The organism is Klebsiella sp. C349492, assembly GCF_042055345.1.
Classification (GTDB): Bacteria; Pseudomonadota; Gammaproteobacteria; order Enterobacterales; family Enterobacteriaceae; genus Klebsiella; species Klebsiella scottii.
Genome location: NZ_JANQCE010000007.1, coordinates 1 through 391,140 on the forward strand (window position 1 = coordinate 1; position 391,140 = coordinate 391,140).

General features: G+C 56.5%; 344 protein-coding genes, 5 tRNA genes, 1 rRNA gene, 4 pseudogenes and 1 riboswitch. Of the genes and pseudogenes, 173 read left to right on the forward strand and 181 right to left on the reverse strand.

Going from position 1 to position 391,140, the window contains the following annotated elements:
* The first annotated feature begins 500 nt into the window (after positions 1-500).
* Complete coding sequence (locus NWP14_RS21870; protein WP_375215981.1) at positions 501-1,622, forward strand: JmjC domain-containing protein; 1,122 nt, start codon at positions 501-503, stop codon at positions 1,620-1,622.
* Between the two features lie 49 nt (positions 1,623-1,671).
* Here the strand turns inward: NWP14_RS21870 and NWP14_RS21875 are convergent, their stop codons facing one another.
* Entirely contained in the window at positions 1,672-3,120 is a 1,449-nt protein-coding gene (locus tag NWP14_RS21875) for a Cu(+)/Ag(+) sensor histidine kinase (RefSeq protein WP_331850151.1), read from the reverse strand.
* A complete protein-coding gene (locus tag NWP14_RS21880; protein WP_045853224.1) occupies positions 3,110-3,793 on the reverse strand; it encodes a copper/silver response regulator transcription factor in 684 nt (227 codons plus the stop codon). The genes NWP14_RS21875 and NWP14_RS21880 overlap by 11 nt, the downstream gene beginning before the upstream one ends.
* Positions 3,794-3,963: 170 nt before the next feature.
* Here NWP14_RS21880 and NWP14_RS21885 point away from each other — a divergent pair, with 170 nt between their 5' ends.
* Genes NWP14_RS21885 through NWP14_RS21900 form a run of 4 tightly spaced genes read left to right on the forward strand, consistent with a single transcriptional unit; the run spans position 3,964 to position 10,199 of the window.
* Entirely contained in the window at positions 3,964-5,349 is a 1,386-nt protein-coding gene (locus NWP14_RS21885; RefSeq protein WP_346430476.1) for a Cu(I)/Ag(I) efflux RND transporter outer membrane protein, read from the forward strand.
* Between the two features lie 29 nt (positions 5,350-5,378).
* A complete protein-coding gene (gene cusF / locus NWP14_RS21890; protein WP_095104134.1) occupies positions 5,379-5,726 on the forward strand; it encodes a cation efflux system protein CusF in 348 nt (115 codons plus the stop codon).
* Positions 5,727-5,751: 25 nt separating this feature from the next.
* Positions 5,752-7,035, forward strand: a complete 1,284-nt coding sequence (locus tag NWP14_RS21895; protein WP_375215982.1) for an efflux RND transporter periplasmic adaptor subunit — start codon at positions 5,752-5,754, stop codon at positions 7,033-7,035.
* A gap of 11 nt (positions 7,036-7,046) precedes the next feature.
* Positions 7,047-10,199 carry a CusA/CzcA family heavy metal efflux RND transporter gene (locus tag NWP14_RS21900; protein WP_375215983.1) on the forward strand — a complete coding sequence of 1,051 codons (3,153 nt, stop codon included), beginning with the start codon at positions 7,047-7,049 and terminating at the stop codon, positions 10,197-10,199.
* Between the two features lie 65 nt (positions 10,200-10,264).
* Here NWP14_RS21900 and yjeJ read toward each other — a convergent pair whose 3' ends face one another.
* The 4 genes from yjeJ to NWP14_RS21920 form a co-directional block, all read right to left on the reverse strand.
* A complete protein-coding gene (yjeJ, locus tag NWP14_RS21905) occupies positions 10,265-11,113 on the reverse strand; it encodes a YjeJ family protein (RefSeq protein ID WP_346430479.1) in 849 nt (282 codons plus the stop codon).
* On the reverse strand, positions 11,110-13,254 hold the full coding sequence (locus tag NWP14_RS21910; RefSeq protein ID WP_095104142.1) for a peptidase domain-containing ABC transporter: 2,145 nt from the start codon (positions 13,252-13,254) through the stop codon (positions 11,110-11,112). Before NWP14_RS21910 ends, yjeJ begins: the two co-directional genes overlap by 4 nt.
* Positions 13,247-14,530: an HlyD family secretion protein gene (locus tag NWP14_RS21915; RefSeq protein ID WP_375215984.1), complete on the reverse strand. Its 1,284-nt coding sequence runs from the start codon at positions 14,528-14,530 to the stop codon at positions 13,247-13,249. Before NWP14_RS21915 ends, NWP14_RS21910 begins: the two co-directional genes overlap by 8 nt.
* Before the next feature lie 61 nt (positions 14,531-14,591).
* A complete protein-coding gene (locus tag NWP14_RS21920) occupies positions 14,592-14,933 on the reverse strand; it encodes a hypothetical protein (protein ID WP_331850156.1) in 342 nt (113 codons plus the stop codon).
* A gap of 995 nt (positions 14,934-15,928) precedes the next feature.
* Here NWP14_RS21920 and NWP14_RS21925 point away from each other — a divergent pair.
* From NWP14_RS21925 to NWP14_RS21955, 7 genes are all read left to right on the forward strand, one after another.
* Complete coding sequence (locus NWP14_RS21925; RefSeq protein WP_095104550.1) at positions 15,929-16,495, forward strand: fimbrial protein; 567 nt, start codon at positions 15,929-15,931, stop codon at positions 16,493-16,495.
* Positions 16,496-16,556: 61 nt separating this feature from the next.
* Positions 16,557-17,246 (forward strand): molecular chaperone, encoded by a 690-nt coding sequence (locus tag NWP14_RS21930; RefSeq protein WP_095104148.1) that lies wholly within the window; start codon positions 16,557-16,559, stop codon positions 17,244-17,246.
* 29 nt (positions 17,247-17,275) lie between these two features.
* On the forward strand, positions 17,276-19,822 hold the full coding sequence (locus NWP14_RS21935; RefSeq protein WP_331850157.1) for a fimbria/pilus outer membrane usher protein: 2,547 nt from the start codon (positions 17,276-17,278) through the stop codon (positions 19,820-19,822).
* Positions 19,823-19,835: 13 nt separating this feature from the next.
* The gene (locus NWP14_RS21940; protein WP_375215985.1) at positions 19,836-20,897 is read left to right on the forward strand and encodes a fimbrial protein; all 1,062 of its coding nucleotides are present in this window, start codon (positions 19,836-19,838) and stop codon (positions 20,895-20,897) included.
* Positions 20,898-21,355: 458 nt separating this feature from the next.
* Positions 21,356-22,279, forward strand: coding sequence for a transcriptional regulator (locus NWP14_RS21945; protein WP_375215986.1), 924 nt, complete (start codon positions 21,356-21,358; stop codon positions 22,277-22,279).
* Between the two features lie 368 nt (positions 22,280-22,647).
* Positions 22,648-23,538 (forward strand): winged helix-turn-helix domain-containing protein, encoded by an 891-nt coding sequence (locus tag NWP14_RS21950; protein ID WP_095104156.1) that lies wholly within the window; start codon positions 22,648-22,650, stop codon positions 23,536-23,538.
* A 1-nt stretch (position 23,539) separates the two neighbouring features.
* The gene (locus tag NWP14_RS21955) at positions 23,540-24,016 is read left to right on the forward strand and encodes a hypothetical protein (RefSeq protein WP_095104158.1); all 477 of its coding nucleotides are present in this window, start codon (positions 23,540-23,542) and stop codon (positions 24,014-24,016) included.
* A gap of 73 nt (positions 24,017-24,089) precedes the next feature.
* Here NWP14_RS21955 and NWP14_RS21960 read toward each other — a convergent pair whose 3' ends face one another.
* The 3 genes from NWP14_RS21960 to NWP14_RS21970 all read right to left on the reverse strand — a co-directional run bounded on the left by NWP14_RS21960 (position 24,090) and on the right by NWP14_RS21970 (position 26,537).
* Complete coding sequence (locus NWP14_RS21960; protein ID WP_375215987.1) at positions 24,090-24,563, reverse strand: hypothetical protein; 474 nt, start codon at positions 24,561-24,563, stop codon at positions 24,090-24,092.
* Positions 24,563-25,477 carry a transcriptional regulator gene (locus NWP14_RS21965; protein ID WP_375215988.1) on the reverse strand — a complete coding sequence of 305 codons (915 nt, stop codon included), beginning with the start codon at positions 25,475-25,477 and terminating at the stop codon, positions 24,563-24,565. The genes NWP14_RS21960 and NWP14_RS21965 overlap by 1 nt, the downstream gene beginning before the upstream one ends.
* 844 nt (positions 25,478-26,321) lie before the next feature.
* Positions 26,322-26,537 carry a hypothetical protein gene (locus NWP14_RS21970; RefSeq protein WP_375215989.1) on the reverse strand — a complete coding sequence of 72 codons (216 nt, stop codon included), beginning with the start codon at positions 26,535-26,537 and terminating at the stop codon, positions 26,322-26,324.
* A 1,127-nt stretch (positions 26,538-27,664) separates the two neighbouring features.
* Between NWP14_RS21970 and NWP14_RS21975 the strand changes: the two genes are divergently transcribed.
* The gene (locus NWP14_RS21975; RefSeq protein ID WP_045853240.1) at positions 27,665-27,823 is read left to right on the forward strand and encodes a YqaE/Pmp3 family membrane protein; all 159 of its coding nucleotides are present in this window, start codon (positions 27,665-27,667) and stop codon (positions 27,821-27,823) included.
* Positions 27,824-27,885: 62 nt separating this feature from the next.
* Here the strand turns inward: NWP14_RS21975 and NWP14_RS21980 are convergent, their stop codons facing one another.
* Both NWP14_RS21980 and NWP14_RS21985 read right to left on the reverse strand, forming a co-directional pair.
* A complete protein-coding gene (locus NWP14_RS21980) occupies positions 27,886-28,323 on the reverse strand; it encodes a hypothetical protein (RefSeq protein WP_375215990.1) in 438 nt (145 codons plus the stop codon).
* A 117-nt stretch (positions 28,324-28,440) separates the two neighbouring features.
* Entirely contained in the window at positions 28,441-29,652 is a 1,212-nt protein-coding gene (locus NWP14_RS21985) for an FAD-dependent oxidoreductase (RefSeq protein WP_375215991.1), read from the reverse strand.
* A 294-nt stretch (positions 29,653-29,946) separates the two neighbouring features.
* On the opposite strand from NWP14_RS21985, the gene NWP14_RS21990 reads away from it, so the two are divergent.
* The 4 genes from NWP14_RS21990 to NWP14_RS22005 all read left to right on the forward strand — a co-directional run bounded on the left by NWP14_RS21990 (position 29,947) and on the right by NWP14_RS22005 (position 35,145).
* Entirely contained in the window at positions 29,947-32,508 is a 2,562-nt protein-coding gene (locus NWP14_RS21990; RefSeq protein ID WP_375215992.1) for a TonB-dependent hemoglobin/transferrin/lactoferrin family receptor, read from the forward strand.
* Between the two features lie 157 nt (positions 32,509-32,665).
* Positions 32,666-33,178, forward strand: coding sequence for a sigma-70 family RNA polymerase sigma factor (locus tag NWP14_RS21995; protein WP_095104183.1), 513 nt, complete (start codon positions 32,666-32,668; stop codon positions 33,176-33,178).
* A gap of 21 nt (positions 33,179-33,199) precedes the next feature.
* Positions 33,200-34,135: a FecR domain-containing protein gene (locus tag NWP14_RS22000; protein WP_375215993.1), complete on the forward strand. Its 936-nt coding sequence runs from the start codon at positions 33,200-33,202 to the stop codon at positions 34,133-34,135.
* A gap of 167 nt (positions 34,136-34,302) precedes the next feature.
* Positions 34,303-35,145: a TonB family protein gene (locus NWP14_RS22005; protein WP_375215994.1), complete on the forward strand. Its 843-nt coding sequence runs from the start codon at positions 34,303-34,305 to the stop codon at positions 35,143-35,145.
* Between the two features lie 73 nt (positions 35,146-35,218).
* Here NWP14_RS22005 and NWP14_RS22010 read toward each other — a convergent pair whose 3' ends face one another.
* Complete coding sequence (locus NWP14_RS22010) at positions 35,219-35,476, reverse strand: helix-turn-helix domain-containing protein (protein ID WP_375215995.1); 258 nt, start codon at positions 35,474-35,476, stop codon at positions 35,219-35,221.
* 125 nt (positions 35,477-35,601) lie between these two features.
* Between NWP14_RS22010 and NWP14_RS22015 the strand changes: the two genes are divergently transcribed.
* Both NWP14_RS22015 and symE read left to right on the forward strand, forming a co-directional pair.
* On the forward strand, positions 35,602-35,847 hold the full coding sequence (locus NWP14_RS22015) for a helix-turn-helix transcriptional regulator (RefSeq protein ID WP_375215996.1): 246 nt from the start codon (positions 35,602-35,604) through the stop codon (positions 35,845-35,847).
* Between the two features lie 323 nt (positions 35,848-36,170).
* Entirely contained in the window at positions 36,171-36,506 is a 336-nt protein-coding gene (symE, locus tag NWP14_RS22020; RefSeq protein WP_375215997.1) for an endoribonuclease SymE, read from the forward strand.
* Positions 36,507-36,611: 105 nt separating this feature from the next.
* Here symE and NWP14_RS22025 read toward each other — a convergent pair whose 3' ends face one another.
* The 5 genes and pseudogenes from NWP14_RS22025 to NWP14_RS22045 form a co-directional block, all read right to left on the reverse strand.
* Entirely contained in the window at positions 36,612-37,097 is a 486-nt protein-coding gene (locus NWP14_RS22025; protein WP_375215998.1) for an Hcp family type VI secretion system effector, read from the reverse strand.
* Position 37,098: 1 nt separating this feature from the next.
* Positions 37,099-37,620 (reverse strand): hypothetical protein, encoded by a 522-nt coding sequence (locus NWP14_RS22030; protein ID WP_375215999.1) that lies wholly within the window; start codon positions 37,618-37,620, stop codon positions 37,099-37,101.
* Positions 37,601-37,762, reverse strand: a pseudogene (locus tag NWP14_RS22035) (DUF2778 domain-containing protein); the annotation flags it as partial. The gene NWP14_RS22030 and the pseudogene NWP14_RS22035, both read right to left, overlap by 20 nt.
* 54 nt (positions 37,763-37,816) lie before the next feature.
* Complete coding sequence (locus tag NWP14_RS22040; RefSeq protein WP_375216000.1) at positions 37,817-38,095, reverse strand: hypothetical protein; 279 nt, start codon at positions 38,093-38,095, stop codon at positions 37,817-37,819.
* Positions 38,070-38,591: a DUF2778 domain-containing protein gene (locus NWP14_RS22045; RefSeq protein WP_375216001.1), complete on the reverse strand. Its 522-nt coding sequence runs from the start codon at positions 38,589-38,591 to the stop codon at positions 38,070-38,072. The genes NWP14_RS22040 and NWP14_RS22045 overlap by 26 nt, the downstream gene beginning before the upstream one ends.
* Before the next feature lie 862 nt (positions 38,592-39,453).
* Between NWP14_RS22045 and NWP14_RS22050 the strand changes: the two genes are divergently transcribed.
* The 5 genes from NWP14_RS22050 (at position 39,454) to NWP14_RS22070 (ending at position 48,291) form a co-directional block, all read left to right on the forward strand.
* Positions 39,454-40,926 carry an ATP-binding protein gene (locus tag NWP14_RS22050; RefSeq protein ID WP_375216002.1) on the forward strand — a complete coding sequence of 491 codons (1,473 nt, stop codon included), beginning with the start codon at positions 39,454-39,456 and terminating at the stop codon, positions 40,924-40,926.
* Complete coding sequence (locus NWP14_RS22055; RefSeq protein ID WP_375216003.1) at positions 40,913-43,672, forward strand: Z1 domain-containing protein; 2,760 nt, start codon at positions 40,913-40,915, stop codon at positions 43,670-43,672. The genes NWP14_RS22050 and NWP14_RS22055 overlap by 14 nt, the downstream gene beginning before the upstream one ends.
* Positions 43,669-44,610 carry a PD-(D/E)XK motif protein gene (locus NWP14_RS22060; RefSeq protein ID WP_375216004.1) on the forward strand — a complete coding sequence of 314 codons (942 nt, stop codon included), beginning with the start codon at positions 43,669-43,671 and terminating at the stop codon, positions 44,608-44,610. Before NWP14_RS22055 ends, NWP14_RS22060 begins: the two co-directional genes overlap by 4 nt.
* 3 nt (positions 44,611-44,613) lie before the next feature.
* The gene (locus NWP14_RS22065; protein WP_375216005.1) at positions 44,614-46,479 is read left to right on the forward strand and encodes an AIPR family protein; all 1,866 of its coding nucleotides are present in this window, start codon (positions 44,614-44,616) and stop codon (positions 46,477-46,479) included.
* A gap of 174 nt (positions 46,480-46,653) precedes the next feature.
* Positions 46,654-48,291 carry a DNA cytosine methyltransferase gene (locus NWP14_RS22070; RefSeq protein WP_375216006.1) on the forward strand — a complete coding sequence of 546 codons (1,638 nt, stop codon included), beginning with the start codon at positions 46,654-46,656 and terminating at the stop codon, positions 48,289-48,291.
* Between the two features lie 360 nt (positions 48,292-48,651).
* On the opposite strand, the pseudogene NWP14_RS22075 reads toward NWP14_RS22070, so the two are convergent.
* Together NWP14_RS22075 and NWP14_RS22080 are read right to left on the reverse strand one after the other, a co-directional pair.
* Positions 48,652-49,930 (reverse strand): annotated as a pseudogene (locus NWP14_RS22075) (tyrosine-type recombinase/integrase).
* 199 nt (positions 49,931-50,129) lie between these two features.
* Positions 50,130-50,214, reverse strand: a tRNA-Leu gene (locus NWP14_RS22080).
* A 281-nt stretch (positions 50,215-50,495) separates the two neighbouring features.
* Here NWP14_RS22080 and NWP14_RS22085 point away from each other — a divergent pair.
* The 9 genes from NWP14_RS22085 to NWP14_RS22125 all read left to right on the forward strand — a co-directional run bounded on the left by NWP14_RS22085 (position 50,496) and on the right by NWP14_RS22125 (position 59,455).
* Complete coding sequence (locus NWP14_RS22085; protein ID WP_375216007.1) at positions 50,496-51,509, forward strand: HNH endonuclease; 1,014 nt, start codon at positions 50,496-50,498, stop codon at positions 51,507-51,509.
* On the forward strand, positions 51,509-52,087 hold the full coding sequence (locus NWP14_RS22090; protein WP_375216008.1) for a class I SAM-dependent methyltransferase: 579 nt from the start codon (positions 51,509-51,511) through the stop codon (positions 52,085-52,087). Before NWP14_RS22085 ends, NWP14_RS22090 begins: the two co-directional genes overlap by 1 nt.
* A gap of 157 nt (positions 52,088-52,244) precedes the next feature.
* Complete coding sequence (locus NWP14_RS22095) at positions 52,245-53,264, forward strand: NAD(P)-dependent alcohol dehydrogenase (RefSeq protein WP_375216009.1); 1,020 nt, start codon at positions 52,245-52,247, stop codon at positions 53,262-53,264.
* Between the two features lie 188 nt (positions 53,265-53,452).
* On the forward strand, positions 53,453-54,325 hold the full coding sequence (locus NWP14_RS22100; RefSeq protein WP_095104229.1) for a carbohydrate ABC transporter permease: 873 nt from the start codon (positions 53,453-53,455) through the stop codon (positions 54,323-54,325).
* Entirely contained in the window at positions 54,315-55,202 is an 888-nt protein-coding gene (locus NWP14_RS22105; RefSeq protein WP_095104230.1) for a carbohydrate ABC transporter permease, read from the forward strand. The genes NWP14_RS22100 and NWP14_RS22105 overlap by 11 nt, the downstream gene beginning before the upstream one ends.
* Before the next feature lie 10 nt (positions 55,203-55,212).
* Positions 55,213-56,037: a phosphodiesterase gene (locus tag NWP14_RS22110; RefSeq protein ID WP_375216010.1), complete on the forward strand. Its 825-nt coding sequence runs from the start codon at positions 55,213-55,215 to the stop codon at positions 56,035-56,037.
* 5 nt (positions 56,038-56,042) lie between these two features.
* The gene (locus NWP14_RS22115; RefSeq protein ID WP_346430509.1) at positions 56,043-57,113 is read left to right on the forward strand and encodes an ABC transporter ATP-binding protein; all 1,071 of its coding nucleotides are present in this window, start codon (positions 56,043-56,045) and stop codon (positions 57,111-57,113) included.
* A 140-nt stretch (positions 57,114-57,253) separates the two neighbouring features.
* Complete coding sequence (locus tag NWP14_RS22120) at positions 57,254-58,564, forward strand: ABC transporter substrate-binding protein (protein WP_375216011.1); 1,311 nt, start codon at positions 57,254-57,256, stop codon at positions 58,562-58,564.
* Positions 58,565-58,696: 132 nt separating this feature from the next.
* The gene (locus tag NWP14_RS22125; protein ID WP_375216012.1) at positions 58,697-59,455 is read left to right on the forward strand and encodes an IclR family transcriptional regulator; all 759 of its coding nucleotides are present in this window, start codon (positions 58,697-58,699) and stop codon (positions 59,453-59,455) included.
* A 12-nt stretch (positions 59,456-59,467) separates the two neighbouring features.
* Here NWP14_RS22125 and NWP14_RS22130 read toward each other — a convergent pair whose 3' ends face one another.
* From NWP14_RS22130 to iolD, 9 genes are all read right to left on the reverse strand, one after another.
* The gene (locus NWP14_RS22130) at positions 59,468-61,084 is read right to left on the reverse strand and encodes a glycoside hydrolase family 43 protein (RefSeq protein WP_375216013.1); all 1,617 of its coding nucleotides are present in this window, start codon (positions 61,082-61,084) and stop codon (positions 59,468-59,470) included.
* Positions 61,085-61,096: 12 nt separating this feature from the next.
* The gene (locus NWP14_RS22135) at positions 61,097-62,476 is read right to left on the reverse strand and encodes a glycoside-pentoside-hexuronide (GPH):cation symporter (RefSeq protein WP_095104241.1); all 1,380 of its coding nucleotides are present in this window, start codon (positions 62,474-62,476) and stop codon (positions 61,097-61,099) included.
* A 358-nt stretch (positions 62,477-62,834) separates the two neighbouring features.
* Positions 62,835-64,802 carry a YjhG/YagF family D-xylonate dehydratase gene (locus tag NWP14_RS22140; RefSeq protein ID WP_375216014.1) on the reverse strand — a complete coding sequence of 656 codons (1,968 nt, stop codon included), beginning with the start codon at positions 64,800-64,802 and terminating at the stop codon, positions 62,835-62,837.
* 14 nt (positions 64,803-64,816) lie between these two features.
* Entirely contained in the window at positions 64,817-65,725 is a 909-nt protein-coding gene (locus tag NWP14_RS22145) for a dihydrodipicolinate synthase family protein (RefSeq protein WP_375216015.1), read from the reverse strand.
* A gap of 350 nt (positions 65,726-66,075) precedes the next feature.
* Entirely contained in the window at positions 66,076-67,569 is a 1,494-nt protein-coding gene (locus NWP14_RS22150; protein WP_375216016.1) for a sugar porter family MFS transporter, read from the reverse strand.
* A gap of 151 nt (positions 67,570-67,720) precedes the next feature.
* Positions 67,721-68,620 (reverse strand): myo-inosose-2 dehydratase, encoded by a 900-nt coding sequence (gene iolE, locus NWP14_RS22155; RefSeq protein ID WP_095104249.1) that lies wholly within the window; start codon positions 68,618-68,620, stop codon positions 67,721-67,723.
* 23 nt (positions 68,621-68,643) lie between these two features.
* Positions 68,644-69,528: a sugar phosphate isomerase/epimerase family protein gene (locus NWP14_RS22160; protein WP_375216017.1), complete on the reverse strand. Its 885-nt coding sequence runs from the start codon at positions 69,526-69,528 to the stop codon at positions 68,644-68,646.
* 42 nt (positions 69,529-69,570) lie between these two features.
* Complete coding sequence (locus NWP14_RS22165; protein WP_095104253.1) at positions 69,571-70,584, reverse strand: Gfo/Idh/MocA family protein; 1,014 nt, start codon at positions 70,582-70,584, stop codon at positions 69,571-69,573.
* Between the two features lie 48 nt (positions 70,585-70,632).
* On the reverse strand, positions 70,633-72,573 hold the full coding sequence (gene iolD, locus NWP14_RS22170) for a 3D-(3,5/4)-trihydroxycyclohexane-1,2-dione acylhydrolase (decyclizing) (protein WP_375216018.1): 1,941 nt from the start codon (positions 72,571-72,573) through the stop codon (positions 70,633-70,635).
* 526 nt (positions 72,574-73,099) lie between these two features.
* Between iolD and iolC the strand changes: the two genes are divergently transcribed.
* Positions 73,100-75,013 carry a 5-dehydro-2-deoxygluconokinase gene (gene iolC, locus NWP14_RS22175; protein ID WP_095104257.1) on the forward strand — a complete coding sequence of 638 codons (1,914 nt, stop codon included), beginning with the start codon at positions 73,100-73,102 and terminating at the stop codon, positions 75,011-75,013.
* Between the two features lie 149 nt (positions 75,014-75,162).
* Positions 75,163-76,017 (forward strand): MurR/RpiR family transcriptional regulator, encoded by an 855-nt coding sequence (locus NWP14_RS22180; RefSeq protein WP_095104259.1) that lies wholly within the window; start codon positions 75,163-75,165, stop codon positions 76,015-76,017.
* Between the two features lie 209 nt (positions 76,018-76,226).
* Here the strand turns inward: NWP14_RS22180 and iolB are convergent, their stop codons facing one another.
* Entirely contained in the window at positions 76,227-77,036 is an 810-nt protein-coding gene (gene iolB / locus NWP14_RS22185; protein WP_375216019.1) for a 5-deoxy-glucuronate isomerase, read from the reverse strand.
* Between the two features lie 18 nt (positions 77,037-77,054).
* Positions 77,055-78,560, reverse strand: a complete 1,506-nt coding sequence (locus NWP14_RS22190) for a CoA-acylating methylmalonate-semialdehyde dehydrogenase (RefSeq protein ID WP_095104263.1) — start codon at positions 78,558-78,560, stop codon at positions 77,055-77,057.
* Between the two features lie 351 nt (positions 78,561-78,911).
* Here NWP14_RS22190 and NWP14_RS22195 point away from each other — a divergent pair, with 351 nt between their 5' ends.
* Both NWP14_RS22195 and NWP14_RS22200 read left to right on the forward strand, forming a co-directional pair.
* Positions 78,912-79,733, forward strand: coding sequence for a TIM barrel protein (locus NWP14_RS22195; RefSeq protein ID WP_375216020.1), 822 nt, complete (start codon positions 78,912-78,914; stop codon positions 79,731-79,733).
* 99 nt (positions 79,734-79,832) lie between these two features.
* Positions 79,833-81,335, forward strand: a complete 1,503-nt coding sequence (locus NWP14_RS22200; RefSeq protein WP_375216021.1) for a helicase HerA-like C-terminal domain-containing protein — start codon at positions 79,833-79,835, stop codon at positions 81,333-81,335.
* Between the two features lie 40 nt (positions 81,336-81,375).
* Here NWP14_RS22200 and lptG read toward each other — a convergent pair whose 3' ends face one another.
* Both lptG and lptF read right to left on the reverse strand, forming a co-directional pair.
* Positions 81,376-82,458, reverse strand: coding sequence for an LPS export ABC transporter permease LptG (gene lptG, locus NWP14_RS22205; protein WP_095104269.1), 1,083 nt, complete (start codon positions 82,456-82,458; stop codon positions 81,376-81,378).
* Positions 82,458-83,555, reverse strand: coding sequence for an LPS export ABC transporter permease LptF (gene lptF / locus NWP14_RS22210; RefSeq protein ID WP_095104271.1), 1,098 nt, complete (start codon positions 83,553-83,555; stop codon positions 82,458-82,460). Before lptF ends, lptG begins: the two co-directional genes overlap by 1 nt.
* Before the next feature lie 267 nt (positions 83,556-83,822).
* Between lptF and pepA the strand changes: the two genes are divergently transcribed.
* The 4 genes from pepA to NWP14_RS22230 all read left to right on the forward strand — a co-directional run bounded on the left by pepA (position 83,823) and on the right by NWP14_RS22230 (position 89,499).
* The gene (pepA, locus tag NWP14_RS22215; protein WP_095104273.1) at positions 83,823-85,334 is read left to right on the forward strand and encodes a leucyl aminopeptidase; all 1,512 of its coding nucleotides are present in this window, start codon (positions 83,823-83,825) and stop codon (positions 85,332-85,334) included.
* Between the two features lie 191 nt (positions 85,335-85,525).
* Entirely contained in the window at positions 85,526-85,969 is a 444-nt protein-coding gene (gene holC / locus NWP14_RS22220; RefSeq protein WP_095104275.1) for a DNA polymerase III subunit chi, read from the forward strand.
* The gene (locus tag NWP14_RS22225; protein WP_375216022.1) at positions 85,969-88,824 is read left to right on the forward strand and encodes a valine--tRNA ligase; all 2,856 of its coding nucleotides are present in this window, start codon (positions 85,969-85,971) and stop codon (positions 88,822-88,824) included. Before holC ends, NWP14_RS22225 begins: the two co-directional genes overlap by 1 nt.
* 171 nt (positions 88,825-88,995) lie before the next feature.
* Complete coding sequence (locus NWP14_RS22230) at positions 88,996-89,499, forward strand: GNAT family N-acetyltransferase (RefSeq protein WP_133601045.1); 504 nt, start codon at positions 88,996-88,998, stop codon at positions 89,497-89,499.
* A 70-nt stretch (positions 89,500-89,569) separates the two neighbouring features.
* On the opposite strand, the gene miaE is transcribed toward NWP14_RS22230, so the two are convergent.
* Positions 89,570-90,334, reverse strand: a complete 765-nt coding sequence (gene miaE, locus NWP14_RS22235; protein ID WP_095104281.1) for a tRNA isopentenyl-2-thiomethyl-A-37 hydroxylase MiaE — start codon at positions 90,332-90,334, stop codon at positions 89,570-89,572.
* A gap of 49 nt (positions 90,335-90,383) precedes the next feature.
* Positions 90,384-90,809, reverse strand: coding sequence for a ribonuclease E inhibitor RraB (rraB, locus tag NWP14_RS22240; RefSeq protein WP_095104283.1), 426 nt, complete (start codon positions 90,807-90,809; stop codon positions 90,384-90,386).
* A gap of 98 nt (positions 90,810-90,907) precedes the next feature.
* On the opposite strand from rraB, the gene NWP14_RS22245 reads away from it, so the two are divergent.
* Positions 90,908-91,003, forward strand: coding sequence for a hypothetical protein (locus NWP14_RS22245; protein WP_223261819.1), 96 nt, complete (start codon positions 90,908-90,910; stop codon positions 91,001-91,003).
* A complete protein-coding gene (argF, locus tag NWP14_RS22250; protein WP_095104285.1) occupies positions 90,973-91,977 on the forward strand; it encodes an ornithine carbamoyltransferase in 1,005 nt (334 codons plus the stop codon). The genes NWP14_RS22245 and argF overlap by 31 nt, the downstream gene beginning before the upstream one ends.
* 101 nt (positions 91,978-92,078) lie before the next feature.
* Here argF and NWP14_RS22255 read toward each other — a convergent pair whose 3' ends face one another.
* The gene (locus NWP14_RS22255; RefSeq protein WP_095104287.1) at positions 92,079-92,531 is read right to left on the reverse strand and encodes a YhcH/YjgK/YiaL family protein; all 453 of its coding nucleotides are present in this window, start codon (positions 92,529-92,531) and stop codon (positions 92,079-92,081) included.
* Positions 92,532-92,725: 194 nt separating this feature from the next.
* Between NWP14_RS22255 and NWP14_RS22260 the strand changes: the two genes are divergently transcribed.
* From NWP14_RS22260 to ridA, 5 genes are all read left to right on the forward strand, one after another.
* Positions 92,726-92,830, forward strand: coding sequence for a pyrBI operon leader peptide (locus tag NWP14_RS22260; protein WP_080773194.1), 105 nt, complete (start codon positions 92,726-92,728; stop codon positions 92,828-92,830).
* Entirely contained in the window at positions 92,805-92,864 is a 60-nt protein-coding gene (locus NWP14_RS22265) for a pyrBI operon leader peptide (RefSeq protein WP_112150686.1), read from the forward strand. Before NWP14_RS22260 ends, NWP14_RS22265 begins: the two co-directional genes overlap by 26 nt.
* 2 nt (positions 92,865-92,866) lie before the next feature.
* Entirely contained in the window at positions 92,867-93,802 is a 936-nt protein-coding gene (gene pyrB / locus NWP14_RS22270) for an aspartate carbamoyltransferase (RefSeq protein WP_095104289.1), read from the forward strand.
* 12 nt (positions 93,803-93,814) lie between these two features.
* Positions 93,815-94,276: an aspartate carbamoyltransferase regulatory subunit gene (pyrI, locus tag NWP14_RS22275; RefSeq protein WP_095104291.1), complete on the forward strand. Its 462-nt coding sequence runs from the start codon at positions 93,815-93,817 to the stop codon at positions 94,274-94,276.
* A gap of 158 nt (positions 94,277-94,434) precedes the next feature.
* Entirely contained in the window at positions 94,435-94,821 is a 387-nt protein-coding gene (gene ridA, locus NWP14_RS22280; protein ID WP_076946998.1) for a 2-iminobutanoate/2-iminopropanoate deaminase, read from the forward strand.
* 48 nt (positions 94,822-94,869) lie between these two features.
* Here the strand turns inward: ridA and NWP14_RS22285 are convergent, their stop codons facing one another.
* Positions 94,870-95,778: a LysR substrate-binding domain-containing protein gene (locus NWP14_RS22285; protein ID WP_095104293.1), complete on the reverse strand. Its 909-nt coding sequence runs from the start codon at positions 95,776-95,778 to the stop codon at positions 94,870-94,872.
* Positions 95,779-95,873: 95 nt separating this feature from the next.
* Here NWP14_RS22285 and NWP14_RS22290 point away from each other — a divergent pair, with 95 nt between their 5' ends.
* On the forward strand, positions 95,874-96,734 hold the full coding sequence (locus NWP14_RS22290; protein ID WP_375216023.1) for an aldo/keto reductase family oxidoreductase: 861 nt from the start codon (positions 95,874-95,876) through the stop codon (positions 96,732-96,734).
* A 70-nt stretch (positions 96,735-96,804) separates the two neighbouring features.
* Here the strand turns inward: NWP14_RS22290 and NWP14_RS22295 are convergent, their stop codons facing one another.
* The 7 genes from NWP14_RS22295 to NWP14_RS22325 all read right to left on the reverse strand — a co-directional run bounded on the left by NWP14_RS22295 (position 96,805) and on the right by NWP14_RS22325 (position 107,005).
* Positions 96,805-99,198: a beta-N-acetylhexosaminidase gene (locus NWP14_RS22295; protein WP_375216024.1), complete on the reverse strand. Its 2,394-nt coding sequence runs from the start codon at positions 99,196-99,198 to the stop codon at positions 96,805-96,807.
* Positions 99,199-99,355: 157 nt separating this feature from the next.
* Positions 99,356-102,064 carry a magnesium-translocating P-type ATPase gene (gene mgtA, locus NWP14_RS22300; RefSeq protein WP_375216025.1) on the reverse strand — a complete coding sequence of 903 codons (2,709 nt, stop codon included), beginning with the start codon at positions 102,062-102,064 and terminating at the stop codon, positions 99,356-99,358.
* A 143-nt stretch (positions 102,065-102,207) separates the two neighbouring features.
* On the reverse strand, positions 102,208-102,261 hold the full coding sequence (mgtL, locus tag NWP14_RS22305; protein ID WP_220432789.1) for a mgtA regulatory leader peptide MgtL: 54 nt from the start codon (positions 102,259-102,261) through the stop codon (positions 102,208-102,210).
* Between the two features lie 139 nt (positions 102,262-102,400).
* Positions 102,401-103,153, reverse strand: coding sequence for an IclR family transcriptional regulator (locus NWP14_RS22310; protein ID WP_375216026.1), 753 nt, complete (start codon positions 103,151-103,153; stop codon positions 102,401-102,403).
* Entirely contained in the window at positions 103,150-104,487 is a 1,338-nt protein-coding gene (locus NWP14_RS22315) for an MFS transporter (RefSeq protein ID WP_375216027.1), read from the reverse strand. The genes NWP14_RS22310 and NWP14_RS22315 overlap by 4 nt, the downstream gene beginning before the upstream one ends.
* 89 nt (positions 104,488-104,576) lie before the next feature.
* On the reverse strand, positions 104,577-105,269 hold the full coding sequence (locus NWP14_RS22320) for an RraA family protein (protein ID WP_375216028.1): 693 nt from the start codon (positions 105,267-105,269) through the stop codon (positions 104,577-104,579).
* A gap of 17 nt (positions 105,270-105,286) precedes the next feature.
* A complete protein-coding gene (locus NWP14_RS22325; RefSeq protein WP_375216029.1) occupies positions 105,287-107,005 on the reverse strand; it encodes an IlvD/Edd family dehydratase in 1,719 nt (572 codons plus the stop codon).
* Between the two features lie 446 nt (positions 107,006-107,451).
* On the opposite strand from NWP14_RS22325, the gene treR reads away from it, so the two are divergent.
* The 3 genes from treR (at position 107,452) to treC (ending at position 111,658) form a co-directional block, all read left to right on the forward strand.
* The gene (gene treR, locus NWP14_RS22330) at positions 107,452-108,399 is read left to right on the forward strand and encodes a trehalose operon repressor TreR (RefSeq protein WP_375216030.1); all 948 of its coding nucleotides are present in this window, start codon (positions 107,452-107,454) and stop codon (positions 108,397-108,399) included.
* Positions 108,400-108,528: 129 nt separating this feature from the next.
* Entirely contained in the window at positions 108,529-109,947 is a 1,419-nt protein-coding gene (gene treB / locus NWP14_RS22335) for a PTS trehalose transporter subunit IIBC (protein ID WP_095104306.1), read from the forward strand.
* 55 nt (positions 109,948-110,002) lie between these two features.
* Positions 110,003-111,658: an alpha,alpha-phosphotrehalase gene (gene treC, locus NWP14_RS22340; RefSeq protein WP_375216031.1), complete on the forward strand. Its 1,656-nt coding sequence runs from the start codon at positions 110,003-110,005 to the stop codon at positions 111,656-111,658.
* 80 nt (positions 111,659-111,738) lie between these two features.
* On the opposite strand, the gene celB is transcribed toward treC, so the two are convergent.
* The 3 genes from celB to NWP14_RS22355 all read right to left on the reverse strand — a co-directional run bounded on the left by celB (position 111,739) and on the right by NWP14_RS22355 (position 114,815).
* Complete coding sequence (celB, locus tag NWP14_RS22345; protein ID WP_095104311.1) at positions 111,739-113,091, reverse strand: PTS cellobiose transporter subunit IIC; 1,353 nt, start codon at positions 113,089-113,091, stop codon at positions 111,739-111,741.
* 26 nt (positions 113,092-113,117) lie between these two features.
* Positions 113,118-114,425 (reverse strand): 6-phospho-beta-glucosidase, encoded by a 1,308-nt coding sequence (locus NWP14_RS22350; protein ID WP_375216032.1) that lies wholly within the window; start codon positions 114,423-114,425, stop codon positions 113,118-113,120.
* Between the two features lie 81 nt (positions 114,426-114,506).
* Entirely contained in the window at positions 114,507-114,815 is a 309-nt protein-coding gene (locus NWP14_RS22355) for a PTS sugar transporter subunit IIB (RefSeq protein WP_095104313.1), read from the reverse strand.
* Between the two features lie 262 nt (positions 114,816-115,077).
* On the opposite strand from NWP14_RS22355, the gene NWP14_RS22360 reads away from it, so the two are divergent.
* From NWP14_RS22360 to nrdG, 3 genes are all read left to right on the forward strand, one after another.
* The gene (locus NWP14_RS22360; protein WP_375216033.1) at positions 115,078-115,821 is read left to right on the forward strand and encodes a MurR/RpiR family transcriptional regulator; all 744 of its coding nucleotides are present in this window, start codon (positions 115,078-115,080) and stop codon (positions 115,819-115,821) included.
* Between the two features lie 367 nt (positions 115,822-116,188).
* Positions 116,189-118,327 carry an anaerobic ribonucleoside-triphosphate reductase gene (nrdD, locus tag NWP14_RS22365; RefSeq protein ID WP_095104316.1) on the forward strand — a complete coding sequence of 713 codons (2,139 nt, stop codon included), beginning with the start codon at positions 116,189-116,191 and terminating at the stop codon, positions 118,325-118,327.
* A 160-nt stretch (positions 118,328-118,487) separates the two neighbouring features.
* Entirely contained in the window at positions 118,488-118,952 is a 465-nt protein-coding gene (nrdG, locus tag NWP14_RS22370; protein WP_095104317.1) for an anaerobic ribonucleoside-triphosphate reductase-activating protein, read from the forward strand.
* Between the two features lie 6 nt (positions 118,953-118,958).
* Here the strand turns inward: nrdG and NWP14_RS22375 are convergent, their stop codons facing one another.
* The 12 genes from NWP14_RS22375 to pmbA all read right to left on the reverse strand — a co-directional run bounded on the left by NWP14_RS22375 (position 118,959) and on the right by pmbA (position 129,765).
* Positions 118,959-120,869, reverse strand: a complete 1,911-nt coding sequence (locus tag NWP14_RS22375) for a BglG family transcription antiterminator (RefSeq protein WP_375216034.1) — start codon at positions 120,867-120,869, stop codon at positions 118,959-118,961.
* Positions 120,870-120,892: 23 nt separating this feature from the next.
* The gene (locus NWP14_RS22380; RefSeq protein WP_375216035.1) at positions 120,893-122,044 is read right to left on the reverse strand and encodes a lactonase family protein; all 1,152 of its coding nucleotides are present in this window, start codon (positions 122,042-122,044) and stop codon (positions 120,893-120,895) included.
* Positions 122,045-122,125: 81 nt separating this feature from the next.
* On the reverse strand, positions 122,126-122,866 hold the full coding sequence (locus NWP14_RS22385) for a KDGP aldolase family protein (protein ID WP_346430530.1): 741 nt from the start codon (positions 122,864-122,866) through the stop codon (positions 122,126-122,128).
* A complete protein-coding gene (locus NWP14_RS22390) occupies positions 122,863-123,981 on the reverse strand; it encodes a DgaE family pyridoxal phosphate-dependent ammonia lyase (protein WP_346430531.1) in 1,119 nt (372 codons plus the stop codon). The genes NWP14_RS22385 and NWP14_RS22390 overlap by 4 nt, the downstream gene beginning before the upstream one ends.
* Positions 123,965-125,098, reverse strand: a complete 1,134-nt coding sequence (locus tag NWP14_RS22395) for an amidohydrolase/deacetylase family metallohydrolase (RefSeq protein ID WP_375216036.1) — start codon at positions 125,096-125,098, stop codon at positions 123,965-123,967. Before NWP14_RS22395 ends, NWP14_RS22390 begins: the two co-directional genes overlap by 17 nt.
* Before the next feature lie 42 nt (positions 125,099-125,140).
* Positions 125,141-125,785 carry a DUF4310 family protein gene (locus NWP14_RS22400; protein WP_032689791.1) on the reverse strand — a complete coding sequence of 215 codons (645 nt, stop codon included), beginning with the start codon at positions 125,783-125,785 and terminating at the stop codon, positions 125,141-125,143.
* 13 nt (positions 125,786-125,798) lie between these two features.
* Positions 125,799-126,575, reverse strand: a complete 777-nt coding sequence (locus tag NWP14_RS22405) for a DUF4311 domain-containing protein (RefSeq protein ID WP_041143762.1) — start codon at positions 126,573-126,575, stop codon at positions 125,799-125,801.
* Positions 126,576-126,596: 21 nt separating this feature from the next.
* On the reverse strand, positions 126,597-126,896 hold the full coding sequence (locus NWP14_RS22410) for a DUF4312 family protein (RefSeq protein WP_041143761.1): 300 nt from the start codon (positions 126,894-126,896) through the stop codon (positions 126,597-126,599).
* A gap of 2 nt (positions 126,897-126,898) precedes the next feature.
* Positions 126,899-127,261, reverse strand: coding sequence for an SFCGS family glycine-rich protein (locus NWP14_RS22415; RefSeq protein ID WP_045853321.1), 363 nt, complete (start codon positions 127,259-127,261; stop codon positions 126,899-126,901).
* Positions 127,262-127,271: 10 nt separating this feature from the next.
* Positions 127,272-127,610 (reverse strand): glycine dehydrogenase, encoded by a 339-nt coding sequence (locus tag NWP14_RS22420; protein ID WP_095104325.1) that lies wholly within the window; start codon positions 127,608-127,610, stop codon positions 127,272-127,274.
* Positions 127,611-127,911: 301 nt separating this feature from the next.
* Positions 127,912-128,301, reverse strand: coding sequence for a cytochrome b562 (cybC, locus tag NWP14_RS22425; protein ID WP_095104327.1), 390 nt, complete (start codon positions 128,299-128,301; stop codon positions 127,912-127,914).
* A gap of 111 nt (positions 128,302-128,412) precedes the next feature.
* The gene (gene pmbA, locus NWP14_RS22430; RefSeq protein WP_095104329.1) at positions 128,413-129,765 is read right to left on the reverse strand and encodes a metalloprotease PmbA; all 1,353 of its coding nucleotides are present in this window, start codon (positions 129,763-129,765) and stop codon (positions 128,413-128,415) included.
* A 95-nt stretch (positions 129,766-129,860) separates the two neighbouring features.
* Here pmbA and yjgA point away from each other — a divergent pair, with 95 nt between their 5' ends.
* Together yjgA and NWP14_RS22440 are read left to right on the forward strand one after the other, a co-directional pair.
* The gene (gene yjgA, locus NWP14_RS22435) at positions 129,861-130,412 is read left to right on the forward strand and encodes a ribosome biogenesis factor YjgA (protein ID WP_041143756.1); all 552 of its coding nucleotides are present in this window, start codon (positions 129,861-129,863) and stop codon (positions 130,410-130,412) included.
* A 491-nt stretch (positions 130,413-130,903) separates the two neighbouring features.
* A complete protein-coding gene (locus tag NWP14_RS22440) occupies positions 130,904-132,112 on the forward strand; it encodes an aldose 1-epimerase family protein (protein ID WP_375216037.1) in 1,209 nt (402 codons plus the stop codon).
* Positions 132,113-132,200: 88 nt separating this feature from the next.
* On the opposite strand, the gene NWP14_RS22445 is transcribed toward NWP14_RS22440, so the two are convergent.
* Positions 132,201-132,722: a GNAT family N-acetyltransferase gene (locus tag NWP14_RS22445; RefSeq protein ID WP_375216038.1), complete on the reverse strand. Its 522-nt coding sequence runs from the start codon at positions 132,720-132,722 to the stop codon at positions 132,201-132,203.
* A 62-nt stretch (positions 132,723-132,784) separates the two neighbouring features.
* Positions 132,785-134,158 carry a UDP-N-acetylmuramate:L-alanyl-gamma-D-glutamyl-meso-diaminopimelate ligase gene (gene mpl, locus NWP14_RS22450; protein WP_095104335.1) on the reverse strand — a complete coding sequence of 458 codons (1,374 nt, stop codon included), beginning with the start codon at positions 134,156-134,158 and terminating at the stop codon, positions 132,785-132,787.
* A 175-nt stretch (positions 134,159-134,333) separates the two neighbouring features.
* On the opposite strand from mpl, the gene fbp reads away from it, so the two are divergent.
* The gene (fbp, locus tag NWP14_RS22455) at positions 134,334-135,332 is read left to right on the forward strand and encodes a class 1 fructose-bisphosphatase (protein ID WP_095104337.1); all 999 of its coding nucleotides are present in this window, start codon (positions 134,334-134,336) and stop codon (positions 135,330-135,332) included.
* Between the two features lie 44 nt (positions 135,333-135,376).
* On the opposite strand, the gene yjfF is transcribed toward fbp, so the two are convergent.
* The 4 genes from yjfF to ytfQ all read right to left on the reverse strand — a co-directional run bounded on the left by yjfF (position 135,377) and on the right by ytfQ (position 139,930).
* Positions 135,377-136,375 (reverse strand): galactofuranose ABC transporter, permease protein YjfF, encoded by a 999-nt coding sequence (gene yjfF / locus NWP14_RS22460; protein WP_159237516.1) that lies wholly within the window; start codon positions 136,373-136,375, stop codon positions 135,377-135,379.
* The gene (gene ytfT / locus NWP14_RS22465) at positions 136,362-137,387 is read right to left on the reverse strand and encodes a galactofuranose ABC transporter, ATP-binding protein YtfT (protein WP_095104341.1); all 1,026 of its coding nucleotides are present in this window, start codon (positions 137,385-137,387) and stop codon (positions 136,362-136,364) included. The genes yjfF and ytfT overlap by 14 nt, the downstream gene beginning before the upstream one ends.
* Before the next feature lie 9 nt (positions 137,388-137,396).
* Positions 137,397-138,899, reverse strand: coding sequence for a galactofuranose ABC transporter, ATP-binding protein YtfR (gene ytfR / locus NWP14_RS22470; protein WP_095104343.1), 1,503 nt, complete (start codon positions 138,897-138,899; stop codon positions 137,397-137,399).
* Between the two features lie 74 nt (positions 138,900-138,973).
* Positions 138,974-139,930, reverse strand: a complete 957-nt coding sequence (ytfQ, locus tag NWP14_RS22475; RefSeq protein ID WP_076947019.1) for a galactofuranose ABC transporter, galactofuranose-binding protein YtfQ — start codon at positions 139,928-139,930, stop codon at positions 138,974-138,976.
* 401 nt (positions 139,931-140,331) lie between these two features.
* Here ytfQ and ppa point away from each other — a divergent pair, with 401 nt between their 5' ends.
* The 3 genes from ppa (at position 140,332) to NWP14_RS22490 (ending at position 144,268) form a co-directional block, all read left to right on the forward strand.
* Positions 140,332-140,862, forward strand: coding sequence for an inorganic diphosphatase (gene ppa, locus NWP14_RS22480; RefSeq protein ID WP_041143747.1), 531 nt, complete (start codon positions 140,332-140,334; stop codon positions 140,860-140,862).
* A gap of 239 nt (positions 140,863-141,101) precedes the next feature.
* Complete coding sequence (locus NWP14_RS22485) at positions 141,102-142,172, forward strand: YncE family protein (RefSeq protein ID WP_346430535.1); 1,071 nt, start codon at positions 141,102-141,104, stop codon at positions 142,170-142,172.
* An 86-nt stretch (positions 142,173-142,258) separates the two neighbouring features.
* On the forward strand, positions 142,259-144,268 hold the full coding sequence (locus tag NWP14_RS22490; RefSeq protein ID WP_375216039.1) for a TonB-dependent receptor domain-containing protein: 2,010 nt from the start codon (positions 142,259-142,261) through the stop codon (positions 144,266-144,268).
* A 47-nt stretch (positions 144,269-144,315) separates the two neighbouring features.
* Here NWP14_RS22490 and NWP14_RS22495 read toward each other — a convergent pair whose 3' ends face one another.
* Genes NWP14_RS22495 through tamA form a run of 3 tightly spaced genes read right to left on the reverse strand, consistent with a single transcriptional unit; the run spans position 144,316 to position 150,169 of the window.
* On the reverse strand, positions 144,316-144,660 hold the full coding sequence (locus NWP14_RS22495) for a gamma-glutamylcyclotransferase (RefSeq protein WP_095104349.1): 345 nt from the start codon (positions 144,658-144,660) through the stop codon (positions 144,316-144,318).
* Between the two features lie 2 nt (positions 144,661-144,662).
* The gene (tamB, locus tag NWP14_RS22500; protein WP_375216040.1) at positions 144,663-148,439 is read right to left on the reverse strand and encodes an autotransporter assembly complex protein TamB; all 3,777 of its coding nucleotides are present in this window, start codon (positions 148,437-148,439) and stop codon (positions 144,663-144,665) included.
* Entirely contained in the window at positions 148,436-150,169 is a 1,734-nt protein-coding gene (gene tamA, locus NWP14_RS22505; protein ID WP_375216041.1) for an autotransporter assembly complex protein TamA, read from the reverse strand. Before tamA ends, tamB begins: the two co-directional genes overlap by 4 nt.
* Before the next feature lie 210 nt (positions 150,170-150,379).
* On the opposite strand from tamA, the gene msrA reads away from it, so the two are divergent.
* Positions 150,380-151,018 carry a peptide-methionine (S)-S-oxide reductase MsrA gene (gene msrA, locus NWP14_RS22510; protein ID WP_346430538.1) on the forward strand — a complete coding sequence of 213 codons (639 nt, stop codon included), beginning with the start codon at positions 150,380-150,382 and terminating at the stop codon, positions 151,016-151,018.
* Between the two features lie 172 nt (positions 151,019-151,190).
* Positions 151,191-152,534 (forward strand): hemolysin family protein, encoded by a 1,344-nt coding sequence (locus NWP14_RS22515; RefSeq protein WP_095104358.1) that lies wholly within the window; start codon positions 151,191-151,193, stop codon positions 152,532-152,534.
* 75 nt (positions 152,535-152,609) lie between these two features.
* Here NWP14_RS22515 and NWP14_RS22520 read toward each other — a convergent pair whose 3' ends face one another.
* A complete protein-coding gene (locus tag NWP14_RS22520) occupies positions 152,610-152,816 on the reverse strand; it encodes a DUF1107 domain-containing protein (protein ID WP_041143739.1) in 207 nt (68 codons plus the stop codon).
* 318 nt (positions 152,817-153,134) lie between these two features.
* Here NWP14_RS22520 and NWP14_RS22525 point away from each other — a divergent pair, with 318 nt between their 5' ends.
* A complete protein-coding gene (locus tag NWP14_RS22525; protein WP_375216042.1) occupies positions 153,135-153,692 on the forward strand; it encodes a YtfJ family protein in 558 nt (185 codons plus the stop codon).
* Here the strand turns inward: NWP14_RS22525 and cysQ are convergent.
* A complete protein-coding gene (gene cysQ, locus NWP14_RS22530; protein WP_045853338.1) occupies positions 153,682-154,425 on the reverse strand; it encodes a 3'(2'),5'-bisphosphate nucleotidase CysQ in 744 nt (247 codons plus the stop codon). The genes NWP14_RS22525 and cysQ overlap by 11 nt on opposite strands.
* A gap of 191 nt (positions 154,426-154,616) precedes the next feature.
* Here cysQ and NWP14_RS22535 point away from each other — a divergent pair, with 191 nt between their 5' ends.
* Complete coding sequence (locus NWP14_RS22535; protein WP_375216043.1) at positions 154,617-156,560, forward strand: bifunctional 2',3'-cyclic-nucleotide 2'-phosphodiesterase/3'-nucleotidase; 1,944 nt, start codon at positions 154,617-154,619, stop codon at positions 156,558-156,560.
* A gap of 35 nt (positions 156,561-156,595) precedes the next feature.
* On the opposite strand, the gene NWP14_RS22540 is transcribed toward NWP14_RS22535, so the two are convergent.
* Positions 156,596-156,973 (reverse strand): helix-turn-helix domain-containing protein, encoded by a 378-nt coding sequence (locus NWP14_RS22540; RefSeq protein WP_095104364.1) that lies wholly within the window; start codon positions 156,971-156,973, stop codon positions 156,596-156,598.
* 89 nt (positions 156,974-157,062) lie between these two features.
* Between NWP14_RS22540 and NWP14_RS22545 the strand changes: the two genes are divergently transcribed.
* The 4 genes from NWP14_RS22545 to ytfE all read left to right on the forward strand — a co-directional run bounded on the left by NWP14_RS22545 (position 157,063) and on the right by ytfE (position 160,611).
* A complete protein-coding gene (locus tag NWP14_RS22545) occupies positions 157,063-157,911 on the forward strand; it encodes an SDR family oxidoreductase (RefSeq protein WP_375216044.1) in 849 nt (282 codons plus the stop codon).
* A gap of 80 nt (positions 157,912-157,991) precedes the next feature.
* Positions 157,992-158,816, forward strand: coding sequence for an AraC family ligand binding domain-containing protein (locus NWP14_RS22550; protein WP_375216045.1), 825 nt, complete (start codon positions 157,992-157,994; stop codon positions 158,814-158,816).
* A 75-nt stretch (positions 158,817-158,891) separates the two neighbouring features.
* The gene (locus NWP14_RS22555) at positions 158,892-159,866 is read left to right on the forward strand and encodes a DMT family transporter (RefSeq protein WP_346430595.1); all 975 of its coding nucleotides are present in this window, start codon (positions 158,892-158,894) and stop codon (positions 159,864-159,866) included.
* 82 nt (positions 159,867-159,948) lie between these two features.
* A complete protein-coding gene (gene ytfE / locus NWP14_RS22560; RefSeq protein WP_095104372.1) occupies positions 159,949-160,611 on the forward strand; it encodes an iron-sulfur cluster repair protein YtfE in 663 nt (220 codons plus the stop codon).
* A 141-nt stretch (positions 160,612-160,752) separates the two neighbouring features.
* Here the strand turns inward: ytfE and cycA are convergent, their stop codons facing one another.
* Complete coding sequence (gene cycA / locus NWP14_RS22565) at positions 160,753-162,156, reverse strand: D-serine/D-alanine/glycine transporter (protein WP_095104374.1); 1,404 nt, start codon at positions 162,154-162,156, stop codon at positions 160,753-160,755.
* A gap of 306 nt (positions 162,157-162,462) precedes the next feature.
* Positions 162,463-163,083 (reverse strand): FKBP-type peptidyl-prolyl cis-trans isomerase, encoded by a 621-nt coding sequence (gene fklB / locus NWP14_RS22570; protein WP_095104376.1) that lies wholly within the window; start codon positions 163,081-163,083, stop codon positions 162,463-162,465.
* A 352-nt stretch (positions 163,084-163,435) separates the two neighbouring features.
* Between fklB and NWP14_RS22575 the strand changes: the two genes are divergently transcribed.
* Entirely contained in the window at positions 163,436-164,101 is a 666-nt protein-coding gene (locus NWP14_RS22575; protein ID WP_375216046.1) for a LysM-like peptidoglycan-binding domain-containing protein, read from the forward strand.
* Between the two features lie 85 nt (positions 164,102-164,186).
* On the opposite strand, the gene rplI is transcribed toward NWP14_RS22575, so the two are convergent.
* Genes rplI through rpsF form a run of 4 tightly spaced genes read right to left on the reverse strand, consistent with a single transcriptional unit; the run spans position 164,187 to position 165,623 of the window.
* Positions 164,187-164,636 (reverse strand): 50S ribosomal protein L9, encoded by a 450-nt coding sequence (gene rplI, locus NWP14_RS22580; RefSeq protein ID WP_041143727.1) that lies wholly within the window; start codon positions 164,634-164,636, stop codon positions 164,187-164,189.
* Positions 164,637-164,675: 39 nt separating this feature from the next.
* Positions 164,676-164,903: a 30S ribosomal protein S18 gene (gene rpsR / locus NWP14_RS22585; protein WP_002210155.1), complete on the reverse strand. Its 228-nt coding sequence runs from the start codon at positions 164,901-164,903 to the stop codon at positions 164,676-164,678.
* A gap of 4 nt (positions 164,904-164,907) precedes the next feature.
* Positions 164,908-165,222, reverse strand: a complete 315-nt coding sequence (gene priB, locus NWP14_RS22590) for a primosomal replication protein N (RefSeq protein ID WP_095104380.1) — start codon at positions 165,220-165,222, stop codon at positions 164,908-164,910.
* Between the two features lie 5 nt (positions 165,223-165,227).
* Complete coding sequence (gene rpsF, locus NWP14_RS22595) at positions 165,228-165,623, reverse strand: 30S ribosomal protein S6 (protein ID WP_095104382.1); 396 nt, start codon at positions 165,621-165,623, stop codon at positions 165,228-165,230.
* Positions 165,624-165,963: 340 nt separating this feature from the next.
* Between rpsF and NWP14_RS22600 the strand changes: the two genes are divergently transcribed.
* Positions 165,964-166,239, forward strand: a complete 276-nt coding sequence (locus tag NWP14_RS22600) for a DUF1471 domain-containing protein (protein WP_095104384.1) — start codon at positions 165,964-165,966, stop codon at positions 166,237-166,239.
* 62 nt (positions 166,240-166,301) lie between these two features.
* Here NWP14_RS22600 and yjfP read toward each other — a convergent pair whose 3' ends face one another.
* Entirely contained in the window at positions 166,302-167,018 is a 717-nt protein-coding gene (gene yjfP, locus NWP14_RS22605; RefSeq protein WP_375216047.1) for an esterase, read from the reverse strand.
* A 209-nt stretch (positions 167,019-167,227) separates the two neighbouring features.
* Between yjfP and bsmA the strand changes: the two genes are divergently transcribed.
* Positions 167,228-167,536 carry a biofilm peroxide resistance protein BsmA gene (gene bsmA, locus NWP14_RS22610; protein WP_095104388.1) on the forward strand — a complete coding sequence of 103 codons (309 nt, stop codon included), beginning with the start codon at positions 167,228-167,230 and terminating at the stop codon, positions 167,534-167,536.
* A gap of 137 nt (positions 167,537-167,673) precedes the next feature.
* A complete protein-coding gene (gene yjfN / locus NWP14_RS22615; protein WP_375216048.1) occupies positions 167,674-167,949 on the forward strand; it encodes a DUF1471 family protease activator YjfN in 276 nt (91 codons plus the stop codon).
* On the opposite strand, the gene NWP14_RS22620 is transcribed toward yjfN, so the two are convergent.
* Positions 167,940-169,577, reverse strand: coding sequence for an isovaleryl-CoA dehydrogenase (locus NWP14_RS22620; protein ID WP_375216049.1), 1,638 nt, complete (start codon positions 169,575-169,577; stop codon positions 167,940-167,942). The two genes, yjfN and NWP14_RS22620, sit on opposite strands and share 10 nt — an antisense overlap.
* A 195-nt stretch (positions 169,578-169,772) precedes the next feature.
* Here NWP14_RS22620 and NWP14_RS22625 point away from each other — a divergent pair, with 195 nt between their 5' ends.
* Positions 169,773-171,068 carry an MFS transporter gene (locus tag NWP14_RS22625; RefSeq protein ID WP_375216050.1) on the forward strand — a complete coding sequence of 432 codons (1,296 nt, stop codon included), beginning with the start codon at positions 169,773-169,775 and terminating at the stop codon, positions 171,066-171,068.
* A gap of 28 nt (positions 171,069-171,096) precedes the next feature.
* On the opposite strand, the gene rlmB is transcribed toward NWP14_RS22625, so the two are convergent.
* The 14 genes from rlmB to nnr all read right to left on the reverse strand — a co-directional run bounded on the left by rlmB (position 171,097) and on the right by nnr (position 187,126).
* The gene (gene rlmB, locus NWP14_RS22630) at positions 171,097-171,828 is read right to left on the reverse strand and encodes a 23S rRNA (guanosine(2251)-2'-O)-methyltransferase RlmB (protein WP_095104396.1); all 732 of its coding nucleotides are present in this window, start codon (positions 171,826-171,828) and stop codon (positions 171,097-171,099) included.
* 78 nt (positions 171,829-171,906) lie between these two features.
* Complete coding sequence (gene rnr, locus NWP14_RS22635) at positions 171,907-174,354, reverse strand: ribonuclease R (RefSeq protein ID WP_346430545.1); 2,448 nt, start codon at positions 174,352-174,354, stop codon at positions 171,907-171,909.
* A gap of 38 nt (positions 174,355-174,392) precedes the next feature.
* Positions 174,393-174,818 (reverse strand): nitric oxide-sensing transcriptional repressor NsrR, encoded by a 426-nt coding sequence (nsrR, locus tag NWP14_RS22640; RefSeq protein ID WP_041143718.1) that lies wholly within the window; start codon positions 174,816-174,818, stop codon positions 174,393-174,395.
* A 150-nt stretch (positions 174,819-174,968) separates the two neighbouring features.
* Positions 174,969-176,267, reverse strand: coding sequence for an adenylosuccinate synthase (gene purA / locus NWP14_RS22645; protein WP_095104400.1), 1,299 nt, complete (start codon positions 176,265-176,267; stop codon positions 174,969-174,971).
* Positions 176,268-176,369: 102 nt separating this feature from the next.
* Entirely contained in the window at positions 176,370-176,567 is a 198-nt protein-coding gene (locus NWP14_RS22650; RefSeq protein ID WP_095104402.1) for a DUF2065 domain-containing protein, read from the reverse strand.
* Positions 176,568-176,787: 220 nt separating this feature from the next.
* Positions 176,788-177,792 carry a protease modulator HflC gene (gene hflC / locus NWP14_RS22655; protein WP_041143715.1) on the reverse strand — a complete coding sequence of 335 codons (1,005 nt, stop codon included), beginning with the start codon at positions 177,790-177,792 and terminating at the stop codon, positions 176,788-176,790.
* A 2-nt stretch (positions 177,793-177,794) separates the two neighbouring features.
* Positions 177,795-179,051: an FtsH protease activity modulator HflK gene (hflK, locus tag NWP14_RS22660; RefSeq protein ID WP_346430546.1), complete on the reverse strand. Its 1,257-nt coding sequence runs from the start codon at positions 179,049-179,051 to the stop codon at positions 177,795-177,797.
* Positions 179,052-179,116: 65 nt separating this feature from the next.
* Entirely contained in the window at positions 179,117-180,397 is a 1,281-nt protein-coding gene (hflX, locus tag NWP14_RS22665) for a ribosome rescue GTPase HflX (RefSeq protein WP_095104406.1), read from the reverse strand.
* Positions 180,398-180,594: 197 nt separating this feature from the next.
* Positions 180,595-180,903, reverse strand: coding sequence for an RNA chaperone Hfq (gene hfq / locus NWP14_RS22670; protein ID WP_041143712.1), 309 nt, complete (start codon positions 180,901-180,903; stop codon positions 180,595-180,597).
* A 92-nt stretch (positions 180,904-180,995) separates the two neighbouring features.
* Positions 180,996-181,946, reverse strand: a complete 951-nt coding sequence (gene miaA / locus NWP14_RS22675; RefSeq protein ID WP_095104408.1) for a tRNA (adenosine(37)-N6)-dimethylallyltransferase MiaA — start codon at positions 181,944-181,946, stop codon at positions 180,996-180,998.
* Entirely contained in the window at positions 181,939-183,804 is a 1,866-nt protein-coding gene (gene mutL / locus NWP14_RS22680; protein WP_375216051.1) for a DNA mismatch repair endonuclease MutL, read from the reverse strand. Before mutL ends, miaA begins: the two co-directional genes overlap by 8 nt.
* Positions 183,805-183,814: 10 nt before the next feature.
* Positions 183,815-185,152 (reverse strand): N-acetylmuramoyl-L-alanine amidase AmiB, encoded by a 1,338-nt coding sequence (amiB, locus tag NWP14_RS22685; protein WP_346430549.1) that lies wholly within the window; start codon positions 185,150-185,152, stop codon positions 183,815-183,817.
* Positions 185,153-185,163: 11 nt separating this feature from the next.
* The gene (tsaE, locus tag NWP14_RS22690) at positions 185,164-185,622 is read right to left on the reverse strand and encodes a tRNA (adenosine(37)-N6)-threonylcarbamoyltransferase complex ATPase subunit type 1 TsaE (RefSeq protein ID WP_095104414.1); all 459 of its coding nucleotides are present in this window, start codon (positions 185,620-185,622) and stop codon (positions 185,164-185,166) included.
* On the reverse strand, positions 185,615-187,126 hold the full coding sequence (gene nnr, locus NWP14_RS22695; protein WP_375216094.1) for a bifunctional ADP-dependent NAD(P)H-hydrate dehydratase/NAD(P)H-hydrate epimerase: 1,512 nt from the start codon (positions 187,124-187,126) through the stop codon (positions 185,615-185,617). The genes tsaE and nnr overlap by 8 nt, the downstream gene beginning before the upstream one ends.
* 13 nt (positions 187,127-187,139) lie before the next feature.
* Between nnr and queG the strand changes: the two genes are divergently transcribed.
* Positions 187,140-188,279: a tRNA epoxyqueuosine(34) reductase QueG gene (gene queG / locus NWP14_RS22700; RefSeq protein ID WP_375216052.1), complete on the forward strand. Its 1,140-nt coding sequence runs from the start codon at positions 187,140-187,142 to the stop codon at positions 188,277-188,279.
* A 271-nt stretch (positions 188,280-188,550) separates the two neighbouring features.
* Here queG and NWP14_RS22705 read toward each other — a convergent pair.
* From NWP14_RS22705 to NWP14_RS22715, 3 genes are all read right to left on the reverse strand, one after another.
* Positions 188,551-188,626, reverse strand: a tRNA-Gly gene (locus NWP14_RS22705).
* Positions 188,627-188,649: 23 nt separating this feature from the next.
* Positions 188,650-188,725 (reverse strand) — tRNA-Gly (locus NWP14_RS22710).
* 86 nt (positions 188,726-188,811) lie between these two features.
* Positions 188,812-188,887 (reverse strand) — tRNA-Gly (locus NWP14_RS22715).
* Between the two features lie 287 nt (positions 188,888-189,174).
* On the opposite strand from NWP14_RS22715, the gene NWP14_RS22720 reads away from it, so the two are divergent.
* The gene (locus NWP14_RS22720) at positions 189,175-189,906 is read left to right on the forward strand and encodes a transporter substrate-binding domain-containing protein (protein ID WP_095104420.1); all 732 of its coding nucleotides are present in this window, start codon (positions 189,175-189,177) and stop codon (positions 189,904-189,906) included.
* Positions 189,907-189,947: 41 nt separating this feature from the next.
* On the opposite strand, the gene orn is transcribed toward NWP14_RS22720, so the two are convergent.
* Positions 189,948-190,493 (reverse strand): oligoribonuclease, encoded by a 546-nt coding sequence (gene orn / locus NWP14_RS22725; RefSeq protein ID WP_346430552.1) that lies wholly within the window; start codon positions 190,491-190,493, stop codon positions 189,948-189,950.
* Between the two features lie 94 nt (positions 190,494-190,587).
* On the opposite strand from orn, the gene rsgA reads away from it, so the two are divergent.
* The 3 genes from rsgA to mscM all read left to right on the forward strand — a co-directional run bounded on the left by rsgA (position 190,588) and on the right by mscM (position 196,144).
* Positions 190,588-191,649 (forward strand): small ribosomal subunit biogenesis GTPase RsgA, encoded by a 1,062-nt coding sequence (gene rsgA / locus NWP14_RS22730; protein ID WP_095104424.1) that lies wholly within the window; start codon positions 190,588-190,590, stop codon positions 191,647-191,649.
* 218 nt (positions 191,650-191,867) lie between these two features.
* Positions 191,868-192,794 carry an archaetidylserine decarboxylase gene (asd, locus tag NWP14_RS22735; RefSeq protein ID WP_095104426.1) on the forward strand — a complete coding sequence of 309 codons (927 nt, stop codon included), beginning with the start codon at positions 191,868-191,870 and terminating at the stop codon, positions 192,792-192,794.
* A gap of 23 nt (positions 192,795-192,817) precedes the next feature.
* On the forward strand, positions 192,818-196,144 hold the full coding sequence (gene mscM, locus NWP14_RS22740; RefSeq protein ID WP_375216053.1) for a miniconductance mechanosensitive channel MscM: 3,327 nt from the start codon (positions 192,818-192,820) through the stop codon (positions 196,142-196,144).
* Positions 196,145-196,226: 82 nt separating this feature from the next.
* Here the strand turns inward: mscM and epmA are convergent, their stop codons facing one another.
* Positions 196,227-197,204 (reverse strand): elongation factor P--(R)-beta-lysine ligase, encoded by a 978-nt coding sequence (gene epmA, locus NWP14_RS22745; RefSeq protein ID WP_375216054.1) that lies wholly within the window; start codon positions 197,202-197,204, stop codon positions 196,227-196,229.
* Positions 197,205-197,478: 274 nt separating this feature from the next.
* On the opposite strand from epmA, the gene frdA reads away from it, so the two are divergent.
* From frdA to NWP14_RS22770, 5 genes are all read left to right on the forward strand, one after another.
* Positions 197,479-199,269 carry a fumarate reductase (quinol) flavoprotein subunit gene (gene frdA / locus NWP14_RS22750; RefSeq protein ID WP_375216055.1) on the forward strand — a complete coding sequence of 597 codons (1,791 nt, stop codon included), beginning with the start codon at positions 197,479-197,481 and terminating at the stop codon, positions 199,267-199,269.
* Positions 199,262-199,996, forward strand: a complete 735-nt coding sequence (gene frdB / locus NWP14_RS22755; protein ID WP_095104434.1) for a fumarate reductase iron-sulfur protein — start codon at positions 199,262-199,264, stop codon at positions 199,994-199,996. The genes frdA and frdB overlap by 8 nt, the downstream gene beginning before the upstream one ends.
* A gap of 10 nt (positions 199,997-200,006) precedes the next feature.
* Positions 200,007-200,402, forward strand: a complete 396-nt coding sequence (gene frdC, locus NWP14_RS22760) for a fumarate reductase subunit FrdC (protein WP_346430553.1) — start codon at positions 200,007-200,009, stop codon at positions 200,400-200,402.
* A 10-nt stretch (positions 200,403-200,412) separates the two neighbouring features.
* On the forward strand, positions 200,413-200,772 hold the full coding sequence (gene frdD, locus NWP14_RS22765; RefSeq protein ID WP_095104438.1) for a fumarate reductase subunit FrdD: 360 nt from the start codon (positions 200,413-200,415) through the stop codon (positions 200,770-200,772).
* Positions 200,773-200,883: 111 nt separating this feature from the next.
* Positions 200,884-201,414 carry a lipocalin family protein gene (locus NWP14_RS22770; RefSeq protein ID WP_346430554.1) on the forward strand — a complete coding sequence of 177 codons (531 nt, stop codon included), beginning with the start codon at positions 200,884-200,886 and terminating at the stop codon, positions 201,412-201,414.
* Here NWP14_RS22770 and sugE read toward each other — a convergent pair.
* The 4 genes from sugE to efp all read right to left on the reverse strand — a co-directional run bounded on the left by sugE (position 201,411) and on the right by efp (position 202,943).
* On the reverse strand, positions 201,411-201,728 hold the full coding sequence (sugE, locus tag NWP14_RS22775) for a quaternary ammonium compound efflux SMR transporter SugE (RefSeq protein WP_095104442.1): 318 nt from the start codon (positions 201,726-201,728) through the stop codon (positions 201,411-201,413). The two genes, NWP14_RS22770 and sugE, sit on opposite strands and share 4 nt — an antisense overlap.
* 139 nt (positions 201,729-201,867) lie before the next feature.
* Positions 201,868-202,014 carry a lipoprotein toxin entericidin B gene (gene ecnB, locus NWP14_RS22780; RefSeq protein WP_004097935.1) on the reverse strand — a complete coding sequence of 49 codons (147 nt, stop codon included), beginning with the start codon at positions 202,012-202,014 and terminating at the stop codon, positions 201,868-201,870.
* Positions 202,015-202,167: 153 nt separating this feature from the next.
* Positions 202,168-202,299, reverse strand: a complete 132-nt coding sequence (locus NWP14_RS22785; protein ID WP_095104444.1) for an entericidin A/B family lipoprotein — start codon at positions 202,297-202,299, stop codon at positions 202,168-202,170.
* Between the two features lie 77 nt (positions 202,300-202,376).
* A complete protein-coding gene (gene efp, locus NWP14_RS22790; RefSeq protein ID WP_095104446.1) occupies positions 202,377-202,943 on the reverse strand; it encodes an elongation factor P in 567 nt (188 codons plus the stop codon).
* 40 nt (positions 202,944-202,983) lie between these two features.
* On the opposite strand from efp, the gene epmB reads away from it, so the two are divergent.
* Positions 202,984-204,012 (forward strand): EF-P beta-lysylation protein EpmB, encoded by a 1,029-nt coding sequence (epmB, locus tag NWP14_RS22795; RefSeq protein ID WP_375216056.1) that lies wholly within the window; start codon positions 202,984-202,986, stop codon positions 204,010-204,012.
* 40 nt (positions 204,013-204,052) lie between these two features.
* Here epmB and NWP14_RS22800 read toward each other — a convergent pair whose 3' ends face one another.
* The 3 genes from NWP14_RS22800 to NWP14_RS22810 all read right to left on the reverse strand — a co-directional run bounded on the left by NWP14_RS22800 (position 204,053) and on the right by NWP14_RS22810 (position 206,524).
* Entirely contained in the window at positions 204,053-204,406 is a 354-nt protein-coding gene (locus NWP14_RS22800; protein ID WP_041143690.1) for a DUF4156 domain-containing protein, read from the reverse strand.
* A 133-nt stretch (positions 204,407-204,539) separates the two neighbouring features.
* Positions 204,540-206,186 (reverse strand): chaperonin GroEL, encoded by a 1,647-nt coding sequence (gene groL / locus NWP14_RS22805; RefSeq protein ID WP_095104450.1) that lies wholly within the window; start codon positions 206,184-206,186, stop codon positions 204,540-204,542.
* Positions 206,187-206,230: 44 nt separating this feature from the next.
* Positions 206,231-206,524 (reverse strand): co-chaperone GroES, encoded by a 294-nt coding sequence (locus NWP14_RS22810; protein ID WP_003855929.1) that lies wholly within the window; start codon positions 206,522-206,524, stop codon positions 206,231-206,233.
* A 230-nt stretch (positions 206,525-206,754) separates the two neighbouring features.
* Here NWP14_RS22810 and yjeH point away from each other — a divergent pair, with 230 nt between their 5' ends.
* Positions 206,755-208,017: an L-methionine/branched-chain amino acid transporter gene (gene yjeH, locus NWP14_RS22815; RefSeq protein WP_375216057.1), complete on the forward strand. Its 1,263-nt coding sequence runs from the start codon at positions 206,755-206,757 to the stop codon at positions 208,015-208,017.
* 70 nt (positions 208,018-208,087) lie between these two features.
* Here the strand turns inward: yjeH and NWP14_RS22820 are convergent, their stop codons facing one another.
* Positions 208,088-208,558 (reverse strand): FxsA family protein, encoded by a 471-nt coding sequence (locus tag NWP14_RS22820; RefSeq protein ID WP_076947089.1) that lies wholly within the window; start codon positions 208,556-208,558, stop codon positions 208,088-208,090.
* 338 nt (positions 208,559-208,896) lie between these two features.
* On the opposite strand from NWP14_RS22820, the gene aspA reads away from it, so the two are divergent.
* From aspA to NWP14_RS22855, 7 genes are all read left to right on the forward strand, one after another.
* Complete coding sequence (gene aspA / locus NWP14_RS22825; RefSeq protein WP_346430556.1) at positions 208,897-210,333, forward strand: aspartate ammonia-lyase; 1,437 nt, start codon at positions 208,897-208,899, stop codon at positions 210,331-210,333.
* Between the two features lie 116 nt (positions 210,334-210,449).
* The gene (locus tag NWP14_RS22830) at positions 210,450-211,751 is read left to right on the forward strand and encodes an anaerobic C4-dicarboxylate transporter (protein ID WP_095104455.1); all 1,302 of its coding nucleotides are present in this window, start codon (positions 210,450-210,452) and stop codon (positions 211,749-211,751) included.
* Between the two features lie 95 nt (positions 211,752-211,846).
* The gene (gene cutA / locus NWP14_RS22835) at positions 211,847-212,170 is read left to right on the forward strand and encodes a divalent cation tolerance protein CutA (RefSeq protein WP_041143683.1); all 324 of its coding nucleotides are present in this window, start codon (positions 211,847-211,849) and stop codon (positions 212,168-212,170) included.
* Positions 212,146-213,966 carry a protein-disulfide reductase DsbD gene (locus NWP14_RS22840; protein WP_375216058.1) on the forward strand — a complete coding sequence of 607 codons (1,821 nt, stop codon included), beginning with the start codon at positions 212,146-212,148 and terminating at the stop codon, positions 213,964-213,966. The genes cutA and NWP14_RS22840 overlap by 25 nt, the downstream gene beginning before the upstream one ends.
* 35 nt (positions 213,967-214,001) lie before the next feature.
* Entirely contained in the window at positions 214,002-214,577 is a 576-nt protein-coding gene (locus NWP14_RS22845) for a transcriptional regulator (protein ID WP_095104556.1), read from the forward strand.
* 68 nt (positions 214,578-214,645) lie between these two features.
* Positions 214,646-216,733, forward strand: a complete 2,088-nt coding sequence (locus tag NWP14_RS22850) for a DUF1176 domain-containing protein (RefSeq protein WP_375216059.1) — start codon at positions 214,646-214,648, stop codon at positions 216,731-216,733.
* Positions 216,734-216,848: 115 nt separating this feature from the next.
* A tRNA-Phe gene (locus tag NWP14_RS22855) sits at positions 216,849-216,924 on the forward strand.
* Between the two features lie 773 nt (positions 216,925-217,697).
* Here NWP14_RS22855 and sigJ read toward each other — a convergent pair.
* The 3 genes and pseudogenes from sigJ to NWP14_RS22870 all read right to left on the reverse strand — a co-directional run.
* Positions 217,698-218,597, reverse strand: a complete 900-nt coding sequence (gene sigJ / locus NWP14_RS22860) for an RNA polymerase sigma factor SigJ (RefSeq protein ID WP_095104458.1) — start codon at positions 218,595-218,597, stop codon at positions 217,698-217,700.
* Between the two features lies 1 nt (position 218,598).
* Positions 218,599-219,042: a carboxymuconolactone decarboxylase family protein gene (locus NWP14_RS22865; protein ID WP_095104460.1), complete on the reverse strand. Its 444-nt coding sequence runs from the start codon at positions 219,040-219,042 to the stop codon at positions 218,599-218,601.
* 708 nt (positions 219,043-219,750) lie between these two features.
* Positions 219,751-219,857 (reverse strand): annotated as a pseudogene (locus NWP14_RS22870) (transposase); the annotation flags it as partial.
* Positions 219,858-220,088: 231 nt separating this feature from the next.
* Between NWP14_RS22870 and NWP14_RS22875 the strand changes: the two are divergent.
* The gene (locus NWP14_RS22875) at positions 220,089-221,057 is read left to right on the forward strand and encodes a helix-turn-helix transcriptional regulator (protein ID WP_095104462.1); all 969 of its coding nucleotides are present in this window, start codon (positions 220,089-220,091) and stop codon (positions 221,055-221,057) included.
* A 195-nt stretch (positions 221,058-221,252) separates the two neighbouring features.
* Positions 221,253-223,283 carry a TonB-dependent siderophore receptor gene (locus NWP14_RS22880; RefSeq protein ID WP_370525602.1) on the forward strand — a complete coding sequence of 677 codons (2,031 nt, stop codon included), beginning with the start codon at positions 221,253-221,255 and terminating at the stop codon, positions 223,281-223,283.
* A 100-nt stretch (positions 223,284-223,383) separates the two neighbouring features.
* Here the strand turns inward: NWP14_RS22880 and NWP14_RS22885 are convergent, their stop codons facing one another.
* From NWP14_RS22885 to NWP14_RS22905, 5 genes and pseudogenes are all read right to left on the reverse strand, one after another.
* Positions 223,384-223,656, reverse strand: a complete 273-nt coding sequence (locus NWP14_RS22885) for a LysR substrate-binding domain-containing protein (protein ID WP_223261821.1) — start codon at positions 223,654-223,656, stop codon at positions 223,384-223,386.
* A gap of 13 nt (positions 223,657-223,669) precedes the next feature.
* A pseudogene (locus NWP14_RS22890) lies at positions 223,670-223,860 on the reverse strand (hypothetical protein); the annotation flags it as partial.
* Positions 223,861-223,989: 129 nt separating this feature from the next.
* Positions 223,990-224,802: a MetQ/NlpA family ABC transporter substrate-binding protein gene (locus tag NWP14_RS22895; protein WP_095104466.1), complete on the reverse strand. Its 813-nt coding sequence runs from the start codon at positions 224,800-224,802 to the stop codon at positions 223,990-223,992.
* Positions 224,803-224,819: 17 nt separating this feature from the next.
* A complete protein-coding gene (locus tag NWP14_RS22900; RefSeq protein WP_045856968.1) occupies positions 224,820-225,488 on the reverse strand; it encodes a methionine ABC transporter permease in 669 nt (222 codons plus the stop codon).
* Positions 225,481-226,506 (reverse strand): methionine ABC transporter ATP-binding protein, encoded by a 1,026-nt coding sequence (locus NWP14_RS22905; RefSeq protein WP_375216060.1) that lies wholly within the window; start codon positions 226,504-226,506, stop codon positions 225,481-225,483. Before NWP14_RS22905 ends, NWP14_RS22900 begins: the two co-directional genes overlap by 8 nt.
* Before the next feature lie 740 nt (positions 226,507-227,246).
* On the opposite strand from NWP14_RS22905, the gene NWP14_RS22910 reads away from it, so the two are divergent.
* Genes NWP14_RS22910 through NWP14_RS22940 form a run of 7 tightly spaced genes read left to right on the forward strand, consistent with a single transcriptional unit; the run spans position 227,247 to position 233,722 of the window.
* A complete protein-coding gene (locus tag NWP14_RS22910; RefSeq protein ID WP_095104471.1) occupies positions 227,247-228,128 on the forward strand; it encodes a glycine betaine ABC transporter substrate-binding protein in 882 nt (293 codons plus the stop codon).
* 9 nt (positions 228,129-228,137) lie between these two features.
* Entirely contained in the window at positions 228,138-229,682 is a 1,545-nt protein-coding gene (gene hutH, locus NWP14_RS22915; protein WP_095104473.1) for a histidine ammonia-lyase, read from the forward strand.
* Positions 229,682-230,305 carry an ABC transporter permease gene (locus NWP14_RS22920; protein WP_045856957.1) on the forward strand — a complete coding sequence of 208 codons (624 nt, stop codon included), beginning with the start codon at positions 229,682-229,684 and terminating at the stop codon, positions 230,303-230,305. The genes hutH and NWP14_RS22920 overlap by 1 nt, the downstream gene beginning before the upstream one ends.
* On the forward strand, positions 230,302-230,934 hold the full coding sequence (locus NWP14_RS22925) for an ABC transporter permease (protein ID WP_331833680.1): 633 nt from the start codon (positions 230,302-230,304) through the stop codon (positions 230,932-230,934). Before NWP14_RS22920 ends, NWP14_RS22925 begins: the two co-directional genes overlap by 4 nt.
* A gap of 12 nt (positions 230,935-230,946) precedes the next feature.
* On the forward strand, positions 230,947-231,918 hold the full coding sequence (locus tag NWP14_RS22930; protein WP_095104479.1) for an ABC transporter ATP-binding protein: 972 nt from the start codon (positions 230,947-230,949) through the stop codon (positions 231,916-231,918).
* A complete protein-coding gene (locus NWP14_RS22935; RefSeq protein WP_331833678.1) occupies positions 231,915-232,919 on the forward strand; it encodes an ornithine cyclodeaminase family protein in 1,005 nt (334 codons plus the stop codon). The genes NWP14_RS22930 and NWP14_RS22935 overlap by 4 nt, the downstream gene beginning before the upstream one ends.
* Positions 232,916-233,722 (forward strand): phosphate/phosphite/phosphonate ABC transporter substrate-binding protein, encoded by an 807-nt coding sequence (locus tag NWP14_RS22940; protein ID WP_375216061.1) that lies wholly within the window; start codon positions 232,916-232,918, stop codon positions 233,720-233,722. The genes NWP14_RS22935 and NWP14_RS22940 overlap by 4 nt, the downstream gene beginning before the upstream one ends.
* Positions 233,723-234,288: 566 nt before the next feature.
* Here the strand turns inward: NWP14_RS22940 and NWP14_RS22945 are convergent.
* The 10 genes from NWP14_RS22945 to NWP14_RS22990 form a co-directional block, all read right to left on the reverse strand.
* Positions 234,289-235,851, reverse strand: a complete 1,563-nt coding sequence (locus NWP14_RS22945) for a rhodanese-like domain-containing protein (protein WP_375216062.1) — start codon at positions 235,849-235,851, stop codon at positions 234,289-234,291.
* A gap of 10 nt (positions 235,852-235,861) precedes the next feature.
* Positions 235,862-237,064, reverse strand: a complete 1,203-nt coding sequence (locus NWP14_RS22950) for an acyl-CoA dehydrogenase family protein (protein WP_375216063.1) — start codon at positions 237,062-237,064, stop codon at positions 235,862-235,864.
* On the reverse strand, positions 237,061-238,719 hold the full coding sequence (locus NWP14_RS22955) for an ABC transporter substrate-binding protein (RefSeq protein WP_375216064.1): 1,659 nt from the start codon (positions 238,717-238,719) through the stop codon (positions 237,061-237,063). The genes NWP14_RS22950 and NWP14_RS22955 overlap by 4 nt, the downstream gene beginning before the upstream one ends.
* A gap of 32 nt (positions 238,720-238,751) precedes the next feature.
* Positions 238,752-239,960: an acyl-CoA dehydrogenase family protein gene (locus NWP14_RS22960; protein ID WP_375216065.1), complete on the reverse strand. Its 1,209-nt coding sequence runs from the start codon at positions 239,958-239,960 to the stop codon at positions 238,752-238,754.
* The gene (locus NWP14_RS22965) at positions 239,957-240,952 is read right to left on the reverse strand and encodes an ABC transporter ATP-binding protein (protein ID WP_375216066.1); all 996 of its coding nucleotides are present in this window, start codon (positions 240,950-240,952) and stop codon (positions 239,957-239,959) included. Before NWP14_RS22965 ends, NWP14_RS22960 begins: the two co-directional genes overlap by 4 nt.
* Positions 240,949-241,737, reverse strand: a complete 789-nt coding sequence (locus tag NWP14_RS22970; protein WP_375216067.1) for an ATP-binding cassette domain-containing protein — start codon at positions 241,735-241,737, stop codon at positions 240,949-240,951. The genes NWP14_RS22965 and NWP14_RS22970 overlap by 4 nt, the downstream gene beginning before the upstream one ends.
* Positions 241,737-242,582 carry an ABC transporter permease gene (locus NWP14_RS22975; protein ID WP_375216068.1) on the reverse strand — a complete coding sequence of 282 codons (846 nt, stop codon included), beginning with the start codon at positions 242,580-242,582 and terminating at the stop codon, positions 241,737-241,739. The genes NWP14_RS22970 and NWP14_RS22975 overlap by 1 nt, the downstream gene beginning before the upstream one ends.
* Positions 242,579-243,574 carry an ABC transporter permease gene (locus NWP14_RS22980; protein ID WP_375216069.1) on the reverse strand — a complete coding sequence of 332 codons (996 nt, stop codon included), beginning with the start codon at positions 243,572-243,574 and terminating at the stop codon, positions 242,579-242,581. The genes NWP14_RS22975 and NWP14_RS22980 overlap by 4 nt, the downstream gene beginning before the upstream one ends.
* A complete protein-coding gene (locus NWP14_RS22985) occupies positions 243,571-244,734 on the reverse strand; it encodes an LLM class flavin-dependent oxidoreductase (RefSeq protein ID WP_375216070.1) in 1,164 nt (387 codons plus the stop codon). Before NWP14_RS22985 ends, NWP14_RS22980 begins: the two co-directional genes overlap by 4 nt.
* 230 nt (positions 244,735-244,964) lie before the next feature.
* The gene (locus tag NWP14_RS22990) at positions 244,965-245,828 is read right to left on the reverse strand and encodes a LysR substrate-binding domain-containing protein (protein ID WP_375216071.1); all 864 of its coding nucleotides are present in this window, start codon (positions 245,826-245,828) and stop codon (positions 244,965-244,967) included.
* Between the two features lie 421 nt (positions 245,829-246,249).
* Here NWP14_RS22990 and NWP14_RS22995 point away from each other — a divergent pair, with 421 nt between their 5' ends.
* The 6 genes from NWP14_RS22995 (at position 246,250) to NWP14_RS23020 (ending at position 253,712) form a co-directional block, all read left to right on the forward strand.
* The gene (locus NWP14_RS22995; RefSeq protein ID WP_375216072.1) at positions 246,250-248,316 is read left to right on the forward strand and encodes a TonB-dependent receptor; all 2,067 of its coding nucleotides are present in this window, start codon (positions 246,250-246,252) and stop codon (positions 248,314-248,316) included.
* Entirely contained in the window at positions 248,316-249,263 is a 948-nt protein-coding gene (locus NWP14_RS23000; RefSeq protein ID WP_375216073.1) for an ABC transporter substrate-binding protein, read from the forward strand. The genes NWP14_RS22995 and NWP14_RS23000 overlap by 1 nt, the downstream gene beginning before the upstream one ends.
* Complete coding sequence (locus NWP14_RS23005) at positions 249,260-250,009, forward strand: class I SAM-dependent methyltransferase (protein ID WP_095104487.1); 750 nt, start codon at positions 249,260-249,262, stop codon at positions 250,007-250,009. Before NWP14_RS23000 ends, NWP14_RS23005 begins: the two co-directional genes overlap by 4 nt.
* Positions 250,010-250,011: 2 nt before the next feature.
* Entirely contained in the window at positions 250,012-251,019 is a 1,008-nt protein-coding gene (locus NWP14_RS23010; RefSeq protein WP_331850315.1) for an iron ABC transporter permease, read from the forward strand.
* Between the two features lie 105 nt (positions 251,020-251,124).
* Positions 251,125-251,571, forward strand: coding sequence for a DUF2946 family protein (locus tag NWP14_RS23015; RefSeq protein ID WP_346430563.1), 447 nt, complete (start codon positions 251,125-251,127; stop codon positions 251,569-251,571).
* A 77-nt stretch (positions 251,572-251,648) separates the two neighbouring features.
* Complete coding sequence (locus NWP14_RS23020) at positions 251,649-253,712, forward strand: TonB-dependent copper receptor (RefSeq protein ID WP_375216074.1); 2,064 nt, start codon at positions 251,649-251,651, stop codon at positions 253,710-253,712.
* A 136-nt stretch (positions 253,713-253,848) separates the two neighbouring features.
* Here the strand turns inward: NWP14_RS23020 and NWP14_RS23025 are convergent, their stop codons facing one another.
* Positions 253,849-254,640: a DsbA family protein gene (locus NWP14_RS23025; protein WP_375216075.1), complete on the reverse strand. Its 792-nt coding sequence runs from the start codon at positions 254,638-254,640 to the stop codon at positions 253,849-253,851.
* Positions 254,641-255,095: 455 nt separating this feature from the next.
* On the opposite strand from NWP14_RS23025, the gene cbpA reads away from it, so the two are divergent.
* On the forward strand, positions 255,096-256,013 hold the full coding sequence (gene cbpA / locus NWP14_RS23030) for a curved DNA-binding protein (RefSeq protein WP_095104495.1): 918 nt from the start codon (positions 255,096-255,098) through the stop codon (positions 256,011-256,013).
* Positions 256,013-256,318 carry a chaperone modulator CbpM gene (gene cbpM, locus NWP14_RS23035; protein WP_041143674.1) on the forward strand — a complete coding sequence of 102 codons (306 nt, stop codon included), beginning with the start codon at positions 256,013-256,015 and terminating at the stop codon, positions 256,316-256,318. Before cbpA ends, cbpM begins: the two co-directional genes overlap by 1 nt.
* Positions 256,319-256,363: 45 nt before the next feature.
* Here the strand turns inward: cbpM and NWP14_RS23040 are convergent, their stop codons facing one another.
* A complete protein-coding gene (locus NWP14_RS23040; protein WP_331833671.1) occupies positions 256,364-257,710 on the reverse strand; it encodes an alpha-glucosidase/alpha-galactosidase in 1,347 nt (448 codons plus the stop codon).
* A 241-nt stretch (positions 257,711-257,951) separates the two neighbouring features.
* On the opposite strand from NWP14_RS23040, the gene melR reads away from it, so the two are divergent.
* Positions 257,952-258,890: a transcriptional regulator MelR gene (gene melR / locus NWP14_RS23045; protein ID WP_331833670.1), complete on the forward strand. Its 939-nt coding sequence runs from the start codon at positions 257,952-257,954 to the stop codon at positions 258,888-258,890.
* 65 nt (positions 258,891-258,955) lie between these two features.
* On the opposite strand, the gene proP is transcribed toward melR, so the two are convergent.
* A complete protein-coding gene (proP, locus tag NWP14_RS23050) occupies positions 258,956-260,458 on the reverse strand; it encodes a glycine betaine/L-proline transporter ProP (RefSeq protein ID WP_095104501.1) in 1,503 nt (500 codons plus the stop codon).
* A gap of 542 nt (positions 260,459-261,000) precedes the next feature.
* Between proP and NWP14_RS23055 the strand changes: the two genes are divergently transcribed.
* The 12 genes from NWP14_RS23055 to phnP all read left to right on the forward strand — a co-directional run bounded on the left by NWP14_RS23055 (position 261,001) and on the right by phnP (position 269,873).
* Positions 261,001-261,336: a zinc ribbon domain-containing protein YjdM gene (locus tag NWP14_RS23055; RefSeq protein WP_095104503.1), complete on the forward strand. Its 336-nt coding sequence runs from the start codon at positions 261,001-261,003 to the stop codon at positions 261,334-261,336.
* A gap of 244 nt (positions 261,337-261,580) precedes the next feature.
* Positions 261,581-262,015 (forward strand): VOC family metalloprotein YjdN, encoded by a 435-nt coding sequence (gene yjdN / locus NWP14_RS23060; protein ID WP_095104561.1) that lies wholly within the window; start codon positions 261,581-261,583, stop codon positions 262,013-262,015.
* Between the two features lie 161 nt (positions 262,016-262,176).
* Entirely contained in the window at positions 262,177-262,902 is a 726-nt protein-coding gene (phnF, locus tag NWP14_RS23065) for a phosphonate metabolism transcriptional regulator PhnF (protein ID WP_331833668.1), read from the forward strand.
* A complete protein-coding gene (gene phnG / locus NWP14_RS23070) occupies positions 262,903-263,355 on the forward strand; it encodes a phosphonate C-P lyase system protein PhnG (RefSeq protein ID WP_095104507.1) in 453 nt (150 codons plus the stop codon).
* Positions 263,352-263,936, forward strand: coding sequence for a phosphonate C-P lyase system protein PhnH (gene phnH, locus NWP14_RS23075; protein ID WP_041143665.1), 585 nt, complete (start codon positions 263,352-263,354; stop codon positions 263,934-263,936). The genes phnG and phnH overlap by 4 nt, the downstream gene beginning before the upstream one ends.
* The gene (locus NWP14_RS23080) at positions 263,936-265,000 is read left to right on the forward strand and encodes a carbon-phosphorus lyase complex subunit PhnI (protein WP_095104509.1); all 1,065 of its coding nucleotides are present in this window, start codon (positions 263,936-263,938) and stop codon (positions 264,998-265,000) included. Before phnH ends, NWP14_RS23080 begins: the two co-directional genes overlap by 1 nt.
* Positions 264,993-265,841, forward strand: a complete 849-nt coding sequence (locus NWP14_RS23085; protein WP_095104511.1) for an alpha-D-ribose 1-methylphosphonate 5-phosphate C-P-lyase PhnJ — start codon at positions 264,993-264,995, stop codon at positions 265,839-265,841. Before NWP14_RS23080 ends, NWP14_RS23085 begins: the two co-directional genes overlap by 8 nt.
* On the forward strand, positions 265,838-266,596 hold the full coding sequence (gene phnK, locus NWP14_RS23090) for a phosphonate C-P lyase system protein PhnK (protein WP_331833666.1): 759 nt from the start codon (positions 265,838-265,840) through the stop codon (positions 266,594-266,596). Before NWP14_RS23085 ends, phnK begins: the two co-directional genes overlap by 4 nt.
* 84 nt (positions 266,597-266,680) lie before the next feature.
* Complete coding sequence (gene phnL / locus NWP14_RS23095; RefSeq protein ID WP_375216076.1) at positions 266,681-267,367, forward strand: phosphonate C-P lyase system protein PhnL; 687 nt, start codon at positions 266,681-266,683, stop codon at positions 267,365-267,367.
* A complete protein-coding gene (gene phnM, locus NWP14_RS23100) occupies positions 267,364-268,500 on the forward strand; it encodes an alpha-D-ribose 1-methylphosphonate 5-triphosphate diphosphatase (protein ID WP_095104517.1) in 1,137 nt (378 codons plus the stop codon). Before phnL ends, phnM begins: the two co-directional genes overlap by 4 nt.
* Positions 268,500-269,063 (forward strand): ribose 1,5-bisphosphokinase, encoded by a 564-nt coding sequence (gene phnN / locus NWP14_RS23105; protein WP_095104519.1) that lies wholly within the window; start codon positions 268,500-268,502, stop codon positions 269,061-269,063. Before phnM ends, phnN begins: the two co-directional genes overlap by 1 nt.
* A gap of 51 nt (positions 269,064-269,114) precedes the next feature.
* On the forward strand, positions 269,115-269,873 hold the full coding sequence (phnP, locus tag NWP14_RS23110; RefSeq protein ID WP_375216077.1) for a phosphonate metabolism protein PhnP: 759 nt from the start codon (positions 269,115-269,117) through the stop codon (positions 269,871-269,873).
* Here the strand turns inward: phnP and yjdP are convergent.
* Entirely contained in the window at positions 269,870-270,205 is a 336-nt protein-coding gene (gene yjdP / locus NWP14_RS23115) for a DDRRRQL repeat protein YjdP (RefSeq protein WP_095104523.1), read from the reverse strand. The two genes, phnP and yjdP, sit on opposite strands and share 4 nt — an antisense overlap.
* 69 nt (positions 270,206-270,274) lie before the next feature.
* Complete coding sequence (gene rpiB, locus NWP14_RS23120; protein WP_095104525.1) at positions 270,275-270,724, reverse strand: bifunctional allose-6-phosphate isomerase/ribose-5-phosphate isomerase RpiB; 450 nt, start codon at positions 270,722-270,724, stop codon at positions 270,275-270,277.
* Positions 270,725-271,083: 359 nt separating this feature from the next.
* On the opposite strand from rpiB, the gene alsR reads away from it, so the two are divergent.
* The 6 genes from alsR (at position 271,084) to alsK (ending at position 277,282) form a co-directional block, all read left to right on the forward strand.
* Positions 271,084-271,971 carry a D-allose utilization transcriptional regulator AlsR gene (alsR, locus tag NWP14_RS23125; RefSeq protein ID WP_095104527.1) on the forward strand — a complete coding sequence of 296 codons (888 nt, stop codon included), beginning with the start codon at positions 271,084-271,086 and terminating at the stop codon, positions 271,969-271,971.
* 175 nt (positions 271,972-272,146) lie between these two features.
* The gene (gene alsB, locus NWP14_RS23130; protein WP_095104529.1) at positions 272,147-273,082 is read left to right on the forward strand and encodes a D-allose transporter substrate-binding protein; all 936 of its coding nucleotides are present in this window, start codon (positions 272,147-272,149) and stop codon (positions 273,080-273,082) included.
* A 71-nt stretch (positions 273,083-273,153) separates the two neighbouring features.
* Entirely contained in the window at positions 273,154-274,686 is a 1,533-nt protein-coding gene (gene alsA / locus NWP14_RS23135; RefSeq protein ID WP_095104531.1) for a D-allose ABC transporter ATP-binding protein AlsA, read from the forward strand.
* On the forward strand, positions 274,665-275,645 hold the full coding sequence (gene alsC / locus NWP14_RS23140; RefSeq protein ID WP_095104535.1) for a D-allose ABC transporter permease: 981 nt from the start codon (positions 274,665-274,667) through the stop codon (positions 275,643-275,645). The genes alsA and alsC overlap by 22 nt, the downstream gene beginning before the upstream one ends.
* Before the next feature lie 10 nt (positions 275,646-275,655).
* The gene (alsE, locus tag NWP14_RS23145; RefSeq protein ID WP_095104537.1) at positions 275,656-276,351 is read left to right on the forward strand and encodes a D-allulose 6-phosphate 3-epimerase; all 696 of its coding nucleotides are present in this window, start codon (positions 275,656-275,658) and stop codon (positions 276,349-276,351) included.
* A complete protein-coding gene (gene alsK, locus NWP14_RS23150) occupies positions 276,335-277,282 on the forward strand; it encodes an allose kinase (RefSeq protein ID WP_375216078.1) in 948 nt (315 codons plus the stop codon). The genes alsE and alsK overlap by 17 nt, the downstream gene beginning before the upstream one ends.
* Here the strand turns inward: alsK and NWP14_RS23155 are convergent.
* On the reverse strand, positions 277,194-279,800 hold the full coding sequence (locus NWP14_RS23155; protein WP_375216079.1) for an ATP-binding protein: 2,607 nt from the start codon (positions 279,798-279,800) through the stop codon (positions 277,194-277,196). The genes alsK and NWP14_RS23155 overlap by 89 nt on opposite strands.
* Before the next feature lie 185 nt (positions 279,801-279,985).
* Between NWP14_RS23155 and NWP14_RS23160 the strand changes: the two genes are divergently transcribed.
* From NWP14_RS23160 to NWP14_RS23170, 3 genes are read left to right on the forward strand one after another with little or no spacing between them, the layout of a single operon-like run.
* Positions 279,986-281,506: a sugar ABC transporter ATP-binding protein gene (locus NWP14_RS23160; RefSeq protein WP_375216080.1), complete on the forward strand. Its 1,521-nt coding sequence runs from the start codon at positions 279,986-279,988 to the stop codon at positions 281,504-281,506.
* Entirely contained in the window at positions 281,503-282,504 is a 1,002-nt protein-coding gene (locus NWP14_RS23165; RefSeq protein WP_041143647.1) for a ribose ABC transporter permease, read from the forward strand. Before NWP14_RS23160 ends, NWP14_RS23165 begins: the two co-directional genes overlap by 4 nt.
* A gap of 36 nt (positions 282,505-282,540) precedes the next feature.
* Positions 282,541-283,482 (forward strand): ABC transporter substrate-binding protein, encoded by a 942-nt coding sequence (locus NWP14_RS23170; RefSeq protein ID WP_095104546.1) that lies wholly within the window; start codon positions 282,541-282,543, stop codon positions 283,480-283,482.
* A gap of 54 nt (positions 283,483-283,536) precedes the next feature.
* Here NWP14_RS23170 and NWP14_RS23175 read toward each other — a convergent pair whose 3' ends face one another.
* Positions 283,537-284,268 (reverse strand): response regulator transcription factor, encoded by a 732-nt coding sequence (locus NWP14_RS23175; protein WP_331833659.1) that lies wholly within the window; start codon positions 284,266-284,268, stop codon positions 283,537-283,539.
* Positions 284,269-284,540: 272 nt separating this feature from the next.
* Here NWP14_RS23175 and fdhF point away from each other — a divergent pair, with 272 nt between their 5' ends.
* Positions 284,541-286,688, forward strand: coding sequence for a formate dehydrogenase subunit alpha (fdhF, locus tag NWP14_RS23180; protein WP_375216081.1), 2,148 nt, complete (start codon positions 284,541-284,543; stop codon positions 286,686-286,688).
* Positions 286,689-286,877: 189 nt separating this feature from the next.
* Positions 286,878-287,561, forward strand: coding sequence for a tetratricopeptide repeat protein (locus NWP14_RS23185; protein WP_095104981.1), 684 nt, complete (start codon positions 286,878-286,880; stop codon positions 287,559-287,561).
* Between the two features lie 197 nt (positions 287,562-287,758).
* Here NWP14_RS23185 and gltP read toward each other — a convergent pair whose 3' ends face one another.
* On the reverse strand, positions 287,759-289,069 hold the full coding sequence (gene gltP / locus NWP14_RS23190; RefSeq protein WP_095104979.1) for a glutamate/aspartate:proton symporter GltP: 1,311 nt from the start codon (positions 289,067-289,069) through the stop codon (positions 287,759-287,761).
* A gap of 414 nt (positions 289,070-289,483) precedes the next feature.
* Here gltP and acs point away from each other — a divergent pair, with 414 nt between their 5' ends.
* From acs to actP, 3 genes are all read left to right on the forward strand, one after another.
* Entirely contained in the window at positions 289,484-291,439 is a 1,956-nt protein-coding gene (gene acs, locus NWP14_RS23195; RefSeq protein ID WP_331833774.1) for an acetate--CoA ligase, read from the forward strand.
* Between the two features lie 190 nt (positions 291,440-291,629).
* A complete protein-coding gene (locus tag NWP14_RS23200) occupies positions 291,630-291,944 on the forward strand; it encodes a DUF485 domain-containing protein (protein WP_045853423.1) in 315 nt (104 codons plus the stop codon).
* On the forward strand, positions 291,941-293,590 hold the full coding sequence (actP, locus tag NWP14_RS23205) for a cation/acetate symporter ActP (protein ID WP_095104973.1): 1,650 nt from the start codon (positions 291,941-291,943) through the stop codon (positions 293,588-293,590). The genes NWP14_RS23200 and actP overlap by 4 nt, the downstream gene beginning before the upstream one ends.
* A gap of 33 nt (positions 293,591-293,623) precedes the next feature.
* On the opposite strand, the gene NWP14_RS23210 is transcribed toward actP, so the two are convergent.
* Entirely contained in the window at positions 293,624-294,313 is a 690-nt protein-coding gene (locus tag NWP14_RS23210; protein ID WP_095104971.1) for an LrgB family protein, read from the reverse strand.
* Complete coding sequence (locus tag NWP14_RS23215) at positions 294,306-294,716, reverse strand: CidA/LrgA family protein (protein ID WP_095104969.1); 411 nt, start codon at positions 294,714-294,716, stop codon at positions 294,306-294,308. Before NWP14_RS23215 ends, NWP14_RS23210 begins: the two co-directional genes overlap by 8 nt.
* Positions 294,717-294,819: 103 nt before the next feature.
* On the opposite strand from NWP14_RS23215, the gene NWP14_RS23220 reads away from it, so the two are divergent.
* Positions 294,820-295,704 (forward strand): LysR family transcriptional regulator, encoded by an 885-nt coding sequence (locus NWP14_RS23220; RefSeq protein ID WP_331833777.1) that lies wholly within the window; start codon positions 294,820-294,822, stop codon positions 295,702-295,704.
* Positions 295,705-295,789: 85 nt separating this feature from the next.
* On the opposite strand, the gene NWP14_RS23225 is transcribed toward NWP14_RS23220, so the two are convergent.
* The 4 genes from NWP14_RS23225 to soxR form a co-directional block, all read right to left on the reverse strand.
* Positions 295,790-297,436 (reverse strand): Na+/H+ antiporter, encoded by a 1,647-nt coding sequence (locus tag NWP14_RS23225; RefSeq protein WP_095104965.1) that lies wholly within the window; start codon positions 297,434-297,436, stop codon positions 295,790-295,792.
* A gap of 148 nt (positions 297,437-297,584) precedes the next feature.
* Positions 297,585-298,934: an NCS2 family permease gene (locus NWP14_RS23230; protein ID WP_095104963.1), complete on the reverse strand. Its 1,350-nt coding sequence runs from the start codon at positions 298,932-298,934 to the stop codon at positions 297,585-297,587.
* Positions 298,935-299,327: 393 nt separating this feature from the next.
* Positions 299,328-299,996 (reverse strand): glutathione S-transferase family protein, encoded by a 669-nt coding sequence (locus NWP14_RS23235; protein WP_375216082.1) that lies wholly within the window; start codon positions 299,994-299,996, stop codon positions 299,328-299,330.
* A gap of 258 nt (positions 299,997-300,254) precedes the next feature.
* Positions 300,255-300,713, reverse strand: coding sequence for a redox-sensitive transcriptional activator SoxR (gene soxR, locus NWP14_RS23240; RefSeq protein WP_095104955.1), 459 nt, complete (start codon positions 300,711-300,713; stop codon positions 300,255-300,257).
* A gap of 84 nt (positions 300,714-300,797) precedes the next feature.
* Between soxR and soxS the strand changes: the two genes are divergently transcribed.
* A complete protein-coding gene (gene soxS, locus NWP14_RS23245) occupies positions 300,798-301,127 on the forward strand; it encodes a superoxide response transcriptional regulator SoxS (protein ID WP_095104953.1) in 330 nt (109 codons plus the stop codon).
* Here the strand turns inward: soxS and NWP14_RS23250 are convergent.
* The gene (locus NWP14_RS23250; RefSeq protein WP_346430575.1) at positions 301,112-302,716 is read right to left on the reverse strand and encodes an EAL domain-containing protein; all 1,605 of its coding nucleotides are present in this window, start codon (positions 302,714-302,716) and stop codon (positions 301,112-301,114) included. The genes soxS and NWP14_RS23250 overlap by 16 nt on opposite strands.
* 543 nt (positions 302,717-303,259) lie before the next feature.
* On the opposite strand from NWP14_RS23250, the gene NWP14_RS23255 reads away from it, so the two are divergent.
* Positions 303,260-303,541 carry a YjcB family protein gene (locus tag NWP14_RS23255; protein ID WP_095104949.1) on the forward strand — a complete coding sequence of 94 codons (282 nt, stop codon included), beginning with the start codon at positions 303,260-303,262 and terminating at the stop codon, positions 303,539-303,541.
* A gap of 53 nt (positions 303,542-303,594) precedes the next feature.
* Here NWP14_RS23255 and NWP14_RS23260 read toward each other — a convergent pair whose 3' ends face one another.
* The 4 genes from NWP14_RS23260 to NWP14_RS23275 form a co-directional block, all read right to left on the reverse strand.
* A complete protein-coding gene (locus tag NWP14_RS23260; protein ID WP_095104995.1) occupies positions 303,595-304,437 on the reverse strand; it encodes an ABC transporter permease in 843 nt (280 codons plus the stop codon).
* A gap of 14 nt (positions 304,438-304,451) precedes the next feature.
* Positions 304,452-305,282 (reverse strand): ABC transporter permease, encoded by an 831-nt coding sequence (locus NWP14_RS23265; protein WP_095104947.1) that lies wholly within the window; start codon positions 305,280-305,282, stop codon positions 304,452-304,454.
* A gap of 68 nt (positions 305,283-305,350) precedes the next feature.
* Positions 305,351-306,490, reverse strand: a complete 1,140-nt coding sequence (locus NWP14_RS23270) for an extracellular solute-binding protein (protein WP_095104945.1) — start codon at positions 306,488-306,490, stop codon at positions 305,351-305,353.
* A 29-nt stretch (positions 306,491-306,519) separates the two neighbouring features.
* Positions 306,520-307,569: an ABC transporter ATP-binding protein gene (locus tag NWP14_RS23275; protein WP_375216083.1), complete on the reverse strand. Its 1,050-nt coding sequence runs from the start codon at positions 307,567-307,569 to the stop codon at positions 306,520-306,522.
* Positions 307,570-307,740: 171 nt separating this feature from the next.
* Here NWP14_RS23275 and NWP14_RS23280 point away from each other — a divergent pair, with 171 nt between their 5' ends.
* From NWP14_RS23280 to NWP14_RS23290, 3 genes are read left to right on the forward strand one after another with little or no spacing between them, the layout of a single operon-like run.
* Positions 307,741-308,511 (forward strand): MBL fold metallo-hydrolase, encoded by a 771-nt coding sequence (locus tag NWP14_RS23280; RefSeq protein WP_375216084.1) that lies wholly within the window; start codon positions 307,741-307,743, stop codon positions 308,509-308,511.
* The gene (locus NWP14_RS23285; protein WP_095104939.1) at positions 308,508-309,527 is read left to right on the forward strand and encodes a LacI family DNA-binding transcriptional regulator; all 1,020 of its coding nucleotides are present in this window, start codon (positions 308,508-308,510) and stop codon (positions 309,525-309,527) included. The genes NWP14_RS23280 and NWP14_RS23285 overlap by 4 nt, the downstream gene beginning before the upstream one ends.
* 10 nt (positions 309,528-309,537) lie before the next feature.
* On the forward strand, positions 309,538-310,299 hold the full coding sequence (locus tag NWP14_RS23290; RefSeq protein WP_375216085.1) for an inositol monophosphatase family protein: 762 nt from the start codon (positions 309,538-309,540) through the stop codon (positions 310,297-310,299).
* A gap of 14 nt (positions 310,300-310,313) precedes the next feature.
* On the opposite strand, the gene NWP14_RS23295 is transcribed toward NWP14_RS23290, so the two are convergent.
* The 6 genes from NWP14_RS23295 to NWP14_RS23320 form a co-directional block, all read right to left on the reverse strand.
* The gene (locus tag NWP14_RS23295; protein WP_095104935.1) at positions 310,314-310,991 is read right to left on the reverse strand and encodes a fimbria/pilus periplasmic chaperone; all 678 of its coding nucleotides are present in this window, start codon (positions 310,989-310,991) and stop codon (positions 310,314-310,316) included.
* On the reverse strand, positions 310,981-312,573 hold the full coding sequence (locus tag NWP14_RS23300) for a hypothetical protein (protein ID WP_223261833.1): 1,593 nt from the start codon (positions 312,571-312,573) through the stop codon (positions 310,981-310,983). The genes NWP14_RS23295 and NWP14_RS23300 overlap by 11 nt, the downstream gene beginning before the upstream one ends.
* 40 nt (positions 312,574-312,613) lie before the next feature.
* Positions 312,614-315,142, reverse strand: a complete 2,529-nt coding sequence (locus NWP14_RS23305; protein WP_095104931.1) for a fimbrial biogenesis outer membrane usher protein — start codon at positions 315,140-315,142, stop codon at positions 312,614-312,616.
* A 24-nt stretch (positions 315,143-315,166) separates the two neighbouring features.
* On the reverse strand, positions 315,167-315,835 hold the full coding sequence (locus tag NWP14_RS23310; RefSeq protein WP_095104929.1) for a hypothetical protein: 669 nt from the start codon (positions 315,833-315,835) through the stop codon (positions 315,167-315,169).
* A 61-nt stretch (positions 315,836-315,896) separates the two neighbouring features.
* Complete coding sequence (locus tag NWP14_RS23315; protein WP_331833782.1) at positions 315,897-316,481, reverse strand: common pilus major fimbrillin subunit EcpA; 585 nt, start codon at positions 316,479-316,481, stop codon at positions 315,897-315,899.
* A gap of 140 nt (positions 316,482-316,621) precedes the next feature.
* The gene (locus NWP14_RS23320; RefSeq protein WP_223261832.1) at positions 316,622-317,218 is read right to left on the reverse strand and encodes a LuxR C-terminal-related transcriptional regulator; all 597 of its coding nucleotides are present in this window, start codon (positions 317,216-317,218) and stop codon (positions 316,622-316,624) included.
* 449 nt (positions 317,219-317,667) lie between these two features.
* Here NWP14_RS23320 and NWP14_RS23325 point away from each other — a divergent pair, with 449 nt between their 5' ends.
* Together NWP14_RS23325 and NWP14_RS23330 are read left to right on the forward strand one after the other, a co-directional pair.
* Complete coding sequence (locus tag NWP14_RS23325) at positions 317,668-318,546, forward strand: winged helix-turn-helix domain-containing protein (protein WP_331833783.1); 879 nt, start codon at positions 317,668-317,670, stop codon at positions 318,544-318,546.
* Between the two features lie 21 nt (positions 318,547-318,567).
* Entirely contained in the window at positions 318,568-319,035 is a 468-nt protein-coding gene (locus tag NWP14_RS23330) for a hypothetical protein (RefSeq protein ID WP_198389070.1), read from the forward strand.
* A gap of 11 nt (positions 319,036-319,046) precedes the next feature.
* Here the strand turns inward: NWP14_RS23330 and iraM are convergent, their stop codons facing one another.
* Positions 319,047-319,397 carry an anti-adapter protein IraM gene (gene iraM / locus NWP14_RS23335; RefSeq protein WP_095104922.1) on the reverse strand — a complete coding sequence of 117 codons (351 nt, stop codon included), beginning with the start codon at positions 319,395-319,397 and terminating at the stop codon, positions 319,047-319,049.
* A gap of 442 nt (positions 319,398-319,839) precedes the next feature.
* Positions 319,840-322,263 carry an outer membrane protein assembly factor BamA gene (gene bamA, locus NWP14_RS23340; RefSeq protein ID WP_375216086.1) on the reverse strand — a complete coding sequence of 808 codons (2,424 nt, stop codon included), beginning with the start codon at positions 322,261-322,263 and terminating at the stop codon, positions 319,840-319,842.
* A gap of 653 nt (positions 322,264-322,916) precedes the next feature.
* Here bamA and NWP14_RS23345 point away from each other — a divergent pair.
* Together NWP14_RS23345 and NWP14_RS23350 are read left to right on the forward strand one after the other, a co-directional pair.
* A complete protein-coding gene (locus tag NWP14_RS23345) occupies positions 322,917-323,267 on the forward strand; it encodes a helix-turn-helix transcriptional regulator (protein ID WP_095104918.1) in 351 nt (116 codons plus the stop codon).
* Between the two features lie 83 nt (positions 323,268-323,350).
* Positions 323,351-324,901 carry a lytic transglycosylase F gene (locus NWP14_RS23350; RefSeq protein WP_095104916.1) on the forward strand — a complete coding sequence of 517 codons (1,551 nt, stop codon included), beginning with the start codon at positions 323,351-323,353 and terminating at the stop codon, positions 324,899-324,901.
* An 84-nt stretch (positions 324,902-324,985) separates the two neighbouring features.
* On the opposite strand, the gene NWP14_RS23355 is transcribed toward NWP14_RS23350, so the two are convergent.
* From NWP14_RS23355 to ssb1, 4 genes are all read right to left on the reverse strand, one after another.
* On the reverse strand, positions 324,986-326,329 hold the full coding sequence (locus tag NWP14_RS23355) for a carbohydrate porin (RefSeq protein ID WP_346430581.1): 1,344 nt from the start codon (positions 326,327-326,329) through the stop codon (positions 324,986-324,988).
* A 277-nt stretch (positions 326,330-326,606) separates the two neighbouring features.
* Positions 326,607-328,001 (reverse strand): MFS transporter, encoded by a 1,395-nt coding sequence (locus NWP14_RS23360; protein ID WP_375216087.1) that lies wholly within the window; start codon positions 327,999-328,001, stop codon positions 326,607-326,609.
* Between the two features lie 45 nt (positions 328,002-328,046).
* On the reverse strand, positions 328,047-329,135 hold the full coding sequence (locus tag NWP14_RS23365) for a cellulase family glycosylhydrolase (RefSeq protein WP_375216088.1): 1,089 nt from the start codon (positions 329,133-329,135) through the stop codon (positions 328,047-328,049).
* Positions 329,136-329,516: 381 nt separating this feature from the next.
* The gene (gene ssb1 / locus NWP14_RS23370) at positions 329,517-330,059 is read right to left on the reverse strand and encodes a single-stranded DNA-binding protein SSB1 (RefSeq protein WP_095104908.1); all 543 of its coding nucleotides are present in this window, start codon (positions 330,057-330,059) and stop codon (positions 329,517-329,519) included.
* Between the two features lie 252 nt (positions 330,060-330,311).
* Here ssb1 and uvrA point away from each other — a divergent pair, with 252 nt between their 5' ends.
* Positions 330,312-333,137 (forward strand): excinuclease ABC subunit UvrA, encoded by a 2,826-nt coding sequence (gene uvrA / locus NWP14_RS23375; protein ID WP_095104906.1) that lies wholly within the window; start codon positions 330,312-330,314, stop codon positions 333,135-333,137.
* Here uvrA and NWP14_RS23380 read toward each other — a convergent pair whose 3' ends face one another.
* The 5 genes from NWP14_RS23380 to dnaB all read right to left on the reverse strand — a co-directional run bounded on the left by NWP14_RS23380 (position 333,138) and on the right by dnaB (position 338,786).
* Positions 333,138-333,494: an MmcQ/YjbR family DNA-binding protein gene (locus NWP14_RS23380; protein ID WP_095104904.1), complete on the reverse strand. Its 357-nt coding sequence runs from the start codon at positions 333,492-333,494 to the stop codon at positions 333,138-333,140.
* A gap of 238 nt (positions 333,495-333,732) precedes the next feature.
* The gene (gene aphA / locus NWP14_RS23385; protein WP_095104902.1) at positions 333,733-334,446 is read right to left on the reverse strand and encodes an acid phosphatase AphA; all 714 of its coding nucleotides are present in this window, start codon (positions 334,444-334,446) and stop codon (positions 333,733-333,735) included.
* 286 nt (positions 334,447-334,732) lie between these two features.
* Positions 334,733-335,926, reverse strand: a complete 1,194-nt coding sequence (gene tyrB / locus NWP14_RS23390; protein ID WP_346430583.1) for an aromatic amino acid transaminase — start codon at positions 335,924-335,926, stop codon at positions 334,733-334,735.
* A gap of 221 nt (positions 335,927-336,147) precedes the next feature.
* Complete coding sequence (gene alr, locus NWP14_RS23395; protein WP_375216089.1) at positions 336,148-337,227, reverse strand: alanine racemase; 1,080 nt, start codon at positions 337,225-337,227, stop codon at positions 336,148-336,150.
* A gap of 143 nt (positions 337,228-337,370) precedes the next feature.
* Positions 337,371-338,786 (reverse strand): replicative DNA helicase, encoded by a 1,416-nt coding sequence (dnaB, locus tag NWP14_RS23400; protein WP_045853454.1) that lies wholly within the window; start codon positions 338,784-338,786, stop codon positions 337,371-337,373.
* A gap of 63 nt (positions 338,787-338,849) precedes the next feature.
* On the opposite strand from dnaB, the gene NWP14_RS23405 reads away from it, so the two are divergent.
* Entirely contained in the window at positions 338,850-339,833 is a 984-nt protein-coding gene (locus tag NWP14_RS23405; protein WP_331833790.1) for a quinone oxidoreductase, read from the forward strand.
* 608 nt (positions 339,834-340,441) lie between these two features.
* On the opposite strand, the gene pspG is transcribed toward NWP14_RS23405, so the two are convergent.
* From pspG to NWP14_RS23420, 3 genes are all read right to left on the reverse strand, one after another.
* Positions 340,442-340,684 carry an envelope stress response protein PspG gene (gene pspG, locus NWP14_RS23410; protein ID WP_331833791.1) on the reverse strand — a complete coding sequence of 81 codons (243 nt, stop codon included), beginning with the start codon at positions 340,682-340,684 and terminating at the stop codon, positions 340,442-340,444.
* A gap of 146 nt (positions 340,685-340,830) precedes the next feature.
* Positions 340,831-341,829 (reverse strand): tRNA dihydrouridine(20/20a) synthase DusA, encoded by a 999-nt coding sequence (gene dusA / locus NWP14_RS23415; RefSeq protein ID WP_095104989.1) that lies wholly within the window; start codon positions 341,827-341,829, stop codon positions 340,831-340,833.
* Between the two features lie 103 nt (positions 341,830-341,932).
* Positions 341,933-342,421: a cupin domain-containing protein gene (locus NWP14_RS23420; protein WP_095104892.1), complete on the reverse strand. Its 489-nt coding sequence runs from the start codon at positions 342,419-342,421 to the stop codon at positions 341,933-341,935.
* 114 nt (positions 342,422-342,535) lie between these two features.
* Here NWP14_RS23420 and zur point away from each other — a divergent pair, with 114 nt between their 5' ends.
* A complete protein-coding gene (gene zur, locus NWP14_RS23425; RefSeq protein ID WP_095104890.1) occupies positions 342,536-343,051 on the forward strand; it encodes a zinc uptake transcriptional repressor Zur in 516 nt (171 codons plus the stop codon).
* Positions 343,052-343,144: 93 nt separating this feature from the next.
* Here the strand turns inward: zur and NWP14_RS23430 are convergent, their stop codons facing one another.
* The 4 genes from NWP14_RS23430 to NWP14_RS23445 form a co-directional block, all read right to left on the reverse strand.
* Positions 343,145-343,354: a CsbD family protein gene (locus NWP14_RS23430; RefSeq protein WP_095104884.1), complete on the reverse strand. Its 210-nt coding sequence runs from the start codon at positions 343,352-343,354 to the stop codon at positions 343,145-343,147.
* Between the two features lie 126 nt (positions 343,355-343,480).
* Positions 343,481-344,797, reverse strand: a complete 1,317-nt coding sequence (gene dinF, locus NWP14_RS23435) for an MATE family efflux transporter DinF (protein WP_346430586.1) — start codon at positions 344,795-344,797, stop codon at positions 343,481-343,483.
* A 71-nt stretch (positions 344,798-344,868) separates the two neighbouring features.
* Positions 344,869-345,477, reverse strand: coding sequence for a transcriptional repressor LexA (gene lexA, locus NWP14_RS23440; protein ID WP_095104880.1), 609 nt, complete (start codon positions 345,475-345,477; stop codon positions 344,869-344,871).
* Positions 345,478-345,720: 243 nt separating this feature from the next.
* Positions 345,721-346,089 (reverse strand): diacylglycerol kinase, encoded by a 369-nt coding sequence (locus NWP14_RS23445; protein WP_095104878.1) that lies wholly within the window; start codon positions 346,087-346,089, stop codon positions 345,721-345,723.
* Positions 346,090-346,218: 129 nt separating this feature from the next.
* On the opposite strand from NWP14_RS23445, the gene plsB reads away from it, so the two are divergent.
* Entirely contained in the window at positions 346,219-348,642 is a 2,424-nt protein-coding gene (plsB, locus tag NWP14_RS23450; protein WP_095104876.1) for a glycerol-3-phosphate 1-O-acyltransferase PlsB, read from the forward strand.
* Between the two features lie 63 nt (positions 348,643-348,705).
* On the opposite strand, the gene ubiA is transcribed toward plsB, so the two are convergent.
* The 5 genes from ubiA to malK form a co-directional block, all read right to left on the reverse strand.
* A complete protein-coding gene (ubiA, locus tag NWP14_RS23455) occupies positions 348,706-349,575 on the reverse strand; it encodes a 4-hydroxybenzoate octaprenyltransferase (protein WP_095104874.1) in 870 nt (289 codons plus the stop codon).
* 12 nt (positions 349,576-349,587) lie between these two features.
* Positions 349,588-350,085 (reverse strand): chorismate lyase, encoded by a 498-nt coding sequence (ubiC, locus tag NWP14_RS23460; protein ID WP_095104872.1) that lies wholly within the window; start codon positions 350,083-350,085, stop codon positions 349,588-349,590.
* A 187-nt stretch (positions 350,086-350,272) separates the two neighbouring features.
* Complete coding sequence (gene malM / locus NWP14_RS23465) at positions 350,273-351,217, reverse strand: maltose operon protein MalM (protein WP_095104870.1); 945 nt, start codon at positions 351,215-351,217, stop codon at positions 350,273-350,275.
* Positions 351,218-351,326: 109 nt separating this feature from the next.
* A complete protein-coding gene (locus tag NWP14_RS23470) occupies positions 351,327-352,637 on the reverse strand; it encodes a maltoporin (protein WP_095104868.1) in 1,311 nt (436 codons plus the stop codon).
* A 100-nt stretch (positions 352,638-352,737) separates the two neighbouring features.
* Positions 352,738-353,847: a maltose/maltodextrin ABC transporter ATP-binding protein MalK gene (malK, locus tag NWP14_RS23475; RefSeq protein ID WP_095104866.1), complete on the reverse strand. Its 1,110-nt coding sequence runs from the start codon at positions 353,845-353,847 to the stop codon at positions 352,738-352,740.
* A gap of 369 nt (positions 353,848-354,216) precedes the next feature.
* On the opposite strand from malK, the gene malE reads away from it, so the two are divergent.
* The 3 genes from malE (at position 354,217) to malG (ending at position 358,124) form a co-directional block, all read left to right on the forward strand.
* Entirely contained in the window at positions 354,217-355,407 is a 1,191-nt protein-coding gene (gene malE / locus NWP14_RS23480) for a maltose/maltodextrin ABC transporter substrate-binding protein MalE (RefSeq protein WP_095104864.1), read from the forward strand.
* 125 nt (positions 355,408-355,532) lie between these two features.
* Positions 355,533-357,077, forward strand: a complete 1,545-nt coding sequence (gene malF, locus NWP14_RS23485) for a maltose ABC transporter permease MalF (protein ID WP_095104862.1) — start codon at positions 355,533-355,535, stop codon at positions 357,075-357,077.
* A 156-nt stretch (positions 357,078-357,233) separates the two neighbouring features.
* Complete coding sequence (malG, locus tag NWP14_RS23490) at positions 357,234-358,124, forward strand: maltose ABC transporter permease MalG (RefSeq protein ID WP_041143584.1); 891 nt, start codon at positions 357,234-357,236, stop codon at positions 358,122-358,124.
* A 194-nt stretch (positions 358,125-358,318) separates the two neighbouring features.
* On the opposite strand, the gene psiE is transcribed toward malG, so the two are convergent.
* The gene (gene psiE / locus NWP14_RS23495; protein ID WP_095104860.1) at positions 358,319-358,729 is read right to left on the reverse strand and encodes a phosphate-starvation-inducible protein PsiE; all 411 of its coding nucleotides are present in this window, start codon (positions 358,727-358,729) and stop codon (positions 358,319-358,321) included.
* 146 nt (positions 358,730-358,875) lie between these two features.
* Between psiE and NWP14_RS23500 the strand changes: the two genes are divergently transcribed.
* Both NWP14_RS23500 and NWP14_RS23505 read left to right on the forward strand, forming a co-directional pair.
* Positions 358,876-359,394, forward strand: coding sequence for a GNAT family N-acetyltransferase (locus NWP14_RS23500; protein WP_346430589.1), 519 nt, complete (start codon positions 358,876-358,878; stop codon positions 359,392-359,394).
* Positions 359,395-359,396: 2 nt separating this feature from the next.
* Positions 359,397-359,855: an acyltransferase gene (locus NWP14_RS23505; RefSeq protein ID WP_331833796.1), complete on the forward strand. Its 459-nt coding sequence runs from the start codon at positions 359,397-359,399 to the stop codon at positions 359,853-359,855.
* Positions 359,856-359,899: 44 nt separating this feature from the next.
* On the opposite strand, the gene pgi is transcribed toward NWP14_RS23505, so the two are convergent.
* Positions 359,900-361,549 carry a glucose-6-phosphate isomerase gene (gene pgi / locus NWP14_RS23510; protein ID WP_095104854.1) on the reverse strand — a complete coding sequence of 550 codons (1,650 nt, stop codon included), beginning with the start codon at positions 361,547-361,549 and terminating at the stop codon, positions 359,900-359,902.
* A gap of 465 nt (positions 361,550-362,014) precedes the next feature.
* Positions 362,015-362,247, forward strand: a riboswitch (Lysine riboswitch).
* A gap of 173 nt (positions 362,248-362,420) precedes the next feature.
* Here pgi and lysC point away from each other — a divergent pair.
* The 3 genes from lysC (at position 362,421) to NWP14_RS23525 (ending at position 365,256) form a co-directional block, all read left to right on the forward strand.
* Positions 362,421-363,770 (forward strand): lysine-sensitive aspartokinase 3, encoded by a 1,350-nt coding sequence (gene lysC / locus NWP14_RS23515; RefSeq protein WP_095104852.1) that lies wholly within the window; start codon positions 362,421-362,423, stop codon positions 363,768-363,770.
* A gap of 144 nt (positions 363,771-363,914) precedes the next feature.
* Positions 363,915-364,838: a ketopantoate/pantoate/pantothenate transporter PanS gene (gene panS, locus NWP14_RS23520; RefSeq protein WP_375216090.1), complete on the forward strand. Its 924-nt coding sequence runs from the start codon at positions 363,915-363,917 to the stop codon at positions 364,836-364,838.
* A 145-nt stretch (positions 364,839-364,983) separates the two neighbouring features.
* Positions 364,984-365,256, forward strand: coding sequence for a DUF3811 domain-containing protein (locus NWP14_RS23525; protein WP_041143578.1), 273 nt, complete (start codon positions 364,984-364,986; stop codon positions 365,254-365,256).
* On the opposite strand, the gene rluF is transcribed toward NWP14_RS23525, so the two are convergent.
* A complete protein-coding gene (rluF, locus tag NWP14_RS23530) occupies positions 365,253-366,122 on the reverse strand; it encodes a 23S rRNA pseudouridine(2604) synthase RluF (RefSeq protein WP_346430590.1) in 870 nt (289 codons plus the stop codon). The genes NWP14_RS23525 and rluF overlap by 4 nt on opposite strands.
* A 468-nt stretch (positions 366,123-366,590) precedes the next feature.
* On the opposite strand from rluF, the gene NWP14_RS23535 reads away from it, so the two are divergent.
* The 9 genes from NWP14_RS23535 (at position 366,591) to pepE (ending at position 374,135) form a co-directional block, all read left to right on the forward strand.
* On the forward strand, positions 366,591-367,544 hold the full coding sequence (locus NWP14_RS23535; RefSeq protein WP_095104846.1) for a sugar-binding transcriptional regulator: 954 nt from the start codon (positions 366,591-366,593) through the stop codon (positions 367,542-367,544).
* Positions 367,545-367,613: 69 nt separating this feature from the next.
* Positions 367,614-368,417: an SDR family oxidoreductase gene (locus NWP14_RS23540; RefSeq protein ID WP_095104985.1), complete on the forward strand. Its 804-nt coding sequence runs from the start codon at positions 367,614-367,616 to the stop codon at positions 368,415-368,417.
* A 9-nt stretch (positions 368,418-368,426) separates the two neighbouring features.
* On the forward strand, positions 368,427-368,834 hold the full coding sequence (locus NWP14_RS23545) for a mannose/fructose/sorbose PTS transporter subunit IIA (protein ID WP_095104830.1): 408 nt from the start codon (positions 368,427-368,429) through the stop codon (positions 368,832-368,834).
* Positions 368,834-369,328, forward strand: a complete 495-nt coding sequence (locus NWP14_RS23550; RefSeq protein ID WP_041143573.1) for a mannose/fructose/sorbose PTS transporter subunit IIB — start codon at positions 368,834-368,836, stop codon at positions 369,326-369,328. The genes NWP14_RS23545 and NWP14_RS23550 overlap by 1 nt, the downstream gene beginning before the upstream one ends.
* Positions 369,329-369,465: 137 nt before the next feature.
* Positions 369,466-370,263 carry a PTS mannose/fructose/sorbose transporter subunit IIC gene (locus tag NWP14_RS23555; RefSeq protein ID WP_095104828.1) on the forward strand — a complete coding sequence of 266 codons (798 nt, stop codon included), beginning with the start codon at positions 369,466-369,468 and terminating at the stop codon, positions 370,261-370,263.
* Positions 370,264-370,274: 11 nt separating this feature from the next.
* Entirely contained in the window at positions 370,275-371,099 is an 825-nt protein-coding gene (locus NWP14_RS23560) for a PTS system mannose/fructose/sorbose family transporter subunit IID (protein WP_041143571.1), read from the forward strand.
* 76 nt (positions 371,100-371,175) lie between these two features.
* Complete coding sequence (gene sorE / locus NWP14_RS23565) at positions 371,176-372,405, forward strand: L-sorbose 1-phosphate reductase (protein ID WP_095104826.1); 1,230 nt, start codon at positions 371,176-371,178, stop codon at positions 372,403-372,405.
* Entirely contained in the window at positions 372,398-373,210 is an 813-nt protein-coding gene (locus NWP14_RS23570) for a shikimate 5-dehydrogenase (protein ID WP_331833801.1), read from the forward strand. Before sorE ends, NWP14_RS23570 begins: the two co-directional genes overlap by 8 nt.
* Before the next feature lie 235 nt (positions 373,211-373,445).
* The gene (pepE, locus tag NWP14_RS23575; RefSeq protein ID WP_095104822.1) at positions 373,446-374,135 is read left to right on the forward strand and encodes a dipeptidase PepE; all 690 of its coding nucleotides are present in this window, start codon (positions 373,446-373,448) and stop codon (positions 374,133-374,135) included.
* 100 nt (positions 374,136-374,235) lie between these two features.
* Here pepE and NWP14_RS23580 read toward each other — a convergent pair whose 3' ends face one another.
* On the reverse strand, positions 374,236-375,867 hold the full coding sequence (locus tag NWP14_RS23580; RefSeq protein WP_375216091.1) for a Na/Pi cotransporter family protein: 1,632 nt from the start codon (positions 375,865-375,867) through the stop codon (positions 374,236-374,238).
* A gap of 210 nt (positions 375,868-376,077) precedes the next feature.
* A complete protein-coding gene (metH, locus tag NWP14_RS23585) occupies positions 376,078-379,761 on the reverse strand; it encodes a methionine synthase (protein WP_375216092.1) in 3,684 nt (1,227 codons plus the stop codon).
* A 313-nt stretch (positions 379,762-380,074) separates the two neighbouring features.
* Here metH and iclR point away from each other — a divergent pair, with 313 nt between their 5' ends.
* Positions 380,075-380,902, forward strand: coding sequence for a glyoxylate bypass operon transcriptional repressor IclR (gene iclR, locus NWP14_RS23590; protein WP_095104816.1), 828 nt, complete (start codon positions 380,075-380,077; stop codon positions 380,900-380,902).
* Between the two features lie 10 nt (positions 380,903-380,912).
* Positions 380,913-381,332, forward strand: a complete 420-nt coding sequence (locus NWP14_RS23595) for an ASCH domain-containing protein (protein WP_375216095.1) — start codon at positions 380,913-380,915, stop codon at positions 381,330-381,332.
* Positions 381,333-381,336: 4 nt separating this feature from the next.
* Here the strand turns inward: NWP14_RS23595 and aceK are convergent, their stop codons facing one another.
* From aceK to metA, 4 genes are all read right to left on the reverse strand, one after another.
* The gene (gene aceK / locus NWP14_RS23600) at positions 381,337-383,079 is read right to left on the reverse strand and encodes a bifunctional isocitrate dehydrogenase kinase/phosphatase (RefSeq protein WP_331833804.1); all 1,743 of its coding nucleotides are present in this window, start codon (positions 383,077-383,079) and stop codon (positions 381,337-381,339) included.
* A gap of 49 nt (positions 383,080-383,128) precedes the next feature.
* On the reverse strand, positions 383,129-384,433 hold the full coding sequence (gene aceA, locus NWP14_RS23605; protein WP_095104812.1) for an isocitrate lyase: 1,305 nt from the start codon (positions 384,431-384,433) through the stop codon (positions 383,129-383,131).
* Positions 384,434-384,467: 34 nt separating this feature from the next.
* A complete protein-coding gene (gene aceB / locus NWP14_RS23610; RefSeq protein WP_375216093.1) occupies positions 384,468-386,069 on the reverse strand; it encodes a malate synthase A in 1,602 nt (533 codons plus the stop codon).
* 260 nt (positions 386,070-386,329) lie between these two features.
* Positions 386,330-387,259 (reverse strand): homoserine O-succinyltransferase, encoded by a 930-nt coding sequence (metA, locus tag NWP14_RS23615; protein WP_095104808.1) that lies wholly within the window; start codon positions 387,257-387,259, stop codon positions 386,330-386,332.
* 367 nt (positions 387,260-387,626) lie between these two features.
* On the opposite strand from metA, the gene NWP14_RS23620 reads away from it, so the two are divergent.
* Genes NWP14_RS23620 through NWP14_RS23630 form a run of 3 tightly spaced genes read left to right on the forward strand, consistent with a single transcriptional unit; the run spans position 387,627 to position 390,968 of the window.
* On the forward strand, positions 387,627-388,739 hold the full coding sequence (locus NWP14_RS23620; protein WP_095104806.1) for a mandelate racemase/muconate lactonizing enzyme family protein: 1,113 nt from the start codon (positions 387,627-387,629) through the stop codon (positions 388,737-388,739).
* 59 nt (positions 388,740-388,798) lie between these two features.
* Positions 388,799-390,169, forward strand: coding sequence for an MFS transporter (locus NWP14_RS23625; protein WP_346430594.1), 1,371 nt, complete (start codon positions 388,799-388,801; stop codon positions 390,167-390,169).
* A gap of 52 nt (positions 390,170-390,221) precedes the next feature.
* The gene (locus NWP14_RS23630) at positions 390,222-390,968 is read left to right on the forward strand and encodes a Crp/Fnr family transcriptional regulator (RefSeq protein ID WP_095104804.1); all 747 of its coding nucleotides are present in this window, start codon (positions 390,222-390,224) and stop codon (positions 390,966-390,968) included.
* Positions 390,969-391,019: 51 nt separating this feature from the next.
* Here the strand turns inward: NWP14_RS23630 and rrf are convergent.
* Positions 391,020-391,135, reverse strand: a 5S ribosomal RNA gene (gene rrf, locus NWP14_RS23635).
* Between the last annotated feature and the right edge of the window lie 5 nt (positions 391,136-391,140).

A 391,140-nucleotide genomic window follows, 5' to 3' on the forward strand; every position in this document is an offset into this window, starting at 1 on the left:
TGAGTGCCCACACAGATTGTCTGATAAATTGTTAAAGAGCAGTGCAACGCGGCTTTCGCTCAGCGTTGCGAGGTGGCGTATATTACGCTTTCCTCTTTCAGAGTCAACCCTTTAATTCAGGATTTTTTCTCTTCCGACCCGGCTTAATCTGTGAAGTTGTTCACATTTGCCGTGTCAGTGGGAGCGCATTATAGGGAGTTCTTTTGGTATGGCAAGCCTTAAAATACAAAAAACCTATCAAGCGCTCATTATTTGAACTTATCCATCCATATCACAAATAGCCGAAACCGCTAAAACCCAGACCTGGCGCGGCCTGCGCCTCATTTCAGACTAAATGCCAATTTTTCAAAAAATGCATGGCGGCCAGCATGCAGATAGCCGCCTCTGGCTTAGCGGAGCCACAAACGGCGGATTAAGCAGCCGCTTTGACTCACGACAAAGCGCCCTCGCTTCACACCTTTCTATAATCAGGGCCGTTTCTTCCTTACTGGTGTGAATCTATGGCTTATCAACTGAACATTAACTGGCCCGAGTTTTTAGAGAAGTACTGGCAAAAGCAGCCGGTAGTATTAAAGAATGCTTTCCCGAACTTCGTCGATCCGATCACCCCGGACGAGCTGGCCGGTCTGGCCATGGAACCGGAAGTCGACAGTCGGCTGGTTAGCCTGGTGAACGAGCAGTGGCAGGCCAGCAACGGGCCGTTCGAACATTTTGATGGCCTGGGCGAAACCGGCTGGTCGCTGCTGGCGCAGGCGGTAAACCACTGGCATATGCCCGCCGCCGAGCTGGTTCGCCCGTTCCGCGTGCTGCCTGACTGGCGCCTGGATGACCTGATGATCTCCTTCTCGGTCCCGGGCGGCGGCGTTGGCCCGCATATCGACCAGTATGATGTCTTCATTATTCAGGGCATGGGCAGCCGCCGCTGGCGCGTGGGCGACAAGCTGCCGATGCGTCAGTTCTGCCCGCACCCGGCGCTGCTGCACGTCGATCCTTTCCCACCGATTATTGATGAAGACCTCGAACCGGGCGATATCCTTTATATCCCGCCAGGATTCCCGCACGACGGTATCACCCACGAAACGGCGCTGAACTACTCCGTTGGCTTCCGTGGGCCAAACGGTCGCGACCTGATCAGCAGCTTTGCCGACTACGCGCTGGAAAACGATCTTGGCGGTGAGCACTACAGCGATCCGGACCTGACCTGTCGCGAACATCCCGGCCGGGTAGAAGAGTATGAGCTCGAACGCCTGCGCGGAATGATGATCGACATGATTAGCCAGCCGGAGGACTTCACCCAGTGGTTCGGCCGCTTTGCCACCACCCCGCGTCACGATCTGGACATCGCGCCGGCCGAGCCGCCTTATGCAGAAGAAGAGGTTGTTGATGCCCTCAACGGCGGCGAAACGCTGGCCCGCCTGAGCGGCCTGCGGGTGCTGCATATCGGCGACAGCTTCTTTGTGAACAGCGAAGCGCTGGAAATCACCGATGCCGAGGCGCTGGATGCGCTGTGCCGCTACACCTCACTGGGTAAAGATGAGCTGGGCAAAGCGCTGCACAACCCTGAATTTATCGCCGAGCTGACGCGCCTTATCAACCAGGGTTACTGGTACTTCGAAGAGTAAGCCTCCCAAAGCCTGGCACCGCCAGGCTTCTTTTTATGGCCTGCTTTTATTACGCCCGTTTTGGCAGCATCAGAATAAAGCGGGTTGCGCGTACGTCGGACTCCACCGCCACGCTGCCGCGGTGCGCCGTGACGATTGATTTAACGATCGCCAGGCCAATGCCGCTCCCCTCGCCTTTACGCTGGCGGGAGGGATCGACGCGGTAGAATCGGTCGAAAAGCCGCGACAGATGTTCCGCAGGGATCGGCGCTCCCGGATTCTCAACGATCAGCTGAACCTGGTCATTGGCCTCCGTCAGATGAACGGTGACCGCCTGGCCGCCAGGCGTATAGCGAATGGCGTTAGAGAGCAAATTACTCATCGCCCGGCGCAGCATCAACGGATCGCCAACCACCCAGCAGGCGCTGCCGCTAAAGTGCAGGGCCACTTCCCTCTCCTCGGCCCAGGCTTCAAAGAAGTCGAAAACCTTGCTGACCTCGTCGGCCAGATTCAGCGCTTTTAGCTCCGGAATCAGTTGATTATTGTCAGCCTGCGCCAAAAACAGCATATCGCTGACCATTCGCGACATCCGCGAGAACTCTTCCAGATTGGAGTACAGCACATCCTCCAGCTCTTTCTGGCTGCGGGTCTGACTGAGCGCGATCTCCGTCTGGGTCACCAGGTTGGTTATCGGCGTGCGGATCTCATGAGCAATATCCGCGGAAAAGTTGGACTGACGGGTAAATACATCCTCTATACGTTCAAGCATATGGTTAAACGACAGCACCAGCCGCTCCAGCTCAATCGGCACAGACTGCGGGTTTAAGCGCACGTCGAGGTCGCGGGAGGTAATGTTTTGAATCTGTCGGCTGACCCGGCGAATCGGCTTATGTCCGTGATAGACCACGAACAGCACAATAAAGATGATAAGGATGCTGATAATCGTCGCCGCCGAAATCAGCCTCGCCTTCAGATCGTTAATATAGTGGAGATGGAAATCGATCGACAGGGCCATAAGCAGGTGATAGGCCGGCCTGCCGTCCGCCGCACGGCTAAGCGGCAGCATAATCAGCCGCCAGGAGCGGGTCTGCATCTGGTGATTGTCATGGGTTAACGCCCGCGGATGCGGGTCTACCCACGAGATGACGTTGCCATCCTGCAGCCTGGCGGCGAGCCCCGGCGTACTCATGATATGGCTGAGGTCCGGGCCATTCGGCGACTGGAAAAGGATCTTGCCGCTGCCGTCATCGAGGCAAATAAAAACGTTGGCGTAGCCATCGATCACGTTCTTTAAGATCTCCAGCCGCCGCGCCTGTGGATAGTCGGCATGGTTGAGCACCGTCTCAAGGGTGGTGGCCAGCTGCCTGAGGTCGTGGGCGTCACGCTCTTCAAAATGCGCCTTTACCGAGTGGATCATTATCCAGGTGAAGGCGAAAAAGGCCACTATCGTCGCCAGGCTGATAAAAAAGGTCAGCCGCGTCGCCAGCGAAAAAGGCCGCTGCAGAAGCTTAATCGCCATCCGGCACCTCAAGCACATAGCCGACGCCGCGCACGGTCTGGATGAGCTTAGGCTCAAAATCATTATCTATTTTGCCCCGCAGCCGCTTCACCGCCACGTCAATGGCGTTGGTGTCGCTGTCAAAATTCATGTCCCAGACCTGAGAGGCGATCAGCGAACGGGGCAGAACTTCCCCCTGATGGCGGATAAAGAACTCCAGCAGCGTAAACTCTTTGCTGGTCAGCGTGATGCGTGCGCCCGCGCGGGTCACCCTGCGGCTGACCAGATCGAGCGTTAAATCCGCCACCTGGAACTGGCTCTCAACGATCGTCGCCGCCCCGCGGCGCAGAAGCGTCCTTACGCGCGCCAGCAGCTCGGCGAAGGCAAAGGGCTTCACCAGATAATCATCGGCCCCGAGCTCCAGCCCCTTCACCCGATGCTCAACGGTCCCCAGCGCGGTCAGCAGCAGGATCGGCATGCCCTTATCGGCGGATCGCAGCATTCTGACGATATCCCAGCCGTTCACGTCCGGCAGCATGATATCGAGGATCAGCAGGTCATAATCGCTGGTCATCGCCAGGTGATAGCCATTCAGACCGTTATCCGCCAGATCGACAACAAAACCGGCTTCCGTCAGCCCTTTCGTCAGGTACTCGCCGGTTTTCATCTCATCTTCGACGATCAAAATCTTCATCACCTGCTCCTTCACGCGACTGTGGTGCGGGTTTCCAATTTTAGAGGAGCCAAACCGGATAGCAATGAATTCTCAGGAAAATGACAGCTTTGTCATTTTCCCGTCACGCGTCAAACAGACGCCGTTGCGTAAAGTACAGGCATTCTCTGATAGCCGATAAACCTGCCACTATGCGCCAGTTAAAGCTCATTTCGCTCAGCGTTATTTTCATTCTGACGGGCTGTATCTCCTTAGCCCCGGACTACCGCCAGCCGCCCTCGCCGGTGCCGCAGCAGTTCTCTCTCAGCCAGAACCAACTGGTGACGCCGCCTGCAGGCTATCAGGACACCGGCTGGCGCGCCTTTTTCGCCGATCCGCAGGTTAAATCGCTGATTGCGACCGCGCTCGTCGATAACCGGGATTTGCGCATGGCAACCCTTAAAGTACAGGAAGCGCGGGCGCAGTACGGCGTGACCGATGCCGATCGCTATCCGCAGCTGAGCACCGCCGCGAGCAGCACCTACGGCGGGAAGCTCAAAGGCGATACCACCACCAGCAGCGACTATCAGGCCGGGCTTAACCTCAGCTTCGATCTCGACTTCTTCGGCCGCCTGAAAAACATGAGCGAGGCGCAGCGGCAGACCTTTTTCGCCAGCGTAGAAGCCCAGCGCGCGGTGCACATCTTATTAATTTCAAACGTTTCGCAGAGCTACTTCAACCAGCGGCTGGCCGCAGCGCAGCTCGCCGTGGCGCGTGAGACGTTACAAAACTACCGCCAGTCCTACGCTTTTGTAGAGAAACAGCTGCTGACCGGCAGCAGCAGCGTGCTGGCGCTGGAGCAGGCGCGCGGGGTGATTGAAAGCACCCGCGCCGACATCGCCAGGCGGGAAGGCGAGCTGGCGCAGGCCAATAACGCCCTGCAGCTGCTGCTGGGCAGCTATCAGCGGCTGCCGGACGACGCGGCCGACAGCGCGGCGGATATTCACAGCGTCAGGCTGCCGCCCGCCCTCTCCTCGCAGATCTTACTCCAGCGTCCCGATATTTTAGAGGCCGAGCACGGGCTGCGGGCTGCGAACGCCAATATCGGCGCCGCGCGGGCGGCCTTCTTCCCGTCGATTACGCTAACCAGCTCGCTTTCCGGCAGCAGCGCCGACCTCTCCAGCCTGTTTAATCCGGCCAGCGGGATGTGGAATTTCATCCCTAAAATCGAGCTGCCGATATTCAACGCCGGGCGTAATCAGGCCAATCTCGATGTCGCCGAAATCCGCCAGCAGCAGTCGGTGGTGAATTACGAACAGAAAATCCAGAACGCCTTTAAAGAGGTGGCCGACGCCCTGGCCCTGCGCCAGAGCCTGGCGGATCAAATCAGCGCCCAGCAGCGCTATTTTGCCTCCCTGCAAATCACCCTGCAGCGTGCCAGAACGCTCTATCAGCACGGCGCGGTCAGCTATATCGAAGTGCTGGACGCCGAACGTTCGCTGTTCGCCACGCAGCAGGCCCTGCTGGATCTCAACTACGCCCGCCAGGTTAACGAAATTCAGCTCTTTACCGCCCTCGGCGGCGGCTGGCTGGAATAAACCATTATTGAATATCAGGAGTGTTAATCATGAATCATGTCGCAAAAACGGTCATTTTGGGCCTTCTTATGTCTGCAGCGAGCTTCGGCGCCCAGGCTGCCGGGCACCAGCATGGCGAAATGATGTCCGCCGCGCCAGCCGCCGGGCAGACGCAGCTCATCAGCGCGACCGGTGAAGTTAAAACCATTGATATGGAAAGTAAAAAAGTCACTATCGACCATGACGCCATCCCGGCGGTGAACTGGCCGCCGATGACCATGCGCTTCACCATCACCCCGCAAACCCAGCTTAACGCGATTAAGCCCGGCGATAAGGTCACTTTCACCTTTATCCAGCAGGGCGGCCTCTCCTTATTACAGGATATCCACGTTAACTAATAAGGTGTTCACGGAGCGCATTACGATGGTCTCTCTAAAACTTAAAACCGCTGCGCTCATTATCAGCAGTATGTGTCTTGGCGGCGTTATTGCAGCGGGCCTGTATATCGGGCTTTCGCCCGTCCACCCTGCGGGCGACGCGGAGCCAGCCGCCGGGCAGGCGCGTAAAGTCCTGTTCTGGTATGACCCGATGTACCCCAATACGCGTTTTGATAAGCCGGGAAAATCGCCGTTTATGGATATGGACCTGGTGGCCAAATACGCCGATGAAGAGGCCCAGCCCTCGGCCGCCCCGGGCGTACGCATCGACCCGACGCAAACGCAGAATCTGGGCGTCAAAACCGCCGCCGTCGCGCGCGGGCCGCTAAGCTACGCCCGGACCTTCCCGGCCAACGTCAGCTATAACGAATACCAGTTTGTCATCGTCCAGGCGCGCTCGGCGGGCTTTATCGACAGGGTCTACCCGCTGACCGTCGGCGATAAGATTAAGCAAGGCACTCCGCTGATTGACCTGACCATTCCGGACTGGGTCGAGGCACAGAGCGAATATCTGCTGCTGCAGGAAACCGGCGGCACCGCCACCCAGGTGGAGGGGATCCTCGAGCGGCTGCGCCTCGCCGGGATGCCGGATGACGATATCCGCCGCCTGAAGGCGACGCGCAAAATTCAGACCCGCTTCACCCTGAAAGCGCCGATTGACGGCGTGATTACCGCCTTTGATCTACGCGCCGGCATGAACATCGCCAAAGATAACGTGGTGGCCAAAATTCAGGGCATGGACCCGGTGTGGATTAGCGCCTCGGTGCCGGAATCCATCGCATGGCTGATTAAAGACGCTTCGCAGTTTGTCCTTTCCGTTCCGGCATGGCCGGACAAAACCTTCACCATCAGCAAATGGAGCATTCTGCCCGGCGTGGATGCGGCTACCCGCACGCTGCAGCTGCGTCTGCAGGTCGATAACCCGGATGAAGCGCTGAAACCGGGAATGACCGCCTGGCTGAAGCTGAACGCGCAAAGTCAGCCGATGCTGCTGATCCCGTCGAAAGCGCTGATCGACAGCGGCGAGGAACAGCGGGTCATCACCGTGGACGGCGATGGCCGCTTCGTGCCGAAACGGGTCGAGGTCTTCCAGCAGTCCGGCGATATGACGGCGATCCGCTCCGGTATTCGCGAAGGAGAGAAGGTCGTCGCCAGCGGCCTGTTCCTGATTGATTCCGAGGCCAATATCTCCGGCGCGCTGGATCGGATGCGCGCCCGGCCGACCGCCGCGGCGCCGAGCATGCCGGATAACGCGGCGCATGCGCACTAAGGAGATGACAAATGATTGAATGGATTATCCGTCGCTCGGTGGCCAACCGCTTTCTGGTGATGATGGGGGCGCTGTTCCTCAGCATCTGGGGGGCGTGGACCATCGTCCACACGCCGGTGGACGCCCTGCCGGATCTCTCTGACGTCCAGGTGATCGTCAAAACCAGCTACCCCGGACAGGCGCCGCAAATCGTTGAAAACCAGGTCACCTGGCCGCTAACCACCACCATGCTGTCGGTGCCGGGAGCCAAAACGGTGCGCGGCTTCTCGCAGTTCGGCGCTTCCTACGTCTACGTGATTTTTGCCGACGGCACCGATCCCTACTGGGCGCGCTCGCGGGTGCTGGAATACCTCAACCAGGTGCAGGGCAAGCTCCCGGCCGGCGTCAGCGCCGAGATGGGGCCGGATGCCACCGGCGTCGGCTGGATCTATGAGTACGCGCTGGTCGATCGCAGCGGCAAGCACGACCTCGCGGAGCTGAGATCGCTGCAGGACTGGTTTTTAAAATACGAGCTGAAAACCATCCCGGACGTTTCGGAAGTGGCGTCGGTGGGCGGCGTGGTTAAAGAGTATCAGGTCGTGGTCGATCCGCTGAAGCTGACCCAGTACGGCATTACCCTGTCGGCGGTGAAATCGGCGCTGGATACCTCCAACCAGGAGGCCGGCGGCTCTTCCGTCGAGCTGGCGGAAGCCGAGTATATGGTGCGCGCCAGCGGCTATCTGCAAAGCCTCGACGATTTTAACAATATCGTGCTGACAACCGGCGACAGCGGCGTGCCGGTATATCTGCGCGACGTCGCCAGGGTACAAATTGGCCCGGAGATGCGCCGCGGCATTGCCGAACTGAACGGCGAAGGCGAAGTGGCCGGCGGCGTGGTGATCCTGCGTTCCGGTAAGAACGCCCGCGAAGTCATTTCGGCCGTAAGAAGCAAGCTCGCGTCCCTGCAGGGCAGCCTGCCGGAAGGGGTTGAGGTGGTCACCACCTATGACCGCAGCCAGCTGATCGATCGGGCCATCGACAACCTCAGCGCGAAGCTGCTGGAGGAGTTTATCGTCGTCGCGCTGGTCTGCGCCCTGTTCCTGTGGCACATACGCTCGGCGCTGGTCGCCATTATCTCTCTCCCGCTCGGCCTGTGCTTCGCCTTTATCATGATGCATTTCCAGGGGCTGAACGCCAATATCATGTCGCTCGGCGGGATTGCGATTGCGGTGGGGGCGATGGTCGATGCCGCCATCGTGATGATAGAAAACGCCCATAAGCGGCTGGAGGAGTGGGATCACCAGCATCCTCAGCAGCGCCCCGACAACGAGACGCGCTGGAAAATCATCACCGACGCTTCGGTGGAGGTCGGCCCGGCGCTGTTTATCAGCCTGCTGATTATCACCCTGTCGTTTATCCCGATTTTCACCCTCGAAGGGCAGGAAGGGAAGCTGTTCGGCCCGCTGGCGTTTACCAAAACCTGGTCGATGGCCGGGGCGGCGCTGCTGGCGATCGTGGCGATCCCGATCCTGATGGGATTCTGGATCCGCGGCAGGATCCCGGCGGAGAACAGCAACCCGCTCAACCGTTTTCTGATCCGCATTTATCACCCGCTGCTGCTGAAGGTGCTGCGCTGGCCGAAAACGACCCTGCTGGTCGCGGCGCTGACGATCCTGACGGTCATCTGGCCTCTCAGCCGGGTGGGCGGCGAGTTTCTGCCGCAGATCAACGAAGGCGATCTGCTGTATATGCCGTCGACGCTGCCGGGGATTTCCGCCTCGCAGGCGGCGGATATGCTGCAGAAGACCGATAAGATGATCATGACGGTGCCGGAAGTGGCCCGCGTGTTCGGCAAGACCGGTAAGGCCGAGACCGCCACCGATTCCGCGCCGCTGGAGATGGTCGAGACCACCATTCAGCTCAAGCCGCAGAATCAGTGGCGCCCGGGGATGACCATGGAGAAGATCGTCGAGGAGCTGGATAAAACCGTGCGCCTGCCGGGACTCGCCAACCTGTGGGTGCCGCCGATCCGTAACCGGATCGATATGCTCTCTACCGGGATCAAAAGCCCAATCGGTATAAAGGTCTCCGGCACCAATCTCGCCGACATCGACGAGAGCGCCGAGCAGATTGAAGCCGTGGCCCGCACCGTGCCGGGCGTCACCTCGGCGCTGGCGGAAAGGCTGGTCGGCGGACGCTATCTCAATATCGATATTAACCGTGAGAAGGCCGCCCGCTACGGCATGAGCGTCGGCGACGTGCAGCTGTTCGTCTCGTCGGCCATCGGCGGCGCGATGGTGGGCGAAACGGTGGAAGGCGTTGAGCGCTATCCGATCAACATCCGCTACCCGCAGAGCTATCGCGATAGCCCGCAGGCCCTGCGCCAGCTGCCGATCCTGACTCCGCTGAAGCAGCAGATAGTCCTCGGCGACGTGGCGGAGGTGAAGGTGGTGACCGGTCCGTCGATGCTGAAAACCGAAAACGCCCGCCCGACCAGCTGGATCTATATCGACGCCAGGGATCGCGACATGGTTTCGGTGGTTCACGATCTGCAGCAGGCCATCGCCCAGGGAGTGAAGCTGAAGCCGGGGACCAGCGTCTCCTACTCCGGCCAGTTTGAGCTGCTCGAACGCGCCAACCAGAAGCTGAAGCTGATGGTCCCTATGACGCTGATGATCATTTTCGTGCTGCTGTACCTGGCGTTCCGTCGCTTTGGCGAAGCGCTGCTGATCATCGCCAGCGTGCCGTTCGCGCTGGTCGGCGGCATCTGGTTCCTCTACTGGATGGGGTTCCATCTGTCGGTGGCGACCGGCACCGGCTTTATCGCCCTCGCCGGGGTAGCGGCGGAGTTTGGCGTGGTAATGCTGATGTACCTGCGCCACGCCATTGAAGCGGAGCCGTCGCTGGAAAACGCGGAAACCTTCAGCGCAGACCGGCTCGACGAAGCGCTATACCAGGGCGCGGTGCTGCGCGTGCGGCCAAAGGCGATGACCGTGGCGGTGATTATTGCCGGTCTGCTGCCAATTTTATGGGGCACCGGCGCCGGTTCCGAGGTGATGAGCCGCATCGCCGCGCCGATGATTGGCGGGATGATCACCGCCCCGCTGCTGTCGCTGTTTATTATTCCGGCGGCCTATAAGCTGATGTGGCTGTACCGGCACCGACGCCCGGCGCAGCGCGCATAACCGAGCGGCGAGCGGGCCGGCTCGCTATCCGTCCCGCTCGCCCTCGCCGACTTATCAGGAGGAAACTAGCACGTTGATGGAGACATCTTCGTCACTCGATGCTGGATATGCGCCCGGAGCAGTTTCTCCATTTCCTCTTCTCTCACTTCGGGAGCAATTTTTTCACACGCAAAGGCCAGCGTTCGCTGCCGGTAAGGAGCCAGCAATGGGTTATTATTTACTAATAATTCACCAATCGCCTTAATCCGGCTCGGTTCAAGCTCCGGCAGCGCTTTAATGATTGCCCCGCATGGAATATCGCCATCCTCCTGGATCATAACCAGCGAATAAAAATCGCTGAAGGCTGAGAATTTCCAGGCCGGCACGTTAAATTTATTATAGTTAACTCCGCTGCTGCCGATATTGGCAAAATCGACGGTATAGAACGGAATAAAATCATTTGCCTGCAGGGCCAGAGAAACAAATGCTGCATCCCCGGTCTTGTGTATCGTCGCCAACAGCAGGTTCAGCAGAAACTCCATCTGTGTAACCGTCAGATCCACAGATATCACCTCCTCATTTTGCAGAAAGAACAGAAAAGTGACCCTATCCTGACGATATTTCATCACGAAATCGGTCACCCGAAGCGCGACATTGGGATTCTGTATCTCATCAAGCGTGACGGAGAGCGTGCGATTGTTTAACCGTTCTGTATCAGCGATGGTGCGTGCTCTGATGCTTTCAGGGTCCTCGCGGAACACCATCTGCAGCCTGCGGTAACCGCAAAAAACAGCAAAAACCAGGTCCTGTACCCGATCCGGCGGAAGGTACATGAGCGTTTCCGCAATCAAGACGCTTTGCATCTTCAGGGCCAACGCCAGCACGGCGTCGGGTGATTTAATGATCCCGGTATTAATGCCCGTTAAGATGTTCATAAAATAGTCTCCGTAGTAAGCTGCTGTGGCAATAAGGTAAGTTTCGCTAAATCAATGATCCGATCGGCACAGGCGATGGTTGAAGGACGGTGAGCAATAATAATCCGGGTGATGTTTAAAGATTCAATTGCCGCGTTGACCATCTTTTCATTATTAATATCAAGATGACTGGTGGCTTCATCCATAAATAGAATTTTCGGTTTTTGGTAGAGCGCCCGGGCAATAAGCAGGCGCTGCTTTTGACCGCCAGAGATCCCGGCGCCAAGCTCGCCGATAATCGTTTCATAGCCCATCGGCATGCGCAGAATCTCTTCATGAATATTGCATTTCATCGCGCAATCAACGATCAGCGTCTGATCCACCTCATCATCAAAGCCCGAAATATTATCGGCAATAGACCCGGAAAACAGGCGGTCTTCCTGTAATACGCAGGCAATGCTGCTGCGGAAGTTATTAATGCCGATTTTGTTAATATCAAAACCGCCAATAAATATGTCCCCCCGCTCGGGCGTTAGCAGACCAGACATAACTTTTAGTAACGTAGTTTTACCGATGCCTGACGCACCGATCAGCGCCACGGATTCTCCTGCGGCAACGCTGATATTGACGTTAGAAAAAACCGGTTTTGACAGCCGGTCGTACTGATACGCCAAATTCTGCACTTCTAAAGAAACGCCGATATCATCTGCAAAAATCTTTCTTACCGGCGACTCAGCCTCCGGTTCGCTATAAACAATTTCTGAAATGCGCTCGTTATGTAGCGACAGCATTTTCAGCTGCATAGTGAGATCGATGAGCGCCGCGGCGCGCTGCGCAAACTGACCGCGATAGGCGTTAAACGCCATAAACATACCGATGGTCATCGTGTTCTCCATAACCATCTGCGCGCCCAGCCATAAAATGACAACCTGATCGGCCGAGTTAATGAACGTATTAATGCCGCCAAACAGCATATCGAAACGCGTTTGCTTCAGACCGGCGTTACTGACATCGATATTGGTATTCAGCCAGTGCTGTGAGCGCCTGTTTTTCAGGTTAAGAGATTTTATCGTCGCGATGCCGTACAGCGACTCCATAAAATGCGAGCCCGAGCGCGCACGCTTGACGATTAACTCTTCATTGATGGCACGATAAAATTTATAGGTGATCGCGCGCATCGCGGCGTAGCAAACCGTGAACCCCAGCACAACCCACACCAGCCAGCCGCCGTACAGACTCAGCATCACAAGCAGGCCGATGGTCATGATCGAGTCAATAATTCCGCTGACGATGCTGTTGGTGAAGGTTGAACGAATGGTATCCAGGGAAGCAAAGCGCGACTGTATATCCCCCAGCTGGCGCTTTTCAAAGAAAGCCAGCGGCAGACCGATCAGATGATCAAAAAAACTCGTTTTCCACTGCACGTCGGTCAGCGTATTCAGCTTTAGTGAGACCCACGCGCGGAGCATACTGACCCAGGTTTTAAATATCGTAAAAAACATTAGCCCGACGCAGATGACCAGCAGCAGGTTTTCATCATGTGCGGTAATAACATGATCGGTAACAACCTGCGTGCCCATAGGCAGCAGCAAATTCACCGTTTCAATCACTATCGACAGCATCAATATTTTCGTTAGCGCTGACTTCAGGCCAACAATGTTATGCATTAACTCCCGCAGCTTCAGCCGGGAGCGCTGCTTTTCCTGAATGAAGCCGCTATCAGGCCATGCCTCAAGCGCAATACCGCTGAAGTTTTCTGATATTTCCTTATGATGAACCACGCGTCGCCCAAGCGCCGGATCGTTAATAATAAAGCGCTTACCTTTTACCGCGACCAGCACGACAAAGTGATTTAATGACCAGTGCAGTACGCAGGGCAGACGGAGTTCCCCGATCTCTTCAATATCCAGGGATAGCGCGCGCGTTTTCAGGCCAGCCTTCTGCGCAATCGTCGCCAGGGCATTTAACGTCGTCCCCTGCGATGAGGAGCCGTAGATATTGCGAAAGTTGAACAGATCGATATCTTTACCGTAGAACCCACAAATCATTGACAGGCAGGCATTGCCGCACTCCGTTGACTCAGACTGTATAATAACCGGGACTTTATTCTTAATTGAAAAGTTGATCCGTCGAAAAATTGAATCAAGCACGTCTTTATTCATCGTTGGGTCCCTTAAGGCTCTGAACTACTTTATATACTGGTGAGAACAGCCACTGATAAAGCGGCCTTTCCTCGGTAAAAACGATACTCTTCGCCTTAAGGCCATTAGATAGCACAAGCGTTCTGTTCTTATAAACAAACTCTTTTTCTTTAATTTTGATAATTGCTTTGTAGAGCGTGGGCGACGTATTGCTATTAGCCTGGCTATTGCCATAGTCAGATAATTCCCGGCGGGTAACCGGCATTGATGAGATGGACATCACTTTGCCAGAAAATTGTCCAAACTTATCTGAAGGAAAAGCATCGTAGCGGATATTAACGGTATCGCCGATTTTGACATAAGGTAAACTGTTATCGGGGAGCCATAGCAGTAAATAATAGTCAATACCGCTAAGCTGCTTGACCTGGGCTAAGCTGCTCCCGGCCTCTATCATTTGGCCACGCGTAACGGCGATCGACTCCACCCGGCCATCAATCGTGGACTTAACTAAAATTCTTCCGCTCGCGCTGTTTTCAATCAGCTGCGTTTGCAGGTCTCTCAGCTGGCTGTATTGTGACGTAATCTGATTATCAATCTCAGCGGTTTTTACCGTTAAATCGCTACGGGTCTGGGTGAGCTGCAGTTCTATCTGCATTTTCTGCGATGATAATGACTGAAACGCATTTTGCTGCTGGACGAATAGAGAGTGCTGGTTATTGTACTGATCTTTATTGATCAACCCGCGCTGCAGATAACCGCTATAGCTCTGCAGCGAATTCTCAATATGTGAAAGACCTTTTTTTGCCGTCGTCAGCATTTTCTCGGTTTCATCAAGGGAGCGCTCATAGCGCTGAATCTGGCGACCCGTTGTGCCAATAAAATCATCTTTGTTCGTTTTTAGTTTTTTGATGATATCTTCAACATTGACAATTTTGGCTTTCACCATTGAAACATTGGTATCACTAACGTTGCCGCCGTCGGTGTTTTTGGATACATCAAGCTCAAATAACACGGCACCTTTCTTAACAACATCACCAACCCGGACATACTGTTTCGAGATCGAGCCAAGCTGCGGCGAGGAGATATTAAGAGGATGGGGCAGAGTGATAACCTCGCCGACGACATCAATTCTTTTGGTATATTTAAAAAAGCAAAGCATGGCGATAATGATAACTAAAAAAGCAAGACAGCATGCGGAGACTATCAGCGGCGAAACGCCCCCGAACAGAATCACTCGCCCTTTCCAGTAGCTTCGCTGATGTTCTATCGCTTCCTGTCTGAACAATCTTTTACCCATGAGTACCTGACCTGATATAAAAAGGCCCGACGCATCGGGCCAGAAGAAAATCAATTCAAAATCATGGTTTAAAGGTACCGTCAAGGAAACCATCGAGCAGCGTTTTGGTATATTTCCAGGTCTCCTCGTAACCGACAATCGCCCCGCCGATACCGCAGGTGATGCCGCCGATAATACCGCCGACGATCATGCCAACGCCCTGACCAATCGTACCAACACCAAGGACCCCGCCGCCGTCGCCGCCGTGTGTACCACCAATAGTGGCTCCCGCAGCGAAACCGGCAACCGCGCCCAGCGTTGCGCTGACTACCGCTTCACCGATATTGCCAAAAATACTCCAAGGGCTGCTCCAGGAGTAAGCCCCCGAAACGGCATTCATTTCTTCAAGAGAAAGTACCTTCATCACTATTCCTTATCTATTTAAGTTGTATATTCCAGATGGTATAAATTTATCAATCACATATGCTGTGCTGATGGGAGGCTATTTTCGGCACTTCCTGTAAAAAAACAACTTTAGTTTCATGAATAATCCACACTTAAGAATAAAATAAGAAATAAAAATATGAATAAGAAGCGCATTTATCATCAGGAAAAATAGTTGTCCGGATTTAATCTGTTCTTTGCAACCCTCGTCCATTCCTATAGCGTCCCCTTCATACCGCGACTCTGATAACAGAGCAGGCCAGGCGGGTTCTACCGCGAGGGGCGCGCGACAGGCATTGTTAATTTTTCTGAATCACAAAAAGAAAGATGATCTTTATTATTATTAACAATGAGATAGAAATTATTCGATAGAAGGAATGGCTGAAACGTCAACGCCGCTGCCGAGCTCGAACGAGTATCCTCAGTCCGCACCGGCGATCTTCTCATCTTTTAATCTGCTGAGTACAAGAACTTTCAGCGTGTTACCGTAGTCGATAACGGTGATATTACCGCCACCATTAATAATAAACAGGAAGGTAATCAATCACGTTACCACGATTATTATAAGCGTTTCACTAACGCCAATCCTAAAAATATCGACACTGATTCAGTCTGTCAGGCAAAATCGTACGAAATCTTTGTAGATATTAACTTTGTTTAACTTGATCGCTTATCCCTGCAAATAATATTTCGCGTTACTCGGCCCGTCAGCCCCTGCTATGAGTACACTTTCCACCGTTCAGAAAAGCCGCTATACCGGCCAGACAGTCAGCTTTTAATGTGTGTTAAGTTTTATTGAAAAAAATTCAGATGAGTATTTTAACAGACCATGATTAATATAGCGGCACTTACCCATGCAGGCCGTAAGGGTTGAAGAGTAAGTATATATGGATACATACAGGATAAGTTTCTGAGGTCATGTTTGGTCTCTTTCCTGTAATTAATAATTTAACTTTAAATGAATGGATTAAACGGATGAAAAAAACAATTCTGGCTATGGTTATTACTGCCTCTGCGGCTTTCAGTGCTCAGGCTTTGGCAACGAACCAGGCTGAAGTCACTATCCTGGGCGAAGTAGCAGACTCTAAGACTTCCTGCGTCGTGACCCCGACGGGTACCCTCAACAACGGTATCGTTAAGTTAATGACCGTGACCACTGCTGAAGCAACCGGTCAGTCTGTTAATACATTATTTAAAAACCAGCAATTTGGTTTCCGGGTTAGCGACTGTGCTATCGGCGGCGCAGATGAAAACAACGTTACCGGCCTGAGCGTTAAAGTCACCGGGACATCCTCTTCTACTCCTGACATTCTGGACAACACTGCCGTTAACGGCGCTGGAAACATCGGTATCGGTATTCAGAAACTGAGCAACAGTGCCCGTATCAAATTCGATGGCACTGCGGTTACCGAAGCCTACACCCCGCATCAGGCAACCAACCTGGAATATCTTGCTGGCTATGTGAAAGTCAACGCGGCAAACCCGGTTACTGAAGGCCCGGTTAAAGGCGTTGCAACCTTTACCATTGATTACACCATCTAATTAATTTTCAAGGGGCCTGCTAATCCAGCTGGCCCTTTTAATTAAATGTTGAAGGAATCTAATGTACCAGATGATGATCAAGGCAATCATTGCCTTCGCCATGATACTGAGTGGCTTTGCGCATGCAGGAATTGTTATCGAATCAACTCGCTATCTTTATAAAGAAGGCGCTCGTGAGATATCTGCGCAAATTGATAATAAAGACGAAATGCCTTATCTGATCAAATCGTGGGTTGAAGCACCAGAGGGGAAAGCGCCCGCATTTATGGTCACACCGCCTCTTTTTCGCCTGGAGATGAAACAGAAAAACACCGTCCGTATATTCTCTACTGGCAACATCAATGCCCCCACTGACCGTGAATCATCTTACTTTTTTAATATTATGGCCATCCCACCGTCTGATGATACCTATGCGAACAGCAATACGATACAGCTAGCCGTCCGCCATCGCATGCGGCTGATTTACAGGCCAAAAGCGTTAGCCGAGTTATCCAATAATACCGAAGCCGAAAAAATAGAGTGGCGCAAGACAGGTAATCGGCTAACCATAAAAAACCCGACGCCATTTTTCTTCTATTTTAGAAACGTACAGATCGGCGCTAATGAATATCAGGCAGTAATTAAGTTTATTGAACCATTTTCTTCAAAAGCTATAACGTTAAAAGATAACGGCAATGCTACCAAAGTAACGTGGAAAATAGTGAATGATTATGGAGGTGCAGGTTCCCTCTATTCATCGAGATTGCCATAAACAGTTCGCATTTATAAATGGATGTTTTTATGCCAATAGAACACAGAGATACCTTCAGGCTATCTACGCTCTGCATAGCTATTATTACTATAATGACGGCGAGCATTCACACTACGGTGAACGCGCGTGAATTCTTTGATCCCGCATTTATTACATCGGCTAATGGAGGTGATGCATCCAACGTTCCCGACCTGTCCATTTATCAGTCGGTCAACGCTCAGGCGCCGGGAGACTACCGGGTTGATATCGTTTTTAATGGTCGCTATCTGGAAACCAAAAACGTTAAGTTTGTTACGACCGAACGCGGCAGCAGGCTGGATAAAAAGCTAAACCTTATCCCCTGCTTCACGCTGGACACACTTTCTCAGTATGGCGTCAGAGTTAAATCATTCCCCGAACTGAAAGAGAACGAAAAAGGCTGTGCCAACTTCGATATTATTCCTGACAGCAAAACCGTTTTCGATTTCACCGCCCAGCGCTTAGATATCTCCACGCCCCAGGCCGCGATGAGCACGGTAGCCAACGACTACATCCCACCGGAAAAGTTTGATGACGGCATAAACGCCATGTTTGTGAACTATCAGTTTAACGGTTCGCAGGATTATAAAAGCGATAATGAATACTATGGCCTGAATCTGGAATCCGGGATAAATATCGGCCCCTGGCGCGTCAGAAATCTTGGCATATGGAACAAAAGTAAGGGAGAGTCAGCTCATTTTGATTCCGCTTATCTTTATCTCCAGCGCAGCTTGCGCTCCATCAGCAGCAACCTGCTTCTCGGCGAAAGCTCTTCCTTATCCGGCATATTCGATAGCGTCCCCTTTTCCGGCGTGCAGCTGGCGACGGATACCAGCATGCTCCCGGAGAGTATGCGCGGCTATGCCCCGGTGATCCGCGGTATCGCTAAAACCAACGCCCGGGTGGTGATCAAACAGAACGGCTATCAGGTTTACCAGACCTACGTCGCACCTGGCGCGTTTGAAATTACGGATATGTACCCCAGCGGCGGGAGTGGCGATCTGTATGTTACGGTTGAAGAGTCCGACGGCTCGAGACAGAACTTTATCGTTCCCTTCGCGGCTCTGCCGGTCATGCTGAGGGAAAATCAGTTCGAGTATGAAATCACCTCGGGGAAATACCGGCCTTACGTCGGCTCCATTAATGAAACCCCTTTTACGCAGGCCACCGCCAAATACGGCGTATCAACCAGCGCAACGATTTTCGGCGGTATGCAGGCATCGGCAAAATACCAGGCTCTGTCTACCGGCCTGGGGTATAACCTTGCCAGCCTCGGCGCCCTGTCGGCCGACGTGACCCAGGCCTGGTCCAAAAAACGCTATGACGATAAAACCTCCGGCCAGTCGTGGCGCGTACGCTACGGTAAAAATATTATCGAAACCGGAACCAATTTTACCATTGCGGGTTATCGCTACTCGACGAAAGGGTTTAACACGCTGTCTGAAGTGCTTAATACTTATTCCGATGACGGACGTTATTACTCGGCGCGTTCTTTACGCAATCGTACCAACCTGACGCTAAATCAGAGCCTGGGAAAATCACGAGGGAGCCTGTCTATTAGCGCGCTGATCGAAGATTACTGGGATAACAAGCGTACCAATAAATCATTAAGCCTGGGCTATAACGGCGGTTGGCAGGGTATTAACTATTATCTGGGCTATAGCTATAACCGCTATACCTGGGGTTCACACGGTTCCAGCTACGAGGCGCGAAACGATCAGCGTCTCGCGCTAACAATTTCCATACCTCTGAGCAACTGGCTGCCAAATACCTATGCAAGTTATCAGATCACCGAGAGTAGCCCAGGGTCTACGGATCAGTATGTTTCTTTAGGCGGCATCGGGCTGGAAAACAATAATCTTGACTGGGATATCCAGCAGGGTTACAGCAATCGTGAGCACTATAGCGGCGACGTCAGGGGAACCTATAACGGCTCGCGTGGAAGCGTGAACGTCGGCTACAGCTATGACAAAAACAGCCGGCGGATCGACTACGGCGCCAGCGGCAGCCTGATCGCGCATGCGGACGGAATAACGTTTGGGCAGAATATCAGCGATGCGGCCGTGTTAATCAAAGCCCCGGGTCTGGATAACGTCAGGCTCAGCTCGGATTCAACGATCTTCACGGACAGTCGCGGCTATGCCATCGTTCCCTATATTACCCCCTACCGCAGTACCGATATCACTCTGGACAGCACATCCTTTGGCGACGATATGGAGCTGATGCAGACCACGCAGCAGGTTGTCCCCACCCGCGGCGCCATTGTGCGCGCAAACTATGACGGGAATATTGGGCAACGGGCATTTATTCGCCTTAAAACCCCCGCAGGCCGCGAGGTGCCTTTTGGCGCGATGGCCACGCTTGCCGGCGCAGCCAAATCCCAGGCCAGCATCGTGAGCGACGCCGGCATGGTTTACATGACCGGCCTGCAGCCAACGGGTGCGCTGACGGTCAGCTGGGGGAAAAATGCGGGCCAGAAATGTACCGCCATCTATACCCTGTCTGCAGGCCAGAAGAAAAATTCCGGAGTCAGCCAGACTGAAGCCCTGTGTCGATAATGATCATAAAGAGATGAGTGAAATGAAAAAAATGATTGTACTGCTGGCCGGAATATTTTTCTGCAGCGGGGTTTCGGCTGCACGGCTATGCACTTATACGCCTTCTGATCCCCATCAGAATGGCTGGGGAACGGAAGAACGACAGGGTATGACGCTGTACCCTAAGATATCAGCCGATCCTGCTCTTCCGGTAGGCGCAATTCTTTATAGCCGAACGATAGGCGGTATGAATTTGCATAACCGCCTGTATACCTGCGATCCGGGTGCGCAATATATCGTCGCCGTGAACAGGCCAGAGGTTCCGGGGTTGACCGTTCGCGGCATGCCGGTTTATGAAACCGGCGTTGCCGGCATTGGTATTCAGTTTAGCGATATATTCGCCAGCCGAATCGGCAAACAGATCGTCGGACAGGCGGGGAGCTGGCCAACGCCTTTTGGAAGCTCGTCAGAGTTCACCGCAACGCCGCACTTCTCTGCGTGGTTAATTAAAACGGGTCCCATTGATACCAGCGGGGCGACCAATATCAACGTCGAAATTGAGTTTCGCGTAGCAGACCCGGCCGACCTGGCATATGCAAGAAAAGGCGCGATCTACTGGGTAAACCCCAAAACAACAAGAGTTGCCTTTCGTAATGAGAGCTGCAATATCTCGCTTAAAGGGCCCGGCACGGTCAATCTGCAAACAATCGCTAAAAGCGACCTGCTGGCGCTTGCCCGCGGTGCGACAACCGGCAAAGGTAAAGCAATTGATATGAATATTACCTGCCCAAATGAGTTGCAAGGTAAGAAACTCACCTACTGGTTTAACCCGAAGGGATCGGTTGCCACCGATGTAGGGGTACTGGAAAATACCATCCCTGTAGTACCGGGCGGCGGCGGCGGTGCCAAAAACGTCGGGATCATTTTGAAAAAAGATAACACTCCGGTGAAATTTTTCGATACCGATGCCTACTCTATTCCATCCCTTAGCCTTAACCAGGACATCAGCTTTACCGCAGATTATTTCCGGATGAATGATGATATTTCAGATGGACTGGTCAAAGCGGCGATAGAGGTCGTAATCCAGGAGGATTAATCTCAAAATCCAGGCTACATACGCTGAATAATTCGGGTTGCAGGCCAAAAACGCTTCAGGCGTTTTTAAACAAAGGGATGAGACCGTAGTCCGGGTAACGCGGCAACTGAGGAAATACCCGGGAGCTTAGTAAACTAAGTGACCGGGAAGAACGAAGGAAGCCAGCGTACATTCAACTTGCATGTATCGCGAGTATATAATGCCCTCAGCAAGAGGGCTTAAACGATCGGGGCTGGTACGAATATTTTAAATAGTTTTACCAACGCCCTCCCACGTGAACCTTCACCTCCGGACGTTAACCGGTCGCCCGGGCCATGTGGCAAAACAGCTATCGTGACGTTTATTTTTAGCCAGACGTTACGTTCAAGCATGATTAAATAACATAATAATAATAAAATTCATTTTACAGCTATTATACTCACGTGCTTATGTTTGTCTTTTATCTGGGAGTTAATGAAATGGCAAACGGCAGCAATGAACTCTATAAATTATTAACGGACCTACGCGCCAATTATATCATTAATGAATGTGTAGAATTTCAACCAGCGACAAGTACCTTGCGTAATGTTCACAACCCGGAGCTTAAGGTCACGCTTAATTTACCCGCCGGTCGCTGTTTATTATTATTAATTAGTCATATCGGCAATGTCGTCACCCAGCAGGACTTTATGGATATCGTCTGGAAGCAAAGCGGTATGAGAGTGACCGCAAACGCCTATTATCAGAATATCTCGATTCTCCGCAGAGGCCTTACCCATGCCGGGTTAGAGGAAAATGTCATTATCACTCTTCCCCGCATTGGGCTGACCTTGGCCGCCGGCACACAAATCCGTAAATCAACCACGGACGCTTCCCCGGACTCAGGAAGCACCAGGAAACCGATCAACAGCACCTCGATCGCGGTGGTTAAGAACAGTAGCCATCAGGATTTAGAACGCTCATCGATGAGCATCGCCGATTATGGCTTAAAAAAAGAGCTGACATGGTCGGAGGCTGGCAACAATGCCCCTCCAGCCATTCTTAGCAGAGTGAAGAAATACAGGCCCGCGTTCACAGTAAAAAATGGCGTTCTTCTGGCGGTAAGCATCACTGCTATCTCAGCGCTTTTCTCATACATGGCGGGTATGAAAGAAAGCTATTTTGCTGACTATGAAACGATAACGTCTACCCAGCGCTGCCATGTTTTATCAGCGGAACCGGCATCCGATAGCCTGAAAAAAGAAGTGCTCAACAAATATGGCAAACATATAACCAGCGATTGCCGGAACTACCCTTGGGTATACGTGACGACAACAGCTGACCTCCCCAGAACTTCGATCATCCGCTGTAATAAACCATTCGCGCAATCGACTTCGTGTATTTCCGAATACTTCATTGAGTAATGACAAAAGCACTACACCATCATTTCACTACAACGGCGGATTAAAAGATAAAGGAAAAATCATGCCGGCGCGGGTCTTAACTTAATCTGATTTCGGACAATACGCTATCAGACTCATGCAGACGCGTAATGACAACCCGGCGATTTCCGCCTCCGTTATTGATGGAAAGAATGTCCTGTCCGTGATGACCTGACAAGACAGGCTCGTTGATTCAATATAATTATATAAATAAGACTTTTCGCCAGGAGCCAGAGTATGCAGCACTTAATCTATCACTTATACTTTTGTCTAAATGTGAAAATATCTTAATTTCATCTGCATCCGCAGAGATAAACCTCACCAGTTGCTGAATGAGTTCTATATAATTAATGCATAGATATTACGTTATTAACAAGGTTGTTGAATTTCATCCTACGACCCGTCAGTTAAGAAATCTTAGCAACCCCACGAATATGGTTGTACTAAACTCTCCGGCAAGCCGTTGTTTATTACTATTAATCGAGAGATCCGGCACAATTGTGACGCAACAAGAGTTTATGTATAACGTATGGGAGAAGCTTGGGCTCGTTGTGTCGGCAAATACCTACTATCAAAACATTTGTCTGCTCAGAAAAGGAATGAAAGAAATTGGATTTGCCAGCGATCCCATCACGACGATACCGCGTATTGGTTTAACCCTGGCCCTTGATACACAGATTCAGTCTATTGAATCCACCGACCCGCCACCGCCAGCCAGTGTTGACGAACAGACAACCGACGAGACGGCATTGACCGTATCTTATGATGAGCTCGACAAAGCAGTATTTAGCCATGCCGGGATCCTCCACGAGGCGATCGAGTCTGTTGCCGATATCCCGGCATCAGCTCCCGATATCCCTGAACCGCAATGCCTGCCAAAAAGAGACGCCAGCAAATTAAGTAAGCTGTTTTTTCTCATCACGGTTCTTATCTTTTCTATTCTGCTGGCAGATATAAAGGTCATTCTGAGCCACTTCCAGGAGCAGAGTTACTTCGAAAACTATCAGCTCACCGTGAACACCGATGGTTGCCACCTCTTCCTCAATAAAGATATTCATAATGCAGATGAACGAACGAAAGCGCTAACCTACGGCGCGCAGTTCAAATCTGACTGCCAAAAGTTTCCATGGGTATATATCAGCAGATACGCCATGCTGCCCAGGGCCTCGGTGATTCGCTGCAATAAACCCATGTCCAGCCCTAACTACTGTATTTCGAACTATTTTATTGAGGATCATTAGAATGATACATTACCGTGCATCGGTGTATGTGCTTTGCCTGTGCTTATTTTTAACCTTAATACTGGCAGGTTATTCCTTATGGCAGCGTTCTCAACCGCTTGAGTTCACATGCAAAGCTAACTTTGTTCAGCACCATGCGGACGAGAACCTCAACGTTTCGCTAACTTACAGGATTAGCAAAGATAGCGGCATGCTTAGCATGAATGGCCGCTCCATTAATAATGAAGCCAATAAATTTAATCGTAAGATATTTTTCAACATCGAAAAGCGCAACAACGTTTATCACCTGCACTCGGTCACCAATGTGGTCTTCCCTGATGAGACTGTTAACAACAGCTGGCTAGAGAAATATGAGCCTTTATTTTTCGTGTATCCCAAAAAAGATATTTACGTAAAAATACTTGAGCAACAGAACAGTTATTTATTTATATTCTCGACCTTACCAGCCTATGTATGTCATAAGCAGAAGGTTCTCTGAGAGAGTCACAACACTTTCAGGCCCTGGCGTTCTTTCCCCCACCGGCCATAACGACCGATGCTGACCTGATGACTTAAACGTGATTATATTTCTTACAGTAGAACATCGGCATATTATGTAAATAAATGACAGGGTTGTTATACTTATCATACTCAATCTTCAGCGCGAGCTCTTTTCCTGCTTCATAAAAGAATGCAGGAAAATGAAAATCCACATTACTGCTTTTACTGTTATCGGTACTAAGATACTCGACATATTGATTTTTAAGTATGTACACATCATTATTTTTCACATATGTAAAGTTAATGACCCTGGCGACCTGCGACTGCACGCCATTCTCAGCGGCGATAGCATGTATCGTAAGCTCGCCTTTATCATTAGCAAAAATGAAGCCAAAATTAGAATCCAGACGAAAGCCATCATGCAGCAAGGTATGACGACTCTGGCATACAATTTTATTATTTGAATCATCCATTTTAAAAAAATAAACTACAGCAAATGCAGCGGCTATCAGTAAAGTTGTCAGGTAATATATTTTTGCTCGCATTACTTTACCTTTATGCTTTTCATTACCGTCAGAGAGCGGCAGATTTGATTTTCTTTATCATAGACAGGACAATACATTACATTTAATCGCGTATTCATTGGCGACGCAGTAAAATAAACGACTTCGTTATTCGTACATGACAGCCCCAGAGTGCCGAGGATTGCCTTAATCTCAGAGGGTGAGTATTTGCGGTCCGCTGAAAATATATTACAACCATCGGAAGAGATTTTGATATAGTCAGAAAAAGCGTCGCCGCCAGCGCTGTGGTAATGATTTAAAATACTCAATAAAGCCATCGTCAGAATGACGGCTATCCCTGTATTCCTCAACCACTTACCTCTGTTATTATCATCACCGTTTGCTGAAGTATTTGCTAATTTAATTTCATTAACCGCAGGTCCTTGTAATACTTCGGCCGAAGTATTAAGCATTTCGAGAGAATCATCAGCCTCAGCCTGCGCTGACGTTTCGCTGGCGATATTATTAGGAACGAAGGTTTCTTTACCGTCAACTTCGGTTTTTACACTGTTGTCAATTTGTTGCTCATTATCTTCATCAGGATACACGTACGCTACTTTTACGCTATTATTAAACCTCAATCCATGCCTTGGCACCGTATCAATAACGTCTGAAAACCCCATAATCACCAGGGCTTTTCGAAGATGTAAAATACATTGGTAGTAAGTATTGTGGCTGACGCCAGCATTGCGCTTACTTCCCCATCCGCAGAGGATTAGCTCTTCCTGAGAAACAATCTCTCCCTGCTTACGGAGTAAGTTTTCCAGACAGCAGCTCGCAGGAAGATGAAGCTTAATTTCTTTTGCAGTCAGTCTATCAACAATCACCCGCTGGGAAGGGACGAACGCAACCCTCTCCCCAATAATAAAGCTTTGGATGTTATTTGAGCGATCCATATTACTACACCCTTAGCCGCCAGTGTCTTTGAAATCAGTAAGTTAAATATTAGGCTAATGAAAGAAAATTTCCGCGCAAATATTAACCGATCGAATAAGGATTAACAAACGGAATTTAACTATGTTCCGCTGTAGAAAATCCATATCGCAATACGCAAAATGCGAGGGATATCTATTTATTTCATCAACATCCATAAATAGATCATCAATTTGTTTCTAAGTTGACATTGATGTAACCAGGTATAAATTCAAATGCATTCGGGAGGCCGTAAAATGTTATCAAACTGATTAATGTATTAATCGCCGCTTTCGGTAAGTCATACCATACTGAATTCTCCCTCTTGGCAGCCAGCGGTATATTCAGCCAGATACGCCCCTGATCGCTTCATTTTGGCAGGCAGCCGGGATCGCTGAGACGCATAAGATGGCGAACGCGAATGATAAAAGAAGCTGGAGTATGGTGCTGCAGGCCACCATGTGCGGTAGAAACATATTAAAACATCCGATAACTTTCTGAAAATAGTCGCCTGTTCCAGCAACCTGAAAATAGCGGCTGATAAGATTCCTATTTTAAAAACGAGATGTTAGGAAACAGCACCAGAATTTAACCACTCTAAAACACATAACTCACATATGACAAGCATTTAATTTACCTAAGGGTATTCGAGTTTAAAACGCGCCTCGCCTTTATACTGGTACTGATTATAAATCCGGGAAGATTCTTTTCCCAGACCGACGCTCTCATCGATGCCACGATAAAAATTAGCCAAACATGCTCGCCTGAAAAAGCAAAATCATATTTTTAAATATATATATCCCTCCCTCGAAAACCAACCAATACTCGCTATTCCTCAATAAACGAAACCACGCCTTCTCCACCGTGAGACCCGGAGCATTGATCGGCAATTGAAGGAACAAGTGACGTAAACTGAACGTTGTGAGGCTTGATAGAACTTTTCAGCGGACTTTCGTCGCTCTTCGCTTTTAAATTGTACAGTTCCGTTAAATCATTAGCGACCGTGATGTTTAATTCCTTCCCATAAATTTTCTTGTAATTCATTTCTTTCCCCCATCAATTAGCCGTCATCAATATAGATGATTCAATTAAAATTAATATTTGACTTTGCGCGTCTGTCATGTCAGCTTTGCAAATAAAAGGAAATGACAATCGCTATCTTCTGAACAGGATAAAGCAAGATGGAGTTTGCGAAAAAGAGGATAGAGGAGTGGATGATAATAAATGAAGGGTAAAAATTACATCAAGCCGTTACTATATTAAGTTTATCTGCAGCGGTTCCACTTATTTCATCTCATTCTTCTGTATATTAATGATGAAAACCATTAAAGGTTTTTTCTTACTTTACCACCCCCATTATTTTATTTAACCACCCAGGGCAATTTATGAAAATAAAAATACTCTTGAATTTCTGTGCAAAAATCATCTTGTATTTTATTTCTGGTCATACAGTGCATGAGCCCTGACTGGAGATCCTTAACTAACCATGACATAGGCATAAAAGCAGCATACGCGTTAATGACGACAATTATTTTTTTACTATTGTCGCCATTAATTGATAAATGGAGTAAGAGAAATGAGAGGCCTAAGCCTTAAAGAGCTGACCTCAGCGTTTGGTGCCGGCATCGATAAAGATGCAGCGGTGGCTGACGGGAGTGCTGTTGGAGGGATACACGGAGTTTTTCTCTGGCCTATATCCCTCGGGCTTACCTTGAAGCAGATACAGAGAAACGTCTCCTCAACGGTCCGGAGTTCAGATTGCATCCTTCAGAATGGAATAAAAGAGGAAGGGTCTGGATCATAGATTTCTGTTGTAAGTCTGGTTTCGGACAAAGGGTCATTGCGCATTTCATCCAGTATCCCTATGGGGATAAGGCGAAGCGCGCTGGCTGAACAGAAGGAAGAAAATCATGAAGTTCAGGTCGGCCTTGCAGAATACAGCGCGAGGATCCTCGAAGATGCAGGGAAAATAGTCAATATTAGGAGATGACATGCTGTAGGTATCATCCCGGACGGAATACATCAAATCTTCATTTTGACTCTGACCCGCGCTCCTTTACGTCCGCTAGCAAGCGTAAAGGAGAGTAAACCCCCAGGGCAAACTGGCACTCTCGGGCAGAATTACTAAGCTTAATCAGGGAAACGGTTAATTTTACTTAGAGGGAGCGTATATGGGATTCTGGAGAATTGTTTTAACGATTATTCTGCCGCCGCTTGGCGTACTGCTGGGTAAAGGATTCGGCTGGGCGTTTATTCTTAACATCGTGCTGACGCTGCTGGGCTATATTCCCGGCCTGATTCACGCGTTCTGGGTGCAAAGCCGCGATTAACCGACCGCACCAAACGGCGCCCGGACGCCGTTTGGTGTATTAAACCCGGAACAAAATAGTGACTATCTATTTTCGGGTTTAAAGTGATAGGTTTCTTGAGCCGTTTGCAGCCATTCCCGATCGGAAACGATATTGTTCCTTTCAATCACGCTGAGCCAGCCGCCGTCGCCGGGCATGGTAATCAATGCGCTCCCCGTCGACGCAACCACCGTATTGACCGAATCATTTTTCACCCTGAAAAGTGGGAATCCTTTACTATCCACGCACCAGTTATCCACCATCTTATTTTTGTTCGCCACGCAATAATCTACGATCATCGGGTATAAATAGGGCCGCATATTGACGTACATGGCCCCGCCGATAAAAGGCGTTCTGGTTGCCGTGCTGTAGTGTTTTTCAAGATATTCAATTGCACCTCCTTTTAGCAATTTTTCATCCCCGACTCTTAACGTGCAGGAGATCTGTGACAAAGAAGCGATTATCAAAAGCAGCCATCTCATTATGGAATCCCTATCATTAGCGCTGGCCGAAATACGGCTATGTGGTCAACCTCTTACAACAACAGTGCGGCGGTGCCCGCGTATCTATTCCGCCGCCGCGGGGCAATCCGCCTGCCGCTAAAACCCACGCGGCGTTTCGCGACGGAATCCCAGGCCGATGATCCTACCGACCAACCGAGGCAGCCAGCGGCTGTTGCTGAGCCAGGTCATCAGACCGGAGCCGCCAGCCGCGCGGCGTTTTTTCGTCCTGCGCTGGCTCATTTTAATTTGTAAAAACTGCGTGGCTTTGGTGGGGAAATCGCGCCGCCGCTGCACGCGCTGCAGATGCTTTAGCTGCAAACGGCGCTGGCGCAGCGGCAGGCTAATGGCGTTAGCCGCGGCCACCGCATCCTGAATCGCCAGATTGACGCCCACTCCGCCGATAGGCGACATGGCGTGCGCCGCGTCGCCAATGCACAGCACGCCCGGCTTCGCCCACTTCTCCAGCCTGTCGATGCGGATGCTCAGCAGCTTCACCTGCTCCCAGCCGGCAATCTCCTGAAAGCGATCGTCCTGAAACGGGGCCACCTCGGCCACCTGCAGCAGGAATTTCTCCAGTCCGCTCTCCCGGATCGTATCGAAGCTCCCCTTCTCGATCGAATAGCCGCACTGCCAGTAATCCCCGCGATCGATCATGATGAAGTTGCGCCTTGGTCCGGTATGGCCCATCGACCATTGCGGATCGCCCGCATGCTTACTGAGCTTCATCCACAGCAGATCCCGCGGCGCGCCGAACGAGCGGCTGCTGAGCCCCGCTTTTTCCCGCACCACGGAGCCTCGCCCGTCGGCGCCGACCACCAGCTGGCAGGCAACCTCGATCGGCCCTTCCGGGGTCTCCGCCAGCACGCCGCACGCCCGGCCCTGCTCATAGCGCAGCTCAGCCACCTGCGCCGACTTTATTAGCGTGAAATGGGGAAAAGCAGCGGCCCGCCCGGCGAGGAAAGTGAGGAATTCCCACTGCGGCATAAAGGCGATGAATTTGCAGCGCGTCGGCAGGCGGGAGAAGTCCGCCAGCATCACGTTGCGCCCGGCGATCTCCGCCCACAGGTTTTCCGCGCGCTGGTGCGGCAGCGTCAGGAGATCGTCGAGCAGACCAAGCTGATGCATCAGCTCCAGCGTGGAAGGGTGAATGGTATCGCCGCGGAAATCACGCAGAAAATCATCGTGCTTCTCCAGCACCATTACGTTGACGCCCGCCCGGGCTAACAGATAGCCGAGCATCAACCCGGCAGGGCCGCCGCCTACGATGCAGCAATCGGTGGTGTAAGACGCGATCGAGGATGATGCCATGCTCTTAAGCCCCGTGGAACGACCCGCTTTCAGTGAATCGACGCGTCGTGGAAGAAATAGCGTATTGATAATGATTATCAATATCAGATAAAACTGTCAACCCGTTGCGCCATGCGGATTGCCCTCTGTTCAAGCGTCTGGCGGGCCGCCGTGCGGGAAAATAGCCGACTGATACCGCCTGTCCGCAGGTTTAACCGCCAGATGAGAAATTTTTTCATTAAATCTCTGCCCGATTTTGTCGCCTGGGTGACCTCTCTACTGAGATTCCAGTTTCACACATTCAGGGAACAGTCGATGTCTATAAAAAACAAAAGCGCGGCAAACAACATGTCCGGCACAAACGTCCGGCGGCATATTCATCATTCCGGCGGAAAACGGGCCGCCGGCAGAGTGCTCAGGCCCGCGTGCGGGCTGCTGGTCTTTGCCTCCTGTGCGACCGCCGTTTTTTCCGCACAGGCGCAGCCGCAGCCGACGCAGCAGGCCGATGTTCAGTCTTTCGCCATTCCTGCCGGCGATCTGAACCCGGCGTTACAAAGCCTTGCCAGCAGCGCCCGGGTCATTCTGACCTTTACGCCAGAACAAACCCGGGGGAAAAGCACCGCCGGCCTGCAGGGGCGATACAGTGTGGCAGAAGCCTTTAGCCGCCTGCTGGCGGGAAGCGGTCTCAGCGCCCGGCAGACGGCAAACGGTTATCGCCTGGTGGCGGCTGAACCGCTTGAGGATCTGGTGATCCCGGAGCTGTCGGTAGTCAGCGGCTTAACCGATAGCGTCTCGGCCGGCCGCTCGACCCTGAATCAGGAAGACATCGCGCGCGTACAGGCCGATAACGTCGCCAGCCTGCTCGATCGCCTGCCCGGCGTCTCGATGGCCGGCTCCCCTCGCCCCGGCGGACAGAGTTTGAACATCTGGGGGATGGGCGATATGGAAGATGTCAACGTGGTGCTGGACGGCGCGCCCAAAGGATTCGAAAAATACCGCCAGGGCTCGGTGTTCATCGAGCCGGAGCTGCTCAAGCGCGTTGACGTCGATAAAGGCCCGCATAACCTGCTGAATGGCAACGGCGGATTTGGCGGCACCATTACGATGGAAACCAAAGATGCCGGCGATATGCTGCAGCCCGGAGAGAACTTTGGCGGTTTGCTGAAATACAGCTATCACACCAACGATCGCCAGGGGATCTACAGCGGCGCGCTATATGGCCGCACCGAGGAAGGGTTTGCCGACGGGCTGGTCTATTTCAGCAAACGCGACGGGGGCAACATTAAACGGCCTGACGGCACGCGCTTTGCCTACTCGTCCAACGATCAGGCTTCGTGGCTGGTGAAGTCTAACCTGTATCTGACCGATGCGCAGACGTTAACCCTGTCGGCAATGCGCTCCGAGTCCGACGGCTGGCAGCCTTTTGCCGCCAAGCGCGATGATATCAGCGCCCCCAGCCAGGCGGATATCGACCGCTACGGCCGGGATGAGGCGTGGCGGCGCATCCTGGTGTATCGCGATCAGGTAGACACCAACTATTCGGTAAAATGGAACCTGGCGCCGGAAGAGCAGCCGCTGCTGGACCTGACGGTATCTTACGCCCACTCGAAAACCGAACAGCATGATAAACGCCCGGACTCCGCGTCACAGTACAGCTATCTGGGTTCTCTGGGGAACGAGAGCTGGGTGAGCTATGTCGATCAACAGCTCGATATGAACAACGAGAGCCGCTTTAGCAGCGGCCCGCTCGATCATAAGCTGCTGTTTGGCGTGCGCTGGCATAAGCATAAACGCGATACGCTGATGTACTATCCGGCGCAGAAAAATAGCGCCAGCTACAACTACGGCTATTTCCAGCCCTACTATATGCCGGCGGGCGAGCAGGAAACCCGCAGCGCCTATCTGCAGGATGCGGTCAGCTTCGGTAGCCTGACCGTTACGCCCGGCGTGCGCTTCGATCACGTCACCAACACGGGCCAGCCAAACCGCGCGCCGCGCTATAACGATAGCGATCCTGCCGCCGGGCATGATTACAGCAGCGTCACCTACACCGGCTGGTCTCCGCACCTGGGGGCTATCTGGAAAGCCACGCCCAACTTGTCGCTGTTTGCCGACATCAGCCGCACCTGGCGCGCGCCGGTCATTGATGAACAGTACGAAGTTCAGTCAGCCAGCTCCAGCGTTCCCGGCACCAGCCGTAATCTGAAGGTGGAGCGTATTACCGGAATTCGGCTAGGCGCGGTGCTGGATTTCAACAACTTACTGACGGCAGAAGACAGCCTGCAAATTCGTACGACCCTGTTCCGTAACCGCGGCAAGGATGAAATCTTCTATCGTCGCGGGGTGCAGTGCGACGCCGTCAGAAGCGGAGGAGAGTGCGGCCAGCCGCTGTCGAACTACCGTAACCTGCCGGGCTATACCATTGAAGGCGTGGAAATTGAGTCATTCTACGATAGCGATCGGGTGTTCGGCAGCTTCGCGTACTCCGCGATCCGCGGTAAGCGCGATGCTTCCCCGCGCGATCCCTGGGGCAACCAGACCTGGATTGCGGAAATTCCGCCGGTCACCGCGCACGCGGTGCTGGGGATAAAAGTACCGCAATGGGATGCGGCATTTGGCTGGACCGGCGACTTTGTGCGTAAACAGGACCGTTCCCCGGCCGACGGCGATCCGCTCGCTTCCGTCTGGGCGCTGCCGAAAACCGCCGGCTACTCCCTGCACGGCCTGTTCGCCTCCTGGCAACCCACGGCGCTGAAAGGGTTTGAAGCCCGGGTGGCGGTGGACAATCTGTTCAACCACGAATATTACCCCTACCTGGGCGAATCCGTGTCCGGCGTCGGGCGGAATATTAAATTCAGCGTCAGCCAGCGTTTCTGACGTTTTACCCGCGGGGAGCCGTCGGCTCCCCTGCTTCCCCCCTCCTGAATCCCCGGCGTAATGTAAATAATCAGCAATCTCTTGACACATAACTTACATTATCTTAATTAGTAATGATTCTTATTTTCATTTAAAGCTATCATGTTTGGTGTGCCGAATGGCAAGGAAAGATATTGCAATCGCTAACGGGTTTGCCCAGCAGCTCTATAGTGAACATCACGGCTGGCTGTGCCACTGGCTGCGGCAAAAGGTCGGCTGCGCCTGGCATGCCGAAGATTTGGCGCAGGATACTTTTATCAGCATCCTGCTCAGCCCGCAGCTTACGACCATTCGCCATCCCCGCCCCTTCTTAGCCACGGTGGCGCGCCGGCTGGTAGCCAACTATTACCGGCGCAAGCACATTGAGGAGCGCTATTTGCAGGCCCTGAGCGAGCTGCCGGAGGCCGAATCCCCGTCGGCGGAAATCCGTCTGCAGACGATTGAGATGCTGGAAAAGCTGGACCAGGCGCTGGACGGCCTGCCCGCGCCGGTGCGCGAAGCGTTCCTGCTGGCCCATCTGCAGGGCATGCGCTACTGCGATATTGCCGAGCGGCTGCGGGTCTCCGCCAGCTCGGTCAAACAGTATTTGCAACGCGCGAATCTGCAATGTTTCTTTGCCTTATCATCGTAATAGCGGCGTGTTGATACCAGCATGAGTCCTTCATCCACTCTCAATGAACAAAGCGCCCGCGAAGCCGCCATCTGGCTGACGCAGCTGATGTCAGAAGACGCCAGCCAGGAGGATCGGGAAAACTGGCAGCGCTGGTATCAGTCGCGGCCGGAAAATGCCCAGGCCTGGCAGCAGATCGGCGCCTTTTCCTCCGGCTTTTCCCTGCTTAATGGCATGGCCGCACAGCAGAGCCTGTCCCATCTGGCCAATCCTCAACGCCGCCGGCTGTTGAAGAGTATTGCCGTCGTCGGGCTGACCGGCGCGGTGGGGATCGGCGCCGGGAACAGCCTCTGGCGGCCCTGGCTGGCGGACTATCGCACGGCGATCGGCGAACAGAAAAATGTGACCCTGGCGGATGGCACGCAGCTGATGCTGAACACGCAAACGGCGGTCAATGTCGCCTCCCACGACGACGGCCAGCGGGTGGCGCTGTTGAACGGGGAAATGATGGTGACGTCGCCGCAAAACGCCGGGTTACTGCGGCTGCAGCTGCCGCAGGGCGAGCTCATCGCGTACAATAACCGCTTCGCGATCCGGCTGGGCGATACGCAGAGCGATATTGCGGTGTATCGCGGCCAGCTGAGCGCCCGTCCGGCGGCAGGCAGCCAGAGCGTGACCGTCAATGCGGGCTATGGTCTGTGGCTCAATGAACGCGGGTATAGCCCGTTACACCGGGTGCCGGCTGAACCGGCCTGGCTAAAAGGGCTGATCGTGGCCGATGATATGCGGCTGGCAGATTTCCTCGACGAGCTGGCCCGCTACCGCCGCGGCTATATCCGCTACCGGCCGGAGGTCGCTAATCTGCGACTGTCGGGAGTTTTCCCGCTCAATAACACCGACCGCATTCTTGATTCGCTGCCTGACAGCCTGCCGGTACAGATAAACTATCTGTCAAAATACTTTGTCAGCGTCTCCTGAAGTTCTTTACTCTGATAATGATATTTTTATGGCGTTATATCCCGTTCTTTCCGCCAGCAGTGCCCTTTCCGGCCGGGCAGAGTGTCCTGTCTATTATCCGACTCTGATTAACGTTGCGGCATCACGCTCGCGACGGCCTGCTCTCCTGTACCGGTGGTGACTTTTCCATGTTAAATAAAAACGCACTGTCTGCTGACCCCTTTTTCCCGCAGGGATGGGAACGGGGCGCGGGAAGGCGGTGGACTTTCGCAGGTCTGTTGACGCTGCTCCTCCACGTTATGCTGCTGGGCTGGCTCTGCTATCAGTCCAGCCCGCCGCCGCCGCTGCCGGCGGCCACGCCGATGGTGGTGTTAATGATGGCCACTCAGGCGCAATCCGTCGCCAGCCCGGAGAAAATGCCGACCGGAGTGCAGCAAACGCACGCCCTACCCAGCAGCCAGCCTGTGCCGCAGAAGGAGGAGGTGAAAGAGGAGACCAGGCCAGCGCAGACGCAGGCTCCGCAAGGCACGGAGCCGAAAACATCCCCGGAGATAAAGAAAAGCAAGCCCGCTAAACGCAAAGACCCGACGCCGCCTAAAACAACAGCTGAACGGGAGGTGACGCCGTCAAAAACGTCTGCCGCAGCGGATACCAGCGCGCCCCCTTCGATGAACGATAAGCAGGTCGCGGCGCCGCAGAACATGGCGGCGCCGCAATCGAACCAGATGAGCTCAGACTGGAGCGGGCAGCTGCTGGCGCACCTGAGCCGCTTTAAGCGCTACCCCGCCGTGGCGCTCCGCCAGCAGCGACAGGGGGTGGTGTATATCAGCATCACCCTGGATCGCCAGGGCAACGTGCTGACGGCGAAGTTACTCCGCTCAAGCGGGGTGGATTCGCTGGACCGGGAAGCGGAGCAGCTGGCGAAGCGGGCCGCCCCGCTGCCTCCCCCGCCGGATGATATCCGGGCGGGACAGCCGTCGTTCAGCGTGACGATCCCGATTCGTTTCGATCTCAGAGAGATGCGGCGGTGAAGAACGTACCGACACGCATACGAGAAGCAGCAGCGCCCGGAGTACCCGGGCTACATCTTCGCAAGCGGATCGTTCAGAACTTTGTACGAATCAGCTTCTTTCTGTCGATCGGGTTGCCCTGCCGATCGAAGTAACAACTCGGCCATATTTCCGCAGGGTCGATCCCCAGCGCCTGGGCGATGAGAAACTCGCCCTTGGGCCAGGGGCGGGACAGCGTGTTGGCCAGCGTTGACGAGCTCAGTCCCGCCTGGCGCGATACCGCCGCCAGCGACAGGTTACGTTTTTTCAATTGCGCAATAATATCAGCCGGATGCATATCGGTTCTGTTCATCTCATTCATTCCTTTGTGTGCGCGAAGTCGTTCATATTCTCACCACCACACTAAGTAATACTTAGTACATTTTCAACCAACAGCTTCCAGAATCGCGATTCTGTTTCCAGCCTTTCAGGATCATCATGCTGCCGCACCGTTTAAAAGAAGCGCGTCTCAGGACGGGAATTTCCCAGCAGAAGCTGGGTATCCTCGCGGGTATCGATGAGGCGACGGCGAGCGCACGGATGAACCAGTATGAACGCGGCATCCATACGCTGGATTTCGCGCTGGCCTGCCGGTTGGCGGAGGTGCTGAATATCCCGGCCTGTTATTTTTATACGGTCGAGGACGATCTGGCGGAAGTGGTGGCGGGCTGGTATCAGCGCTGAGGCGGGCGGGTTTTATTCGTAAGTTGGGGTGGCGAGACTGGCGTTTTTCCGATGGTTGATAATAATATTTAGCGCTAAGCCATTTAATTATTAATAAGAAAATAAATCTATTCATTTATTCTATTTATGCGCTATATACATAACGATTAAATATTATCCCCAAATTCTTAAAATAAGCCAGAAGACGCTGATTAAGTTTTATAATCCGCTGGACTTTACTTTCCCTACTGGTTAAATTTACAGGTGTTATTTAGCGCGATGCGGATGTGCGCCAACACGTCCGCATCGCTCATCACAATCACTATTAATTGGGAATAGCAATTATGACTGAGACCGATTGTATTGCAGATTCATTCGATGCAGAAGCGCCGATGAAAAATAAGCGCCAGCTTACCGTGAGCTATGCGAGCCGCTTTCCGGATTATACCCGTATTCCGGCTATCGTTATGAAGGGCCAGTGGCTGGAGGCGGCCGGGTTCGCGACGGGAGAAAAGGTAGAGGTTCGGGTCATGGCGGGCTGCATCTTGCTGACGGCGGTTGAGCCGGAACCCGAGCTGGAAGAAGCGATGCGTCGGGTTGAGAAGCTGTCGGCGAGGAAGCAGAAGCAGGTCCGGGAGTTTATTGGGGTGATTGCGGGGAAACGGGACATAAAGAATTAATGCTCCTGCGCTGGTGAGTATTTGTGGAGACAGGAGCACTACTTTCTGTCTCCCAAAAGACCCTGTACATCATTCTGTCTAAACGCCTTTCCTCAGTAACGTTGACTAAGCCCTCACATTCCAGTCGTCGGTATACTGCACGTTACCATCGACATAGCGCCATGTGATTCTATCGTACATAAGAGCAATAGATTCCATATGATTGATTTGCGAGTTACCAGACATTTTAGCGTTTGGCATACCCGGATTCACACCTGTAATCTTCACGCCTTCAAGGGTCATAATGAAGTAGCACTCTTCCTGCCCTGCATCGTTAATACGATACCAGCGAATCTCCGCGCTTTTCAGCGTCTGACCCGTAGATACGGCTCTATATAGATACGGGCTGGAACTATCAAACTCCTTTTCAATCATCATCGGAGAGTGCGATCGCTTGCCAGTGATCTTGCCATTGGCACCGTCCACCGGAATGTTCAAACCGTGGCTAAAACCAATAATCTCGATACTCCCCTCACGATCCTTAACGTCTACAGATCCCTTAATATCTGCGCCACCATCATCTTTAAGCCACATATAAGCCGGAACAGGCATTTTACAAACTCCTTTTGGTTGTGATTTTATTCATAATGACTCCATAACAAGCCACCGTTAGCAACAAATTGAAAGTCATAATTGCCGCAATAATGAGAGCTGAATATGTTTCTCCATCAGGGAAAAAAGCCTGGTAAGGCAGAAAGCGGAGCAGTATCCAGAACAGCAACGTTAACGCAAACAACTTAGCTAAACGCCGCAGCGTGGATAAAATCCAATCCTCAGGGAGGCTGACTGGACTCACTTTTCGTGTAACACCGCTGTAGGCAGTAATAATCGCACTCATAACAGGAACACTGATCAGGGTATTAATCAGGATAGCGAAGTAAATATGTAACGATTCCCACACCTCTAAATCAGGTTCACCCAGTATGAAACTAGTAAAATTACTGGCGCTTTGGAAATCGAAAAGAGCAATGATTGAACTGACTAAACCGTCGTAAGGAATCACCTCAGAGACAATCAGCATAACCACAGAAAACAGCGCTATCTTAATGAACAAGCTAAGGGCATGTTTTGCCATTAGCAATCACCTCAATTGTGCCGTAGGCCTTTAGTTTTCTCATACAAGGAACATCTACCTGCTGTGTTCCCAGTAACGCGTTGCGTAACATGGCAAAATCTGAATCATGTGGAAGGGTGATACAACCTTCTGACAGCGTGCCACTACAGTCTGCGCCGCCATCATCTTTAACCACATATACGGAGGGATTGGCATTTCATTTGCTCCTTATTTTTCTGATCAACTTCATCGTTATGAAATAAATAACAGAAGTGACAATAACCATCGTTAGAACATCAAGGTAAAAATAAGTGTCATACATGGTTTCTGCGTTAATATCGCCGTAAACAAGGTCACTTATCTTTGATGCAATTGCATGATTAATATAAATTTCTGGATTTCCGAATATTCTCCCTACAGCCATACCGATCAGAAGAAATAGAGCCGTCTTTAGCAATCTTACGCCCCATCTACGGGCAAGTGTTGGTGTTGCCATTAGCCACTACCTCAACCCAACCACGAGCCATAAGAGAGCGCATACACGGAACCTGAATAAGCGATGTGTTCATCAATGCATTGCGAATTTGCGCGAAGTCGGAGTTATGACCAATAGTTATGCAGCCCTCGGATAATGTTCCAGGATGAAGCCGGAATAATCCACGGTGAACATCGTTAATCCAGGTTCCGTCATCAATGCCCCAATCATCTTTATACAGAGCAAACCATTCATCACGTCCAAACTCTGCGCCGTGCCTAACCTTGTTCCATGTATCCTGTCCTTTGGCTTTCAATCCTGAAAAGAACCCGCCAGCACCACGATCAACTATCCAATATTTGCCAGGAGGCAACGGGCCATCCCCTTTTACAGCGCCACACGCTCCCTTGTTTCGATAGACACCGTTGCCAGAAAAAGCCATGAACACGCCCACGCCGTACAGGTTGAAAGGTGCATAGTCTGCCCCGTTCAATATCAACTTTCCTTGCAGAGCCATAAACCACCCAATATCCTTTTATAACATGTGGATTAGGGTATAAGCTGTTTAGCCGACAGTCCATTTTAACTTTATGATTTTATTTTAAATAATCTTGTTTTGTTGATAGCAAGTTTCTGGCGATAGGATATGGGTTATAGCAAATAGTGAAATTTATCAGGATATGTATGTACTCTTCAGGAACCTGGCTGAGATACAGACAGAGTTTAAGCCAAGTAGGTACTCGCAAGCTATGAACTGACATGTAAGTATCCCTGCAAAAAGAACCATCAACTTTTAGAGAGTCTCTGATACTCCAACTTCCGCTGTTGGCACAAAGCAGACCCTCTGAAGTAACGAGGGGGCCCCTCTGAGCAGAGAGCGGACGTAAGACCCACTTTTCGACTAGCCGTAGTAACCCCGCAGGGAGCACGGGAGGGGTTGTATATGGAGCAAATATAAAAATCATGCCCAATAAGTCAGGGCATGATTTAAGCGACCTTTAGCCGAATTACCTGTTCTGTTGAGTAGGGAAAATGATCAGGTCATTAACGGTAACCTTTGCAGGCTGGTTTAGTGCATAAATGACTGCTTTGGCTACGTCTTACGAGCTGATGGTAATCTTGTTCAGTTCCTGGACTGCCTCTCGATCTTCAGGGCCGCTCACTGCCCAGCCTGTATTAATCGCACCAAGGCTGACGGTATGTAGTCTGGATACACCACCGAGCCTCTCTTCAGTTCAAGGGCAATGAGCGATAGCTGTGTGTTCACAACCACCACACTAACACTGATGTAGCCTTCATCAAAAAATCAGTATTTATATTTGCAAAATGCTTTCGTATCAGAAAAAATACTACTTTTCAATCCTATACAAGGGCTTTGCATGAAGTGTATATCATTGCCACCGTATGCACCGACTTTGATAGAGTCAACTCGTGCAATTGGTTATACATTAGAAGCAGCAATAGCCGATATTATTGATAATAGTATCACAGCTCAGGCTTCGTGCACTGATATTTTCTTCTTCCCTACTGGAAATTCATATATAGCCATATTGGACGATGGTTGTGGAATGAATGCGGAAGAAATTGATATCGCAATGCGTTATGGCAGTCAAAATCCAAATTCTAAACGAACTGCAAATGATTTAGGCCGCTTTGGACTTGGTTTAAAAACAGCATCACTTTCGCAGTGTCGAACACTAACTGTAGTCAGCAAGCAAAGAAAGTGTATTGAAGCAAGGCGCTGGGATATTGATCATGTAATCAAAACTCAAGACTGGTCCCTTATCGTCCTTGAGTCGGATGAAGAAATAAATAAAATTCCACGTATTGAGAAGCTGAAAGAAAAAGAATATGGAACTCTCATTGTATGGCAAAATCTTGACCGACTTAAAGTTGGAGAGCTTGATTTTGAACGTTCTATGGGAAAAAAAATTGATGACATGCGCAAACATCTATCATTGGTTTTTCACCGTTATATCAATGGAGAGGCAAATCTTAAAAAACTACAGATAAGAATGAACAACACACCTATCATTCCTGTAGATCCATTTCTATCCCAACGAAACACACAAGTTATTTCTGATGAGTCAATACTTTGTGAAGGCTCAAAAATCGTTATTCGTCCATATATACTACCACATATCTCTGATTTAACTAATAATGAATTAGAATTGCTTGGAGGTAAAGAAGGCCTCAGAAAAAGCCAAGGTTTTTATGTGTATAGAAATAAAAGATTGCTGATTTGGGGAACTTGGTTTCGAATGATGCGTCAGGGGGAATGCTCTAAACTAGCTAGAGTTCAAATTGATATTCCGAATGAGTTAGATACTCTTTGGACACTAGATATAAAGAAATCAACAGCTATTCCGCCAGAAATAGTTCGCAATAATCTTGCTCCTATCATACAAAACCTTGCAGAGAAAAGTAAAAGGACCTGGGAATTTCGTGGCAAACGCGAAATGGATGACTCGATTGAACATATGTGGCAACGATTTATAGGGAAAAGTGGTGGTTTTTATTATCAAATAAACCGCGATCACGTTCTGATAAAAGCGTTGATTAATTCATCACCGAAGTTCAAAAGAAATATGGAAAGTCTACTCAAATTGATTGAAGCAGGGATACCATTCAATCAACTATATCTCGATTTAACATCTGAAAAACAAATTAAGAATGATATCGAAATAACTGATGCAGAAATTGATTCGATATTAAGAGGGTTACTTGACCAATTTTCTACAAAAACTGCGAAAAATGAAATGCTAGAGCAGTTAGCAATTACAGATCCTTTTGTAAATTACCCACAGATAATTGCTCGCTATAAAGGAGTGTACTTAAATGGTAGCAACTAACATGGAGCAACTGGAAGGTATGATATCTTCCAGTACAAATAAAGAATACCCAGAGTATCCACCTACTGAAATTCAATTTGATGATATATCCGAAAAAATACGACAACTGCTTGAGCCTCTTTACCCTGTAACGGATGATGAATTCGACAAGCTTAAGCGAAGATTAAAAGAAAAAGTTGTAGTAAAAATGGATCTAGGTGTTTTTATTACAGATAACAAACATCAACATAAATCATGGCTGCCCGCTAGGCGTGCTGATTTAGATTTTTACTTCTGGAAGCGATACAAAATGTATCTGGAAGAAGTTAAAGGCTGGAACTCCCGCGTAACCGGTAGCTTAGACCGTGTATCTGATGAAATTGTGGATTTACTTGGTGATCCTAAAAGCAGCGATTCTTTTCAAAGAAGAGGTCTGGTCTTAGGAGATGTACAATCAGGAAAAACAGCAAACTATACAGCCATTTGTAATAAAGCGGCAGACACTGGATATAATGTAATAATTATCCTTGCAGGAACAATGGAGAATCTTCGTCAGCAAACACAGGAACGTCTTGATGCTGAATTCTCAGGAAGGAAGAGTGAATATTTTTTAAATCCAAAGGGAGATATTGAGAACATTCCGGTGGGGGTCGGTAAGTATGGACACGAAAAAAGAATAGAGTCATTTACTTCGGTTGTAAAAGATTTTGATAAAAATATATTACGTCAGTTAAGTCTTTCATTAAAAGGTGTAAATAACACCGTTATTTTTGTCATCAAAAAAAACAAAAGTATACTCAACAATCTTATCCGATGGTTAAAGAGTAATAATGCAGATGCAAAAGGTTTAATCTATAAGTCTTTATTATTAATTGATGATGAAGCAGATAATGCTTCTGTAAATACAAATGATCCGGAAAAAGATCCAACTGCTATAAATAAAGCAATACGTGGCCTGCTACAATTATTCCGACAAGCATCTTATCTCGGCATTACGGCAACTCCTTATGCAAATATATTTATCAATCCTGATAGTGTAGATGAGATGACTGGAGATGATTTATTCCCACGTGATTTTATTTATACACTTTCACCGCCTACTAATTATATTGGTGCTGAAGATATATTTGGTGGTGACGAACAATCACCCGCAAAATATAAGGATGCACTTAAATCAATCTATGCTAAAGAAATGGATGCTTTTTTCCCATTCAATCATAAGAAAGAGCATGCTGTTACAGAGTTGCCACCCAGCATGATAGAAGCAATGGCTTACTTTTTACTGGCTACAGGCATTCGGAATATCAGGGGTGATTCAAATTCTCATCACTCGATGATGATACATACTAGCCGTTTTACCAATGTTCAAGACCAAATTAGAGACTTAGCTGGTGAATGGATAATTAGGGTTCGTTCGGATTTACAAAATTATGCTGGTTTATCGGAAAGTGAAAGTGAAAAGATTTCAAGCATTGCTTATTTAAAAGCTGTTTGGGAAAAACACGAACTTTCTAGTAAAGTAGGCAAGTTAGATAATCCAATGCCATGGCATCAATTCTTGACACAGCACCTTTATAAATCTGTTGCTCCAATTAATGTAAGAGCGGTAAACCAGAAAAGTGGGGCAACCAGCCTTGATTATTTTAATCATAAAGAAGATGGGTTGCGAGTTATAGCTGTAGGCGGCAACAGTTTATCTAGGGGGCTCACACTTGAAGGGCTATGTGTTAGTTATTTTTACCGCCGTTCTAACATGTATGATACATTGCTACAAATGGGTCGATGGTTTGGTTATCGTCCTAATTATGACGATTTATTTAAGATTTGGATTAGCTCAGAAGCAATTGATTGGTATGGGTACATTACCGCAGCCGCTGAAGAGCTCAAACTTGAAGTTGCGCGCATGAAAAATGCAAACCTCACTCCGATGGATTTTGGTTTGAAGGTTCGCCAAGATCCTGCGTCTTTAATCGTTACAGCAAAAAATAAAATGAGAGCTGCAACATTTGTTAAGCGCCCCATAACAGTTTCAGGGCGACTACTTGAGACCCCACGTCTAAAATCCGATACTAAAACCTTAAATTATAATGAAGAAGTTTTTATAGATTTTATTAATCGACTATCCGATGTTGGAGTGAAAGCTGAACAAAGATTCGAGAAACTCTTCTGGGAAAATGTTCACAAAGACGAAATAGAACAATTACTGCGAGATTTTAAAACACACCCTTGGCAACTAAACTTTCAAGGAGCAGCACTTGCTGACTTTATAAGAGATGATGCAAGCTTAGATTCTTGGGATGTTTATATAGCACAAGGGAGTGGAAATAAATTATATCTACTCGATTGCGATAATGGGAAAATTGAAATTGCGCCTGAAATTCGTACTGTCAAGGCTTCTGGCTCTCAAATTTGCATTAGCGGAACCAAAGTGCGAGTAGGGGCAGGTGGTGCTACAAAAGTTGGTTTAAACGAAGAACAAAAGAAGGCCGCTGAGACCAAATTCAAAATGGACAATCCAAAAGCACATCATGTTCCTGATAAAGCGTATCTTTGTGTACCACGAAATCCTATTTTAATTCTTCATGTAATTGAGGTGGATAAAGGAAAGAGCCAGATTGAAGATAATATTAAAGTCCCTGACCATCTTTTTGCATTGGGGATAGGAATACCGGCTAATGGTAAAGAGAAAACAGCGAATTATATGGTCAATCCCATTGAGCTTCGTGGTTATAATGATTTTATTGAAGATGAAGGGGATGAAGAATGACATTAACTCCTGAAGTACTTCGTCAGCAATGGGAAGATATAGATTACAAGGATGGTGGTTTTTTACAGATAAACATCCAACATTCACTAGAATGGTATATTGGATATCAATCTATTAGTCAGAGGACTTTACTATTATTATGTAATATGGATATCGATTCTATCGAGTCCTCGAAGTCTATACTGGTTAGCCGCCGTCGTAGAGAAGTTGATAATCGTTGGATATTAACATTTGAGTTGTTGCGCAATGAACAACAAGATGTTTTTGCAATTCTTTGTTGTGACATTATAAATTATTCATGCTTTGCTGCAGATGAACAGGAGGCTCTAAGTTTAGTCAGAGCACGTTATAGGCAATGGGCTAAATTGCTTGAATCACAAAAACAAGGAGTAATGGATGAGCATATGCGCAAGGGATTATTAGGTGAACTACTCTTCCTAGAAAAATATATGGATAGTTGTCCCTCTATTCTATATGCAATTAATGGGTGGTCAGGCCCAGAAGGTTCAGATCAAGATTTCATGTATTCTGAAGGATGGTACGAAATTAAGAGCATTGGTATTTCATCATCAAATGTCACCATTTCATCACTTGAACAATTAGATTGCGATGAATTAGGGGAGCTTGTGATAATGAGAATTGATAAAGTGCCACCAAATAAACCTAATGCAATTTCTTTAAATGAATTAGTAAACCGAATAAAGGATAAACTATCCTTTAATCCAGAAGCGCTCGAGATATTTCAGCAAAAGCTAGTTTCTTATGGGTATATAGAACTGCAGGAATACTCAGAGACAAAATATCACTTTTCAAAAACTCAAAGGTATCTTGTTAGTGAATCATTCCCAAGGCTTATAAAAAACAATGTACCAAATGAAATAGTTTCTTCAAACTATGAACTAAATCTACCATCTTTGAATAAATGGTTAAAAGGATAGAAAATGGATGCAAAGGATTTTAAAAAAGATTTTATGGAAGAAGTGAAAGTTAATGCTTCAGTGACAGGAGATGGGTCATGTGCGTCTTTTGTATCTACTTTTGCTCATTACTTGCAAGAGGCTGAATTTTTGCAAGATTTTACACCATCTTATTTTGAAGGGACTGGGAAATATAATCGAAAAGTTCGTGTTGATGGTTATGCATATGATGAATTCGATAAAACAATGAATCTAATAATTGCTGATTATGATAGTTCTGAAGGCGAACAATCCTTATCAAAAACTCAAGCAAAGCAATTGCATAATCGTTTACTAAATTTTGTACAAGACGCAAGAAACGTTGGTCTTCAACGTAGTGTAGAAATGAGTAGGCCTTGCTGGGATTTAATCGACTTGATAAAGGAAAAAAAAATTGAGGTGCGAAAATATCGGTTTCTGATTTTTTCAAACTCTATTATTAACAAAAACATCATCACTCTAGAATCATCTAAAATAGATGACGTATTGACTGAATGTCAAATATGGAATATTGACCGATTATTCAAGATATGTGCATCTGATTCAGGAAGACATATTATCGAAATTAATTTCAAAGATTACACTCTCAACGGGATCCCTTGTTTAGATGCAAGTGAAACAATTACAAAAGATTTTAAAAGTTACCTCTGTATAATTCCGGGGTCAGTATTAGCAGATGTATACGATGAATATGGCAGTTTACTTTTAGAAGGTAATGTCCGATCCTTTTTATCTACTAAGGTTGCTGTTAACAAAAAGATTCGAACAACTATTATTGAATCCCCTGAAAGATTCTTTGCTTATAATAATGGAATTTCAGCAACTGCCATGAATGTGTCGATTGAGTCAACTGCTGATGGCCAGAGACTCATAGCTGCGAGTGATTTTCAGATAATAAATGGAGGACAAACTACAGCCTCCCTATCAAATACAAGACATAAAGATAAGTCTGACTTGAATGCGATTTTTGTACAGATGAAACTGACGGTAATTGAAAAAATCCCTGAAGAAGATGCGACTCTGCTCATTCAAGACATATCACGATCCTCTAATAGCCAAAATAAAGTAAGCGATGCTGATTTCTTTTCAACCCACCCATTCCATATATGGATAGAACGTTGTTCTCAACAATTATACGCAAGAGCCATTGATGGCTCTCAATATGACACAAAATGGTTCTATGAGAGAGCTCGAGGTCAATATTTTCAAAAACAAATGCACTTAAGTCGAGCGGACAAGAAAAAATTTCTTCTACAGAATCCCAAAAGTCAGTTAATTACTAAAACTGATCTTTCAAAGGTCCGAAATTCTTGGTCTGGTTTTCCACATATTGTCAGTCGTGGTGCACAGACTAATTTCACATACTTTGCTGACAAAATGACTAAAGTATGGAGTAATGAAAAAGATACATTACAGTCAGGAAATAAATATTTTCAAGAAACGGTCGCATTGATATTAATGTTTAAGTACATGGAAAGAATGATACCGCATCAATCATGGTATTCACAGGGATATCGTGCAAACATTATAACTTACACAATTGCTTTTCTACATAAACTAATAAAAAACAATTACAATACACGAGTTCTAGATTTAATTGCAATATGGACACGACAGGCTGTACCTAATATTGTCCAGGAAATATTAACTGAGTTAGCAGAAAAGGTTTATTTTAAACTTACAGATCCTTCACGTAGTGTAGAAAATGTAACTCAGTGGTGTAAACGTGAAGATTGCTGGAAAAACGTTCAGAGTATTTCCTATAAACTTCCAAATGAAATAGAAAATTGTCTCACTGAATCTAATGATCAATATTTAGAGATTGAAATGGCAAAATCAACCAACGAATGAAATTTATGATACTAAGTCCATTAGGATGATATTGAATACCTAGAAAAAAAATGCAAAAATGAGGTGGCAAGATTTTCTGCTCCAATCGCCAGTTTACTTTTTGAGCATTGAGAAGAATACAAACCTTAAGTTTCAAAGAGTTACAGACATTTTGAAAAAATATGGACTCATATAATGAGCGAACAAGTTAAATCAGCATCGAAATATAACATTGTGGATTTGTTCGCAGGTGCCGGCGGTCTTAGCTATGGTTTTCTGCAAACTGAACGTTTCTCGATAAAAGCAGCTTTCGAATTGAACTCAAGTGCCCGGCAGACCTACCAGCGTAACCACGGTGACAATGTTGCTATGTATAGTGACGTTGAGCAGGCGCTCGCAGATACTATGAAAGAAGAGCTTGGACAAGTCGATGTGGTGATCGGTGGGCCGCCTTGTCAAGGATTTTCAAGTGCTAATCGCCAAAAAAATCACGCTATCAGCCAAAATAACTCACTTGTTAAAAAGTTTGTTAAGGCTGTCCTTAATTTAAATCCTAAAGCTTTCGTAATGGAAAACGTGAGCCTACTTCAATCCAAAACTCACCGTTTTTATGTAGATGAGAATGATAAAGATATAATAGAGAAATATCACATAGAAACGGAGTCTGCTGAAATCTTACTTCTTGATAAGCCATTTTTATTTGATGGTGTTATTGATATTGTTAGCAACAAAAAATTATTAGAGCAGTATTTATGGAATGAAAAAGATTATTTCACTTTCAATGTTGTCTTTAAAGTTCGCAATAACGAAAGTAAGTTAAAAACGACTCTTGAGAAACACAAAAAAAAATTACTAATTCTCGCAGAAAAACTTATTAAACAGCAAGATGAGGTAGTGTCCGACCCTATCACGAGTTATAATCATTTTGCTGGTATGGTTATCACTCAGTACTTCAGTGAGTCTCAAATTAATAAAAGTGCCATCCATTTATGTAATACAATTGAACCAGTTGTTATGATTCAAAGAATGCTTTCTAAAGCCATGGAAATTCACAATAATAATATTGAAGTGACAGAATACTCCATAAACAATGGATTAACTGCGATTGTTACATCTATGGCCGTAGTTGATTATATTGAGTCAATCCTTGGCGCTGAAGATAGCGGTTATAACATTACAAAAGGTGTTTTGTCAGCGGCTCATTTTGGAGCCCCACAAAAGCGAATGCGTTTTGTCATTATGGGTGTTAAAAAAGAGATAGCCCAAAATATAAGCTTGCCAGAGGGTACTTTTACAGAAGACCATTTTAGAACAGTAGAGGATGCAATTAAGGATATTGAAAATATTCAAACTGCAGTTACTGTCAATGAAGGTAGTATTGGTATTAAACTTCCAATGCTACAAAACTCTATCAGTGAATTAGGTCAACAGCTCCGTGATTCGGATACACTTTATAACCATGTATCGACAGAAACTACCCCACATGCTTTAGAACGATTTAAAGTAATCCAACAAGGTTGTAATTTTCATGATTTACCACTAAATCTAAAGACAACCTATTCAGACAGCTCCAGAACTCAAAATACAATATATCTGCGGTTAAAATATAATGAACCTTCAGGGACAGTAGTTAATGTAAGAAAATCGATGTGGATTCACCCCATTCATAATCGAGCGTTGAGCATTCGTGAGGCTGCTCGCTTGCAAACTTTCCCTGATAGCTTTGTATTTTGTGGAGTTAAAGACTCTCAATATCAGCAAATTGGCAATGCTGTACCTCCAATATTAGCAAAAGCCCTAGCAAATCATTTATGCCATTTTTTAGACAATTGAATGCTCATCCATTATAATATTTAAATTTATAGCCGAGCGTTTTGTAAACTTTAACCAGAAATAAAAAGATATATCATCAAGTTATTTCTGGTTATTTATCCTGATGACTCATAATCATGACCAATTAATTATAAACACCCCCATTAATTTCAACGGCAAATAATTAATTACTGATGGTAGCTAAAAGTTAATTTACTTAAAATAAATGCAATCACTGATAATTCATCCTTATAAATTAAAAAAACATGTACAAAGATAATAGCTTCAACATTCATATCAGGGTAAATAATTGGAACCAAGTAACCATCCCTTAATGAAGGTATGGGCTAGCAATAATAAACACATTATTTTATTTATATTTCAAGATAATTTAGATGACATATCCCACGTATCCCTCCCAAATTCAAACGGGCTAATCCCTTTCTTCCGATTAATATCCAGATAATCTGCCCACCATTGTAGCATCAATATTCGCTCATCCAAATGCTCCGCTTTATGGATATAAGCTGCTCGCACAGAGTTACGTTCCATATGGCTCACCTGCCGCTCTACCGCATCCCTGGACCATAATCCTGACTCAATCAGCAAACTACACGCCATCGTTCTAAAACCATGCCTACAAACCTCTATCTTCGTGTCATAACCCATAACACGTAGCGCCTTGTTAACCGTGTTTTCACTCATCGGTTTACGAGGGTTATGATCGCCAACGAAAACAAAATCACGCTCGCCACTCAGCTTGTAAACCTGTTTAAGGATGTCCAGTGTCTGCCGAGATAAGGGCACCAAATGAGGTGTACGCATTTTGGAGCCACGCTGTGAATGCTTCACTCCTTCAATAGCTTCTCGTTCAGCCGGAATTGTCCACATTGCCCTTTCAAAATCGATCTCGGACCAACGGGCAAATCGCAATTCACTGGAACGAATGAAGATTAACAACGTTAGCTCAACAGCCAAGTGGGTCAAAGGGCGTCCCGTGTAACCGTCAATTCGGTGGAGTAGTTCAGGTAGGCGTTTAAGCTCAAGTGCTGGACGATGAACACGATAACTGGAAGCAACTGCTCCAGCCATCTCTTGGGCAGGGTTGTAATCAATCAGGCCACTTTGGACGGCATATCGCATGATGGCAGTTGTCCGTTGCTGAAGACGAGAGGCGACTTCGAAACGGCCTGTAGCTTCTACAACTTTGATAGGAACCAGCAGATCGCGAGCTCTCAGCTCCTCAATGCTACATTTGCCGATTGCATGGAACAGATTGTCTTCCAGACTATTCAGTATCCGTCGGCTGTGTTCTTCTGTCCATTTTTTATTTGCTGCGTGCCACTCTCTGGCAACTGACTCAAAGGTAATGGCCTCTTTCGCCTGTTCCTCTTTCACAGCCCGCTTATGCTCACGAGGATCGATGCCGGCAGCAACCAGCTTTCTGGCTTCTTCCCTTTTTTAGACGAGCATCAGCCAGTGATGTTTCAGGATAAACCCCAAACGCCATCAAGTGCTGCTTACCACCAAAGCGAAAGCGGAACCGCCAGTATTTTGAGCCGTTAGGGTGAATGAGCAAAAACATGCCATCCCCATCGACAAGGGTGTACTCCTTTTCCTACGGTTTTGCAGAACGCACTTTGATATCTGTCAGAGCCATAAAAGTTCTCCTTCCATGTGCCACCGTGAGTATACAACCATTATCGAACCAGCATATATACTCAGTTCTATACTCACAAGCGACTTGATGTGGGTTGACTCAGATTGACTTCTATTGAAAGGAAAATCGCGGAAAGCCTTGTGTGGCGCGGATTTCAGGCACAAAAAAAGACGTCCGTTGACGTCTATTGATGTTCCGATGGTGCCGAAGGCCGGACTCGAACCGGCACGTATTTCTACGGTTGATTTTGAATCAACTGCGTCTACCGATTTCGCCACTCCGGCACAGAAGGGATACGGAAACGTTGTGGATTATACCTGTCGTTGGCTGCCATGCAAGCAACAGCGTATGCCGGCTACGCTAAGTGTCGAAAAAAACAGCGTAACCCGCCTTTTACCGCGCTAACCCGCGCGCTCCCCTGCTCTCTCAGGCATTTATCTCCGAACCCACTCGCAAAAACCTGCAAACGCTTCAGGGCGGTTTACATTTCCAGCCATTTGTTATCAGATCCTGTTATTGGTTCGCGTAATAACGCCGATACTTTCCCAATAACAGGGTGCCCGCTATGCGTTTCTATCAGATCGAACCCACGCTGGAGAACTACTGGCGCGGCATTATTCTGTTTGGCAAGAACGTCGCCTCCTACAAGTTCGCGCTGGCCCACGCCCTGTACGACGTCCGCCGCGACGGCAGCGACCTGATCCTGCTCGAGGACCTGGCGCTGCCCTTCAGCCAGCATCTGTGCCGCCATCTGCAGCAGGCGCCGAAGCAGATCACCTCTGCCAGAAGCCAATTCCTTAATACCTGCGACAGCTTTAACCGCCGGGAGATAAGCCAGGATCGGCTCACCGCCGCCACGGTGAAGCTCGGCTTTAGCGTGGTGCTGGATAAGTTTCATAACGTCAATCAGGGTGAAATCGATAAGCGCTTTTTTATCGACGAGCGCAAAACGCACAAGGGCATCCGCCTGACCGACAGCTTTTACCAGTTGACGGAGCGCCAGCAGTACCCGAATCTGATCCATGAAACCGAGGCCCGCTGGCGACTGGTCGAGCAGGCGTGGGCGATGAACGTCTCCCGCAGCCTGATCGCCATCGAGTACGATGCGGCCGAACAGCAGCTGTTCAGCGCCAGCAGCGCCCGTCGGGTAGCCATCTCCAGCTGTCGCGACAGCCTCAACGGCTACCAAAAAGGACGATGCTTCTACTGCTACGCGCCGGTTAGCCTCGATAGCGGCGACGAGAACCTGGCCGACGTCGACCACTTTATCCCGTGGAGCGCCCGTCATGAGGTGGGCAATATCAACGGCGTCTGGAATCTGGTCCTCGCCTGCCGGAGCTGCAACCGCGGCGAACGGGGCAAGTTTATGCGGGTGCCGTCGCAAAAATTACTCTACCGGTTGCGCGACAGGAACGAATATTTTATTACCAGCCACCTGCCGCTGCGCGAAACGCTCATCCGTCAGACCGGGAGCACGCCGGCGCGCCGGCATGATTTTTTAAACAACGCCTGGAATACCGCGCGTATTACCCTGCTTCATGAATGGGAGCCCCAGGCCGCCGGGCCGGATATCTTCTGATGACCATCAACTACTACCAACACAACGCCGACAGCTTTTTTACCGCCACCGTCGCTGTCGATATGTCCTCCCTGTACGCCCCCTTCGTTGAGGCGCTAACGCCGCCGGAGCTGATCCTCGATGCCGGCTGCGGTTCCGGGCGCGATGCGAAAGCTTTCTCAGAGATGGGCTATCGGGTCGAGGCCTTTGACGCCTCCTCGGAAATGGTGGCGCGGGCAGCGCGCTACAGCGGGCTGACGGTCCGTCAGCGCAGCTTTACCGACATCAGCGAAACCGCACGCTACGATGGGATCTGGTGCTGCGCATCGCTGCTGCACGTGCCTGGCGATGAGCTGCCCGGCGTGATGCAGCGGCTGGCGACGGCGCTTAAACCCGGCGGCGTCTGGTACGTATCGTTTAAATACGGGACCGGCGAGCGCGAAAAAGAGGGGCGACGCTTTACCGACCTCGATGAAGCGGGCCTCACGGCGCTGGTCGCCGCTCTGGCGGATATCGACATCACGCGGATGTGGCAAACCCTGGATAAGCGCCCGGACCGCAGCGAAACCTGGCTGAATGCGCTGCTGCTGAAGGCCTGAGCCTACGCTCCGTTCCCCTCGCCGCCGAGGGGAACTCTGGCCGCTCTTCGTTTCTCGCCCCACCCACGCCCCTCCCCCACACCTCCTTCTGCCAGGCGTCGCCACCCCCAATGCTCTACACTTCCTTCTTATCTATGCCAAAACCAAGGAAACCGTCATGAGCATAATTAAAAGCTACGCCGCCAAAGAAGCGGGCGCCGATCTGTCGCTATGGGAATACGACGCCGGCGAACTCCGGCCGGAAGATGTTGAGGTCCAGGTGGAGTACTGCGGCATCTGCCACTCGGACCTGTCGATGATCGACAACGAATGGGGCATGTCGAGCTACCCGCTGGTTGCCGGCCATGAAATCATTGGTCGCGTCGCGGCGCTGGGCAGCGCGGCGCAGGAGAAAGGGCTGAAGGTTGGTCAGAAGGTCGGCATCGGCTGGACGGCGCGCAGCTGCGGGCACTGCGACGCCTGTATCAGCGGCAACCAGATCAACTGTCTCGAAGGCTCGGTGCCGACCATCATCAACCGCGGCGGCTTTGCCGATAAGCTGCGCGCCGACTGGCAGTGGGTGATCCCCCTGCCGGAAAGCATCGATATCGCATCCGCCGGCCCGATGCTCTGCGGCGGCATCACCGTCTTTAAACCGCTGCTGATGCATCGCGTCACCGCCACCAGCCGCGTCGGCGTCATCGGCATCGGCGGCCTCGGCCACATCGCCATCAAGCTGCTGCGCGCGATGGGCGCGGAAGTCACCGCCTTCAGCTCCAACCCGGCGAAAGAGCAGGAAGTGCTGGCGATGGGCGCCGATCGCGTGGTCAACAGCCGCGATCCTGAAGCCTTAAAAGCGCTGGCCGGCCAGTTCGACCTGATCATCAACACCGTGGCGGTGGATCTCGAATGGCAGCCGTACTTCGAAGCGCTCTCCTGGGGCGGCAACTTCCATACCGTCGGCGCGGTGATGAAGCCGTTCCCGGTTCCCGCCTTCACCCTGATTGGCGGCGACCGCAGCATCTCCGGTTCGGCGACCGGCAACCCGTCCGAGCTGCGCAAGCTGATGAAGTTCGCCGGGCGCAGCAAAGTGGCGCCGACCACCGAGCTGTTCCCGATGTCGCAAATCAACGAGGCGCTCAAGCACGTGCGCGAAGGCAAGGCCCGCTATCGGGTGGTGCTGAAAGCCGACTTCTGACGATCTCCGCCGCGCTCAGGCCGCATGCGCGCGGCCTGAGCGCCAATGATTCAATATATCCGCCGGGCGGCCCGTCCGCCCGGCATCTGCTCTCCCGTTCATTAAATAGTCATCTTCCCGCCATACTTTTGCAGTCAAAGCTTCTCACAATCCGTGCTTCGACAATGCCTGATTGAGACGTCGCCGTTATGAGAAAAAGCTGGCTCCCCTGGCTGATACTGTCACCTTCGCTGCTGTTTTTGCTGCTGTTTACCTGGTTCCCGCTGGGGCGCTCGGTCTACGACAGCCTGTTCGATACCCGGATGGTCAGCGACGGCGCGCAGTTCGTCGGCCTCGATAACTTCACCCGCCTGTTCGCCGACGGCGTCTTCTGGCAATCGCTGGTCAATAACCTGCTCTATATCCTGCTGACGGTGGTGCCGGGCGTGACCCTCGCCCTGCTGCTGGCCGTCGCGCTGAGCGAAAACCATCGCGTCAACCGCTGGCTGCGCACCGCCTTCTTCTTCCCGATGATTATCCCGATGGTCAGCGCCGCCGCGCTGTGGCTGTTTATCTTTATGCCCGGCCTCGGCCTGCTCGACCACTATCTGGCGAAGATCGTCGGCCCGATGAACAACAACTGGCTGGGGCGCAGCAACACCGCCCTGCTGGCGCTGGCGCTGATTGGGGTGTGGAAGTTTGCCGGCTACTACATGCTGTTTTTCCTCGCCGGCCTGCAGAGTATCCCGGCCTCGACCCGCGAAGCGGCGATTATGGAAGGCGCCACCCGCAGCCAGGTGTTCTTTAAGGTCACCCTGCCGCTGCTGCGCCCGACCCTGAGCTTCGTCATCACCACGGCGCTGATCTACTCCATCACTCAAATTGACCACGTGGCGGTGATGACCCGCGGCGGGCCGGACAACGCCACCACCGTGCTGCTCTACTACATCCAGAACCTGGCGTGGGATACCCACGACCTCGGCAAAGCCTCCGCCGCCACCTTCCTGACGCTGGCCGGGCTGTTCGCCTTCTCGCTGCTTAACCTCAAACTGCTGGAGAAAGGAGCTCACCATGAGCGCTGAAATTTCGCCGCTGGCCGTGCGCTCGTCGGGCGCCTCGCGTCCGCTGTGGCTGCGCCTGCGTCGTTCGCAGCCCTTTACCCTCAGCGTGCTGATGTGCTGCCTGGCGCTGCTGTGGGTGAGCCCGTTTATCTGGATGCTGGCGACCTCGTTCAGCGCCACCACCTTCGGCGAAGATATGGCCTCGCTGCTGCCCAGGCTGCCGCTGACCCTCGATAACTTCCGCGACGCCTGGGCCAGCGCCGACTGGCCGAGCCTCTACGCCAACACCATTATCTTCACCTTCGGCACCTTTTGCGTGCAGCTGCTGACCATCACCACCGCCGGCTACGTCTTCGCCTGCCACGAGTTCCGCGGCAAGCAGACCCTGTTCCTGCTGTTCCTGGTGCAGCTGATGATCATGCCGGTGGTGATGATGGTGCCGAACATGCTGACCCTCAAAACTTTCGGCCTGCTCAATACCCTGACCGGGGTGATGATGCCCTACTTCACCTCGGCCTTCGGCGTGTTCCTGATGCGCCAGGCGTTCCTCGCCATCCCCAAAGAGCTGGAGGAAGCCGCGCTGATGGAGGGCTGCCGCTGGTGGCAGGTGCTGTTCCGCGTGCTGCTGCCGATGTCCTGGCCGTCGGTGCTGGCCTTCGCCACCGTCAGCATTACCTACCACTGGAACGAATACCTGTGGCCGCTGATGATGCTCAACGATCCCGATAAGCAGGTGCTGACCGTGGGGCTGGTCTCCTTCGCCATGGGCGCCGAATCCGGCGGCCAGTGGGGCACCATCGGCGCCGGGACGCTGATGGTCTGCCTGCCGCTGATGCTGGCGTTCATTCTTTTCCAGAAACAGTTCCTGCGAAGCTTCGGCTTCTCCGGGATCAAATAAGGAGTTATTGATGCTGTTAGCGCAAATTTCCGATACGCACTTCCGCAGCCACGGCCAGAAGCTGTACGGCTTTATCGACGTTAATGCCGCCAACGCCGACGTGGTCTCCCAGCTCAACGCCCTGCAGGAGCGTCCGGACGCGGTGGTGGTCAGCGGCGATATCGTCAACTGCGGCCGCCCGGAGGAGTACGAGGCGGCCCGCCAGATCCTCAGCGGCCTGAACTACCCGCTGTATCTGATCCCCGGCAACCACGACGATAAAGAGCTGTTTCTGGAATACCTGCATCCGCTGTGCCCGCAGCTCGGCAGCGATCCGCAGAACATGCACTACGCGGTGGACGATTTTGCCACCCGCCTGCTGTTTATCGACTCCAGCCGCGCCGGCACCTCCAGCGGCTGGCTGACGGACGAGACCATTAAATGGCTGGAAGCGCAGCTGTTCGACGGCGGCGATAAGCCCGCGACGGTATTTATGCATCACCCGCCGCTGCCGCTGGGCAACGCCCAGATGGACCCCATCGCCTGTGAAAACGGCTATCGCCTGCTGGCGCTGGTGGAGCGCTTCCCGTCGCTGACGCGCATTTTCTGCGGCCACAACCACAGCCTGACCCTAACCCAGCACCGCCAGGCGATTATCTCCACCGTGCCGGGAACCGTGCATCAGGTGCCCTATTTCCACGAAGATACCCGCCCGTACTACGACATGTCGCCGGCCTCCTGCCTGATGCATCGCCAGGTAGGCGAGCAGTGGGTGAGCTACCAGCACTCGCTGGCACACTATGCCGGGCCGTGGCTGTATGACGAAAACATCAGCTGTCCGACGCAAGAGCGCTAATCGCCATGCTTAGTTTGCAAAATATCAGTAAACGCTTCGACGGCAAGCCGGCCCTCAGCGCCCTGTCGCTGGATATTCACGAAGGCGAGTTCGTGGTGCTGGTCGGCCCCTCCGGCTGCGGTAAAAGCACCCTGCTGCGCCTGCTGGCCGGGCTCGATCGGGTCAGCGACGGTGAAATCTGGCTGCATGAACAGAACATCACCGATATGTCGCCGCGCGAGCGTAATTTCGCGATGATCTTCCAGAACTACGCCCTGTTCCCCCATCTGTCGGTGCGCGACAACATCACCTTCGGCATGAAGGTGCGCAAAGAGGAGAAGGCCAGCTGGCAGCCGCGGGTGGATAAAGTCGCGCAGATGCTGCAGCTGGACGCCCTGCTGGATCGCAAACCGGCGAAGCTCTCCGGCGGCCAGCGCCAGCGGGTGGCGATGGCCCGCGCCATCGTACGTAATCCGCGGCTGTTCCTGATGGATGAGCCGCTCTCCAACCTCGACGCGCGCCTGCGCAGCGAGGTGCGCGACAGCATTATGGATCTCCACCAGCAGCTGAAAACCAGCACCATCTACGTCACCCACGACCAGACCGAGGCGATGTCGATGGCCGACCGCATCGTGGTGATGAACGCCGGCCACGTGCAGCAGGTCGGGCGCCCGGAGCACCTCTACGCCCACCCGGCTAACCTGTTCGTCGCCGGGTTTATCGGTTCCCCGGCGATGAACCTGCTGTCGCTGCCCTGCGCCGACGGCGAGGTACGTCTCGGCGAGCTGCGTCATCCGCTGCCGCCGCGCTATCGCGATGAGTCCCGCGTCTGGCTGGGCATCCGCCCGGAACATATCAGCGATCGCGTGGAAGAGGGCCATCTGCGCCTCTGTGCCACCGTGCTGCAACGAGAACTGATGGGGGCCGACTACCTGCTCCACGTCAGCACCCCCATCGGCACCCTGCGCTTTAGCCGCCGCCATCGCGGCGCGGTGCCGGAGAAAGGCGATTCGCTGATCCTCGGCTTTTCGCCCGGGGATATTCATCTTTTTCATGCTGAGAAACAGCATAATTTAGCGCCCGCTCATCAGGCGTAATTGTTGCAGTCAGTTTGGACACGGACAGCGCGCAAGAATCGGAGCGTACACGGAGTACGTGAGGATTCTGAGCACTGCCCAGGGTCAAACTGGCAAATAAAATAGCCTGAGGACCAGGCGCTTACTCCAGGAGATTGACCATGCTTAAGCCCTTAGCGGCCATCACCGTCAGCCTTAGCCTTGCCCTCTGCGGCGCGGCGCTGGCGAAAGAGAAGATCGATTTCATGTTCCCGGCGCCGGTAGACGGCAAGCTGACCATGGAGATGACCCGCGTCATCAAAGCCTTTAACGACTCGCAGCAGGACGTGGAAGTGCGCGGGATCTTTACCGGCAACTACGACACCACCAAGATCAAAGCCGAATCGGCGCAGAAGGCCGGGCAGCCGCCGGCGCTGGTGATTATGTCCGCCAACTTCACCACCGACCTGGCGCTCAAGGATGAGATCCTGCCGATGGACGAGCTGTTTAAATATGGCGACCAGAAGGCCGGAGATTTCCTGGTCAACGAGTTCTGGCCGGCGATGCACAAGAACGCCCAGGTCATGGGCACCACCTACGCCATTCCGTTCCATAACTCGACGCCGATCCTCTACTACAACAAAACCCTGTTCGAGCAGGCCGGGATCAAACAGCCGCCGCAGACCTGGGCCGAGCTGCTGGCGGATGCCAAAAAGCTGACCGATGAGAGCAAAGGCCAGTGGGGCATTATGCTGCCGTCCACCAACGACGACTACGGCGGCTGGATCTTCTCGGCGCTGGTGCGCGCCAACGGTGGGAAATACTTTAACGAAGACTATCCTGGCGAAGTCTATTACAACGCCCCGACCACCATCGGCGCCCTGCGCTTCTGGCAGAACCTGGTGTATCAGGACAAGGTGATGCCCTCCGGCGTGCTCAACTCGAAGCAGATCAGCGCGTCGTTCTTCTCCGGCAAGGTCGGGATGGCAATGCTGAGCACCGGCGCGCTGGGCTTTATGCGCGAAAACAGCAAAGATTTCGAGCTCGGCGTGGCGATGCTGCCGGCCAAAGAGCAGCGCGCGGTGCCGATCGGCGGCGCCAGCCTGGTGAGCTTTAAAGGCATTTCCGACGAGCAGAAAAAGGCGGCCTATCAGTTCCTGACCTGGCTCGTCAGCCCGCAGGTCAACGGCGAGTGGAGCCGCTTTACCGGCTACTTCTCCCCGCGCAAAGCCGCCTACGATACGCCGGAAATGAAGGCCTATCTGCAGCAGGACCCGCGCGCGGCCATCGCCCTGGAGCAGCTGAAATACGCCCATCCGTGGTACTCCACCTGGGAAACCGTCGCCGTACGTAAGGCGATGGAAAACCAGCTGGCGGCGGTAGTCAACGATGCGAAGGTCACCCCGGAAGCGGCGGCCCAGGCCGCACAGAAAGAGGCCGATGCCCTGATGAAGCCGTACGTAGATAAAACCGCTCTCGCGGAGATAAAGTAAGCCCCCACCTCGTCGCCCCGACGGCCGCACCGCGCTGAGCGGGGCGACGAGGAGTTTTCACCCCAGCCGTTTGATTTTTCAGCCTAAAAAGGGTACTTTTTCACCCTCTCCCCGCGTGAATGGTCGTACATTATGCCTATTATTCAGTCTGTTGAACGTGCTTTGACGATCCTAGATCTGTTTAACGACCAGGCGAAGGAGCTCAAAATCACCGACATCAGCAAGCAAATGGGCCTGAGCAAAAGCACGCTCCATTCGCTGCTCAAAACTCTGCAGCTGCACGGCTATATCGATCAGAACCCGGAAAACGGCAAATACCGCCTCGGCATGAAGCTGGTGGAGCGCGGCCACTTTGTGGTGGGCTCAATGGATATCCGCCAGAAGGCGAAGGGCTGGCTGACGGAGCTATCCCGAAATACCGGGCAAACCACTCATCTCGGTATTCTCGACGGCCATGAAGGCGTCTATATCGAGAAGATCGAAGGCCGGCTTGCCGCCATCGCCTACTCGCGTATTGGCCGCCGCCTGCCGGTGCACGCCACCGCCATCGGCAAGGTGCTGATTGCCTGGCTGGGCGACGCGGAGCTGAATGCCCTGCTCGAAGGCTATCAGTACACGCCCTTCACGCCCACGACTATCACCTCCCGCGAGGCGCTGCTGGAGATATTGGCGCAAACCCGCGCCCGGGGCTACGCCCTGGATAGCGAAGAGAACGAACAGGGCGTACGCTGCGTGGCGGTGCCGGTGTGGAATCATGAATCGCGGGTGATTGCCGCGCTAAGCCTCTCCACGCTCACCTCACGGGTGGACGATGACGAGCTCGCCCACTACCGGCTGCAGCTGGAAGAGGCCGGGCGCCAGCTGTCAAAAGCGCTGGGCTACCCGGCCTGATGGCCTGGTCCGCTACCGGCAGGGCAGGTAGCGGAAGTAGTCAAAATCAGCGTAGCAGCCGTCGCCGCTGATATCCTCGCAGTGCAGGCCGACGAACGCCCCGGTAAAGAACCCGCGGCCGCCGATATAGTCGTCCGACAGTTTCCACACCGCGTAGTCGATTGGCACCCGGTGCCAGTTCTCGCCGTCAAACGAATAGCTATAGCGGTACACCAGATGGTCAACGTCCACCCGCAGCCACACGCTCTGCGCCTCATCCGGCACCGGGATCGGCTGGTCGTGCAGCGGCCAGGACGGGACGTTGTGGTCGAGCTGCAGCACCTTCAGCGTCCTGCCCCGCCCCTCCTCGAAATCGACAAAACAGTAGCTCCAGTTTTTGGTGTTGTAATAGCAGGTTAACCCCGCGCTCTGCTGGAAGTTCTCCGGCGCAAACTCCATCCGCGTTTCGGCGCGGAAGGCAAAGTGCTGCCAGCGCCGCGCCACGGTGGACTGGGTAAAGGTGGAGTTAAGCGAATCGTTGCCGTACAGGCGCAGATAGCCCGGCCGGGCGCTGAGGGAGCCGAGCGTCTGGTCAAAGGGAATACGCAGGGTTTGCAGCTCCGGGTCGAGAGTCGCGCCGTCGAACTCATCGCACCACGCCGACTCTGCCGGCGCCTGGCTTTCCGTCATCTGCGGCCCCGGCACCGTCAGCGCCGCGTGTTTACCGCCTTCGATGACCGGCCAGCCGTCGCGCCAGGCGACGGGCGTAATGCCGGTTTCACGCCCCAGCGAGCAGTAGCCGCGCCCGCCGGATGCCAGCAGCGGTACGCCGGGCAGGCGCTGCGGGCGGCCGGTGAGATACGCCATATACCATTCGCCGGTATGCGTCTCCAGCAGCGAACCGTGGCCGCTTTTCTGCAGCGGGTTCTCCGGCAGATGCCAGCTGCTCATCAGCGTCACCTCAGGAGACAGCTCATAGGGCCCGTCGATATTTTTCGCCCGCAGCACCACCACCGCGTGCTCGTAGCTGGTGCCGCCCTCCGCTACCAGCAGGTAGTACCAGCCCTCTTTGCGGTACAGGTGCGCCCCTTCGGTATAGCGCAGGTCGGTGCCGGTAAACAGGGTTTTACGCTGCGGCGACAGGGTCCGGGTCTGCGGGAAATACTCCTGCAGGACGATGGTACAGTGCGGATCGCTGTGGTGGCGCGGCCCCCACGGGCGGTAGATGTAGTATTTTCGGCCGTCGCTATCGTGAAACAGCGACGGGTCAAACCCGCCGTTGCCCATCGCAATCGGCTCGCTCCACGGGCCTTCGACGGAGGGGGCGGTCACCAGATAGTTGCGGCCGTTTTTCCACGGCGAGTCGACGATTTTCACATCGGTATACAGCAGCCAGAACAGGCCGTCGGCGTAGCTCAGACACGGCGCCCAGATGCCGCCAGAGTCAGGATTGCCTTTCATATCCAGCATCGACACGCGATCCAGCGGCGTGCTGACCAGCGACCAGTTTTTCAAATCCCGCGAGTGGTAAATACGCACGCCCGGAAACCACTCAAAGGTGGAGGTCGCGATGTAGTAATCCTCGCCCTGCCGGCACAGCGACGGGTCGGGGTTGAAACCGGTCAAAATCGGGTTAGTAATCGTGTACATATTGCCTCCCTCTTAATTGGATGCTGCGGCCGCTGCGGCGGGAACGTCTTCATTCTGCGCCGCGCGATGCTTACGTAACTGCTGGCTGATGGCCTCAACGCGCTCATCGCTCAGCTTGTAGAGTGAAAGCATGATGAACATGCCGACGTAGAGCATCACCGGCACCACGCAGAACAGGATTTTAATGGTGGTGAGCACCTCAAGCGGCTGCACGCTGCTGCTGGCGGAGTAGTTCACAAAGGCGAGAACCCAGCCCACCACCGCGCCGCCGATCGCCAGGCCGATCTTCAGGCTGAACAGATAGGTGGAGAACACCAGCCCGTCGAGGCGGCGGCCGCTGCGGCTCTCTTCATAATCCACCACGTCGGAGGCCATCAGCCACTGCAGCGGCGTGGTGGTGTTAAAGATGAACAGGAAAACGATGTTGAGCGCGAAAATCAGCCCAATCTGTTCGGCAGGGATAAAGAACAGCAGCAGGCTTAACAGCGAATAGATAACGATAATTCCTTTGAAGGCCTTCACCCGATCGAAGCGCCCCAGCAGGCGCGACGAGGCCAGCGAGCCGAACATGGTGGCAATGCTGCCGTACAGCAGAAACTGCATCGCCATCTCCGGGTGATCCATCACGTATTTGACGAAGTAGAGCGTCGCCCCGCCGCGCACCACGTTGGAACAGGTCGCCATCATTTTGAAGGCGCACATGATCCGCCACTGGCTATTGCCGAACAGCAGCCGAAGATCTTTCATCACCGAGGCGCCCGGCTGCACCTCGAAGGTGTAGCGCTCTTTGGTAGTAAAGAAGCAGACGTACAGCAGCGCCACGCCGGTCAGCCCCAGCACGCACATCGCGCCAAAGTAGCCCACCTGCTCGTTGCCCTTGCCGATGATCCCCACCAGCGGCAGCGCGATACCGCTGATCGCCAGCGATCCGGCGGCGGCGAGGAAAAAGCGCCACGACTGCAGCGTGTGGCGCTCTTTCGGATCGGCGGTGATCACCCCCGGCATCGCGCAGTAGGGCACGTTGACGAAGGTATACACCAGCGTCAGCAGGATATAGGTGATGCTGGCATAGATGATTTTACCCTGCGCGGAGAAGTCCGGCGTGTAGAAGGTCAGCATGCAGACAAGGCCAAACGGGATCGCTCCCCACAGCAGGAACGGGCGGAACTGACCGTGGCGGGTGCGGGTGCGATCCACCAGCAGCCCCATCAGCGGATCGGTAACGGCATCCAGCACGCGTGAAACTAAAAACAGCGTTCCCATTACGCCGGCGGAGAGCCCAAAGACGTCAGTATAGAAATAGGCCAACAGGAACATCGTCGCCTGCCAGACAAAGCCGCAGGCGGTGTCACCCAGCCCGTAGCCAATTTTATCTTTCATGGTCAATTGCATATTTATCCCCAACCCCAGAGAGTGGAATGATGCAAACGTCAGGGGCCTGAAGAGGGCAAAAAAATACCCGCTGCGTCGTCAGGAAAACACCCGTGATGCGTGTGCCTAATTCACGTTTTCGTGTTAACAGAGTGTAATTAGGCGAGCGTTTTTACAACAATGACCATTTTTAATTTATGAATTATGTTTTTTTGTTTTTGTGATTACGGTCGGTATAAAGATGAAACTGAAAAAATATTTTTAGCTTTTATTTTTAATAGCTTATTGAATAATAAAATTCTCAAAAAATAGTCTTTTTAAGGAAACGAAAATTCGCCCGCGGAATATTTTCCGCAGGCTAAAATTAACGCTTATTTATTTATAAACCGAGGGCTTTTTTACCGGCGTTAATAACCTCAATAATTTTATCGGTATCATAAATACAGCCTTTCCAGGTGCCGCCGCTCACCGACTGCAGCGCGGCCCAGAGGCGTGTATCGTCCGGTAAAAAATCATGGGCGTGCAAATCCGGATGCGGCGCTCTCGCCGCCAGCTCCGCAGCGCCCTCCTCCACCGTCAGGCGCGCCTCCGCCGTGCCGATAAAGTTCACGCTGCCGGTCAGGGCAAGACGGTCGACCACGATCTCGATAATGTCGTTATCGCGCAGCCTGCCGATGGGCCCGCCCGCCAGCGCCTCGGGCGCCACGTGGCCAAAACAGGCGCCGGTAGAGACGCCGGAGAAGCGGGCATCGGTGATCAGCGAAACCGTTTTTCCCCACGAAACGTGCTTCAGCGCCGAGGTGAGCTGGTAGGTCTCCTCCATGCCGGTACCGGACGGCCCGCCGCCGATCACCACCATAATATCGCCCCGCTCAATCTCGCCGTTTTTAATGGCCCCGATCGCCCGCGCCTCCGAGACAAATACCCGCGCCCGGCCGGTGTGGCGGTACACGCCGTCGTCGTCCACCACCGACGGGTCAATGGCGGTGGCTTTCACCACCGATCCTTCCGGCGCGATGTTGCCCACCGGGAAGGCCACCGTCGAGGTGAGCCCTTTCGCTTTAGCGCGCTCCGGCGGCAGGATCACGTCATCCGGATCGACGCCGTCCTGCTCCAGCAGGCACTGGCGGAATTTCTGCCGACGCTCCGAGGCCTGCCACCAGTCGAGGTTTTCCCCGACCGTCTGGCCCGTGACCGTCATAGCATCCAGGTGCAGCAGGCCAAGATCGCGCAGATGCAGCATCACCTCCGGCACGCCGCCGGCGAGGAACGCGCGCACCGTCGGATGGTAGTCCGGGCCGTTGGGCAGCACGCTGACCAGCCGCGGGACCTTGCGGTTGATGCGCGTCCAGTGCTCGACGTCGGGAATGGTGCAGCCCGCCGCGTGGGCAACGGCCGGGATATGCAGCAGCAGATTGGTTGAGCCGCCAAACGCGGCGTGGAGCACCATCGCATTTTCGATGGCCTTATCGGTCAGGATCTCGCGGGTGGTAATGCCGCGATTATCCAGCTCGCTCACTGCCCGGGCCGACTGGCGGGAGATCTCCAGCCATACGTCCTGCCCGGACGGGGCCAGCGCCGAGTGCGGCAACGCCATTCCCAGCGCCTCCGCCACCACCTGCGAGGTGCCGGCGGTGCCTAAAAACTGGCAACCGCCGCCCGGCGACGCGCAGGCCCGGCAGCCTAATTCCGCCGCTTCCTGCAGCGACAGCTCGTGGTTGGCGTAGCGTGCGCCGATGGTCTGTACTTTTCCGGCATCTTCGCCAAAGGTTGGCGGCAGCGTCGCTCCGCCGGGCACGAGGATCGTCGGCAGATTATGCATCGCCGCCAGCGCGATCATGGTCGCGGGCAGCCCCTTGTCGCAGGTGGCGACGCCGATCACCGCGCGTCGGGTAGGCAGAGAGCGGATCAGGCGGCGAAACACGATCGCCGCGTCGTTGCGATACGGCAGGGAGTCGAACATCCCGTGGGTGCCCTGGGAGCGTCCGTCGCACGGATCGCTGACGAAGGCGGCGAAGGGAATGCCGCCGCTGCGGGTGATCTCTTTTGCCGCCGCCTGCATCTGCAGGCCAATCTCCCAGTGCCCGGTATGGTAGCCCAGCGCGATCGGTCGGCCGTCGCCCGCGCGAATCCCGCCCTGGGTGCCGACGATCAGTACCTCTTTTCCCGTCAGCTTATTGGCGTCCCAGCCCATACCGGCGTTTTGCGTCATGCCGAACAGGTTGCCGCTCGGCGACTCCATCAGCATTTGCGGCGTCAGCGGCAGCGCGCCCTGAGGGCCTGCGGCATGGGTGGTGACCGCATAGAATGCATCGTCCTGCGGGGTGAAAATCTTGTCGATGGTCATCGTTTTTTTCCGTTTCAGCAGAGCTTGAGCCGTTGCAGCAGCGCTTTGAGCTGCGCCTTACCCGCGTCATCCAGCGGCGAGGCCGGCGGCAGCACGTGCGTGGACAGCGGCCGGCCGCACAGGACCGTCGCCTCTTTAATCACGTTCACGAACGGCGTATCGAGCTGGTAGATCTGCGGAATTTGCAGCAGCGTCTGATGATAGTGCGCCGCCTGCGCCAGGTCGCCGTCGCGGAAGGCCTGCAGCAGCTTCACCGACAGCTGCGGCGCAAAGTTAACGCTGGCCGAGATCGCCCCGTCGCCGCCCAGCAGCAGCGTATTGAACAGGTGATCGTCGTAGCCGCAGAGCACCGAGAAGTTCGGGTGCGCCGATTTTACGGTCAGGATCATGCTACGCAGGTGGGCAACGGAATCGATGGTGTCCTTGATGCCGACGATATTGCTGCGTGAATCCGCCAGCGTTTTGACCAGCGCTGGCGTCAGGTCCTGGCCGCTGAGCGCCGGGAAGTTATACAGGATCACCGGCAGCGTGACGCAGTCCGCCACCTGCTGGTAGTAACGAATCAGGTTCTGTTCCGACACTTTCCAGTAGTAAGGGTTAATCACCACAATGCCGTCAGCTCCCGCCGCCTGGGCATGCTGGCTGAGCTCAATGGTCTCACGCGCATTGGTGCCGCCGGTGCCAATCAGAACCGGCACCCGCCGATCGACGTGGCCGATAGCGAATGCCGCGATCGCCTTACGCTCTTCGGCGTTGAGCTGCGAGAACTCCCCGCCGCTGCCGAGAAAGAACAGGCCGTCAACGCCCGCAGCGATCGTATCGTCGATAAGCGCCGCGAAGCCCTGCTTATCAAGCTGGCCGTCGGCGGTAAAGATGGTGGAAACAGGCGGAATAATCCCTGAGAACTGCACGGTCTGCTGCATGAGATCCCCTTGTTGATGCATTTGTTCTACATTATAGAACAGCGTTCGTTTATTTAACGATCATACTATGCTGCGGGGAAAGGCAAGGTAAATGGGGTTGCGGGCGCAGGTGCCCGTTTTTCAGGCTGGATCACAAAATGCTGCAACGGCGCTGATTCATAGCCCCGGTAAGCGCAGCGGAAGCGGGGAGAATACCAGGACGGTGCCGGCCCGGATTCCCGCCGGGCGCAGCGCCAGCAGGGGAAATCCCCGGAAGCGTTGCACAGCGCCAGTCCAGGCAGCAGGGAGCCGGGCCCACATCCCCGCCAGGCGGCGCGGCGCCTGCGGGGATTTTCCGGGGTAACGCTGACTTAGGCCTTATCCGCCTGGGATTCGGCCCACACCTTACGAGCGGCCTTGCGCTCTTCGCTGGTATCAAGCCGGTCCTGCAGATAGTGCTCAATCTGCTCGAGGCTGCGGTTGCGGGTTTCCGGCACGCATTTAATGACGAACAGCGCGCCAAATACGCCGATTCCGGCGAAGATAAAGAACGTCCCGGAGAGGCCAATCCACGACAGGAGGATCGGGAAGAAGAGCGAAATCAGGAAGTTGGCGATCCACATTGAGAACACCGCCCCGCCCATAAAGATCCCGCGCAGGCGGGTGGGGAAAATCTCCGACAGCAGCAGCCAGGTCACCGGCGACAGCGCGCCCTGCTGGAAGCTCAGGAACAGCAGCATTCCCGCCAGCACCATATAGGCACGCAGCGCGTCCGGCTGGCCGTTGACGGTTTCCGGCAGCAAATAGCTCACCGCGCCGATAAACACCAGGCAGGCGGTACAGCCAAACTGGCCGATCATGGTCATCGTCCGGCGGCCAATTTTACCCAGCATCCAGATGCCGACAAAGGTCATCAATACCGACACCACCCCGTTGGCGATGGTGGCAAACAGCGCGGCGTTATCGCTCATCCCCACCGACGTCAGCACCGTTGGCGCGTAGTACATAATGGTGTTTACGCCGGTAAGCTGCTGAATAACGGCAATACCGATGCCAATCATAAACAGTTTGAACAGCCACGGAGTCATAATTTCGCGGAACCGCGGCTTGCCGAGACTGCGCTGCTCGTCGAGGGTTTCGCTGATCTCCATCAGCTCCCATTCGACGTCCTCTTTGCGGCGGGTGCGCTCCAGAACCCGGCGCGCTTCCGCCAGGCGCCCTTTCATCGCGTACCAGCGCGGCGAATCGGGCATAAACATCATGCCAAACCACAGCAGCACGGCGGGCAGCGTGGCGACCGCCAGCATCCAACGCCAGGTACTCTCCCCTCCCCACACGGCGTGGAACCCGGCGTTCGAGATATAGGCCAGCAGCTGGCCCGAGACAATCATCAGCTCCTGCAGCGTGACCAGCTGTCCGCGCTTATTCGCCGGCGCCATTTCGGCGATATAGACCGGAACGGTTGCCGCCGCGCCGCCTACCGCCATGCCGAGCACCAGGCGAAAGAAAATCATCCAGTTAACGTCGGGCGCCAGCGCGGTACCGATGGCGCCGACGGCGAAGATAACCGCCAGCCAGAGGATGATTTTCTTTCTACCCGCCGCGCTGGCCATATAGCCGGAAAGCAGCGCGCCGAACGCGGCGCCAAACAGCAATGAGCTGGTCACCAGGCCGGTGGTGAACGGGGTGAGATGCAGCTCATTGCCCATAAACAGCAATGCGCCGGAAATAACGCCGGTATCGTAACCGAACAGCAAACCGCCGAGCGTTGCTATCAGCGCGACGATTTTCACAAACGGCGTGGTCGGGGCATCGCTATTCGGCCCCGAGGCCCTGTTGAGGGTGAGATATTGTTCCTTTGACATAAAAGACTCCAGTAACCTGCCTTGTAGGGGGAGATCCGCTCTGGTCTGAATGCAGAGGCGATGGCCTCACTGACGTGTGTGTATCTGATTAGCGCGTAGCGCCTGGAAAAAGCAGGCCACGCTGCCGCATGGCCTGAAAGGGAAACAACGATTAGATTCCTGCCGTTTCGCGAATATATTTCCGCGCTTTCAGCGCATATTCAAAGGGGTTAGCCAGCGCCGGATCCTGCTCGGCTTCCACCACCATCCAGCCCTTGTAGCCAAAATCATCCAGCAGCTTAAATACCGGACGGAAATCGATCGCGCCGTCACCAGGGACGGTAAAGGTGCCCTTTTTCACGCCGTCGAGGAATGAAAGCCCGTCGCGACGCACCTGCTCAATCACCGCCGGGCGCACGTCCTTCAGGTGCACATGGTTGATCCGCGGCAGATATTTTTTGAGGATCGCCAGCATCGGCTCTTCGCCGCCTTCGGAGTACCAGGCATGGCCGGTGTCGTACAGCAGGAAGACGCCGTCATCCACCAGCGACATAAATTTATCGATCTCTTCCGTCGTTTGAACGCCGGTGCCCATGTGGTGGTGCAGGCAAACCTGCATCCCTTTTTCAGCGGCCAGACGGCCCAGGGTGTTGTAGCCCTCGGCAACCCGCTGCCACTGCTCTTCGCTAAAGCACGGCTTAGCGTCGGCCAGAATCGGCTTGTCCAGCCCCTGAATGCTGCCGCTCTGCTCGGAGCAGCCGATCACCTTCGCCCCCATCGCATGGAGGAAATTCATATGGTTAACGAATTCATCAATGGTTTTTTCGCGCTGCCCGTCGGCAAAAAAGGTGCTAAACCAGGCGTTACAGATCTGGATGCCGCGGATCGCCAGCATCGGCTGCAGCACCGCCGGATCGCGGGGGTATTTACTGCCGACTTCGCTGCCGCTAAAGCCCGCCAGCGCCATTTCGCTGACGATCTGCTGGAAGGTATTTTCGCCGCCCAGCTCCGGCATATCGTCGTTAGTCCAGCCGATCGGAGCGATGGCCAGTTTGATATTATCTTTGTTCATTAGGTTGCTCCTGCCGCCGCGTCTTAACGACGCAGCAATTCACGTTCGATGAGTTCACGGGTTTCCACTGCCTGGTACTTCAACTTTTCCGGGTAGCCGAACAGGGAGGCGGCCACAATCGGCTCGCCGCCGACTTTGAACGTCCGTTCGGCAAATTTCATCTCGCGCAGCGTGCGGAACAGCGCGTTGAAATCAACGTCCCCTTCACCGACGCCCACGTGTTGATGAACGGCGGCATCAACGCCCGGCGGGTTGACGATGTAACGGCAGTGCCTGGTATGGTTGCGGGTATCGGCAATCAGTACGTGGGAGAGATCGCCGCCGGCGTAGCGCAGCATCTTCTCCACGTCGCCTTTCCCTTTGTCATAGAAGAAGGTGTGCGGCACGCTGTACACGTACTTCACGTTTTCGCTGCGGAACGACTTCACGATATCGACGGTTTCATTGTTCTCTTCGCAGAAGTCCCACGGATGCGCCTGGATCTCGACGCGAATGCCTTCGCGTTCAAAGATCGGCAGCAGCTCTTCCATCGAGCGATAGAACATCTCTTCGCAGATTTCCGGCTGGTTGGGATCGCCGGAGAACCCGGTGTTGATCACCTGGACGCCCATCTCCACCGCGACTTCGATCAGCCGCTTCCAGTTTTTTACCGCCGCCTGACGACGCGCTTCATCCGGCCCCGACCAGCGATAGACGCAGATGAATGAAGAGAGCTCAACGCCGGTGTCGCGCAGCGCCTGCTTGTACTCGGCAATCACTTCGCGACCGGCGCGCGGGTGCTTATAAAACGGGTTAATCTGCGGGTGCGGCGACTGCTCAATATAGCGGTAGCCCCACTCCGCCACCTGATGCACCATCGCGCTAATCCCGAGGTCTTTAATCACATCCACATCAAAGGCAATTTTCATCGTCGAGTCCTGTTTGCAGAGGTTCCGGAGACGAAGTCCCGCTTAGCGCTGGTAGAACGCCGGGCATTCCGGCAGCGCGACCGCTACCGGCTCAGCGCTTTCCTGCGCCTGCAGGCAGGCGTCGGCCGCGACGGACGCCGCATAGCCATCCCACGCCGACGGGCCCTGCAGCCTGCCGGCCTGCACGTCGTTGATAAAGGCCTGCAGCTCGACGTCGTAGGCTTTGATAAAGCGATCTTTCCAGTCGGTCAGGATCGGGGTCGACAGATTGGCCGCTTTGCGCATCTGCACCGCCGACGGCTCCGGCAGGCGCGCAATCCCGGTTTCACCCACGACTTCACACTGGATGTCGTAGCCGTACTGGCAGTTGACGAAAACCTCGACGTCGATCAGGGTGCCTTTTTTGGTTTCAAACGAGACGATCTGCGGGTCTTTTAGCCGGGCGTGGGTGTGGGAAGTCGCGCGCGGGAAGCGAACCTGCACCGAACGATAGTCGTCGTTAAGCAGCCAGCGCAGCACGTCCAGCTCGTGGATCAGGGTGTTGGTGATCGCCATATCGGTGGTGTAGTTCTCGCCGACGCTCTGGTTACGGTGCGCGCACTTCAGCATCAGCGGCGCGCCGATGTCGCCGTCATCAATCACTTTTTTCAGCGCCAGATAGCCTTCATCGTACGGGCGCATAAAGCCGACCTGCACCAGCCGACGGCCGGCTTTTATTTCGGCATCGACAATGCGGCGGCAGCCTTCCGCGCTCATCGCCAGCGGCTTTTCGCAGAATACCGGCTTGCCGGCGGCGATCGCCGCGAGGGTATATTCTTCGTGGGTCGGGTCCCAAGACGTCACCAGGATAGCGTCAACGTCGCTGGCGTTAATCACGTCGTGACCGTCGGCGTAGACTTCGGCGTGAACGCCAGGCAGCGCAACCGCCGCCCGCGCGTTGTCGGCATTGATGTCCGAAACGGCCACCACCGTGGCCCCCTGTAATACCTGCGTGCAGCGACGAATATGCTCTTTACCAATGGCGCCAGCGCCGATAACGCCTAATCTGAGTGACATAATTGTGTTCTCCCGCGGTTCTGTAGGGTTCAGGGTGGGTGTTCTGTTTTAGTAATCCCGCGCCTCGGCGCGTTTTTCATTTATCTGTTCTGCGACTTTGCGGATCCGTTCGGAGAGCGCCGTCTGGGCCACGCCGACGTTCCACCAGCTGCCGTACTTATGCACCATGGTTTTTGGCAGCACTTTAATATCAATCAGCGTACTGACCGTTTCGCGACGCGCGGCGTCCAGCGCCTGGCGCAGTTCATCAAGGGTGGTGACGCGCCAGGTTTTGCAGCCGTAGCCCGCGGCGATGGTCGCGAAATCGACCGGCACCAGGCCGCCCTGCAGCCGCCCGCTCTCCGCCGAGCGGTAGCGGAACTCGGTGCCGAAGCTGTCCATACCGTGCTCGATCTGCAGGTTGTTAATACAGCCGTTGGCCATGTTATCGAGCAGCACGATGTTGATCTTGGCGCGCTCCTGTAAAGAGGTGACCAGCTCGGAGTGCAGCATCATGAATGAGCCATCGCCCACCAGCGAATAGACCTCGCTTTGCGGCTGCGCCAGCTTCACCCCCAGCGCGGCATTCACCTCGTAGCCCATGCAGGAGTAGCCGTACTCAACGTGATAGGTGTTGGTCGCCCGGTTGCGCCAGACGCGCTGCAGATCGCCGGGCAGGCTGCCCGCCGCCGCCACGATCACCGCGTCGGAGGCCAGCGTTTCATTCAGCACGCCCAGCACGCTGCACTGCGTTAAGGTTGAATCCGTGATCTGGCGGAATTCGCGGTACACCGCATCGCGATCCAGACGATCGTCAATTTCCGGGACGAAAGACTCCTCCTGCCATACCGCCTGATAGACGCGCTGGGTCTCTTTCAGCTGACGGCTCTGAACGCTGTCGATCTGCGCTCCCCATGCCGCCTGCCAGGACTCGCCTGCCAGCGCGCCGTCCAGCGCGGTAAGCGCTTCGCGGGCATCGGCCAGCAGCGGGATCCCGTCGAGCTTCCAGGCGTCAAAGTTGCTAACGTTGACGTTGAGGAAGCGCACGCCGGGGTGCTGGAAAAGCCATTTTGAGGCGGTGGTGAAATCGCTGAAGCGGGTACCGACGCCAATCACTAAATCAGCTTCTTTCGCCAGCAGGTTGGCCGCGAGGCAGCCGGTTTCGCCCACCCCGCCAACGTTCAGCGGATGGGAAGAGACCACCGAGCCTTTCCCGGCCTGCGTTTCCGCAAAGGGGATGCCGTAGCGTTCGGCAAAGCGGGACAGCGCCTCGCCAGCGCCGGCGTATTTCACCCCGCCGCCGCAGATAATCAGCGGCTTGCGGCTGGCCTTAATCGCCGCCAGCGCATCCGCCAGCTGCGCGGCGCTGGCCGGGCGACGGTCGAGCCGATGCACGCGTCGGGCAAAGAAAGCGGGCGGATAATCCCAGGCTTCGCCCTGAACATCCTGCGGCAGACAGAGGGTGACGGCGCCGGTCTCTGCCGGGTCGGTCAGGACGCGCATCGCGTTAATGCAGGCGCTCATCAGCTGCTCCGGACGCGTAATACGGTCCCAGTATTTGCTCACCGCGCGAAACGCGTCGTTGGTGCTGATGCTCAGGTCATAGCTCTGTTCAACCTGCTGCAGAACGGGGTCAGGCTGGCGGGTAGCAAACACGTCGCCGGGCAGCAGCAGGAGAGGAATACGGTTGGCGGTCGCGGTAGCCGCGGCGGTAATCATGTTGGCGGCGCCGGGCCCTACGGAAGAGGTGCAGGCGATGATCTGCCGGCGCAGAGACTGCCTGGCAAAGCCGGTCGCCGCGTGCGCCATCCCTTGCTCGTTACGCCCCTGGAATACCCGCATTTCGCCGCTGTCCTGCTCCAGCGCCTGACCCAGCCCCAGCACGTTGCCGTGGCCGAAGATGGCAAAAATACCTTTAACGAATTTATGCTCTTCGCCATCGACTTCCAGATACTGGTTATCAAGGAACTTCACCAGCGCCTGCGCCATTGTCAGTCTCAGTTTGCCCATGTTGCACAATCCTTATTGTTCAGTATTTGTGTGTGGGTTAGCGCTTTAGCCCCTGCGGCAATACCGGAAAAGGTAGAGGGAAATCGTTAACGGCCACTGGAATACTGTTGGATTATAGGCAAACATTTTTTTCATTAAACATAAATACAGAAAAAATATTTCATTTTGCGAGAAGGATCAAACTCTCAGCGCATTTCATCCGTTTCATCGACATCGGCGCGCAATCCGCCTCCCATCTTACGCCATGCAAAATGCAAATATCCTTTTAAAAATCAGGTATAAAGATGTTTATCATTCGCCATTTTTCACGCGGGAGCAGCCAGCGCTGGCGATCCTTTGTATAATGGGGCCCGGCGCCGCAGAGTGGTAGATCCCTCACACTTTTGGTTTTTTAATTTCGATCCAATTTGCAAATGAAATATTTATTTCTCAAACTAAGGGGAATCGTTCACCCTCAGGCTGTTTGTGGAGACCTCGTCGATATCGACCCTTCCGTACAGCAGGCATGCAAAAGGAAACCCTAGCTATGAATGCAGCAGTAAAGCGGCTCGACGTCATCTGTATTGGCCGGGTGGCTGTCGACCTCTATGCCCAGCAGATTGGCGCAAGGCTGGAAGACGTCGCCAGTTTCTCTAAATATCTGGGCGGCTCCTCCGGCAACGTGGCCTTTGGCACCGCCATTCAGGGCTTAAAATCGGCGATGCTTGCCCGCGTGGGTGATGAGCACAATGGCCGCTTTTTACGTGAAACGTTAAGCCGTGCCGGAGTCGATACCGAATATCTGATCACCGACCAGCAGCGTCTCACCGCGCTGGTGATGCTGGGGATTAAAGATCAGGAAACCTTTCCGCTGATTTTTTACCGCGACAACTGCGCCGACATGGCGCTGACGCCGGAAGATATTAAGGAAGAATACATCGCCTCCTCCCGGGCGCTGGCGATCACAGGTACGCACCTTTCACATGCCAATACCCGCGCAGCGGTGCTGAAAGCGCTGGAGTACGCCCGTCGCCACGGCCTGCGGACGGCGTTGGATATCGACTATCGCCCGGTGCTGTGGGGATTAACCTCGCCCGGCGATGGTGAAACGCGTTTCATTGCTTCCGGTTCAGTCACCCGTCAGCTGCAGGAAGTGCTACATCTGTTCGATTTAGTGGTCGGTACAGAAGAAGAGTTTCATATTGCCGGGGGCAGCACCGATACGCTGACGGCGCTGAAAAACGTCCGCCACGCCACCAAAGCCACCCTGGTGTGCAAGCGCGGTCCGATGGGCTGCGTGGTGCTGGAAGGCGAGATCCCCGACGGCTGGGACAGCGTGCCGCTGCAGCAGGGCGTGCGGGTGGAGGTGCTCAACGTGCTGGGCGCCGGCGATGCCTTTATGTCCGGCCTGCTGCGCGGCTGGCTGAACGACGAGGGCTGGGAGCAGGCCTGCCGCTACGCTAACGCCTGCGGGGCGCTGGTTGTCTCACGCCACGGCTGCGCGCCGGCGATGCCGACCAAGGTTGAGCTGGATGACTATCTGCTGCGCGCGGAATCGGTCCCGCGTCCGGATCTCGACGCGCGGCTGAACCATCTGCATCGGGTGACCAGCCGCCGCCAGCAGTGGCCCGAGCTGTGCATTTTCGCCTTTGACCACCGCAAGCAGCTGGCGGAGCTGGTGCAGGAAACCGGCCGCGATGCGGCCTGCATCCCTCAGCTCAAGCTGCTGCTGCTGGCCGCCGCCGAAGCGGCGGCGCAGGAGGCGGGGCTCGATCGGCGCAGCGGTATCCTCGCCGATGGCACCTACGGCCAGCGCGCGCTGAACGCCATTACCGGCAAAGGCTGGTGGATCGGGCGGCCAATCGAGCTGCCGGGTTCGCGCCCGCTGCGTCTTGAGCACGGGAATATCGGCTCTCAGCTGATCGACTGGCCGCTGGAACAGGTGGTTAAGTGCCTGGTCTTCTATCATCCGGCCGACCCGGCGGCGCTGCGCGCCGAGCAGGATGCGCTGCTGCTGGAGGTCTGGCAGGCCTGCAATAAGTCCGGGCACGAGCTGCTGCTGGAAGTGATCCTGCCGGAGAGCGGGCCGGATAAGGACGAGCGCCACTATTACGCCATGCTGGAACATTTTTACCAGCTCGGTATCCAGCCCGACTGGTGGAAGCTGCCGCCGCTCTCCAGCGCGAACTGGGAGAAGATCGCCGCGCTGATCGCACGCGAAGATAGCCTGTGCCGCGGGATCCTGATCCTTGGCCTCGACGCATCCCCCGATCGCCTGCGCGCCGGATTCGCCGAAGCCGCGAATCACCCTATCATCAAAGGCTTTGCCGTCGGCCGCACCATCTTTGGTCAGCCTTCGCGCCGCTGGATGCAGGGTGAGCTTAGCGATGAGGCGCTGATCGATGAGGTGAAACGCAACTACCTGGCGCTTATCGGCTACTGGCGCGAAGCCCGCCGCTAATCCTCTTCAGCCCGCACCTTCCCCCTCCGGAGCGGGCTTTTTCGATTTCTTCGTGAAATGAATCGCGTATTTCATCGCAAAAAATGAAAAATTCGCTTCATTTGGTACACTGGACGTTATATTTCTTTCATTTCATCAGAGCGCAACTTATGGCCAATAATCCAACCCAACTTACCATCCTGCAGGATGAGATCAGGCGTCGCTACGATACGTTAAGCAAACGCTTAAAACAGGTGGCGCGCTATATTCTGGATAACAGCAATAGCGTGGCTTTCGATACCGTCGCGTCTATCGCCCAGCAGGCCGACGTTCCGCCATCAACCCTGATTCGTTTCGCTAATGCTTTTGGCTTCAGCGGCTTTAACGAAATGAAGCAGATGTTCAGACAGCATCTGATGGAAGAGACCGCCAACTATACCGAGCGCGCGCGCCTGTTCCGCCAGACCACCAACGATGAGAGCTCGCCGCCGGAAACGCCGACCGAAATTCTCAATATGTTTACCATGGTCAATACCCAGGCGCTGCAGCAGCTTGCCATGCAGACCTCGGGCGACGATCTTGAGCGCGCGGTGGCCCTGCTGGCGGAAGCGGAGAATATCTACGTTATCGGCCTGCGCCGCTCGTTTAGCGTCGCCTCCTATCTGACCTACGCCCTGCGCCATCTCGATCGTAAGGCCTTCCTGATTGACGGGCTCGGCGGCATGTTTACCGAGCAGCTGAGCCTGGTCGGCCCAAAAGATGTGGTGGTGGCGGTCAGCTTCTCGCCTTACGCCCGCGAAGTGGTTGAGCTGGTTGAGCTGGGCGCTCAGCGCAAGGCGCGGCAAATCGCCATCACCGACAGCCAGGTCAGCCCGCTCGCGGCATTTAGCGACGTCTGCTTCGTAGTGCGCGAGGCCCAGGTTGACGGGTTCCGCTCGCAGGTTGCTTCGCTGTGTCTCGCCCAAACGCTGGCGGTTTCGCTGGCCCTCAACAGCAGCAAAGAGCCGCAGGCCCAGCAGGCCTGATGCCCCGCCTCCCCGGAGGCGGCGCCCGCGCCCGTCCGGGCAACAACGACCGATCCTTCTTCCCTCTCCCGGATTGCGGCGTCAGCGCCTTCTCCGGGCTACCGCCGCACTCCTCGTCGCCCCGCTCAGGCAGCGCGACCGGGAAGGCTTCGGCAAGAAAAAAGGCCGGTTAGAGAATCTAACCGGCCCTGCATAGCGTTCATAGCGTATCAGTCGTGGCGAGGATAGTCGGGGCTATTGATCCACGCGTGATCCTCTTCCCAGCTAAACAGCCACCGGCGATCCGGCCCGGCCATCACGTTCAGATAATAGCTGTCATAGCCGGCGATCGCCGCCACCGGATGATAGCCGCGCGGCACCATCACCACGTCGTGGTTGTAAGGCGCCATGCAGGCATCCAGGCTGCGATCATCGGTATAGACGCGCTGGAAGGCAAACCCCTGCGGCGGGTCGAAGCGGTGATAGTAGGTCTCTTCCAGCTGGGTCTCCCGACCCGGCAGCGCGGTATCGTGCTTATGCGACGGCCACGAGCTGGTGGCCCCCTCATCGGTGTAGACCTCGACCACCAGCAGGCAGTCAGCCTGCGCGCTATCCGGCAGAATATTGTGCACCCGGCGCTGGTTGCGCCCTTTCCCGCGATGCTCAACGCCAACCTCCTGCGGGCGAATCACCCGAGCCGGGAAGCTCCCCTTACCCGGCGCGCTGCATACCGCCAGCTCCAGATCGGAATCGGCGGTGACCTCGACTTTATCCTGCGGCGGTACGTAGACCGACCACGGCGGCGTGCGCTCAAACGGCGACATCCGCTGGCCGAGGTCCGGGAAATCGGCCTTCGTCGTTTTGACCGATGCCAGCCCGGCAACCAGCACCAGGCACAGCTCGCGCTCGCCGCTTTCCAGCATCACGCTTTGTCCTTTCTTCAGCATCCAGACGTCAAAGCCGATATAGCGCCAGCCGGCGCTTTGCGGCGTAATATGCTGGATCTGCCCCTCTTTTTGCGATTTAGCCAGTAACGACATGGCGCTCTCCTTCGCCGATTAGCCTAAAGTCGGCATGCTGAATTCAGATACGGTTTGCTGCCCTTCCGGCCAGCGGACGGTGGCGGTTTTCATGCGCGTGTAGAAACGAACGCCGTCCGGCCCGTGTACGTTCAGGGCGCCAAAGACGGAGCGCTTCCAGCCGCCAAAGCTGTGGAACGCCATCGGTACCGGCACCGGCACGTTGACCCCGACCATCCCGGCCTGCACGTCGTGCACGAATTCACGCGCGGTGTGACCGCTGCTGGTAAAGACGGCGCTACCGTTGCCAAACTCGTGGCTGTTCACCAGCTCCAGCGCGCTGTGATAGTCGGCGACGCGCACAATCCCCAGCACCGGCCCGAAAATCTCTTCCCGCCAGATGGTCATCTCCGGCGTCACGTTATCAAACAGCGTCCCGCCGACGTAGTAGCCTTCATCATAACCCGCCACCCGCGGCTTACGGCCGTCGACGACCAGCTTCGCGCCTTCGCTGACGCCCTTATCAATATAGCCCAGCACTTTTTTCTGATGGCTGTCGGAAACCACCGGGCCCATTTCGTTCTCTTCTTTACCGCGCATGCAGCCAGGGCCGACCTTCAGCGCCTGCACCAGCGGCTGCAGGCGCGCAATCAGCTTATCCGCCGTTGCATCGCCAACGGCGACCACCACCGGCAGCGCCATGCAGCGTTCGCCCGCCGACCCAAACGCGCCGCCCATAATCGCGTTCACCGTGGCATCCAGGTCCGCATCCGGCATCACGATCGCATGGTTTTTCGCCGCGCCGAACGCCTGCACGCGCTTACCGTGAGCGCTGGCGGTTTTGTAGATATGCTCCGCCACGCCGGAGGAGCCCACAAAGCTGACCGCCGCAATGCGCGGGTCGGTGTAGAGCTGCCCGGCGTCTTCGTTGCTGCAGTGAATCACGTTAAAGACGCCATCCGGCAGGCCAGCTTCTTTTAGCAGTTCAGCAAGGCGCACCGCAGCGGTAGGCGCCAGCGCGGGAGGCTTGAGGATAAAGCTGTTGCCGCAGGCCAGCGCGAGCGGGAACATCCACATCGGCACCATTGCCGGGAAGTTAAACGGCGTAATCCCCGCCACCACGCCCAGCGGCTGCATCAGGGAATAGCTATCCACGCCGGTACCGACGTCGGAGGAATACTCGCCTTTAATCAGGTGCGGGATCCCGCAGGCAAACTCGACCACTTCCAGGCCGCGGGTCAGCTCGCCCAGCGCATCCGACCACACCTTACCGTGCTCGCTAACGATGATCCCCGCCAGCTCATCGGCATGTTGTTCCAGCAGCATTTTAAAGTTGAACAGCACCCGGGCGCGGCGCAGCGGCGTGGTACGCGACCAGCTTTCAAACGCGTCGCGCGCGACCTGAATGGCGTCAGAGACCTCCTGGGCGGTGGAGAGCGTGACTTCGCGCACCACTTTTCCCGTCGCCGGGTCAAACACCGGCATCGTTTCATTGCTGCTGCTGGTAACGGTCTGCCCGCCAATAAAGTTTCCTGTGATCGTCATGTTCTCGCCTCATGGTGTGGAAGGCCAACGCTGCGGCCCATCTCCGATTTTGCTGTGCTATAACCGTAGTAAAATGAAATGTATATTTCAACATAGATATAAAATGAAATTCTAATTTGGTGATGATGGTCGCAATTTTCAGCAATAACGCTTCTGTTCCGGCAACAAAGCGCGATCGTCCGGCAACAGACGCTGCGGCCTTTTGACCGGACGCGCATCGGCTCTTTAGCGCACGCTATTTTGCGAGGCAGCTCAAATAATCACCATTTCACTCATTGCCAATTTTGAAATAAACGTTTTGACTAGTAGGTAATCGAACGAACCTACTTCATCCTGTTCCCGGAGAGTAAAATGGCTATTGCCCAGCACCGCTTCTGTATTAATCGCAAGATCGCCCCTTCGCTGAATATCGAGTCCTTCTTTCGCCTGGTGCATAGCCTCGGGCTGAACAAAGTCGAGCTGCGCAATGATTTACCCGGCGGAAAGGTGACGGACGACCTCAGCGCCCGCCAGGTGCGCGAACTGGCAGAGCGCTACCACATTGAGATTCTGACCATCAATGCGGTTTATCCCTTCAACTGCCGTACGCCGGAGGTGCGCAGCCTGACCGAATCCCTGCTGAAGGAGGCGCAGGCCGTTGGCGCGAAATCGCTGGTACTCTGCCCGCTCAACGACGGCAGCGCGGTGTCCACCGACGAGACGCTGAGCGCGCTTCGCGAGCTGGCGCCGCTGTTCTCTTTTTACGGCATCCAGGGGCTGGTTGAGCCGCTGGGCTTTCCGCAAAGCTCGCTGCGTTCGGCGGCGCAGGCGCAAACGTTTATTCACGATGCCCGCGTGCCGTTTAAGCTGCTGATCGATACGTTCCACCACCATCTCTACCCGCAGGCGGATGAGGAGTTTAGCCAGCTGGAGATCGACGCCATCGGCCTGGTCCATCTCTCCGGCGTCGAGGATAGCCGCCCGCGCGACCTGCTGACCGACGATGAGCGCATCATGCTGACGCCTGGCGACAGGCTGGAAACCTGCGAGCAGGTCAAAAATCTGGAAGCGCGCGGCTATCGGGGGGTTTACGCCTTCGAGCCGTTTGCGCCGGAGCTGGCGAACTGGCGCGAAGACGACATCCGTCGTGAGGTGGAGCAGAGCATCGCGCTGCTTCAGCAGCGCTGCGCCTGAAGAAAACCGACGCCCGCGCCGGGGTAAAGTGTCGATTCCTCTCACCTCTTTGCGACGAGTCTGCCTATAATCGACGCAGGATAAATGGAGGAATCGACCATGAGCTCACCCCTGCTGATTGCGCGTACGCTGGAAAAACAGCTGCATCTACTTCCCGGAATGGCCAACCGTCACGGCCTGATCACCGGGGCCACCGGTACCGGTAAAACCGTCACCCTGCAAAAGCTGGCGGAGTCATTTTCCGAAATCGGCGTACCGGTATTTATGGCCGACGTGAAGGGCGACCTCACCGGTATTGCCGAGGAGGGCCAGAGCAGCGAAAAGCTGCAGGCGCGGCTGGACAAAATCGGCGTCAGCGACTGGCAGCCGCACGCTAACCCGGTGGTGGTGTGGGATATTTTCGGCGAGAAGGGCCACCCGCTTCGCGCCACGGTCTCCGACCTCGGGCCGCTGCTGCTGGCGCGCCTGCTGAACCTCAACGAGGTCCAGTCCGGGGTGCTGAATATCATTTTCCGCATTGCCGACGATCGCGGCCTGCTGCTGCTCGACTTTAAAGATCTGCGCGCCATTACCCAGTACATCGGCGATAACGCGAAAACCTTCCAGAACCAGTACGGCAACATCAGCAGCGCCTCGGTGGGAGCGATCCAGCGCGGCCTGCTGACGCTTGAGCAGCAGGGCGCGGAGCACTTCTTCGGCGAGCCGATGCTGGATATCGCGGACTGGATGCGCGTTGATGCCAACGGCAAAGGGGTGATTAATATCCTCAGCGCCGAAAAGCTGTATCAGATGCCGAAGCTGTACGCGGCCAGCCTGCTGTGGATGCTCTCGGAACTCTACGAGCGCCTGCCGGAAGCCGGCGATCTGGACAAACCGAAGCTGGTCTTTTTCTTCGACGAAGCGCACCTGCTGTTTAACGATGCGCCGCAGGTTTTACTCGATAAAATCGAACAGGTTATCCGCCTGATCCGCTCCAAGGCGGTGGGGGTTTACTTCGTTTCGCAAAACCCGGCGGATATCCCCGACGCGGTGCTCGGCCAGCTGGGTAACCGGGTGCAGCACGCCCTGCGCGCCTTCACGCCGAAGGATCAGAAGGCGGTAAAAACGGCGGCGCAAACCATGCGCGCCAATCCGGCGTTCAGTACCGAACAGGCCATTCAGGAGCTGGGCACCGGCGAGGCGCTGGTTTCGTTCCTCGACGAGAAGGGCAGCCCTTCAGTGGTAGAGCGCGCGATGGTTATCGCCCCCTGCTCGCGGATGGGGCCGGTCACGGACGATGAGCGTAACGGGCTGATTAACCACTCCGCGCTGTACGGAAAATATGAGGAGGAGGTCGATCGCGAGTCGGCGTTTGAAATGCTGCAAAAAGGGGTGCAGGCCACCACCGAGCAGCAGGACGCGCCGCCGGCCAAAGGCCAGCAGAGCAGCGACGACGACGGACTGCTCGGCGGCCTGAAGGATATTCTGTTTGGTACCACCGGCCCACGCGGCGGCAAGCGCGACGGTATTGTGCAAACGGCGGCCAAAAGCGCGGTGCGTCAGGTGACGAATCAGATAGTGAGAGGGATGCTGGGAAGCTTACTCGGCGGGCGAAAACGTTAGGTTAATGTCCCCCTCTCCGCGCCGGAGAGGGGGAGGCGCGCTAGCTTTTTCTCATCATCAGCCAGAGGCTTATCAGGAAGAAGCTGGCGCTCGGCAGCAGCGCGCCGATGATCGGCGGAATGCCGTAGACCAGGGTCAGCGGGCCAAAAATCTGGTCCAGCACGTAGAAGATAAAGCCGAAGCTGATCCCGGTGACCACCCTCACGCCCATCGCCACGCTACGCAGCGGACCAAAGATAAACGACAGCGCCATCAGCATCATTACCGCCACCGACAGCGGCTGGAAGATCTTGCTCCACATATTGAGCTGGTAGCGGCCAGGGTCCTGACCGCTGGACTTCAGATAGGTGACGTAGTTATGCAGGCCGCTAATCGACAGCGCGTCGGGATCCAGCGCCACCACGCCCAGCTTATCCGGCGTCAGTTTGGTATTCCAGGTGCCGCTGACCATCTGCGAACCGGTGATCTGTTTCGGGTCGGTCAGGTTGGACTCATCGACCTGCGACAGGCGCCAGACCTTATTCTCGCTATCGAATTTCGCCGACGCGGCGTAGCGGACCGACTGCAGGCGCCGCGCATCGTTGAAGGCGTAGATGCTCACGCCGCCCAGCTCATCGTTGCCCTTCACCCGTTCGATATAGACAAAATTGTGGCCGTCTTTCGCCCACAGGCCCTGCTGAGTTGAAAGCAGCGAGCCGCCGTACATCTGCTGAGCGCGGTAGTTACGCGCCATCTGCTCGCCCTGCGGCGCAACCCATTCCCCCATCGCCATCGTCAGCAAAACCAGCGGGATAGCGGTTTTCATCACCGCCAGCGCCACCTGCAAACGAGTGAAGCCGGAGGCCTGCATCACCACCAGCTCGCTGCGCTGCGCCAGCGCGCCGAGGCCAAGCAGCGCCCCGAGCAGCGCCGCCATCGGGAAGAATATCTGCACATCTTTCGGCACGCTGAGAAGGGTATATAGCCCGGCGCCCAGCGCATCGTAGCTGCCCTGCCCGGCTTTTTTCAGCTGATCGACAAACTTGATAATGCCCGACAGCGAAACCAGCATGAACAGCGTCATCATGATGGTGTTGAAAATCGTCTTACCGATGTAACGGTCAAGTACGCCAAACGCCTGCATCACGCCGCTCCTTTGTTAAAACGGGCACGGAAGCGACGCATTGGCACCGTATCCCACAGGTTCAACAGCACCGCCAGCGCGAAATAGAGCAGGTTGATGCCCCACATCCAGATCATCGGGTCCATTTTACCTTTGCCGCCGTTCGACTTAATCGAGGTTTGCAGCAGGAAGAAGACCAGGTAAAGCAGCATTGCCGGCAGCATCGACAGCACGCGGCCCTGGCGCGGGTTGACGACGCTCAGCGGAACCACCATCAGCGCCATGATAAAGACGGTCGCCACCAGCGTGAAGCGCCAGTGCAGCTCGGCGCGAGCGCGATCGGTCTGGGTATGCCACAGCGTGCGCATATCCATCTGTTCGGTGTCATCGGGATCCGACGTCACCGCCTGGTGGCCGACAATCGCCTGATAGTTTTTGAAATCGGTGATGCGGAAATCGCGCAGCATCGCGGTGCCCTCAAAGCGGGTACCCTGATTCATGGTCACCACCTGCGAGCCGTCTTTCTGCTGCGAGAGTTCGCCTGAATCGGCGACCACCACCGACGGACGGGCGTTGCCTTTCGGCCGCAGCTGCGCAAGGAATACGTCCTGGAAACGCTTGCCGTTAACGCTTTCAATAAACAGCACCGCGCTACCGTCGCTGGCCTGCTGGAACTGGCCCTGGGCCAGCGCGGCCATGCCGGGGTTAGCTTTAGCTTCCGACAGCACTTCATCCTGATGACGGGACGACCACGGCCCCGCCCACATCACGTTTACCGCCGCGACTGCGCCGGTGAACAGCGCGAGGATCATCGCCGCCTTCACCAGTACCGCTTTGCTCAGGCCGCAGGCGTGCATCACCGTGATTTCGCTTTCGGTATAGAGTTTGCCCAGCGTCATCAGCAGCCCGAGGAACAGGCTCAGGGGCAGGATCAGCTGCGCCATCTCCGGAATGCCCAGCCCTAACAGCGAGAGCACCAGATTTGTCGGGATCTCGCCATCTACCGCAGCGCCGAGGATCCTGACCAGTTTCTGACAAAAGAAAATGAGTAACAGGATGAATAGGATCGCCAACTGGCTTTTCAGCGTCTCACGAACCAGATATCTTATGATTATCACTATAAATACGCCCGTAAAAACCCGTCTTATTGCAGGAAAATTGCTTGTTTCATGGCTTAAACGTCATTTATTCTCTTTGGTCGTCGAAAACATCGCTAAGATTAAATGACTCATCGGTTCTGCGTATCAGGTTTTTTTCTGACGAACCAAGGCCGTAATAACGTTAAGATTAACACGAAGTCACCACAACAGCGGACATGAGTTACGAAAGCTTTCAATTCTATCCGTAGCCACCGTCGTTGTCTTTAAGATTCAGGAGCGTAGTGCATGGAGTTCAGTGTAAAAAGCGGTAGCCCGGAGAAGCAGCGGAGTGCCTGTATCGTGGTCGGCGTCTTCGAACCGCGTCGCCTCTCCCCCATTGCCGAACAACTCGATAAAATCAGTGACGGCTATATCAGCGCCCTGCTGCGTCGCGGTGAACTGGAAGGTAAGCCAGGCCAGACGCTGCTGCTCCACCATGTGCCAAATATTCTGTCAGAGCGCATTCTGCTGATTGGATGTGGCAAAGAGCGCGAGCTGGATGAGCGCCAGTACAAGCAGGTGATCCAAAAAACCATTAATACCCTGAATGATACCGGGTCGATGGAAGCGGTTTGTTTTCTGACCGAGCTGCATGTCAAAGGACGTAACAACTACTGGAAAGTTCGCCAGGCCGTTGAGACCGCCAAAGAGACGCTGTACAGCTTCGATCAGCTGAAGACCAACAAGAGCGAGCCGCGTCGTCCGCTGCGTAAAATGGTCTTCAACGTGCCAACCCGCCGCGAGCTGACCAGCGGCGAGCGCGCAATCCAGCACGGCCTGGCCATCGCCTCAGGGATCAAAGCGGCAAAAGATCTCGGTAACATGCCGCCGAACATCTGCAACGCGGCCTATCTGGCCTCGCAGGCGCGCCAGCTGGCGGATACTTACAGCAAAAACGTCATCACCCGCGTGATCGGCGAACAGCAGATGCGCGAGCTGGGGATGAACTCTTACCTTGCGGTCGGCAACGGTTCGCAGAACGAATCGCTGATGTCGGTGATTGAGTACAAAGGCAACCCGTCGGAAGACGCGCGACCGATCGTGCTGGTCGGTAAAGGCCTGACGTTCGACTCCGGCGGTATCTCCATCAAGCCTGCCGAAGGCATGGACGAGATGAAGTACGACATGTGCGGCGCGGCGGCGGTGTACGGCGTCATGCGCATGGTGGCCGAGCTGCAGCTGCCGCTGAACGTCATCGGCGTACTGGCGGGCTGTGAAAACATGCCCGGCGGCCGCGCCTATCGCCCAGGCGACGTTCTGACCACGATGTCCGGCCAGACGGTTGAGGTGCTGAATACCGATGCCGAAGGCCGCCTGGTGCTCTGCGACGTCCTGACCTACGTAGAGCGCTTCGAACCGGAAGCGGTCATTGACGTGGCGACGCTGACCGGCGCCTGCGTGATTGCCCTGGGGCACCATATCACCGGCCTGATGTCGAACCACAATCCGCTGGCCCATGAGCTGATTGGCGCATCTGAACTGGCGGGCGACCGCGCGTGGCGTCTGCCGCTGGGCGACGAGTTCCAGGATCAGCTGGAGTCTAACTTTGCGGATATGGCCAACATCGGCGGCCGTCCTGGCGGGGCTATTACCGCCGGCTGCTTCCTGTCGCGCTTCACCCGCAAGTACAACTGGGCGCACCTCGATATCGCCGGCACCGCATGGCGTTCGGGTAAAGCCAAAGGCGCGACCGGTCGTCCGGTGGCGCTGCTGTCGCAGTTCCTGCTCAACCGCGCCGGGTTCACTGGCGAAGAGTAATCTTGCGGGCCGGATAGCGCGACGCTTATCCGGCCCGTGAGTTCGAGCAATTAGAATTCTGTACCCTATGGATTTCGAGTTGCATCGCGGCGGCAGAGCGGAGCACACTCCCGCCAGCATAGTTTACTCTGCGGCTGGAGTGCCCAAAGGCAGCCAACCAAGAGGCAACGGGAAAGACAACGGGTAGAGATATGAAGAACGCAACCTTTTATCTTCTGGACAATGACGCGCAGCAGGACGGTTTAAGCGCCGTCGAACAGCTGGTGTGTGAGATTGCCGCAGAACGCTGGCGCAGCGGCAAACGCGTGCTGATCGCCTGTGAAGATGAGCAGCAGGCCATTCGCCTCGACGAAGCGCTGTGGACGCGGCCACCGGAGAGTTTTGTCCCGCACAATCTGGCGGGAGAAGGCCCCAGAGGCGGCGCGCCGGTGGAGGTCGCCTGGCCGCAGAAGCGCAACAGCAGCCCGCGGGACATCCTGATCAGTCTGCGGGTAAACTTTGCAGATTTTGCCACCGCTTTCACAGAAGTGATAGACTTTGTCCCTTACGAAGACTCTCTGAAACAACTGGCGCGCGAACGCTACAAAGCGTACCGCATGGCTGGTTTCAACCTGAACACGGCAACCTGGAAATAATGGAAAAGACATACAACCCACAAGATATCGAACAGCCGCTTTACGAGCACTGGGAAAAGCAGGGCTATTTCAAACCGAATGGTGATGAAAGCCAGGAGAGCTTCTGCATCATGATCCCACCGCCGAACGTCACCGGCAGTTTGCATATGGGTCATGCCTTCCAGCAAACCATCATGGATACCATGATTCGCTACCAGCGTATGCAGGGTAAAAATACTCTGTGGCAGGCCGGTACCGACCACGCGGGTATCGCAACCCAGATGGTGGTTGAACGTAAGATTGCCGCCGAAGAAGGTAAAACCCGCCACGATTACGGTCGCGACGCCTTTATCGATAAAATCTGGCAGTGGAAAGCGGAATCCGGCGGCACCATTACCCGTCAGATGCGCCGCCTGGGCAACTCCGTGGACTGGGAGCGCGAGCGCTTCACCATGGATGAAGGCCTCTCCAACGCCGTGAAGGAAGTCTTTGTCCGCCTGTACAAAGAAGATCTGATCTACCGCGGCAAGCGCCTGGTCAACTGGGACCCGAAGCTGCGCACCGCGATTTCCGACCTCGAAGTGGAAAACCGCGAGTCTAAAGGCTCCATGTGGCACATCCGCTACCCGCTGGCCGACGGCGCGAAAACCGCCGACGGCAAAGATTACCTGGTGGTCGCCACCACTCGTCCGGAAACCGTGCTCGGCGATACCGGCGTGGCGGTTAACCCGGAAGATCCGCGCTATAAAGACCTGATCGGCAAATTCGTTATTCTGCCGCTGGTTGACCGCCGCATTCCAGTCGTGGGCGATGAACACGCCGATATGGAAAAGGGCACCGGCTGCGTGAAGATCACCCCGGCGCACGACTTTAACGACTACGAAGTCGGTAAACGTCACGGCCTGCCGATGATCAATATCCTGACCTTTGACGGCGATATCCGTGAAAGCGCGGAAGTGTACGACAGCAAAGGCAACGAGTCTGACGCCTACCCCAACGAGATCCCGGCTCAGTTCCAGAATCTGGAACGTTTTGCCGCGCGTAAAGCGGTGGTTGCCGCCGTTGACGCGCTGGGCCTGTTAGAAGAGATTAAACCGCACGACCTGACCGTACCGTACGGCGATCGCGGCGGCGTGGTTATCGAGCCGATGCTGACCGATCAGTGGTACGTTCGTGCCGACGTTTTGGCAAAACCGGCGGTTGAAGCGGTTGAGAACGGCGACATTCAGTTCGTGCCTAAGCAGTACGAAAACATGTATTTCTCCTGGATGCGCGATATTCAGGACTGGTGTATCTCCCGTCAGCTGTGGTGGGGCCACCGCATCCCGGCATGGTACGACAACGAAGGCAACGTCTACGTTGGCCGTAACGAAGACGAAGTGCGCCAGGAAAACAACCTCTCCGCCGACGTGGCGCTGCGCCAGGACGACGACGTTCTCGATACCTGGTTCTCCTCCGCGCTGTGGACGTTCTCCACCCTCGGCTGGCCGGAAAACACCGACGTGCTGCGTCAGTTCCACCCAACCAGCGTGATGGTATCCGGCTTCGACATCATCTTCTTCTGGATTGCCCGCATGATCATGATGACCATGCACTTCATCAAAGATGAAAACGGCAAGCCGCAGGTACCGTTTAAGACCGTCTACATGACCGGCCTGATTCGCGATGACGAAGGCCAGAAGATGTCCAAATCCAAGGGTAACGTCATTGACCCGCTGGATATGGTCGACGGTATTTCCCTGGCTGACCTGCTGGAAAAACGCACCGGCAACATGATGCAGCCGCAGCTGGCGGAAAAAATCGCTAAGCGTACCGAAAAACAGTTCCCGGACGGCATCGAGCCGCACGGTACCGACGCCCTGCGCTTCACCCTGGCGGCGCTGGCCTCTACCGGCCGCGACATCAACTGGGATATGAAGCGCCTGGAAGGTTACCGTAACTTCTGTAACAAGCTGTGGAACGCCAGCCGTTTCGTGCTGATGAATACCGAAGATCAGGATTGCGGCTTCAACGGCGGCGCAATGGAGCTCTCTCTGGCCGACCGCTGGATCCTTGCGGAATTTAACCAGACCATCAAAGCGTACCGCGAAGCGCTGGATAACTTCCGCTTCGATATTGCCGCGGGCATTCTGTACGAGTTCACCTGGAACCAGTTCTGCGACTGGTATCTGGAGCTGACCAAGCCGGTGATGAACGGCGGCACCGAGGCCGAGCTGCGCGGTACCCGCAATACGCTGGTAACCGTGCTGGAAGGCCTGCTGCGCCTGGCGCACCCGATCATTCCGTTTATCACTGAAACCATCTGGCAGCGCGTGAAGGTCATCTGCGGCGTGACGGCCGATACCATCATGCTGCAGCCGTTCCCGCAGTACGATGCATCGCAGGTTGATGAAGCCGCGGCTTCCGATACCGAGTGGCTGAAGCAGGCAATCATCGCCGTGCGTAACATTCGCGCGGAAATGAACATTGCCCCAGGCAAACCGCTGGAGCTTCTGCTGCGCGGCTGTAGCAACGATGCGATTCGTCGCGTAAACGACAACCGCAGCTTCCTGCTGAACCTGGCGCGACTGGAAAGCATCACCGTGCTGGCTGCCGATGATAAAGGCCCGGTTTCGGTCGCCAAGATCATCGACGGCGCCGAGCTGCTGATCCCGATGGCCGGCCTTATCGACAAAGACGCCGAGCTGGCGCGTCTGGCGAAAGAAGTGGCGAAAGTCGAAGCGGAAATCGGCCGTATCGAAAGCAAGCTCTCCAACGAAGGCTTTGTCGCCCGCGCGCCGGAAGCGGTCATTGCTAAAGAGCGTGAAAAGCTGGAAGGTTATGCGGAAGCGAAAACCAAGCTGGTTGAACAGCAGGCCGTGATCGCCGCGCTGTAATCCTCTGCCCCTTGTCCGACCGGGCAAGGGGCACAATCACCGCGGATACCACGCGCTGAAGACCCCAGGTTGCAGCACAAACGCCCGTCGCGTTGAACAGCGCTTGCGCTGCCCCCTTTTCCGATGTTATTAACAACAACATCATCCGCCATTTTTGCTATGAGTAATCGTATGAATACGATCGCGACCATCACGGTGTCGCTGCGCCGGATCACCGCGCAAGACAATGCGGCTATCGCCGGCGTTATTCGCCAGGTTTCAGCCGAATACGGGCTGACCGCCGATAAAGGCTATACGGTAGCCGACCCTAATCTGGATGAGCTTTTCCAGCTCTACAGCCAGCCGGGTTCCGCATACTGGGTGGTGGAGCAGAATGGTCAGGTGGTCGGCGGCGGCGGCGTGGCGCCATTGGCCCACAGCGAGCCCGATATCTGCGAGCTGCAGAAAATGTACTTTATGACTTCGGCCCGCGGACAGGGGCTGGCGAAAAAGCTGGCGCTGCTCGCGCTGGATCATGCCCGCGAGCAGGGTTTCAGGCGCTGCTACCTGGAAACGACCGCCTTCCTGAAGGAAGCGGTGGGTTTATATGAGCACCTTGGCTTCGAGCATATCGACGGGCCGCTAGGCCATACCGGCCACGTTGATTGCGAAGTTCGGATGCTTAAAACGCTGTAATTTACGCCTCCCCGGCCGCGCTGCGCCTACCGGGGACCCGCCCTCATCCCGTTGCTCCGGGAACCCCGCTTCAGGCCGCCACCGGCACTCCGCTATGAAAGCGAATCTCGGCCTCCGGCGCGTTAATCAACGCGGCTTCCGCGGCGCCCAGCTGGCGCACGCGCTCGCTGATATCGTCTCCGGCAATCTGCTGCGCCAGGCGCAGATAATCCTCGAAGTGGCGCGCTTCCGAGCGCAGCAGCGACAGATAGAACTTCTGCAGGTCGTCGTCCAGCCACGGCGCCAGGGCGGCAAAGCGCTCGCAGGAGCGCGCTTCGATATAGGCCCCGCAAATCAGCTTATCGATCAGCATCGCCGGCTCATGGGATCGCACCTCCCGGCGTAATCCGCGGGCGTAGCTGCTGGCGGTGATTTTGACGTAAGGAATGTCGTGCGCCAGCATTATCTCGCGCACCTGCCAAAAGTGATGCAACTCTTCTTTAATCAGCAGCACCATACTGTCAATCAGCTGGCGCCCCCACGGGTCGTCCGTATGCGGCATCGTGCTTTTATTTATCTGCTTATGCAGCGCGACGAAATCCGGCTCCGGGCCCCAGCGGTAGGTAAAGTCCTCGTACGGCTTCAGGCAGGCCAGCAGCTCATCGGCGCCCTCTTTATCCGCCACATATTTACGCACCAGCAGCATGGCGTTTTGCGCCGCTTTCAGCTCGCAAACCATATGATCGGTGAGCAGCAGCGGCAGGTGTTCCGGCTTACGAGCTTCATCAATCCACGCTTGCGGAGTTGTACAGTGCAGGAAGTTGAGTATGGGGGAGAGTATTTGCGGGTAATCCATCGAGATTCCTTGCTATACGGCGGCAGATACCGCCGTATCCATCAGCGGCTTAGTGACGTACGCCGTCGTCATCTTCATCGACGAAATCTTCGTCATCGTCTTCGTCGCCATCTTCACCGTTAGGGTCTTCGAAGTAGGTGCCCCAACCGTCATACTCCACGCCAAACTTTTCTGCCAGCGTCAGCAGCTGTTCAACCTGGGCGTCAATCAGCTCAACCTTCAGCGCGCTCTCGCTCAGGATGTCGCAGCAAATAACGGTTTCGCCTTCTTCGACTTCCAGCTCTTCCGGCTCGGTCACTTCATAACCCAGCTTGAAGGCTTCTACCGCAACTTTTTCCAGCGTTTCGAAGTCGTCGGCGGAGAGATGATGCTCGATGGTGTACAGCGCGTCCGGATCGCTGCCGTCTTCGAGCAGCTCTTCAATAATCAGACGCGTTTCTTCACGCTGTTCTTCCAGTAGTTCCGGGTTTGCCATGGCTCGTTCCTCTTAATGTGCGGCAGTTACTTCTATTGTCACATACCGCCGTGATTGCCTCCACCTTTGTGCGAAAGATTTGTGTCGCGGGGTTGCAAATGAATATTCATACATATAAAGTGAATTTTAATTCAATAAGTGGTTTAAACCATGCGAGGGAAACATGTCCACGTTTTATCAGAAGCATTTTTTGAAGTTGCTTGATTTTACACCTGCAGAAATCACGGCCCTGCTCAAGCTGGCGACCAGACTCAAAACCGATAAAAAAAACAGTATTGAAATCCAGCATCTCGCCGGCAAAAACATCGCGCTCATCTTCGAAAAAGACTCTACCCGCACACGATGCTCTTTCGAAGTTGCCGCATTCGATCAGGGCGCGCGCGTAACCTACCTCGGGCCAAGCGGCAGCCAAATCGGCCATAAAGAGTCAATTAAAGATACCGCCCGCGTGCTGGGCCGGATGTATGACGGTATTCAGTATCGCGGCCACGGCCAGGAAGTGGTTGAAACCCTCGCCCAATACGCCGGCGTGCCGGTGTGGAACGGCCTGACCAACGAATTTCACCCTACCCAGCTGCTGGCGGATCTGCTGACCATGCAGGAACATCTGCCGGGGAAAGCGTTCAACGAAATGACCCTTGCGTATGCTGGCGACGCGCGTAATAACATGGGCAATTCGATGCTCGAAGCGGCGGCACTTACCGGACTGGATCTGCGTCTCGTCGCGCCGTCGGCCTGCTGGCCGGAAGAGAGCCTGGTGGCCGAGTGCAAAGCGCTGGCGCAAAAGAACGGCGGCAACATCACCCTGACCGAAGATATCGCCGCCGGCGTGAAGGGCGCGGACTTTATCTACACCGACGTTTGGGTATCGATGGGCGAAGCCAAAGAGAAGTGGGCCGAGCGTATCGCCCAGCTGCGTGACTATCAGGTGAACAGCAGCATGATGGCGCTGACCGGCAATCCGCAGGTGAAGTTCCTCCACTGCCTGCCGGCGTTCCACGACGATCAAACCGCGCTTGGCAAGCAGATGGCCGCCGAGTTCGGGCTGCACGGCGGCATGGAGGTCACCGACGAGGTGTTTGAATCTGCGGCGAGCATCGTCTTCGATCAGGCCGAAAACCGCATGCATACCATCAAGGCGGTGATGGTCGCGACCTTGAGTAAATAACCCGGCGGGAATTTCCCGGAGGCGGCGCGCAGCGCCTTATCCGGGCTACCGCACCGGCCCGTCGCCCCGGTAAGTGCAGCACGACCGGGGATTGACGGCGCTTAGCCCATCAGCATCTTCACCACCGCTTTGCGCACTTTGGCGGGCGAGCCCACCGCACACAGCGGCTTATGCACCTCCCCCGGATAAAACACCACAAAATCTCCCGCGCTGAGAATCATGGTTTTCTCCTGCTCGCCGGCGGCAAGGAACGCAATGTCTTTATCCGCCAGCCAGTCGATATCCGGCGTCCCGGCGGGCCGGGTACTGAAGGTCATCCCCTCCTCGCCCTGCAGCACAATCTGGATATCCAGGTAGCGCGCGTGATACTCGGCGCGGCGCTCGCTGAGCGCTTCGGTAGTGTCCTGCGAAATCAGATAAAACAGATTGTTGCCGTCAATATCATGCTTACCGAGCGGCGTCTCCTCGCTGACGTGAGCCTTAACATATTCGATAGCCTGGCGCAGCGGTTCCGGTAGCCAGGCCTGCAGATGATAAATGTTCCCGACGATCATAATAACCCTCAAATATAAAACAGCTTTTCATTTCTGATTTTTATACGCCCCTTGCGACTGCCATACCACCACTTTTTAACGCTTTTTTGCGCTGACGCGGCGTTATCGAAGCAAACGTTTACCTGTTTGTGGACTAATCGCTTGATCCGAAATTTGAGCTGCGTATAATGCCGGTCGATTTGCCGGGAGGAAGCATGGTCTATTGCGTACGACATTCTGTCTTACCGCGTCTGAAAACAGGCGCTGGCGTAGCGTTTTTCTTTCCGTTGCTCAATGAATTCTCGAAGCCCCTTATTTAAGGGGCTTTTTTTTTGCCCAGGCGTCAGGAGATAAACATGGCTAACCCGCTATATCAAAAACATATCATTTCCATAAACGATCTCAGCCGCGAAGACCTTGAACTGGTCCTAGCGACCGCTGCAAAGCTGAAAGCGCGCCCGCAGCCGGAACTGCTGAAGCACAAGGTTATCGCCAGCTGTTTCTTTGAAGCCTCCACCCGCACCCGACTGTCGTTCGAAACCTCAATGCATCGCCTCGGCGCCAGCGTGGTAGGCTTCTCCGACAGCAGCAACACCTCGTTGGGCAAAAAAGGCGAAACCCTCGCCGACACCATTTCGGTCATCAGCACCTACGTTGACGCCATCGTGATGCGTCATCCGCAGGAAGGCGCGTCGCGGCTGGCAACCGAATTCTCCGGCGGAATTCCGGTGCTCAACGCCGGCGACGGCGCCAATCAGCACCCGACGCAAACCCTGCTGGATCTGTTCACCATCCAGGAAACCCAGGGCCGCCTGGAAAACCTTAACGTGGCGATGGTCGGCGACCTTAAATACGGCCGCACAGTGCACTCCCTGACCCAGGCGCTGGCGAAATTTAACGGCAACCGCTTCTACTTTATCGCCCCTGACGCGCTGGCCATGCCGCAGTACATCCTCGATATGCTTGATGAGAAAGGGATTGCCTGGAGCGTACATAGCGCCATTGATGAGGTCATGGAGGAGGTCGATATTCTGTATATGACCCGCGTACAGAAAGAGCGCCTCGACCCGTCGGAATATGCCAACGTGAAGGCGCAGTTTGTGCTGCGCGCCGCCGATCTGGAAGGCGCCCGCGACAATATGAAAGTGCTGCACCCGCTGCCACGCATTGACGAAATCACCACCGATGTTGATAAAACGCCGCACGCCTGGTACTTCCAGCAGGCTGGCAACGGCATCTTCGCACGCCAGGCGTTACTGGCACTGGTACTAACTAGCGAGCTGGCTCTGTAAGGGGAAACGACCATGACACATGATAATAAACTGCAGGTAGAAGCCATTAAGCGTGGCACCGTCATCGACCACATCCCCGCGCAGGTGGGCTTTAAGCTGCTGACGCTGTTCAAGCTGACCGAAACCGACCAGCGCATCACCATCGGCCTGAATCTGCCATCGGGAGAAATGGGCCGCAAGGATCTGATTAAAATCGAGAATACCTTCCTCACCGACGAGCAGGTCAACCAGCTGTCGCTGTACGCCCCGCTTGCGACGGTCAACCGTATCGACGATTACGAAGTGGTCGGCAAGTCGCGGCCTAACCTGCCGGATCGGATTAACAACGTGCTGGTGTGCCCGAACAGCAACTGTATCAGCCACGCCGAGCCCGTTTCATCCAGTTTTGCGGTGAAAAAACGCGAAAACGACATCGCTCTGAAGTGCAAATATTGTGAAAAAGAGTTTTCACATTATGTGGTTCTGGCCGACTAATTGAGGTTGGTATTGGCAACCCGGCTCCCTATAATGGCCGGGTCCTTACGCGCTATCCTTCAAGCTGCTTCCTTGACGGCGACTCGCCCCCTGCCGCGTCGATGCAACTCGAAGGATGCTGCGTCACTTCTTAATTAAGCTGTTATTCAGGAGAACTCATGTCTAAAACTATCGCGACGGAAAATGCACCCGCAGCTATCGGCCCGTACGTTCAGGGTGTTGATCTGGGTAGCATGATCATCACTTCCGGCCAGATCCCGGTTGATCCTAAAACGGGTAGCGTACCGGAAGATGTTGCCGCTCAGGCGCGCCAGTCTCTGGACAACGTAAAGGCTATCGTTGAAGCGGCAGGCCTGAAAGTGGGCGATATCGTTAAAACCACCGTATTCGTCAAAGACCTGAACGACTTCGCCACCGTGAACGCCGCTTATGAAGCGTTTTTCACCGAACATGATGCGACCTTCCCGGCACGCTCCTGCGTCGAAGTTGCGCGTCTGCCGAAAGACGTGAAGATTGAGATTGAAGCGATCGCGATTCGTCGCTGATTGTTCGGCCCTCTCCGCTGCGGAGAGGGCTATCTTCGGCGATTCATCTCATGACGACGCATTCATCTCGCGCACAAAATCAATAAACGCCTGCAGGGGCACGGGGATCAGGCGACGATCGTTGTAGTAAAGATAGGGCCCGGAGAACGACAGCCACCACGGCTGTAGTATTGCCTCGAGCTGGCCGCTGGCGATAGCGGGCCGCAGCCACTCTTCGAACAGATAGATAACGCCAATACCGGCAATCGCGGACTCGACCGCCAGGTCGACTGCGCTACCGACGCTCACCACCAGCGGGCCATTCACCTGTACGCTGTAGCTCTCTCCCTCACGCTCAAACTCCCACGCCGGCATGACGCCCGTGGCGTAACGGCCGCGTATACATTGATGGCGCATCAAATCGCGCGGATGCGTTGGTCTGCCATGCTGGCTTAAATACGCCGGGGCAGCGGCAGTGGCAAAGCGCTGGCGACGCGGGCCGATAGGAAGGGCAATCACATCCTGTTCGAGCCGCTCGTCATAGCGAATGCCGGCATCGCAGCCGTCACGAAACACATCCTGGACGTTACTTTCGGCGACGATCTCCAGCTGAATATTGGGATAACGGCGGATAAACTCCGGCACCAGAGAGGGCAATACCAGCCGCGCGGCGCTGACCGGCACGTTCAGCCGCAGCGTGCCGCCGGGAGTATTACGATAGCGATTGAGCGAATCCAGCGCGGCGTCCACTTCATTCATGGCCGGAAGCAGGCGCTCAATCAGCGCCCTGCCGGCCTCGGTCAACACCACGGTGCGCGTGGTGCGATGAAACAGCCTGATACCAAGCTGCTCTTCCGCACGACGCACCGCATCGCTTAGCCGCGACGCGCTGCTGCCGGTGATCCTTGCGGCCTCGCGAAATCCCCCGGCCTTCGCCACTTCTACCACCGCATGCAGCAAACCAATATCCATCGACACTGTGCGCCACCTCGTACAGGTTGTTCTTATTTAGCTGGATAGTTGCACAGCGCATTCACCGATACAATCGAAACACACTCATACAGGAGAGCACCATGTCAAAACCCACAATGACTTACCGCCTCGGCGACCGCGAAGTTAACCGTTTAGGCTATGGCGCAATGCAGCTGGCAGGCCCGGGCGTTTTTGGCCCGGTGAAGGATGAAGCGCGGGCAATTCAGGTTCTTCGTGACGCCGTCGCCTCCGGCGTTAACCACATTGATACCAGCGATTTTTACGGCCCGCATGAGACCAACCGGCTGATTAAAAAAGCGCTACATCCCTATTCCGACGACCTGAGCATCGTCACTAAAGTTGGCGCACGGCGGGATGACAAAGGCGGGTGGCTCCCGGCCTTCAGTCCGCAAGAGCTGACCCGCGCGGTAGAAGATAACTTACAGAATCTGGGGCTGGACGCCATGCAGGTGGTGAATCTGCGCAGCATGCATGACGTCCACACGCCGAAGGAAGGCTCGCTGGAAAAAGAGCTGGAAACGCTGATTCAGCTGAAAGAGCGCGGATTAATCCGTCATATTGGCCTGAGTAATGTGACCGCCAAACAGATCGTCGATGCGCAAAAGATGACGCCGATTGTCTGCGTTCAGAATATGTATAACCTTGCCAACCGGCAGGACGACGAGCTGGTCGATAGCCTGGCCGCGCAGGGGATCGCCTACGTGCCGTTCTTCCCGCTCGGTGGTTTCTCGCCGCTACAGTCCGCGCTGCTCGATGACGTCGCCAGCGAATTACAGGCAACGCCCATGCAGGTCGCCCTCGCCTGGCTGCTCAAGCGCTCGCCCAATATTCTGCTGATCCCCGGCACGTCATCGCCGCAGCATTTGCAGGAGAACCTGGCAAGCGCGCAAATTGCACTGTCCGATGAGGTGATGAAAAAGCTGAACGGGATCGTTGGCTAAGCTGCCGGGCTCTACGGAAAGCGAACTCTGCTACCATGCCGGCCCCGGGGCCGGCATGGTCATATATCACCTACTCGACCTTCGTCGCCCGCAGCAGTTTCTCCAGCGGATAGACCGCCGCAATCACCAGCTCATCCTGGGTTTTCGCCGCCTCATCCAGCTGCGCCTGCACCGACGCATACTCCTTATCATCCAGCGTTCCCTGGCGAGCCACCAGGTCCGTCAGGCGCATCCCCAGCGTCGCCAGCTTATCAACCTGCTGCACCACCGGGCCGATCGCCGCCAGCTGATAGCTGCTTTCAGTTAGCGCCAGCGCATCGGCGGTATTATTTTGCCAGCGGGTAAAGACATGACGCAGCGCGTCCGCGCTTTCGCTATCTTCCGCATCGCTAATCAGCCTTTCGGCCCAGCGGTTAAGGCTGCGCACTGTGTCGCTCTCCGCCGGCAGCGCGTCGGCCAGCCGGTTCAGCGGCTCGAACTGATGATAGTTGTTGGCCTGGAATTTCAGATGCTGGCGGGTGTAATAGTGCGCCGGTTCGATGGCCTGGACGAGGATCTGCAGCGCCAGGGTGCTGCCGCCGTTTGCCAGCCGGGTGAACTGCACCAGCTGCTGGCCGTGCTGCTGCAGGCCGACCGAGACCGTTGACCAGCCGTCCATCGCCTGCAGACGCTGGTACATATTGTCGCTGTCTTTGACATCCTGCGCCGACCACAGGCGCTCGGCGACCGCGAAGGTTCGCGGCCACAGCTTAATATCCAGCACCGGCGCCACCACGTTTTCCGCCCACAGCGCCGCTTCGCCGCCGAGCAGGTTCTTCTGCTGTTCGCCATCGGGAACCACCGGCTGGCTCCCCTCCGGCACCTCGTCCAGCCGCTGCCCGCTCACCGGATAGCGGACGTTGCCCAGCAGGAAGTAGCCGCCAAGCTTATCGTCGTTGACGGTCAGCACCGGGCGGGTTTCCCCCATCCAGGTATCGACGCTAAAGGTTATCTGGTTATCATTCAGCCATGCGATATCCTGCACCGCCCGTCGAGATTTTCCTTTAAAATCAATAAACCCGCGCCAGCCGCTCTCCCCTTTTACCAGCGTGAAGCTGCCTTCCACCGCGCTCCCCTTGAGCCGCGGCATCACGAAGCTCCAGCTTTGGGCGCTGTCGTTATCGGTAATGGTATCGACGCCGTTCAGCCCCTGCGGCACGATTTCATTGCGGTAGTGATAGGCGGTGTACTGCGGCTGATCGAGATAAAATCCGGTAGAGAGGATCCCGCGATAGCCGTGCTTCGCCACCTCCCCCAGCGCATCCTGCCCCTGCCACGACTGGATCAAAATGCTTTTCGGCAGATCGGGGTGATAGATTTCGTCCCAGCCCACCATCTGGCGACGATGTTTTTCGAGGATCGCCTCCAGCCTGCGGTTGAAGTACGCCTGCAGCGCGTGGCTGTCCGCCAGCCCCTTATCGCGCATAAATTTCTGGATCGCCGGGTTCGCCTGCCACTGGCTGTCGTCCACCTCATCCCCGCCAATATGCAGATAAGGGTCGGGGAAGATCGCCGCCAGCTCGCCGATCATCGCCTCGGCAAAGGCGTAAGTGGCCTCTTTGGTCGGGTCGAGCACCGGCTTAAGCACGCCCCAGTGGCGCTCCATTTGATAGGGGCCCGGCGCGCTCATCAGCTCCGGATAGGCCACCGCAATGGCCGAGGCGTGTCCCGGCATATCGATTTCCGGCACCACGCGGATGCCGCGATCCGTCGCGTAGCGCACGATCTCTTTCATCTGCGCCTGAGTGTAGAACAGCCCGTCGCTGGCCTGCTGCTGCAGCTTCGGGTAGCGCGTGGAGGCAAAGCGCCAGCCCTGATCGTCGGTCAGGTGCCAGTGGAAGACGTTGAGCTTGGCGGCCGCCATGCCGTCGATCTGCCGCTTAATGGCCTCCAGCGGCATAAAGTGGCGCGCGGAGTCCAGCAGCAGCCCGCGCCACGGGAAGCGCGGCGCATCGTCGATCGTGACGTAAGGAATGGCGGTATTCTCCGCGCCGTTCTGTATCAGCTGGAGCAGGGTTTCCATCCCGCGCAGGGCGCCGAAACGGGTGTTCGCCTTGAGGGTCACGCCCTCGGCGGTCACCTTCAGCTGGTAGCTTTCATCGCTGTCGGGGCGCGGAATGGCCGGGACCTTTTTGGCAATCACCACCGCAATAGTCGGCGTTTTCGCGGCGGTCATTTGCGGCTGCAGCGTCCAGCCGGTCTGGCGGGCGATGCGCTCGCGCCAGCGGCTGGCGGCATCCCCCAAATCGTCGCCGCTGACGTTCAGCGTCAGCTGATTATTCAGCACCAGCGCGCCCTGCGCCTGCGGGCGCTCGACGTGAGCCGGCCAGGGCATAAGCGGCAGGTCGCCCGCCGGTGCGGCGCAGGCCAGGCCGCTGAGAATTAATCCGCTGGTAAGCAGGCCATAGCGCACGGTGTTAAGCATGAGTTTTCCTTTTGATGACGGGCCAAAAAAAGCAAAACATTTGGTTAACACGCGCGAAAAATAGCGTCAAGGAAATGTAATGACGCGCTTCACAACTTGATGAAGTTTAAGATAAATGCCCTCTCCCTGAGCGGGAGAGGGGCGGAGGAAGTCAGGGTTACTGCCAGCCGTAGCGACGGCTGTAGAAACCTTTGACCATCTGGGTCAGCGTCATGTAGCCCGCCAGAATCGCAATCAGCCACGGGAAGTAGCTCAGCGGCAGCGCCTGCAGCTGCAAATAGCCCGCCAGCGGCGAGAACGGCAGCGCGATGCCGACCACCATCACCACCAGGGTCATCGCAAACAGCGGCCACGCGGCGCGGCTCTGAACAAACGGAATACGGCGGGTACGGATCATATGCACAATCAGCGTTTGCGACAGCAGCCCTTCAATAAACCAGCCAGACTGGAACAGCGTCTGCGCTTCCGGCACGTTGGCGTGGAACACCCACCACATCAGGCAGAAGGTGAGGATATCGAAGATTGAGCTTATCGGGCCGAAGAAGACCATAAAGCGTCCCAGCTCGGCCGGATTCCAGCGCTGCGGTTTACGGATCTGCTCGTCGTCAACGTTATCAAACGGGATCGCCACCTGGGATACATCGTACAGCAGGTTCTGGATCAGCAGATGCAGCGGCAGCATCGGCAGGAACGGCAGAAATGCGCTCGCCACCAGCACGCTGAAGACGTTACCGAAGTTCGAGCTGGCGGTCATCTTGATGTACTTGAGCATGTTGGCAAAAGTACGACGCCCTTCGATCACCCCCTCTTCCAGCACCATCAGGCTCTTTTCAAGCAGGATGATATCCGCCGCCTCGCGGGCGATATCCACCGCTCCGTCAACGGAAATACCGATGTCCGCCGCGCGCAGCGCCGGGGCGTCGTTAATCCCGTCGCCCATAAAGCCCACCACGTGCCCCTCGCGTTTGAGCAGCGTCACGATGCGCTCTTTATGCAGCGGCGCCAGGCGCGCAAAAAGAGTGGTTCGTTTAGCCAGCGCCGCCAGCTCATCATCGCTGAGCGCTTCAATCTGGCTCCCAATAACCACCTCTCCCGCGTCGAGGCCCACCTCATGGCACACCTTCGCCGCCACCAGCTCGCTATCGCCGGTGAGGATTTTGACGGTAATGCCGCTGGCCTTCAGCGCTTTCAGCGCCGGGGCGGTAGTCTCTTTCGGCGGATCGAGAAACGCGATATAACCTTCGAGGATCAGATCCGACTCATCGGCCCGCTGATAGTCCCCTTCCCGCGCCGGCAGATAGCGGGTAGCCACCGCCACCACGCGCAGCCCCTGGCGATTGAGGGTGTCGGTGACGCGGCGGATACGGCGCAGCATGGTCTCGTCCAGCGGCACGATTTCACCGTTGTAGCGAACCTGGGTCGAGACGTTGAGGATCTCCTGTAGCGCGCCTTTACAGATAAGCTGATGGACGCCTTCCTGCTCGCTCACCACCACCGACATCCGGCGGCGCTCAAAGTCGAACGGGATCTCGTCCACTTTCTGCCAGCGCTCGGCAAGCTGGCGAGCGGCATCCAGCTCCACGCCTTCCAGCACCGCCGTATCCAGCAGATTTTTCAGCCCGGTCTGGTAGTGGCTGTTAAGCCAGGCGGAGTTCAGCACCAGCTCGCTCACCTTACCGGACACGTCGGTATGGTTTTCCAGCACGATTTTATCCTGGGTCAGGGTGCCGGTTTTATCGGTACACAGGATATCCATCGCGCCAAAGTTCTGGATTGCGTCGAGGTGTTTGACGATAACTTTCTGTTTCGACAGCTTCACCGCCCCGCGCGCCAGAGTCGAGGTGACGATCATCGGCAGCATTTCCGGCGTCAGGCCAACCGCCACCGACAGGGCGAACAGCGCCGCTTCCCACCAGTCTCCTTTGGTAAAGCCGTTAATCAGCAGCACCACCGGCGCCATCACCAGCATAAAGCGAATCAGCAGCATGCTGACGCGGCTGATGCCTTTCTGGAAGGCGTTGGGTTCGCTCTCCTGCTCGCTCACCCGCCCGGCCAGCTGGCCGAACCAGGTGCCGCCGCCGGTAGCGAACACGATCGCCTGCGCCGTTCCGCTCACCACGTTGGTCCCCATAAAGCACAGGGTGTCGCACTCCAGCGGGTTGGCCTGCAGCGCATCGCGGGTGCGGGCCACTTTTTCCACCGGCAGCGATTCGCCGGTCAGCGACGCCTGGGCGACAAAAAGATCGCGCGCCTGGAGGATGCGCAGGTCTGCCGGGATCATATCTCCCGCCGAGAGCTTAACGATATCCCCCGGCACCAGCCGATCGATAGGCAGCTCGCACCAGCGGCTTTCGCCCTGCTCGTTGACCACCCGCAGCACCGTGGCGGTGTTGCTGACCATCGCTTTCAGCGCATCCGCCGCTTTGGTGGAGCGGGCTTCCTGAATAAAGTTGAGCAGCGTGGAGATCCCGACCATCAGCGCAATCACGCCCGCGGCGAACAGATCCTCCGTGGAATAGGAGACGACGCCCAGCACGGTCAGCAGCAGGTTGAAGGGGTTGCGATAGCAGGTCCACAGATGTACCCACCACGGCGAAGGCTGCTGGGCGGGGATTTGGTTGTCGCCGTGCGCCGCAATTTTCTGCGCCACCTCGGCGGCGTTGAGCCCTTCCGGGTGGCTGTCGAAGGCGCGCCAGATTTCGTTTTCATCCATTGCCGCCACGTTCAGACAGCGTTTGCCCAACGAGTCCGGGATCGGCGCGCTGGCCAGATTGCGGGCATCGGGCAGCGGATCGCGCTGCACCAGGCGGTGTGGCAAATGGCGGCTAAGCTGCGTAAACAGCTGCCGGGTAAAATTTTTCAGCATAAACAGTCCCTCCGCGCTCGCACAGCGAACGCAGCAAATCGACGGGCACGGTAAAACCATACCTGTCAGGCATTATTTTTTTATGGCAGGGACATCAAGGACGTCACTGCTTTACGCTTCCGGTAAAGCAGTGCTAAGCAGGCTTACCGGAAAGGGGTATAACTCCATCGAGGATGAGGAGTGGGATCGGGGTCCATAAAATCTCCGGTAAGTGAGTAAAAACGGCGCGGATTATACCGCGGCCAGCGATCTATTTGTGGCAATTATGGCTATGGTAACCCCGCGTAACTAAACCAAACGTATACGCGCAGCCGTTCAGGCCTTTTTATCACGCGTTCAGCATCGCGAACGCATTAGCGCCGCAAGCGCATCGCCCAGCGCCTCCGCCATTTCGCCTAAGGCCTGTTTTGTCTCTTCATAATCTCCCGGCAGCCGATCGAACCACGGGCAGGTAATCACCGCATGGGCGTAGCTATCAGGCCCGAAAATGGGCCACGAGGCCGACGTCAGCCCAATAATGCGATCGTGCGGGATTTCAGCAAACCCCTGGGATTTTATGCGCGAGAGCTGCTCGACCATCTCCCCGCGTAACGCCGTATCCAGCGCGTAATGACGGATCAAACGCCAGCTATCCTGGTCGCTGGCGAAGGCCAGAAGCACCAGCGATGAGCTTGAGCGGATGGTATGCAGTAGCGCCCCTTCTCTGGCGCTAATCGCCGGGGTGAAGTCCGGATGACGATGGGCGATAACCACCACCCGATCGTCCCGCAGCCCGGCGAGGTGGCAGGGCTGATTGGTGCGCCAGGTGAAGTCTTTCATCAGCTGCTGGCAGCGTTCCGACTGCGCCAGCTGCTCGATATAGCGATACTGGCCGGTGAGGGTGAGTTTATCGGTCAGATGGTAATAGCGCCGGGCATCCTGTTTGAGGTACCCCTCCTCTTCCAGGCACTGAATAATCCGGAACAGATGGTTAAAGGAGAGGCTGAGCGCCAGGCTAATCTCCCCCATCGTCATAGGGACGCCCGACGCCGACAAATATTCCAGTACGCGTAAACCCCGGCTTAACGCCGGGGCACGATAATCGGTCATAACGCTCCTTTCTGTGGCGCATCGGTAGGGGACAGGGGATCGCGATCGTCGCTGCGTCGGTGCAGATAGCGAATCGTCAATAGCGTCACCACGCAGCCGATGGCCATACACCCGCCTAAATAGTACATCGGAGCGCTGACGCTCCCCGTCAGATCGCGTACCGCCGGAACGGTATTTTGCGCAAAGAAACCGCCGAGGTTAGCCAGCGAGTTTATCGCCGCTAATCCGGCCGCTGCCGCCGAGCCGCCTAAAAATCGCGTCAGGGTCCAGAAGCAGGGCTGAATTGAAAATATAGCCATAATCACCAAGGTTATGCATAAAAAACTCAGCCAGGGCGTGGCGATAAACAACGCGCTGCCGGCAAGGAAAATAGCGGCCACCAGCATCGGCAAGGCAATATTTTTCACCGGATCGGAGGTCCGCTCCGGATTGCGCGTCATCCACCAGAGCAGCAGCATCGCCATCAGCCAGGGGATCATGTTGATCAGCCCGTTGGTCATATCGGATACGCCAAACCCTTTGACAATGGTTGGCATCCAGTAGCTCAGACCATAGGCGCCGAAGGAAATAAAGCCCAGCACCAGCGCCAGCAGCAGCACCCGTGCATCTTTCAACGTTTTCAACACGCCGCTCACCTGGCGATCCCGATCCCGGCTCTGTTCCTGCTGCAGCATCGCCCCAAGCCAGGCTTTTTCCTCCGCGGTCATAAAGCGGGCCTTTTCCGGCGTATCGGGCAGCCAAAAAAGGACCGGAATAATAAACAGCAGCGCCGGCAGCCCGGTGCCAATGAAAATCCACTGCCAGCCTTCAAGATTCAATATGCCGTGAATGCTTAATAGCGCGCCATTAATCGGAGCCCCGATCAGATTCGCCGCCAGGCTGGCCATAATCAGATAGCCCACCACCCGGGGACGGTACGCCAAAGGAAACCAGCGGGTCATGTAATAAAGCAGGCCGGGATACAGCCCCGCCTCGGCGGCGCCGAGGCAAAAGCGTAAAACGTAAAACATGCTGGCGCTGGAGGTAAAAGCCATTAAAACCGTAATCGCGCCCCACGTCAGCATAATCCTGGCAAACCATAAGCGGGCGCCAACTTTATGCAGCATGATATTGCCTGGAACTTCAAATAATAAGTAGCCGATAAAGAATAACGATGCGCCAAGACCATAGGCGGTTTCGCTCAACGACAGGCTTTCCGCCATATGAAGTTTTGCGAAGCCTATATTCTGCCGATCGATATAGGCAATAACGTAGAGCATCACCATGATCGGTATTATTTTCAGTGAAATTTTATTTATCGTCGTTCTTTCAATACGACGGTCTGCAGAACACATAATTGCATCCTTAATTAGTTCATCAAATAATGATGTCGATACATAAGCGTGATGGCAGAATAAAAACCCGGAGAGCAATAGAATAACCCTTACATAATACCGAACTTATCAAAAGCCTCGACGGTACTCATGCCTGTTCTCAGCGCGTGCAGCACTTCATTTTCGCCTTTGGCCTTTTCAAAGGCCCCGTGGAAGGCTTCGTCCACGGCCTCCGCCGGGATCACCAGCACGCCGTCGCGATCGCCAAAAATCACATCGCCAGGCGCAACGCGCACGCCGTCCAGTTCAACAGGCACGCGCCAGTCGACCACCTTGCCGCGCGGTCCCTGATCCTGCGCGTAGCTGCCAAAGGAGGCCACCGGGAAACCGAGGTCCAAAATTTCATGGCTGTCCCGATGGTAGCCATGAATAACGGCTCCAGCCGCCCCGCACTGCATGGCGCGGGTCGACATTAGCCCGCCCCATTGCGCATAGCGTAGCGAGCCGCCCGCACAAATATAAACTTCATTCTTTTGCAGATCGTCCAGCGCGTGAAACATTAAGCCGAACGGCTTTTCGCTGAGCGTATTATGGCCTGGAGCGCTTTGCTGGAAATAATCAGCTTCGAGTACCGGCATCGCCCGGCCAATAATAACCATATTGGCATCAATCGGTTTTAACTGCGGCGATAAAAACTGATGAAGCAATCCCATTGAATCCAGAATATCCCCCACTAATGCAACAAAGAGCTTTTCTTTTGCTAATGCAAATAACGTTTCATCATCTGACCAGGCGTGGCTCATAATATTTCCTCTGTGTATTATTCAGGATGGGGTTCACGTTTAATGTCACTACCTGACTTACCCGGTAAAAAGTTCAGGTCGGCGCCGGTGTGCGCCTGCTGCACCGTCTGGATATAAAGGCTGGCGTAGCCGCGGGGATAATCAGGATATTCCTGCGGTCGGTTTTCTTTACGCCTGCTCAGTTCGCTATCGCTGACGTGCAGCGTCAGCCGGCGCTCGCGGCAGTTCAGCTCAATCATGTCGCCGTTTTCCACCACCGCCAGGGTTCCGCCGATGGTCGATTCCGGGCTGACGTGCAGGACAATCGTGCCAAATGCGGTGCCCGACATGCGCCCGTCCGAGATGCGCACCATATCGCGCACGCCCTGCTGCAGGATCTTCAGCGGCAGGCCAAAGTTGCCGACTTCCGGCATGCCCGGATAGCCCTTTGGCCCCACGCCCTTCAGCACCAGAATATCGTCGGGCCGTACGTCCAGATCCGGGTCATTAATGCGCTGGTTATAATCTTCAATGTTCTCAAAAACGACCGCCCGCGCGGTATGGTTGAGCAGCGCCGGCGTTGCGGCCGAAGGCTTTATCACCGCGCCGTCGGCGCAAAGGTTGCCCTTCAGCACAATCGTTCCGGCGTCATCCAGCAGCGCGTTTTGCCGCGATGCGATAACCCGCTGGTTCAAAATCGCCGCCTCGCGGTAGTTCTCCTCCAGCGTTTTGCCGTTGCACTGCAGCACCTGCGTATGCAGCTTGTCGGTAAGCTGGCCGATAACCGCCGGAACGCCGCCCGCGTAGTAGAAATCCTCCATCAGAAACTCTCCCGATGGTTTCAGATTCGCCAGCAGCGGAACGTTCTGGCTAAACCGATCAAAATCCTCCAGCGTCAGCGGAACTTCGATGCGCCCGGCAAGCGCCAGAAGGTGCAGGATAAAGTTGGTTGAGCCGCCGATTGCCGCATTGACGACGATGGCGTTCTGGAAAGCCTCGCGGGTCAGGATCTGCGACATGCGCAGATCCTCTTTCACCATCTCGACAATACGGCGACCGGACAGACGGGAGACCCGCCTACGCGCGGCATCAACGGCGGGAATGGCGGCAGAACCCGGCAGCGACATGCCCAGCGCCTCAACCATGCAGGAGAGGGTGGACGCGGTGCCCATCGTATTGCAGGCGCCGGGGCTACGCGACATCGCGTTTTCCACCTCGTCAAACTCGGCCTGGCTCATGAGGCCCGCACGTAAATCCTCGCTAAACTTCCACAAATCGGTGCCGGAACCGATATCCGCCCCGCGATATTTGCCATTGAGCATCGGTCCGCCGCTCACCACCAGCGTCGGTAAATCAACGCTGGCCGCTCCCATCAGGCAGGATGGCGTCGTTTTGTCGCAGTTAGTGAGCAGCACCACACCGTCAATGGGATTTCCACGAATCGACTCTTCAACATCCATGCTGGCAAGGTTGCGGAACAGCATGGTCGTCGGCTTCATTAGCGCTTCGCCGAGCGACATCACCGGGAATTCAAAAGCCACGCCGCCCGCCTCGAGAACGCCCATTTTGACCTGCTCGGCAAGATCGCGCAGATGCGCGTTGCAGGGGGTTAATTCAGACCAGGTATTACAAATCCCGATAACCGGGCGACCATCAAAAATATCATTGGGCAGCCCCTGATTTTTTAACCAGCTTCTGGCAATAAACCCTGATTTATCCTTGCGTCCAAACCACGTCTGGCTACGATATTTTTTCATTACGTTGCGCTCATTTTCCAGAAAAGGTGAGAGTTAGCGGCAGTGTAATTGATGTGGCGATCCCGTCAATTCGCGGCAGGATACGGGCGAAAGCCGCCGTTTGTGAGTGAGTAAATAAAATCTTCGCCCCCGCTCGCCCCACGCTTTTACGGGTAAAAGTCAAAAATCATCCACCGCTATTGATGGCTAAAATATTATTTAATATCAGTGCTATATAGTTAGGTTGCTTTTTCCGGGTTTCATATATAAAAGTTAAATTCCCGCGAATAAATCGCGAAAATGTGATCTGTATCGGAATAGCCGCTGCGGCCTGGCGCCACGCCTGCCGCGATAAGCCGCGCAAACGGTCAGCGGATCGGCCGCCGGACGTAAACCAGACTTTGCTCATTGCGGTTTGGTTGAGTAGCATTAGGCTCAATTTAATCGGACCACCGCGAGAATCCTGCATGCAAAACCGGCTGACCATCAAAGATATCGCGCGCTTAAGCGGCGTCGGGAAATCGACGGTATCGCGCGTGCTCAACAACGAAAGCGGCGTTAATGAGCGCACCCGCGAGCGGGTGGAAGCGGTAATGCAGCAGTACGGCTTCTCCCCCTCCCGCTCCGCGCGCGCGATGCGCGGCCAGAGCGACAAGGTGGTGGCGATTATCGTCACCCGTCTGGACTCGCTTTCAGAAAACCTCGCCGTGCAGACGATGCTGCCCGCTTTTTACGAGCAGGGTTACGATCCGATTATGATGGAGAGCCAGTTCTCCCCGGCGCTGGTTAGCGAGCACCTCAGGATCCTCGCCCGCCGCCACATCGACGGCGTGGTGCTGTTCGGCTTTACCGGCATTACCGAAGAGATGCTCACGCCGTGGCGCGAAACCCTGGTGCTGCTGGCCCGCGACGCGCCGGGCTTTGCCTCGGTCTGCTACGACGACGACGGCGCGGTCAGGATGCTGATGCAGCGTCTCTACGATCGCGGCCATCGTCATATCAGCTTCCTCGGGGTGCCGCACAGCGACGTCACCACCGGCCAGCGCCGTCATCAGGCCTATCTCGATTTCTGCCATCAGCACCGGCTCTCCCCCACCGCCGCGCTGCCGGGCCTGGCCATGAAGCAGGGTTATGAAAACGTCGCCAGCGTCCTCAACCCCGACAGCAGCGCCCTGCTTTGCGCCACCGATACCCTCGCCCTAGGCGCCAGCAAGTATTTGCAGGAACAGCGCATTGAAGGTCTGCAGATCGCCAGCGTCGGCAGCACGCCGCTGCTGAAGTTCCTGCACCCGGAAATTATCACCGTCGATCCGGGCTACGCCGAGGCCGGACGCCAGGCGGCGCGGCAGCTGATCGAGCAGATCGCCGGCAACGCCAACCCCCGTCAAATCGTCATTCCCGCGGCGCTGATTTAGTCCCGCCGGCAGGATTTATGTGATCGTGGCTGCGTTTCGGGAACGTTCCCATTTTGCAAACGAAGCGGAGCGGTTAGGATTCGTCTCAGGTCATTACGCAATCTCTTCCCTCTGTTTTGAGGCCTCACAATGAGTAAAGTAAATCAGCAGGACATCGATAAATTAATCGAACTGGTGGGCGGGCGCGACAACATCGCCACCGTCAGCCACTGTATTACCCGTCTGCGCTTTGTGCTGAATAATCCGGCCATCGCCAAACCGAAAGAAATTGAGCAGCTGCGCATGGTGAAGGGCTGCTTTACCAACGCCGGGCAGTTCCAGGTCGTAATTGGCACGGACGTGGACGATTACTACAAGGCGCTGCTGGCTACCACCGGCCAGGCATCTGCTGATAAAGAGCAGGCCAAACAGGCCGCGCGGCAGAACATGAAGTGGCACGAGCAGCTGATTTCGCACTTTGCCGAGATCTTCTTCCCGCTGCTGCCGGCGCTGATCAGCGGCGGCCTGATCCTCGGCTTCCGTAACGTGATCGGCGATCTGCCAATGAGCAACGGTCAGACGCTGGCGCAAATGCACCCGTCGCTGAAAACGATTTATGACTTTCTGTGGCTGATTGGCGAAGCCATCTTCTTCTATCTGCCGGTCGGCATCTGCTGGTCAGCGGTGAAGAAAATGGGCGGCACGCCGATCCTCGGCATCGTGCTGGGCGTCACGCTGGTTTCTCCCCAGCTGATGAACGCCTATATGCTCGGCCAGCAGGTACCGGAAGTGTGGAACTTCGGCCTGTTTACCATCGCTAAAGTGGGCTATCAGGCGCAGGTGATCCCGGCGCTGCTGGCGGGTCTGGCGCTGGGCTTTATCGAAACGCGCATGAAGCGCATCGTGCCTGACTACCTCTACCTGGTAATAGTGCCGGTGTGCTCCCTGATCCTGGCGGTGTTCCTTGCTCACGCCTTTATCGGCCCGTTCGGCCGCATGATCGGCGACGGCGTGGCCTTTGCGGTGCGCCACCTGATGACCGGTAGCTTCGCGCCGATTGGCGCCGCGCTGTTCGGCTTCCTGTATGCGCCGCTGGTGATCACCGGCGTCCATCAGACCACGCTGGCTATCGATATGCAGATGATTCAGAGCATGGGCGGTACGCCGGTGTGGCCGCTGATTGCGCTCTCCAACATTGCCCAGGCCTCGGCAGTGGTCGGCATTATTATCGCCAGCCGCAAGCAGAATGAGCGTGAAATCTCCGTCCCTGCGGCCATCTCCGCCTATCTTGGCGTCACCGAGCCAGCGATGTACGGGATCAACCTCAAGTACCGCTTCCCGATGCTCTGCGCCATGATCGGCTCCGGCCTCGCCGGGCTGCTGTGCGGCCTGAACGGCGTGATGGCGAACGGGATCGGCGTCGGCGGCCTGCCGGGCATCCTCTCCATCCAGCCGACCTACTGGCAGGTTTACGGCCTGGCAATGGCTATCGCCGTCGTCGTGCCGATTGTTCTCACGACCTTCGTGTACCAGCGCAAATTCCGCCAAGGCACCTTGCAGATTGTCTGACTTTATCTTCCTTCCGGGGCGCGAAAGCGCCCCCTCGTTGTAGCAGGAAAGCACTATGAATACCCTTCCCCTCTGGTGGCAAAACGGCGTTATTTATCAAATCTATCCGAAGAGTTTCCAGGATACGACCGGCAGCGGTACCGGCGATCTGCGTGGGGTCACCGCGCGGCTCGACTACCTGCGCAAGCTCGGCGTGGACGCCATCTGGCTGACCCCGTTCTACGTCTCGCCGCAGGTGGATAACGGTTACGATGTGGCGAACTATACCGCCATCGATCCGGCCTACGGCACGCTGGATGATTTTGACGAACTGGTGGCGCAGGCTAAAGCGCGCGGCATCCGTATCGTGCTGGATATGGTCTTCAACCACACCTCGACCGCCCACGCCTGGTTCCGCGAGTCGTTAAACAGAGAGAGCCCGTACCGCCAGTTTTATATCTGGCGCGACGGCGAGCCCACCACCCCGCCGAACAACTGGCGCTCGAAGTTCGGCGGCAACGCCTGGCAGTGGCACGCCGAAAGCGGCCAGTACTATCTGCACCTGTTCGCCGCCGAGCAGGCGGACCTCAACTGGGAAAACCCGGCCGTGCGCGCGGAGCTAAAAAAGGTCTGCGAATTCTGGGCCGATCGCGGCGTTGACGGCCTGCGCCTCGACGTGGTCAACCTGATCTCCAAAGACCAGTCCTTCCCGTCAGACGCCGAGGGCGACGGCCGCCGTTTTTATACCGACGGCCCGCGCGTGCACGAATTCCTGCAGGAGATGAGCCGCGACGTCTTCACCCCGCGCAATCTGATGACGGTCGGGGAAATGTCCTCCACCACCCTGGAACACTGCCAGCAGTACGCGGCGCAGGACGGCCGCGAGCTGTCAATGACCTTTAACTTCCATCACCTGAAGGTGGATTATCCCGGGGGCGAAAAATGGAGCCTCGCGCGTCCTGACTACGTGGCGCTGAAGGCGCTGTTCAGCCACTGGCAGCAGGGGATGCACAATCGGGCGTGGAACGCCCTGTTCTGGTGTAACCACGATCAGCCGCGCATCGTTTCGCGCTTCGGCGATGAGGGCGAATACCGGGTTCCGGCGGCCAAAATGCTGGCGATGGTGCTGCACGGTATGCAGGGCACCCCCTATATCTACCAGGGGGAAGAGATTGGCATGACCAATCCGCACTTCTCGCGTATCAGCGACTATCGCGATGTCGAAAGCCACAACATGTTTATTGAGCGTTCGGCGCAGGGGCAGGCGCCCGACGAGCTGCTGGCGATTCTGGCCAGTAAATCCCGCGACAACAGCCGGACGCCGATGCAGTGGAACGGCCACGAGAACGGCGGCTTCAGCGAGGGCGAACCGTGGATTGCGCTGTGCGATAACTACCGCGACATCAACGCCGAGGCGGCGCTGGCCGATCCTGATTCGGTGTTTTATGCCTATCAGCAGCTGATCGCGTTGCGCAAAACCACGCCGGTGCTGACCTGGGGCGACTATCTCGATCTTTGCGCGGAGCATCCGTCTCTGTGGTGCTATCGCCGGCAGTGGCAGGGGCAAACGCTGGTGGTAGTGGCCAACCTGAGTCGTGAATTCCAGAACTGGCAGCCGGATGAGATGGAGGGCGACTGGCAGGTATTGATGAGCAACTACGCGGAAGCGGCTAATCGCCCGACGGCCATGACCCTGCGTCCGTTTGAAGCCGTGTGGTGGCTGCAGGCGTAAGAGCGACGCCCGGTCTCGCGCTGCGCTTAGCCGGGCTACGTTACGGTAGCCCGGGCTGGCGCAGCGCGCCGCCTTTGTCGTCAGGCTCTGTCGGCCGTTGACAGCGCGCTGCCGGCCTCCTGGCGCGTCGAGGCGTGCTCCTCTTTCGCCTTCAGGCGATCCCACGCCCGGAAGAACGGATAGTAAACCACCAGCGAAATCGTCAGGTTCACCACCTGCAGAATGGTCCCGGAAATATGCCCGCCCGTTGCCAGATAGCCGCTAATAAAAATCGGCGTGGTAAACGGCAGCGCAATCCCCGCCGGCGGAGCGACCAGCCCGGTAGCCATCGCGGTATAGGAGACAATTACCAGCAGAACCGGCGTCAAAATAAACGGCAGGAAAAAATAGGGGTTCATCACCAGCGGAATACCGAACACCATCGGCTCGCTGATATTAAACAGCGCGCCGGGCGCGGCGATTTTCCCCAGCTGCTTCATCTGCTGGCTACGGCTTCTGAACAACATAAAGAGCACCAGCCCCAGCAGCGCCCCGGTACCGCCGGGAGCAATCCACAGATCGTAAAACTGCTGCGTAATGATATGCGGGATCGGCTGGCCGTTCTGGAACGCGGTGAGGTTTTCCGACATATTCGACAGCCACACCGGCTGAATAAACACCAGCACGATGGCATCGCCGTGCAGCCCCAGCGTCCACAGAATGCCGATCAGGATAACCGAGAAGATCATCCCCGGCAGCGTACCGCCGACGTGGTGCATCGGAATGCCGATAATGGTGGCGATCATGCTGTTAATGTCGCCGAATGGCGAAGCTTCGACGATCAGGCGCAGCGCCAGCACCACCGCCAGCACGCAGAATCCGGGGATCAGCGCGAGGAACGATTTCGCCACCGCCGGCGGTACCCCGTCCGGCATGCGGATCACCAGGTTGCGGCCGGCGACAAAGCGATAAATCTCGGTAGATAACAGCGAAATAACGATGGCGACAAACAGCCCCTGACTGCCCACCAGCCCGACCGGGATCACCCCTTTGACCACTTCCGCCGCGCCGTGCACCGGCGTAAACAGCGTACTTTGCGGGATCGTCATCACGAACGCGACCAGCGACATGGCCCCGGCGGTGAGCGGGTCAAGCGTGCGGTACTTCTCCGCCAGCCGGTAGGCGATGCCGAAGCTCGATATCAGCGCCATAATGTCGTAGGTCGCTTTAACCGGATAAAGCATTTTATCGCGCCAGACGTCGCCGAACAGACCGCTCATCATATCGGCATAGCCGGGAATGGGCAGATAGGCGAAAATCAGGAAAAATGAACCAATCAGCATAAACGGCATGTTCAAAATAATGCCGTCGCGCACCGACAGGACGTGCTTTTGCCCGGCGATTTTCAGCGCCGCGGGCATGACGTAACGTTCAATCCACGTAGTGTTCGACATGAGACGATCCCCAAAGGAAATAACGGTCAGTTAAATTGCGTCAGCCATTGACGGTTGATGGTTAAGACTTCGTCCAGCAGCGCCTGCGCGTCGGTGACGTTGCCCACCAGCGGGTTGGTCACCAGCGCCAGCAGCGCGCTATCGCGACAGCCGTGTACCGCGGCTTCAATGGTCAGCCGCTCAAAGGCCTTCACCTGCTGCGTCAGGCCGTTCATCGCCGGAGGCAGCGCGCCAAAGGTCAGCGGGCGGGCGCCCTGGGCATCAATAATGCTGTTGGTTTCCACCACCGCATCATCGTCCAGGCCGTGAATCGCCCCGTTGTTGCGGGTATTCACCACCATCTCTTTGCCGAGATTGTTATGAATCGCGTTGATTAACTCCACGGCCACTTCAGAGTAGTAAGCGCCGCCGCGGAAGCTGAGCTGCTCCGGCTTCTCATCGAGGGCCGGATTGGCGTACAGCTCGAACAGCTCCTGCTCGACCTTCATCACCTGCTCGGCGCGGGTGCCTTTGGTTTTTGCCGCGGCGATCTCCTCCGCCAGCATCGCCGACGTCAGCCAGAAGTAGCGGTGATAGGGGCAGGGAATGGCGTTCAGCGCGCGCAGGAACGGCGCCGGCCACGGCAGCTCTTTAATATTGTTCATCGATAGCGCTTTGCCATCGCACAGCATGTCGATCACCTTGCGGGTCACGTCTTCACGCCCCTGCATCACTTTATGCACCCATACCATATGGTTGAGCCCGGCAAAGCGCAGGTTAACCTCTTCTTCTTTCGCACCCAGCATGCCGGTAATCATGTGTTGCATATTAATCGGCACGTTGCACAGGCCGATAATCTTCGCCTTGCTGTAGCGGCTCACCGCCTCGGTGACAATCCCGGCCGGGTTGGTGAAGTTGAGGATAAACGCCTGCGGCGCCAGCTGCTCAACCTTGCGCGCCACCTCAAGGATCGCCGGGATCGTGCGCAGCGCTTTGGCGAATCCGCCCACGCCGGTGGTTTCCTGGCCCAGCAGGTTATACTTCAGCCCGAGACGCTCGTCGCCGGCCCGCGCCGCCAGCTGCCCGACGCGCAGCTGGGTCAGCACGAAGCTGGCCCCGCGGATCGCCTCGTCCAGCGCAAAATGGACGCTGACCATAACGTGCTCCAGCCCTTTACGGGTGAGCATCCGGCGCGTCAGCGCGGCGATAATTTCAACCTTCTCCCTGCCTGATTCAACGTCAACCAGCGCCAGCTCCGTTACCGGAAGCTGCTCATAACGAACGATAATTCCTTCAATAAGCTCCGGCGTATAGCTACTACCGCCGCCAATAACGGCAATTTTTAGTGCTTGCATAGAGACCTCTTTCGGCATGCAGAAAGCCGCGCGCGGTCGACGTGAGCGCGCGTGATGGTTCCGGGATATGAGAGAAAAAAATCAGGGATTAAGCAGCGCGAGCGCCTTATCAAGCACCGCCGCGCCGCGCATCATGCCGTAGTCGGCCATATCGATCACCGCGACCGCTTTTCCGTGCGGAGCGGCCAGCGCGCTCAGGCGTCCGGCCTCATATTTCACCTGCGGTCCCAGCAGGATCACGTCGGCGTTGGCCAGCTCGCGCTCAAATTCCGCCACCGCCACCGCGTAGATATCCAGCGACAGCGCGCGCTGCTGCGCCTCGGCTTTCATCTTCGTCACCAGCATGCTGGTCGACATACCTGCTGCACAGCACAGAACGATTCGTTGCATGACCTCTCCCCCAGATGGATTTATGACCTCGCCCGTTAGGGCCTCAGCGAATATATTGTTAAGATTGTGTGAAAGTGAAGGCTATATGAAAATAATTTTCACCGATGTGATCGAAACGTAATTTTTGATCATTATTGCCCACGCTGTTTGCCCGATTAACGGCGAAACCATAGGAAATACCTTGGGCTGATGCTATAAATAGGCACAGGCGGTAAGTGAAAAATATTTTCAACGTGATGTTCTGGAGAAAGGGACGGTCAGGATGGATATCGTAGGTCAGTTGCAGCAAGGGCTGGTGCGCTTTAGCACCCAGGAGTCGCGGGTTGCGGCGTTTATTCTGGAAAATTTGAGCTTTACCGCCAGCGCGTCCATCGATGAACTGGCCGCCAGCGCCGGCGTCAGTCCGGCCACCATCACCCGCTTCGCCCGCTCCGTTGGCTGCGAGGATATTCGCGATCTGCGCAAGCAGCTGGCGCAGGCCAGCGAGCGCCGGACCAGCTGGGTGAGCCCAAACAGCCACGCCCTGCCCGCCGCCTGGCGCGACAGGCTGAGCTATCTTGGCGATACGCTTACCCGACAGCTGGCGCAGACCTCGGAGGCGGCGGTCGAAAAGCTCAAATCTCGCCTGCTGACCGCGCGCGCCGTGCACTGCTTCGCGCTCGGCGCCCAGGATGTCGCGCTGGCCACGCTGCTGCAGCACCAGCTGCTGCCCTCCGGTATCGCCATCAACCTGTGCCAGGACAGCGCCCTGATGCGCATGACGGCCTCGACGCTGAGCGACGACCACCTGCTGCTGGTGCTGGTCACCGCCGGCGCGGACAATATTTTGCAAAGCGCGACCCTGCAGGCGCGAACCCAGGGGGTGACCATCATCGCCCTGACGCCGGAAAACCACGCGCTGGCCAACATGGCCGCCGGGATTATCCCGCTCCCCGATAGCCCGCAGCTGGCCCGCTACGCCCTGCTGCTGCTGGTCGATCTCCTTAACGATACGCTGATTGCCTGAGCCGCGATGCCCGCCGCCTGCGCGGGCGGCATCCGGGCATTTTTATGCTTGTTTTTTAAGCATATAAATTTACATTTAGCGCAAGCGCCCACCATCCGTACTCTCACCTTTTTACTTTGTCCTGCGTCAATAAAATCGCAAACATCTTTGATGCAAATCACTACATGTAGAACTTAAAATGCGTCCCGGCCCTACATATTGTATTAATCGTCTATTATGTCGGCACAGCCCATCGTATTTAGGCGGTGGTGGGATGTGGATAAAAAGGGCCGGAGCCGAAGGAAAACGGCGGCAGCTATAGCGCCTCGCGACCTCGGTATACCTTCCGCCTCTGTGGATAACCTGTTCTATAAAGTATGGAGTGATCATGACACCGCATGTGATGAAACGAGATGGCTGCAAAGTGCCGTTCAAGTCAGAGCGCATTAAAGAAGCAATTCTGCGTGCAGCTAAAGCAGCGGGAGTCGATGACGCAGACTATTGCGCCACCGTCGCAGAAGTCGTTAGCCAGCAAATGCAGAATCGGGCTCAGGTCGATATTAACGAAATCCAGACCGCCGTTGAGAATCAGCTGATGTCAGGCCCGTGGAAGCAGCTGGCTCGCGCCTATATTGAATATCGCCACGATCGCGATATCGAGCGTGAAAAACGCGGCCGCCTGAACCAGGAGATCCGCGGCCTGGTAGAGCAAACTAACTCGTCCCTGCTTAACGAAAACGCAAACAAAGACAGTAAGGTGATCCCCACCCAGCGCGACCTGCTGGCCGGGATTGTGGCCAAACACTACGCTCGCCAGCACCTGCTGCCGCGCGACGTGGTTCAGGCGCACGAACGCGGCGAGATCCACTATCACGATCTCGACTACTCGCCGTTCTTCCCGATGTTTAACTGCATGCTGATTGACCTCAAGGGCATGCTGACCCACGGCTTTAAAATGGGCAACGCCGAGATCGAGCCGCCGAAATCTATCTCTACCGCCACGGCGGTAACGGCGCAGATTATCGCCCAGGTCGCCAGCCATATTTACGGCGGGACCACCATCAACCGGATTGACGAAGTGCTGGCGCCGTTCGTGGCCGAGAGCTGCAAGAAGCATCGTAAAATCGCCGAAGAGTGGCAGATCCCCAACGCCGAAGAGTACGCCCGCTCGCGTACAGAGAAAGAGTGCTACGACGCCTTCCAGTCGCTGGAATACGAAGTGAATACCCTGCACACCGCCAACGGCCAGACGCCGTTCGTCACCTTTGGCTTTGGCCTCGGCACCAGCTGGGAATCGCGTCTGATTCAGCAATCGATTCTGCGCAACCGCATTGCCGGTCTGGGTAAAAACCGCAAAACCGCGGTGTTCCCGAAGCTGGTCTTCGCCATTCGCGACGGCCTGAACCACCGGTTCGGCGACGCCAACTACGACATCAAGCAGCTGGCGCTGGAGTGCGCGAGCAAGCGCATGTATCCGGATATCCTCAACTACGATCAGGTGGTGAAGGTCACCGGCTCGTTTAAAACGCCGATGGGCTGCCGCAGCTTCCTCGGGGTGTGGGAAAACGAGAACGGCGAGCAGGTTCACGATGGCCGCAACAACCTCGGCGTCATCAGCCTTAACCTGCCGCGGATCGCGCTGGAAGCCAAAGGCGACGAAGCCGCCTTCTGGACCCTGCTCGATAGCCGCCTGGAGCTGGCGCGTAAGGCCCTGATGACGCGTATTGCGCGCCTCGAAGGGGTGAAGGCCCGCGTCGCGCCGATTCTGTATATGGAAGGCGCCTGCGGCGTACGCCTGAAGGCGGACGACGACGTGGCGGATATCTTTAAAAACGGCCGCGCGTCGATTTCGCTGGGCTATATCGGCATTCACGAAACCATCAACGCGCTCTCCGGCAACCAGCATATGTACGATAGCGACGCGCTGCGTGAGAAAGGCATCGCCATCGTCAAACGCATGCGCGACGCCGTGGAGCAGTGGAAGGAAGAGACCGGCTACGGCTTCAGCCTCTACAGCACGCCGAGTGAAAACCTGTGCGATCGCTTCTGTCGTCTCGATACCGCCGAGTTTGGCGTCATCAACGGCGTGACCGATAAGGGCTACTACACCAACAGTTTCCACCTCGACGTCGAGAAGAAGGTCAACCCTTACGACAAGATCGATTTTGAAGCGCCTTACCCGCCGCTGGCGAACGGCGGCTTCATCTGCTACGGCGAATACCCGAACATTCAGCACAACCTGAAGGCGCTGGAAGACGTCTGGGATTACAGCTACCAGCACGTGCCCTACTACGGAACCAACACGCCAATCGACGAGTGCTACGAGTGCGGCTTTACCGGCGAGTTCGAGTGCACCAGCAAAGGGTTTACCTGCCCGAAATGCGGCAACCACGACGCGGCCCGCGTCTCGGTGACCCGCCGCGTGTGCGGCTATCTCGGCAGCCCGGACGCCCGCCCGTTCAACGCCGGCAAGCAGGAAGAAGTTAAACGCCGCGTTAAGCATTTGGGTAACGGGCAGATCGGTTAATTTCGACAGTATTATTGCCCGGCAATGCGACGCTTTTCGCAAAGCAATTGGCGCCAGGACAAGGCGGCAAGCAAGCGAATCCCGGGGGAGCTTACATAAGTAAGTGACCCGGGTAAGCGAGCGTAGCCAACGCAGTAATGGCGTCAATTGAGAAACGAAAATGAATTACCATCAGTACTACCCGGTCGATATCGTCAACGGTCCCGGCACCCGCTGCACCCTGTTCGTCTCAGGCTGCGTCCACGAATGCCCCGGCTGCTATAACAAGAGCACATGGCGGCTCAACTCCGGCCTGCCGTTCACCACCGAGATGGCCGACCGCATCATCGCCGACCTCAACGACGCGCGCATTAAGCGCCAGGGAATCACCCTTTCCGGCGGCGATCCGCTGCACCCGCAGAACGTGTCGGAGATCCTCGCGCTGGTGCAGCGCATTCGCGCCGAGTGTCCCGGGAAGGATATCTGGATGTGGACGGGCTACAGGCTTGAGGAGCTCAACGACGCGCAGATGGCGGTGGTCGACCTGATTAACGTGCTGGTCGACGGCAAGTTCGTGCAGGATTTAAAAGACCCAATGCTTATCTGGCGCGGCAGCAGCAACCAGGTGGTGCATCATCTGCGCTAGCCGCGGTTAAAAGCGGCTGACGCACTCCATTGCCACGGTTTTAAATTCGTCAAAGCTGCCGGTGGCGGCAAGGCGGGTCATCGCGCGTTCGCGCAGGAAAGTCACGAAAATATCGTAGATCGCCATCGCCTCTTCATACTCGCTTTTGCTGATGGCCAGCAGGAAGATGATGTGGGCGGTCTCATCGCCCCAGACTATGCCGTTCGGGGCAATCACGGTGTAGACCACCGTTTTTTTCGCCAGCAGACCAAGGGCGTGCGGCAGCGCAATGCCGTCGCCGAGCATGGTGCTGACGATAGCCTCACGCTCGACAACGGAGTCATAGAACCCGGCGTCGACAAAACCCTCCTCCTGCAGCTGCCGGCACAGTTCGGCAAACAGCGTCTGGCGATCGACGGGGGTATCAATCACCCGGAAATGGGCCTCATCGAAATACTTATCCAGCATCCACGGACGGGTTCTGTCCACCAGCACCAGCTTGCCGATTTGATCCAGCTGATAATCCGTCGGGAACGGCGCGATGGTCACCACCGGCTTATCCTTTTCACCGATGCGCACGGTGGAAATAACAAAATCCTCGGCAACGGCCTCAAGCTGCTCATACTCGCGCTGCGAAAGGGTGGCGGCAATTTCCAGCTGCGGATATTTACGCTGCAGGGTCGCTTCGATCATCCGCACCATCGCGTTGCTGGTATCGCACACCAGCAGCACGCGCGGCTGGCGCTGGTAGCCAATATTGTAATGACGCTCAAGGCCGACGCCGATGTGCAGCACCAGGAAACCGATCTCGTTTTCACTGATCGCATAGGGGGTGTATTTCCCCCAGCTGGAGACGGCCGCCAGGGTCATATCCCATGCCATCGGGTAGTGCTGCTTGATGTTATCCAGCAGCGGATTGGGGATCATGATCTGATAGCGCACCCGGGTGATCATGGTCTTAATATGGGTCAGCAGATCGGCGTGCAGCTGGGCGTCATCGAGCAGGTTGTAGTTATACTGGGTATTGATATAGCGCAGGATGTAGTTCACCAGCGCTTCGTCGTCATCGGCGCTGATGGTGCCCGGATCAACGTCCTGCACCTGGCGGGCGGCAAGGTGCACGCACAGCCACTCCTCTTCCGCCGCGGAGAGCGCCTTTCCTGCCAGCTGCTGCAGCATCCCGACCAGCTCCCGGGCGGCATCGCGCACGTTCTGGGCCACATCTTCAGCGCTAAATTCTGCCAGCGGGTAGCCCTCGCTGGCGCGGCGCACCACCACCGTGCTGTAGAGGCGGATAAAGCGCTCGCCTTCATCCGTCAGACGGACGTGGTGGCGGGTGAGGATCTCCTGCAGCTCGCGCGCCAGCCGTTCCGACACCTCCGCGCTCAGCCCGCCTTTATCGACCGGCAGAGGCAATCCCCCCTGCTGCGACTGCTCCCACAGGAGATCGGTCAGGCAGGCGCGAATCGACACTTCGCTGCCGAACAGCTTCATGCCGTGACGCGGGCGAGTCTCGAGGGTCAGCTGGTAACGCTGGAAACGTTCGCGCACGTCCACCATATCGCTCTGCAACGTGGCGCGGCTGACGAACCACTCGTCCGCAAGGTCTTCGAGCTTTAGCGAGAAGGCGGAGGTCAAAAAGCGCACCAGCAGAAAGTTAATGCGATCCTGCGCGGTACGCGGAATATGCTGCGCTTTCGGCGCCGTTTCCGCCAGCGTCCGGTAAAGCGCTGGGTCGTCAACGTTGAGCCGATATCCGCTGCCGCGGATAAGCAGAAACTGCGCCCCGTAGGGCAACAGCAGCGCGTTAAGCGCCGTAATATCGGCGCGTACGGTACGGGTAGAAACTGACAGCCGCTGCGCCAGTTCATCCTGCGGCAGCGTTTCGTTTTGCAGCAGGCTAAACAGCTGTGCTAAACGTTGGTTGGGAAATCGCATGTCAGTTCCTTCATCTTTACGGCTCAAGGTTGAGCGGATATCACCATCTGTGACGGGCTGCCTACCGGAGTATAGTCCGGGGCAAACGTCAGCCTGCCGCTCTGAGGCGCCACGCTGAAACGGGTAATATTATCGCTACGCTGGTTCATGACGTACAGCCACTGCCCCTGATTATCCAGCGTGAGCGTTCGTGGGTAGTCCCCGCGCGTCCAGACATCTTCCTGATGGCTCAGGCTACCGTCCGCCATCACGCTAAAGTGCGCGATGCTGTTATGCAGGCGGTTCGCCACGTACAGCTGCCTGCCGTCGGCGCTCAGCGCCAGGCCGGCGGCAAAGCTGGTGCCTTTATACCCCTTCGGCAGCGCGGAAATCGTTTTGCCCTCGCGCAGCAGGCCGCTGGCCTTATCAAGATGATAGAAGGTTAGCGTCGAGGACTCTTCGTTAATCAGCCACAGCCCGTCGCCCTTCGGCGTGAAGACAAAGTGACGCGGCCCGGCTCCCGGCGAAGATGCGGAGATAAACGGCGGATCGTTTGGCGTCAGCTTGCCGCTGGCGCTGTCCATCCGGTACTGATAGATCCGATCCAGCCCCAGATCGGTGGAGTAAACGTATTTCCCGCTGGGATCGGCCGAGATCATATGGGCGTGGGGGCCGTTATGGTCGCTAATGGCGAAGCTGCCCTCAACGGCCGCCGCCGGGCGCGCAGCGCCGGCCGGTCCCTGATCCTGATGAACGTCCACCGCCTCGCCCAGGCGACCGTCTTCCTGCACCGGCAGCACGGCCGTCGTGCCGCTAACGTAGTTTGCCACCAGCAGATGGCGACCGTCCGGCGTCAGGGAGAGATAAACCGGCCCGGCCCCGCCGGAAGAGACCTGGTTTAGCTCGGTCAGCTCGCCGTTCGCTGCAACGCGCCACGCCTGCACCACGCCCTTTTCCACTTCGCTGGCGCCGTACAGGGTTTTACCGTCGCGCGAAGCGGTAAGCTGCGCGACGTTGGGCAACGAGCTCACCAGCGTTCTGTTGCTCAACGCGCCGGTTTTCGCCTCGACGGTAAAGCGGTACAGGCCTTCGCCGTTGGGGTTGTAGGTGCCGACCCAGGCGTACTGCGCCTGGGCGCAGGCGCTGGCGGCGAGCAGGGAAAGTGAAGCAACAAGCAGGTGACGAGTGCCAGGCATGGTGACTCCTTGATGGTTCGGTGGGGGACGTTTGTCCCCTTCCTCCCTTGCGGCGAGGTTCAGGGGACGGCAGAGCAATGACTATTTAACCAGCGCCCTGGTCATCTCCAGCAGCTGGCGCACATCCGCCGGGCGGGTGTTGCCGCTCTCCTTATCAATAATAGAGCTGTAGATGTGAGGGATGATTTTGCTGACGCCGGCATCCAGCGCGATCTGCAGGATCTCGCTGTAGTTTTCCAGATCGATCCCGCCGGTCGGCTCCAGCCAGAAATCGTGACGGGCGCAGGCCTGGGCGACGGCGAGGAACTCATCGCGATGCTTCAGGCCGCCCATCGGGAAGTATTTGATTGAGCTGCCGCCCATATCTTTTAGTAAGGCAATGGCGGTTTCCAGCGGAACGATCCCGTCCGCCGCGCCGCTGCTCAGCGGGCCGGTGGAGATCTTCACCATCCCCGGCGTGCCGGTCGGGGAAACCAGGCCGTTGACGACGGTATCGTTCTGCCCCAGCAGCGCGCGGCTGGCGCCGACGCCGGTAAAGACCTGGTTGACGTGCTGCGGCTGCACCTGACGGGAGATCTCGCTGACCATCGCCGACTGGTTTGGATCGCCCGCGCCGAGGCCCACCGACAGCGCGTTATCGATAAGCCGGGCGTATTCACGCATATCGGCCACCGCGCTCGCCACGTCCGGGTAATTTTTAGAGAGCACGCCGACCAGAACATGACCTTCCGCCGCTTCGTAGATTTCGCGGGCGTTGTCTTTGCTGCCCGCCAGTACGTTCAGGCACACGCGATCGCGGTAAAAATTCGGGGTCAGTTTCATGCTTTCTTCTCCTGGTTCAGAACTTCGCCAATGCGGCGGGAGACGATCTCCAGCTGCTGTGCGTTTACGCTGCGCACATCGGCCTCAATAATGCCTTCGTTGGCCTTATAGCCGCGGAAGTAGATGGCGTATTCGCCCTGCTTCAGCGCCTCAACCAGCTCGCCGGTGGCGATGCCGGTCACGGCTTCAGTAAATTTAATTTCCGCGCGCGCGATATCGCGACCGGCGCTATCCCATACCACCCGGGCGCTCACCCCGGAGAGGGCGTTGAGCTGGTCAATGAACGGCGTCATCTTCGCCACCATCTCATCGCCGCTCTCCTTGCGGGCGGTCAGATAGTGTTCAATCGCGCAGGTCAGGCCAAGAATGCCCTCTTTACCGACTTTCATCGCCCGGCCAATGCCGGCGGACTGGCGTTTAACCCACTCCACGTACTGCGCTTTACCGACCACCAGGCCGCTGGTTGGGCCCTCAATCGCTTTGGCGCCGCTGTAAATCACCAGGTCGGCGCCGGCGCTGTAGTAACACTGCAGATCTTCTTCCGCCGCCGCATCGACGATCAGCGGCAGGTTGTGCTTACGCGCCACCACGACCGCCTGCTCAACGCTGAGCATGCTTTTCTGCACGCAGTGGTGAGATTTGATGTAGAGGATCGCCGCGGTGCGCGGAGTAATCGCCGCCGCCAGCTGATCGGCGGAACATTCGTTGGCGTAGCCGGCTTCCACCAGCCTGCCGCCGCCCAGCGCGACCATCGTTCCCACCGGCGCGCCGAAGTTAACGTTATGGCCTTTCGGCAGGACGATTTCGTTGTTTTCGATCGGGGTGACGTGGAGGTTTTCCAGCAGCCAGCTGCTGTCTTTCACCAGCACCGCCGCCACCGACTGGGCGATCCCCGCGGAGGCACAGGAGACAACCGTCGCCCCTTCCACCTCCAGCAGGTTCGCGATGTACTCACCGGTCTTATTGACCAGGTCTTTCATTTCGAAGTAGTGATTCATGCCGCTCATGACGGCTTCAACCACCTCAGGACGCGGCGTGGATACGCCCAGCGCCGTCATGCGGCCTGATGTATTAATAACTTGTTTTAAATTGTATTTTTCAAAAATCGAAGGCATTTTCCGCGCTCCCTTGTTCGGTCAGATAGCCCTTGCCCGCGCGAATCGCAGCAAGCGGCACCAGAATATTGTCAGCCTGCAGGCTCTCTTTTTCGGCGTCGACCAGTAGCGTCGGCGCATGCTGCAGGGTAAAGAGGGTTAAATCAGCGTCGTAGCCCACGGCCAGACGCCCTTTTTGCGTCAGGCGCAGCCCGTCAGCGGCGCTGGCGGTAACGCACTCCACCACCTGCGGTAGCGACATGCCGATGGCGAGAAACTTCGACATCACCAGCGCCAGCGAACGTACCGGGCCGTCAATACGGTTGCGGCAGTAGATGTCGGAGCTAATGGTCTGCGGCAGAATGCCCATCGCTATCGCCCGGCGCGCCACCTCAAAGCTGAAGCTGGCGGTACCGTGGCCGACGTCAAGGCGCACGCCGCGCTTCAGGGCGCGGGTCACGGAGGCGCGCAGCTCGCCGGAAGCGGTCAGAATGCGGTTCGGCTTGCCGTTATAGCAGTGGGTGATGATGTCTCCCGCGCCCAGCAGGTCGGCAATTTCGTCGAGGTTCGGCGGATTATTGCCGATGTGCACCATCAGCGGCAGGTCGCCATTTTCGCGCTGCATCGCCTTCGCCCGTTCCAGGGGGGTAATTCCGTTGTCGCCGACCACGCTGCTGCTCATTCGCGCCTTCAGGCCGACGATAAAATCAGGGTGGCGCTTCACCGCCTGGGTCACCGCTTCGGCATCGACGTTGGCCATATTGGCCAGCTCGTTCTGGGCAATCAGCCCGACGCGGGAGATGTTGAGCAGCGCCAGGACCTCGGTGGCCGCGCTGCGGGTCAGCTGATAAAAATCGTCGATATCGTCCGCCCCGGTGCTGCCCGCATCAATCACCGTGGTGACGCCGGTGGCGATGCCCACGCTGTCCGGCTGGTCGTGATAAATCGGCGAGTTCGGGTAGCAGTGAACGTGGGAATCAATCCAGCCGGCGCTGGCGTAATAGCTGCCGTCCAGCTCAATGGTTTTGCGCGCAGGCGCGCTAATCTCGCCCAGCGCCGCAATTTTCCCGTCCTGAATGGCGATATCGGTCAGGGTATCGTCGACGAGGCGCGCACGGCGCAGGAGTAAATCAAACATGGGTCTCTCCTGTTAAAGCGGGCGCTCACGCGCCCGCAGGACTTAACCAATAGCAATCGGGAAAAGGGAACCGAGGATCATCGCGCCAAGGATGGCGCCGCCGGTGATCGGCTTCTGCCAGATGTAAAACAGCAGGGCGCCAACCAGAGAACCGATACCGATAGGAATCGATGCGGTCATCGCGCTGAGGATAATCAGCGGCCCGAGGAAGCGGCCCGAGGCGTTACCTGCTCCCATCATGACGTCGGCACCGTAGGTGGAGTCGCTCTGATTGATGGTGAACTTACGCGCCAGAATAATGATGTAGCCAACGGCGAGGCCCAGCGCCAGGCCGGTAGCCAGCGAGGCGGCAAAGTTGGCCACCGGGAAGACGAAGCCCGCCCCCAGCAGCAGCGCCGGCACGCCGAGGCCGATACCGGTTTGAATCGCGCCGCCGATATCGAGGATCCCCACCAGCGAGCCTTCAATGATGCGCGCAAACAGGAAGCTGGCGCCAAACGCCGCGACCGCCCCGTAGGCTCCGGTATCAATGCCCGCTTTCAGCATGGCCACGAAGGCCACTTCGTTAAACGCGCCGATGCCGTAGAGGTAGTACATGTGTGTCCCGGCGAAGACGCCGGAGGAGAGCAGGCCAACAAAGATCGGGAACGACCAGTCGGCATACCAAAAACCTTTATTCTGTTCCATTTAGAGGCTCCTGTTATTTGCCGCTGAGCGAGTTGTGAATCAGATCCAGCCAGTTCGGTACGCCCAGGTGGAAGGATTCCAGGGTCTTAATGTCAAAGCCGCGGAAGAAGGCGCTCAGCACGAACAGTGCAACAATGGCGGACATCATCACTTTAGTGACGCGGTGCCAGCCGCTCTCTTCAACGCCTTTACCGATCAGGATGCCCAGCACCAGACCCGGAACGGCGTTGCCCATAATCAGCTGCGCCGCGCCGCCAAAAATGGTGGCCCAGAAGCCCGATTTTTTCCCGGCATCGATGGCCGCCAGCCAGAAGATAACCGGCATCACCGTGTTAACCAGCAGGTTAGCCGCCGGGACCAGCACCTTAACGGCAGTGACCTGCAGCGCTTCCGGTACGGAAGAGGCGGTCAGGTTAAGGAAGGAGACCACGAACATGCCGATAACGCCGCAGGCAATCGCCATCTTCTTCGGATCGTGCAGCGTCTCGCCGACGTTGCGGTTTTTCAGCATCAGCGCGGCGGCGCCCCAGTTAGGGATAATGCGGTGATCGACGTCCTGGGTGAAGGAGCCTGCTGCGACAGAAGAAGCCCAGGCGTTAAAGAAGAAGCCGAGACCAAAGGAGAAGTGGGACGCCGGATCGCCTTCGCAGGAGTTCAGCTCGCCCAACGTACGAAATGCGCCCATCCCTTGTGTGGTGGGCGCATGAAACATACGTGCCGCTCCGGCGCCCACGCCGACGCCGACCAGGCCGCCGATAATGAGCGATTTTATTAAAATTATCAGGAACATAGTTTAACCCTATGGTGAAGATCAGGTTTGCGTGACGAAATCCACTTTATCGAGATTAATGGCGGTCACGTTGACGGTGACGTTCAGCTCCACGCTGTAGGTCCGTCGTTCACGGCGCAAAAAGAAGAATAAAAACGCTTCTTTGCGCACCGCTTCACGCGCATGAACAACCTCCACATCCTGTGGCTCAATACGCAGTAAAATGTGCGGCGACGTTTTCATCACCGCTGCCTGTACGTGGTTCAGGGCATCGGCGAACGCCCGCGTCTTGCTCTCGCCTTTGCCCGTAACGCTCACCGTGGTGGTGAATTGCTCTTTCATACTCAGGCGCCGTATTTCTTTTTCCAGGCTTCTACCAGGCGCTCGCCCAGCTCTTCTTTATCCATAAAGCCGAAGCCCAGAACGTTGTAGCCTTCGTTGATAGCGGTGACGCCTTCATCAACGGAACGCATGCCGTATTTCGCTTTGTAGCCATGTTTGTTTTGCGCGGTGATGGCGCCTGCGCCGCCGCTGCCGCAGAAGGAGATACCAAAGGTGGCATTCTCTGCTTTCATCACGTCGCCCAGCTTCATATCAGCGGCAACGCCCGGAACCACGACTGCACGAGCTCCGGCTTTTTCCGCGCCAGCGGCAACTTTTTGCCCTTTACCCAGGCGATCGCCAATTACTACGGTGATTTGTTCCATTTTTAGCTCCTTACAGGTTTTCTTTAGCGACTTCGAAGTGGACCGACAGCAGCCAGGACTCTTCCTCTGGCAGGTTGCCGAATTGCGCGACCACTTCGCGAGCCAGCATCATTGAATCTTCTGAAATCTCTTCAAACAGGCTGGCATCCACTTCCGGCAGCGGCTCGCCGCTAATTGACCGGTGGGCCATAGCCCGCACGTGGGAGGTCAGCATCTGCTCCTGGACGGCGTTGGGGATGATGTTACGGCGACCTAGCAGGGTATAAACCTGCTGCAGCATCTTCTCAGCCAGCTGCTCGGTTTGCGTTGCCTGCTCCCCTACGTCGTGTGTTACCGCTCCGTTATTCACTTGTCTTACCCCGTTGATGTCTCTGGGGACAAAACTAACGCCGGGGGGGAGGAGTTTGTAGCGAGTTGTTTTCCACTTCGAAGTGGAAAGGCGGACGGACGATGCGATCCATTGCACAGAATTGGCGTAAATTTGCTATTTTCGGCAAAACGGCGTGATGAGAATCACAAGATTGCGATTTAACTGGCGACCGGAAGCGGCCGAACCGGCGGCGGAGAAGAGAAGTAAACTGTGACAGGGGTTGGGTTTTATGCGCAGACGAAATGCAGGAGGTACCGGCTGATACCTCCTGGAAAAGAACTTAACGGTACTTCTGGTGGTAGGTATTACGGGTGGCTTTGAACTCTTCCGCAGCGGCCTGCGCTTCTTTGACCTTGCCTTCATTGGCCAGCTTCAGGGCGCCGTCAATCTGGCCAATCAGAATATCGAGGCCGTGGCGGTAGTCCTTCATCTCCGCGCTGTCCGCTGCTTTGCCTTCCAGCTTCGGCGGGGTCTCTTTCTGCGCATTGACGGCGGCGTCGCGCATCTTCGTCAGCGCCGCTTTTTGCTCACCGGCATCAGAGGTCTTCTGTACCACCTGCAGATTTTGCGCAATGGTGTCCATATCCTCACCGAGATCGGCGGCAAACGCCGACGCTGAACCCATCGCCAGGGCTGAGACAGCCAGCACTGCTAACAGTTTTTTACGCATTGCTCACTTCCTTTTTTATTATTTAAGCATAAGGAAAAGGCGCCACCTGGGCGCCCTTCTATACCCGTTATTCTTCAAGCCGCAGCCTGAACAATCCGGTAAAACACGCCGTTATTGCCCGGCGATTTTCATCTCTGGCAGCAGCACGGAACCACACTGGATATTGCTGCGCATTTCGATATCGTCGGCAACGGTCACGATATTACGCCACATATCTTTCAGATTTCCGGCGATGGTGATTTCGCTTACCGGATACTGAATTTCGCCATTCTCAACCCAGAAGCCGGATGCGCCGCGCGAGTAATCGCCGGTAACGCCACTGACACCCTGCCCCATCAGTTCGGTGACGACAAGTCCGGTGCCCATCTCTTTAAGCAACTTTTCAAAACTCAGGCCGCGGCCGTTGATTCGCCAGTTGTGAATGCCGCCCGCGTGGCCGGTGCTCTTCATGCCCAGCTTGCGCGCCGAGTAGTTGGTCAGCAGCCACTGCGTCAGAATGCCGTCCTTAATGATATCGCGACGCTCCGTACGCACGCCTTCGCTGTCGAACGGCGTTGACGCCAGCCCTTTCAGCAGATGCGGATGCTCCTCGATGGTCAGCCAGTCCGGCAGGATCCGGGTGCCGAGCGCGTCAAGCAGGAAGGTCGATTTACGGTACACCGCGCCGCCGGCAATCGCCCCGACCAGGTGACCAAACAGCCCGGTCGCCACTTCATTGGCAAAAATCACCGGCGCCTTCATCGTCGAGAGCTTGCGCGGCGCCAGGCGCGAGAGGGTGCGGCGGGCGCACTCGTCGCCCACCCACTCCGGCGACTGCAAATCTTCAATCGCGCGGCCGATGGTATAAGCGTAATCACGCTCCATATCGCCGTTTTCTTCCGCGATAACGCAGCTGGACAGCGAATGGCGGGTTGAGCAGTAGCCCTGCAGCATGCCGTGGCTGTTGCCGAATACCTTGATGCCGTAGTGGCTGTTGAAGCTGCCGCCTTCGGTGTTGGTGATGCGCTTATCGGCCTGCAGCGCCACCTGTTCGGCGCGGGCGGCCAGCTCGATCGCCCGATCCGGGCTCACTTCCGCCGGGTGGAACAGGTCAAGATCCGGGGCGTCAAAGGCCAGCAGCTCTTTATCGGCAACGCCGGCGAACGGGTCCGGCGAGGTATAGCGGGCAATGTCCAGCGCCGCCTGCACCGTGCGGGCAATCGCCTGCGGGCTAAGATCGGTTGAGGAAGCGCTGCCCTTGCGATGCTGATGATAAACGGTGATGCCTAAGGCGCCATCGCTGTTGAATTCTACGTTCTCCACCTCGCCGTAGCGGGTGCTGACGCTGATGCCGGTGGTTTTGCTGACGGAGACTTCCGCACCGTCTGATTTACCTGCCGCCAGTTCCAGCGCCGTGGTCACGGCCTCTTCCAGCGCCTTACGCTGCTGTGCAACTTGAGAGATGACTTTCATCGCTAATGCCATAATGTAGGAAGGAGTTAATTGAAGTCTAACAGAGAACCGTTTTTCAGTGCGCGCCTTAACTGGTAACATTAGCCTCTTTTTTTAAGGAGCCTGAGATGACAAAGCAGCCCGATGACTGGCTCGACGACGTTCCCGGTGATGACGTCGAAGATGAAGACGATGAAATTATCTGGGTCAGTAAAAGTGAAATTAAGCGTGACGCCGAAGAACTGAAGCGTCTTGGCGCAGAACTGGTAGAGCTGGGGAAAAACGCGCTGGATAAGATCCCGCTCGATACCGACCTGCGCGACGCCATTGAACTCGCCCAACGGATCAAGAAAGAGGGCCGTCGCCGCCAGATGCAGCTGATTGGCAAAATGCTGCGCAGCCGCGACGTTGACCCTATTCGCCAGGCGCTGGACAAGCTGAAGAACCGCCACAACCAGCAGGTTGCGCTGTTCCATAAGCTGGAGATGATCCGCGACCGCCTGATTGCCGATGGCGATGACGCGGTGCCGGAAGTGCTGAACCTGTGGCCGGAAGCTGACCGTCAGCAGCTGCGTTCGCTGATCCGTAACGCGCAAAAAGAGAAAGAAGGCAACAAGCCGCCGAAGTCCGCGCGCCTGATCTTCCAGTACCTGCGTGAACTGGCCGAAGGCGAAAGCTAATTCCGCTGCCGCCCGCCTGATTTTCCCGCAGGCGGCGCGCCTGTCCGGGCTACCTGATAACGTTTAACCTGTAGCCCGGCATGCGTACGCTACGCATTGCCGGAAAGGTTATCTTTCCCAACGCCGCGCCCCTGGGCGCTCCCCCTGTTCAGCCTCTGTTCAGCCGCCCTTTGCTCTCGTTTTGCGCTCCTTTTGCTCCCCCTTGCGCTTTTATCCGGCTGACGCGCCGTTCTGCTGCTGGTCAGAGGACGCGGTTTTTCCGCCGCGCCTGCTGCCCATAAAAGCTGAATCGTTAAAGCTGACCATGTTTAAATTCACATTTTTTCGGCAACAATAATAAAAACTTGCATTAAAATAGGACTAAAGTCGCAGTTAAAAACAGCAAATCGCGCATATTCTCACCAGGTGAGGCACTTCACATTTTCATCAGCCGCTAGCCATTAGATTTCCCTCATTGATAACAATATCGATTCAGCAAAAAGGGACGAAAAATGAAAAAAATAGTAGCGTTGACCGCAGTAGCGATGATGATTTCTGGGCAAGTCGCGGCAAAAACCTGGGTGCTGACAAGCGCTGAAAGCAGCATAGAGAAAGGAAACTGGCAGGTAAGCAGCGATCAGCTGAAGATAAAAGATCGCCATTTCAGCATCGAGCAAAAAGTCCTTCATGGCGGCAAGCAGGAGGGCAGTAAAGTTATCGTTATTCGCAGCCAGGACGGCCTGACTATCGCTCTCAGCCCGACTCGCGGGATGAATTTACTTAAAATCGAAGGTTTCGGCACGCGAATGGGCTGGGACTCACCGGTCAAAGAGGTGGTTAATCCGGCCTTTATTAATCTGGAAAGCCGCAACGGGCTGGGCTGGCTGGAAGGTTTCAATGAGATGATGGTGCGCTGCGGCTACGAATGGACCGGCCACCCGGTCACCGCCGACGGGCAGATTTATACCCTGCACGGCAAAGCCGGGAACACGCCGGCATCGCAGGTCGAGGTTGAGGTTGCCGATAGCGCGCCTTATGAAATTCGCGTTCGCGGGCTGGTGAAGGAAAGCACCTTCAAGAAAGCCGATTTGCAGACCATGACCGAGCTGCGCTACGTGCCCGGCAGCAACAGCTTCAGCCTGCACGATGTCTTAACCAACCACGCCGATTATCCGCATGATTATCAGATCATTTACCACAGCAATTTCGGTACGCCGATTCTGGAAGAAGGCGCGCGTTTTCTCGCGCCGATGGCCAGCATCAGCCCGTTCAACGACTATGCCAAAGCCGGTTTGAAAACGTGGCAAACCTATGCCGGCCCGACCAAAGATTTTGACGAGATGGTATTTAATATTCAGCCGCTGTCCGATGACCATCACCAAACGCTGGCGGCGGTGGTTAACAAGGCTGGCGATAAAGGGGCGTCGATTCAGTTTGATACCCGCCAGCTGCCGGTCCTGACGCTGTGGAAAAACACCGACAGCCAAAAACAGGGCTATGTCACCGGCATTGAGCCAGGCACCAGCTATGCCTATCCGGTCACCGTTGAGCGCGAGCAGAAACGCGTGAAGCAGCTGCAGCCGGGAGCCAGCGCGCAGTTTGATCTGACCTATACCCTGCTGCACAACAATAAGCAGGTTGCCGACGTTGAGCAGAGAATTGCGGCAATCCAGGGCGAAGCGAAGGTCGCGGAAAACGAAGCGCCAATCGCCAAAGAGTAACCTTACGCCGGCGCTGCTCCCGGGCCTCCGGGAGAGACGGCGCCCGCACCGCACATCACCTTCCCGGCGCCAGCGCCGGGATATCGGCTTAGGCCATCACCACCTGGCGTAGCTGCTGCGCAAAGCGCTGGTACTGCGCTTCGTCAATCGCCTGCGGGTAGCTCAGCACCATCAGCGCATGATCGGCGATGCCGCAATGATAGGTCGGGTGACTATGCGGCCACGGGTTGTCGCTAAAGCCCATCGTGACATAAAACTGCAGGCGCCTGCGGGCGATTTCCGTGGTGAGTGGATCGATCTCGAGGATGGTCAGCGGCGCACGCTTAAGTATTTCCGCCAGCAGACGCTTGCCGTAGCCGCGCGAGCGCAGGCTGTCGTCGATCGCCAGATGCTCAATGTAGCCATAGTCCGCAAACTGCCAGCTGCCGCTCAGCCCGATAAACTCTCCCTCATCAAACCACGCCTCCAGCGCGTAGTGCGGATCGCGCAGCGCTCGCTGTTTAGCCAGCGGCTCACGCTGCTCGTGCCACGGAAAGGCCTTGACGTACAGCGCGTCGAGCACGGGGAAATGCGGCGAATCGGTCGAGGTCAGTTTTTCAGAAGTGAGCATGACAAAATCCAAATAGCAAAAAATCTGCCCTCACGCGGAGGGCAGAGAGACGATCGTCGGGATTATTCTGCCGCAGCCGCCTTACTGGCCAGCTTATCCAGCAGCTTCTGATGAATGCCGCCGAAGCCGCCGTTGCTCATCACCAGAATGTGGTCGCCCGGATGGGCGGTTTTGATAATCATATCCACCAGCACATCGACATCAGCGCTCCAGTGAGCAGGCTGCACGCAGGCTTCAGCCACCTCGGCGACCTGCCACGGAATATGCTGCGGCTGGAGCAGGAACACTTCATCCGCGCGGCCCAGCGACGGCGCCAGATCGTCTTTGCAGACGCCCATTTTCATGGTGTTCGAGCGCGGTTCGAGCACCGCCAGAATGCGGGCGGTGCCGCCAACCTTACCGCGCAGCGCCTGCAGCGTCGCCAGGATCGCCGTCGGGTGATGGGCAAAATCGTCGTACACGGTGACGCCGTTCGCTTCGCCGCGCAGCTCAAGGCGGCGACGGGCGTTGATAAAACCGCCCAGCGCGTTGGCGGCGTCCGCCGGCACCACGCCGACGTGGCGGGCGGCGGCAATCGCCATCAGGCCGTTGTGCATATTATGCTCGCCGACCAGCGCCCACTTCACTTCCCCGACCTTCTCGCCGTCAAGCCAGACTTCCCACTGCGAGGCGTCGGTGTTGAGCTTTTTCGCCTGCCAGTGGCCCTGCTCGCCGACCAGCTCCTGCTCGCTCCAGCAGCCCATCGCCATAGTCTGTTTCAGGTTGATGTCGTTTTCCGGCAGAATAATTTTGCCCTGACCCGGGACAATGCGCACCAGATGATGGAACTGCTTCTGGATAGCCTTCAGGTCATCAAAGATATCCGCGTGATCGAACTCAAGGTTATTGAGGATCAGGGTTCGCGGGCAGTAGTGAACAAATTTCGAACGCTTATCAAAGAAAGCGCAGTCATATTCATCCGCTTCGATAACAAAGAACGGGCTGTCGCCCAGACGCGCGGAGACCTCGAAATTACCCGGCACGCCGCCAATCACAAAGCCGGGCTTATAGCCGCAGGCTTCGAGGATCCAGGTCGCCATGCCGGCGGTCGTCGTTTTGCCGTGGGTGCCCGCCACCGCCACAACCCAGCGATCGCGCAGGACGAAATCATGCAGCCACTGCGGGCCGGACATGTACGGAATGTTGTTTTCCAGCACCGCTTCGACGCACGGATTGCCGCGCGTCATCGCGTTACCGATGATCACCAGATCCGGCCGAGGCTCCAGCTGGCTGGCGTCATATCCTTGAATTAGATCGATACCCTGGCTTTCCAGCAGAGTGCTCATCGGCGGATAGACGTTAGCATCCGACCCCGTTACCTCATGACCGAGGGAACGCGCCAGCATCGCCAGCCCCCCCATAAACGTGCCACAGATACCTAAAATATGAATGCGCATTCGTCACTTCCCTCTTTAATCTGGCGCACATTTTACCCTTATGTTCGGCATCAGAGAAATGCATTTCAGGCGAATCCGTTTTTTGCTGGCGCGATTCACCTGTGCGTATTTTTTTTATTCTTTGTTAAGATTGTTGCGTTCGTTTTACTTCACATAAACATGCAGGGAACGGGTTATGAAAACGTTAGGTGAATTTATTGTCGAAAAGCAGCACGAGTTCTCCCACGCAACCGGCGAGCTAACTGCTTTGTTGTCGGCGATAAAACTAGGCGCCAAGATCATCCACCGCGATATCAACAAGGCCGGTCTGGTCGATATCCTGGGTGCCAGCGGTGCTGAAAACGTCCAGGGCGAGGTGCAGCAAAAACTCGATCTGTTCGCCAATGAAAAATTGAAGGCCGCACTGCGAGCGCGCGATATTGTTGCCGGGATCGCCTCTGAAGAAGAAGACGAAATCGTCGTCTTTGAAGGCTGCGAACACGCAAAATACGTGGTGCTCATGGACCCGCTGGATGGTTCCTCTAACATCGACGTTAACGTCTCTGTCGGGACTATCTTCTCCATCTACCGTCGCATAACCCCGGTCGGAACGCCGGTCACCGTCGAAGATTTCCTGCAGCCGGGCAGTAAACAGGTAGCCGCAGGCTACGTGGTTTACGGCTCCTCCACGATGCTGGTTTATACCACCGGCTGTGGCGTTCATGCCTTCACCTACGATCCTTCTCTTGGCGTATTCTGCCTCTCTCAGGAGCGCATGCGCTTCCCGGAGAAAGGCAATACCTACTCCATCAACGAAGGCAACTACATCAAATTCCCGATGGGCGTGAAGAAGTACATTAAGTTTTGCCAGGAAGAGGATCTCGGGACCCAGCGCCCCTACACCTCGCGCTATATCGGCTCCCTGGTGGCGGATTTCCACCGTAATCTGCTGAAAGGCGGCATTTATCTCTACCCGAGCACCGCCAGCCACCCGGAAGGGAAGCTGCGCCTGCTGTACGAATGCAACCCGATGGCGTTCCTCGCCGAGCAGGCGGGCGGTAAGGCCAGCGACGGTAAAGAGCGTATTCTCGATATCATCCCGGTAAGCCTGCACCAGCGTCGCTCCTTCTTCGTCGGCAACAACCATATGGTTGAAGACGTCGAAAACTTCATTAAAGAGTTCCCGGACGCATAACGCCCCCTGACTTCCCCTCTCGCCCGGCGAGAGGGGATTTTACGCTAGCGATTCGCCGCTCCGCTCACCCGCGATACCGGCGAGTTCTGGCGGTTCTCCCACAGCACCGTCAGCCCGCGCTGCAGCGCAATAAAGATAAACAGCAGAATGCCGATCGCAATTTTCGTCCACCACGAGCTGAGCGTGCCGTCGAAGTTAATGTAGGTCTGGATCAGCCCCTGAATCGCTACGCCAAACAGCGTCCCTAATACCGTGCCGACGCCGCCGCTGAGCAGCGTGCCGCCAATCACCACCGACGCAATCGCGTCCAGCTCAACGCCAACCCCGGCCAGCGCGTAACCGGCCTGGGTGTAGATAGAAAAAACGATCCCCGCCAGCGTCGCCAGCCCGGTAGAGAGCATGTAAATGCGAATAGTGGTCCCACGGGTCGAAATGCCCATCAGATTTGCCGAGACGGCGCTGCCGCCAATGGCGTACACCTGGTTGCCAAAGCGGGTGCGGTGGGCCATAAAAATGCCCGCCACCACCACCAGCAGCATCAGCAACCCCATCGCGCTCAGGCGACCGCCGCCGGGAATAGTCCACGCCAGCCCGGAGAGCGTGTCATACACCGGGTGATCGATAGGAATGGACTCTTCAGAGACCAGATAGCTCACGCCGCGCAGGAAGAACATCCCGGCGAGGGTAATAATAAATGCCGGGATCTTCAGCGTATCGATAAGCCAGCCCATCAGCGCGCCAAACGCGCAGCCCATCGCCAGCACCAGCGGGAACGCCAGCAGCGGCGTGATCCCCCAGACGCCAATCGCTTTCGCGAGGAACACGCCGGTGAAGGCGATCACCGACCCGACCGACAGGTCGATGCCGCCGGAGAGGATCACGAAGGTCATCCCCACGGCAATAATGCCAAGAAAAGCGTTATCGGTGAGGATATTGCAGATCACCCGCGTCGAGGCGAAGCCGGGAAACTGGGTCAGGCAATAGAGGTAGCCCAGCACGAATACGGCAAGGGTAATCATCAACGGCAAGTTACGTTTTATCACGGCCGCGTACTCCTTTCAGTAAGCTGATAAAGCGCGGCGACTGAACGATCAGTACGCACAGCACCACCACCGCTTTCACTACCTGGTTAAGCTCCGGCGGGAAGCCCGACAGCAGGATCCCGGTGTTCATCCCCTGGATAATCAGCGCGCCGACTACCGAGAGCAGAAGGTTAAAGCGCCCGCCCATCAGCGATCCGCCGCCGATCACCACTGCCAGGATGGCGTCCAGCTCCAGCCAGAGTCCGGCGTTGTTGGCATCGGCGCCGCGGATGTCCGCCGCAACGATGATCCCGGCTATCGCCGCGCACACGCCGCTCAGCACGTAGGCCAGCATCACGACGATGCGGGTGTTGACCCCGGCATTTTTCGCCGCCCGAATGTTAATCCCTACCGCTTCAATGAACATTCCCAGCGCGGTTTTGCGGGTGAACAGCCAGAACAGCAGCAGCGTTGCGGCAGCAATAAGCACCGGCGTCGGCAGCAGCAGCAGCGAGCCGCTGCCGAGCCACGCCAGAGGCGGAGAGTCGAAGGTGACAATCTGCCCGGAGGTGATCAGCTGCGCGACGCCGCGCCCGGCCACCATCAGGATCAGCGTGGCCACGAACGGCTGGATCTTCAGCACCGCCACCAGGATACCGTTCCATAGCCCGGCCAGCGCGCCCGCCCCCAGCGATACCAGCAGCACCACCGGCAGGCTGTGCCCGGCAACGGTCATCGAGGCGGCGGTAGCCCCGGCAATCGCCATCACCGCGCCGACCGACAGGTCAATCCCGCCGGTGGCGATAACCAGCGTCATGCCAATCGCCAGCAGCGCGACCGGCGCCGCGCGGTTAAGAATATCAATCGGGCTACCGAACAGACGCCCCTCCTGGAGGACAATCTGGAAAAAGTGCGGCGCCACCAGGCTGTCTACGGCCAGCACCAGCAGCAGCGCAATGATTTGCGGCATACCCTTCGGCCAGCTGAAGCGACGCTTCGTTTGGCCGGTTTGCGGAAGAGATCCTGGCATCATGATTTACTCCTATGCCGCAATTGCGTTCATGATCGCCGGAACGGAGAGCTCCCCGAGCGGGATCTCCGCCACCTGTTTGCGATCGCGCATGATAATGACCCGATCGGCATAGCCCACCAGCTCTTCCAGCTCTGACGAAATGACCAGCAGCGCCAGGCCATCGGCGCACAGGGTTTCAATCAGGCGGATGATCTCGGCATGCGCGCCGACGTCTATCCCGCGGGTCGGCTCATCGAGGATCAGAAACTGAGGTTTGGTCAGCAGCCAGCGGGAAAGCAGTACCTTCTGCTGATTGCCGCCGGAAAGAAATTCGATCGGCTGCTCGGCGCTGGGGGTACGGATCCCCAGCTGGCGGATAAAGCGTTCGGCGATCTCGTTTTGCTCGCGCCGCGGAATTGGGCGCAGCCAGCCGCGCTGCGCCTGCAGGGCCAGCACGATGTTCTCCCGTACCGACGCCGCCGCGATAATGCCGTCGGTTTTTCGGTCTTCCGGGCAAAAGCCGATCCCGAGGCAGGAGGCCTGATGCGGCGAGCGCAGCGTCTGCGGCTTGCCTTTGATCAGCGCCTTGCCGCTATCGGCCGGTTTGATACCAAAAATCACTTCCGCCGTTTCGGTGCGCCCGGAGCCCAGCAGCCCCGCCAGGCCAACAATTTCGCCGGGGCGAACCTGGAGGTCGAACGGCGCGATCGTGCCCTTTTTACCAAAGCCTTCAAAGGCGGCGATCGGCTTATCGCTCAGCAGGGTGCGGCCCGCGCGCTGTAAAGCGTTATGCTCCAGCTCGCGCCCCAGCATCATTTTCACCAGCTCAATCTGCGGCAGTTCGCGTGTTTCCCGGCAGCCGACGAAGCCGCCGTTGCGCAGCACGGTAATCCGATCGCTCACGGCGTACACCTGATCGAGAAAGTGGGTAACAAAAATCAGGCTGACGCCGCTGTCGCGCAGCTGGCGCATCAGGGTGAAGAGCATCTCCACCTCCTGGGTATCCAGGCTGGCGGTAGGTTCATCGAGGATCAGCACCTTAGCCGACAGGTCGATGGCGCGGCAGATAGCGACAATCTGCTGCATCGCCACTGAAAAGCGGTTAAGCGGCTCACGGACGTCGAGGGAGAAACCGTAGGAAGCCATCAGCTCGGTGGCGCGCTTTTCCATCTCTTTACGCCGCAGCAGGCCAAAGCGACGGGGCTCGCGGCCGATAAATAAATTGTCCGCCACCGACATATTCGGCAGCAGGTTGACCTCCTGGTAGACGGTACCGATGCCCAGCTGCTGCGCGTGGGCGGTATTTTTCGGCGCTATTGCCTGGCCCTCGAGCCAGATAGTGCCGCGATCCGCGTGATAAACGCCGGTGAGCGCTTTGATCAGGGTCGATTTCCCCGCGCCATTCTCACCCAGCAGGGCCATGATCTCACCGCGCCGCAGGCTGAAATTAACGTTATCCAGCGCCTTTACGCCGGGGAAAAATTTGCTCAGTCCCTCGGTACGAAGGATCTCCTGATGTACTTCGCCGTTCATGGTTTCCCCTCCCCTAACCCTCTCCCCACCGGGGAGAGGGAACTAAACCGAGCGTCCTGATGGCCTACGCTCACTCAATAGCCCATATTTTTCTTCTTCTCTAACTCTTCTTTCGCCGTATCCGGCAGATAGAGCGTCGATTTGGTGATGGTCAGCTTCTCAGGCAGGGTGCCGTCTTTCTTGAATTTTTCCAGCGCATCGAATGCCGGCCCGGCCATATTTGGCGTCAGCTCGACGCTGGCGTTAGCTTCGCCGGCGATCATCGCTTTGTAGATATCCGGTACGCCGTCAATGGAGCCGGTAAGAATATCTTTACCCGGCTTCAGCCCGGCCTCTTTAATCGCCTGGATGGCGCCGATAACCATGTCATCGTTATGGGCATAAACCATGCAGATGTTCTTGCCGTTATTTTCCGCTTTGATAAAGCTCTCCATAACCTCTTTCCCCTTGCTGCGGGTAAAGTCGCCGGACTGAGAGCGGATAATCTTGATGTTCGATGCCTTAGCGATGGCTTCAGCGAAGCCTTTTTTGCGGTCAATGGCGACGCTGGCCCCGACGGTGCCCTGCAGCTCAACGACGTTGCACGGCTTACCGTCGACGGTTTTCACCAGCCAGTCGCCAATCAGCTGACCTTCCAGCACGTTATTGGCGGTGACGGTGGTCATGTAGAGATCTTTGTCCTTCACATCAATGGAACGGTCGAGCAGGAATACCGGAATTTTGGCCTCTTTGGCCTCTTTCAGCACCGGCTCCCAGCCCGTCGCCACGACCGGGGCGATAAAGATGGCGTCGACCCCCTGCGCAATGAAGGAGCGTACCGCTTTAATCTGGTTTTCCTGCTTTTGCTGACCGTCGGCAATTTTCAGAGTAATACCGCGCTTAGCGGCCTCCTCCTTCGCAACGCTGGTTTCGGCCGCACGCCAGCCGGATTCAGACCCGACCTGCGAAAATCCTACGGTCAGAGGGGCAGCTATTGCCATAGATGACATAGCTGCGGAAACTGCTGTGACAAGAAGTAAGCGCTTCCACATAAGGCGATCCTCGTAGGGTTATTGTTAGTGAAATCGTTATCTGCGGACAAACTATAGACAATCAGAGATGTAACTGAATGCGTTACATCACACTTCGAAAAAGTAAACTAAATGTTAATTCACGCCGTTTATGGCAGCTTAGAGCGGATAAGGCTTTCGCCGCGTTGTCGCCATCGCCGCTGATGGCGAAATTTTTAGCACTTTGATAAATCAATCACATGCAATGTAAACGGTTACATAAATTTATTCAGGATGTGGCTATGTTTATGGATTTTCAGGTTGTTTTGCGATGAAAAATGACGCCATCTTTCCGCCGTCAGAAACAAAAGAAGCGAAGACATTCGATGTGAGTTGGCTATAATACCGGGCACTTGTTTGCTATACATTTTAAAGGAACAGACATGAGCTTACTCAACGTACCTGCGGGTAAAGATCTGCCGGAAGATATCTACGTCGTTATTGAGATCCCGGCGAACGCAGACCCAATCAAATACGAAGTCGACAAAGAGAGCGGTGCACTGTTCGTTGACCGCTTTATGTCCACCGCGATGTTCTATCCGTGCAACTACGGCTACATCAACCACACCCTGTCTCTGGACGGTGACCCGGTAGACGTGCTGGTTCCGACTCCGTATCCGCTGGAGCCAGGCTCAGTGATCCGCTGCCGTCCGGTTGGCGTTCTGAAGATGACCGACGAATCCGGTGAAGATGCCAAGCTGGTTGCGGTACCGCACACCAAGCTGAGCAAAGAGTACGATCACATCAACGATGTGAACGACCTGCCGGAACTGCTGAAAGCACAGATCACTCACTTCTTCGAGCACTACAAAGATCTGGAAAAAGGCAAGTGGGTTAAAGTTGACGGTTGGGACAATGCTGCTGCGGCGAAAGCTGAAATCATTGCTTCCTTCGAGCGCGCGGCGAAGAACTAAGTTCGCCTCTGCGTAAAGCCAGACCCTGAACGCCGGCTGCCGGTTAGTAAGGGTTTTTTTATGTCCGCTGTTCACCTCCCTGCCCGTTTATTCCTCCCCTATCTCCCGACCCGTCGGGCAAACCTGCGGCCATATTTTCGCCTACCAGAATAGGGAGTTGGCCCGTCACATTTACAATTGCGAATGAAATTAAAAATCATTATCATTTTCAGTTCGTAAATAAATGTGAATAAACGTCAATGAACCTCCACAATGTGAAGACTTTAAAGCTCTGTTCCGGCATGGCGCTGACTGCGGCCCTGCTCCTGACCGGCCTGACCGCAGCGGCCGCCGTGCTTCCTGAGAAAGAGTTCCTGACTCGTGAAGTCGGTCATGGCGTCTATGAGCTGGCGGTAGACGCACAGCAGCATGCGCTGTTCGCCGCCTCCGCCCCCTCGTTTGATAAAGACAAAACCACGGGGCAGATTTACAAGCTGGATCTGGAAAGCCTCACCACCGTTGAAGTCATTAAAACCAGCCGGCGGGCGTTTGCCACCGCGCTGGACGACGCGAATCATGTCCTGTACGTCGGCAATACCCTCGAAGGTTCGGTCACGCTGATTGATACCCGCAGCGGTAAGGAGCTGGCGGTGCTGCAGCTCAGCGAGGCGAGCGACCCCAAAGAGATTATCCATACGCGCGAAATGGTCCTCGATAAGCAGAATCACCGCCTGTACGTCTCAGGCGTCGCGGAAAAGGGCGTTGTCTGGGTTGTCGATACCGAAAAGCGGGCCAGGGTTGCGACCATTAGCGATATGGGCGAATACCCAACCGGCATGGCGGTCGATCCGCAAAAAAACCGGCTCTACGTGGTGAACGGCAGAAATGGCCTGATCGCCATCGATACCACCAGCAATAAAATTATCGACCGCTTTACCGTCGCCCCGGATAAAAAACGTTTTTTCCTCAATATCGCCGTGGATGTCAAAAACAGTCGCGCATTTATTACCGACCCGGATTTACCCAATGTATTAGTGGTCGATATTCGTAACGGTAACGTCCTTTCTGAAATTGACGTGATTAACTCCCTGGCCGTTATTTATAACGAAAAGCGCAAGGAAGTTTATATTACCCATCGTAACGCCAAACTGATAACCATCGCCGACAGCGAAACCGGCAAGGTAAAACAGAGTATTCAAACTACCGCCCTTCCCAACAGCCTTGCGCTTTCCGCCGACGCGAACGCGCTGTATGTCAGCATTAAACAGCCCGAAGAGCTGATGGGTAAAAAGCCTGATTACGTGATGAAAATCGACCTGACGCAATACTAATAATCATCACTCGTTATTTTTCACCTTGTGGCGGCGCACCGTCACGAGGTGATGTCGTTATTTTTTCTTTGCAGGTGTCTGATATTATGAAAACGCGTCAACTCATTGCGCTTACGGGGATCGTAGCCTTATCCGGTGGGGTCATTTTGCCCTCTCAGGCGGAAGAACTTAGCGAAACTTCGCGTAGCGGCGAAGAGCAAATGGTGGTCACCGCCACCGGCTTTGCGCAGGAAAAGCGTGAAGCGCCGGCGACCATCTCGACAATCGATCGCCAAACGCTGGATATTCAGCCCGACCGCAACGTCGGCGAGGCGATAAAAAACCTTCCCGGCGTGTCGGTGTCGAGCGGCAGCGAAATATCCTCGGGCAGCATTATGATGCGCGGCATGGACCCGTCCTACACCGCCTTCATGGTTAACAGCGTCAAACAGAATACCGGCGAATCACGCCCCTATGGCCAGGACCTCGGCACCGAAGCCAGCTTCCTGCCGCCGATGGAGGCGATTGAGCGTATTGAGGTTATTCGCGGCCCGATGTCCTCCCTCTACGGCTCAGATGCCATCGGCGGGGTGGTGAACGTTATCACCAAAAAGCCTTACGGCGTGAAGGAGTGGACCGGCGCGATGGCCGCCAACACCTGGCTCCAGGAGCACCATGATTTTGGCAATACCAGCCAGATGAATCTGTTCACCATGGGCCCGCTGATCCCCGACGTCCTCGGCCTCAGCCTCGCGGCAGACTGGCTGGATCGTCGCGATGACGAACGCGAAAACTACTTCGGCAAGCACAACCGCAAGTCCCTCGATATGACGCTCGGCCTGGCCGCCAGCGAGAACAACCTCTTTGACCTGAACGTGGTAACCGGCGAGCAGGAGAAAAATCGGACCTGGCAGCGCAGCACGCCCTGGACATGGCGCTTCGACCGCGACGCGTTAACCCTGACGCACTCCGGCTGGTATGCCGACGATACCGTCGCCACCACCAACTACATTAATTATGAAAAAGGCCGCTCAAAGTACGTCTATGACGGGCAAACGCCGCAATACGTGCAGACGGAAAACTACGTTGCCAACAGCCAGACAACGCTGAGCCTTGATAACCACAAGCTGACCGTGGGCGCGAACTTTACCCGCGAAGAGCTGAATGACCGCTTTGATGTCGCCAACAAAACCCTGCCGGGCTCCACCCCGGTTACCAAAGTTAGCCGCAACGGCTGGGCGCTGTTTGCCGAAGACGGCTGGACCCTCGGCGATTTCATCCTGACCACCTCAGGGCGTCTCGATCGCGATGATAACTTTGGCACCCACGTCACGCCAAAGCTGTACGGCAACTGGGCGTTTAGCGACGCATGGGCGCTGAAGGGCGGGGTTTCAGCAGGCTATAAAAAACCGGAGCTGCGCGCGACCTCCAGCGATTTTATTACGCCGCACGGTTCAACCGTACCCTATCCCTTCCTGACGGTCGGCAACGACGACCTGAAGCCGGAGAAAAGCGTTAACTCCGAGCTCGGCCTGTACTGGACGGGCAGCGCCCTGGCGCTGGACGGCACGGTCTTCTATACCCAGTTCAAAGATAAAATTACCGAGCAAAACATCTGCGAAACCACGGCAACCAACCAGTGTTCCGTCAACGGCTACAAAGCAGATTCGATCGACAAATACTTTAACGTCAGTAAAGCCGACGTCTACGGCGTCGAGCTCAACGCTGACTGGCAGATTAGTGCCGATATCAAGGCTAACGCCAACTACACCTACAACCACAGCGAGCAGAAAAGCGGTGCCGAAAAAGGCTATGCGCTGAACGACTATCCGCGCCATATGGCAAATCTGTCGCTCAGCTGGGCGGCGACGCAGAGTATGGATGTCTGGAGTACGGTGAACTATCGCAGCAGCAACCGCGATAGCGGCAGCCACAATGAGTATGAGGCCTATACGATGGTGGATGTCGGCCTGCGCTATCAGCTGAACAAAAACGCGCAGCTGCTGGCGGGGATCTATAACCTGTTTGATGCGGACCCTAAACGCACCACCTCGTGGGGCGAGTACGGTCAGATAGAGGGCCGACGCTATAATCTCGGCGCCCGCGTCGAGTTCTGATTAACGCCCGCAAAAAACAACGCCACCCGAGGGTGGCGTTGTCGTTTTTAATACTGGTCTCTGTCTAACCAGTTACCGCTCTCTATCAGCGTAAACCCCTCAACCGGGCGCTGATAGACATACATCCATGCGCCGCCATACGGCGTCTGGATAAGATGGCGCGCGTATTCGCCGCCTTTGGTACGCAGAGCATCCAGTTCGGCCAGCGTCGATGCGTCAATACGATAGACTTCACCATGTACCGTGCCTTCACCGGGCACCGCGCCTGGATAGTGGCCCAGGCTGTACAGCTGATAATCGTTGACACTATGATCGCCCAGCCACTGAGCGTTGGTCATCCAGTGGCTGTTGCCTTGTTTGCGTCGTAAACTGCCGTAAACAAATATTCGCATTGCTAAAACTCAAACTGATAGAGCAAATCGAGAGCCTGGTCTACGCCAGACACCGCTTCCATATATAGCTTAGGCATCAGGCGATAGCGTAATGTCAGCGTCGCCAGGGAGTCGAAGATACCGACCCCGTATTTTACCTGCAGACCCGGCAGCACATAGCCGCTGACTACCACCTGGGAAGAGTCGCCTACCCCCTCGGTATCCAGCGCCAGATTGCTTACGCCAAACGTCTCGCCGATTTTACCCACAACCTGACCACTTTGTGCAACCCCCAGGCCAATAAGCATTGACGTCATTGCGGCACTATCGCTCTGCCCGCTGCTCAATCCCTGGCCGCGCAGCAGATAAGAAAGCGCTTCCTGCTGCGACATTACCGGGTCGGAGAAGATCTCCGCCTTCGGCTGGTCGGCGGAGCCGGTGACGCGAACGCCGGCAATCACGTCGTCTTCTGTGGCATCCGGGTTGCGAATGGCTTCGATATTCAGTGAAGGCTGATCCGGCGGACCGGAGAACAGCAGCTCGCCTTTACGTACGATCAGATCCTGGCCGTAGGCGTGGAAGCGCCCTTCCGGAATATTGATCTGCCCGTTCAGGCCCAGACCTTGTCTATCCTGAGCAACTTTTAAATCGCCGGTCAGGCGCGCCTTCAGACCAAACGCGCTGAGGCGAACGTTATTACCGACATGGATCGTCAGGTTACTGTTGATCGGGATACCGGCGCTCTGCGGCTTAATCGGCTGCAGGGAGTCGTTCAGCATGACCTCATCGGAAGAGACGCCGACCGCGCTCTCCGGCACGTCGTTAACCACAATACGCGCCCACGGAACATCGACGCTACCGTCAAGATTAAACAAGCTCGGCGTCGCGGTAAAGACCACATCCGGCGAAACGTCCAGGCGCACCATCGGCGGCACCGTAATACGCACCCGGCTGCCCTTCGCCGCGATCTGCGCGCGCCAGTTGTCTATCTGGGTCCAGTCGGCGTTGCCGTTAAGGCTAATCTGGCCCTGGCTCGTATTCACCGTACCCTGCAGCGTCGAGCGGGTGCCGTTGAAGTTCATCGCCAGCTGGCTGGGCTGCATATCGAACGGCATAAAGTTACCGTCAATGTCCACGCCGTTCAGCTGCATCTGACCAAACAGCTGCGGATTTTGCACATCGCCGCCGAGGCGCAGGTTGGCGTTCAGCCGGCCCTCCGCCTTTTCCCCTCGGGAGAAGATCGGATTAATCATCGCCAGCGAGAAGTTATTGATGTTGATATTACCGCCGAGATTGCGTCGGCCCTGCGGGTCGGTGACCTGAACCTGTCCGTCAAGCTGACCGTTATTGGTCAGGCGGATCAGCCAGCCGAGCTGCGCGCGGTTGTTGTGCAGATCGGCGGTGAGGTTCAGGGTATCGAAAGCCACCGGCAGCGGCGCATCGTTGACCGTCTGGGTTACCTTCACGTTACGTCCGTTCAGCGTCACCTTGCCCTGCGGCAGCCCCTCTTTGGTGGTGTCCCAGCTCACGTCGGCGTTGCCGCTAAAGACGCCGCTGGCCTGGGTGGCCTCCGGCATAAACGGCTTCAGCATCGCCAGATCGAAACGGTTGAGGTTGACGACCGCCCGGCCGCTCGCGCCCGCATCGATCGCCTGCGGCACGCAGAGCTCGGCGTTCGGGTTGGTCCAACAGTGCGGCCCGATGCTGATTTTCTGCTCGCGGTTACGGTAGTCCAGCGCGATATTGCGCGTCAGCGAAACCGGGCCCACCGGCGTCTGGAAGCGGGTATTGCTCAGCGTTCCCCTCCAGCGCTCCTCTTTGCGGTCAAAACTCCCCGCCAGAGACAGCTGGCCGGAGACCGGCTCCCCCTGCACTTTAAGCTGCAGGTCATGCTGCTTCTCATTACCTTTCGCATTGAGCTGCACCAGGCTGATATTGACGCCCGGCTGGCTGATACGGTCGATACGCACATCGAGATTGCCGGCAATCTGATCGCTGGATTTAACGTCGCCTTTGACGTTAACCTGGGCAATCGATAGCTCCTGCCAGCGCAGGGCGCGGGCGGTGATATCCGCCAGCAGCTGCGGCGCCTCCACGGTGCCGCGCACTTTCACCAGCCCTTTCGCCGTCCCGCCAAGGCCCGGCAGCGCGTTATCGAGATGCGGCGCATCAATGGTGGCGTCGAGATCCAGATCTTTAACCCCCAGCTCGCCTTTCACGTCGGCGCTGTTGGGGCCTAACGCCAGATGCAGGCCGGGGATTTTCCACTGCATATAACTATTGCCCTGCAGGGAACCGCTGACATCAACCTTATTCTGCTTCACGTTACCGGTGATTTTCAGCTCCGGGACCGACATCTGCCAGCTGCCGCCGTACAGGCTGCCCTGGGTTTTGATCAGGCCGTTCAGCTTCGAAGGCCAGTCCGGGACCTCTTTGGCCGTATTAATGCCGTCAAGAGTCAGCTCGCCGCGCCAGCTAATCGCCTGCTGCCAGTCGAGCAGCGCCTTCAGCTCGGTTTTCCCTTCCAGCGCGGCGACGGTCAGCTTATCAATATTCACCTGCTGCTCGTTGCCCTTAGCATTGAGGCTGATTTTCGCCGGCGGCAGAGATTGCCCCTTCACCGCGGTGCTCAGCGCCAGGGCGTAGTCGGTCATTTTGCCGCTGAATTTCAGCTGCAAATCGTCGGCCTGGAACTGCTTTTCGCCGCTAAACGGCCAGTACAGCTGCTTGCTTTTCAGCTCCATATTGAGCGGCAGCCCGGCTTCAGCCAGCTGCGCATCGGCGCGTAGCGTCATCGCCACCGGGCCGGCTAAATCAACGCCAACCGTCAGCTTTTTGCGCATCTCGCCGCCGACTTTCAGCTGCACCTTCTCGCCCTTGAGCGGGTCAATATTCAGCGTACCGTCGAGGGTAATATCCACCGGCCAGCTATCCTGCAGCTGCGCGCTGCCCGCGGCGGTGACCTTGCCCTGATCGGAATCGATATCCAGCGCATCGAGCTTCATCTGCCCGTCAATGCTGCTGACCTTCAGCAGCAGGCTGTAGATGGTCATATCGCTATCGCCGGTAACCCGCAGCTGCTCGCCGCGGAACTCCTCAATATTGAGGTTGAGCGGCAGATGGACGTCGGCCATTTCCGGGAGCACCGGCTGCGCAAATAGCGCCTTCATCGTCTCGCCGAGCGGTTTTTCCTCCGGCTGAGGATTCTCTATCTTCGGCTCAACGACCTGCTCCTGCGCCACCTTAGCGACTTTCGGCAGTGCGATAAGCAGCCCCTGCAGCGACGTCGGCGTCAGGGTCAGGTTTTTCTCCTGCCAGCGCAGGCCGGTGGAGAAATCCCGCACCGACACGGCGGTATCATCAATTTTGACGTTAACGTTTTGCAGCGCGACGCGGCTCAGGGTGATGGGATATGGGGTTGAGAGATTCAGCGGCCCTGAATCCTCCTCTTCTGGCGGCGCGGAAGGCGGCATTTTTGAGGTATCGATCGCGACGTAGATATCGCGTAGCGAAATGTCGTTGACGCACAGGCTGCTGTCCCACAGGCAGCGTAGCTTCACCGCAAGGTGGAACTGACCGGCGGTAACCGCCACGCCCGGTTGGGCGAACCGCACGTTCTCCAGCGTCAGGTCACGCCAGCCGCCGGTAACCTTGCCGATCTCCAGGCCAGGCACCCAGCGGTCTGCCGCTTTCAGCACCAGATGCAGGCCGCTGGTGGTGCCGACCAGGAAGCCAACCGTGCCCAGCAGCAGGACCAGAAAGAGCACGACCCCGAGGCTTATCTTCTTCCATAAACTCATAATTCAGGCCCCAGACCGATGTAAAACTGTAAACCGTGTTCGTCTTTGTCGCCGACCGGCGCGGCGATATCCAGCTTGATAGGACCGACCGGCGACTGCCAGCGAACGCCGACGCCGGCGCCGGTTTTGAAGTCGCTTTTGCGGATATCGCTTACTGCCTCACCGCCGTCGATAAACATCGCCCCCCACCACTTTCCGCTGACGTTGTACTGGTACTCCAGCGAGCCGGTGGCCAGCTTCGATGCACCGATCAGCTTGCCATCGTCGTCTTTTGGCGAGATAGATTTGTATTTGTAGCCGCGAATGCTGCGGTCGCCCCCGGCGAAGAAACGCAGATCCGGCGGGACCTTGTCAAAATTGTCGGCCTCAATCCAGCCGAGGTTACCGCGCACCACAAAACGGTGGCGATCGTAGAGCGTGCGGATCCACACGTCCTGCGCCTGGGCGACGACGAAGTTAATATCCGAGCCCCACATGGTGTTGGAGTAATCCACCGAATAGCGCTGGGAATCGCCCCAGGTCGGCATCAGGCCGCCCCGCGAGCGGGTGCGGTTAACCGATACCCCGGGATAAATCAGCATGGTGGTATTGGTGACGTTAGCCTGGGTAAAGTGATCGAGGCTCCAGCGCAGGTTGATAGCGCGCTGCCAGCCGCTCGACATCTCCCAGTAACGCGATGCCGCGAGGGTGGTGGAGTCGGCTTTGGTATCGTTGAGATCCGTGCGCTTAAAGCCGCCCTGCATCAGGTAATACTGTTCCAGCGGGCTCTTCAGCAGCGGGACCTTATAGCTGAAATCAAGCTGCTGCTCCGGTGCGGAGAGGCTGACGCTGGAGGTCAGGCTGTGGCCATAGGAGTTCATCCACGGCTTTTTCCAGGTCGCCTTCACCCGCGGCCCGACGTCGGTCGAATAGCCGATACCGGTTTCGACGGTATTCTCTTTGCGCGGCGCGACCACGCCCTTCAGAGGCAGCACTTTCGTTTTTCTGGACTTCTCAAACTCCGGCGCGACCACCACCGAGCTGAACCAGCCGGTGGCCGCCAGGCGGCGGTTTAGCTCCGCCAGATCCTCGGAGGTATACTCATCCCCCTGCTTAAACGGCACCAGATTTTGCAGGTACTCGTCGCGGATCTGCGACCCGCTGAAGGTCACGGCGCCGAAGCGATAGCGCTCGCCGCTGTTGTAATCTATATCCCAAAAGGCCTGATGACGATCGAGAGAGACCCCGAGCTGGCTTTTATTGAATTCACTATCAAAGTAGCCTTTGCGCAGCGCTACGCGGGTCAAGGAGCTTTTAAAACCGTCGTAATCGCCGTGATTCAGCACGGTGCCGATGGCCGGACGCGTTTTTAACAAATTCAGATAGTCACGGTCGGTTCGCGCTCCGCCGCGCAGAATGACGTCGGTGCCGCCAATACGCACCGGTTCGCCGGGCGTCACTTTGGCAATCAGCACCTGCCGCCCTTTTGCCGGCGGCGGACGTAAATCAAAATCGATCGTCGGTTCGTAGTAACCTAGCGCTTTCAGGCCTTCACGGATGGCATCATCAACGCGCGCGCGAAAGCGTCGATCCGGCGTGACTTCATCACTTTGGATCGTCGATAGCTGGGCACGGACATTTTTTTGCAGTTCCCCGGATAGCCCCTCAACCTGCAAACGCACGCTCGCGGCGCTAGCGACCCCGCTGACCAGCAAAAGGCTGGTGACACATAACTGGCGGATTTGTAGCACGTTTTCTCCTGAATATCCTTGTTTCCCCCCGAAGGAAACGAAAGCGCCGATCCCCGGCTTAACAAAACCCTAACAGCTAAGGGTTGAAAAAATGACGATAACCCAAATAATTCTTATGTTTAACTCTAGACGTACCGATCGTGTTTATTGTGTAAAAAGACACGCATCGTTACAACCTTAACTACGACTTATGTTTTAGAGAGGCCAACCGTGAGTCTATTTGATAAAACGCATCTTGTCGCCCAGGCGGATGCGCTACCCGGACGCAACACCCCTATGCCGGTGGCAACGCTCCACGCCGTCAATGGCCACTCCATGACTAACGTTCCTGCGGGAATGGAAGTTGCGCTGCTGGCGATGGGCTGCTTTTGGGGAGTTGAGCGCCTGTTCTGGCAGCTGCCCGGCGTTTACAGCACCGCCGCAGGCTATACCGGCGGCTACACCCCTAACCCAACCTACCGCGAAGTGTGTTCCGGTGATACCGGCCACGCCGAGGCCGTACGCATCGTGTACGACCCGCAGGTCATCAGCTATGAGCAGCTGCTGCAGGTATTCTGGGAAAACCATGACCCGGCTCAGGGAATGCAGCAGGGCAATGACCACGGCACCCAGTATCGTTCGGCTATCTATCCGCTGACGCCGGAGCAGGATGCGGCCGCTAAAGCCAGCCTGGCACGTTTTCAGGCGGCGATGCGCGACGCCAACGACCCGCGCCAAATCACCACTGAGATAGCAACGGCGAAGCCGTTCTACTATGCTGAAGACGACCACCAGCAGTATCTGCATAAAAATCCTTACGGATACTGCGGTATCGGCGGGATCGGCGTATGCCTGCCGCCGCAGGCGTAGTAGTGAATATTACCGGGGCGCACAATTAACGCTCTGGCGGCTTTACAGTACCTTACGCTATACTAGGCTGTGTTGTAGCCGGTCCAGTGCCTTCGGACCGGTTTTTTATGTATTCCACATTAGAGTTATCAACTTCCCTTCCGAGGATCTGGCCTCAACGGCTAGATAAACTATGTTAAACAGTATTTTAGTAATACTTTGTCTGATTGCCGTCAGCGCATTTTTTTCGATATCAGAAATCTCGCTGGCCGCCTCACGTAAAATCAAACTCAAACTGCTGGCCGATGATGGTCACGTGAACGCTCAGCGCGTTCTCAAAATGCAGGAAAACCCTGGGATGTTCTTCACCGTCGTGCAAATCGGCCTCAACGCGGTGGCGATTCTCGGCGGTATCGTCGGCGATGCCGCATTTTCACCGGCTTTCAACAGCCTGCTAAGCGGCTATATGTCGCCGGAACTCTCCGAGCAGCTCAGCTTTATTATCTCTTTTACTCTGGTCACCAGCCTGTTCATCCTGTTTGCTGACCTGACCCCGAAACGCATCGGTATGATTGCGCCAGAAGCAGTAGCTTTGCGTATCATCAACCCGATGCGCTTCTGCCTGACGGTGTTCCGCCCGCTGGTGTGGCTGTTCAACGGCATGGCCAACAATATTTTCCGGCTGTTCAAATTACCGATGGTGCGTAAAGACGACATCACCTCCGATGATATTTACGCGGTCGTCGAGGCCGGCGCGCTGGCCGGCGTGCTGCGTAAGCAGGAGCATGAGCTGATTGAGAACGTGTTCGAGCTGGAATCACGTACCGTTCCGTCGTCGATGACCTCGCGTGAAAATGTTATCTGGTTCGATCTCCACGAAGATGAGCAGAGCCTGAAGAACAAGGTTGCGGAGCATCCGCACTCCAAATTCCTGGTCTGTAATGAGGATATCGACCATATCATCGGCTACGTGGACTCCAAGGATCTGCTGAACCGCGTGCTGGCGAATCAAAGCCTGGTGCTGACCGGCGGCGTGCAGATCCGCAATACGCTGATTGTCCCTGATACCCTGACGCTGTCAGAAGCGCTGGAGAGCTTTAAAACCGCCGGCGAAGACTTTGCGGTCATCATGAACGAATATGCGCTGGTGGTCGGGATTATTACCCTGAACGACGTAATGACCACCCTGATGGGCGATCTGGTCGGCCAGGGGCTGGAGGAGCAGATCGTCGCCCGCGACGAGAACTCATGGCTGATTGACGGCGGTACGCCGATTGATGACGTGATGCGCGTGCTCGATATCGACGATTTCCCGCAGTCCGGCAACTATGAAACCATCGGCGGCTTCATGATGTTTATGCTGCGCAAGATCCCGAAGCGCACCGACGCGGTGAAATTCTCAGGCTACAAGTTTGAGGTGGTGGACATCGATAACTACCGCATCGATCAGCTGCTGGTCACCCGCATCGACAATAAACCGACGGTGATGGTACCGAAGCAGTCGGAAACGGTGGTAAGCGAAAAAGAGTCGGCATAATCGCCGCCTTCAGAAACACTAACGGCTCCTATCAGGAGCCGTTTTTTTTACCGTACAGCTATACCACTTTTCAGATTAAGCCATCTCTGTTTGCAGACGCAGAACCTGACGATTGACCTCAGACATCACAGAAAAATGCTGCTTATCTTTTACCTTCGGGATAAGGATTTTGCCCTTATCAAACTCAAAAGCGCCAACATCCTTGATGTATAACCGTCCACGGAACAGGATCTTCACGTACTTCGCCACTTGCAGCGGATTGTAGCGTTGGAAAATTTTCATTGTTGTCTCCTGCCAGGGTTACGCTCCTGTGGTGCCACACTTAGCCCACGAATCCAGAGCGCAAATTTTAATGCCCTGAAACTATAGTCCAGAACTTCTGTAATACCCAGCATGCATAAGTTTATTTACCTTTTGATGACACTAATTAAGAATTTTCTTTTCAAACATACGTAGAAGTGAGTATAAGTCACCGATTTTATTCGAATATGTGCGTTAACACGCAATCTGGCACTCTGATTGCGTGTCATGCCGATAAATCGCATTTATGCTTAAGCCAGACCAAGTGGTCGGATCACCTGCACATAATAAGGAAACATCATGACCCTACGTAAAATTCTGGCGGCTTCACTCCTTCTGCTACCGCTGATCGCCTCAGCGCATAATTTTGTCGATGGTCAGCGCGTCGCGCCGGTTGGCATCGCCGACCGGGGAGAATTAATTCTGGATAATGATAAGTTTAGCTATAAAAACTGGAATAGCTCGCAGCTGGCGGGAAAAGTTCGCGTGGTGCAGCACATCGCCGGACGCACGGCGGCAAAAGAGAAAAACGCCACGCTGATAGAGGCTATCAAGGCCGCGAAGCTGCCGCACGATCGCTATCAGACCACCACTATCGTCAATACCGATGACGCGATCCCGGGCTCAGGGATGTTCGTACGCAGCAGCATTGAGAGCAACAAGCAGCTCTATCCGTGGTCGCAGTTTATTGTCGACAGTAACGGTCTGGCACGTAAGGCGTGGCAGCTGCAGGAGGAGAGCTCAGCCATCGTGGTGCTGGATAAAGACGGCCGGATTCAGTGGGCCAAAGACGGCGCGCTGACCCAGGATGAAGTGCAGCAGGTTGTCGCCCTGCTGCACAAGCTGCTCAGTAAATAGAAACCCGGAAGCCGGGGTTGAGGAAGGATTCACGCGGCGTGTAGTCGAGGGTTCTCCCCTGCCAGTCGTGAACGTGCGCCCCGGCGGCAACCGCGACCGCATGGCCGGCAGCGGTGTCCCAGCTGTTGGTCGGCCCGAAGCGCGGATAGAGCTGGGCCTGCCCCTCCGCCACCAGGCAGAACTTCAGCGATGAGCCGATCGAGGTGGTTTGGTGTTCACCAATCTGCTCGAGGTACTCCTCCAGCTCCGGATCGTTGCCGTGGGAGCGGCTGATGACCACCAGCGGAGGTCGGGCGTCGCGGACCTGAATTTGCTTACGCCTGCCGCACTCCTCTTTCCAGGCCTTGCCGTTTTCCGCGCAGTACAGCACCTTCATCACCGGCGCATAGACCACGCCAAGCACCGGTTTGCCTTTCTCAATCAAGGCGATATTGACCGTGAACTCACCGTTGCGCTTGATAAACTCTTTGGTGCCGTCCAGCGGGTCCACCAGCCAGTAGCGCTGCCAGTGCTGGCGCACCTGCCACTCCTGAGGGTCTTCTTCAGACAGGATCGGGATATCGGGCGTCAGCGCCAGCAGGCCGCTCATAATGACTTTGTGCGCAGCAATATCCGCCGCGGTGACCGGAGAATCGTCCTTCTTGCTGGCAACGTCCATCGGCTGATTTCCATCATAGACTTCCATAATGGCATCGCCCGCGATCCGTGCAAGCTGACATACTTGTTCTAACATTCTCCACCTCATCTGGTTGCAGTGGCGTTAACTCGTTGTTTTATTTATATCGCATCGCTGCGAGTTCCGCTATCTGTGATAGCGATGGCGGTTTCAATTATCGTTTTTCTGGCATGATTCACAATTCTGTAAGCAACAAAATGTAAATACATTTTCTTCTGTGCCATTGCTCATAAAAAAGGACGCCTCTGATGATTAAGTTTAGCGCAACGCTCCTGGCCACGCTGGTCGCTGCCAGCGTAAACGCGGCGACGGTCGATTTGCGGATTATGGAAACCACCGATCTGCACAGTAATATGATGGATTTTGATTATTACAAAGACGCCGCTACGGAAAAATTTGGCCTCGTGCGTACCGCCACGCTGATTGAAAAAGCCCGCCAGGAAGTGAAAAACAGCGTGCTGGTCGATAACGGCGACGTTATTCAGGGTAGTCCACTGGGCGACTATATGGCGGCGAAAGGTCTCAAAAGCGGCGATATTCACCCGGTTTATAAGGCCATGAACACGCTGGATTATGTCGTGGGCAATCTCGGCAACCACGAGTTCAACTACGGCCTCGATTTCCTGCACAAAGCCCTCTCCGGAGCGACATTCCCCTACGTCAACGCCAACATTATCGACGTAAAAACCGGCCAGCCGATGTTTACCCCGTACCTGATTCAGGATACCAGGGTTGAGGATAGCGACGGCAAAACGCAGACCCTGCGTATCGGCTATATCGGCTTCGTCCCGCCGCAAATCATGACCTGGGATAAAGCCAATCTCGCCGGCAAAGTGACCGTTAACGACATAACCGAAACCGCGCGCAAATTTGTTCCGGAAATGCGCGAGAAAGGCGCGGACGTCGTGGTGGTTATCGCGCATTCGGGCCTCTCCGCCGATCCGTATCAGGCAATGGCGGAAAACTCGGTGTATTACCTCAGCCAGGTTCCCGGCGTTGATGCCATCATGTTCGGCCACGCGCACGCGGTATTCCCGGGGAAAGATTTCGCCGGCATCAAGGGCGCGGATATCAGTAAGGGCACGCTTAACGGTATTCCGGCCGTGATGCCCGGCATGTGGGGCGATCATCTGGGCATCGTCGATCTGGCTCTTAGCCACAATGACGGCAGGTGGCAGGTCACCCAGGCTAAAGCCGAAGCCCGCCCAATCTACGATCCGGTCGCCAGGAAGTCGCTGGCGGCGGAAGATGGCAAAATGGTGGCGGTGCTAAAAGCCGACCACGACGCGACGCGTGAATTTGTCAGCAAGCCGATCGGCCACGCCTCCGACAATATGTACAGCTTCCTTGCGCTGGTGCAGGACGACCCGACCGTGCAGGTGGTCAATATGGCGCAGAAAGCTTACGTCGAGCACTTTATTCAGGGCGATCCGGACCTGGCGAAGCTGCCGGTCCTCTCCGCCGCCGCGCCGTTTAAGGTCGGCGGACGCAAGAACGATCCCGCCAGCTTCGTTGAGGTGGAGAAAGGCCAGCTCACCTTCCGCAACGCCGCCGATCTGTATCTCTATCCGAACACCCTGGTGGTGATGAAGGTGAGCGGCAAGGAGGTCAAAGAGTGGCTGGAGTGCTCTGCCGGGCAGTTCAATCAGATAGACACGACCAGCAGCAGGCCGCAGTCATTAATCAACTGGGACGGTTTTCGCACCTATAACTTCGACGTGATTGACGGAGTTAATTACCAGATTGACGTCAGCCAGCCGGCACGCTACGACGGCGAGTGCCAGATGATTAACCCGCAGGCGCAGCGCATTAAGGATCTGACCTTTAACGGCAAGGCCATCGACCCTGCTGCCACCTTCCTTGTCGCGACGAATAACTACCGCGCCTACGGCGGCAAGTTCGCCGGTACCGGCGATAGCCACGTAGCTTTTGCTTCCCCGGATGAAAATCGCTCGGTGCTGGCGGCGTGGATTAGCGCTGAGTCGAAAAAAGCGGGGGCCATCCACCCGGCGGCGGATAACAACTGGCGCCTGGCGCCGCTCCACGGCAAGGTGCCGCTGGACATCCGCTTTGAAACCGCGCCAACCGAAAAAGCGGCGGCATTTATCAAAGAGCAGGCGCAGTACCCGATGCGTCAGGTTGCCGCCGACGATATCGGCTTTGCCATCTATCAGCTGGATTTAAGCAAGTAACCCGCCCCGGCTCTGGCAACAGGGCCGGGCAAATTTCACGCCACCGGCTCGTGGTTCGCCAGCACCGCGGGTAGATTCAGCTCAATCCAGTCGGCCAGCGCCGCCACCTTCTCGCTCACCTGCTCACCCAGCGGAGTCAGGCTATATTCAACATGCGGCGGGACCACCGGATACGACACCCGGTCGATAAAGCCATCCTGCTCCAGCGCCTGCAGCGACTGGGCCAGCATCTTTTCACTCACGCCCCCCATCTTGCGGCGCAGGTCGCTGAAGCGATGGGTTCCCGCGCGCAGCGCCACGAGGATGAGCACGCCCCAGCGGCTGGTGACATGCTTCAACACATCGCGCGAAGGGCACTGTTCGGCAAACAGGTTGCCGTCGCGCAGCTGTTCACTTAGCGTCAGATTCGCCATTTTACACTTACCTTTTTGTACGTACTTACCAAAAGTTAGCTATGGTGTTAGCTTACCACAACAGCCAATAAACACGAAGGAGAAGACCCATGATCGCAATTACCGGTGCAACCGGCCAGCTAGGCCACCACGTTCTGGAAAACCTGTTAAAAACCGTTCCCGCCAGCCAGATTGTGGCGATTGTCCGTAACCCGGCGAAGGCCGAATCCCTGAGCCAGCAGGGTCTGGTCGTCCGTCAGGCGGATTACACCGACCAGGCGGCGTTCACCGCCGCGCTGCAGGGCGTGGATAAGCTGCTGCTGATCTCATCCAGCGAGGTGGGCCAGCGTGCGTCCCAGCATCGCAACGTCATCCAGGCAGCGAAAGCCGCCGGGGTCAAATTTATCGCCTACACCAGCCTGCTGCATGCGGATAAATCTCCGCTTGGCCTGCACGTTGAGCATGTGGAAACCGAGAAGATGCTGGACGAGTCCGGTATCGCCTATACCCTTCTGCGCAACGGCTGGTACACCGAAAACTATCTCGCCAGCGCGCCGCCGGCTCTGGAACACGGGGTCTTTATCGGCGCCGCCGGCGACGGGAAAATTGCCTCAGCGACCCGTGCCGACTATGCCGCCGCCGCCGCCCGCGTCGTCGCCGAAGAGGGCCATGCCGGGAAGGTTTACGAGCTGGCGGGCGATGAGGCCTGGACCCTGAGCGCGCTGGCCGCCGAGCTGAGCAAACAGAGCGGTAAGAACGTGGTTTATCAGAATCTTAGCGAAGCCGACTTCGCTGCGGCGCTGAAGGGCGTGGGCCTGCCGGCAGGGCTCGCGGATATGCTCGCGGACTCCGATATTGGTGCCTCTAAGGGCGGCCTGTTTGACGATAGCCATACCCTGAGCAGCCTGATTGGTCGCCCGACCACTACGCTGGCCGAAAGCGTCAAAGGCATCCTGTAACTGTTGCAAACTGGTTAATTTTTGTAGCATCCCCGTAGGTCATCTCCGATAATCAAAGATGGCCTATGGGGAGAAACCAGATGCAGGGCGTACCGGAACAGTTCAGCGATGAGAGAGACAGCGCGCGCTTTCGCCATCTGGCGCAGGTGCCGGGCGTTGAGCTGTATCATGCCCATATCTCCCGCTATGCCTTCGAACCGCATACCCACGAAGCCTTCGGCATTGGAGCGATCGAGCTGGGCGCTGAGCGCTTTCGCTATCGCGGTAGCCAGTACGTCGCTGCGGTGAACTCCATCGTCACCATGAACCCTGACGAACTGCACACCGGCGAAGCGGAAACCGCCGACGGCTGGCGCTATCGGATGGTTTATCTCGATCCCGCGCTGCTGGAAGAGGTGACCGGCGTGCGCCACTGGTGGTTCAGCGAAGTGGTGCGCCAGGACCCGCAGCGTTCGCGACAGCTCTGTCATCTCATATACGGCCTGTGGCACGCCGACAATCCGCTGGCCCAGCAGGGTCTGCTGCTCGACGTTATCGACACCTTTCGCCCGTTCGCCCGTCACGTGCCCGTGCTGACGGAGGCCGCCCATCGTTTCGAACGCGTGCGCGAGTATCTGCACGACAACTACATGCGCGCGGTCACCCTCGATGAGCTGGCGCAGGTTGCCGCCCTCAGTCCCTGGCATTTTCAGCGCCAGTTTAAAGCCCATTTCCACGTCACGCCCCACCAAATGCTGATGGCTATTCGCCTGTGGCGCGCCAAAGCCTTCCTGACGCACGGGATGCCCGCCGCCGAGGTGGCCGCTGCCGCCGGTCTTACCGACCAGTCGCATCTGACCCGCGCCTTTACCCGCCGTTATGGGATTACCCCGGTGCGCTATCAAAAACAGGTCATCCGGCGCTAATGCGCAATCTCATACAATATTCCCGCGCCGACCTCACCTACACTTTTGCCAACGATAACGATAATGGATGGCGTGATGATTAGCGGCGTGTTGTATGCCCTGCTGGCAGGGTTGATGTGGGGTCTGATTTTTGTCGGCCCTCAGGTGGTGCCGGAATACCCGGCGGTACTACAGTCAATGGGGCGCTATCTGGCGCTGGGGCTCATCGCCCTGCCGCTGGCGTGGCTTGGCCGCGTAAGGCTACGCCAGCTTTCGGCACAGGACTGGTGGGTTGCCTGCGGGCTGACCATGATGGGCAACCTGATCTATTACGTTTGCCTCGCCAGCGCCATCCAGCGTACCGGTGCCCCGGTCGCTACCATGATTATCGGCACCCTGCCGGTGGTGCTGCCGGTGTTTGCTAACCTGCTGTACAGCCAGCGCGACGGTAAGCTGCCGTGGCGGCGCTTATTCCCGGCGCTGGCGTGCATTGCGCTTGGCCTGGCGTGCGTCAATATCGCCGAGCTGCGCCAGGGCGCGGGGGCGTTTAGCTTCTGGCGCTACGCCTCCGGGATCGCGCTGGCGCTGATCTCCGTTGCCTGCTGGGCGTGGTACGCGCTGCGCAACGCCCGCTGGCTGCGCGAGAATCCGGATAAGCATCCGATGATGTGGGCAACGGCCCAGGCGCTGGTGACGCTGCCGCTTTCGCTGGCGGGCTACATTGCCGCCTGCTGGTGGCTACACGGCCAGCAGGTCAGCTTCCCCCTTCCCTTTGGTCCCCGTCCGCTGGTCTTCGTGACGCTGATGCTGGCCATCGCCGTGTTCTGCTCGTGGGTCGGAGCGTTATGCTGGAACATCGCCAGCCAGAAGCTGCCGACGGTGATCCTCGGGCCGCTTATCGTCTTCGAGACGCTTGCGGGCCTGCTGTATACCTTCCTGCTGCGTCAAAGCCTGCCGCCGCTGCTGACGCTCAGCGGTATTCTGCTGCTGGTATCAGGCGTTATCTACGCCGTGCGCGCCAGACCGGAAAAGCCGCGGCTGGTGGCGCAGGTCAGCGTGAACAAAAAATAGCCTGGTATCCGAAAGGGGTATTCCCTTGCCAATAAGATGCATTTAAAATACATCTTATATTCTTGATGACGAGGTAATTGCTATGGCTTTCCGTGACCAACCTTTAGGCGAGCTGGCGCTGACGATCCCACGCGCCTCCGCGCTGTTCCGTAAATACGACATGGACTACTGCTGCGGCGGGAAACAAACGCTGGATCGCGCGGCATCGCGCAAAGAGCTGGACGTCGCGGTCATCGAAGCGGAGCTGATGAAGCTTGCGGAAGAGCCGGCAGAGCGCGACTGGCGCGTAGTGCCCTACGCAGAGATCATCGACCATATTATCGTGCGCTATCATGACCGCCATCGCGAGCAGCTGCCGGAGCTTATTCTGCAGGCCACCAAAGTTGAGCGCGTGCATGCCGATAAGCCCAACGTGCCGAACGGGTTAACCAAATACCTGACGATGCTGCACCAGGAGCTCTCCAGCCACATGATGAAAGAGGAGCAGATCCTGTTCCCGATGATTAAGCAGGGCATGGGGACCCAGGCCGCTGGCCCCATCAGCGTGATGGAAAGCGAGCACGACGAAGCGGGTGAGCTGCTGGAAGTGATCAAGCACATCACCCATAACGTGACGCCGCCGCCGGAAGCCTGCACCACCTGGAAAGCGATGTACAACGGCATTAATGAACTGATCGACGATCTGATGGAACACATCAGCCTGGAAAATAATGTCCTGTTCCCGCGCGCTCTTGCCGGAAAATAAATAAAAAAAGGCGCCCGCGGGCGCCCTCGATACTGTCAGTCTTATTGGCCACTCCGGGTGGCCTTTTTTTATGACGGGCGTCCTGCCCGTCCCCCCACGGGCCGTTGCAGGCAACGTTAAAAATCTCTCCCGAAGATTTTTTTATTTCGCCAGACGCTTCTTACCGGCAAAGAACCAGCCGGCCGCCAGCAGAATAAACCACAGCGGCGTGACGATCAGCGCTTCGCGCGTATCGGTTTCCAGGGTCAGCAGCACCAGAACGAAGACGAAGAACGCCATACAAACCCAGCACATCAGCTTGCCCAGCGGCATCTTATATTTGGACTGCTCGTGCAGCTGCGGACGCTTTTTGCGATAGACCAGATACGAACACAGAATAATAGTCCAGACGAACATAAACAGAATGGCCGAAACCGTGGTGATCATGGTGAACGCGGAAATCACGCTCGGATTGACCATCAGCATCACCACCCCGCCCAGCAGGCACATGCAGGAGAAGGTCAGGCCCTTCGCCGGTACCGCGCGTTTCGACAGCCTGGCGAACATCGACGGCGCCTGGCCATCCTGCGCCAGCCCAAACAGCATCCGGCTGGTTGAGAACACGCCGCTGTTCGCCGAGGAGGCCGCGGACGTCAGCACCACAAAGTTAATCAGGCTGGCGGCAGCCGGCAGGCCTACCAGCACAAAGAGTTCGACGAACGGGCTCTTTGTCGGTACCACTGAGCTCCACGGCGTCACCGACATAATCACGATCAGCGCGAAGACGTAGAACATAATAATACGCAACGGGATCGAGTTAATCGCACGCGGCAGGGATTTCTCCGGATCTTTGGTTTCCGCAGCGGTGGTACCCACCAGCTCAATCCCGACAAAGGCGAAGACCGCAATCTGGAAGCCGGCAAAGAATCCGCTGATGCCTTTCGGGAACCAGCCGCCGTCATTCCACAGATGAGCAAAAGAGGCTTCTACGCCGGTCGGTGATTTGAAGTGCATCATCACCATGACCAGGCCGACGACAATCAGCGCCACGATAGCGACGATCTTGATCATCGCAAACCAGAACTCCATTTCACCAAACATTTTCACGGTGGCAAGGTTCAGGCTCAGCAGCAGCAGGATAACCGCCAGCGAGGCAACCCAGTCGGAGAGGCCTGGGAACCAGAACTGGGCGTAGGCGGTAATCGCCACGACGTCCGCCATCCCGGTCACCACCCAGCAGAACCAGTAGGTCCAGCCGGTAAAGTATCCGGCCCACGGCCCCAGAAGATCGGCGGCGAAATCGCTGAACGATTTATATTCCAGATTCGACAGCAGCAGTTCGCCCATCGCACGCATGACGAAAAACAGCATGAAGCCAATGATCATATAAACAAAAATGATGGATGGCCCGGCGAGGCTAATTGTTTTACCGGACCCCATAAATAGCCCGGTACCGATAGCGCCGCCGATGGCAATAAGCTGAATATGCCGGTTTGTGAGATTTCGCCGCAGCGATTGTTCCGTCGGAGCCTGCTCTTCAGCAGCGACTTTAATCTGATCTACCATGTGATATTTTCCTGTTGTACCTGTCTGTGTTGTTCGAGCTCTACTGGCCCGTCATTGGTCATTACCCTTGGAAAAGGGCTTATCGATATTAGGTAAGAATCGGAAGGATGAATACTATGATTTAGATATAATGTTAATTTTATGTTTAAAGTGAGTGTTATATCACTCCGGTCACGCGAAACAGCTCACAAAGCTACGCCAAAAAATCATTTAAGCAACATTAAACTCTAACAAATTTCGAACTTAAGATTTTTACGCTATTTTTATTTGCTTCCCCGCCCATTAAGGAGAGGAAGCAACTACTGCTTAGATAATATCCAGCAGCTCTACTTCAAAAATCAGGGTGCTGAACGGAGGAATCGATGCGCCCGCGCCGCGCTCGCCGTAGGCCAAGCTGTGCGGAATGGTCAGCTCCCATTTTGAGCCAACCGGCATCAGGGTCAGCGCTTCGATCCAGCCGCCGATCACGCCGGTTACCGGGAATTCCGCCGGCTCGCCGCGCGCAACGGAGCTGTCAAAAACGGTACCGTCGATCAGTTTACCGGTGTAGTGCACGCGAACGTGGTCGGTACGCGCCGGGATAGCGCCTTCGCCCTGGGTCAGAACGCGGAACTGCAGACCGGATTCGGTGCTGTTCACGCCTTCGCGCTCGCGGTTTTCATCAAGGTATTTCTGACCATCTGCCGCCAGCTCCTGGAAACGTTCGCGACGTACCGCATCGGCACGTTCGTGAATTTCACGCAGCGCGCGGTGAACGGCTTCAACCGGCACCTGCGGCTGATTGCCTTCCAGCGCATCAGCAATACCGGCTACCAGCGCCTCAGGCAGCAGCCCCTGCAGGCCAGATTCGCTCAGCTGTTGTCCAACCTGCAAGCCGATACCGTAACTTGCCTGCGCTTCGATAGTGTCAAAAGTCGGGGTTGCCATCTTTGTTCCTTTTTTGGGGGGAAAATTCATACTCTATAAACTTCGGCCTGCGGGAAGGCGGCTGGTTCCTGAACTCCGGCTCCAGCGGCATAAATAGCGCCATAGCGGAGTGACCGGCACTGCCAGCGCACCGACAACCCGAAAGACGACGAGTATAAAGTGGTGGGCAGCATATCAGCCACAGCACGATGGGTAAAACTTTGTCGCTGGATGATGACAAATCTGAGGGAAACAGAAACAATAGGCAATATCAGGCTAACCTCACGAAACATATCTTTGTCTCGTCCATCAGGAAGTTAGCCATCTATACTCTACGGAGCAGCATAAAAATATGCGGAGCAGGAGGAAAGCCATGCCCGGGCGCTTTGAAATGACACCTACCCTGGCGAAGATCTGGCACGCCCCGGATCACATTCGCATTATGGATCCGCTGCCGCCAATGCACCGTCGGGGCATTATCGCCGGAGCCCTGCTGGTGGTTATCGGCATACTGCTCCCCTCCGAGGACAGCAGCACGTCCGCCCAGGTCAGCCGCGACGCCAGCCTCGACATGCAATCGCAGTCCCAGCCGCAATCGTCGTCACAGCAGGCTATCCCGCTGCCGCCAATTACCTCAACGCCTACGGTGAACGATGCCGATCAGATGGCGCCGGTGGCTCCGGAGCCCGTTCAGGATGAGCAGCCGACCGAGCAGCAGAATCAGACCTACGCGCAGCCTCAGCAGCAACAGCAGCAATCTGCGCCGGGAATCGAGCAGCAGTGGCGCACCTATCGCATCGAGTCAGGAAAAACCCTGGCCCAGCTGTTCCGTGACCATAACCTGCCGCCAACCGACGTCTACGCCATGGCTCAGGTCGAAGGTTCGGGAAAACCGCTCAGCACGCTGCAAACCGGGCAAACGGTACAGATCCGGCAGAATGCGAATGGCGTGGTAACCGGCCTGACTATCGATATCGGCGGCGGGCAGCAGGTGCTGTTTACCCGTCAGGCAAACGGCAGCTTTATCCGCGTGCGATAACCGGCGCGCATAAATCACCGTGGGGGAATGCAGAAAAGCAAAACGCCGGCACAAGGCCGGCGTCTCGACGCGAGCAGAGTAAAAATTACTCAGCTACAACGTTAACAACCAGTTTAGCGAATACTTCGCTATGAACCTGGAAGTCCACTTCGTGCTCACCGGTGGTGCGCAGAACGCCGTTCGGCAGACGAACTTCGCTCTTAGCGACGGCAACGCCAGCTGCAGTTACAGCGTCAGCGATGTCGCGGGTACCGATGGAACCGAACAGTTTACCTTCGTCGCCTGATTTAGACGCGATGGTAACGTTGCCCAGTGCATTGATTGCTTCAGCACGTGCGTTAGCAGCTGCCAGAACGTCAGCCAGTTTGGCTTCCAGTTCAGCGCGACGCGCTTCGAAGAATTCAACGTTTTTCTTGGTAGCTGGAACAGCTTTACCCTGTGGAACCAGGAAGTTACGAGCGTAGCCCGCTTTAACATTAACCTGATCACCCAGGCTGCCCAGGTTTGCTACTTTATCAAGCAGAATAACTTGCATTACCTTATCCTCTTAAAGTCGTTAATAGACAGCGGCCGATTACTGATGACGATCGGTATATGGCAGCAGGGACAGGTAGCGAGCGCGCTTGATGCAGCGAGCCAGCTGACGCTGGTATTTTGCACGAGTACCGGTGATACGGCTCGGGACAATTTTACCGCTTTCGGTAATGTAGTTTTTCAGCGTAGCGATGTCTTTGTAATCAATCTCTACAACGCCTTCCGCGGTGAAACGGCAGAACTTGCGACGACGGAAATAACGTGCCATTTGGCTAGTCTCCAGAATCTATCAATTCAATCTGCTCGGCATGCAGAACCATTTTGCTCAGGCCGTTCTTTGCCTTGTGGCAAGAAATGAACCCCCGAACGATTACTGCACTACCGACCGTTATACTGTGAGTAATGGCCTGGTTTTGGTGTCCGCTAATAATAACGGGCATTTGGCACCATGCCTGCCGGTGAAAACCGGCTTCCTCCTGCACTGAACGATGCTCAAGCACGAACTGGCAGTGTGGAATTCCTGACGGGCTGACCTTACGAATTGGCGTCCTGCAGATAGTGCCGGACAGCTCCAGACGGTTGGTCATCAGGATTACTCTTCAGAATCCCCAGCTTCGGAATCATCGGTGGTTTCATTTGCGAAATCTTCGCGACGCTCACGGCGCTCGTCTTTCGCTTTAACCATCGGAGATGCTTCGGTAACAGCGTGCTTAGTACGCATTACCATGCTGCGGATAACGGCGTCGTTGAAGCGGAAGTTTGTTTCCAGCTCATCGATCGCTTCCTGCGGGGCTTCAACGTTCAGCAGAACGTAGTGAGCTTTGTGCAGTTTGTTGATCGGGTAAGCCAGCTGACGGCGGCCCCAGTCTTCCAGACGGTGGATCGTACCTTCTGCTGCAGTGATTGCACCAGTGTAACGTTCGATCATACCCGGAACCTGTTCGCTCTGGTCAGGATGGACCATAAAAACGATTTCGTAATGACGCATCGAATTGCTCCTTACGGATTATTCAGCCTCCTGTCTGGGTCAGCCGCGGCCCATGGAGGCAAGGAACGTGGTTAAAGGGCGGCTGAAAAATTGACGCGTCATTCTACGTTCGGAGCCCCAGGAAGACAAGCGAATTGCACAAATAATTCGCACTAACGGCAAAGCCGCGCTAAGTCAGTGATTTAAAATTAATCAACGGCGGCTGCGACACTTTTTTGAACAACTTCATCAGAAATGGTCGCGATGCACCCGGCAGGGAGTGATTACACTTATATCAAGAGTAATCCATAGCCCAAGGGAGTCCGGGTTAACGTCAGGACAGTTATAAGGAGCGTTGATTATGAAATACATCCTCATTGCCGTAATGGCTGCGCTTTTGTTGAGCGCCAACGCGCTGGCAGCCATCAAAATCGATGGACGCCAGGCGCGTAACATGGACGATGTACAGAGCCTGGGCGTTATCTATATCAACCACAATATGGCCACTGAGCAGGAGGCCGACAAGGCCCTTAACCAGCTGAGCGACGCGCAGGGAGCGAAATACTTCCAGCCGATCCTGATCCATGAGCCGGAAAGCAACGGCGCGATCCACGCCAGCGCCGCAATCTATCGCTAACCTCCGGTTTTTTACCCCTTCGCCTCCGCTACGGAGACGAAGGGTTCAGCCCGTCACCGCGCTTAAAGCGTACGCTTAAAGAACCCGACCGTTTCATCCAGCGCCTCTGGCGTAATGCGATGGCGAACGCCCTGCTGCCAGACGCAGGTCAGGTTGCCGGCCAGGCCGCTTTGCTGCAGGGCCTGCTGCAGACGGAAGGTTTCGCCCGGCGGCACCACGTCGTCCTCATCGCCGTGCCAAAGCAGCAGCGGCCTGCTGGCGAGCGTCGCCAGCTGATGGCTGACGTCCCACTCGCTCAGCCGCTCCGCGTCCAGGGAGGGTGAAGGGAATAAGCCTGGCGCCAGGCTGCTGAAATAGCCGGAGCCCATCAGACAGGCGACGCTTTTCAGCTCCGGATGATGGGTCATAATGCCCAGCGCCGTCATTCCGCCCATCGATGCGCCGGCGACCGCCAGCCTGTCGTCCGCAATCCATCCCTGCGCGGCGATCTCATCGCTCAGCGCGGCGAATTCGGCGAAGTTCTGCAGCAGAATGGGCCAGAAGCGCTGCATTCGCCCTTTTTCATCACCGCGGTAGCGCGCGCCATGCTCCGCAGCATCGGGCATAATGACCCGAAATCCCGCTTCCGCCAGCGCCACAGCAAAGTAGCTATAGACCAGCTTCGAAGAGGTAAACCCGTGATAAAAAACGATACACGGCAGAGGCCGGTCTGACGCATTCCGGGGACAGGCATGAAGCACCTCGCCGCCCGCGAAATTACGCACTTCCAGTACAATCATTTATCGTCTCCAGTCTCTAGAGTAGCGGTGTGCCTTGGGCTAACATATAGCCCAAGGCGTGGGTTCAGCCGCGATTTATAATGTTGAGAACTGGGTTACGCTTTCACAACATTTTCATTCGAAAATCGCGTCAGAGATAACAATTCGGGAACATTCCCCGGAAATGTCATTCAGGCTACCACTACACTGTGACTAACAGGAAACGAGATATGGTTATGCGTAGGTTAACACCGTGGTTACTGGCGATCGTTCTGAGCGGCTGTAGCGCCCTGCAGGGAACGCCAGAAGCCCCGCCACCTGCGACCAGTCATCCGCAAGAGATACACCGTAACCAGACCAGCGGGCTACAAAAAATGGCGACGGTGAGCGTGCTGATGTACGGTTCGCCGATGGATGTTGAAGCTGCGCTGAAGGTCAAAGCAGAAGCGGCTAAAGCGGATTACTACGTCATCATAATGATTGATGACACCCTGGTTCCCGGCCAGTGGTATTCGCAGGCAATTCTGTACCGTAAATAACGGTGCAACGTCTTTAACCCCGCTTTACATTGCTTTGCATCCATTCACGTTCTCCTGTGCATAATAACGTTCAGCCAGTCAACCTGGCAGGACGTTAGCAACGGACTGCCCTCGGGCCACGCAAAATGGAGCTGACGATGAAACGATCATTTACCCTACCCAGCCTGCTGTTTAACGCTACAACGGCGCATACTGCAGCACAGTCCGCAGAATTTGCCAGCGCGGACTGCGTCACTGGCCTGAATGAAATCGGCCTGATTTCCGTCAACAATATTGCCGGCAGCCAGCAGGACGTCGAGCATGCTATCGCCGTTAAGGCCGATGAGCAGGGCGCCTCCTGGTATCGCATCGTCCAGATGTACGAGGAACAGCAGCCGGATAGCTGGTGGGTACAGGCCATTCTCTACGCCTGAGGCGCCTGGCGCCCGCGTCCGGTGCCGCGCAGCAGCAGGTCATCCAGCGTTTGTGCGTCCAGCCGCATGCCGCCGCGCGGGTCGAGCATCATTCGACACCAGGCCTGAGCCAGCGGCGGCGAGGCGTAACGCAGCATTTGCGCTCCCGCGCCGAGCCGGTACACCAGCCGGGTTATCTCCCGGCCCTGCTCTTCCGCTGGCCGCCTCAGCAGCTGCTGCAGCTGACGCCATGCGCGATCGAAATGGCGATTCTGCCCTTTGACTTCCGCACACTCCGCCGCCAGCAGCTCAGGCGCCGCCAGCTGCTTGCTCAGCACCCGCATGACGTCGAGACACATAATATTCCCGGAGCCTTCCCAGATACTGTTCACCGGCATCTCCCGGTACAGGCGCGGCAGCTCGCTCTCCTCGCAGTAGCCGATACCGCCCAGCACCTCCATCGCTTCGGCAACAAACGAGATCCCGGATTTGCAGATAGCAAACTTCGCCGCCGGGGTAAACAGGCGGGCCCACAGCGCCTCCTGCCCATCGTCGCGCCTGTCCCACGCGCGCGCCAGGCGGAATAAAAAGGCGGTTTGCCCCTCAAGCAGCAGCGCCATCTGACCCAGCACCTGGCGCATCATCGGCTGCTCGACCAGGCTTTTCCCGAACGCCTGGCGCTGAAAGGCGTGATAGAAGGCGACCGACCAGGCGCGACGCATTAGGGCATGGCTGCCCAGCGCGCAGTCGAAGCGGGTCAGGCCACCCATTTTGAGAATTTGCCGTACGCCGTCCCCCTCTTCTCCCACCAGCCAGCCGCAGGCGTCATAGAACTCCACCTCGCTGCTGGCGTTAGAACGGTTGCCGAGCTTATCCTTGAGCCTTTCGAGGTGCAGCGCATTACGCTGGCCGTCCGGCAGCAGGCGCGGCACAAAGAAACAGGAGAGCCCGCCGGGTGCCTGCGCCAGCACCAGGTGCGCGTCGCTTTGCGGTACCGAGAAAAACCATTTGTGTCCCACCAGACGATAAAACCCGTCTGCGCTCTTCTCTGCGCGGGTGGTATTGCTCAGCACATCCGATCCCCCCTGCTTTTCCGTCATCCCCATGCCGATCAGCAGCCCGCGCTTCTGATTGCCCGGCGCCAGATGCGGATCGTAGCGATCGCTCAGCAGCGGCGACAGCCAGTCGCTAAACAGCCTGGGGAGCGACTGCTGCAGCAGAGGCGTGGCGGCGAACGTCATGGTTATCGGGCATAGCGTCCCGGCCTCCACCTGCGCATGCAGCATAAAGCGGGCCGCCCGGGCCACAAAAGCGCCGGCGCGCGCGTCGTCCTGCCAGGCGAGATTATGCACCCGGTTAGCGCACAGCCCCTGCATCAGCAGATGCCAGGCGGGATGAAAGCGTACATCGTCAAGCCGCGTGCCGGTCGCGTCATAGCGCAGCAGCTCCGGCGGATTAACGTTCGCCAGCCTCCCCAGCTCCAGCGACTCTGCCGCTCCCAGCTGCTGGCCGATGCTGGCCAGCAGATCGCCGTCCCAGGCGGCGCCTTCGCGGGCTACCGCCTCGCGCAGCGCGCTGTCGGACAAGAATAAGTTGCTGTTCAGCAGCGGCGTCGGCTGATTAAACACGGTATGAGTTGGCCAGTGCATAGTGCTTCCCTCCGTCAATGGCGTTGTACTCAGTATGGTCAGCCTGGCCCGGGAGCGCCCGCGAGCCTGGTCACAAAAAAACCATCCGTCCCTTCGTGAGGCTCATCACAGGCATAAGAATTTAAAATTTCATAAAGTTAAAGTTGTGGAATAATTTATTCACTTGCTGTTTTTTTGTTGAAATCAGGATGGCCTATGCAGACCGCGACACGCCCTACGGGCGCGCACAAGCGCGCGCTGATCGCCGGATCTATCGGCAACTTTATTGAATGGTATGAGTTTGCGGTCTATGGCTTTCTGGCGACGGTTATCGCCCGGAATTTCTTTCAGCTGGCCGGCGAAGCGCCGCTGACGGGCCTGATCCTGACCTACGCCTCCTTCGCCATCGCCTTTTTCTTCCGCCCGCTAGGCGCCATTATTTTTGGCCGTATCGGCGATCGAATCGGCCGCAAGCCGACGCTGATCGTCGTCCTGGTGATGATGACGCTCGCCACCACGGCAATTGGCCTGGTGCCGGCGTATGCCAGCATCGGGGTGGCGGCCCCTCTGATCTTGACCGGGCTGCGCATTCTGCAGGGGCTGTTTGCCGGCGGGGAGTATGGCGGCGCCGTCTCGCTGATGACCGAGTTTGCGCCCCGCGGCAGGCGCGGTCTGTATGGCGCATGGCAATCCTTCACCGTCGCCCTCGGCCTGCTGGCCGGGGCCGGGATCGTGGCCCTGATCTCCGCAGTGCTGAGCCCGGAAGAGCTCCATGCCTGGGGCTGGCGAATTCCATTCTTCCTCGCCATCCCGCTGGGGATCGTCGCGCTCTGGCTGCGGGTAAAAATGGAGGAGACGCCGGGCTTTCTCCGCCAGCAGCAGCAACCGCAGCATCCGCAGGCCAGCGCCGACCTGATCCATACCCTGAAAGCGATTGTCACCGGCATCGGTCGCCTGATGGTCTGGTCCGCCGCAGGCTATACCTACCTGGTGATTATGCCCGCCTACCTGCAGTCGTCGCTGCATACCGGCTTTAACCAGGCGCTGCTGATCGCGGTGATCTCCAATATTGGCTTTGCGCTCACCATTCTTCCTGCCGGGATACTCAGCGATAAGTGGGGTCGTCGCAACGTGATGGTGCTGGCCGCGGCGCTGCTGCTGATACTGGCGCTGCCGTTGCTGAAAATTCTCCAGGCAGAATCCAGCACGCTGCTGATAAAAGGCGCGGTGGTATTCATTGCCGGAGGTCTGGTGGGGATACTGGCAGGGCCGGGACCGGCGATGCTGGCAGAAATGTTCCCGACAAGGGTGCGCTATACCGGCCTTGGTCTGGCCTATTCGCTCTCTAATGCGGTGTTTTCCGGCTGCGCCGGGCTGATTATTACCGGCCTGATTAAACAGACCGGTAATCTTGATATTCCGGCTTACTACGTCATGGCGACGGCGGTAGTCAGCATCGTTGCGCTAATGACCCTCAATAAGAACGATCACCTGCGCTCGCTGGACGAGTAGCCGCCGGGCAGCGTGCGCCCGGCGTTAATCAGCTGCGCTGGCGCACGGCCTCAAACAGGCAAATACCGGTCGCGACGGAGACGTTCAGCGAGGAGACGCTGCCGGCCATCGGAATGCTGATCAGCTCATCGCAGTGTTCGCGCGTCAGGCGACGCATCCCTTCACCTTCGGCCCCCATCACCAACGCCATCGGGCCGGTCATCTTGCTCTGGAAAAGAGTATGATCCGCTTCGCCGGCGGTGCCGACGATCCAGACGTTCTCTTCCTGCAGCAGACGCATGGTGCGCGCAAGGTTAGTCACGCGGATCAGCGGGACGTTTTCCGCCGCGCCGCAGGCCACTTTTTTCGCCGTCGCGTTCAGCTGCGCCGAACGGTCCCGCGGCACGATCACCGCATGCACGCCGGCGGCGTCAGCGCTGCGCAGACAGGCGCCAAGGTTATGCGGATCGGTGACGCCGTCGAGAATCAGCAGCAGCGGCTGATCGATAGAGGCGAGCAGTTCAGGCAGGTCGTTCTCCTGGTACTGACGCCCCGGCTTCACGCGGGCAATAATTCCCTGATGCACGGCGCCTTCGCTTTTCTCGTCGAGAAACTGGCGGTTAGCGACCTGAATCACCACGCCCTGAGCTTCCAGCGCATGGATCAGCGGCAGCAGGCGTTTATCCTCGCGGCCTTTCAGAATATAGACTTCCTGAAAACGCTCGGGAGCGCGCTCCAGCAGGGCCTGCACCGCGTGGATGCCGTAAATCATTTCACTCATTGATGTACTCGTTGCTTGTTAATATTGCCGTTTCGGCTTTACAGGCCGGATGTCCCGGCCTGTAAGATTGATGCCCGCTTACTCAGCGGTTTTCTTTTTCGCCGCGCGCTTCGCTTTGGTTGCGGCAGCTATTTTCTGCGTTTTAGCCGACGGCTTCTTCGCTTTTTTCTCGCCTTTAGGCTGAGCGGCGTTGGGCTGAGACTTGCCTTTCTCTTTACGGAAGGCGCTGTCCGGCTCGAAGTTTACCTGCTTCCCGGCCTGGCGACGGCGCCCGGAAGGTTTGCCGGCGTTCGACTTTTTCGCCTTCTCACGCTCGGTCTTGCCGACGTTGCGCGGGGCGCGTTCGCTGGAGATCAGCGAGAAGTCGATTTTGCGCTCGTCCATGTTGACCGCTTCCACGCGGACTTCCACGCGATCGCCCAGCCGGTAGGTCTGACCGCCGGATTCGCCGATCAGACGCTGCCCGACCTGGTCGAAGCGGTAGTAGTCGTTATCCAGCGATGAAACGTGCACCAGGCCGTCGATAAACAGCTCGTCCAGACGGACGAAGAAGCCAAAGCCGGTGACGCTGGCAATCACGCCCTTAAAGACGTTGCCCACCTGATCCAGCATAAAGTCACACTTCAGCCAGTCAGAGACTTCGCGGGTCGCTTCGTCGGCACGACGTTCGGTCATCGAACAGTGCGCGCCCAGCTGCAGCATCTCTTCCATGCTGTAGTGCCAGCCGCCGGTTTCAGTGCTGTTGCCTTTGTGCCCCTGCTCTTTCGCCAGCAGATACTTAATGGCGCGGTGCAGCGACAGGTCCGGGTAACGACGGATCGGCGAGGTGAAGTGCGCGTAGGACTGCAGCGCCAGGCCAAAGTGGCCGCGGTTTTCCGGATCGTAGACCGCCTGCTTCATCGAGCGCAGCAGCATGGTTTGCAGCATCTCATGGTCAGGACGATCGGCGATGGAGGTCAGCAGCTCGGCGTAGTCGCGCGGCTCCGGCTTGTTGCCGCCGGGCAGCTCCAGACCGAGCTCCGCCAGTACCGTGCGGAAAGCGGTGATCGCTTCAGTAGTCGGCTTATCGTGGATACGGAACAGGGCCGGCTCCAGCGCCTTCTCGACGAAGCGAGCGGCGGAGATATTCGCCAGAATCATGCACTCTTCAATCAGCTTATGCGCGTCGTTGCGCTGGGTCTGCTCAATGCGTTCGATGCGGCGTTCGGCGTTAAAGATGAACTTCGCTTCTTCACTTTCAAAGGAGATGCCGCCGCGCTCTTCGCGAGCGCTATCCAGAACTTTGTACAGGGTGTGCAGCTCTTCGATATGCTTCACCAGCGGCGCGTACTGCTCACGCAGCTCGCTATCGCCCTGCAGCATATGCCATACCTTGGTATAGGTCAGGCGCGCGTGCGAGCTCATTACCGCTTCATAGAATTTGTAGCCGGTCAGACGACCTTTTGACGAAATCGTCATTTCGCAAACCATGCACAGGCGATCGACCTGCGGGTTCAGCGAGCACAGGCCGTTAGAGAGCACTTCCGGCAGCATCGGCACCACCTGCGACGGGAAGTAGACCGAAGTACCGCGGCTGCGCGCTTCGCCGTCCAGCGGGGTACCGGGACGCACGTAGTAGCTTACGTCGGCAATGGCGACCCACAGGCGCCAGCCGCCGCCGCGTTTCTTCTCGCAGTAAACCGCATCGTCAAAGTCGCGGGCGTCCTCACCATCGATGGTGACCAGCGGCAGATCGCGCAAATCAACGCGGCCAACCTTGGCCTCTTCAGGCACCTGCTCTTTCAGCACGGAGACCTGTTTTTCCACCGCCGGTGGCCAGGTATAAGGGATTTCATGGGTGCGCAGCGCCATATCGACCGCCATGCTGGTGCCCATGTTATCGCCCAGCACTTCAACAATTTTGCCCACCGCTTTAGTACGACGGGTCGGGCGCTGGGTCAGTTCAACCACCACCACAAAGCCCATCCGCGCGCCCATGACTTCTTCCGGCGGGATCAGGATATCAAAGCTCAGACGGCTGTCGTCAGGCACCACGAAGCCCACGCCGGCGTCGGTGAAATAGCGGCCGACGATCTGGCTGGTTTTTGGCACCAGGACGCGCACGATACGCGCTTCGCGGCGGCCTTTACGGTCCGCGCCCAGCGGCTGCGCCAGCACCTGATCGCCATGAATACAGGTTTTCATCTGCTCAGACGACAGGTACAGGTCGTCTTTACGCCCCTCAACGCGCAGGAAGCCAAAGCCGTCGCGATGGCCGATAACCACGCCTTTGAGCAGGTCAAGACGCTCCGGCAGCGCGTAGCACTGACGGCGGGTAAACACCAGCTGCCCGTCGCGCTCCATAGCACGCAGGCGGCGGCGTAGCCCTTCCAGCTGCTCTTCGCCTTCGATATTCAGTTCGATCGCCAGCTCGTCTCGGCTGGCCGGTTTTTCACGTTTTGCTAAATGATCGAGGATAAATTCCCGGCTAGGGATTGGATTCGCATACTTTTCTGCTTCGCGGTCCAGGAAAGGATCTTGTGACATGTCGGTTCCTCCGTTGTCATCTCTGATGAGAGTTTACGTCACTCCACCAGTAATAATTTATAAAGTGGTTGATTCTCTTCAACCAAATCAGCCAGCGTGTAGTTATCTAGTTCCTTAAGAAAACTTTGCGCCGCTTCTGCAAGCGCCTGCTTCAGGCGACAGGCGGGTGTAATGTGGCAGAATTCGCTGCTGCAATTGACCAACGATAGCGGCTCAAGATCGCGAACCACATCACCAACACGAATCGTTTTTGCCGGCTTACCGAGGCGAATCCCCCCGTTCTTTCCCCGCACCGCCATAACGTAACCAGAGCGACTCAGCTGATTGATTATTTTTACCATATGATTACGCGACACGCCGTAGACCTCCGTCACTTCGGAGATACTCGTCATTCGGCCATCCGGTAGCGACGCCATATAGATAAGCGCTCGTAATCCGTAATCAGTGAAACTCGTTAACTGCACAGCAACCTCAGGGTAAGGGGCAAGCGGTGAATCCGCAGGGTATGACTATATTGATGATAAACCAGCCGACGCTCAGGCCGTTAATTTATTTGAAATGGGGCGGGTGGACAGCAAAAACAAGGGGCGCCCAATCGGCGCCCCTGGAGATAATTATGCGTCGAACGGGTCGCGCAGAATCATCGTCTCGGTACGGTCAGGACCGGTAGAGATAATATCAACCGGTACGCCGGTCAGCTCTTCAATACGAGCGATGTAGTTCAGCGCCGCCTGCGGCAGGCCGCTACGCTCTTTCACACCGAAGGTGGTTTCGGACCAGCCCGGCATGACTTCATAAATCGGCTCAATGCCTTCCCAGTTGTCGGCTGCCAGCGGAGTGGTGGTCACTTCGCGGCCGTCCGGCAGACGGTAAGCTACGCAGAGTTTAACTTCTTTCAGGCCGTCCAGTACGTCCAGCTTGGTCAGGCAGAAGCCGGACAGGGAGTTGATCTGCACCGCGCGACGAATCGCAACGATATCCAGCCAGCCGGTACGACGGCGGCGGCCGGTAGTGGCGCCGAATTCGTTACCCTGCTTGCACAGGAACTCGCCGACATCATCAAACAGCTCGGTCGGGAACGGACCTGCCCCTACGCGGGTAGAGTAAGCTTTGATGATACCCAGTACGTAATCCACATAACGCGGACCCAGGCCGGAGCCGGTTGCCACGCCACCAGCGGTGGTGTTGGAGGAGGTTACGTACGGATAGGTACCGTGGTCGATATCCAGCAGAGTGCCCTGCGCGCCTTCGAACATCACGAAGTCGCCGCGCTGACGTGCCTGATCCAGCAGATCGGAAACGTCTACAACCATCGCCGTCAGGATGTCGGCAATTGCCATAACGTCATCAAGGACTTTTTGATAATCAACCGCTTCCGCTTTGTAGAAGTTCACCAGCTGGAAGTTGTGATATTCCATCACTTCTTTCAGTTTGTCAGCGAAGGTGGCTTTATCAAACAGGTCACCAACGCGCAGACCGCGGCGAGCGACTTTATCTTCGTAAGCAGGACCGATGCCGCGACCGGTAGTACCGATAGCTTTCGCACCGCGCGCTTTTTCACGCGCAACGTCCAGCGCAACGTGATAATCAAGGATAAGCGGACAGGCTTCGGACAGCAGCAGACGCTCGCGGACAGGGATACCACGGTCTTCCAGTCCTTTCATTTCTTTCATCAGCGCAGCCGGAGACAGCACAACACCGTTACCGATGATGCTGGTGACATTTTCGCGGAGAATACCTGATGGAATAAGATGCAGGACGGTTTTTTCACCGTTGATTACGAGAGTATGGCCTGCGTTGTGACCACCCTGGTAGCGCACAACATATTTAGCCCGTTCAGTCAGGAGATCGACGATCTTCCCTTTACCTTCGTCACCCCATTGGGTGCCCAGTACGACGACGTTGTTGCCCATTTTTCAAAATCACCGTTTGCTTAAAAATGGATTCTACCATCGCTTTTTCAGAGTTACAGCACTTTTTGCACTCAATATCAGCCAGGTCTGGCCACTTTTTGATCAGCTCAGTGATTTCGTCAACATGTAGTAGATGACTATCCCGGCAACCACAAGACCGCCGCCAAAACGGCGTAATATATTATCCGGCAGCTGGCTCATTGTGGCGATCATCCGACGCCAGGCGCGCGGATAAAGCAACGGCCCCAGTCCTTCAAGTACTAAAACCAGCGCCAGTGCCAGCCAGATTGTTGAGTTCATGATTAACCCTTAGAGAGAAACGAAACCACCGCCGCCGCAGAGCGTCAGGGCTTGAGCCATGATGTTTTTTACCCGTGTCGCCTATTGTCCGGCATTTCGCGTTGATTATGCACTTTTTTTGCGAATAAAACGCATAACCCGTTGTGTTAAAAGTTATTTCCTGATTTAAAAATATAAAAAAGGCGCCTTTCTCAAGGCGCCCTTTGGCTGACTAAATCGCTTATTTGCGAGCGGAGTCAGGTGACTTCATGTAGCGGAAGAAATCGCTGTCAGGACTGAGAACCATCACATCCTGGTTACCCTGGAAGCTGTTCTCATAGGCGCGCAGGCTACGGATAAAGGCGTAGAAGCCCGGATCCTGGCTAAACGCATCGGCAAACAGCTTCGCCGACTCTGCGTCGCCTTCACCGCGCATGATGCGGCCCTGGCGCTCGGCTTCAGCCAGCGTCTTGGTCACTTCATAGTCCGCGGTAGCGCGCAGCTTCTCAGCCTCTTCCTGGCCCTGTGAACGGTGGCGACGGGCAACCGCTTCACGCTCGGCGCGCATACGGTTATAAATCGCTTCAGACACTTCGGCCGGCAGGTTGATCTGCTTGATGCGTACGTCGACGACTTCAATACCCAGCGCCGCCATACTGTTCGGGTTAACGACCGGAACCTTGCCGTTAGTTTCTGCCGATACGCGCTCCGCCGCTTTGGCGATAGCATCGTCAGCGGCCGGCGTGCTGACTTCATCTTCGGTACCTGCAGAGCCGGAGTTCAGCGCATCGCGCACTTCCAGAGTCAGGCGACCGCGGGAATCGGTCACGATATCCTTCACGTCCAGACGACCAATCTCAGAACGCAGACGGTCAGAGAATTTACGCTTCAGCAGCACCTCGGCCTGGGAGACGTCGCCGCCGCCGGTTGCCAGATAGTAACGGCTGAAGTCGCTGATACGCCACTTGATGTATGAGTCGACGATCAGGTCTTTCTTCTCTTTGGTAACAAAGCGATCGGCCTGGTTATCCATAGTCTGAATACGCGCATCGAGCGTTTTCACTGATTCAATGAACGGGATCTTGAAGTGCAGACCCGGCGAATACACCAGCGGTTTATTTTCGCTATCGCGCAGTACCTTACCAAAACGCAGCGTAATACCGCGCTCGCCCTCTTTAACCACAAAGATAGACATGTAAAGCACTACCAGCACGATGGCAATAATCGCAATTACAGGTTTACGCATCGTTATTCCCCCTGACGCTGGTAGTCGTTACGCTGCGCGTTGGCGCGACGTTGGTCCATAATGTTGCCATCCGTAGTGGTCGACGTGGTGCTGGCGCTGCTTGAGCCGGAGGCAGGCGGCAGGCGCAGCAGATCGTTCGCACCGCTGCTATTGCCCTTTGCTGCTGGCGTACCGGCGCCTTTCAGCATCTGGTCCAGAGGCAGAACCATCAGATTGCCGCCCTTATCGTTAACCAGCACTTTGCGGGTGTGGCTCAGCACTTTTTCCATGCTTTCGATATACAGACGCTCGCGGGTAATCTCCGGCGCGGCTTTGTACTCAGGCAGGATCTTCGCAAAGCGCGCGACCTCACCCTGAGCTTCAAGAACGGTCTGAGTCTTGTACGCACGCGCCTCTTCGAGGATACGCTGCGCTGCACCGTTAGCTCGCGGCTGCACTTCGTTGGTGTAAGCTTCAGCTTCGCGGATGTACTGCTGCTCGTTCTCACGCGCGGCAATCGCATCGTCAAACGCGGCCTTCACCTCTTCCGGCGGACGCGCCGTCTGGAAGTTGACGTCCAGCAGGGTAATACCCATATCGTACGGACGAATCGTCTCTTCCAGCTCGCGCTGGGTATCGCTACGAATAACGGTACGCCCTTCGGTCAGGATACGGTCCATGGTGTACTTGCCGATAACGCCACGCAGGGCGCTGTCGGTTGCCTGACGCAGGCTATCGTCGGCGCTGGCAACGCTAAACAGGTAGCGTTCTGGATCGGTCACCCGATACTGCACGTTCATCTCAACGCGCACGACGTTTTCGTCAGACGTCAGCATGACGCCAGAAGCCGCCAGTTCACGTACCGATTCAACGTTGACGGCCTGGACGTTATCGATAAAGGTTGGCTTCCAGTTAAGACCCGGCTCAACCAGATGGCTGAATTTACCAAAGCGAGTCACCACACCACGTTCCGCTTCCTTGATGGTATAGAAACCGCTGGCTGCCCAGATAATAACTGCGGCAGCGGCAACGATGCCGACAATACGTCCGCCCATCGGGCCACGAGATCCCTGAGAGCCGCTAGCGCCTCCCTGTCCCCCTTTGCCGCCACCGAGACCGCCAAGTTTTTTACTTAACTTGCGGAAGATATCATCCAGATCGGGCGGCCCCTGCTCGCGACCACCTTTATTGCCATTTCCCCCGGAGTTGCCGCCTTGGTTATTGCTGCTCCCCCACGGGTCGCGGTCCTGTCCGTTATTACCGGGCTGATTCCACGCCATGTATATGCTCCATATTTGTTTTTGATATCCCCACAGGGGTTAATATCTTCAGGCAAGCTGCAAGGTCAAATCACGTAATCAACCAGCGCTGGCTCTTGTTTACAGAGGCGACGCCAGTCAACGATCGGCATGCGCACCTGCAGACTCACGCTGCCGTCATCCTCCAGCCACTCTTTTTCTATCGACTGAAGCTGATAGAACCGACTTCTCAGCCGCCCTTCCTGCGGCGGTAAGCGCAGCGTGTGCTGGGCCACTTCACCGGAAAGTCGTTCCGTCAAAGCCTCAAAAAGCAGCGGTACCCCAATTCCGGTCTGCGCAGAGAGCCAGACCCGAATCGGTTTATTCTCTTCATCCCGGTCGATACGTGGTTCAAAATCGTCAAGCATGTCGATTTTGTTCATCACCAGCAGTACCGGGATCTCATCGGCCTCGATTTCGGCGAGAACCGTATTTACGGCATCAATATTTTCCTGCAGACGGACATCGGCTGCGTCAATCACGTGCAGCAGCAGCGTCGCCTGACGCGTCTCCTGCAGCGTGGCTTTAAACGCGGCGACCAAATCGTGCGGCAGGTGGCGAATAAAGCCCACGGTGTCCGCCAGCACGGTTTCACCAACGTCCGTGACGTCGATGCGGCGTAGCGTCGGGTCCAGAGTCGCGAACAGCTGGTCCGCCGCGTACACCTCAGCTTCGGTTATCTGGTTAAACAGCGTTGATTTCCCGGCGTTGGTGTACCCCACCAGCGACACGGTTGGGATATCGGCTTTGGCTCGTGACCGCCGTCCCTGTTCACGCTGCTTCGATACTTTTTCCAGCCGCCCGAGGATCTGCATAATGCGGTTACGCAGCAATCGACGGTCAGTCTCGAGCTGGGTTTCACCCGGGCCACGCAAACCAATCCCGCCCTTTTGCCTTTCAAGGTGGGTCCAGCCGCGTACCAGGCGCGTCGCCATATGGCGCAGCTGCGCCAGCTCAACCTGCAGTTTCCCTTCGTGGGTGCGCGCTCGCTGGGCGAAAATATCTAAAATAAGTCCTGTGCGATCGATAACCCGGCATTCACACAGGCGCTCCAGGTTACGTTCCTGGGCTGGACTCAGGGCATGATCGAACAGCACGACCGACGCGCCGGTCGCTTTTACGGCTTCCGCAATTTCGACAGCCTTACCTTCACCAACAAAATATTTTGGGTGCGGTGCTTTACGGCTACCGGTAATCACCTGCATTGCTTCGACACCGGCAGAGGAGACCAGGGATTCAAACTCCTGAAGGTCTTCCATATCTTTGTCTTGCGAAAAATAGATGTGTACCAGCACCGCCTGCTCACCGGCATCATAACGGTCAAACAAGCGTAAACCCCTTCTAAAATACCAGCGGGGAACAGGGTCACTCGTGGTCTTTCTGGTTGCGTGAGTATTGGCTTTACTCGTTTACCCCAGCCATTTACTGCTGTAAACGCCTGGGGATTCACTACATGCCGACTTCCTGCAACCAAAAACTCATAGAGTAAAACCAGGCTCCCCGGCTTGGAAAAACAGCATTAACCTTATTCGGCGTCTTCGCTGTCTTGCTGCGGCGCAGAAGAACCCTGCGCGCTACCACCGTGGTGATAGTTGCTTGTACCGCCGCCAGCATTATTGCTGTGATGAGACACCGGGCGAGACGGAACAACGGTGGAAATTGCGTGCTTGTAGACCATCTGGCTGACCGTGTTCTTCAACAGGATCACGAACTGATCGAAAGACTCAATTTGCCCTTGCAGCTTAATACCATTCACCAAATAAATAGAAACCGGAACGCGTTCCCGACGCAAAGCGTTCAGGAACGGATCTTGTAAAGATTGCCCCTTAGCCATTCTCTCTTTTCCTTATATGTATGCTTGTTTTGTACTCAGAACCTTACGATTCTTAAAAAAAATTACGCACGATACCGTTTAATTGTACACGTTCAGTCCTGGCTCGCACCAACTACCTGTAATACTTTGTTGAGCGCCTGTTCAGGTTGTTCACTGTCTAACCAGTGAATATCTTCCCAGCCGCGCAACCAGGTTATCTGACGCTTGGCTAACTGTCTCGTGGCGCAAACACCTCGATAAACCATTTCATCATACGGGATCTCGCCATCAAGGTATGACCACATCTGGCGATATCCTACACAACGAATGGAAGGCATATCCGTATGCAAATCTCCGCGGGCAAATAGCGCCCGTACTTCTGCTTCAAAACCTGAAGCCAACATCTGATGAAAACGCTGTTCTATGCGTTGATGGAGCAGTTCACGGCTCGCCGGGGCGATGGCGAACTGATGCACCTTGTACGGCAGAGCGTCTCCCGACGTTTGCGTCAGTTCCGTTAAAGTTTTACCCGAAATGAAAAAAACTTCCAGTGCTCGGGAAAGTCTTTGCGGATCATTTGGATGAATACGCGCGGCGGCAACGGGATCGATCTCCTGTAGCTGCCGGTGCAGTGCGTGCCACCCCTGCTCTGCTGCCTGTTGCTCAATTTTTGCCCTGACCTGCGGATCTGCCGACGGTAACGGCGACAGCCCTTCCAGCAACGCTTTGAAATACAACATTGTTCCGCCAACCAGCAGCGGAATGCGCCCGGCAGCGACGATATCCGCCATTTCTGCCAACGCATCGCGACGAAAGTCCGCCGCGGAGTAAGCCTCTGCCGGGTCGAGAATATCCAGCAGTCGATGCGGCGCTGCGCTCAGCTCTGCCGCATCCGGCTTGGCCGTACCAATGTCCATTCCTCGATAGATAAGGGCGGAATCGACACTAATCAACTCTACCGGTAAAATTTTACGCAATGCAATGGCCAGCGCCGTTTTACCAGAGGCCGTTGGGCCCATTAAAAATATTGCCTTAGGCAGGCTCGCCTCAGTTACATCACTCATCTTTCAGGGCATTCATCGCCGAATCCAGGTCAACGGGTTGTAACAGACCACCCGGCGGAGCTTTTACCAGCTGCGGACATAAACGCTCTACGTCCGCCAGCACGCTAATCGCCTGCGCCATATTCCACTGCGCGTGTTCGCTCGCCAGGTTGCGCGCGATCCACTGCGCGATGTCACCGACGTCAAATGCCTTTCGCTGCGCCAGGTAGCCTATCAGTTCAGGAATCAAGATTTGTAAATTTTGTTGTCTTAAGGGTAAAGGCACCGCGCGAACCGTCAAATGATGCGCATCGGACTGCAGATCGATCCCCAAAGCCACCAGCGCCGCCTGCGCTTTCGCCAGCGCGTCCTTTTCCGCACCCGATACTTTTAGCCGCAGCGGGATCAGCAGCGGCTGCCCGCAAACCGGCTCCCCGGCGGGCGTCAGCTGCGCCTGACGCAGCCAGCGTTCGGCCACCGGCAGCGCCAGAAGCGCCAGCCTGCCGTCACGTTCCAGCAGCGCGCAATCGCCATCAACGATGGTCAGCACGCGGCCAAAGCTTTGGCTGTGGCCGGATAAACCCTCAGCAGCAGGCGCCGGGGCGCTGCTTTTACGCTCGACAGCCGGCGTCTCCAGCAGCTGACGATACAGCGCCCCCTGCTGCTTTTGGTATCCCGGCTGCGCATGCGGCCAGCCGGCGCCGCCGCCTCCAGCCGGACTGGAAGGCTCGCGCGGCGTTTCGCGACCGTAGCGCGCTGCGGCCGGCTCACGCGCAGGGACGGGCTGAGCAAAATGGTTAGCCCCCGCCGCGACCCGGTTCTCCGGTACCTGAAGGCGCGCCGGCTGCCCCGCATCCTCTTCCGCCAGCGGCGCGCTGAGCTGCTGCTGGAGGACGCTAAGCACCCCTTGATAGATAAAATCATGGACCAGCCGAGACTGGTGAAAACGCACCTCGTGCTTAGCCGGATGGACATTCACATCCACCTGGTGCGGGTCAATCTCAAGGTACAGGACAAAAGCGGGCTGCTGGTCGGCCCCGAGCTTATCTTCACAGGCCTGGCGAATGGCGTGGTTGATCAGCCGGTCGCGCATCATACGGCCGTTGACGTAGCAATACTGAATCTCCGCCAGCGCCGGATTGGTATGCAGAGGATCTGCCACCCAGCCGCTGAGGGTCAGATCGCCGTGCTGCCATTCAATCGCCAGCGCCTGCTCGAGGAACGGCGTGCCGCAGATAGCGCCCAGCCGCCGCTCGCGCTGTCCGCCCGCGGGTACGGCGCGATACTGGCGCATCGCCTTGCCGTTATGGCTGAGATTAATCGTGACGTCGAAACGCGCCAGCGCGATGCGGCGGACGATTTCATCGATATGGTTAAATTCCGTCTTTTCGGTACGCATAAATTTGCGGCGGGCCGGGGTGTTATAGAACAGATCCAGCACTTCCAGCGTGGTGCCGACCGGATGCGCCGCCGGCTTGACGGTCACGTCCTGATCGCGCCCTTCGGCGTAGGCCTGCCAGGCCTCCTGCTGCTCCGCCGTGCGCGAGGTCAGGGTCAGCCGCGCCACCGAGCTGATACTGGCCAGCGCTTCCCCGCGAAAGCCGAGGCTGATGATAGCTTCCAGATCGTCAAGGGAGGCGATTTTACTGGTGGCGTGGCGAGCCAGCGCCAGCGCCAGCTCGTCCTTTTTGATGCCGCAGCCGTTGTCACGAATGCGGATAAGCTTCGCGCCGCCGCGTTCGATATCAATATCAATTCGGGTCGCGCCGGCATCAAGGCTGTTTTCTACCAGCTCCTTAACCACCGACGCCGGACGTTCCACCACCTCACCTGCGGCAATCTGGTTGGCGAGCTGCGGCGGTAGAACCTGAATCGGCATGACTGACTCCTTAATTTATCAACGTCCTGCCAGGCGACGCGGCGCTGGCCGTTTGTGCGGGCTCGCCGCGCGGGGCTGATTGCAGCGGGTGCTGCATAAAGTAATTACGCAGACCGTTATAAATCGCTTCGGCAAGCTGCTGCTGATAATTGTCGCTGGCCAACAGCCGCTCTTCGCCGGTATTGCTGATAAAACCGGTTTCGACGAGGATCGACGGAATATCCGGTGAACGCAGCACGCCGAGGCTGGCGTGTTCCGGGCGGCGCTTGTGGAGATCGCCGACCCGCTGCAGCTGGCTCAATACGTTAGTCGCCACATCATACCCGACGCGCTGGGAATGGCCGAACTGTAAATCCAGCACCGCCTGGCTCAGGTAGGGATCCGACTGACTGTTCGCCAGCACGTCGCCGGCGCCGCCGAGCAGCTCGGACTGCTTCTCATGCTGCTCAAGCCAGCCTGCCATTTCGCTATTGGCGCGACGGTTGGACAGCACCCATACCGAAGCGCCGGTAGCGTCACGATTCGGCGCCGCATCGGCGTGAATCGACACCAGGAAGTTGGCATTTTGCTTACGGGCGACGTCCGAACGGCCCATCACCGAAATAAAGTAGTCGCCGTCGCGGGTCAGCACCGGCTTGAACAGCGGATCGGCGTTCAGCAACGCACGCAGCTTGCGGGCAATGGCGATCGTCACGTTCTTCTCTTTGGTGCCGTCCGGGCCGATCGCGCCCGGGTCCTGGCCGCCGTGGCCGGCATCGATCGCAATAATCACCTTATCGTCCGTCGCCGCGGCGCGAGCGGCCGGACGCGTCACGGCGTGGCTCTCGGTCATGGCAGTTTGCCGTTCATTACCGGATGACTTAAACGGGTTGCGCGCGGGCTCAACCGGAACCGGACGCGGGGCAATCGCCGGCCTTTCCACTCGCTTCACGATCGCCGGAGGCGGCGGAGGTGGAGGCGGGACGTCGGCGTTAATAGTGAACACAACGGTATAATTAGAGCCGTTTTGCTGCTTCACCGCGCGGGTTTTGCCGTCTTCCGTCAGGTCCACCAGCAGGCGCAGAGACTGCGTATCCGGCGCCGTGCCCGAGCGAATGCTTTTCACCAGGTTGCTGCCGCTAAACAGCAGCGGTAATCCCTGCAAGGTGCCGGTCTGCTTTATATCCAGCGCCACGGTGCGTTTGCCCTGAGGGCTGAAGGAGTATTCGGGATCGCCAATAAAGCTTATGGTAATACGGGCCTGCCGATCTCCGTTAGAGACCTGGATATCGGATAAACTTGCCGCAAAGGTCTGCATGCTAAACAGCATCAGCGCAGCGGCCAGCCAAGAGGTTATGCGATATTTCATCCCGCGATCCTTCAGGCTAAACGCGCCAGTAAAGACTCACCCAATGAGGAGACTGCCGTTACGCGCGCCTCACGCCCTTGTGCCTGATACTCAAGATGAATTTCAACATCAGGCTCGGGCAGCACGCCCGCGCCCTGCTGCGGCCATTCAACCAGGCAGATAGCATCGTCAGTAAAATAGTCACGGATCCCCATAAACTCGAGCTCTTCGGGGTCCGCCAGGCGGTAAAGATCGAAGTGATACACCGTCAAATTTTCGAGGGTGTACGGCTCCACCAGCGTGTAGGTAGGGCTTTTGACATTCCCGCGGTGGCCGAGTGCGTGTAAAAAGCCGCGGCTGAAGGTAGTTTTACCCGCGCCTAAATCGCCATACAGATAGATGACCGTGGCCCCCGTACAGAGCTGCGCAATGCGGTTGCCAAGGTCCAGGGTTGCCTGCTCGTCGGGTAAAGGAATCACTCGGTTAATCATGGTCTACGTCAATCACATCCGGGTTAACAACACGCCTGAGCGTGGAAAAGAGATCGGTCGCCAGCATCCCACGGACGCCATCTCTGGCAGCCAGTCGGTCTGCGGCTTCGCCATGCGCCACGCAACCGGCGCAGGCAGCATCATACGGCGTTAGCTTTTGCCCTAACAGAGCGGCAATAATACCGGTGAGCACATCGCCCATTCCGCCGCTGGCCATACCGGCATTGCCGGCATCGATAATACCCATCTCACCTGCTTCACTGGCCACCACCGTCCCCGCGCCTTTCAGCACGACCACGCCACCATAACGTTTTACCAGACGTTGAGCAGAATGTAAGCGATCGCTTTCAATTTCTGCCACGCTGCAGTTAAGCAAACGGGCGGCTTCGCCGGGGTGTGGCGTCAGCACGCGATTGTGACGTTTATCGGCATTGATTGCCAGCAGGTTCAACGCATCCGCATCCCACACCATCGGTTTAGCAAAGCTCTCCACCTGGCGTAGCGCCCGCGTCGCCCATTCGCTTTGGCCGAGGCCCGGACCGATCGCCACCACATCAGCCCACTGCAGGCTTTCATCGAGGCTCTGCGCCGTGAGCTCATGCACCATCAGCTCCGGCCTGGCGGTAATAATCGGCGCAATATTTTCCAGATGGGTCAACACCCGGACTAAACCGGCTCCCGCCCGCAGTGCCGCTTCTCCGGTCATCCTGATGGCGCCCGCGGTGCCGCGATCGCCGCCAACGATCGCCAGCCTGCCGTGATCGCCTTTATGGGAGGTTGCGCGGCGCGGCGGCAGCCAGCCCGCCAGCTGCGAGGCATCAAAGCGCGCCAGCGGGAACCTTTGTCCGGCAAGCCAGCTATCGAGGCCCAGGGAGTGATAGTGCAGCCGGCCAACCACGTCGCGGGCTTTACCGGTCAGCAGCCCCGGCTTGGGGGCGATAAACGTTATCGTGTGGGCCGCATGGATGACCGCCCCCGGCGTGGTTCCGGTCTGCGCATTGAGCCCGGAGGGGATATCCAGCGCCACTATCGGCGCCGGATGCGCATTCGCGCGCGCGATCAGCGTCGCGACCGGCTTGCGCGGAGCGCTGCGCAGGCCGATGCCCAGCAGCCCGTCAATAATCAGCGAGATCTCTTCCGGCCAGGCAATATCCGCCGCGTGGATCGTTCCGCCAGCGTTGAGCCACTCTTCGCGTGCGGCGTGCGCTTCCTCCGGCAGCGGCTTCTCGCTCTCCAGCGCCAGCAGCGTTACCTCAATCCCTTCAGCCTGCGCCAGGCGCGCAACGACGTAGCCGTCGCCGCCGTTGTTGCCGTGGCCGCAAAGAATCAGCCAGCGCTGGCCGGCAGGATACTGGCTTCGCGCCAGCTGGAAAGCCGCTTCTCCCGCCCGGCGCATCAGCTCAAACAGGGTCAGCCCGAGGCTGTCCGCAGCCTCTTTTTCCGCGCGTCGTAGCGCCTCTGCAGGCCAGATGAAGTGTGGTATACTGACGGAGTATTTCGTCATTGTATGGTCCATCATGTTACAGCCCCTCGATCTCAATAAGTTAGCGCAGCAAATCAAGCAATGGGGCACTGAATTAGGGTTCCAGCAGGTGGGTATCACCGATACCGATCTCAGCGTCAACGAACCCAAACTGCAGGCATGGCTGGACAAACAATACCACGGAGAGATGGAATGGATGGCGCGCCACGGCATGATGCGCGCGCGCCCTCATGAGCTTCTTCCCGGTACGTTACGCGTCATCAGCGTACGGATGAACTACCTGCCAGCGAATGCCGCTTTTGCCCGCACCCTGAAAGATCCCGCGCTGGGTTACGTCAGCCGTTATGCCCTTGGGCGTGATTATCATAAGCTGCTACGTAACCGCCTGAAAAAACTTGGTGAGATGATTCAGGAACAGTGTGCTTCGCTCAATTTTAGACCGTTTGTCGATTCCGCGCCTGTTCTGGAGCGTCCTTTGGCGGAAAAAGCGGGTCTTGGCTGGACGGGCAAGCACTCGCTTATTATTAACCGCGATGCCGGCTCGTTCTTTTTCCTCGGCGAGCTGCTGGTTGATATCCCCCTGCCCGTCGATCGGCCGGTCGCCGAAGAGTGCGGGCGCTGCGTGGCCTGCATGACGATCTGTCCGACCGGCGCGATCGTCGAGCCCTATACCGTCGACGCCCGCCGCTGCATCTCCTATTTGACCATTGAGCTGGAAGGCGCGATACCCGCCGAGTTCCGCCCGCTGATCGGCAACCGCATTTACGGCTGCGACGACTGCCAGCTGATTTGCCCGTGGAACCGCTTTTCCCAGCTCACGGATGAAGAGGATTTCAGCCCGCGAAAAGCGCTGCACGCGCCGCCGCTGGTAGAGCTGTTTGCCTGGAGTGAAGGTCATTTTCTGAAGGTGACCGAAGGATCGGCAATTCGCCGTATTGGCCATCTGCGCTGGTTACGCAACATTGCCGTTGCGCTGGGAAATGCTCCGTGGGATGAAGCGAATCTCAAGGCGCTTGAGAGCCGTCGGGGCGAGCATCCGCTTCTCGATGAACATATCGAGTGGGCGATAGAGCAGCAAATTGCCAGGCGCAATGCCGGCGCGGTTGAGGTGCAGCTGCCGAAGAAACAGCGGCTGGTCAGGGTGATTGAAAAAGGGCTGCCGAGAGACGCCTGATTCATTCACAGGCTGTGAATAAAAACAAAAACACATTGCGTTTCAACATGCAGACGAACGTCAAGTGATCGTATTAACACTTTGAAATGAAATTTTATTGTTAAATTTCAATGAGATGAATTGATATTATTCAAAAGTCGAAGTTTTTCAGCAACGCGTCGTTTGCATTTAACCTGTGGATAACTCTGTTTACAGTATTTTCCCGTATTCAACGGAAGGCATCCCCGGCGCGATTTGCACTGTGGATAAATTGAGTATGAGGAAGAAATTTTGGAGCGGGAAACGAGACTCGAACTCGCGACCCCGACCTTGGCAAGGTCGTGCTCTACCAACTGAGCTATTCCCGCTTGGGTGTGGTAACTATCAAATTTGGAGCGGGAAACGAGACTCGAACTCGCGACCCCGACCTTGGCAAGGTCGTGCTCTACCAACTGAGCTATTCCCGCTTAATCTTCGTCTTTCAACCTGCCGCTACCTGAGTAGCTTTACCGCAAGCCGAAATCCTGTGATTAGGATAGTGCCTTTCAAATTTTGGAGCGGGAAACGAGACTCGAACTCGCGACCCCGACCTTGGCAAGGTCGTGCTCTACCAACTGAGCTATTCCCGCGTACTTCTTGCCATATTTCTATGGCGTCGTGATTTGCATTTCTGCTTCGTCACGGGAGGCGCATTATACGAGAATTCGATTTAGCTGCAACCCCCCAGCGAGCACTTTTTTTCTATTTTTATCTGAATGGACATTTTATCGCCAGATAGCGTCCTGAATTGTATAAATAAGCAGCGCGTAAGGCAAAATAACTTTTTCACACCTTGTTAAAGGCGCAAAATCGCCCCGGTCTGCGGGTACGATCTCCCCATAGACGGTCAACAACAATGACAAACAGGGAAATTAAGATGAAAAATACGCTCTCCTTCCTGCTGCTGATCGCGCTAGCTATGGGAACGGCATCGGCAACGACGCTGCATTTTGGTACCACGACGGCCAATCCGCCCTTCGAAACCGTCAACGCCAAAAACCAGCCTGCCGGTTTTGATATCGATCTCGCCAGGGCGCTCTGTAAACAGATGCAGGCTGAGTGCACATTTACGCCCCAGAGCTTCGATACCCTGATCCCGGCGCTGCGCTTTAAGAAATTCGACGCCATCATCGCCGGGATCGAGATCGTCCCGATGCGCGAAAGGCGGGTAGCCTTCACTCAGCCCTATCGCCAGCAGCTGTCCGGCGTGGTTGTCACCGCGAAGAATAGCGCCCACGGTTTTGCTGACCTGAAAGGCCAAAAGCTCGGCGTCGCGAAAGGCAGCATTCACCAGCGCTATCTGCACGATAAGCAAAAAGAGGTGAACGTCGTCTCTTACGATAGCAACGACGCCGCGTTCAGCGCGCTGAAAGAGGGGAGCGTTATCGGGGTGATGAGCGATCGCGCCAGCGCCGAGACATGGCTGCAGGACAATCCGGATTACGCCATCATCGACGAGCAGGCAACCGATGCCAAATATTATGGCAAGCAGCTGGCGATCGCGGTGCGTCAGGATGACCCTGAGCTGCTCAATGCGCTAAATGCCGCGCTGGAGGTCGTCAAGGCCTCCCCTGAATTCGGGCAAATGGAGCAAAAGTGGTTTAAATAGTTCTGGCCTGTCGCCGGGGCCGTCCGACCCCGGCAGCACGATTACAGCTTGATAAAGTGCTCGCGGTAGTAGGCCAGCTCCGCCACCGATTCGCGAATATCGTCCATCGCCTGATGGGTGCCCTGCTTTTTAAAGCCATCGAGGATTTCCGGCTTCCAGCGGCGCGCCAGCTCTTTCAGGGTGCTGACGTCAAGGTAGCGGTAGTGAAAGTACTCTTCCAGCTCGGGCATATATTTAAAGAGAAAGCGGCGGTCCTGGCCAATGCTGTTGCCGCAAATCGGCGATTTACCCGCAGGCACCCACTGCTTGAGGAATTCGATAGTCGCCAGCTCCGCTTCGCGATCGCCCACGGTGCTGGCCTTGACGCGCTCCACCAGCCCGCTGCCGGTATGCGTGCGCACGTTCCACTCGTCCATCAGCGCCAGCTGCGCATCAGACTGGTGTACCGCAATCGTCGGCCCTTCCGCCAGAATGTTGAGGTTTGCATCGGTCACCAGGGTGGCGATTTCGATAATGCGATCGCGCTCCGGATCCAGCCCCGTCATTTCAAGATCGATCCAAATCAGGTTGTTTTCATCTGCACTCATGCTATTTTCCACCCTTCTTGCGTGACTATATTCATCTAAAATAGCGTGTATCATAGAGGTTTTGCCCCTACAGGGCGACCAGGAGCCAGTTCGATTGAGTAAAAATAAACTCTCCAAAGGCCAACAGCGCCGCGTCAAGGCCAACCACCAGCGCCGCCTGAAAACGACTTCGGAGAAGGCCGACTACGATGACAATCTGTTTGGCGAGACCTCCGAAGGCATCGTCATCAGCCGCTTCGGCATGCATGCCGATGTCGAATCCGTTGACGGTGGCGTCCACCGCTGCAACATTCGCCGGACGATCCGTTCGCTGGTAACCGGCGATCGCGTAGTCTGGCGCCCAGGCAAAGACGCCGCTGACGGCGTTAGAGTAAAAGGTATCGTTGAGGCCGTGCACGAGCGGACCTCGGTCCTGACGCGTCCGGATTTCTATGATGGCGTTAAGCCCATCGCCGCCAACATCGATCAGATCGTCATCGTTTCCGCGATTTTACCGGAGCTGTCGTTAAACATTATTGACCGCTATCTGGTGGCGAGCGAAGCCCTGGACGTCGAGCCGCTGATTGTGCTCAACAAGATCGACCTGCTGGATGAGGACGCCTTAGCGTTCGTCAATGAGCAGATGGATATCTACCGCAAAATTGGCTATCCCGTGCTGATGGTATCAAGCCGGACCCAGGACGGTCTGAAGCCGCTTGAAGAGGCCCTCACCGGCCGCATCAGCATCTTTGCCGGGCAGTCCGGGGTGGGTAAATCCAGCCTGCTGAACGCGCTGCTGGGCCTGAACGACGATCGGATCCTGACCAACGACGTCTCTGACAACTCGGGCCTTGGCCAGCACACCACCACCGCCGCGCGCCTCTATCACTTCCCGCAGGGCGGCGACGTGATTGACTCCCCTGGCGTGCGCGAATTTGGCCTCTGGCATCTTGATGCGGAACAAATCACCAACGGTTTTGTCGAATTTCACGATTATTTAGGCCGTTGCAAATATCGCGACTGCAAGCATGATACCGATCCGGGCTGCGCGATTCGCGAAGCGGTTGAAAATGGCAGCATCAATGAGCGCCGTTTTGAAAACTACCACCGCATTCTGGAAAGCATGAACGAAGTGCAGGTAAAAACGCGTAAAAGCTTTTCATCATCCGATGACTGACATTTAAGCTGAGCGTCGCTATACGTTTCATCCTTCAGGCTGCTCTGCGTTGGCTGCGCGTATTCCCCCCGCCCACATAGCTCTCTATGCTGCCGGGGATTCGCAGACCTGCAGCCTTGGTGCAACCCGGATGCGTTTACGTATAGAATCGACCCCTTTTTCAGGTCCCCGACGCTTTGCGGGGGTCAGGAACGACAAATAATGGCCTGGAGGCTACCTTGTTAAACGATCTTAAACTTTCGCTGCAATACATTCTGCCTAAACTGTGGCTTACCCGCCTCGCAGGCTGGGGTGCGAGCAAACGAGCGGGCTGGCTGACGAAACTGGTCATCGACCTGTTCGTGAAGTGCTACAAGGTCGATATGAAAGAGGCGCAGAAGCCCGATACCGCCAGCTACCGCACCTTTAACGATTTCTTTGTTCGACCGCTGCGTGATGAAGCACGTCCGCTGAACACCGATCCGAACGTGCTGGTCATGCCTGCCGATGGCGCAATTAGCCAGCTGGGAGCTATCGAAGACGATAAAATCCTGCAGGCCAAAGGCCACAACTACACGCTGGAAGCGCTGCTGGCCGGTAATTACCAGATGGCCGAGCTGTTCCGCAACGGTAACTTCGCAACCACCTATCTGTCGCCGCGTGACTACCACCGCGTCCACATGCCGTGTAACGGTATTCTGCGCGAAATGATCTACGTCCCGGGCGATCTGTTCTCCGTTAACCACCTGACCGCGCAGAACGTACCGAATCTGTTCGCCCGCAACGAGCGCGTCATCTGCCTGTTCGATACTGAATTTGGTCCGATGGCGCAAATTCTGGTCGGTGCGACCATCGTTGGCAGCATTGAAACCGTGTGGTCCGGTACCGTTACCCCGCCGCGTGAAGGCGTCATTAAGCGCTGGACCTGGCCTGCGGGCGACAGCGAAGGTTCCATTGCCCTGCTGAAAGGCCAGGAGATGGGTCGCTTCAAACTCGGTTCGACGGTGATCAACCTGTTTGCCCCGGGCAAGGTAAAACTGCTCGAACAGCTGCAGAACCTCTCGGTCACTAAGCTTGGTCAACCGCTGGCAACCGCCGTTGAGACCATGTCCACGACCGAAGGCGACGCCAGCATTCTGAGCGACGATACGCAAGACGAAGGTTAATAGCTGACAAAAAGGGTTATGCCGTGCGCCTGATATATATTTTCCTGCTGGCCTGGAGCCTCAGTCTGGGGGCGTACGCAGCGACAGCCCCGGACGCGAAACAGATAGCTCAGGAACTGGAACAGGCGAAGGCGGCAAAACCCGCCCAGCCTGGTACCGTAGAAGCGCTACAGTCCGCTCTGAACGCGCTGGAGGAGCGTAGCGCTTCCCTCGAGCGTACGCGTCAGTATCAGCAGGTTATCGATAACTTCCCCAAGCTGTTCCAGACCCTGCGTTCGCAGATCAACAACCTGGCCGATGAACCGCGCCAGGTATCAACGACGCTCTCCACCGATGCCCTGAATCAGGAAATCCTGCAGGTCAGCAGCCAGCTGCTCGAAGCCAGCCGTCAGGCCCAGCAGGAGCAGGAGCGCGCCCGCGATATCGCCGATTCGCTCAACCAGCTTCCGCAGCAGCAAACCGACGCCCGCCGTCAGCTGAACGACGTTGAGCGCCGCGTCGGCTCGCAGACCAGCAATACGCCGCTGGCACAGGCACAAAATCTGAGCCTGCAGGCGGAATCCGCGCGCCTGAAAGCGCTGGTCAACGAGCTGGACCTGGCGCAGCTCTCCGCCAACAATCGCCAGGAGCTGTCGCGCATGCGCGCCGATCTGGCGCAAAAGCAAAGCAAGCTGCTCGACGGCTACCTGCAGGGCTTGCGTAATCAGCTCAACAGCCAGCGCCAGCGCGAAGCCGAAAAGGCGCTGGAAAGCACCGAGCTGCTGGCGGAGAACAGCGAAAACCTGCCGCCGGAGCTGGTGGCCCAGTTTAAAGTTAACCGCGAGCTGTCGCAGGCGTTAAACCAGCAGGCTCAGCGCATGGACCTGGTTGCTTCACAGCAGCGTCAGGCCTCCAGCCAGACGCTCCAGGTTCGCCAGGCGCTCAATACGCTGCGCGAGCAGTCGCAGTGGCTGGGCGCCTCCAGCCTGCTGGGCGAAGCGCTACGCGCCCAGGTCGCCCGTCTGCCGGAGACGCCAAAACCCCAGCAGCTGGATACCGAAATGGCCCAGCTGCGGGTGCAGCGGCTGCGCTTTGAGGACCTCCTCGGCAGCCAGACGCAGCTCCGTCAGCTGCGCCAGGCCGACGGTCAGGCGCTGACCAGCGAGCAGAATCGTATTCTTGAAGCGCAGCTGCGCACGCAAAGCGAGCTGCTCAACTCGCTGCTGCAGGGCGGCGATACGCTGATTCTGGAGCTGACCAAGCTCAAAGTGGCTAACGGCCAGCTTGAAGACGCCCTGAAAGAGATGAACGAAGCGACCCACCGCTATCTGTTCTGGACCTCGGACGTCAGCCCAATCGGTTTTTCATGGCCGCTGGAAATTGCTCACGATCTGCGCCGCCTGGTCTCTCTCGATACCGTCAGCCAGCTAGGCAAAGCCAGCGCGATGATGTTAACCAGCAAGGAGACGCTGCTGCCGCTGTTTGGCGCGCTGATTCTGGTCGGTTTCAGCATCAGCTCGCGTCGCCACTTCACCCGCTTCCTTGAGCGTTCCAGCGCCCGCGTTGGCAAAGTGACCCAGGACCATTTCTGGCTCACCCTGCGCACCGTGTTCTGGTCGATTCTGGTGGCCTCGCCGCTCCCGGTGCTGTGGATGACCCTGGGCTATGGTCTGCAATCCGCCTGGCCCTTCCCGCTGGCGGTGGCCATCGGCGAAAGCGTCACCGCCACGGTACCGCTGCTGTGGGTAGTGATGATTTGCGCCACCTTTGCGCGTCCGAACGGCCTGTTTATCGCCCACTTCGGCTGGCCGCGTAGCCGGGTCACCAAGGCCATGCGCTACTACCTGATGAGCATCGGGCTGATCGTCCCGCTAATCATTGCGCTGATTATGTTCGATAACCTCAACGACCGTGAGTTCTCGGCCTCCCTCGGCCGCCTGTGCTTCCTGTTGATTTGCGGGGCGCTGGCGCTGGTCACGCTGAGCCTCAAGCATGCCGGTATTCCGCTGTATCTCGATAAATCAGGGAGCGGCGATAATATGGTTAACCGAATGCTGTGGAACCTGCTGCTGGGCGCGCCGCTCATTGCCATGCTGGCGGCGGCTATCGGCTACCTGGCGACCGCCCAGGCGCTGCTGGCCAGGCTGGAAACGTCGGTGGCGATCTGGTTCTTACTGCTCGTGGTCTATCACATCATCCGCCGCTGGATGCTGATTCAGCGCCGCCGGCTGGCCTTCGATCGCGCCAAGCATCGACGGGCGGAAATTCTTGCCCAACGCGCGCGGGGCGAAGATGAGATCGCGCACTCCAGCAGCCCTGAAGGGTCCGCGGAGATCGACGTCAGTGAAATCGATCTCGATGCGATCAGTACCCGGTCGCTGCGGCTGGTGCGCTCGCTGCTGATGCTGGTAGCCCTGGTCTCGGTGATCGTGCTGTGGTCAGAAATCCATTCAGCGTTTGGCTTCCTCGAGAATATCTCGCTGTGGGATGCGACCTCTACGGTGCAGGGCGTTGAAAGCCTCGAGCCGATTACGCTTGGGGCGGTGCTGATCGCGATTCTGGTGCTGATTATCACCACCCAGCTGGTGCGCAACCTCCCTGCGCTGCTGGAGCTGGCGATTCTGCAGCACCTGGACCTCACGCCGGGCACCGGCTACGCGATCACCACCATTACCAAATACCTGCTGATGCTGATTGGCGGCCTGATGGGCTTCTCGATGATCGGTATTGAGTGGGCGAAGCTGCAGTGGCTGGTAGCGGCGCTCGGCGTCGGCCTCGGTTTTGGCCTGCAGGAGATCTTCGCCAACTTTATCTCAGGCCTGATTATTCTGTTTGAAAAGCCGATACGTATTGGCGATACGGTGACCATCCGCGATCTGACCGGCAGCATCACCCGCATCAATACCCGCGCCACCACCATCAGCGACTGGGACCGGAAAGAGATTATCGTGCCGAATAAGGCGTTCATCACCGAGCAGTTTATCAACTGGTCGCTGTCTGACTCCGTCACCCGCGTGGTGCTGACGGTGCCGGCCCCGGCGGATGCGAATACCGAAGAGGTCACGCAGATTCTGATTAACGCCGCCCACCGCTGCTCGCTGGTTATCGATACGCCGGCGCCCGAGGCCTTCCTCGTCGATCTGCAGCAGGGGATTCAGATTTTCGAGCTGCGTATCTACGCCGCCGAGATGGGCCACCGTATGCCGCTGCGCCACGAGATCCATAAGCTGATTCTGGCAGGCTATCGCGAGCACGGTATCGACATGCCGTTCCCGCCGTTCCAGATGCGTCTGGAAAGCATTGACGGCAGGAAGAGCAGCAGAGCCATGACCTCGGCGGGGAAATCCAGCCGCACGGCGGGCAGCCTGTAAGTTAGACCCTACCCGGCGGCTCGTGCGCCGGGTAGGGTCTGCCCCCTGGCCTTGCGCGGCCAGAGAGAGATATTCGGCCAGGTCAGGCGCGATCGACGGTAAAGGCGATCACTTCGCCGATGCTTTCAGCCCCCAGCGCCAGCATCACCACGCGATCGACCCCCAGCGCCACGCCGGAGCAGTCCGGGAGGCCCGCTTTCAGAGCTTCCAGCAGATTGCTGTCAATCGGCTGCTGCGGCAGGCCGCGGGCCGCACGCTTGCGGTTATCCTGCTCGAAACGCTGCTGCTGTTCGCGGGCGTCGGTCAGCTCATGGAAGCCGTTCGCCAGCTCAATTCCCTTGTAATAGACCTCAAAGCGCTCCGCAACGCGGTGATCTTCGGTGCTGATCTGCGCCAGCGACGCCTGGCTTGCCGGGAAGTGATAGATAAAGGTCGGACGGTCTTTGCCGATATGCGGCTCGACGCCCATGGTAAACAGCAGCTGCAGCAGCGTATCCCTATCTTCTTCCGTATCGGCGATATTGCTCAGATCGAGCTTCGCTGCCGCTTCGCGCAGCTGGGTCTTGTCGGCTGATAGCGGGTCGAGCTCGAGGTGGCGCAGGAACGCCTGCTGATAGGAGAGGCTTTCCGCCGGCTGACACTCCAGCACCTGCTGCAGTAAATCATCGACCTCGTTAATCAGACGATACATGTCATAGCACGGACGATACCACTCCAGCATGGTGAATTCAGGGTTGTGGTGACGCCCCATCTCTTCATTGCGGAAGCTGCGGCACAGCTGGAAGACCGGACCGCAGCCCGCTGCCAGCAGGCGCTTCATATGGTATTCCGGGCTGGTCATCAGATACAGATCCATCCCCTGCGAATAGCCGGGGCCGACGAAACGGGTCTGGAACGGAAACAGGTGAATATCCGTTACCGTTGCCTGACTCATGCAGGGCGTCTCCACCTCCAGCACGCCGCGGTCGGTAAAGAAACGACGAATTTCCGCCATCACAGCCGCGCGTTTTAACAGGTTTGGAATAGACGCGCTCGGCTGCCAGGTTGCCGTCTCGCTCATGGTACTTTCTCCGATTTCAGACAAGGGCACGAAGTCTACTCGTAACCGGCGGGTGAGACAAATTTTGTGCCGACGGCGCCTTAAAGAATTCAGAAAATTTATAAATCACCAGGAAGCATCAATCGTGCTGATAAATCACCGCACATATCGATAAAAAAATCGAACACGTCAATTTTCCCTACCGACCCTAAGGCTATACTTCTTTACCTATAAAGGAGCAGTGACACATTTTCGCCAGCCCGGCGGCGAAATAAACAAAAACTGGAGGAATGTCGTGCAAACTTTTCAAGCCGATCTTGCCGTAATTGGCGCTGGCGGAGCAGGTCTTCGCGCTGCAATCGCCGCAGCGCAGGCTAATCCAAATGCCAAAATCGCACTGATTTCAAAAGTCTACCCCATGCGCAGCCACACCGTTGCGGCTGAAGGCGGCTCCGCCGCCGTGACCCAGGATCATGACAGCTTTGAGTACCATTTTCACGACACCGTAGCCGGCGGCGACTGGCTTTGTGAGCAGGATGTCGTCGACTACTTCGTCCATCATTGCCCGACGGAAATGACCCAGCTCGAACAGTGGGGATGCCCGTGGAGCCGCCGTCCTGACGGTAGCGTCAACGTCCGCCGCTTCGGCGGGATGAAAATCGAACGCACGTGGTTCGCCGCCGATAAAACCGGCTTCCATATGCTGCATACCCTGTTCCAGACCTCCCTTCAGTTCCCGCAGATCCAGCGTTTCGACGAGCATTTCGTCCTCGATATTCTGGTCGACGATGGCCAGGCCCGTGGCCTGGTGGCGATGAATATGATGGAAGGCTCGCTGGTGCAAATCCGCGCTAACGCGGTGGTGATGGCCACCGGCGGCGCAGGACGCGTCTATCGCTACAACACCAACGGCGGCATCGTCACCGGCGACGGAATGGGCATCGCGCTTAGCCACGGCGTTCCTCTGCGCGATATGGAGTTCGTGCAGTATCACCCGACCGGCCTTCCTGGCTCCGGTATTCTGATGACGGAAGGCTGCCGCGGCGAAGGCGGCATTCTGGTCAACAAGGACGGCTATCGCTACCTGCAGGATTACGGCATGGGTCCGGAAACGCCGCTCGGCGAGCCGAAAAACAAATATATGGAGCTCGGCCCGCGCGACAAGGTCTCCCAGGCCTTCTGGCACGAATGGCGTAAAGGCAACACCATTCCGACGCCGCGCGGCGACGTGGTTTATCTCGACCTGCGCCATTTAGGTGAGAAAAAGCTGCTGGAGCGCCTGCCCTTTATCTGCGAACTGGCGAAGGCCTACGTCGGCGTCGACCCGGTTAAAGAGCCGATTCCTGTACGCCCAACCGCGCACTATACCATGGGCGGTATCGAAACCGACCAGAACTGTGAAAGCCGCATCAAGGGGCTGTTCGCCGTGGGCGAATGCTCGTCGGTCGGCCTTCACGGCGCCAACCGCCTTGGCTCCAACTCGCTGGCAGAGCTGGTGGTCTTTGGCCGCCTCGCCGGCGAGCAGGCCATCAGGCGAGCGGCTGAGGCCAAAGAAGCCAACGTCGCCGCGCTGGATGCGCAGACCGCCGACGTAGAAAAACGGCTGAAAGATCTTATCAATCAGGAAGGCGACGAGAACTGGGCGAAGATTCGCGACGAGATGGGCCTGTCAATGGAAGAAGGCTGCGGGATCTACCGTACGCCGGAGCTGATGCAGAAAACCGTCGATAAGCTGGCGGAGCTGCAGGAGCGCTTCAGGCGCGTACGCATTACCGACAGCTCCAGCGTGTTCAATACCGACCTGCTGTATACCATCGAGCTGGGTCACGGGCTGAACGTGGCGGAATGTATGGCCCACTCTGCCCTTGCGCGTAAAGAGTCCCGCGGCGCGCATCAGCGTCTGGATGAAGGCTGCACCGAGCGTGACGACGTCAATTTCCTCAAGCATACGCTCGCATTCCGCGATGCCGATGGCACCACGCGCCTCGAGTATGGCGATGTGAAGATCACCACTCTGCCGCCGGCAAAACGCGTATATGGCGCAGAAGCGGAAGCAGCCGAGAAGAAGGAGACGAGCAATGGCTGAGATGAAGAACCTGAAAATCGAGGTGGTGCGCTACAACCCGGAAGTGGACACCGCGCCGCACAGCGCGTTCTATGAGGTTCCTTATGACGAGCAAACCTCACTGCTCGACGCGCTAGGCTATATCAAAGACAACCTCGCGGCGGATCTCAGCTACCGCTGGTCCTGCCGGATGGCGATTTGCGGCTCCTGCGGGATGATGGTCAACAAGGTGCCGAAGCTGGCATGTAAAACCTTCCTGCGTGAATACACCAAGGGCATTAAGGTCGAAGCGCTGGCTAACTTCCCGATCGAGCGCGATCTGGTGGTCGATATGACCCACTTTATCGAGAGCCTGGAGGCGATTAAGCCCTATATTATCGGCAACCCGCGTACCCCGGATCAGGGGCCAAACAAACAGACTCCGGCGCAGATGGCGAAGTACCATCAGTTCTCCGGCTGCATCAACTGCGGCCTGTGCTACGCCGCCTGCCCACAGTTTGGCCTTAACCCGGAGTTTATCGGCCCGGCGGCCATCACCCTCGCCCATCGTTACAACGAGGACAGCCGCGACCACGGGAAAAAGGAACGTATGGCGCAGCTTAACGGTCAGAACGGCGTCTGGACCTGTACCTTCGTGGGCTACTGCTCGGAAGTCTGCCCGAAGCACGTCGACCCGGCGGCCGCCATTCAGCAGGGCAAGGTAGAAAGCTCGAAAGACTTTCTTATCGCCACCCTGAAACCACGCTAAGGAGTGCATTATGACGACTAAACGCAAGCCCTACGTGCGGCCGATGACGTCCACCTGGTGGAAAAAGCTGCCGTTTTATCGCTTCTACATGCTGCGTGAAGGAACGGCGGTACCGGCCGTCTGGTTCAGCATCATCCTGATTTACGGACTGTTTGCCCTGAAGCACGGGGCGGAAAGCTGGGCGGGATACGTTGGCTTCCTGCAAAATCCGCTGGTGGTGATCCTGAACCTGATCGCCCTGGGCGCAGCGCTGCTGCATAGCAAAACCTGGTTCGAACTGGCGCCGAAAGCCGCCAATATCATTGTCAAAGGCGAGAAAATGGGGCCAGAGCCGGTTATTAAAGGGCTTTGGGTGGTGACTGCGGTAGCAACAGCGGCGATCCTGCTTATCGCCCTGTTCTGGTAAGGAGGCTGGAATGATCAATCCCAACCCAAAACGTTCCGATGAACCGGTATTCTGGGGGCTGTTTGGCGCCGGCGGCATGTGGAGCGCCATTATTACTCCGGTGATGATACTGCTGGTCGGTATTCTGCTGCCGCTAGGCCTGGCGCCCGCTGACGCCTTCAGCTACGAACGCGTGCTCGGCTTTGCCCAGAGCTTTATTGGCCGGGCATTTATCTTCCTGATGATCGTCCTGCCGCTGTGGTGCGGGCTCCACCGCATTCATCACGCCATGCATGACCTGAAAATTCACGTCCCTAACGGGAAGTGGGTGTTCTACGGACTGGCCGCCATTCTGAGCGTGGTAACGCTGGTCGGCGTATTGTTTATCTAAACGTCCTGATGCCCGGTGGCGTAATGTTACCGGGCTCTCTTTTGCTGAATATTTTCCCGTCTTTCCCTCGCCAGAATCTACACTTAGCTAAAAACCAGCAAGGAAAATAGTATGCGTCTGCTGCCAATGATTGCCGCTGTTGCCGCCTCGTTTCTGGTTGTTGCCTGTAGCACCCCGACGCCTCCGCAGGGCGTGACGGTGGTCAGCCCGTTTGATACCCAGCGCTATCTCGGCACCTGGTATGAAATCGCCCGCTTCGACCATAGCTTTGAGCGCGGCCTGGAGAAGGTCACAGCAACCTACAGCCTGCGCGACGACGGCGGGCTGAACGTCGTCAATAAAGGCTATAACCCCGATCGCGGCGTATGGCAAAAAACGGATGGCGTGGCCTACTTCACCGGCGAGACCAATCGGGCGGCGCTAAAAGTCTCCTTTTTTGGCCCCTTCTACGGCGGCTACAACGTCATTGCGCTCGACAAAGATTATCGCTACGCGCTGGTGTGCGGACCGGATCGGGATTATCTCTGGCTGCTGGCGCGCACGCCGAAAATCGAGCCGGAGGTGAAACAGCAGATGCTGGATATCGCCTCCCGGCAGGGCTTCGACGTGAGCAAGCTGATCTGGGTAAACCAGCGCTATTAATGGGCGCTGAGCTTGAGGCCGATAATACCGATGACGATGCACGCCAGGCTGGCAATACGCATCGGGCTGGCGGACTCGCCCAGTAACACGATACCGGCAATCGCCGCGCCGACGGCGCCAATGCCCGTCCACACCGCGTAAGCGGTGCCTACCGGCAGCGTTTTCATCGCCCATGACAGCAGCGCCATGCTGACCACCATTGCCACTATGGTGATGGCGCTGGGTATCAGGCGGCTAAAACCGTGGGTGTACTTCAGACCAACCGCCCAGACCACTTCCAGCAGGCCGGCGATAAACAAAATTAACCAGGACATAAGGCTCCCTAGATGGGGCCGTCCCCGGATGCGGTACGCTTACGGGTCGTCCCGCAAGGTGAGTGAAAAAGCGCGGATATTATAAACAACGGCGCAGGAGATGAAAAGAACGGTACGGCCGGCGACCGTACCGTCAGGTCTATTGCTGGGCTTTCGTCGCCGCGCCGGAAATGGCGCTGCCGCCTTCTGAAATATCCTGACCGACACCACGCGTTGTATTACATGCGGTCAGCACAGAGGAGAGCGCCAAAACCGTAAAGAACGCTGCAATCGCTTTTTTCACCATAATGTCATCCTTATTTACCAGTTTTAGTTATCGTGCCCTATAAGCATAGACAAACTGACCCGGGATGAAGGGATCTCAGCGTTTTTTAAGACAAAAAGCGATGCGGTACGCCGGGAGGCGCGAATTCAGAAGAAGAGGAGAGAAAATCGGTGCTTAGCTGGCAGCGTGAGAGATGGCGTGCCCCAGGCTGCGGATATCTTCGCCAACGCCGTGGACCGTATGACAGCCGGCCAGCAGAGCGCCGCTGAGAAGCAGCAATGCCATAAGCTTTAAGGTGTTGTTCATCGTCCTTGCCTGCTATCGATAGCTTGCGCGCCATAGAGGGCGCAGCGTCGCGCTGCGCCAACCACCTGAGACGTGAATTACTTCACGCGGGATACGTATTCGCCAGAGCGGGTATCCACTTTAATCACTTCGCCAATCTGCACAAACAGCGGAACTTTAACCACTGCGCCAGTGGTCAGGGTAGCCGGTTTACCGCCGGTACCTGCGGTATCGCCTTTCAGACCCGGATCGGTTTCAACGATTTCCAGCTCAACGAAGTTCGGCGGGGTGACGGAGATAGGCTGACCGTTCCACAGGGTCACGATGCACTCAGCCTGATCCAGCAGCCATTTAGCGCTTTCACCAACGGCTTTCGCATCGGCAGCCAGCTGCTCGAAAGTGGAGTTGTTCATGAAGTGATAGAACTCACCGTCGTTGTACAGGTAAGTCAGGTTCATATCCACAACGTCTGCGCCTTCAGCGGAGTCGGTAGACTTGAAGGTTTTTTCTACGCGGGTGCCGGTCAGCAGGCGACGCAGCTTAACGCGGGCGAAAGCCTGGCCTTTTCCCGGTTTTACGAATTCACTCGCTTCAACGGCATAAGGTTCGCCGTCCATCATGATTTTAAGACCGGCACGAAAATCGTTGCTATAGTAAGTCGCCATAAGGCCCTCTGAAATTGTTAATTGGTAGCTAAGCCACAAAATGGCGCATATTGTAACCCTAAATACCCCATCCAGAGAAGATTGGTTAACGCAACTTGCCGATGTTGTGACCAGTCCTGATGAACTGCTGCATCTTTTAAATGTAGACGCTGATGCAAACTTATTGGCAGGGCGCGATGCGAAGCGCCTCTTTGCGCTGCGCGTTCCCCGGGCTTTCATCGCCCGTATGGAGCAAGGAAACCCCAACGATCCTCTTTTGCGTCAAGTACTTACTTCGCAGGAAGAGTTCATCGCCTCCCCCGGTTTCTCCACCGATCCGCTGGAGGAGCAGCACAGCGTCGTGCCCGGCCTGCTGCACAAATACGCCAACCGCGCGCTGCTGCTGGTTAAGGGCGGCTGTGCGGTAAATTGTCGTTATTGTTTCCGCAGACACTTCCCGTATGCCGATAACCAGGGCAATAAGCGCAACTGGCAGGCCGCGATGGACTATATTTCGGCCCATCCGCAGCTCGATGAGATTATTTTTTCCGGCGGCGACCCGCTGATGGCGAAAGATCATGAGCTCGACTGGCTGCTCACCCAGCTGGAGGCGATCCCGCACGTTAAACGTCTGCGCATTCACAGCCGGCTGCCCATTGTGATCCCGGCGCGCATCACCGGGACGCTGGCCGCGCGTTTCGCCCGCTCTTCGCTGCAGATACTGCTGGTGAATCATATCAACCACGCCAATGAAATCGACGCTGAGTTTCGCGCGGCGATGGCGCGTTTACGCCAGGCTGGCGTTACGCTGCTCAATCAAAGCGTACTGCTGCGGGGGGTCAACGATAGCGCGCAGACGCTGGCTAATCTGAGCAATGCGCTATTTGATGCGGGGGTGATGCCGTATTACCTGCACGTGCTGGATAAGGTCCAGGGCGCGGCCCACTTTATGGTCGAAGATGAAGAAGCCCGGGCCATCATGCGCGAGCTGCTGACGCTGGTATCCGGTTATATGGTACCGAAGCTGGCGCGAGAAATCGGCGGAGAGCCGAGCAAGACGCCGCTGGATTTGCAGCTACGACAGAGCTAGCGTTCTTTCCCCTCTCCCCAATGGAGAGAGGGGAAAGCGATCAGTTCGGGCACTTATAGACCTGACCGTTCATTTCGCTATCGGTCGGCACAAAGCTCGACAGCAGATTCTGCGTCGGGCTGCTGACGCCGTAAATCACGTTGCCGCCCATTGCAGCGGCCTGGTTACGCAGCGCATTAGCCGCGCCGCGCATGGAGCCACCCTCGCCGCCGTTCTGTCCGGAGAGCCAGTTGCTCTGCTTCCCGCTCGCGGTCCCCAACAGCTGGCAATCCGCCCCCGGCTTATCTTCAACAAAGCGTACGCTCTGCCCGCCTGAGCTCAGTTCGTTGCTGGAACTGCAACCCGCTAACAGTAACGCTGCGCCGACAATCCCTGCTAAATATCTTACCTGCATGTTATTCCCCATGATCAATGAGCTGGACGCGCTGGCCCGGATGTACACCTTATACTAAAAAGACGGAAAAAAGAAAAACCCCCGAGCATTTCTGCCCGGGGGTTTCTTTGTTTCTAAGGGGTAGAGCACATGATTACATCATGCCGCCCATACCACCCATACCGCCCATGCCGCCAGCAGCGCCTAAATCAGCCGCATCGCTTTTCGGCAGATCGGTAACCATGCACTCGGTAGTGATCATCAGACCAGCAACGGAGGCCGCGTACTGCAGAGCAGAACGGGTCACTTTAGTTGGGTCGAGGATACCGAAGTCGATCATGTTGCCGTATTCTTCAGTCGCAGCGTTGTAACCGTAGTTACCTTCGCCCGCTTTCACGTTGTTAGTGACCACAGACGGCTCTTCACCGGCGTTGGACACGATCTGACGCAGCGGAGCTTCCATTGCGCGCAGCGCAACTTTGATACCGACGTTCTGATCTTCGTTCTGAGCAGTCAGGCCAGCCAGTTTAGCCGCAACGCGCACCAGCGCGACGCCACCACCGGCAACCACGCCTTCTTCTACCGCAGCACGGGTCGCGTGCAGGGCATCGTCAACGCGCGCTTTCTTCTCTTTCATTTCAACTTCGGTAGCTGCACCGACTTTGATAACCGCAACGCCGCCTGCCAGTTTAGCAACGCGTTCCTGCAGTTTTTCACGGTCATAATCAGAAGTGGCTTCTTCGATCTGCTTACGGATCTGAGTCACGCGGCCCTGGATAGCGCCTTCTTCACCCACGCCATCGATGATGGTGGTGGTGTCTTTGTTGATCACAACGCGTTTTGCCTGACCCAGGTCTTCCAGAGTCGCTTTTTCCAGCTCCATACCGATCTCTTCAGAGATAACGGTACCGCCGGTCAGAGTCGCGATGTCCTGCAGCATAGCTTTACGACGGTCGCCGAAGCCAGGTGCTTTAACCGCAGCCACTTTAACGATGCCGCGCATGGTGTTAACCACCAGCGTAGCCAGGGCTTCGCCTTCAACGTCTTCAGCGATGATAACCAGCGGTTTGCCGGCTTTCGCTACGGCTTCCAGAACCGGCAGCATTTCGCGGATGTTGGAAACTTTTTTGTCAGCCAGCAGGATGAACGGGCTTTCCAGCTCAACGGCACCGGTTTCCGGCTTGTTGATGAAGTACGGGGACAGGTAGCCGCGGTCGAACTGCATACCTTCAACCACGTCCAGTTCGTCTTCCAGACCGGTACCGTCTTCAACGGTGATAACGCCTTCTTTACCGACTTTATCCATCGCTTCAGCGATCAGTTTACCTACGGTTTCGTCGGAGTTAGCGGAGATGGTACCAACCTGAGCAATCGCTTTAGAGTCGGAGCACGGTACGGACAGCGCTTTCAGTTCTTCAACAGCGGCAACGACGGCTTTGTCGATACCACGTTTCAGATCCATCGGGTTCATGCCCGCAGCAACGGCTTTCAGGCCTTCAGCGATGATCGCCTGAGCCAGTACGGTTGCGGTGGTGGTACCGTCGCCTGCAGCGTCGTTCGCTTTAGAAGCAACTTCTTTCACCATCTGTGCGCCCATGTTCTCGAACTTGTCTTCCAGCTCGATTTCACGCGCTACGGAAACGCCGTCTTTAGTGATGGTCGGCGCACCGAAGGATTTGTCCAGGACAACGTTACGGCCTTTCGGGCCCAGTGTCACTTTAACTGCATCTGCCAGTACGTTTACGCCGCGCAGCATTTTCACACGAGCGTCGTTACCGAATTTTACGTCTTTAGCTGCCATTTTAATCTTTCCCTTAAATTCGTATGTTCAGTGTCGTTCGCAGATTAGGCTTCAACAATTGCCAGGATGTCGCTTTCGGACATGATCAACACTTCTTCATTGTCGATCTTTTCAGATTTCACGCCGTAGCCGTCGTTGAAAATGACGATATCGCCAACTTTCACGTCCAGCGGCTGCACGGTTCCGTTTTCCAGGATGCGGCCCTTACCGACAGCGATGATTTCGCCACGAGTTGATTTGGCTGCCGCAGAACCGGTCAGAACGATGCCGCCAGCAGATTTGGTTTCAACTTCTTTACGTTTGACGATCACACGATCATGTAACGGACGAATACTCATTGATAGCTCTCCTTTGAGAAAGTCATTATCAGTTATGGATGACACCGGCCCGTATACGGTTTTCCGGCTAGTGACCTGAGAGATGGGGATGGAGTTTTACCGCTTCAAGGGGCGAGTCAAAAAAAAGTTTTTTCGCGTGCCCGGACGCACACTAACAACGCGTCGCTCAGGCATCATAAGCAAAAACGATTGTGATACCATTCGGGTTTTGCCGGGGACAGGGTTGAATCATGAGTGGATTGAAACAGGAGTTAGGGCTGGCTCAGGGTGTGGGCCTACTCTCCACATCATTACTGGGCACCGGCGTCTTCGCCGTTCCCGCTCTGGCCGCGCTGGTTGCGGGTGATAACAGCCTGTGGGCGTGGCCGGCGCTGATTTTACTGGTCTTCCCGATAGCCATCGTCTTTGCCGTACTCGGCCGTCACTATCCCAGTGCCGGCGGCGTGGCGCATTTCGTCAATATGGCGTTCGGCCCCCGCATGGAGCGCGTCACCGGCTGGCTATTTTTGTCGGTCATCCCGGTGGGATTACCCGCCGCGTTGCATATCGCCACCGGCTTCAGCCAGGCTCTGTTTGGCTGGCACGACGGCCAGCTGCTGTTCGCGGAACTGGGGACGCTGGCCATCATCTGGTGGGTGGGTTCGCGCGGAGCCAGCTCCAGCGCCAACCTGCAAACGCTGGTGGCGATACTGATTGTTGCCCTGATTGTCGCGATCTGGTGGCGCGGCGGTATCCATCCGGCGCAAATCCCCTTCCCGGCGCCGCAAGATATCGACCAGCCGCAGCTTTTTGCCGCGCTTTCGGTCATGTTCTGGTGCTTTGTCGGCCTGGAAGCCTTTGCCCACCTGGCTTCCGAATTTAAATCCCCGGAGCGCGATTTTCCGCGGGCGCTGATGATTGGCCTGCTGCTGGCCGGTACGGTCTACTGGGCCTGTACCGTGCTGGTGCTTCATTTTCACGCCTTCGGCGAGGGAATGGCCGCCGCCGCGTCGTTGCCGGATATCGTGGTGCGCCTGTTCGGCGTACAGGCGCTGTGGGTCGCCTGCGTTATTGGCTACCTCGCCTGCTTCGCCAGCCTCAATATCTATATCCAGAGCTTCGCCCGTCTGGTCTGGTCGCAGGCGCAGTACAAGCCGGAGAGCCGACTCGCCCGCCTGTCGGCCCGGCAAATCCCGCGCAATGCGCTCAATGCGGTGCTGGCCTGCTGCGTTATCAGCACGCTGTGCATTTACTGGCTCGATATCAATCTCGACGCGCTGATCGTCTACGCCAACGGCATTTTTATTATGATCTATCTGCTGTGTATGCTGGCGGGCTGCCGGCTGCTGCAGGGGCGCTATCGGGTGCTGGCGGCGATCGGTAGCGTTCTGTGCCTGCTGCTGCTGGCGATGGTCGGCTGGAAAAGCCTGTACGCGCTGATTGTGCTGGTGGCGCTGTGGCTGCTTTTACCCCGGCGCCGGTCGGTGAGCGAAACCCCGGGCGTTCGCCAATAAAAAAGCCGGATCGCGCTGCGCGTATCCGGCTTGTCACTCCACGCGCCCGGCGGCTGCCGGGTTTGCTGGATTAGCGGTCGTCTTTGTGGTCCAGACGGTCGCGCTCATCATCTTTACGCTGATATTCCCCGTCAAAGGTCTCACCGCCTCCGGTTCCGGCGCTAAATCCGCCGCCCGGCATCCGGCTAAAGCGCAGATGCGGCATCAGCTTCAGGGTCAGGTGTTTTTGCACCGGCGGCAGCAGGAGAAGCAGGCCGAGGAAATCGGTAAAGAAACCCGGCAACAGCAGCAGCAGACCGGCAATAATCAGCGACACGCTTTTGATCATTTCCGCCGCCGGACTTTCGCCGGCAGCCATTTTTTGCTGCATCAGCATAAAGTTTTTGAAGCCCTGGTTCCGCACCAGCGACATCCCGACCACCGAACTAAAGATCACCAGAATCAGCGTCAGCAGCACGCCCAGGACATGGGAAACCTGGATAAAGATCGAGATTTCAATATAAACGTATAAAAAAAAGGCAAAAAACGGAATCCAACGCACCGGCGTCTCCTTCATTAGCGTGCGCCGCTCTCGGCACCCGCAGTTATAGATGTGCTATTCGCATCCCATCAATATTGGGCTAACGCGGCACATTTCAATCAGCAGAAACGCTTATTTTTTTCAAGAACTGCAAAGCGGTGACTCATTTCACAGATTAATAATTCTTATAGCCCCCGCTACATAATAAGTGATCAAGATTACTGATATTCGCTATCATCAGCATATGATCGTGGGCACCAGGCCGATTAAGGAAATAATCTTCGGCGAGAAAATGCGCTAAACCCTATAAATTCTGCGTATTTGGTGAATTCATTGGCAGCTTGAAAAAGAAGGTTCACATGTTAAACAACATTCGTATCGAAGAAGATCTGTTGGGTACCAGGGAAGTTCCAGCTGACGCCTACTACGGCGTTCATACTCTGAGAGCGATTGAAAACTTCTACATCAGCAATAGCAAAATCAGCGATATTCCCGAGTTTGTACGCGGTATGGTGATGGTGAAAAAGGCCGCTGCCATGGCCAACAAAGAGCTGCAAACCATTCCTAAAGGCGTCGCAAATACCATTATTGCCGCATGTGATGAAGTGCTGAATAACGGCAAGTGCATGGATCAGTTCCCGGTTGATGTGTTCCAGGGCGGCGCGGGTACATCCGTCAACATGAACACCAACGAAGTGCTGGCGAATATCGGCCTTGAGCTGATGGGCCACCAGAAAGGCGAATACCAGTACCTGAACCCGAACGACCACGTTAACAAATGCCAGTCCACTAACGATGCCTACCCGACCGGTTTCCGCATCGCGGTTTATGCCTCCCTGCTGAAATTAACCGATGCCATTCACCAGCTGGGCGAGGGCTTCCAGAGTAAAGCCGTTGAGTTCCAGGACGTTCTGAAAATGGGTCGTACCCAGCTGCAGGATGCGGTACCGATGACCCTCGGTCAGGAATTCCACGCCTTCAACGTGCTGCTGAACGAAGAAACAAAATGCATTCTGCGTACCGCAGAGCTGCTGCTGGAAGTGAACCTCGGCGCCACCGCCATCGGTACGCGCCTGAATACCCCGGACGGCTATCAGCAGCTGGCGGTACAAAAACTTGCGGAAGTCAGCAACCTGCCGGTTATTCCGGCGGAAGACCTGATTGAAGCCACCTCCGACTGCGGTGCCTACGTTATGGTGCATAGCTCGCTGAAGCGCCTGGCGGTGAAGCTGTCTAAAATCTGTAACGACCTGCGCCTGCTCTCTTCCGGCCCGCGCGCAGGCCTGAACGAAATCAACCTGCCGGAGCTGCAGGCGGGTTCGTCCATCATGCCGGCCAAGGTTAACCCGGTGGTGCCGGAAGTCGTCAACCAGGTGTGCTTCAAGGTGATCGGCAACGACACCACGGTCACGATGGCCTCCGAAGCCGGCCAGCTGCAGCTGAACGTGATGGAACCGGTGATCGGCCAGGCAATGTTCGAGTCCATTCATATCCTGACCAACGCCTGCTATAACCTGCTGGAAAAATGCGTAAACGGCATTACCGCCAACAAAGCGGTGTGCGAAAGCTATGTTTACAACTCCATCGGCATCGTCACCTACCTCAACCCCTTTATCGGCCACCACAATGGCGATATCGTCGGCAAGATTTGCGCCGAAACCGGTAAGAGCGTGCGGGAAGTCGTGCTGGAACGAGGCTTGCTCACCGAAACGGAGCTGGACGATATTTTCTCTCCGCAAAACCTGATGCACCCGGCCTATAAAGCAAAGCGTTTTACCGATGAAAGCGAACAGTAAGCTTTCAGGTTAAACTCAACGAAGGCATGTCAGCAATGACATGCCTTTTTGCTTTTCTGGGTTTACGAAATCACAACAATTCAATATCAACTTGTTAAAAAACAAGGAAGGAACATATGTTTGGTGCAGAGCTCGTCATTGTCCTGCTGGCTATCTACCTGGGAGCCAGGCTGGGTGGCATCGGTATCGGATTTGCCGGTGGTTTGGGCGTCCTCGTCCTGACCTTAATATTTCAAATTAAACCCGGCGCGATCCCCTTCGACGTCATTGAGATCATCATGGCGGTCATCGCCGCGATTGCCGCCATGCAGGTTGCCGGCGGCATGGACTACCTGGTCAGCCTTGCTGAGCGTTTGCTGCGCCGTCATCCGAAGTACATCACCTTTCTCGCCCCGCTGGTCACCTGGTTTATGACGGTCCTCGCCGGAACCGGTCATACCGCCTTCTCAACCCTGCCGGTGATTACCGAAGTCGCGAAAGAGCAGGGCATTCGCCCCTCCCGCCCGCTGTCGATTGCCGTAGTGGCCTCGCAGATTGCGATTACCGCCTCGCCAATTTCCGCTGCAGTGGTGTTTTTCGCCGGCATTCTGGAGCCGCTGGGCGTCAGCTACCTGACGCTGCTGGCGATCTGTATTCCGGTGACGCTGATTGCCGTGATGATCACCGCCGTGGTGTGTAACTTCCTCGGCTGCGAGCTGAAAGATGACCCGGTTTACCAGGAGCGCCTGGCAAAAGGGGAAGTCAAACTGCGCGGAAGCCAGGTGTTCCAGCTGAAGCCGCACGCCAAACGTTCGGTGCTGCTGTTCCTGATCGGTATCGTCGCGGTCATGTTCTACGCCACCGCCATCAGCGATACCGTCGGGCTGATTCAGAACCCGGTGCTGCCGCGTAACGAAGCGATCGTGGTCTTCATGCTGACCATTGCCACGCTGATTAGCATCACCTGTAAGATTGATACCAGCGAAGTGCTGAACGCCAGCACCTTTAAATCCGGGATGAGCGCCTGCGTCTGCGTGCTGGGCGTCGCCTGGCTGGGCGATACCTTCGTGAAGGCGCATATCTCTGATATCCAGGCCGTGGCGGGCGATCTGCTGAACAACTACCCGTGGCTGCTGGCGGTGGTGCTGTTCTTCGCCGCAACCCTGCTCTACTCCCAGGCCGCCACCACCAAAGCGCTGATGCCTGCGGCGCTGCTGCTTGGCGTGAGCCCGCTGACCGCTATTGCCTCTTTTGCCGCGGTCTCCGCGCTGTTCGTCCTGCCGACCTACCCGACGCTGCTGGCGGCGGTCGAAATGGATGACACCGGATCTACCCGCATCGGCAAGTACGTCTTCAACCACGCCTTCCTGATCCCCGGGGTGATCGCCATTACCCTGTGCGTTATTTTGGGGTTCATCATCGGCGGCATCGTGCTGTAAATCTGCTTAAATTCGGGCCACATCGTGGCCCGTTTCATTAATCCCCCCGCATCTTGCGTGCTATAGTGCCTCTTTTCGCTGATACGAGGTTCACGATGACTACGCCTGATGCCGTTGTTGTACTCTGTACCGCGCCGGATGAAGCGACCGCCCAGGATTTAGCGGCCAAAGTGCTGGCAGAAAAACTGGCCGCCTGCGCCACTCTCCTGCCGGGCGCGACCTCCCTCTACTACTGGGAAGGCAAGCTGGAGCAGGAGTATGAAGTGCAGATGCTGCTCAAAACCGACCGCGCCCATCAGCAGGCGCTGCTGGAGTGCCTGAAGTCCCATCACCCGTATCAAACCCCCGAATTACTGGTTTTGCCCGTCACTCACGGAGACACTGATTACCTCTCATGGCTCAACGCATCATTACGCTGATTCTGCTGCTCTGCAGTACATCGGCATTCGCCGGGCTCTTTGATACTCCCGGCCGCTCAAATTTTGTGCCTGCTGACCAGGCTTTTGCCTTTGATTTTCAGCAGAACCAGCACGAGATAAACCTGACCTGGCAAATCAAGGAGGGTTACTATCTCTACCGCAAACAGATCAAGCTCAGCGCCGCTGACGCCGCTTTCCTTGAGCCATCGCTGCCGTCCGGCGAATGGCACGACGATGAGTTTTACGGCAAAAGTGAGATTTATCGCCAGCGGCTAACCGTGCCGGTTACGCTCACCCAGGCCGCCAAAGGGGCCACGCTGACCGTGACCTGGCAGGGCTGCGCCGACGCCGGTTTTTGCTATCCGCCGGAAAGCAAAGTGGTGCCGCTCAGCGCGGCGCTGGCGCTCTCCGGCAACGAACCGGCTCCCGCTCGCCCGGCCCTTCCTGGCGTCGGAGAGCCGAAGCTTAACCCGCCCCTCCCGGTAGAACCGCGTCCGGCGCTGACGTTCACGGAACCGCCGTCGGTTGAAACGGCCGAGCCTTCTGCGCCAGGCCAGTCCGTCGCCAGGAGCGATAGCGGCCAGCTTCCGTTTTCCGCCCTCTGGGCGCTATTGATTGGTATCGGTATCGCGTTTACACCCTGCGTCCTGCCGATGTATCCGCTGATCTCTGGTATTGTGCTGGGTGGTGAACGCCGGCTTTCCACCGCCCGCGCTCTGCTGCTGGCGTTTATCTATGTCCAGGGGATGGCGCTAACCTATACCGCGCTGGGTATGGTGGTTGCCGCAGCGGGCCTGCAGTTCCAGGCGGCGCTGCAGCATCCATACGTACTGATCGGCCTGTCGGCGGTCTTTATTCTGCTGGCGCTGTCGATGTTTGGCCTGTTTACCCTGCAGCTGCCGCCATCGTTGCAGACGCGTTTGACGCTGATGAGCAACGCCCGACGGGGCGGTTCAGCCGGCGGCGTGTTTGCCATGGGCGCCATCGCCGGGCTTATCTGCTCGCCCTGTACGACGGCGCCGCTGAGCGCGATTCTGCTGTACATCGCGCAAAGCGGTAACCTGTGGCTGGGCGGCGGCACGCTATATCTCTACGCGCTCGGCATGGGGCTGCCGCTGATTCTGGTCACCGTGTTTGGCAACCGTCTGCTGCCGAAGAGCGGCCCGTGGATGGCCCATGTGAAGACCGCGTTCGGTTTTGTCATCCTGGCGCTGCCGGTCTTTTTACTGGAGCGTATTGTGGGTGAGCTATGGGGGCTGCGCCTGTGGTCGCTGCTGGCGGTGGCCTTCTTTAGCTGGGCATTTATCACCTCCCTCGGCGCCACGCGTCCGTGGCAGCGCATCATGCAGATCGTGTTGCTGGCTGCCGCGCTGGTGAGCGTTCGCCCGCTGCAGGACTGGGCGTTCGGCGCGCCGGCGGCGGCGCAGCAGCAGGCGCACCTGGAGTTTACCCGCGTCAGCACCGTCGATGAGCTCGACCGGGCGCTGGCGCAGGCTAAAGGCCGGCCGGTCATGCTCGATTTGTACGCTGACTGGTGCGTTGCCTGCAAAGAGTTCGAAAAATACACCTTTAGCACACCGGAAGTGCAACAGGCCCTGAAAGATACCGTTCTGTTGCAGGTAGATGTGACGAAGAACAGCGCGCAGGACGTAGCCCTGCTGAAGCATCTGCGGGTGCTCGGCCTGCCGACGATCCTGTTCTTTAATGCGCAGGGAGAGGAACGGCCCGCGCAGCGCGTAACCGGCTTTATGGATGCCGCGGCATTCAGCGCCCATTTGCGCGATCGGCAACCGTGAACGACACTTTAGGAGGTAAAATGGAGGAGAAAATCGTGCAACGTGAAGATGTTCTGGGTGAGGCCATACAAATTCTTGAAATCGAAGGTATTGCTAACACCACGCTGGAGATGGTCGCCGAGCGCGTTGCTTATCCGATCGATGACCTCAAGCGTTTCTGGCCAGACCGCGAAGCGCTCCTGTATGACGCCCTCCGCTATCTCAGCCATCAGGTTGATGCATGGCGTCGCCAGCTGCTGCTGGACGAGACGCTAACGGCGGAGCAGAAGCTGCTGGCGCGCTATGCGGCGCTGACCCGCTGCGTGAGCAATCACCGCTATCCCGGCTGTCTGTTTATTGCTGCCTGCACCTTTTATCCGGATGCCCAGCATCCGATTCATCAGCTGGCTGAACAGCAGAAGCAGGCTTCGCTCGCCTATACGCACGAGCTGCTGACCCAGTTGGAAGTGGACGATCCGGCGATGGTCGCCAAACAGATGGAGCTTATCATCGAAGGCTGTCTGAGCCGCCTGCTGGTGAAGCGCAGCCAGGCCGACGTCGACACCGCCCAGCGCCTGGCGGAAGACATCCTGCGCTTTGCCCAATGTCGAATGGGCGGCGCGCTAACCTGATTCCGATATCTTAACCCATCCTTCGCGCATATAATTTCCCTCTCACCGATATGTTGACAGGGTTTTATATGCGTTCTCTCCTTTGGGTTGCCATCATCGGGCTATGTCCGATATCGCTGCTGGCGGCTCCCGTACAGGGTTTTTCTTTCGCATATAAAGACTGGGAAGTGGCCTGTGATAATACCGGCACCTGCCGGGCCGCGGGTTACGGCATCAACGTCGGTGAGGTCAGCGTCCTACTGACCCGCGGCGCAGGCCCGGATCAGCGCGTAACCGGCCAGGTGACTTTTGCCCAGACCGATCGTGACATCCCCCCTGACGCCACCGTTCGCCTGCTGATCGACAATCAGGATCGCGGTACGCTGGATGCCAAAGACGACAGCCATTTCCGTTTCGACAGCACGCAAACGGCCGCGCTGATTCAGGCCCTGGAACACGACGGTCACATCGAGATTTCGCTCAACGGAGAGCGCAAATCGCTCTCGAGCGCGGGCAGCAGCGCGGTGTTTCTCAAGATCGACGAATTTCAGCAGCGCCAGGGTACTGCGGATGCGCTGCTGCGCAAAGGGGATGCCGACGATAGCAATACGTTGAACGCGCTGCCCGCCCCGGAGATTATCGCCGCCCCCACGCTCGCCAACGCGCAGCCGGAACCGCTGACCGCCAAACAGCGTCAGCGCTTCCTCCCGGAGCTGATCCCGCTGCTGAATAGCCGCTGTGACGACTGGCAAAACAAAGATATTCCCGCGCAGGAGCGGCAAATCACCGCCACCGTTCTCGATAAAAGCCACTGGCTTCTCCAGGCGCTGTGCTGGCGAGCCGCCTATAACGACGGTTACGCCATGTGGGTGGTGGATAGCGCGCCGCAGGCTAAACCTCAGCCGATCTCCACCGATGCCTCCAGCTATGCCGATGGCGTCATCGCGTTCTTCAGCAAAGGCCGCGGTATCGCCGACTGCGTGAGCGGAGAGGAGCGGGTCTGGAACGGCAAAGCGTTTGTCCAGAGCCTGAAATATACCACCGGCATGTGTCGTGAAATCACGCCCGGCGGGACCTGGATGCTGCCAACCTTCGTCAGCCAGGTGCGTCCTAAGCAGCAGAAAGACGCCGATAATAGCGCGCTCAAAGCGCTGTATAGCGCCGTGCTGAAAGAGCAAAAGGCCAATCCGGAGCTGGAGCTAAATAAAATCGCCGAGCAGTTCCCGCTCACCGGGCACGTCACCAACTTTACGTTGACCTACGCCGACGATACCTTAGTGTCAACAAACAAGCCTTCCGCCGATATTAGCGACGATGAATGGCAGGCGTTTCTTCATTCTGATATCAGCGCTGACTCGGAAAACGGCAAGGTTAGCTTCACGCTTATCGACCTCGATAACGACGGCAGGCGCGATTTAATTATCGACAGCTACGTCGGCGGAACCGGCTTATTCAGCTATACCGGGGTCTTAAAACGCGGTGATGACACCTTCGATAGCGTCAACGGCAGCGATAGCGATGACGACGATGATTTTGACGCCGGCGTGCCCGGCGCGCTGTACTCCCTCAACGGGCGCGGGGCCAACCAGTGGAGCCGGTGGGTCAGAATTAACGGCCAGGTATATGCGCTTTGGTACAACGGTCAGTTTGGCGAGGATAATCTGTATCTGCTGCGTCCGTTCAGCCCGACGGACAGGACCCCTGCGGTGACGATTCGCTACCGCTATACGCTGGATACCATCAGCTCGCCGGAGAAAAACCAGCCGTTAACGCCGGCGCTGAATGCCAGGGATAAGGCGGATTTACTTAAGTCGCTGGAGATCATGCAGGGCAGCCTGCTGAAGGATAAACCGCAAACCGATAGCGACGCGCCGATTTGCCCCATTCCTCCCGGCACCTCCTCCGACGACGCGGATAACTACTACAGCGGCATCCCCTCAAACTATATCTATGAAACGGTGGCCTATATTCCCGTCTGGCTGAATGATAAGTGCTTCATAGGCACGATTTTTAGCCACCACGGAACCTACCGCCACGGCGTCGATGCGGAGATTACCATCAGCTCTCCGCGCGAAGATGAAGAGGTGATCGGCGACTATACCCTTTCCGGCTTACGCCACGTCATCTCTGCTGTTAGCGGCTGGAAAATCCGTCAGGGCGACAACGGTATGATGTGAATTATGGCCAAAACGCGGCTTCCGATGCAAAACTGCCGTAAAGTTAAGCAATCGGCAGGAAAATCAAGAAATGTGGTTGACGCGCGAAGTGTATTACGGTTTAATTCGCCCCGTTGCCCGGATAGCTCAGTCGGTAGAGCAGGGGATTGAAAATCCCCGTGTCCTTGGTTCGATTCCGAGTCCGGGCACCACTATTTAGAGAACCCAGCCTATGGCTGGGTTTTTGCTTTTCTGCAGCCGGACTCTCCATCGAACTGCGTTCGATTATTCGCCGCCAGCGGCTCACCCCTTCGGGGCCGGCGCGACAGGCGCGCCGTTCAACACCTTCGGCGTTAGTCCGAGCCGGGCACCACTATTCAGAGAACCCAGCCTATGGCTGGGTTTTTGCATTTCTACGGCCGGACTCTCCATCGAACTGCGTTCGATTATTCGCCGCCAGCGGCTCACCCCTTCGGGGCCGGCGCGACAGGCGCGCCGTTCAACGCCTTCGGCGTTAGTCCGAGTCCGGGCACCACTATTTAAAGAACCCGCCCAAAAGGCGGGTTTTTGCATTTCTGCAGCCGGACTCTCCATCGAACTACGTTCGATTATTCGCCGCCAGCGGCTCACCCCTGCGGGGCCGGCGCGGCAGGCGCGCCGTTCAACGCCTTCGGCGTTAGTCCGAGTCCGGGCACCACTATTCAGAGAACCCGCCCAAAAGGCGGGTTTTTGCGTTTCTGCGGCAGGACTCTCCATCGAACTACGAAGGATTTCGTCTGCGCCAGCACTTCCACTCCGGCACGATGGTTAACCCCGTGACAGTAATGCCAGCCCTGCATCAGCCCCGTTGCCACACAGGAGATCCACAACCTGCGGCGACGGGAGTGATAAAGCCACTGGCCGTTTTCACTTGCCAGGTTAGGCTCTAAAAACAGAACGTCACGAAACCCGTTGTGTTTTATCCAGTGACTGGAACATCGCATTTTTAGCGCAGGGGTATTTCCCATAAACGTCCGAGTCGTGAAAGCTTGTCCGGGTTGCGTACAATAAATATCTGCGCAAGATGGCCATCGATATCAAGAGCAAAACTGACTGCCGCTGCGATATGGTTTTGATCAAAGAGCAAAACGCCTTGCAGGCCGTTGATGCGCGCGGGTCGCCATTCATAGGTTCGCCAAAACGCAGACAGTTTACCGCCGATGAACTCAAGAACGTCGATTTTGCCGATAATCGGTGTCAGATTGGCGGAAACTTTGCCGCCGCCATCAGCTCTGAGCGCAATATCTTCTGACAGCAGAGCAGAAAGCGGTTTGATATTCCCGGTTTCCACCGCGGCTTTGAAAGAGGCAAGCAACGCTTCCTGCCGTTCCTCTGGAATAACGCTACATACCTGCGGGTGGCCAACCTTTTCCCGCGCACGTGACACCAGTTTACGACAGGTTGCCTCTTCTGCGTCCAGAGTTATGGCAAGATCTGCATAGGGGAGGTCAAAGATATCATGAAGCAAATACGCCGCGCGTTCGCGGGGCGTAAGCCTTTCGAGCAGTAGCATAAAGGCCATTGATAGCGATGATGAAAGGTCCAGCATTTGCTGCTCGGATGTTTCAACGGCCATTGTCTGAAGAGGTTCCGGAAGCCAAACGCCGATATAGTCAGTGCGAGCCTGCTGCGCGCCGCGCAGCAGATCAAGGCAGCGACGAGTACAGACCGTAGTTAGCCAGGCAGCTGGATTCAGGATTGGGCGGCGATCCACATGCAGCCACTTAATAAAGGTGTCTTGCACAGCATCTTCCGCATCGGCCAAAGAACCTAAAATGCGATAGGCGAGGCCGTTCAGAAACGGCCTTCTGGATTCGAACAGATCTGCGTACTTTTCGTCTTGCATATTAATGGCCGGAAATATGGATTCTATTCCAAAGATTTATCATAGTGATATTGGCGGTCAGCGCACTAATTTCCTCCTCAGAAAAGTGCTCACGCAACTCCGCGCGCAGAGGGCCATAATCGGTGTGACGTTCAAGCCGCGTTAGCGCCTCCGTCCAGGCTAACGCCGCCCGTTCGCGAGGCGTGAAATCATCGACATGCCTCCATACTATCAAGCTGTCCAGACGAGCATCGGTTTCACCGTCCTCGCGTGCCTCTTTGGTATGCATTTTGACACAGTAGCCACAGCCGTTGATTTGCGAAGCACACAACAACACGAGATGGTAGATCTTACGTTCCAGACCGTGCGAGTCGATACTGCCATGCACTTTCAGCAGGGCGGAGAAAACATTGGCAATAGTTTGCGAGTGATTTACCGGGGCGGTATTCATTAAAGGTGTCGACATTTCAATTCCTCATTTATGTAGTTAGCACATAAAGATGACGAATGAGAGAGGTGAGTTGTGACCGTCCGGACAATAAAATTTATTAGCTCAGACCTGATCTGACAGTTACCGGTTATTTATACAGGTGCCTTTTCCAGCTCTCAGGAATGAAATCCCGTGAAGCTGACGGGGAATCTTTCGTAGCTTCTTACAATATATCTCACGGATAGTATCGAGGGCGTCATTAAGAGGTAAGGCGGCCGGAGTGCCCCCTCAGTTACAGGGCCGAACCGGCAGCAACTGGCCTGTATCCTGCAGCAGCTGGCATCCACAATGTGATATCCAGCGCGTGGCCGTTCAGAAGTCAGAAGGTCATGTAAAACCACATCCATACATTGATAAGGAACGGCGCGGATTTAATAAAACGACCGTGGCGGTCGCTAACAAAAACGCGAGAATAATCTGGTCGATGCTGAAAAATGAGACCGAGTATCAGGCAGTGGGAAGTTACTACCCGGCCAGAAAAGTTGCAGCGTACTGAGAAATGGCGACAGGTTGCACCTGCACAATCGGAACCTGATTTTTATACTGGCCTTTGAGGCCGTCCAGTTGTTGAAGCGATTGCGTACGGATTACCCATTTGGGCACAGATTTTCCTGATGCCGGATAGATGTAAGTAACAACCCAAAACCAGATTCAGTACTTGCAAAACAGAAGTAGTCCATGGATGTAAAATGTTGTCTCGGAAATCCCCATCTTTCTGCAGACTTCCCCGATGCGGGTGCCGGTTTCAGCGCAAATGCAATCTGTTCTTCGGTATAGCGGATCTTTTTCATGGCAATAAGCCTCTCTGTGAGCAGGAATAAAGACCGGATACTTCAGTTTAGACTGGCACTGTTTTCAGGGAGGAGATCAAGTCCAAAAATGACTCTGAGGTGGCTGTTAAACCCGTGGCGATTCAAAAGAATCGCCGATATAAGTGAGAATAATTATCGTTTCCTCTTGTTCGTTATATCTCTTTGGTCTGATAATACTTCACCATCGTTTCCTGATTTCCTGTGACGAACATGACCAATCATCACGCCGCCACGCCGTCGGCGCAATCATTCTTAGTTGAAGACTTCTTAGATTTTGGCGAACGTTATGGAATCGACTATCGTTTTCCGGCGCTTTCGTCGCGCTACAGTAGCGATAAAGATCGGCGCATTGTCGTACGGGGGAGCGTTGAAGAGATGCTGCTGCCATCCGGCATTCGGCTCACCCATTCCCACGTGCAGGTTATGCAGCCGTATGAATCCACTTCGCTGCGTAGTTCACCGATGTACACGCTAATTATTCTGGAGGGCTGCTTACGCATTCGTCTGGGAGAACGGTATTTTATCGTGCGTCCGGGGATGGCGCTAACCACCCGATTAGGCGAGCAATGGGTGATGAATGTCAGTCATCTGGCGGATACGCAGTTGAAGACGATAGTGCTGGGATTCTCTCCTGAGACCCTGCAGCTATTGCCGGCAATGACTGAGCTGCTATTCGAATGGGGGCAGATGAAATGTCCTTGTTATCTGTGGTCTGTGCCGGAGTACTTACTGGCCGGCATCCATGCCGCTCTGGCGTCCAACTCCCCGCTCATAACACGCCAGTTAATGTTGAACGGAGTGGCGATGCAGGTTCTGGGGCATGCAATGACGGCGGAATGTCCGGTATCGCCCCTGTTCTCTCCCGGCGAGTGGGGACGGCTTGAAAGCGTACGCCAGCGACTGGAACAGCAGCCACAACAGGAGCATACGCTGTGTGAGCTGGCGCGCAACGCGGCAATGAGCCCCAGCAGTCTGAGCGCCAAGTTTCGTCAGGCGTATGGCGACTCGGTGTTCGATTACCTACGTGACTGTAGACTGGCGCTGGCGTATCACCATCTGCAACAGGGTTACAGCGTCCAGCAGGCGGCCTGGATGTCCGGCTATCAACACGCCACGAATTTTGCCACTGCTTTTCGCCGCCGCTACGGTATCGCGCCAAGCGCGGTACGCAATAGTTAACCCTCTTTTGTTGTTGCTCATACATAACTCATCGCCGCGCATAGCCTGAAAACGGCACGATGCAGTGATAATGACGTTTCCTGCGCTTTAAATAATGAGGATTTGATAATGGGGATCGCCTTTACGCTGAAACGTTCTGTTTTTTTGTGTGGTCTGGCAGCCACCGTTCCCTCCTGCGGCTTTGCCGAAGATAGCATGACGGTTATTGGCTCTGCAGTGGACTCTGCGGATGCACCAACCAGCGGCTACACGGTTACCAGCAGTAAAGGAGCGACCAAAACAGACAAACCGTTGATCACCACCGGGCAGTCGATTTCAGTCATTACCCGTCAACAGATGGAAGATCAAGGCGCTTTAACTGTCAATGAAGCGCTGAACTACACCGCCGGAGCTTTCACCAACTTTGCCGGCGCGGCAACGCGCTATGACACGGTGTCTCTGCGAGGGTTCCACGGTAGCGACGTTGACAACGTTTTCCTCGATGGTCTGCGGCTGATGAGTGATGCCGGTAGTTATAACGTGTTACAAGTCGACCCCTGGTTCCTGGAACGTATTGACGTGATTAAAGGGCCGTCCTCCGCACTGTATGGCCAGACTGTCCCTGGAGGTCTGGTGATGGAGACCTCAAAAAATCCGCTGTTCACAGAACAGGGTCATATACGCCTGCTTGGCGGCAGCAATAACACCAAAGGGGCCGCTTTTGATTACACCAACGCGATTAACGATCAGCTGGCGTTTCGCCTGACTGGCCTGACGCGTTCCAGCGATACACAGTACCAGCACACGCGTGAAGAAAAATACGCCATTTCTCCGTCGCTGCTCTGGCAACCCGGTGAAGATACCTCGCTACTACTGCGAGCCTATCTGGAAAAAGCGCCTTCCGGGGGTTACCACAGCGCTGTACCGGGCGAAGGCAGCATTACCGAACATAACGGCTATAAACTGAGTAATGGTTTCTATGATGGCGACAGTAGCCTCGATCAGTTTAAACGCCGCCAGCAGATCTATAGTCTGGCGTTTGCGCATCGCTTCAACGAAACCTGGGCGTTCCGCACTAATGCCAGTTATTCCCACTCTAATGTCGATCTCGATCAGGTGTATCAGATAGGCTGGGACTCCAGCAATTCGGACTTGTTGAATCGCTACTATTCCGGCTCGCGGTCATCCCTGGACGCCTGGGCGATCGATAACCAGTTGGAAGCGGACTTCAACACCGGTGATCTCCAGCATAAAGTCGTGCTCGGCGCGGAATACCATCAGTACAAAAACGATCTCAGAGACGCGAGTGGCTACGCTAATCAGTTGAACGCCCGTACAGGGGAAGCCGTAGGAGCCCGTTATAATTACGACTTCTATGGCAGTCAGCGGCGTTACTATCAGACGGGGATATATCTGCAGGATGAGGCGGTGTGGAACCGTTGGCATTTGGATCTTTCTGGCCGCTATGACCGCATTGTGTCACAGACGGATACCTACTCAACCGGTGTAAAACATCGCCGTCAGGACGACAATGTCGGCGGCCGAGCTTCATTGCTTTATGCTTTCGACCACGGTATTTCACCTTACGTCAGCTATAGTCAGGCTATTACGCCACAGTCGCTGTCCGGGCAGGACGGCAGTATCCTGAAACCCACCACCGCAGAGCAGTATGAAGTCGGGGTGAAATACCAGCCGGTCGGTACCAGGGATCTCTACAGCATTGCGATATACGATCTGACCCAGAAAGACGTGGGGAATCGCATCGTACGTGAGGCTTACTACGAGCCGGTAGGGAAAGTGCATTCACAAGGGATCGAGCTGGAAGCGCATAACCAGCTGACGTCGAATTTGAGCATCATCGCCAGTTATACCTTAAGCCGGGTGCGCTTTAAGGACGCGGTTGACGGCAACGATGGCCACACACCGTACCTGTCCCCCAACTCTATGGCTTCCGCCTGGGGGCGCTACCAGTTTGATTACGGTTTGTCCGCAGGCGCAGGCGTGCGCTACATCGGTAAACAGTGGGCTGATAACGAAAACAGTACCCGTTTAGCGTCTGTCACGCTGATGGATGCTTCCGTACGCGCGGATCTCGGAGCCTGGAACAGCAGTCTGAAAGGAGCCTGGCTACAGGTGAACGCTAATAACTTGACCGATCGTAAATATGTGGCCGCCTGCTACGGTACCGGCTATTGCTACTGGGGAGCGGAACGCGCCATCGTTGCCACCGTGGGTTACGATTTCTGATCTTTAGCGCCTTGAGCCCTTCGATAACCAGGGTATCCATACCTGTAGCTGGAAGGGTCGTTAAGCAGCAAACTGTAACGGTGTGACTGCTCCTCGCTGTTTATGGCGGGAAGCAGTCGCTGTTCAGATATCTTCGCAACTCATCAATAAATGTTCGAACACGCGCTGGTAGATGTCTGCGGCTGGGATATATGACATGGACGGCGAGCTCTGCCGCACTTATTCCCGGCAAAACTTCTACCAGCTTGCCTTCGCTCAGTCCCCGTTTCACAACAAAGGGGGGGCAAGAGTCCGATCCCATTCCTTCCGTCGCTGCGGCCCGGATGGGGGGGAATTCACCAGCGGGGAGTACATGCAGATGACCGCCGCTCAAAACGTGGCGATGAGTTACGGGCGTTACCCCCCGATGTGGGCTGATATTTATCGTAGCCCGGAGGTAGGACATTTCGGCGTTGAGAGCCGCCTCAACGCCGATTTTCTTCAGGAGGAGAGCGAACTGGCTGAGATCTTCAGGGATTTTGAGATTTTTGGCCAGTTCGTTAGCCAGAGCCTGCAACTGTTTTTTTGTCCATAACACAACCTGTTTTTGATGGTGGATTGAACCTATCAAAATCAGGCAATGACACAATCTTATGTACAGGCTCACAAGGCCGGCTTTTCCACGCTATTTCAGTTCCCCCAGTCCGAAACCTCAGACGGTAAAAACTCAGTTACTGACAGGGATCACCGCGCCTTTATACTTAGTGCGGATCCAATCCTGAATCTCTTTTGAGTGCAGCACGGCCACCAGTGCCTTAATATCCGGCTTATTCTCATCACCGCGGTGCACGGTAATAATATTAGCATACGGGTTATTCTCACCGCTCTCTACCGCGATAGGATCTTTAACTGGGTTAAGGCCCGCATCAATCGCATAGTTGGCGTTAATCACCACCGCATCGCCTTCATCATTGTTATACATCTGCGGCAGCAACGCGCCCTCAACGTTAGGCAGGAACTTCAGGTGCTTCGGGTTTTCAACGATGTCGGTAATGCGCGCATCGATCTTGCTCACGCCTGGCTTCAGCTTAATCACGCCCTCTTTCTCAAAGATAGACAGAATCCGCCCCTCTTCCGCCACCGCATCACGCATAATCACTTTGCCGTTCTCCGGCAGGTCTTTCAGTGACTTAAACTTCCTGGAATAGATACCGATTGGCTCGATATGAATTGCGCCCGCGCTGACAAAATCATAGGTCTTATCGCCCGCGTGATCTTTCAGTACGCTGTTCAGATACGGAATATGCTGGAAATAGTTAGCATCTATATCATGGCTCGCCAACGCAGTGTTCGGCAGGATGTAATCCTGGAACGGTTTGATCTCCAGATCGATACCCTGCTTCGCCAGAATTGGCTTCGCTTGCTCCAGAATTTCAGCGTGCGGTACGTTGGATGCGCCAACGGTCAACGTGTCCGCCCATGCGCTGAGGCTCATGGCACCCAGGGTTGCTGCAGCCAGCAGCGTCAGTGTTTTTTTCATTTAGATTTTCCTAAAAGTTAACGTTTATCGAGCCATGTGGTCAGAACATCACCTAAAAACTGGATGACAAAAACAATCACCAGAATCATTACCGTCGCTACCAGAGTTACATCACCGTGGTTACGTTGAAAACCCTCAAGATATGCCAGATTACCCAGGCCACCTGCGCCAATGACGCCTGCCATCGCGCTGTAGCTCACCAGCGCAATCAGCGTCACGGTAATACCGGAAACCAGGGCGGGCGAAGACTCCGGCAACAGCACGCGGAAAATCAGCGTACTCAACCGCGCGCCCATTGAGCGCGACGCTTCAATCACGCCTTTATCCACTTCGCGCAGGCCAATCTCCACCAGACGGGCATAGAACGGTGCCGCACCTACAATCAGCGCGGGCAGCGCTGCGTTTGCGCCGAGAATGGTGCCAATCAGCGTTTTGGTAAACGGGATCAGCAAAACGATCAAAATAATGAAAGGAATGGAGCGGAACACATTTACCAGAATGGAAATCACGCCGTAGATGGCGCGGTTCTGGAACAGGCCACCGCGCGCAGTCAGAAACAGCGCCAGTCCAAACAGGATGCCAAGCACAAAGGTCGCCAACCCGGAAAGTGCAGTCATATACAGCGTTTCACCGGTGGCTGCCCACAGCTGGTCAACTTTCAAATGCGGGAACAGAGACTCAAACATGTTTTACCACCTCGGTTGAAATTTCATGGGCGTGCAGATCGGCCAGAATGCTTTCCAGCTGCGTGCCAGAGGCAGGAACCTGCAGCCACAGCTCACCAAAGGTGCCGTTGGCAGTTTGCATCATCTTTCCGTGCAAAATATTAAATGGCAGGGCGTACTTCAGTATCAACTCACCGACGATCGGCTGCTGAGTGTTCTGCCCAACGAAGGTCAGTTTCAGCACAGATCCTGCCCCAGCATCCACCAGGTCAGCATTAAACGGAGTATCGGCGCTGCTGTATACGGCGGTCTGTTTCACGAACTGGCGGGTGATTGGCTGCTGCGGGTGGGTAAAGACTGACAATACCTCGCCCTCTTCCACAATGCGGCCCGCTTCCATCACCGCCACGCGATGACAGATTTTGCGTACTACATGCATCTCGTGAGTGATCAGCACAATGGTCAGCTTCAACTTGCGGTTGATATCCAGCAGCAGATCGAGGATCGCGTCGGTAGTCTGAGGGTCAAGCGCCGAGGTAGCCTCATCGCACAGCAGTACATCCGGGCTGTTGGCCAGCGCACGGGCAATCCCCACTCGCTGCTTCTGACCGCCGCTCAACTGGGAGGGATAAGCACGTTCTTTACCGCTCAGGCCGACCAGCTCAATTAGCTCCCGCACCCGGCGCTGGATCACCGCCTTTGGTGCCCCGGCAATTTGCAACGAGAAGGCGATGTTTTCACTGACGGTACGCGACCAAAGCAAATTAAAATGCTGGAACACCATGCTGATTTTCAGCCGTGCCCGGCGCAGCACTTCGCCGCTGGCCTGAGCAATATCCTGGCCGCTAATCATCACACAGCCGGAAGTGGGTTTTTCCAGGCCGTTCAACAGGCGAATTAGGGTACTTTTCCCCGCACCGCTGTAGCCGATAATCCCGTAAATCTGGCCCTGTTCAACCTGCATACTGACGTTGTCAACGGCGGTAACCTGACCGGAACGGACATTAAATATTTTAGAAACGTTGCGTAAAACTATCATCCATCTCCAGCCTGTTTTCTGCCGTCACATCAGCAAATATATTGATTAATTAAACTGATTATTATATGTGAATTATTGATAGAACTAATTCCCAAATGATATTAAGCAGGAAGAAAACTATTGGAAATGACTGAAATGATATGAATTATATCTATAAAGAATATAAACGTAGCTATTGAACCTCTGGCGTTCTGAAAACAGGGGATTTTGGGACAGGGCTGCAACGAAATGATTGCACCACTGGACGGTGGCGCTGAATGTGGTATCAGACCGGCATTTGCACTTCTATGAACTCCTATTTTTTTGATTCAACAGGCTGGCGTAAAAAGTCTTTCCGATCGACAACTGGAATAACCCTCAGATGTTAACTGACAGCAAGATCCGCTCAGCAAAACCTCTCGTAAAATTATACAAACTCCCCGACTCGCAAGGCCTCAGTACCTACCAGCGGCACTAAGCTATAGTATTTCCGCTATAGCCTCAGAGATAAAGAACGCCGTCTGGGCTTTGGCCTCGACCCTCAAACCATGCTGGCAGAAACCCACGCAGATAAAACTCTCAGCTGCCTGAAACGCCTATCTGGAGTACTTATTTAGCGAGGAGAGAATCAACAGAGCTTGCTTTGCAATTTTCGTTATAAGAAAGAATGAATTTCTATTTCATCCCTCATCCTTATGCTGCTAGCTTCGCTGGTTTGTATATACAAGTAAATTCATGCTTTTTTTTCGGAGATACCGGGGATGAACATAAAAAACAAACTGGCAGCATCCTGGCTGGCGCTGGGTCTGATTACCGTGCAGGCGCAGGCAGCAGATTTCGTTGTTGGCAGTAAAAACTTTACCGAACAATATATCCTGGCGGAAATTTATGCCCGTGCGCTGGAGCAGTCGGGCCTCTCCGTTGAGCGTAAAACAAACCTGGGCGGAACCTTAATCGCCCACGCGGCTCTGCTGAAAGGCGAAATTGATATGTATCCGGAATATACCGGTACGGCGCTCAGCGCGGTGGTGAAAGGCACTCCCTCCTCCGACGCCGCACAGGTATTTAAACAGGTCAGCGACGCCTACCAGCAGCAATACCATCTTACCTGGCTACAGCCTGCCCGCGTGAACAACGGCTACGCGCTGCTGGTTAGCAAACAGACGGCAGAAAAATACCACCTGAAAACGCTCTCCGATCTCGCTAAAGCCGCTCCGCAACTGACTATTGGGGCAGGCGCAGAGTTTGGCGATCGCCAGGACGGTCTGAAAGGGCTGGAGCAAACCTATGGCATTAAATTTAAAGCCTTCCGCCAGTTTGCCAAAGTCGGCCTGCGTTACGACGCCCTTGCTGCCGGGCAAATCGACGTAGCAAACGGCTTTGCCACCGACTGGCAAATCGCTGAAAACCAGTACGTTGCGCTTGACGATGACAAACACCTCTTCCCTCCTTACGAAGTTGCACCGGTTGTGCGCGACGCGGCGCTGCAGGCGCATCCCCAGGTTCGCGACATTTTAAATAACGTCAGCCAACTGCTTGATAACGCCACCATGCAAAAACTGAATGCGGAAGTGGAAAAGAATAAAGAAGAACCGAGCGATGTGGCGGAAGACTTTTTGCGCAAAAAGGGCCTAATCAAATAGGGTACGATCGTGACAACGACACTTATGCTGGGTGATGCACCGCTCACGCTTGAAGACGTGCGGGCGGTCGCCGACTGCGGCCAGACTGTCGCGCTGGGAACGCAGGCGCAGCAGGCCATTGGCGCATCTTTTGATTTTCTGATGCGCAGCATCAGCGCCGGAAAGCGTATCTATGGAGTCACCACCGGACTCGGCGCAAATGTCGATACCACGGTACTGCACGCGCAGGGCGGCCGCCATGATGAGGATCTGCTACAGGCAATTCAGCGGCGAATCCCGCTGGCGCGGGCAGTGGGCGTAGGGCCGCAGGCAACGCCTGCACAGGTCCGCGCGATAATGCTGGCGCGTCTTGCGGGCCTGGCACAGGGCGCATCGGGCATTTCTTTGCCCGTGGTGCAGACGTTGCTGGCCTTTCTCAACGAAGGTATTCATCCCCGAGTTCCGCTTATCGGTTCGATCGGCGAAGCGGATCTCGCGCCGCTGGCGCATATCGGCCGTGCGCTCGTTGCCGATGGCGAGGCCGAATATCGGGGCTCGGTGGAATCGGTCTCCACATTGCTGAACCAGACTAGAGTGGCGCCTGCACCGCTGCGCGGAAAAGACGGGCTGGCGCTTGTCTCATCCAATGCCGCAAGCGTCGGCCTCGGTGCGCTGCTTCTGCTGGATATAGCCCGGTTAATAAACGCTCACGCGGGTGCCATAGCGCTCTCGTTTGAATCGTTTCGCGCCAACGTTACGCCGCTAACGCCCTGGGCGGCGCGAATGCGCCCTGCGCCGCAGCAGGCAGAAACCGCCGCCTGGCTGCTGTCGCTTCTGGATGGCAGCCCGCTGCTCCAGCCCGACGGCGCACGCGCCTTGCAGGATCCGCTCAGCTTCCGCTGCGTCGCACCGGTGCTGGCCTGCGTGCGCCACGCCTGGCTAAATGCGCGCGCGGCGGTCGAACTGGAACTCAACAGCGCCGACGACAACCCCGGCCTGCTGGCAGAGCCGGAACTGGTGCTGGCAAATGCCAATTTTGACGTCACGCATCTGGCGCTGGCGCTGGAAAGCCTCGGGCTGGCCCTCGCCCGCCATGCCGCGTGCAGCGGTGAACGCATCATGAAACTGATGTCGCCCGCCGCCAGCGGCCTGCCGCGTTTTCTCACCCGCCACACCGGGCAGACAGGTTTCGCCACGCTGCAAAAAACGGTTTCCGCACTGGTCAGTGATATCGCGCACCATGCCCAGCCGCTCTCCCCACTGACAATACCGGTGGCCGATCGGGTTGAAGATTACGCCTCGCAGGCAATGGGCATCGTAGCCAAAACCACGCGACTCATGGAAAGCCTACGCTATCTGGTAGCAATTGAACTTTTGGTGGCTGCGCAGGCGCTGGATCTTCAGGAGGCCCCGCAGCCCGGGCGCTATGCAGCGGCGCTACATGACAAAATCCGCGCCCGGGTGGCGCCGCTGGATGAAGACCGCGCCAGCGCTGGCGACATTTCCATTCTGGCCGACGCGATAATGCAGCCGGAATGGCTTGCAGGCCAGGCCGTATTGCTGGAGACCTCCTGATGCGCTGGGCGACACGACACTATGACGACATTCTACTGGCGCTCTGGCAGCACCTGGTACTGGTCGGCGCCGCGATGCTGATGGCGTTCGTTATTTCGCTGTTTCTCGGCATTACCACCGCCCGCCGCCCGCGGCTGTACGCGCTGGTGATGACGGTAACCGGCATGATTTTTTCCATTCCTGGGCTGGCGCTATTCGCCCTGCTCATTCCGTGGCTCGGCATCGGCATGCTGCCGGCTATCGTCGGATTGACGGCCTATGCGCTGATGATCCTCACCCGCAATATTGCTGCCGGTTTTCACGCTGTTCCGCTGGACGTCCGCGAAGCGGCGCGGGGAATGGGGTACGGCACCTGGCGCAATCTGCGCGAAGTGGAGCTGCCGCTGGCGCTACCGTTCATCATCACCGGCCTGCGCATTGCCACCACCACGCTTATCGGCATCGCTACGGTCGCGGCATATATCAACGCCGGTGGGCTTGGCTCGATTATTCTCGCCGGGCTGGATCAGCGCTATCCGGAGAAAATATTTATCGGCGGCGGATTAACGTCACTGCTGGCGATCGGCGCGGATCTGTTTTTTGTCCGGCTCCAGCGGCGTATTTCACAAGGGAGAAGCCAATGATAACGCAGGCATGGCAATGGGTGCTGGATAACCAGCCGCTGTTCTGGCAGGCGGTGTGGCAGCATCTGACGATGTGTGGGCTTGCGCTCAGCATCGCCCTGATTATTGCGATCCCGACGGGTGTGCTGATCGCAAACCTCCCTCGCCTCGCCTTTATCATCACCAGCGGCACCAGCACGCTGCGGACGATCCCAAGCCTTGCGATCCTTGCGGCAGTTATGCCGTTTCTCGGCATTGGCCTGCTGCCCTCGGTCGTCGCGCTGGTGGTGCTGGCCGTGCCGCCGATTTTGCTCAACACGTGCACCAGCATTCAGTCCGTTAACCCGGATACGCTCTCAGCGGCGCACGGCATGGGGCTCACCCCCTGGCAGGTAACAGGCAGAATCGTGCTGCCTTTGGCGGCCCCCGGTATCCTCGCCGGCTGTCGTACCGCCGCCGTACAGGTGGTCGGCGGAGCGGCACTGGCGTCATTTATCGGCGGCGGCGGTCTGGGTGATTTTGTCACCACCGGCATTGCCATCATGGACATGTCGCGCCTGTTAGTAGGCGCGGTGCCAATTATTCTGCTCGCTGTGGGTATCGAAGCGCTTTTCGCCCTGCTAGAGCGTCTGTTTTATCGACCTGGTTAAAGGGCTAATCTAATGATTAAACTGGAAAATATTAGCAAAATTTATCCCGGTTCGCCGCGTAAAGCGCTTGACGATCTCTCCATGACGTTTGAAGAGGGAACCACCACGGCCCTGATTGGCCCTTCCGGCTGCGGCAAAACCACCACCATGCGCCTAATTAACCGCCTGGAACAGCCCACCTCCGGGCGTGTCTGGGTAAACGGGCACGATGTCGCAGCGGAAGATCCGGTGATGCTGCGTCGACATATCGGCTACGTCATTCAGAACGTCGGGCTGTTTCCGCATATGACCGTCGCGGACAACATTGCCACGGTGCCGCGTCTGCTGGGCTGGAGCACCGCGCGCATTCAGACACGGGTGGAAACGTTGCTTGAGCTGGTAGGACTGGATGCCCGGCAATACGCCAGCCGCTTTCCTGCGGCGCTTTCCGGCGGTCAGCGACAACGGGTAGGCGTTGCCCGCGCGCTGGCAGCGGACCCGCCCGTCATGCTGATGGATGAACCTTTCGGCGCCATCGACCCCTTGGTTCGCGGGCGATTACAGACCGAGTTTAAGCAGATTCTGCAGCGCGTGAAAAAGACGGTGATTATCGTCACTCACGATCTTGATGAGGCCATCAAAATGGGCGATCGCATCGCCATTATGCGCGAAGGGCGACTGTGCCAATACGCCCCTCCCGCCGAAGTGCTCTCGGCTCCGGCAGATGAGTTCGTCGCGGCTTTCGTCGGCAGCGATGCAGCGCTGAAACTTCTTGCTATTACCCCGGTGGCCCAGGCGATGGAAACGTCTCTGACCGCTAATCATCCACAGCGGCTCGACGTGAACGCCACCCTGAAAGACGCGCTGGCGCTGATGCTTTCCCGGCACGCCGACAGCATCACCGTCACCGAATACGGCTCGCCCGTCGGCGTATTAACCCGCCAGCGGCTTTTCACCCACGTGCGGCCCGATGCGGACCATACGACCTATGAGAGAAATTTATGACTCAAAGCATACATTTAACCTGGCTAAACGGCCCTGATGTTGACCAACTGCAGCTCACGGACGCGGAAATCCTCGCGGCGGTGGAGAACGGGCTGCGAGCGCAGGGGCAGAAAAAAACCGTCATTGAACCGCGCGTGCATTTAATTCCCGATAAAGCGTTTAACGGCCACTTTAACGTACTGCGCGGTTATATCGAGCCGCTGGGGCTCGCGGGGGTAAAAATCGTCGGCGATTATGTCAATAACTATACGCTCGGGCTGCCCTCGGAAATGGCTCTGCTGAACCTTTTCGATCCGCGCACCGGCATGCCGGTTGCCATTCTGGATGCGTCGGCGATTACCGATATGCGCACCGGCGCGCTTACCGCGCTTGGCGCGCGCCACCTCGCCCGCCGCGACAGTAAGGTGCTGGGGCATATCGGCGCACGGGGCACCGCTTACTGGAACGTTCGTCTGCTCAACAGCATTTATGATTTTGATGAAATCCGCATTCATTCCCGTCGCCCGGAAAGCCGTGACGCTTTTGCACGCCGTCTGGAGCAGGATCTCGGCAAAAAAGTCATCGTCACCGACGACTGGGAAAGCTGCGTGCGTGACGCGGATATTGTGGTCGAAGCCTCGCGTCTTGATGCGCCGACGCCGCTGTTAAAAACAGAGTGGATAAAACCCGGCGCCTTTGTCGTGCCCTACGGCACCATGAGCGCCGTGGAGCTGTCGCTTACCGACATTATGGATAAGCTGGTGGTGGACGATTGGGGACAGTGCAAAGGAGGCATGTTTGGATCGCTACGGGCCCATGTAGAGGCCGGAAAATTAAGCGAGCATACCCTGCATGCCGAGCTGGGCGAAATTGTCGCCGGGGCGAAACCCGGTCGTGAAAACGATGGCGAAACCATCCTCTTCTGGCATCGCGGGCTGTCGCTAAGCGATATTGCACTGGGGCATGCGATGCTGGAGAAAGCTCGCGCGCTGGGTGTTGGTCAGGAGCTACGCTACCGGTGATCGTTAACGCGCGAATGTACTCGGTCACCCCGACGGCCGCAGAGGGGTGGAAAAGGCTCCTGCTCGAAGCAGTACGCCGCGCCGGGCTGAAGGCAGAGATTTTTGACTACCCTGCCCCAGCCAGGCTGGAAGGGCTGTGGACTCGTTCCGATCTGCTGGCGGTATTCATGTGTGGCTGGCCCTTCGCGCAGCGGCGCTTTCCGGTACGCCCCGTGGCCGTGCCGATTACGGAAGACGCCGCCCGAGAAGGAATACCAGGGCACTACCGTACCCTGTTTATGGTGCCGAAGTCGTCTACCGCCGAAAGGCTGGAAGAGACCTTCGGCGGGCGGCTGGCGTATACCAACCCTGAGTCGCACTCCGGCTATAACGCGGTGCGCTATCATCTGTCGGCGTACCTTAGGGAATCGCGAAAAACGCTTTATAGCACCCTTGTCGGGCCGCTGGTGACCCCGCGACGCGTGCTGGAAACGCTGGCGGCGGGCGAAGCGGATGTCGGCCCGCTGGATAGCTATGCCTGGTCGCTGCTGCGCCGGTATGAACAGGAATTAACGCGCCATGTGCGTATCCTGGCGCGCAGCGCGCCCGCACCGATGCCTTTACTGGTGGCAAGCGATATGGTTGACCAGCAGGTCATTATGGCGCTGCAAACGGCGTTGCTGACGCTGAATACAGAACAAGATGCCACGCTATTACGGCCTCTGGGGCTTCGGGGATTTATCGCCCCCTCCGCCGACGCCTGGCAAGTGCTTTGCGACCGGGAAGAAGTTGCGTTCTCCAGAGGCTATGACATGCTGCGCTGAAAACGGCGTTTCATGCTGTCGCCCCATTATTCGCGCCGTATGCTATTACATCGTTACATGATAGCCGCGTCTTGAACCGCTCGATAATAGTTTGCCACCCTTGCGCACGCACAAACAGTAGTCTCGACCACCATCTATTGGCAGTTCAAAAATATTCACCAGACAGGCCCTTATCCAGATATAGCATAATGAATAGGTGCCTGGCAGAAGCGCTGTCAGTGATAATTCATTGTATCATGGGGGTACTTTAGCGTTCTTCGGTACTACGGGTAGAATAGCGACGGTTTAACACCAAAGAGATCGGAACGGCAGCCCCATGAACAGTCAGCTCGTGCCGCCAAAATTAGCTGACCGCTACAATGATTTAGAGACTCTTTGACGGAATTGAACCAGTCTTTCTACAACCGGACTCTCCATCGAACTGCGTTCGATTTTTCTTTATTCCGCTGTAGGGACATGGCTGTTCTGTGCTCGCCCTGTCAGCACCCCGCTCCCCCATGTCCCTACGGCGTAACTGTTTTGCGAGGCCCTGCCTTACTTGCCTGTCAATCGAATGCCACCTGAAACTATTTTTCCCCCATCACCGGCTTAAATACACTTTTTTCTGATGGATGCAGCCGTTGCCATAATCCCTGCTCCCATGCCAGATATTGCCGTGCTGCGGCTTTGTTACCCTTATGGCGATCGTGAGTAAAAAACAGATAATCGATACGCTCGGCATCCGGCGGGAAGTCCGGTGTCACCGCCACAAACCCGCCCGCAGCCTGCCATGCGGTGACTCCCCCAGCCAGTAGCCCACGGACCGGATTATCAACGGCAAACCAGGCTGCCTGTTGCGGATCATCACTGACGAGCACCACATCACTGGCATCCACATCAATCACATGCGAGCGTGTCACCCATTCGCTGCCGGGGATGTGGCCTTCACGATAGCTCTGGCTACTGCGAATATCCCATACTCTTAGCGGCCGCTCACCCGATAGTCCTGCTTTTAACTGGTCAGGACTGATAAGTGGTAACACCGACGCTACGGGAGTCTCCACAATATGCTGAACATTTTCGCGCAGGCCTGCCGCGATCCCGCCTTGCAGAATAAAGGCCTGATGCCCCATTTGCCGTAACCAGTAGGCGGTAACTGGCGCTCGTACATTTTCTGAATCCAGCAACACAAGACGGGCATTGCGCACGCCAACAAACTGGTCCGTCGCCTGTTGTAACTGACCACCCGGCGCATGTTGAGCACTCGCTAATGTCCCGGCCAGAAACTCTGCTTCAGTGCGCACATCCAGCAGGTAAACCGTATGCTGCTCTACAATCCACGTCTTAACTTCTTCAGAGGAAACCCAGCTTGCGCCTGCGCTTTCCGCCAGTATTCTGGCGCGGTTAACGCGCTCATCAGTAACGTCGGTCTCATCCGCATAATGCCGGTTTTGCTGATGTTCAAGTTGATAGTCCGCCAGCATCCACCCTTGCGTGCCATTCTCCAGAGCATATACCGGATTTTTGACGCCTAAATCGATTAGCGATTGTGCGCCAATAATACTGCGGGTACGCCCGGCGCAATTGACCACCACTGGCGTACTGTCATCACGGATGAGATTCCCGATGCGTACGCTCAACTCACCGTTCGGGCAACAAACGCTGCCCGGAATGCTCATTTTCTGGTATTCAGCGAAAGGCCGCCCGTCCAGAATCAATAACGGTTTACCGCTATTAATGTGCGAATGTAGTGCATCGGCGGATATCGCCGGGGTGTGCCGGATGGCTTCCACCTGCTCGCCAAAGGTTTTTGAGGGTACATTTACCCCTTCAAACAGGCTGTAGCCTGCCTGTGACCAGGCCAGGGTTCCGCCAGACAACAAATACACCCGCTGATAGCCAATCGCGATTAAACGACGAACTGCCGCAGCTGCCACACTTTTTTTGCCATCGTCATACACCACGATCCGCACACGGCGGCTGGGAGCCAGCCGGGTAATATCCAGTTCAAGTCGGCTATAAGGCAAAGGTACGGCAAAAAACAAATGCCCTTCGCCATATTCGCCATGTTCACGTACATCAAAAACGGCCAGTTCCTGGCCGTCGCCCAGCCATTGTTCCAGACAGGCGACATTAATTTCTGCGGTCATTGTGGATCCTTTAATACAGGTAGCTTACCGGAGGCGGATGATGGTTAACGCGGTAGTTGCCGATGGCGCGATATTTCCAGGCAACGGGATCGTGGGTGGTGTGAGTACGTGCATTACGCCAATGACGATCAAATCCATACTGGCGTAGCGTCATCGAGGCGCCGCCGACATCAAACATCGCCTGGCTGGCAAACAGCGCAGATTCATTGGCGATGGCCTTCGCTTCGGCAGTGATCACTGCGGCATCAATGGCAAGTTGCTCAATCTCCTCTGCCGCTGCGCCGGAAAAACGCGCCCTCGCCGCACATTCAATCTGTTCCGCGGCCAACAAAACCAGCGCTTCTGCACTATGCGTACGCGCCGCGATCTCACCCACCTTATGCAACAGATAGGGATCTTTATTGCCCTGCGGCTGTCCGCTCTCTTTCACCGAGCGTACCTTACTGCGCGCCCAGTTAGCTGCATCGGCAAGCGCCGCCTGAGCAATACCGACCTCAATAGCGCAATGGATAATTTGCGATGCTGACCCCGTATGGTGCCGCTGCTGTTGCCAGAGATGAACGCGCATAATTTCATGCTCTTCGACCCGGATATCATGAAGTTCAGTGCGCCCGCTGAGCGTGCCGCGTTGCCCCATGCCGGACCAGTCATCATGCAGGATCACGCCATCACGATCGGCTGGGATCACCACCAGCACGTACTCATTGTTCTCATCCAGTGCCAGTACTTTCAGCAACTGCCCCATCAGCGCACCGGTGCTGTAATGTTTTTCCCCGGACAGGCGGTAAGCCTCTGCGCTGCGGATTAAGCGGGTACGTACCTCTCCGCGGAACTGGCCGCCCAGTTCCGCGGAGGCGCCGCCGACTAATATTCCCTGCGCGAGTTTTGGCAGAAACAGATCGCATTGCGCAGGGGTCGCCATCAGACGGGTACGTTCAACAAACACGAAATGCGGCAGTAGCGCCTGTGCAACGGAGGGATCGCCCTTCGCCAGCGCCGCTACCAGCCGTACGAGATCTGGCACCGTGCCGCCTGCGCCACCGTACTCAACAGGCACGCGCAACGCGCCCAGACGCAGATCGCGAACACGGGCGAACGCGGAAAAATTCGCTTTCCCTAGCCGATCGTACTCTGCCGATTCATCCGCAAGCTGTCGGCCAAGCGTCAGCGCACTGTCCAGCAACTTTTGCGAAGTTAACCCGTGGGCACTCACGATTTTTTCTCCAGCCAGGCATCGGCAAGAGTGGAGTAAAACAGCATCGGCCCTTTACGTAGCCCCTGAAGTTGCTTCGAATAGAAACCGAAGAACTTCAATTCCAGCAGATTGACGGAGGCGACGTCGGACTGCACCAATTCCTGCATCTGCCAGATGTATTGCTTACGCTTCTCCACATCCCCTTCCTGCTGAATGCCTTCGATGATGCGATCCATCTCCGGGTTGTTGTAGCCCGACTCATTGCTGGAGGGAGTACCGGGCTTGATGTTCTGGCTCCAGAAACGGCGGGTGACGCCAATTTGCGGATCGGGATACGCGGAGTACCACTGAGAGAAGGTATCAAAATCATATTCGCCAAACACCCGCCGGATCATCGCCGCCAGTTCAAGGTTAACCAGCTCAATCTCAATACCGACGCGCTTAAGCTGCTGCTGCATATACTCCGCAGCGCGCAGATAAACCTGTCCATAAGAGACTTCAGTAATATGGTTAATACGCAAACGCACGCCGTCCGGCCCGCGTTTCAGGCCTGCTTCATCCAGCAGCTGCTCCGCTTTTTCCGGTGAAAATTCATGCTGCGGTAAACCGGGTTTGAAAAACTGCTTCTGGAAGCTGGGCACGCAGCTTTCAGCCACATTAGCCAGGCCGTACCAGACAATTTCTGCCAGCCCTTTTCTGTCGATAGCATGGGCAAATGCCTTACGCACCCGCACATCCTGGAAAGGCTTGCGTCTGAAGTTGAAATCGAAAAAGAAGATCGGCGCTGGAACTTGCCACCCTTCGGTGTCCAGCACCAGATCGGGGTTAGCGGCAAGGCGGGCGACATCGCTTTCCGCCACCGGGTTATTGGCGGCAAACTGAATTTCATTACTTTCCAGCGCCACGCTGCGCGCGCCAGCATCCGGCAACATTTTGAAGATAATGCGGTCCAGATAGGGTTTACCGGTATCCCAGTAATCATCATTACGCTCAAGCACAATATGGCTGCCGCGCACCCACTCTTTAAACTTAAACGCCCCGGTGCCAACGGGTTTTACATTCCACGGGTTGGTAAGCGGATTGATGCCCTCATACAGATGCTTTGGCACAATCTGCGTTTCCGTACCAAACAATACGGACCAGAGAACCGGTGCCGGGCCTGTGAGGCGCAGGATCACGGTATGGTCGTCCGGGGTTTCAACTGAAGTCACTTTGGCGAAGTTCGACGCGCCGCGCGGGTGTGTTTTCTTCACCACATTCAGAATTGACCACTCCACATCCGCCGAGGTAAACGGATGACCATCGTGCCACTTCACGCCTTTGCGCAGATGGAAGGTGATCGATTTGCCATCCTCTGACTGTTCCCACGACTCGGCCAGCTGCGGCTGCGGCTTATAATCTTTGTCATAAGTCACCAGTCCATCAAAGATGCTGGAGGAGACCACCACCGCCGGGCTGGAAATATTGATCCCGGCCACCAGCCCTGCTGGTTCTGGCGTCACGTTGGCGAACAGGGTTCCTCCTTTTACCACGCCTTCGCCGGATGCCTGACTGGCGACCTGCGCCGCAATGGCCGACGGAAGGAAACCGGAAGCAGCCAGCGCCCCGCCACTGATGGCCATCATCTCCAGCAGACGACGACGGCTGATATGCAACGAATCCGAAGATTTCATGCAACCTCCTGAGCTTATTTATTAAGTTAGTGTTAGTAAGAGAAGGTCAGCGGCGGTAATTCACCATTGACGTAAAAATCCCCCAGCGTGCGATATTTATACGCCAGCGGATCGTGTGTGGTATGGGTACGAGCGTTGCGCCAGTGACGGTCGAGGTTGCGCGTACGCACAGTCGCCGAAGCGCCGCCGATGTCGAACAACCACTGGGATACCGCAAGTGAAGCACGCGTTGATACGGTTTTGGCTTCGGCCACCGCCAGTGACGCCTGAGCCGCCAGTTGTTCACAGACATCAACCGCCTGCTGACTAAAACGAGCCTTTGCCGCCGTTTCCAACTGCGTGGCCGCACTGACGACCAGCGCCTCTGCCGCCCGGCAGTGTGCCGACATCTCCCCGACGACGTGTAGCAGATAGGGATCTTCATTGCCGCTGCTCACGCCGCTCTCTTTCACCGGCCGCACATGCTGGCGGGCAAAATCGAGCGCATCATCCAGCGCCGCCTGGGCGATACCGGCATCGATGGCACAATGGATGATCTGTGCCGCCGCCCCGGCATGATGGCGTTGCGTGCGCCACGGCTCCATAACAAGGATTTCCGCAGGTTCGACACGGACATTGTGCAGTTCCGTGGTGCCGCTGGCGCTGCAACGTTGCCCCATCCCGTTCCAGTCATCATGCCGGATAATGCCAGGCCTGTTGGCCGGAACGATGGCGGAAACCATCTGGCCATGCTCATCCAGACAGCGGATCTTCAGCCAGTCGCCAAACAGCGCCCCGGTGCTGTAATGTTTGACGCCATTTAAACGGAAATGGTCGCCTTCCGTGGTAAGCCGCGTTTGCAGTTCGCCGCGGAACTGCCCGCCGCGCTCAGCCGCCGCGCCGCTAAACAGATAACCTGCCACTGCCAGTGATAAAAAATTTTTTTTCTGCGCTTCTGTGCCCATCAATAGCAAGCGTTCAACAAACACCACATGTCCGAGAAAGGCCTGCGCTACGCTGGCGTCACCGCGAGCCAGCGCCAGATATTGCTGTACCACATCGCGCCAGCTTCCCCCTGCACCACCTGCTGATGTCGGAACCCGCAGCGCTCCGAGACGCAATTGACGCATCTGCGCGAATACGTCAAATGGCATGATGCGCCCGGCATCACGGGCGGCTGCCTGCTGCGCCAGCCGAGTTGAAAGTTCGCGCGTGGCGATAAGCAGAACTTCAGCGTCCGGCGCTGAATGTAAATCCGTCATGATACGGCTCTCCTGATGATTAGCGTCTGCTCTGAAGGGATATACGGATGGTGACAGGCAAGCTGGTGCCCCATGCCATGCTCTGCCAGTGAAGGTGATCGCTTGCGGCAATCTGCCTGTACATAAGCGCACCGTTGCTGAAAGCGACAACCTTCGCTGAGTTCGTAAGGATTGACGGGAGGTTCTTCATCCGGAGGAGCCTGTCGCAACCGCCTCTGGTCCGGGCTGGCGCCGGGAATAGTGCTGAGTAACAACCGGGTATAGGGGTGCGCGGCGTGGCTCCATAGCTGAGCACCGGGAAGGATCTCGACAATATGTCCGGCATACATCACGGCGATACGCGAGGCGATGCTGGCCACAACCGACAAATCATGGCTGATAAACAGAATGGAGACGCCGGTACGCTGCTGCAATGCCTGTAACAGATCAACAATCTGCTTTTGCAGGCTGACATCCAGCGCCGAAACCGGTTCGTCGCAAACGATAAGCTGCGGCTGCGGCGCCAGCGCGCGGGCAATGTTCAGCCGCTGACGTTGCCCGCCGGAAAGCTGATGCGGGAATCTGTCCATCAATGAGCGGTCCAGCCCCACATCGTTGAACAGCTGCGCGGCTTTTTCACGCCGCGCCTGGCGCGACAAACAGCTATGCAGACTGAGCGGCAGCTCAATGGCTTTTCTGGCGCGCTGGCGCGGATCGAGGGCAGAAAGCGGGTCCTGAAATACCATCTGGATCGCCCGACGTAGCGGGCGCAATTTCCGCGCCGACAAGGTTGCCAGATTGGTTTCGCGAAAGTGAATATTGCCATTCTGCACCGGCTGTAACCCCACAAGCGCTTTACCCAACGAGGTTTTACCGCAGCCTGACTCGCCAATCAGGGCCAGCACTTCACCCTCGTCAATATGAAAACTGACGTCATCAACGGCGGTAAAGCTGCCGGATGGCGTGGCATAACGCACGGTCAATTGTCGTACATCCAGTAAATGGCCGCTCATAGCTTCCCCTCCGCCAGAGGACGTGCATTCATCAATTGTCGGGTATAGGCATGCTGCGGCTGATGATAGAGCAGCCCGGCGGGCTGAGTTTCCAGGCATTCGCCATTGCGCAGTATCGCCACCCGGTCGGCCAGTTCAGCCACCACGCCCAGGTCATGAGTAATCAGCAAAATGGCGGTGCCAGTTTCCTGTTGTAAAGCGACAAGCAGCCGGATGATTTGAGCCTGAATAGTGACATCCAGCGCCGTGGTTGGCTCATCGGCAATAAGCAACACCGGGTTACCTGCCAACGCCATCGCGATGACCACGCGCTGACGCATGCCGCCGGATAGCTGATGTGGATAACTGGCATAACGCTGTTCGGCTAGCGGAATCCGCACCTTATGCAGCAGTGCCAACGCGCGCGCCTTTGCTTCTTTACGCCCCACCCGATGATGAAGCCGGACCGCTTCCGCGATTTGACTTCCTACCGTCATCAGCGGATTGAGCGCAGAGAGCGCGTCCTGAAAAACCATGCCGATGCGCCCACCGCGTAAATTGCGCAAGCCATCCTCACTGAGATAGCGAAGATCTTGCCCTTCGAAACAGAACCGGTCTGCGGTGATGTTCGCCTCTGCGGGTAATAGCCCAAGCAGCGCATAGCCGGTGGTCGTTTTACCGCTACCCGATTCGCCGACCAGCGCCAGCGTCTCGCCGGTTTCAATCGAAAAACTCAGCCGTTTTACCGCGGGCTGGCTCTGCTCGCGATAAGTAATGGTGAGGTTTTCCACCTCCAGCAGCGCCATTATTGCAATCTCCCTCGTTGTGGATTAATAACGTCGTTGATAGCCCGGCCCAGCAGACTGAGTGAGGCTACGGTAAAGAAGATGGCGGTACCCGGAATGGCGGAGATATAGACGGCGCTGCGCAACACATCTCTTCCCTGGCCGATCATGCTGCCCCAGGAGACAACGTTGGGATCGCCCATTCCGAGAAACGCCAGCGCGGCTTCGGTCAGAATGGCATGACCAACCAGCATCGCCAGCATCGCTACCACCGGAATAAGTACGTTAGGAAGAATGTGCACCAGCAGAATGTGGCTGTTACGCATCCCCATCACCTTGCCCGCCTGCACAAAATCAAGGTTACGCAGCCGACGCGCTTCGCCACGGGCGATACGCGCCACGTTAGGCCATGAGGTCGCAGCGATGCCGAGGGTAATCGTCGACAGGGTCGGCCCGAGGATCAACACCAGCACCAGGGTGAACAGCAGTGAAGGCATAATCTGGAACAGTTCGGTAATGCGCATTAACTGGTTATCAACCCAGCCGCCATAAAAACCGGCAAAAGTACCGACCAGTAACCCCATCAGCGCAGTCAGTAACCCTGCGGCAAGCCCGACAGAGAGCGATAGACGCGCTCCCCAGGCAATGCCGCTCCAGATATCGCGACCCAGCGTGTCTGTACCGAGCAGATGCGCCATATTCTGGCCTGGAGCGAGATACGGACGGGCAATCATCGCCGTGGGATCGCCGTTGGTGATCCAGGGGGCCAGCAAAGCAATGGCGATAACCAGCAACAGCCCCAGCGCGCCAAACCATCCGCCCGCGTGGGTTATGCCCGGAGACTTTAGCAAGCTTAGGGGGCTCATAGGCGCCCCCCGCTGCGGCTACGGGGATCGAGCGCGGCATGGATCAACTCGGTCAGCAGGTTCACCACCACCACAAACAGCGAGGTGACAAACAAAATACCCAACAGCAAATTCACATCGCGCGTCGAAACCGCAGATAGCGCCAGCTGGCCCAGGCCCGGCCAGGCAAATACCGTTTCAATAGTGACGGAGCCGCTTAACATTGCGCCAAATTGCAGGCCGGTTAGCGTCACCACCGGTAATAAGGCGTTGGGAACGATATGACGCCAGATCAGACGAAAACGGCTGCACCCCTTAGCCCGTGCGGTACGAATAAAATCTTGCAGCGCAAAACTGCGCACCGACTCCTGCATCAGGCGGATATAAAGCGCAAGATAGCTGAAAGCTAGACAACCAGCGGGCATAAGCAGATGGCGCGTCACATCCCAGACGTGCTCAAGTCCTGTGAAATCTGAACCCATCGTGCTGGCGCCGCTGGAAGGCAGCCAGCCCAGCTTGACGGTAAACACCACCACGACCATAAGACCAAGCCAGAACACCGGCATGGCAAAACCCAGGGTGGCGATAAGACCAATAACACGTTCAACGGCAGGTTTTCGGGTTACTGCGGCAATCACGCCAAGCAGCGTACCAAGCACAACAGCAATAGCCAGCGACACCCCCATCAGCAGCAAGGTAGATGACAGCCGTTCGAGGATAAGTTGCGACACCGATTCGCTGTAACGAAATGACCAGCCAAGATCAAAACGCAGAACATTTCCCACATAAGAGAAAAACTGCGTCATCAACGGCTGGTCACTGCCAAACTGGCTTCGCAGCTGCGCCATAAACTCCGGCGTCGCCGCCCCCGCTTCCCCGGCGATAACATCCGCCAGATCGCCTGGCACTGTTTTCAGCAGGAAAAAATTCACAATCACTACCATGCACGCCACCGGCAGAGCCTGTAAGACTCGCGCCAGCAACGGATGAATCCGGAAACGTGATGACTTCACAGACGCAACCCCGCCTGTTTCATCAGCGGCAGGACAGCCTCGCCAAAATAAGCAAGGTCCGGCGCATAGTCATAAAACGTCAATTGCACGCCATCGCAGCCCGCCTGCTGCAGGCGTATCAGGTACTGGACAATTTGCTCCGGCGAACCGACAAGTTGGATATTCCCGCCGACGATTTTCTGGTCGCGCTGATGGCCGAGAAACGCCTGGCTGTCTCGTTTTTGCGCAGAGGCGAAGAAGTTATCCACCGCGACGGAGTCCTGCGCCGCAACAATAGCGCGATAATAATCCCAGGCCTCCTGTTCCGTCGGGCGGCAGATGATCATCGGATTGATGAGCGTGCGCAACGTACGCCGCTGCAATGCGGCGGCCGCCCTTACGCGCGCGGTGTGTGCAGGTAAAGCCGCCAGCGCCGCTTCAATCTCAGCACCCGCAGGACTGGTGATAAACACCAGATCGGAGTGACGTGCAGCGTAATCTATTCCCGCCTGCGAACCGGTGGCGTTGACCAGCAATGGCCGTCCGTAACGCGGTTTCGCCGTCACCCAGCCCTCTTCGCTGGACCAGAATTCACCATGAAAAGTGACCTGCTCATTGTTAACCCAGTAACGTTTGAGCAGATCGACGAACTCCTCCGCCATGCGGTAGCGCGTATCATGTTCGATTTGCGCCGTGCCAAACATGCGCGCATAGCTATCCTGATTGCCAGTGACCATATTCAGCCCCCAGCGGCCGCCGGAGATTAAATCCAGCGATGCGCCAAAACGCGCAAGATGCAAGGGATGCCACGGCCCGTAGAGAATATGCAAGGTGGAGATCAGCAGAATGCGCGAAGTGACCGCGCTCAGCGCCGCCGTGGTCATAAACGGATCGATGCTGTGTTCGCGATAACGGATATCGCCGCCATATCCCCCTTTCGGATTCCACTCGGCGAGGCCGAACACCAGATCGAATCCTAACGCCTCCGCATCAAGAGTGAGTTGCTTGTTGTAATCAAAGCGCCAGTCCGTGGTGCGTGGCAGCTGCGACGGGCTCCAGCCTCCGTTTTGAATCGGTAGAAACAACCCCAATAAAAAAGGCTGCTGGAGCACGGTATATAGTGGACTACCCGCAATATCTGCCGGTGATACGTCATGAACATCTGAAATAAGCGAAGTCATTATCGGCCCGGTTCTGGTGAGGTGATGGGCAGATACTAGAGAGCATTATTTTCAGGCAGAAATGAGAATTTGAGATTTGTTTATGCTTTTTCAGAGAATGGAAAAATGACGACCATAAGGAAAGATGTGTAATCCTTTAAATATAAACAAATTACTTAAAATAACCCGGACTTTTCAACATCACAAACCATCAAAAATACTAATGTATTTTATAAGCGATCTAATAGTTATCAGTTGTTCCTGAACCCACTGGCGACTAATTCAAATGCCTGTTTCACCAGCGTCTGGCTGGTGCTGGGGCGAACCCACAAATAAAACTGCGTATCCGGTAAGCGCGGCAAACCATCACTTTCACCAAGGACACGCATATCGCTATCCAGTAACTCAATACTGCGGGCAGTGACGCCGAGCCGGGCCTTAACCGCTGCTTTGATCCCCAGCAGATTGGATGTGGTATATGCCGGTAACCAGCGAACCTGAGCGGCATCCAGCGCCTCGATAGCAACACGACGAAAAATACTGGGATAATCTGCCAGAATAAGCGGCACCTGCGCATGCGGACGATGCTGGTATTGCGCCGAACAGATCCAGACCGTTGGCGAAGTGCGCAGCAGAACGCCTTCCAACTGAGGATCGAAGCGGGTTGAAATGGTCATATCCACTTCTCCACGATGCAGCGCCTCCATCAAAAACGGGCTGCGGCCCACATCCAACTCAATATTAAGCGAAGGCGCCCAACGGGCGATCTGGCTGAGTAGCGGCGGCAGTAAGGTGTCGGCAACATCATGGGGGGAACCAATCCTCAACACGCCGGTGAAACGACTGTCTTTTAATGAACGCATGGCATCATCGTTGAGCAATAACAGGTCGCGCGCATAGCTGAGCAACTGCTGCCCCTGTTGCGTCAGGCGTTTTGTTCTGCCATCTTTTTCAAACAGCGTGGTGCCGACTAGCGTCTCAAGACGTTGCATCTGCTGGCTTACCGCTCCCTGCGTTCGGCCTAACCGGATACCGGCTTTGCTAAAGGTGTGCAAATCAGCTACCGCGATGAAGGTACGCAAGAGTTCAATATCAAGATTTTCTGCATCAGGCATATATCGATGGGCCTTTATGGGTGCCAGGAGGGCCATCTTAATATCAAGACCAGCGATGTTTTAAATGCCTATTTAGCAAATAGACGAGCCTGTATCAGATTATCCCGTCGCCATCAGGCTTACTATGGACTGACCCCCAGTAGACATTTCCTCTGCTCACGACAGGCACTTTTCAAAGACCCCGGCAATACTCCTGGGTTAACGCCTACGGGAAAAAGATCTTATTACGCCAATGGAAACGTCACAATTCTCCGGCAAACCGATTGTTTCCCGGCGGCTCTGTTGCCGTTGCTAATTAAATCCCCCAAACCCCCCCCTTCTCACCCGATCGCATTGCCTACTTTTTTTCTCTTACAATAAATGTTACGTTATAACATAACATTTAATAATTTGATGCCGATCGATGAAAATTAAGCCCTCTTTGCTAGCTCTCGCAGTCGCAGTAAACATCTCACCTCTGACTTATGCAGCAGATGAAACCCTGGTGGTCACCGGCGGCGCGACCGACGATGCCGCCCTGTCCGATTCTGCTCTTCTGTCATCCGGTTCGGCCTCTCGCCTCGGTCTGAGCGATAAACAGACGCCGCGCCATACGGAAACCCTCAGCGCGAAAACTATCCAGGCGCAGGGGAAACGGACCCTCACCGAAGTCGTCGAGAGCGCGCCGGGGATGTCCGGGACCAGCTCGCCAACGCTCGCAAACAGCGTTTCGCTGCGCGGCTTCTCCGGCGTCTCCTGGCTGCTAAACGGCGTGGCGGTACCCGGCAGCACGATTCAAATTGCCGATCCGGTGCATTACGAAAACGTCGATATCCTGTACGGCACCGGCTCGGTTCTGAATGGCCTGAGCTCTGCCGGCGGCAGCGTCAACCTGACCTCGCGTAAAGCCACCTTCGGTCGCCAGCCGGTGGAGGCCGACTATAGCTGGTCAAGCTATAACAGCCATCGCGCCCACATCGGCGCGGGAGGCACGCTGGTTGAGGGTATAGCCGCCGGCCGCGTGGATATCAGCGCCGCCAGTACCGGCACCCAGGTTGAGAAAGAGCGCAGCCGTCCGGAACGCGTCAGCGCGCAGCTTCTGCTGACGCCGACCGCTAACACCCAGATAACCTTTGATATCGATCGTAGCTTAACGGACATGCGCAATCCCTATTTCGGCACGCCGGTTATCAATGGCAAAGTCGATCGCGATTTACGTCATGTGAACTACAACAACCTTCAGGATGCGCATATCCGCAGCCAGGCGACCTCGTTCCAGTCAACCCAGTCCTGGTATGCAACGCCTGATTTGACCTTTGAAAACCAGTTCTACTATTACAAAGGCTTCCGCGAATGGCAGAACGTTGAGCGCTACTACCCGGCGCAGAAAGCAGGCTACGTAACCCGCGATTCTTATGGCGATCTTGCGCATGATGACAAGCTGACGGGCAACCGGACCATGATCGTCTGGGATCGCCCGATTGCGTCATTCGCCAACCGCGTGACCGCCGGCGTCGATTTTTCAAAACGTGAGTTCCAGTACTATTCCAACGGCTTTCCGGGCGGGGAAGATGTTCTCCTGACCCACCCTGCCACCGGTGATTTCCGCACCGGCGCCGGCGGCAAGATGCGCTCTCCCGTCCGCCACATCACCCAGAATCAGTATGCGCTGCTGCTGGAAGATAACCTCAATATCACCGACGCCGTCGCCCTGTTAAGCCAGGCGCGCTACACCAACCTGGACATGCACTGGCACTATCAGCAGGATAATCAAACCATCAATCGGAGCTATAGCTTCATAAGCGTCGGCGTGGGGCCGAGCTGGGCCATTAACGATAGCTGGACGCTGTATGCCAGCTACTCAACGGGTAAAGAACCCGGCAGCGATATCTTCTTTATCAGCCCCGCGCAAACGTCGCTCCCGCTTACCGCCGTTCAGCAATATGAAGCGGGTGTAAAAGGAACGTTCGAGCGCGGCGCAATGAAGCTCGCCGTTTACGATCTGCAGAAAAAGAATCTTTACCAGCAGTCGGCAACCCAGGCGGAGGTCTGGAATGCGGTTGGTAAACAGACCTCTCGCGGCATCGAATTGAGCGGGTCGATTAAGCCGCTGGATAGCGTCACGCTGACAGGTAATGCCGCCTATACCCACGCGCGCTTTGACGATTTCAAACAGGGTACGCAGGACCTTTCCGGCAACCGGCCGCGCTACATTCCGGAGTGGACAGCGAACCTTGCCGGGCGCTATATGCCGACCGACAAACTGGGTCTCGGCGCGCAGCTCCACTATGTGGGCAGCAGCTATAACGATGACGCCAACACTAACAAAATGGGTGATTACACCACTCTCGACCTGAATGCCGATTATGCCGTGCTGAAGGACGTTATCGTGGGCACCCGCGTGCGTAACCTGACGGATCGTTTCTACACCTGGCAGCGAACCTATGCCGGGCAGGAGATGATTGCGCCAGGTCGCACGTATGAAGCCTATATCAACATGCGTTTCTGATGAAACGCCTTGCCGCCCTCGCCCTGCTGGCAGCCTCTGCCAGCTTTGCGCATCCCGTGACCTTGCAAAACTGTGGGCACTCCTGGACGTTTGCGCGTGTCCCACAGCGGACCATTGTCTATATGCCGACCGCGATGGAAAACATGCTCGCGCTGCGTCTGGGCGATGCCATTATCAGCGCCGTCGGCTATCGGCCGGATGAAGATACCGCGCCGTCTCCCTGGTACAAACCGCTAACGGCCCGTCTCGATGATGCTCCCTGGTCGGCGGAAGCCCTGCTGGCCTCGCGGCCAGATTTTATCTATTCCGGCAGCTACTACTGGTTTAACAGCCCGGAAACCGCCGGTCGCGAAAGGATGGCCGAATGGGGCATCGCCAGCTGGCTGATTGAAGGGATGTGCAATGGCCTGCAAAGCGCTTCCCCTGCGTCCGCCACCTTCGCCAGCATCTATGCCGAGCTGCGCAATATTGCGCGTATTTATGCCGTAGAGCCGCGCGCCGAGGCGCTGATCGCTGAGCTGAAGCAGCGGGTCGCTGCCGACAGCCGCATAAAGCTGCCGCCGAGAACGCTGATGTGGTGGTATTCCGGTACGGCGACCCCTTACGTGGCGGGCGGTCATGGCGCGGCGGAGCTGCTAACCCAAACCATCGGCAGTAGAAATATCTTTTCTGATAGCAAGGAACTGTGGCCCGCCATGAGCTGGGAGGCGATCGCCGAACGAGATCCCGACTACCTGATTCTGGGCGACCTGCGCCGGGGCGGAGCCGGCGACAGCGCCCGCAGCAAAATCGATTTTCTTGAACATTACCCGCTCACCGCCGGCATGAAGGCGGTGAAAGCAAAGCATTACATCATCTTACCCGGCTATGACATGGACGCCTCCGCGCGTTCGGTTCTGGCCCTGCACCGGCTTGTCACACAAATACACGCTAAGGAACAACAATGACCTTTCCCGCCCGCGAATTACTGAAGAACTGGGATGAACAACAAAGCGCCTACATCGCCCACCGCGAAGCGCGCTATAACGCCGCGCTGGATGTGCTGGCGATGAGCTATGGAGAAGCCTTCCACGTGGTGGATCTGGCCTGCGGCCCGGGCTCGTTCAGCCTGCGTCTTTTGCAACGTTTTCCGGCCGCAACCGTAACGGCTATTGACCTCGATCCGCTGCTGATGGCGCTGGCTAAAGAAGCGCTGGCGGAATACCGGGACCGCATTCAGTTCTTCAGCGGCGATATGGCATCAGCAGATTGCTTCACCGTCATCGCCAGTAAGCCCCAGGCCGTGGTTTCCAGCACCGCCATCCACTGGCTGCTGCCGGAGCAGCAGGTGGCGCTGTATCGCAACGTTTTTAACCTGCTGGATGAAGGAGGGATGTTCATCAACGCCGACCACCAGCGCTTTGACCAGCGTAGCCCGCGTCAGACGCTGCTTGCCCGGACTCATGACGAAAGCACCCAGGAAAAGGCCTGGGCCGCCGGCGTGCAGGACTGGGACAGCTGGTTTGCAGCGGCCACCCGTTATCCCGAGCTGGCCGATGTAATCGATGCGCGCGCCGCCATCTTTGCCGACCGCCCGACGCCGCTGGCCACCACGGTAGAATTCCAGCTTGCCGCCCTGCGCCAGGCCGGTTTTACGGAAACGGGTACGCTGTGGCAATTCCTCGATGACTATATCGTCGCCGGCTGGAAATAATCATGCTGCGTTCCCCTGTTTTTCGCCTCGCCATGCTGCTTCCGGCGCTGCTGCTGGCCCTGTGCATTGCCGTAATGTATGGCCCGGTGACCTTCTCCATGCAGGAGGTGGCACACGCCATCCTGGCAGGCTACTGGCATAGCGATACGGCGGGAACGCTTCATCAGCGGATCGTCTGGTCCCTGCGCATTCCGCGCTCCCTGCTTGCGGCCCTCGCCGGCGCCGCGCTGGCGCTGGCCGGGACGGTTCTCCAGTCGCTGACCCGCAATCCCCTTGCCGACCCCTGGGTGCTGGGCATTTCATCCGGCGCGGGCCTCGGGGCGGTGCTGGTCATCGCGCTCGGCCTCAGCGTGGGCTGGGCCGCGGTGCCTGCCGGCGCTTTCTGCGGCGCAATGCTGGCTTTTTCTTTGGTGCTGCTGATGGCGCGTAAATCGCTATCCGGCCAGTCCAGCCGCTTTGTGCTGACCGGCGTCGCGGTAACGCAGCTGCTCTCTGCAGCCACATCATTGATTACGCTCTGGAAAACGGATGCCGATACCACGCGAGGCGTGATGTTCTGGCTGCTGGGGAGCTTCGCTCAGGCATCCTGGCTACAGGTAGCGCTCTGCGCGGCGGCGCTGCTGCCGATATTTCTGATCTGCTGGTGGCGGGCAACAGAGCTGGATGTCCTGACGTTCGGCAGCGCGACGGCGGCGTCGCTCGGCGTGGAGGTCGGTACTATCAAGCTGGCCATGTACTGCCTGCTGACCCTGTTAACGGCGGTGGTTGTCGCCTGCTGTGGGGCTATCGGTTTTATTGGGCTGACCGTGCCCCATATCGCCCGCATGCTCATTGGATACCGCCATCGCTCGCTGCTGCCGGCATCCATGCTGTGCGGGGCTATCTTTACCGTTCTGGCCGATACCCTCGCCCGCACGCTGTTTACGCCGCGTGAACTCCCCGTCGGTATCCTGACGGCGATGCTCGGGGTCCCGATATTTCTTTTTCTGATCGCCCGCACGTCGCGATAGCCGGCGGCGCTGAGCAGCCGCGCAATGAGCGCTCCGGATTTTTTGTAACATTCAAAATGCGAATGAGATACACTCAATCAAATTACTCTGACATCTGGCTGCATTTTGCACGAACGCACACGAACCTATCCCATAGCTGCATGGCTGGCGCTGCTTGCCATCGCTATGTTGTTCGTTGCTCCCGTCGTCTCGAAGTCCATTGCCCGCCAGGCAGCCTGCCAGCACTTCTCCGCCGTCTCGTCGATGCCCATGCCGGGTATGCACCATGACATGCCGATGGCGGCGCACTGCGCTGAGAGCGTGGCTATGGATCATCAGATGATGTCCGGTCAGGCGATGTCGCCAATGGAAGAGATCGCCTGCGGCTACTGTCAGCTGCTGGTCCATCTGCCGTTTGTCCAGCTACTGCTGGCGATGCTGCTCTGGCTGCTGCTGCTTTTTATTGTCCGTCATCCGTTAATTCCGATCGTTTGCGCGCCGATTTTCCGCGCCTGGACGCCTCAGCGCGCCCGCGCGCCTCCTGCGGTTTTTCTCTCTTCGTTTAACGACTAATAACCGATATTGCGTAGCTTTTGCCCATCGCCTGATGAGCAGGATATTGCTACGCCAGAAAAACAGCAGGCCATGTAATGAAAAAACTCACTCTCGTGCGCACTCCGCTCGCCTCTCTGATCCTGATGACGCTGCTTGCAAACGCGGCGTCCGCGGATGAACAGCACCATCAGGATACGATGCAAGATGACGCCGTCATGATCGTCACGGCGCCGGTCTCCTCTCCGCTGGAGATTGTCACCTCGCCCAAAACGCCGCGTCAGCCGGTCCCCGCCAGCGATGGCTCCGATTACCTGAAAACGATCCCCGGCTTTTCGCAGATTCGTAACGGCGGGACCAACGGCGATCCCGTTTTCCGCGGCATGTTCGGATCGCGCCTGCGCATCCTGACCAATAATGGCGAAATGCTGGGCGCCTGCCCGGCGCGCATGGACGCACCCAGCTCCTATATTTCCCCGGAAAGCTATGATCTCCTGACGCTGATTAAAGGGCCGGAAACCGTACTGTGGGGACCGGGAAATTCAGCCGGAACCCTGCGCTTTGACCGCGAGCCGCCGCGTTTCGACAAGCCCGGCATTCAGGGCACTGCCAGCCTGCTGGCCGGTTCAAATAACCGCTGGGATGAGAATGCGGACCTCAGCCTGGGGAGCGAGCTGGGCTACCTGCGCCTGACGGGGAATAAATCGCGCGCCGATGACTACAAGGACGGGAATGGCGATCGCGTACCGGCAAAATGGGATAAGTGGAACGGCGATATGGCGCTCGGCTGGACGCCGGACAAAGATACCTTAGTCGAGCTCTCGGCAGGAAAAGGGGATGGCGAAGCCCGCTACGCCGGGCGCAGCATGGATGGCTCCCGCTTCAAACGCGAAAGCCTCGGCATGCGCGTCGAAAAGTCCAATATTGGCGAGGTCTTCGATAAATTCGAAGCCAATATCTATTACAACTACGCCGATCATGTCATGGACAACTACTCCCTGCGCTCGCCTGGGGGCGGAATGTCGGGGATGGATATGTCCGCCGGAATGGGCGACATGGGGGGCGGGATGGATTCCGGCTCCTCGATGAACATGAGTATGCCGATGGCGATGGAGCTGGACCGCAGAACCGTAGGCGGCCGGATGATGGGAACCTGGCTGTGGTCTGACTTTGAGCTACGCAGCGGCGCCGATACGCAGCTCAATACCCACCGCAGCAAAGGCGACGATGGCTGGGCGAAAGATGCCCGCTTCCATGATTACGGTCTGTTCAGCGAGCTGACGTGGCATGCCACGGAGCTGAGTAAAGTGGTCAGCGGCGCGCGGCTGGATCGGGTGCTGGTCGACAATTTCAGCGACGCGGGATCCGCTGAGCGAACCGATACGCTGCCCGCCGGTTTTGTCCGCATCGAACACAACCTGGTCGGGACGCCGGTCATGTTTTATGCCGGTATCGGCTATACCGAGCGCTTCCCTGATTACTGGGAGCTGTTCTCGCCGACCTACGGCCCGGATGGCTCCACCGACGCCTTTGATAAAGTCAAAACGGAAAAAACGACGCAGATCGATATCGGGGCGCAGTACAAAGGGGAGCGGCTTAACGGCTGGGTGTCGGCCTATGTTGGACGGGTGAACGATTTTATTCTCTTCCGCTACGACCCCAGCAACGCCTATATCAGCCAGGTCGATAACGTGAATGCCACCATTATGGGCGGCGAAGCCGGCGCCAGCTACCAGCTCAGCGACGCCTGGAAAGCCGACGCCAGTCTGGCCTATTCATGGGGCCAAAATACCGCTGACCATCAGCCGCTACCGCAAATCCCGCCGCTGGAGGCGCGACTGGGGCTCACCTGGGAACGCGGCGACTGGAGCAGCACCGGGCTGCTGCGCATGGTCAGCAGTCAGCATCGCGTCGCCATCAACGAAGGCAACGTCGTCGGCAAGGATTTTGACAACAGCGCCGGTTTTGCGGTCTTTTCGGCGAACGCGGCTTATCGGGTCAACAAGTCGGTTAAGCTGAGCGCAGGCGTGGATAACCTGTTCGACAAGGCTTACAGCGAGCATTTAAATCTGGCCGGGAACAGCAGCTTTGGCTATTCCGCAAATACGTCGGTTAACGAACCAGGAAGAACCTTCTGGGGCAAGCTGAACGTCACATTCTGACAGGCTCCCGGCCCGTACTGGCCGGGAATACCGTTCAGCGGCCGTTGTCCAGCCGGCCTGTTCTCAGCGCCAGTAAGCCCCGGTCACCCGGGGTTTATCAACCTCATCCGCGCGCCGCTCTTGACGCCGATGGCGATCAGTTACCGCCGGCTTTTTTGATTGCCGCATCCAGGGAGTCTTTATCGGCAAGACCCGGGAAGACGGTAATATTCGCCTCCGTGGCGCCGGTCGTCGGCATCACAATAACGCCCGGCGTTCCGCTTAAGCCGATCTCCTGCGCCAGCTGGTTAGTCGCCTCAAGCGCTGGCTCAACGTCCGCGGCCTTCTTCGCGTCGAAATTGACCTTCTTCACCTGCTGCTGAATATCCGCCGCCGTCAGCTTGCCCTCGTTATGCCCGGTGGCATAAATCCCGTTGTGGTAGGTCAGGTAGGCTTTCGCCCCCAGTTGCTGATAAATCTGCATCCCGGTTTTCGCCGCGGTCAGCGACGTTTCCCAGCGGCTGCCGAAAATAGGCCACTCTTTAAAGGCAAAACGGGTCTGCGGATTTTCCTTAATCACCTGCTCCATCACCGGCGCCAGACGGCTACAGTAAATGCACTGGTAATCAAAGAATTCGATAACGGTAACCTTGCCATCCGCCGGTCCGTAGGTCGGCGTATTTTTATCCTGAGTCAGCGCGGCCTGATTTTTAATTACCGCCTGGGTCGCGGCGCTGGCCTGCTGCTCCTGCTGAATCTGCTGCAGCTTCTGGCTTGCCTGCAGCAGAACCTCCGGATGGGCGACTAAATAATCCGCCGCAATCTTGCCGATACGGGCCTCCTGCTCCGGCGTAAAGGTGGCAGCAGGGGCATCAGCGGCCATAGCCAGGGCCGGAAGCAGCGTGGCGCCAATCAAGGCGATGGTCACTATTTTTTTAGAGCCGGACATGAGGATGATCCTTGCGATAGGTAAACGGCAGGTGAGTCTGATAAGACAAAGTAGCATCCTTTGCCGGCGAATAATCATCAGGCGATGCATTGATTCGTAACTTTATTTTTCAATACCGGGCAGACGTCGCGCCGCTCATATTCACCCGAACGGTAGGCAACACGATCGAACGGCGCTACGCTTGCCCCTCATTTTCCCCTTGAGAAGGGCGTTTTTCCGGTTAGATGAGTCAGGCATGAACCAGCTAGTTATTCAGTGGGATTTTACCGTCAGGAAGGGCTGCGTCGAAATTAGCGTAAAAATTCAGGCCAACGGGCCAGCCGCCGCATCCTCTTTCGCCGTCGACCCCGACGGCGTCAAGTTTCAGGCACATTCCTCTCACAGGCGTTCTCATTTGCCCTAAGCTTAATGGGGAAAGCTGTTACCACCCCATTCAGTGAAAATGAGATAACGATATGGAATTAAAGGATTATTATGCCATTTTAGGGGTTAAGCCAACGGACGATCTAAAAACCATTAAGACCGCCTACCGTCGCCTGGCTCGTAAATATCACCCCGACGTCAGCAAAGAAAGCGATGCTGAAGCCCAATTTAAAGATCTTGCCGAGGCCTGGGAGGTGCTGAAAGATGAGCAGCGCCGTGCGGAATACGACGAGCTCTGGCAGCATCGCAACGATCCGCACTTTGGTCAGCAGCAGGCCCCCCACGAGCAGAACTACAGCCAGCAGGACTTCGACGATATCTTCTCCTCGATGTTTGGCCAGCAGGCACACCACGCCCGGCGCCAGAAGGCCGCACGCGGCCACGATTTAGAAATTGAAGTCGCGGTATTCCTCGAAGAGACGCTCGCCGAGCAGACCCGCACCATCAGCTACAGGCTGCCGGTGTACAACATTTTCGGGATGGTCGAGAGCGAAACGCCTAAAACGCTGAACGTGAAAATTCCCGCAGGCGTCAGCGACGGCCAGCGCATCCGCCTGAAAGGCCAGGGTACGCCGGGAGAAAACGGCGGCCCGAATGGCGACCTGTGGCTGGTTATCCATATTGCCCCGCATCCGCTGTTCGATATCGTGGGACATAACCTGGAAATCGTTCTGCCGCTGGCCCCGTGGGAAGCCGCGCTGGGCGCCAGGGTGACAGTCCCCACCCTCAAAGAGAGCATTCTGCTGACGATCCCCCCGGGCAGCCAGCCGGGTCAACGCCTGCGGATCAAAGGCAAGGGGCTGGCGAGCAAAACCGCCACCGGCGACCTGTTTGCGGTGATCAAAATCGTTATGCCGCCGAAGCCAAACGAAAAAGCCAGCGCGCTCTGGCAGCAGCTCGCGGATGCAGAGGCGAGCTTCGAGCCGCGTAAGACATGGGGGAAAGCATAATGGCTAAGATGACAGTGACGTTCTCAATCACCGAGTTTTGTCTGCATACCGGCATTTCTGAAGACGAGCTTAGCGAAATTGTCGGCCTCGGGATGATTGAACCGCGTCAGCCGCAAACCGAGGTCTGGCTGTTTGATGACAGCGCGGTAACGATAATGCACCGCGCGGTGCGCCTGCGCCGCGAGCTGGAGCTGGACTGGCCCGGTATCGCCGTGGCGCTGACGCTGCTGGATGAGAACGCGCGCCTGACCCGCGAGAACCGGCTGCTGCACCAGCAGCTGGCGCGCTTTCTGACCCACAGCTAATCCACCAGCCCGGCAGGCGCAGCGCCTGGCCGGGTTTGGTTTGAGTTAACGCCGGACCCATTCGGGCAGCCACTCGCCGTGGCTGGCAATCAGATCGTCCACCAGCGCATAGATCTCCTCGATCCCCAGCACCGCCGCGGTGTGCGGATCCATCATCGTCGCGTAATAGACGTAATCACGGTTCTCGGTGAGGATCGCCTCGGTCAGCAGGGTCTGGACGTTGATGTTGGTTTGCATCATGGCCGCCAGGTGAGCAGGCAGCTTGCCTGCTTTAGTCGGCTGAATACCGTTGGCATCAACCAGGCAGGCGACCTCTACGCAGCATCCTTGCGGCAGGTTATCGATCAGCCCGTCGTTGCGCACGTTGCCGTACACCACGCTCGGCTCGCCGGTCCAGATCGCGTTCATAATCGTGCTGGCGTACTCGCGCGAGGGCTTAATATCGATGCGATCGCTGGTTTTATACATCTCCAGCTCTTTATGCCAGTTCGCCACCTGCTCTACGCAGCGTTTCGGATATTCATCCAGCGGCACCTGATAGCGGGCGAGCAGGTCTTCACGCCCCGGTTTGATAAACCACGGGGTATATTCTGCGAAGTGCTCCGACGACTCCGTCACGAAGTAGCCCAGCTTTTTGAACATCTCATAGCGAACGATATTCTGACAGCGCGAGTTCTCGCGGTGCTTCGGCGCGCGCCCTTCGGCAAAGGCCTGCAGCATATCCGGATAAATGCTGACGTAGCTGCCGTCGCCCGTCTTTTTCTCCAGTGACAGGTAGAACGCCATATGGTTGATACCCGCGCAGCGGTAGCGCAAATCCGCCGGGTCGAGGTCAAGGTCATGCGCCAGCTCTTCCGCCGTTCCCTGCACGGAATGGCACAGGCCAACCTGCTTGATATGCGGATAGCGCGCGTACATCGCCCAGGTATTCATCGCCATCGGGTTGACGTAGTTCAGCATCGTCGCGTTCGGGCAGACCTCGGTCATATCGTCACAGATGCGCCACAGGTGCGGAATCGTCCGCAGCGCCCGCATGATCCCGCCCGGCCCGAGCGTATCGGCGATGGTCTGCTCCAGCCCGTGCAGCTTGCAGACCTCAAAATCGGTTACCGTACACGGCTGGTAGCCGCCGATCTGGAAAGCGACCACCACAAAATCCGCGTCCATCAGCGCGGTTCTCTGGTCGCGATGGCAGCTAATTTCGCCGTGAGCGCCGACGGAATCCATCAGCTTTTGCACCACGATATACGACTCTTCCAGACGGGTCGCGTCGATATCCATTAGCGCGATATGCGCCGATTTCAGCGCCGGGCGCTGAAAAACGTCGCCGAGAATATTTTTAACGAAAACCGTTGAGCCAGCGCCGATAAAGGTAATTTTTGGGGCAGACATAGTGCTCTCTCCGTAAAGTCATTGAACACCCGCAGCGTGACACGCCGGACGCGCCGCGCGCTGCCCTCTTCCCGACGGAGCATTCCCAAAAGCTCAGATCGAGCGCTGCCCGACATAAAATCTGAGTTTTCGGGAACAATATGGCGGAAAAGGAGAGAAAACGGGCCGTTTAATCCGCTAAGATAGGCGCATATCGGTGCAAAAAAACAGCAACTATGACGATTCAGGAATCCGAAGCCTCATGGAAAAAACCCTTACGCCGCAGCCTCCCGACCCGCATATGAGCAGCAGTGACGAGAAAAATACCCGCAGCCCGCTGGCGCTCTATTCTGAGTATCAGCGCATGGATATCGAACTGCGCACCCCGCATGCCATGACCACCAGCCACTGGCACGGTCAGGTGGAGGTTAACGTCCCCTTCGACGGCGACGTGGAGTATCTGATCAACAATGAGGTGGTGAGCATTAAGCAGGGCTATATCACCCTGTTCTGGGCCTGTACGCCGCATCAGCTCACCCGCCCCGGCAGCTGCCGGCAAATGGCCATCTTCAACCTGCCGATGCATCTGTTTTTGTCCTGGCCGCTGGACCGGGAGCTGATCAACAACGTGACCCACGGGATGGTCATTAAATCCCTCGCGGCGCAGCAGCTCAGCGTCTTTGAAATCCAGCGCTGGCAGCAGGAGCTCGCCAGCGACAACGAGCAGATCCGCCAGCTGGCGATCGAAGAGATCGCCCTGATGCTCAAGCGCTTTAGCCTCTCAGGCTGGCAGCCGATTCTGGTTAACAAAACCTCGCGAACGCATAAGCACAGCGTCTCGCGGCACGCGCAGTTTTACGTCAGCCAGATGCTCGAATTTATCGCCGCACACTACGATCGGGCGCTGACCGTCGATGCGGTTGCCGAACACGTTAAGCTCAACCCCAACTATGCGATGGGCATTTTTCAACGGGTGATGCAGCAAACCATGAAGCAGTACATCACCGCCATGCGAATTAACCACGTACGCGCCCTGCTCAGCGACACCGACAAAACCATCCTTGATATCGCCCTCACCGCCGGCTTTCGTTCCAGCAGCCGCTTCTACAGCACCTTTAGCAAGTACGTCGGCATGCCGCCGCAGCAGTACCGCAGGCTCAGCCAGCAGCGTCGGCAAAGCCTGCCGCCGAATGAGGCCTAAGCGCGCATAAAAAATGCCGCCGGGGGAGGCCCGCGGCGGCATTGTTCACACTCCTGGCGAATTAATTAGTCGTTAATTCGCGGGTGCTGCTGCACCAGTCGGGAGCGTTTTTCCTGCAAATCGGCGATTTCCTGATCGAGATCTTCGATTTTGTTTTCAATGTTATCGTAGTGCTCGCCGAGGATTTCTTTCGCTTCCTGAATATCCGAAGCCGCCGGCGTCGCCCCTTTCAGCGGACGGTTCGCCGTCTCCTTCATCGTCAGGCCGGTCATCAAACCAATCGCCGCAATCACCATCAGATAGTAGGCCGGCATCATCAGGTTCTGCGTGGTTTCCACCAGCCAGGCCGCCAGAGTTGGCGTCAGACCGGCAATCAGCACCGAGATGTTAAAGGCGCTGGCCAGCGCGCTAAAGCGGATATGGGTCGGGAACATCGCGGGCAGTGAAGAAGCCATCACCCCGATAAAGCAGTTAAGCACCACCGCCAGCAGCAGCAGACCGCCGAAAATCAGGCCGATAACGTCGCTGTTAATCATGATAAAGGCCGGAATCGACAGCGAGAACAGCGCCACGCTGCCGATCAGGATAAACGGACGACGGCCGAAGCGGTCGCTGAGCATCCCGATAACCGGCTGCACAAAGAGCATCCCGACCATAATCGCGATGATAATCAGCACCCCGTGATCTTCCGAGTAGTGCAGGTTATGCGACAGGTAGCTCGGCATATAGGTCAGCAGCATGTAGTAGGTCACGTTGGTGGAAATCACCAGACCGATACAGGTCAGCAGACTACGCCAGTGCTTGGTCGCAATCTCTCTGAACGATACCTTCGGCCCTTCCTGCAGCCCTTCGCGATCGCCCTGCTCCAGGGTGTCAACGTGCTGCTGGAACGCCGGAGTCTCTTCCAGAGCGTGACGCAGATAGAGGCCGATAAGCCCTAACGGCAGCGCGAGGAAGAACGGCAGGCGCCAGCCCCAGCTGAGGAAGTTTTCCTCGCCGACCACGCTTGAAATCAGCACCACCACGCCCGCGCCGAGGACAAACCCGGCGATGGAGCCGAAGTCCAGCCAGCTGCCCATAAAGCCGCGTTTACGGTCAGGCGAGTATTCGGCGACGAAGATCGAGGCGCCGGTATACTCTCCGCCCACCGAGAAGCCCTGCGCCATCTTACACAGCAGCAGCAGAATCGGTGCCCAGATACCAATCGACGCGTACGACGGAATAAGACCAATACAGAAGGTACTGATCGACATGATAACGATGGTTATCGCCAGAATCTTTTGTCGACCGTATTTATCGCCCAGCATGCCAAAGAACAGGCCGCCTAGCGGACGAATCAGGAACGGAACTGAGAATGTCCCTAGCGCGGCGATCATCTGCACGCTGGGATCGGCATCGGGGAAGAAGACCTTACCTAAGGCGTACGCTACGAAGCCGTACACGCCGAAATCGAACCACTCCATCGCATTGCCTAGCGATGCTGCGGTGATCGCTTTTTTCAGCTTGCCATCGTCAATGATGGTCACATCCCGCAGAGTGATTGGCTTTACTTTTTTCCTTTTAAGCATATTTTTCCTCTAAAGCTTCGCCGTGAGCGCACGGATCTCCGCCAAACGGCAATACCGTTTGCGTCGTGCGTTGGGAGCGGCGAATTGCCGTGCTCCTCTTCTCAAGCGTAGCAGGTTTGCCTGCACTGTCTGCTGACAGTCCGTACAACCGAACCTGTTGACGCCTGCTCTGGCGTAAATGAATCAATAAATAGAGCTACGAATAAACCTGATGAATTTACGAACTCGCCTTTTTACCCTAACAGCGTTTAAATTTGGGATCAACTTCACGAAAAATTGTTCGCCATATTACAGAGCCGAGCGGCATTAATAAGTTCAATGAATATGCACAGGCAGTGATTTATTTTTGGATATTCCCCGTCCGGCAGCACATCAAATATCGCTGATTTTTGATCGCGAAATAGAATATTCCCGCAGCGGTACTATTTGAAAAAGTGGCCGACAAATGGCCGACGGTGCGCTATAATAGCAATCACTTTCGGCTATCAGCCGCCTTTTAATGGGCCAACGGCCTGTTTTATACAGTAATCATGAGGAACGTCATGCAACTCCCACAGTGTCCTAAATGCCATTCTGAGTACACCTATGAAGACAACGGCATGTTTATCTGCCCGGAATGCGCCCATGAATGGAACAATTCCGAGCCGGCTGAAGATAATGATGCATTGACGGTGAAAGATGCCAACGGCAATTTACTCGTCGACGGCGACAGCGTCACCGTGATTAAAGATCTGAAGGTTAAAGGTAGCTCTTCGATGCTGAAAATCGGCACTAAAGTGAAGAATATCCGCCTGGTAGAAGGCGATCATAACATCGACTGCAAAATTGATGGTTTTGGTCAGATGAAGCTCAAATCCGAGTTCGTCAAAAAGAACTAACGCTATTTCCTCCTCGCAGGATCGTTATTTTCCCGGCAATACCTCACCGGCCGGGAAAATGAACGAATATACCCCCGCGCCACCGCCCCATTATTTCCCGCCTCCTCTGCGATGACAGCCGGCCGCATCGCGCTTAGCGCACTGCCGGTATTTTCGCCATTCCGCCGCCTGACCTCGCCGCCTGGCTTAAATCGCCAACCACCCTCTACGCTTAATAAGTCATTCGTTATCTGAGGTCATGATTATGTCTTTAAGCCCCCATATCGCCTTTAGCGGTAACTGTGCTGCGGCCATCGCGTTCTACCAGCAGGCGCTGGGCGCGGAGCTTGTCCACCAAATCACCTACGGCGAGATGCCGCAGAACGGGCAGGATGCCGAGGACGGCTGCCCTTCCGGCCAGCATCTCGCCGCCGACTGTATCGCCCACGCCAGCCTGCGCGTGGCGGGTAGCGAGCTGATGCTGTGCGACAGCCCCACCAGCGACAGCGAACGCTATGCCGGCTTCACCCTGGTGCTGGATACTCAGGACCTGGATGAGGGTAAACGCTGGTTTGACGGCCTCGCCGCTGAAGGACGTATCGAAATGGCCTGGCAGGAAACCTTCTGGGCCCACGGCTTCGGCAAAGTTTTCGATCGCTTCGGCATCCCGTGGATGGTGAACGTCGTCAAGCAGCCTTAATGCTTTTCCCTGCGGGCGGGCTCTCCCGCCCTGTCATCGCCCTGGCGCTAACTCTTCATCCTGCGGTCATTATGTTTTAACCGGAATGTAACAAAAACAGGTCAGGATCGGGCCACTCTCAGAGGGAAATCCCTTCTTCTGCTTAGTGAGGCTCGACTGACATGTACTTATCCAGACATCCGACCAGTTATCCTACCCGGTATCAGGAAATTGCCGCCAGGCTTGAGCAAGAGCTTCGTCATAACTACCGCTGCGGCGACTATCTTCCTGCGGAACAGCAGCTGGCCACGCGCTTTGAGGTCAACCGCCATACCCTGCGTCGGGCGATAGACCAGCTGGTTGAACGCGGCTGGGTACAGCGCCGTCAGGGCGTCGGCGTGCTGGTGCTGATGCGGCCGATCGACTATCCGCTGAACGCCCAGGCGCGCTTCAGCCAGAACTTACTCGAGCAGGGAAGCCATCCGACCAGCGAAAAGTTGCTGTCGGTGCTGCGCCCGGCCAGCAGCCACGTCGCCGAGGCCTTTGCTATCAACGAAGGCGATAACGTCATTCATCTGCGCACCCTGCGCCGGGTGAACGGCGTCGCGCTGTGCCTGATCGACCACTACTTCACCGACCTGCGTTTCTGGCCCGCGCTGCAAACCTTCAGCCAGGGCTCACTGCACGATTTTCTGCGCCAGCAGCTGGACGTCGAGCTCACCCGCACGCGCACCAAAATCAGCGCCCGCCGCGCGCAGGCCAAAGAGAGCAACATTCTGGGGATCCCCAACATGGCGCCGCTGCTGTGCGTAAGAACCCTGAACCACCGTCCTGGCGAGCAAAACGCGACGGAGTATTCCGTCAGCCTGACCCGGGCGGACATGATCGAATTCACCATGGAGCACTGAATGCACTTTGATACCGCAACCCGCCAGCGCTGGATGTCCGTGCTGGCCCACAGTGAACCGCAAGAGCTTCAGGCGCGGATGCAAACTCTGCAGCTGGCGCCGCAGTACGAATCCATTCGTGCCCCGGAGACCGGCCTGGTGCAGCTGCAGGCGCGCATGGGGGGCATCGGCGATCGTTTCTTCGCCGGGGACGCCACCCTGACCCGGGCGGCGATCCGTCTCGCCGACGGCACGCTCGGCTACAGCTGGATACTGGGGCGCGATCGCCTCCATGCCGAACGCTGCGCGGCAATCGATGCGTTGATGCAGTCGCCACATCACTTTCATTCCTTAATGGAAACCCTGATTACCCCGCTGGAAGAGCTACGAAGCGCGCGCATTGAAGCCCGACGCGCCGAAGTCAACGCCAGCCGGGTAGATTTCTTTACTCTGGTTCGCGGAGATAACGCATGACCTTACAAACCGCCTTTACCCTACCGGCGCAGGATGCCCAACACAGTTTTCGTCGCCTGCTGAAGGCCATGAGCGAGCCGGGCGTTATCGTCTCCCTGCAGCAGCTTCAGCACGGCTGGCAGCCGCTGAACGTCGCCTCTACCAGCCTCCTGCTGACCCTCGCCGATCGCGACACGCCGGTATGGTTTACCGCAGCGCTGCATAACGATCTTGTCGGCCAGAACCTGCGTTTTCATACCGGCGCGCCGCTGGTTGAACAGCCGCAGCAGGCGGTATTCGCCGTCACCAACGAGCGTATCAGCGCGGAACAGCTGAACGAGCTCTCCGCCGGCACCGTTGTCGCTCCGGAAACCGGCGTAACGCTGATCGTCCAGCTCCCCAGCCTTAGCGGCGGGCGCATGCTGCGTCTCACCGGCGCCGGAATTGCCGAAGAGCGGATGATCGCCCCGCAGCTGCCGGACTGCATCATTGATGAACTGACCGAGCGCCCGCACCCGTTCCCCTTAGGCATTGACCTGATCCTCACCTGTGGAGAACGTCTGCTGGCCATCCCGCGCACCACCCACGTGGAGGTTTGCTAATGTACGTTGCCGTCAAAGGCGGTGAGAAGGCGATAGTCGCCGCTCACGCCCTTCAGGAACACAAACGACGAGGCGATGGACGGCTTCCTGAAATTAGCGTTGAACAGATTACCCAGCAGCTGAACCTGGCGGTTGACCGGGTGATGACCGAAGGCGGCATCGCCGATCGCGAGCTGGCGGCGCTGGCGCTCAAGCAGGCCAGCGGCGACAGCGTCGAGGCCATTTTTTTACTCCGCGCCTACCGCACCACCCTGCAGCGGCTGGCGGTGAGCGAGCCGGTAAATACCGCCGAAATGCGTCTGGAGCGCCGCATTTCGGCGGTCTATAAGGATATTCCCGGCGGCCAGATGCTCGGCCCGACCTATGACTACACCCACCGCCTGCTCGATTTTACCCTGCTGGCCAACGGCGAGACGCCGGCGCTGAAAACCGCCGGGCAGCCGCCGGAAGCCACTCCGCACGTCTTTAACCTGCTGGTCCAGCAGGGGCTGGCGAAAGCGGAACGGCAAACCCTCGCCCAACCTGACGATATCACCCGCAGCCCGCCGGTTTACCCCTGCTCGCGCTCATCGCGCCTGCAGCAGCTGGTGCGCGGCGACGAAGGCTACCTGCTGGCGCTGGCCTACTCGACCCAGCGCGGCTACGGCCGCAATCACCCGTTTGCCGGCGAAATACGCAGCGGCTACGTGGCGGTGGAGATCGTCCCGGAGGAGCTGGGCTTTGCGGTCAATATTGGCGAGCTGCTGATGACCGAATGCGAAATGGTCAACGGGTTTGTCGCCCCGGAAGACGAGCCCCCGCACTTCACCCGCGGCTACGGCCTGACCTTCGGCATGAGCGAGCGCAAAGCGATGGCGATGGCGCTGGTTGACCGCGCGCTTCAGGCGCCGGACTACGGCGAAGAGGCGGCCGGCCCGGCGCAGGACGAAGAGTTTGTGCTGGCCCATGCCGATAACGTCGAGGCCGCGGGCTTCGTCTCGCACCTTAAGCTGCCCCACTATGTCGATTTCCAGGCCGAACTGGCGCTGCTGAAACGCCTGCAACGGGAGAACGAACGTGGCTAACACCCTCTCCGGCTATAACTTCGCCTATCTTGATGAGCAAACCAAGCGCATGATCCGCCGCGCCATTCTTAAAGCCGTCGCCATCCCCGGCTATCAGGTCCCGTTCGGCGGCCGCGAAATGCCGATGCCCTACGGCTGGGGGACCGGCGGCATCCAGCTGACCGCCAGCCTGATTGGCGAGAACGACGTGCTGAAGGTGATTGACCAGGGCGCCGATGACACCACCAACGCGGTATCGATTCGCCAGTTCTTCACCCGCGTGACCGGCGTCGCCACCACCGAGCGCACCGAAGACGCGACGCTGATCCAGACCCGCCACCGGATCCCGGAAACGCCGTTGACGGAAGATCAGATCCTGATCTTCCAGGTGCCGATCCCGGAGCCGCTGCGCTTTATCGAGCCGCGCGAAACCGAAACCCGCACCATGCACGCGCTGGAAGAGTACGGCGTGATGCAGGTAAAACTGTATGAAGATATTGCCCGCTTCGGCCACATTGCGACCACCTACGCCTACCCGGTGAAGGTCAACGGCCGCTACGTGATGGACCCGTCGCCAATCCCGAAATTCGATAACCCGAAAATGCACATGATGCCGGCGCTGCAGCTGTTCGGCGCCGGGCGCGAAAAGCGCATCTACGCGGTGCCGCCGTTTACGCCGGTGGAAAGCCTCGATTTTGACGATCATCCGTTCACCGTGCAGGAGTGGGATGAGCCCTGCGCCATCTGCGGCTCGCGCCACAGCTATCTTGATGAAGTGGTGCTGGATGACAGCGGCAAGCGCATGTTTGTCTGCTCCGATACCGACTACTGCCGCCAACAGAGCGAGGCGCAACAAAAATGAGCCAACCGTTACTTGCGGTCAATAATCTGACCCACCTCTATGCGCCGGGCAAAGGCTTCAGCGACGTCTCTTTTGAACTGTTCCCGGGGGAAGTGCTGGGCATCGTCGGCGAATCCGGCTCCGGCAAAACGACCCTGCTGAAGGCCATCTCCGCGCGCCTGGCGCCGCAGCAGGGCGAGGTGATGTACCACAACCGCTCGCTGTACGCGATGAGCGAGGCGGATCGCCGCCGCCTGCTGCGCACCGAGTGGGGCGTGGTGCATCAGCACCCGATGGACGGCCTGCGGCGCCAGGTTTCAGCGGGCGGCAATATCGGCGAACGCCTGATGGCCACCGGCGCACGCCACTACGGCAATATTCGCGCCACCGCCGGGCGCTGGCTGGAAGAGGTGGAGATCCCGGCATCGCGCATCGACGACCTGCCGACCACCTTTTCCGGCGGCATGCAGCAGCGCCTGCAGATCGCCCGCAATCTCGTCACCCAGCCGAAGCTGGTGTTTATGGATGAACCCACCGGCGGACTGGATGTGTCGGTACAGGCTCGCCTGCTCGACCTGCTGCGCGGCCTGGTGGTGGAGCTGAACCTCGCGGTGGTTATTGTCACCCACGATCTCGGCGTTGCGCGCCTGCTGGCTCACCGCCTGCTGGTGATGAAGCAGGGTCAGGTGGTGGAAAGTGGTTTAACCGACCGGGTGCTCGACGATCCGCACCATCCCTATACCCAGCTGCTGGTGTCGTCGGTCTTGCAGAACTAGCCCACTAACAATCCGCTGGGTCAGGTAGCCCGGACGGGCGCATCGCGCCGCCTCCGGGGAAACTCAGGCACTATGAGGCAACAAATGAACGCTATCCGCGTTGAAAACGTACATAAAACCTTTGTCCTGCATCAGCAAAACGGCGTTCGCCTGCCGGTGCTCGCCGACGCTTCGCTAACGGTTAACGCCGGAGAGTGCGTGGTGCTGCACGGCCATTCCGGCAGCGGTAAATCAACCCTGCTGCGCTCGCTTTACGCCAACTACCTGCCGGATACCGGGCATATTCACATCCGCCACGGCGACGAGTGGGTCGACCTGGTGAACGCCTCGGCGCGCAAGGTGCTGGAAGTGCGTAAAACCACCATCGGCTGGGTCAGCCAGTTCCTGCGGGTCATCCCGCGGATTTCAGCGCTGGAGGTGGTGATGCAGCCGCTGCTGGATCTCGGCGTCCCGCGCGAAGAGTGCGCCGCTAAGGCCGCGCGCCTGCTGACGCGCCTGAACGTCCCGGAACGCCTGTGGCACCTTGCCCCGTCCACCTTCTCCGGCGGCGAGCAGCAGCGGGTCAACATCGCCCGCGGCTTCGCCGTTGACTATCCGATCCTCTTACTCGACGAGCCTACCGCCTCCCTGGACGCCAAAAACAGCGCCGCGGTGGTGGAGCTGATTAACGAAGCCAAAGCGCGCGGCGCGGCTATTGTCGGCATTTTCCATGATGAAACGATACGCAACCTGGTCGCCGACCGGCTGCATCCGATGGGAATAACAGCATGATTATCAACAACGTAAAACTGGTTCTCGAAGATGAAGTGGTGAACGGTTCGCTGGAGGTGCAGGAGGGCATGATTTACGCGTTTGCCGAAAGCCAAAGCCAGCTGCCGCAGGCTATCGACGGCGAGGGCGGCTGGCTGCTGCCGGGGCTCATCGAGCTGCATACCGATAATCTGGACAAGTTTTTTACCCCGCGCCCGAAGGTTGACTGGCCCGCCCACTCGGCGATGAGCAGCCACGATGCGCTGATGATCGCCAGCGGGATCACCACCGTGCTGGATGCGGTGGCCATTGGCGACGTCCGCGACGGCGGCGACCGGCTGGAAAATCTGGAAAAGATGATCAACGCCATCGAAGAGACGCAAAAGCGCGGCGTTAACCGCGCCGAGCACCGCCTGCACCTGCGCTGCGAGCTGCCGCACCACACCACCCTGCCGCTGTTTGAGAAGCTGGTTGGCCGCGAGCCGGTGAGCATGGTCTCCCTGATGGACCACTCTCCAGGGCAGCGCCAGTACGCCGACCGCAGCAAGTACCGCGATTACTATCAGGGAAAATATCATCTGACCAACGAAGAGATGGACCGCTTCGAGGAGGAGCAGATGGCGCTGGCGGCGACCTGGTCGCAGCCGAACCGCGAGACCATCGCCGCCATCTGCCGCGAGCGTAAGATCGCCCTCGCCAGCCACGATGACGCCACCCGTGAACATGTCGTCGAATCGCACCAGCTTGGCAGCGTGATCGCCGAATTTCCTACCACCTTAGCCGCCGCAGAGGCCTCGCGTCAGCACGGCATGAACGTGCTGATGGGGGCGCCGAATATCGTGCGCGGCGGCTCGCACTCCGGCAACGTCGCCGCCCATCAGCTGGCGGCCGATAATCTGCTGGATATTCTGTCATCCGACTACTATCCCGCCAGCCTGCTGGATGCCGCCTTCCGCATCGCCGATGACGATAGCAACCGCTTCACGCTGCCGCAGGCGATTCGTCTGGTGAGCAAAAATCCGGCGCAGGCGCTGGGATTAGGCGACCGCGGAGCCATTGCCGAAGGTAAACGTGCCGACCTCGTGCTGGCCCATCGCCGCGGGGAGCATGTGCATATCGACCACGTCTGGCGTCAAGGAAAGAGGGTTTTCTAATGTCCGGGAAACTGATTTGGCTGGTGGGGCCTTCCGGCTCTGGAAAAGATAGTCTGCTGGCGGCGCTCCGCCAGCGCGAGCACTCGCAGCTGCTGGTTGCGCATCGCTATATTACGCGCCCCTTTAACGCCGGGAGCGAGAATCATATCGCCCTCAGCAAGCCGGAGTTTTTCAGCCGCGCCGAGCGCCAGCTTTTTGCTCTCAGCTGGCACGCCAATAACAATTACTACGGGATTGGCATCGAAATTGACCTCTGGCTGCACGCCGGTTTCGACGTGGTGGCCAACGGCTCCCGCGCGCATCTGCCGCAGGCCCGGGCGCGCTACGCCGACGCTCTGCTGCCCATCTGCCTGCAGGTCACGCCGGAAGTGCTGCGCCAGCGTCTGCAGCAGCGCGGCCGGGAGAACGAAACGGAGATCGCCCAGCGGCTTGAGCGCGCCGCGCGCTACGCGCCAACGGACTGCCTGACGCTCAATAACGACGGCACCCTCGGGCAATCGGTCGAGCAATTCTTCACGCTGCTGCGCCGCCGCTACGCCCGACAAGAGAATCAGCATGCCTGACCGCAAGCGACGCGAAGTCGTCGTTTTAAAAAAGCGCGGTGAGGAGGGGGTATGAGCCTGACTATTTGCTTAAGCGGAACCGGCGGTGCCCAGCTGGTGCCGGTCTTCGGCTGCGACTGCGCCGCCTGTCGCCGCGCCCGTATTAATGAGTCCCACCGCCGCCGTCCCTGCAGCGCGGCGGTGAAGTTCAACCACGCCGTAACGCTGCTGGACGCCGGTCTCCCGGACCTGATGGAGCGCTGGCCCGCCGGAACTTTTCAGCAGTTTTTGCTCACCCACTACCATATGGATCATGTGCAGGGCCTGTTCCCGCTGCGCTGGGGCGTGGGCGCGCAGATCCCGGTTTTTGGTCCGCCGGATGAAGAGGGCTGCGACGATCTCTTTAAGCATCCCGGGCTGCTGGATTTTAGCCATACCGTCGCGCCCTTCGTGGTTTTTGAGCTGCAGGGGCTCAGGGTGACCCCGCTGCCGCTGAACCATTCAAAGCTGACGTTCGGCTATCTGCTGGAGTCGGCGCACAGCCGCGTGGCGTGGCTGTCGGATACCGCCGGGCTGCCGGAAAAGACGCTGAAGTTCCTGCTCAATAACCAGCCGCAGGTGATTATTATCGACTGCAGCCACGAACCGCGTCCGCAAACCCCGCGCAACCACTGTGATTTAAATACGGTGCGGGCAATCAACCTGATCGTTGGCTGCCCGCGCGTCATTCTCACCCATATCAGCCATCAGTTTGATGCCTGGATGATGGAAAACGCGCTGCCGCCGGGGTTTGAGGCGGGCTACGACGGTATGGAGATCGTGCTGGATTAGTAGTCGTCATCCAGCCGCCGGCGATCGTTCTCTAACTGCCGACGGTCCTGATCCAGCTGGCGCTGGCGATCGTCAAGCTCTCGGCGGCGATCGTCCAGCTGACGCTGCCGATCGTCGTACTGCCGCTGGCGATCGCTGCTTTGCTGACGGCTCTCCTGATAGCGGCCATCGTTATACCGATCGTCGTCGTCGGAGCGGCTATCGCCGGGACGCCAGGCGTCATTAATCGCCTGCTGAATATTACCGATGGCGTCGTCAATAAGATCGGCGCGCGCAAGCTGGCTGCTCAGCGACAGGGTGCAGAGGATCAAAGCGGTCAAATAGCGTTTCATAGGGCCAGTCTCTTCGGGGGGCTGGCCCTACGGTAATCAACGGCCGCCGCGGCGAGTAGCGGAGGAATCTCAAATCCGCTGCTGCTCAATCGCCGCTATCGCGTCAATTCGCGCCTGATGCCGACCGCCTTCAAATTCACTATCCAGCCAGGCGTCTACGATCATTTTTGCCAGCTCCAGGCCTATGACGCGCGCGCCGAATGCCAGCACGTTAGTATTGTTATGCTGGCGTGAAAGCTGGGCTGAATAGGGTTCGCTGCACACGACCGCACGAATGCCGGGATGCTTATTGGCGGTAATCGAGATCCCAACGCCGGTGCCGCAGATCAGGAGCCCGCCATCAGCTTCACCAGTCACAATGGCCTGGGCGACGGCGCTGGCGTAGCGGGGATAGTCCGTCCGCTCGGACGACCACGTCCCCTTATCCACAGTCTCGATACCCCGCTGCTGCAGGTGCGCAAGGATCTCGTCCTTCAGGATAAACCCCACGTGATCGCAGCCAATGGCAATCCTTTTCATACTTAGCCTCGCCTGTTGTTAACTTTACAAACATGGTTGATATTGTGATTTAAGCCGTGAATAACGGCGAGAAAGCGATCAAAAAACCGCCTTTAAGCGTCTTTCTACACGGCAATTTTTCACAAATCAAGCGCATTAAACGAGCTATCCACGGCATACGCTAGCGACAAACGAAGACGTAAATCACACAATCAATTGTTTTATATTTAATTTTATAAAAAAGCACATCTCCAGACTCCGCCAAACTTCACAGAACACACAACTTTATAAAATTTATATTTTTGTGAAGTAGATTGTATATTTTCTGTTTGGAGTGTGGTGATATAGTGTCGTCTTCATTTTATGGACAAGAGAAAGCGATGAGCCAGTCAGAATCCAGTTCGCTCCCCAACGGTATCGGTCTCGCCCCCTGGTTGCGTATGAAGCAAGAAGGGATGACCGAAAATGAAAGCCGGATCGTCGAGTGGTTGCTTAAACCCGGCAACCTAAGCGATGCCCCCGCCATTAAAGATGTGGCGGAAGCGCTATCGGTATCCGAAGCGATGATCGTCAAGGTTTCCAAACTGCTGGGTTTCAGCGGTTTTCGTAACCTGCGCAGCGCCCTGGTGGAGTATTTCTCTCAATCTGAACAGGTACTCCCTGCCGAACTCTCCTTTGATGAAGCGCCGCAGGACGTGGTGAATAAGGTGTTTAACATCACCTTGCGTACCATTATGGAAGGCCAGTCGATCGTGAACGTCGATGAGATCCATCGCGCGGCGCGCTTTTTCGCCCAGGCCAACCAGCGCGATCTGTACGGGGCGGGCGGCTCGAACGCCATCTGTGCCGACGTCCAGCACAAGTTTCTGCGCATCGGCATGCGCTGCCAGACCTATCCGGATGCACATATCATGATGATGTCCGCCTCGTTATTGAAAAAAGGCGATGTCGTGCTGGTCGTCACCCACTCCGGGCGCACCAGCGATATTAAATCCGCAGTGGAGCTGGCGAAAAAGAACGGGGCTAAAATTATCTGTATTACACACAGCTACCATTCGCCGATCGCCAAATTAGCTGATTTTATTATTTGTTCGCCAGCACCAGAAACGCCATTATTAGGCAGAAACGCCTCTGCGCGTATATTACAACTGACATTATTAGATGCTTTTTTTGTTTCCGTCGCCCAACAGAATATTGAACAGGCTACTTTAAATATGCAAAAAACCGGCGCTATTGTTGATTTCTTTTCACCAGGTGCGCTGAAGTAAATACTCGTCATATTTCAAGCCGCAGTTGCGTTGGCTACGCTCGTTCGCCCCAGTCAGATAGTTTTTATGCTGCTGGGGACTAACCCGCTTGCCGCCCTTCTGTAACCTGAATTATTCCGAGGATTAATAATCTGCTCCTGCCCAAGGAGCAATATCCTACACCGAGAATACTGCTATGAATAAATATCTGAAAATCTTCAGCGGCGTGGCTATGGGCGTAATGTTATCCACCAGCGCTTTCGCCGCCGCCGATTATGCTGTGGTATTAAAAACATTATCGAACCCGTTTTGGGTTGATATGAAAAAAGGTATTGAAGACGAGGCCAAAACCCTGGGCGTCAGCGTCGATGTTTTTGCCTCCCCCTCGGAAGGCGATTTTCAGTCACAGCTGCAGCTGTTTGAAGATTTAAGCAACAAGAACTACAAAGGTATCGCTTTCGCCCCGCTCTCCTCGGTAAACCTGGTCATGCCGGTAGCCAAAGCCTGGAAGAAAGGTATTTTTCTGGTCAACCTCGATGAAAAGATCGATATGGATAACCTGAAGAAGGCCGGCGGTAACGTTGAGGGATTCGTCACCACTGACAACGTCGCGGTCGGTGCGAAAGGGGCCGACTTTATTATCGGCAAGCTGGGCGCTGAGGGCGGCGAAGTTGCCATCATCGAAGGTAAAGCCGGCAATGCCTCAGGGGAAGCTCGCCGCAACGGTGCGACGGAGACCTTCAAAAAAGCCAGCCAGATCAAGCTGGTCTCCAGCCAGCCTGCCGACTGGGATCGCATTAAAGCGCTGGATGTCGCCACCAATGTTCTGCAGCGTAACCCCAACCTGAAAGCCTTTTACTGCGCTAACGATACGATGGCAATGGGCGTTGCCCAGGCCGTGGCCAACGCCGGTAAAAGCAAAACGGTACTGGTCGTCGGCACCGACGGTATTCCCGAGGCGCGCAAAATGGTCGCCGCCGGACAGATGACCGCCACCATCGCCCAGAACCCAACGAATATCGGCGCAACGGGCCTGAAAATGATGGTCGATGCCGCGAAGACCGGTAAGGTCATTCCCCTGGATAAAACGCCAGAATTTAGGCTGGTGGATTCTATTCTGGTCACGAAGTAATTTTCCTGCGGGTGATTTAATGCCCCTTACCCTTATGCTCACCAGCGGGTAAGAATGAATAAGGAGTGATTATGGTCACGCCATATATTTCAATGGCGGGGATCGGCAAATCCTTTGGTCCGGTTCACGCATTAAAATCGGTCGATTTAACCGTTTACCCGCATGAAATACACGCATTGCTCGGGGAAAACGGTGCGGGTAAATCAACGCTAATGAAAGTTTTGTCGGGGATCCATGAGCCGACCAAAGGTACCATTACGATTAATAACGTTAATTATGACAAGCTCGATCATAAATTAGCTGCCCGGCTTGGCATCGGCATTATTTATCAAGAGCTCAGCGTGATCGATGAATTAACGGTGCTGGAAAATTTATATATTGGCCGACATCTGACGAAAAAAGTCTGCGGCGTCAATATCATCGACTGGAAGGAGATGCGCTTACGGGCGGCAATGATGCTGCTGCGCATCGGATTAAAAGTCGATTTAGACCAGAAGGTGGCGAACCTCTCGATCAGCCACAAGCAGATGCTGGAAATCGCCAAAACGCTGATGCTGGATGCCAAAGTGCTGATTATGGACGAACCGACCTCCTCTCTGACCAACAAAGAGGTCGACTACCTGTTCCTGATCATGAACCAGCTGCGCAAAGAGGGCACCGCCATCGTCTATATCTCGCACAAGCTGGCGGAAATCCGCCGCATCTGCGACCGCTACACGGTGATGAAGGACGGCAGCAGCGTCTGCAGCGGAATGGTCAGCGAGGTCAACAACGAAGACATCGTCCGCCTGATGGTCGGCCGCGAGCTGCAAAACCGTTTTAACGCGATGAAAGAGAGCGCCGGAAATGTCGCAAGCGAAACGGTTTTCGAGGTCAAAAACGTCACCAGCCGGGACAAGAAAAAGGTCCGCGATATCTCCTTTAGCGTTAGCCGCGGCGAAATCCTCGGCTTCGCCGGCCTGGTGGGCTCCGGACGCACGGAGCTGATGGACTGCCTGTTCGGCGTGGACAGGCGTAGCGGCGGTGAAATCCTCCTCAACGGCAAAGCGATCACCCCGCGCTCGCCGCTGGACGCCTTGAAGAAAGGCATGGGCTACATCACCGAGAGCCGCCGCGACAACGGCTTCTTCGGCAATTTCTCCATCGCCCAGAACATGGCGGTCAGCCGGAGCCTGAAGCATGGCGGCTATAAGGGGGCGATGGGGCTGTTTCGCGAAGGGGACGAGCGCAAGACGGCGGAAGAGCAGCGCAGGCTGCTGGCGCTGAAGTGCCATTCGGTCGATCAGAACATTGGCGAGCTTTCCGGCGGAAACCAACAAAAGGTCCTCATTTCCAAATGGCTATGCTGCAACCCCGAAGTCCTCATTTTTGATGAGCCGACGCGCGGTATCGATGTCGGCGCGAAAGCCGAAATTTATAAAGTGATGCGCCAGCTGGCCGATGACGGAAAAGTCATTCTGATGGTGTCATCCGAACTTCCTGAAATTATCACCGTCTGCGACCGCATTGCCGTGTTCTGCGAAGGGCGACTGACGCAAATTCTGACCAATCGCGACGACATGAGCGAAGAGGAGATTATGGTATGGGCACTGCCGCAAGAGTAAAAGACGAGACCGACGGCAAAAAGCCGTTCAACTTCGCGCTGTTCTGGGATAAATACGGCACCTTTTTTATCCTCGCGATTATCGTCGCAATTTTCGGCACGCTGTCGCCGGAATACTTTCTGACCACCAACAACATCACGCAAATATTTGTCCAGAGCTCGGTAACGGTGCTTATCGGCATGGGCGAGTTCTTCGCGATCCTGGTGGCCGGCATCGACCTCTCCGTCGGCGCCATTCTGGCGCTTTCCGGCATGGTCACCGCCAAGCTGATGCTGGCAGGGGTCGATCCGTTCCTCGCGGCGCTGATTGGCGGCGTGCTGGTCGGCGGCGCGCTGGGAGCGATTAACGGCTGCCTGGTCAACTGGACAGGCCTGCATCCGTTCATTATTACCCTCGGCACCAACGCCATCTTCCGCGGCATCACCCTGGTTATCTCCGATGCCAACTCGGTATACGGCTTCTCTTTTGATTTCGTTAACTTCTTTGCCGCCAGCGTGCTGGGGATCCCGGTGCCGGTCATCTTCTCGCTCATCGTGGCCGTCATTTTATGGTTCCTGACCACCCGCATGCGGCTGGGCCGCAACATCTACGCCCTCGGCGGCAATAAAAACTCCGCCTTCTATTCCGGCATCGACGTCAAGTTCCACATGCTGCTGGTATTCATTATTTCCGGCGTCTGCGCCGGGCTGGCGGGAGTGGTCTCAACGGCGCGCCTCGGGGCAGCGGAGCCTCTGGCCGGAATGGGTTTTGAAACCTACGCCATCGCCAGCGCCATTATCGGCGGCACCAGCTTCTTCGGGGGAAAGGGACGTATTTTCTCGGTGGTGATCGGCGGTCTGATCATCGGCACCATCAACAACGGACTGAACATTCTCCAGGTACAAACCTACTACCAGCTGGTGGTGATGGGTGGATTAATTATCGCGGCTGTCGCCCTCGACCGTCTTATCAGTAAGTAAGGAATTTATGATGAAAATTGCCCCCTCTTTAATGTGTATGGATCTGCTGAAATTCAAAGAACAAATTGAGTTTATCGACCAGCATGCAGATTACTTTCACATCGACATTATGGATGGCCACTTTGTCCCTAACCTGACGCTATCGCCGTTCTTCGTCAGCCAGGTGAAGAAGCTGGCCAGCAAACCGCTCGATTGTCATCTGATGGTCACCCGGCCGCAGGATTACATCAGCCAGCTGGCGCAGGCGGGTGCGGACTTTATCACCCTGCATCCGGAGACCATTAACGGTCAGGCCTTCCGCCTGATAGAAGAGATCCGCCGCCACGGTATGAAGGTTGGGCTGATTCTCAACCCGGAAACGCCGGTCGAGGCCATGAAGTATTACATCCACAAAGCCGACAAAATCACGGTGATGACCGTCGATCCGGGCTTCGCGGGACAGCCGTTTATCCCGGAGATGCTGGCTAAAATCAGTGAGCTGAAGGCCTGGCGCGAACGCGAAGGGCTGGATTACGAAATTGAGATCGACGGCTCATGCAATAAAGCGACCTATGAAAGCCTCATGACGGCAGGCGCGGACGTCTTTATCGTCGGCACCTCCGGGCTGTTTAACCATGCAGATAACATTCACGAAGCGTGGCAGGTCATGGCTGAGCAAATTCTGGCGGCAAAAAACGAGGTATTCCCTCATGCAAAAACGGCTTAACGTCGTCGCGGGCGTGGATATGGGGGCAACCCATATCCGCTTTTGCCTGCAGACGGCACAGGGCGAGGCGCTACACTGCGAGAAGCTTCGCACCGCCGATGTGCTAACGGCGGGCGGCCTGGTCAGCGGCATCACCATGCTGATTCAGCCGCTGCTCGATCGCTATCAGGCACATTGCTGTGGTCTGGTGATGGGCTTACCGGCGCTGGTCGGCAAGGATAAACGGACGATTATCTCCACCCCTAACCTGCCGTTACCGCCAGAAATAGTGCGGACGCTAGCCGATGAGCTGGAACATTCGCTGGCCTGCCCGGTCGAATTCTCCCGCGATGTCAATCTGCAGCTCTCTTTCGACGTGCAGGAAAACGGTCTGCAGGCGCAGCAGGTCTTAGCCGCGTATCTCGGCACCGGCATGGGCTTCGCCATCTGGCTGAACGGCGGGCCGTGGACCGGCGCCCACGGTGTAGCGGGAGAGCTGGGGCATATTCCGCAGGGCGACGCCGCGCTCATCTGCGGTTGCGGTAATTCCGGCTGCCTGGAAACCGTCTGTTCAGGTATCGCGCTCAAGCGCTGGTATGAGCAGCAGCCGCGCGGCTATGAGCTTGGCGAGCTGTTTGTTCACGCCGCAGAGGAACCCTTTGTCCAGGCCCTTCTGCACCATGCCGCCCGCGCCATCGCCACCAGCATCAACCTCTTCGACCCCGATGCGGTGATCCTCGGCGGCGGCGTGATAGATATGCCCGACTTTCCGCGCGAGACGCTGATCGCCATGATAAAAACGCATATTCGCCGTCCGCTGCCTTACCAGGCGGTGCGGTTTATCGCGGCATCGTCCTCGGCGTTTAACGGTGCCCAGGGGGCGGCGGCTCTGGCTCGCTACCATTATTTACCGCAACCTGTCGCAGCGCCTGCTGCAGCTGTGCGCGGGTGAAGGGTTTACGCAGCAGCTCGACGTCCGGCAGCGCGGGATTATGCGCCGGGCGCAGATCCTGACCGCTGATTAACAGCAGCGCCACCGTCGGGAAGCGACGCTGCGTTTCGTTAATGACCTCCGCGCCGCTCAGCCTTCCCGGCAGCATCAGATCGCTGATAAGCAGCGCAATATCCGGCGAGGCCTCCAGCATCTGCAGCGCCTGCTCGCCGCTGGCGGTTTCCAGCGTCAGCCAGCCAAGCTGATGCAGCTGCTCGCACAGGGTCTGGCGCACGTCCGCCTCATCCTCAAGCACCAGCGCCAGCCGCTCGGCGCCGATCTCCTGCTCCGCCTCAGGCAGCAGCCCGCTGGCCGTCGCCTGTACCGCCGCGCGCGGCAGCTGCAGGCGCACCGTCGTCCCCTGACCCGGGGCGCTTTCAATCGTCACCCTTCCCCCGGACTGGCGCACAAAGCCATACACCATCGATAGCCCCAGGCCGCTGCCGCTGCCGGTTTGTTTGGTGGTAAAGAACGGTTCAAACACCTGCGCTTTCACCTCCAGCGACATCCCGCAGCCGTGATCGACCACCTCCAGCGCCACCATATCCTGCCGCCGCCCGTCGCTGCGCGCCACGCGCTGATTCCAGCTGCGTATTCTTATCACGCCGGGCCGCCCTTCCATCGCATCCCGCGCGTTCATCACCAGGTTGATAATGGCGTTTTCCAGCTGGCCGACGTCAATCCACGCCGGCCAGGCGGGGGACTGCGCCTCAATCTCGAGGCTCAGCGCCGCCGGCAGAGAGTGGCGCATCAGTTCGCCGAGGTTCTCCAGCAGCGGCTTCATCTCAACGGCGTGCGGGTGCAGCGACTGCTTGCGCGAGAAGGCCAGCAGCCGCTGGGTCAGCAGCGCGCCGCGTTCGGCGGCCTTGCGCGCTCGCGAGATGCGCGCCGCGTCGCCCTCATGGGGCTGAACCAGCTCAAGGCTGCCGATAATCACCGCCAGCAGATTATTAAAATCATGCGCCAGGCCCCCGGTCAGCTGGCCGACCGCTTTCATTTTTTGACTATGGAGCAGCGCCTGCTCCAGCCCCTTGCGTTCGGTACGATCGAGCACCACGTTGACCAGACCGCGCCCCGGCACCGGGCTGAAGCGCAGCTCAATCGTCCGGTCGTTCGCCAGCTGCAGCTCCTGCGGTTTCGGCAGCGGTGAAGCGAGGTTGGCCCGCACGTGCTCCGCCAGGGTCGCCGACCGGCCCAGCAGCTGCTGGTAGTGCATGCCGCGCTGCAGATCGTTTGCCGCCAGCCCGAGCAGCAGCGGATACTGCGGATTCCACACCACCAGCTGCCCCTGATTATCAAACAGGGCAAAGCCGTCGCGCATCGCGTGAAAGGTGGTCTCCAGCAGAGTGCTTTTCTCTTTCAGCAGCAGGGAAGTGTGGGCCAGCGAGGCGGTATTGCGGGCGAAGACGTTGAAAGCGCGCGCCAGCTCGCCCAGCTCATCGCGCCGCTGCAGCGCGGGCACCGAGACGTGGTTCTCACCGTGAGCCAGCCGCGACATGGCGCGAGAAATGGCGGTCAGGTTGGAGCCAAGATTGCGGTAGATATACCAGCCGGCGCAGCCGGTGATCGCCAGCGCCAGCAGCGCCGACAGCAGAATAAACATGCTGATGGAGCGCAGCTCCTGATGGCTTTGCGCCGCCCGCAGCTCCGACGCCTGCGCCACCCTGGCGACATACTGATTAATATCGCTGTTCAGCAGCGCCACCAGCGCCTTGATATGGAACATATACCAGCCGATCGCCAGATCGCTCTCCTCCAGCTGGGCCGACAGCGGCTCCAGCCTGGCAAGCTCGATCTTAAAATCCGCGAGGATCAGGGCCTGCGTCGGGTCCGCGCTGGTTTGCGGCAGAAAGCCCATCACCTCATCCAGCTGCTGCACGATCGAACGCGGCGTCGAGGTGTGGATGGCGGCGGTAATCAGCCGATCCATCTCCTCCAGCCGGCGCGGATCGATCGCCGGCGCGCCGGGCCGATCGCTAAGATCCTGCAGATGGCGCAGATAGCTCTGGTTCTGATACAGCGAGCTGAGCAGCTCATTGCGCTGCAAATGGCGACGCTGGCCGCGCTCCAGCATTCCGCCTACGCTCTGCTGCAGCTCGTTGCTGCGGCGAATAATGCTGGCGACCAGCGCCAGCTCCTGCTGCGCCAGCGGCGCGGCGGCAAGCTGGGACAGCGAGTGCTTCAGCGCCTGCTGGGTCTCCAGCAGACGCTCGGCCTCGCTTTTATACTCCAGCGCGCCCACCACCTGCGAAAGCCGAACCGCCGCGGTGGCGACGTTGGCGGTATCGCGCGCGAGGTTCATGCTGCCGGTCATATCGTCCAGCGTCTGGCGCTGCACCTGCTCCTGCAGCAGGCTGGCGTGGCGAAAACCCAGCACCGCCACCCCGGCGACCATCAGCGTCACCGCCACCATCAGCAGGTTAAACGAAAGCAGGCGTCCGCGGGCGCTGGTGAAAAACGGATAACGATGGGATGACATGGTCGGCTCCGCGCTATTTTTGTTTATCCTGGCGGCTGGCGGCAGCGACGGGGAGAGTAACGTTGCGTAATTGTGATCAAGATTAACTATTCATCAATATGACAAATATGAACGGCTTCTGACATTTTGCATTTATCAGCCTGTGGTGCACTGCCGCTATCGACCGCTCTCGCAGGAGACCCCTTATGCCAGCAACGCCGGTACTATCCATGCGCAATATTGCCAAAGCCTTTGGCAAATTTTATGCGCTGAAAGGCGTCTATTTGACGGTCTGGCCCGGCGAGATCCACGCCCTGATGGGCGAAAACGGCGCCGGGAAAAGCACGCTAATGAAGATCCTCGCCGGCGCCTATACCGCGACCAGCGGTGAGATCCTGATCGACGGGAAACCGCACACCATCAAAGGGCCAAAAGACGCGCTTGCGGCGGGCATCACGCTGATTTATCAGGAGATGCAGCTGGCGCCCAACCTCACCGTCGCCGAAAATATTTTTCTCGGCAGCGAGCTGGCGCGCGGCGGAATGGTGCAGCGCAAAGAGATGCAAAGCCAGGCCCAGGCGGTGATTGATCGTCTTGGCGCCCAGTTTAAGGCCAGCGATCGGGTGATGAAGCTGACCATTGCCGAACAGCAGCAGGTGGAGATCGCCCGCGCCCTGCACCGCAACAGCCGAATTCTGGTGATGGATGAGCCTACCGCCGCCCTCTCTTCGCGTGAAACCCAGCGCCTGTTTGAGCTGATTCTGCGCCTGCGCGATGAGGGCATGGCGATTATCTATATCAGCCACCGCATGGCGGAGGTCTATGAGCTGTCCGATCGCGTCAGCGTCCTGCGCGACGGTCAGTACGTCGGCAGCCTGACCCGCGACAGGCTCAACGCCTCCGAACTGGTGCGCATGATGGTGGGCCGTCCGCTCAGCGACCTGTTCAACAAAGAACGCGATATCCCGCTCGGCCAGCCGCGCCTGCGGGTACAGGATTTGACCGATGGCAGCAAGGTGAAGCCGAGCAGCCTGGTGGTGCACGCCGGAGAAATCGTCGGCCTCGCCGGGCTGGTCGGCGCGGGCCGCTCCGAGCTGGCGCAGCTGATTTTCGGCGTGCGCAAGGCGAGCGGCGGCATGATTGAAATCGACGGCGAACCGGTGGTGATCCACTCGCCGCGCGAGGCTATCGATCTCGGCATCGGTTTTCTTACCGAGAACCGCAAGGAACAGGGGCTGTTCCTCGAACTGGCGGCGCAGGAAAACATCACTATGGCGACGCTGGAGCGCGACGCCAGCTGGGGCATGCTCAACCGTAAAAAGGCGCAGACCATCTCCGATGACGCCATCTCTTTGCTCAATATTCGCGTCCCGCATTCGCAGGTGCGGGCGGGCGGCCTTTCCGGCGGCAACCAGCAAAAGCTGCTGATCTCCCGCTGGGTGGCTATCGGCCCGCGGCTCCTGATCCTCGATGAGCCCACGCGCGGCGTCGACGTCGGCGCCAAAAGCGAAATTTACCGCATCATGAACCAGATGGCGCGTCAGGGCGTGGCCATTTTAATGATCTCCAGCGAATTACCGGAAGTGGTCGGTATGAGCGACCGGGTATACGTGATGCGCGAAGGCGCTATCGTCGGCGAACTGCAGGCCGACGAGATCGGCCAGGAAAGCATCATGACGCTGGCCACCGGCGTTAACGACTCTCACCTTAAGGCGGAACAACCATGACAACGCAAAAAGAGACCGCCGCCCGGCCGGTGGCAAAATCAGCATCGGCGAAAAAAATGCTGATGGGCGATTTGATGCAAACGGTCGGCATCCTGCCGATTTTAATCCTGATCGTCGCGGTATTTGGCTTTATTGCCCCGAACTTCTTTACCGAAAGCAACCTGCTGAACATTACCCGCCAGGCGTCCATCAACATCGTGCTCGCGGCGGGCATGACCTTTATTATTTTGACCGGCGGGATCGACCTGTCGGTCGGCTCTATTCTCGGCACCACCGCGGTGGCGGCGATGGTGGTCTCCCTGATGCCGGAGCTCTCCCTGCTCTCCATTCCGGCGGCGCTGATGCTCGGCCTGCTGCTGGGCCTGTTTAACGGCGCGCTGGTCGCCTTCGCCGGGCTGCCGCCGTTTATCGTTACGCTAGGCACCTATACGGCGCTGCGCGGGGCCGCCTATCTGCTGGCCGACGGCACCACGGTGATCAACTCCGATATCAGCTTTGAATGGATCGGCAACGATTATCTCGGGCCGGTGCCGTGGCTGGTGGTGATCGCCCTGGCGGTGATTGCGGTGTGCTGGTTCATTCTGCGCCGCACCACGCTCGGCGTGCATATCTACGCGGTGGGCGGCAATATGCAGGCCGCAAGGCTCACCGGCATCAAGGTGTGGCTGGTGCTGCTGTTCGTCTACGGCATGAGCGGACTGCTCTCCGGGCTGGGCGGGGTGATGAGCGCCTCGCGGCTGTACAGCGCCAACGGCAACCTCGGCGTGGGCTATGAGCTGGACGCCATCGCCGCGGTGATCCTCGGCGGCACCAGCTTCGTCGGCGGTATCGGCACCATCACCGGTACCCTGGTGGGGGCGCTGATTATCGCCACCCTCAATAACGGCATGACGCTGATGGGCGTCTCCTATTTCTGGCAACTGGTGATCAAAGGGGCGGTGATCATCATTGCGGTACTGATCGACAAATACCGTACCCGACACCATCAAAGTGCATAACAACAATACCAATACCCTACGAGTGAGGAAGACAATATGCGTTTGAAACCGTTAGCGATCGCGCTCTGTGCCGGCACGCTGCTGGCCGCAGCGCCGTTCACCCAGGCTAAAGAACTCAAATCCATCGGCGTGACGGTCGGCGATCTGGCCAACCCGTTCTTCGTCCAGATCACCAAAGGCGCCGAGCTGGAAGCCCGCAAGCTGGCCGGGGATGGCGTCAAAGTGACGCTGGTTTCCAGCGGCTACGATCTCGGTCAGCAGGTCGCGCAGATCGATAACTTTATCGCCGCGAAGGTCGACATGATTATCCTTAACGCCGCCGACTCCAAGGGCATCGGCCCGGCGGTGAAACGGGCGAAAGACGCCGGCATCGTGGTGGTGGCGGTGGACGTGGCCGCCGAAGGCGCGGACGCCACGATTACCTCCGACAACACCCAGGCGGGCGAAATGGCCTGTAAATACATCACCGACCGCCTGAAAGGGAAAGGCAACGTGGTGATTATCAACGGGCCGCCGGTTTCTGCGGTGCAGAACCGCGTCGAAGGCTGCCAGACAGAGTTCAAGCGCCACCCGGATATCAAAGTGCTGTCGTATAACCAGAACGCCAAGGGCAGCCGCGAAGGCGGCCTGGAAATTATGACCTCGCTGCTGGCCGCCAATCCGAAAATCGACGGCGTATTTGCGATTAACGACCCTACCGCCATCGGCGCGGACCTGGCGGCAAAACAGGCCCAGCGCCGTGAGTTCTTTATCGTCGGCGTCGACGGCAGTCCGGACGGGGAAGAAGCGTTGAAGCGTAAGAATTCGCTGTTTGTCGCCACCCCGGCCCAGGACCCGCAGGTGATGGCGGCGAAGGCGGTAGAGATTGGCTACGACATCCTGCAGGGCAAACCGGCGCCAACGGCTCCGGTGCTGATCCCGGTGACGATGATCGATAAAAACAACATTGGTACTTATAAAGGCTGGACCGTGAAGTAAGCGGAATCGGCCAGGCAATGCCCCGGGAAGCGCCCGGGGTTAGCCCCTTCGCGGCTACGCCGCCTTATCGCCGTGGATAACGTCTGCGGCGAACACATAGCCCAGGCCGCGCATGGTTTTGATCAGCGCCGGCTGATGCGGATTAAGCTCAATTTTGCGCCGCAGGCGCATGATCAGCACGTCAATCGTGCGATCAAACACCTCGATGCTCTCGCTATGGGTCAACGTCAGCAGCTGTTCGCGGTTCAGCACCCGCCGGGCGTTCTGCGCCAGCGCCAGCAGCAGGCCATATTCACCCTGGGTCAGCGGCACCGGCTGCTGCTGAGGGTTAAACAGCTCGCAGCGGCCGGTATCCAGCCGCCAGCCGTTAAAAATCAGCCCCGTACCGCCGCCAGCGCCGCTCTCAGCGGCCAGCGCGCCGCTGCGTCTGAGCACCGCTTTCACCCGCGCCACCACCACCCGGGAGTTAAACGGCTTGCCGATGTAGTCGTCGGCGCCCATCTCCAGCCCCACCACGACGTCGGCTTCGCTCCCGAGACCGGTCAGCATCACCACCGGCAGATCGGGTCTGCTGCGCTGCAGCTGCTGCAGCACCAGCAGGCCGTTGGTATCAGGCAAAATCATGTCCAGCAGGACGAGGGAAATATCCGCCCGCTGCGCCGCCACCGCCAGCGCTTCGCCGCCGGTTTGGCACACCAGCACGTCAAAAACGTGCGCGCTGAGCACGTCGCACAGCAGTTCGCAGATTGCGCTGTCGTCATCAACAACCAAAATGACCGGTTTCATAGCTTGCCTCTGCCCGCCGGGAGGATGTCTGTATGATTAATTCAGCAAACCAACTCCGACAAATCCATTGCCGGATAGCGTTTCTTCAACCCATGTCACAACTCCGCCCGCTTCGACACGTCAAAACTGACGACGCCCTGCTTTTCGTCAGCACTTCGCCCAAAAATCCGGCGTATCATCAGGAAATACCCACAATGAAAACATGGCATAAAAGATGCATAGTGACGGCGTGATAGCGCGTATGCGTCAACTGATTAACGGGAGCAAGACCGATGAAAAAAGTCGTCACGGTTTGTCCGTATTGCGCATCAGGTTGCAAAATCAACCTGGTGGTCGATAACGGCAAAATCGTCCGGGCTGAGGCGGCCCAGGGGAAAACCAACCAGGGAACCCTGTGCCTGAAGGGCTACTACGGCTGGGACTTTATTAATGATACCCAAATCCTCACCCCGCGCCTGAAAACCCCGATGATCCGCCGCCAGCGCGGCGGCAGGCTGGAATCCGTCTCCTGGGACGAGGCCCTCGGCTACGTCGCCACCCGCCTCAGCGCGATTAAAGAGAAGTACGGCCCGGATGCCATCCAGACCACCGGCTCCTCCCGCGGAACCGGGAATGAAACCAACTATGTGATGCAAAAATTCGCCCGCGCCGTTATTGGTACCAATAACGTCGACTGCTGCGCTCGCGTCTGACACGGCCCTTCGGTTGCAGGTCTGCACCAGTCGGTCGGTAACGGCGCTATGAGCAATGCCATCACCGAGATTGATAACACCGATCTCGTCTTTATCTTCGGCTACAATCCGGCCGACTCACACCCCATCGTGGCGAATCACGTGATTAACGCCAAACGCAACGGGGCGAAGATTATCGTCTGCGATCCGCGCAAAATTGAAACCGCGCGCATTGCCGATATGCATATTGCCTTGAAAAACGGCTCCAACATCGCGCTGCTCAACGCCATCGGCCACGTCATTATCGAAGAGGATCTCTACGATAAATCCTTCGTCGCCAGCCGTACCGAGGGCTTCGAGGAGTACCGTAAAATCGTTGAAGGCTATACGCCGGAGTCGGTGGAAGAGATAACCGGCGTCAGCGCCCGGGAGATCCGCGCCTGCGCCCGGATGTACGCCGGCGCCAAATCCGCCGCCATCCTGTGGGGCATGGGCGTCACCCAGTTCTATCAGGGCGTGGAAACCGTGCGCTCGCTGACCAGCCTGGCGATCATGACCGGCAACCTCGGCAGGCCGGGCGTCGGAGTGAACCCGGTGCGCGGGCAGAACAACGTCCAGGGCGCCTGCGATATGGGCGCCCTGCCGGATACCTATCCGGGCTATCAGTACGTTAAGTTCCCGGAAAACCGGGAGAAGTTCGCCAAAGCCTGGGGCGTGGAGAGCCTGCCGGCGCACGCCGGCTACCGCATCAGCGAGCTGCCGCACCGGGCGGCCCACGGCGAAGTGCGGGCGGCCTATATTATGGGCGAAGATCCGCTGCAGACCGATGCCGAGCTCTCGGCGGTGCGTAAAGCCTTTGCAGAGCTTGAGCTGGTTATCGTGCAGGATATTTTCATGACCAAAACCGCGGCGGCGGCGGACGTCATCCTGCCCTCCACCTCGTGGGGCGAGCATGAAGGCGTCTATACCGCGGCGGACCGCGGCTTCCAGCGCTTCTTTAAGGCGGTGGAGCCGCAGTGGGATCTGAAAACCGACTGGCAGATTATCAGCGAGATCGCCACCCGGATGGGCTACCCGATGCGCTACCGCAACACCCAGGAGATCTGGGACGAGCTGCGCCATCTGTGTCCGGATTTTTACGGCGCCACCTACGAGAAGATGGGCGAGCTGGGCTACATCATGTGGCCGTGCCGCGACGAATCCGCCGCCGACCAGGGGACCTCTTATCTGTTTAAAGAGCGGTTCGATACCCCCAACGGGCTGGCGCAGTTCTACACCTGCGACTGGGTCGCGCCGATCGACAAGCTCACCGAGGAGTACCCGATGGTGCTCTCCACGGTGCGCGAAGTCGGCCACTACTCGTGCCGTTCGATGACCGGTAACTGTGCGGCGCTGGCCGCGCTGGCGGACGAGCCGGGCTACGCGCAAATCAATACCGCCGACGCCGCGCGTCTGGGCATCGAGGATGAGGCGCTGGTGTGGGTGAACTCGCGTAAGGGGCGCATCATCACCCGCGCGCAGGTCAGCGAGCGGCCGAATAAAGGGGCGGTGTATATGACCTACCAGTGGTGGATTGGCGCCTGCAACGAGCTGGTGACCGAGAACCTGAGCCCGATAACCAAAACGCCGGAGTACAAGTACTGCGCGGTTAACGTTGAGCGTATTGCCGACCAGCGGGCCGCCGAGCAGTACGTGATCGATGAGTACAGCAGGCTAAAAGCCCGCCTGCGCGAAAGCGCGATGGGTTAAGTCAGACCGTTTTCCCGGAGGCGCGCGCAGCGCCTTTCCGGGATGCGGATCGGTCCTTCCGGCGGCGCGATGCTTACCGGAAGGACAAATTTATCGCCCTGCTTTCATCATGCCTGCTTCGTGCCTGTCATTTTCTTCTCCTGCTCCTCCCTTTATACTGCTCACAATGTTCTCTACCGATAATAAAAAATGAAATACCTCTATTTATTACTGGCGCTGGTCTCTGCCGCCACAAACGCCACAGAACCAGGCAGTCAGTACAAACAGCAGGCAGAATCGGGCGACCCGCGCGCGCAGTACTATCTCGCCGATACCTACGTCAGTTCGGGCGACTATCCGCAGGCCGAATACTGGGCGCAGAAGTCGGCGGAAAGCGGCGATGGCGATGCGCTGGCGCTGCTGGCGCAGCTGAAGATCCGCAACCCGCAGAACGCCGATTACAAGCAGGCCAGGCAGCTGGCGGAAAAGTCGGTGCAGGCCGGCAGCAAGGCCGGGGAGATCGTCCTTGCCCGGGTGCTGGTTAATCATCAGGCCGGCAAGCCGGACTATTCGCACGCCATAACCCTGCTGCAGGACGCGGCCCAGGACCCGGAAAGCGACTCCGCCGTTGACGCGCAGATGCTGCTCGGGCTGATTTACGCCAGCGGCGTGCAGATTGCGGAAGATGACGCCGCGGCCACGCTCTATTTTAAACGCAGCTCCTCGCTGTCCCGCACCGGCTACGCCGAGTACTGGGCCGGGATGATGTTCCAGCAGGGGGAGAAAGGCTTTATCGAACCCAATCAGCAGAAGGCCCTGCACTGGCTAAACGTCAGCTGTCAGGAGGGATTTGATACCGGATGCGAGGAGTTTGAGCGGATAACCAAGGGGTAGCCTCTTCGCGCCCGGATGGCTTTTTACGGTGGTTTGGGCGAAGGCGTGCGTTGTGGCTAGCGCTGTAGCGTCAGTTCTGTGGAATGTTAACGGAACTTAAAACACGGCCTTCGCCCAAACCACCGTTGACTGGAATCCCCTGCCCTACGATAAAAAAACCCGGCGCATGGCGCCGGGTTTGCTATTTCATTACGCGTTTATTGCGCGGTCTTATCAAATTTGCCCAGCACCTCACGTTCGTACGCCAGCGCTTTCTTACGGTCAAATTTGTGTTCCCACTTGGCGATAACCAGCACCGCCAGGGCATTCCCCACCACGTTCAGCGCGGTACGCGCCATATCGAGGATACGGTCAACGCCGGCAATAAAGGCCAGGCCTTCCAGCGGGATGCCTACGCTGCCCAGCGTCGCCAGCAGCACCACGAAGGAGACGCCCGGTACGCCGGCAATCCCTTTCGAGGTCACCATCAGGGTCAGCACCAGGGTAATCTCCTGCCACAGCGACAGGTCAATCCCGTACAGCTGGGCGATAAAGATCGCCGCAATGCTCTGGTATAACGTCGAGCCGTCGAGGTTAAAGGAGTAGCCGGTCGGCACCACGAAGCTGGTGATTGAGGCCGGCGCGCCGTAGGCTTCCATTTTCTCAATAATACGCGGCAGCACGCTTTCGGAGCTGGCGGTGGAGTATGCGAGGATCAGTTCGTCTTTCAGGATGCGAATCAGGATCCAGATGCTCAGGCCGCAGACCCGTGCGACGAGTCCCAGCACCACCAGCGCAAAGAACAGAATCGCGAAATAGACCAGAATCACCAGCTTGGCCAGCGGCCACAGGGAGGCGAAGCCAAAGGTGGCGACGGTCACGGAGATCAGCGCAAATACCCCCACCGGCGCGTAGCGCATCACCATGTGCGTCACTTTGAACATGGTCTCGGAAATGGAGCGGAAAACGGTCACCAGCGGCTCACGATGCGTTGCCGGCAGCGAGGAGAGGCCCAGACCGAACAGCACCGAGAAGAAGATAATCGGCAGCATATCGCCTTTCGCCATCGAGGCGACGATATTGGTCGGCACCAGCGACAAAATCGTCCCCATCAGCCCGTGCGCGTGGCTTTGCACTTCCGCCGTCGTACTTTGGTATTTCGAAATATCGACCGCCGCCAGCTGCGACATATCAATGCCGGTTCCCGGCTGGAAAACGTTGGCCAGGGTAATCCCCAGCACGATTGCCACCGTGGTGATCACTTCAAAATAGATAATCGTTTTGGCGCCAATGCGCCCCAGCTGCTTAGCGTCGCCAACGCCCGCAATCCCGACCACCAGCGTCGAAATCACAATCGGCACCACGATCATTTTGATCAGGTGGATAAAGATATCGCCCGCAGGCGTCAGGAGGTTCGAGATTAACCAGTCACGACTTTCGGCGTGGTAATGCAGATAACTGCCCAGGAGTATGCCCAGCACCAGGGCCAGCAAAATTTGCCAGGCCAGGCTGACTTTTGTTTTTTTCATCACTACAGACTTCCTCAATGAAAGGCACCATTACCGGAGGTAATGTTACCCACTGAAAGGGGTATGAATTGTGTTGCGTTGCTCTATGGGGTTTTTTAACGCGCGATATGAGTATCATTTGCACGGCCTGCTGCGCAAGCGTTTAAGAACAGGCCTTTACTCTGGTTTTATGCATAAAGCCGCTAATTCCCCCCACTTACATTGCATAAGTATCTGTTATAAAAAAATTTTAATCGATTCCATTTCTATAAATTCACTTGCGAAATTATTCCACTTAAAAGTTTCATTTGATTAATTTTCATTCAGTTGAATTAATGCGTGATCTGCCCCCCAAATAGCAAACAAAGCGCTCAAAGCCCCTACTATTAACGTTTATTTGACATATATTTAACAACCTACAGGAGAAAAAAAGCCATGAGCCAAATACATAAACACTCTATTCCCGCAAATATTGCGGACAGCTGCCTGATTAACCCGGAACAGTACAAGGCGCAGTATCAACAGTCTGTGACCGATCCCGACGCGTACTGGGGTGAGCAGGGAAAAATCCTCGACTGGATGCGGCCCTATACGCGCGTGAAGAACACCTCATTTGCCCCGGGCAACGTTTCTATCAAATGGTATGAAGATGGAACGCTGAACCTGGCGGCTAACTGTCTCGATCGCCACCTTGCGGAGCGCGGCGAGCAGACGGCCATCATCTGGGAAGGCGACGACGCAAGCCAGAGCAAGAAAATTACCTATCGCGAGCTGCATCGCGACGTGTGCCGCTTTGCCAACGCCCTGCTCGGCCTCGGGATTAAAAAAGGCGACGTGGTCGCTATCTATATGCCGATGGTGCCCGAAGCGGCGGTCGCTATGCTGGCCTGCGCGCGCATTGGCGCCATCCACTCGGTTATTTTCGGCGGCTTCTCGCCGGAAGCGGTGGCCGGGCGCATCATCGACTCCAGCTCGCGGCTGGTGATCACCGCCGACGAAGGGCTGCGCGCCGGTCGCGCTATTCCGCTGAAGAAAAACGTCGATGACGCGCTGAAAAATCCTAACGTTACCAGCATTGAAAACGTGGTCGTCCTCAAGCGTACCGGGGGCAAAACGGAATGGCACGAGGGTCGCGACCTGTGGTGGAGCGATCTGCTGGAAAACGCCAGCGACCAGCATCAGCCGGAAGAGATGAACGCGGAAGACCCGCTGTTTATCCTCTATACCTCAGGCTCAACCGGCAAGCCGAAAGGCGTGCTGCACACCACCGGGGGCTACCTGGTGTATGCGGCGACGACCTTCAAATACGTATTCGACTATCACCCTGGCGATATCTACTGGTGCACCGCCGACGTGGGCTGGGTGACCGGCCACAGCTACCTGCTGTACGGCCCGCTGGCCTGCGGCGCGACGACGCTGATGTTTGAAGGGGTACCAAACTGGCCGACTCCGGCGCGCATGTGCCAGGTGGTGGATAAACACCAGGTCAGCATCCTTTATACCGCACCGACGGCGATCCGCGCACTGATGGCCGAGGGTGATAAGGCCGTTGAAGGCACCGACCGCTCGTCCCTGCGCATTCTGGGCTCCGTCGGCGAGCCGATCAACCCGGAAGCCTGGGAGTGGTACTGGAAAAAAATCGGCAACGAGAAATGCCCGGTGATGGACACCTGGTGGCAGACCGAAACCGGCGGCTTTATGATCACCCCGCTGCCGGGCGCTATTGAGCTGAAGGCCGGCTCCGCCACCCGTCCGTTCTTCGGCGTTCAGCCGGTGATCGTCGATAACGAAGGCACGCCGCTGGAAGGAGCCACCGAGGGCAACCTCGCCATCGCCGACTCCTGGCCTGGCCAGGCGCGTACCCTGTTCGGCGACCACGAGCGCTTCGAGCAAACCTACTTCTCCACCTTTAAAAATATGTACTTCAGCGGCGACGGCGCGCGCCGCGACGAGGATGGCTACTACTGGATAACCGGCCGCGTGGATGACGTGCTGAACGTTTCCGGCCACCGCCTGGGCACCGCCGAAATTGAATCGGCGCTGGTTTCACACCCGAAAATCGCCGAAGCGGCGGTGGTCGGCATTCCGCATAACATCAAAGGTCAGGCAATTTACGCCTACGTGACGCTGAATCACGGCGAAGAGCCTACGCCGGAGCTGTACGCGGAAGTGCGCAACTGGGTGCGTAAAGAGATCGGCCCGCTGGCAACCCCGGACGTGCTGCACTGGACCGATTCGTTACCGAAAACCCGCTCCGGTAAAATCATGCGCCGCATCCTGCGCAAGATTGCCGCCGGCGACACCAGCAACCTCGGCGATACCTCAACGCTCGCCGATCCTGGCGTGGTGGAAAAACTGCTCGAAGAGAAGCAGTCCATCGCAATGCCATAGCCAGTACGTACTGAATCCCTACACCCTCTCCCCTACCGGGGAGAGGAGATCAACATAAAACCTTCCTAAGGATTCCAGGCAGCAGGAAAGCGGTAAGCAGGTGGATTCCCGACGGTTAGCTGTCGGGCGGACAAGTGCTGCCGACGTCTCGCGCGTGGATGACGAAAGGAATACCTCTGGAGACGCTATGATGAATGATCAAATTTGTCAGCGGATAGAAAATAGTGCGCATTTCAGGGAGTTAGTTGCAACCCGGCAAAGGTTTGCCGCCATTTTGTCACTGATCATGCTGGTTATCTACGTCGGCTTCATTTTGCTTATCGCCTTTGCCCCCGGCTGGCTGGGTACGCCGCTGCACGCGGGAACCAGCGTCACCCGCGGCATCCCCATCGGCATTGGCGTCATCGTTATCTCCTTCCTGCTCACCGGGGTTTACGTCTGGCGGGCCAACGGCGAATTCGATCGTCTGACGAAAAGCGTTCTCAAAGAGGTGCAGGCATCATGAAGAAAGTTCTGACGGCGCTTGCCGCCACGCTCCCGGCTGCCGCAAACGCGGCCGATACGATCGCCGGCGCGGTGCAGCGCCAGCCGACAAACTGGCAGGCGATTATCATGTTCCTGATCTTCGTCGCCCTGACGCTCTATATCACCTGGTGGGCGTCAAAACGGGTACGCTCGCGCAGCGATTACTATACCGCCGGGGGGAACATCACCGGCTTCCAGAACGGGCTGGCGATTGCCGGCGACTTTATGTCCGCCGCCTCCTTCCTCGGGATCTCCGCGCTGGTTTATACCTCCGGCTACGACGGGCTGATTTACTCCCTCGGCTTCCTGGTCGGCTGGCCGATCATTCTGTTCCTGATTGCCGAACGCCTGCGCAACCTCGGACGCTATACCTTTGCCGACGTCGCCTCCTATCGCCTGAAGCAGGGGCCAATCCGCACCCTCTCCGCCTGCGGTTCGCTGGTGGTGGTGGCGCTGTATCTGATTGCGCAGATGGTCGGCGCGGGCAAGCTTATCCAGCTGCTGTTCGGCCTTAACTACCACGTTGCGGTGGTGCTGGTCGGCGTGCTGATGGTGCTGTACGTGCTGTTTGGCGGCATGCTGGCGACCACCTGGGTACAGATCATTAAGGCGGTTCTGCTGCTGTGCGGCGCCAGCTTTATGGCCTTTATGGTCATGAAGCACGTCGGCTTCAGCTTCAATAACCTGTTCAGCGAAGCGATGGCGGTCCATCCTAAAGGGGCGGCAATTATGAGCCCTGGCGGACTGGTGAAAGACCCGATATCGGCGCTGTCGCTTGGGCTGGGGCTGATGTTTGGTACCGCCGGTCTGCCGCATATTCTGATGCGTTTCTTCACCGTGAGCGATGCGCGCGAAGCGCGTAAAAGCGTATTCTACGCCACCGGTTTTATGGGCTACTTCTATATCCTGACCTTTATTATCGGCTTCGGCGCCATCATGCTGGTGGGCGCGAATCCGGCGTTTAAAGACGCGGCGGGCGCGCTTATCGGCGGCAACAACATGGCGGCGGTGCACCTCGCCGACGCGGTGGGCGGCAATCTGTTCCTCGGCTTTATTTCGGCAGTGGCCTTCGCCACCATCCTTGCGGTGGTCGCGGGCTTAACCCTGGCCGGCGCGTCGGCGGTCTCCCACGACCTGTACGCCAACGTCTTCCGTAAGGGCGCCAGCGAGCGCGATGAGCTGCGGGTATCGAAAATTACCGTGCTGATCCTCGGCGTGGTTGCCATTCTGCTGGGGATTCTGTTCGAAAATCAGAACATTGCCTTCATGGTCGGACTGGCGTTCTCGATTGCCGCCAGCTGTAACTTCCCCATCATTCTGCTGTCGATGTACTGGTCGAAGCTGACCACGCGCGGAGCGATGATTGGCGGCTGGCTGGGCCTGCTGACCGCCGTCATCCTGATGATCCTCGGCCCGACCATTTGGGTCCAGATCCTCGGCCATGAGAAGGCGATCTTCCCGTACGAGTACCCGGCGCTGTTCTCGATTGCCATCGCCTTTATCGGCATCTGGTTCTTCTCTGCTACCGATACCTCGGCGGAAGGGCTGCGCGAACGCGAGCTGTTCCGCGCCCAGTTTATCCGTTCACAGACCGGTATCGGTATCGAACGCGGCCAGGCGCATTAAGCCTCTTAACCCCGGCCAGACGGCCGGGGCTCATCAAAACATCAGCAGGCGCACCAGCGGCGCCGCCAGCACCATCACCACTCCCGAAAGCATCATCACCAGGCTGGCGACAACGCCCTCCTGCGGCCCGAGCTCATAGGAGCGCGCGGTTCCGGCGCCGTGCGAAGCGGCGCCGAATCCCGCCCCTTTCGCCATCCCTGCACGAATCGACAGGCGCAAAAACAGCACATCGCCGATCGCCATGCCAAATACCCCGGTTACCACCACAAACAGCGCGACCAGATCCGGCTGACCGCCGAGGGGCCGGGCCGCGGCCAGCGCAAAAGGCGTGGTGACCGAACGCACCGCCAGGCTGCGCTGAATCTCATCGGAAAGGGTGAACAGGCGCGCCAGCCAGACCGAGCTGCAGACCGCCACGATTGAGGCCGTCAGCACCCCGGCGCTCAGCGACATCCAGTGGCGTTTAATAATAGCCAGGTTGTCATACACCGGCACGGCGAAAGCGATCGTCGCCGGCCCCAGCAGCCACAGCAGCCAGTGGGCCTCCCCCATATAGCTTTGATACGAAATATGGCCAAAGACCAGAATCAGCACCAGCAGTATCGGGGTAAAGACCAGCGGCATCAGCGGCAGCCTGTGGAAGCGGCGATAGAGGCGTTTATTGGCAAAATAGAGCGCCAGCGTCACGATCAGGCACAGGATGCTCAACAGGAGATCACTCATGCTTCATCCTGCTGATTTCGTAGCGATAAACTTTATCCACCACCCACGCCGTCGCCCCCAGCACCAGCGTCGTGCTCAGCGCAATCACCAGCAGAATGCGCCAGCCGTCCACCATCAGCAGCTGGGTGTAGTTGACCACCGCCACCACCGCCGGCACGAAGAACAGCAGCATTTCTGCCAGCAGCCAGCGGGCGCCGGCACGCACCCAGTTCAGCGGGATCACCCGACAGACGATTAATGCCAGCAGCATCAGCATGCCGACTAAATTTGCCGGGAGCGGCAGGTGCAGCCAGTTAACCAGATATTGAGCGCAGACAAACAGTCCGGCATAAACCAGTACCTGAACCGGTACCTGAAGGCGTTGCACAACGAAGGGGGTAACGCGAGCTGGCGCGAAGGCCATGAGCGATATTCCTGAAAAAGAAGCCAGGCGAGCAGTATAGTGAGCCGCCAGGTTGGACAGAAATGAATTAAAATCATCACAGGTATAGTCTCAGGGAATAATTATGGATATCCGCACGCTGCGTTATTTTGTCGAAGTCGTCCGCCAGCAGAGCTTCACTCGCGCGGCAGAGAAACTGTTCGTCACGCAGCCCACCATCAGCAAGATGCTAAAAAACCTCGAAGATGAGCTCAACTGTACGCTGCTTATTCGCGACGGCCGCAGGCTCCTGCTGACCGATACCGGCCGGGTGGTTTTCGAGCGCGGGCAGGCGATTCTGGGCGAATTTCGCCAGCTGGAATCTGAGCTTAGCGATATTAACCATCTGCATAAGGGCATTCTGCGGCTGGGGATCCCGCCGATGGTCGGGATGCTGATGGCCGAGCCTATCGGCCTGTTTCGTCAGCGCTATCCGGGCGTGGAGCTGAAAATTGCCGAGTTTGGCGGGCTGACCGTGCAGCAGGCGGTCAGCAACGGCGAGCTGGACCTGGCGATGACGGCGCTGCCGGTCGATGAGGAGAGCGGCCTGGCGACGCTGCCGCTTTTCAACCATCCGCTGTGCGTGCTGGCACCGCGAACGGCGCCATGGGAGGGCGTTAGCTCGCTGTCGCCGCAGGAGCTCGCCGCCCATCCGCTGGTGATTTATAACGAAGATTTCGCCCTCAGCCAGCAGCTGATGCAGCTGTTTACCGACTACGAGGTGAAACCCCGTATCGCGGTGCGCAGCGGGCAGTGGGACTTCCTCGCCGCTATGGTTCAGGCGGGAATTGGCGTGGCGATCCTGCCGCAGCCGATTTGTGAGCGCCTCGATACCCGGCATTTTTACACGATACCGCTGCAGAGCGAGCTGCGCTGGGAGCTGGGAATGATTTGGCGGGAGGGCGTTTACCTGTCGCATAGCGCGCAGGCGTGGCTGGCGTGCAGTAAAAGCTTCTGGCTGAATGAGTAAACGCCCGGAGGCGGCGCGTTGCGCCGGTCCGGGCTACCAACTACAGATCAGCCAACCGCACGGCCCCGACGGGGCGCGGCGGCGATTATTGATCTTCGATTAACAGCGCTTCCAGCAGGTCAAGGTCGTGCAGCAGCTTCTGCAGCGTCTCGTTGCTGATCTGGCGGGTCGCGCGCAGATGGTACAGCTCGCCGCGCTCTGAACGCAGCGCCGCCAGGCGGAACCGGCGCTCAAGCTGCTCTTCGAGGATTGAGGTTTCCACGTCGTTACGGCCGTCGACCCGCCGGCGCAGGTTACCGATCACGCGTGAACTGACCTCCGTCAGCAGCTGGTTATCGATATTCTCTTTGGTATCCGCCGCCAGCCGCTCCTCCATCTTTTGAATCGCCACGATCGCCACGTCCGCCGTTGCCGCGCGCGCCAGGCGCTCCTCTTTACGCTGCTGGACATGGTCGGTCGACTCAATGTGGCGCAGCAGGATCGGTAGCGCAATCACGCCGACAAACAGCGAGAACAGAATGACCCCGGCGGCAAGGAACACCAGCTCATAGCGTGCCGGGAAAACGTCGCCGTCCGGCAGCAGCAGCGGTATCGACAGTACGCCGGCGAGGGTAATCGCCCCGCGCACCCCGGCCACCGAGGAGATCAGCAGCTCGCGGTTTGTCCAGGAGCCAAACTCCATCGGTTTCTTCTTCAGGAAGCGCTGGCTTAGCTTGCGCATCGTCCACAGCCAGCCAAAACGGACCAGCATCAGCGCGGCGTAAATCAGGATAATGTCGGTAAACAGCATCCAGGTTTCAACGTTGGGGTCCGCTTCCGCCGCCACCAGCGAGCTCGACAGAATATCCGGCAGCTGCAGGCCTAAAAGCAGGAACACCATGCCGTTAAACACGAACTCCAGCATCGCCCAGGTGCTGTTCGCACGCAGGCGCATCGCCAGCGGCGCGGTGCGCATCACCCCGGAACGGGTGATGGTCATCCCCGCCGCGACCGCGGCCAGAATCCCGGAAAAACCGATGTGTTCAGCGATCAGGTAGGAAGCAAACGGCAGCAGGAACAGCAGCACAATCTGCGTTGCCGGCTCATCGCCGCCCCAGCGGCTGAGGAAGCGCATCGAGCGCCCGTACAGCCAGCTGACGACAAAACCGGCGAGGATGCCGCCTATCGCTACCTTGAAGAACTCGACCGTCGCCCCTCCGACGGTAAAGACCATCGTACCCATCGCCACCGCGACGGCAAACTTCAGCGAGACCAGGCCGGAGGCGTCGTTCATCAACGCTTCGCCCTGCAGTATCCCCATAATTTTTTTCGGGATGCGCCCTTCACCGACGATCCCGGACAGCGCTACCGCATCGGTTGGCGACAGAACCGCCGCCAGCGCAAAGGCCGGGATCAGCGGAATGCCTGGGACTATCCAGTAGATGAGGTAGCCGATCCCCACCACCGTTACCAGCACCAGCGCCAGCGCGAGGCCAAAAATCTCTCGCCCGTGCTCAATGAACTCGCGGGTCGGCGTCTTCCAGCCATCGGCAAAAAGCAGCGGCGGAATAAAGAGGACCAGGAAGAGTTCGGGGTCGAATTCGACGTGCAGGCCGAAGGTAGGCCAGGCCAACAGAGCGCCGATGGCGATTTGGATTAAAGGTAGTGGAACCTGAAAGGGCAGTACGCGTGTAACCACCCCGGAGAGAGAGACCACGAGGGTCATGATGAGTATGGTAAAGAATATTTCCATGTGTTCCCTGTTTGCTGCGTTTTCTTTTTTTACATCTGAGGCGTCATGTCTCGAAATGATACGCTACTCAGATTAACGCAAAAGGAAACAGGATGTGGCTTAAAAATTAAACGGGCGGCCTGAGCCGCCCGTTGTCAGCAAAAATAGCTTAAATTGCCCAACCGCCGGCGTAGAAGATAACCAGCGCCGCAGCGATGATCACGGTGCCGAGGTTCAGCTTGCGCCACTCCCCGGAAACCAGGCGTCCAATCACCAGCGACGCGAAGCCAATCATAATGCCGGTAACGATGTTGCAGGTCAGCACGATAAAGACCGCCGTAATCAGGCCCGCCATCGCATCGACAAAATCGTTAAAATCAATTTTCGCCACGTTGCTCAACATCAGCAGACCGACATACATCAGCGCCGGAGCGGTGGCGTATGCAGGAACCAGATAGGAGAGCGGAGAAAGGAACAGGATCAGCAGGAACAGCACGCCGACCGTCACCGCGGTCAGGCCGGTTTTACCGCCGGCGGCGGTACCTGCGGCCGATTCGATATACACCGCCGCCGGCGCCGCGCCGACCAGGCCGGAGAAGACGCTGCTCAGGGAGTCGGTGGTCAGCGCTTTACCGCCGTTGATGATCTGCCCGTCTTTGTCCAGCAGGTTCGCCTGCCCCGCTACCGCGCGAATGGTGCCGGTGGCATCAAATACCGCCGTCATCACCAGCGCCAGCACGCTCGGCAGAACTATCGGATTCAGCGCGCCGATGATATCAAGGCTGCCGATCAGCGAATTGCCTTTGTCGTCGCTCAGCGACGGCATAGCAAAAATACCGGAGAAGTGGACGTTAGGGTCGAAAATCAGGCCCACGATCGACACGCCGATAATGGTCAGCAGGATACCGCCAGGCACCTTCAGCTTTTCGAGGCCGATAATCACCGCCAGCCCCAACAGCGACATAATCACCGGGAAGCTGTCGAAATTACCCAGCGCGACCGGCAGGCCGTCCAGCGGGTTCTTAATCACCAGGCCCACGCCGTTGGCGGCGATCAGCAGCAGGAACAGGCCAATACCGATACCGGTGCCGTGCGCAACGCCCTGCGGCAGGTTGCGTAAGATCCAGCTACGAATACCGGTCGCGGAGATAATGGTAAACAGCACGCCCATCAGGAACACGGCGCCCAGCGCAACCGGGATACTGATCTGCTGCCCCAGCACCAGGCTGAAGGCGGTAAATGCGGTCAGCGAGATAGCACAACCGATTGCCAGCGGCAGGTTGGCCCACAGCCCCATAACGAGAGAGCCGACGCCCGCTACCAGACAGGTGGAGACAAACACCGCCGCCGGTGGGAACCCGGCTTTACCGAGCATGCCCGGTACCACAATTACCGAGTACACCATCGCCAGAAAAGTGGTTAAACCTGCAAGAATTTCCTGACGCACGGAGCTGCCGCGAGCCGAAATTTTAAACCAGGCGTCTAATGAACCGCCGGTACGCGCTGAAGGCGTAGACATAGAAAACTTCCCCTGAGAATTTTTATCATTCGTCGGTATGCGTGGTGGACCATCCACTGCCAGTTCAACGCGATCTCCTTGTGCTATATCGCAGCGCCAGGGGGGCTGCAAAAAAAGCAAACGTTTAACTCCGCGCATACAATACGGTGGTCAAAATTACTTTACTCACCCCCTGTTAGCAGGATAAATAGCGAGCAAAATAATAAGGCAAACGATTATCCAGCCTTTAGATGGCCCTTTTCAACTGAAGTTTGTCGTATTTCGCTAAATTTCGCTTATGACGTTCAGGAAATAACCAGCCGATGCGCAAACGTTATCGTCCATGCGCAATCTGCTAACATTTTGGCTTTGCGCTGATAGCAATTCGCACCGGCCATCGTAAAAGGTGATGCCTCAGGCGCCCGGTAGCGTGAAGGGGCCGCCGCGCTCAATGGCGCGCTGCCAGGCCGGACGCTGTTCGATACGCTGCGTCCAGCGGGCGATGTGCGCAAGGCCGTCAATTCCGCCACGTGACTGCAGCGCCAGCAGCGGAAAGCTCATCTGAATATCGGCCATGCTCAGGTTTTCGCCCGCGAACCACGGCCATCGGGAGAGGTGATCTTCGATAAAGCTGGCGTGGGTGGCAATCTGCCGGTCAAGCCTGGCCTTCTGCATCCCCTTCCCCAGCGCGCCGCCCAGCGTGCGCATGCCAAACGGCACCGGGGCCTTGCCGAGACGGGAAAAGACCAGCTTCATCAGCATCAGAGGCATCAGCGAGCCTTCGGCATAGTGCAGCCAAAAACGATACTGCAGCCTGTCCGCCATCGCCTGCGGGCGCAGCTGCTGCGTGCTATCGTAGGTTTCCTGCAGATATTCGAGTATCGCCCCGGACTCCGCCAGCACGTAGCCGTTGTCCTCCACGACCGGGGATTTGCCCAGCGGGTGAATATTTTTTAACTCCGGCGGCGCCAGCATATTTTTCTGCCGCGGATAGCAGACAAGCTGATAGGGCAGCTGCAGCTCTTCCAGCGCCCAGAGCACGCGCTGCGATCGCGATTGATTAAGGTGATGTACCGTCAGCATGGATTTCTCCCGTCGTTTGTTCAAATTAACTATAGGAACTGGCGGCGAATGACGGAAAAAATTCGCCAAAATAAACGGGTAGATTTAAGGGGATGTGCCACAATTAAGGTGTCGGCGCAATCCGGAACCTCCATCAACTTGTTGCGCAAAACTGAGGTGAGCCGACGTCGGGGGAAACCCTCCTGTGCACCAGCGGGATAGAGCGAAAGACAAAGACCGGAAAACAACTAAAGCGCCCTGTTGTGGTGCTTTAGTTTTTTAATCATCCTCCAGCAGCCGCGCACCGGTACCCTCTTCACCCAGCATGTCCCCCGGGTTACGCAGCGGGCAGTCCCGTCGCGACAGGCAGCCGCAGCCAATGCAGCCATCCAGCTGATCGCGCAGCGCGGTCAGCGTATGAATACGCCGGTCCAGCTCGTCCCGCCACACCGACGACAGCTGCTTCCACTCTTTGGCACTTAAGTTGTGGCCTTCGGGCAGTACGCCAAACGCGTCGCCGATAGTGGCCAGCGGAATGCCGATGCGCTGCGCAATCTTGATAATCGCCACGGCGCGCAGCACGTCGCGACGATAGCGCCGCTGATTGCCTGGATTACGCTGGCTGTGAATAAGCCCTTTGCTTTCATAGAAATGGAGCGCCGAGACGGCAACGCCGGTACGTTTCGCCACTTCTCCCGGGGTCAACAGCATTTTAATTCGGGGTGATTTCTTTTCCATAAAGCACTTTACCTCAAGTTAACTTGAGGAATTATACTCGCCCGCAGACAAAACGACGAATCGAGAATTGAGAGAGGCCGCTTTATGTCCCATCAGGATATTATCCAAACGCTTATTGAATGGATTGATGAACATATCGATCAACCACTTAACATTGATGTAGTCGCCAGAAAATCGGGGTACTCGAAATGGTATCTCCAGCGGATGTTCCGCGCCGTTACGCATCAGACGCTGGGTGATTACATTCGTCAACGCCGGCTCCTGCTGGCCGCTGAAGCCCTCAGAACGACCCAGCGCCCTATCTTTGATATCGCGATGGATCTGGGCTACGTCTCGCAGCAGACGTTTTCACGAGTGTTTCGCCGGGAGTATGACCGCACGCCTAGCGACTATCGCCATCAGATTTCCGCCTGACAGCTTCGCGCGCAGGAGTTAAGCAGCGCTGGCGCCTTGACCAGCCACTGCTTAAACTCCTGCACCGGCATCGCCTTCGCGAAATGCCAGCCCTGGCAGTAGCGGACGCCGCGCTTCTGTAGCCACTTAACCTGATCCAGCGTTTCGACGCCCTCGGCCACGGTTTTCAGATGCAGGCTGCGCGCCATCTCAATAATATGCTCGGCGATCATGTGGCTGGTGCCGTGGGTCGTCAGCGTATCGATAAAGGATTTATCGATCTTGAGAATGTCCACGTTGAGCGAAGAGAGGTTATGCAGGTTGGAGTAGCCGGTGCCGAAATCATCGATGGCGACTTCATATCCCGCCTCGCGAAAGGCCTGAATCACCGGCGTCGTTTTCTGCACGTCAATAAACCCGCGCTCGGTTACTTCGATTTTAATCTGGTTGATGCATACCGCGTGGCTTTGCGCCTTTTCACTAATTTGGCTAATAAGCCGCGCGGAGTGGAAATCCGTGGCCGAGAGGTTAATCGCGACGTACAGCTGAGGATGGCTGGCGAGAAATTCGCCCATATCGGCAAACACCTCATCCACGACATAGTCCGTAACCTGCGTAATCAGCCCTTCGTTTTCCGCCAGCGGAATAAACTCCGCCGGGCTCATCACCGGGCCATCGCATCCGGGCCAGCGCAGCAGCGCTTCGGCCCCTACGCAGCGGTTCGTTTTAATATCGACGATCGGCTGATAGTGCAGGCACAGCTGGCGACGGCTTAGCGCGCGCTGCAGCATGCAGCGCGGAGAGTGATACTGCCGCCGGGTTCGCAGCCACACCAGTAAAATCAGCGCGCTACAAATAAGGCCCAGCGGAAGGGTAAGCATTATCTGGTCATATAAATTTTGATAATAGCCAACGCGCGAGGTGGACATGATCACCGCAATAGGGCGGTTGGTCGAATGGGCAACGGTGTAGACCCGGCGATCCCGCTGAAAAAAGGTATCTTCGGGGCGGATCAGCGGACGTAAGGTCGCGGCATCCGTATTTTTGCTGACGGAGAAAAACTGATTCGTTTTGGTATCGAACAGACCGTAGGCTAAATCTCTGTCGCTGGATATTAGCGTACTATAGGAAAGTGGATTAATAACCGCGACATAGTGACCGCGCTGCATATAGGTCATGGCAAAACCGGGATAGAACGGGGTATCGCGATAGTAATAGATCGCGATATCCGGCTTTTTTATATAATTAGCCGGCTCGACATGCCACGCCGTGTCGGGATGAAAGGCGGTTGAGCAAAAGAAATCAGCGCCTTTTGCATAGACTAAATCATCGACATAAAGCAGGCTGCGAACAATATCCAGCATATATCGCTGATGCTGCGGCGAACATATTATCCCCTGATATTGCATGGCCTTTTTACGCGCCTGTTCGACCTCATGAATAACCATTTCGGTTTTCTGCAGCGCCAGTTGAGAAAACGAGCGGAGCTGGTCGTCGGTTTCCACCTTTGCCCGGTGTTGGGCAAGCCACGATGCCAGGACTACTGGCAACAGGATGACCAAGGTAATACCGAATATTCTCAACGCCTTATGCGGCGCGCTACGACTCATTTCCGCTTTATATCCATGCGATACGCCTTAGTCACGGTAACAGTCCACAATGGCAGATGCCTACTCTTATACAACACTCAGTCATTTAGCAATCGGCTATTTGGCGTAAAAACCACACACCTGATAATGATGAATAATACTTACTTATAGAACAACCGAGAAACATTCTCGAAATAATGAGAGCGGTGCCGCTTTCTGATTCGGTTTATCCGTATGATTACCGCGAACAGGTAATAAAACCCGCAGATATAAGTCTGGCAAAAAGAATCCATCGTATTAAAGCGTCAGCTTTACCGTCATGGCGGGCATGGCTATGGCTCAACGAGCCATTAACCACAATATTAAAATGGTTTATAAGCACATAAAAAACGCAATTTTTGGCTGGTGAATAAAAGAACAAATGTGATATAGTTCACACATCCTAATGAAACGGAAACATTGTTTCATTATACGTTTGTTTGCCCGTCGATAGCCAGAGCGCCACGTCATCGTCAGTCTCGTCAGGTTGTCAAAGGCCCCCGACTTTCTTTGAGGATCAGGTTAATGGCTTCCATTACTACCAGTGTCATACTCCTACGCTGGCCGCTGCTGAGCGCGGTGCTGATGTTTTTAGCCAGCTCGATGAATATTCAGCTGCGTAAAAGCGATTATGCCGGATTAGCGGTCATCTGTAGCTGCCTGGGGCTGGCCGCGGCCTGCTGGTTTGCCACCGGTCTGCTCGGCATCACGCTGCTGGATGTAGCCAAAATCTGGGGCAACATTAAAGACGTCATGGTTGAAGTGATGAGCCAGACGCCGCCAGAGTGGCCAATGATGATGACCTGATAGTAAAAACGCTTCCCATCGGGAAGCGTTTTTACTGGCGGGCGGCCTGCGCGCTATTTCCCCATTTTTGCCAGCATTTCCGGGCGCATAAATTTATGAATAACCAGCATAAACAGCAGCGACGGAAGTAACAAAATCAGCGCAGTAATAGACGAAACCTGATAGTTCCCCGACATGCTGGCGTTGTATAGCAGCAGCGGCAGCGTGGTGATATCCGGCGCGCCGACAAAAAAGGTGCCGGTGAACTCATCCAGCGACTCCAGAAAGACAAAGATGCTGGCGGCAATAATCCCCGGCGATGCCTGGGGCAAAACAATATGCCAAAACGTATAAATCGCTCCGGCCCCCAGATTACGTGACGCTCTTGCCAGTAGCGGATCGACAGCTGAGAATGCCGCCACGCAGATCCATACCGAATACATCAGCCCGTGCACGCTGTGCACCAGCACCACGCCGGCCACGGTGCCGTTTAGCCCCCACTGATAGAAAAGCCGGGCAATATTCATATACACCGTCAGGTTAGGGAACGCCTGCGGGATAAGAAACAGCAGCATAAAGCATACCCGCAGCGGCATTCCCCGTCTTGATAACGCATAGCCTGCGGGGATCGAAATCAGCAGGCACACCAGCACCGACAGCACGGCAATCAGCACGCTGGTCAGCAAAGAGCCCGAGACGTCGCTATAGGGGCTGAACACCTGATACCAGTATTTCAGCCCCCACTGGCTGGGTAGGCTATGGGGAAAGAACCAGCTTTCGGCCACCGTCCAGATAAGTAGATTCAGCAGCGGGCCAAACATCGCCAGCAGCATCAGAACCAGCAGCAGCGTCTGCAGCGGCAGGCTGGCGCTCAGCTTTCTCCGCCCTTTCGCCAGCAGCGTCGCAGGTGGTGTCATCCTAACCTCTTTCATTATTCTCCCCCTTTTTGCCGCAGGCTGTGGCGCAGATAAAACCACGACAGCGCGCCGCAGATAAGCAGCGAAACGACGCCCAGAGCATTAGCCACGGCGTAATCCCCGTAGGAGTTAACGCGAAACGCCATATCAACCGTGATCATCGTCGGCGTACCGACGCCTATCATCAGCGGCACGGACAGCACCGACATCATGGTGACGGTCGAGAGCACCAGCGCAACGCCGATAGCGGGCAGCACCTGCGGCAAAATAATATCGAACAGGATCCGTGGACGAGAGGCGCCCAGGTTGCGCGCCGCGAGAATTTGCGACTGCTCAAGCGCCGCCATTGCGCCGCAGATAAGCAGCGTAGCGAACGCCAGCTGCTTCCAGACAAACGTGATAATGATGCCCTTCCAGCCCAGCCAGGAGATAGTCTCCATCGGCGTTAGCAGATCGCTGGCGACCAGGGCATTGTTCATTAAGCCGTTTTTAGCCAGAAACGTCCGCATCATCTGCGCCGCAACGATAAAAGGAATAAACAGCGGCAGCCGATATAAAAATGCCAGCATCCGCACAATCGGCCGGCAGGAGGACAGGGTAATAACGGCGGAAAGGGTGATGGAAATGAGCGCCAGCAGCGCCACGGAGCTCAGCACGACGATCAGCGTAAACAGAATATCGTTGGAGTAGAGCGCGTAGACTTTGCGGAAGTGGGCCAGGGTTAGCTGCTGCGCATCGTTGGTAAAGGCGGCAATCAGCGAGAAGCCCAGCGGATATAAAAACAGAACGGCGATGGTCAGCGCGGCGGGAGCAACCAGCAGCAGATATTTCAACGAAATACGCATAGCAAACCTGATATCAGCGAGGAGAAACGCCCGGGCCGACGCTGCGTCGGCCCGGGCATCGACAGAGATTAGTTGGCGACCTGGCTTTCGTAGCCTTCTTTAATATCGTCAAAATAGGCGGTAATCGGGAAGCTTTTGCCGTATTCCGCCAGCGCCTGCGGCGAGATCTCAGCAAACAGCTTTTGCCACGTCCCGGCATCCAGCTGCGGTTTAACGTGCTGCGCATCGATGCCCGGATACCAGTTAAACTGCTTAACGATCCCCTGCGCCTGAACCTCCGGGCTGGTCGCCAGCTCGATAAATTCGCGCGCCAGCTGCGGATTCGCCGCCTTCGCCGGAGTTACGTAATACATCGGCTGTCCCGGCATGCCCGGAGCCAGCAGGGACAGCTTGATCGACGGCGGCAGTTTGCCCTGATCTTTCCAGCTGTAGAACATGTCCACCCATACCGGCCCCATCGTGATCTCCCCGCGGGTCAGCATATCGAGCGTCCCGGCGTTCCCCGGCGTAAAGGTGACGTTTTTATTAAAAGCCTTCAGCTTTTCATAGGCCTGGCTCCAGTTCTTCTCCACGCCTTTATCATACGGCAGGGAGGAGAGACGCTGCGCGTCGGTGCCGTAAGCATACATCCAGCCCACAACGAAGCTGACCCCGGACATACCGTTCTTAATCCCGTTATAGCCGAAAGCCTGCGGGTTTTTCTGCGCCCAGGCGACCAGCTCATCGTAGGAGGCCGGCGGGGCTTTGATCGCCTCGCTGTTCCAGGCAATAGCGGTCTGGCTTAAAAACATCGGCATCACATAGCCGTCGACGTTAACGCCGAGGGCGTTTTTAGCGTTGTCGGCGGTGACCAGGCTGCCGGTCTTAATCTGCGGGCGGTATTTCTCTAACAGCCCTTTTTCCACCAGCTCGCCGCCGGCGTTTTGATGCACCACGGCGACGTCAATATCCCAGCTGCTGGCGCCGCTCTCCTTCTGCGCCGTCAGCTTTTCGATAATTTTGTTCGATCCCGCGTCCCCCGGCCCGGTGCCGATGACCTGCACCTTTACGCCCGGATGAGCGGCCTCAAACTTTGGCCCCAGCCAGGTTTTTACGTAATCCACCATATTCTGATCGCCCGCCGTCGCGACGTTCAGGATGGTGTCGGCCTGCGCGCCGTAGCTCAGGAGTACGGCAGTCGCTATCGCAACGTTTGTTTTAGTAAACATGGTCTATCCCCAGAATGAACACGATGATGTCAACTTGCATGAGATGAAGGAAAAATATGCAGCGCCGGCGTTGGCACGTGCAGCCTGACCGGCGAACTGGCTGGCCAGCAGCGGGTAGAATCCGCCAGCAGCAGGCGATCGCGACAGCGCACGCTGTGGCGATATAAATGGCCGAGGAAGGCGCTTTGTTCGACGATACCGTCAAGCGTCAGCCCCTCCTGCGGCGCGCTATCCGCTAATGAAAAGAGCGCCGCGTCGGTACTGCGGAAATAAATCACCTGCTCCTCAGAATGCGCATCTGAATATGCCGTCGGGGTGCGCCAATGAATGCCGTCGAGGGAGCGGATATCGCGGGTATTTATTTTATTATCGGCCCCCATAAAATCGGCGACAAAAGGCGTAGCCGGACGTTGATATATATCTTCCGGTGTCCCTAATTGCTCAACTCTTCCGTTATTTAATACAGCGATACGGTCAGCCATCACCAGCGCCTCCTGCTGGTCATGGGTGACGATTAATGAGGTAAAGCCGAGCTTCTTTTGCAGCGCTTTTATTTCATGACGGACGTTAAGGCGGACTTTGGCATCCAGATTGGAGAGCGGTTCATCCAGCACCAGCACGTCCGGCTCAATCGCCAGGGCGCGCGCCAGGGCAACCCGCTGACGCTGGCCGCCGGAAAGTTCGGTCACCTTCATTTCCGCCAGGCCCGGGAGGTTGACGATATGCAGCAGCTCCGCCACCCGGCGGTCGATATCGTCGCGACGCCACCTGCGCAGCTTCAGGCCGTAGCCGATATTGCGAGCCACCGTCAGATGCGGCCACAGCGCATAGCTTTGAAAAACCATCGTAATATTGCGCTGCTCCGGCGCGCTATGGGTGATATCCCTTCCGGCGACGACGATATCCCCGTTCTGTACCGGGATAAAGCCGCAGAGCGCATTCAGCAGCGTGGTTTTCCCGCAGCCCGATGGCCCCAGCAGGGCGATCATCTCGCCCTTCTCTACCGCCAGATCGATATTATGCAGGACAACCTTATCGCCGTAGCTAATTCTCAGATGGGCAATTTGCAAATAGCTCATATTCGGTACCCAAAACTCTTCTGTAGGCATTTTTTATTTATTCGCGCCAGGATGAACACGTGTTCATTTGGCTGTAAAAAAAATGCAACGTTGACTCGACATGATGTGAGCCTACTTTGTCGGGTATTTGTGACAATTTAATTAAGTGCGAAAATTTTTTGGCGAGGGTAAATGAAAATAGATGTTCTTGGCTGCGGTAGCGCGTTCTCAGAGAGCCAAAATACCTCTGCGCTGCGCATTATTGATGATGAAAATCGTCAGTGGCTAATTGATTGCGGCCCCACTATCCCCCGCGCCCTGTGGCAGCGAGGGGGCGATATTAACGATATCGATGCCATTTACTTCACCCACGTCCACCCGGATCACTGTACCGGCCTGACGGCGCTGCTCAACTACTGGAAAAGCTTTTCCCGCCATAAGCCGCTGATTATCTACAGCCAGCCGCAGCAGCGTCCGGTGCTGATGCAGCTGGCGCAGCTGGCAAACTGGCCGGACACCACGCTGTGCTTTGCGATTGAGTGGCGCGACAGCGCCCCGGCATGGACGTGGCACGACTGGCAGATCCGCACCGCCGAAACCCAGCACGAGCTAACCAACCGCGCTATCCGCATCGCCATCGCCGGGAAAAGCCTGTTCTACAGCGGCGACGGCCGCCCGACGCCGCAGTCGATCGCGCTGATGGCGGGCGCAGATCTGGCGTTTCAGGAGTGCGCTTCGCTCACCTCGCTGAGCGATGACGCCTCCCACGGCGATTTCCCGACCTGCCTGACGCTGTTTCAAACGCTGGCGCTGCCCGCTATGGGGCTGTATCACTGCTATGACGCGATTCTGCCGGCACTGCGGGTGGCCTGCCGGCCCTGGAACGGGTTGTTCGTCAGCCGCGACGGCTTACAATACGATCTTCATCAGCCACCGCGCAGCGGCGAGGAAAGCCCGGCATGAGCGCACTCCCCCGAAAACAGAGCATCACCGCCCAGGACGTTGCCCAGCGCGCCGGCGTCTCGCGCGCGGTCGTTTCCCGGGCGTTGAGTAATAACGGCAGCATCTCTCCGGTCACCCGCGAGCGGGTGCTGCGCGCTGCGGAAGAGCTGGGCTATCAGGTCAACTTTCTCGCCCAGGGGCTCAACCGCCGGCGCAGCCACCTGATCGGGGTGATCGTTTCCCGCATCAACGATCCGTTTCGCAGCAGCCTGCTCGACGGGCTGCTGAGCGAGATCCAGCGCCGCGATTTTCAGGCGCTGGTCAGCGAGATCCGCAGCGAGCAGGATCTGGCCCAGACCCTCCGCCGCTTTGCGCAGTTCCGCGTTTCCGGGGCGATCGTCACCTCCGGCCAGCCGCCAGAGTCGCTGGTCAACGAGTTCGCCCAGCAGCAAATTCCGGTCGTCGGCATTAACCGCCAGCCGAATATTCCCTGCGTCGATTACGTCTGCTCGGATAATGCAGCCGGGGCGACGCTGGCCGCAAAGCAGCTGGTGGCGGCCGGCTGCCGCCGCTTTGGCTGGTTAAACCATCGCCACTCTACCTGGGCCGGACAAATGCGCGGCGAAGCGTTTTATCAGGCGCTTACCGAACTTGGGGTCGATACGCGGCGCGATCTTCAGCCGCTGTTTGCCTCTCTTGAGGGCTATGAGGGCGGCCTGCAGGCCGCCGCCGACGCCGACGATGCGCTGGAGGGCATTTTTTGCGCCAACGCGCAGCTGGCCTGCGGCTTTCTCGACGGCATGCGCCAGCGCGGCAAACAGGCCCCGGCGGATTTTCAGCTCATCGGGTTTGATAACACGCCGCAAACGGCCCAGTACAGCTACCAGCTCACCACCCTGCATCAGGACGTGGCGGAGATCTCCCGCCAGGCGCTCACCCGCCTGCTGGAGCGGGCCAGCGATCCGCTACAGCCTTCACGCACCACGTGGGTGAAGGTCGATTTAATTCACCGGCGCACGTCGCCATCAACCACATAAGAGCCAGGCTATGACGGAAGAACAGCAGCAATCGCTATGTAATTTGATTCGCCAGTTGGGCGCGCGCGCGCAGGAGCTGCGCGATTCGGGACTGCAGGTGGATAAAAAAGCGCGCCAGGATTTTGTTTCGCAGGCCGACGTTTTTGTCGAGCAGCAGATCAAAAGCTGGCTGGCAGCCCACCGCCCCAACGATGGTTTTCTCGGCGAAGAGAGCGGCCTGCAGGCCGGAGAGCAGGGAACCTGGGTAATCGACCCTATCGACGGCACCACCAACTATATTCTGGGTATGGATTACTGGTGTATTTCTCTGGCCTGGGTCAGGCAGGGCGCGCTGGAGCTGGGAATTATCTATGCTCCGGACCGGAACGAATTTTTCTTTGCCCGCCGCGGCGAAGGCGCATTTCTCAACGATAAGCGCCTGGCGCTGCGCGAGCCGGACCCGGAAACGGTGGTTATTGGCATGGGGCGATCCAGCCGGGCGCCCGCCGCAAACTACACCCGCATGCTTGAGCGGGTGATTGACGCCGGCATGGAGTATCGCCGCTTTGGCGCCGGGGCGCTCATGCTGGCTCACGTCGCCGCCGGCCAGGTGCACGCCTATTATGAGGAGCATATGAACAGCTGGGATGCGCTGGCAGGTATCCTGCTGATCGTCGAAGCGGGCGGCGCGAGCAGCGACTTTCTTGCCAACGACGGCCTGTTCAGCGGTAACCTGGTGCTGGCCGGGTGCCCCGAGGTTCAGTCGCGCCTGATGGCCCTGACTGGCAAATAGCCGCCCGCAGATGGCTACGGGCAGTCGTTGGATATTTTGATAAATTTGTCGTTGTAAATAATGTACTTATCTCCAGGCTGCCGCAGTGCGGCCTGGCGCACCACGTCGCCAGGGCGTAAATACCAGGCGTCGCCGTCCTCTTCCGTTGCATCACATCCGGGCTTAATCAGCAGCTTAAACCAGGTGTTGCCGCTATTGCTGACGGTGCCCGCCTGGCGGTCAAAGGCCCACTTAAACGCTACCTGACGCGGACGCACCGCCATAATGGTCTCCACCACGACCACCGGGTCGATGCTCACCGCCGCCCCGGCGGTATTGCGCTCGACGCGGTTGCGGGTGGGAATTTCACGAAACGAGACCCGATAGTAGCGCTCGCGGTTGTCCTGGGGACCGTGATAGTAGAATTTAAAATATTCCCCCTCTCCCGCCTGCAGGGTCAGCTGGCGCGGGGCGAAGAGCAGCTCGCCGTCCGCCGGGCGGGAGCGAACCTCTTTCCCGCCCGGACGGTCAATACCGACCACCGAGACCTGATACAGGCGGGCGCTGCTGTTATTATTCAGCACCCGCTTCGCGGCAAAGCTCTCTTCCGCCCCCAGCGAGAAGGTCAGGTTACCTACCGATATGGCCTGTCCGACCGCCGGCAGGCAGAGGGCCAGCAGCCACGCCATCGCGCGTATCGTATTAGTTAACATTTCGCCACGTCGCCTGAACCCGAATTTCACCTGAAGCGCTCACTTCCCCGAACCAGCCGTCATCATCAATAGTTTTCAGCGAGATCCCGTCATTCATCGGGATGGAGAACTTCACCGTGGTTTTATTCATCACGCCAGGATCGCCTGAAGCATCGTTCCACGGCGTGCTCATCCACAGCGCCTCGGTCATGTCGCGCCAGCTATCGTCACAGCCGGCATCGTAGGTTTTGTTGCCGCCGCTCTGCGTCGTGAAGGTCAGCGTGGCCGGGAAAGGCACTTTCGTCGCATTGTCCGCGGAGCTGAAGATGCAGTATGAACGCCCGCCGATGGTCTGCGCCGGGCCGTTAACCTTGATCAGCACCTCATCGGCGGCGGTCCTGCCGCTGGTGGTGACGATATAGCCAAAATCCAGCGAAGGCCGGCCCTGCCCCACGTAGCCCTCGCGGGTCGGCGCGCTGATATACTCATCGGAAATAATGCTGATACTGAAATCGCGCGGCTTGATAATCAGGGCGTTAGAGGTAGAAAACTCATACCAGCCGGACTCCGGCGAAGTGGTGTTCTGGAAGCGGAAGTTAAACAAATCTTTGGTATTTATATCGCTGATCCCCAGCGCGACCATTTGCTTAAAGAAGTTATTCGAAAAGAAAATGTAAATTGAGTCAGAGGACTTCATTTCATTGAAGTTGTAATAGTATGCGATGCCGCTTACCGGTTTCCACGTATTACCGTTGAGGCTGAACTGCATATCATAGATGCCCACCGCAGAGACCAGCGACGAATTGCTGATGGCGGGGAAAATATGGATAGAGGCATTGCTCAGGCCGTTGTTTTCCAGAGCATAGTTAACCATCTTGCAGCTCAGGCCGGAGCGGGTGCCGATAGTCTGAGGCTGGCAGTTGGTGCTCCCCTCACCGACCGTTGGCACCCCGTCAGTGTTGATAAATACTTCGGTAAGGGAATGGGTGTTCAGCAGCCTTAAATTTGCGGCTTTGGTATGGGTGACCTTGCGGGTATACCAGCTCCCGGAAGCCTGATCCTTACAGCGCGCCCCGCTGCTGGCATCGTAATTAACGGAAGTCTGGCAGCCGTTGATGGTCATGGAGAAGCTGCCGCCTACCGGCATTTGCTGCAGATACTGGTAGAAGGCGTCGGATAACATACCGTGCATCCATTTAGCCCCGCCGGTGGTAACCGTCGCGCCATAGAAACCGCTCGCATCCAGCACCGGCGCCTGAATCAGGCTGGTCGCCATATCGCAGCCGGCGTACCAGTTAATACAGCGCAGGCCGCTCAGCGGGTTGGATACCGGCGAATTCTCCAGCCACATATCAAACTGCCAGTTGGCGTTCAGCACCGTGTTGTAGCCGTTATCGATATAGCCCAGGCTCTGCTGATAGATAGTGCCGGTACCGGTATACTTCAGCCCGGTCCAGCGGCTGGCGCCGGTCAGACGCGGGTCGAGTACGCCGCCTGGGGTGACGAAGAAGTTATCGTCAGAGTTGTTTTCCACAAACACATACTGCACCGCCACCGCATCGGGCCAGTTCGTTTTGGACACCGCCGCATAGGCCCGCGTCATTGCGGTCAAGGCGAGCAAAATCGTCAATAGCGCACCCCATTTAGCCTTCATAATTCTCTCCCGTCGACAGGTTGCTGGCGTAGGTTTTCAAGCCGTTACAGGTCACATCGCCGACCCATACCGCCCCGCGCGCTTTGTTAATCTCAAGCTCCACTTCGCAGCGCTGGTTGTTGCCGTAGCTGAAGTCGATGGTCGGGAATTTTTTATCTACATCCATCACAAACTCGCCGTTGTCATCGGTGCGGGTACGCCCGATGTGGTTATTAATGTGCGCATTGGCCAGCAACGTGCCGTCTTCGGCGCGAATACGCCCGGATACGGTCACCATCTGCTTCACTTCCGGTTCGATAACCGCCACGTTGCCCGGATAGAGGGTCAGACGGCTTTTGCGGCTGCTGACGATGTCGTAGCTGTCGAGCGAGTTTTTGCTGTTCTGCAGCTCAACTTCGTAGCGGCTGTAGGGCGAGAGCGGCAGATAGTTACGTTTACCCGAGAGCTGGAATACCCGCCCGTTAACCTTGGCGCTCAGCTTGCCGTCATCTTCAAGACCGGTATTAAAAATCACCCCGGCGTTACCGTCGGTACGCCCGCTGGCGGCAATATTTTTACCCTGCCAGCCCACGCTGCCGTTGGCGGTCAGGTTGGTGTTCACGTAGCCATCGGTGCCGCTGTTAACGTTCAGCGTCCCGCTGGAGTAACGGGTATCAAACCGGGCATAGGCACCGCCGCTCAGGGTTTTGTCATCCCCGGTGTCGCCGGAGATTGCCCGGGAGATATTGGCGCCGACGGTGCGGATCGCGCTCCCTTCCTCAAACTGCTTGCGCGCCGACAGGTTGGCCATGGTGTAGCCGTTCTGGTGGGTCATCCCGGCGCTAAACCAGTTGCCGAGCGGCAGAGAAAAGTCGAGCGCGATATATTTCCCGGTGCTGGCGCCGCTGTTGCCATTATTAAAGCGCTGGACCCCCGCGCGCAGGCCCAGCGAACCGTAGGCGTTGCTGTAGAGGGTCTGATAGTAGTCCGCGGTGTAGTAGTGGCTGCTATAGCGGCGATCGTCGTTATAGCTGATGCTGAAGGTGCCCAGCTTTGACCACAGCGGGTTAAGGTTCAGCGTCCCGCCAATCGCCCGGTTATCGGCGTCGCTGCGCCGCAGCCTGTCGCCGATTATCGTCTTTTCCTGGTTGACCCAGATTGAGCTAAAGCCGCCGGGCAGCGTGGCGCTGACGCTGCCGATACTGCTCCACGAGCTGTCGCTGGCCAGCATATTTTGCAGGTTGACGTTGATGGATTGCGTCAGCGGCAGCGTCAGCCGGGTCTCGCCAACGGCGTTGCTATCGTAGCCGTAGCCGGTTGCGGCCCAGCTGAAGGCGCCCACCGAGCCGGTTGCGGAGGCCCCGGCCAGCCAGCTCTCTTTGGCAGGCAGCGTCTTTCTGCCGCCCTCTGACCAGCGGTCCATATGGAAGCTTCCGCCCCAGACCTGCCAGGCCAAAGGCGCTCCGGCTCCGCGTCCCCGGCTGAACAGCTTGTTTACCCGCTGGATGCGTTTACTGACCACCCGGCCGTTGACGATAACTTCAACATCAACATCGTAAATCCCGTACGACAGGCCGCGGGTATCAACCTCATGGTTGCCCATCGTAAAGTTCTGCACGCTCAGCAGGCGGCCATCGCGCGACAGGTGCACCTCGCCGGCGGAGGGTAAGAACGCGATAATCGGCGTGGCCGACTGGGAGTTATCAAATACCGTCGAGCTGGCCTGGTTGCCCCAGGAGGCGCCGTAAATTTTCCCTGCCGAAATGGCGGTCATCGGACCGAGGGACTGCAGGTTCCACGTATCGAGCATCCCGCCCGCGAAGCGGTGACCGGCGAAATCACGCTCGTACATCGCCTTATACAGCTCGCTGTCCTGATTGCTGGTTCCGGCGCCGTACAGCGAGCCGTCCAGCACCAGATGATGCTCGCGCAGGGCGGTAACGCTGTTCATCGACAGATAGCTGGAAGTGCTGTTGCCGGCGTTGCGCATCTGGTTGTTATAGACGCCGAGGTTATAGTTCAGGGTGCTGCTGAGCGCGTTAACGCTGGACTGACCGATATCTTCGCTGCGCGATCGCAGCACGGTGCCCAGGGCCTCTTTTTTTACCACCAGCTGGAGCAAAAGCTGGCGCAGGCTGAGCTGCAGCTGCGCGTCGGCGGTGACCTTAATGCGCAGATCGCTGTCGAACGACTCGTTCGCCAGCGAGGACAGCATCTGCCGGGTTTGGGCGCTAACGGTGGCATTATTATCGCTCTCTTCCAGCCGGATCTGGCGTACGCGCAGCACGCCGTTATCCAGCCAGATAAAAGCGCTACCGAGTCGCTGATCGTCCTCGTTTCCCTTACTGCCTTCCAGATGAATAAAGAGCGGGATGCTCATCCCGTCCTGTAGCGCCTGGCTAAACGCCCGGGGAATAATTACGCCGCCGATTTGCGGTATCTGCTCCGGGGCCGCGCTGACGCTTAGCGGAACAGAAAAAATCACCATACCGTAAGCCAGGAGCGCTTTCAGCTCCGGGGAAATCCGTAGTCGTGGCATAAGCTTATCCCGTCAGCATCATTGTTATTTTACGGGAACAAACTGCTCGCCTTGCCAGAGAGCGACCCGTCCTTTTTTATCGGCAAGATTGACGCGCGTGAATCGGCGCTCTTTACCGGGCATGAGGTAATAATTTTCTTTGCAGTCTTTGCCGTCCGCCGCCTTCAGGCATGGGCCGTAGGCGAGAATACGCAGCGTCGCGTTTCCGCTATTCACCAGCGTTCCGTTGGCGTACTGATAGCGGTAATTCGCCTTGCGGGGAGCAACGACCAAAATGGTGCCAATACGGGCCGATGCCGTCGCTACCGCGCTGCGGGCTGCGCCATTGCGCTGCGCGTCGCTTAGCGCCTGATCGAACCAGACGATGCGGTAATAGCGCTCTTTGTCATCCGTCGGGCCTTTGTAGAAAAAGCGAATAACATCGCTGCTCTTCGCCGGCAGCAGCAGGCTGGCTGGCGTAAGCAAAACTTCATCCTGGCTTTCCATCGGAATGACGCTGCCGCCATCAAGCGGTGAGGAGAGGCGCTCCATATGGATATTGATCAGACGTCCACTCTCGGTGGTATTTTTTATCTCTTTGCTGAGCACGCTGCTGTCGCTGTTCATAAAAGAGGAGATATCGCCAACGTCCAGCGCCTGGGCCGGCATAATTGCGCAGAAACAGAGGCCAATAGCCAGAATACGGTTTTTCATGGGAATTCAATCCGTGAAAGAAAGCAGGGGGAACTCCCCCCCGCTTTGTGCTACAGGGAAATCAGCTGGTCCAGGTCGCGTCGAACTGTACGCTGACGTCGCCGCTCCAGATCCCTTCCGGCAGCGTGCTGTAATCCGTTACATCCGTAGTGCCGTCGAGGGTGCCGCTAACGATAGAGAAGTTGAAACCATCCTGAGCGGTCGTACGGCCAGTCTGGTTGTAGCCATTAGAAAGCGCGCTGAGGTTGCCGCCCAGTACGCCGTTTGCGGTGTCGATCATGATGGTGTCAGCAGATTTCTCTACGGACGCGCCGTTATAATCAACGCCGACGCTCAGCGTAGAGCCAGAGGTGTCCAGCTGAGTCAGGGTATTGGTGATCAGACGGGAAGTCAGTTTAAAGTCCGTTGCGGTAGCATCGCCTTCAATCGCAACATCAAACAGGCCTTTCTGCGAGTTAAAGCCTTTGATCCCTTCAGCATACTGGAAAGCCAGGCTGCCCAGCGGAGTGACAACCAGCTTGCTGGTGGTATCTTTTTTAGCGGTTGCAGACCAGGTCGCTACTGCCTGAGCCGTAACATCAGCGGCCTGAACAGCGCCAACACAGAAAGTAGTAATCAGAGCTGCTGCCAACATTTTCAATTTCATATTTGTCACCTGATAAAGATAAGAGGCTTTTTATGGCCCATACTGTTCCATAGTTCTTTATGGAATGATCGCCTTTAAGAACCACGGGTTCTTAAAAACAAATACTTTAATAAATCGACAGGATGTGCTTGTCAGGCCGATTAAATAAATCGCACCCCACTCTTCGATGCCGGCAGAATAAATCGCATCAGGGCCAGCATCGTTATGTTGTTGGTGTTAATTAAACCGACTTTATTGCTGGTATTACTTTTATGTAAGCTAATCGTCTTGATGCTTAAACCGAGCATCTCCGAAATATCATTAATCAAATTACCGATAATCATTAATGACATTATTTTTTCTTCCCGTGCGGTCAGGCTTCTCTTTCTTATTTTATACTTTTTAAGTTTTAACATGTTCTCTACCGCCTTGACGCTGGCATTGGCCGAGAGAAAATAAATATCATTAATGTCCGAAACGTCGCTAACAAACTTTGCATCCGGTGCCACAACAACTTTCGCCAGGCTATTAGAAAGATAGTACCTGTAGAAACATAATATATGGTCTAAGTGTGAAAAATGGATAATCACATAGTCTTCAGCACTCAGCGCCATACACTGCTCACGGGCATTCGCACTATCAAAACTACCGGCACAACCGATATAACAGAAGTCATCGGCCAAATGGCTCAAGCCCTGCATAAAGAAATAATTATCAGTTACAATCAGTACAGCCATAATAACCAGCCTCTGTTCCATTGGGCCAACCAGTCCGAAAAAAACACCTCCACGACGCCTTCTTTATTGATTATATCGGACTTGTAACAACAACCTGGCACGATCTTGCTATTTATTAACATTGTTATCGCAGGACGACCACATCCTTTTATTAATATTGTTACGTCACCGCCGAAAAACTTTGTGTAGCAATAATAGTCGTAGCGCTCATATTTTATTACTCATAAAGTTATGAAGTGTAAAGAAATCACATTTGTTGATTTTATGTAAAAACGTAACTCATTGAAAATAAAATGATAAATATCCTTAAGTTAACAAATATGAGGCCTTTTATAACAAACATCCTGGTGGATTAAGATAATTCTTAGTTATGAATGAATGCTGCGGGTAAGCTTTAATGCTAGTATCGCAATATCAAATCTTAGATAAATATCAGCAGCGGTAACTATTCTCACGATAAGAAACGATATATGGATACTATTTACGTTATCGAGAACACGATCAGGTTCAACCCTACGGCGCATACTCTGCATTCTATAGAAAACAATGAGCGTATCACTCTGGCAATTCCAGCAAGCCTTTGCTTTGTTTTATTAATTAAAAACCAGGGCAGAATAGTCACCCAGGCGGAGCTGTTGCATAACGCCTGGGGAGAAAGAGGGATGAACGTTACGCCGAATACCCTACACCAAAACATCTCTCTGCTACGCAAATCACTAAATCGCCTGCAGGTTAACGGCACCATAATTCAAACGATCCCGAAACGGGGGTTTATGATTGCCGATGAGACCGCCATTTTGGCTCAGCGTATTGAAAACAAGCCGGGGCCCAAAGGCAATAGTGAACAGAATGTTGAGGAAATTGTTAATAACCTCCACCAACCTCCGGCAGTAGAAAGCATCGACCTGCAGCGACAAGACCCGGGACCTCCTCAGGATAACGTATCGTCGCCGCCGCCAGAAAAAGAACACAAGATCTCCCCGCGAATACTCTCTGGTCTCAGGTTCGCTGGAAAAGAAAAAGGAACATGTAAAATCGCGGGTTTCGCAAGCCTGCTGGCGATAGCACTGTTCGTATATATTTATTATTTTACTGAAACTCGCGCGCCTTTCGCCTCTTATACCGAACTGGCCACTCCCGGTGCCTGTACGGTGTTTCGCAATGATGATCTAAGATTTGATGAGTTTTTTATTCATTTTCTTCAGGAGAAGCACATCACCTGTTCCGATGGGCAAACGGTATATATTACCAATCACTATCCGTCGAGCAGAACGTCGCTGATCGTTTGTCGCTATCCGCTTAAATCAAGCAAGAAGTCATTTTGTACCTCATCTTACTACTTAAAATAAAACACAACATCGGTATATAAAATGAAGAAAGTAATAACTCTCATAATCATTGTTATGATGATCGGTGGTACCATATATTACATTAACTTCCGCGAAGATGATGATAGCATTGACTGTAACTCTGCCTTTTCGATTATCAATGATGATGAAGTGTTCTCCTTTTCAGTTACGTTTTTCACTAAAAATGGTAATGGTCTAATTACCTTTAGCGGCAATTCCGGAAATGCACGGGATAATATCATTATTCGCAAATACTTCTCTTACACTAAAAACAAGAGCAACATCTATATTTTCAAAAACAATAACTCAAACATGAGAACCAGCTCACCGGCATTCTCTGAAAAGTTCGATGATATTTTCCCGCCATTCTTTACAGAAATTAGCAAGGAAGATAACTTCATTATTAAAATAATAAAGGTAAAGTCTGATGCGTGGGTATTGATGTCGACAAATACGCCCTATTTCGTCTGTGAAAATACCCGCGCTTAATAGCCGCCAGTTTAGCATATAGCCTGGCGTTGATAGCTGACAGGACATCGTTTAATGACACAGTGCGGCTGGTAGCAGCAACCCTCTGCGGTCGTTGCACCGAAGTCATAGGGGCAGGATGGCCGCTCTCTCAGCGCCTCCCACTGCGTATCGCTGTAGGTCGCAATGTTATAAACTTTAAAGAAGTGGTATTTATTGTTTATCAAAACCTTAGATGAATACAGCTTCATTGACTCGCCGGGAATCAAAAGAATATCCGCTTCATACCAGATGATAAATTTTAAAAACCGTAATCCGCATATACTGGAGAACGCCACCCCAGAATGCGGGCATATGATTGTATTAAGCACCGTCCATTTCATATTTCGTCCTTGTATCCTTGGCCTGCAACCATGTGTCCAGAGATAGCAAATATTATAATTAATCGCAAGTCCTCACCGCAATAATGTGATATGCAACGGTCCCCCGTAAAAACCGATCCAGCCATTTACAAGTAACCACCCTAATATTTAATACGTAGATAAAGACTCTACAAATACATATTTATAGATAAAGCCAGAAAATCATAAAATAACCCTGCATAACTTTACAAAAAAATATTGAGGCGGAATTCAGATTAAGCAACGAGATAACGGGAAAACAGACTATTTTCGGGTCCGAGCTCTCACTTTCCCGCTGGCGGGCAAATAACCGCCGGGGAATGTGAGTCGATCCGCCCCGCCGCCCGCTGGGTGAGTGATAACACTCCGACCGTCATCATTCACGCAGCGGCGTGGTGGTCGCAGGGCTGCTCTTTGCCTCCGCTTACCAGGTTTTGCCGATATTAAACTGGAACTGCTCGGTCTTATCGCCATCGTACTTTTTAAACGGCTCAGCCCATGAGAAGACCAGCGGGCCTAGCGGCGACATCCACTGTACCGCAATACCTGCCGACATTCGTATATGCAGCGGATCGCTATAGTCCGGGATCCCCGCAGCCAGCGTTTGGGCGCTATTTTGCCACGAGGTGCTCCATACCGTTCCCGCATCGACAAAGAGCGAGGTCCGCAAACTGTCGGCGTATTTGTCGCTAATAAACGGCGTAGGAATAATAAACTCGCTGTTCAGCACCGCCATAGCATTCCCCCCTACCGCGTCGGAAGAGGTATCCAGCGGGCAGCCGCTATAGCTGCTTTCAGAACCATTACAGCGATAGTAGGCCGCTTTCGGGCCGATGGTATTTGAGGAGAAGCCGCGTACCGATGACGATCCGCCGGCGTAGAAATTATCGTAAAAGGGCACGGCGTTACCCTGCAGGCCGCCGGCATAGCCCGCTTTCAGATGCTCCATCCACACCCAGCTTTGGCCTTCATTTAGCGGCACGTACTGGGTGGTATCGAGGGTCAGCTTGTAATAGCTGTTATCAGATCCCGGGACGGTCACTTTGCCACTCAGGCTGCTTTTATTGCCGGAGCGGGGGAAAAACCCGCGATCGAGATCGTTATAGCTCCATCCCAGGCTGACAAAAAAATCATTGGCGCTATATTCCGCCCCGCTGTCGCCATCTTTGGTCACCACCTGCGGATAAATTCCCCGCGAGTTAAGGTAATTCCAGGTCGTGAGCTCCGGTTCCATATTGGTCAGGTGGTTGTGGACATAATCGACGCCCAGATTCAGCGAGTTATTTTCGCTAATCGGGAAGCCGAGATTGCTCCCAATGCCGTAGCTCTGCTGGTTATAGCTGCCGGAGTCGGCATCGGAGGCGTCGTAGCTGTTATAGAAAATTTTGCCGCCCAGGCTAACGCCGTCGACGGTAAAATAGGGGTCCGTCGCACCGAGCTCAACATAGGACTGATAGCTATTGCGGGTCCCGTTAAAGCTGACGCTGTTGCCGGTACCCAGCCAGTTATCCTGGGTCACTCCCAGCTGGTAGCTGACGCCGCTATCGGTACCAAACCCCAGACCGACGTTAAATGAGCCGGTATTACGCTCTTTAACCCTATAGACGACATCAACCCGATCCTGGCTGCCGGCAACCGGGGTTATCTCTTTCTCAACGGTCTCGAAATAGCCCGTGCGGTCAAGGCGCTCTTTTCCCTGCTGTACCTTTTCATCATTGAGCCACGCGCCCTCCATTTGGCGCATTTCACGGCGTAAAACGGCATCGCGCGAGGTATCGTTGCCGATAAAACGAATCTGCCGTACGGAGTAGCGGCGGCCGGCCTCAACGTTAATACGCAACGTCACGCTTTTCTGCCGATCGTCAATTTCGGCATGCGTCGCCACCTGCGGCCAGGCATAGCCATATTTACCGAAGCGCTTTTTAATCGCGTTTTCTACTGCGGTAATCTCTGCTCCGCTATACCACTGGCCGGACAGCGGCTGGGCCAGCGCATCAATTTCCTGGCCATGCGTGGCCATATCCCCCGTCACGATGGTGCGGTTTACCTTATAGCGTTCCCCCTCCGCAAGGTTGACCGTAAGATATAGCGATTTTTTATCCGGGGTAATACTGACCTGGCTGGAATTAATGGCAAAACGCGCATAGCCGCGATCGAGATAATAGCTGCGCAGCGTTTCAAGGTCGGCCGCCATTTTTTGTTTTTGATATTTTTTATCACCGACGACATTCCACCACGGAACATGATCGCGCAGCTGAAGCTGGTCGAGCAACGTTTCTTCACTAAATACTTTATTGCCAATAATATTAATCTGGGCAATAGTTGCCGACATCCCTTCCTGAAAGACGAATTTTAAATCTACGCGGTTGCGCGGCAGCGGCGTCACCACCGCATGGACCCTGGCGCTATATTTTCCGACGCTGTAATAAAAATCCTGTAATCCCTTTTCTATTTCGCTGAGAGCGTTACGATCCAGCGCGCTACCCGCCTCAACCCCGCTGGCGGTTAGATTATCTTTCAGCATCTCGTCTTTAACCGACTTATTGCCGGCAAAGCTTATGCTGGCAATGGTCGGGCGCTCTTTAACCTGTACCACCAGCGCACGGCCATCGCGCAGGATCTGCACATTCTCAAAGTTGCCGCTGGCATACAGGCCGCGTATCGCGTCGCTGATATCGTCATTGGAGACCTCTTCTCCCGGATGAACGGGCATGCTCAACAGTGCCGCTCCCACGGTAACGCGCTGCAGGCCCTCAAAGCGAATATCATCAACAGGGTTCGACGTTGCGGCATAAAGCGTTAAGGGTGAAATCAATAATCCGGCAATGATATTTGTTTTCTTTAGCATGGGCGTTTTATTTAAGAGAGATTTAGAAATAGCATGAATCTGCTGGGATTAACGTAAGCGAGGCGCAGAATTGCACTTAATTATGATGAAACAATGGAGAAAAGATGGATCTTAAAGAACCGTAAATAAAAATATTTATCAGCGGAACTCGAACCTGTTTTTTCGGTCTGAGAGAGTCAGGCAGTAATATATAAAGCATTTTTAATTAATTATAAAAAATAAAAAAGCCCCCTTCCGCATTGGTTGAAAGGGGGAAAGATCTTGTTAGGAATGATGCTCTCTGGGGTTGACCAGGAACACGCAAAAATTAGCTTATAATGCCGCAGATAAAATGAAGAGATATTGAATAAATTATGCAGGCCGCGCCACGGAATGTGCTCAAAAATATATCACCAGATATATTAATCCTGTTTCTTCATCTTTTCCTCAAAATGACAGGATAAGGTCGCAGAGGCTTATGGGAGCATCATGGAAAGCCGGTTGCGATATCTAAAAGCAAAGTAGTGGCGCCTTGCCAGGGACGGTAAGGCATTTTCCCGCGGCGGCGCTGGACACCGAGACCCGGCAGAGAGCCATGCCGGGCGGGAACCTGACCGTGACATCACCCTCTGCCCACGCCATGAAGCGGCGGGCGCCATCGTTCTGGAACTGGCATGAATCAGCGTAAAAATGGGGTCCAACAGGCCGTGCTGCACGAACTGGTGTGCTGGATAAAAAATAATCTGGAGAAAAAACTCACCGTGAATGCGCTAAGCGTATTTTCCGGCTATTCAGAGTGGCACCTGTTTCGCCTTTTCCAGCAATACTTCCGGATGTCGCCAATGGAATTCATCAGGCAGCAGCGGATGCTGCTTTGTCGGGATTTACTGCAGATAAAACCGGCCTTTCGCATCGTCGATATCTGCATTATGGCCGGCTATGAGGACATCAGCGCATTTAATCGGACCTTTAAAAAATACTATTCAGTCACGCCTACGCAGTTTCGTAAAATTTCAGCGGCATAAGGCCGCCGTTCAGCCGCCAGGCGAACGCGCTAACCGCCCGGAGTTGACTAAAATGAAAGGATGCCCCTGCGGAGTGCCGCGCCATGAACATCCTCTGTTTGCAGCGATTATTTATCGCTTACTTTACCTGTCTGATCGCGATGCTGTTTGTTGGCTCCGTTTATGCCGCTTCCGCGGAGAAAAAACCGCCGGCGCCCGAGCCGCGAGAGACCCTGGAGATCAATCCCGAAGAGATGCTAAAACCCTGGCGGGGGGATTTCTCCGGCATGCTCGAGCGGCGCACCATCCGGGTATTGACCACCTACAGCAAAACCTTTTTCTTTATCAATAAGGGCACCCAGCGCGGCGCCACGCATGACATTTTCATTGAGTACGAGCGCGACCTTAATCGTCAGCTGATGAAGGAGAATAAGCTCCGGCACCGCCACCTCAAGGTGCGGATCATCTTCGTTCCGGTGGCGCGCGACCAGCTGATCGACGCGCTCAATGCCGGTAAGGGTGATATCGTCGCCGCGAACCTCACCATCACCCCGGAGCGCCAGCAGCAGGTCGCCTTCAGCGCGCCGCTTTATACCCGCGTTCAGGAGCTGCTGCTTTCCGGGCCGGGCTCTCCCGCGGTCAGCGATATCGACCAGCTCTCGGGCAAGACGGTATTCGTGCGCCGTTCCTCAAGCTATTACCAGAGCCTGGTCGCGCTAAACGCGCGCTTTCTGAAAGAGTCGCGCCAGCCGGTGGTCATTGATGCAGCCCCGGAATCGCTTGAGGATGAGGACCTGATTGAGATGCTCAACGCCGGCCTTATCCCCCTGACCGTTGTCGATCGCCATAAGGCGCTGTTCTGGCAGCAGGTGTTCCCTAAAATCGAGGTACACCAGACTATCGTCCTGCGCGATGATGCCAGCATCGCCTGGGCGGTGCGCAAAGAGAGCCCCCAGCTGCTCGCTTCGCTTAATCAGTTTGTGAAGACCAACAGCCAGGGCAGCAGGCTGGGGAATACCATCCTGCTGCGCTACCTGAAAGATGCTAAATATGTCAAAAACGCGGCGGCGCAAAAGGAGCGGCGTAAATTTTTAGCGATGGTGGATATCTTTCGTAAGTACGGCGATCGCTACGACGTCGACTGGCTGCTGATGGCGGCCCAGGGCTATCAGGAGTCGCGCCTTAATCAGTCGGTGCGCAGCCACGTCGGGGCGATAGGCGTGATGCAGGTTATGCCGCGTACCGGTAAGGAGCTGAAGGTGGGCGATATCAGCAAGCTTGATCCGAATATCCACGCCGGGGTGAAATATATGCGCTGGATGATAGACCGGTACTACGGCGACGAGCCGATGACGCAGCTCGATAAGGCGCTGTTCTCCTTCGCCTCCTATAATGCCGGACCGGCGAGAATAGCCCGCCTGCGGGTTGAAACGAAAAAGCGCGGTTTTGACCCTAATATCTGGTTTGGCAACGTGGAGTACCTGGCCGCAGAGAAGATCGGCTCCGAGACCGTGACCTACGTCAGCAATATCTATAAGTACTACATCGCCTACCGGCTGATCGTCGATGAGATGACGCGCAGGCAGAAGGCAACCGCCGGAGCCCGACGCGCGGATATTTCGTTTAAAACAGGCGGCATACCGGTCGCGCAGTGAGGCGAAAAGACAATAAAAACCCCGCCGAAGCGGGGTTTTTGCCAGCCGGGATGGCGTATCTCAAAATATGCGCCGCTTGCCCTATCAGAAGAAGTATTTGAAACGTACCCGCGCGCCGTAGCGCTCATCGGTATTGCCGGTTTTCGTTGCGGACGAGTCCAGCCACGACGCGTAAGCCCCGAGGTAGATATTAAAGTTCGGCATATCCATGATATTCGGCAACTGCCACGAGGTGTGAATGGTGTGGATGTCATAGCGTCCCGGGGCCAGAATCGCGCAGTCCCCATCGCACTCCGCGCTCACCCCGGACAGATTGAACTGGTCGATTTTATTATGCGCGTAGATATAGCCAAGCTCCACGCGATGCCATAGCGCATTAATCCCGGCGCTGAAGTCCTTTTCGTCCGCCGCATCCAGATACGCGGTGCTCAAATTGACCACCGCCCCATCCTGCGGGTCAGCCTTCTGCGTATTCCAGCTGAGGGTCATACCGTAGCCGGTACGGCTGGACCGATCGACCCAGCGGCCATCCTGATTCTGGTAACCGTAGGCGTTATTCACGAGGTTGCTTTCCAGCGCCGCCGCCACCGACCAGGCACCGGACCGCCACGCCGCCACCGGGCGCACGTAAACCGCGTTTTTACGATTATCCAGCGCATTGCCGTGATAGCTCCGATCAACAAACAGCGAGCTGCCGTCCTCCACCAGCGTATTCACTTCAAAATACCAGTTATCCAGGGTTTTACTCAGCAGGAAGTTGCCGCCGCTGCTGCTGCGTCCGCGTCCCTCTTTCATCATATAAATATACCCGTAGCCGTCGCTATACAGGTCGTTCGCCGTGTTGCCAGAATACTCAATAAACGTATCCTGATTAAGCGGGAACATATCATAGGCTTCGAAGCGTCCGATTTTAATTTTCCAGTCATCCTCCTGACCAAAGAAAAATGCCGCGTCGTCAAGATTCATTTTGCCATTCATATCCGCCAGCGGCTGTACGCTAAATCCGGCGTATTTACCGTTAGCGCCTTTCCGTAATCCATCAAAGCCCAGCAGAATACGTCCGTTAATATCCCAGCGTTCTTTATCTCCCGGAGCCCAGTTTTTATTGGCGCTGGTTTTTATCGAGGTCAGGCTGCCGGTTCGGCTGGCGCCGTCCATATTAAACTCAACGTCGCCGTAAAATTTTATTTCGCCATAATCATTAAGTTCTAAAGCGGGTTTGGCCGGAGCGGCGCTGGCCGCCGCCGTTGGCGTATCCTGACGTTTTAATGCGTGGATCTCCGCCTCCGCGCTGGCCGCTCGCTGCTCGGTCGCCTTCAGCCGTTGTTCCATTTGTGCCAGTCGTTCCTCAAGGGATAACGACGCCTGAGCATTGACCACAGGGGTAAATAAAGACGTCAAAAAACAGCCGACCCATATTTTATTCATCGGTAAAGCCTTTTATTATTTAATTAAATGAAGTTTATTATTTAGGGTTTATGGATAAAGCATGACGATGATGACAATAATAACCCGCCCACCGTCACAGACGGGTTATTAACGACAGTAACACTATTATTTGCGCGACCAGACCCGGGCTCCAGCACGCCATAACGGCGTAAGCTCAGAGAGCTGCTGGCCTGTCAGTATGTTTTCTCCTGGGGATGCTGCTCCCGCTCGGGGATATAATCGGTTATTTACCCGATAGCCTGTTTTAACGGCGTAACTAATTTATTGGCAGCGGTTGCTTAAGCGTTTCTTCGCCATCATTTTCCGGCCTCGTAGCCTGCCGACGATCCGCCAGTAAAGCGCAAATCTCCGCATGCTTGTCTTCCGTAAACGTGTAGCGCGACATGCAGCCCATCCTGATCAGTGAGCCAAATGCGGGCAGCAGACAGATGCCGAAGAACAGTCCGTTAAGCACGCTCTCGCTCTGAATTTGCGCCTGCGGCACGTAGCCTATCAGCGTCAAAAATACGCCGATTAATCCGCCGCCGACGGCCACCGACATTTTGCCGGTAAACGTTTGTCCGGAGAAGGTAATGGCCGCGCAGCGCTTGTTGGTATGATATTCGGCGTATTCAATGGTGTCGGCAATCATCGATGAGGTCAGGATATTGCTCATCATGATAAATAGCGTGCTTAAACCCAGCAGAATAAAGAGCAGCGCTGCGTGCTGATAGCCCGCAAACCACATCACCACGCGCACCAGAATATCCAGCCCGCAAAGGATCATAAACAGCTTCCGCTTCTGCATTCTGCGCGTCAGCATCGGGGCCACGAGGCACAGTACCGCCGCGACAATCCCCATAATACCGATCGCCATCTGCAGCCCGCCGTCGCCCATATTGTAGATAAAGAAATAGATGTAAATCCCGCCGGCGACGTTGTGGAATACGCAGAAAAAGAATGACAGCAGGACGATAAATAACGGCTTGTTCTGCCGCAGATTATGAAAGGTATCGCGCATGGTGACCTTTTCCGGACCGGCCTGCACGCGCTCTTTAATCTGGAAAAAACCGTTCAGCATCAGCGGCAGGCCGACCAGCATCATCACCAGCGCCGCCATAAAATAGCCCTTATCGTTGCTGTACTGGGCAAAGAACGCCGCAAGCCTGGGGAAGAAGATGTTGGCGCAGGCAATCCCGGCATTGACGCCGAGCATCGCCGCCGTCACCGCGCGGGTGCGCTGACCGGAGTCGTTGGTCATCACCGAGGACATCGACCAGAACGGAATATCCGATATCGCGTACAGCGTGCCCCACAATATATAGGTCACCCCGGCGTAGATAATCATGGTCGTCATATCTGCTTCGATTTTATAAAACGCCAGCAGCGTGACCCCGGTAATTAACAGCGGCGCAATCAGCAGGAAATGGCGGAACTTGCCAAAGCGGCTGTTAATGGTGTCCATGATGCTGGCGAACAGCGGGTCGTGAACCGCATCCCACGCTCGCGCAATGAGGAAAATCGTACTGGCCGCCAGCGCCGATATGCCCAGCACATCGGTATAAAAATAGTTAATAAACGAACCCACTAAACCAAAACTAAAACACTGACCTAAACCATAGCCAAAATAAGACCACAACTCGCGAGACGGTATTTTCATTGTCGTTGCCATAGTGTGTACCCTAATCCCGGCGGCGTACCGCCGGATATATTGTTATTATGCCCGTGACGGCTGGGCGATGTGACGAAGCCTGCGGATGAGCGCAATCTCTTTGCGGGAGAACGGGATCCCGTTCTCTTCAAAGACGTCGTGGAACCAGAGCCGGCAGTAATCGGTAGATTCCTTCATCACCACCGGCCACGGCAGCCAGGTCTGGGTTTTCCCGCGCACCAGTCCCCATTGATAAGGCGCGACTTTCGCCATATACATCAGCGGCAGCTGCTCTTCGATGGTGCTGCCAACGTGGCGAGCCAGCCACTCGGTGCAAAAAATCGGCCGCTCCAGCTGCTGCAGCTGCTGGATAATCGCCGTCATGCGGGCGGTGTTGGTATAGGCGTGATAGCTGACCACGTCCGAGAGGGTCAGCGCGGCCTGATCCAGCGGCTGCTGGTAGAACGTCTCGCCTTCCACTTCCTCTGACAGGCGCCAGGCGCAGACGGTCAGCGGCTGCGTCGGGTCCTCTTCCCTCGCCCAGCGGAAGGCGAGCTCCATCAGCTCATGGGCATAAGTTTCCAGCTTTTCGTCGTACAGCACCTCAACCGTGCCGGTGGCAAAGATGCCGCGATTCCCCGGCTCGTTATAGAGATCCCACAGCAGAACGCGCTTATCGTCGCGGAACTGGCGGATAACGTCGCGGATATAGCATTCGATCTGCGGCCAGCTGTCGCGGTCGCAGACCTTGTCCCGTCCGGGGCTCGCCGCCGCCTGGCTGTTATGCTTGCCGGGTACCGGCGGTTTTTGCGGCCCCAGATACGGTTCATCGCCCGAAAAGCCGCAGTCGTCCATCAGCGTCAGCATGGTGCTAAAACCGTGGCTATCGGCAATTGCCAGGAAACGCTCGATGCGCGCCATCAGGCCGTCGCGATCGTCCCCCCAGACGATAAACGGCAGGTTGATGCGCAGCGTGTTGTAACCCGCCTCTGCCGCCCAGCCCAGTTCGCGATCGATGGTTGGCTCATCGAACGTCTCCTCCTGCCAGATATCGGTCCAGTTCACCGCCGTCGAGGGAAGATAGTTAAACCCGCAAAGCCAGCCCTGCTGCTGATACCACGCCTGCGCCTGCTCTTTGCTCCACTGCTGTTTCATCATTGCTCCTGATTACTGATAATAATTAGCTAATAAATATTAGTTATGCCCTAAATGAGCAAATGGCGGCATGCAGAAAAGAGATAATCCTCACAAACCCGGTGCGTTGATGAAGATGAAACGTGATCGACTACGCATAAGAAACGGGTCAGGGGATGAGGCGATTTCGCAAGAAGGTGAGTAGCGGATAGGGAAGCTGTGGAACGCGGAAAAAACAAATTAACCTGTTGTTTAACAAATAATTTATTTCAAATATATGTCAGGTGCCGTGGCTGCCTGGCAGTGGAAGCAGGAAGCAGGAAGCAGGACACAATAGTACAAAAAAACCCTGCCGGAGCAGGGTTTATGATTCTGAGACCGCTATTCTAAAACGGGTGTTGATTAGAACGGGATGTCGTCGTCGAAATCCATCGGCGGTTCATTAGAAGGCGCTGCCGGAGCCTGCTGCTGCGGGCGAGACTGCGCGCCGCCGCTGAACTGGTTCGGGTTGCCGCCCTGCGGCTGTTGCGGCTGCTGAGGCTGACCCCAACCGCCCTGTCCGCCCTGCCCGCCGCCTGCCGGAGCGCCGCCGCCCTGACGGCCACCCAGCATCTGCATGGTGCCGCCAACGTTGACCACGATCTCAGTGGTGTATTTCTCTGCACCGGACTGATCGGTCCATTTACGGGTACGCAGCTGGCCTTCGATATAAACCTGCGAACCTTTACGCAGGTATTCGCCAGCCACTTCAGCCAGCTTGCCGAACAGCACAACGCGGTGCCATTCGGTCTGTTCTTTCATTTCGCCGGTCTGCTTATCGCGCCAGGATTCGGAAGTCGCCAGCGTGAAGTTAGCGACTGCGCCGCCACTTGGCATGTAGCGTACTTCCGGGTCCTGCCCCAGATTACCGACGAGAATCACCTTGTTTACGCCTCTGCTGGCCATAATCGAATCTCCTGAATACGTTTCTTAATAAGTGTAAACCGGTAATACTAACACCACAAAGGTGCATTTTGATAGCTGGGACGTCGATTCCAGTAAACATCTTATCGCTATACAATTTTTCACCATCAACTCCCGCTGCCATTCCAATACTGTATATTCAAACAGGTCGGATTGTGCCATAATTAGCCGTTTCCGCCGTTTGTTCTTCATACAAACCAGGCAATCCGTGTATCTACCTACCGGGAAAGGTGAATGGATAAGATCGAAGTTCGGGGCGCCCGCACCCATAATCTCAAAAACATCAACCTCGTTATCCCCCGCGACAAGCTGATTGTCGTCACCGGGCTTTCAGGATCAGGCAAATCCTCACTGGCTTTCGACACGCTGTATGCCGAAGGGCAGCGTCGTTACGTTGAATCGCTCTCCGCCTACGCGCGTCAGTTCCTGTCGCTGATGGAGAAGCCGGATGTCGACCATATCGAGGGGCTGTCGCCGGCGATTTCCATCGAACAGAAATCAACGTCCCATAACCCCCGCTCTACGGTAGGCACCATTACCGAAATTCACGACTATCTGCGTCTGCTGTACGCCCGCGTCGGCGAACCGCGCTGCCCGGACCACGACGTCCCGCTGGCGGCGCAAACCGTCAGCCAGATGGTCGACAACGTACTTTCCCAGCCTGAAGGCCAGCGCCTGATGCTGCTGGCGCCAATCATTAAAGAGCGTAAAGGCGAGCATACCAAGACCCTGGAAAACCTTGCGAGCCAGGGCTATATCCGGGCGAGGATCGACGGCGAAGTCTGCGATCTCTCCGATCCGCCAAAGCTTGAGCTGCAAAAGAAACACACCATCGAAGTGGTTATCGATCGCTTCAAGGTGCGTGACGATCTCTCCCAGCGGCTGGCCGAATCGTTTGAGACCGCGCTGGATCTCTCCGGAGGGACCGCCGTTGTCGCCAATATGGACGACCCGAAAGCGGAAGAGCTGCTGTTCTCCGCCAATTTCGCCTGCCCGATTTGCGGCTACAGCATGCGCGAACTGGAACCTCGGCTGTTCTCCTTCAACAACCCCGCCGGCGCCTGCCCAACCTGCGACGGCCTTGGCGTGCAGCAGTATTTCGACCCCGAACGGGTTATCCAAAACCCGGAGCTGTCGCTGGCTGGCGGCGCGATCCGCGGCTGGGATCGGCGTAACTTCTATTATTTCCAGATGCTGAAGTCGCTGGCTGAGCATTACCAGTTCGATATCGAAGCGCCGTGGGGCACACTCAATGCCGACGTGCAGAAAGTGATTCTGTCCGGCTCAGGCAAAGAGAACATTGAATTCAAGTACATGAACGATCGCGGGGACACCTCCGTACGCCGCCATCCGTTCGAAGGCGTTCTGCACAATATGGAACGTCGCTACAAAGAAACCGAATCCAGCGCGGTGCGCGAAGAGCTGGCGAAGTTTATCAGCAACCGCTCCTGTACCAGCTGTGATGGCACCCGTCTGCGCCGCGAAGCGCGCCACGTATTCGTCGAAAATACGCCGCTGCCCACTATCTCCGATATGAGCATTGGCCACGCGATGGACTTCTTCAACAACCTGAAGCTCTCCGGCCAGCGGGCGCAAATCGCTGAAAAGGTGCTGAAGGAGATCGGCGATCGCCTGAAATTCCTCGTCAACGTCGGCCTGAACTACCTGACGCTCTCGCGTTCGGCAGAGACGCTGTCCGGCGGTGAAGCCCAGCGTATCCGCCTTGCAAGCCAGATAGGCGCCGGGCTGGTCGGGGTGATGTACGTTCTCGATGAGCCGTCCATCGGCCTGCATCAGCGCGACAACGAACGCCTGCTCGGGACGCTGGTTCACCTGCGTAATCTGGGTAATACGGTCATTGTCGTTGAGCATGATGAAGACGCTATTCGCGCCGCTGACCACGTGATCGATATCGGTCCCGGCGCTGGCGTGCACGGCGGGGAGGTGGTGGCAGAGGGCACGCTGCAGGATATTATGGCGGTGCCTGAATCCCTGACCGGGCAGTACATGAGCGGCAAGCGCAAGATTGAAGTACCGAAACAGCGCGTAGCCGCCGATCCGCAAAAGGTGCTGAAGCTGACCGGCGCACGCGGTAACAACCTGAAGGACGTTACCCTGACGCTGCCGGTCGGTTTATTTACCTGCATTACCGGCGTGTCCGGCTCGGGTAAATCAACGCTGATTAACGATACGCTGTTCCCGATCGCCCAGCGCCAGCTCAACGGTGCGACTATCGCCGAACCGGCGCCGTATCGCGATGTGCAGGGGCTGGAGCATTTCGATAAGGTTATCGATATCGACCAGAGCCCCATTGGCCGCACGCCGCGCTCTAACCCGGCAACCTATACCGGCGTGTTTACGCCGGTACGCGAACTGTTCGCCGGCGTGCCGGAATCACGTTCACGCGGCTACACGCCGGGGCGCTTTAGCTTTAACGTTCGCGGCGGCCGCTGTGAAGCCTGTCAGGGCGATGGCGTGATCAAGGTCGAGATGCACTTCCTGCCGGATATCTACGTTCCGTGTGACCAGTGCAAGGGCAAGCGCTATAACCGCGAAACGCTGGAGATTAAGTACAAGGGCAAAACTATCCATGAAGTGCTGGATATGACCATCGAAGAGGCGCGCGAGTTCTTCGATGCCGTGCCGGCGCTGGCGCGTAAGCTGCAAACCCTGATGGACGTAGGCCTGACCTATATCCGCCTTGGCCAGTCGGCGACCACGCTGTCCGGCGGTGAAGCTCAGCGCGTGAAGCTGGCTCGCGAGCTGTCGAAGCGCGGAACCGGGCAGACGCTGTATATTCTCGATGAGCCGACGACCGGTCTGCACTTCGCCGATATCCAGCAGCTGCTGGACGTTCTGCATCAGCTGCGCGATCAGGGCAACACCATCGTGGTCATTGAGCACAACCTGGACGTCATCAAAACCGCGGACTGGATTGTGGACCTCGGGCCGGAAGGCGGCAGCGGCGGCGGGGAAATTCTCGTCTCCGGGACCCCGGAGACGGTTGCCGAGTGCGAAGCCTCGTACACCGCGCATTTCCTCAAGCCGTTGCTGGGCTAATCACTGCGAAAGCTGCTGTCGGGTCGGCTCCGACAGCAGCCGAATCGCCTGCTGATAAGAGGCGTCGACCAGGTAGTAAATCTGCGAATCCGGCAGCGAACCATCAAGGAACACCGTACTCCAGTGGGCCTTGTTTAAATGCCGGCTAGGGCGAACGTCAACATGCTGCTCCCGCAGAAGCTCGGCAAGTTCCGGGCTGGCCTTCAGCGACACCGCAGGGCGCTTATCCTCCACCTCCTTGACCATCGCAAACAGCACGTCCGACACTTTAATCTGCGTAGCCTTCCAGTCGCTGTGTTCGCTTTGCTCCGCGCCAGGTTTAGCCATGCAGTAGCGCAATAACTCCGATATTGTCATCTAATATTCCCCCATGAGCGACGCGACGCGATAGCGCGAACCGCCGTGAATGCGATATTCCGCGAGCCATACCGCGGCCCGGCTGTCGATGCCAGATAAGCCATTCATGCTGCGAATGAATCTTTCTAAGTGTGCAGCAATAAGCGAAAAGGTAAAACCTTCCGGGGCGGATTTTGTACAAAAAAACGGCAGCCCGCTGGCTGCCGCTGTTGCTCGCGATCATTTCGCCCGCAGACGATCAGTAGTCGGAGTTCACAATAACCTCTTCCCCTTGAGCGCCGGCCATCGGTAAAGGCTTGTAGGAGGAGTTGGAGGCGCGCAGAATGCGAATGCCTCGCGCGCCCGCTTCACGGGCTGCGCCAATATCGTTATCCGAGTCGCCGTAGAAGACCTTAATATCTTTCTCCTGCAGCCACTGGGTTTTCGTATTCTGCCCCGGCTTATCGCCGGCAAAAATAACCGGATTCATGCTTGCCGCGGGGATCAGGAAATCATCCTGCAAGGTTTTCGATACCGTTTCGGTTTTGGTCTGGCTGCGTCCGGTCACAAAATAGATGCTATCGCCGCGTTTAACGTGCATCGCAATCAGCTGACGCGCGACCTCTTTCGGCATGCTGAAATCATCCCAGCCGTTGTTCATTTTTTCCCAAAACTCGGGATTTTTCAGGTAAGCATCGCTGCCGGGAGAGAACGTTTTCTGGCCGCGCCAGAATCCTGGGCTGGAAAACAGCACGGTATCGTCAATATCAAAGCCCACCGCAATCGGCGGGCGCCCCAGCAGGCTATTTTCAATCTGCGCCACCGATACCCAGTGAATCGGCGCCTGTTCAGCGAGTTTAGCGACGTTGGTCCCCGTAGAGAGGGGCTGCGGCGTAGACGCGCGGGCAACGACGGCGCTATTTAGCGTGAACAGCAGGCAGACGGCCCCGAAGGCCAGAGTGATTTTGCGCATATTTATCCCTGTAAACGTCATCATTCAAACTGCCTCTTTGACGGCCACGGTTAGACGAACGCTCCCTGGGGCTTTGACGCATTTTGCATGATTGCGTGTGTAAATAATCGAATCATTATAATTTTCAATAATGTGGATGCTTATAAATTCACCATGACCTTAACCTCCGCATCCGGTGATGAAAAGAGGTTTCTGCTCGGATGTCATAGAAAAAGAGAATGATCACACTTCAGGAAGGGAATTGCCCTCTCCTTAACACCGGAAAGGGCCGGATATTACCGCGGAATTATATCACTGCAGAAAATGCCTGTGCGACGCGCTGAACGTTGCGCGAGTTAAGACCCGCCACGCACATCCTGCCGCTGGAAATCAGGTAGACGCCAAACTCTTCACGCAGGCGATCGACCTGAGCGGCGCTGAATCCCGTGTAGCTAAACATACCGCGCTGCTTGAGCAGGTAGTCGAAATTAACGCCGGGTACCGCGTCTTTCAGGACGTTCACCAGCTCCTGGCGCATCGCTAAAATGCGCGTGCGCATCTCTTCGACTTCCGCCAGCCATGAAGCCTTCAGCTCCGCGTCGTTCAGCACGGCGGCGACAACCTGCGCCCCGAAGCTCGGCGGGCTGGAGTAGTTGCGGCGTACGGTCGCCTTCAGCTGTCCCAGTACGCGGCTCGCGGTCTCTGAATCTTCGCAAACCACCGACAGACCGCCGACGCGCTCGCCGTACAGGGAGAAGATTTTCGAGAACGAGTTGCTGACCAGCATCGGCATGCCGGCGCTGGCAATCGTGCGGATCGCCCAGGCATCATCGTCCATTCCCGCGCCAAAGCCCTGATAGGCGATGTCGAGGAAAGGGATCAGGCTGCGCGCTTTCAGCACTTTTGCGACTTCATCCCACTGGGCATGGCTCAGATCGGCGCCGGTCGGGTTATGGCAGCACGGATGCAGCAGCACGATGTCGCCTTCAGGCAGCGTCCGCAGCGTCTCGAGCAGCGCGTCAAAGCGCACGCCGTTGGTCTCATTATCAAACCAAGGGTAAGTACTTACTTCGAAGCCAGCACCTTCAAAGATGGCGATGTGGTTTTCCCACGTCGGATCGCTGACCCATACGCGCGCCTGCGGGAAGTAGCGTTTCAGGAAATCCGCGCCCACTTTCAGCGCGCCGGAACCGCCCAGCGTCTGAATGGAAGCGACGCGCTGTTGCAGCAGTACCGGATGCTCGGCGCCAAACAGCAGCGGCGCAATGGCGCTACGGTAAGGATTCAGACCTTCCATCGGCAGATACAGCGAGGCGCCGTGCGGCTGCGCGTTAAGACGCGCTTCCGCTTCCGCCACCGCCTGCAGCTGCGGGATAATTCCGTCTTCGTTATAGTACAAACCGATGCTGAGGTTTACTTTGTCACTCCGCGGATCTTCTTTGAAACGCTCCATCAGGGAAAGAATGGGGTCGCCAGCGTAGGCGTCAACTTTCTGAAACACGCGATGTTTCTCCAGGTTTACAAAAGGCAGGTAATAACACAATAAACCGGAAGCCGTGGCAGGTCGAGAGGATGTTGGCGGATAGCCGACGTCGATCGCCCCACCGAGCGCAACCGGAGCTTTTCCCCGGCTCGCGGCGTTAACGCCGTAGCCGGGCTGTCGCGTATCGCCCCGGTCCCGGTAACCGTAGCGCCACCGGGGAACGTTGCGGCAAATCAGGATTAATCGACGTACTTCATCGCAACGCGAGAAGTCAGGCGCGTGATAAGTTCGTAAGCACTTACTTTTGTAATTTCTGCAATCCGTTCAACGGGTAAACCTTCCCCCCACAGCACCACCGGATCGCCGGACTTATCCTGCGCCTCGGGGCCGAGGTCCACGCAGATCATATCCATTGCCACGCGGCCGACAATCGGCACTTCCCGACCGTTAATCAGCACCGGCGTACCGGACGGCGCGGCGCGCGGATAGCCATCGCCGTAGCCCATCGCCACTACGCCCAGCCGGGTATGGCGTTCGCTAATCCAGGTCCCGCCGTAGCCCACCGGCTCACCCGCTTTATGCTCGCGAACGGCAATCAGGCTCGAGGTCAGCGACATCACCGGCCTGCAGCCGAAATCGGCCCCGGTGGATTGATGCTCCAACGGCGACACGCCGTAGAGAATAATGCCCGGCCGCACCCAGTCAAAATGCGACTGCGGCCACAGCAAAATCCCGCCGGAGGCGGCGATAGAGCGCAGGCCAGGCTTGCCATCGGTAAAGGTGGTGAAGATATCCAGCTGCCGCTCGGTGGCGCCGCACTCCGGCTCATCCGCCCGGGCAAAGTGGCTGACGACGTTCACCGGCTGGCGGACGTTTTTACAGCGGCTCAGGCGCTGGTAGAAAGCCTCCGCCTCTTCCGGCAGCACGCCCAGCCGATGCATGCCGGTATCGAGCTTCATCCAGACGCTGACCGGTTCGCTCAGCTCGGCGCTTTCCAGCGCGGTCAGCTGTTCGGGGCTATGCACCGCCGTTTGCAGGCGCTGGGCGGCGATAACCGGCAGATCGGTGGCCGCAAAAAAACCTTCCAGCAGCAGGATAGGCTGAGTGATGCCGCCCGCCCGCAGGCGTAAGGCTTCTTCAAGACGGGCGACGCCAAAGGCGTCGGCATCAGGGAGCGTTCGCGCGGTCTCGATAAGACCGTGTCCGTAAGCGTTCGCTTTCACGACTGCAACCAGCTTGCTGGCGGGTGCCAGTTCACGCAGACGTTGCAGGTTGTGTCGCAGAGCGCGGCGGTTAATGACTACAGTTGCCGCTTGCATTTAAATTCCTTAATAAAAGAATCGCCCGTATCCATCGCGCTGCGGGAAGGCGACAGGCCAGAGGGCCCCGGAAGCTTAATAAACTAAGTGACCGAGGCGGGCGGGCGAGTCAACGCACCTGCGACGTGAAGGACGACGGAGATTTACTCATCATCATACTGAGGGCCGGCATAGTTATCGAAGCGCGACCATTGCCCGTTAAACGTCAGACGTACCGTACCAATTGGGCCGTTACGCTGCTTACCAATAATAATTTCGGCGATGCCTTTCAGGTCGCTGTTCTCGTGATAAACCTCATCACGATAGATAAACATGATTAAGTCGGCATCCTGCTCGATAGAACCTGATTCACGCAGATCGGAGTTTACCGGGCGCTTATCCGCGCGCTGTTCCAGCGAGCGGTTCAGCTGCGACAGCGCCACCACCGGCACCTGCAGCTCTTTGGCCAGCGCCTTCAACGAGCGGGAGATTTCGGCGATTTCCAGCGTACGGTTATCGGAGAGCGACGGCACCCGCATCAGCTGCAGGTAGTCGATCATGATCAGGCCAATCCCGCCGTGTTCGCGGGCGATACGCCGGGCGCGGGAGCGCACTTCCGTCGGCGTCAGGCCGGAGGAGTCATCGATATAGATATTGCGCTTTTCCAGCAGAATGCCCATGGTGCCCGAAATCCGCGCCCAGTCCTCGTCATCGAGCTGGCCGGTACGAATACGCGTCTGATCGACGCGCGACAGCGAGGCCAGGGTACGCATCATAATCTGTTCCGATGGCATCTCAAGGCTGAAAATCAGTACCGGCTTATCCTGCAACATCGCCGCATTTTCGACGATGTTCATCGCAAATGTCGTTTTACCCATCGACGGACGCGCCGCGACGATAATCAAATCCGACGGCTGCAAACCCGCCGTCTTTTTATTCAGGTCGTCATAGCCGGTATTCACGCCGGTAACGCCGTCGTGCGGCTGCTGGAACAGCTGTTCGATACGCGCAACGGTCGCATCAAGCACTTCGGCGATATTTCTCGGACCTTCGTCTTTATTCGCGCGGCTCTCGGCGATCTTAAAGACCCGGGACTCCGCCAGATCCAGCAGATCTTCGCTGGTGCGACCCTGGGGGTCAAAGCCCGCTTCGGCAATTTCGTTCGCCACCGAGATCATTTCCCGGACAACGGCACGTTCACGCACGATATCGGCATAAGCGCTAATGTTCGCCGCGCTTGGCGTATTTTTTGAGAGTTCTGCCAGATAGGCGAAGCCGCCTACGCTGTCCAGCTGCCCCTGACGCTCCAGCGATTCCGCGAGCGTAATGAGGTCAATCGGGCTGCCGGTTTCCTGCAGGCGGGCCATTTCAATAAAGATATGACGGTGCGGACGCGTGTAAAAATCTTCTGCAACAACGCGCTCGGCGACGTCGTCCCAGCGCTCGTTGTCCAGCATTAAACCGCCCAACACCGACTGTTCCGCTTCAATCGAGTGCGGCGGGACTTTCAACCCGGCTACCTGAGGATCGCGGACTCGGGGTTCAGTCTGGGGTTTGTTGAAGGGTTTATTTCCTGCCATATTGAATGGAATTCCCGCTATAGAAATTGGCTCGAAAGGTTACCACATAGTTCAGGAGGAAGCATGGCAACACGTATTGAATTTCACAAGCACGGTGGCCCGGAAGTTCTGCAGGTGGTGGATTTTGTTGCAGGGGATCCGGCAGAACACGAGATACAGGTAGAAAACAAAGCTATTGGTATCAACTACATCGATACCTATATTCGCAGCGGCCTCTATCCGCCCCCTTCGCTTCCGAGCGGATTAGGTACCGAAGCCGCCGGCGTAGTAAGCAAGGTCGGGCGCGGCGTCACGCATATTAAAGCCGGCGATCGCGTCGTGTACGCCCAGTCGGCGCTGGGCGCCTACAGCTCGGTGCATAATGTCCCCGCCGATAAAGCCGCAATTTTACCTGCGGCCATCTCTTTCGAGCAGGCCGCGGCCTCCTTCCTTAAGGGCCTGACGGTCTATTATCTGCTGCGTAAAACCTACGAAATCAAAGCCGGCGAGACGTTCCTGTTCCACGCTGCGGCCGGTGGCGTCGGGCTGATAGCCTGCCAGTGGGCAAAAGCGCTGGGCGCCAGGCTCATCGGCACCGTCGGCAGCGCGCAAAAAGCGCAGCGCGCGAAGCAGGCCGGAGCCTGGCAGACGATCAACTATCGTGAAGAGAATATCGCCGAGCGGCTGAAAGAGATTACCGAGGGGAAAAAAGTTCACGTGGTCTATGATTCCGTGGGCAAAGACACCTGGGAAGCTTCGCTCGACTGTCTGCAGCGCCGAGGATTGATGGTCAGCTTCGGCAACTCCTCCGGACCGGTTACCGGCGTTAATCTGGGGATCCTCAATCAGAAAGGCTCGCTGTACGTTACCCGCCCTTCTCTGCAGGGCTATATCACCAGCCGCGAAGAGCTGGTGGAAGCCAGTAACGAACTCTTTTCGCTGATCGCCAGCGGCGTGATAAACGTCGACGTAGCGGAGAGCCAAAAATATCCGCTGGCCGACGCGCGACGCGCGCACGAGGTTCTCGAGAGCCGCGCCACCGAAGGCTCAAGCCTTCTGCTGCCGTAACGAGTAAGTCGAGGCAAGGTTAACGCTGCCAACGCTTCTGTAGTTCGAAGTATGACGAGAAGCCCTCCCTAAATAATTCGGGCTACAGGAAGGCGGCAAGATAGCGAATCCCCGGGAGCTTACTCCAGTAAGTGACCGGGGTGAGTTAACGCGGCCAACGCCCCTGTAGTCTGAAGTATGACGAGAAGCCCTCCCTAAATAATTCGGGCTACAGGAAGGCGGCAAGATAGCGAATCCCCGGGAGCTTACTCCAGTAAGTGACCGGGGTGAGTTAACGTAGCCAACGCACCTGTAGTCTGAAGTATGACGAGAAGCCCTCCCTAAATAATTCGGGCTACAGGAAGGCGGCAAGATAGCGAATCCCCGGGAGCTTACTCCAGTAAGTGACCGGGGTGAGCTAACGTAGCCAACGCACCTGTAGTCTGAAGTATGACGGGAGGGGGAAAAGTTTAGGGCTTCCATACGGAAGCCCTGACTTTTTTTAGTTCGGCTGTATGTAGGGTACAGCGCGATGAATTCATTAACGCGCTAATAGTGACAGATTTAATAAGCAAAACCTACGCCGTTTTATGCAAAATTCTTCAGGTTGTGACCTACCACTCACTACCTTAATAACGCCAGCGGTTGTTGCTACGGTAGTGGGTGATTTTTGGCGTATTTATCGCCCGAATCACCCATACCACCGCAACGGCTAGCAGCAGCCACGGCAGCAGTTTAATCATCATCGCAAACAGGCCGCCAACGAACATCAGCGCCGTCGCCGCAACAATGGCAGCAATAATGCCCAGCAGCGATACGCCGGTTACCAGCAGCATGACAAAAAAACCAATGATAAATAGCAGTTCCAGCATCTTCTTCTCTCCCAAGCAATAGCCCTTTGCACTCAGACATTACAAGAAGCGTGCCAATTATAATCTATTGAATTTAAAGAAAAATGCCCTGATTTTAATTTCAGGGCGTGGCGTATTTGACTAAATTTTAGCGAAACAGCGAAACGTTAACGCTTATCGGCGACCAGCTTCAGCGCGTGTTCCAGGACGTTGATATCGGCACCGGCCTTATGCGCGTTCTCACTCAGGTAGCGACGCCACTGGCGAGCGCCGGGGATCCCCTGGAACAGGCCCAGCATATGGCGGGTCACATGGCCAAGATAGGTCCCGTTGCTCAGCTCACGCTCAATATACGGATACATGGCGCGCACCACGGCAACCGGGTCAGTATCCGCGCCATTGGCCGCAAAAATCTCCCGGTCAACGGAGGTCAGCATGCCTGGATTCTGGTACGCCTCGCGCCCCACCATCACACCGTCCATATGCTCAAGGTGCAGCTTCGCTTCTTCCAGCGACCTGATCCCGCCGTTGATCGCCATCGTCAGATGCGGAAAATCACGTTTTAGCTGATAGACGCGCGGGTAGTCCAGAGGCGGGATCTCGCGGTTCTCTTTCGGGCTCAGGCCGGAAAGCCAGGCTTTGCGGGCGTGGATGATAAACATATCGCATTCGCCTTTCCCGGATACGGTATTGATGAAATCACACAGGAACGCATAGCTATCCTGGTCATCAATGCCGATTCGGGTTTTTACCGTGACCGGAATCGAGACCACGTCGCGCATCGCTTTAATGCAGTCGGCAACCAGCGGCGCATTGCCCATCAGGCAGGCGCCAAACATCCCGTTCTGCACGCGGTCAGACGGGCAGCCGACGTTGAGGTTGATCTCATCATAGCCGCGCGCTTCCGCCAGCTTCGCACACTGCGCCAGCGCGGCCGGATCGCTACCGCCAAGCTGTAGCGCAACGGGATGCTCTTCTTCGCTGTAGGCCAGATAGTCGCCTTTACCGTGAATAATCGCCCCGGTGGTCACCATTTCGGTGTACAACAGCGTATGGCGCGACAGCTGGCGCAGGAAGTAGCGGCAGTGCCTGTCGGTCCAGTCGAGCATCGGGGCGATGGAAAAACGGTGGGCAGCAAAGGCGGTAGACGTTGATTCTGGCATCATGGCGAATAAATAGGCATCCGGGTAAAAAGGGGCGCTACTATAGCACAAAGATAAACCACAGGCGCATAGCGCCAATGGCCGTATCCTGCACTGGAAAAAAACGCTATTTCCTACGCGGCTTACCGTCGTGAGGACCGAAGAACTGCGGCGGATGGTCGACCCAGCGATCCTGACGCGTCGCGGCATAGCTGGGGTTAAGCGGATAGTAGATCCGGTTAAATTTTTTATTCGCTTCGCCAACCACCAGCAGGCATGCCTCCTCCTCGGTGTTATTCAGGAAGGTGTGGCATACCCCGGTGCCGGCGGGAAAACCGACGCAATCCCCCGGCTCCAGCTTCCACAGATAGCCGTTTATCCACACTTCCGGATACCCCTCCAGCACGTAGATGAACTCTTCTTCATCGCTTTCCGCATGCGGATAAGAGGTACGACGCCCTGGCGGCAGGCGCTCATGATGGATCCCCAGCCGGTTTAGCCTTAAACCACGGGCCAGCGGTGCGCCGATGGAAAAGAGCTCGCTGCTGTCGGGATAGGTGGCATCATCCGGCCCCTCCATCTCGCGCCAATGTCGAATGCAATCAGGTCGTTTCATCGTTTTCTCCCGAAAATGAGATGCATCAGGTATAGCACAAACCGTGGGTTCTCGGCGTTTTGCCTGGATCGTGATAAAGTAACAACTTCATCGTTACGCAACCAGAGGATGCTCATGGATAAGTCCACTTCGCAAGACATGTTAGCGCATGCTGAAAAGCTCTGCGCGCAGCGGGGCGTGCGCCTGACTCCGCAGCGCCTTGAAGTGTTGCGCCTGATGAGTCTACAGCAGGGGGCGATCAGCGCCTACGATTTGCTCGATCTCCTGCGCGGTAAAGAGCCGCAGGCTAAGCCTCCGACGGTCTACCGGGCGCTGGAGTTTCTGCTTGAGCAGGGCTTCGTGCACAAGGTGGAATCAACCAACAGCTACGTGCTGTGTCACCTGTTCGATCAGCCAACCCATAGTTCAGCGATGTTTATCTGCGATCGCTGCGGGGTGGTTAAAGAAGAGTGCGCGGAAGGCGTAGAGGACATCATGCATACGCTGGCGGCCAAAATGGGCTTCGCCCTGCGCCATAACGTGATCGAAGCGCACGGCCTGTGCGCGGGCTGCGTCGAGGTAGAAGCCTGCAACACGCCGGGGCACTGCCACCATGACCACACCATCCAGACTAAAAAGAAAGCCCGCTGAGGCGTTGGCCGCAGCGGGAATCAGGGATTTTTAGTACATCCTTGTACCGTTCAGGCAGGCAATAACAAAGGGTTAACGCTCTACATCTCGTCGCTACCAGCGATGGTCATTTTTGGTTTCCCAGTCAGACACTTCTTTTTCTGCCTGATCTTTAGCGTAGCCGTAACGCTCCTGGATTTTACCGACCAGCTGGTCGCGCTTACCCTCGATGACGGTCATATCATCGTCGGTAAGCTTGCCCCATTGCTCTTTCGCTTTACCTTTTAACTGTTTCCAGTTACCGCCGATTTCGTCTTTATTCATGATTCAGTCCTCATCGTTCGGTGAGTTAACAGCCCGCTGTGTGCCGGACATATGATTAACTATAGATGAGAATTCTGGGTTAATTTTATTATTCGGAATCTTTAACCATTTTCACACCAAAAGACGTTATGAAAACCAGGTGCCGCGCCGCCAGTGCCGTCGCCAGATCAGCGCCAGCGACAGACCTCGCAGCGCCAGGAATACCGTCAGCGCCAGCCACAGGCCGTGGTTACCGAGCACCGGCAGCGTCAGCAGGGTTACGGCAAAGCCCACGGCGGCCACCGCCATGCTGTTGCGCATTTCGCTGCCGCGCGTCGCGCCGATAAACATGCCGTCCAGCAGATAACACCAGACGCCGACCACCGGCAAAATCATCTGCCACAGCAGATAGCGGTCGGCGAGCTGCTGGAGCGAGGGTATAGAGGTCAGCAGAGCGATAATCTGCTCTCCCGCCACGCTGTAGATCAGCGCAAAAGCCAGCGCGACCATGCCAGACTGCCGACAGGCCGCACGCCACACCTCCAGCAGCTTGCTGCCATCGCGCGCGCCGTAGGCCTGCCCGGAGTGGGCCTCCACGGCATAGGCAAAGCCGTCCAACGCATAGGCGGTGAAGGTTAGCATGGTCATCAAAATGGCGTTCACCGCCACGATATCGCCCCCCAGACGCGCGCCGAAAACGGTCACCGCGCCAAAGCAGAGCTGCAGCAGCAGCGAACGCAGCATGATGTCGCGGTTGAGGGCCAGCAGCCGCCGGAGATCGCCGCGCCAGGCGCCCTTCAGCATAGAGAATGACACGCCCCGCAGCGTCAGCACGCGTTTCGCCATCAGCAGGCCAATGATAAAGGTGGCATATTCGGCGGTCACCGTCGCCAGCGCCGCGCCCTGCACGTTCATGTGCAGCCCCATCACCAGCCACAGATCGAGGACAATATTCAGCAGGTTGCCGACAATCAGCAGGATCACCGGCGCACGGGCATACTGGACGCCCAGCAGCCAGCCCAGCAGCACCAGGTTAGCTAACGATGCCGGGGCGCTCAGCCAGCGGATCTCCAGGAAACGCCGGGCCTGTTCCAGCACCGCTTCGCTGCCGCCGACGATATGCAGCGCCAGGTTAATGAGCGGCATACGAAACAGAACGATCAGCAGACCGGCGGCCAGCGCCAGCCCAAGCGGCTGCACCAGCGCTCGCGCCAGGCGCACGGGGTCCTTTGCGCCAAACGCCTGCGCAGTCAGGCCGGTGGTACTCATTCGCAGAAAGAGCAGCAGCATGAACAGGAAGCTGGTAGCCGTAGCCCCGACCGCCACGCCGCCCAGGTAAACCGGGCTATCAAGATGGCCGATAACCGCAGTATCCACCAGGCCCAGCAGCGGGACGGTGATATTGGAGAAAATCATCGGTAGCGCCAGGCGCCACAGGGCCTTATCAGCGGCATTAAAAAGCATGAGGGAAAGCCTGAGCGAGGAGAGACAGCGCAGCATCATGCATCAGACGATGCTGCGTTAAGAGAAGGCGCTTACAGCCACTCGCCGTTGCGGATGACGCCGACGGCCAGACCTTCAATGGTAAAGTTTTGCTCGCGTAGGTTCACCACGATTGGTGAAAACTCGCTATTTTCCGGCAGCAGTTCGACGACGTTACCCTGCCTTTTAAGGCGTTTAACCGTCACTTCTTCATCGATACGTGCGACCACAACCTGCCCGTTACGCACATCCTGAGTTTTGTGTACCGCCAGCAGATCGCCGTCCAGAATACCAATGTCTTTCATCGACATTCCGCTGACGCGCAGCAGGAAGTCGGCGCTCGGCTTGAACATTGCCGGATCGACCTGGAAGTGGCCTTCGATGTGCTGCTGCGCCAGCAGCGGCTCACCGGCAGCCACGCGGCCAATCAGCGGCAGGCCGGGCTCTTCTTCAGTCAGCAGACGAATACCGCGGGAGGCACCGGAAATGATCTCGATTGCGCCTTTACGCGCCAGCGCTTTCAGGTGTTCTTCCGCCGCGTTTGGGGAACGGAACCCCAAGCGCTGAGCAATTTCCGCACGCGTCGGCGGCATGCCAGTCTGGCTGATATGATCTCTGATGAGATCAAACACCTCTTGCTGCCTGGTCGTTAACGCTTTCATTCCGCCCCCTGGGTGTATATACAGTTATGCTGTGAGTATATACAGCTAACGGTGATTTTGGAATCAAATTTCACACAAAAATCAGGAGATTCTTTTCGTTTGCCGCGCGCTGCGGCCAGCTAACGCAGGGGGATTGCGGCGGAGCGTTTCTGCTCCACACGACGCAAAACAGGCCGCGTGGAGGGAGGTTGATCGGCCTCCAGCCCGCGGACGCCAAACCAAATAGTCTGATGCTACAGACCCTTAGCGATAGTGCGCCCACAGCAGCGTAACCCAGACGATCAGCGCAATGACGATCGCCAGAAATACCGCCGCAGAGCCCATATCCTTCGCGCGTCCGGAAAGCTCATGGTGGTCGGAGCCAATCCGGTCCACCACCGCCTCAATCGCGCTATTAAGAATTTCGACTATCATCACTATCAGGACCGAGCCTATCAGCAGCACGCGCGTAATGGCGTCAACATCCAACCAGCAGGCGATCGCAATGGCAATAACGGTGGCAATACCTTCCTGACGAAAGGCGGCCTCATTTATCCATGCCGCACGAAAACCTTTCCAGGAATACCCTGCCGCTTTAATGATTCGGGTTAACCCGGTGGTATTATTGGCCATCAAAAGAACCTTTTTATGTAAATGACGTCAATGAGTGTACGCGTTTGCCGCGTGGCAACGGAAATTTTGCGCACTTTCTGTTATTCTTGCCGCGCATTTGCATGATTAACCAGAGGCTTCACATCGTTTATGTCCGGCTGGCAACGAATTTACTATAAATTACTGAATTTACCATTACGGCTGCTGGTAAAAAGCAAGTCTATTCCCGCAGAGCCTGCTCAGGAATTAGGGCTGGATACCTCGCGTCCGATTATGTACGTTCTGCCCTATAACTCGAAGGCAGACCTGCTGACGCTGCGCGCGCAGTGCCTGGAGCACGATTTACCCGATCCGCTCGAACCGTTAGAAATCGACGGCACCCTGCTGCCGCGCTACGTCTTTATCCACGGCGGCCCGCGCGTATTTACCTACTACACGCCGAAAGAAGAATCCATCAAGCTGTTCCACGACTACCTGGATCTGCACCGCAACCACCCTGACCTCGACGTGCAAATGGTGCCGGTTTCAGTGATGTTTGGTCGTGCGCCAGGGCGCGAAAAGGGCGAGCTCAATCCGCCGCTGCGCATGCTTAATGGTATTCAGAAATTCTTCGCCGTTCTGTGGCTGGGCCGCGACAGCTTCGTGCGCTTCTCGCCGCCGGTGTCGCTACGCCGAATGGCGTCCGAGCACGGAACCGATAAAACCATTGCCCAGAAGCTGGCCCGCGTGGCGCGTATGCACTTCGCCCGTCAGCGCCTGGCCGCCGTCGGCCCGCGTCTGCCGGCGCGTCAGGATCTGTTCAACAAGCTGCTGGCGTCAAAAGCCATCGCCCGCGCGGTGGAAGACGAAGCCCGCAGCAAGAAAATCTCCCACGAGAAGGCGCAGCAAAACGCTATCGCGCTGATGGAAGAGATCGCCGCAAACTTCTCCTACGAGATGATTCGCCTGACCGACCGCGTGCTGGGCTTTACCTGGAACCGCCTGTATCAGGGAATTAACGTTCATAACGCCGAGCGCGTGCGGCAGCTGGCGCACGAAGGGCACGAGATCGTCTACGTTCCGTGCCATCGCAGCCATATGGACTACCTGCTGCTCTCCTACGTGCTCTACCACCAGGGCCTGGTGCCGCCGCATATCGCCGCCGGCATCAACCTCAACTTCTGGCCGGCAGGGCCGATTTTCCGTCGCGGCGGCGCGTTCTTTATTCGCCGTACGTTTAAGGGCAACAAGCTCTACTCGACGGTGTTCCGCGAATATCTTGGCGAACTGTTCAGCCGCGGTTACTCGGTAGAGTACTTCGTGGAGGGCGGGCGCTCTCGTACCGGGCGCCTGCTGGACCCGAAAACCGGCACTCTGTCGATGACTATCCAGGCGATGCTGCGCGGCGGCACCCGACCAATTACGCTGGTTCCGATCTACATCGGCTACGAGCACGTGATGGAAGTCGGGACCTATGCCAAAGAGCTGCGCGGCGCGACGAAAGAGAAAGAGAGCCTGCCGCAGATGCTGCGCGGCCTGAGCAAGCTGCGTAACCTCGGCCAGGGGTACGTTAACTTCGGCGAACCGCTGCCGCTGATGACCTGGCTCAACCAGCACGTTCCGGAGTGGCGCGAGTCTATCGATCCTATCGAAGCCATTCGCCCGTCGTGGCTAACGCCGACGGTAAACAGCATCGCCTCCGATCTGATGGTCCGCATCAACAACGCCGGCGCGGCGAACGCCATGAACCTGTGCTGTACCGCTCTGCTGGCATCGCGCCAGCGTTCGCTGACCCGCGAGCAGCTGACCCAGCAGCTGGAGTGCTATCTCGATCTGCTGCGTAACGTGCCTTACTCTCCGGATGCGACCACGCCGCCGGCTTCCGCCAGCGAGCTGATTGACCACGCGCTGAAGATGAATAAGTTCGAGGTCGAAAAAGACACCATCGGCGACATCATCATTCTGCCGCGCGAGCAGGCGGTGCTGATGACCTACTATCGCAACAACATCGCCCATATGCTGATGATGCCTTCGCTGCTGGCGGCGATTGTCACCCAGCATCGACGGATCACCCGCACGGAAGTGCTGCGTCACGTCGAGATGTTCTATCCGCTGCTGAAGGCCGAGCTGTTCCTGCGCTGGGAAAAAGAAGAGCTGGCGAGCGTTATCGATGCGCTGACCGCTGAGATGCAGCGCCAGGGCCTGCTGGCGCTGAGCGAGGACGAGATAAGCATCAACCCGTCGCACTCCCGCCTGCTGCAGCTGCTGGCCGCCGGGGCGCGCGAAACGCTCCAGCGCTATGCCATCACCTTCTGGCTGCTGAGCGCTAATCCCTCGATTAACCGCAGTTCGCTGGAGAAAGAGAGCCGTACGATGGCCCAGCGCCTGTCGGTTCTGCACGGCATCAACGCGCCGGAGTTCTTCGATAAGGCGGTATTCAGCACTCTGGTACTGACGCTGCGTGACGAAGGCTATATTAGCGATACCGGCGATGCCGAGCCGGAAGAGACGCTGAAGGTTTACCAGATGCTGGCGAACCTGATTACATCGGACGTGCGTCTGACGATTGAAAGCGCCGCGCAGGATGAAGCGTAGCGCCTGAGACTTGCCCCGGCTTGCGCTACGTAAGCCGGGGAGTCAGGACCCTGCCAGGGAAAACTACGCCATATAGCCCATCGCCAGGCCGAGGAACAGCACCAGCCCAACGTAGTTATTGTTTAAAAACGCTTTGAAGCAGTCGTCGCGTTCACGACGGAAAATCAGCTTCTGCTGCCAGAAAAACAGCCCCGCCGCGATAAACAGCGACCAGTAATATTCCCAGCTCAGGCCGTTCAGCCACCCTACCGCCGCCATCAGGACCAGCACCGCGATCTGCAGCATACCGATAATCACGCGATCGTTTTCGCCAAACAAAATCGCCGTTGATTTGATGCCAATTTTAAGGTCATCGTCCCGGTCAACCATTGCATACTGGGTATCGTAAGCCACCGCCCACAGAATGTTGGCGAGGAACATCAGCCAGCAGCTCAGCGGCAGCGATTCGCTCACCGCGGAGAAGGCCATCGGAATCGACCAGCCAAACGCCGCCCCCAGCACCACCTGCGGCAGATGGGTGTAGCGCTTCATGAATGGATAGACCCACGCCAGAGCCAGCGCCGCCACCGACAGCAGAATGGTCATGGTGTTGAGGGTCAGCACCAGCAGGAACGAGAGCAGCACCAGCACGACAAACAGCACCCGGGCCTCTTTCTCCGTCACCTCCCCGCTCGGCAGCGGACGACGCGCGGTGCGCTTGACGTGGCCGTCAAATTTGCGGTCGGCATAATCGTTGACCACGCAGCCGGCGGCGCGCATCAGCCACACTCCGGCGACAAAAACGGCCAGAATCCACAGCGGCGGAACACCCGGCGTCGCCACCCATAGCGCCCACAGCGTCGGCCACAGCAGCAGCAGCGCGCCGATCGGTTTGTCAGTACGCATCAGGCGATGAAACGCCAACAGCTTATTCTGCGTCAGACTCCACTCCATTTTCTCTTCCTCTTAATACAGCGGCGATGCAGGCAGAAACAGTTCTGTCAGCAGCAGCGGTTTACCGCTCAGCCGGAGGCGGGAACGACGCCCCCAAAGCTCTGCATAACGCCCAATTTCAATAAAGTCACGGGTTAACGTCGACGAGGTGAACAAATAGCGGCCCAGCGGCGTCTGCCCAAGCTGCTGCAGCGCCAGTTCGGGACCGCTCAGCGTCGATTCCGGCACGATAGTTCGCCCGGCCAGCCAGGGTTCATCATCGGCGCAGAGAATGATTTCCCGCAGCCAGTAGCGCTCTTCATCTGGCAGCAACGCTTCTTCACCGACCAGCGCTTCGCGTCCGACAAAATCTTCGTTGACCAGCATAACGCTAACCTTTTTCCCTTGTTGCTCAAAGCGTTTGGTCATTGAGTCTTCCAGCAACAGCCAGTCGCGCAGCGAGGGTTCCAGCGGGGGCATAGCGGCAAAATAGCGCAGCGCACGTAGTTGCGTAAGCGCAGGATGTGACATGCCTGATTCTCCGATACATAACGTAAAGGCATTGTATCGCAGAATAGGCCGATCGGGGCGGGCAAACATCAAGATACGATCTTCCGCGCAACAGCCATGCAACAGAAGCCGCGCGCGAGAAAAAAAGGTGCGTCCAGGCGGACGCACCTAAAGGCTGTGCCTAAACATCAGCATTGTGGGGAGACGATCACCCCTTGCCTTTTACACTGCTGATAAAGGTGGAACGGGCAGATTTCGAGCCAAGGCGTTCAGCTTCGTTCATCAATTTGAGGGCTTTGTCGATATCTCCTTTAGCAACCGCCTGCTTAATGCCGTTGTTAAAGTAGGTTTCCGTATCATCCAGCATCGGCTCACTCTTCGCCGCCGGCGCGGCGACCGGAGCAACGGCCGGGGCGGCGGCTGGCGCGCTGTATACCGGAGCGGCCGTATTGCCGACGGTGACCGGACCCGGGCCGGAGGAGCCAAACAGCGGGCCAACCAGCACGCTGGAGCCAGACGATGTTTTCACTTTCAGACCCAGCGTACCTTCGGTGGTATGTTTGGCAATCGGGTCCGGAATATCCGGGACCGCGTTACCCGTACCTTTGGCGTAGGCCTTCGCCGGATCGATTAATTTGGTGGTCTGCTGCAGATCCTGCGGCGTGGTAAAGACCAGGACGTAAATCTTTTGCTGGCCCAGCGCCGGCGTCAGACGCATCACCCCTTCGAGGCGATCCGAGCTCATCACGCCCGGCTCCAGGTAGGTGAAGTAGCTGCTTGGGAAGTACGCAGATGGCGTCATATTCTGGTCAAGAATCAGCACGTTCGGCGCAAAAACGCTGGTCTGCTTGTTGACTTCGCTGGTCAGCGTAATGGTCAGCTCACCGATATTCGCCGGGACGCTGTAGGCGGCGACCGGCCCGGTGATACCGGAGATATTCAGCGACTGTCCTGCCGTCGCTAAGTTGGTGACCTGGGACTTCGATTGATCGACCGGCGTCCAGGTTAACTGCTGTAACGCGGAGGCGGGGATCGTCGGTGCGGCAGCGGTGTTCTGCGGCACAAAATTCACATCAGCAAAACTGACTGCGGGTACGCTGGCCAGCAGGCCGGCGGACAGGCAGAGGGCAACGAGACTTTTATTCATTTTCATTGTTATCACCTCAATTCCGATGGCCGAGCGGTAGCCAGGCAATAGCTCGCTGGGCCTAAGATATAGAGGGGCTTACGCCCCTCTTTTGCTCATAACAGGTCAGGTTGGATTACCACCAGATTTCCATCTGGGCGCCGAAGGTCCACTCGTCGTTATCGCCACGGCTGAAGGTCTTCGCGGAGGTGTCGTTATACGCCACGCCGGAGGTGTAGCCAGCACCGGAATCGCCGTTCGCGTAGCCCCATTTCTCATCCCACTTGGCGTAGGTTGCGAATACGCGGATTGCCGGACGGGACCAGATGCTGTCGCCAGCCTGCCACTGCTGTGCCAGGGTGATTTTGTACTGGTTGTTGTTGTCGCCGGTTTTCTGCGACTCGACGTTGTCGTAGCCAACTTCCAGCAGGGTGCTCATGATCGGCGTCCATTTGTACATCGGACGCACGCCGACGGTCCACCATTTGGTGCCGTTGTTGTTGTCCAGGTTGATATCCTGGTACATACCGACGTACATCAGATCCCAGCTATCGCCCAGCGAGATCGCGCCGTGGTCAAGCACGCGCCACAGGGAGCCGTCGTTGTTGATGCTGCCGCCCTGCGGAATGCCTTTACCGTTGGAGGTCATCGCGTCGGTGGCGTACTGCAGAACGAACTTGTTGTAGCCTTTCAGCATGCTCTGGGTGTGTTCAGCGGTCAGCATCCAGCCGTCTTTAGACGCGTCCGGCTGCAGGTAGTAGTTATCCGGAACGTTGGTGTGACCGTAGTCAACGCCGAGCTCCAGGGTACCACCTGGGTTGATTTCCATCTGCGCTAAACGCACGTCGAAGACGTCGTTCGGCACGATGTTGTCATAAATACGGTTGCCCAGCGCATCGCGGTCAGCGAAGGTGGCAGAACCGCCGGACTCAGAAGAACGGGTTGCCGCCATAGACAGCTTACCGAAGCCCAGATCGATGTTTTCGATACCAGCACCAGGACCTGAAATATCCCAGTAGTAGAAGTCGATCATGTGAACGTCATGACGCTGGTAGAAACGCTTACCGGCCCAGATGGTGGAACCTGGCAGCCAGTCGATCAGGTTTTTACCCTGCACGTTGGCTTCACGGAATGCCGGGCTGGTTGATTCCCAGTCATTCTGCTGCGATACGGAGTACGCGACGTTAGTATCGAAGTAGAAGCTCTTATCACCTTCTTTCCATACTTCCTGGCCCAGTTTTAATTCCGCATAGGTTTCACATTCGTTACCAAGACGGTATTTACTTTGAGCACCGGTTGCCTGGAAGCACTGCTGTTCACCGCCGCTGCCGGTCCAGCCGATACCGGAACGAGCATAGCCGTGGAAATCGACGGCCATCGCCTGAGCAGACATAACGCCTGCTGCGACGGCGACCGCCAGTGGAAGTTTGCGCAGAGTAATCATCATTCTATCTCCTGAGATCATTGCTTTTCTTTGAACACTTCGCCCGTTGTTCTGCCTGCTGCTGCAGCGCTAAGGGGTTCGCGTTTTTTTTTAATGGGAAGCCTTACACGCCCGGCTCTTTATGCAACCGACGACACGCCGTGCCATCCTCACGGAATAAATGGCAACGTTCCGGTGGCAAACCGATAGCGAATGTGGCTCCCTCTTTTACCAACACCACGTCGTTCTGGCGGTAGACCAGGTTCTGACGGATGGCTGGGATCTGGATATGAATTTGCGTTTCGTGGCCAAGCTGCTCAACCACCTGCACTTCCCCTTCAAGGGTCACGTCGGCGATATCGCTGGGCAGCAGATGTTCCGGGCGGATGCCTAAGGACATATTTGCCCCAACCTGAACGCGGGCGCTGTCCACCGGCAGCCAAATTTGCTGGCGGTTTGGCAGCTCCACCTGAACCTGCTCAATGGCGGTTGCGGTGACTTTCACCGGCAGGAAGTTCATCTTCGGCGAGCCAATAAAGCCCGCAACGAAGCGATCGGCCGGGTAGTGATACAGCTCAAGCGGTCTCCCTACCTGCGCTACGCGACCGGCATCCAGCACCACAATCTTGTCGGCCAAAGTCATCGCCTCAACCTGATCGTGGGTCACGTAAATCATCGTGCGTCCCAGCCGCTTGTGCAGACGGGAGATTTCGATACGCATCTGCACGCGCAGCGCGGCATCGAGGTTTGAAAGCGGTTCATCCAGCAGGAATACGCGAGGCTCCGCCACCAGGGTACGACCGATTGCCACGCGCTGACGCTGGCCGCCGGATAGCGCCTTCGGCTTACGCTCAAGCAGGTGCGCCAGCTGCAGCACTTCAGCCACCTGAGTGACGCGCTGGTTGATCACATCTTTTTTGGCGCCGGCCAGCTTCAGGCCGAAAGACATATTTTCCGCGACGGAGAGATGAGGGTAGAGAGCGTAAGACTGGAAGACCATGCCGATGCCGCGTTCTGCGGGGGGGATATCGTTCATCCTGGTTTCGCCGATAAACAAATCACCGCTGGTTATGGTTTCCAGCCCGGCAATCATACGCAGCAGGGTAGATTTGCCGCAGCCCGATGGCCCGACAAACACCACGAACTCCCCTTCCTGGATGTCGAGATTGATATCTTTCGATACCACCACGTCGCCCCAGGCTTTCGTTATATTTCGCAGCTGTACGCTCGCCATGCCCATCTCCCTTCGTTACAACCTGTCACTTAAAGACACATTCAAGATGGGCTGACTATGCGGCATTCATTAACCTGGTGAATCCTCCACCCCCGGCTTTTTTATGGGGGAGGAGACGGGAGGATGAGAGATTGCCTCTCACTGCGGGGGATGGCGCGCCAAAGTCAATTTCGTGACGCAGGTTGCAAAAATAGCCTCCTTTTTATGTGCTCCACGCCCCAATACCGGCGTTTCTGCAAGCCAGATCACACAAACTACGGGTGGGGCGTAGACATAGGGAGGATGGAAAGGGGTTGTTAAAAAAGGAAACTCATCACCGTTAAGCCACCTAAGTGTATCCACGAGCACATCACCAAAAAGGACTGGTATATGAAAATCAAAACCGGCGCCCGCATCCTCGCGCTGTCAGCACTGACCACGATGATGTTTTCCGCCTCTGCCCTCGCCAAAATTGAAGAAGGTAAGCTGGTAATCTGGATTAACGGCGACAAGGGCTATAACGGCCTCGCTGAAGTGGGCAAAAAGTTTGAAAAAGACACCGGGATTAAAGTCTCCATCGAGCACCCGGATAAGCTGGAAGAGAAATTCCCGCAGGTTGCGGCAACCGGCGATGGCCCGGATATTATCTTCTGGGCACACGACCGCTTCGGCGGCTACGCGCAGTCCGGCCTGCTGGCCGAGATCGCTCCGGACAAAGCTTTCCAGGACAAACTCTATCCGTTCACCTGGGACGCGGTACGCTATAACGGCAAGCTGATCGCTTACCCAATCGCGGTTGAAGCGCTGTCGCTGATTTACAACAAAGACCTGGTCCCGAATCCGCCGAAAACCTGGGAAGAGATCCCGGCGCTGGATAAAACGCTGAAGGCGAAAGGTAAGAGCGCGCTGATGTTCAACCTGCAGGAACCGTACTTCACCTGGCCGCTGATCGCCGCCGACGGTGGCTATGCGTTCAAGCTTGAAAACGGCAAATATGATGTGAAAGATGTCGGCGTGGACAGCGCTGGCGCGAAAGCGGGTCTGACCTTCCTGGTCGATCTGATCAAGAACAAACACATGAATGCTGATACCGATTACTCTATCGCTGAAGCGGCGTTCAACAAGGGCGATACCGCGATGACCATCAACGGTCCGTGGGCGTGGGCGAACATCGATAAGAGCAAAATCAACTACGGCGTGACTCTGCTGCCAACCTTCAAAGGCAAGGCGTCTAAACCGTTCGTCGGCGTACTGAGCGCCGGTATCAACGCCGCCAGCCCGAACAAAGAGCTGGCGAAAGAGTTCCTCGAAAACTACCTGCTGACCGATCAGGGTCTGGATGAAGTGAACAAGGATAAACCGCTGGGCGCCGTTGCGCTGAAATCCTTCCAGGAGAAACTGGAAAAAGATCCGCGTATCGCCGCCACTATGGCGAACGCCCAGAAAGGCGAAATCATGCCGAACGTTCCGCAGATGTCCGCCTTCTGGTATGCCGTACGCACCGCGGTTATCAACGCAGCTAGCGGTCGTCAGACCGTCGACGCCGCGCTGAAAGACGCACAGGCTCGTATCACTAAGTAACCCTGCTAGTCCCCTCCCCCTTCTCGGGAGCGGGTCAGGAACCCGGACGGCGAACAGCCGCCCGATCCGGGCCCTCTCTCCTGAGGGGAGAGGGAGAACAAAATACGTTGTAGAGGATGATCCCCATGGATGTCGTTAAAAAGAAACACTGGTGGCAAAGCCCGCAGCTGACATGGTCTGTGATTGGCTTGCTGTGCCTGCTGGTGGGTTACCTTGTTGTTTTGATGTACGCCCAGGGGGAGTACCTGTTTGCCATCCTGACGCTGATTTTAAGCTCGGCTGGCCTGTATATCTTTTCTAACCGCAAGGCCTATGCCTGGCGCTATGTCTATCCGGGTCTCGCCGGGATGGGGCTGTTCGTCCTGTTTCCGCTGATCTGCACCATCGCTATCGCTTTCACCAACTACAGCAGCACCAACCAGCTGACCTTTGAGCGCGCTCAGGAAGTCCTGCTGGATCGCTCCTTCCAGGCCGGCAAATCCTACAACTTCTCGCTGTACCCGGCGGGAGATGAGTGGAAGCTGGCGCTGACCGATGGCGACAGCGGCAAAAATTATGTTTCCGACGCGTTTAAGCTCGGCGGCGTGCAGAAGCTGGCCCTGAAAGAAGCCGATGCTCAGCCGGAAGGCGAGCGTGCTAACCTGCGCGTGATTACCCAGAACCGTACCGCGCTGAACCAGCTGACCGCCGTGCTGCCTGACGACAGCAAGGTCATTATGAGTTCACTGCGTCAGTTCTCCGGCACCCAGCCGCTGTATACGCTGGCGGCCGACGGCGAGCTGACCAACAACCAGAGCGGCGTCAAATACCGGCCGAATAATAAAGTCGGCTTCTATCAGTCAATCAATGCCGACGGCAGCTGGAGCGGCGAGAAGCTCAGCCCGGGCTACACCGTGAGCATTGGCTGGGATAACTTCACCCGCGTCTTTACCGATGAAGGTATCCAGAAACCGTTCTTCGCCATCTTCGTCTGGACGGTAGTCTTCTCAATACTGACCGTTATTCTGACCGTCGCGGTCGGCATGATCCTCGCCTGCCTCGTGCAGTGGGAGTCCCTGAAAGGAAAAGCGATTTATCGCGTACTGCTGATTCTGCCTTACGCGGTACCGTCGTTTATCTCGATTCTGATTTTCAAAGGGCTGTTCAACCAGAGCTTCGGTGAGATCAACATGATGCTCAGCGCGCTGTTCGGCATTAAGCCGGCCTGGTTTAGCGACCCGACGACCGCGCGTTCGATGATTGTTATCGTCAACACCTGGCTGGGCTACCCGTACATGATGATCCTGTGCATGGGCCTGCTGAAAGCCATTCCTGACGACCTGTATGAAGCGTCGGCAATGGACGGCGCCGGTCCGTTCCAGAACTTCTTTAAAATTACGCTGCCGCTGCTGATCAAGCCGCTTACGCCGCTGATGATCGCCAGCTTCGCCTTTAACTTTAACAACTTCGTCCTGATTCAGCTGTTAACCAACGGCGGCCCGGATCGCCTCGGCACCACCACGCCGGCCGGCTATACCGACCTGCTGGTGAGCTACACCTACCGCATCGCCTTCGAAGGCGGCGGCGGTCAGGACTTCGGCCTCGCGGCGGCTATCGCTACGCTAATCTTCCTGCTGGTAGGCGTGCTGGCGATTGTTAACCTGAAAGCCACACGAATGAAATTCGACTAACTGGAATGGCCAGGCGTCATTGACGCAGCCAGTTTAGGCCCGGCCAGCGCGCAAGAACCGGAGCGTACACGTAGTACGTGAGGATGATGAGCACTGCCCGGGTTCAAAATGGCAAGTGAGATAGCCTGGAGCGGTATCAAGGGGAATAAAAATATTATGGCTATGGTACAACCAAAATCTCAGAAGCTGCGTCTCTTCACCACGCACCTCCTGTTGCTCATTTTTATCGCGGCGATTATGTTCCCGCTGCTGATGGTTATCGCCATCTCCCTGCGCGAAGGTAACTTCGCCACCGGCAGCCTGATCCCGGATCAGATCTCCTGGGAACACTGGCGTCTGGCACTCGGCTTTAGCGTTGAGCATGCGGATGGCCGCGTGACGCCGCCGCCGTTCCCGGTACTGCTGTGGCTGTGGAACTCGGTGAAGGTTGCCGGGATCACCGCCATCGGTATCGTGGCGCTCTCCACCACCTGCGCCTACGCCTTCGCCCGAATGCGCTTCCCGGGCAAGGCCACCCTGTTGAAAGGGATGCTGATTTTCCAGATGTTCCCGGCGGTGCTGTCGCTGGTTGCTCTGTACGCCCTGTTTGACCGCCTCGGCCAGTATCTGCCGTTTGTCGGCCTGAATACCCACGGCGGCGTCATCTTCGCCTATATGGGCGGCATCGCGCTGCACGTCTGGACCATTAAAGGCTACTTCGAAACCATCGACGGTTCGCTGGAAGAAGCGGCCGCGCTGGACGGCGCGACGCCGTGGCAGGCCTTCCGTCTGGTTCTGCTGCCGCTGTCGGTGCCGATTCTGGCGGTGGTCTTTATTCTGTCGTTTATCGCCGCGATTACCGAAGTCCCGGTTGCGTCCCTGCTGCTGCGTGATGTGAACAGCTATACCCTGGCGGTTGGAATGCAGCAGTACCTCAACCCGCAGAACTACCTGTGGGGCGACTTTGCCGCGGCGGCGGTGCTCTCTGCTATCCCGATTACCGTGGTCTTCCTGCTGGCGCAGCGCTGGCTGGTGAACGGCCTGACGGCAGGCGGGGTGAAAGGTTAAGTTTCATCGTTATACCCGCCCCAAATTTCAGAGGAGGGACGGTGACTTAGTTGCTGTACACGAACCCCAACCGGGTACGGCAACTACCGCCCTCAGCTGAAAAAGTAAGGTAAATGCCACTGCTATCCTCAACTGGACCCTACATAAATTAAATTTGTGACTGTTGGTCAGCGGCCCTTAGAGGCCGCTTTTTTTTATTCGCGTTTCAGGCGATTGGAGTTACACAGCCACAGCGTAATCACCAGCAGAAGGATCGCCGCGGAATAGATCAGCACCGCCATCGGCGACTCGTGATCAACGATAATCAGGCGCACAATCGCGGTAATACCGATGTAGACGAAATAGCGCAGCGGGAAATGAAAGCCGGACTCAAAGTACTTCACAATCAGCGCGATAAACTCGAAATAGAGAAAATAGACCACCAGCCCTTCCACCAGCTTGTACTTGCTGACCGGCTCCGGAGTAAACAGCACGTGCGCCAGATGGAAGGTCTCCTTGCCGAGAAAGACCACCAGAATTACGCCCAGGCACAGCAGCGCCAGATTCAGAACGGCCTGCATGGCCGTCGCAACAAAATTAACCAGCGGACGATAGACCGACGGCATACTCACACCTCTTATATTCATTATTCCTGCCGATCTGTATAACGCAAAAACGTGATCCAGATCGATATTATTTGTTAACTTTTTGCGTCTGTTGCGCCAAATGTAACAATCACTTGCCAAACTGGCGGGTTAAAAAGGAGACAGCCATGCTGACAATACGTACGGCGCAACGGCAGGACGTTCCCCTGCTCGGTGAAATGGGCAACGCCAGCTATCGCCACCACTTCACCCACCTCTGGCACAGCGCCAGCGAGCTGGAGCGCTTTATCCAGCAGGAGTATGCCGCCGAGGCCCTGCAGCGCAGCCTGGCCGAGGCAAACTGCCGCTGGCTGATCGCCGAAGCGCAGCGCCCGGTAGGATTCGCCAAATACACACATCGTCAGCAGATTGAGCCCGACGGCCCGCAGGGCACCCTGCTGCATAAGCTCTATCTGCTACCCGGCGAAACGGGGCACCGCTACGGCGAACAGCTTTTTAGCGCCGTCGAAGCGCGGGCCAAAGATGAGGGCGAACGCTGGCTGTGGCTGGAAGTGCTGGCCGCGAATACCGGCGCCCGGCGCTTCTATGAGCGCCAGGGCATGCGGCATATTAAAGACACCGTTTTCCGCTCCGCCACCCAGCAAAGCACCCTGCATATTCTGGCCAAACGGATCGGAGAGGAATAATGATGCACACGCTTCGTGATACCGGCGTTCGCAACGTCGAAAGCGGCGAAAATGTGGTGATCTACCAGCCCGCTAACCTTTACAACTGTCGCCTCGGCGATAACGTCTTCGTCGGGCCGTTCGTCGAGATTCAGGGCAATACGACGGTCGGGGCGGACACCAAAATCCAGTCCCATACCTTTATCTGCGAGTACGTCACCCTCGGCGAGCGCTGTTTTATCGGCCACGGCGTGATGTTTGCCAACGACATGTTCCGCGACGGTAAGCCCAACGCCGATCGCGAGAGCTGGGGAAGAATTGTGATTGGCAACGACGTCTCTATTGGCAGCGGAGCCACCATTCTGGCGGTCAGCATCTGCGATGGCGCGGTGATTGGCGCGGGCAGCGTGGTCACCCGGTCGATTAGCGAAAAAGGCGTGTGGGCGGGGAATCCGGCGAAATTATTGCGCCGTCTCCCATAAAAAATGCCGACCCTGAGGCCGGCATTGAAGCGGATTAACGCTGATTACGCGCGCCAGGATTTATAGCGGTTAATCAGACCGTTGGTCGAGCTATCGTGGCTGCTGACATCAGCGCCATCTTTCAGTTCCGGCAGAATACGGTTAGCCAGCTGTTTACCCAGCTCAACGCCCCACTGGTCGAAAGTGAAGATGTTGAGGATCGCGCCCTGAGTGAAGATCTTATGTTCATACAGCGCGATCAGCGCTCCGAGGCTGAACGGGGTGATTTCACGCAGCAGGATCGAGTTAGTCGGGCGGTTACCTTCGAAGACTTTGAACGGCACCACGTGATCCAGCGTTGCCGGATCTTTACCCTGATCGCGATACTCCTGCTCAACCACGTCGCGCGATTTGCCGAACGCCAGCGCTTCGGTCTGCGCGAAGAAGTTGGACAGCAGCTTCGGATGGTGGTCAGAGAGCGGGTTGTGCGTTACCGCTGGCGCGATGAAATCGCACGGCACCATTTTGGTTCCCTGGTGGATCAGCTGGTAGAACGCATGCTGGCCGTTGGTACCCGGCTCACCCCAGATAATCGGGCCGGTCTGGTAGTCCACGGCGTTACCGCTGCGGTCAACGTATTTGCCGTTAGATTCCATGTTGCCCTGCTGGAAGTAGGCAGCAAAGCGGTGCATGTACTGGTCGTACGGTAGAATAGCTTCGGTTTCTGCGCCGAAGAAGTTGTTATACCAGATACCGATCAGCGCCAGCAGCACCGGCAGGTTTTGCTCAGCCGGCGTGGTGGAGAAGTGTTTATCCATCGCGTGCGCGCCGGACAGCAGCTCAACGAAGTTGTCAAAACCAACGGAGAGGATGATCGACAGGCCGATCGCCGACCACAGGGAGTAGCGGCCGCCAACCCAATCCCAGAATTCAAACATGTTGGCGGTGTCGATACCAAACTCGCCCACCGCTTTACCGTTGGTGGAGAGCGCCGCGAAGTGTTTCGCCACGTGTTTGTCATCGCCCGCGGTTGCCAGGAACCAGTCGCGCGCGCTGTGGGCGTTGGTCATCGTTTCCTGGGTGGTAAAGGTTTTTGATGCCACCAGGAACAGCGTCGTTTCCGGATTTACGCCTTTCAGCACTTCCGCAATGTGGGTGCCGTCGACGTTGGAAACAAAGTGCATATTGAGGTGGTTTTTGTACGGACGCAGCGCTTCGGTCACCATAAACGGACCGAGGTCGGAGCCGCCGATACCGATGTTAACCACATCGGTAATCGCCTTGCCGGTATAGCCTTTCCAGCTGCCGGAGATGATCGCTTCAGAGAAGGTTTTCATCTTCTCCAGCACCGCGTTGACTTCCGGCATCACATCTTTGCCGTCAACGATGATTGGGGTATTGCTCCGGTTGCGCAGCGCGACGTGCAGCACGGCACGGTCTTCGGTACGGTTGATTTTCTCGCCGGAGAACATCGATTTGATGGCGCCTGCCAGATCGGTCTCTTTGGCCAGATCCTGCAGTTTCGCCAGCGTCTCTTCGGTAATGCGGTTTTTGGAGAAATCCACCAGCATCAGATCGTCGAACGTTGCGGAAAACTTAGTAAAACGATCGCTATCTTTCGCGAAAAGCTCGCTGATAGTGACGTCTTTCATTTCATCAAAGTGTTTCTGTAGCGCCTGCCAGGCAGATGTCTGCGTTGGGTTGATGTTTTTCATGAGCAATACTCTTCTGATTTGAGAATTGTGACTGCGGTCGATTGTAGCGCCGGAGGCAAAAAATTGTGATGATTTTTGTGTTATGCCGTTGACGCGCGTCAGGAACAGGGTCAGATCAGGGTAAAAAAACACTACCAGTATAGACATAAACCCGGGCAAAGCGCCCCGCGCCAGCGTGCGGGGGGACCGTCCCCAGGCGTCGGGCAGAGCGGCGGACTCCCGGCCACCGGGCGGCGGCCCGGCGGAGAGCGGCCGGGCTCATCATAAGGCTTTTTGCTGTTAATCGCCCGCGCATGAAAAATCCGCATAACCGCAGCGTTGACATACCCCCTCCGAAGCCTTTATATAGCTGCACTACCTGCGTATAACCAGGTATGTATTGCTCGCGCATTTCACGCTACAGCGAAAGGGTTTTGCAGGGGCTATCATGACCAGCGCTCCCAGGCAAAGTGAAAGACGTCGGTAATTGCCAGAAGAGGTGCGTTGCCCAGGTAACCGTATTGGAGGAACCAGTCCGGGGAAAATACGTGAGGGGGAGCAACGCCGAGGTGAAAGAGCGTCTGGTACGTTCATCACCGGCCACAGGGGCTGAATCCCCTGGGTTGTCACCAGAAACGTTCGCAGTCGGGCGTTTCATACTCAGGAACTGACGTAAAAGGTCGGGGAACGGGTCTACAAGGTGGAGCACTTCTGGGTGACATCGTAGCTGTTTATCTCTCTGCGCCCACCCTGTTTTTCGCTCTTCCCTTGTGCCATGGCTGAATAATTTGGCCTGGCTTATTAAGACATTTTATTACTGTTAGGTTGTGTCCAGCCCAAACCCAATCAGGAATCGTTTTAATAAGTCAGGCCCCCCTGACACGAGGTTGTTATGACAGATTTAGTTGTAGCCAAATTTGGCGGCACCAGCGTTGCCGATTTCGATGCCATGAATCGCAGCGTTGACGTTGCGTTGATTGATGAAAACACTCGTGTAGTGGTGCTGTCTGCCTCTGCGGGTGTAACCAATCTTCTGGTCGCGTTAGCTGACGGGCTGGAACCCACCGAGCGTTTCGATAAGCTTGAAGCGCTGCGTCAGATTCAGTTCAATATTCTCGAACGTCTGCGCTACCCCAACGTGATTCGCGAAGAGATCGAGCGTCTGCTGGAGAATATCACCACCCTGGCGGAAGCCGCCGCGCTGGCAAGCTCGACGGCGCTGACCGATGAGCTGGTCAGCCACGGCGAACTGATGTCCACCCTGCTGTTCGTCGAAATCCTTCGCGAACGCGGCATTGCCGCCCAGTGGTTTGACGTGCGTAAAGTGATGCGCACCAGCGATCGCTTCGGCCGCGCCGAGCCCGATGTCGCCGCCCTGGCAGAGCTAACCCAGCTGCAGCTGACGCCGCGCCTTGCCGAAGGTCTGGTGGTCACCCAGGGCTTTATCGGCAGCGAAGCGAAAGGCCGCACCACCACCCTCGGCCGCGGAGGCAGTGATTACACCGCCGCCCTGCTGGGTGAAGCCCTCAACGCCAGCCGCGTCGATATCTGGACCGATGTCCCGGGCATCTACACCACCGACCCGCGCGTTGCCCCGGCGGCAAAACGGATCGACGTTATCGCCTTTGCCGAAGCCGCCGAGATGGCGACGTTTGGCGCTAAGGTGCTGCATCCGGCCACGCTGCTTCCCGCAGTGCGTAGCGATATTCCGGTCTTCGTCGGCTCCAGCAAAGAACCGAAAGCCGGCGGCACGCTGGTGTGCAATAAAACCGAACACCCGCCGCTGTTCCGCGCGCTGGCGCTGCGCCGTCGGCAGACGCTGCTGACCCTGCACAGCCTGAATATGCTGCACTCCCGCGGCTTCCTGGCCGAAGTGTTCGGCATTCTGGCGCGCCATAATATCTCCGTGGATCTGATCACCACGTCAGAAGTCAGCGTTGCCCTGACTATGGATACCACCGGCTCAACCTCAGCCACCGATACGCTGCTCACCCAGGCGCTGCTGACCGAGCTCTCCTCCCTGTGCCGCGTAGAAGTGGAGCAGGATCTGGCGCTGGTCGCGCTGATCGGCAACGATCTATCGAGAGCCTGCGGCGTCGGCAAAGAGGTCTTCGGCGTACTGGAGCCGTTCAACATTCGCATGATCTGCTACGGCGCATCCAGCCATAACCTTTGTTTCCTGGTGCCGGGCGTAGATGCTGAGAAGGTCGTGCAGAAGCTGCATCATAATTTGTTTGAATAATATTCCTCCACGCGATAAATATTACCTATAGCCGGGCTCGAACCCGGCTTTTTTATAACTATATCAACACAACCTACTCGCAATCGTTCGGGCAGCAGGCGCAGCCAGCCTGGAAGATGACGAGCCAATTGCAAGGAAACCAACATGCTCGCTATGCTGACACGGCTGTTCCCGCTCTGGGCGCTGCTGCTCTCCGTTCTGGCCTATTACACGCCGGCCACCTTTACCCCCATCGGCCCCTGGGTCACCACCCTGCTGATGCTCATCATGTTCGGGATGGGCGTGCACCTGAAGCTGGAAGATTTTAAGCGCGTGCTGTCGCGCCCGGCACCGGTTGCGGCGGGGATTTTCCTGCATTACCTGGTGATGCCGCTCGCCGCCTGGGCGCTGGCGCTGCTTTTCCGCATGCCGCCGGAGCTGTCGGCCGGGATGGTGCTGGTGGGCAGCGTTGCCAGCGGTACGGCATCTAACGTAATGATCTACCTGGCGAAAGGTGATGTGGCGCTCTCGGTCACCATCTCTTCCGTCTCCACGCTGGTTGGCGTGGTGGCGACGCCGCTGCTGACGCGTCTGTACGTCGATGCGCATATTCAGGTCGACGTCGCGGGCATGCTGCTCAGCATCCTGCAAATCGTGGTTATCCCGATTGCGCTGGGGCTTCTCATTCATCATCTGCTGCCGAAGGTGGTGAAGGCAGTCGAGCCTTTCCTGCCCGCGTTTTCCATGCTCTGCATTCTGGCGATCATCAGCGCCGTGGTGGCCGGCTCCGCTTCGCACATTGCCTCCGTTGGCCTGGTGGTGATTGTTGCGGTGATCCTGCATAACGCCATCGGGCTGCTCGGCGGCTACTGGGGCGGACGGCTGTTTGGTTTTGATGAGTCGACCTGCCGCACGCTGGCCATTGAGGTAGGGATGCAAAACTCCGGACTGGCGGCGGCGCTGGGGAAAATCTACTTCGGTCCTCTTGCCGCCCTGCCCGGCGCGCTGTTCTCGGTCTGGCACAACCTTTCCGGATCGCTGCTGGCCGGCTACTGGTCCGCTAAGCCGACGGAGAGGAAAGAGGAGTAGCGCCACGCCTTCGTCGCCCGGACAGGCCGCTCACCGTGCCTGGCCGGGCGTTTTCCCGCCCTCTCAGCGCTTAGCGCGGTAACCAGACTGTCAGTCGACCCCGTATTGCCGTACACTGAATTACCGGCTGACTGAGGGTTCTACTATGGCACTTCCCCGCATTACGCAACAAGACATGACCGAGCGCGAGCAGCGCGAGCTAAAAACGCTGCTTGACCGGGCGAGAATCGCGCACGGCCGTCTGCTGACCAACGCAGAAACCAACGCCGTAAAAAAAGAGTACATCGATAAGCTGATGGTGCTGCGCGAAGCTGAAGCAAAAAAGGCCCGCCAGTTAAAGAAAAAGCAGGCCTATAAACCCGACAGCGACGCGTCATTCTCCTGGTCGGCAAGCACGCCGACGCGCGGCAGGCGCTAACGCCCTTTCTTTTTACGTCCCGGCTGGTTAAAACGTTTCCCGTTTGCCGCCGGGCGTCCTTTCTCGCTGTTCTTTTCCACGTTCACCACCGGGCGCTTGATGCTCGCCGTTTTCGGCTTCGCTTTCGCCTTCGGTTTGGCCTCAGAGGACGAATTCTCGATCAGCTTAAATAGCGCAACCAGCTCATCATCCGTCAGATCGCGCCACTCGCCGAGGGGTAATCCCGACAGGCCAATATTCATAATCCGCGTGCGCTCAAGCTTAGTCACCTCATAGCCAAAATGTTCGCACATCCGGCGAATCTGCCGGTTAAGCCCCTGAACCAGGGTAATGCGGAAGACGAACGGCGCTTCTTTTTTCACTTTGCACTTCTTCGTCACCGTGCCGAGGATCGGTACGCCCGCCCCCAGCCCGCGCACGAACTCGTCGGTAACCGGCTTATCGACGGTCACCAGGTACTCTTTTTCGTGATCGTTTCCGGCGCGCAGGATCTTATTCACCAGATCGCCATGATTGGTCAGAAAAATCAGCCCCTGAGAGTCCTTATCCAGCCGGCCGATAGGGAAAACGCGTTTGCTATGGTTCACAAAATCGACGATGTTGTCGCGTTCGCTGTCCTCGGTGGTGCTGACGATCCCCACCGGTTTATTCAGCGCGATAAACACCAGGTCCTCCGCTTCACGCGGCTCGATCGACTGACCGTTGACCTTCACCACATCGCCTGGGACGACCCGATCGCCAATGGTGGCGCGCTTGCCGTTGAGGAAAACGTTACCTTGTTCAATGTAGCGATCCGCCTCGCGACGCGAGCAAATTCCGCTTTCACTGATGTATTTATTGAGTCGGGTTGATGAGTCGGGCAGCATAACGTCTCCTGAAACACTTCATCCTTCAAGTTGTCTCCGTGTTGGCTACGCTCACTCATCCCAGCCACATAGATTTCTATGCTGCCGGGAGTTCGTTCTCTTGCCGCCTTGATAAAACTTGAATGCTTGTATGTTTAAAACGAGAAATATACCTCAGCCGGCGAGCAATCGAAAATAATCACGCGCCGGCGCGCTGCCGCTAAATGTGATCTGCCGCGTCTTTCTACACAAAAGTGTCCTACGGAACCGCCTGCAACTTTGCCCAGCGAAAATAAGCAGAATCAAGCGATTAGGCAATCCAGCACAAAGGTGCCAGCCGCCGACGGGCTGATAATCAAATGTGCAATATAAACGCCCGACATATCGTAATGAAATGGGCGAAAATTGCTTTGTGGTCGGCCGTTGATAGGGTTATATCAGATCAAGGCAGCAATAACGTGATTTGCACAAATGTGCAGGAGCCCGCAGATGACCACCGAAAATAGCGACGACATCCGCTTAATCGTGAAAATTGCCCAGCTCTATTATGAGCAGGACATGACCCAGGCGCAGATTGCCCGCGAGCTGGGGATTTACCGCACCACGATTAGCCGTCTGCTAAAACGCGGCCGCGAGCAGGGTATCGTCACTATCGCCATCAACTATGACTACAACGAAAATCTGTGGCTGGAGCAGCAGCTGAAGCAAAAATTTGCCCTTAAAGAAGCGGTGGTGGCTTCCTGCAGCTCGGCGCAGGAAGAGGACCAGCTCAATACCATCGGGCAACACGGCGCTCAGCTGGTCGATCGGCTGCTGGAGCCCGGCGATATCATCGGCTTTTCCTGGGGACGCGCGGTGCGGGCGCTGGTAGAAACGCTGCCGCAGGCCAGCCAGTCGCGGCAGGCGATCTGCGTGCCGATTATCGGCGGCCCCTCCGGTAAGCTGGAGAGCCGCTACCACGTCAACACCTTGACCTATAGCGCGGCGGCGAAGCTGAAGGCCGAGTCGCATCTCGCCGACTTCCCGGCGCTGCTGGAAAATACCCTGATCCGTAACGGTATCATGCAGTCCAGGCACTTTCAGACCATCTCGTCCTACTGGGACAATCTGGATATTGCGCTGGTGGGCATCGGTTCACCGGCGATCCGCGACGGCGCTAACTGGCATGCGTTTTACGGCAGCGAAGAGAGCGACGATCTCAACGCCCGTCACGTCGCCGGCGATATTTGCTCGCGTTTTTACGATATCAACGGCGGCGTCGTTGAAACCAATATGAACGAAAAAACCCTCTCTATTGATATCGCCAAACTAAAGCACGCGCGCTATTCCGTAGGCATCGCCATCGGCGAGGAAAAATATAGCGGGATCGTCGGCGCCCTGAACGGCGGCTACATTAATTGCCTGGTCACTAACAGAGAAACGGCTGAGTTATTACTGAAATAAAATAAGAATATCTATTCACGCAGCCTGTGCTGCGCGGACTCCCTTTATCTAAATAACGAGACTACGATGATGAAAACATGGTTAAACCTCAAAGATAAAATAGTTATTGTCACCGGTGGCGCCTCCGGGATCGGGCTGGCTATTGTCGATGAATTAATTAAACAAGGCGCCAACGTGCACATGGCAGATATTCACGGCGGCGACAAATATCATGATAGTGAAAATTATACGTTCTGGCCGACCGATATTTCCAGCGCCAGCGAAGTGAATCACAGCGTCGAGCAGATTATTCAGCGCTGCGGACGTATTGACGGCCTGGTGAATAACGCCGGAGTTAACTTTCCCCGGCTGTTAGTTGATGAAAAGGCGCCCGCCGGCCGCTATGAGCTGAATGAAGCGGCTTTTGAGAAAATGGTCAACATTAACCAAAAAGGCGTCTTTTTAATGTCGCAGGCGGTAGCCCGGCAGATGGTGAAACAGCGCGAGGGGGTGATTGTTAACGTCTCGTCAGAAAGCGGGCTGGAAGGCTCTGAGGGCCAGAGCTGCTATGCGGCCACCAAGGCGGCGCTGAATAGCTTCACCCGTTCATGGTCGAAAGAGCTGGGAAAACACGGTATCCGCGTGGTGGGCGTCGCGCCGGGCATTCTGGAAAAAACCGGGCTGCGCACGCCGGAGTATGAAGAAGCGCTGGCCTGGACGCGCGGCATCACCGTTGAACAGCTGCGCGAGGGCTACAGCAAAAACTCGATTCCCATCGGCCGCTCCGGGCGTCTGAGCGAGGTTGCGGACTACGTTTGCTACCTGCTTTCAGAGCGTGCGAGCTATATAACCGGAGTAACCACTAACATTGCTGGCGGTAAAACCCGCGGTTAAGGAGATCGTATGGTCAACGCTATTTTCTGCGCCCACGGCCAGCTTGCCTGCGCCATGCTGGATTCCGTCCGCATGGTCTATGGCGACGTCAACGTCAGCGCCGTGGAGTTTGTCCCCGGAGAAAATGCCGGCGATATCGCCGCTAAGCTGGAAAAGTTAGTAAGCACCCACAGTACTGATGAGTGGCTGATTGCCGTCGATTTACAATGCGGCAGCCCGTGGAATGCCGCCGCCGGGCTGGCGATGAAAAACCCGCTGCTGCGGGTGATCAGCGGCCTCTCTCTGCCGCTGGCGCTGGAGCTGGTGGATAACCAGCAGACCATGAGCGCCGACGCCCTGTGCGACCATTTGAGCGCAGTTGCCAGCCAGTGCTGCGTGGTCTGGCGGCTCCCACAAACCGTTGAGGAGGATTTCTGATGAACATTACGCTCGCCCGCATCGATGACCGGCTGATCCACGGCCAGGTGACGACCGTCTGGTCCAAAGTAGCCAATGCCCAGCGCATTATTATCTGCAACGACGATGTTTATAACGATGAGGTACGCCGGACCTTACTCCGCCAGGCCGCGCCTCCGGGAATGAAGGTTAACGTCGTTAATCTCGAAAAAGCGGTTGCCGTTTATCATAATCCGCAATATCAAAATGAATCCGTTTTTTATTTATTTACCAATCCGCAAGACGTTTTAACTATGGTGCAGCAGGGGGTCAAAATAGCCACGCTAAATATCGGCGGCATGGCCTGGAGACCGGGGAAGAAACAGCTAACCAAAGCCGTTTCATTAGATCAAACGGATATTGACGCATTTCGCCAGCTGGACCAGCTCGGCGTTATTCTGGATTTACGCGTAGTGGCTTCCGATCCATCAATTAATATTCTCGACAAACTTGCTCAGCAGTCCGTTACAGAATAAGAACGCCTGTTTTAATACTCGGTCATGGCGGAGGCATCGCGGCGAACACTAAATAAATCACCGACAGCATAAATAACGATGTGACTGGTATAAGTGCCGTAACAGGCAGGGTTCCCTACACTTTAAAGGTTATAATTATGGAAATTAGTACCCTACAAATAATAGCCATATTTATTTTCTCCTGTATTGCCGGAATGGGCAGCGTGCTGGATGAATTCCAGACGCACCGCCCGTTAATCGCCTGTACGGTGATTGGTCTGATTCTCGGTGATTTAAAAACCGGAATTATGCTCGGGGGCACGCTGGAGCTGATCGCCCTCGGCTGGATGAACGTCGGCGCGGCGCAGTCTCCGGATTCAGCCTTAGCCAGCATCATTTCGGCCATTTTAGTCATCGTCGGCCATCAAAGCATCGCGACCGGTATCGCCATCGCGCTGCCGGTTGCCGCAGCAGGACAGGTGCTGACCGTCTTTGCCCGCACCATTACGGTGGTCTTCCAGCACGCGGCGGATAAAGCCGCCGAAGAGGCCCGCTTTCGCACCATCGATCTGCTGCACGTCTCGGCGCTTGGCGTTCAGGCATTACGCGTCGCCATTCCGGCGCTGGTGGTGTCGATGTTCGTCAGCGCCGATATGGTTAGCAGCATGCTGAATGCCATTCCGGAGTTCGTTACCCGCGGTCTGCAAATTGCCGGCGGTTTTATCGTCGTGGTCGGCTACGCCATGGTCCTGCGCATGATGGGCGTGAAATATCTGATGCCCTTCTTTTTCCTCGGCTTTCTCGCCGGCGGTTACCTCAACTTTAGCCTGCTGGCCTTCGGCGGCGTGGGGGTCATCATCGCGCTGATCTATATCCAGCTCAATCCGCAGTGGCGCAAGCCTGAACCCCAGGCTACCGCCGCCTCTTCCACCGCCCTTGACCAACTTGACGACTGATGGAGCCGACCATGGAACAGAAAAAACTCACGCAAGGCGACCTGGTTAGCATGTTTCTGCGCTCCAACCTGCAGCAGGCCTCTTTTAACTTCGAACGTATTCATGGCCTGGGATTTTGCTACGACATGATCCCGGCGATCAAACGCCTGTACCCGCTGAAGGAGGATCAGGTTGCGGCCCTCAAGCGTCACCTGGTGTTCTTCAATACCACGCCCGCGGTTTGCGGCCCGGTGCTGGGCGTCACCGCCGCGATGGAAGAGGCGCGCGCCAACGGCGCGGCGATTGACGACGGCGCGATTAACGGCATCAAGGTCGGGCTGATGGGTCCGCTGGCCGGGGTCGGCGATCCGCTGGTCTGGGGAACCCTGCGTCCGATTACCGCCGCGCTCGGCGCCTCGCTGGCGCTCTCCGGCAATATTCTTGGTCCGCTGCTGTTCTTCTTTATTTTCAACGCGGTACGTCTGGCTATGAAGTGGTACGGCCTGCAGCTTGGCTTCCGTAAAGGGGTCAATATCGTCAGCGATATGGGCGGCAACCTGCTGCAAAAACTCACCGAGGGCGCCTCAATCCTCGGCCTGTTTGTAATGGGCGTGCTGGTGACGAAGTGGACCACCATCAACGTGCCGCTGGTGGTTTCCCAAACTCCGGGCGCTGACGGCGCCACCGTCACCATGACCGTACAGAACATCCTCGACCAGCTTTGCCCGGGCCTGCTGGCGCTGGGGCTGACCCTGCTGATGGTGCGCCTGCTCAATAAGAAGGTGAACCCGGTCTGGCTGATCTTCGCCCTGTTTGGCCTGGGGATTATCGGTAACGCGCTGGGCTTCCTGTCCTGATCTTTCGCCCCGGCGCTGCCGTCGGGGCGTCTTCAATAAACTGACCCCGTAAGATAAAGGGGATGAGGTGGTAAATATGAAAACTACGGCTCTACGTCTTTATGGCAAACGCGATCTGCGCCTGGAAACCTTCGAACTCCCGGCCATTGCGGATGATGAAATTCTCGCCCGGGTGGTCACCGACAGCCTGTGTCTCTCCTCATGGAAAGAGGCTAATCAGGGCGAGGACCACAAAAAGGTCCCGGACGATGTTGCGGTCAATCCGATCATCATCGGCCATGAGTTCTGCGGCGAAATCCTCGCGGTCGGCAAAAAGTGGCAGCATAAATTTCACGCCGGCCAGCGCTACGTCATCCAGGCCAACCTGCAGCTGCCGGATCGCCCGGATTGCCCCGGCTACTCCTTCCAGTGGATCGGCGGCGAAGCTACCCACGTGGTGATCCCCGATGAGGTGATGACGCAGGACTGCCTGCTCTCCTGGGAGGGCGATACCTGGTTTGAAGGCTCGCTGGTTGAGCCGCTGTCCTGCGTTATCGGCGCCTTCAACGCCAACTATCACCTGCAGGAAGGCACCTATAACCATACGATGGGCATCCGGCCGCAGGGGCGCACGCTGATCCTCGGCGGCACCGGTCCGATGGGCCTGCTGGCCATTGACTATGCTCTGCACGGCCCGATCAACCCCTCTCTGCTGGTGGTCACCGACACCAATAAACCCAAGCTGAGCTACGCCCGCCGGCACTATCCTTCAGAGCCGCAAACCCTGATCCACTACCTGGACGGCCGTGACGCCAGCCGGGAGACGCTGATGGCGCTGACCGGCGGCCACGGGTTTGACGATATTTTCGTCTTCGTACCGAATGAGCAGCTCATCACTATGGCCTCCTCGCTGCTGGCCCCCGACGGCTGCCTGAACTTCTTCGCCGGCCCGCAGGATAAACAATTTAGCGCGCCGGTTAACTTTTACGACGTCCACTACGCCTTTACCCACTACGTCGGCACCTCGGGAGGCAACACTGACGATATGCGCGCCGCCGTTGCGCTGATGCAGGCGAAAAAGGTGCAGGCCGCGAAAGTGGTGACCCATATTCTTGGGCTCAATGCGGCGGGCGAAACCACCCTCGATTTACCGGCCGTCGGCGGCGGCAAGAAGCTGGTTTATACCGGGAAATCTATTCCGCTGACCCCGCTGGGCAGCATTGCCGATCCGGAGCTGGCGGCAATTATGGAGCGCCATCACGGGATCTGGTCCGGCGAAGCCGAACAGTATCTGCTGGCCCATGCGGAGGATATTACCCATGATTAATCGCGATACTCAGCTCTGCATGTCGCTGGCCAGCCGCCCGGGTAACTTCGGTACCCGTTTTCATAACTATCTGTATGAAAAGCTGGGGCTGAACTACATCTACAAAGCCTTTACGACGCAGGATATTGCGGCGGCGGTAAATGGCGTTCGGGCGTTGGGCATTCGCGGCTGCGCGGTATCCATGCCGTTTAAAGAGAGCTGCATGCCGTTTCTCGACGCTATCGACCCTTCAGCAAAGGTGATTGATTCAGTCAATACCATCGTCAACGATAGCGGCAGGCTGACCGGCCTCAACACCGACTATATCGCGGTGAAAAGCCTGATCGACAGCCACCAGCTGGCGCGCACGGCGAAGGTGATGATTCAGGGCAGCGGCGGCATGGCGAAGGCGGTCATCGCCGCGTTTCGCGATGCTGGCTTCCGCGATGTCATTATCGCTGCCCGCAATCGCGATAGCGGCCTGGCGCTGGCAAAACAGTACGGCTTCCAGTGGCAGCCGCAGCCTGAGGGAATAGCGGCGGATATTCTGGTCAACGTGACCCCTCTCGGCATGGCGGGCGGGGAGTACGGCGAAACGCTGGCCTTCAGCCAGGACATGGTTGAAGGTGCCGACGTGGTATTCGACGTGGTGGCCCTACCGCCGGAAACGCCGCTGATCCGCCTGGCGCAGCGGCTGGAAAAACGCACCATCAGCGGAGCGGAAGTGATCGCCCTGCAGGCGGTCGAGCAGTTTGCGCTGTACACCGGCGTACGCCCGGACGAGGAGCTGGTCAGAGAAGCGGCAGCGTTTGCCCGCGCGGGCTAAACGCCAGCGGCGCCCGGAGATACGCGAGTCGTGATGCGCAGGTTGCGGCGGCGTGGAGTGCCGCAACCTGACAACATCGTGAGCCATGTCAGCGAGCGCGGAGGCAAGCGGTGGTAGGATCGCCAACCGACTTTGTCATTATGGCTATACCAAAGGACTTCAGGCGCAGTGGCGCATTTTGCGGCTCCGCCAATGCGCAAATAGCCTGAATGACGGTGGTTATCACGGAGAAAAGATGGAACTACTGCTACTCAGTAACTCAACGCTACCCGGCAAAGCATGGCTGGAACACGCGCTGCCGGTCATTTCCGGGCAGCTGAACGGCCGCCGTTCGGCGGTGTTTATCCCTTTTGCCGGCGTCACGCAGACCTGGGATGATTACACGGCTAAAACCGCTGCGGTTTTTGCCCCTCTGGGCGTTAGCGTCACGGGTATTCACAGCGTCGCGGATCCTGTCGCGGCGATTGAGACCGCCGACGTGGTCATCGTGGGCGGCGGCAATACCTTCCAGCTGCTCAAAGAGTGCCGCACGCGCGGCCTGCTGGCGCCGGTGGTGGACGTGGTCAAGCGCGGCGCGCTGTATATCGGCTGGAGCGCCGGCGCGAATCTCGCCTGCCCGACCATCCGCACCACTAACGATATGCCGATCGTCGACCCACAGGGGTTTGACGCCCTGGGGCTGTTCCCGCTGCAAATTAACCCACACTTCACCAACGCCCTGCCGGAAGGACATAAAGGCGAGACCCGCGAACAGCGGATCCGTGAACTGCTGGTCGTGGCGCCAGAGCTGGTGATTATCGGTTTGCCGGAAGGAAACTGGATTCAGGTTGCCGACGGTCACGCCACTCTCGGCGGCCCAAACCCGACGCTGGTGTTTACTGCCGGAAAAGAAGCGGTACCTGTCGAAGCCGGCCATCGGTTTTAACCGCCCTCCTCCTCTTCCCGCCGGGAAGAGTCGTTAGCCCGGCCGGCCGCAGCGCCTGCGGGATTTTCCCGGGGCGCTGCGGCCGGCGCGGCCTTATCGCTTAATAATCATCCCGCTCGTCATCTTCGTCCGGCTGCTCCATCACGCTGTAGGCGACCGAACAGAACAGCGAGTTGAGACGCTTCATATCGCCCAGCAGCCCCAGATGCAGCGAGCTGGTTTCAATGCTCTGCACGTTCTGCTGGTGCAGGCGATCGACGTGCGCATGCGCGTAGCGGCGGTTCATGATGCGGAAACGATGCTTGTTGCGGCGCAGGCGCCGGGCGCTCGGGACGTCGCTGGAGAAGAAGACCGACATCGCCAGCTGGAGGTTACTCAGCAGCTGATCGTACAGGCCGTCCAGCTCCTTCAAGCCTTCAATGGAGAACGCCCGCCGCGCGGCCAGCGACTTATCGGCGATTTCGCTGCCCATTCTCTCGACGATATCGGAAGCCTGCTCGAGGTTGAGGGCCATTTCGATAATCTCCGCCCAGCGGCGAGACTCCTCTTCGGCCAGCTCATCTTTCGGCATCCGCGCCAGATAAAGCTTGATGGCGGTATAGAGCACGTTGATATCGTCAGCCATTCTGCGCAGCTCTTTCTCTTCCCGCGGCTCGCCGTGCATCACCTTACGCAGGCCGTCCAGCATCTGCTCCATGGCGTCGCCAATGCGCAGCGTCTCGCGCGCGGCATTGGCGAGCGCCAGGGCCGGCGTATCCAGCGCCGAGGGATCCAGATGCTTCGGTTTCAGGTGCAGATCGTGATCGGGCTCCTCATGAATCAAGCGCCTGCACAGCCGGGCCATCGGCTCCGCGAACGGCACCATCGCCACGCAGCGGATCAGGTTGTAGAAGACGTGGAAGTAAATCACCAGCTCCGCTTCCGGTAACGGTAGCTTGTGCATCGCATCGGCCAGCAGGTGGACAAAAGGCAGGATAATCAGGCTGCCCACCAGCTTAAACAGCAGGCTGCCAAGCGCGACGCGGCGCGCGGCGGCGTTGGCGGCGCTGTTGTTGATCATCGCCAGGATCCCGGAGCCGAGGTTCGCCCCGATCACCAGGCACAGCGCGACCGGAAAGGAAATCACGCCGGTGGAGGTAAGCGTTGCGGTTAACAGCACCGCCGCGAGGCTGGAGTAGCTAACGATGGCGAACATGGCGCCAATCAGCGCATCCAGCATGATATCGCCGGTCAGCGAGGCGAAAATAACCTGTACGCCGTTGGCCTGGGTGATGGGATGCACCGCCTGCACGATCAGCTCCAGCGCTAATAAAATCAGCCCCAGCCCGATACCGACCCGCCCCAGCTGTCCCGCGCGGGTTTGCTTGCGGCCAAGGAAGAAAATAACGCCGATAAAAATAAGCAGCGGCGAGAGCCATGAGAGGTCGAAAGTCAGCACCCTCGCCATCAGCGCGGTCCCCACGTCGGCGCCCAGCACAATCACCAGCGCCGGCGCCAGCGCGACCAGATCCTGGGCGACAAACGAGGTGACCAGCATGGTGGTGGCGTTGCTGCTCTGAACCAGAGCCGTTACGCCAATACCGGCGCAAAAGGCGAGCGGTTTTTTCTCGACGCTACTGCTGAGGACGGCGCGCAGGCGTGCGCCATAGACGCGCATCACGCCGGTACGAACAATATGGGTACCCCAAACCAGCAGGGCGACGGCAGAAAGCAGGTGCAGCAGAGTTAACACGGATTCTTGTTCTCCTTATTATCCGACGGATAAATGCAGGTAACCCCATAAGGAATTCCCCCGGCGACGCTGCGCGTAGCCAGGCTACATAGTCCGGGCATTCTGAATCAATACCCCAGTATAAGGGTTTAGCAGCAATAAAGAGACAGGGCGCCCTCGGAGCGCCCTGTAAGTTGTAAGATAAGATGACGGATTTGTGACAGGCTGCGGCTAGTCCGCGTCATAGCCCAGGTTCGGCGCCAGCCAGCGCTCAACTTCGCCAGGGGTCATTCCTTTGCGCAGCGCGTAGTCCTCCACCTGATCGCGCTGGATCTGCGCCACCGCGTAGTACTTGCTGTCCGGATGGCTGAAGTACCAGCCGGAGACCGAGGCTCCCGGCCACATGGCAAACGATTCGGTCAGCTTCATGCCGGTATGCGTCTCCACGTCCAGCAGCTCCCAGATAACGGCTTTTTCGGTATGCTCCGGGCAGGCCGGATAGCCCGGCGCCGGGCGAATCCCCTGATAGTTCTCGCGGATCAGCTCTTCGTTGCTCAGGTTCTCGTTCGCGGCATAGCCCCAGTAAACTTTACGCACCCGCTCGTGCAGATATTCCGCAAACGCTTCGGCCAGGCGGTCAGCGATCGCTTTGACCATGATTTTATTGTAATCATCATGCTGAGCGTCAAAAGCCTCGGCCAGCGCATCTTCTTCCAGCCCGCCGGTAACCGCAAATGCGCCAAGATAGTCGGCCTTGCCGCTCAGCTTCGGCGCGACAAAATCGGCGAGGCAGTAGTTGGCAAACCCGACTTTCTCCGTCTGCTGACGCAGATGATGGCTGACGGTCAGAACGTGGGTGCGCGTCTCGTCACGGTAGATTTCGATGTCGTCACCGACGCGGTTAGCCGGGAATAATCCCACCACCCCGCGCGGGTTCAGCGAATTCTCCGCGCTCAGCTTATCCAGCAGATCGTTGGCATCTTTAAACAGCCGCTGCGCCTCTTCGCCCACCACTTCATCTTCGAGGATGCGCGGATATTTCCCGGCCAGTGACCAGGTCATAAAGAACGGCGTCCAGTCGATATAGTTACGCAGCGTTTCGATGCTGGCTTCGACCTCCTGCACGCCGAGGCGATGGGCCACCGGCGGCGTATAGCTTTCCCAGTCGAACGCCAGGTCGTTATCCCGGGCGGCCGCCAGGGTGACCGGCGGAGTGCGCGGCTTCTTGCGCCCATGCTGGATACGCACGGTTTCGTACTCTTTGCGCGTGCGGGCGACAAAGTCATCGCGCTGGGTATCGGAGAGCAAGGCTGAGACCACGCCCACGGTACGCGAGGCGTTCTGCACGTAGACCGTCGGTCCGCTGTAGTTCTGCTCGATTTTTACCGCCGTATGCGCTTTGGAAGTGGTCGCGCCGCCAATCAGCAGCGGCACGGTAAAGCCCTGGCGCTCCATCTCCTTCGCCACGTTGACCATTTCATCCAGCGACGGGGTAATCAGCCCGGAGAGGCCAATCAGGTCAGCGTTGACCTCGCGCGCGGTTCTGAGGATTTTTTCTGCCGGAACCATCACGCCAAGATCGATGATTTCGTAGTTATTACACTGCAGCACCACGCCGACGATGTTTTTACCGATGTCGTGCACGTCGCCTTTGACGGTGGCGATCACCATCTTGCCGTTGCTGGAACCTTTTTCTTTGCTGGCTTCAATATACGGCTCAAGGTAGGCCACCGCCTGCTTCATCACGCGGGCCGATTTCACCACCTGCGGGAGGAACATTTTGCCCTCACCGAACAGGTCACCCACCACGTTCATGCCGTCCATCAGCGGGCCTTCAATCACCTCAATTGGGCGGGTCGACTGCTGGCGCGCCTCTTCGGTGTCGAGCTCGATAAATTCGGTGATCCCTTTCACCAGCGAGTATTCAAGACGCTTTTTGACGTCCCAGCTGCGCCATTCCGCCTGCTGGGCGTTGGCGGAGTCGTCCGTTTTACTGCCGCGATATTTTTCCGCCAGCTCCAGCAGGCGATCGGTGCCCTCGTCGTGACGGTTGAGGATCACGTCTTCGACGGCATCGCGCAGCTCGGCAGGCAGGTCGTCATAAATCGCCAGCTGCCCGGCGTTAACAATCCCCATATCCATGCCGTTACGAATGGCGTAGTACAGGAAGACGGCGTGAATCGCCTCGCGTACCGGATCGTTGCCGCGGAATGAGAACGAGACGTTGGAGACGCCGCCGGAAATCAGCGCATGCGGCAGCTCGCGTTTGATATCTTCACAGGCGCCGATAAAGTCCTGCGCATAGTTGTTGTGCTCTTCAATACCGGTCGCCACCGCGAAGATATTGGGGTCGAAGATAATATCTTCCGGCGGGAAGCCCACCTCTTCGGTCAGAATTTTGTACGCCCGGCGGCAAATCTCGATTTTGCGGGCGCGCGTATCGGCCTGGCCCTGTTCGTCGAAGGCCATAACCACCACGGCGGCGCCGTAGCGGCGCACTTTTTTAGCATGATGGATAAACGGCTCGATCCCCTCTTTCATCGAGATAGAGTTGACGATGCCTTTACCCTGAATGCACTTCAGCCCCTTTTCGATGACCTCCCACTTCGAGGAGTCGATCATGATCGGCACGCGGGCAATATCGGGCTCGCCGGCAATCAGGTTGAGGAAACGCACCATCGCCGCTTCCGCGTCGAGCATCCCCTCATCCATGTTGATATCGATAATCTGCGCGCCGCTCTCTACCTGCTGGCGGGCAACGTCCAGCGCTTCATTATATTTTTCTTCTTTAATCAGTCGCTTGAACTTCGCAGAGCCGGTAACGTTAGTCCGTTCGCCGACGTTAACAAACAGGCTGTCGTCACCAATATTCAGCGGTTCGAGACCGGCGAGGCGGCAGGCTACCGGGATTTCCGGCAGCGCGCGCGGCGCCAGCCCCGCAACGGCGCGCGACATGGCCGCGATATGTTCCGGGGTCGTGCCGCAGCAGCCGCCGACGATATTCAGGAATCCGGATTCAGCCCATTCGCGAATTTGCGCGGCCATAGTATCGGCATCAAGATCGTATTCACCAAAGGCGTTCGGCAGGCCCGCATTGGGGTGCGCGGTGACGTAGCATTCGGCAATGCGCGAGAGCTCCTGCACGTACTGACGCAGCTCGTCCGGGCCGAGGGCGCAGTTGAGGCCGAAGGTGAGCGCATCGGCGTGGCGCAGCGAGTTGTAAAAGGCTTCGGTCGTTTGCCCGGAGAGCGTACGGCCGGAGGCATCGGTGATGGTGCCGGAAATCATGATCGGCAGATCGACGCCCAGCGCCTCAAGCTCCTCCTTGACCGCAAAGATTGCCGCTTTGGCGTTCAGGGTGTCGAATACCGTCTCAATCATAATCAGGTCGACGCCCCCTTCCACCAGCGCCTTCGTTGACTCACGGTAGGCTTCCACCAGCCCGTCGAAGGTGATGTTGCGGTAGGCAGGATCGTTGACGTCAGGGGAGATGGAGGCGGTGCGGTTAGTCGGGCCAAGAACGCCCGCGACGTAGCGCGGTTTTTCCGGCGTCCGGGCGGTCCACGCATCGGCGCTGGCGCGCGCCAGCTGTGCCGCGGCAAAGTTGATTTCCGCCGACAGGGATTCCATCTGGTAATCCGCCATCGCGATAGTCGTCGAGTTAAAGGTGTTGGTTTCAATGATATCCGCGCCGGCCTCGAAATAGGCGTCGTGAATGGCGCGGATCACGTCCGGCTTGCTGAGCACCAGCAGGTCGTTATTGCCCTTCAGATCGCAGGGCCAGTCGGCAAAGCGCGCGCCGCGGAACTCCTCTTCACTCAGACGATAGCCCTGGATCATGGTACCCATGCCCCCATCCAGAACCAAAATACGTTTTTTTAACTGCTGATGCAGTTGCTCAACTTTGCTGCTCACACTCGCTCCCGACAACGCTCAACCAGACCCCAGAAATACACAAAATCATTCAAGCTGGGTCAAGGCGGCACGCGAGCCAGCCCCCAGGCGCTTTTACAAGCAGGTAACCGGGGTGAACCAGAGCAGCCAACGCAGAAGCAGTTTGAAGGATGAAGTGTATGACCATACTGGCATAAACCACAGGGTCGGGAAAGAGAGCGGCGGGCAATATGAGACATGTTCAGCTTCACTCATCCGATCAGTCCGGTTGTGATTGCAAAATGGGCAAATAAAACGAAAACTATTTCCACGATACAGAAAAAAGGAATCTGCGATGGCCACTCCCGTTCCCGCAAAGCGCGGCAGAAAACCCGCGACTCCCGCCGCCCCTCAGGCCAGCGGGCAAGTTCAGTCGCTTACCCGTGGGCTAAAATTACTCGAATGGATTTCTGAATCACACGGCAGCGTCGCGTTAACCGAGCTGGCGCAGCAGGCCGGCCTGCCGAACTCGACAACGCACCGCCTGCTGACGACCATGCAGCAGCTGGGCTTCGTGCGCCAGGTGGGCGAGCTCGGGCACTGGTCCGTAGGCGCTCACGCCTTTGTGGTCGGCAGCAGCTTTCTGCAAAGCCGCAACCTGCTGGCCATCGTGCACCCTATTTTACGCCAGCTGATGGAAGAGTCAGGTGAAACGGTTAATCTCGCGGTGCTGGATCAGAGTGACCACCAGGCGATTATCATCGACCAGGTGCAGTGTACGCAGCTGATGCGCATGTCGGCGCCGATTGGCGGCAAGCTGCCGATGCACGCCTCCGGGGCGGGTAAAGCCTTCCTGTCACAGCTGAGCGAAGAGCAGGTCACCGGCCTTCTGCACCGTAAAGGCCTGCACGCCTACACCCACGCCACGCTGGTATCGCCGGTGCATCTGAAAGAGGACCTGGCCCAGACGCGCAAGCGCGGCTATTCGTTCGATGATGAAGAGCATGCCCTGGGTCTGCGCTGCGTCGCTTCCTGCATTTATGACGAGCACCGCGAGCCGTTTGCGGCGATCTCCATCTCCGGGCCCATCTCGCGGATGACCGACGATCGCGTCACCGAGCTGGGCGCGCTGGTGATTAAAGCCGCGAAAGAGGTGACCCTGGCTTACGGCGGGGTTCGCTAACATGATCGATCTGAAATCCCTTTGGCAGCAGCGCTATCCCGGCGCCTTTTGCTGGTCATTTGGCGATTCCCCCGCGCTGGCCGATGAGCTGGCGGCGCTGGTTATCGCCGGGAAAAAGCGCGGCACCTGCGGGTCTCTTGCCAGCTATCGCCAGGAAGATCCGCCGGTAATCCCTGGCGCCTGGCATATCGTGCTCAACGGGGCGGGCGAGCCGGTCTGCGTCATCCGCACCCTGGTACTCAGAATGATTCGCTTTAATGAGATGACCGCGGAACTTGCCGCGCTGGAGGGTGAAGGCGATTTGAGCCTGGGCTACTGGCAGCAGGCTCACCGGGCGTTCTTCGAGCGTGAAGGGACCTGGTCAGCGGAGATGGAGCTGGTTTACGAAGAGTTCGCGCTGATCGAGGTCGCCGATACGCACTCCTCCTGAGCCGCTAACCCGCCTGCTGCATCGCGCCATAGCGGACGCAAAAACGCTGGCGGCGGCGATAGGCATAGACATCCTCCACGTGGCCGTTACGAATGCGCGTCTGCAGCTCCCGCCAGTAATCGGCCCGCAGCAAATCGGCGTGCATCTCCTCAAACAACGGCCCAATACGCGGGTCCGCGCAGAGCCAGTGGCGGAACTCTTCCGGGAAAACATCCCCCGGCGACACGCTGTACCACGGCTCGCTCGCCAGCTCATCTTCCGGATAGCGCGGCGGCGGGATCTCGCGGAAATTGACCTCCGTCATGTAGCAAATCTCATCGTAATCGTAGAACACCACCCGGCCGTGGCGGGTCACGCCAAAGTTTTTGAACAGCATATCGCCGGGGAATATATTGGCGGCGGCCAGCTGGCGAATGGCATTCCCGTACTCCTCGACCGCATCGCGCAGCGCCTGGCCGTCAACCTGCTCCAGCCAGATATTCAGCGGCACCATTCGCCGCTCGATATAGAGATGGCTGATGGCAATCCGATCGCCGAGGTCGGTAATTTTAGCCCCGGCTTCCGACTGCAGCAGCGCCATCAGCTGCGGCGCGATTTGCCGCTTATCCAGCACGAAGTTTTCAAACTCCTGGGTATCGGCCATTCGCCCGACGCGGTCGTGCTCCTTAACCAGCTGATAGCAGGCGCGGACGTGGGCGGCGGTCATCTCCTTTTGCGGCGCAAAGCGGTCCTTGATGATCTTAAATACCCGGTCGAAGCCCGGCAGGGTAAAGACCAGCATCACCATCCCGCGGATGCCCGGCGCCTCGATAAACTGCTCGTCGCTGCGGGCAATGTAGTGCAGATATTCACGGTAGCTTTCCGTTTTTGCGTGCTTCTGGCAGCCAATCGCCATATAGAGCTCGGCGGTGGTTTTCCCCGGCAGGATATCGCGCAGCCACTCAACCAGCGCACCGGGCAGCGGGGCGTAAACCATAAAATAGGAGCGCGCAAAGCCAAAGACGATGCTCGCTTCAGCATGGGTGGTCAGACAGGCATCAATAAACAGCTCGCCTTCATCGCTGCGATGGACAGGCAGCAAAAAAGGCAGCGTAGCCACCGGCGTAACCAGTTTGCCTACCAGCCAGGCCGCCTTATTGCGATAAAAGAGTTCGTTGGCTATTTGCAGATGGGAGCGGGACAGCATCTCGCTGCCGAGAGCTTCCACCAGGCAGGCCGTGATATAGCCAATATCCCGCGCCTTATTTTGCCACGCCAGCCGCAGGGGGAGATCGGATAACACTTTGCTTAATAACGTTTCCCAGCCGCGCTCGGGGAAAAACGTTTTCGCCAGCGGACGGGGAATTGAGCGGAAGCTGCGCTCCGGCTGCGAACTGAAAATAAAAAGCCGCTCGGGAGTCAGCGAGCGGTGGTCAAACAACCGACAATAGACGGAATTGAAAAAGCTCTCCGCAATTTCGAAGCGAGGGTAATCCGGTAGCAGGTGGGTGTAGTGCTCTTTCACCCGCAGTAAAAAATCGACGTCGGTACTTTTTCCTTCGGTAATACAGCGCAGCTGTTCAACCACCAGGCCGACGTGATGATCGTAGAGGTGGATACGCTGCTTCATCGCCTGCTGAACGGCGTGCCAGTCGGCGTGTTCAAAGCGCTGCTGCGCGCCCGAGGTGACTTCGAGAAAACGGCCATACTGGGCGTCAAAGCCCTGCAAAATAGTCTGTGCAATCAGTAGTTCCAGGCCACGCGTCATACCTTCCCCCTCACCCAGCCCTCTCCCCGGCAGGGAGAGGGGGAAACAATCAGAACTGCTCTTCTTCCGTTGAGCCGGTCAGGGCGGTGACTGATGAAGCGCCGCCCTGAATAATGGTGGTCACCTTATCGAAGTAGCCGGTGCCCACCTCCTGCTGGTGGGAAACGAAGGTGTACCCTTCCGCTGCGGCGGCAAACTCCGGCTGCTGCACCTTCTCAACGTAGTGCTTCATCCCCTCACCCTGCGCATAGGAGCGGGCGAGGTCGAACATGTTGAACCACATGCTGTGAATGCCCGCCAGAGTAATGAACTGATATTTGTAGCCCATATCGGACAGCGCCTGCTGGAAGCGAGCGATGGTGGCGTCATCGAGGTTTTTCTTCCAGTTAAACGACGGCGAGCAGTTATAGGCCAGCAGTTTGCCAGGGAAGCGCGCGTGGATAGCGTCGGCAAAGCGCTTAGCCTGTTCGAGATCCGGCTTAGACGTTTCGCACCACACGAGGTCAGCGTACGGCGCATAGGCCAGGCCGCGGCTAATCGCCTGCTCAATGCCGGCGTGAGTGCGGAAAAAGCCTTCACTGGTGCGATCGCCGGTAATAAATTCACGATCGTACGGATCGCAGTCGGAGGTGATCAGATCCGCAGCATCGGCGTCGGTTCGGGCGATGACCAGCGTCGGTACGCCCATGACGTCTGCCGCCAGGCGAGCGGCCACCAGCTTCTGGATAGCTTCCTGCGTCGGAACCAGCACTTTTCCGCCCATATGGCCGCATTTTTTCACTGACGCCAGCTGATCTTCAAAGTGAACCGCCGCTGCACCGGCCTCAATCATCGATTTCATCAGCTCAAACGCATTCAGCACGCCGCCGAAGCCGGCTTCAGCATCCGCCACGATCGGCAGGAAATAGTCGGTATAGCGCGGATCGTCTGATTCAATGCCGGCAGACCACTGGATCTGATCGGCGCGACGGAAGGTATTGTTGATCCGATCCACCACCGCCGGCACCGAGTTGGCCGGGTACAGCGATTGATCCGGATACATGCTGGAAGCCAGGTTTGCATCCGCCGCCACCTGCCAGCCGGAGAGATAAATCGCCTCGATCCCCGCCTTCGCCTGCTGCAGCGCCTGCCCACCGGTCAGCGCGCCAAGGCTGTTGATATAGCCCTTCTTCGAGCCACCGTGCAGCAGTCGCCACATTTTGGCCGCACCAAGCTGCGCCAGGGTACATTCCGGGTTGACCGAGCCGCGTAATTTCACCACTTCTTCTGCGCTATATGGGCGGGTAATGCCTTCCCAACGCGGCTGTGTCCACTCTTTGTTTAATTCTTCGATTTGCTGAGTACGAGTTTTCATGTGCAGATGCTCCATAGGGTCACGAGTGGGTGAATTACGCCAGCAGGCGGTAGCCAGGCAACGTTAAGAAATCAATCAGTTCGTCTGAGGTAGTGATTTGTTCCATCAGCCGCGCGGCATCGTCAAAGCGGCCGCTGCTGTAGCGGTGCTCGCCCAGCTCGTCCTGAATAACCATCAGCTCCTCGCCCAGCCACTGGCGGAACAGCGCTTTGGTCACCGGCGTCCCGTCGCTTAGCGTCTTTTGATGATGGATCCATTGCCAGATAGAGGTGCGCGAGATTTCGGCCGTGGCCGCATCTTCCATCAGGCCATAAATCGGTACGCAGCCGTTGCCGGAGATCCAGGCTTCGATGTACTGCACCGCCACGCGAATGTTGGCGCGCATCCCGGCTTCGGTGCGCTCGCCGTCGCAGGGCTCCAGCAGCTGCTCGGCGGTAATCGGCGCATCCTGTTCCCGGCTGACGCCCAGCTGATTGGTCCGTTCGCCCAGCACGCGATTGAAAACCTCCATCGCCGTATCCGCGAGGCCCGGGTGGGCAATCCAGGTGCCGTCATGGCCGTTTTTGGCTTCCAGCTCTTTATCGGCGGTGACTTTGCCGAGCACCTGGCGGTTCCGTTCGGCGTCCTTGCTGGGGATAAAGGCCGCCATGCCGCCCATCGCAAACGCGCCGCGCTTGTGACAGGTCTTTATCAGCAGGCGTGAATAGGCGTTGAGGAACGATTTGTCCATCGTCACCACCTGGCGGTCGGGTAAAACACGGTCAGCATGGTTTTTTAAGGTTTTGATGTAGCTGAAAATGTAGTCCCAACGCCCGCAGTTCAGGCCAACGATATGGTCCCGCAGCGCATGGAGAATTTCATCCATCTGGAACACGGCCGGTAGCGTTTCAATCAGCAGCGTCGCCTTGATGGTGCCGCGCGGCAGTTCAAACCGATCTTCGGTGTAGCTGAAAACTTCGCTCCACCAGGCCGCTTCCTGCCAGGCCTGCGTTTTCGGCAGATAGAAATAGGGGCCGCTTCCTTTCGCCAGCAGAGCCCGGTGGTTATGGAAGAAATAGAGCGCGAAATCAAACAGGCTGCCGGGAATCGACTCCCCGCGCCAGGTGACGTGCTTTTCCGGCAGATGCAGGCCGCGCACCCGGCAAACCAGCACCGCAGGATCGGGCTTCAGCTGGTAGATTTTTCCCGCTTCGTTGGTATAGCTGATGGTGCCGTTGACCGCATCGCGCAGGTTAATCTGACCATCGATGACTTTGTTCCAGTCAGGCGCCAGCGAATCCTCAAAGTCAGCCATAAATACTTTCACGTTGGCATTCAGAGCGTTAATCACCATTTTGCGTTCAACGGGGCCGGTGATCTCCACCCGGCGATCCTGTAAATCAGCCGGAATACCGCGAATCGTCCAGTCACCGTTACGAATGGAATCCGTTTCCGAAATAAAACCTGGCAGCTTTCCGTCGTCTATGTCCTGCTGCTGCTGGATACGTGCCGCCAGCAGCCTATTGCGCTCAGGCGTAAAGCGGCTCACCAGTTCCGCCAGGAACTCCACCGCCTCGGGCGTTAAGACCTGCTTTTCCTGCTCGCCATAAGGCTGGCCGAAGGCCAGTTCGTCAGTGATTGTCGCCTGTTGCGTCATTGTGCAGCTCCTCTTGGTTGATCCAGTTGGCGCGAGTGAAAGATCGTTGTCTGGTTTTCGCTCAACACAATTAAGACTACGCATTATTTTTCCAAAATCAAAAACAATTTCCATTTTAATTTTAATATCAATTCAACATATTGATAACATTAAAATTAAAGTTTATTCCGCGTATGAATTGAATTTCGGAAACAAAAAAGGCACCCGAAGGTGCCAGAGGCAAAATGCTGAAACGCTTTAGGATCGCGTTGGCTGGAGGATTAATCCAGAGTCGGATTCATATTCCGCAGATCGTATGGCGTGATTTGGTAGACATAGTAGTTCAGCCAGTTGGCAAACAGCAGGTTTCCGTGACTTCTCCAGCTGGCCCGCGGTTTGTTTTGCGGGTCATCATGCGGGAAATAATTGGTCGGAACTTCCGGGCTGAGTCCCGCTTCCACATCGCGGAAAAACTCGCCCGCCAGGGTACCGGCATCGTATTCCGGATGCCCGGTGACGAAGGCAATGCGCTTATCTTTGCTGGCAAACAGATAGGCATCGCCCTCTTCGGTTTCTGCCAGGATCTCTAAATCGGTATAGTCGCGGATCAATGCGGCCGGAAAATCGGCATAGCGCGAGTGTGGCGCGAGGAAGGTATCGTCGAAACCGCGGGTCAGTAGCGCATGCGGGTGCAAAATATGGTGTTCAAATACGCCGGAGATTTTTTCAGTGCGGGTTTGCTTGGGGATGCCATAAAGGATATTGAGCGCGGCCTGTACGGCCCAACAGACAAAAAGCGTCGAGGTCACATGATCCTTTGCCCACTCCAGCACCTGCTTAATCTGCGGCCAGTAGGCCACATCGTTGAATTCAACCAGCCCCAGCGGTGCGCCGGTGACGATCAGTCCATCAAAGTTCTGGTCGCAGATGTCCTCAAAGTTGCAGTAGAAGTTGTTCAGATGCTCGGTTGGCGTGTTGCGGGATTCACGCGCGTCGATACGCAACAGCTGGATATCAAGCTGGAGCGGAGAATTTGATAGCAGCCGCAGGAACTGATTTTCAGTCTCGATTTTCTTCGGCATCAGGTTGAGGATAAGCACCTTCAGCGGACGAATTTCCTGGGTCGTTGCGCGCGTTGTCGTCATCACAAAGACGTTCTCACTACGCAAGAAATTGACGGCCGGTAGCTCGTCCTGCACCCGAATAGGCATAACTTTATTACCTCATAGCATACGTATAAACGTTTAGACATCCAGACAGCTAACAATAACCAGGAATAAATAAAATGTCGAGTCTGCACGTAGAAGGTGAAAAAGTTTCAACCCCATTCGGTTTAACGTGGCGAAACGTTGTGAGGTTGACGGCCCGAGCCGTGTCTATCCGTTACTGCTTAGCAAAGAATAAAAAAGATAAAAAGGCCATCCCCGCCAGGAGGATGTGAGCAATTCGCGATCCGTATCAAATATTTTAATTAATCTCGCCAGCCGCTGGTGATGTGTAAACCGTTTGACAGCCTTCCCGAAAGACCATTGCTACATTGCGGCAATCCATCAGGTCTTACAGCCACAGGAAGCAAGCATGAAAATCACCAAACTGACGACATTTATTATGCACGTGCCGGTAACCAAAAATATCATCGGCGATTCTACACACAGCATTACACATTGGGGCATGCCCGGCGTCATGATTGAGACGGACAACGGGCTGGTCGGTTACGGTTATACGGGTACCCATGCTGATATCGCTACCGACAGATTGCTCACCACCATTATCAGCGATGTTTTCGGTCCGATGCTACTCGGGGAAGATGCCAATGAAGTTCGTTACCTGCACCGTAAATTATCCCGCAGTTCAACCAATATCTGGGTAGGACGCGGAGGATTGATGCAGATGGCGCTCTCTGCCATTGATATTGCGCTGTGGGATCTGAAAGCCAAGATGGTTGAACAGCCGCTGTGGAAAATTTTTGGCGGCTCACAGCACACTCGCATTTCCGCCTATAACACCGATTGTGGCTGGTTAGTCAGGGAGACCGCCGAGTTGGTCGATGACTGTAAGAAGATGATTTTTGAAGAGGGCTTTAATGCCATCAAAATGAAAATCGGCAAGCCAGACCCGCGAGAAGACCTCAGGCGGATTGAAGCCGTCAGAAAAGCGATCGGCGATGACGTCAATCTGATGGTGGATGCGAACGCCAAATGGGATATCAGCACTGCCAAACAGTATGGTTCACGGCTGGCTGATTTTGACATTACCTGGTTTGAAGAGCCGATGTGGCATGACGATGTATCCAGTCACCGCGCGCTGGCCAAGCATATCAGCACACCTCTCGCCCTGGGAGAACTACTATATCATTTTGATTCTTTTAAAGAGTTTGTACTCGCTGGGGCGGTCGATTACCTACAACCAGACGCCACGCGCTGCGGTGGACTGACGGCAGTCTGGGAAATTGCCGACCTCGGGCAGGCATTTAACCTGCCGGTAACACCGCATCACGGTGACATGATGCAGGCTCAGTTGCATCTGGTCATCGCGCACCCGGCCTGCTCGCTGCTGGAATTTATCCCCTGGACGTTGGAGTGTTTCGTCGATCCGGTAGAAGTGAAAGAAGGGTTCTATTCTCTCCCCACGGCGCCAGGCGCAGGCACCACGCTGCGGCGGGAAGCCCTTGAGCGTTTTAGCGTCAGATAACCCTCACAGGTACATCGTCTGGACGACAAAAAATAATGACAAATACCAAGAGGTGAACTATGCCCGCCCCTACCGATCTTGATTTATCACAGGCAATACGTAAATCCATACGACGGATCATCCCGATGGTCACGCTGATGTTTATTCTGGCCTATCTGGATCGTTCAAATATCGGCTTTGCAAAACAAGAATTCCAGCTGGACACAGGGCTAAGCGATGCAGCCTACGCCTTTGGCGCCGGCATCTTTTTTATCGGTTATGCCATTTTTGAAGTCCCAAGTAATATTCTGCTTTACCGCATTGGCGCCCGGGTCTGGCTGGCGAGGATCATGATCACCTGGGGTCTGGTCTCTGCGGCAATGATGTTTGCACATACCGAAACGATGTTTATCTTCTTACGTTTTCTGCTGGGGGTGAGTGAAGCAGGGTTCTTTCCCGGCGTCATTCTCTATCTGACTTTCTGGTTCCCGCAACATATCCGCGCACGTGTTACCGGCTATTTTCTGTTTGGCGCACCGCTGGCCTTTATCATCGGCGGCCCGCTTTCCGGCTCGCTGCTTTCTCTGGAAGGTACGACGCTGGCATTCGGCCTGCATGGCTGGCAGTTGATGTTCGTCGTCGAAGGTTTGTTGGCCTCAGCCGTCGGGATTTGGGTCTTTTTCTATCTGGACGATCGTCCTGACGACGCCAGGTGGTTAACGCAGCAAGAGAAAGCGGCGCTAAGCCAGACACTTAATCATGAAGAGCAGATGAAACTGGCCCATGGTCCAAAAGGCGTGTGGCAGGCCCTACTGGATGTACGCGTGCTCTACCTATGCCTGATTTGGTTCACCGTCCAGGTTTGCGGTTACGGGATCTATTTCTTCCTGCCAACCCAGATCGCCACTCTGATGGGCACGAAAGTCGGTCTGCTGGTTGGCTTTGTCACCGCTATCCCACCATTGTGTGCCGCCATTGCGGTGTATTACGTGCCACGGATCGCCGAAAAACTGCAGGAACGCCGCTACGTTGCAGCTGTCACTTTCATGTGCGGAGCCGTGGGCATCGCGTTATCTGGCTTCGCTGAGAGTATACCGCTCATCGCGATTGTCGCCCTATGCGTTGCGGCTGCGGGACACCTTGCCATGCAGCCACTTTACTGGACATTTCCCTCATCGTACCTGGGCGGAGCAGCCGCAGCTTCGGGGATCGCTCTCATTAACTCAATGGGCAATTTAGGAGGCTTCGTCGCCCCAAATCTACGCGTCTGGGCAGAGCATTCCTTCAACTCACCGCAGGCAGGGCTCTATTTCCTCGCGCTGGTCACGGCATCAGGTAGCCTGATGATTCTGGCATTGCGACGGTTTGGGATTGATAAAGCGCAGACGATACCCTCCCCGGCACACGCCATGAAATCCGGTGAGGCGACATATCTCCGGCACTCTGATTAATCGGAAATGATACAGTGCTGCGACAATAATCAACATCAGGACAGCAACAACGATGGTTAAGATATTGGCCGTAGCACAGGAGTCACATGAATGGAATCTTCAGCAGGATGAGATCCAGGCGATCCTGCTGACCAGTAGCTGGTTCCGGGCGCTACCTGATTATCTTAGTGGGCAGATGTTGTCCCGTGCCAGCTTTTATCAGTATGAAAACGGTGAAGTGATCCACTATCGCGGAGATGAATCACAGGCGCTGTATGCGGTCATTACCGGATCCGTCAAAGTCAGCTCCGTCTCAGCCGATGGCAAAGAGTGTATTTTTCGCTATCTTTCGCCCGGCAACTGGTTTGGTGAAATCGGTATGATCGACAAATCAGTCCGTACCCACGATGCCAGAGCTCTTGGCAAAACAATACTGCTGACGCTGAAGCCGCGCGACGTGGAGTCGCTTTTGCAGCACTATCCCATCCTCCACCATTTTCTGGCACTACTGCTGTGTAAAGTGGTGCGCAACGCCTTCACGATGCTCCATGACAGCGCGCTTTTATCCGTCTCAGCCCGTCTGGCGAAACGTCTGGTGAGCTTGTCGGAAGGCTATGGCGAATGGCATGAGAAAGGCGTATTAATCAACCTTTACTTAACCCAGGACGACCTGGCAACCATTATCAATACCACCCGTCAGACGATTAATAAGCGTCTGGTTGCATGGGAAAAGTTGGGATGGATCGAGGCAAAATACGGCAAGATTTTAATCGTGAATATGAGCGCGCTCAGGCAACTCTATATCGATGAAGATGAATAGCCCAAAACGCAAAAAGCCCATCCTCGCGGATGGGCTTCTTACTGGTTTGATGCCTGGCAGTTCCCTACTCTCACATGGGGAGACCCCACACTACCATCGGCGCTACGGCGTTTCACTTCTGAGTTCGGCATGGGGTCAGGTGGGACCACCGCGCTGTTGCCGCCAGGCAAAT

What these genes read in the sequence shown, in the direction of transcription:
- malG (WP_041143584.1), top strand. Translation starts at nt 357,234, where the DNA reads ATGGCTATGGTACAACCAAAATCTCAGAAGCTGCGTCTCTTCACCACG.
- frdB (WP_095104434.1), top strand. Translation starts at nt 199,262, where the DNA reads ATGGCTGAGATGAAGAACCTGAAAATCGAGGTGGTGCGCTACAACCCG.
- rnr (WP_346430545.1), bottom strand. Translation starts at nt 174,354, where the DNA reads ATGTCACAAGATCCTTTCCTGGACCGCGAAGCAGAAAAGTATGCGAAT.
- NWP14_RS22975 (WP_375216068.1), bottom strand. Translation starts at nt 242,582, where the DNA reads ATGAGCCCCCTAAGCTTGCTAAAGTCTCCGGGCATAACCCACGCGGGC.
- NWP14_RS22295 (WP_375216024.1), bottom strand. Translation starts at nt 99,198, where the DNA reads ATGCTTAACACCGTGCGCTATGGCCTGCTTACCAGCGGATTAATTCTC.
- iolE (WP_095104249.1), bottom strand. Translation starts at nt 68,620, where the DNA reads ATGAACAAAGATAATATCAAACTGGCCATCGCTCCGATCGGCTGGACT.
- celB (WP_095104311.1), bottom strand. Translation starts at nt 113,091, where the DNA reads ATGTCGAACACTACGTGGATTGAACGTTACGTCATGCCCGCGGCGCTG.
- lysC (WP_095104852.1), top strand. Translation starts at nt 362,421, where the DNA reads ATGACAGATTTAGTTGTAGCCAAATTTGGCGGCACCAGCGTTGCCGAT.
- NWP14_RS22180 (WP_095104259.1), top strand. Translation starts at nt 75,163, where the DNA reads ATGGCCAATAATCCAACCCAACTTACCATCCTGCAGGATGAGATCAGG.
- NWP14_RS22165 (WP_095104253.1), bottom strand. Translation starts at nt 70,584, where the DNA reads ATGTCACTCAGATTAGGCGTTATCGGCGCTGGCGCCATTGGTAAAGAG.
- lexA (WP_095104880.1), bottom strand. Translation starts at nt 345,477, where the DNA reads ATGAAAGCGTTAACGACCAGGCAGCAAGAGGTGTTTGATCTCATCAGA.
- sugE (WP_095104442.1), bottom strand. Translation starts at nt 201,728, where the DNA reads ATGTCCTGGTTAATTTTGTTTATCGCCGGCCTGCTGGAAGTGGTCTGG.
- NWP14_RS22130 (WP_375216013.1), bottom strand. Translation starts at nt 61,084, where the DNA reads ATGTACACGATTACTAACCCGATTTTGACCGGTTTCAACCCCGACCCG.
- NWP14_RS23620 (WP_095104806.1), top strand. Translation starts at nt 387,627, where the DNA reads ATGAAAATCACCAAACTGACGACATTTATTATGCACGTGCCGGTAACC.
- NWP14_RS22260 (WP_080773194.1), top strand. Translation starts at nt 92,726, where the DNA reads ATGGTCTATTGCGTACGACATTCTGTCTTACCGCGTCTGAAAACAGGC.
- NWP14_RS22010 (WP_375215995.1), bottom strand. Translation starts at nt 35,476, where the DNA reads ATGAACAGAACCGATATGCATCCGGCTGATATTATTGCGCAATTGAAA.
- fklB (WP_095104376.1), bottom strand. Translation starts at nt 163,083, where the DNA reads ATGGCAACCCCGACTTTTGACACTATCGAAGCGCAGGCAAGTTACGGT.
- NWP14_RS21945 (WP_375215986.1), top strand. Translation starts at nt 21,356, where the DNA reads ATGGCAAACGGCAGCAATGAACTCTATAAATTATTAACGGACCTACGC.
- dnaB (WP_045853454.1), bottom strand. Translation starts at nt 338,786, where the DNA reads ATGGCAGGAAATAAACCCTTCAACAAACCCCAGACTGAACCCCGAGTC.
- frdD (WP_095104438.1), top strand. Translation starts at nt 200,413, where the DNA reads ATGATCAATCCCAACCCAAAACGTTCCGATGAACCGGTATTCTGGGGG.
- NWP14_RS22150 (WP_375216016.1), bottom strand. Translation starts at nt 67,569, where the DNA reads ATGTCAAAGGAACAATATCTCACCCTCAACAGGGCCTCGGGGCCGAAT.
- epmA (WP_375216054.1), bottom strand. Translation starts at nt 197,204, where the DNA reads ATGAGCGAGACGGCAACCTGGCAGCCGAGCGCGTCTATTCCAAACCTG.
- NWP14_RS21900 (WP_375215983.1), top strand. Translation starts at nt 7,047, where the DNA reads ATGATTGAATGGATTATCCGTCGCTCGGTGGCCAACCGCTTTCTGGTG.
- NWP14_RS22135 (WP_095104241.1), bottom strand. Translation starts at nt 62,476, where the DNA reads ATGCAATTGACCATGAAAGATAAAATTGGCTACGGGCTGGGTGACACC.
- NWP14_RS22025 (WP_375215998.1), bottom strand. Translation starts at nt 37,097, where the DNA reads ATGCCTGTTCCGGCTTATATGTGGCTTAAAGATGATGGTGGCGCAGAT.
- NWP14_RS22990 (WP_375216071.1), bottom strand. Translation starts at nt 245,828, where the DNA reads ATGCCTGATGCAGAAAATCTTGATATTGAACTCTTGCGTACCTTCATC.
- rpsF (WP_095104382.1), bottom strand. Translation starts at nt 165,623, where the DNA reads ATGCGTCATTACGAAATCGTTTTTATGGTCCATCCTGACCAGAGCGAA.
- NWP14_RS22055 (WP_375216003.1), top strand. Translation starts at nt 40,913, where the DNA reads ATGGTAGCAACTAACATGGAGCAACTGGAAGGTATGATATCTTCCAGT.
- NWP14_RS22100 (WP_095104229.1), top strand. Translation starts at nt 53,453, where the DNA reads ATGAGAAAAAGCTGGCTCCCCTGGCTGATACTGTCACCTTCGCTGCTG.
- NWP14_RS23255 (WP_095104949.1), top strand. Translation starts at nt 303,260, where the DNA reads ATGGCTTCCATTACTACCAGTGTCATACTCCTACGCTGGCCGCTGCTG.
- NWP14_RS23525 (WP_041143578.1), top strand. Translation starts at nt 364,984, where the DNA reads ATGGCACTTCCCCGCATTACGCAACAAGACATGACCGAGCGCGAGCAG.
- NWP14_RS22440 (WP_375216037.1), top strand. Translation starts at nt 130,904, where the DNA reads ATGAAAAAAATAGTAGCGTTGACCGCAGTAGCGATGATGATTTCTGGG.
- argF (WP_095104285.1), top strand. Translation starts at nt 90,973, where the DNA reads ATGTCCACGTTTTATCAGAAGCATTTTTTGAAGTTGCTTGATTTTACA.
- alsK (WP_375216078.1), top strand. Translation starts at nt 276,335, where the DNA reads ATGCAAAAACGGCTTAACGTCGTCGCGGGCGTGGATATGGGGGCAACC.
- alsR (WP_095104527.1), top strand. Translation starts at nt 271,084, where the DNA reads ATGAGCCAGTCAGAATCCAGTTCGCTCCCCAACGGTATCGGTCTCGCC.
- NWP14_RS21870 (WP_375215981.1), top strand. Translation starts at nt 501, where the DNA reads ATGGCTTATCAACTGAACATTAACTGGCCCGAGTTTTTAGAGAAGTAC.
- NWP14_RS23350 (WP_095104916.1), top strand. Translation starts at nt 323,351, where the DNA reads ATGAACATCCTCTGTTTGCAGCGATTATTTATCGCTTACTTTACCTGT.
- NWP14_RS22905 (WP_375216060.1), bottom strand. Translation starts at nt 226,506, where the DNA reads ATGATAGTTTTACGCAACGTTTCTAAAATATTTAATGTCCGTTCCGGT.
- holC (WP_095104275.1), top strand. Translation starts at nt 85,526, where the DNA reads ATGAAGAACGCAACCTTTTATCTTCTGGACAATGACGCGCAGCAGGAC.
- rpiB (WP_095104525.1), bottom strand. Translation starts at nt 270,724, where the DNA reads ATGAAAAGGATTGCCATTGGCTGCGATCACGTGGGGTTTATCCTGAAG.
- cbpA (WP_095104495.1), top strand. Translation starts at nt 255,096, where the DNA reads ATGGAATTAAAGGATTATTATGCCATTTTAGGGGTTAAGCCAACGGAC.
- iolD (WP_375216018.1), bottom strand. Translation starts at nt 72,573, where the DNA reads ATGGGCAAACTGAGACTGACAATGGCGCAGGCGCTGGTGAAGTTCCTT.
- NWP14_RS23265 (WP_095104947.1), bottom strand. Translation starts at nt 305,282, where the DNA reads ATGCGTATTTCGTTGAAATATCTGCTGCTGGTTGCTCCCGCCGCGCTG.
- yjeJ (WP_346430479.1), bottom strand. Translation starts at nt 11,113, where the DNA reads ATGAACATCTTAACGGGCATTAATACCGGGATCATTAAATCACCCGAC.
- NWP14_RS22375 (WP_375216034.1), bottom strand. Translation starts at nt 120,869, where the DNA reads ATGCGATTTCCCAACCAACGTTTAGCACAGCTGTTTAGCCTGCTGCAA.
- NWP14_RS21875 (WP_331850151.1), bottom strand. Translation starts at nt 3,120, where the DNA reads ATGGCGATTAAGCTTCTGCAGCGGCCTTTTTCGCTGGCGACGCGGCTG.
- phnG (WP_095104507.1), top strand. Translation starts at nt 262,903, where the DNA reads ATGCACTTTGATACCGCAACCCGCCAGCGCTGGATGTCCGTGCTGGCC.
- NWP14_RS22405 (WP_041143762.1), bottom strand. Translation starts at nt 126,575, where the DNA reads ATGTTCCTGATAATTTTAATAAAATCGCTCATTATCGGCGGCCTGGTC.
- fbp (WP_095104337.1), top strand. Translation starts at nt 134,334, where the DNA reads ATGAAAACGTTAGGTGAATTTATTGTCGAAAAGCAGCACGAGTTCTCC.
- phnL (WP_375216076.1), top strand. Translation starts at nt 266,681, where the DNA reads ATGAACGCTATCCGCGTTGAAAACGTACATAAAACCTTTGTCCTGCAT.
- NWP14_RS22290 (WP_375216023.1), top strand. Translation starts at nt 95,874, where the DNA reads ATGTCAAAACCCACAATGACTTACCGCCTCGGCGACCGCGAAGTTAAC.
- ridA (WP_076946998.1), top strand. Translation starts at nt 94,435, where the DNA reads ATGTCTAAAACTATCGCGACGGAAAATGCACCCGCAGCTATCGGCCCG.
- NWP14_RS22045 (WP_375216001.1), bottom strand. Translation starts at nt 38,591, where the DNA reads ATGGCTCTGCAAGGAAAGTTGATATTGAACGGGGCAGACTATGCACCT.
- NWP14_RS22255 (WP_095104287.1), bottom strand. Translation starts at nt 92,531, where the DNA reads ATGATCGTCGGGAACATTTATCATCTGCAGGCCTGGCTACCGGAACCG.
- yjdN (WP_095104561.1), top strand. Translation starts at nt 261,581, where the DNA reads ATGTCTTTAAGCCCCCATATCGCCTTTAGCGGTAACTGTGCTGCGGCC.
- NWP14_RS22445 (WP_375216038.1), bottom strand. Translation starts at nt 132,722, where the DNA reads ATGCTCACTTCTGAAAAACTGACCTCGACCGATTCGCCGCATTTCCCC.
- NWP14_RS22910 (WP_095104471.1), top strand. Translation starts at nt 227,247, where the DNA reads ATGAACATAAAAAACAAACTGGCAGCATCCTGGCTGGCGCTGGGTCTG.
- NWP14_RS22200 (WP_375216021.1), top strand. Translation starts at nt 79,833, where the DNA reads ATGAGCTCACCCCTGCTGATTGCGCGTACGCTGGAAAAACAGCTGCAT.
- plsB (WP_095104876.1), top strand. Translation starts at nt 346,219, where the DNA reads ATGTCCGGCTGGCAACGAATTTACTATAAATTACTGAATTTACCATTA.
- malK (WP_095104866.1), bottom strand. Translation starts at nt 353,847, where the DNA reads ATGGCGAGCGTACAGCTGCGAAATATAACGAAAGCCTGGGGCGACGTG.
- NWP14_RS23310 (WP_095104929.1), bottom strand. Translation starts at nt 315,835, where the DNA reads ATGAAAAACCGTATTCTGGCTATTGGCCTCTGTTTCTGCGCAATTATG.
- NWP14_RS23215 (WP_095104969.1), bottom strand. Translation starts at nt 294,716, where the DNA reads ATGGCCTTCGCGCCAGCTCGCGTTACCCCCTTCGTTGTGCAACGCCTT.
- queG (WP_375216052.1), top strand. Translation starts at nt 187,140, where the DNA reads ATGTTACAGCCCCTCGATCTCAATAAGTTAGCGCAGCAAATCAAGCAA.
- NWP14_RS22095 (WP_375216009.1), top strand. Translation starts at nt 52,245, where the DNA reads ATGAGCATAATTAAAAGCTACGCCGCCAAAGAAGCGGGCGCCGATCTG.
- NWP14_RS22550 (WP_375216045.1), top strand. Translation starts at nt 157,992, where the DNA reads ATGCAGGGCGTACCGGAACAGTTCAGCGATGAGAGAGACAGCGCGCGC.
- NWP14_RS23320 (WP_223261832.1), bottom strand. Translation starts at nt 317,218, where the DNA reads ATGGAACAGAGGCTGGTTATTATGGCTGTACTGATTGTAACTGATAAT.
- NWP14_RS22895 (WP_095104466.1), bottom strand. Translation starts at nt 224,802, where the DNA reads ATGAAAAAAACACTGACGCTGCTGGCTGCAGCAACCCTGGGTGCCATG.
- NWP14_RS22030 (WP_375215999.1), bottom strand. Translation starts at nt 37,620, where the DNA reads ATGGCAAAACATGCCCTTAGCTTGTTCATTAAGATAGCGCTGTTTTCT.
- NWP14_RS22770 (WP_346430554.1), top strand. Translation starts at nt 200,884, where the DNA reads ATGCGTCTGCTGCCAATGATTGCCGCTGTTGCCGCCTCGTTTCTGGTT.
- NWP14_RS22040 (WP_375216000.1), bottom strand. Translation starts at nt 38,095, where the DNA reads ATGGCAACACCAACACTTGCCCGTAGATGGGGCGTAAGATTGCTAAAG.
- NWP14_RS23280 (WP_375216084.1), top strand. Translation starts at nt 307,741, where the DNA reads ATGAAAATAGATGTTCTTGGCTGCGGTAGCGCGTTCTCAGAGAGCCAA.
- NWP14_RS22380 (WP_375216035.1), bottom strand. Translation starts at nt 122,044, where the DNA reads ATGCCTGGCACTCGTCACCTGCTTGTTGCTTCACTTTCCCTGCTCGCC.
- metA (WP_095104808.1), bottom strand. Translation starts at nt 387,259, where the DNA reads ATGCCTATTCGGGTGCAGGACGAGCTACCGGCCGTCAATTTCTTGCGT.
- NWP14_RS22350 (WP_375216032.1), bottom strand. Translation starts at nt 114,425, where the DNA reads ATGCAAGCACTAAAAATTGCCGTTATTGGCGGCGGTAGTAGCTATACG.
- NWP14_RS22955 (WP_375216064.1), bottom strand. Translation starts at nt 238,719, where the DNA reads ATGAAATCTTCGGATTCGTTGCATATCAGCCGTCGTCGTCTGCTGGAG.
- NWP14_RS21910 (WP_095104142.1), bottom strand. Translation starts at nt 13,254, where the DNA reads ATGAATAAAGACGTGCTTGATTCAATTTTTCGACGGATCAACTTTTCA.
- pgi (WP_095104854.1), bottom strand. Translation starts at nt 361,549, where the DNA reads ATGAAAAACATCAACCCAACGCAGACATCTGCCTGGCAGGCGCTACAG.
- NWP14_RS23230 (WP_095104963.1), bottom strand. Translation starts at nt 298,934, where the DNA reads ATGTCTACGCCTTCAGCGCGTACCGGCGGTTCATTAGACGCCTGGTTT.
- NWP14_RS22160 (WP_375216017.1), bottom strand. Translation starts at nt 69,528, where the DNA reads ATGAAAATTGCCTTTGATGTGGATGTGATTAAAGACCTCGGGATTAGC.
- NWP14_RS22310 (WP_375216026.1), bottom strand. Translation starts at nt 103,153, where the DNA reads ATGACCGATTATCGTGCCCCGGCGTTAAGCCGGGGTTTACGCGTACTG.
- phnK (WP_331833666.1), top strand. Translation starts at nt 265,838, where the DNA reads ATGAGCCAACCGTTACTTGCGGTCAATAATCTGACCCACCTCTATGCG.
- ppa (WP_041143747.1), top strand. Translation starts at nt 140,332, where the DNA reads ATGAGCTTACTCAACGTACCTGCGGGTAAAGATCTGCCGGAAGATATC.
- NWP14_RS21955 (WP_095104158.1), top strand. Translation starts at nt 23,540, where the DNA reads ATGATACATTACCGTGCATCGGTGTATGTGCTTTGCCTGTGCTTATTT.
- pspG (WP_331833791.1), bottom strand. Translation starts at nt 340,684, where the DNA reads ATGCTGGAACTGCTATTTATCATTGGTTTTTTTGTCATGCTGCTGGTA.
- NWP14_RS22810 (WP_003855929.1), bottom strand. Translation starts at nt 206,524, where the DNA reads ATGAGTATTCGTCCGTTACATGATCGTGTGATCGTCAAACGTAAAGAA.
- ssb1 (WP_095104908.1), bottom strand. Translation starts at nt 330,059, where the DNA reads ATGGCCAGCAGAGGCGTAAACAAGGTGATTCTCGTCGGTAATCTGGGG.
- bsmA (WP_095104388.1), top strand. Translation starts at nt 167,228, where the DNA reads ATGGTTATGCGTAGGTTAACACCGTGGTTACTGGCGATCGTTCTGAGC.
- NWP14_RS22400 (WP_032689791.1), bottom strand. Translation starts at nt 125,785, where the DNA reads ATGGAACAGAATAAAGGTTTTTGGTATGCCGACTGGTCGTTCCCGATC.
- NWP14_RS22650 (WP_095104402.1), bottom strand. Translation starts at nt 176,567, where the DNA reads ATGAACTCAACAATCTGGCTGGCACTGGCGCTGGTTTTAGTACTTGAA.
- ytfQ (WP_076947019.1), bottom strand. Translation starts at nt 139,930, where the DNA reads ATGTGGAAGCGCTTACTTCTTGTCACAGCAGTTTCCGCAGCTATGTCA.
- purA (WP_095104400.1), bottom strand. Translation starts at nt 176,267, where the DNA reads ATGGGCAACAACGTCGTCGTACTGGGCACCCAATGGGGTGACGAAGGT.
- NWP14_RS22830 (WP_095104455.1), top strand. Translation starts at nt 210,450, where the DNA reads ATGTTTGGTGCAGAGCTCGTCATTGTCCTGCTGGCTATCTACCTGGGA.
- NWP14_RS21950 (WP_095104156.1), top strand. Translation starts at nt 22,648, where the DNA reads ATGCATAGATATTACGTTATTAACAAGGTTGTTGAATTTCATCCTACG.
- ytfR (WP_095104343.1), bottom strand. Translation starts at nt 138,899, where the DNA reads ATGAACGGCGAAGTACATCAGGAGATCCTTCGTACCGAGGGACTGAGC.
- NWP14_RS22230 (WP_133601045.1), top strand. Translation starts at nt 88,996, where the DNA reads ATGAATACGATCGCGACCATCACGGTGTCGCTGCGCCGGATCACCGCG.
- NWP14_RS22485 (WP_346430535.1), top strand. Translation starts at nt 141,102, where the DNA reads ATGAACCTCCACAATGTGAAGACTTTAAAGCTCTGTTCCGGCATGGCG.
- zur (WP_095104890.1), top strand. Translation starts at nt 342,536, where the DNA reads ATGGATAAGTCCACTTCGCAAGACATGTTAGCGCATGCTGAAAAGCTC.
- NWP14_RS22490 (WP_375216039.1), top strand. Translation starts at nt 142,259, where the DNA reads ATGAAAACGCGTCAACTCATTGCGCTTACGGGGATCGTAGCCTTATCC.
- aphA (WP_095104902.1), bottom strand. Translation starts at nt 334,446, where the DNA reads ATGCGCAAAATCACTCTGGCCTTCGGGGCCGTCTGCCTGCTGTTCACG.
- NWP14_RS22315 (WP_375216027.1), bottom strand. Translation starts at nt 104,487, where the DNA reads ATGTGTTCTGCAGACCGTCGTATTGAAAGAACGACGATAAATAAAATT.
- NWP14_RS23040 (WP_331833671.1), bottom strand. Translation starts at nt 257,710, where the DNA reads ATGTCTGCCCCAAAAATTACCTTTATCGGCGCTGGCTCAACGGTTTTC.
- dusA (WP_095104989.1), bottom strand. Translation starts at nt 341,829, where the DNA reads ATGATGCCAGAATCAACGTCTACCGCCTTTGCTGCCCACCGTTTTTCC.
- NWP14_RS22145 (WP_375216015.1), bottom strand. Translation starts at nt 65,725, where the DNA reads ATGCAGCAGACCGTGCAGTTCTCAGGGATTATTCCGCCTGTTTCCACC.
- NWP14_RS22015 (WP_375215996.1), top strand. Translation starts at nt 35,602, where the DNA reads ATGCTGCCGCACCGTTTAAAAGAAGCGCGTCTCAGGACGGGAATTTCC.
- NWP14_RS22195 (WP_375216020.1), top strand. Translation starts at nt 78,912, where the DNA reads ATGGCTATTGCCCAGCACCGCTTCTGTATTAATCGCAAGATCGCCCCT.
- NWP14_RS22800 (WP_041143690.1), bottom strand. Translation starts at nt 204,406, where the DNA reads ATGCAGGTAAGATATTTAGCAGGGATTGTCGGCGCAGCGTTACTGTTA.
- iolB (WP_375216019.1), bottom strand. Translation starts at nt 77,036, where the DNA reads ATGTCGTTACTGGCTAAATCGCAAAAAGAGGGGCAGATCCAGCATATT.
- cbpM (WP_041143674.1), top strand. Translation starts at nt 256,013, where the DNA reads ATGGCTAAGATGACAGTGACGTTCTCAATCACCGAGTTTTGTCTGCAT.
- symE (WP_375215997.1), top strand. Translation starts at nt 36,171, where the DNA reads ATGACTGAGACCGATTGTATTGCAGATTCATTCGATGCAGAAGCGCCG.
- NWP14_RS23305 (WP_095104931.1), bottom strand. Translation starts at nt 315,142, where the DNA reads ATGCCACGACTACGGATTTCCCCGGAGCTGAAAGCGCTCCTGGCTTAC.
- NWP14_RS23260 (WP_095104995.1), bottom strand. Translation starts at nt 304,437, where the DNA reads ATGACACCACCTGCGACGCTGCTGGCGAAAGGGCGGAGAAAGCTGAGC.
- NWP14_RS23055 (WP_095104503.1), top strand. Translation starts at nt 261,001, where the DNA reads ATGCAACTCCCACAGTGTCCTAAATGCCATTCTGAGTACACCTATGAA.
- malF (WP_095104862.1), top strand. Translation starts at nt 355,533, where the DNA reads ATGGATGTCGTTAAAAAGAAACACTGGTGGCAAAGCCCGCAGCTGACA.
- cutA (WP_041143683.1), top strand. Translation starts at nt 211,847, where the DNA reads ATGACTACGCCTGATGCCGTTGTTGTACTCTGTACCGCGCCGGATGAA.
- cusF (WP_095104134.1), top strand. Translation starts at nt 5,379, where the DNA reads ATGAATCATGTCGCAAAAACGGTCATTTTGGGCCTTCTTATGTCTGCA.
- NWP14_RS21885 (WP_346430476.1), top strand. Translation starts at nt 3,964, where the DNA reads ATGCGCCAGTTAAAGCTCATTTCGCTCAGCGTTATTTTCATTCTGACG.
- amiB (WP_346430549.1), bottom strand. Translation starts at nt 185,152, where the DNA reads ATGAAATATCGCATAACCTCTTGGCTGGCCGCTGCGCTGATGCTGTTT.
- NWP14_RS21970 (WP_375215989.1), bottom strand. Translation starts at nt 26,537, where the DNA reads ATGAATTACAAGAAAATTTATGGGAAGGAATTAAACATCACGGTCGCT.
- treC (WP_375216031.1), top strand. Translation starts at nt 110,003, where the DNA reads ATGAATACCCTTCCCCTCTGGTGGCAAAACGGCGTTATTTATCAAATC.
- soxR (WP_095104955.1), bottom strand. Translation starts at nt 300,713, where the DNA reads ATGGAAAAGAAATCACCCCGAATTAAAATGCTGTTGACCCCGGGAGAA.
- proP (WP_095104501.1), bottom strand. Translation starts at nt 260,458, where the DNA reads ATGCTTAAAAGGAAAAAAGTAAAGCCAATCACTCTGCGGGATGTGACC.
- NWP14_RS22970 (WP_375216067.1), bottom strand. Translation starts at nt 241,737, where the DNA reads ATGGCGCTGCTGGAGGTGGAAAACCTCACCATTACTTATCGCGAGCAG.
- NWP14_RS22005 (WP_375215994.1), top strand. Translation starts at nt 34,303, where the DNA reads ATGTTAAATAAAAACGCACTGTCTGCTGACCCCTTTTTCCCGCAGGGA.
- NWP14_RS23560 (WP_041143571.1), top strand. Translation starts at nt 370,275, where the DNA reads ATGGAACAGAAAAAACTCACGCAAGGCGACCTGGTTAGCATGTTTCTG.
- NWP14_RS21940 (WP_375215985.1), top strand. Translation starts at nt 19,836, where the DNA reads ATGAGTGAAATGAAAAAAATGATTGTACTGCTGGCCGGAATATTTTTC.
- NWP14_RS23210 (WP_095104971.1), bottom strand. Translation starts at nt 294,313, where the DNA reads ATGAGTGATCTCCTGTTGAGCATCCTGTGCCTGATCGTGACGCTGGCG.
- NWP14_RS23545 (WP_095104830.1), top strand. Translation starts at nt 368,427, where the DNA reads ATGGTCAACGCTATTTTCTGCGCCCACGGCCAGCTTGCCTGCGCCATG.
- NWP14_RS21895 (WP_375215982.1), top strand. Translation starts at nt 5,752, where the DNA reads ATGGTCTCTCTAAAACTTAAAACCGCTGCGCTCATTATCAGCAGTATG.
- mgtA (WP_375216025.1), bottom strand. Translation starts at nt 102,064, where the DNA reads ATGCTGAAAAATTTTACCCGGCAGCTGTTTACGCAGCTTAGCCGCCAT.
- NWP14_RS22525 (WP_375216042.1), top strand. Translation starts at nt 153,135, where the DNA reads ATGACCCTACGTAAAATTCTGGCGGCTTCACTCCTTCTGCTACCGCTG.
- NWP14_RS23290 (WP_375216085.1), top strand. Translation starts at nt 309,538, where the DNA reads ATGACGGAAGAACAGCAGCAATCGCTATGTAATTTGATTCGCCAGTTG.
- rlmB (WP_095104396.1), bottom strand. Translation starts at nt 171,828, where the DNA reads ATGAGTGAAATGATTTACGGCATCCACGCGGTGCAGGCCCTGCTGGAG.
- pmbA (WP_095104329.1), bottom strand. Translation starts at nt 129,765, where the DNA reads ATGGCATTAGCGATGAAAGTCATCTCTCAAGTTGCACAGCAGCGTAAG.
- NWP14_RS22930 (WP_095104479.1), top strand. Translation starts at nt 230,947, where the DNA reads ATGATTAAACTGGAAAATATTAGCAAAATTTATCCCGGTTCGCCGCGT.
- NWP14_RS22920 (WP_045856957.1), top strand. Translation starts at nt 229,682, where the DNA reads ATGCGCTGGGCGACACGACACTATGACGACATTCTACTGGCGCTCTGG.
- NWP14_RS21935 (WP_331850157.1), top strand. Translation starts at nt 17,276, where the DNA reads ATGCCAATAGAACACAGAGATACCTTCAGGCTATCTACGCTCTGCATA.
- treR (WP_375216030.1), top strand. Translation starts at nt 107,452, where the DNA reads ATGCAAAACCGGCTGACCATCAAAGATATCGCGCGCTTAAGCGGCGTC.
- groL (WP_095104450.1), bottom strand. Translation starts at nt 206,186, where the DNA reads ATGGCAGCTAAAGACGTAAAATTCGGTAACGACGCTCGTGTGAAAATG.
- dinF (WP_346430586.1), bottom strand. Translation starts at nt 344,797, where the DNA reads ATGCTTTTTAATGCCGCTGATAAGGCCCTGTGGCGCCTGGCGCTACCG.
- NWP14_RS23325 (WP_331833783.1), top strand. Translation starts at nt 317,668, where the DNA reads ATGGATACTATTTACGTTATCGAGAACACGATCAGGTTCAACCCTACG.
- NWP14_RS23420 (WP_095104892.1), bottom strand. Translation starts at nt 342,421, where the DNA reads ATGAAACGACCTGATTGCATTCGACATTGGCGCGAGATGGAGGGGCCG.
- NWP14_RS22090 (WP_375216008.1), top strand. Translation starts at nt 51,509, where the DNA reads ATGACCATCAACTACTACCAACACAACGCCGACAGCTTTTTTACCGCC.
- alr (WP_375216089.1), bottom strand. Translation starts at nt 337,227, where the DNA reads ATGCAAGCGGCAACTGTAGTCATTAACCGCCGCGCTCTGCGACACAAC.
- NWP14_RS22515 (WP_095104358.1), top strand. Translation starts at nt 151,191, where the DNA reads ATGTTAAACAGTATTTTAGTAATACTTTGTCTGATTGCCGTCAGCGCA.
- tsaE (WP_095104414.1), bottom strand. Translation starts at nt 185,622, where the DNA reads ATGATTAACCGAGTGATTCCTTTACCCGACGAGCAGGCAACCCTGGAC.
- NWP14_RS22945 (WP_375216062.1), bottom strand. Translation starts at nt 235,851, where the DNA reads ATGACCGCAGAAATTAATGTCGCCTGTCTGGAACAATGGCTGGGCGAC.
- NWP14_RS23405 (WP_331833790.1), top strand. Translation starts at nt 338,850, where the DNA reads ATGGCAACACGTATTGAATTTCACAAGCACGGTGGCCCGGAAGTTCTG.
- actP (WP_095104973.1), top strand. Translation starts at nt 291,941, where the DNA reads ATGAAGAAAGTTCTGACGGCGCTTGCCGCCACGCTCCCGGCTGCCGCA.
- iclR (WP_095104816.1), top strand. Translation starts at nt 380,075, where the DNA reads ATGGCCACTCCCGTTCCCGCAAAGCGCGGCAGAAAACCCGCGACTCCC.
- NWP14_RS23470 (WP_095104868.1), bottom strand. Translation starts at nt 352,637, where the DNA reads ATGATGATTACTCTGCGCAAACTTCCACTGGCGGTCGCCGTCGCAGCA.
- NWP14_RS22600 (WP_095104384.1), top strand. Translation starts at nt 165,964, where the DNA reads ATGAAATACATCCTCATTGCCGTAATGGCTGCGCTTTTGTTGAGCGCC.
- sigJ (WP_095104458.1), bottom strand. Translation starts at nt 218,597, where the DNA reads ATGCAAGACGAAAAGTACGCAGATCTGTTCGAATCCAGAAGGCCGTTT.
- NWP14_RS23380 (WP_095104904.1), bottom strand. Translation starts at nt 333,494, where the DNA reads ATGACAATATCGGAGTTATTGCGCTACTGCATGGCTAAACCTGGCGCG.
- NWP14_RS21925 (WP_095104550.1), top strand. Translation starts at nt 15,929, where the DNA reads ATGAAAAAAACAATTCTGGCTATGGTTATTACTGCCTCTGCGGCTTTC.
- phnH (WP_041143665.1), top strand. Translation starts at nt 263,352, where the DNA reads ATGACCTTACAAACCGCCTTTACCCTACCGGCGCAGGATGCCCAACAC.
- NWP14_RS23200 (WP_045853423.1), top strand. Translation starts at nt 291,630, where the DNA reads ATGAATGATCAAATTTGTCAGCGGATAGAAAATAGTGCGCATTTCAGG.
- nnr (WP_375216094.1), bottom strand. Translation starts at nt 187,126, where the DNA reads ATGACGAAATACTCCGTCAGTATACCACACTTCATCTGGCCTGCAGAG.
- NWP14_RS23250 (WP_346430575.1), bottom strand. Translation starts at nt 302,716, where the DNA reads ATGAGTCGTAGCGCGCCGCATAAGGCGTTGAGAATATTCGGTATTACC.
- cysQ (WP_045853338.1), bottom strand. Translation starts at nt 154,425, where the DNA reads ATGTTAGAACAAGTATGTCAGCTTGCACGGATCGCGGGCGATGCCATT.
- yjfP (WP_375216047.1), bottom strand. Translation starts at nt 167,018, where the DNA reads ATGATTGTACTGGAAGTGCGTAATTTCGCGGGCGGCGAGGTGCTTCAT.
- NWP14_RS22840 (WP_375216058.1), top strand. Translation starts at nt 212,146, where the DNA reads ATGGCTCAACGCATCATTACGCTGATTCTGCTGCTCTGCAGTACATCG.
- nrdD (WP_095104316.1), top strand. Translation starts at nt 116,189, where the DNA reads ATGACACCGCATGTGATGAAACGAGATGGCTGCAAAGTGCCGTTCAAG.
- NWP14_RS23505 (WP_331833796.1), top strand. Translation starts at nt 359,397, where the DNA reads ATGCACACGCTTCGTGATACCGGCGTTCGCAACGTCGAAAGCGGCGAA.
- NWP14_RS23540 (WP_095104985.1), top strand. Translation starts at nt 367,614, where the DNA reads ATGAAAACATGGTTAAACCTCAAAGATAAAATAGTTATTGTCACCGGT.
- soxS (WP_095104953.1), top strand. Translation starts at nt 300,798, where the DNA reads ATGTCCCATCAGGATATTATCCAAACGCTTATTGAATGGATTGATGAA.
- NWP14_RS22085 (WP_375216007.1), top strand. Translation starts at nt 50,496, where the DNA reads ATGCGTTTCTATCAGATCGAACCCACGCTGGAGAACTACTGGCGCGGC.
- pyrI (WP_095104291.1), top strand. Translation starts at nt 93,815, where the DNA reads ATGACACATGATAATAAACTGCAGGTAGAAGCCATTAAGCGTGGCACC.
- rpsR (WP_002210155.1), bottom strand. Translation starts at nt 164,903, where the DNA reads ATGGCACGTTATTTCCGTCGTCGCAAGTTCTGCCGTTTCACCGCGGAA.
- phnF (WP_331833668.1), top strand. Translation starts at nt 262,177, where the DNA reads ATGTACTTATCCAGACATCCGACCAGTTATCCTACCCGGTATCAGGAA.
- malE (WP_095104864.1), top strand. Translation starts at nt 354,217, where the DNA reads ATGAAAATCAAAACCGGCGCCCGCATCCTCGCGCTGTCAGCACTGACC.
- NWP14_RS23285 (WP_095104939.1), top strand. Translation starts at nt 308,508, where the DNA reads ATGAGCGCACTCCCCCGAAAACAGAGCATCACCGCCCAGGACGTTGCC.
- orn (WP_346430552.1), bottom strand. Translation starts at nt 190,493, where the DNA reads ATGAGTGCAGATGAAAACAACCTGATTTGGATCGATCTTGAAATGACG.
- NWP14_RS23630 (WP_095104804.1), top strand. Translation starts at nt 390,222, where the DNA reads ATGGTTAAGATATTGGCCGTAGCACAGGAGTCACATGAATGGAATCTT.
- NWP14_RS22000 (WP_375215993.1), top strand. Translation starts at nt 33,200, where the DNA reads ATGAGTCCTTCATCCACTCTCAATGAACAAAGCGCCCGCGAAGCCGCC.
- NWP14_RS22880 (WP_370525602.1), top strand. Translation starts at nt 221,253, where the DNA reads ATGACGGTTATTGGCTCTGCAGTGGACTCTGCGGATGCACCAACCAGC.
- pepA (WP_095104273.1), top strand. Translation starts at nt 83,823, where the DNA reads ATGGAGTTCAGTGTAAAAAGCGGTAGCCCGGAGAAGCAGCGGAGTGCC.
- tamB (WP_375216040.1), bottom strand. Translation starts at nt 148,439, where the DNA reads ATGAGTTTATGGAAGAAGATAAGCCTCGGGGTCGTGCTCTTTCTGGTC.
- aceA (WP_095104812.1), bottom strand. Translation starts at nt 384,433, where the DNA reads ATGAAAACTCGTACTCAGCAAATCGAAGAATTAAACAAAGAGTGGACA.
- ytfT (WP_095104341.1), bottom strand. Translation starts at nt 137,387, where the DNA reads ATGATGCCAGGATCTCTTCCGCAAACCGGCCAAACGAAGCGTCGCTTC.
- yjgA (WP_041143756.1), top strand. Translation starts at nt 129,861, where the DNA reads ATGACAAAGCAGCCCGATGACTGGCTCGACGACGTTCCCGGTGATGAC.
- alsC (WP_095104535.1), top strand. Translation starts at nt 274,665, where the DNA reads ATGGGCACTGCCGCAAGAGTAAAAGACGAGACCGACGGCAAAAAGCCG.
- NWP14_RS22390 (WP_346430531.1), bottom strand. Translation starts at nt 123,981, where the DNA reads ATGCCTTCGATTTTTGAAAAATACAATTTAAAACAAGTTATTAATACA.
- NWP14_RS22105 (WP_095104230.1), top strand. Translation starts at nt 54,315, where the DNA reads ATGAGCGCTGAAATTTCGCCGCTGGCCGTGCGCTCGTCGGGCGCCTCG.
- phnP (WP_375216077.1), top strand. Translation starts at nt 269,115, where the DNA reads ATGAGCCTGACTATTTGCTTAAGCGGAACCGGCGGTGCCCAGCTGGTG.
- NWP14_RS22320 (WP_375216028.1), bottom strand. Translation starts at nt 105,269, where the DNA reads ATGAGCCACGCCTGGTCAGATGATGAAACGTTATTTGCATTAGCAAAA.
- NWP14_RS23010 (WP_331850315.1), top strand. Translation starts at nt 250,012, where the DNA reads ATGCTGCGTTCCCCTGTTTTTCGCCTCGCCATGCTGCTTCCGGCGCTG.
- pepE (WP_095104822.1), top strand. Translation starts at nt 373,446, where the DNA reads ATGGAACTACTGCTACTCAGTAACTCAACGCTACCCGGCAAAGCATGG.
- NWP14_RS22925 (WP_331833680.1), top strand. Translation starts at nt 230,302, where the DNA reads ATGATAACGCAGGCATGGCAATGGGTGCTGGATAACCAGCCGCTGTTC.
- melR (WP_331833670.1), top strand. Translation starts at nt 257,952, where the DNA reads ATGGAAAAAACCCTTACGCCGCAGCCTCCCGACCCGCATATGAGCAGC.
- NWP14_RS23170 (WP_095104546.1), top strand. Translation starts at nt 282,541, where the DNA reads ATGCGTTTGAAACCGTTAGCGATCGCGCTCTGTGCCGGCACGCTGCTG.
- NWP14_RS22555 (WP_346430595.1), top strand. Translation starts at nt 158,892, where the DNA reads ATGATTAGCGGCGTGTTGTATGCCCTGCTGGCAGGGTTGATGTGGGGT.
- NWP14_RS22900 (WP_045856968.1), bottom strand. Translation starts at nt 225,488, where the DNA reads ATGTTTGAGTCTCTGTTCCCGCATTTGAAAGTTGACCAGCTGTGGGCA.
- phnN (WP_095104519.1), top strand. Translation starts at nt 268,500, where the DNA reads ATGTCCGGGAAACTGATTTGGCTGGTGGGGCCTTCCGGCTCTGGAAAA.
- NWP14_RS23570 (WP_331833801.1), top strand. Translation starts at nt 372,398, where the DNA reads ATGATTAATCGCGATACTCAGCTCTGCATGTCGCTGGCCAGCCGCCCG.
- phnM (WP_095104517.1), top strand. Translation starts at nt 267,364, where the DNA reads ATGATTATCAACAACGTAAAACTGGTTCTCGAAGATGAAGTGGTGAAC.
- NWP14_RS22935 (WP_331833678.1), top strand. Translation starts at nt 231,915, where the DNA reads ATGACTCAAAGCATACATTTAACCTGGCTAAACGGCCCTGATGTTGAC.
- NWP14_RS23235 (WP_375216082.1), bottom strand. Translation starts at nt 299,996, where the DNA reads ATGCTGACGGTACATCACCTTAATCAATCGCGATCGCAGCGCGTGCTC.
- NWP14_RS23300 (WP_223261833.1), bottom strand. Translation starts at nt 312,573, where the DNA reads ATGACGCGGGCCTATGCGGCGGTGTCCAAAACGAACTGGCCCGATGCG.
- NWP14_RS22120 (WP_375216011.1), top strand. Translation starts at nt 57,254, where the DNA reads ATGCTTAAGCCCTTAGCGGCCATCACCGTCAGCCTTAGCCTTGCCCTC.
- cybC (WP_095104327.1), bottom strand. Translation starts at nt 128,301, where the DNA reads ATGCGTAAAAAACTGTTAGCAGTGCTGGCTGTCTCAGCCCTGGCGATG.
- NWP14_RS22965 (WP_375216066.1), bottom strand. Translation starts at nt 240,952, where the DNA reads ATGAGCGGCCATTTACTGGATGTACGACAATTGACCGTGCGTTATGCC.
- NWP14_RS22060 (WP_375216004.1), top strand. Translation starts at nt 43,669, where the DNA reads ATGACATTAACTCCTGAAGTACTTCGTCAGCAATGGGAAGATATAGAT.
- NWP14_RS23275 (WP_375216083.1), bottom strand. Translation starts at nt 307,569, where the DNA reads ATGAGCTATTTGCAAATTGCCCATCTGAGAATTAGCTACGGCGATAAG.
- NWP14_RS22065 (WP_375216005.1), top strand. Translation starts at nt 44,614, where the DNA reads ATGGATGCAAAGGATTTTAAAAAAGATTTTATGGAAGAAGTGAAAGTT.
- rraB (WP_095104283.1), bottom strand. Translation starts at nt 90,809, where the DNA reads ATGGCAAACCCGGAACTACTGGAAGAACAGCGTGAAGAAACGCGTCTG.
- NWP14_RS23315 (WP_331833782.1), bottom strand. Translation starts at nt 316,481, where the DNA reads ATGAAATTGAAAATGTTGGCAGCAGCTCTGATTACTACTTTCTGTGTT.
- NWP14_RS22575 (WP_375216046.1), top strand. Translation starts at nt 163,436, where the DNA reads ATGCCCGGGCGCTTTGAAATGACACCTACCCTGGCGAAGATCTGGCAC.
- NWP14_RS21930 (WP_095104148.1), top strand. Translation starts at nt 16,557, where the DNA reads ATGTACCAGATGATGATCAAGGCAATCATTGCCTTCGCCATGATACTG.
- NWP14_RS22070 (WP_375216006.1), top strand. Translation starts at nt 46,654, where the DNA reads ATGAGCGAACAAGTTAAATCAGCATCGAAATATAACATTGTGGATTTG.
- NWP14_RS23555 (WP_095104828.1), top strand. Translation starts at nt 369,466, where the DNA reads ATGGAAATTAGTACCCTACAAATAATAGCCATATTTATTTTCTCCTGT.
- epmB (WP_375216056.1), top strand. Translation starts at nt 202,984, where the DNA reads ATGGCGCATATTGTAACCCTAAATACCCCATCCAGAGAAGATTGGTTA.
- hfq (WP_041143712.1), bottom strand. Translation starts at nt 180,903, where the DNA reads ATGGCTAAGGGGCAATCTTTACAAGATCCGTTCCTGAACGCTTTGCGT.
- NWP14_RS23270 (WP_095104945.1), bottom strand. Translation starts at nt 306,490, where the DNA reads ATGTTTACTAAAACAAACGTTGCGATAGCGACTGCCGTACTCCTGAGC.
- gltP (WP_095104979.1), bottom strand. Translation starts at nt 289,069, where the DNA reads ATGAAAAAAACAAAAGTCAGCCTGGCCTGGCAAATTTTGCTGGCCCTG.
- NWP14_RS23185 (WP_095104981.1), top strand. Translation starts at nt 286,878, where the DNA reads ATGAAATACCTCTATTTATTACTGGCGCTGGTCTCTGCCGCCACAAAC.
- NWP14_RS23550 (WP_041143573.1), top strand. Translation starts at nt 368,834, where the DNA reads ATGAACATTACGCTCGCCCGCATCGATGACCGGCTGATCCACGGCCAG.
- NWP14_RS22850 (WP_375216059.1), top strand. Translation starts at nt 214,646, where the DNA reads ATGCGTTCTCTCCTTTGGGTTGCCATCATCGGGCTATGTCCGATATCG.
- NWP14_RS22540 (WP_095104364.1), bottom strand. Translation starts at nt 156,973, where the DNA reads ATGGCGAATCTGACGCTAAGTGAACAGCTGCGCGACGGCAACCTGTTT.
- priB (WP_095104380.1), bottom strand. Translation starts at nt 165,222, where the DNA reads ATGACCAACCGTCTGGAGCTGTCCGGCACTATCTGCAGGACGCCAATT.
- lptG (WP_095104269.1), bottom strand. Translation starts at nt 82,458, where the DNA reads ATGCAGGCGTTTGGCGTACTTGACCGTTACATCGGTAAGACGATTTTC.
- NWP14_RS22360 (WP_375216033.1), top strand. Translation starts at nt 115,078, where the DNA reads ATGGATATCGTAGGTCAGTTGCAGCAAGGGCTGGTGCGCTTTAGCACC.
- ubiC (WP_095104872.1), bottom strand. Translation starts at nt 350,085, where the DNA reads ATGTCACATCCTGCGCTTACGCAACTACGTGCGCTGCGCTATTTTGCC.
- NWP14_RS22125 (WP_375216012.1), top strand. Translation starts at nt 58,697, where the DNA reads ATGCCTATTATTCAGTCTGTTGAACGTGCTTTGACGATCCTAGATCTG.
- NWP14_RS21915 (WP_375215984.1), bottom strand. Translation starts at nt 14,530, where the DNA reads ATGGGTAAAAGATTGTTCAGACAGGAAGCGATAGAACATCAGCGAAGC.
- NWP14_RS23155 (WP_375216079.1), bottom strand. Translation starts at nt 279,800, where the DNA reads ATGTCATCCCATCGTTATCCGTTTTTCACCAGCGCCCGCGGACGCCTG.
- NWP14_RS23080 (WP_095104509.1), top strand. Translation starts at nt 263,936, where the DNA reads ATGTACGTTGCCGTCAAAGGCGGTGAGAAGGCGATAGTCGCCGCTCAC.
- cycA (WP_095104374.1), bottom strand. Translation starts at nt 162,156, where the DNA reads ATGGTAGATCAGATTAAAGTCGCTGCTGAAGAGCAGGCTCCGACGGAA.
- NWP14_RS23445 (WP_095104878.1), bottom strand. Translation starts at nt 346,089, where the DNA reads ATGGCCAATAATACCACCGGGTTAACCCGAATCATTAAAGCGGCAGGG.
- NWP14_RS23355 (WP_346430581.1), bottom strand. Translation starts at nt 326,329, where the DNA reads ATGAATAAAATATGGGTCGGCTGTTTTTTGACGTCTTTATTTACCCCT.
- NWP14_RS22535 (WP_375216043.1), top strand. Translation starts at nt 154,617, where the DNA reads ATGATTAAGTTTAGCGCAACGCTCCTGGCCACGCTGGTCGCTGCCAGC.
- NWP14_RS23020 (WP_375216074.1), top strand. Translation starts at nt 251,649, where the DNA reads ATGAAAAAACTCACTCTCGTGCGCACTCCGCTCGCCTCTCTGATCCTG.
- NWP14_RS21920 (WP_331850156.1), bottom strand. Translation starts at nt 14,933, where the DNA reads ATGAAGGTACTTTCTCTTGAAGAAATGAATGCCGTTTCGGGGGCTTAC.
- NWP14_RS22415 (WP_045853321.1), bottom strand. Translation starts at nt 127,261, where the DNA reads ATGGAACAAATCACCGTAGTAATTGGCGATCGCCTGGGTAAAGGGCAA.
- NWP14_RS22720 (WP_095104420.1), top strand. Translation starts at nt 189,175, where the DNA reads ATGAAAAATACGCTCTCCTTCCTGCTGCTGATCGCGCTAGCTATGGGA.
- alsA (WP_095104531.1), top strand. Translation starts at nt 273,154, where the DNA reads ATGGTCACGCCATATATTTCAATGGCGGGGATCGGCAAATCCTTTGGT.
- ecnB (WP_004097935.1), bottom strand. Translation starts at nt 202,014, where the DNA reads ATGGTGAAAAAAGCGATTGCAGCGTTCTTTACGGTTTTGGCGCTCTCC.
- NWP14_RS22140 (WP_375216014.1), bottom strand. Translation starts at nt 64,802, where the DNA reads ATGACCATCGACAAGATTTTCACCCCGCAGGACGATGCATTCTATGCG.
- panS (WP_375216090.1), top strand. Translation starts at nt 363,915, where the DNA reads ATGCTCGCTATGCTGACACGGCTGTTCCCGCTCTGGGCGCTGCTGCTC.
- NWP14_RS22495 (WP_095104349.1), bottom strand. Translation starts at nt 144,660, where the DNA reads ATGCGAATATTTGTTTACGGCAGTTTACGACGCAAACAAGGCAACAGC.
- yjeH (WP_375216057.1), top strand. Translation starts at nt 206,755, where the DNA reads ATGAGTGGATTGAAACAGGAGTTAGGGCTGGCTCAGGGTGTGGGCCTA.
- NWP14_RS21980 (WP_375215990.1), bottom strand. Translation starts at nt 28,323, where the DNA reads ATGAGATGGCTGCTTTTGATAATCGCTTCTTTGTCACAGATCTCCTGC.
- NWP14_RS23535 (WP_095104846.1), top strand. Translation starts at nt 366,591, where the DNA reads ATGACCACCGAAAATAGCGACGACATCCGCTTAATCGTGAAAATTGCC.
- pyrB (WP_095104289.1), top strand. Translation starts at nt 92,867, where the DNA reads ATGGCTAACCCGCTATATCAAAAACATATCATTTCCATAAACGATCTC.
- NWP14_RS22620 (WP_375216049.1), bottom strand. Translation starts at nt 169,577, where the DNA reads ATGCACTGGCCAACTCATACCGTGTTTAATCAGCCGACGCCGCTGCTG.
- NWP14_RS23005 (WP_095104487.1), top strand. Translation starts at nt 249,260, where the DNA reads ATGACCTTTCCCGCCCGCGAATTACTGAAGAACTGGGATGAACAACAA.
- uvrA (WP_095104906.1), top strand. Translation starts at nt 330,312, where the DNA reads ATGGATAAGATCGAAGTTCGGGGCGCCCGCACCCATAATCTCAAAAAC.
- NWP14_RS23430 (WP_095104884.1), bottom strand. Translation starts at nt 343,354, where the DNA reads ATGAATAAAGACGAAATCGGCGGTAACTGGAAACAGTTAAAAGGTAAA.
- aceB (WP_375216093.1), bottom strand. Translation starts at nt 386,069, where the DNA reads ATGACGCAACAGGCGACAATCACTGACGAACTGGCCTTCGGCCAGCCT.
- NWP14_RS22325 (WP_375216029.1), bottom strand. Translation starts at nt 107,005, where the DNA reads ATGAAAAAATATCGTAGCCAGACGTGGTTTGGACGCAAGGATAAATCA.
- NWP14_RS22865 (WP_095104460.1), bottom strand. Translation starts at nt 219,042, where the DNA reads ATGTCGACACCTTTAATGAATACCGCCCCGGTAAATCACTCGCAAACT.
- nrdG (WP_095104317.1), top strand. Translation starts at nt 118,488, where the DNA reads ATGAATTACCATCAGTACTACCCGGTCGATATCGTCAACGGTCCCGGC.
- rluF (WP_346430590.1), bottom strand. Translation starts at nt 366,122, where the DNA reads ATGCTGCCCGACTCATCAACCCGACTCAATAAATACATCAGTGAAAGC.
- malM (WP_095104870.1), bottom strand. Translation starts at nt 351,217, where the DNA reads ATGAAAATGAATAAAAGTCTCGTTGCCCTCTGCCTGTCCGCCGGCCTG.
- hflC (WP_041143715.1), bottom strand. Translation starts at nt 177,792, where the DNA reads ATGCGTAAACCTGTAATTGCGATTATTGCCATCGTGCTGGTAGTGCTT.
- aceK (WP_331833804.1), bottom strand. Translation starts at nt 383,079, where the DNA reads ATGACGCGTGGCCTGGAACTACTGATTGCACAGACTATTTTGCAGGGC.
- NWP14_RS23365 (WP_375216088.1), bottom strand. Translation starts at nt 329,135, where the DNA reads ATGAAACAGCAGTGGAGCAAAGAGCAGGCGCAGGCGTGGTATCAGCAG.
- psiE (WP_095104860.1), bottom strand. Translation starts at nt 358,729, where the DNA reads ATGCCGTCGGTCTATCGTCCGCTGGTTAATTTTGTTGCGACGGCCATG.
- NWP14_RS22245 (WP_223261819.1), top strand. Translation starts at nt 90,908, where the DNA reads ATGAATATTCATACATATAAAGTGAATTTTAATTCAATAAGTGGTTTA.
- NWP14_RS21880 (WP_045853224.1), bottom strand. Translation starts at nt 3,793, where the DNA reads ATGAAGATTTTGATCGTCGAAGATGAGATGAAAACCGGCGAGTACCTG.
- NWP14_RS23220 (WP_331833777.1), top strand. Translation starts at nt 294,820, where the DNA reads ATGGATATCCGCACGCTGCGTTATTTTGTCGAAGTCGTCCGCCAGCAG.
- NWP14_RS21965 (WP_375215988.1), bottom strand. Translation starts at nt 25,477, where the DNA reads ATGGATCGCTCAAATAACATCCAAAGCTTTATTATTGGGGAGAGGGTT.
- hflK (WP_346430546.1), bottom strand. Translation starts at nt 179,051, where the DNA reads ATGGCGTGGAATCAGCCCGGTAATAACGGACAGGACCGCGACCCGTGG.
- NWP14_RS22355 (WP_095104313.1), bottom strand. Translation starts at nt 114,815, where the DNA reads ATGCAACGAATCGTTCTGTGCTGTGCAGCAGGTATGTCGACCAGCATG.
- yjfN (WP_375216048.1), top strand. Translation starts at nt 167,674, where the DNA reads ATGAAACGATCATTTACCCTACCCAGCCTGCTGTTTAACGCTACAACG.
- alsB (WP_095104529.1), top strand. Translation starts at nt 272,147, where the DNA reads ATGAATAAATATCTGAAAATCTTCAGCGGCGTGGCTATGGGCGTAATG.
- NWP14_RS23000 (WP_375216073.1), top strand. Translation starts at nt 248,316, where the DNA reads ATGAAACGCCTTGCCGCCCTCGCCCTGCTGGCAGCCTCTGCCAGCTTT.
- treB (WP_095104306.1), top strand. Translation starts at nt 108,529, where the DNA reads ATGAGTAAAGTAAATCAGCAGGACATCGATAAATTAATCGAACTGGTG.
- NWP14_RS22545 (WP_375216044.1), top strand. Translation starts at nt 157,063, where the DNA reads ATGATCGCAATTACCGGTGCAACCGGCCAGCTAGGCCACCACGTTCTG.
- NWP14_RS23500 (WP_346430589.1), top strand. Translation starts at nt 358,876, where the DNA reads ATGCTGACAATACGTACGGCGCAACGGCAGGACGTTCCCCTGCTCGGT.
- NWP14_RS21990 (WP_375215992.1), top strand. Translation starts at nt 29,947, where the DNA reads ATGTCTATAAAAAACAAAAGCGCGGCAAACAACATGTCCGGCACAAAC.
- sorE (WP_095104826.1), top strand. Translation starts at nt 371,176, where the DNA reads ATGAAAACTACGGCTCTACGTCTTTATGGCAAACGCGATCTGCGCCTG.
- miaE (WP_095104281.1), bottom strand. Translation starts at nt 90,334, where the DNA reads ATGGATTACCCGCAAATACTCTCCCCCATACTCAACTTCCTGCACTGT.
- NWP14_RS23625 (WP_346430594.1), top strand. Translation starts at nt 388,799, where the DNA reads ATGCCCGCCCCTACCGATCTTGATTTATCACAGGCAATACGTAAATCC.
- NWP14_RS22625 (WP_375216050.1), top strand. Translation starts at nt 169,773, where the DNA reads ATGCAGACCGCGACACGCCCTACGGGCGCGCACAAGCGCGCGCTGATC.
- NWP14_RS22985 (WP_375216070.1), bottom strand. Translation starts at nt 244,734, where the DNA reads ATGACTTCGCTTATTTCAGATGTTCATGACGTATCACCGGCAGATATT.
- NWP14_RS22110 (WP_375216010.1), top strand. Translation starts at nt 55,213, where the DNA reads ATGCTGTTAGCGCAAATTTCCGATACGCACTTCCGCAGCCACGGCCAG.
- NWP14_RS21985 (WP_375215991.1), bottom strand. Translation starts at nt 29,652, where the DNA reads ATGGCATCATCCTCGATCGCGTCTTACACCACCGATTGCTGCATCGTA.
- NWP14_RS22115 (WP_346430509.1), top strand. Translation starts at nt 56,043, where the DNA reads ATGCTTAGTTTGCAAAATATCAGTAAACGCTTCGACGGCAAGCCGGCC.
- mpl (WP_095104335.1), bottom strand. Translation starts at nt 134,158, where the DNA reads ATGCGCATTCATATTTTAGGTATCTGTGGCACGTTTATGGGGGGGCTG.
- NWP14_RS23295 (WP_095104935.1), bottom strand. Translation starts at nt 310,991, where the DNA reads ATGTTAACTAATACGATACGCGCGATGGCGTGGCTGCTGGCCCTCTGC.
- NWP14_RS23165 (WP_041143647.1), top strand. Translation starts at nt 281,503, where the DNA reads ATGACAACGCAAAAAGAGACCGCCGCCCGGCCGGTGGCAAAATCAGCA.
- frdC (WP_346430553.1), top strand. Translation starts at nt 200,007, where the DNA reads ATGACGACTAAACGCAAGCCCTACGTGCGGCCGATGACGTCCACCTGG.
- NWP14_RS22410 (WP_041143761.1), bottom strand. Translation starts at nt 126,896, where the DNA reads ATGAAAGAGCAATTCACCACCACGGTGAGCGTTACGGGCAAAGGCGAG.
- NWP14_RS22395 (WP_375216036.1), bottom strand. Translation starts at nt 125,098, where the DNA reads ATGTTTGATTTACTCCTGCGCCGTGCGCGCCTCGTCGACGATACCCTG.
- aspA (WP_346430556.1), top strand. Translation starts at nt 208,897, where the DNA reads ATGTTAAACAACATTCGTATCGAAGAAGATCTGTTGGGTACCAGGGAA.
- NWP14_RS23345 (WP_095104918.1), top strand. Translation starts at nt 322,917, where the DNA reads ATGAATCAGCGTAAAAATGGGGTCCAACAGGCCGTGCTGCACGAACTG.
- iraM (WP_095104922.1), bottom strand. Translation starts at nt 319,397, where the DNA reads ATGAAATGGACGGTGCTTAATACAATCATATGCCCGCATTCTGGGGTG.
- mutL (WP_375216051.1), bottom strand. Translation starts at nt 183,804, where the DNA reads ATGCCGATTCAGGTTCTACCGCCGCAGCTCGCCAACCAGATTGCCGCA.
- NWP14_RS22875 (WP_095104462.1), top strand. Translation starts at nt 220,089, where the DNA reads ATGACCAATCATCACGCCGCCACGCCGTCGGCGCAATCATTCTTAGTT.
- rplI (WP_041143727.1), bottom strand. Translation starts at nt 164,636, where the DNA reads ATGCAAGTTATTCTGCTTGATAAAGTAGCAAACCTGGGCAGCCTGGGT.
- NWP14_RS22385 (WP_346430530.1), bottom strand. Translation starts at nt 122,866, where the DNA reads ATGAAACTGACCCCGAATTTTTACCGCGATCGCGTGTGCCTGAACGTA.
- miaA (WP_095104408.1), bottom strand. Translation starts at nt 181,946, where the DNA reads ATGAGTGATGTAACTGAGGCGAGCCTGCCTAAGGCAATATTTTTAATG.
- NWP14_RS22520 (WP_041143739.1), bottom strand. Translation starts at nt 152,816, where the DNA reads ATGAAAATTTTCCAACGCTACAATCCGCTGCAAGTGGCGAAGTACGTG.
- bamA (WP_375216086.1), bottom strand. Translation starts at nt 322,263, where the DNA reads ATGCTAAAGAAAACAAATATCATTGCCGGATTATTGATTTCACCCTTA.
- NWP14_RS23175 (WP_331833659.1), bottom strand. Translation starts at nt 284,268, where the DNA reads ATGAAACCGGTCATTTTGGTTGTTGATGACGACAGCGCAATCTGCGAA.
- NWP14_RS23025 (WP_375216075.1), bottom strand. Translation starts at nt 254,640, where the DNA reads ATGTCCGGCTCTAAAAAAATAGTGACCATCGCCTTGATTGGCGCCACG.
- efp (WP_095104446.1), bottom strand. Translation starts at nt 202,943, where the DNA reads ATGGCGACTTACTATAGCAACGATTTTCGTGCCGGTCTTAAAATCATG.
- acs (WP_331833774.1), top strand. Translation starts at nt 289,484, where the DNA reads ATGAGCCAAATACATAAACACTCTATTCCCGCAAATATTGCGGACAGC.
- alsE (WP_095104537.1), top strand. Translation starts at nt 275,656, where the DNA reads ATGAAAATTGCCCCCTCTTTAATGTGTATGGATCTGCTGAAATTCAAA.
- yjdP (WP_095104523.1), bottom strand. Translation starts at nt 270,205, where the DNA reads ATGAAACGCTATTTGACCGCTTTGATCCTCTGCACCCTGTCGCTGAGC.
- ytfE (WP_095104372.1), top strand. Translation starts at nt 159,949, where the DNA reads ATGGCTTTCCGTGACCAACCTTTAGGCGAGCTGGCGCTGACGATCCCA.
- NWP14_RS22225 (WP_375216022.1), top strand. Translation starts at nt 85,969, where the DNA reads ATGGAAAAGACATACAACCCACAAGATATCGAACAGCCGCTTTACGAG.
- NWP14_RS21975 (WP_045853240.1), top strand. Translation starts at nt 27,665, where the DNA reads ATGGGATTCTGGAGAATTGTTTTAACGATTATTCTGCCGCCGCTTGGC.
- NWP14_RS22050 (WP_375216002.1), top strand. Translation starts at nt 39,454, where the DNA reads ATGAAGTGTATATCATTGCCACCGTATGCACCGACTTTGATAGAGTCA.
- ubiA (WP_095104874.1), bottom strand. Translation starts at nt 349,575, where the DNA reads ATGGAGTGGAGTCTGACGCAGAATAAGCTGTTGGCGTTTCATCGCCTG.
- NWP14_RS22190 (WP_095104263.1), bottom strand. Translation starts at nt 78,560, where the DNA reads ATGACGATCACAGGAAACTTTATTGGCGGGCAGACCGTTACCAGCAGC.
- NWP14_RS23160 (WP_375216080.1), top strand. Translation starts at nt 279,986, where the DNA reads ATGCCAGCAACGCCGGTACTATCCATGCGCAATATTGCCAAAGCCTTT.
- NWP14_RS22785 (WP_095104444.1), bottom strand. Translation starts at nt 202,299, where the DNA reads ATGAACAACACCTTAAAGCTTATGGCATTGCTGCTTCTCAGCGGCGCT.
- NWP14_RS23360 (WP_375216087.1), bottom strand. Translation starts at nt 328,001, where the DNA reads ATGGCAACGACAATGAAAATACCGTCTCGCGAGTTGTGGTCTTATTTT.
- NWP14_RS21960 (WP_375215987.1), bottom strand. Translation starts at nt 24,563, where the DNA reads ATGCGAGCAAAAATATATTACCTGACAACTTTACTGATAGCCGCTGCA.
- NWP14_RS23330 (WP_198389070.1), top strand. Translation starts at nt 318,568, where the DNA reads ATGAAGAAAGTAATAACTCTCATAATCATTGTTATGATGATCGGTGGT.
- NWP14_RS22960 (WP_375216065.1), bottom strand. Translation starts at nt 239,960, where the DNA reads ATGACGGATTTACATTCAGCGCCGGACGCTGAAGTTCTGCTTATCGCC.
- NWP14_RS21995 (WP_095104183.1), top strand. Translation starts at nt 32,666, where the DNA reads ATGGCAAGGAAAGATATTGCAATCGCTAACGGGTTTGCCCAGCAGCTC.
- iolC (WP_095104257.1), top strand. Translation starts at nt 73,100, where the DNA reads ATGAATGCAGCAGTAAAGCGGCTCGACGTCATCTGTATTGGCCGGGTG.
- NWP14_RS23225 (WP_095104965.1), bottom strand. Translation starts at nt 297,436, where the DNA reads ATGGAAATATTCTTTACCATACTCATCATGACCCTCGTGGTCTCTCTC.